389 protein-coding genes, 25 tRNA genes, 1 riboswitch and 1 other annotated feature (1 of these 416 cut by a window edge) are annotated in these 461,373 nt (G+C 45.9%); of the genes, 238 read left to right on the top strand and 176 right to left on the bottom strand.

The genetic code is table 11. From position 1 onward, the window contains the following. The first annotated feature begins 62 nt into the window (after positions 1 to 62). The 5 genes from trmB to JFT56_RS13750 all read left to right on the top strand — a co-directional run bounded on the left by trmB (position 63) and on the right by JFT56_RS13750 (position 4,397). Complete coding sequence (gene trmB, locus JFT56_RS13770) at positions 63 to 779, top strand: tRNA (guanosine(46)-N7)-methyltransferase TrmB (RefSeq protein ID WP_198780630.1); 717 nt, start codon at positions 63 to 65, stop codon at positions 777 to 779. A gap of 50 nt (positions 780 to 829) precedes the next feature. Further along, positions 830 to 1,156 carry a YggL family protein gene (locus JFT56_RS13765; protein ID WP_198780629.1) on the top strand — a complete coding sequence of 109 codons (327 nt, stop codon included), beginning with the start codon at positions 830 to 832 and terminating at the stop codon, positions 1,154 to 1,156. Then, a complete protein-coding gene (glsB, locus tag JFT56_RS13760; RefSeq protein WP_198780628.1) occupies positions 1,156 to 2,070 on the top strand; it encodes a glutaminase B in 915 nt (304 codons plus the stop codon). Before JFT56_RS13765 ends, glsB begins: the two co-directional genes overlap by 1 nt. Positions 2,071 to 2,250: 180 nt before the next feature. Continuing rightward, complete coding sequence (locus tag JFT56_RS13755) at positions 2,251 to 3,072, top strand: YggN family protein (RefSeq protein WP_198780627.1); 822 nt, start codon at positions 2,251 to 2,253, stop codon at positions 3,070 to 3,072. 383 nt (positions 3,073 to 3,455) lie between these two features. Further along, positions 3,456 to 4,397 (top strand): LysR family transcriptional regulator, encoded by a 942-nt coding sequence (locus tag JFT56_RS13750; protein ID WP_198780626.1) that lies wholly within the window; start codon positions 3,456 to 3,458, stop codon positions 4,395 to 4,397. 615 nt (positions 4,398 to 5,012) lie between these two features. Here the strand turns inward: JFT56_RS13750 and JFT56_RS13745 are convergent. The 8 genes from JFT56_RS13745 to JFT56_RS13710 form a co-directional block, all read right to left on the bottom strand. Further along, on the bottom strand, positions 5,013 to 6,863 hold the full coding sequence (locus JFT56_RS13745) for a DUF885 domain-containing protein (protein ID WP_198780625.1): 1,851 nt from the start codon (positions 6,861 to 6,863) through the stop codon (positions 5,013 to 5,015). A gap of 152 nt (positions 6,864 to 7,015) precedes the next feature. After that, on the bottom strand, positions 7,016 to 8,182 hold the full coding sequence (gene hemW, locus JFT56_RS13740; RefSeq protein WP_198780624.1) for a radical SAM family heme chaperone HemW: 1,167 nt from the start codon (positions 8,180 to 8,182) through the stop codon (positions 7,016 to 7,018). Further along, a complete protein-coding gene (gene rdgB, locus JFT56_RS13735; RefSeq protein ID WP_198780623.1) occupies positions 8,182 to 8,799 on the bottom strand; it encodes an RdgB/HAM1 family non-canonical purine NTP pyrophosphatase in 618 nt (205 codons plus the stop codon). Before rdgB ends, hemW begins: the two co-directional genes overlap by 1 nt. A gap of 125 nt (positions 8,800 to 8,924) precedes the next feature. Beyond that, on the bottom strand, positions 8,925 to 9,359 hold the full coding sequence (locus JFT56_RS13730; RefSeq protein ID WP_198780622.1) for a DUF4426 domain-containing protein: 435 nt from the start codon (positions 9,357 to 9,359) through the stop codon (positions 8,925 to 8,927). Between the two features lie 91 nt (positions 9,360 to 9,450). Beyond that, positions 9,451 to 9,741 (bottom strand): DUF167 family protein YggU, encoded by a 291-nt coding sequence (gene yggU, locus JFT56_RS13725; protein ID WP_198780621.1) that lies wholly within the window; start codon positions 9,739 to 9,741, stop codon positions 9,451 to 9,453. After that, positions 9,741 to 10,289: a YggT family protein gene (locus JFT56_RS13720; protein WP_198780620.1), complete on the bottom strand. Its 549-nt coding sequence runs from the start codon at positions 10,287 to 10,289 to the stop codon at positions 9,741 to 9,743. The genes yggU and JFT56_RS13720 overlap by 1 nt, the downstream gene beginning before the upstream one ends. A 41-nt stretch (positions 10,290 to 10,330) precedes the next feature. Continuing rightward, positions 10,331 to 11,149, bottom strand: coding sequence for a pyrroline-5-carboxylate reductase (proC, locus tag JFT56_RS13715; RefSeq protein ID WP_198780619.1), 819 nt, complete (start codon positions 11,147 to 11,149; stop codon positions 10,331 to 10,333). A gap of 165 nt (positions 11,150 to 11,314) precedes the next feature. After that, positions 11,315 to 12,013, bottom strand: coding sequence for a YggS family pyridoxal phosphate-dependent enzyme (locus JFT56_RS13710; RefSeq protein ID WP_198780618.1), 699 nt, complete (start codon positions 12,011 to 12,013; stop codon positions 11,315 to 11,317). A gap of 35 nt (positions 12,014 to 12,048) precedes the next feature. Here JFT56_RS13710 and JFT56_RS13705 point away from each other — a divergent pair, with 35 nt between their 5' ends. The 4 genes from JFT56_RS13705 to hemH all read left to right on the top strand — a co-directional run bounded on the left by JFT56_RS13705 (position 12,049) and on the right by hemH (position 15,995). After that, positions 12,049 to 13,086 carry a type IV pilus twitching motility protein PilT gene (locus JFT56_RS13705; RefSeq protein ID WP_007646255.1) on the top strand — a complete coding sequence of 346 codons (1,038 nt, stop codon included), beginning with the start codon at positions 12,049 to 12,051 and terminating at the stop codon, positions 13,084 to 13,086. A 9-nt stretch (positions 13,087 to 13,095) separates the two neighbouring features. Continuing rightward, entirely contained in the window at positions 13,096 to 14,208 is a 1,113-nt protein-coding gene (locus JFT56_RS13700; protein WP_198783580.1) for a PilT/PilU family type 4a pilus ATPase, read from the top strand. A gap of 182 nt (positions 14,209 to 14,390) precedes the next feature. Continuing rightward, positions 14,391 to 14,930: a glutathione peroxidase gene (locus tag JFT56_RS13695; protein ID WP_198780617.1), complete on the top strand. Its 540-nt coding sequence runs from the start codon at positions 14,391 to 14,393 to the stop codon at positions 14,928 to 14,930. A 51-nt stretch (positions 14,931 to 14,981) separates the two neighbouring features. Further along, positions 14,982 to 15,995, top strand: coding sequence for a ferrochelatase (hemH, locus tag JFT56_RS13690; protein WP_198780616.1), 1,014 nt, complete (start codon positions 14,982 to 14,984; stop codon positions 15,993 to 15,995). 76 nt (positions 15,996 to 16,071) lie between these two features. On the opposite strand, the gene ruvX is transcribed toward hemH, so the two are convergent. The 4 genes from ruvX to JFT56_RS13670 form a co-directional block, all read right to left on the bottom strand. Then, positions 16,072 to 16,497 carry a Holliday junction resolvase RuvX gene (gene ruvX, locus JFT56_RS13685; protein WP_198780615.1) on the bottom strand — a complete coding sequence of 142 codons (426 nt, stop codon included), beginning with the start codon at positions 16,495 to 16,497 and terminating at the stop codon, positions 16,072 to 16,074. Positions 16,498 to 16,527: 30 nt separating this feature from the next. Further along, positions 16,528 to 17,091 carry a YqgE/AlgH family protein gene (locus JFT56_RS13680; protein ID WP_198780614.1) on the bottom strand — a complete coding sequence of 188 codons (564 nt, stop codon included), beginning with the start codon at positions 17,089 to 17,091 and terminating at the stop codon, positions 16,528 to 16,530. A gap of 93 nt (positions 17,092 to 17,184) precedes the next feature. Continuing rightward, positions 17,185 to 17,514, bottom strand: a complete 330-nt coding sequence (gene yciH, locus JFT56_RS13675; RefSeq protein ID WP_198780613.1) for a stress response translation initiation inhibitor YciH — start codon at positions 17,512 to 17,514, stop codon at positions 17,185 to 17,187. A gap of 155 nt (positions 17,515 to 17,669) precedes the next feature. Next, entirely contained in the window at positions 17,670 to 17,981 is a 312-nt protein-coding gene (locus tag JFT56_RS13670; protein WP_198780612.1) for a hypothetical protein, read from the bottom strand. Positions 17,982 to 18,160: 179 nt separating this feature from the next. Between JFT56_RS13670 and JFT56_RS13665 the strand changes: the two genes are divergently transcribed. Further along, positions 18,161 to 18,721 carry a DUF4136 domain-containing protein gene (locus JFT56_RS13665; protein ID WP_198780611.1) on the top strand — a complete coding sequence of 187 codons (561 nt, stop codon included), beginning with the start codon at positions 18,161 to 18,163 and terminating at the stop codon, positions 18,719 to 18,721. A gap of 359 nt (positions 18,722 to 19,080) precedes the next feature. After that, positions 19,081 to 19,722, top strand: a complete 642-nt coding sequence (locus JFT56_RS13660; RefSeq protein ID WP_198780610.1) for a trimeric intracellular cation channel family protein — start codon at positions 19,081 to 19,083, stop codon at positions 19,720 to 19,722. Positions 19,723 to 19,855: 133 nt separating this feature from the next. On the opposite strand, the gene tpx is transcribed toward JFT56_RS13660, so the two are convergent. From tpx to JFT56_RS13645, 3 genes are all read right to left on the bottom strand, one after another. Further along, the gene (gene tpx, locus JFT56_RS13655) at positions 19,856 to 20,449 is read right to left on the bottom strand and encodes a thiol peroxidase (protein ID WP_198780609.1); all 594 of its coding nucleotides are present in this window, start codon (positions 20,447 to 20,449) and stop codon (positions 19,856 to 19,858) included. A gap of 124 nt (positions 20,450 to 20,573) precedes the next feature. After that, entirely contained in the window at positions 20,574 to 21,401 is an 828-nt protein-coding gene (locus tag JFT56_RS13650; protein WP_198780608.1) for a mechanosensitive ion channel family protein, read from the bottom strand. Between the two features lie 32 nt (positions 21,402 to 21,433). Continuing rightward, on the bottom strand, positions 21,434 to 22,021 hold the full coding sequence (locus JFT56_RS13645; protein ID WP_198780607.1) for an OmpA family protein: 588 nt from the start codon (positions 22,019 to 22,021) through the stop codon (positions 21,434 to 21,436). A 250-nt stretch (positions 22,022 to 22,271) separates the two neighbouring features. Here JFT56_RS13645 and ltaE point away from each other — a divergent pair, with 250 nt between their 5' ends. Together ltaE and JFT56_RS13635 are read left to right on the top strand one after the other, a co-directional pair. Continuing rightward, positions 22,272 to 23,285 (top strand): low-specificity L-threonine aldolase, encoded by a 1,014-nt coding sequence (gene ltaE / locus JFT56_RS13640; RefSeq protein ID WP_198783579.1) that lies wholly within the window; start codon positions 22,272 to 22,274, stop codon positions 23,283 to 23,285. A gap of 168 nt (positions 23,286 to 23,453) precedes the next feature. Then, on the top strand, positions 23,454 to 24,923 hold the full coding sequence (locus JFT56_RS13635) for an HDOD domain-containing protein (RefSeq protein ID WP_198780606.1): 1,470 nt from the start codon (positions 23,454 to 23,456) through the stop codon (positions 24,921 to 24,923). Positions 24,924 to 24,937: 14 nt separating this feature from the next. Here the strand turns inward: JFT56_RS13635 and JFT56_RS13630 are convergent, their stop codons facing one another. The 6 genes from JFT56_RS13630 to JFT56_RS13605 form a co-directional block, all read right to left on the bottom strand. Next, complete coding sequence (locus JFT56_RS13630) at positions 24,938 to 25,471, bottom strand: nuclear transport factor 2 family protein (protein ID WP_198780605.1); 534 nt, start codon at positions 25,469 to 25,471, stop codon at positions 24,938 to 24,940. Positions 25,472 to 25,526: 55 nt separating this feature from the next. Further along, positions 25,527 to 26,351, bottom strand: a complete 825-nt coding sequence (locus tag JFT56_RS13625; protein ID WP_198780604.1) for a zinc-dependent peptidase — start codon at positions 26,349 to 26,351, stop codon at positions 25,527 to 25,529. A 134-nt stretch (positions 26,352 to 26,485) separates the two neighbouring features. Next, positions 26,486 to 28,222, bottom strand: a complete 1,737-nt coding sequence (locus tag JFT56_RS13620) for a GGDEF domain-containing protein (RefSeq protein WP_198780603.1) — start codon at positions 28,220 to 28,222, stop codon at positions 26,486 to 26,488. After that, positions 28,219 to 29,616 (bottom strand): extracellular solute-binding protein, encoded by a 1,398-nt coding sequence (locus JFT56_RS13615; protein ID WP_198783578.1) that lies wholly within the window; start codon positions 29,614 to 29,616, stop codon positions 28,219 to 28,221. Before JFT56_RS13615 ends, JFT56_RS13620 begins: the two co-directional genes overlap by 4 nt. A gap of 235 nt (positions 29,617 to 29,851) precedes the next feature. Further along, positions 29,852 to 30,304 (bottom strand): CopG family transcriptional regulator, encoded by a 453-nt coding sequence (locus JFT56_RS13610; RefSeq protein ID WP_198780602.1) that lies wholly within the window; start codon positions 30,302 to 30,304, stop codon positions 29,852 to 29,854. Further along, positions 30,264 to 31,037, bottom strand: a complete 774-nt coding sequence (locus tag JFT56_RS13605) for an AAA family ATPase (protein ID WP_198780601.1) — start codon at positions 31,035 to 31,037, stop codon at positions 30,264 to 30,266. The genes JFT56_RS13610 and JFT56_RS13605 overlap by 41 nt, the downstream gene beginning before the upstream one ends. 529 nt (positions 31,038 to 31,566) lie before the next feature. Between JFT56_RS13605 and JFT56_RS13600 the strand changes: the two genes are divergently transcribed. The 5 genes from JFT56_RS13600 to JFT56_RS13580 all read left to right on the top strand — a co-directional run bounded on the left by JFT56_RS13600 (position 31,567) and on the right by JFT56_RS13580 (position 34,117). Next, positions 31,567 to 32,025 carry a GNAT family N-acetyltransferase gene (locus JFT56_RS13600; protein ID WP_198780600.1) on the top strand — a complete coding sequence of 153 codons (459 nt, stop codon included), beginning with the start codon at positions 31,567 to 31,569 and terminating at the stop codon, positions 32,023 to 32,025. Positions 32,026 to 32,208: 183 nt separating this feature from the next. After that, positions 32,209 to 32,418: a DUF3820 family protein gene (locus JFT56_RS13595; protein WP_198780599.1), complete on the top strand. Its 210-nt coding sequence runs from the start codon at positions 32,209 to 32,211 to the stop codon at positions 32,416 to 32,418. A gap of 126 nt (positions 32,419 to 32,544) precedes the next feature. After that, entirely contained in the window at positions 32,545 to 32,847 is a 303-nt protein-coding gene (locus tag JFT56_RS13590) for an NrfJ (protein ID WP_198780598.1), read from the top strand. A gap of 164 nt (positions 32,848 to 33,011) precedes the next feature. Then, the gene (locus JFT56_RS13585; protein ID WP_233095520.1) at positions 33,012 to 33,521 is read left to right on the top strand and encodes a GNAT family N-acetyltransferase; all 510 of its coding nucleotides are present in this window, start codon (positions 33,012 to 33,014) and stop codon (positions 33,519 to 33,521) included. 62 nt (positions 33,522 to 33,583) lie between these two features. Next, positions 33,584 to 34,117 (top strand): GNAT family N-acetyltransferase, encoded by a 534-nt coding sequence (locus JFT56_RS13580; protein WP_198780597.1) that lies wholly within the window; start codon positions 33,584 to 33,586, stop codon positions 34,115 to 34,117. A gap of 205 nt (positions 34,118 to 34,322) precedes the next feature. Here the strand turns inward: JFT56_RS13580 and JFT56_RS13575 are convergent, their stop codons facing one another. Next, positions 34,323 to 35,018 (bottom strand): pirin family protein, encoded by a 696-nt coding sequence (locus tag JFT56_RS13575; protein WP_198780596.1) that lies wholly within the window; start codon positions 35,016 to 35,018, stop codon positions 34,323 to 34,325. An 11-nt stretch (positions 35,019 to 35,029) separates the two neighbouring features. Then, positions 35,030 to 35,473 carry a DoxX family protein gene (locus JFT56_RS13570; protein ID WP_198780595.1) on the bottom strand — a complete coding sequence of 148 codons (444 nt, stop codon included), beginning with the start codon at positions 35,471 to 35,473 and terminating at the stop codon, positions 35,030 to 35,032. 187 nt (positions 35,474 to 35,660) lie between these two features. Between JFT56_RS13570 and JFT56_RS13565 the strand changes: the two genes are divergently transcribed. Then, positions 35,661 to 36,554 carry a LysR substrate-binding domain-containing protein gene (locus JFT56_RS13565; protein ID WP_198780594.1) on the top strand — a complete coding sequence of 298 codons (894 nt, stop codon included), beginning with the start codon at positions 35,661 to 35,663 and terminating at the stop codon, positions 36,552 to 36,554. A 68-nt stretch (positions 36,555 to 36,622) separates the two neighbouring features. Here JFT56_RS13565 and JFT56_RS13560 read toward each other — a convergent pair whose 3' ends face one another. Together JFT56_RS13560 and JFT56_RS13555 are read right to left on the bottom strand one after the other, a co-directional pair. Beyond that, positions 36,623 to 38,368, bottom strand: coding sequence for a bifunctional metallophosphatase/5'-nucleotidase (locus JFT56_RS13560; RefSeq protein ID WP_198780593.1), 1,746 nt, complete (start codon positions 38,366 to 38,368; stop codon positions 36,623 to 36,625). A gap of 98 nt (positions 38,369 to 38,466) precedes the next feature. Continuing rightward, complete coding sequence (locus JFT56_RS13555; RefSeq protein WP_198780592.1) at positions 38,467 to 39,558, bottom strand: CNNM domain-containing protein; 1,092 nt, start codon at positions 39,556 to 39,558, stop codon at positions 38,467 to 38,469. Positions 39,559 to 39,702: 144 nt separating this feature from the next. Here JFT56_RS13555 and JFT56_RS13550 point away from each other — a divergent pair, with 144 nt between their 5' ends. The 8 genes from JFT56_RS13550 (at position 39,703) to der (ending at position 48,715) form a co-directional block, all read left to right on the top strand. Next, the gene (locus tag JFT56_RS13550) at positions 39,703 to 40,824 is read left to right on the top strand and encodes a bifunctional tRNA (adenosine(37)-C2)-methyltransferase TrmG/ribosomal RNA large subunit methyltransferase RlmN (protein ID WP_198780591.1); all 1,122 of its coding nucleotides are present in this window, start codon (positions 39,703 to 39,705) and stop codon (positions 40,822 to 40,824) included. Between the two features lie 32 nt (positions 40,825 to 40,856). After that, on the top strand, positions 40,857 to 41,645 hold the full coding sequence (gene pilW, locus JFT56_RS13545) for a type IV pilus biogenesis/stability protein PilW (RefSeq protein WP_198780590.1): 789 nt from the start codon (positions 40,857 to 40,859) through the stop codon (positions 41,643 to 41,645). After that, positions 41,642 to 42,742 (top strand): RodZ domain-containing protein, encoded by a 1,101-nt coding sequence (locus JFT56_RS13540; protein ID WP_198780589.1) that lies wholly within the window; start codon positions 41,642 to 41,644, stop codon positions 42,740 to 42,742. The genes pilW and JFT56_RS13540 overlap by 4 nt, the downstream gene beginning before the upstream one ends. Before the next feature lie 48 nt (positions 42,743 to 42,790). After that, positions 42,791 to 43,906: a flavodoxin-dependent (E)-4-hydroxy-3-methylbut-2-enyl-diphosphate synthase gene (gene ispG, locus JFT56_RS13535; protein ID WP_198780588.1), complete on the top strand. Its 1,116-nt coding sequence runs from the start codon at positions 42,791 to 42,793 to the stop codon at positions 43,904 to 43,906. Positions 43,907 to 44,048: 142 nt separating this feature from the next. Then, positions 44,049 to 45,329 carry a histidine--tRNA ligase gene (gene hisS / locus JFT56_RS13530; protein ID WP_198780587.1) on the top strand — a complete coding sequence of 427 codons (1,281 nt, stop codon included), beginning with the start codon at positions 44,049 to 44,051 and terminating at the stop codon, positions 45,327 to 45,329. Positions 45,330 to 45,353: 24 nt separating this feature from the next. Next, positions 45,354 to 45,974: a tetratricopeptide repeat protein gene (locus JFT56_RS13525; RefSeq protein WP_198780586.1), complete on the top strand. Its 621-nt coding sequence runs from the start codon at positions 45,354 to 45,356 to the stop codon at positions 45,972 to 45,974. Positions 45,975 to 45,985: 11 nt separating this feature from the next. Continuing rightward, complete coding sequence (gene bamB / locus JFT56_RS13520) at positions 45,986 to 47,173, top strand: outer membrane protein assembly factor BamB (protein WP_198780585.1); 1,188 nt, start codon at positions 45,986 to 45,988, stop codon at positions 47,171 to 47,173. Positions 47,174 to 47,251: 78 nt separating this feature from the next. Next, complete coding sequence (der, locus tag JFT56_RS13515) at positions 47,252 to 48,715, top strand: ribosome biogenesis GTPase Der (RefSeq protein WP_198780584.1); 1,464 nt, start codon at positions 47,252 to 47,254, stop codon at positions 48,713 to 48,715. A 93-nt stretch (positions 48,716 to 48,808) separates the two neighbouring features. Here der and JFT56_RS13510 read toward each other — a convergent pair whose 3' ends face one another. Together JFT56_RS13510 and xseA are read right to left on the bottom strand one after the other, a co-directional pair. After that, on the bottom strand, positions 48,809 to 49,249 hold the full coding sequence (locus JFT56_RS13510) for a globin domain-containing protein (protein WP_198780583.1): 441 nt from the start codon (positions 49,247 to 49,249) through the stop codon (positions 48,809 to 48,811). A gap of 199 nt (positions 49,250 to 49,448) precedes the next feature. Further along, the gene (gene xseA, locus JFT56_RS13505; protein WP_198780582.1) at positions 49,449 to 50,786 is read right to left on the bottom strand and encodes an exodeoxyribonuclease VII large subunit; all 1,338 of its coding nucleotides are present in this window, start codon (positions 50,784 to 50,786) and stop codon (positions 49,449 to 49,451) included. Between the two features lie 121 nt (positions 50,787 to 50,907). Between xseA and guaB the strand changes: the two genes are divergently transcribed. The 6 genes from guaB to tadA all read left to right on the top strand — a co-directional run bounded on the left by guaB (position 50,908) and on the right by tadA (position 58,682). Then, on the top strand, positions 50,908 to 52,374 hold the full coding sequence (guaB, locus tag JFT56_RS13500) for an IMP dehydrogenase (RefSeq protein ID WP_198780581.1): 1,467 nt from the start codon (positions 50,908 to 50,910) through the stop codon (positions 52,372 to 52,374). A 116-nt stretch (positions 52,375 to 52,490) separates the two neighbouring features. Then, on the top strand, positions 52,491 to 54,068 hold the full coding sequence (gene guaA, locus JFT56_RS13495) for a glutamine-hydrolyzing GMP synthase (RefSeq protein ID WP_198780580.1): 1,578 nt from the start codon (positions 52,491 to 52,493) through the stop codon (positions 54,066 to 54,068). Between the two features lie 728 nt (positions 54,069 to 54,796). Continuing rightward, positions 54,797 to 55,687: a sce7726 family protein gene (locus JFT56_RS13490; RefSeq protein WP_198780579.1), complete on the top strand. Its 891-nt coding sequence runs from the start codon at positions 54,797 to 54,799 to the stop codon at positions 55,685 to 55,687. 7 nt (positions 55,688 to 55,694) lie between these two features. After that, positions 55,695 to 56,630: a sce7725 family protein gene (locus JFT56_RS13485; RefSeq protein WP_198780578.1), complete on the top strand. Its 936-nt coding sequence runs from the start codon at positions 55,695 to 55,697 to the stop codon at positions 56,628 to 56,630. Positions 56,631 to 56,637: 7 nt separating this feature from the next. Continuing rightward, a complete protein-coding gene (locus JFT56_RS13480) occupies positions 56,638 to 57,687 on the top strand; it encodes an RES family NAD+ phosphorylase (protein WP_198780577.1) in 1,050 nt (349 codons plus the stop codon). 512 nt (positions 57,688 to 58,199) lie between these two features. Continuing rightward, complete coding sequence (gene tadA / locus JFT56_RS13475) at positions 58,200 to 58,682, top strand: tRNA adenosine(34) deaminase TadA (protein WP_233095608.1); 483 nt, start codon at positions 58,200 to 58,202, stop codon at positions 58,680 to 58,682. Positions 58,683 to 59,109: 427 nt separating this feature from the next. Here the strand turns inward: tadA and mltF are convergent, their stop codons facing one another. Beyond that, a complete protein-coding gene (gene mltF / locus JFT56_RS13470; protein ID WP_198780575.1) occupies positions 59,110 to 60,543 on the bottom strand; it encodes a membrane-bound lytic murein transglycosylase MltF in 1,434 nt (477 codons plus the stop codon). 278 nt (positions 60,544 to 60,821) lie between these two features. On the opposite strand from mltF, the gene purL reads away from it, so the two are divergent. The 4 genes from purL to cydX all read left to right on the top strand — a co-directional run bounded on the left by purL (position 60,822) and on the right by cydX (position 68,816). After that, the gene (gene purL / locus JFT56_RS13465) at positions 60,822 to 64,703 is read left to right on the top strand and encodes a phosphoribosylformylglycinamidine synthase (protein ID WP_198783576.1); all 3,882 of its coding nucleotides are present in this window, start codon (positions 60,822 to 60,824) and stop codon (positions 64,701 to 64,703) included. 1,241 nt (positions 64,704 to 65,944) lie between these two features. Continuing rightward, positions 65,945 to 67,507, top strand: coding sequence for a cytochrome ubiquinol oxidase subunit I (locus JFT56_RS13460; RefSeq protein WP_198780574.1), 1,563 nt, complete (start codon positions 65,945 to 65,947; stop codon positions 67,505 to 67,507). 23 nt (positions 67,508 to 67,530) lie between these two features. Then, entirely contained in the window at positions 67,531 to 68,670 is a 1,140-nt protein-coding gene (gene cydB, locus JFT56_RS13455; RefSeq protein WP_198780573.1) for a cytochrome d ubiquinol oxidase subunit II, read from the top strand. Positions 68,671 to 68,699: 29 nt separating this feature from the next. Continuing rightward, positions 68,700 to 68,816, top strand: a complete 117-nt coding sequence (gene cydX, locus JFT56_RS13450) for a cytochrome bd-I oxidase subunit CydX (protein ID WP_006082469.1) — start codon at positions 68,700 to 68,702, stop codon at positions 68,814 to 68,816. A gap of 74 nt (positions 68,817 to 68,890) precedes the next feature. Here cydX and JFT56_RS13445 read toward each other — a convergent pair whose 3' ends face one another. Further along, complete coding sequence (locus JFT56_RS13445) at positions 68,891 to 70,894, bottom strand: methyl-accepting chemotaxis protein (RefSeq protein WP_198780572.1); 2,004 nt, start codon at positions 70,892 to 70,894, stop codon at positions 68,891 to 68,893. A 236-nt stretch (positions 70,895 to 71,130) separates the two neighbouring features. Between JFT56_RS13445 and JFT56_RS13440 the strand changes: the two genes are divergently transcribed. Continuing rightward, positions 71,131 to 71,376: a YdcH family protein gene (locus JFT56_RS13440; RefSeq protein ID WP_198780571.1), complete on the top strand. Its 246-nt coding sequence runs from the start codon at positions 71,131 to 71,133 to the stop codon at positions 71,374 to 71,376. Here the strand turns inward: JFT56_RS13440 and JFT56_RS13435 are convergent. Together JFT56_RS13435 and JFT56_RS13430 are read right to left on the bottom strand one after the other, a co-directional pair. Continuing rightward, a complete protein-coding gene (locus JFT56_RS13435; protein ID WP_198780570.1) occupies positions 71,361 to 74,441 on the bottom strand; it encodes an efflux RND transporter permease subunit in 3,081 nt (1,026 codons plus the stop codon). The two genes, JFT56_RS13440 and JFT56_RS13435, sit on opposite strands and share 16 nt — an antisense overlap. Before the next feature lie 2 nt (positions 74,442 to 74,443). Continuing rightward, positions 74,444 to 75,553 (bottom strand): efflux RND transporter periplasmic adaptor subunit, encoded by a 1,110-nt coding sequence (locus tag JFT56_RS13430; protein WP_198780569.1) that lies wholly within the window; start codon positions 75,551 to 75,553, stop codon positions 74,444 to 74,446. A gap of 138 nt (positions 75,554 to 75,691) precedes the next feature. Here JFT56_RS13430 and JFT56_RS13425 point away from each other — a divergent pair, with 138 nt between their 5' ends. Further along, the gene (locus JFT56_RS13425; RefSeq protein ID WP_198780568.1) at positions 75,692 to 76,318 is read left to right on the top strand and encodes a TetR/AcrR family transcriptional regulator; all 627 of its coding nucleotides are present in this window, start codon (positions 75,692 to 75,694) and stop codon (positions 76,316 to 76,318) included. A gap of 136 nt (positions 76,319 to 76,454) precedes the next feature. Continuing rightward, positions 76,455 to 77,357 (top strand): DUF6268 family outer membrane beta-barrel protein, encoded by a 903-nt coding sequence (locus JFT56_RS13420; protein WP_198780567.1) that lies wholly within the window; start codon positions 76,455 to 76,457, stop codon positions 77,355 to 77,357. A 12-nt stretch (positions 77,358 to 77,369) separates the two neighbouring features. Here JFT56_RS13420 and JFT56_RS13415 read toward each other — a convergent pair whose 3' ends face one another. The 15 genes from JFT56_RS13415 to JFT56_RS13345 form a co-directional block, all read right to left on the bottom strand. Further along, the gene (locus JFT56_RS13415; RefSeq protein WP_198780566.1) at positions 77,370 to 77,930 is read right to left on the bottom strand and encodes a chalcone isomerase family protein; all 561 of its coding nucleotides are present in this window, start codon (positions 77,928 to 77,930) and stop codon (positions 77,370 to 77,372) included. 187 nt (positions 77,931 to 78,117) lie between these two features. Continuing rightward, positions 78,118 to 78,597 (bottom strand): DUF2947 domain-containing protein, encoded by a 480-nt coding sequence (locus JFT56_RS13410; RefSeq protein WP_198780565.1) that lies wholly within the window; start codon positions 78,595 to 78,597, stop codon positions 78,118 to 78,120. A gap of 145 nt (positions 78,598 to 78,742) precedes the next feature. Then, the gene (locus tag JFT56_RS13405) at positions 78,743 to 81,250 is read right to left on the bottom strand and encodes a 6-hydroxymethylpterin diphosphokinase MptE-like protein (RefSeq protein WP_198780564.1); all 2,508 of its coding nucleotides are present in this window, start codon (positions 81,248 to 81,250) and stop codon (positions 78,743 to 78,745) included. Between the two features lie 109 nt (positions 81,251 to 81,359). Continuing rightward, entirely contained in the window at positions 81,360 to 81,683 is a 324-nt protein-coding gene (locus JFT56_RS20110; RefSeq protein WP_269819989.1) for an acyltransferase, read from the bottom strand. 219 nt (positions 81,684 to 81,902) lie between these two features. Then, the gene (locus JFT56_RS13395; protein ID WP_198780562.1) at positions 81,903 to 82,661 is read right to left on the bottom strand and encodes an oxidoreductase; all 759 of its coding nucleotides are present in this window, start codon (positions 82,659 to 82,661) and stop codon (positions 81,903 to 81,905) included. Then, complete coding sequence (locus tag JFT56_RS13390; RefSeq protein ID WP_198780561.1) at positions 82,655 to 83,353, bottom strand: cytidylyltransferase domain-containing protein; 699 nt, start codon at positions 83,351 to 83,353, stop codon at positions 82,655 to 82,657. The genes JFT56_RS13395 and JFT56_RS13390 overlap by 7 nt, the downstream gene beginning before the upstream one ends. Continuing rightward, positions 83,350 to 84,330 carry a Gfo/Idh/MocA family protein gene (locus JFT56_RS13385; RefSeq protein ID WP_198780560.1) on the bottom strand — a complete coding sequence of 327 codons (981 nt, stop codon included), beginning with the start codon at positions 84,328 to 84,330 and terminating at the stop codon, positions 83,350 to 83,352. Before JFT56_RS13385 ends, JFT56_RS13390 begins: the two co-directional genes overlap by 4 nt. Beyond that, positions 84,327 to 85,385, bottom strand: a complete 1,059-nt coding sequence (locus tag JFT56_RS13380; RefSeq protein WP_198780559.1) for a nucleotidyltransferase family protein — start codon at positions 85,383 to 85,385, stop codon at positions 84,327 to 84,329. The genes JFT56_RS13385 and JFT56_RS13380 overlap by 4 nt, the downstream gene beginning before the upstream one ends. A gap of 1 nt (position 85,386) precedes the next feature. Beyond that, positions 85,387 to 86,025 carry an acetyltransferase gene (locus tag JFT56_RS13375; protein WP_233095519.1) on the bottom strand — a complete coding sequence of 213 codons (639 nt, stop codon included), beginning with the start codon at positions 86,023 to 86,025 and terminating at the stop codon, positions 85,387 to 85,389. After that, positions 86,018 to 87,091: an N-acetylneuraminate synthase gene (gene neuB / locus JFT56_RS13370; protein WP_198780558.1), complete on the bottom strand. Its 1,074-nt coding sequence runs from the start codon at positions 87,089 to 87,091 to the stop codon at positions 86,018 to 86,020. The genes JFT56_RS13375 and neuB (JFT56_RS13370) overlap by 8 nt, the downstream gene beginning before the upstream one ends. Before the next feature lie 7 nt (positions 87,092 to 87,098). Then, positions 87,099 to 88,256: a UDP-N-acetylglucosamine 2-epimerase gene (gene neuC, locus JFT56_RS13365; protein WP_198780557.1), complete on the bottom strand. Its 1,158-nt coding sequence runs from the start codon at positions 88,254 to 88,256 to the stop codon at positions 87,099 to 87,101. Beyond that, positions 88,249 to 89,406: a LegC family aminotransferase gene (locus JFT56_RS13360; protein WP_198780556.1), complete on the bottom strand. Its 1,158-nt coding sequence runs from the start codon at positions 89,404 to 89,406 to the stop codon at positions 88,249 to 88,251. Before JFT56_RS13360 ends, neuC (JFT56_RS13365) begins: the two co-directional genes overlap by 8 nt. A 30-nt stretch (positions 89,407 to 89,436) precedes the next feature. Beyond that, positions 89,437 to 90,627: a UDP-N-acetylglucosamine 4,6-dehydratase gene (locus JFT56_RS13355; RefSeq protein WP_198780555.1), complete on the bottom strand. Its 1,191-nt coding sequence runs from the start codon at positions 90,625 to 90,627 to the stop codon at positions 89,437 to 89,439. Between the two features lie 173 nt (positions 90,628 to 90,800). After that, positions 90,801 to 91,070 carry a hypothetical protein gene (locus JFT56_RS13350; protein ID WP_198780554.1) on the bottom strand — a complete coding sequence of 90 codons (270 nt, stop codon included), beginning with the start codon at positions 91,068 to 91,070 and terminating at the stop codon, positions 90,801 to 90,803. Then, the gene (locus JFT56_RS13345; protein WP_198780553.1) at positions 91,067 to 92,365 is read right to left on the bottom strand and encodes a motility associated factor glycosyltransferase family protein; all 1,299 of its coding nucleotides are present in this window, start codon (positions 92,363 to 92,365) and stop codon (positions 91,067 to 91,069) included. Before JFT56_RS13345 ends, JFT56_RS13350 begins: the two co-directional genes overlap by 4 nt. 234 nt (positions 92,366 to 92,599) lie before the next feature. Here JFT56_RS13345 and JFT56_RS13340 point away from each other — a divergent pair, with 234 nt between their 5' ends. Beyond that, positions 92,600 to 93,928, top strand: coding sequence for a tyrosine-type recombinase/integrase (locus tag JFT56_RS13340; protein ID WP_198780552.1), 1,329 nt, complete (start codon positions 92,600 to 92,602; stop codon positions 93,926 to 93,928). Positions 93,929 to 93,953: 25 nt separating this feature from the next. On the opposite strand, the gene JFT56_RS13335 is transcribed toward JFT56_RS13340, so the two are convergent. The 8 genes from JFT56_RS13335 to JFT56_RS13300 all read right to left on the bottom strand — a co-directional run bounded on the left by JFT56_RS13335 (position 93,954) and on the right by JFT56_RS13300 (position 103,531). Further along, positions 93,954 to 97,286: a DEAD/DEAH box helicase gene (locus tag JFT56_RS13335; RefSeq protein ID WP_198780551.1), complete on the bottom strand. Its 3,333-nt coding sequence runs from the start codon at positions 97,284 to 97,286 to the stop codon at positions 93,954 to 93,956. A gap of 2 nt (positions 97,287 to 97,288) precedes the next feature. Further along, entirely contained in the window at positions 97,289 to 98,248 is a 960-nt protein-coding gene (locus JFT56_RS13330; RefSeq protein ID WP_233095518.1) for a Hachiman antiphage defense system protein HamA, read from the bottom strand. Positions 98,249 to 98,366: 118 nt separating this feature from the next. Next, positions 98,367 to 100,286, bottom strand: coding sequence for a replication endonuclease (locus JFT56_RS13325; RefSeq protein WP_198780550.1), 1,920 nt, complete (start codon positions 100,284 to 100,286; stop codon positions 98,367 to 98,369). Further along, entirely contained in the window at positions 100,279 to 100,599 is a 321-nt protein-coding gene (locus JFT56_RS13320; protein ID WP_198780549.1) for a hypothetical protein, read from the bottom strand. Before JFT56_RS13320 ends, JFT56_RS13325 begins: the two co-directional genes overlap by 8 nt. Before the next feature lie 228 nt (positions 100,600 to 100,827). Continuing rightward, the gene (locus JFT56_RS13315) at positions 100,828 to 101,016 is read right to left on the bottom strand and encodes a helix-turn-helix transcriptional regulator (protein ID WP_198780548.1); all 189 of its coding nucleotides are present in this window, start codon (positions 101,014 to 101,016) and stop codon (positions 100,828 to 100,830) included. Between the two features lie 143 nt (positions 101,017 to 101,159). Continuing rightward, positions 101,160 to 102,023: a hypothetical protein gene (locus JFT56_RS13310; RefSeq protein ID WP_198780547.1), complete on the bottom strand. Its 864-nt coding sequence runs from the start codon at positions 102,021 to 102,023 to the stop codon at positions 101,160 to 101,162. 210 nt (positions 102,024 to 102,233) lie between these two features. Continuing rightward, positions 102,234 to 102,309: transfer RNA gene (locus JFT56_RS13305), tRNA-Arg, on the bottom strand. A 55-nt stretch (positions 102,310 to 102,364) separates the two neighbouring features. After that, positions 102,365 to 103,531: a flagellar assembly protein FlgT gene (locus tag JFT56_RS13300; protein WP_198780546.1), complete on the bottom strand. Its 1,167-nt coding sequence runs from the start codon at positions 103,529 to 103,531 to the stop codon at positions 102,365 to 102,367. A 285-nt stretch (positions 103,532 to 103,816) separates the two neighbouring features. Here JFT56_RS13300 and JFT56_RS13295 point away from each other — a divergent pair, with 285 nt between their 5' ends. Together JFT56_RS13295 and JFT56_RS13290 are read left to right on the top strand one after the other, a co-directional pair. Beyond that, the gene (locus JFT56_RS13295) at positions 103,817 to 104,449 is read left to right on the top strand and encodes a FlgO family outer membrane protein (RefSeq protein WP_198780545.1); all 633 of its coding nucleotides are present in this window, start codon (positions 103,817 to 103,819) and stop codon (positions 104,447 to 104,449) included. Further along, positions 104,446 to 104,895 (top strand): LPP20 family lipoprotein, encoded by a 450-nt coding sequence (locus JFT56_RS13290; RefSeq protein ID WP_198780544.1) that lies wholly within the window; start codon positions 104,446 to 104,448, stop codon positions 104,893 to 104,895. The genes JFT56_RS13295 and JFT56_RS13290 overlap by 4 nt, the downstream gene beginning before the upstream one ends. A 131-nt stretch (positions 104,896 to 105,026) precedes the next feature. On the opposite strand, the gene JFT56_RS13285 is transcribed toward JFT56_RS13290, so the two are convergent. The 3 genes from JFT56_RS13285 to flgA form a co-directional block, all read right to left on the bottom strand. Next, the gene (locus tag JFT56_RS13285; protein ID WP_198780543.1) at positions 105,027 to 105,452 is read right to left on the bottom strand and encodes a flagella synthesis protein FlgN; all 426 of its coding nucleotides are present in this window, start codon (positions 105,450 to 105,452) and stop codon (positions 105,027 to 105,029) included. 2 nt (positions 105,453 to 105,454) lie between these two features. Continuing rightward, positions 105,455 to 105,778 carry a flagellar biosynthesis anti-sigma factor FlgM gene (gene flgM, locus JFT56_RS13280; protein ID WP_198780542.1) on the bottom strand — a complete coding sequence of 108 codons (324 nt, stop codon included), beginning with the start codon at positions 105,776 to 105,778 and terminating at the stop codon, positions 105,455 to 105,457. 75 nt (positions 105,779 to 105,853) lie between these two features. Then, positions 105,854 to 106,561, bottom strand: coding sequence for a flagellar basal body P-ring formation chaperone FlgA (flgA, locus tag JFT56_RS13275; protein WP_198780541.1), 708 nt, complete (start codon positions 106,559 to 106,561; stop codon positions 105,854 to 105,856). A 205-nt stretch (positions 106,562 to 106,766) separates the two neighbouring features. Here flgA and JFT56_RS13270 point away from each other — a divergent pair, with 205 nt between their 5' ends. From JFT56_RS13270 to JFT56_RS13025, 50 genes are all read left to right on the top strand, one after another. Next, positions 106,767 to 107,687 (top strand): chemotaxis protein CheV, encoded by a 921-nt coding sequence (locus tag JFT56_RS13270; protein ID WP_007646385.1) that lies wholly within the window; start codon positions 106,767 to 106,769, stop codon positions 107,685 to 107,687. A gap of 105 nt (positions 107,688 to 107,792) precedes the next feature. Further along, positions 107,793 to 108,632, top strand: a complete 840-nt coding sequence (locus JFT56_RS13265; RefSeq protein ID WP_198780540.1) for a CheR family methyltransferase — start codon at positions 107,793 to 107,795, stop codon at positions 108,630 to 108,632. Positions 108,633 to 108,776: 144 nt separating this feature from the next. Next, on the top strand, positions 108,777 to 109,181 hold the full coding sequence (gene flgB, locus JFT56_RS13260) for a flagellar basal body rod protein FlgB (protein ID WP_198780539.1): 405 nt from the start codon (positions 108,777 to 108,779) through the stop codon (positions 109,179 to 109,181). Between the two features lie 2 nt (positions 109,182 to 109,183). Continuing rightward, positions 109,184 to 109,600 (top strand): flagellar basal body rod protein FlgC, encoded by a 417-nt coding sequence (gene flgC / locus JFT56_RS13255; RefSeq protein WP_198780538.1) that lies wholly within the window; start codon positions 109,184 to 109,186, stop codon positions 109,598 to 109,600. Positions 109,601 to 109,624: 24 nt separating this feature from the next. Next, positions 109,625 to 110,389: a flagellar hook assembly protein FlgD gene (gene flgD / locus JFT56_RS13250; protein WP_198780537.1), complete on the top strand. Its 765-nt coding sequence runs from the start codon at positions 109,625 to 109,627 to the stop codon at positions 110,387 to 110,389. Positions 110,390 to 110,456: 67 nt separating this feature from the next. Beyond that, positions 110,457 to 111,818, top strand: coding sequence for a flagellar hook protein FlgE (gene flgE / locus JFT56_RS13245; RefSeq protein WP_198780536.1), 1,362 nt, complete (start codon positions 110,457 to 110,459; stop codon positions 111,816 to 111,818). 171 nt (positions 111,819 to 111,989) lie between these two features. Next, positions 111,990 to 112,733 (top strand): flagellar basal-body rod protein FlgF, encoded by a 744-nt coding sequence (gene flgF / locus JFT56_RS13240; protein ID WP_198780535.1) that lies wholly within the window; start codon positions 111,990 to 111,992, stop codon positions 112,731 to 112,733. A 10-nt stretch (positions 112,734 to 112,743) separates the two neighbouring features. Next, a complete protein-coding gene (gene flgG / locus JFT56_RS13235; RefSeq protein WP_198780534.1) occupies positions 112,744 to 113,532 on the top strand; it encodes a flagellar basal-body rod protein FlgG in 789 nt (262 codons plus the stop codon). Between the two features lie 11 nt (positions 113,533 to 113,543). Further along, on the top strand, positions 113,544 to 114,218 hold the full coding sequence (flgH, locus tag JFT56_RS13230; protein ID WP_198780533.1) for a flagellar basal body L-ring protein FlgH: 675 nt from the start codon (positions 113,544 to 113,546) through the stop codon (positions 114,216 to 114,218). Between the two features lie 11 nt (positions 114,219 to 114,229). Next, positions 114,230 to 115,321: a flagellar basal body P-ring protein FlgI gene (locus tag JFT56_RS13225; RefSeq protein WP_198780532.1), complete on the top strand. Its 1,092-nt coding sequence runs from the start codon at positions 114,230 to 114,232 to the stop codon at positions 115,319 to 115,321. A 17-nt stretch (positions 115,322 to 115,338) separates the two neighbouring features. After that, positions 115,339 to 116,493: a flagellar assembly peptidoglycan hydrolase FlgJ gene (flgJ, locus tag JFT56_RS13220; protein WP_198780531.1), complete on the top strand. Its 1,155-nt coding sequence runs from the start codon at positions 115,339 to 115,341 to the stop codon at positions 116,491 to 116,493. A 40-nt stretch (positions 116,494 to 116,533) separates the two neighbouring features. Beyond that, a complete protein-coding gene (gene flgK, locus JFT56_RS13215; RefSeq protein WP_198780530.1) occupies positions 116,534 to 118,459 on the top strand; it encodes a flagellar hook-associated protein FlgK in 1,926 nt (641 codons plus the stop codon). 11 nt (positions 118,460 to 118,470) lie between these two features. Beyond that, positions 118,471 to 119,682 (top strand): flagellar hook-associated protein FlgL, encoded by a 1,212-nt coding sequence (gene flgL / locus JFT56_RS13210; protein WP_198780529.1) that lies wholly within the window; start codon positions 118,471 to 118,473, stop codon positions 119,680 to 119,682. A gap of 102 nt (positions 119,683 to 119,784) precedes the next feature. Next, a complete protein-coding gene (locus JFT56_RS13205; protein ID WP_198780528.1) occupies positions 119,785 to 120,606 on the top strand; it encodes a flagellin in 822 nt (273 codons plus the stop codon). 256 nt (positions 120,607 to 120,862) lie between these two features. Continuing rightward, complete coding sequence (locus tag JFT56_RS13200) at positions 120,863 to 121,681, top strand: flagellin (RefSeq protein WP_198780527.1); 819 nt, start codon at positions 120,863 to 120,865, stop codon at positions 121,679 to 121,681. 138 nt (positions 121,682 to 121,819) lie between these two features. Beyond that, complete coding sequence (locus tag JFT56_RS13195) at positions 121,820 to 122,206, top strand: flagellar protein FlaG (RefSeq protein ID WP_198780526.1); 387 nt, start codon at positions 121,820 to 121,822, stop codon at positions 122,204 to 122,206. 42 nt (positions 122,207 to 122,248) lie between these two features. Continuing rightward, a complete protein-coding gene (gene fliD / locus JFT56_RS13190; RefSeq protein WP_198780525.1) occupies positions 122,249 to 123,619 on the top strand; it encodes a flagellar filament capping protein FliD in 1,371 nt (456 codons plus the stop codon). Between the two features lie 29 nt (positions 123,620 to 123,648). After that, entirely contained in the window at positions 123,649 to 123,969 is a 321-nt protein-coding gene (locus JFT56_RS13185; RefSeq protein WP_198780524.1) for a flagella biosynthesis chaperone for FliD, FliT, read from the top strand. Positions 123,970 to 123,975: 6 nt separating this feature from the next. After that, positions 123,976 to 124,386 carry a flagellar export chaperone FliS gene (gene fliS / locus JFT56_RS13180; protein WP_198780523.1) on the top strand — a complete coding sequence of 137 codons (411 nt, stop codon included), beginning with the start codon at positions 123,976 to 123,978 and terminating at the stop codon, positions 124,384 to 124,386. A 286-nt stretch (positions 124,387 to 124,672) separates the two neighbouring features. After that, on the top strand, positions 124,673 to 126,106 hold the full coding sequence (locus tag JFT56_RS13175) for a sigma-54 dependent transcriptional regulator (protein ID WP_198780522.1): 1,434 nt from the start codon (positions 124,673 to 124,675) through the stop codon (positions 126,104 to 126,106). A gap of 110 nt (positions 126,107 to 126,216) precedes the next feature. Further along, a complete protein-coding gene (locus JFT56_RS13170; protein WP_198780521.1) occupies positions 126,217 to 127,299 on the top strand; it encodes a sensor histidine kinase in 1,083 nt (360 codons plus the stop codon). After that, positions 127,292 to 128,632: a sigma-54-dependent transcriptional regulator gene (locus tag JFT56_RS13165; RefSeq protein ID WP_198780520.1), complete on the top strand. Its 1,341-nt coding sequence runs from the start codon at positions 127,292 to 127,294 to the stop codon at positions 128,630 to 128,632. The genes JFT56_RS13170 and JFT56_RS13165 overlap by 8 nt, the downstream gene beginning before the upstream one ends. 264 nt (positions 128,633 to 128,896) lie before the next feature. After that, positions 128,897 to 129,232 (top strand): flagellar hook-basal body complex protein FliE, encoded by a 336-nt coding sequence (gene fliE / locus JFT56_RS13160; RefSeq protein ID WP_007649711.1) that lies wholly within the window; start codon positions 128,897 to 128,899, stop codon positions 129,230 to 129,232. Between the two features lie 45 nt (positions 129,233 to 129,277). Next, positions 129,278 to 130,969, top strand: coding sequence for a flagellar basal-body MS-ring/collar protein FliF (fliF, locus tag JFT56_RS13155; protein WP_198783573.1), 1,692 nt, complete (start codon positions 129,278 to 129,280; stop codon positions 130,967 to 130,969). Further along, positions 130,962 to 132,008: a flagellar motor switch protein FliG gene (fliG, locus tag JFT56_RS13150; RefSeq protein ID WP_198780519.1), complete on the top strand. Its 1,047-nt coding sequence runs from the start codon at positions 130,962 to 130,964 to the stop codon at positions 132,006 to 132,008. The genes fliF and fliG overlap by 8 nt, the downstream gene beginning before the upstream one ends. Beyond that, positions 131,995 to 132,951 carry a flagellar assembly protein FliH gene (gene fliH / locus JFT56_RS13145; protein ID WP_198780518.1) on the top strand — a complete coding sequence of 319 codons (957 nt, stop codon included), beginning with the start codon at positions 131,995 to 131,997 and terminating at the stop codon, positions 132,949 to 132,951. Before fliG ends, fliH begins: the two co-directional genes overlap by 14 nt. Then, a complete protein-coding gene (gene fliI / locus JFT56_RS13140; RefSeq protein ID WP_198780517.1) occupies positions 132,920 to 134,257 on the top strand; it encodes a flagellar protein export ATPase FliI in 1,338 nt (445 codons plus the stop codon). The genes fliH and fliI overlap by 32 nt, the downstream gene beginning before the upstream one ends. 11 nt (positions 134,258 to 134,268) lie before the next feature. Next, positions 134,269 to 134,721, top strand: coding sequence for a flagellar export protein FliJ (gene fliJ / locus JFT56_RS13135; protein WP_198780516.1), 453 nt, complete (start codon positions 134,269 to 134,271; stop codon positions 134,719 to 134,721). Between the two features lie 254 nt (positions 134,722 to 134,975). Continuing rightward, positions 134,976 to 136,889, top strand: a complete 1,914-nt coding sequence (locus JFT56_RS13130) for a flagellar hook-length control protein FliK (RefSeq protein WP_198780515.1) — start codon at positions 134,976 to 134,978, stop codon at positions 136,887 to 136,889. 87 nt (positions 136,890 to 136,976) lie between these two features. Continuing rightward, complete coding sequence (gene fliL, locus JFT56_RS13125; RefSeq protein ID WP_198780514.1) at positions 136,977 to 137,501, top strand: flagellar basal body-associated protein FliL; 525 nt, start codon at positions 136,977 to 136,979, stop codon at positions 137,499 to 137,501. 39 nt (positions 137,502 to 137,540) lie between these two features. Continuing rightward, positions 137,541 to 138,572 carry a flagellar motor switch protein FliM gene (gene fliM / locus JFT56_RS13120; RefSeq protein ID WP_198780513.1) on the top strand — a complete coding sequence of 344 codons (1,032 nt, stop codon included), beginning with the start codon at positions 137,541 to 137,543 and terminating at the stop codon, positions 138,570 to 138,572. Between the two features lie 11 nt (positions 138,573 to 138,583). Further along, positions 138,584 to 138,967 carry a flagellar motor switch protein FliN gene (gene fliN, locus JFT56_RS13115; RefSeq protein ID WP_007649682.1) on the top strand — a complete coding sequence of 128 codons (384 nt, stop codon included), beginning with the start codon at positions 138,584 to 138,586 and terminating at the stop codon, positions 138,965 to 138,967. A 27-nt stretch (positions 138,968 to 138,994) separates the two neighbouring features. Further along, complete coding sequence (fliO, locus tag JFT56_RS13110) at positions 138,995 to 139,414, top strand: flagellar biosynthetic protein FliO (RefSeq protein ID WP_198780512.1); 420 nt, start codon at positions 138,995 to 138,997, stop codon at positions 139,412 to 139,414. Further along, the gene (gene fliP, locus JFT56_RS13105) at positions 139,411 to 140,157 is read left to right on the top strand and encodes a flagellar type III secretion system pore protein FliP (RefSeq protein ID WP_198780511.1); all 747 of its coding nucleotides are present in this window, start codon (positions 139,411 to 139,413) and stop codon (positions 140,155 to 140,157) included. The genes fliO and fliP overlap by 4 nt, the downstream gene beginning before the upstream one ends. A gap of 18 nt (positions 140,158 to 140,175) precedes the next feature. Then, positions 140,176 to 140,445: a flagellar biosynthesis protein FliQ gene (gene fliQ / locus JFT56_RS13100; RefSeq protein WP_198780510.1), complete on the top strand. Its 270-nt coding sequence runs from the start codon at positions 140,176 to 140,178 to the stop codon at positions 140,443 to 140,445. A 4-nt stretch (positions 140,446 to 140,449) separates the two neighbouring features. After that, positions 140,450 to 141,247 (top strand): flagellar biosynthetic protein FliR, encoded by a 798-nt coding sequence (fliR, locus tag JFT56_RS13095; protein ID WP_198780509.1) that lies wholly within the window; start codon positions 140,450 to 140,452, stop codon positions 141,245 to 141,247. 17 nt (positions 141,248 to 141,264) lie between these two features. Beyond that, positions 141,265 to 142,395, top strand: a complete 1,131-nt coding sequence (flhB, locus tag JFT56_RS13090) for a flagellar biosynthesis protein FlhB (protein WP_198780508.1) — start codon at positions 141,265 to 141,267, stop codon at positions 142,393 to 142,395. A 77-nt stretch (positions 142,396 to 142,472) separates the two neighbouring features. Next, the gene (flhA, locus tag JFT56_RS13085) at positions 142,473 to 144,572 is read left to right on the top strand and encodes a flagellar biosynthesis protein FlhA (RefSeq protein ID WP_198780507.1); all 2,100 of its coding nucleotides are present in this window, start codon (positions 142,473 to 142,475) and stop codon (positions 144,570 to 144,572) included. An 11-nt stretch (positions 144,573 to 144,583) separates the two neighbouring features. Further along, positions 144,584 to 145,966: a flagellar biosynthesis protein FlhF gene (flhF, locus tag JFT56_RS13080; RefSeq protein ID WP_198780506.1), complete on the top strand. Its 1,383-nt coding sequence runs from the start codon at positions 144,584 to 144,586 to the stop codon at positions 145,964 to 145,966. 4 nt (positions 145,967 to 145,970) lie between these two features. Continuing rightward, positions 145,971 to 146,852 (top strand): MinD/ParA family protein, encoded by an 882-nt coding sequence (locus JFT56_RS13075; RefSeq protein ID WP_011919601.1) that lies wholly within the window; start codon positions 145,971 to 145,973, stop codon positions 146,850 to 146,852. Then, complete coding sequence (locus JFT56_RS13070; protein WP_007649669.1) at positions 146,845 to 147,558, top strand: RNA polymerase sigma factor FliA; 714 nt, start codon at positions 146,845 to 146,847, stop codon at positions 147,556 to 147,558. Before JFT56_RS13075 ends, JFT56_RS13070 begins: the two co-directional genes overlap by 8 nt. A 47-nt stretch (positions 147,559 to 147,605) precedes the next feature. Then, complete coding sequence (cheY, locus tag JFT56_RS13065; protein ID WP_007649667.1) at positions 147,606 to 147,989, top strand: chemotaxis response regulator CheY; 384 nt, start codon at positions 147,606 to 147,608, stop codon at positions 147,987 to 147,989. 13 nt (positions 147,990 to 148,002) lie between these two features. Then, entirely contained in the window at positions 148,003 to 148,740 is a 738-nt protein-coding gene (locus JFT56_RS13060; protein ID WP_007649657.1) for a protein phosphatase CheZ, read from the top strand. Positions 148,741 to 148,755: 15 nt separating this feature from the next. Further along, a complete protein-coding gene (locus JFT56_RS13055; RefSeq protein WP_198780505.1) occupies positions 148,756 to 150,966 on the top strand; it encodes a chemotaxis protein CheA in 2,211 nt (736 codons plus the stop codon). A gap of 20 nt (positions 150,967 to 150,986) precedes the next feature. Beyond that, on the top strand, positions 150,987 to 152,114 hold the full coding sequence (locus tag JFT56_RS13050) for a protein-glutamate methylesterase/protein-glutamine glutaminase (RefSeq protein WP_198780504.1): 1,128 nt from the start codon (positions 150,987 to 150,989) through the stop codon (positions 152,112 to 152,114). A gap of 13 nt (positions 152,115 to 152,127) precedes the next feature. Next, positions 152,128 to 152,631, top strand: coding sequence for a membrane anchored protein in chemotaxis locus (locus JFT56_RS13045; RefSeq protein ID WP_198783572.1), 504 nt, complete (start codon positions 152,128 to 152,130; stop codon positions 152,629 to 152,631). An 82-nt stretch (positions 152,632 to 152,713) separates the two neighbouring features. Next, complete coding sequence (locus tag JFT56_RS13040) at positions 152,714 to 153,505, top strand: ParA family protein (protein WP_198780503.1); 792 nt, start codon at positions 152,714 to 152,716, stop codon at positions 153,503 to 153,505. Next, positions 153,489 to 154,475 (top strand): chemotaxis protein CheW, encoded by a 987-nt coding sequence (locus JFT56_RS13035; protein WP_198780502.1) that lies wholly within the window; start codon positions 153,489 to 153,491, stop codon positions 154,473 to 154,475. Before JFT56_RS13040 ends, JFT56_RS13035 begins: the two co-directional genes overlap by 17 nt. Before the next feature lie 7 nt (positions 154,476 to 154,482). Beyond that, a complete protein-coding gene (locus tag JFT56_RS13030) occupies positions 154,483 to 154,977 on the top strand; it encodes a chemotaxis protein CheW (protein WP_198780501.1) in 495 nt (164 codons plus the stop codon). Positions 154,978 to 155,137: 160 nt separating this feature from the next. Further along, positions 155,138 to 155,536 carry a DUF2802 domain-containing protein gene (locus JFT56_RS13025; RefSeq protein ID WP_198780500.1) on the top strand — a complete coding sequence of 133 codons (399 nt, stop codon included), beginning with the start codon at positions 155,138 to 155,140 and terminating at the stop codon, positions 155,534 to 155,536. 210 nt (positions 155,537 to 155,746) lie between these two features. Here the strand turns inward: JFT56_RS13025 and JFT56_RS13020 are convergent, their stop codons facing one another. After that, positions 155,747 to 156,055: an EscU/YscU/HrcU family type III secretion system export apparatus switch protein gene (locus JFT56_RS13020; protein ID WP_198780499.1), complete on the bottom strand. Its 309-nt coding sequence runs from the start codon at positions 156,053 to 156,055 to the stop codon at positions 155,747 to 155,749. A gap of 39 nt (positions 156,056 to 156,094) precedes the next feature. Further along, a complete protein-coding gene (locus JFT56_RS13015) occupies positions 156,095 to 158,284 on the bottom strand; it encodes a flagellar hook-length control protein FliK (RefSeq protein WP_198780498.1) in 2,190 nt (729 codons plus the stop codon). Between the two features lie 222 nt (positions 158,285 to 158,506). On the opposite strand from JFT56_RS13015, the gene JFT56_RS13010 reads away from it, so the two are divergent. Further along, positions 158,507 to 159,289: a VacJ family lipoprotein gene (locus JFT56_RS13010; protein ID WP_198780497.1), complete on the top strand. Its 783-nt coding sequence runs from the start codon at positions 158,507 to 158,509 to the stop codon at positions 159,287 to 159,289. 121 nt (positions 159,290 to 159,410) lie between these two features. After that, positions 159,411 to 160,514, top strand: coding sequence for a response regulator (locus JFT56_RS13005; protein WP_198780496.1), 1,104 nt, complete (start codon positions 159,411 to 159,413; stop codon positions 160,512 to 160,514). 666 nt (positions 160,515 to 161,180) lie between these two features. On the opposite strand, the gene JFT56_RS13000 is transcribed toward JFT56_RS13005, so the two are convergent. Continuing rightward, positions 161,181 to 162,650 carry a peptide MFS transporter gene (locus tag JFT56_RS13000; RefSeq protein WP_198780495.1) on the bottom strand — a complete coding sequence of 490 codons (1,470 nt, stop codon included), beginning with the start codon at positions 162,648 to 162,650 and terminating at the stop codon, positions 161,181 to 161,183. Between the two features lie 472 nt (positions 162,651 to 163,122). On the opposite strand from JFT56_RS13000, the gene rfaH reads away from it, so the two are divergent. The 24 genes from rfaH (at position 163,123) to rfbB (ending at position 190,216) form a co-directional block, all read left to right on the top strand. After that, complete coding sequence (rfaH, locus tag JFT56_RS12995) at positions 163,123 to 163,623, top strand: transcription/translation regulatory transformer protein RfaH (RefSeq protein ID WP_198780494.1); 501 nt, start codon at positions 163,123 to 163,125, stop codon at positions 163,621 to 163,623. A 1,365-nt stretch (positions 163,624 to 164,988) separates the two neighbouring features. Further along, positions 164,989 to 167,748 carry an SLBB domain-containing protein gene (locus JFT56_RS12990; protein ID WP_198780493.1) on the top strand — a complete coding sequence of 920 codons (2,760 nt, stop codon included), beginning with the start codon at positions 164,989 to 164,991 and terminating at the stop codon, positions 167,746 to 167,748. 329 nt (positions 167,749 to 168,077) lie between these two features. After that, positions 168,078 to 168,437, top strand: a complete 360-nt coding sequence (locus JFT56_RS12985) for a four helix bundle protein (RefSeq protein WP_198780492.1) — start codon at positions 168,078 to 168,080, stop codon at positions 168,435 to 168,437. A gap of 271 nt (positions 168,438 to 168,708) precedes the next feature. After that, positions 168,709 to 169,680 carry a Wzz/FepE/Etk N-terminal domain-containing protein gene (locus JFT56_RS12980; RefSeq protein WP_198780491.1) on the top strand — a complete coding sequence of 324 codons (972 nt, stop codon included), beginning with the start codon at positions 168,709 to 168,711 and terminating at the stop codon, positions 169,678 to 169,680. A 97-nt stretch (positions 169,681 to 169,777) separates the two neighbouring features. Further along, a complete protein-coding gene (locus JFT56_RS12975) occupies positions 169,778 to 170,767 on the top strand; it encodes an exopolysaccharide biosynthesis polyprenyl glycosylphosphotransferase (RefSeq protein WP_198780490.1) in 990 nt (329 codons plus the stop codon). Then, on the top strand, positions 170,768 to 171,517 hold the full coding sequence (locus JFT56_RS12970; RefSeq protein ID WP_198780489.1) for a glycosyltransferase family 2 protein: 750 nt from the start codon (positions 170,768 to 170,770) through the stop codon (positions 171,515 to 171,517). A 5-nt stretch (positions 171,518 to 171,522) separates the two neighbouring features. Next, positions 171,523 to 172,716, top strand: coding sequence for a UDP-N-acetylglucosamine 4,6-dehydratase (locus tag JFT56_RS12965; RefSeq protein WP_233095517.1), 1,194 nt, complete (start codon positions 171,523 to 171,525; stop codon positions 172,714 to 172,716). Positions 172,717 to 172,725: 9 nt separating this feature from the next. Further along, on the top strand, positions 172,726 to 173,871 hold the full coding sequence (locus tag JFT56_RS12960; protein WP_198780488.1) for a LegC family aminotransferase: 1,146 nt from the start codon (positions 172,726 to 172,728) through the stop codon (positions 173,869 to 173,871). A gap of 10 nt (positions 173,872 to 173,881) precedes the next feature. Beyond that, positions 173,882 to 175,054: a UDP-N-acetylglucosamine 2-epimerase gene (gene neuC / locus JFT56_RS12955; protein WP_198780487.1), complete on the top strand. Its 1,173-nt coding sequence runs from the start codon at positions 173,882 to 173,884 to the stop codon at positions 175,052 to 175,054. Between the two features lies 1 nt (position 175,055). Further along, positions 175,056 to 176,129, top strand: a complete 1,074-nt coding sequence (gene neuB, locus JFT56_RS12950) for an N-acetylneuraminate synthase (protein ID WP_269819988.1) — start codon at positions 175,056 to 175,058, stop codon at positions 176,127 to 176,129. Then, a complete protein-coding gene (locus JFT56_RS12945; protein ID WP_198780486.1) occupies positions 176,122 to 176,769 on the top strand; it encodes an acetyltransferase in 648 nt (215 codons plus the stop codon). The genes neuB (JFT56_RS12950) and JFT56_RS12945 overlap by 8 nt, the downstream gene beginning before the upstream one ends. Positions 176,770 to 176,785: 16 nt before the next feature. Beyond that, positions 176,786 to 177,847, top strand: coding sequence for a nucleotidyltransferase family protein (locus tag JFT56_RS12940; RefSeq protein WP_198780485.1), 1,062 nt, complete (start codon positions 176,786 to 176,788; stop codon positions 177,845 to 177,847). Further along, the gene (locus JFT56_RS12935; protein ID WP_198780484.1) at positions 177,847 to 178,842 is read left to right on the top strand and encodes a Gfo/Idh/MocA family protein; all 996 of its coding nucleotides are present in this window, start codon (positions 177,847 to 177,849) and stop codon (positions 178,840 to 178,842) included. The genes JFT56_RS12940 and JFT56_RS12935 overlap by 1 nt, the downstream gene beginning before the upstream one ends. 7 nt (positions 178,843 to 178,849) lie before the next feature. Next, positions 178,850 to 179,539, top strand: a complete 690-nt coding sequence (locus JFT56_RS12930; RefSeq protein WP_198780483.1) for a cytidylyltransferase domain-containing protein — start codon at positions 178,850 to 178,852, stop codon at positions 179,537 to 179,539. Further along, on the top strand, positions 179,539 to 180,312 hold the full coding sequence (locus JFT56_RS12925; RefSeq protein WP_198780482.1) for an oxidoreductase: 774 nt from the start codon (positions 179,539 to 179,541) through the stop codon (positions 180,310 to 180,312). Before JFT56_RS12930 ends, JFT56_RS12925 begins: the two co-directional genes overlap by 1 nt. Further along, on the top strand, positions 180,309 to 180,851 hold the full coding sequence (locus JFT56_RS12920; protein ID WP_233095516.1) for an acyltransferase: 543 nt from the start codon (positions 180,309 to 180,311) through the stop codon (positions 180,849 to 180,851). The genes JFT56_RS12925 and JFT56_RS12920 overlap by 4 nt, the downstream gene beginning before the upstream one ends. Then, positions 180,848 to 181,948, top strand: coding sequence for a polysialyltransferase family glycosyltransferase (locus JFT56_RS12915; protein WP_198780481.1), 1,101 nt, complete (start codon positions 180,848 to 180,850; stop codon positions 181,946 to 181,948). Before JFT56_RS12920 ends, JFT56_RS12915 begins: the two co-directional genes overlap by 4 nt. Continuing rightward, entirely contained in the window at positions 181,945 to 183,141 is a 1,197-nt protein-coding gene (locus JFT56_RS12910; protein WP_198780480.1) for a hypothetical protein, read from the top strand. The genes JFT56_RS12915 and JFT56_RS12910 overlap by 4 nt, the downstream gene beginning before the upstream one ends. A 28-nt stretch (positions 183,142 to 183,169) precedes the next feature. Next, positions 183,170 to 183,961 carry a glycosyltransferase family A protein gene (locus JFT56_RS12905; RefSeq protein ID WP_198780479.1) on the top strand — a complete coding sequence of 264 codons (792 nt, stop codon included), beginning with the start codon at positions 183,170 to 183,172 and terminating at the stop codon, positions 183,959 to 183,961. Between the two features lie 6 nt (positions 183,962 to 183,967). Further along, entirely contained in the window at positions 183,968 to 185,179 is a 1,212-nt protein-coding gene (locus JFT56_RS12900) for an oligosaccharide flippase family protein (protein WP_198780478.1), read from the top strand. Next, positions 185,163 to 185,675 carry an acyltransferase gene (locus JFT56_RS12895; protein WP_198780477.1) on the top strand — a complete coding sequence of 171 codons (513 nt, stop codon included), beginning with the start codon at positions 185,163 to 185,165 and terminating at the stop codon, positions 185,673 to 185,675. The genes JFT56_RS12900 and JFT56_RS12895 overlap by 17 nt, the downstream gene beginning before the upstream one ends. An 11-nt stretch (positions 185,676 to 185,686) precedes the next feature. Beyond that, on the top strand, positions 185,687 to 186,853 hold the full coding sequence (locus JFT56_RS12890) for a nucleotide sugar dehydrogenase (RefSeq protein ID WP_198780476.1): 1,167 nt from the start codon (positions 185,687 to 185,689) through the stop codon (positions 186,851 to 186,853). 87 nt (positions 186,854 to 186,940) lie between these two features. Then, positions 186,941 to 188,293 carry a phosphoglucosamine mutase gene (gene glmM / locus JFT56_RS12885; RefSeq protein ID WP_198780475.1) on the top strand — a complete coding sequence of 451 codons (1,353 nt, stop codon included), beginning with the start codon at positions 186,941 to 186,943 and terminating at the stop codon, positions 188,291 to 188,293. 897 nt (positions 188,294 to 189,190) lie between these two features. Continuing rightward, positions 189,191 to 190,216, top strand: a complete 1,026-nt coding sequence (gene rfbB / locus JFT56_RS12880) for a dTDP-glucose 4,6-dehydratase (protein ID WP_198780474.1) — start codon at positions 189,191 to 189,193, stop codon at positions 190,214 to 190,216. Between the two features lie 520 nt (positions 190,217 to 190,736). Here the strand turns inward: rfbB and JFT56_RS12875 are convergent. Together JFT56_RS12875 and JFT56_RS12870 are read right to left on the bottom strand one after the other, a co-directional pair. After that, positions 190,737 to 191,369, bottom strand: a complete 633-nt coding sequence (locus JFT56_RS12875) for a HutD family protein (protein WP_198780473.1) — start codon at positions 191,367 to 191,369, stop codon at positions 190,737 to 190,739. Beyond that, a complete protein-coding gene (locus JFT56_RS12870) occupies positions 191,366 to 191,806 on the bottom strand; it encodes a copper resistance protein NlpE (RefSeq protein ID WP_198780472.1) in 441 nt (146 codons plus the stop codon). Before JFT56_RS12870 ends, JFT56_RS12875 begins: the two co-directional genes overlap by 4 nt. 417 nt (positions 191,807 to 192,223) lie before the next feature. Here JFT56_RS12870 and JFT56_RS12865 point away from each other — a divergent pair, with 417 nt between their 5' ends. The 4 genes from JFT56_RS12865 to JFT56_RS12850 all read left to right on the top strand — a co-directional run bounded on the left by JFT56_RS12865 (position 192,224) and on the right by JFT56_RS12850 (position 196,805). Next, on the top strand, positions 192,224 to 193,585 hold the full coding sequence (locus JFT56_RS12865) for a sensor histidine kinase (protein ID WP_198780471.1): 1,362 nt from the start codon (positions 192,224 to 192,226) through the stop codon (positions 193,583 to 193,585). 675 nt (positions 193,586 to 194,260) lie between these two features. After that, the gene (gene rfbA / locus JFT56_RS12860; protein WP_198780470.1) at positions 194,261 to 195,151 is read left to right on the top strand and encodes a glucose-1-phosphate thymidylyltransferase RfbA; all 891 of its coding nucleotides are present in this window, start codon (positions 194,261 to 194,263) and stop codon (positions 195,149 to 195,151) included. Then, positions 195,138 to 195,677: a dTDP-4-dehydrorhamnose 3,5-epimerase gene (rfbC, locus tag JFT56_RS12855; protein ID WP_198780469.1), complete on the top strand. Its 540-nt coding sequence runs from the start codon at positions 195,138 to 195,140 to the stop codon at positions 195,675 to 195,677. The genes rfbA and rfbC overlap by 14 nt, the downstream gene beginning before the upstream one ends. A 33-nt stretch (positions 195,678 to 195,710) precedes the next feature. After that, positions 195,711 to 196,805, top strand: coding sequence for an NADH:flavin oxidoreductase/NADH oxidase (locus tag JFT56_RS12850; RefSeq protein ID WP_198780468.1), 1,095 nt, complete (start codon positions 195,711 to 195,713; stop codon positions 196,803 to 196,805). 112 nt (positions 196,806 to 196,917) lie between these two features. Here JFT56_RS12850 and JFT56_RS12845 read toward each other — a convergent pair whose 3' ends face one another. From JFT56_RS12845 to JFT56_RS12790, 12 genes are all read right to left on the bottom strand, one after another. Then, a complete protein-coding gene (locus JFT56_RS12845) occupies positions 196,918 to 199,275 on the bottom strand; it encodes a YjbH domain-containing protein (RefSeq protein ID WP_198780467.1) in 2,358 nt (785 codons plus the stop codon). Beyond that, complete coding sequence (locus JFT56_RS12840; RefSeq protein ID WP_198780466.1) at positions 199,275 to 200,060, bottom strand: capsule biosynthesis GfcC family protein; 786 nt, start codon at positions 200,058 to 200,060, stop codon at positions 199,275 to 199,277. The genes JFT56_RS12845 and JFT56_RS12840 overlap by 1 nt, the downstream gene beginning before the upstream one ends. Positions 200,061 to 200,070: 10 nt before the next feature. Further along, positions 200,071 to 200,781: a YjbF family lipoprotein gene (locus JFT56_RS12835; RefSeq protein ID WP_198780465.1), complete on the bottom strand. Its 711-nt coding sequence runs from the start codon at positions 200,779 to 200,781 to the stop codon at positions 200,071 to 200,073. A 148-nt stretch (positions 200,782 to 200,929) separates the two neighbouring features. Further along, positions 200,930 to 201,175 carry a hypothetical protein gene (locus tag JFT56_RS12830; RefSeq protein ID WP_198780464.1) on the bottom strand — a complete coding sequence of 82 codons (246 nt, stop codon included), beginning with the start codon at positions 201,173 to 201,175 and terminating at the stop codon, positions 200,930 to 200,932. 282 nt (positions 201,176 to 201,457) lie between these two features. Then, positions 201,458 to 202,582, bottom strand: a complete 1,125-nt coding sequence (locus tag JFT56_RS12825) for a patatin-like phospholipase family protein (RefSeq protein WP_198780463.1) — start codon at positions 202,580 to 202,582, stop codon at positions 201,458 to 201,460. A gap of 267 nt (positions 202,583 to 202,849) precedes the next feature. Beyond that, positions 202,850 to 204,565 (bottom strand): proline--tRNA ligase, encoded by a 1,716-nt coding sequence (locus tag JFT56_RS12820; RefSeq protein ID WP_198780462.1) that lies wholly within the window; start codon positions 204,563 to 204,565, stop codon positions 202,850 to 202,852. Positions 204,566 to 204,793: 228 nt separating this feature from the next. Continuing rightward, positions 204,794 to 205,411 carry an acyltransferase gene (locus JFT56_RS12815; protein WP_198780461.1) on the bottom strand — a complete coding sequence of 206 codons (618 nt, stop codon included), beginning with the start codon at positions 205,409 to 205,411 and terminating at the stop codon, positions 204,794 to 204,796. After that, on the bottom strand, positions 205,412 to 206,146 hold the full coding sequence (gene tsaA, locus JFT56_RS12810; RefSeq protein WP_198780460.1) for a tRNA (N6-threonylcarbamoyladenosine(37)-N6)-methyltransferase TrmO: 735 nt from the start codon (positions 206,144 to 206,146) through the stop codon (positions 205,412 to 205,414). It lies immediately after the preceding gene. Between the two features lie 115 nt (positions 206,147 to 206,261). After that, the gene (gene rcsF, locus JFT56_RS12805) at positions 206,262 to 206,642 is read right to left on the bottom strand and encodes an Rcs stress response system protein RcsF (protein ID WP_198780459.1); all 381 of its coding nucleotides are present in this window, start codon (positions 206,640 to 206,642) and stop codon (positions 206,262 to 206,264) included. Positions 206,643 to 206,719: 77 nt separating this feature from the next. After that, positions 206,720 to 208,030, bottom strand: coding sequence for an amidohydrolase family protein (locus JFT56_RS12800; RefSeq protein ID WP_198780458.1), 1,311 nt, complete (start codon positions 208,028 to 208,030; stop codon positions 206,720 to 206,722). Then, positions 208,030 to 211,104, bottom strand: a complete 3,075-nt coding sequence (locus tag JFT56_RS12795) for an amidohydrolase family protein (protein WP_198783568.1) — start codon at positions 211,102 to 211,104, stop codon at positions 208,030 to 208,032. The genes JFT56_RS12800 and JFT56_RS12795 overlap by 1 nt, the downstream gene beginning before the upstream one ends. Positions 211,105 to 211,322: 218 nt before the next feature. Beyond that, a complete protein-coding gene (locus JFT56_RS12790) occupies positions 211,323 to 211,715 on the bottom strand; it encodes an H-NS family nucleoid-associated regulatory protein (RefSeq protein ID WP_007649501.1) in 393 nt (130 codons plus the stop codon). Between the two features lie 311 nt (positions 211,716 to 212,026). Here JFT56_RS12790 and JFT56_RS12785 point away from each other — a divergent pair, with 311 nt between their 5' ends. The 3 genes from JFT56_RS12785 to JFT56_RS12775 all read left to right on the top strand — a co-directional run bounded on the left by JFT56_RS12785 (position 212,027) and on the right by JFT56_RS12775 (position 215,645). Continuing rightward, complete coding sequence (locus tag JFT56_RS12785) at positions 212,027 to 212,776, top strand: electron transfer flavoprotein subunit beta/FixA family protein (protein WP_198780457.1); 750 nt, start codon at positions 212,027 to 212,029, stop codon at positions 212,774 to 212,776. Next, a complete protein-coding gene (locus tag JFT56_RS12780) occupies positions 212,777 to 213,703 on the top strand; it encodes an electron transfer flavoprotein subunit alpha/FixB family protein (protein ID WP_198780456.1) in 927 nt (308 codons plus the stop codon). A 95-nt stretch (positions 213,704 to 213,798) separates the two neighbouring features. Then, a riboswitch (Lysine riboswitch) is annotated at positions 213,799 to 213,995 on the top strand. A gap of 81 nt (positions 213,996 to 214,076) precedes the next feature. Continuing rightward, positions 214,077 to 215,645, top strand: coding sequence for a Na+/H+ antiporter NhaC family protein (locus JFT56_RS12775; RefSeq protein ID WP_198780455.1), 1,569 nt, complete (start codon positions 214,077 to 214,079; stop codon positions 215,643 to 215,645). Positions 215,646 to 215,721: 76 nt separating this feature from the next. Here JFT56_RS12775 and JFT56_RS12770 read toward each other — a convergent pair whose 3' ends face one another. Next, positions 215,722 to 217,872 carry a M3 family metallopeptidase gene (locus JFT56_RS12770; protein ID WP_198780454.1) on the bottom strand — a complete coding sequence of 717 codons (2,151 nt, stop codon included), beginning with the start codon at positions 217,870 to 217,872 and terminating at the stop codon, positions 215,722 to 215,724. Between the two features lie 223 nt (positions 217,873 to 218,095). Continuing rightward, positions 218,096 to 220,195, bottom strand: a complete 2,100-nt coding sequence (locus JFT56_RS12765) for a multiheme c-type cytochrome (protein ID WP_198783567.1) — start codon at positions 220,193 to 220,195, stop codon at positions 218,096 to 218,098. Between the two features lie 539 nt (positions 220,196 to 220,734). Here JFT56_RS12765 and JFT56_RS12760 point away from each other — a divergent pair. Beyond that, on the top strand, positions 220,735 to 221,328 hold the full coding sequence (locus tag JFT56_RS12760; protein WP_198780453.1) for a thymidine kinase: 594 nt from the start codon (positions 220,735 to 220,737) through the stop codon (positions 221,326 to 221,328). Between the two features lie 307 nt (positions 221,329 to 221,635). Continuing rightward, positions 221,636 to 224,719, top strand: coding sequence for a transglycosylase domain-containing protein (locus tag JFT56_RS12755; RefSeq protein WP_198780452.1), 3,084 nt, complete (start codon positions 221,636 to 221,638; stop codon positions 224,717 to 224,719). 124 nt (positions 224,720 to 224,843) lie between these two features. Here JFT56_RS12755 and JFT56_RS12750 read toward each other — a convergent pair whose 3' ends face one another. From JFT56_RS12750 to JFT56_RS12695, 12 genes are all read right to left on the bottom strand, one after another. Beyond that, the gene (locus tag JFT56_RS12750; RefSeq protein WP_198780451.1) at positions 224,844 to 226,223 is read right to left on the bottom strand and encodes a sigma-54-dependent transcriptional regulator; all 1,380 of its coding nucleotides are present in this window, start codon (positions 226,221 to 226,223) and stop codon (positions 224,844 to 224,846) included. Next, positions 226,220 to 228,031 (bottom strand): sensor histidine kinase, encoded by a 1,812-nt coding sequence (locus tag JFT56_RS12745; RefSeq protein WP_198780450.1) that lies wholly within the window; start codon positions 228,029 to 228,031, stop codon positions 226,220 to 226,222. The genes JFT56_RS12750 and JFT56_RS12745 overlap by 4 nt, the downstream gene beginning before the upstream one ends. A 101-nt stretch (positions 228,032 to 228,132) precedes the next feature. Continuing rightward, on the bottom strand, positions 228,133 to 229,530 hold the full coding sequence (locus tag JFT56_RS12740; protein WP_198780449.1) for a TRAP transporter large permease: 1,398 nt from the start codon (positions 229,528 to 229,530) through the stop codon (positions 228,133 to 228,135). After that, positions 229,530 to 230,180 carry a TRAP transporter small permease gene (locus JFT56_RS12735; RefSeq protein WP_198780448.1) on the bottom strand — a complete coding sequence of 217 codons (651 nt, stop codon included), beginning with the start codon at positions 230,178 to 230,180 and terminating at the stop codon, positions 229,530 to 229,532. The genes JFT56_RS12740 and JFT56_RS12735 overlap by 1 nt, the downstream gene beginning before the upstream one ends. Positions 230,181 to 230,242: 62 nt before the next feature. Beyond that, positions 230,243 to 231,265 carry a TRAP transporter substrate-binding protein gene (locus JFT56_RS12730; RefSeq protein ID WP_198780447.1) on the bottom strand — a complete coding sequence of 341 codons (1,023 nt, stop codon included), beginning with the start codon at positions 231,263 to 231,265 and terminating at the stop codon, positions 230,243 to 230,245. A gap of 441 nt (positions 231,266 to 231,706) precedes the next feature. Beyond that, positions 231,707 to 231,937 (bottom strand): hypothetical protein, encoded by a 231-nt coding sequence (locus JFT56_RS12725; protein WP_198783566.1) that lies wholly within the window; start codon positions 231,935 to 231,937, stop codon positions 231,707 to 231,709. Positions 231,938 to 232,106: 169 nt separating this feature from the next. After that, positions 232,107 to 232,182, bottom strand: a tRNA-Val gene (locus JFT56_RS12720). Between the two features lie 26 nt (positions 232,183 to 232,208). Further along, a tRNA-Val gene (locus tag JFT56_RS12715) sits at positions 232,209 to 232,284 on the bottom strand. 26 nt (positions 232,285 to 232,310) lie between these two features. Then, positions 232,311 to 232,386 (bottom strand) — tRNA-Val (locus JFT56_RS12710). Between the two features lie 47 nt (positions 232,387 to 232,433). Then, positions 232,434 to 232,509 (bottom strand) — tRNA-Val (locus JFT56_RS12705). Between the two features lie 31 nt (positions 232,510 to 232,540). Beyond that, positions 232,541 to 232,616: transfer RNA gene (locus JFT56_RS12700), tRNA-Val, on the bottom strand. A gap of 48 nt (positions 232,617 to 232,664) precedes the next feature. Then, positions 232,665 to 232,740 (bottom strand) — tRNA-Val (locus JFT56_RS12695). Between the two features lie 437 nt (positions 232,741 to 233,177). Between JFT56_RS12695 and gltX the strand changes: the two genes are divergently transcribed. The 10 genes from gltX to JFT56_RS12645 all read left to right on the top strand — a co-directional run bounded on the left by gltX (position 233,178) and on the right by JFT56_RS12645 (position 236,733). Then, the gene (gene gltX / locus JFT56_RS12690) at positions 233,178 to 234,602 is read left to right on the top strand and encodes a glutamate--tRNA ligase (RefSeq protein WP_198780446.1); all 1,425 of its coding nucleotides are present in this window, start codon (positions 233,178 to 233,180) and stop codon (positions 234,600 to 234,602) included. 104 nt (positions 234,603 to 234,706) lie between these two features. Then, a tRNA-Ala gene (locus JFT56_RS12685) sits at positions 234,707 to 234,782 on the top strand. Positions 234,783 to 234,940: 158 nt separating this feature from the next. Then, a tRNA-Glu gene (locus JFT56_RS12680) sits at positions 234,941 to 235,016 on the top strand. 108 nt (positions 235,017 to 235,124) lie between these two features. Continuing rightward, a tRNA-Ala gene (locus tag JFT56_RS12675) sits at positions 235,125 to 235,200 on the top strand. 227 nt (positions 235,201 to 235,427) lie between these two features. Then, positions 235,428 to 235,503 (top strand) — tRNA-Glu (locus JFT56_RS12670). Between the two features lie 195 nt (positions 235,504 to 235,698). Further along, a tRNA-Glu gene (locus JFT56_RS12665) sits at positions 235,699 to 235,774 on the top strand. A 195-nt stretch (positions 235,775 to 235,969) separates the two neighbouring features. Further along, positions 235,970 to 236,045 (top strand) — tRNA-Glu (locus tag JFT56_RS12660). A gap of 182 nt (positions 236,046 to 236,227) precedes the next feature. Next, positions 236,228 to 236,303 (top strand) — tRNA-Glu (locus JFT56_RS12655). Positions 236,304 to 236,400: 97 nt separating this feature from the next. Beyond that, positions 236,401 to 236,476: transfer RNA gene (locus tag JFT56_RS12650), tRNA-Glu, on the top strand. Between the two features lie 181 nt (positions 236,477 to 236,657). Next, positions 236,658 to 236,733 (top strand) — tRNA-Glu (locus tag JFT56_RS12645). Positions 236,734 to 237,184: 451 nt separating this feature from the next. On the opposite strand, the gene JFT56_RS12640 is transcribed toward JFT56_RS12645, so the two are convergent. After that, complete coding sequence (locus JFT56_RS12640; RefSeq protein ID WP_198780445.1) at positions 237,185 to 239,014, bottom strand: ABC transporter ATP-binding protein; 1,830 nt, start codon at positions 239,012 to 239,014, stop codon at positions 237,185 to 237,187. A 181-nt stretch (positions 239,015 to 239,195) separates the two neighbouring features. On the opposite strand from JFT56_RS12640, the gene JFT56_RS12635 reads away from it, so the two are divergent. From JFT56_RS12635 to JFT56_RS12605, 7 genes are all read left to right on the top strand, one after another. Continuing rightward, the gene (locus JFT56_RS12635; protein WP_233095515.1) at positions 239,196 to 240,887 is read left to right on the top strand and encodes a DNA-3-methyladenine glycosylase 2 family protein; all 1,692 of its coding nucleotides are present in this window, start codon (positions 239,196 to 239,198) and stop codon (positions 240,885 to 240,887) included. A gap of 31 nt (positions 240,888 to 240,918) precedes the next feature. Next, the gene (locus JFT56_RS12630; RefSeq protein WP_198780443.1) at positions 240,919 to 241,485 is read left to right on the top strand and encodes a methylated-DNA--[protein]-cysteine S-methyltransferase; all 567 of its coding nucleotides are present in this window, start codon (positions 240,919 to 240,921) and stop codon (positions 241,483 to 241,485) included. Positions 241,486 to 241,522: 37 nt separating this feature from the next. After that, on the top strand, positions 241,523 to 242,806 hold the full coding sequence (locus tag JFT56_RS12625) for a DEAD/DEAH box helicase (RefSeq protein ID WP_198780442.1): 1,284 nt from the start codon (positions 241,523 to 241,525) through the stop codon (positions 242,804 to 242,806). A gap of 66 nt (positions 242,807 to 242,872) precedes the next feature. Next, positions 242,873 to 243,343: a dual specificity protein phosphatase family protein gene (locus JFT56_RS12620; protein WP_198780441.1), complete on the top strand. Its 471-nt coding sequence runs from the start codon at positions 242,873 to 242,875 to the stop codon at positions 243,341 to 243,343. Positions 243,344 to 243,508: 165 nt separating this feature from the next. After that, positions 243,509 to 244,408, top strand: a complete 900-nt coding sequence (locus JFT56_RS12615) for a chemotaxis protein CheV (RefSeq protein ID WP_198780440.1) — start codon at positions 243,509 to 243,511, stop codon at positions 244,406 to 244,408. 161 nt (positions 244,409 to 244,569) lie between these two features. Further along, positions 244,570 to 245,796 (top strand): serine/threonine transporter SstT, encoded by a 1,227-nt coding sequence (gene sstT / locus JFT56_RS12610; protein ID WP_198780439.1) that lies wholly within the window; start codon positions 244,570 to 244,572, stop codon positions 245,794 to 245,796. Positions 245,797 to 245,873: 77 nt separating this feature from the next. After that, positions 245,874 to 246,398, top strand: coding sequence for a CIA30 family protein (locus tag JFT56_RS12605; protein ID WP_198780438.1), 525 nt, complete (start codon positions 245,874 to 245,876; stop codon positions 246,396 to 246,398). 56 nt (positions 246,399 to 246,454) lie between these two features. Here the strand turns inward: JFT56_RS12605 and JFT56_RS12600 are convergent, their stop codons facing one another. Then, positions 246,455 to 247,834 carry a Gfo/Idh/MocA family oxidoreductase gene (locus JFT56_RS12600; RefSeq protein WP_198780437.1) on the bottom strand — a complete coding sequence of 460 codons (1,380 nt, stop codon included), beginning with the start codon at positions 247,832 to 247,834 and terminating at the stop codon, positions 246,455 to 246,457. A 347-nt stretch (positions 247,835 to 248,181) separates the two neighbouring features. On the opposite strand from JFT56_RS12600, the gene JFT56_RS12595 reads away from it, so the two are divergent. Further along, positions 248,182 to 248,616 carry a hypothetical protein gene (locus tag JFT56_RS12595; protein WP_198780436.1) on the top strand — a complete coding sequence of 145 codons (435 nt, stop codon included), beginning with the start codon at positions 248,182 to 248,184 and terminating at the stop codon, positions 248,614 to 248,616. A gap of 56 nt (positions 248,617 to 248,672) precedes the next feature. Here the strand turns inward: JFT56_RS12595 and JFT56_RS12590 are convergent, their stop codons facing one another. Both JFT56_RS12590 and JFT56_RS12585 read right to left on the bottom strand, forming a co-directional pair. Further along, a complete protein-coding gene (locus tag JFT56_RS12590) occupies positions 248,673 to 249,344 on the bottom strand; it encodes an RluA family pseudouridine synthase (RefSeq protein ID WP_198780435.1) in 672 nt (223 codons plus the stop codon). A 146-nt stretch (positions 249,345 to 249,490) separates the two neighbouring features. Then, the gene (locus JFT56_RS12585; RefSeq protein ID WP_198780434.1) at positions 249,491 to 250,105 is read right to left on the bottom strand and encodes an ACP phosphodiesterase; all 615 of its coding nucleotides are present in this window, start codon (positions 250,103 to 250,105) and stop codon (positions 249,491 to 249,493) included. 199 nt (positions 250,106 to 250,304) lie between these two features. Here JFT56_RS12585 and JFT56_RS12580 point away from each other — a divergent pair, with 199 nt between their 5' ends. The 9 genes from JFT56_RS12580 (at position 250,305) to JFT56_RS12540 (ending at position 258,402) form a co-directional block, all read left to right on the top strand. Next, complete coding sequence (locus JFT56_RS12580; RefSeq protein WP_198780433.1) at positions 250,305 to 250,514, top strand: hypothetical protein; 210 nt, start codon at positions 250,305 to 250,307, stop codon at positions 250,512 to 250,514. Between the two features lie 64 nt (positions 250,515 to 250,578). Further along, positions 250,579 to 251,616, top strand: a complete 1,038-nt coding sequence (gene queA, locus JFT56_RS12575) for a tRNA preQ1(34) S-adenosylmethionine ribosyltransferase-isomerase QueA (RefSeq protein WP_198780432.1) — start codon at positions 250,579 to 250,581, stop codon at positions 251,614 to 251,616. 161 nt (positions 251,617 to 251,777) lie between these two features. Continuing rightward, a complete protein-coding gene (gene tgt, locus JFT56_RS12570) occupies positions 251,778 to 252,902 on the top strand; it encodes a tRNA guanosine(34) transglycosylase Tgt (protein ID WP_198780431.1) in 1,125 nt (374 codons plus the stop codon). 26 nt (positions 252,903 to 252,928) lie between these two features. Continuing rightward, the gene (gene yajC / locus JFT56_RS12565; RefSeq protein ID WP_007649452.1) at positions 252,929 to 253,261 is read left to right on the top strand and encodes a preprotein translocase subunit YajC; all 333 of its coding nucleotides are present in this window, start codon (positions 252,929 to 252,931) and stop codon (positions 253,259 to 253,261) included. Between the two features lie 17 nt (positions 253,262 to 253,278). Beyond that, the gene (gene secD, locus JFT56_RS12560) at positions 253,279 to 255,129 is read left to right on the top strand and encodes a protein translocase subunit SecD (RefSeq protein ID WP_198780430.1); all 1,851 of its coding nucleotides are present in this window, start codon (positions 253,279 to 253,281) and stop codon (positions 255,127 to 255,129) included. Between the two features lie 12 nt (positions 255,130 to 255,141). Next, entirely contained in the window at positions 255,142 to 256,089 is a 948-nt protein-coding gene (gene secF, locus JFT56_RS12555) for a protein translocase subunit SecF (RefSeq protein WP_198780429.1), read from the top strand. A 237-nt stretch (positions 256,090 to 256,326) separates the two neighbouring features. Continuing rightward, positions 256,327 to 256,644 (top strand): DUF2007 domain-containing protein, encoded by a 318-nt coding sequence (locus JFT56_RS12550; protein WP_198780428.1) that lies wholly within the window; start codon positions 256,327 to 256,329, stop codon positions 256,642 to 256,644. A gap of 196 nt (positions 256,645 to 256,840) precedes the next feature. Further along, the gene (locus JFT56_RS12545; RefSeq protein WP_198780427.1) at positions 256,841 to 257,752 is read left to right on the top strand and encodes a precorrin-2 dehydrogenase/sirohydrochlorin ferrochelatase family protein; all 912 of its coding nucleotides are present in this window, start codon (positions 256,841 to 256,843) and stop codon (positions 257,750 to 257,752) included. 104 nt (positions 257,753 to 257,856) lie between these two features. Beyond that, complete coding sequence (locus JFT56_RS12540) at positions 257,857 to 258,402, top strand: YaeQ family protein (RefSeq protein ID WP_198780426.1); 546 nt, start codon at positions 257,857 to 257,859, stop codon at positions 258,400 to 258,402. Positions 258,403 to 258,456: 54 nt separating this feature from the next. Here JFT56_RS12540 and JFT56_RS12535 read toward each other — a convergent pair whose 3' ends face one another. From JFT56_RS12535 to JFT56_RS12455, 17 genes are all read right to left on the bottom strand, one after another. Further along, positions 258,457 to 260,901 carry a S8 family serine peptidase gene (locus tag JFT56_RS12535; protein ID WP_198780425.1) on the bottom strand — a complete coding sequence of 815 codons (2,445 nt, stop codon included), beginning with the start codon at positions 260,899 to 260,901 and terminating at the stop codon, positions 258,457 to 258,459. Between the two features lie 739 nt (positions 260,902 to 261,640). Beyond that, positions 261,641 to 262,042 (bottom strand): rhodanese-like domain-containing protein, encoded by a 402-nt coding sequence (locus JFT56_RS12530; RefSeq protein WP_198780424.1) that lies wholly within the window; start codon positions 262,040 to 262,042, stop codon positions 261,641 to 261,643. Positions 262,043 to 262,061: 19 nt separating this feature from the next. Continuing rightward, positions 262,062 to 262,274, bottom strand: coding sequence for a YgaP family membrane protein (locus JFT56_RS12525; protein WP_007649432.1), 213 nt, complete (start codon positions 262,272 to 262,274; stop codon positions 262,062 to 262,064). Between the two features lie 42 nt (positions 262,275 to 262,316). Then, a complete protein-coding gene (locus JFT56_RS12520) occupies positions 262,317 to 265,550 on the bottom strand; it encodes an efflux RND transporter permease subunit (protein WP_198780423.1) in 3,234 nt (1,077 codons plus the stop codon). Positions 265,551 to 265,586: 36 nt separating this feature from the next. Next, positions 265,587 to 266,600: an efflux RND transporter periplasmic adaptor subunit gene (locus JFT56_RS12515; protein ID WP_198780422.1), complete on the bottom strand. Its 1,014-nt coding sequence runs from the start codon at positions 266,598 to 266,600 to the stop codon at positions 265,587 to 265,589. Between the two features lie 164 nt (positions 266,601 to 266,764). Next, positions 266,765 to 267,481 carry an SIMPL domain-containing protein gene (locus JFT56_RS12510; RefSeq protein ID WP_198780421.1) on the bottom strand — a complete coding sequence of 239 codons (717 nt, stop codon included), beginning with the start codon at positions 267,479 to 267,481 and terminating at the stop codon, positions 266,765 to 266,767. Between the two features lie 111 nt (positions 267,482 to 267,592). Then, positions 267,593 to 267,979: a VOC family protein gene (locus JFT56_RS12505; protein ID WP_198780420.1), complete on the bottom strand. Its 387-nt coding sequence runs from the start codon at positions 267,977 to 267,979 to the stop codon at positions 267,593 to 267,595. Between the two features lie 101 nt (positions 267,980 to 268,080). Beyond that, the gene (locus JFT56_RS12500; protein WP_198780419.1) at positions 268,081 to 269,376 is read right to left on the bottom strand and encodes an OmpP1/FadL family transporter; all 1,296 of its coding nucleotides are present in this window, start codon (positions 269,374 to 269,376) and stop codon (positions 268,081 to 268,083) included. Between the two features lie 348 nt (positions 269,377 to 269,724). Then, positions 269,725 to 271,176: a sodium/proline symporter PutP gene (gene putP, locus JFT56_RS12495; RefSeq protein WP_198780418.1), complete on the bottom strand. Its 1,452-nt coding sequence runs from the start codon at positions 271,174 to 271,176 to the stop codon at positions 269,725 to 269,727. A gap of 157 nt (positions 271,177 to 271,333) precedes the next feature. Then, on the bottom strand, positions 271,334 to 272,038 hold the full coding sequence (locus tag JFT56_RS12490; RefSeq protein WP_198780417.1) for a DUF3379 domain-containing protein: 705 nt from the start codon (positions 272,036 to 272,038) through the stop codon (positions 271,334 to 271,336). Next, the gene (locus JFT56_RS12485) at positions 272,031 to 272,594 is read right to left on the bottom strand and encodes a sigma-70 family RNA polymerase sigma factor (protein WP_198780416.1); all 564 of its coding nucleotides are present in this window, start codon (positions 272,592 to 272,594) and stop codon (positions 272,031 to 272,033) included. Before JFT56_RS12485 ends, JFT56_RS12490 begins: the two co-directional genes overlap by 8 nt. A gap of 72 nt (positions 272,595 to 272,666) precedes the next feature. After that, positions 272,667 to 274,325 (bottom strand): BatD family protein, encoded by a 1,659-nt coding sequence (locus tag JFT56_RS12480; protein ID WP_198780415.1) that lies wholly within the window; start codon positions 274,323 to 274,325, stop codon positions 272,667 to 272,669. Beyond that, positions 274,319 to 276,349 carry a VWA domain-containing protein gene (locus JFT56_RS12475; RefSeq protein WP_198780414.1) on the bottom strand — a complete coding sequence of 677 codons (2,031 nt, stop codon included), beginning with the start codon at positions 276,347 to 276,349 and terminating at the stop codon, positions 274,319 to 274,321. The genes JFT56_RS12480 and JFT56_RS12475 overlap by 7 nt, the downstream gene beginning before the upstream one ends. Further along, positions 276,349 to 277,362, bottom strand: coding sequence for a vWA domain-containing protein (locus JFT56_RS12470; protein ID WP_198780413.1), 1,014 nt, complete (start codon positions 277,360 to 277,362; stop codon positions 276,349 to 276,351). Before JFT56_RS12470 ends, JFT56_RS12475 begins: the two co-directional genes overlap by 1 nt. Continuing rightward, entirely contained in the window at positions 277,356 to 277,967 is a 612-nt protein-coding gene (locus JFT56_RS12465) for a DUF4381 domain-containing protein (RefSeq protein WP_198780412.1), read from the bottom strand. Before JFT56_RS12465 ends, JFT56_RS12470 begins: the two co-directional genes overlap by 7 nt. A gap of 2 nt (positions 277,968 to 277,969) precedes the next feature. Continuing rightward, the gene (locus JFT56_RS12460; protein ID WP_198780411.1) at positions 277,970 to 278,923 is read right to left on the bottom strand and encodes a DUF58 domain-containing protein; all 954 of its coding nucleotides are present in this window, start codon (positions 278,921 to 278,923) and stop codon (positions 277,970 to 277,972) included. Between the two features lie 24 nt (positions 278,924 to 278,947). Continuing rightward, complete coding sequence (locus JFT56_RS12455; protein WP_028761051.1) at positions 278,948 to 279,904, bottom strand: AAA family ATPase; 957 nt, start codon at positions 279,902 to 279,904, stop codon at positions 278,948 to 278,950. A 264-nt stretch (positions 279,905 to 280,168) separates the two neighbouring features. On the opposite strand from JFT56_RS12455, the gene fadI reads away from it, so the two are divergent. The 3 genes from fadI to JFT56_RS19945 all read left to right on the top strand — a co-directional run bounded on the left by fadI (position 280,169) and on the right by JFT56_RS19945 (position 284,142). Then, positions 280,169 to 281,479: an acetyl-CoA C-acyltransferase FadI gene (gene fadI, locus JFT56_RS12450; RefSeq protein WP_198780410.1), complete on the top strand. Its 1,311-nt coding sequence runs from the start codon at positions 280,169 to 280,171 to the stop codon at positions 281,477 to 281,479. A gap of 5 nt (positions 281,480 to 281,484) precedes the next feature. Then, positions 281,485 to 283,611, top strand: a complete 2,127-nt coding sequence (fadJ, locus tag JFT56_RS12445; RefSeq protein ID WP_198780409.1) for a fatty acid oxidation complex subunit alpha FadJ — start codon at positions 281,485 to 281,487, stop codon at positions 283,609 to 283,611. Positions 283,612 to 283,941: 330 nt separating this feature from the next. Then, positions 283,942 to 284,142, top strand: coding sequence for a hypothetical protein (locus tag JFT56_RS19945; protein ID WP_233095514.1), 201 nt, complete (start codon positions 283,942 to 283,944; stop codon positions 284,140 to 284,142). 287 nt (positions 284,143 to 284,429) lie between these two features. Here JFT56_RS19945 and JFT56_RS12440 read toward each other — a convergent pair whose 3' ends face one another. The 3 genes from JFT56_RS12440 to JFT56_RS12430 form a co-directional block, all read right to left on the bottom strand. Continuing rightward, complete coding sequence (locus JFT56_RS12440; RefSeq protein WP_198780408.1) at positions 284,430 to 284,936, bottom strand: hypothetical protein; 507 nt, start codon at positions 284,934 to 284,936, stop codon at positions 284,430 to 284,432. A gap of 109 nt (positions 284,937 to 285,045) precedes the next feature. Beyond that, positions 285,046 to 289,305: an EAL domain-containing protein gene (locus JFT56_RS12435; RefSeq protein ID WP_198780407.1), complete on the bottom strand. Its 4,260-nt coding sequence runs from the start codon at positions 289,303 to 289,305 to the stop codon at positions 285,046 to 285,048. 282 nt (positions 289,306 to 289,587) lie between these two features. Further along, positions 289,588 to 292,377 (bottom strand): insulinase family protein, encoded by a 2,790-nt coding sequence (locus tag JFT56_RS12430; RefSeq protein ID WP_198780406.1) that lies wholly within the window; start codon positions 292,375 to 292,377, stop codon positions 289,588 to 289,590. Between the two features lie 169 nt (positions 292,378 to 292,546). On the opposite strand from JFT56_RS12430, the gene sixA reads away from it, so the two are divergent. Then, complete coding sequence (gene sixA, locus JFT56_RS12425; RefSeq protein WP_198780405.1) at positions 292,547 to 293,017, top strand: phosphohistidine phosphatase SixA; 471 nt, start codon at positions 292,547 to 292,549, stop codon at positions 293,015 to 293,017. Here the strand turns inward: sixA and smrB are convergent. Then, complete coding sequence (gene smrB / locus JFT56_RS12420) at positions 293,014 to 293,544, bottom strand: endonuclease SmrB (RefSeq protein ID WP_198780404.1); 531 nt, start codon at positions 293,542 to 293,544, stop codon at positions 293,014 to 293,016. The genes sixA and smrB overlap by 4 nt on opposite strands. A gap of 82 nt (positions 293,545 to 293,626) precedes the next feature. Here smrB and prmB point away from each other — a divergent pair, with 82 nt between their 5' ends. The 6 genes from prmB to JFT56_RS12390 all read left to right on the top strand — a co-directional run bounded on the left by prmB (position 293,627) and on the right by JFT56_RS12390 (position 299,212). Beyond that, positions 293,627 to 294,571, top strand: a complete 945-nt coding sequence (gene prmB / locus JFT56_RS12415) for a 50S ribosomal protein L3 N(5)-glutamine methyltransferase (protein WP_198780403.1) — start codon at positions 293,627 to 293,629, stop codon at positions 294,569 to 294,571. Between the two features lie 124 nt (positions 294,572 to 294,695). After that, a complete protein-coding gene (gene aroC / locus JFT56_RS12410) occupies positions 294,696 to 295,790 on the top strand; it encodes a chorismate synthase (protein ID WP_198780402.1) in 1,095 nt (364 codons plus the stop codon). A gap of 67 nt (positions 295,791 to 295,857) precedes the next feature. Further along, on the top strand, positions 295,858 to 297,033 hold the full coding sequence (locus JFT56_RS12405; protein ID WP_198780401.1) for an MFS transporter: 1,176 nt from the start codon (positions 295,858 to 295,860) through the stop codon (positions 297,031 to 297,033). A 74-nt stretch (positions 297,034 to 297,107) separates the two neighbouring features. Continuing rightward, positions 297,108 to 298,241, top strand: coding sequence for an ATP-NAD kinase family protein (locus JFT56_RS12400; RefSeq protein ID WP_198780400.1), 1,134 nt, complete (start codon positions 297,108 to 297,110; stop codon positions 298,239 to 298,241). An 81-nt stretch (positions 298,242 to 298,322) separates the two neighbouring features. Beyond that, positions 298,323 to 298,607, top strand: coding sequence for a YfcL family protein (locus JFT56_RS12395; protein ID WP_198780399.1), 285 nt, complete (start codon positions 298,323 to 298,325; stop codon positions 298,605 to 298,607). Between the two features lie 5 nt (positions 298,608 to 298,612). Continuing rightward, entirely contained in the window at positions 298,613 to 299,212 is a 600-nt protein-coding gene (locus JFT56_RS12390; protein WP_198783565.1) for an RNA methyltransferase, read from the top strand. Here the strand turns inward: JFT56_RS12390 and mnmC are convergent. Then, positions 299,193 to 301,262 (bottom strand): FAD-dependent 5-carboxymethylaminomethyl-2-thiouridine(34) oxidoreductase MnmC, encoded by a 2,070-nt coding sequence (gene mnmC, locus JFT56_RS12385; protein WP_198780398.1) that lies wholly within the window; start codon positions 301,260 to 301,262, stop codon positions 299,193 to 299,195. The genes JFT56_RS12390 and mnmC overlap by 20 nt on opposite strands. 137 nt (positions 301,263 to 301,399) lie before the next feature. Here mnmC and fabB point away from each other — a divergent pair, with 137 nt between their 5' ends. From fabB to purF, 9 genes are all read left to right on the top strand, one after another. Next, positions 301,400 to 302,611 carry a beta-ketoacyl-ACP synthase I gene (fabB, locus tag JFT56_RS12380; protein ID WP_198780397.1) on the top strand — a complete coding sequence of 404 codons (1,212 nt, stop codon included), beginning with the start codon at positions 301,400 to 301,402 and terminating at the stop codon, positions 302,609 to 302,611. A 160-nt stretch (positions 302,612 to 302,771) separates the two neighbouring features. After that, a complete protein-coding gene (locus JFT56_RS12375) occupies positions 302,772 to 303,902 on the top strand; it encodes a 4-phosphoerythronate dehydrogenase (RefSeq protein ID WP_198780396.1) in 1,131 nt (376 codons plus the stop codon). Between the two features lie 2 nt (positions 303,903 to 303,904). Then, entirely contained in the window at positions 303,905 to 304,921 is a 1,017-nt protein-coding gene (locus tag JFT56_RS12370) for an aspartate-semialdehyde dehydrogenase (RefSeq protein ID WP_198780395.1), read from the top strand. Positions 304,922 to 305,099: 178 nt separating this feature from the next. Next, positions 305,100 to 308,246, top strand: coding sequence for a FimV/HubP family polar landmark protein (locus JFT56_RS12365; protein ID WP_198780394.1), 3,147 nt, complete (start codon positions 305,100 to 305,102; stop codon positions 308,244 to 308,246). Positions 308,247 to 308,346: 100 nt separating this feature from the next. Then, positions 308,347 to 309,132 (top strand): tRNA pseudouridine(38-40) synthase TruA, encoded by a 786-nt coding sequence (gene truA, locus JFT56_RS12360; RefSeq protein WP_198780393.1) that lies wholly within the window; start codon positions 308,347 to 308,349, stop codon positions 309,130 to 309,132. Positions 309,133 to 309,200: 68 nt separating this feature from the next. After that, positions 309,201 to 310,472 carry a bifunctional tetrahydrofolate synthase/dihydrofolate synthase gene (gene folC / locus JFT56_RS12355; RefSeq protein ID WP_198780392.1) on the top strand — a complete coding sequence of 424 codons (1,272 nt, stop codon included), beginning with the start codon at positions 309,201 to 309,203 and terminating at the stop codon, positions 310,470 to 310,472. After that, positions 310,465 to 311,226 carry a cell division protein DedD gene (dedD, locus tag JFT56_RS12350; RefSeq protein ID WP_198780391.1) on the top strand — a complete coding sequence of 254 codons (762 nt, stop codon included), beginning with the start codon at positions 310,465 to 310,467 and terminating at the stop codon, positions 311,224 to 311,226. The genes folC and dedD overlap by 8 nt, the downstream gene beginning before the upstream one ends. A 113-nt stretch (positions 311,227 to 311,339) precedes the next feature. Beyond that, positions 311,340 to 311,828, top strand: a complete 489-nt coding sequence (locus JFT56_RS12345) for a CvpA family protein (RefSeq protein WP_198780390.1) — start codon at positions 311,340 to 311,342, stop codon at positions 311,826 to 311,828. Positions 311,829 to 311,885: 57 nt separating this feature from the next. After that, positions 311,886 to 313,400 (top strand): amidophosphoribosyltransferase, encoded by a 1,515-nt coding sequence (gene purF / locus JFT56_RS12340; RefSeq protein ID WP_198780389.1) that lies wholly within the window; start codon positions 311,886 to 311,888, stop codon positions 313,398 to 313,400. A gap of 75 nt (positions 313,401 to 313,475) precedes the next feature. On the opposite strand, the gene JFT56_RS12335 is transcribed toward purF, so the two are convergent. Beyond that, a complete protein-coding gene (locus JFT56_RS12335; protein ID WP_198780388.1) occupies positions 313,476 to 314,978 on the bottom strand; it encodes an alanine/glycine:cation symporter family protein in 1,503 nt (500 codons plus the stop codon). Between the two features lie 340 nt (positions 314,979 to 315,318). Here JFT56_RS12335 and JFT56_RS12330 point away from each other — a divergent pair, with 340 nt between their 5' ends. After that, positions 315,319 to 317,421: a DNA topoisomerase III gene (locus tag JFT56_RS12330; RefSeq protein WP_198780387.1), complete on the top strand. Its 2,103-nt coding sequence runs from the start codon at positions 315,319 to 315,321 to the stop codon at positions 317,419 to 317,421. Between the two features lie 360 nt (positions 317,422 to 317,781). Here the strand turns inward: JFT56_RS12330 and JFT56_RS12325 are convergent, their stop codons facing one another. Continuing rightward, complete coding sequence (locus JFT56_RS12325; protein ID WP_198780386.1) at positions 317,782 to 319,071, bottom strand: alpha/beta fold hydrolase; 1,290 nt, start codon at positions 319,069 to 319,071, stop codon at positions 317,782 to 317,784. Positions 319,072 to 319,251: 180 nt separating this feature from the next. Here JFT56_RS12325 and JFT56_RS12320 point away from each other — a divergent pair, with 180 nt between their 5' ends. From JFT56_RS12320 to JFT56_RS12275, 10 genes are all read left to right on the top strand, one after another. Beyond that, a complete protein-coding gene (locus JFT56_RS12320; protein ID WP_198780385.1) occupies positions 319,252 to 319,896 on the top strand; it encodes an MBL fold metallo-hydrolase in 645 nt (214 codons plus the stop codon). Between the two features lie 242 nt (positions 319,897 to 320,138). Continuing rightward, positions 320,139 to 321,878: a methyl-accepting chemotaxis protein gene (locus tag JFT56_RS12315; RefSeq protein WP_198780384.1), complete on the top strand. Its 1,740-nt coding sequence runs from the start codon at positions 320,139 to 320,141 to the stop codon at positions 321,876 to 321,878. A 299-nt stretch (positions 321,879 to 322,177) separates the two neighbouring features. After that, the gene (locus tag JFT56_RS12310) at positions 322,178 to 323,194 is read left to right on the top strand and encodes an XdhC family protein (RefSeq protein ID WP_198780383.1); all 1,017 of its coding nucleotides are present in this window, start codon (positions 322,178 to 322,180) and stop codon (positions 323,192 to 323,194) included. Beyond that, the gene (locus JFT56_RS12305; RefSeq protein WP_198780382.1) at positions 323,194 to 323,925 is read left to right on the top strand and encodes a nucleotidyltransferase family protein; all 732 of its coding nucleotides are present in this window, start codon (positions 323,194 to 323,196) and stop codon (positions 323,923 to 323,925) included. The genes JFT56_RS12310 and JFT56_RS12305 overlap by 1 nt, the downstream gene beginning before the upstream one ends. 3 nt (positions 323,926 to 323,928) lie before the next feature. Beyond that, complete coding sequence (locus JFT56_RS12300) at positions 323,929 to 324,432, top strand: (2Fe-2S)-binding protein (RefSeq protein ID WP_198780381.1); 504 nt, start codon at positions 323,929 to 323,931, stop codon at positions 324,430 to 324,432. Position 324,433: 1 nt separating this feature from the next. Beyond that, the gene (locus JFT56_RS12295) at positions 324,434 to 326,680 is read left to right on the top strand and encodes a xanthine dehydrogenase family protein molybdopterin-binding subunit (RefSeq protein ID WP_198780380.1); all 2,247 of its coding nucleotides are present in this window, start codon (positions 324,434 to 324,436) and stop codon (positions 326,678 to 326,680) included. Positions 326,681 to 326,890: 210 nt separating this feature from the next. Further along, a complete protein-coding gene (locus tag JFT56_RS12290) occupies positions 326,891 to 327,382 on the top strand; it encodes a DUF1097 domain-containing protein (RefSeq protein WP_198780379.1) in 492 nt (163 codons plus the stop codon). A gap of 104 nt (positions 327,383 to 327,486) precedes the next feature. Then, the gene (locus tag JFT56_RS12285) at positions 327,487 to 328,941 is read left to right on the top strand and encodes a methyl-accepting chemotaxis protein (RefSeq protein ID WP_198780378.1); all 1,455 of its coding nucleotides are present in this window, start codon (positions 327,487 to 327,489) and stop codon (positions 328,939 to 328,941) included. Positions 328,942 to 329,759: 818 nt separating this feature from the next. Further along, a protein-coding gene (locus tag JFT56_RS12280) for an IS3 family transposase (protein ID WP_198780377.1) occupies positions 329,760 to 330,943 on the top strand; the annotation gives its coding sequence in 2 pieces (ribosomal slippage) (positions 329,760 to 330,015 and positions 330,015 to 330,943; 1,185 coding nt in all). A 253-nt stretch (positions 330,944 to 331,196) separates the two neighbouring features. Beyond that, positions 331,197 to 332,210: an IS110 family transposase gene (locus tag JFT56_RS12275; RefSeq protein WP_198780376.1), complete on the top strand. Its 1,014-nt coding sequence runs from the start codon at positions 331,197 to 331,199 to the stop codon at positions 332,208 to 332,210. A 901-nt stretch (positions 332,211 to 333,111) separates the two neighbouring features. Here the strand turns inward: JFT56_RS12275 and xthA are convergent. The 16 genes from xthA to JFT56_RS12195 all read right to left on the bottom strand — a co-directional run bounded on the left by xthA (position 333,112) and on the right by JFT56_RS12195 (position 351,257). Beyond that, positions 333,112 to 333,924: an exodeoxyribonuclease III gene (gene xthA, locus JFT56_RS12270; RefSeq protein WP_198780375.1), complete on the bottom strand. Its 813-nt coding sequence runs from the start codon at positions 333,922 to 333,924 to the stop codon at positions 333,112 to 333,114. After that, positions 333,924 to 334,223 carry a YciI family protein gene (locus JFT56_RS12265; RefSeq protein WP_007649321.1) on the bottom strand — a complete coding sequence of 100 codons (300 nt, stop codon included), beginning with the start codon at positions 334,221 to 334,223 and terminating at the stop codon, positions 333,924 to 333,926. Before JFT56_RS12265 ends, xthA begins: the two co-directional genes overlap by 1 nt. Further along, on the bottom strand, positions 334,223 to 334,768 hold the full coding sequence (locus JFT56_RS12260) for a septation protein A (RefSeq protein ID WP_198780374.1): 546 nt from the start codon (positions 334,766 to 334,768) through the stop codon (positions 334,223 to 334,225). Before JFT56_RS12260 ends, JFT56_RS12265 begins: the two co-directional genes overlap by 1 nt. A gap of 133 nt (positions 334,769 to 334,901) precedes the next feature. Beyond that, on the bottom strand, positions 334,902 to 335,960 hold the full coding sequence (fhuF, locus tag JFT56_RS12255) for a siderophore-iron reductase FhuF (RefSeq protein ID WP_198780373.1): 1,059 nt from the start codon (positions 335,958 to 335,960) through the stop codon (positions 334,902 to 334,904). 124 nt (positions 335,961 to 336,084) lie between these two features. Continuing rightward, entirely contained in the window at positions 336,085 to 338,310 is a 2,226-nt protein-coding gene (locus JFT56_RS12250) for a TonB-dependent siderophore receptor (protein ID WP_198780372.1), read from the bottom strand. Positions 338,311 to 338,388: 78 nt separating this feature from the next. Beyond that, positions 338,389 to 340,317 carry an IucA/IucC family protein gene (locus JFT56_RS12245; RefSeq protein WP_198780371.1) on the bottom strand — a complete coding sequence of 643 codons (1,929 nt, stop codon included), beginning with the start codon at positions 340,315 to 340,317 and terminating at the stop codon, positions 338,389 to 338,391. A gap of 9 nt (positions 340,318 to 340,326) precedes the next feature. Further along, entirely contained in the window at positions 340,327 to 341,007 is a 681-nt protein-coding gene (locus JFT56_RS12240) for a GNAT family N-acetyltransferase (protein WP_198780370.1), read from the bottom strand. Next, positions 341,007 to 342,503 carry a lysine N(6)-hydroxylase/L-ornithine N(5)-oxygenase family protein gene (locus JFT56_RS12235; RefSeq protein WP_198780369.1) on the bottom strand — a complete coding sequence of 499 codons (1,497 nt, stop codon included), beginning with the start codon at positions 342,501 to 342,503 and terminating at the stop codon, positions 341,007 to 341,009. The genes JFT56_RS12240 and JFT56_RS12235 overlap by 1 nt, the downstream gene beginning before the upstream one ends. Positions 342,504 to 343,162: 659 nt before the next feature. Continuing rightward, the gene (locus JFT56_RS12230; RefSeq protein ID WP_198780368.1) at positions 343,163 to 343,447 is read right to left on the bottom strand and encodes a DUF2798 domain-containing protein; all 285 of its coding nucleotides are present in this window, start codon (positions 343,445 to 343,447) and stop codon (positions 343,163 to 343,165) included. A 315-nt stretch (positions 343,448 to 343,762) separates the two neighbouring features. Next, positions 343,763 to 344,194, bottom strand: a complete 432-nt coding sequence (locus tag JFT56_RS12225; RefSeq protein WP_198780367.1) for a glycerate kinase — start codon at positions 344,192 to 344,194, stop codon at positions 343,763 to 343,765. A 70-nt stretch (positions 344,195 to 344,264) separates the two neighbouring features. Beyond that, on the bottom strand, positions 344,265 to 345,086 hold the full coding sequence (trpA, locus tag JFT56_RS12220; protein WP_198780366.1) for a tryptophan synthase subunit alpha: 822 nt from the start codon (positions 345,084 to 345,086) through the stop codon (positions 344,265 to 344,267). A gap of 5 nt (positions 345,087 to 345,091) precedes the next feature. After that, a complete protein-coding gene (gene trpB / locus JFT56_RS12215; RefSeq protein ID WP_198780365.1) occupies positions 345,092 to 346,282 on the bottom strand; it encodes a tryptophan synthase subunit beta in 1,191 nt (396 codons plus the stop codon). A gap of 179 nt (positions 346,283 to 346,461) precedes the next feature. Then, positions 346,462 to 347,940: a bifunctional indole-3-glycerol-phosphate synthase TrpC/phosphoribosylanthranilate isomerase TrpF gene (trpCF, locus tag JFT56_RS12210; protein ID WP_198780364.1), complete on the bottom strand. Its 1,479-nt coding sequence runs from the start codon at positions 347,938 to 347,940 to the stop codon at positions 346,462 to 346,464. 6 nt (positions 347,941 to 347,946) lie between these two features. Further along, positions 347,947 to 348,993: an anthranilate phosphoribosyltransferase gene (gene trpD / locus JFT56_RS12205; protein WP_198780363.1), complete on the bottom strand. Its 1,047-nt coding sequence runs from the start codon at positions 348,991 to 348,993 to the stop codon at positions 347,947 to 347,949. Continuing rightward, positions 348,990 to 349,592 carry an aminodeoxychorismate/anthranilate synthase component II gene (locus JFT56_RS12200; RefSeq protein WP_198780362.1) on the bottom strand — a complete coding sequence of 201 codons (603 nt, stop codon included), beginning with the start codon at positions 349,590 to 349,592 and terminating at the stop codon, positions 348,990 to 348,992. The genes trpD and JFT56_RS12200 overlap by 4 nt, the downstream gene beginning before the upstream one ends. Before the next feature lie 9 nt (positions 349,593 to 349,601). Further along, complete coding sequence (locus tag JFT56_RS12195; RefSeq protein WP_198780361.1) at positions 349,602 to 351,257, bottom strand: anthranilate synthase component 1; 1,656 nt, start codon at positions 351,255 to 351,257, stop codon at positions 349,602 to 349,604. Between the two features lie 97 nt (positions 351,258 to 351,354). Continuing rightward, positions 351,355 to 351,462: a sequence feature (Trp leader region), on the bottom strand. Positions 351,463 to 351,672: 210 nt separating this feature from the next. Here JFT56_RS12195 and rnm point away from each other — a divergent pair. The 5 genes from rnm to rluB all read left to right on the top strand — a co-directional run bounded on the left by rnm (position 351,673) and on the right by rluB (position 355,566). Beyond that, a complete protein-coding gene (gene rnm / locus JFT56_RS12190; protein WP_198780360.1) occupies positions 351,673 to 352,533 on the top strand; it encodes an RNase RNM in 861 nt (286 codons plus the stop codon). Further along, positions 352,530 to 353,150, top strand: coding sequence for an L-threonylcarbamoyladenylate synthase (locus tag JFT56_RS12185; RefSeq protein ID WP_198780359.1), 621 nt, complete (start codon positions 352,530 to 352,532; stop codon positions 353,148 to 353,150). The genes rnm and JFT56_RS12185 overlap by 4 nt, the downstream gene beginning before the upstream one ends. 159 nt (positions 353,151 to 353,309) lie before the next feature. Next, positions 353,310 to 354,098 (top strand): segregation and condensation protein A, encoded by a 789-nt coding sequence (locus JFT56_RS12180; RefSeq protein WP_198780358.1) that lies wholly within the window; start codon positions 353,310 to 353,312, stop codon positions 354,096 to 354,098. 3 nt (positions 354,099 to 354,101) lie between these two features. After that, positions 354,102 to 354,698 carry an SMC-Scp complex subunit ScpB gene (scpB, locus tag JFT56_RS12175; protein WP_198780357.1) on the top strand — a complete coding sequence of 199 codons (597 nt, stop codon included), beginning with the start codon at positions 354,102 to 354,104 and terminating at the stop codon, positions 354,696 to 354,698. Then, positions 354,691 to 355,566: a 23S rRNA pseudouridine(2605) synthase RluB gene (rluB, locus tag JFT56_RS12170; protein WP_198780356.1), complete on the top strand. Its 876-nt coding sequence runs from the start codon at positions 354,691 to 354,693 to the stop codon at positions 355,564 to 355,566. Before scpB ends, rluB begins: the two co-directional genes overlap by 8 nt. Positions 355,567 to 355,633: 67 nt before the next feature. Here the strand turns inward: rluB and JFT56_RS12165 are convergent, their stop codons facing one another. Next, positions 355,634 to 356,371, bottom strand: a complete 738-nt coding sequence (locus tag JFT56_RS12165) for a YciK family oxidoreductase (RefSeq protein WP_198783564.1) — start codon at positions 356,369 to 356,371, stop codon at positions 355,634 to 355,636. Between the two features lie 260 nt (positions 356,372 to 356,631). Between JFT56_RS12165 and JFT56_RS12160 the strand changes: the two genes are divergently transcribed. The 3 genes from JFT56_RS12160 (at position 356,632) to JFT56_RS12150 (ending at position 361,488) form a co-directional block, all read left to right on the top strand. Beyond that, complete coding sequence (locus tag JFT56_RS12160) at positions 356,632 to 359,115, top strand: VolA/Pla-1 family phospholipase (protein WP_198780355.1); 2,484 nt, start codon at positions 356,632 to 356,634, stop codon at positions 359,113 to 359,115. Between the two features lie 124 nt (positions 359,116 to 359,239). Further along, a complete protein-coding gene (gene sohB / locus JFT56_RS12155) occupies positions 359,240 to 360,256 on the top strand; it encodes a protease SohB (RefSeq protein ID WP_198780354.1) in 1,017 nt (338 codons plus the stop codon). A 200-nt stretch (positions 360,257 to 360,456) separates the two neighbouring features. Further along, positions 360,457 to 361,488, top strand: coding sequence for an AraC family transcriptional regulator (locus JFT56_RS12150; RefSeq protein ID WP_198780353.1), 1,032 nt, complete (start codon positions 360,457 to 360,459; stop codon positions 361,486 to 361,488). Positions 361,489 to 361,531: 43 nt separating this feature from the next. On the opposite strand, the gene JFT56_RS12145 is transcribed toward JFT56_RS12150, so the two are convergent. The 4 genes from JFT56_RS12145 to JFT56_RS12130 all read right to left on the bottom strand — a co-directional run bounded on the left by JFT56_RS12145 (position 361,532) and on the right by JFT56_RS12130 (position 367,504). Continuing rightward, complete coding sequence (locus tag JFT56_RS12145; RefSeq protein WP_198780352.1) at positions 361,532 to 362,704, bottom strand: SO2930 family diheme c-type cytochrome; 1,173 nt, start codon at positions 362,702 to 362,704, stop codon at positions 361,532 to 361,534. Between the two features lie 90 nt (positions 362,705 to 362,794). After that, entirely contained in the window at positions 362,795 to 365,518 is a 2,724-nt protein-coding gene (locus JFT56_RS12140; protein ID WP_420136000.1) for an SO2930 family diheme c-type cytochrome, read from the bottom strand. A 174-nt stretch (positions 365,519 to 365,692) separates the two neighbouring features. After that, a complete protein-coding gene (locus tag JFT56_RS12135) occupies positions 365,693 to 366,760 on the bottom strand; it encodes a DUF3083 family protein (protein WP_198780351.1) in 1,068 nt (355 codons plus the stop codon). Between the two features lie 144 nt (positions 366,761 to 366,904). Beyond that, positions 366,905 to 367,504 carry an arylesterase gene (locus JFT56_RS12130; RefSeq protein ID WP_198780350.1) on the bottom strand — a complete coding sequence of 200 codons (600 nt, stop codon included), beginning with the start codon at positions 367,502 to 367,504 and terminating at the stop codon, positions 366,905 to 366,907. 52 nt (positions 367,505 to 367,556) lie between these two features. Here JFT56_RS12130 and JFT56_RS12125 point away from each other — a divergent pair, with 52 nt between their 5' ends. The 3 genes from JFT56_RS12125 to lepB are packed head-to-tail and all read left to right on the top strand — an operon-like array spanning position 367,557 to position 371,548. Beyond that, a complete protein-coding gene (locus tag JFT56_RS12125; protein WP_198780349.1) occupies positions 367,557 to 368,294 on the top strand; it encodes an ABC transporter ATP-binding protein in 738 nt (245 codons plus the stop codon). A 2-nt stretch (positions 368,295 to 368,296) separates the two neighbouring features. Continuing rightward, complete coding sequence (locus JFT56_RS12120) at positions 368,297 to 370,828, top strand: ABC transporter permease (protein WP_198780348.1); 2,532 nt, start codon at positions 368,297 to 368,299, stop codon at positions 370,826 to 370,828. Between the two features lie 57 nt (positions 370,829 to 370,885). Further along, on the top strand, positions 370,886 to 371,548 hold the full coding sequence (lepB, locus tag JFT56_RS12115; RefSeq protein ID WP_198780347.1) for a signal peptidase I: 663 nt from the start codon (positions 370,886 to 370,888) through the stop codon (positions 371,546 to 371,548). A 68-nt stretch (positions 371,549 to 371,616) separates the two neighbouring features. On the opposite strand, the gene gltS is transcribed toward lepB, so the two are convergent. From gltS to folX, 3 genes are all read right to left on the bottom strand, one after another. Next, entirely contained in the window at positions 371,617 to 372,840 is a 1,224-nt protein-coding gene (gltS, locus tag JFT56_RS12110) for a sodium/glutamate symporter (protein WP_198780346.1), read from the bottom strand. Between the two features lie 549 nt (positions 372,841 to 373,389). After that, entirely contained in the window at positions 373,390 to 374,283 is an 894-nt protein-coding gene (locus JFT56_RS12105; RefSeq protein ID WP_198780345.1) for a TIGR01777 family oxidoreductase, read from the bottom strand. Between the two features lie 130 nt (positions 374,284 to 374,413). After that, positions 374,414 to 374,776 (bottom strand): dihydroneopterin triphosphate 2'-epimerase, encoded by a 363-nt coding sequence (folX, locus tag JFT56_RS12100; protein ID WP_198780344.1) that lies wholly within the window; start codon positions 374,774 to 374,776, stop codon positions 374,414 to 374,416. A gap of 98 nt (positions 374,777 to 374,874) precedes the next feature. Between folX and JFT56_RS12095 the strand changes: the two genes are divergently transcribed. Together JFT56_RS12095 and JFT56_RS12090 are read left to right on the top strand one after the other, a co-directional pair. Next, on the top strand, positions 374,875 to 375,981 hold the full coding sequence (locus tag JFT56_RS12095; protein ID WP_198780343.1) for an AI-2E family transporter: 1,107 nt from the start codon (positions 374,875 to 374,877) through the stop codon (positions 375,979 to 375,981). Positions 375,982 to 375,987: 6 nt separating this feature from the next. Then, entirely contained in the window at positions 375,988 to 376,899 is a 912-nt protein-coding gene (locus JFT56_RS12090; protein ID WP_198780342.1) for a class I SAM-dependent methyltransferase, read from the top strand. A gap of 133 nt (positions 376,900 to 377,032) precedes the next feature. Here JFT56_RS12090 and JFT56_RS12085 read toward each other — a convergent pair whose 3' ends face one another. From JFT56_RS12085 to ackA, 4 genes are all read right to left on the bottom strand, one after another. Next, positions 377,033 to 377,257 carry a hypothetical protein gene (locus JFT56_RS12085; protein WP_198780341.1) on the bottom strand — a complete coding sequence of 75 codons (225 nt, stop codon included), beginning with the start codon at positions 377,255 to 377,257 and terminating at the stop codon, positions 377,033 to 377,035. A 590-nt stretch (positions 377,258 to 377,847) separates the two neighbouring features. Further along, positions 377,848 to 378,282, bottom strand: coding sequence for a hypothetical protein (locus tag JFT56_RS12080; protein ID WP_198780340.1), 435 nt, complete (start codon positions 378,280 to 378,282; stop codon positions 377,848 to 377,850). A gap of 479 nt (positions 378,283 to 378,761) precedes the next feature. After that, on the bottom strand, positions 378,762 to 380,915 hold the full coding sequence (pta, locus tag JFT56_RS12075; RefSeq protein ID WP_198780339.1) for a phosphate acetyltransferase: 2,154 nt from the start codon (positions 380,913 to 380,915) through the stop codon (positions 378,762 to 378,764). 122 nt (positions 380,916 to 381,037) lie between these two features. Beyond that, positions 381,038 to 382,237: an acetate kinase gene (gene ackA, locus JFT56_RS12070; protein ID WP_198780338.1), complete on the bottom strand. Its 1,200-nt coding sequence runs from the start codon at positions 382,235 to 382,237 to the stop codon at positions 381,038 to 381,040. Between the two features lie 140 nt (positions 382,238 to 382,377). Between ackA and yfbV the strand changes: the two genes are divergently transcribed. Further along, positions 382,378 to 382,821: a terminus macrodomain insulation protein YfbV gene (yfbV, locus tag JFT56_RS12065; RefSeq protein WP_233095513.1), complete on the top strand. Its 444-nt coding sequence runs from the start codon at positions 382,378 to 382,380 to the stop codon at positions 382,819 to 382,821. Positions 382,822 to 382,836: 15 nt separating this feature from the next. Here the strand turns inward: yfbV and pflA are convergent, their stop codons facing one another. The 3 genes from pflA to JFT56_RS12050 form a co-directional block, all read right to left on the bottom strand. Continuing rightward, positions 382,837 to 383,577: a pyruvate formate lyase 1-activating protein gene (pflA, locus tag JFT56_RS12060; protein ID WP_198780336.1), complete on the bottom strand. Its 741-nt coding sequence runs from the start codon at positions 383,575 to 383,577 to the stop codon at positions 382,837 to 382,839. A gap of 63 nt (positions 383,578 to 383,640) precedes the next feature. Then, positions 383,641 to 385,923, bottom strand: coding sequence for a formate C-acetyltransferase (pflB, locus tag JFT56_RS12055; RefSeq protein WP_198780335.1), 2,283 nt, complete (start codon positions 385,921 to 385,923; stop codon positions 383,641 to 383,643). 622 nt (positions 385,924 to 386,545) lie between these two features. Next, a complete protein-coding gene (locus JFT56_RS12050) occupies positions 386,546 to 388,078 on the bottom strand; it encodes a DUF3360 family protein (RefSeq protein ID WP_198780334.1) in 1,533 nt (510 codons plus the stop codon). Between the two features lie 914 nt (positions 388,079 to 388,992). Between JFT56_RS12050 and focA the strand changes: the two genes are divergently transcribed. Continuing rightward, positions 388,993 to 390,627: a formate transporter FocA gene (gene focA, locus JFT56_RS12045; RefSeq protein ID WP_198780333.1), complete on the top strand. Its 1,635-nt coding sequence runs from the start codon at positions 388,993 to 388,995 to the stop codon at positions 390,625 to 390,627. A gap of 214 nt (positions 390,628 to 390,841) precedes the next feature. Here the strand turns inward: focA and JFT56_RS12040 are convergent, their stop codons facing one another. From JFT56_RS12040 to cysK, 5 genes are all read right to left on the bottom strand, one after another. Continuing rightward, positions 390,842 to 391,753: a LysR family transcriptional regulator gene (locus tag JFT56_RS12040; RefSeq protein ID WP_198780332.1), complete on the bottom strand. Its 912-nt coding sequence runs from the start codon at positions 391,751 to 391,753 to the stop codon at positions 390,842 to 390,844. Positions 391,754 to 392,229: 476 nt separating this feature from the next. After that, positions 392,230 to 394,848, bottom strand: coding sequence for a TonB-dependent receptor plug domain-containing protein (locus JFT56_RS12035; protein ID WP_198780331.1), 2,619 nt, complete (start codon positions 394,846 to 394,848; stop codon positions 392,230 to 392,232). A 694-nt stretch (positions 394,849 to 395,542) separates the two neighbouring features. After that, the gene (locus JFT56_RS12030; RefSeq protein WP_198780330.1) at positions 395,543 to 396,541 is read right to left on the bottom strand and encodes a TDT family transporter; all 999 of its coding nucleotides are present in this window, start codon (positions 396,539 to 396,541) and stop codon (positions 395,543 to 395,545) included. Positions 396,542 to 396,673: 132 nt separating this feature from the next. Then, positions 396,674 to 397,750: a methyltransferase gene (locus JFT56_RS12025; RefSeq protein ID WP_198780329.1), complete on the bottom strand. Its 1,077-nt coding sequence runs from the start codon at positions 397,748 to 397,750 to the stop codon at positions 396,674 to 396,676. 248 nt (positions 397,751 to 397,998) lie between these two features. After that, a complete protein-coding gene (gene cysK, locus JFT56_RS12020; RefSeq protein WP_198780328.1) occupies positions 397,999 to 398,967 on the bottom strand; it encodes a cysteine synthase A in 969 nt (322 codons plus the stop codon). Between the two features lie 251 nt (positions 398,968 to 399,218). Between cysK and JFT56_RS12015 the strand changes: the two genes are divergently transcribed. Together JFT56_RS12015 and JFT56_RS12010 are read left to right on the top strand one after the other, a co-directional pair. Continuing rightward, positions 399,219 to 400,430 (top strand): RDD family protein, encoded by a 1,212-nt coding sequence (locus JFT56_RS12015; protein WP_198780327.1) that lies wholly within the window; start codon positions 399,219 to 399,221, stop codon positions 400,428 to 400,430. Next, positions 400,427 to 401,548: a beta-ketoacyl-ACP synthase III gene (locus tag JFT56_RS12010; protein ID WP_198780326.1), complete on the top strand. Its 1,122-nt coding sequence runs from the start codon at positions 400,427 to 400,429 to the stop codon at positions 401,546 to 401,548. Before JFT56_RS12015 ends, JFT56_RS12010 begins: the two co-directional genes overlap by 4 nt. A gap of 131 nt (positions 401,549 to 401,679) precedes the next feature. Here the strand turns inward: JFT56_RS12010 and cysZ are convergent, their stop codons facing one another. Then, positions 401,680 to 402,459 (bottom strand): sulfate transporter CysZ, encoded by a 780-nt coding sequence (gene cysZ, locus JFT56_RS12005; RefSeq protein WP_198780325.1) that lies wholly within the window; start codon positions 402,457 to 402,459, stop codon positions 401,680 to 401,682. Positions 402,460 to 402,668: 209 nt separating this feature from the next. Here cysZ and JFT56_RS12000 point away from each other — a divergent pair, with 209 nt between their 5' ends. The 13 genes from JFT56_RS12000 to JFT56_RS11940 all read left to right on the top strand — a co-directional run bounded on the left by JFT56_RS12000 (position 402,669) and on the right by JFT56_RS11940 (position 418,801). After that, positions 402,669 to 406,106 carry a chromosome segregation protein SMC gene (locus tag JFT56_RS12000; RefSeq protein ID WP_198780324.1) on the top strand — a complete coding sequence of 1,146 codons (3,438 nt, stop codon included), beginning with the start codon at positions 402,669 to 402,671 and terminating at the stop codon, positions 406,104 to 406,106. Between the two features lie 23 nt (positions 406,107 to 406,129). Continuing rightward, complete coding sequence (gene zipA, locus JFT56_RS11995; RefSeq protein ID WP_198780323.1) at positions 406,130 to 407,197, top strand: cell division protein ZipA; 1,068 nt, start codon at positions 406,130 to 406,132, stop codon at positions 407,195 to 407,197. Between the two features lie 104 nt (positions 407,198 to 407,301). Next, positions 407,302 to 409,698 carry an NAD-dependent DNA ligase LigA gene (gene ligA / locus JFT56_RS11990; RefSeq protein ID WP_198780322.1) on the top strand — a complete coding sequence of 799 codons (2,397 nt, stop codon included), beginning with the start codon at positions 407,302 to 407,304 and terminating at the stop codon, positions 409,696 to 409,698. Continuing rightward, positions 409,679 to 409,987, top strand: a complete 309-nt coding sequence (locus JFT56_RS11985; RefSeq protein ID WP_198780321.1) for a hypothetical protein — start codon at positions 409,679 to 409,681, stop codon at positions 409,985 to 409,987. The genes ligA and JFT56_RS11985 overlap by 20 nt, the downstream gene beginning before the upstream one ends. A 21-nt stretch (positions 409,988 to 410,008) precedes the next feature. After that, entirely contained in the window at positions 410,009 to 410,149 is a 141-nt protein-coding gene (locus JFT56_RS11980; RefSeq protein WP_198780320.1) for a hypothetical protein, read from the top strand. Between the two features lie 75 nt (positions 410,150 to 410,224). Continuing rightward, positions 410,225 to 410,692 carry a DUF2919 domain-containing protein gene (locus JFT56_RS11975; RefSeq protein WP_198780319.1) on the top strand — a complete coding sequence of 156 codons (468 nt, stop codon included), beginning with the start codon at positions 410,225 to 410,227 and terminating at the stop codon, positions 410,690 to 410,692. A 236-nt stretch (positions 410,693 to 410,928) separates the two neighbouring features. Continuing rightward, a complete protein-coding gene (locus tag JFT56_RS11970) occupies positions 410,929 to 412,134 on the top strand; it encodes an HD-GYP domain-containing protein (protein ID WP_198780318.1) in 1,206 nt (401 codons plus the stop codon). 57 nt (positions 412,135 to 412,191) lie between these two features. Beyond that, complete coding sequence (locus JFT56_RS11965; protein WP_198780317.1) at positions 412,192 to 413,055, top strand: SDR family oxidoreductase; 864 nt, start codon at positions 412,192 to 412,194, stop codon at positions 413,053 to 413,055. 101 nt (positions 413,056 to 413,156) lie between these two features. Next, entirely contained in the window at positions 413,157 to 413,777 is a 621-nt protein-coding gene (locus JFT56_RS11960; RefSeq protein ID WP_198780316.1) for a thiol:disulfide interchange protein DsbA/DsbL, read from the top strand. A gap of 336 nt (positions 413,778 to 414,113) precedes the next feature. Further along, entirely contained in the window at positions 414,114 to 414,380 is a 267-nt protein-coding gene (locus JFT56_RS11955) for a DUF4212 domain-containing protein (protein ID WP_198780315.1), read from the top strand. A gap of 11 nt (positions 414,381 to 414,391) precedes the next feature. Next, positions 414,392 to 416,128, top strand: coding sequence for a sodium:solute symporter family protein (locus JFT56_RS11950; protein WP_198780314.1), 1,737 nt, complete (start codon positions 414,392 to 414,394; stop codon positions 416,126 to 416,128). A 138-nt stretch (positions 416,129 to 416,266) separates the two neighbouring features. Continuing rightward, positions 416,267 to 418,114 carry a DUF294 nucleotidyltransferase-like domain-containing protein gene (locus JFT56_RS11945; protein WP_198780313.1) on the top strand — a complete coding sequence of 616 codons (1,848 nt, stop codon included), beginning with the start codon at positions 416,267 to 416,269 and terminating at the stop codon, positions 418,112 to 418,114. Further along, a complete protein-coding gene (locus JFT56_RS11940) occupies positions 418,115 to 418,801 on the top strand; it encodes an exonuclease domain-containing protein (RefSeq protein WP_198780312.1) in 687 nt (228 codons plus the stop codon). It abuts the gene before it with no gap. 94 nt (positions 418,802 to 418,895) lie between these two features. On the opposite strand, the gene atcC is transcribed toward JFT56_RS11940, so the two are convergent. The 8 genes from atcC to JFT56_RS11900 form a co-directional block, all read right to left on the bottom strand. Further along, positions 418,896 to 419,792 (bottom strand): cold adaptation protein AtcC, encoded by an 897-nt coding sequence (atcC, locus tag JFT56_RS11935; RefSeq protein WP_198780311.1) that lies wholly within the window; start codon positions 419,790 to 419,792, stop codon positions 418,896 to 418,898. Between the two features lie 11 nt (positions 419,793 to 419,803). Next, complete coding sequence (gene atcB / locus JFT56_RS11930) at positions 419,804 to 420,562, bottom strand: cold adaptation protein AtcB (RefSeq protein WP_198780310.1); 759 nt, start codon at positions 420,560 to 420,562, stop codon at positions 419,804 to 419,806. Beyond that, on the bottom strand, positions 420,562 to 421,086 hold the full coding sequence (atcA, locus tag JFT56_RS11925; protein ID WP_198780309.1) for a cold adaptation protein AtcA: 525 nt from the start codon (positions 421,084 to 421,086) through the stop codon (positions 420,562 to 420,564). The genes atcB and atcA overlap by 1 nt, the downstream gene beginning before the upstream one ends. A 24-nt stretch (positions 421,087 to 421,110) precedes the next feature. Beyond that, a complete protein-coding gene (locus JFT56_RS11920; protein WP_198780308.1) occupies positions 421,111 to 421,395 on the bottom strand; it encodes a J domain-containing protein in 285 nt (94 codons plus the stop codon). A gap of 481 nt (positions 421,396 to 421,876) precedes the next feature. Beyond that, positions 421,877 to 421,953, bottom strand: a tRNA-Met gene (locus JFT56_RS11915). Positions 421,954 to 422,099: 146 nt separating this feature from the next. Continuing rightward, positions 422,100 to 422,176, bottom strand: a tRNA-Met gene (locus JFT56_RS11910). Between the two features lie 146 nt (positions 422,177 to 422,322). After that, positions 422,323 to 422,399: transfer RNA gene (locus JFT56_RS11905), tRNA-Met, on the bottom strand. 152 nt (positions 422,400 to 422,551) lie between these two features. Further along, positions 422,552 to 422,628, bottom strand: a tRNA-Met gene (locus JFT56_RS11900). Between the two features lie 257 nt (positions 422,629 to 422,885). Between JFT56_RS11900 and rlmKL the strand changes: the two genes are divergently transcribed. The 5 genes from rlmKL to rmf all read left to right on the top strand — a co-directional run bounded on the left by rlmKL (position 422,886) and on the right by rmf (position 429,430). Beyond that, positions 422,886 to 425,027 carry a bifunctional 23S rRNA (guanine(2069)-N(7))-methyltransferase RlmK/23S rRNA (guanine(2445)-N(2))-methyltransferase RlmL gene (gene rlmKL, locus JFT56_RS11895; RefSeq protein ID WP_198780307.1) on the top strand — a complete coding sequence of 714 codons (2,142 nt, stop codon included), beginning with the start codon at positions 422,886 to 422,888 and terminating at the stop codon, positions 425,025 to 425,027. Further along, positions 425,020 to 425,280 carry a glutaredoxin family protein gene (locus tag JFT56_RS11890; RefSeq protein WP_198780306.1) on the top strand — a complete coding sequence of 87 codons (261 nt, stop codon included), beginning with the start codon at positions 425,020 to 425,022 and terminating at the stop codon, positions 425,278 to 425,280. The genes rlmKL and JFT56_RS11890 overlap by 8 nt, the downstream gene beginning before the upstream one ends. 1 nt (position 425,281) lies before the next feature. Then, entirely contained in the window at positions 425,282 to 427,207 is a 1,926-nt protein-coding gene (locus tag JFT56_RS11885) for an ABC transporter ATP-binding protein (protein ID WP_198780305.1), read from the top strand. 28 nt (positions 427,208 to 427,235) lie between these two features. After that, on the top strand, positions 427,236 to 429,065 hold the full coding sequence (locus tag JFT56_RS11880) for a DUF3466 family protein (protein ID WP_198780304.1): 1,830 nt from the start codon (positions 427,236 to 427,238) through the stop codon (positions 429,063 to 429,065). Between the two features lie 188 nt (positions 429,066 to 429,253). Beyond that, positions 429,254 to 429,430 carry a ribosome modulation factor gene (rmf, locus tag JFT56_RS11875; protein WP_006082074.1) on the top strand — a complete coding sequence of 59 codons (177 nt, stop codon included), beginning with the start codon at positions 429,254 to 429,256 and terminating at the stop codon, positions 429,428 to 429,430. A 100-nt stretch (positions 429,431 to 429,530) separates the two neighbouring features. Here the strand turns inward: rmf and fabA are convergent, their stop codons facing one another. Further along, positions 429,531 to 430,046, bottom strand: a complete 516-nt coding sequence (gene fabA / locus JFT56_RS11870; protein ID WP_198780303.1) for a bifunctional 3-hydroxydecanoyl-ACP dehydratase/trans-2-decenoyl-ACP isomerase — start codon at positions 430,044 to 430,046, stop codon at positions 429,531 to 429,533. Positions 430,047 to 430,120: 74 nt separating this feature from the next. Continuing rightward, the gene (locus JFT56_RS11865) at positions 430,121 to 431,863 is read right to left on the bottom strand and encodes an AAA family ATPase (RefSeq protein WP_198780302.1); all 1,743 of its coding nucleotides are present in this window, start codon (positions 431,861 to 431,863) and stop codon (positions 430,121 to 430,123) included. A 221-nt stretch (positions 431,864 to 432,084) separates the two neighbouring features. Between JFT56_RS11865 and JFT56_RS11860 the strand changes: the two genes are divergently transcribed. The 8 genes from JFT56_RS11860 (at position 432,085) to JFT56_RS11825 (ending at position 436,578) form a co-directional block, all read left to right on the top strand. Further along, positions 432,085 to 432,175: transfer RNA gene (locus tag JFT56_RS11860), tRNA-Ser, on the top strand. Positions 432,176 to 432,708: 533 nt separating this feature from the next. Further along, on the top strand, positions 432,709 to 433,353 hold the full coding sequence (gene uvrY, locus JFT56_RS11855) for a UvrY/SirA/GacA family response regulator transcription factor (RefSeq protein ID WP_198780301.1): 645 nt from the start codon (positions 432,709 to 432,711) through the stop codon (positions 433,351 to 433,353). 66 nt (positions 433,354 to 433,419) lie between these two features. Then, positions 433,420 to 435,249: an excinuclease ABC subunit UvrC gene (gene uvrC, locus JFT56_RS11850; RefSeq protein ID WP_198780300.1), complete on the top strand. Its 1,830-nt coding sequence runs from the start codon at positions 433,420 to 433,422 to the stop codon at positions 435,247 to 435,249. Between the two features lie 47 nt (positions 435,250 to 435,296). Then, on the top strand, positions 435,297 to 435,845 hold the full coding sequence (pgsA, locus tag JFT56_RS11845) for a CDP-diacylglycerol--glycerol-3-phosphate 3-phosphatidyltransferase (RefSeq protein WP_198780299.1): 549 nt from the start codon (positions 435,297 to 435,299) through the stop codon (positions 435,843 to 435,845). A gap of 211 nt (positions 435,846 to 436,056) precedes the next feature. Continuing rightward, positions 436,057 to 436,132: transfer RNA gene (locus tag JFT56_RS11840), tRNA-Gly, on the top strand. A 21-nt stretch (positions 436,133 to 436,153) separates the two neighbouring features. After that, positions 436,154 to 436,227: transfer RNA gene (locus JFT56_RS11835), tRNA-Cys, on the top strand. A 47-nt stretch (positions 436,228 to 436,274) separates the two neighbouring features. After that, positions 436,275 to 436,361, top strand: a tRNA-Leu gene (locus JFT56_RS11830). Positions 436,362 to 436,491: 130 nt separating this feature from the next. Next, positions 436,492 to 436,578 (top strand) — tRNA-Leu (locus tag JFT56_RS11825). A gap of 171 nt (positions 436,579 to 436,749) precedes the next feature. Here the strand turns inward: JFT56_RS11825 and JFT56_RS11820 are convergent. From JFT56_RS11820 to JFT56_RS11800, 5 genes are all read right to left on the bottom strand, one after another. Continuing rightward, positions 436,750 to 437,025, bottom strand: a complete 276-nt coding sequence (locus JFT56_RS11820) for an HU family DNA-binding protein (protein WP_198780298.1) — start codon at positions 437,023 to 437,025, stop codon at positions 436,750 to 436,752. A gap of 255 nt (positions 437,026 to 437,280) precedes the next feature. After that, positions 437,281 to 438,210: an ABC transporter ATP-binding protein gene (locus JFT56_RS11815; protein ID WP_198780297.1), complete on the bottom strand. Its 930-nt coding sequence runs from the start codon at positions 438,208 to 438,210 to the stop codon at positions 437,281 to 437,283. Next, complete coding sequence (locus JFT56_RS11810; RefSeq protein WP_198780296.1) at positions 438,207 to 439,037, bottom strand: ABC transporter permease subunit; 831 nt, start codon at positions 439,035 to 439,037, stop codon at positions 438,207 to 438,209. The genes JFT56_RS11815 and JFT56_RS11810 overlap by 4 nt, the downstream gene beginning before the upstream one ends. A gap of 69 nt (positions 439,038 to 439,106) precedes the next feature. Continuing rightward, complete coding sequence (locus JFT56_RS11805) at positions 439,107 to 439,760, bottom strand: YceH family protein (protein ID WP_198780295.1); 654 nt, start codon at positions 439,758 to 439,760, stop codon at positions 439,107 to 439,109. 133 nt (positions 439,761 to 439,893) lie between these two features. Further along, positions 439,894 to 440,736, bottom strand: a complete 843-nt coding sequence (locus JFT56_RS11800; protein ID WP_198780294.1) for a S1 RNA-binding domain-containing protein — start codon at positions 440,734 to 440,736, stop codon at positions 439,894 to 439,896. 798 nt (positions 440,737 to 441,534) lie between these two features. Here JFT56_RS11800 and JFT56_RS11795 point away from each other — a divergent pair. The 8 genes from JFT56_RS11795 (at position 441,535) to JFT56_RS11760 (ending at position 448,193) form a co-directional block, all read left to right on the top strand. Further along, positions 441,535 to 441,687 carry a hypothetical protein gene (locus tag JFT56_RS11795; RefSeq protein WP_007649104.1) on the top strand — a complete coding sequence of 51 codons (153 nt, stop codon included), beginning with the start codon at positions 441,535 to 441,537 and terminating at the stop codon, positions 441,685 to 441,687. 488 nt (positions 441,688 to 442,175) lie between these two features. Further along, a complete protein-coding gene (gene speA, locus JFT56_RS11790; protein ID WP_198780293.1) occupies positions 442,176 to 444,089 on the top strand; it encodes a biosynthetic arginine decarboxylase in 1,914 nt (637 codons plus the stop codon). 160 nt (positions 444,090 to 444,249) lie between these two features. Further along, positions 444,250 to 445,191, top strand: coding sequence for an adenosylmethionine decarboxylase (locus tag JFT56_RS11785; RefSeq protein WP_198783562.1), 942 nt, complete (start codon positions 444,250 to 444,252; stop codon positions 445,189 to 445,191). Between the two features lie 137 nt (positions 445,192 to 445,328). Continuing rightward, on the top strand, positions 445,329 to 445,967 hold the full coding sequence (pdxH, locus tag JFT56_RS11780; RefSeq protein ID WP_198780292.1) for a pyridoxamine 5'-phosphate oxidase: 639 nt from the start codon (positions 445,329 to 445,331) through the stop codon (positions 445,965 to 445,967). Between the two features lie 42 nt (positions 445,968 to 446,009). Continuing rightward, positions 446,010 to 446,462, top strand: coding sequence for a YaiI/YqxD family protein (locus JFT56_RS11775; RefSeq protein ID WP_198780291.1), 453 nt, complete (start codon positions 446,010 to 446,012; stop codon positions 446,460 to 446,462). Positions 446,463 to 446,662: 200 nt separating this feature from the next. Then, entirely contained in the window at positions 446,663 to 447,238 is a 576-nt protein-coding gene (locus tag JFT56_RS11770; RefSeq protein ID WP_198780290.1) for a YceI family protein, read from the top strand. 174 nt (positions 447,239 to 447,412) lie between these two features. Continuing rightward, complete coding sequence (locus JFT56_RS11765; RefSeq protein WP_198780289.1) at positions 447,413 to 447,769, top strand: DUF3802 family protein; 357 nt, start codon at positions 447,413 to 447,415, stop codon at positions 447,767 to 447,769. A gap of 43 nt (positions 447,770 to 447,812) precedes the next feature. Next, the gene (locus JFT56_RS11760) at positions 447,813 to 448,193 is read left to right on the top strand and encodes an STAS/SEC14 domain-containing protein (RefSeq protein WP_198780288.1); all 381 of its coding nucleotides are present in this window, start codon (positions 447,813 to 447,815) and stop codon (positions 448,191 to 448,193) included. Positions 448,194 to 448,282: 89 nt separating this feature from the next. On the opposite strand, the gene JFT56_RS11755 is transcribed toward JFT56_RS11760, so the two are convergent. The 3 genes from JFT56_RS11755 to nhaB all read right to left on the bottom strand — a co-directional run bounded on the left by JFT56_RS11755 (position 448,283) and on the right by nhaB (position 453,293). After that, on the bottom strand, positions 448,283 to 450,895 hold the full coding sequence (locus JFT56_RS11755) for a PAS domain-containing protein (protein ID WP_198780287.1): 2,613 nt from the start codon (positions 450,893 to 450,895) through the stop codon (positions 448,283 to 448,285). Positions 450,896 to 451,068: 173 nt separating this feature from the next. After that, entirely contained in the window at positions 451,069 to 451,596 is a 528-nt protein-coding gene (gene dsbB / locus JFT56_RS11750; protein ID WP_198780286.1) for a disulfide bond formation protein DsbB, read from the bottom strand. 98 nt (positions 451,597 to 451,694) lie between these two features. Beyond that, the gene (gene nhaB, locus JFT56_RS11745; RefSeq protein ID WP_198780285.1) at positions 451,695 to 453,293 is read right to left on the bottom strand and encodes a sodium/proton antiporter NhaB; all 1,599 of its coding nucleotides are present in this window, start codon (positions 453,291 to 453,293) and stop codon (positions 451,695 to 451,697) included. Between the two features lie 303 nt (positions 453,294 to 453,596). On the opposite strand from nhaB, the gene fadR reads away from it, so the two are divergent. Then, a complete protein-coding gene (gene fadR, locus JFT56_RS11740; protein WP_198783561.1) occupies positions 453,597 to 454,313 on the top strand; it encodes a fatty acid metabolism transcriptional regulator FadR in 717 nt (238 codons plus the stop codon). 85 nt (positions 454,314 to 454,398) lie between these two features. Here fadR and JFT56_RS11735 read toward each other — a convergent pair whose 3' ends face one another. From JFT56_RS11735 to sodB, 4 genes are all read right to left on the bottom strand, one after another. Then, positions 454,399 to 455,919, bottom strand: coding sequence for a SpoVR family protein (locus tag JFT56_RS11735; RefSeq protein ID WP_198780284.1), 1,521 nt, complete (start codon positions 455,917 to 455,919; stop codon positions 454,399 to 454,401). A gap of 9 nt (positions 455,920 to 455,928) precedes the next feature. Continuing rightward, positions 455,929 to 457,197: a YeaH/YhbH family protein gene (locus tag JFT56_RS11730; protein ID WP_198780283.1), complete on the bottom strand. Its 1,269-nt coding sequence runs from the start codon at positions 457,195 to 457,197 to the stop codon at positions 455,929 to 455,931. Between the two features lie 66 nt (positions 457,198 to 457,263). Next, positions 457,264 to 459,198 carry a PrkA family serine protein kinase gene (locus JFT56_RS11725; protein WP_198780282.1) on the bottom strand — a complete coding sequence of 645 codons (1,935 nt, stop codon included), beginning with the start codon at positions 459,196 to 459,198 and terminating at the stop codon, positions 457,264 to 457,266. Positions 459,199 to 459,455: 257 nt separating this feature from the next. Next, positions 459,456 to 460,040 (bottom strand): superoxide dismutase [Fe], encoded by a 585-nt coding sequence (gene sodB, locus JFT56_RS11720; protein WP_198780281.1) that lies wholly within the window; start codon positions 460,038 to 460,040, stop codon positions 459,456 to 459,458. 225 nt (positions 460,041 to 460,265) lie between these two features. Between sodB and JFT56_RS11715 the strand changes: the two genes are divergently transcribed. Beyond that, entirely contained in the window at positions 460,266 to 460,598 is a 333-nt protein-coding gene (locus tag JFT56_RS11715; protein ID WP_007649079.1) for a Grx4 family monothiol glutaredoxin, read from the top strand. Between the two features lie 108 nt (positions 460,599 to 460,706). Here JFT56_RS11715 and JFT56_RS11710 read toward each other — a convergent pair whose 3' ends face one another. Beyond that, positions 460,707 to 461,373, bottom strand: the 3' portion of a protein-coding gene (locus JFT56_RS11710; protein ID WP_198780280.1) for a uracil-xanthine permease family protein. The gene runs 572 nt beyond the window's last position; 667 of the gene's 1,239 nt are visible here — the last part of the coding sequence; its start codon lies off the right edge, out of view; the stop codon is at positions 460,707 to 460,709.

Here is a 461,373-nt window from a genome sequence, read left to right as displayed (position 1 = left end):
TATGTTGAACTTTGGATAATGCCCTTCTTTTATGATGGTGCTGTCCACGAGACGAGGCAAAAATGAGCGAAGTCACTACCGCTGAATTTAATGAAGAAGGCAAGTATCTGCGTAAGATCAGAAGCTTTGTCCTAAGAGAAGGTCGCCTAACTAAGGGGCAGGCACATGCCATTGAAAGCCAATGGCCAACCATGGGCTTAGATTACAGCCCAACGCCATTGAACCTGAGCGAGATTTTTGGTCGTGAAGCCGATACAGTGCTGGAAATTGGCTTTGGTATGGGCGCCTCTTTAGTGCAAATGGCAAAAGAGTCTCCAGAGCAAAATTTCATTGGTATTGAAGTACATAAACCCGGTGTTGGTTCTTGCTTAAGCGATGCGGCCATTGCGGGTGTGACAAATTTACGTGTGTATCATCACGATGCCATGGAAGTATTAGAGCATGCGATTGCCGATGGTAGCTTGGCCCGTGTGCAATTGTTTTTCCCCGATCCTTGGCATAAAAAACGTCACCATAAACGCCGCATAGTACAAGCGGAATTTGCTGAACTCATTCGCCGCAAGCTGAAAATTGGCGGTGTGTTCCATATGGCAACGGATTGGGAAAATTATAGCGAGCACATGCTCGAGGTAATGAATGCGGCGCCCGGTTATAAAAACCAATCGAGTGACGGCACTGTTGTACCGCGTCCGGATCACCGCCCATTGACAAAATTTGAAGCCCGCGGCCATAGATTGGGTCACGGTGTATGGGATCTGATGTTCGAGCGTATCGCTTAATTTCGAACTCAATTTTTAGCTAATTTTTTAACACAACGGGGAAAATCACTATGGCAACTAATCGTAGCCGTCGTTTACGTAAGAAAATGCGCGTCGATGAATTCCAAGAGTTAGGTTTTGATATGACTTGGACTTTTGATGCATCAGTATCTGAAGCCGATATCGATGCAACTGTGGATAAGTTTATCGATGAAGTGATCGAAGCCCGCAAATTAGGTTTCCACGGCGGTGGTCATATCGAATGGGAAGGTATTATCGCCACTCAAAGCATTGGCAAATGTACCGAAGAAGATATTGCTGCAGTTAAGGCATTCTGGGCGAACCAAAAAGTGTCTCAGGTTGAAGTTAGCGAACTGTACGATATTTGGTGGAGTTAATGCCCGAGTTGGCATTACTTGAGGAAGTGGTCGACAAAGTTCGACCCTTGCTCGGCCAAGGAAAGGTTGCAAATTATATCCCCGCACTGGCCAACGTCGATGCTGGTAAATTAGGCATTGCCGTCACGACTGTTGACGGTGAAACCTTAGGTGCGGGCGATTACCTTGAGCCGTTTTCAATTCAAAGTATCTCTAAAGTTTTCAGCTTAACCTTAGCCTTAAACTTATATGAAGAGGCAGAGATCTGGAGCCGTGTCGGCAAAGAGCCTTCGGGCCATTCCTTCAATTCTCTTGTTCAAGTCGAGTTAGAACGTGGCAAGCCGCGCAATCCCTTTATCAATGCTGGCGCGTTAGTGATTGCTGACTTATTGCAGAGCCGTTTAGGTGCGCCTAAACACAGAATGCTTGAGTTAGTCAGGCAACTCAGCCAAAACGATAAAGTGTGTTTCGATAAACAAGTAGCAGATTCAGAATATCAGCATAGTGCGCGCAATGCGGCTATCGCTTATTTGATGAAGTCATTTGGTAATTTTCAAGGCGATGTTGATACTGTGCTGCGCACCTATTTTCATTATTGCGCCTTGAAGATGAATTGTGCTGACTTGTCTAAGGCCATGTTGTATTTGGCGAATCGTGGCAAAACTGTGGATGGCACTGAGCTGATTTCTCAGGTGCAAACTCGGCAGCTTAATGCCCTGTTGGCCACCTCGGGCTTATACGATGGCGCGGGTGAATTTGCTTATCGTGTCGGTATGCCGGGAAAGAGTGGTGTTGGTGGCGGGATTATTGCGGTTATCCCTGGCGAGTTATCCATATGTGTCTGGTCTCCTGAACTCGATAATCAAGGTAACTCCCTTGCGGGTACGGCCATGCTCGAGCATCTAAGCCAGCGTCTTGGTCGATCTATTTTCTAGTTCTACCTCTTGTTTTAATTAGCACTAGTAGGCTAAAAGTTAGTGAATTTCACTACTGACTTTTTAGTGCTAATTTAATAAGCAACTAATTATCAATACCTTAAATAGTTGGCATGTCTTCTGCTATTCATCTTTCAGTTGTTAAATTTTATCGATCTTCATATCAAAGGATGACCAAAAATGAAAATAAATAAACTGATGATGGGTTTAGCTGTGTCGGGGATGATTTTCACTGTATCTGCTATACAACTCGCCCAAGCGAAAACTGAGCTAGATACCGACGACCGCTGTGACGTGTCTTTAAATTATGATGTGAAGATCGAACCTAAAAAATTAGTTATGAGCGAGAAGGGTACTGAGAAGTATCGCATCGAAGCCGATAAGTTATTTGTAGAAGGCAAACAAGTCGATTTAACCGATAAGCAAAAAAAGTTAGTGACTCAATATGCCGATGAAGTATCGACTCAAGTGCCAGAAGTGATTGAACTTGTGAATGAAGCTGTTGCTCTTGCTTCCCAAGCTGTGAGCATGGCCTTAACCCCTCTAATGGGTGATGCGGCCGGTGCCAAATTTGATGAAATGATGGCCGGTGTGCAAAAACGGGTTGATTCAGTGGCCTATAAACATGGCGATAGTTTCTATTTAGGTGCAACGGAAGACTCGATGCAGACTACATTTAACGATGAATTCGAGCAGGAAATGGAGCAAATTGTTCAGAATTCAGTTGGCACTATTATGATGACCATAGGTGGCCAAATCATGTCCGGCGACGGTGAGAACTTTGAAGCCAAGATGGATGCCTTTTCCAAAAAAATGGATAACCTTGGCCAAGATATAGAGCAACAAATTGAGGCGCAATCTAAGGGAATAGAAGAAAAAGCCGACCGTTTGTGCGGCCGATTTGAAGAGCTGTTAGTGCTTGAAAACCAATTGCGCAAGGAAGTACCTGAATTAGCCTCCTACGCCTTGACACAAAATGCATCCGGTGAGCTACGTCAATGACAGTTCTGTGAGTGACCATTCACTTTAAGCCCCGACTTTGAAACCCAAAGCCCTAGCTACGGTAATCGTACTAGGGCTTTGACGTTATAGGGGAATATTTGAATTGATATGAGCTATACGCTGGCGCTTGCGGCTATTTAGCATGGAATGTTACAGTCTAAAGACTAATGTTTGATATACTCTTAAAATATAATGAAAAGCTGGCAATTCAGTCAGATAAAATACTCTACTTCAGCGGACTTTTTCGGTCTAAACCTCTGCAATAACCACATTTTTCCATGGGATGTTGATGCAAAGGTTGAGTATGCAACTGTTTTATGCTGCATTCCTATGTTATACCGAAAGTTAATATCATTGTCGTAAACTGCTTAAGGCGACTTTCAATGTTAGAACTGTTAGAACCTATTGCGATTTTTACTCATGTGGCCAGAGCTGGTAGTTTTAGCGCCGCCGCAAGAAGGCTTGGGATCTCTAAGTCTAAGGTCAGTACGCAGGTAGCCGATCTTGAACATAGACTCGGTGTTCAATTAATCCAACGTACCACTCGAAGCTTAAGTCTGACTGAAGCTGGACACTTGTTATATCTGCAAGGAGAAGAGCTACTGCGTGATGCGGAGCAGGCTATTGCAAGTGTTCACAATTTGAACGATGCCACCCGTGGCGTGCTAAAGGTGGGTATATCCCAGTCTTTTGGTGCAATGCATATTATTCCAGCCTTACCATCCTTTATGGCGAAACATCCAGAGCTAGAGTTGCAGGTGAGTTTACTCGACCATAAGGTGGATGTGGTGAGTGAAGGTCTTGATTTACTGCTGACTATGTCAGAGCAATTGCCTTTAGGAATGGTGGCAAGACCCTTAATGAAGTGCCAATTTCTCCTCGTTGCTTCCCCTGATTATGTCGCCAAACATGGGGAGCCGACTCGCCCTGAGCAATTGGTTGATCATAATTGTTTAGTCTACCAAGGCGAGTGGCATGAACACAGTATGTGGCAATTTAGGAAGGGAGATGACTACTGTGAAATCGGGGTGTCTGGGAATTTCAGGGTCGATAATGCCCCAGCATTAAAATCGGCGGCGATTAGTGGCCTAGGTATAGTGTATTTAGCCAGCTATTTGATGGAAGATGAAATTACTAAGGGGACCTTAGTGCCCTTGTTAAAGGATTGGCAATTGACCCACCACTTGCCTTTGCAAGCGGTTTATCCGCGCCGTAAGCATCTCGCACCTAAGGTCAGCGCTTTTATCGAATTTATTAAAGATCACATTGGAAACCCGCCCTATTGGGATATTCCCTATGCTGAACTCTTTAGCAAGCGTCAGTAAAAGTGAAAACATTGTTCTCAAAAACGACCTTGTGTAGATCTTGTTGGTTTTTGATGTGAATTTAAACTTTAAAATCAATCGCTTGCATTTTATTTGCACCTGTATTTGCGTTCGGTTTTTTAGGCTTTACTAAAGCATAAGTATTAAGTGTGCTTGAACTTTGTTCTTATTTGAATACAATGGCGACAGCTGATTTGGAATGACCTGAGTCCTATACTGATATTGGAAATGACCCCTTTTAATATGAGTGTACAGGTCGGCAGAAATGCAGTTCTAGATCACCGCCAGCAGAAGTTTTCGAACTAAAACAATGTTGGCTTTTAAACCATCATCCTAGTTTTTGGTTTACCTCAGCCCTATAGCTGAGGTAATTTTTTTCTGGTGGTTTATTTTGGGACAAGTTTTTGTCTCTCTGTACCCTAAAGTCACATCGAGTATTAAGCCTTTGAAATTAATACATCAAATATAGTGACCCACAGTGAGATAGGGTTTTATTACGCAGGTAATAAATCCAATAAAAAAGCCACGACTCCGTGGCTTTTTTATTGGGCGTTATTCGTCCCGTCCAAGGTACACAGGAGGCACTTTTCTAATACCCCCTTTATCGTTGAATTATCAAGCCTTATTGATATTGGCAATCCATTGATCAACTTGCTCTTCGAGTACATCGAGTGGCAATGCACCGTTGGCTAGCACTAAGGTATGGAAGTCCCTAATGTCAAACTTATTACCGAGTTGCTGCTGCGCTTTATGCCTTAATTCCAACAGTTTTATCATACCCACTTTATAGGCTGTCGCCTGGGATGGCATAACGATATGGCGTTCAACCATTTTCACCGCATCGGATTCAGCATTGGGTGTATTATCCACGTAATAGGCTATGCCTTGCTCGCGGGTCCACTTCTTAGCGTGGATACCTGTATCAACCACTAAGCGACATGCACGCCATAACTCCATGGCTAGACGCCCAAAGTCAGAGTAAGGGTCGGCATAGAGCGCCATTTCTTTCGGGAAAGATTCGCTATATAGACCCCAGCCCTCGATATACGCGGTATAGCCACCAAACTTACGGAATTTAGGAATATTTTGCAGTTCTTGGGATATGGCGATCTGCATATGATGCCCCGGGATCCCTTCGTGGTAGGCCAGTGCTTCCATTTGGTATTTGGGCATGGCTTTCATATCATATAGATTTGCGTAATAGCTACCTGGACGCGAACCATCCGGAGCAGGTTGCTCATAGAAGGCTTTGCCAGCGGATTTTTCCCTAAAGGCTTCGACTGATTTTACGATCATCGGCGCTTTGGGTTTGACTTTAAACACTTCATCTAAGCGGGACTGCATATTATCGATGAGTTTAGTCGCATCGGCTAAATAGGCGGCTTTACCTTCGGCGGTATTAGGGTAGTAAAACTGAGGATCGTCGCGCATAAAGCTAAAGAATTGCTGTAAATCGCCTTTAAAATTGACCTTCTCCATAATGGCACGCATTTCATCATGGATGCGTTTAACTTCAGCGAGTCCCAATTTATGGATTTGCTCGGCGGTCATATGGGTTGTGGTAGTACGGGCTAATGCATTGTTATAGAAGGTAGCACCATCGGGCAGCTTCCATACGCCATCCCGTGTATCGGCTTTGGCTTCTAGGGTTTTTATATAGGAGATAAGCGTTTTATAGGCTGGTTCAACCTGATTCACAAGGGCTTTTTCCGCTTGGGCTATCAGTGCTTGTTTTTCTGTGTCTTGAATCTCTAATGCTGTGACTTTTCGACGAAAATCTGCCAATAGGACGCTGTCATCACCGTTATCGAAGGGCGCGCCTTTAATAATGTTTTGGCTATCTGAAATCACATAAGCGAATACGAACTTAGGCGCGATAATGCCTTTGTCTGCGCGAACTTTTAATGCTGTCTGTAATTGACTTAAGCGTTTTTGAACGCCATTTAAGCGACTGATATAGGCCTTAGCATCTTCGATATTGGTGATTTGGTGTTGATTAATTAAGAAGGAGGCGACCATAGAATGGCCACCACGCATTTGATTTACAGGGTAATTATGATAACGCCATTGGTAATCATCGATATCGTTTTGCAGGTTTTGCACTAGCAGTTTTAGACTTAGGTTCGTTTGAGGATCTAATTTGGTAGCGTCGAGTTGCTGCACTGCCGCAAGTTGTTTCTTGGTGCGGGCAAGTTCGATAGCATCGGCTTCATCACCCATATCATCCCATTTATCATAGTCTTGTTTAATCCCCATATAGGTTTGTGAAATGGGGCTTGCCATGATGTTTTCCATAAAAATGGTTTCGAACAGGGCGTTGGCTTTTTCTGATTCAGTTTGGATGACAGCATTTACGGGCTCACTTGGACTATTTAAGGCGGGTGAGGTTGGGGCTGCATATGCGGGGGTAAACAATAGGGCCGAAAGGGTGAGTGCGACTAAGCTGATTTTCGTTTTTATAGGCATGGTCAGGCTTCCTAGGTTGAGTTAAGTCAATTCTAAAGAAGCAAAGTAAAAATGTATGAATATTAATGTTAGAAAATGTGTTAGCAGCAATAGGTTGAAAAGCCACTATTTTGTGCTAACACATTATTTATATTTGAATTTTAACTGTTCGTTCAACAGAATTGAGTCAGTAAATCATTCACAAACATATGGCCTTTACTGGTTAATTGCCAGTGTTCGGTTGATTCTGTGAGCAAACCCCGTTGTTTGGCTTTTTTCATCCCGTCATTCAAGGTATCTCGGTGCAACCCGGTCCTTTGCTCAAATTCTTGCTTAGGGATAGGAGTCATCAGGCGCAGACGGTTCATCAAATATTCGAGGGCACGATCTTCCTCGGCAACATCCGTTTGCTCTGCCAGATATGTGCTGGCACTCAGATATCCCTTGGGATGTTTAATTTTTACCGTGCGTATGATGCGGTTTTCCTCTGGTAGCGTCACTTTGCCATGGGCACCGCAGCCTATGCCTAAATAATCCCCAAATTGCCAGTAGTTAAGGTTATGCCGGCATTGGTAACCGGGTTTAGCGTAGGCGGATATTTCGTATTGCTCATAGCCTAAGGCCGCCAGCTTTTGTTGACCTTGCTCATAGATATGCCACAGATCTTCGTCATCGGGCAGTTGTGGCGGTTTTGAGTGGAATAGGGTGTTTGGCTCAATCGTTAACTGATACCAAGATAAATGCGGTGGATTGAGCGCCGCAGCGGTGTCGATATCTGCCATGGCTTCAGCAAAACTTTGGTTGGGTAATCCATGCATTAAATCGAGATTAAAACTCAAATATCCCGCTTGACTGGCTTTCTGGGCGGCGACTTGTGCCTCGTTTTGATCGTGAATGCGACCGAGTAAGTTGAGCTTATCCTTAGAAAAACTCTGCACTCCGATGGATAAACGGGTGACACCGGCCGCACGATAAGCACTGAAGTCATCGTGTTCTAGGGTGCCTGGGTTGGCTTCCATGGTGATTTCGATATCGTCACTAAAGGGAATAAGTGCATTGGCACCATCGAGTATGCGCTTGATTTGCGAGGCATCGAATAATGAAGGTGTGCCGCCACCAATAAAAATAGTGTGGATTTTCCGGCCTTGGACTAGATATAAGTCTTGGCGTAAGTCTTCCAGCAGCGCAGCAACATAGGCTTGCTGTGGCAGCTCACCATTTTGGCCGTGGGAGTTAAAGTCGCAGTAGGGACACTTTTGCACACACCAGGGAATATGGATATACAGGCTGAGTGGTGGCAGGTCGAGCTTGATCGCACTAGTCATGGCAGTTGGCGACATTATTGTGCATTCCCGCCAGTTAATACGCCTTGGATTTGCATCGCGGCTAAGAGTTGCACTAGGGCTTTGCCGCGATGGCTTAAGGCATTTTTCTCATCACTGCTCAGCTGCGCCGCGCTACATTGATGATGTTCAGGGATAAAAATCGGATCATAGCCGTGACCATTCTCACCACGTTGTTCGAAGCCTATTTGTCCTTCCCAAGAGGCTTGGCAAATGATGGGCGTAGGGTCTTTTGCATGGCGCATATAGACTAAAACACATTGGAACCTTGCGGTGCGTGGCGCAGGCTGGTCTTTTAATGTCTCAAGTAGTTTCAATACGTTGTCTTGATCTTTAGCATTTTCGCCCGCGTAGCGAGCCGAATAAATACCAGGAGCGCCTTGGAGTGAGTCCACTTCCAAGCCTGAGTCGTCCGCAATCGCGGCAAGGCCTGTGATTTCGGCGGCATGTCTTGCCTTGATAATGGCGTTTTCCACAAAGGTTGTGCCGGTTTCCGCAACTTCACTGACGTTGAATTGATTCTGCGGCAGCACTTTTACACCATAAGCGGCGAGCATTTGATCGAATTCGGCGAGTTTGCCTTTGTTACCACTGGCGAGGACAATTTGTTGCATGGAATACCTATATCATTGAGCGACAATTACTGCGGCAATGATACCCAAGCTCAGTGTTAAAGGATAGCGAAAGGGGCCGGACGATGGGGTTTTACATCGTCCGAACCGGGGTTGTTGAGGGGCTATTATTCGACGTAAAATTTTTGCTTAAACTGCAAGTTGGTATTCAGTTCATTACCGTGTTTGATGGCGATATTGAAGTTGATCTCTTGATCGTCTCGGTAAGGCACTTCTGCAATATAGTAAATGGCATTGCCTTCGCGGATTTCCTTAAACTTCAAGTCAATACGTGCATCTAACAGGTTGTTAGCGACGCCAGTAATTTCAACTGGAACCGCAGGCGAGCCCGTTGCGCTCGTATCTAATACGGCGATATTGATGATCCCCCTATAGCTACTGCGTTCAATGCCGTAGGACTTAGCTATGCTAGGCGTTAAAAATGTGCTGCCTAATGCCATGTAATGAATATCAAAATTACCGACGGTTTCTTTTTGTTCGGCGTTTGCTACGCCGCATAGACTTGCGGTTAACGCAAGCATTACGAGGAGGTGACGAAACATGATTGGATACCTTCATATTAGGGGTTTCTTGAGTATAGGTCGCAGGGCCTATGGCTTCCAAAGGAATTTTTACTAATGCATATGCGTGTGCTTATTCGATCAAGGCATTGACTTCGGGTGGAATAAGTTTTGGCGCAATTATGCGGACTTGTTTGTGGCGACCAAGTTCACCCTTTAGGATTTGAACATCGCTTTTAGGAACTTTAAACGCTTTAGCTAAATATTTGCTCAAGTGCGCATTCGCCTTGCCATCGATAGGCGGTGCTGTGATGGCGACTTTGAGTTCATCGCCATGCAGCCCCACTATCTGATCTCGACTCGCCTTAGGTTGAATATACAGATTAAGCAGCAGGTCGCCCTGCTGCAAAATAATGGCATTCATCAAATGATTGCCCAGTAAGGCACATATTGAGCGAGCAGCATGTTGATAAAGTTCATGCCAATAATAACAACCATGACGGACAAATCTAACCCGCCGATAGGGGGGATAATACGTCTAACGGGGGCCAAAACAGGCTCTGTTAGTTGGTCCATAATCATCACTATTGGGTTATAGCCTTGATTAAACCAGCTTAAAATGGCGCGAATAATCAACATCCAAAAGAGCAGTACTCCCGCTTTTTTTACCACAGACACTAAGGCAAATACGAGAAACAGTAGGATATCGAAGCCACCGCCAGCAATAAGGCTTATAAGCAATAATTTTGTAATCACAACGAGCAGGGCGAGTACAAAGGAGGCGGTATCGAATCGTCCCATAGAAGGAAGCACTCGGCGCATTGGGGCGATAAGGGGATGGGTGGCCTTTACGATAAACTGACTGAAAGGATTGTAAAAGTCGGCTCTCGCTAATTGTAGCCAGATCCGTAATATCACCACCATTAAATACAAATCAAAGAATGTGTTGATTAAAAAGGTTAATGCATTCATCGAGATTTCTGCCTATGTGAGTTCGATAAAAAAGCTTAAAGCTAAAATGTTGCGGCCATTTCCTCTGCACGGTTAATGCAATTTTCCATGGCTTTTTTGACTAATCCCCGCATATCAGCGGCTTCAAATGTCGCAATGGCTTGGGCAGTGGTTCCGCCCTTTGATGTCACATTTTCCCTTAGATTACCAAGGGTAAGATCCGGGTTTTGCTTTGCCATCATAGCAGCGCCGAGGGCAGCTTGCTGCACTAAACTTCTGGCTTTTGCTTCATCCATCCCCATTTGTTTACCCGCATCTATCATAGACTCCATCAGCAGGAAGAAATACGCAGGTGAACTGCCCGCAAGTGCGATCACTTTATTAATGTCCGCTTCTTCATTCACCCAAACGATGTCGCCACCACTTGACATGAGACGCTCACAGATGGCGGTCTGCGCTGCAGACAGAGGTTGAGGTGCAAAGAGTCCTGTCATCCCCACACCGATTTGCATGGGGGTATTTGGCATTGCACGGACAAGCGTCACGGGCTGTGCTAGGTATTCGCTGTAACGGCTCGCCTTAATACCTGCCGCAATAGTGATGACTAACTTCTTAGACATATCCACAGTTTGCAGGGCTTCGCACACTTGCTGCATCAACTGCGGTTTCACCGATAACACTATAACATCTGCATTTTTCGCGGCGATTAGATTATCTTGAGACACTAACACCCCAAAATCGGCCTCGAGCGCATCTAGCTTACCTTGGCTTGGATTTGTGGCTTGAACAAGCTTTGCGGGATATCCACTGTGGATTAAACCACTGATGATGCTGCGGGTCATATTGCCTGCGCCGATGAAGCAGATTTTCTGTTGATCCATGTGATTCTCGTTAGTTGATTAATCGCATAATGTTGTTTTTGTTTATCATTAAACGATAGAGCCCAAATGGGAGTATATATAATTGGGTTTTATTACAGTATTTGGGCACTTGGTCGTAAAAACAAGGCTAGCAGCCGAGTTGATTGTCCTCAGTTATCAATAGCATCAGGCAGAATAATCGCGCTCACCAAAGATTGCACTACCAATACGTACCATAGTCGAGCCGCAAGCTATTGCAGTATCTAGGTCATTACTCATGCCCATTGAGAGGGTATCAATATGGGGGTAATGCTGCTTTAGCTGTTCAAATAATTCTTTTAGTTTAGTGAATTCTTGCACTTGTAATGCTGAGTTCTCTGTTGCTGTGGGAATGGCCATCAATCCCCTGAGGGTTAAGTGCGGGAGCTGGGCGATTAATTGTGCGAGCGGCAACATCTGCTCGGCATCTATGCCTGATTTGCTATCTTCATCGCTGATATTGATTTGAATACACACATTTAGTGGTGCCATTGAGATAGGACGTTGCTCATTGAGGCGTATGGCGATTTTGTCCCGCGATACTGTGTGCATCCAGTCAAAATACTGGGCGACAATATTGGTTTTATTCGATTGCAGTGGCCCAATAAAATGCCATTCAATATCGGGATAATGTCCCTGCAACTCGAGAATTTTTGCCATCCCCTCTTGGACGTAGTTTTCACCAAAGTAACGTTGCCCAGCATGATAGGCTGCTATAATGTCTTCAATGGGTTTGGTCTTGCTGACGGCAAGTAAGCGAATACTGTTAGGTTGGCGTGCACATTTTTGCGCCGCTTGCGCAATCCTATGCTGGGCGATTGCGAGTCTGTCTGCTATTGTTGTCATGATGTAATTATCTGGTTGCTAGGATATCCCAAACTATGGAAATCACTGAGTTATTAGCCTTTAGTGTAAAACACAAAGCCTCGGATCTACACCTCTCTGCAGGGATATCTCCCATGATCCGTGTCGACGGTGAAGTGAGAAAAATTAACCTGCCGGCGCTCGATCATCAGGGCGTACACAGTTTAGTGTACGATATTATGAATGATAAACAGCGCAAGGACTATGAAGAGCATTTAGAAATCGATTTTTCCTTCGAGGTCCCTAATTTAGCCCGTTTCCGGGTGAACGCATTTAATCAATCCCGTGGTGCGGCGGCGGTATTTCGTACCATTCCCAGTGAGATTTTGTCACTCGAGCAGTTAGGTGCCCCCGAGATTTTTAAAAAAATCTCTAGTTTTCCCAGAGGGTTAGTCTTAGTTACTGGGCCTACAGGTTCGGGTAAGAGTACCACACTTGCGGCCATGGTGGATTACATCAATGAAAACCGCCATGACCATATCTTAACGATCGAAGATCCAATCGAATTCGTTCACCAAAATAAGCAATGCCTGATCAACCAGCGGGAAGTACACCGTCATACCCACAGCTTTAATGCCGCACTGCGCAGTGCACTGCGTGAGGACCCCGACGTGATCCTCGTCGGCGAGATGCGAGATCTTGAAACCATTCGCCTGGCGATGACAGCGGCCGAAACCGGTCATTTAGTTTTCGGTACTTTGCACACCACCTCGGCAGCCAAAACCATCGACCGTGTGGTCGACGTATTCCCCGCCGGTGAGAAAGACATGGTGCGCACTATGCTATCCGAGTCACTACAGGCGGTTATTTCACAAACGTTGATTAAAAAAATCGGTGGCGGGCGAGTCGCTGCCCACGAAATTATGATGGGCACACCTGCGATTCGTAACTTAATTCGCGAAGATAAAGTGGCGCAAATGTACTCTGCAATTCAAACGGGTATGGCTCACGGGATGCAAACATTGGAACAATGTTTACAAAATCTAGTCAACCGTGGCCTCATCACCCGTGAGGACGCTATGTCTAAGAGTTCAAACAAACAAGCGACGTTTTAAGGATTTATGATGGATGTACGTCCGTTTTTAAAAGTTATAGTGGAGCGAAAAGCCTCGGACTTATTTATTACCGCAGGCTTTCCGCCGAGCGCGAAAATAGATGGTGAGTTACGCCCCCTCGCTGAGAGTGCATTTACGCCTGCGCAGTCCTTGGATTTTGTTGAATCCCTGATGACAGAAGCGCAGAAGAAAGAGTTTCATACTAGTCGTGAATGTAACTTTGCCTTTGCAGCAAAGGAACTTGGGCGTTTCCGGGTGAGTGCTTTTTGGCAGCGTGAATCCCCTGGTTGTGTTATGCGCCGAATCGAGACCAAAATTCCTGATGTGGATGATTTAAAACTCCCACCCATTCTTAAAGATCTGGTCATGAGTAAACGTGGGCTGATCATCATGGTGGGCGGTACTGGTACGGGTAAATCAACCTCCTTAGCCGCTTTAGTCGGTTATCGTAATGCCCATGCCCGCGGTCATATTTTGACTATTGAGGATCCTGTTGAATTTGTTCATGATCATAGAAAAAGTATCATTACCCAGCGTGAAGTTGGGATTGATACAGAATCTTTTGATGCGGCGCTAAAAAGCTCGCTGCGTCAGGCGCCTGATGTGATCTTGATTGGTGAGATCCGTACTCAAGAAACCATGGAGTTCGCTCTCTCGTTTGCCGAGACTGGTCACCTTTGTATGGCGACCTTGCATGCGAACAACGCTAACCAAGCGCTCGATCGGATCATGCATTTAGTGCCCGAGAGTAAACATCAACAGCTACTATTCGATTTATCCTTGAATTTACGTGGCATTGTGGCGCAGCAACTGATCCCTAAGGTGGATGGCACTGGGCGACGTGCCGCCATTGAGGTGCTTATTAACACCCCTAGGGTGGCGAGTTTAATTGCCAAAAATGAGCTGCATTTACTCAAAGAAACCATGGCCAAATCGAATGAGCAAGGTATGCAGACATTCGACCAAGCCCTGTTAAAACTCTATGTCGATGGTGAGATTAGTTATGCCGATGCCCTGCACCATGCTGACTCACCTAACGATTTACGCTTAATGATTAAGCTGCAAAATAAAGAACCTAACAGTTCAAGCTTTATGGAAGGCGTCACCCTAGACATGGATTAAGCAGAGTTTAATCCGTGAAGCAGCTCTTTATGGGCTGCTTTTTGTTTATGTTTTCAGATTATCGCTCGGTTCAATCACTTCTACTTCAGCGCTATGTTGTCGTTAACCATAGCTTTTATTTTTTAATTTAATATGATCTTTACTTAGCGGTTATGCGTAATGCACAGGTAAAGGAGAGAGTAATGCATAAATTCACCCTAGCACTAATGGCAGCGACAAGCTTATTGAGTGTCAATGCGATGGCGGCAACTTGTCCAAGTTATCTTGATATGAACGTGCGTAAATTACACTCAGAAGAGCTGATTAATCTGTGTGAATTAACTCAAGGCAAGCCTGTGCTTATTGTTAATACCGCCAGTAACTGTGGTTATACCCCGCAGTTTAAAGCCCTCGAAGCGCTCCATAAAGAATATAAAGACAAAGGCTTAGTCGTGATTGGCTTCCCGTCCGATGATTTTTTCCAAGAGGAAAATGACGAAAAAGATACGGCTAAAGTCTGTTATATCAACTATGGCGTGACTTTCACTATGTTAGCGACCTCAGCCGTTCGGGGAAGCGATGTGAATAGTGTGTTCAAATATTTAGCCGAAAAAACCGGATCGCCAAAGTGGAACTTCTATAAGTATGTTGTCAGTGGTGATGGTACTGTGGTTCAGCAATTTAATTCTAAGGTTAAGCCAGATAGTGCTGAACTTAAGCAGGCAATCGAGTCGGTTCTATAGTAGCGTTGCCATCATAAATTAGTCATTCATTAACATATATAAGAGGCTGTTTTGACAAGATTTTCAGGGCTTACCAAAGAAAGTGGTCACGCTAAACGGGGTAAGGTTGGTGTGCTGCTATTAAACTTAGGGACACCGGATGCACCAACGGCATCTGCTGTAAGACGCTACCTAGCGGAGTTTTTGTCAGATCCCCGTGTGGTTGAAATTCCTAAATTGGTTTGGATGCTGATCCTGCATGGGATTGTGCTACGAGTGCGTCCGGCTAAATCCGCTGCACTGTACCAAAAAGTGTGGACAGAGGCAGGTTCACCTCTGATGGACATAAGCCTGAGGCAAACGGCAAAATTGGCGGATAAATTAGCGAGCGATGGCCAAGAGGTTATTGTTAATCTAGCGATGCGATATGGGAACCCTTCAGTAGCAAGCACTTTGCAGCAAATGCATCGTAATGGTGTCGATAAATTTGTGGTATTACCTTTATATCCACAATATGCGGCGCCAACGACGGGTTCCGCCTTTGATGCCATAGCAAAGGAATTATCCCAGTGGCGTTATATTCCAGCACTGCACTTTATTAATACTTACCATGACAATCCTGATTTTATTACTGCACTTGCAGACAGCATTCGGGCCGATTTCGATGCCCATGGCAAACCCCAGAAGTTAGTATTGTCTTACCATGGAATGCCAGAGCGAAATCTGCATTTAGGCGATCCCTATTATTGCTTTTGCATGAAAACCACCGCATTAGTTACGGAAAAGTTAGGCTTGAGTAAAGACGAATTTGTGATGACATTCCAGTCCCGCTTTGGCAAGGCAAAATGGTTGCAGCCCTATACGGATGCCACAATCAAAGCGCTGCCAAGTGAGGAGATACGGGATGTGGCCATTGTCTGCCCGGCATTTAGTGCCGATTGTTTAGAGACCTTAGAAGAGATAGTGGGTGAGAATGGCCATATTTTTGCGAATGCTGGGGGAGATAAGTTCCGTTACATTCCCGCGTTGAATGACAGCGATGCGCACATTGCTATGATGGCAAATTTAGTTAAGCCGTATTTATAAAAATGCGTATATAAATGATAAAAAAGGTGTAATACAAAGGATAGGCGAGTGCCTATCCTTTTTGTTTTTAAGGCCTTTATTGACCAAAGTGATTTTCAAAATAGCTTTCGATGATCAATACCGCAGAAACGGCATCGACTTGACCTTTAGTTAAGGCTTTAAAACCGCCCAACTCAAATAATCTTGCTTTAGCGTCTGTGGTGGTGAGTCTCTCATCCTGAGTGACTATTTTTACCCCGAACTTAGCATTGATCCTATTGGCAAACTTACGCGCCCTGTGGGTCATATCCTGCTCAGTTCCATCCATATTGAGGGGCAATCCCACAACGACTAAATCCGGTTGCCACTCTTTAATCAGTTCGCCAATTTGATCCCAATTGGGAATGCCATCGACGGCCTTGAGCGACAGGAGTGGTGTGGCACTGGCGGTGATTTCTTGTCCAATGGCTACACCTATACTCTTAGTGCCAAAATCAAAGCCTAAAACGGTTCTAGAATTCATAGATTACAAACTTATTGTGATGAAAGCGGTTTAAGCATGACCAGCCTGAGATGATAGTTGCCAAGCGTCAAACCCGAGTGAACGGCTCGCCTGTGGCCAACGGTCTTCATGTTTAACATCAAACAACAGTGCATGGTCCGCGGGGATTGTGAGCCAAGAATTATCTGCAAGCTCTTGCTCTAGCTGATTTTTACTCCATCCGGCATAACCTAATGCAACGAGAAACTTCTTGGGCGATCTATCGCTGCCAATGGCAGTTAACACATCCCGTGAGGTGGTGAGCATCAGCCCTGAGCCTAAATCTGTACTATTTGCCCAATAGGGTTGGGCACTATGCAACACAAAACCACGGTCCTGTGAGACTGGGCCGCCCATAAGGACCTGTGAACTATGGGATAGATCGGCTGAGGTCTGTTCTGTGGGTAAATCCATCTGTTCTAACAGTGAATTGACCTCTATACCCAGTGGTTTGTTAATCACGAGCCCCATCGCGCCCTTAGCGTCATGCTCGCAGAGATAGATGACAGTGCGTTCAAAATAGGTGCCATCGAGCGAAGGCATGGCGATTAAAAAATGGTTTTGCAAACTCTCCATTACAACTCCGTTCAAGCCGATAGGCATTAACCTGGACCGCAAAATCTGTAGTGGCAAACTGACCCACAGGAGAATGATATCTAGGTTCTCTTATCAGCCGCCCGCCAATTTCACTTTATAATTTTGCTTCTCGAGTAACAGCTTGAGCTGTTCGCGATTATCTGTTTGTACTTCAATGGTGAAGTCTTTGACTGTGCCGCCACAACCACACTGTTTTTTAAGGGTTTGAGCAAGCGCTTTCAAGGCGGATTCATCGAGCCCTAGGCCTGAAATAATCGACACCCCTTTGCCTTTACGGCCTTTACTATCTCTGTGGATCCGTACTATGCCATCTGATGCGGGTATCGCCACTGGGGTGGGTTCGGCACTAATACGACCTTTATCAGTACTGTACACTAAGGATACATTGGGATCTGCTTTCATAAGTCATCTTTCATTGGAATGTATGCGACTTAAGTTTACCAAATTCAATAGGGTTCGTGGAGGTAAAAAAAGACCACTTAGAGATAGACTGTAAGTGGTCTGGAGAAAATGCTAACTCTTTGCAGGGAGGTAAGCATATTTTTAAAACTGAAAACTTAAAAGCGTTCTGCCACCATGGCAATCAGGGCAAATGCCGTGAGTAATGCGCAGGGCATGATATAGCGATGTAACTTAGGTAGGGCAATTAAACAGGCGGTAGCGACAAAACCGAATGCCGCCACAGTTGTATAATTGCCACCATTGGACAGGGTGTCGAATACTAACCAACTGAGCACACCTAAAGGCAAAATTAACAAACTTAATGGTAAGGGAGATTTAAGCTTGGTGCTGCTGACTTCGACTGCCGCTTTTTGTGGCATGAAAAAAATTGCCGATGCCACTATAAATGCGCTAATAAACCAATACATATCTTTTTCCCTTACTCATATCAATTGATAATCATTATCATTTGAATTGCTGCTGAAGTCAAGCTGAATAACATAGAGCTTTTTCATTAATAGAGTTGTAGATCAGGCAATTGCTCTGTAAGCTAAATTTAGCTCTATAGGCTTATCTTTGTTCAGTGTGGACATCTGAGGAAATTAAAATGAAAAGTATCATTGTTGGCTTAGCCGTACTCGCCTTAAGTGCTTGTAGCTCGCTTAAATCGGGCTGGGATTATGACCCTAGTGCCAATTTCAGCCAATATAAAACCTATGCTTGGGTGACTCAAAAAGCAGATACGTCAGGATATCATCTAGATGGTTTGATGGACCAACGTGTAAGAGATGCTATCAATATGCAACTTGCCGCTAAGGGAATGAACTTAGTAGATGCAAAAGATGCCGATGTATTAGTGAATTATCTGACCAAAGTGGATAAGAAGATTAATGTTGATACTTTTAATACTAACTTCGGCTATAGCCCTTATTATGGCCCTGGCTGGGGTTGGGGCGGCAATATGCATACCCAAACAACAGTGCGAGAGTATGAGGTTGGTACATTAATAGTTGATTTAATTGATAATAAAACGGCCAAATTGATTTGGCGTGGCTCTGTTGCCGATACTATTCGCGATAAAAATACCCCAGAAGAAAGAGTAGAGATCATTAATGAGGCCATAGGGAGCGTCATGATGAATTATCCTCCTAAGCCTGAGAATAAATAGTCTTTCCTCCATTAGGGTTAAAGATCAAGGGCGGCCAATAGGCCGCTTTTTTGTGGCTGAATTTTAACCATTAGACTCTCGTTGGTGGATTATCTGCATTTATTTGTGGTTTAGCTGAATTTTCGTTAATTATACTTATCATAAAATTTATTTTTATAGTTGAAGTGATAGGTGGTCATTTTTTAACAGCTTATTTAGTATGCATTTTTTATGTTTTGTTAAGTTGTTGTGTTTTTGTTTTATATATTTTGCTATTTTTTTCATTATTTTTTCTAATGATAAATTTGAAATAATATCATTATCTAAGCTCGTATTTATCAGGCAGAATCAGCATCTTTTAATCTGAGCAGTAAGTCGTAATGCAAGAAGCACAGTTTATCGGATGGTTGTGGTTGATAGGGATCCTTGCCGAGGCAATGACTGGGGCTTTAGCTGCGGGTCGTAAGCAGATGGACTTGTTCGGCGTGGTGATCATTGGTTGTGCGACTGCGATTGGCGGCGGTACATTAAGGGATATGTTATTAGGTAACTACCCTCTGATATGGGTAGAGAATGTCCATTACCTGATAGCCATTGCTTTTGCTTCTCTATTGACTGTGGCTATCGCACCAGTCATGCGCTATTTGTCTAAGTTATTTTTAGCCATCGATGCCTTAGGTCTTGCGGTATTTTCCATCGTAGGCGCACAGAAAACCCTGATGCTCGGATTTAGTCCTACAATCGCTGTGGTCATGGGGCTAATCACAGGTGTGTTTGGTGGCGTGATCCGCGATATTCTATGCAATCAAGTGCCGTTGATTTTTAAGAAGGAACTCTATGCTGTTACTTCACTGTTAACGGCAGGATTGTATATCACCTTAGAAACCTATCAGTTAACCGAATGGATCAATCTAACGATTTGTTTAAGCTTAGGTTTCAGTTTGAGAATGTTGGCGTTACGCTACCACTGGTCAATGCCGACGTTTGATTATCAGGCCAGTAGCGACCAACATACGCACTAAATCTAAATAGCGCCTCGAATAGCGGGAATCAAATATTGGCATTGATATCCCGTTTTCTATTCAAGTTTATTTATGCATTCTGAACGGTACGATAAAAATAGGGCTGCACTTCGCAGCCCTATTTTTATGGGGATTATTGGAGAGCTTGAATGGTTTTTAGTGCTGCCAGTGCCGCATCATAGTTTGGGTGTTCGGTAATATTTGGCACTAATTCTTGGTATTGCAATTTACCTTCAGCGTCGATAATAAAAATCGCGCGGGCCAGTAAGCCGTAATCTTGAATTAATAGGCCGTATTTTTCACCAAAGTCACGCCAGACCGAATCTGATAGCACTTTAATTTTGTCTACATTTTCAACTTTACAAAAACGCTTCTGTGCGAAGGGGAGATCGGCGCTAATTGTCAGCATTATTACATCATCCGAAAAATGGCTGACTTCACTATTAAAACGTTTCGTCTGCAATGCGCATACGCCAGTATCTAAGCTTGGCACCGCACTGATAAGCACAGTTTTACCTTTAAAGTCACTTAGGGTAACAGGCGTAAAATGCTCATCTACCACTTTAAACCCCGGCGCCATTTGGGTAAGTTTGGGCAATTTGCCCTCCAGTGTGACGGTTTTCTCGCCCATTAATACCTGCGTCTTTTCATTGGCAATGGCATTGGGGCTGAGCAGCATTAAGCTGCAAAAACAGCTAGCGGCCAAAAATGAAATGTACTTTTGCATTTTATCTCCTTGCACAAGAACATCCCTGTGCGTATTTAACTATTAACCTTTAAGGTACGCCTAAATATCATTTAGAACCATAAAAAATGGCCAGTAAATACTGGCCATTTGCGTTAAGCGTACGTTATTTACTCTCTGGCAACTGCTTCACGTGGATATCCATTTGTGGGAATGGAATTTCAATATTTGCAGCATCGAGTGCATTCTTGATTTGTTCAAGGATCTCAAAACGAGCCGTCCAGTAATCGGCGGTTTTTACCCAAGGACGAACAACAAAATTGATGGATGAATTAGCTAATTCAGCTAACCCCACAGTGTACGCTGGGTCTTTTAACACATATTGATTGTTATCTAAGATATCGGTCAGTACTTTTTTGGTTAATGCGATATCTGCAGAATATGAAACACCAATCACCAGATCAATACGACGATTTTCAGAGGCAGAGTAGTTAGTGATAGTCCCATTCATGATAGAAGAGTTGGGCGCAACTATGACCTTATTATCAGGGGTGCGTAGCTTAGTGGAGAAAATGGTAATTTCATCGACGGTTCCTGCAATGCCTGCGGCTTCAATGTAATCACCCACGCGACAAGGGCGGAATAATACCATTAACACACCAGAGGCGAAGTTTGACAGTGAGCCTTGTAGCGCTAAACCAACGGCTAAACCCGCGGCACCGATAACGGCAACCAATGATGCGGTTTGTACCCCAATTTGCCCTAACGTCGCGATGACTGTGAATACAAACACCACGGCCCATGTCAGATTCGCTACAAAGGATACGACTGTCGGATCGATTTTTCGGCTATTAAGTAATTTGCGCACTAACTTTTGTGCGACGCCTGAAAAGTATTTACCAACAAAGAAAATGATAATGGCAAATAAGATCTTTAAGCCATAGGTCATGACCAGATCCGGTGCCTGCTTTAATAAACCTTCTAGGTTTTCCATTGAATAACTCCCTAAATATACGCTAACAAAAATTACTTATTATTGACGATAAACTGCACTCGTCGATTTAATCTGCGCCCTTCGCTGGAACGATTATCTGCGACGGGTTCAGATATGCCTTTACCTATCACGGTAAATCGATTTGGATCGAAGCCGTAATCTTCGACCAAAATACGTTTTACATTTTGAGCCCGCTGTAGCGACAGTTGATAATTAAACTCAGGTGTCCCGACAATATCTGTGTGACCCACTAAGGTTAATTTAATGTCATTTGCTTCTAAAAATGCTTTAACTAAGGCTAAAGTTTTCCATTGGGATAAGTCAACCTCAGCAATAGCAAACTCAAAGTATACTATTGCCGTGGTGATATTATGACAATCAGCACTGGAATAAGTGCTTGGATTGTTGGTATCACACTGAATGTTATCTGTCTTAGTTTCTATTTCATAAACACAGCCATTGGCCATGACTGAAGTATTTGCTGGGGTGTTTGGACAGGCATCTTTAATGTCCGGTACGCCATCTTGATCTGTATCCTGCCAAGCATACACTTGTGGTGTTAGGCACATACCTAATATCAAAAACATAAGCTTAATGCATTGCGTTGGGGATATATTCACCACAAATCACCTTAAGTATGAAAAGTGTTAGTCAAAATCACTAAGAAATTTACATTTTTGCAGTATGAGATCCTTAGTGGCATATTCTATCGTTTTACGAGCGTTACGCCAAGTTTAACGCAGAGATGGCGTATTGATTTTATCGGCAAGCATCTTGGCAAACTATACAAAATTTCTCTTTGGCGCTAGAGTCGTTTTAGCAAACAAGCCTAAGCCCTCAGGGGATCCCGTAGAAGAAGTCGAGGATAAGATGATAGATTTACGCAGTGATACTGTTACCCAGCCAACAGCAGCGATGCGATTAGCCATGTCCAGAGCCGAGGTGGGTGACGATGTGTATGGTGATGATCCTACCGTAAACAGTTTGCAGGAGATGGCCGCCGATATGTTTGGCTTTGAGAGTGCCCTGTTTACTGCCTCAGGGACTCAGGCTAATTTACTCGCCCTAATGGCGCATTGTGAGCGCGGTGATGAATATTTGTGTGGACAACAGGCCCATAATTATAAGTTTGAGGGGGGCGGAGCTGCCGTTTTAGGGAGTATTCAGCCACAACCATTGATGAATCAATTGGATGGAACTATTGCCTTGGCAGATATCGAGGCCGCGATAAAACCCGATGATATTCACTTCGCCCGCACACGTTTACTAAGCCTTGAAAATACAATCGGTGGCAAAGTGTTACCCCAAGCTTACCTTGCAGATGCCCAGGCTTTAGCTTTTCATCGGGGATTAAAAATTCATCTAGATGGTGCTAGAGTCGCGAATGCTGCCGTTGCGCAAAATCTCGCTATCAGTGATATCACTGCACATTTCGACTCAGTTTCTATTTGTCTATCTAAGGGGCTCTGTGCACCTGTTGGCTCATTACTCTTAGGGGATGAGCGATTAATCAAAAAAGCCATTCGTTGGCGTAAAATGCTCGGTGGCGGCATGCGTCAAGCGGGGATATTGGCCGCAGCGGGTAAACTGGCGTTGACTGAACAGGTCGAAAGATTAACTGAAGATCATGAAAATGCAGCTTATTTTGCGCGGCAATTGGCCGAGTTTGATGAGTTTGAAGTCGATTTAGCCACAGTACAGACCAATATGTTATTTGCAACCTTAGCTCCACATGTCGATGCCGAATCACTGGCAAAACGATGCCGTTCGGAAGGTATTCTCATTAGCCCGGGAAGAACGCTGCGCCTAGTGACCCATAAGGATGTGAGCCGCCAAGATATTGATAAAGTGCTACGGGTATTTAAACTCCATCTACAGGCTTAAGTATTAATAGCAAGTACCCAAGCTTTGTCTTGGGTATTTGCATTGTGGTAACCACTCAGTTGAGCATTATTTAAGCTTACGATGGGAATTAAGATGTGAACCTAGGCGAATTTTTTATGCCTATCTATACTAAAAACAATAATATCAATTCATTGAGGCACATCTAGGTTGAAACCTAATAACAATACTAATAAAGGGGTCGATTACTGGACAAATCGGATCAGTGAGTTAGAAATGCCTGCACTGTGTTCGACGGTAAAATCGTTAGAGAAACTGGCCAAGGATGATGTCTCCTCTCTCGCCCTGCTTGGGCGTAGCGTGATGCATGATAACGCTTTAACATCCCGCATTTTACGCGTTGCAAACAGTGCTATCTACCATAAAGGCAGCACACAAATCTCCACAGTGAGCCGAGCCGCCATAGTGCTGGGGTTTGATGCGGTGCGAAATATTTGTATTACCGCCAAGCTGCTCTCCAGCCTGTTAGAGAGTAAGAATCTCGCTCCCTCAGTGTACCAAAGATTAATTAAGCTGATGGCAAAGGCATTCCAAGCGGCCATGTTAGCGAGGATGATGCTGAGTGATTATGATGAAGAAATGCAGGAAGAGGCCTTTATTGCTTCTTTGCTTTATCACATAGGTGAAAGCGCATTTTGGAGTATTGGTGGTGAATTTACAGAAGAATTAGACCAAAAACTGAAAGAGTGTGAAACGCCAGCGGAAGAGCGAAGCATGATCCGTGAAAACCTTGGCACTTCTTTTTCACAATTAACCCAGAGTATTGCCCGCCATTGGGGGCTTGGGGATTTATTGATCCAAGCGGTTAATTATCCCGATGATCGACGCCCTGAGATCCGCTCTATATTTCTAGCGGATAAGCTTTGCGATATTTTATCCCAACCGGTTATCGATAATGTTGAACTTGAAAAGCGCATCACCCAAGCGGTTAATTTTACTGGATTAGAGGAAGGGGAATTTAAGAACCGTATGCAGCGCTGTGCTAACGCTACCCACAAGTTGGCGGAGGTTTATGGCGCTAAGGTGTTGCTGGAATATTTGCCCGATCCTAAACGTATTCTCAAAGCGGAACCTGAGCCAATCCCATTGGAAATACCTGTTTATCAGGCTAATTTAAGTATTCAACTCGCAAAGCTGCGGGAGTTAACGGGGTATGCCATCAATAAGGCCGATTTTAACTTAATAATGCAGACTGTCCTCGAGGGCATTTTGGAAGGCGTTGGGGTCGACCGTTGTGGTGTGTTGTTATTATCCCCGAGTCGTAAACAGCTCCAGCCCCGGGTGATGTTAGGCTCGGATGCCGAGGAGATGAAGCGGGAATTTATTATCGATTTAAGTGATAAAAAAGGGCTTTTCCGCCAGGCGATGGAGCATAAAGAGCCCCTTTGGGTTGATGATCCCACCTCGAAAAAATGGCGTGAACAATGCCAAGAATTGCTCTCTTTGCATATCTCTCAAAGGGGTTTTTTACTGGCACCTCTGTTAGTCGATAATAAAGTTATTGGCTTTTATTACGCAGATAGGGGGCCTTCGGAAAGAGGTTTTGAAGAGGCGGATTTTCAAAGTTTTATCCACTTTTCCCAATTGGCGAATGTTTGTTTTACCGTGTCATTAAAATAATACCCACAGGCGATTTATGGCTTAGGGGCATTTTTAATCTCTGTGGTGATCTGTTTAGCCAGCGCGTTAGGAATCGGAAAACTTAAATGGTATTGGGCAATTTTCCATACCCCATCGGTCTTAATTAAGGTGCCTGTTCCTCGACTGATGCCGTAGGCTGGGCTATTGAGCAGCTCATCGAAGAGGATAATATTGCCGTGTTGGATCAAATGCCGCTCGACTAAATCGTAACGCCAACCGTTAGTTGGCCGAGAGTAGCCTTCAAATTCCACCATACCCCAACGCTCACTCGCATCGGTACCAATAAAAATGCCATCCTGCCGATACAGGGCAAAATACTTATCCCAATCAGCACTGCTGGAGTATTGATTCAATTTATCAAGAACTTGGACCGCAGCTTGTTCATCGGTTGTCTGCACTTGCATGGCTGGGCTTTCGTTAGCGTTTGCATTTTGTGCACTGAATATCAGGGTCGCTATCGCAAATAATGTGGCACTGAGCCAAGTGATGGATAGTGCTTGGCGTTGGGAGCTTGTCATCGTTGGCATAGGGTATTCCTTGTTTTATCTCTACTGGTGTTGAGTTGATTGCGTGTTGATCGCACTAGTGCCAGTTTATCGGATCGAGTTGATAGAAGCGGCTTAATTCTCGATAAAGCGCCGGATGCTGCTGGTTTAGTGCCTCTGGTTTTTCAAAAAAAACTTCGGTCACGACCGCAAAAAATTCGGCAGGATTGGTTGCGCCGTAGTAGCTAAAGAGTGAAGGTGAGCCGAGTGATGCCGCTGCTTCTAACTCGGCAAAGGCGTCGCTGAGCACGCTTGACCAAGAGCGATAATCCTCCCTGTGCTGCAAAATAGGTGCGCCATTGGCATGTCCGTTCTCTTGATCTAATTGGTGGGCAAATTCGTGGATCACCACATTGTTACCATCGTGGGGATCGGCGGCGCCTTCTAAGGTGTTCTTCCATGAGAGAATGACTTTTCCCTGTTCCCAGGATTCTCCCGCGAGCACATTGCGACGCTCCCACACGACACCTGAAGCATCTTGGCTTTGATTATTCACAATAAAAGCGTCCGGATAAACCAAAATTTGCCTCAATTTAGGGTAAAAATCTGTCTTTCTATTCAATAATAACAGGCAGGCTTGGGCCGCAATAGTGACTCGAATTTCATCGCTAATGGTTAATCCATTGCATCCAACGAAGTCTTTTTCATCGATGAAGACTTGAATATGTTGTTTAAGTTGGAGCTGAAGATCCGTAGGCAATGCATGGAAATAGGGTAGCCTCTGTTTAAGGATAGATCGCCACGCTTTAGGGAAAGGTTTTGCCCTGATGCGGCGTCGGTGCAAGGTTTTACGCCAACGGCTCGAACTTATCCAAGCGATCGCGCCTATGCCTAGGATCAATGTAAGTAAGATGGCGAGCATAGGGCTCCTTCGCACTATGTGTGTTCGATATATTAGCTAATGGGGATGCAATCGTTGGAAGTCAATCCTTGGGCTAAAAGAAAGCCATTTATCCTGCGGCTAGGCTTTAATTATCTGGAATTAGGCGTTCATTATCAGGAATTGCGGGCGGGGATATTTATCAGGGCTTCTGTACGGTTGCGTCCGGTTAGTTTGGCATGATAGAGAGCTTCATCTGCTTGGTTGATCAGAGCGTTGGCATCGAGTAGTTGCGGCTCTTGCCAACAGGCAATGCCCGCACTGATAGTGACTATGCCTGAATGGGGAGAATCTTCGTGGGGGATTTCAAGTGAGATGATTTTTTTCCGCAAGCGTTCCGCAATTTTGTAGGCATCTTCAAGGTGGCTCGAGGGCAATAAAAGCATAAATTCTTCGCCCCCATAACGGGCGAGTACATCTGTAGGGCGCTGCAGTATCGATTTAGCGGCATTGACGATTTGCTTTAGACACTGATCGCCGACTACATGGCCGTACCTATCATTAAATTGCTTAAAGTTATCAATATCAAACATCACAATTCCGAGTGGCATATGATGTTCCTGCGCATAAATGAGTTCCCTTTGAATTTGGGCATCTAAATAACGGCGGTTATAACAACCTGTTAAACCATCGGTCTCGGACATGGCTTTGACCTGGGCAGCGTAGGTTTTTAGCGTTTCAAGTGAACTCACCATTTGCTGGAGTTCAAGGTTATCCGTTACAGGCATTTGAGTATCGAGTTTTTCGTTGGCGATAGCATTCATGGCATCGCGGGTTGCGATGACAGGTTTGATAATACCTTTGGCGATGAAATGCCAGCTCGTGAGCCAGATAAAAAAGCAATATAAGGCCCCGCCGCAAAAGATCAGTGCCACAAATGCAGTACTGTCGTTTTTCAGTTCCACCCCGGCTAATTTAATTTCACCTTCGACGTGACTCACCAGATCTTGGGTAAAGGTTGCCACAACTTGAGCCGCATCGGCTTGGTAGGATAAGTGAGCATTAGCGATTTGAGTGCTTTTTAATGCGCTGCGGGACAGTTGGAAGAGATTGTCATCTCCCACCATATTTTGTTTAATTTGCGATAACCAATCGAGGTAGATGGCTTGATTTTGGGCGAATGAGATGGCGATTTCTTCCATCTTGATCAGTAGACGCATCGCATCGCGCTGAAGTTGATTTAACTCTGTGATACTGCTGGCGTTTTTCACTTGTAAAAGCAGAACAAAAAGATGTTCCCCCCATTGTAGATATTTTGATAGCTTTTGATTTTCTTGAATATTAACTGAGATAGCGTCGAGTTTTTTTTGTGCGATCAGCGGGGCGTAATCGCTATTGATTTGCTGGAGTTGAATCTGCATTTCATCGGTAAAGGCCGATGCCATTCCGATCAAATTGGCTTGAATATTCTCGGCCTGCAATTTGGCTTGCAGCGCATTGTCGGTCAAATCATTGAGTAGTGATAGCTGTTGTAGTGCATACAGCTGGGTATCGAGAGTGTGATTGAGTGCATTTTGCATTTTGTTAGAGGTTTCAAGATTGGCCAGTGTACGTGAATCATGGATCAGCAATTCCCACTGGGTAATCAGTTCTCTTAACAGCGCGAGTCGCTGCTGCTCCGTATCATAGTGATTGAGCCGGGTGGTAATAATTTGCAGTTTTTCACTGTTTTTGGCTAGTTGCAGTGCCGTGGTCACTTTTACGACATCTTTACTGACCAAATGCTCTATTTCCGATCTCAATTGCTGTGACAAAAGTATGGCGATGATGCCATTAAACAACGCCATGCCGAGGATAATGTAGAAGGCAAGGGTGATCTTATGTTTGAGGCTCGTTAATCGTTTAGCTTTCATTTGGCATTATTCTTATCAATTGCCGGTACTTCCCCATAGGTATTTTGCAGATTTTTGATCCTAGTGCTTAGTTCGATAAAAATATTGGTGCTATCGGTTTGTTTATGGCTCGCGGCATAGCAAGCATGACTCAGCTCAGGATAGATTTGCCCCATAGCAGTTGAGGTAAAGTGTCCGAATTCTAAAACCTTAGTTGACCAAAATAAGTTAGCCGCATGGCTCACTTCAAATGCGCCGGCCACTTCCCTTAGGGAATCCTGTTTAAACTCAGCGGCTGTGACTACGTCCATTCGGCAGGGATTTCCCCCGCCAAGCGCATAGGCGCGTTGTGCAGCAAAAGTCCCCATGTACTTGAGTAACCAATAAGCTGCCTGAGGGTTTTTACTATCGTAACTGACGGCAAAGGCATAGGCGCCATTGTATGGATGACCACCCGGGACCTGCGCGACCCCAAGGCGAGCACCGGGAATATTTTTTTCAACCTGAAACGAGGCCGACCAAAGATTATTATAGGCAAATGGCCATATGGCGACTCTGCCGGTGGCTAAGGCGTTCGCGGCCTCGTTGAAGGCAAATTGATCATCGGCGGGAAATGCATAGGGCATCAGTTGGCGGTAAATGTCGGTGGCTTTTATCGCTTCATGGTTAATTGTGGGGACTTCAAAATGGCTCAGCTGTTTTTGCTGATTGTATTTAGGCCACATCCAAGCGCCACCTAAGCTCCAGATAATGCTAGAAAATTCATCATTAATGTGGGGCTTATTCCCCGACATTAGTGCCAAGCCATAAAAGTCCTGCGCTAATACTTTATCGGCCAGTTGCTCGCCTGCTTTTCGAGTAAAGAACTCCGCTTGATCCTGCAGTTCTTTAACATTTTTGGCGGGGGCGAGTGGGTAACCAAAACGCTGTTGAAAGCTATTCTGTTCGGTTTTATTTTCAAACAGATCGGCACGGTAATGACTGCCCATCACATAGTTATTGTAGGGAATAGAGTGGATTTCGCCGTGGTATGACAGGATATTGAGCAGGGAAGGATAGTAAGGTTCAAGGTAGCTTTCCATCGCTTTTTCCCCATCGGGATCATAGAGTTTTGCCAGTTCAACGAGGGGAACAGTATAGCCATTGGCGGCCCACTCTTTTGCCCATCCGGCCTCCATGCTGAGCAGATCATAACGACCTTCACCAATTTGCAATGCTTGGGTTTGCAGGTCAAACATAGTGCCAAGATCAGTGCTGACGACTTTGACTTTCACGCCCGTTTTTTCGGTAAATTTGGGGAGCATTTCCCGAGTGAGGTAATCCGTCCAAAATCCTTCTTCGGCCACTAAGGTGATAGGGGTTTGGTTACTGAGGGGCGGGATCTGTGCTAATGAAAACTCCGCCTGAATGGGCATCGCTAGCGTTAATCCAAACCCAATAAACAGGACGCGAATACTTTTTAACAAAAATCCCACCTTTAAGATTAAGTATTAACATGGCCAATAAATAGCACTAATTCATTTGCTTGTATATTAAGGATAGGCTTGATAAACAATTATCACTTAATTTTTTAGGGTGTTTTTAAGCAAAAAAAAACCGGCAAACCTAAACATTCTAGGTCACCGGAAAAGGGTGGGAGATTGCGCGGTACTAAGATTTTTTAATCTGCTGCTCGCGCATCTGCCTTAAAGCGGTTGGCAAAGCATAATGCTGCTCAATTAAAAATCGAATTAATTTGGACTTTGATGTTTCACTTTCTGCAGAAAGCTGGGTTAAGTGTGTAATGGCCGCCTCACTCAAGGAGAATGTTGCCTTGCGATAGTGGGGGCGGTCGTGTGGTTTTTGATCGGCTGCCGTTTCTGGCTGTAATTGCGCCGATGGGATAGTTTGCCGATGTAAACTCACCACGTTGGATGAGTCCAATGTGACCTTAAGTTGGGCTTCATTGATGACATCAGCGCAGCTTTTTAACGGCAGCACTTCCAAACTGAGGTTTTCCCCCATGGCATAGCGGGTTGCCGCATCGATAAATTCATCTAAAGAGAGGGGCTGTGCTGAGCCCCTAGATGGCATAGCGTTTTTCTTGAGATCGCTCAGTCCCATATTGTCCTCTCAGATGATGTTGATCTACTTGGGCGCGGTGGGCCTCTATTGGTGTACTTGGGCGCAGTAGTGCAATTAAGGAGGCAGCACTGTCAACCTGGAAGAGTTCGCAGGCAATGGCGCGGATCTCCGTGGCGGCCTTTCCCTTAGGTTCGATTTCTACCACTGATAATCCCGACTCTTCACTGTCATCGTAGATATTGCGGCTGTAGGTAATAGCATCGAGCACATTGATATCGTAGGTCTTGCAGACTTCTTTGGCCTCTAAGATTCGGTTTGCCTGATTCGGTAAATTGGGGCATTGGGTGATCACAAATGATGCGCGTAACTTAGGGTTAATCATCCGACAGGTGGCGACTATATCATCCATATGGCTGACGGTTTTTAGATCTCGGCGTTTCGGCCTAAGGGGCATTAAAATGTGGGATGCCACCGACATAGTGGCCCGCAGTGCGAGGTTATCTTGGCCACCGCAGTCGACTAAAACAAAGTCATAGTGTTGTTCTAGGCTGAGGAGATCGTTACGAATTTTGCCATACAGCTGCACACAGTTAATGGTGGCAAGCTTAGGATTGTTGTTCCTTGCATGGATCCAGTCGGATGTGGTTCGCTGGGGATCGCAATCCACCATAATGACAGAGGCTCCACATTCAGTGGTTAGAAATACTGCGATGTTTTGCGCGAGGCAACTTTTACCGCTGCCGCCTTTTTCGCCGCCGATTAACACTATCATGACGTATTCCTCAATACTTGGGATGACACTTGGCAGGTCGTTAATAGGTTTTAAGTCGTTACCGCACCTTGTTCTCTGAAATGAATGTAAACCTTGTGTTAACGATGGTCAATTAGCTGATTTTTGACGGTTTTTTATAAAATGTCACCGGAGTTTAATTTGTCATTATCCCGTCGGATGCCGTTTATTTGACTATGAGTTCATTTGTTGGGGAGTTGTGTTTTGTAATTATTAAGTTGTTGATTTTACATTTGTTAGCGATATTGCTAATCAGTGCTGGTGTGGCCGCAGGCTTACTATCCTTTCTGCTCTGTCAACGCTTGCGCTTTTCTTATGCTTTTTTTGTTTGAAATAAATTTTATATATTCCAAAAAATTATTAGTTATAGATGGGAGCATCGATTTTTTCAGTCGAAAGTTGTCTTGTTGCTCTGTGGGCCTGTCATCAAATTGCCAAATAATACCGCTATGATTTCCCTACTATGCCGTCTAATCACCTTGATTTTTTACATTAGTGAAGGGATGCAAAAATGGATATCAAAACTATTATGCCAATTGAATTTGAAATAGCTGAAACCGCGCCATTGTTCCATGAGTTACTCAATTTACGTGGTGCTGCGGGGCATCCTGCCATTGGGGTTGAACAGGCGGATCAACGGCAGACTCAGGCGCTATATTGGGTGACGGTTAGGCTTAAAGATAAGACTGAAAAGACGCGCGCCAATGTGGTAGCAACAGCCTGTGTGTATGGCGACAGACCAAGGCATTTAGCGATTGAAGATTTTATTGTGCTTCCTGAGTACCAACATTATGGGCTTGCTAAGATCATTTTAGAGCGTGTTATGGCCTTTGTTGATGAACGGGTTAATGCCGGCACTTGTGTCAGTATTAATGCCCATGGTGAAGATGAGCGCCTGTGTGCGGACTACGGTTTTGTGCATTCTCACTGCGCTAATCTGGGGCCAAACCTGCTAAAAATGTACCCTTAAACGTGGTGGCATTGCTTGGTTGCGTTAGTTTAGTGGCGGTATTGCAGTATTGTTGAGTAGCGTTAGCAATACCGCTAACCCACTTGAGGCCATTTGTGTCCCATTGTTCCTTATTTCCCATTTTTTAAAGGCGTTAATTCCCCTTCTGCGGTAGCATGTTTCAGTCAAATTGAGGATATTGAGATGGATCAGCAACAGCTTATCGATGCTGTTAATCAAACTATGCCCTTTGGTAAATATGCGGGAAGAAAATTACTCGAATTACCAGAGCCTTATCTTGTCTGGTTCCATAAGCAGGGTTTTCCACAGGGAAAGTTGGGTGAGCAGTTAGCCCTAATATATGAAATCAAGCTCAATGGCTTGGAGGGAATGTTAAAACCCCTGTTGAAATGAGTTCCCCTAGGGCGAAGAAAAATCATACTTTTGCGATAGGTGTTGTATTTCGTGATAGAGATTAGCGATTTATTGCTTTTAGCATGCTTTAATGGGGCATATTAGCAAAACAAAAGGAACGCAGGCATGATGGCAAAATGGGTAAAATTAGCGGCAGTAGCAACCTTAGCCTTAGGTATATCAAGTGCTTGGGCGCAGGGCGTGACTCATGAAGGTACTGTTGTTGATACTATGAATGGTGGCGGTTACACCTATGTACAGATTAAAGAAGCTGACACTACGTTTTGGGCCGCTGGTCCTCAAACTGAAGTGAGCAAGGGCGACAAAGTGGCTGTGGTTGAGCAAATGTGGATGAATGAATTCACCAGCAAGACCTTAAATCGCACCTTTGATAAGTTGCTTTTTGTGGGCCAAATCGAAAAGAAATAATCGATTAACCATAGTGATTAGTACAAGCTAGTCAGCCCATCGGCCTCGAATTCTTTCGGGGCCGACTTGTTTTTGAATGAGTTGTTTTTGAATGTGTAATTCTCTACCACCCTGGGCAAAAACGCGGCAGAATAGCCCCATTGCGTTTTAGGACTGGACTGACTGTGACTCCCCCTAACACTATTGAGATAGTGCCCTACCAATCTAAGTACGCCCGTCAAGTGAGCGAACTATTTCACTTTTGTGTGCACAATATAAAGCATGAGCGTTATCCGCCAGTTCTACTGAATGCTTGGTCCCAGGCGCCGAGATCCGCTAAGCATTGGCATTTGCGCCTAAGCCGTTCCCAAGCTTGGATTATTTTGGTGACAGATGCGGCAAGCTTCACTAAGATTTGTGTGGGATTTATCAATGTCGAAACCGATTTTCACCACAGTGGCGATATTGATAGCCTGTATATTCACCCAGATTGGCAGCGCCAAGGGTTAGGTGAGCTGGCCTATCGCCATTTAGAGTCCTGGGCTAGGTTGCAGGGATATTCGAGCTTAAGTGTGGATGCCTCTTATTTATCTAAGGGGTTGTTTACTAAGATGGGATTTACCCAAGTACAGCGAAGTTATCAGCAAAAGCTGGGGCAAGTGTTACCGAGCTTTTATATGATCAAAAAATGGTAATTGAACGGACTTATTCTGCCGTTATTGTCAACTGACATGCTTTAACCCATAGGAGTGACAGGATGCAGATACGCTTATTCTCCCCTAAGGATGTGGCGCAGGTTGCGACAGTATTTGATGCCAGTGTGATGGAAGGGGCACAGGAATATTATTCGCTAACCGAACGTTTGGCGTGGGCACAGCATCAAGGCGAGGCGCGCAGCGAATCCTATTGGCTAGCCAAACTGGAAGACACAACTACTTGGGTTGCTGAAGAGGGAGGGAAATTAGTTGGGTTTATTAACTTAAAGCCTTGTCCCGATACTGAAATTGACTCATTGGTTGCTGAGGTTGATTGCCTATTTGTGCACCCTGATTACAGCCGAGCAGGGGTTGCGACGCTCTTATATTTGGCATTATTGGAAGAGTCTAAAAAGCGTGGTTTTAAAAGGTTAACGGTTGAGGCTTCTTATCAAGCGCGGCCTTTCTTTGAGAAACACGGGTTTAACTGTATTCGCCGTAATGAGCTGCGCAGATTCTTAACGCCTGAAGATCAATTACAGGATAAAGCACAGATATTAGTCAATTTTAGCCTGATGTTGTCACTATCCAATTAGGCCCATGTCACTCTTTGGCTGAACCTTTAACATCGGCTAAACCCTCAACACCAACTGAATATAACAAAAAAACCGCCTTAGACTTGCTAGGCGGTTTTTTAGTAACGGTTTTCGGCTCACAGCTTTGAATCACTCCTTTTACGCTTTTGAATCAAGGCTTAGCTGTCGCTGTGGGTGTTTACCAATCCTATCTCGCACTCCATTATCAGGCTAAATCAAACACTAACGCGGTCACGGCACCTTGTGTCGCTGTAAATGTAATTGCATCTAGCCCCGTTAAATGGGAGCCATCCCCGGGAAGCATTTCACTGCCATTGATGCTCAACTGACCTTCGATTAATTGCACATACACATTGCGCTTTTTCTCAAGGTGCTCCAGCGTCGCTTGTTCGGCCGGGGCGAGTTTGAGCCGATATAAGGTCGCATCCTGCTGTACCTTCAAGGTGCCATTTTCCCCCTGTGGTGTCACGACAGGGGTCAGTGCCGATGTTTGCTCGAAGGCTTTTTGTTGATAACCCGCATCGATCCCTAGGGTGTCTGGGCGGATCCAAATCTGTAAAAAATGCAGCGGCTCAGTGTTTGAGGCATTAAACTCGCTGTGGTAAATACCTTTTCCCGCCGACATTAACTGAAACTCACCCGCAGGTAAGGTTTTGATGTTTCCGAAACTGTCTTTGTGGGCGATAGTGCCAGAAATCACGTAGCTGATGATCTCCATGTCTTTATGCCCATGGGTATCAAAACCTGCTCCCGGTGCCACTCTGTCATCATTGATCACCCTAAGGGATGAGATCCCCATATGCTCAGGATCATAGTAGCTAGCGAAAGAGAAGCTGTGTTGGCTCTTTAGCCAGCCTAAGTCAGCTTGACCGCGGTCCTGTGCTTTCCTGATTGTGATCATAGTATTCCCCCTTATTTGATACGGCTAGCGAATAGGTTATCTAGTGCGAACCTGCCGGCGCCAGAAATCGCCAGTGATGCCGTTGCCGCTAACAGGGCCAAACCAAATTCATAGCCGTTATTGGTAAGGAACAAGCCATTATCTATATGGACCGAGAAAATCGCTATTACCATAGTGAAGGATAGGACTAGGGCGGTTGGGCGAGTCAGCAGGCCAAATAACAGGAATAGGCCGCCGAAGAATTCGCTTGAACCCGCCATTAATGCCATTAAATAGCCAGGCGTCAGACCAATGGATGCCATCCATTGCCCCGTACCTTCTAAGCCATAGCCACCAAACCAACCAAATAGCTTTTGCGCGCCGTGGGCTAACAAGATTATGCCGATTGGAATACGCAGTGCCAGTGGTGCCAAGCTTGGAGCTGATGTCAGTGTTTTAGTGATAAGTGCTTTCATGGGGTATTCCTTATTTCAAATTATTTAATGAATGTGTAATGGCGATATTAACTCAGTGGTTTAATCCAGTTTTCGTTGCAGTTTCAGGATAACTGCTCCATTGCTAAGCAGTGTAGACTTGACCTTTGGTAAAGAAAATCGGAACATTTTCAATATCTATTTCAAATAATTTGAATGCGAGTTTTTTATGTTACCTATAATAAGTTTAGATGGTTTAATTGTGCTTGATGCCATTGATAAAAAAGGGAGTTTTTCGGCTGCGGCCGAATCGCTATTCAGGGTGCCATCGGCGCTGACCTACACAGTACAGAAACTCGAAAGCGATTTGGGGGTAAAATTATTTGAACGTAAGGGGCAAAGGGCGGAGTTGACCTTAGTCGGTCAGTTGGTTTTGCGCCAAGGGCGGGAGATCCTTGCTGCCACATCGAGGCTTGAGGAGGCGGTGCGACAGCTTGAAACTGGCTGGGAGTCCTCGTTAACCTTAGCCGTAGATACTGTAGTGCCGATTCTGCCCCTGTTACAGCTGGTCGGTGAATTTACCGAGTTGGGTAAGCAAGTCACAATCAATCTCAGCGAAGAGTCATTAGGTGGCGGCTGGGATGCGCTCTATTCGGGGCGGGCCGATATTGCCATTGGGGTCACGGGAGAATTACCCAAGGGGCAATACCATTTAGTGGAGATTGGTCAGTTTGAGTTTGTATTTGCACTTAGTCCATCCCATCCATTGGCGCAATATGGGCGCCCCATCCCCACCGAGGCTCTTTTGCAGTTTCCATCCATTGTGGTGGCCGATAGTTCTGTGGTTCTGGCGCAGCGTTCGAGTGGATTGTTTGATAGTCGCCAAGTTATTCGTGTGCCCAATATGCAGACCAAGATTAAAGCGCAGCAGTTAGGTTTAGGCGTTGGTTATATTCCAAAACACTTGATCTTAGATGCGTTGGCATCGGGGGAATTAGTTGCCTGTGAGGTTGATATCCCTAGGCCCCCTAAGGCGGTATTTTTAGCCTGGCGCAAGGGAAGCCAAGGTAAGGCGCTTGCCTGGTTTGCTGAGCGTTTACCCCATTGTAATTGGTTGTTTTAGCTATATTCTTATAATACTAAGCTAAGCCCTGACTATCAGGGCTTGCTCAACTCATTTCGCGGAAACGTTTAGCCGGAACGCTTTAAATGACTAGTGTAATGCACATGGGGGGATAAGAAATCCGCGAGATTAGGGGCCCGATTTAAAAAGCGAATAAATGCCTGCGGAAGGGTCAGAGACTCTATCGATTCCTGCCAACGTGCCTGCAATAGCGGGTGATAACCTTCTTTGCCCGCGGCGGTATAGGAGGTTGATACGCCAATGTATAAAGATTCTGGCTCGACGGGATACCAAAGTGACAGCCCGTCTTGTTGCATCATTTCCAATTTAAAAAGACGTTCACCTAGGGGGCGTCTACCATCGTAGTAATAGCGTAAACCGTAGGTGTAGGGGAAACTACCGGCTCCCGTGCCTCGAACACTATTGTTGGTGGCGGCATTAATGGCCGACTCCAGTGCCTGGTAGAGGAATTGGCCTTGGATTTCATATTTAACCAGCGGTAATTCAAAGGGTAACAATTGCCCCATCACATCGGCGAGGGTCAATTGCCCTTGGGCAACCGATTGGCGCACGCCGCCCGCATTATGCAGGGCAAAGTGAACCCTAGGATCTTCAATCTTGGCCTCTTGAAACATGCTGCGGCTCACCCAAGGGGCGATTTCACTGCCGTGGGGCAGGGCCTTGGACGGCAGGCGCGTGTGCACCAGATTTTTAGGTACTAGGGCTAAGACTTGGTTTTCCATCTCGGCGATGGCGGGTTTGTAGATATCCCGAATAATGCCTGTGATATCGGTATCGGCATCATCCCAAAAAATATTCGGATGTTGACTGAGCTGTTGGCGCACAGCTTGATAATCTTGGTCATCGACGGCGGTATTGGCACTTAAGATAAAATGCTGATCTAGCATAAAGTAGTTGCCACCGCTCAGGTTTATCGCCCGCCCTTCGGTATCAAACTCTATCTCGGCTAAGCCAACGACTTCGGCATATTTACCCGCATGCACTATCGGCGTGCCGTTAATGACTTCGCCATAGGGCAGGTTACTTAAACCTAGGGCGCGAAAATCCCCCTGTAGGGTATGGGTGTGTCCACCGACAATCAGGCTGATCCCCGAGACTTGCTCGGCGAGGCGTTTATCCTGATCTAAGCCTAAGTGGCTGAGCACTATGATGTGCTTAATCCCCTTGGCTTGCAGGTGTGCCACAGTTCGCGCCGTGGTACTGATGGCATCGACAAAATGAGTATCGGGATCGGGGCGAGCAATCTCCTTCATTTGATCCAGCGTAATGCCAATTATCGCTATCTTTGTATCGTAGAAGGGTTTAAGGAGATAAGTCGCTAATTGTGACTTTTCATCAAAGGCCAAAATATTGGGAACCGTGCGCAGACAGCCGAGTTTATTCACATCCTCTTGGCTTAAATCCATGTTACCCGCCAGCAAGGGAAAATCGATTTGTCTGGCAAAGTCGGCGAGGCGGGCATTGCCCTCATCGATGTCATGGTTACCTATCACCATGGCATCGGGGGCGAGCAAATTCAGCAGGTGAGCATTCGCTTTACCTTTAAAATGGCTGAAATAGAGCGTGCCTTGGAAACTGTCGCCGCCATGGAGGAATAAAAAGGGGATATTGCGCTGCGTTGCATGTTCACGGGCCTTGGCGATGTGATACCCAAGACGGGCATAACCACCGCTGTGGCTGGTGACATCTAGGGTTTTATGACCCACATTGAGGGTGAATTGCACGCGGCTCGGTTCAAAATTCGAATGTGTGTCGTTGATATGCGCGAGTGAAAGTCTGTAGCCCTGTGTCATAACGTACCTCTTTTACGGCGGGAGATTATAACCTTCTCCTCTAAAACAAGAAAGGGAGCTAAGCTCCCTTTACTTTAACAACCACTAAACCACCTAGTTTAACCCGATTTCGCTTCGTCATCCTCTGCGGCGGCTTCAAAGTCGCCGTCATCGGAGAGGCGAATACCCTTTTGTTTCATGCGTTTGGTCCAGAGTTTACGGGCCAATTGCTGCATGTCGGTCGCGGGGTCGTTTAAGTCGACAATCTCTAAGCCCAACATGGATTCAATAATATCTTCTTGAGTCACAATGCCTTGGCTACTACCGTACTCGTCGACCACCATAGCGATTTGAGTATTGCGTTTAATCATGCGCTCAAAGAGTGGCAAAATTTTTGCGGTTTCAGGCACGACAAATAAACTGCGTTTCAATTCACCTATCGGCATATCCGGGGTGTAACGCTCGGCCAGTAATACATCGGTACGGGTGATGTAACCGATAATATCGTCATGATCTTGATCGTAAACGGGAATACGGGTAAATGGCTTATCACGATATTCGCGCACGAACTCATTTTGCGTTAAATCCACAGGTAACGAGAACATCACAGTGCGGGGCGTCATGATGGCGGTCACGGGCATATCGCGCACCTTCAACATTTGGGTCAAAATTTTAGACTCTTGCTCATCGAGTTCGCCCGACTCATGGCCGATTTTCGCCATGGCACTCATTTCTTGACGGATATATTGGCCTTCTTCGCCTTTCCCTAAAAAGTGAGTGACCTTATGTGATAGCCAAATCAATGGCTGTGTGACTCGCTTCATCCACGTAATGGCAATGGAAACACTCGGTGCAAGGCGACGCCAATGGTTCGCTCCCACAGATTTAGGAATAATCTCCGAGAAGAACAAAATAATAAAGGTTAATACCCCGGAGAAAACGCCCAGCATGTCATCCCCAAATACTTTTGCCGCTTGGGCACCGGCAACGGCGGCACCTACAGTATGGGCAATGGTGTTTAAGGTGAGAATCGATACTAATGGTGCTTCGACGTTATCTTTGAGTTTGCGTAATCTTGCTGCCGCAGCAGGATCACTTTGCTCAAGTGAGGCGATATAACTAGGGGTAACCGAGAGCAAAACAGCTTCGAATACACTGCACAGAAAAGAAACCGCAACAGCGACAAGCACTATAATGATGAGGGTTAACATATAGGTGGTATTACAACTCCGTATTTTAGGCCAAAGTTAGCCCGCACAGATTCTACCATAGTCGAGTCGTGTTGCTGGCTAAAAAATTTTTGGGTCTGTATAATTCGCCGCCCTGTTGCAGGTTTTGGTGTTGAGGTGAGTGGTATGAGTGAAAAGAAGATCAATTTATTAGACCTTGATCGTAAGGCTATGCGTGCCTTATTTGCGGATCTCGGGGAGAAACCTTTCCGTGCCGATCAGCTCATGAAATGGATCTATCATTTCGGCGTCAGTGACTTCGAAGAAATGACCAACATCAATAAAGTGTTACGCCAAAAATTGGCGGCACGCTGTGAGATCGTGGCTCCCGAAATTTCCAGTTTCCAAAAATCCACCGATGGCACTATTAAGTTCGCCATTCATGTCGGTGATGGCCAAGAAGTCGAAACTGTCTACATTCCCGAAGATGATCGCGCCACGTTATGTGTGTCATCACAGGTGGGCTGTGCCCTTGAATGCACTTTCTGCTCCACCGCCCAGCAAGGTTTTAACCGTAACTTGACCGTATCTGAGATCGTGGGTCAAATCTGGCGCGTGTCACACTATTTAGGTTTTGCAAAGGACACCGGCGATCGCCCTATTACCAACGTGGTAATGATGGGCATGGGCGAGCCTCTGCTCAACTTAGCCAACGTCATTCCTGCGATGGATATTATGCTCGATGATTTTGGTTTTAGTTTATCAAAACGCCGCGTGACTCTGTCTACTTCGGGGGTTGTGCCTGCGCTGGATAAACTCGGCGACGCCTTAGATGTGGCTCTTGCTGTGAGTATTCACGCCCCTAACGATGAGCTACGTGACATCCTTGTGCCTGTGAATAAAAAATATCCATTGCAGGAGTTCCTTGCGGGGATCCGTCGCTACATTGCCAAATCGAATGCTAACCGTGGCCGCGTGACCGTTGAATATGTGATGCTCGATCATATCAACGACAGCACAGAGCAAGCCCACGAACTTGCTAAATTAATGAAAGATACCCCCTGTAAGATTAACCTGATTCCTTTTAACCCGTACCCAGGTTCTCCCTATGGCCGTTCATCAAACTCGAGAATCGATCGTTTTTCAAAGGTACTGATGGAATACGGTTTAACTGTGATAGTGCGTAAGACCCGCGGTGATGATATCGATGCCGCCTGTGGGCAGTTAGCGGGAGATATTCGCGACAGAACTAAGCGTTTGGCAAAAAAACGCATGCAAGAAAATCAGATTTCAGTCACAATGAATTAACTCTTTGTTTGCACAGATTTATAGGCTTGCCCATGAAGCATGGATTGTCAGGGTTTTCATTAGCACTTGCGCTGTCATTGTTGATGACGGGGTGTGTGACTGAGCGCACCTATTCAGGAACAGATATTCCAGTTTCGGAGCGGAAATTAGATAGTGTTGCCGCCGCTCGGGAACGTATGCAGCTCGGCTTAACCTATTTGAATCGAGGTAACTCGGAACAAGCTAAATATAATCTTGATAAAGCAATAGAATATGCGCCAGAGCTGGAAGATGTCCATATCGCGATGGCCTATTACTACCAAACCGTAGGAGATCTCGTTCGCACTGAACAGTCGTACCAAGACGCGATCAGTTCTAAGGATGTCTCCGGTGATTCCATGAATAACTTTGGGGTGTTTTTGTGTCAACAAAAGCAATACGAAAAAGCTGAAAAAATGTTTTTGGCCGCAATAGAAATGCCCAAATATACGCGAACCGCATCGAGTTATGAAAACTTAGGTCTTTGTAGCCGGCAAGCGGGAAAAGCAGAAAAGGCACGACAGTATTTTCAGATGGCGTTAAAGTATGACCCGAGACGCTCGGTGTCATTGATGGAGTTGACTCAGCTTGAAGTTGAACAGGGTGATTTTATTAAGGCGCGTAATCAACTCGCGCAATATCACCAAGTGGCAGCCCAGACTCCAGAGAGTTTAGCGCTCGGAATAAAAATAGAGCAGGCGATGAATGATGATGCTGCGGTTAAGAAATTTGGTATTTTATTGCTTGCCAAATTTCCAGCATCACCTCAGGCCAAGCAATACAGAGTTAATTTGCATCAATGAAAGATCAAGACATAAATGCGCCAGTTGCCCCCGTTGAATCTAGTGAAATCGAGTCGACGGCGCCTGATGTAACGCTTGGAAGTGTATTAAAAGCCGCCCGTGAAAAAATGGGGCTAAGTATCGCCGACACTGCGGTGAAACTACATCTACGTCCCCGTATTGTGGAAGATATTGAAGCTAACAATTTCATCAATATTGCTTCTTCCACTTATGTTCGTGGCTATGTCAAAAACTATGCGCGAATGGTGGGTGTTGATATCCAGCTCATCGAGGCCTGTCTTGCAAGGCAAGTCCCTTCAGTGACTGAGCCTGCCATGCAGAGTTTTTCACGCAAGACGACCTATCAAGCTCGTGACACTAAATTAAAGTGGCTGAGCTTTTTTATTGTTATCGTGTTGCTTGGATTGCTCGTGGTGTGGTGGATGCAAAAATCGACCTTGTTAACCCATGTTGATGTGTCGCAACCGACCGTAGAGGAAGTGGCTGCAGCCAATCAAACCCTACCTGGGGATGTGCTGCTGACCGAAACCGATGCGAGTCAGCAATTGACTGAAATAGCCGCTAACGGCTCTATGTCAATCGACGGTCCGGTTAAAGATACCGATGCCAGCACTATCGACGCAAACGCTATCGATGTGAGCACTGGACCTACGGATAATACTTATCCTGCAACAGCGGATACAAGCAATGAGGATGGTGGCACTGCTATCACTGCCACCACAGTGCCGCAAACTGCCGCCCCTGTGGTTCAACAGCCCGCGCTAACACCTGCAGCTTCAACACCAACTTCTTCAACATCCGTTGCTTCCACACCAACGGCCACCGCAGTAAACAGTCCGGTTATCGCTGCGGGACAATCGATTATTGATATTCAGCTAACCGGTGATTGCTGGATAAATATTGTCGATGCAAAAGGCAAAGCCTTAGTCGATGGTGTTAAAGGCGCTGGCGTTGCAGTGCAAGTGAGCGGTGTACCACCGTTTAAGATTATTTTAGGCGCGCCCCATGTGGCGACCTTAAGCTTAGATGGTCAAATGGTTAGCTTAGCGGACTTCCCCAAAGGCCGTGTCGCGCGTTTGACCTTGCCTAAAGCCTAACGACCGCGTAATCATCTGCAGAACGTACCGAAATAGAGTGTATTTAGCATGTATAATGAAACTCCCATAAAAAGACGTCCTTCAACCCGCATTTATGTGGGGAATGTGCCGATTGGTGATGGGGCGCCGATTGCCGTTCAGTCTATGACTAATACTAAGACGACCGATGTAGAGGCAACCGTTGCCCAAATTCGCGCCTTAGAGAAAGTGGGTGCCGACATAGTACGCGTGTCAGTACCGACTATGGATGCCGCAGAAGCCTTTAAAATCATTAAACAATCAGTGAACGTGCCCTTAGTCGCCGACATCCATTTTGACTATCGTATCGCCTTAAAAGTGGCCGAATACGGTGTTGATTGTCTGCGTATTAATCCAGGCAACATTGGTAATGAAGAACGCATTCGCAGTGTGGTTGAGTGCGCCCGGGATAAAAATATCCCGATCCGTATTGGCGTCAATGGCGGTTCATTAGAAAAAGATTTAATGGATAAATACAAGGAGCCGACCCCCGAGGCCCTGCTCGAATCGGCGATGCGCCACGTGGATATTTTAGATCGCATGAACTTCGACCAATTTAAGGTCAGTGTTAAGGCGTCAGATGTGTTCTTGGCGGTTGAATCCTATCGTTTATTGGCCAAACAAATCCGCCAGCCGCTGCATTTAGGTATTACTGAGGCGGGTGGTGCTCGCGCAGGTTCTGTGAAGTCGGCCGTCGGTTTAGGCATGTTATTGGCCGAAGGCATAGGTGACACCCTACGTATTTCCCTTGCCGCCGATCCCGTTGAAGAAATCAAAGTTGGTTTTGATATTTTAAAGTCGCTGCGCATTCGTAGCCGTGGGATTAATTTTATCGCCTGCCCATCCTGTTCACGCCAAGAGTTTGATGTCATTAGTACAGTGAATGAATTAGAGCGCCGCTTAGAAGATGTGACCACAGCGATGGATGTGTCTATTATCGGCTGCGTAGTGAATGGCCCTGGCGAGGCTTTAGTGTCGCATATTGGTTTGACCGGTGGACACAATAAGAGTGGCTACTACGATGAAGGCGAGCGTCAAAAAGAACGTTTCGATAACGACAATTTAGTCGATTCCCTCGAGGCGAAAATTCGCGCTAAGGCGAGCCAGATGGCAAACCGCATCCAAGTGAAAGATACAACCGAGTAAAATCCAGACGTTAAGCTTAGTTATTACCGCTAAGGCTTGAGCTAGACCCCGAAACCGACGGGGTCATTTTACGTTTAGTATTGAAAAGCCTATAATGCCTGACATTTTTTATTAATTTAGCGAAATCGGACGAGTCGACACAGTGGCAAAACAGATCCAAGCGATTCGCGGAATGAACGACATTCTGCCAACTCAAAGTCCTCTATGGCAAAAAGTGGAAGCGGTACTGCGTTCAAGCGTCAGTGCTTACGGTTACAGCGAAATTCGCACTCCGATAGTGGAAAACACCGAACTTTTCAAACGCTCTATCGGTGAAGTTACTGATATCGTTGAAAAAGAAATGTATACCTTCGAAGATAACAACGGTGACAGCTTAACGCTGCGCCCAGAAGGTACGGCATCGACAGTGCGTGCGGGTAACGAAAATGGTCTGCTGTATAACCAAGAACAACGTCTTTGGTATATGGGCCCTATGTTCCGCCATGAGCGCCCACAAAAAGGCCGCTATCGCCAATTTAACCAGTTTGGTGTCGAAGTCTATGGCATAGGCACGGCCGATATCGATGCTGAAGTCTTGATGCTATCTGCCCGCCTGTGGGAAAAGCTTGGCATTAGCGAGCATGTCTCATTAGAGTTAAATACCTTAGGTGATCCCGCCGAGCGCGCTGTTTACCGTGATGCCCTGATTGCGTTTTTAGAGCAGCATAAAGACGCCCTCGATGAAGACAGCAAGCGTCGCATGTACAGCAATCCGCTGCGGGTTTTGGATTCAAAAGATCAAAATGTTCAAGCTATATTGGCCAATGCCCCTGAGTTAATGGATTTTCTCGGTGAAGAATCGAAGGCACATTTTTCACAATTGCGTGAACTACTTGATGCTATAGGTATCAAATACACCATTAATCCGCGCCTAGTCCGTGGGTTAGATTACTATAATCGCACTGTATTTGAATGGGTTACATCTAGTTTAGGCTCACAAGGCACTGTACTTGCGGGTGGTCGCTACGATGGTTTAGTCGCCCAATTAGGCGGCAAAGATACTCCTGCAGTCGGTTTTGCCATGGGCTTAGAGCGCATTATACTGCTGCTTGAAACCTTAGAACTGAACAAAGATATTCCGCCTGAGGTGGATGTGTATGTCACGGCTATGGGTGATAGCTGTCTGGTTGAAGCCATCAAGGTCGCGCAGGAATTACGTTCCGCATTACCCACGCTTAAGGTGATGAGCCACTGCGGTGGCGGCAACGTGAAAAAACAAATGAAGCGCGCCGATAAAAGCGGTGCTCAAGTGGCCTTACTGATCGGCGAAGAAGAATTGGCTGAAGGTATGGTAACGGTTAAACATTTACGCAATAACATCGAACAACAACGGGTAGCGCGAAGTGCATTAAGTGCATTTTTAGCTGAACTGGCAATTAAGTGACAGATCATATAAGGGGACGTGCGCGTGGAAATTTATAGCACAGAAGAACAACAAGTAGATGCTATCAAGCAATTTTGGAAAGACTATGGAACGTCAATTTTAATTGGTGCTGTCGTTGGTTTAGGCGGCCTATACAGTTGGAATTATTACTCCGACATGAAAGTCGCGCAGGCGGAAGAAGCATCGCAGGCTTTCCAAACCTTGACCACTAAATCAAGCGACGAAGCCGCTATGCTGGCGGGTGTGGCCGAGTTTTCTAAAAACCATGATCAAAAGGGTTATCTGGCCCTGTTAGATTTGATCGTGGCAAAAACCGCGGTAGAAGCTAAGGATTATGCGAAGGCCGAAGAAGCACTTAAAAAAGTCATCGCCGCTAAACCTGGTGCGGGTTTAGACATGATTGCGACCTTACGTTTAGCGCGAGTACAAGCCGAGCAAGGTCAAATGGACACAGCTTTAGCCACCTTAGAACAAGTGACTGACAAAGCATTTTTAGCTCAACGTGAAGAATTAAAAGGCGATTTCTTCGTGCGTAAAGGTGAAGCTGATAAAGCGAAAACGGCTTATCAAGCAGCAGTTGATAATGGCGGAGTGGTCACTAGCCCTGCGCTTAAAATCAAACTTGATAACCTAAATCAGGCATAAGGGATCCCTTGATGAAGTCTTGGTGCAAAAACCTGCTAGCCGCTGGACTCAGTCTAGCCATGTTATCCGCTTGTTCGTCGAGCGATGTTGAAGACGAACCTGTGAGTGAGTTAACAGCCATTCAGGCGACTGTGTTCCCTGAAGTGAGTTGGAGCACCTCTGTCGGTGACGGTGTTGGCGATTACTACTCGCGCCTTGTTCCCGCCGTGCGTTACGGTAAAATTTTTGCTGCCGACCGATACGGTTCCGTGATGGCGTTTGATGAAGCCACAGGCGAGCGTGTTTGGACTAAAGATTTCAGTGAAGAGTTTCGTGATAATGCTTTAGCCAAAAACAAAGGCGCACGTCTTGCTGCTGGTGTCACCGCGGCGCGTAATAAAGTCTTTGTGGGTGGTGAAAGCGGGCTATTAGCAGCGCTCAATGCCGAAGATGGTCAAGTGTTATGGCATGTGGTTGCCGGCGGTGAATTACTGTCTGCCCCCACTGTGGCCGATGATGTAGTGGTGGTGAGTACCAGTACTGGCTCACTCGAAGCCTTTAACGTCGATACAGGCGCCAAGTTGTGGGTGTATGAAATGCAATTGCCGAATCTGACCCTGCGTGGTACAGGTTCTGCAGCCTACGAAGCGGGTGGTTTCTTTATCGGCACCGCCGATGGCAAAGTGGCCGTTGTGATTAAAAACAATGGTCAAGCGGCGTGGGAGCAGGCGATTTATAACCCCACTGGCGGCAATGAGTTTACACGTATGGCTGACGTGGATATGACACCGCTGATCCTAGGCGAGAATTTATATGCAGTGAGCTATAACGGTAACTTAGTGTCGATGGAACTGCGCACGGGCCGGGTCGTGTGGACACGTAAGTATTCTAGCTTTAACGAGTTAGCGACCTCTGGCTTAAGCTTGTTTTTAGTTGACGACCACAGTCGTATCTACTCAGTTGATAAACGTAACGGTTTAGAACTGTGGAGTAACTCTGAGTTAGCTAACCGCACTCTGACGTCACCTGCGGTATATAAAGACTATTTAGTTGTGGGTGATTTTGAAGGTTATTTACACTTTGTCGATCGCAGTACAGGGTCGATTGTGGGACGTGTCCAAGTGGACAGCTCTGGATTATACGGCCAGCCATTAGTGGTTGACGATAAAATCTATGTTCAAGGTCGCAGTGGAAAGTTAGCTGTTGTAACACTTCCCTAGTTAAAAGTGTTATCCTTGTAGAGCCCCTGGAAGTGTGTTCCGGGGGCTTTTTATTGAAAAGTTTTTTAGAGGCAAAATATGATCCCTGTAGTGGCCCTTGTTGGTCGGCCGAACGTCGGTAAATCCACCCTATTTAATCGCCTTACGCGCACGCGTGATGCGCTGGTTGCTGACTTTCCTGGCCTAACACGTGACCGTAAATATGGTCGAGCATTCTTATCCGGCTATGAGTTCATTGTGGTCGATACCGGCGGTATCGATGGCACTGAAGAGGGGATCGAGACGAAAATGGCTGAGCAATCCCTTGCCGCCATTGAAGAAGCCGATGTCGTTTTATTTATGACTGATGCGCGTGCCGGTTTAACCGCAGCGGACTTGTCGATTGCCCAGCACCTGCGTAGCCGTGAAAAAACCACCTTCGTGGTTGCGAACAAAGTTGACGGTATTGATGCCGATTCAGCCTGCGCCGAGTTTTGGTCTTTAGGTCTAGGTGAAGTTTACCAGATGGCGGCGTCACAAGGACGCGGCGTGACTAACATGATCGAATATGCGCTGACTCCCTATGCCGAAGCGATGGGCATTGAGCGTCAGGGCGAAGAAGAAGTCGTCGATGAGCGCCAATACACCGAAGAAGAAGCCGAAGCTGAGCAAAAGCGTCTACAGGATTTGCCTATCAAGTTGGCGATTATCGGTAAACCTAACGTCGGTAAGTCAACCTTAACTAACCGTATTTTAGGTGAAGAGCGCGTCGTAGTGTATGACGAACCCGGCACCACCCGCGACAGTATTTACATTCCGATGGAGCGTGAAGGTCGCGAATACGTGATTATCGATACCGCGGGTGTTCGTCGTCGCAGTAAAGTACATCAAGTCATTGAGAAATTCTCAGTCATCAAGACGCTAAAAGCGGTTGAAGATGCCAACGTGGTGCTACTTATCATCGATGCCCGTGAAGGCGTTGCTGAGCAAGATTTAGGTCTATTAGGTTTTGCCCTTAATGCGGGCCGCGCCCTAGTCATTGCCGTCAACAAGTGGGACGGAATCGATCAAGGGATTAAAGATCGCGTTAAGAGTGAACTCGATCGCCGTTTAGGCTTTATCGACTTTGCTCGTATTCACTTTATTTCGGCGCTGCACGGTACAGGTGTTGGTCATTTATTTGAATCGATTGAAGAAGCCTATGATAGTGCGACGCGCCGCGTCAGTACTTCTATGTTGACCCGTATCATGCAAATGTCCCAGGACGATCATCAGCCACCATTGGTTAACGGTCGCCGGGTTAAGCTTAAGTACGCCCACGCCGGTGGTTACAATCCGCCAATCGTGGTGATCCACGGTAACCAAGTGAGTAGACTGCCTGACTCGTACAAGCGTTACATGATGAATTACTTCCGCCGTTCTTTGAAAGTGGTCGGCACGCCAATCCAGCTGCGTTTCCAAGAGGGGGATAACCCATTTGAAAACAAGACTGAGAAATTGACTATGAGCCAAGAGCGTCGCCGTAAACGCGCACTGAACCATATTAAAGATAGAAAAAAATAATCGAGTCCTAAAATGCTCTGATGAAAAAAGGAACCTTGCGGTTCCTTTTTGTTTTTATGCGATTGCTTGGCGCTTGGGGCAAGTGACTGAGTATCAGGCTATCTTATCCGCCAGCATACCTTCGAGAATAATCGCGGCGAGTTCATCATAGTAGTTTGACCATGCGTTTTCTATGTCGGTATTAGATTGACCCTTTAACTCATGCTGAATGGCTAAGATTAGGGCTGATTTGACAATGGGAAAGTGTGAAACCTTGACGCCATAGTTTCGATGCCGAGAGCCTAATTCGAGCAGGGTCGACCTGATAGTATCGAGGTGATGAATATTGTCGACGGCGGCACAAAAGATCATATAGAAATGTTCTTCTATCAGTTTGCGATCGCGCTTAAACATAGGTTTGATCAGCGGCGCTAAGTCAAATAGGCAATCATAAAAGAAGCTTGCAAATTGTTGTTCTTGATGATTTATCAAGGTGAATGATGAGGTTATTGCCTCTTTTTCGATTTCAGTTAGCCCCATATTAAGCTTATCCATCCATGTATGCTGATGAGTAAACTGTATTATAGTCAATTTTAATGCAGTGCTTGTTTATCTTAAAAGTTAATAAATATCAAAAAATTAACGTTTTTATCTGCAGGCCGGATTTCACGGACTGCAGGTGATGCTTTCTTGTCTTTAGAGAAGCATGTGTCTGAGGCCCTTGGTTATAGGTGCCATTAGCGTTAGGGCTATTTTATGGAATTTGTGTAATGGTCGACACTAGCCGTTCATGGGGCAGTTGGGTGGTGATAGTGTCACCGATCCGCACTTGGGCTGACGATGTCACAACGGTTCCGCTGGCATCGGTAGTGATACTGTAGCCGCGACTTAATGTGGCCAGAGGGCTGACCGTCTCAAGTTGATGGGCGGCATATTTTATCCGTTGTTCACTCTGGCTTAACTTACCTGCTAATGCATCCTGCAGACGACTGGCGAGGTAGTTTAAGCGAGTTGCCTCTAGGGCGAGTTTATGCCGAGGGGATTGCTGCTCAAGGCGGCTTATCAGTAATTGTTGGCGACGACTGCAAAGGTGCAGCCGACTAGAGAGCGCCGACTCTAGCCTTAATTGCATTTCATCGAATCTTTGCTCGAATTGTTGCAGTGTACGTTTGGGGTCTAAGCGCTGTAGCCTGTGATCTAACACAGTTAAACGTCTTTCTTGTTTGAGCTGATAATGTCGTGCACTTTGCTGTAGGCGCGCTAATACGGTCGCTAGTCTTTGGGCTTTATTCTCACTGTCCTGTGAGAGTAGTTCGGCACCTGCGGATGGTGTTGGGGCGCGCACATCGGCAACATAGTCGCTGATGGTGGTGTCGACTTCGTGGCCGACGGCGCTGACGATGGGCAGGGCGCTGTTGTATATCGTATGGGCGAGGGCCTCGCTGTTAAAACACCATAAATCCTCAAGTGAACCGCCGCCACGGGTGAGCAGTAACACATCGACTTCTAACCGCTGGTTAGCAATATTAATCGCTTGGCAAATGTTTCTGTCTGCGGATTCACCTTGCACTTGAGTGGGATAAATAATGACTTCGATGGAAGGGTCTCGCCTAGCCAGCACATGCAACACGTCGCGGATAGCGGCCCCGGTTGGTGACGTGATAACGCCAATGCGTTGAATATTTTTGGGCAGCGGCCTTTTGGTGTCGGCGGCAAATAATCCCTCGGCGGCAAGCTTCATCTTAAGGGCGTCAAATTGCTGGGCAAGTAGACCATCACCGGCGGGTAACATGGATTCAATTAATAATTGATAGTCTCCCCTCGGCTCATAAACGCTGATCGCGCCTTTGACTAGCACTTGCTGGCCATTGATGGGCTTAAAGCTGACACTCTGGTTACGGCCCTTAAACATGGCACAGCGGATCTGGGAATAATGATCTTTTAGGGTTAAATACCAATGGCCTGAGCTTGGGGATGAAAAATTAGAAATTTCGCCATTGAGCCAGATTTTGCCGAGTTGTCCCTCGAGAATTTGCCTGACCTCCCCATTGAGGCGTGAGACGGTATAAACATTATTTTTGGCGACTTGCATGGTTTTTCTCGCGCAAATGGGAATTTTTCACTATTTTCCATTTACCGCGCCCCATATGCAAGGTATAATCCCGCCGCAATATTTCACCTCTAAATCCTACTCAACTGGGGAGATGTTGCTAATGCTACGTTTAATTAAAGAAGCGCTTACTTTTGACGATGTGTTACTTGTTCCTGCGCATTCTACTGTACTCCCAAATACCGCCGTTCTTAAAACTCGCCTCACCAATACAATCGAACTCAACATTCCGCTTGTGTCCGCCGCCATGGATACGGTCACTGAAGCTCGCCTTGCAATCGCGATGGCGCAGGAAGGTGGCTTAGGTTTTATTCACAAAAACATGAGTATTGAGAAGCAAGCCGAAGAAGTGCGTAAAGTAAAAATTTACGAAGCGGGCGTGGTTCAACAACCTGTGACTGTGACTCCCTCAACGACACTGGCCGATCTGAAAGTGTTAACCCTGAAAAACGGTTTTGCCGGTTACCCCGTGGTTAACGAAGCGAACGAGCTTGTCGGTATTATCACCGGCCGTGATGTGCGCTTTGTGACCGACTGGAGCAAAACGGTAGAGGAAGTGATGACGCCTAAGTCGCGTTTAGTCACAGTTGCCGAAGGCACTAAGTTAGATGAAGTGCAAAAATTAATGCACTCTAACCGTATCGAAAAAGTGTTAGTTGTCGATGATAACTTCAAGCTGAAAGGCTTAATCACTGTAAAAGACTTCGAGAAAGCCGAGCGTAAACCTAACGCCTGTAAGGATGAGTTAGGCCGTTTACGTGTAGGCGCCGCCGTAGGTGCAGGTGCGGGCAACGAAGAGCGTGTTGATGCGCTGGTTAAGGCCGGTGTTGACGTACTGCTGATCGATTCTTCCCATGGCCATTCCGAAGGCGTGCTGCAGCGTATCCGTGAAACCCGTGCCAAATACCCAGATTTACAAATTGTCGGTGGTAACGTTGCCACGGCAGAGGGCGCCTTAGCCTTAGTTGAAGCGGGCGTTAACGCCGTTAAAGTCGGTATTGGCCCTGGTTCTATTTGTACGACTCGTATTGTTACCGGTGTGGGTGTGCCACAAATTACTGCGGTTTCAGATGCTGCCGCAGCCGTAAAAGGCTTAGGTATTCCTGTTATTGCTGACGGTGGCGTGCGTTTCTCTGGTGATTTAGCTAAAGCCTTAGCCGCGGGCGCATCTTGCATCATGGCGGGTTCAATGTTCGCTGGTACCGATGAAGCGCCTGGTGAAACTGAACTGTACCAAGGCCGTGCTTATAAATCTTACCGCGGTATGGGCTCCTTAGGGGCTATGTCTCAAGGCTCTTCCGACCGTTATTTCCAATCTGACAATGCTGCCGACAAGCTTGTGCCAGAAGGCATCGAAGGCCGTGTACCCTACAAAGGTAAGCTCAAGGAAATTATCCACCAACATATGGGCGGTCTGCGTTCATGCATGGGCTTAACTGGCTGTGCCACTATCCTTGAACTGAATGAAAAAGCGCAATTTGTGAAAGTGACTTCTGCGGGTATGGGCGAGTCCCATGTGCACGATGTAACTATCACTAAAGAAGCACCTAACTACCGTTCAGGTTCTTAAGCGTTTGACATAATGGGGCGGCGATAAGCCGCCCCGTTAGTAATCTGTGTAATGCCCTCAAGATTGACCATATCGATTTTGAGCCAAGTTAAACAATAGATGAGAAAAGGTTATCCATGAGCGATATTCATGAGCACAAGATACTGATCCTCGATTTTGGATCCCAGTACACTCAACTGATTGCCCGTCGTATCCGTGAAATTGGCGTTTACTGTGAATTATGGGCGTGGGATGTGACCGAAGCCCAAATCCGTGAGTTTGCCCCTAATGGTATTATCCTAGCGGGCGGCCCTGAAAGTGTGACGGCTGAAAATTCTCCCCGTGCACCTGAATATGTCTTTAACGCAGGCGTGCCCGTGTTAGGTATCTGTTACGGCATGCAAACCATGTCTGAGCAGCTTGGCGGTAAAGTGATCCAAGGTGTGGGCGAAGGTGAATTCGGTTACGCTCAAATTGAAATGCTGACAAAATCTGCGTTATTCAAAGATATTGAAGACGCCGTCAATAGTGAAGGTAAACCGCTGCTTGATGTGTGGATGAGCCACGGTGATAAAGTGTCTGCGATCCCTGAAGGATTTGTGGCAGTGGCTAAAACCGATACTTGCCCCTTTGCAGCCATGGCCCACGAAGGAAAACGTTTCTATGGCGTACAATTCCACCCTGAAGTGACCCACACGCGTCAAGGCATGCGGATGTTATCGCATTTTGCCTTAGATATCTGTGGCTGCGCCGCTAACTGGAAACCCTCTTCTATCATCGAAGATGCGATTGAGCGCCTGAAAAAGCAAATCGGCGATGATGAAGTGATTTTAGGGCTATCTGGTGGTGTCGATTCATCGGTTGTGGCCATGTTGCTGCACCGTGCTATCGGCAAAAAACTGACCTGCGTGTTTGTGGATAACGGTTTATTACGTTTGAACGAAGCCGAGCAAGTAATGGACATGTTCGGTGATCATTTCGGCCTGAACATTATCCATGTCGATGCGGAAAACCGCTTCCTCGATGCGATGAAGGGCGTTGCCGATCCTGAAGCAAAACGTAAAATCATCGGCCGTGTCTTCGTTGAGATTTTCGATGAAGAGTCGAAGAAGTGCGTTAATGCTAAGTGGCTAGCCCAAGGCACGATTTATCCCGATGTGATTGAATCCGCTGGCAGCGCCACAGGCAAAGCCCATGTGATCAAGTCGCACCATAACGTTGGCGGTTTGCCAGACGATATGGCGCTCGGTTTAGTTGAGCCACTGCGCGAACTCTTTAAAGATGAAGTCCGTAAAATCGGTTTAGAGTTAGGTCTGCCGTACAACATGCTTTACCGCCACCCGTTCCCAGGCCCAGGCTTAGGTGTGCGCGTTTTAGGTGAAGTGAAGAAGGAATACTGCGATTTACTGCGCCGCGCCGATGCTATCTTCATCGAAGAGTTGCATAAAGCCGACCTGTACAACAAAGTTAGCCAAGCCTTTACCGTGTTCTTACCCGTGCGCTCTGTCGGCGTGATGGGTGATGGCCGTAAATACGATTGGGTGGTATCACTGCGCGCCGTCGAAACCATCGACTTTATGACCGCACACTGGGCACATTTACCCTATGATTTCTTAGGTCGCGTATCAAACCGCATCATCAACGAAGTCGATGGCATTTCCCGTGTGGTTTACGATATCTCTGGCAAGCCACCAGCGACGATCGAGTGGGAATAGGCGGGTTTATCAATAATTAACCAGCCCTTGATAAAATAAAAATGCCAGTCAGTAATACTGACTGGCATTTTTATAGTTTTTTCATTGAGAACGTCATCAGAAAGGAAATAGAGAGGTTGCTGGTTTTGTTAAAAAAGGCCGCACGGCCTAACTAGATAAGGATTGCTGAGTATGGACCCAAAGCCTTACGGAAATATTTGGTTTCTTGGCGGTGAGGTTCATTGTGATGCTTGTCTTCTATTTTTTGGGGCTGTGGTTACACAGCACCGGGTATGGCCTAAAGATAAAAGTGATTGCCGACAAAATTGAGGTATTACAAAACAGGATGGCCGAGCGTGTTTACACGGGCATGACGTGTCAAACAATCGACAAAATCAGACGCTGGTCGTTTGGTGGACGCAAGTCGTTAGAGAGACAAGGGTCGGTGATAGTGCATTGGCCCGAATTTCCACATACTGCCAGTTTGGTTTTTGCTCTCTTGGAAGGTGTTGCCATAAGTTCAGTCCCCGAGATTGTTAGAAATATGTCCGTCGATAGTGCTAAATTTAAAGTTAGTAGTTGGTTGAAAAGGAGGACCTTTTTGATCGCCAAACCTAGACGTGAATGCTAGTATATCAGTAAGTTTTATATGATTTAGCAGGTTGAAGAGGACCTTTGTCCAAAGCTAAAGAAGACAGACGGTCTTTTAAATAATGCTCCTAAAGCATGGCGGTTTTTCTGGTGTTTAAATGAAAATCAATGATTTAAAAAAACTTCCTACTCTAACTATGCTATTTTCAGCTACCGTCTTTAGAGAGATGGCAAAGAAGGGGCAGTCAGCTTTGTTTACTCGGTTGCTAAAGGAGGCTGGAATAGTTGACCAGTTGGCGCCCAACTCAACAGTGGGTGAAGCGTTCGATTTTGCATTTAATATACTTAAAGTTGCTGGTCACCGTGATGAATACATATATCGAGCAGCTGTCAGTCAAAAAGTGCTTCTGGGAACTCATTCACTTCGCACTGCTTCAATGCTAAGCGAGTTTCGAGCAGGTAGTTGTAAGGCGGACCTAGTGATTTTAAACGGTACTGCAACTGTTTATGAGATAAAGTCTGAGCGAGATTCTCTTACTCGGCTTGAACATCAAGTCGAGAACTACAAACGAGTGTTTGCCAAAGTTAATGTGATATCTAGTGAAGAGCACATCGATGGTATTCTTAAAGCCGTATCGGAAGATGTTGGAATTATGTGCCTAACTAATCGTTATCAGATCAAAACTATACGTGAGGCACTAAATTGTCCTGAGAGAATCTGTCCTAGTACTGTATTTGACTCCTTGCGCATCTCTGAATGCGTCGAAATTCTTGAGAACTTAGGGATAGTCGTTCCCGTGGTGCCTAATATTGAAAGGCATGCGGCATTGCGTGAATTGTTTTCTGAAATTGATCCGGCTACTTTGCACTTTGAAATGGTTAAAACGTTAAAACGGACACGAGCTCTTGCTTCTCTTAGAGATTTTGTTGATCGTTTGCCAAAATCCTTACAAACAGCTGCGTTATCAGTGTCTGTACGTCACTCTGATCAAACGAGACTGATCGATGCTACGGAAACTCCACTACATGCGGCAATGACATGGAGTTAATCGACATATGTACTACCCATATTTTCGTGGAAAGCAATTTGAGCTAATAACGATTCGTGAAATGGCTCAGCTTTTGGCAGACAATAACTTTATACCAGTCATTGAGCCTGTTCGTGAGTCATTAAATGGTCTCAAAAGAGCATTAGAAGCGATTAGTGAAGCAGGTGGTAAAGCAGTAGTTATAGTTAATCCTAACTATGGTGATCATCAAGATGATGGCGCTAATATCAGCTGCTTTCTTGAGGGAGAGTTTTCTGGTTCGGAAAATATATCTGCAGGAATCCTTCTGCGTAATAGTATGTCGGTAGATGACGCTATGTCTTGCTTCGAACAGCATGCATCCCATAATAGAGTCTTAGTTCATGCCGGTTTTACTGAGCCAAAGGATTTGGCGATTAAGCTTGAAGGCTATATGCCGGAGCTAACAAATATCTTTATAGATGATTATTCAAAATTATTATACCGAAAACATTTTGGCTCGAGTAAGCGTATTTTGATTCGTGATGGATTCAACCGTCAGCGCAATGCAGATTACCCTGAAGTCGAAATGTTTTCAGAACTCCATGCGACTTATCCTGAGTTAGGGATGGAAGGGTTTGGAGACTTCTTGATGGTTGGGGATGCATATACCGAAGGTGGCGGGCCAGCTTATGCAGTAGCTATACACCTGACTTTCATAGATCGTAACAAGGACGATGTGATGTACATTTATCATTTCGTATCAGATACAAAGGATACTCCTACGGACCCAGCAGGGAAGTTTGGTCAAGCTCTTGGAAAATTAATCAGGAAGCTTGAAAGCGGAAACTCTGGGCTTCTTGAAACTAATGCTATCAAAGAGTTTAAAGAACTTTATACAAAACGGCACTTTCCCGGTTTAGGTTATGTGAAAAAGCTTTCGATGAAGCACCATATCGAAACGCTTGTAGATTATTTGAAGTGAGGTCGCTATGGCTAAGCGTTACTGCTGCCCAGAGTGTTTTGGCGATCGTGTTCTACGTGATGAAATATTTCCGACTCTTGGACCGAAGCTAGGGGATTGCGACTTTTGCGGAACAGTTAATACAGCGCTAGTCGAGCCTGCTGATTTAGCGGATTATTTTGAACTTCTAGTTAATGTCTATGAACCCGATCCTGATGGAAAAACATTAGTTGAGTGGATGAAAGATGATTGGTTGATATTTAGCCATGAGCGTATGGACAACGCTCATGCAAAAGATCTACTTAGTGAAATTCTTAATGATGGTGAAGTTGTCCGTCGTCCGTTTCAACCTTCAAGTAGTTATAATAGTGATGGTCTAGCACTGTGGGATAAATTGCGAGATGAAATGATGTACTCGAATCGATGGTTTCTAGATGTAACTATCGACGAAGAGCGCCTCAAAGAGCTATTAGAGATGCTAATTGCTAAAGGGCTGCCTTTGCAGTGGTATCGTGCTCGAATTAAAACTGAGGATGAAGCTTTTCAAATAGATAAGATGGGGGCCCCACCTAAAAGACGCTCTTCAAATGGACGAGCAAACCCGGTTGGTATTCCTTACCTCTATTTAGGTTCATTACCTGAGACAGCTGTTGCGGAAGTTAGGCCGCATACTGGGGAAGTCGCTTGTGTGGCTAGTTTTGAAATTCCAGACATTAAGGCTGTAGATTTGCGCAACCCTCGTGAACTTGTTTCTCCTTTCATTTTGGAGGACGCTAGACAAATCGCACAATTGCGGGCTGATTTACCCTTTCTAGAGCGTTTAGGTGAAGAGTTAACAAGGCCTGTTCAGCCTTCAGGTGCTGCAATAGACTACATACCTAGTCAATATTTATGTGAGTTTATTAAGAAAAAAGGCTTTGATGGAGTTGTTTATCGCAGTTCTGTTAGTGAAGGGATTAATCTTGCCTTGTTCAATCCCGAACAGGCCGTTGGTGGTCAAGTCTCCATATATAACGTAGATCGGGTTTCGGTTCAGGTTGCAGCCTTACAAATGCATGTCGATTATGAGAAGCGGTGATTGGTTCTTTGAGCAAAAATTTAGAAATGAATTACATATCGAAAATGACTAGTGTTGTTGCTTTAAATTGTGAAGAGAAGCAAGAGCTTCGCCGTGATATGGCAGAATCAGGGCCAAAAAAGAACTAAAATGTCAACGAGCAGCAAAAAAATTCTGCGTATGGTATAGATGATGGTATCGAGAATGAACATATTTATAACTAATTGTTCTATAGGTGGATTTCCCTCTCGTTGATATTCGAGTGGGAATAATTCTCTGTCTTGATGACATGATGCATTAACGAAAGGCGCCGAGTGCGCCTTTTTTATTGGTTATGGGTATAATTGCCTCAATTGTTGATTAAAGAGAATCCTTAAGTGGAGCAGATAAAACTGAACCCAAACACGTTGAATGCGAATAGGCTTAGCTGTGATGAGCTTGGTTGTGATGAAGTTAGTGGTGATGTGCTAACTGGCGAGCAAACTTGTCTCAATCAAACGGATTTTGAACAAGCTCAAGTAGACGAACATTGGATGCAGGTCGCGATGCTGATGGCTGAGAAAGCCGAGGCCGAGGGCGAAGTGCCTGTGGGTGCGGTATTGGTCAAAGACGGCCAGCAGATTGCGACGGGTTACAATTTATCCATTAGCCAACACGATCCTAGCGCCCATGCGGAAATTTTATGTCTGCGGGAAGCGGGGCGTTTGGTCGAAAACTATCGTCTTTTGGATGCGACCTTATATGTCACCCTCGAGCCTTGCGCTATGTGTGCAGGGGCTATGGTGCATAGTCGAATTGCTCGAGTGGTATTTGGCGCCCGCGATGAAAAAACCGGTGCAGCGGGTACGGTCGTGAATTTACTGCAACATCCAGCATTTAATCATCGAGTGGAAGTGACATCGGGTGTGCTAGCCGAGGCCTGTAGCGCCCAATTGAGCCGTTTTTTTAAACGTCGCAGAGAAGAGAAAAAAGCCTTAAAGCAAGCTCAAATAGCGCAGCAGGGATCGGAGTCGTAGAGGTTAAGACAGGCGTATTAATCCTGGGTCTGGATAAAGGTAAAGAACAGTTTTTGACGATTTAACACCCGGCGATGACGGACCTTGAGTAAGGTGCGGCGGCGCGACGCATTATTATGGATGGTTTTTTTTCTCATATTGACCCCGTTTTTGATTATTTTTATCTGTGTTACTCAATATTGTGATTGTTTTAAGTACCAGCCTGACACCGCTTACTGCCGTGACATGATTGACCCTATGACAGTAACAGTTGCGCTTGGGGGCGGCAATCCCCTTGGGCGTATCTGCTTTATAAACCAGCATGTTAATCGCTTAATCGTGTAAACGCACTTTAACGCCCTTTCGCTTAATCTAAGATGAAAATGGGCCAAAAGTATACAGAGAAAGTGAGCCTTGGGCGCTAGCGCAAGTTTTTCAGCGTTCACGCTTACTTAGGTTGCTCTGGACTCAATGAGCCTTGAGGTAAGCTGAGGGACTCTTCTGCGGTGAGGTCGTTAGGCTCTTCCTGTGGATTTTGGGGTTTCGATTGATTATCCACCCAGACTAAGGTGTCGTAATAACGGCGAATACTGTCAACGTAATGGACCGCTTCACTGCCTCTGGCGTAGCCGTAGCGGGTCTTTTGGTAGTGTTTACGTTTTTGCAGCAGTGGCAGAACCTTCTTCACATCTCGCCAGGCATTGGGGTTTAGCTCCATAGACTCAGCCAGTTTGCGCGCGTCCTCGACATGGGCATAGCCAATATTATAGGAGGCGAGGGCAAACCACATACGCTGACTTTCGGGGATGGATTCGGGCAAACGGTTAATCATATCCCTTAGATAAGCGGCGCCGCCGCGGATACTTTCTTTTGCATCCAAACGGTTTGTAATACCTATCTCTTTCGCTGTGGGTTCGGTGAGCATCATCATGCCACGCACTCCCGTGGGAGAACGGGCATTAGGGTTCCAATGGGACTCCTGATAGCTGGTGGCCGCCAGTTTACGCCAGTCTAAATCACCCGCGTGGGCCTCAAAGAGTTGACGATAGCGGGGCAGTACTGTCTCGATGGCGCGCAGAAAGGCGCGGGTATCGACATAATCGAAGCGTTTAACGTGGCCAAAGTATTTTTCGTTTAAATGATCGAGTGTGCCAGCGAGTTTTTCTTGGTGCCAAAATGCCAGCAATTGACTCATAAGTTCATCACTGTGGGTGGGCGGTAATAGCCAGACCACATCGAGTTTATCTTCTAACACTAGGCCAGAGCGTAAATCGGGTAAATAGCGGCGGTTGATCTGTACGCTACTGGAGTCGGCTATGGTGTAGTCAATTTCTTTATTGGCGATCATCGCCAGCAATTCTTCGCTGTCTTTATCTACTACTTGATCCCAGACGAGTGATGGATTGTGTTTCTGCAATTGAGTTAAGGTTTCCACAAATGCCGAGTCAGCAATAACAGTGATTTTACCTTTTAATTCACTGATATTTTTGGGTGTTGGCATACCTTCACGGTAAACCAATACTTGATTGACCCTATATAAGGGCGGGCCGAAGCGAAATTGTTCCCGGCGGGCGGGCGTTTCCGTCATCCCGGCGGCAATGATGTCAATTTCATTGTTTTTAAGGGCTTCATACAGTTCTGCGCGGTTGGTAAAGGGCAGCATTTTTAAGGGTACATTGAGGTATTCGGCAAAAAGCACCGCCATATCATAATCGAAACCGCTATTTCCCTGGCCCGAGGTCATATAAATTTGCGGTCCGTAAAGGGTCCCAACACGCAATTCGGTGAGCTTTTTGGGGGCGAATTCTGTTTCGTCCACGGTAACTTGCTGACAGGCTGTCAGTAAGAAACCAAAGATGATAGCGAACAGAAATCGTGTCATTAAATACATTTTTTAAATAAAATCAATCTGATAAATGATGAGAGGTCAGTGGGGTATCAAAGATAAAATGGCTGACGTTGCTGTGATTATATCCGTTTGTCTGGAATAGCGTAAAAAAATCGCACTAGGGGAAAAGAAGAGACCCGACAAAACAGCGCTTTTTATATCACAGGAAACACTGTTTTGCGTAAGGTCACAGGTGATTTGTGACGGACATTTCCCTATAATAGCGCCACCTCTGACCCCTGCAATAATAAATAATAAGGTGAATAGACGTGATGGAGATCATCCGCGGAGCCCCTGCACTCTCGACGTTTAGGGTGCAAAAGCTGATGGAGGCCTGCGAAAACGCGGCGCTTCCGGTACGCCAAATCTATGCTGAATATGTCCATTTAGCGGATTTGAGCGAGTTGCTCGACACAAATGAACGCCAGCAACTTGAAAAAATTCTCACCTATGGACCTGCGATAGAAGCTCATATCCCCCAAGGTTCACTCCTGTTTGTCACTCCTCGCCCCGGTACCATTTCCCCTTGGTCTTCAAAAGCCACTGACATCGCCCATAATTGTGGCCTTGGAAAAGTGAAGCGTTTGGAGCGGGGCATTGCGTATTATGTCGAGTCAGACGTGCTCACTGCGGCGCAGCAACAAAGCCTCAATGCGCTGCTGCACGATCGCATGGTGGAAGTCATTCTCGATGATTTTGCTAAAGCCGATATGCTATTCAAACGCACTGAGCCTGCGCCATTTAAGAGTGTCAATATTCTTGGGGAAGGTCGCCGCGCATTAGAAGTGGCTAACGTCGAGATGGGTCTGGCCCTCGCCGAAGATGAAATCGACTACTTAGTCGAAAACTTTGTGCGTTTAGGCCGTAATCCGAACGATATCGAATTGATGATGTTTGCCCAGGCGAACTCTGAGCATTGCCGCCACAAGATTTTTAACGCCGATTGGACCATTGATGGTGAGGTTCAGTCTAAGTCGTTGTTCAAGATGATTAAGAACACCTTTGAAACCACGCCTGATCATGTGTTATCTGCCTATAAAGATAACGCGGCTGTGATGGAAGGTTCTGTTGCGGGACGTTTCTTCCCCGATCCAAACGGGGTTTATAGCTATCACACCGAACCAATGCACGTCTTGATGAAAGTGGAAACCCATAACCATCCAACCGCGATCAGCCCATACCCAGGTGCTGCAACGGGTTCGGGCGGTGAAATTCGTGATGAAGGTGCGACGGGCCGCGGCTCTAAACCTAAAGCAGGCTTAACGGGTTTTACGGTATCAAATTTAAAAATCCCGGGTTTTGTTCAACCCTGGGAAGGTCAATACGGTAAGCCAGATCGTATCGTGAGTGCGCTGGATATTATGACCGAAGGCCCCTTAGGCGGCGCGGCATTTAACAACGAATTTGGTCGCCCGGCACTGGTCGGTTATTTCCGTACCTACGAGCAGGAAGTCAGCAGCCATAACGGCGTTGAAGTGCGTGGTTACCACAAGCCGATTATGTTAGCCGGTGGTTTAGGCAACATTCGCGAAGAACATGTACAGAAGGGCGAAATCACCGTTGGCGCTAAGCTGATTGTGCTGGGTGGCCCAGCGATGAACATAGGTTTAGGTGGCGGCGCCGCTTCGTCTATGGCATCGGGTCAATCGAGTGAAGACTTAGATTTTGCCTCGGTACAACGTGAAAACCCAGAAATGGAGCGTCGTTGTCAGGAAGTGATCGACCGCAGCTGGCAACTTGGCGATAAAAACCCGATCCAATTTATCCACGATGTGGGCGCGGGCGGTTTGTCGAACGCTTTCCCTGAACTCGTGAATGACGGCGAGCGCGGTGGTTTGTTTAATCTGCGTAATGTGCCTTCGGATGAGCCAGGCATGAGCCCGCTGGAAATCTGGTGTAACGAATCACAGGAACGTTATGTGCTGTCGGTTGCCCCAGAAAACCTCGCGCTATTTACGGCAATTTGTGAGCGTGAGCGCGCACCCTTTGCTGTGGTGGGTGAAGCGACGGCGGAAAAACATTTAACGCTCGCCGACAGCCATTTCGATAATAATCCTATCGATTTACCCCTCGAAGTTCTATTAGGTAAAGCGCCTAAGATGAGCCGCGATGTGGTATCGGCTAAAGCGGTATCACCCGCGTTAGCGCAAGATAAAATTGATGTTAAAGAAGCGGTTAAACGCGTACTGAGCTTGCCAACAGTGGCGGATAAAACCTTCCTTATCACTATTGGCGATCGCACAGTTACAGGTTTAGTGAACCGTGACCAAATGGTAGGCCCATGGCAAGTACCGGTCGCTGACTGCGCGGTCACAGCGGCAAGTTTTGATACCTACGCCGGTGAAGCTATGTCGATGGGCGAGCGCACGCCATTAGCACTGCTGGATTTTGGCGCCTCTGCCCGTATGGCGGTGGCTGAATCCATCATGAATATCGCCGGTGCCGATATAGGTTCATTTAAGCGCATCAAGCTTTCTGCCAACTGGATGTCTGCCGCGGGTCACCCTGGCGAAGATGCGGGTCTTTATGAAGCGGTGAAAGCCGTGGGTGAAGAACTGTGCCCAGAGCTCAGCCTGACTATTCCGGTCGGTAAAGACTCTATGTCGATGAAGACCGCATGGCAGCAAGATGGCGAGAACAAAACCGTGACATCGCCTATGTCATTGGTCATCACCGCCTTTGGTGTGGTGCAAGATATTCGCAATACAGTGACGCCAGAGCTACGTACCGATAAGGGCGAAACGTCTTTATTGTTAGTGGATTTAGGTGCGGGCAAAAATCGTTTAGGCGGTTCTTGTTTAGCCCAAGTGTTTGGTGAGTTAGGGGATGTTGCGCCGGATCTAGACGATGCTGCACTGCTGCGCGGTTTCTTCGAAACCATGCAAAATCTAGTGGCTAAAAAATCGGTTATCGCCTACCACGACCGAAGTGATGGTGGTTTATTCACTACCTTAGTGGAAATGGCCTTTGCCGGTAATACTGGCTTAGATATCGATGTAGAAGACTTGCAGGGCACTGATTTAGAAAGACTCTTTAATGAAGAGCTCGGCGCTGTGTTGCAAGTGAGCCGTGACAATGCGGCGAAAATTGCCGCTCAGTTTGCTATCGCGGGCGTGCCTTGCCATGTGATCGGCACATTAGCCGACGATCAACGCATCACCATTAAAGATGGCGCGCGTGAAATCTTCTCTGATAGCCGTGTGGCGCTGCGGACAGTGTGGTCAGAAACCACGTATCGTATGCAAGCGCTGCGTGATAACCCAGCCTGCGCGCTTGAAGAGTTCAAACTTAAGCAAGATGAAACCGATTTAGGCTTAACCGTTAACTTAAGTTTTGATCCAAGTACCGATGTTGCCGCGCCTTATATCCTAAAGGGCGCTGCGCCTAAGATGGCGATTCTGCGTGAGCAGGGCGTTAACTCCCACGTGGAAATGGCAGCTGCCTTTGACCGTGCTGGATTTGAAAGCCGCGACGTGCACATGTCGGACATTTTATCTGGCCGTATCAGCCTAGAAGAGTTCCAAGGTCTGGTGGCCTGTGGTGGCTTCTCCTACGGTGACGTATTAGGCGCGGGTGAAGGTTGGGCTAAGTCGATTCTGTTTAACGCGCGTGCCCGCGATGAGTTTTCACGTTTCTTTGAGCGTGACTCAAGCTTTGCCCTTGGGGTGTGTAACGGCTGTCAAATGCTGTCTAATTTGAAGGAAATCATTCCAGGCAGCGAGCATTGGCCACGTTTTGTGCGCAACCGCTCAGAGCGTTTTGAAGCGCGTTTCAGCTTAGTTGAAGTGCAACAGAGCCCATCGTTATTCTTCCAAGGTATGGCGGGTTCGCGTATGCCTATCGCCGTATCCCACGGGGAAGGTTTGGCTGAGTTTGCCAGTCCTGAAGCGTTGGCGATTGCCGAAGCGTCAGGCACTATTGCCCTGCGTTTTGTCAATGGTAAGGGGGATATTGCGACTCAGTATCCACAAAACCCGAACGGCTCGCCAAATGGCTTGACGGGGATTAGTACCACAGATGGCCGCGTAACCTTGATGATGCCGCACCCGGAACGTGTGTTCAGAACAGTGGCGAACTCTTGGCATCCGGATGCTTGGGGTGAAGATAGCCCTTGGATGCGTATGTTCCGCAATGCGCGAGTGACCTTAGGCTAAGCGGTTAAAATGTAGAGAGTTAGTTCGAGAAAGTGATAAAAAAGGAGCGAAATTTTCGCTCCTTTTTTTATATTTAAAATGCACTTTTACAAAAACATTTATATTTCAATCCTTTCACCTATATTGCAAATATTCTAATGGATAGATGTGGGAAAATGTTCATTTAAAACAATAATTACCCCTTAATGGGTAGAATGTGCAATCGTGCTATTTAAATACTGCCAATGTGATCGGTATTCTTTGGTTTAACAGAGCCCAGCCATAAAAGAAAAAGCCCCCATCTCATGGAGATGGGGGCTTGTTTTGCGCTAACAAAACTTCAAGTTAAATCAAAATCTATGCTGAATAAGCGATAAAATCTTACAGCTCTCGAGCTGTATAAAGTTCAACGAAAACACGCTTATAGCTGTTAACCAGACGTTCAAATAAGTTTGTCATATCTCTATCTCCACACCAAAGTTAATACCAATGTGCGCGAAGTGGGACTTGTCTGGGGCGTTTCACCAGAACTGTCAAACCGTCTCCTTAACACAGGACATATATTAAGCAGTTCGACGAATGTTATCAAACGAGAAAAAATACGTTTTTAGATTAAAAAAACTAATTCATAAAAATTGATTTGTTGTGTTTTTTGAATTTGTTTTATTTTAAGTTGTTGAATTTATTTATTACTAATTTGATTGGTGATTATTTTAACTTATTTTTATTTAGTAAAATTGTTGTTTAAAAATTGTTTGTTGTTGTTTTTATTAGTTAGATGTCAATTATTGGTTGAGATGGCTAAAAACGTTGGTTTTTACTGAATGAAATCGTCTCTCTACTCCGTTTTTTTGCCTCTGTCAACTGCGAGTTGATGGGAAGTGTGTGCCCCGCCGCAAAACCCATCTAAACCCTTGAGTTTGATTGATTTGAATCAAAGGCGGGTGGTATAAAATACTCACAAATGAAAACGAATAAATATCTTAACTATCTGATATTTATATCAATGAGATCATTTGATTGATTGGGTGGTGAGGTGTTTGTCTCAATGCCGAATAATAGTGTGACTCATGTCTCAGTATGTGATGGAAATAGGGACTTTTAGGCCTTGCTGCCTCGATGTAATGCTAAAGATAAAATTTAACGGTTTATACTGACCTCAGCTATAAACACAGAATGAAAACTCACTATCCTACAAAGGCACTTGCTATGAATGGCTTAGATTGTCATGGCAATTGGACGCACCACGTAAGGAGTCACCGATGATTGTTGAAGAGGTTGTTGAGCTATCGCGGCTGCAGTTTGCGCTGACAGCCATGTATCACTTCCTGTTTGTTCCCTTGACATTGGGGTTGGCATTTTTGCTGGCTATCATGGAATCACTGTATGTGATGACAGATAAACAAATTTATAAAGATATGACTAAGTTCTGGGGTAAGTTATTTGGTATTAACTTTGCCTTAGGTGTTTCAACGGGTTTAGCGATGGAGTTCCAGTTTGGTACTAACTGGTCTTACTATTCGCATTATGTGGGTGACATTTTTGGTGCACCACTGGCCATTGAAGGTTTAATGGCCTTCTTCTTGGAATCTACCTTTGTGGGTATGTTCTTCTTCGGTTGGGATCGTTTCACTAAGCGTCAACATTTAGCTGTGACTTGGTTAGTGGCCTTTGGTTCTAACTTCTCAGCATTGTGGATCTTAGTGGCAAACGGTTGGATGCAAAACCCTGTCGGTTCAGTGTTCAATTACGAAACAATGCGCATGGAAATGACCAGCTTCGCCGAAGTGGTATTTAACCCTGTGGCCCAGGTGAAGTTTGTTCACACAGTGGCTTCGGGTTATGTGACGGGCGCTATGTTCGTTCTTGCTATCAGTGCTTACTACATTCTTAAGAAGCGTGATTTACCCTTTGCCCGCCGCTCATTTGCGATTGCCGCCAGTTTTGGTATGGCATCGATTCTGTCGGTTATCGTGTTAGGTGACGAATCTGGCTATAAGGTTGGTGAAGCGCAGCGCGTTAAGTTAGCGGCGATTGAAGCTGAGTGGCACACAGAACCTGCACCTGCAGCCTTTACTGCCGTGGGTTTCCCTAATCAAGAAACCATGCACACCGATTATGCGATCAAAATTCCTTATGCTATGGGTATAGTGGCAACACGCTCATTGGATGAAGAAGTAACCGGTATTCGTGACTTAATTACCGAGCACGAAGTGCGTATCCGTAACGGTATGAAAGCTTATGAGATGCTCGTCAAACTGCGTGCCGGTGAAGATACACCTGAACTGCGTGCAGCCTTTGAAGAGGCAAAAGTCGACCTCGGTTACGGGTTATTACTCAAGCGTTATACCGATAACATAGTCGATGCGACCGAAGAGCAAATTCAAGCCGCGGCTAAGGATTCTATCCCCAATGTTGCGCCCATTTTCTGGAGCTTCCGGATCATGGTGGGATTAGGTTTCTTCATGCTTCTGGTGTTTGCTGCAGCATTCTGGCAAAGCACTCGTCACCAAATCGAAGAGAAAAAATGGGTGCTTAAGGCCGCGCTTTTCAGCTTGCCATTACCTTGGATTGCGATTGAGTGTGGTTGGTTTGTGGCCGAGTATGGTCGTCAACCTTGGACCATTTCTGAAGTATTGCCGACCTTTATGTCTGCATCGAGTTTAACGACCGGTGACTTATGGTTCAGTATTCTTTCTATCACCCTGTTCTACACTGTGCTGTTGGTGATTGAGATATTCTTGATGCTTAAGTTTGCCCGCCTTGGACCTAGCAGTTTAAAGACCGGCCGTTATCACTTCGAGACTAATGCTTCACACAATTAGAAGCCTAAGCAGAGGATTTCATTATGTTTGATTATGAAATATTGAGAGTTATCTGGTGGGCTCTGATCGGCGTGCTGTTCATCGGATTTGCGATTACTGACGGTTTTGACATGGGTGTCGGTGCGTTACTGCCCATCATAGGCAAAGACGATACCGAGCGCCGTATCATGGTCAATACCATCGCCCCCCATTGGGATGGTAACCAAGTGTGGTTAATTACGGCGGGTGGTGCGTTATTTGCCGCTTGGCCTATGGTGTATGCTGTGTCTTTCTCTGGCTTCTATGTGGCCATGATGATAGTGCTGTTTGCCTTGTATACCCGTCCTGTTGGGTTTGATTACCGCTCTAAGATTGAAAACCCAAAATGGCGTAAGTCATGGGATTGGGCCTTATTCTGTGGTGGTTTTGTACCGCCGCTGATCATAGGCGTTGCCTTTGGTAACTTATTGCAAGGTGTTCCATTTAACTTTGATGAGTTCCTGCGGGCAACTTACCACGGTGGTTTGTTCGGCCTGTTGAATCCATTCGGTTTACTGGCAGGTCTTGTCAGCGTAAGCATGTTTATGATGCAGGGTGCTGCTTGGTTACAAATGAAGACCGACAGTGAATTGCGGGTGCGTGCGGCTAAAGCAACACAATTCTTCGCATTGCTCGTGGCGGTATTATTTGCTGCGGCAGGCGTGTGGTTGGCTAATGGTATTGATGGTTATGTCGTGACTTCGACCTTAGACCACAATGCCATGTCTAACCCTACGATGAAGACTGTGGCCATAGAAGCTGGCGCTTGGTTAGCTAACTATGACAAGTACCCTGTGACTATGCTGTTCCCTATTTTGGGTGTGGTATTGCCGCTGTTAGTGATCCTTGTGAGTCGCTTAAACCGCTCAGGTTTTGCGTTCCTATTCAGTTCACTGACTGTGGCTATGGTGATTTTAACCTGTGGCGCGGCTATGTTCCCATTCGTCATGCCATCATCGCTAGACCCTAATGTGAGCTTGACCATGTGGGATGCGACTGCCAGTGAAATGACATTAACGGTAATGACTTGGGCGGCGATTATCTTCGTTCCAATCGTGTTAAGTTACACTGTATGGACTTACTTCAAGATGTTTGGTCGTTTAAACCGCAAACATATTGAAGATAACAAAGCCTCACTCTATTAATGTTTACGAAGAATTAAGGAGCACCTGCTATGTGGTATTTCACGTGGATATTAGGGGTTTTGTTGGCCTGTTCTTTCGGAATTATCAACGCCCTGTGGCTTGAGAATACGGAGAACATGGACAGATCGGCAGATGATGCCGAGTAACGCCTAAGCTTGATTAAAAAAACCCGCTGATGCGGGTTTTTTATTGGAGAGTTTCTAGATTCTAGCGCCTAGAACTAGGCTTTAAATTGGCTTATTTGTCGTTTTAACGCCACGGCTAAGGAGGATAACTCATCGGCCGACTGGACTGCCTGCACCGCGCGTTGCTCACCTTCGTTGGCTAATTCACTGATCTGGTGCAGGTTATGGGTGATCTCCTCTGCCACACTGCTCTGCTGCTCGGTTGCCGAGGCAATATTACGTGAGCTGATGGCCAGTTCACCGATACGCTGGGTGATTTCCTGCAGTTGCTCGCCCGTCGCTTCACCTTGGGTTGCCGATGCCATGCCTAGCTGATGACTTTGGGCCATTTGTTCTGTGGTGGTCTTCACTTGGGTTTGTAATTTATTGATAGTTTGTCCTATTTCTAAGATAGAAGCTTGGGTGCGCTGGGCTAAGATCCTGACCTCATCGGCAACAACGGCAAAGCCACGGCCTTGCTCACCCGCCCGCGCGGCTTCAATGGCGGCGTTGAGCGCTAGAAGGTTGGTTTGCTCCGCAATACTGTTAATCACTTCGGTGACTTTACTGATGGCTTCACTTTCTTGGCTAACTTTTTCAACGGATTGGTGGCTGTTATTCAGTTGTTGGCTGAGTTTGAGCAGATCTTGCACTACTTTAGCCTGTTGGTTTTGACCCGCTTTTGCGGCTAAGTCCACCTGTTGACTCTGATTGGCCCCATCCTGTGCATGGTTTGCCACGTCGCGGATAGAGGTCGACATTTCTTCGATAGCCGTGGCAATTTGATCGGTTTGTAACATTAGGGCCTGGGCTTCTTCGCCATTTTGCTTGGCGATGCTCTGTGCCTTGGCGGCCTGCTGCTCTAGGCTCGTTACCGAACCCTGCAATGCGATCATCAGTTGCCTTAACTCCGAAGACATGGTCGATACGCTAGTGGTGATTTTATCGACTTCATTTTGACTCTGGGGTACCGATGGCGGCAGTGGGCGGCTAAAATCGCCTCGGCCTAAGGTTTCCATATGCACTTGCAGGGCATGCAAAGGTTTGAGTGAACGCACTAACACTAGTGACAATAATACGGTTATCAGTGCTATGCCTGTGATGGCGACAATGGCGTTGATCGTGAGTAAGTGCAGGCTTTCTTCGTTGAGTTCCGTCGCTTTGACTTGGCCTACCAGCATCCAATTCCAGCCTCTGACCATTTGGGTATAGGCAAACATGGGTTCATTTTTGCTGTTGCTATAACGCCAATCGGTATCAGCCTGCATGGCTTGGGTTAAGCTCAAGCCATCGAGCATAGATTCAGTGACGGGCTCATTGGAAGTAAACTGTGGGTGTGCAACGAGGACTTGGTCTACGTTGCGCATGAGCAGAAAGTTGCCGCTCTCTTCTAAGGTGAGTTTATTCACGGCTTTTTGTAGTTGCTGCAAAGAATTGGTGATCTCAAACCCGATATATAAGATCCCAATGACTTGGCCCTGTTTGTCCTTCACTGGGCGATAGACTGTCATATAGTCTTTACCGAAGAGTTTGGCGTAGCCTTCGTATTCATTACCGCCGAGAAGGATTTGATAGCCTGGATGGGTTTTACCTAGGTAAGTCCCTAGTGCGCGGCTACCGTCGGCTTTTTTGAGGGAGGTTGAAACCCGCATAAAATCATCGCCATCACGCACGAAGACAGTTGCCGTTCCACCTGTCAGATTGGCAAAACGATCGACCTTACTTTTTGAGGCGTTAATGTTCTCTTGTTCGTGCATGAGGATAGGGGAATTCACCCCCATAATGCTGACGCTTTGGTCCGATTTACTGAACTGTCCAGGGTACATTTCCTTAAAGACATCGGCGTTACGTCTTGCCAGTTGCAGAAGACTGTCATATTGCAGTTCTAACATATCGGATACGGCGTGCATCTCGGCCTTCATCGCACTGATGCCTTTGTCTTCGAGCACGTTTGAAGCCGCTTGGTAGGAGAGGGTACTGAGTATGCTAAAAATGATCAGGGTAAGAAAAAAGGCAAGGGCGCCAATCTGTTTTGCAATCGGCCAATTGTTATAGTTCATTATGCGCTCCTAAAAGGTACAGGTTAACGCTAATGTAATCTAAGTTTTACCTAATGGTCTTGATGTGAGTCTAAGATTTCCTATTCTTTATAACGAGTTCGGTGTCTTTTCGTGGAAAACACAAATATTAATGGCATGTTTGCGTGGCATACGAATTGGCATAGTCAGGCAAGGATAGACTAAGCTGCTTAGGGATGTGCAGTTTACTGAATTTTAACATCAACAGGAGTGTCACTATGCTGGGCGAGAATCACGCATTAATCTATGAGTTTCCTGATTTTTCCGATCAAATTAAGCATCTAAAAAGCAATAATTCCACCTTTGCGACTATGGCGGGCCGTTACCATGAACTAGACCATAAGATCCGGGCATTGGAACTCACCAAAGTGCCCACCGCCGATGAGCACTTTTTGGCATTAAAATTAGAGCGTTTAAACCTCAAAGATAAGCTGTATCAGTACCTAGTTCATGATGCTATCTGAGATTGGAGCACCGCAGGGTGACACTTTTCTCGCTTCTTCATCAATAGTAGATACATAGTCGGTACCCATACCAGAGATAACAGGGTCGTTAGCAGCGTGCCGCCCGCGATAGCAATCGCAAATGGCGGCCAAAACCCACCCCCCGCGATGATAAGCGGAATAAACCCGCCCACTGTGGTGATGGTTGTCGAGCTAATATGGCGGCCGCAACTGCTGACTGTGCTGATAATGGTTTCTTTGTCGCCGAGTCTAGCACTGGGTATATCTTCAAGTTCGGCCAAGATCACTATGGCGGCATTGATGGCAAGTCCCATTAACCCCAGTAATCCAATGATCACAGGAAAACCAAAGGGATAACCAAATACAAAGACCGCGAGTAAACCCAGTCCCGCAGATTGCAGTGCGCTGAATAAAATGATGGCGGTCAACCTAAAGGAGTTGAAGGACAGTACCACAGTCGCCAGCAGCAAAGTCACAACCAGCATGACGTTTGATAGCAAGTTACCGACAGCTTCGTTGCGCTTTGCACTTTCGCCTCCAATTTCAATTCGATAGCCGGAGGGCAGTGGCAACTGGCTCACAGCGTCTTTTACATCATTGAGTACTTGGGCGGGTAATACTCCGCTGACGATATAGGCTTCTATGGTATTGACCCTTTGGCCGTTGCGCCGCGGAATAGCGCCACGACTGACTTGCACTTCGCTGTGGGCGAGGGCTGAAAGTGCGACCGCTTCACCCCTTGGGGTCACTAATTGAATTTCTGACAGTTTACTCGCCTGCTCACGACTGCCATCACCGAGCCTGACTCTAACGGGCAGGGATTCTGTCTGTTCCAACACGCTGCCGCCTATGACCCCTGTGGTCGACATTTGGATTTGCTTGGCGATATCGCTCAAGCTTAAGCCACTCATTAAACTCGCATCTTCATTAACCTGCAGCCATACCTTAGGGGCTCCTGCACTGAGGGTCGCACGGGTATGGATCACATCGGGCGTTGCGGCAAGGATATTGCGAACTTCATCCCCTAGGGAGCGCAATGTGTCGAGGTTAGGACCGAAGATCATCAGCTCCACCGGTGCATTAAAGGGAGGGCCCTGTTCTAATTTGCGCACTAGGACCTGCGCTTCGGGAAATTCGCTATCCAGTTGCCGTTGTAATTGGGGTATAAGCGCATTGGCGCGTTCAAAATCGGTCACTTTCACCATGGCCTGGGCGTAGTTTGTCGCGCCTTGCTGCCGTTGGGTTAAGTTGTAATAGAATGAGGGCGTGTTGCCACCGACGACCCAATCGACTTGTGTGACACCTTCCACCTTATGCAGCAGTTTATCCATTAAACCGACTTGGTTTAAGGTGTTTTCTAGGCTGACATGGGGGGCGAGATACACTTCGACTTGGAACATGTCCCTGTCTGAGGGCGGAAAAAACTGTTCAGTCATTTTGCCCGAGGCATAGAACCCCAATGCCGGAATAATGCCTATCACGACCGCGCTCAATATGGGGCGTTTTAGTGCGGCCCTTAGGCTGGCTTGAAAGTAGCCACTGATAAAGGGAACATTGATCCCATGTTGATACCAAACATCGTTTTTGCCTTCATGGCTAAATCGTCCCGCCAGTCCTGCAATTAAGGTGTGGGAAATCAAGTACGAACCTAGTAGTGCAAACATCACCGACATGGCGATACCGCCGACAAATTCCCCCGCGGCGCCGGGCATGAGCACTATGGGTGCAAAGGCCAAAATTGTTGTAATAGTGGACCCCGCTAGCGGCAGCCACAGGTGATGTAAGGTTTCGCTCACCGCGGCTAAACGGCCCATACCCTGTTGGCGGCGCTGGGCGATGGCATCGACGATCACAATGGCATTATCCACCATGATCCCAAGGGCAACGACCAGACCTGTGACCGACATTTGATGTATCGGCAGCCCAATATATTTCATACAGGCCAAGGTAAATAATGCGGTTAAAGGCAAAGAAATGGCCACTATCACGGCATTCCTTAGGCCGAGGGTTAGCAGGAGCACCAATAAAATGATCACAAAACCTTGGAGTAGATTCACGACTAATCCGCCGAGCCGCTCACTGGTATAGCTGTTTTGTTCGAACAACCATTGGATTTTAATATTGGCTGGGATATCGCGATTCAATTCTTCTACGACTTTGTTGACTTGTAACTGCCAGAGATCGACGCGGGTATTATTAAGCATACGGGCGGCAACAAATACGCCCTGTTCACCATCGACTAGGGCTAGGCTGTCCGCTGGGGTTTTAGGCTGACGGGAAATGCTGGCAATATCTCCAAGACGGATAATTTGCCCTTGGGTATCGACCTTTAATGGCACTTGGCGAATGCGGGTCTGTGAGTCTAGCTCACCCGAAACCTCGACTAAGGCGCGAAACGCTGAGTTGTTGATCTCACCCGCGGCAATTTTACTATCGGCGCCACTGAGTATTTGGGCGATAGCGGCGGGGGTGAGCTGTAATTGGCTCATTTTATTGCCATCGAGCTGGACTAAGATTTCCTCCGTGGGTGCGCCGTAGAGTTTAACAAAGTCTGTGCCGGGCAGTAGCCTTAGACGGCTCTGTAATTCCTTGGCATAGCGGTTAAGCATATCCACTCGAACGGGCGTGTTGGTGTTCCACACTAGGCTTAAAATGGCGGTATAGGCATAGCCTATTTGATCATCTAAGGTTGACGTTTGAGTTCCGTCTGGCAGTGTGTTTTTGGCATCGGCGAGTAAATCCCTCGCCCTCGACCATACGGGATCTGTCGCCATAACAGTGTCTTTCAGCTCCAATTGGATAACCGAAATGCCGGGCCTTGATGTGGATTGGATCAGTTTGATCTCTTCTAGGCGGCGCAGCTGATTTTCTAATACTTCAGTCACTAAGGCTTCAACCCTTTCGGCCGATGCCCCAGGGTAAGGTGTGATAACCGAGGCGAAGCGGTTGGTGATATGGGGATCCTCGGTGCGGGGGAGGCTAGAAATAGCGCCAAATCCAGCCACGAGCAGTAGGGCTATAACGAGGCTGACTAAGCGGCCATTTTCAACGAAGGCTTTGATCATGATTACCTCGTCGATGCAGTGGCAATGGGGGAGACGACTTGGCCAACGACTAATTTATGCAGCCCTTGGCTGACATAATGTTCGTTTGCCTGAATGGCCCCTTGGATAAAAGCCCTATCTTGAGTGGTATAGAGGATCTCCACATCTCGGCGTTCGATTTTTGCTTCATCGGAGTTTGTGGTGACAAGGTATAAATTCCACAGGCCACGAATCCCATCGGTGAGTGCGGAGATGGGCACCCAGTAACCCGCTTGTGTCACTGTTTGCCTTTGATGCAAATAGGCTATTTCACCATTAATGACCCGCGCATCCTTAGGTAGACTAATGCGCAGTTGCAGGGTGCGACTAATGGGATTCACCTCGGCACTTATGCCGGCAATCTGCGCGATAAATGTTTGATCTTGTACGCTGATATTCACCTCTTGTCCCGGGGAAAATTGGTTGGCTATGGCCACGGGAACACCGATATAGGCTTCTGGATTAACATTGCCAACCAAGGTAAATACAGGGCTGCCAGCGGCGACCACTTCACCTAAGTTATGCTGACGTTGGCTGATAGTGCCATCAAAAGGTGCGAGCAATTTAGATTTATCGAGTTTGAGTTGATTGGCATGTTGCGAGGCCTGTAAACGCTGTTTAGCCGCTTCTAGACTCATTAATTGGCCGCGATTTTCATCGAGCAATTGCTCGGACACATAACCCGACTTTTTGAGTTCGAGGTTACGTTTTAAGGTGCTGGTGGCTAGATCGACATCGGCCTGAGTTTGTAACAGACTCGCTTGTATTTCTTGATGTTCAGCATCCAGTAATCGGGTGTCCAATCTTGCCAGAACTTGCCCCTGAACCACTTTGGCCCCACTGTCGACCAAGAGCTCGCTCAATTTACCCGACAGTTCGAATCCTACACCTGTGGTATTGCCCGCTCGGATCGTGCCTGTATAGGTTTGCTCACGCTCGTAGCTAGTCGATAACTGTAGCGGTGCAGTGACCACAGTCTGTAATACAGCGGTATTAGCGTGTTCGGTCACTTCCTTTTGGCAGGCTGTTAAGGCCGATATAGCCAATAAGCAAGCGCTAATCGTACGCCAAGAACGTCGGGCTATGTGGTCCATTGCAATCCTTCCGTTGTGAGCTTTAGGTTAAATTTGTGTAACTAGACTTGCTAGTCTAGTTGCATGAAACTGGACTGTCTAGTCTATTTTGTGCTTAACTAAGGTAAATTTATCCTACCTATAAATCCGAGTGTGGATATGACATCGTCAGTCGATAAGCCATTACCTATGAGCCGTAGTGAGCAGAAAAGACAGCAAGTTCTTGTTGCTGCAATTGATTTATTTTGCCGTCAAGGTTTTCCCCATACCAGCATGGATGAAGTCGCAAGACTTGCTGGGGTTTCTAAGCAAACCGTGTATTCCCATTACGGCAGTAAAGATGAGCTCTTTGTAGCAGCGATTGAATCGAAATGTGTTGGCCACAATCTGAATGATGATTTGTTAAAGGATCCCGCTCAACCCGAGTCAACCCTCACACAATTTGCCCTACAGTTTGGAAGCATGATCGTCAGTCCTGAGGCTATTACCGTCTTTAAAGCCTGTGTCGCCCAGTCCGACAGCCATCCCGAAGTGTCGCGGTTATTTTTTGAGGCTGGCCCTAAGCACATGGTTGCTATGCTATCCGGCTATTTAGTGGCCGTAGAAGCTTTAGGCCAATATCGGTTTGGTAATGCCCATCACTGCGCCGTAAGGTTGTGTTTAATGCTCTTTGGTGAGTTGAAACTCAGGTTAGAACTCGGGCTGGATGTTGAAGGATTAATACAAGAGCGTGAAACTTATATCCGCGGCTGCGCTGAGATGTTTTTAAAGGCTTATCGTGTTTAAGTGCATCATTTACATTTAAAGATTGAACCTTTCCCCTATTGTCAGCGTATTATCCACAACAATACATTTACTCTTTAAAGTACAAGGATCTGGCGTGATAAATCATCATTCTACACTCAGCAATATAAGTCCGCTTATGTTAAAAACTAGCCTATTGCTAGTGGTTGTTTTTAGTAGTGTAACTATCGCGGCTGAAAAACCAGCGACTGAAAATAAGCGTTTTAAGCTCAGTGTGTCGCAGATAAGCACGCAGAGCACCGCAGTTGCTAACGGCAATACTGAGCTCCAAAGGGACAGTTTGCTGTTAAATGCGGGGATGAATATCCCATTGAATCGACAATGGTCCCTTGGGTTACGGGGAGGCTATGACAGACTCGATTACGATTGGCGTCAAATTACCCTCAACGGTGCCAACAATGTGTCAAGCCTCTTTGGCGCGACAGGTCAAAGCTGGGATCACATTGACCGTTATCGCGCCAGTGTTTCTTTAAACTATCGCATGGATAAACATTGGGCCTTCTTTTTAGCACCACAGATCCAATATGCCTACGCCGACACGGCTTCGTCCAGCAATGCCCAGAGTTACGGCGTCGTCGCTTCGGCTATGTATGCCTTTGATTCGGGTAATATGATTGGTTTTGGTGTCGCTTATCTTAATGATATTGATGAAGTTCGCACCGTTCCCTACCTTGCGATGCGCTGGCAGATAAATGAACATTGGACACTGGCTAACCCCTTCCAAGCCGGGTTTAGCGGTCCAGCAGGATTGGAGCTGAGTTACCAATTTAATACTGATTGGAATATTGGCTTGGGTAGTGCGCGTCGAACGGAGCGATTCCTGATAGAGGACGATGATACCGCAGTCGAAACCAATGAGTGGGTGGGCTATGTTCGTGGCGGCTGGCTGGCAACACCAGCTCTATCGGTAAATCTTTACGCCGGATACTATTTCAATGGTGAGTTAGACGTGACGCGCCAATCTGCGCTCGAGATGGATAACCAAGGCGCAGCGGCCTTGGATATCGAATTTAAATTCTAACGTTAATATCAGTTATTTGCCCAGCATCGCCTCTTTAAGGCTTTTCTGGGCTGGTTTATCGCCTAGCCAAATTTTTAATAGTGCTTGACGGAACATCTCACCTTCGATGGTGGCTTGTTCTTTGCCATTCTTAAAAGCGGTCACGCCGTGAACCTTGCTGGTCGCGAGGGTGAACTGATCGCCTTGTTTAATTTCCTCATTAAACAGCGCCATAAAAGCATCAATTTGCGGTTGAATATCGGTGGTGTTATCTGCCGTCGCTTGCTCAAAACCTTCTGTGATCGCATCGCGCATTTTTTCAGCGGTGATCATGTCAGAGGTAATGTTAAGACGGATAGCTGCAACCGGAGCTTCTAAAACAGCAACAGTGCTGCTGAGCTGTGATGGCACATAGAGGCTGCCCACGTACAAATCCATAAAAAATTTACTGCGAACCCCAGCGCCATTTAGCGGTAAGGATTGGTTTTCAAGCATTATAGTGTCGGCGACTTCTATGCCAGAGATAACCTTCGCATAGGAAATATTAGGTAGAAACAGCGCCGTAGCTAAGGTTAGTGTCGAGAGTAACTTCATAATACACCTCATATCATATTGTTTTAGTTATAGTTGTGCGGCTCATTCCATTAGCAATCCGAGGATACCATGCTGTGAACGCGAGCCTGATACTAATCGAAAGGAAGGGGGAGTGATAGCCTAATCAATGCTTAGTTACCACTCACTTTTGGGCATTTAATGCTTAAAAACGCGATTTTATTCGGGATTAACCGCGAATACCTAACTTGTACTGACCATTTTGCTCAAACATAACAGCTTGTTTTTGTTTAGGAGAAATAAGAATTGGGCCATCGTCGAAAAATAAAAAACACTTCCAGTTGCGGACAAACACATCCCAGCGCGTCTCGATAATTTGGTATTTTTCATAGCAAAAATACACCGGCGTTTCGTCTGGCCACTGGATAAATTCGGCCAACATTTCGGGTAGGTTGCTATCTTCGTTATCCCAAGCACTCTGCCAATGATCCGTTTTTGTCCAAGCGTTGGCTTTCGCCGCCCAATCACCCTTAGTAAATTGTTCGGCACGACTACTCTTATTGCTGATCCATTGATTCCAGATTTCCATCGATGATTTCTCTGTCAGAGGTTTAATCGAGAGTTTATCTTCATCGGTCACAGGTAAATCTTTATGGTTAAAAATCCATTTACGTTTGTAATGTTCGAGAGAGACGTACGTAAGCAACAATCGAATTCTCCTGCTGGTGATATAATGATGGAAGCTGATTTTCAGCAGTTGTTATGGACGCTGTATTATACTCAATAGGTTATTTTTGTGAATAAAAAGCCAGAGTAAATCTGGCTTTCTAGCAAAAGAGTCTATATTTCAATGCTTAAATATGTGATTGCAACCAGTTGATATACTCGTGTGCAACCCGATTGTCAGGATCGGCTTGTAGCACTTGATTAAATGCGGTTTCAGCATTAGCGAATTGATTAATATCAATCATAAATAATCCGAACTTAATCCATGTGGAGATATCGTTAGGGTATTTTTCTAAATAATCTAAATATAAATTAATAGAATCTTGATGTTTCCCTTGTAGCTTTAATATGTGGGCATATTGAGGAATGTATTCATCAATGTTTTCAGCTAATTTCGCTATCGCATACTCAGCAATGTCTATTTTTCCTTGTCTTAATGCGAGTAGACTGATCTGCTTTAACTCAATTTCAGATTGTAAGTTTTCATCTAATTCGAGTAAAACTAGCAGTGCTTCACTTTCTTTCTGCTCTAAAAGTAGCTGATGACTATATGCAAGATGATAGAGACGCTTAGCGGCTTCATCTTTTTTAGCTAACTCTCTTAGATTTAATGTCATCTTGACCAAGCCAGTATGATCATTGTCTCTAATAAGCACAATTATCTTTTCGAAGACATTCTCCATCGAGGCCGACTCTTTGACGTTCTCTATGTATTCCTCAGGTATGACAGTGAGTTGTTCTTGGTATTCATCGCGAACTGATTGTATAAGATGGCGATATTCTTCCAATAATTGAGAATTCTGCTTAAATTTTTGATGCTCTTGCCAATTTGGGTGATTTTCTAACCATATATTGATGCGACCATGTTGTTTTTCAGTGCGCCAAAATTGTACTAGAGGTTCTAGATCGACATCTTGAGATAACTCATTAATTCTATGAGTTAATCTTGCCTGACTATCATGAGCTAGTCGTATTAATTGCTCTGCGATACTGATAAATGCTTTATAGTAGTTTTCGGTCATATCTAACACATGTAAAGTATCCCATTCCTCGGTCTTTTTGGTGGTTAGAAAGGCAGAAAACTCTGAAAAACCATAGGTTTTGATTAATTTAACTATGCCAGAGTGACTTTTGTTTATTTTTTTATCAATAAAATCAATTTTATTGAATATTTTTTGTACTGCATGAGGTGGTTTTGTTTGATCTTTAAGTTGTTGGCTTAAATCTAAAATATCCTTAGATAAAGTGACAATCTTACTAAGTGTAGTTATAAGTCCATTTATTTCTTTTTTAGAAATAAGATTATCTTGCTTTTTATCTTCCAAACTAAAGTGAGGTACCCAGTCAAGTAACTCAAGGGGAGAGGGCACTTCGGTCTGTAGGTTTATATGTTCTGTATTTTTATATTCCATGCCTTTTACTTTAGCGGCACTCAGTGACAGATTAATAAACTCAATATCAGGATTTATATTAGCTTCTACAGCTAAAGCTTCAATAGCCAATTTTAGTTGGGTAACAGTTTCAGCTTTTTCTCCACCATAGGTATCTATCCATTCACCCATGATCCCCAAATTAGGTCCAAGGGCCGATTCAACAGAATCTTTGGTATGTGTAAAACCTGTATTGGTGAAACATAAATCAACTCCCGTGAGTAAAATGCTTGAAAAGCCCATCTTGGTTGCCAGATGAACGGCAGCATTAGTTACTGTTGGTCCTATTGTTTCAATATTTTCTTTGTCTTCCAGTTGCCAAGGATATTTATTATCCATGAAAAGGTTTTTTCCTTGCCATTGGCCTAGGAGCCTGGAATTCACATGAAAAGAGTTTACAAATAAACTGGAATTTGCAAGGGGCATCATATCTCTATTGACTTCAAAACTAAAATCATAGGGATCTACTGATACAATAATATGAGGCGTGATCCCAGCTTTATACAATTTACCTGCAATACGTGATACCGCAATGATAAAGAGATGCTTAGAGTGAGATCGTATCCAGTTTATGTGATCATCTAATGAAGGACCACCTGCAACGATTAGACAAGTATGCCCAGTGAATCTATTTGCTAATAGGGACGCTGGGAGCACATTTTCAGAAATATTTTTAAATTGTTCTTCAAAGTATTTTTGTTGGGATGAGTTTACTCTTTGCTCTAAGTAGCTAGCCTCTAGAATTTTGACAACTTGAGTATTAAGAATACTGTATTCTGGAAGGTGGCTTGATGTCGCGCCTAAGCTTCGATAATGCTTAAAGTGATTTTTAAGTATATAGACTCCATATGTATCAGAGGAGAAATTCTCTTGGAAGTCTTCATAATTATAAATAAATAATTGATTTTCTATTTCTTTGGGGATATCAATGTTGAGGAGGTTGAGCACCTCATCTAATTCAACAAAAATAAAAATGCTGCCCTTAGGTATGCCTTGTTCAAGAAGATAGTTTACCAGTAAACCAGAGTCTAATCCGGTAACGACTTGTAACATATTTTCTTTGGCGAAGTCATTTTTGAATTTTTTATCGTATTGAGTTTTTGAATCAATCGATTCAAACATACTCCGATTCACACTTGGGAGATAATACTCATTAAATCGACTGATAGAGAAAGTGTTTTGTATATTAGATTTATGTAAACTCATCAGTTCCTCGTTAAAATCGATTTTTCTATGAAAATTAATATAGTGATAAAATAATGTTCTCTATTTTTTAGCTACTTAAACTGCCAAATTAATCACTATATTTAACTAATTACTTAATATGTTTAATTATTTTCGCTGGTTGCCCTGCAACAACGACATTGGGTGGCACGTCTTTGGTGACCACAGAGCCCGCTCCTACTACACTATTTGTACCGATTGTTACCCCAGGTAAAATAATAGCATTGGCCCCAATCCATGCGCCTCGACAGATAAGTACGGGCTCTACAGGCTTATGTCCCTGAAAGAAAATGGCTTGATTCGGATCGGCAAATTCATGGTTAGAGGTATAAATATGTACACCAGAACCAATCAGGACAAAATCTTCGATAGTGATGTTGACCGAGTTACCGCCGTGTTCGGATCCAAAAAGCATAGTTCCTGGTCTAAGTACGACTTCATCGCCAATACTAATATGATCACAGCAGATAGCATAACTGCCTGGTCTCATTGCACTGTTATGGCCAAATTTGGCAAATTTATTTTGACACAACCATCTACCAAGGCGCTTAGAGTGTAAAAGCAAATGAGTCAGAGGTATGTCTGGCCCAATGCGTTTTACTTTTAACCAATAGCAAAGTTTTTTTAGCATAATTTATAATGTGAACCCATCATCAATAGTGATGTTTTGCCCAGTAATATATTGAGATTGTTGTGACAATAAAAATGTTATTGAACCAACAATATCATTCGGGGCTAACATTCCATGGCCATTTGTTGAGTCTTGATATGCCTTTAGAAATGAAGCAGGTTGGTTATCAAAAATGCCTCCAGGGCTGATACTGTTGATCCTAAAGCGACTGTCTTTAATAAATGCCACTACGTATTTACTTAGGTGTAGTAGGGCTGATTTGATAGCGGCATATTCAACTGGCATAGTCATTGGGGTGCCTTCATATAACGAAAATTTTGGTGCTACAACACCATAAATTGATGAAATATTGACTACCGACATGGGTGATTGTTGCCTGACAAATAGGGCTGCACATTGCTGCATAAACAGAAATGAAGAACCTAAATGTAGTGATAGATTCTCATTAAAGCTCTCTAGGCTGACCTCTAAAAATGAAGTGCCATACTGCGCATTTCGAGGATAGGCACAATTAACCGCGCCAGAAAGTTCATTAAGGCCTGAAAAAAACTGTTTCACCGCGACTTCATCTGTAATGTCTAGTTCAGCTAAGGTTAACGAATTCCCATAATTCTGAATGAGATCTTGAAACTTATGCCTCATTGCTGAATTTGAACGATCAACCGCTATTACTTTTGCGCCTTGGGCGAGTATAGATGCCGTCACTTGGGAGCCGAGCAAACCTGCGGCACCTGTGATAAGTATTGTTTTTCCCGTTAGCATAACTGTCCTTTGCTGCTTAAAATGGCTTCAGCCAGCTTAAAATCATAAATATCATCGATATCTACCGCTCTCTCTTTAGGCACGATAATATGCGCGACATTACCTGCAAAAAGATTGTTGACTCTCTGAATGTAGCTTGGTTTTGCCACATAAACAACAGTAGTAATATCATAAACTTGTGGGGCATCCTGCCGCCGATATACTTCCGTTGAAGGCGCATTGACCAATTCAACATTACCGGATGCTGTTTCTTTGACCATATTAAAGTATGGGCTACGATTTGCCGGAGTGGTGGAGATACAAATATCAGCCTTACAACTATTAAGCTTATTCATCGCAGATTCGACATCTTCCACACTTCGTAATGGACTTGTTGCGGGTAAACTGATGAATTGCTCAAATTTGCCATATTTATGGTTTACCCAGTCGATAGCGTGCTGCCAAGAAAGCCATTCTGGTGACTTATCTGTGGCTAAGTGTGCCGGTCTGGGTATGATCTCCGCACCTGCGGCTAAACCAATGGTCGCAATTTGTTCATCGTCGGTTGAGACAAAAACTTTATCAATTTTCGCTGTTTGCAGTGCGGTTTCAATGGAATAAACAATAAGAGGTTTACCGAGTAAGTCTTTAATGTTTTTTCCTGGAAGTCCTTTTGAGCCCCCGCGAGCGAAAATAAAGGCGTATCGTGTCATTGAGTGACTCCCCACTCTGCCTGCTGCTTAATTTTTGCGATTAAGCGAATTGTTTGATGTGCGTCTATTAGAGAAGTATTTGTATGTTGTTTATGCTGAATATGGGACACAAATTCTGTCACCATATTGAGGTACATTTGGTTTTTGTTCCATTCAGGTTGTGAATATAAAACCTGAGTCCCCTCTGAATTATAGTGACGGATTGTATTGGCGACTAAATCCCAATGTAATCTGCCTTTAGAGCCGATAAAAGTGCACTCTCGTTGAGCTTGTTTCTGAATAAAATCCATATGGATGTAGCAAACAGTCCCCTGCTGACTGGTTAAAATGAGATCTGCAATTTCTTCCACTTCCAATGTGAGCTCATTTGTCGTCCTTAGCTGTGCGTAGTTGAGGTTTAATGGGCCTAATAACCAATGCAGATAATCCAACTCATGACTTAATTCTAATAGGGCACCACCACCAAGGGATTTTTGGGCAGAGACTGACTCAGAATAATGTTTATTCGGGCGCCAGTCCGGCAAATATTGTCCTACAACCGCGGAGCAGTTATATATTTTGCCAATAAGATCTTCTAATAATAGTTGTTTGATAACGATTGCAGAACTGAGATATCGCAGACAATACCCCACCATAACTAGACTGTTGTGACTTTGAGCAAGGGCTAAAATACGCTCCGCACTTTCTGGTTCTGCGGCTAATGGTTTTTCTATCAATACGGGAATATTGTGTGTCATTAACGTCGTGGCATGGGTTTCATGCAACGAAGCAGGGGAGGCGACAATCACCAGTTCTGGTTTGTAGTCGATTAGCTCGTTTATATTAGAGAGTACAAGATCAGCAAATTCTATTGGCTGATTTGCGACTCTTCCACTTGCAGAAAGCGCAATAATATTCGCTTGTGGGTAAAGTGTTTTTAGGTTTTGTCTATGACGTTTGGCTATGTTACCCAGTCCAATCACAGCGAGTGTATTCATTGTTCAAAACCGATAGCACAAATATCAATTTGGGCTTGTTTGAAGTCATCCATACGCCCTATATCGAGCCAATACTCATGGATAGGAAACATAAGAACTTGTCCGCCATCTGCAATTTTTTGTTCTAGCAGTGTTGGCATATCAATATGAGTGTTTGCGGGGACGCTTTTTATAATATCTTGGTTTATAACATAAATACCGGCATTAACAAAAAATCGTTGTACGGGTTTCTCAACCATTTCTGTAATACGATTTCCTGTGCCACTAATCACACCATAGGGGATTTGGTAGTCATATTCTCGAACACACATAGTTGCATCGGCATTATTGTCGTCATGAAATTTAAGTAAGTGTTGAAAATCGACTTTAGTTAAAATGTCACCGTTCATCACAATTGTGGGTAATGGTGAAAGGTCTTTTGGAAGCAGGCCGACGGCTCCACCTGTTCCTAATGGTGTCGTTTCATGGACGTAGTTAATGTTTACATTCCACCGACTACCATCTCCAAAGTACGATGCAATTTGTTCTGGCATATAGTGGGTAGAAATATAAAAATTAGTAAAACCAGCTTGAATAAAATTAAAGAGCGCAATCTCTAGCAAGGGGCGATTGCCAATCTTAAGCATAGGCTTGGGGCATTTATCAGTTAAGGGCTTTAGACGTGTTCCAAAGCCTCCCGCCATGATAAGCACTGGATTCTCATAATGCGCTTTTTGTTGTGCACTTTTTAAGGTCTCTAATCCTACAAGAATATGATCTTTAACGAGCGGAATAGATAGAACACTGTACTGTTGCATTAATTGCAGCAGTTTCTTTTTTGAGGTGTTAGGGGAAGCGGTCTTAGGATTGGTGTTCATCACTTCGGTCACAAGGGCATCAAGTGATAGGTTATTGAGTAAACCTCTTCGAATATCACCGTCGGTGATGATGCCTAATAAACGTTCATTTTCATCAGTCACTAATGCAACTTGGAGCGCTTGTGAGTTAATCAGTTGTAAGGCATCACGAAGTGTTTTGTCAGGTGATATTGTCACTTTACTCAATATTGGGTTCATATTATGACCTTTCCTTTATATTACTGCGGTATCCATAAGTTATCGAATTATCGGGCATATCTTTAGTTACTGTGGCTCCTGCCGCGATAATGCAATTTTTACCTATTGAGATACCTTGTATCACATTGGCACCCGTAGCAATATGAGTGCGTTCGCCTATATGAACTCCGCCACAAATAATTGCACCTGGGGCGATATGGCAGTCATTGCCAATATCACAATCGTGTTCAATGATTGCGCCTGAATTAATTATTGTACCTCTGCCAATGCTTGCACCCGTTTGTATGATAGACCCAGTTAAAATTTGTGCGCCAGCGCCAATAGTGGCATATGACGATAACATCGCATGCTTAGATATTACGGATTCAAATTCATAATTAAGCTGAGTAAAGTGAGCAAATAGTTTATGGCGTAAATGTTGCCCTGGTAAAGAGCCTAAACCATTGACTAATCTAATCTCATTACAAGGAAATTGCAAAATATCATCATCAGAATCAAAGTGTTGTATATTGCTAAAGAGCGGGCTACGGTCTTTGCTAGGGCTAACCACAGCTAACAAAGTGTAACCTTGTTGCAGTAAGATTTCTGTTAATACACTGGCATGTCCGCCAGAACCAACCATTATGATAGGTTTAGTCATAGATCACCTCACCTGACTGGTAATCTCGCTCTGCACATGTATTGAGTTTTTGCCAATATTTGTATGGATTTGTGCCCGTTCCTGGGCGTTTGACCGCAAGATTGTTGACTGAAAATTGCTCGCCCTTTTTTATGCTTGTCGTAGTGACTAAGCTTTTTCTTGCAAGGGTTAGATTTGTCAGTTCGGCGGGCTGAGGCGTTTTTATACCATTACCCATTGCCCGCTCAACGGTGCGAATCGCAGTCACCATCTCCTTAAGCTCATGGGGTTCTAGTGAGGCCTTATGATCTGGACCTGGTAATTCCTTATCTAACGTAAAGTGTTTTTCAATAATGCACGCGCCCCGTGCTGCGGCTGCAATAGGGATAGTGATCCCTTGACTATGGTCTGAATACCCGACAGGTAAAGAGAAGGCCGAAGCTAAAGTGTCCATAGCCTTAAGATTGATTTGATCAAAGGGAGCCGGATACTCAGTTGTGCAATGCAGTAAGGTTAACTTTGCTTGTAATGCCTGTTGGCCTTGGGTCGAGGCATAGGCGGCTTGGAAAGCTTGGAGATCCGGGGGCGTGTTGAGAGGGGATGTTAGGCCAAAGGCAATGACCCCCAATGCCGCTTCAACTTCAGCTAAGGTTGACATGCCCGTGGATAAAATAAGATCACAGCCAGTACGGGCATGCTCAAGTAAAAAGGGGGCATTGGTGATTTCACCCGATGCTATTTTGAGCGTCTTGAGTTGCAGTGTATCGACAAGAAATGCCAAACTTTCAGAATCAAATGCGGTAGATAAAAACTGGATCCCCAGTTTTTGACAATAGCGGATCAAATGCTGATGAGTTTCAAAACTCAGCTCTAATCGACTTAGCATCGCAAGTTGCGGCTCTATTTTTTGGGTATTCGCGACCTGATAAGCGGCTTGTTGTGTGCTTTCGGTCACTAAGTTTTTAGCATTAAACGTTTGAAATTTTACTGCATCAGCCCCTGCTTTATGGGCAGCATCAATCAGCTCAATTGCTAATGCTTCGTTACCATTATGATTGACTCCCGCCTCAGCAATAATTAGCGTCATAATATTTTTATACCTTAAGATCATAAAAAGATTTGGTGGGTTTTAGGGGCGTAGTTGTCAATAGCTTAACAATTAATTGGCTCGCCTGGCCCTGTCCATATGGGTTAGTAACTGGGGTCAATTGCAGTTGTGGTAATAGTAAAACTGCCTTATTTATCGCCGTTGTAATAGATAATGAGTCGGGTTGACAATGAATAACGCTTTGGGCTGCAAGGCGGCCTTGTTGTCTGGTACCAATATTGACGGTTGGGACATTAAATGAGGGGACCTCAATAATGCCGCTTGAAGAGTTTCCTATCACTGCGGTGGCATATTTCACACAGCTTAAATATCTGAGTTGACCTAAAGATGCTATTGCTAACACTTTCCCCTTAGCTTGCCGTGCATAGTCCTGAATCAAACTGATTATCTCCCTGCTGCCATTGTCGGCATTGGGATAGGTGATAATCACATTATGCTGGGGAAACTGTTCTAGGCTCGTTAGTAGGGCATTGAATGTCTCAATAGCGGGTTCATCAGCCAGAGTAACTGGATGATAAGTAACTAAAAAATATGGATGGTTTAAGTCAAAATTCAAATCGGATGATAACTGCTCAGGCGTCATTAATGTACTGCGACGAATGTGATCTAAGCCAATAGCGCCAACATTGTAGACACTGTTTGGCATTTCACCCATCTGGATAACGCGTTGCTTGTAGGTTTCTGTTGCCGTGCAGTGGATATGGCTGAGTTTGGTTATTGCATGTCGAAACGCATCATCGTAGGCGCCTTCTGTGATCTCGCCACCGTGTATGTGCAATAGGGGGATTTTTAGGATTGCTGCAGTTTGGGCGATGGCAAGCGCTTCAGATCTGTCACCTAGTATCACCAACACATCGGGTTTGAGCCTATCGAGAGCCTCGGCGTAGCCAATAATTCCAAGTCCTACACTTTTGGCTGTGCCCACCGCTGAATTGGATGACAACAACATTTCGACTTTTTCATCAATGGAAAAGCCATCCCTTTCAATTTGCTCAAAGGTATTGCCAAATTCTGGCGATAAGTGGCTACCAGAGACGATCAGTTGTAGAGTCAGCGTTGCGTTCTCTTGGATATCTTTAAGTAACCAATATAGGAGTCCGTAATCAGCTCTGGTTCCGGTGAACACCGCAATTTTTTTATGCATGATGAGACCCTAACGCAATTGGAGTACTTGGAAGATTAATGAGACGGGATTCAAGCATTTCAGCATTGTCCATTGGGCCACGCATTGCATCTTTAAACATCGGCAGTTTATGCATTAATTTCCATACCGGCCGGGTCATCACACCCGCATCATTAGTCGCTTTTAATATTTCATCACGACGGCGTAAATCTGGGCAAATAATTGCGTTAAGCCAATAATTAGACTTGGCATAATCGGGTTCATTCACAAACTGCCATTCGGTGTTGCTAAAGAAATCTTGGTAGTGTTGTGCCAGTGCTCGTTTTTGCTCAATAAAGAGAGGTAAGCTTTCCATTTGGGCGCAGCCAAGGGCCGCATTTAGATTGGGCATTCGATAATTGAACCCCGCCTCATCATGGTAAAACTCATAGGGGTGGGGCACCTTCGCGGTTGTTGTAATGTGTTTTGCTCGCTCGCCACTGACTTTATTGCGGGCTAATAACATACCTCCGCCGCCAGTGGTGATGATTTTATTGCCATTAAAACTCAGTGCGCCAAAATCCCCCATAGTACCTGTGTGTGCTCCCTTATAGTAAGAACCTAAACTTTCTGCCGCATCTTCAATTAAGACCAGATTCCATTGTTGACAAATCTTAAGTAATTCATCCAGTTGTGCTGGATGGCCAAAAGTATGCATCGGCAATAGCGCTTTTATTGTTTGGCCGGTTTTTTTATGGATGCATTTTCCGTGTTCATCGATAATGCCATTTTCGGCTAAATAAACGGCGACAGCTTGAGGGCATAGACTGAGACTTGTTGTTGAAATATCGATAAAAATGGGTTCAGCACCTAGATGATATAAGGTATTACAGGTAGCCACAAAAGTGAGCGCTTGTGTGATAACCAGATCGCCGCGTTTAACATTAGCCATGTACAGGGCCGTATGCAAAGCACTCGTACCACTAGAGGTCGCAACCGCTTTAGGTGATTTGGTAAAGGTTTCTATTTTGCGTTCGAAATCGTTTACGAATCGACCAACGCTAGACACAAAAGTGCTAGTAATAGTCTCTGCCACATAAGCTTGCTCATTCCCTGGAAAAGTTGGCGCATGTAAGGGAATAAACTCATTGGTTTGATAAGTGTCGCGAATAAACTCAATCAATGACCACATTAGATTGCTACCTTTAAAATCTAGCGAATTTTACATTTTTTCATCGAGAGACTTTCCCGTTTCCCTATGGGCGAAATCGGGTAACATTAACAAAAAAAGATCCAATAACTGTTTTTTAGTCCATGATTTTTCTAAAAGCATAGTTTGAATACTCTGCTCGAAAAACGCGATTAACTTGGCATCGTACTGGAGCTCATTTTTGATAATGCCCAATTCAGCAAAGCTATTCATGTCCAGAGTCTCTTTTTCCGTGAAAAACTCCTCAAAATCCTTTTCACCTGAGGTATCACTAACACTGAAATAGCACGGCCATAACCCTTTGGCTGGTAAAGTAAATGAGAGTTCTCTTGCCTCATCTTCACTGTTACAAATAGAGGCTTTATAACCACGAGTTAACAGGTAGCGGGTTGCGATATCGGCAAAGGAGATAAGGTGTTGTGACTCATCGAGCTTGGGAAAGTAAATGTCTCTATTTTCACCGAAAATACACGACATCAAACAAAGCTCTCCAGACTCCTGAGGCGTCAAAAAATAGCGTTTCACATCAGTAGGTGCAACTATGGGTTGTTGTTTTAACATTCGTTGGTTAAAGCTATGCAGTAAAGAACCATCGGAAAAGGCAACATTGGCAAACCGTGCAGTAGAAATAGCCAACTGTTCACTGCCGCGCATCAAAAACATTTCCATGATACGTTTTGATGCTCCCATCATATTCACTGGGTTAGCCGCTTTATCGGTAGAAACACAAAAATATTTTTTAACCCCATTGGCAATCGATTGCTTAATCGTTTTGTCAGTATTAAGAATATTGACGTTAATCATGCGCATCAAAGTGAAGGGGTCTTTCTCGCTTCTTACATGCTTAAGTGCTGAGAGATTAAGGACATAATCATACTGGCCATCTCTAGCGATGAAAGCATCATATTCAATGGAGTCGACATCAAGGGCAAACGTTTGAAAGTCACCCGCAATATAGCCAAAGGAGCTACGTATATCCCTGACCAGCTCGGCTAAATTATTCTCACTGAGATCGACAACATGCAACTTGAGCGGAGAGCGTTTAAAGATTTCTTTAACAACCGCTTGACCAATAGAGCCCGCGCCACCGATAACGAGAAAACGTGAGCGATTGACCTCTTGATTTAACAAGGGATTATGATGGCTGATGTCTGATACGAAAAGTGCGCTCTCCCTTCCTATCAATTTCAAAATGTCCGTCATTGGGGATCCTATTGGTGTTGGATATGCATATGCAAAATTGAGCCAGAAAATCTAAGTTACTATACAGAAAACTAAATTTTATCTTATTTTTGTATTCACATGATGAATCTAGTTCGACTTACTGCATAAAATAAATGCAAAAAATGGACCAGATTACTATAAGTGCGGTGTGATTATGGTTTAAAAGACACTTTTAAAAGCAGAGGTAAGTCATATTCAAGACTGTCAGCTAAAGCAAGCCAGTCGTGGCGTTCTTGTTCTGCAAGCATTTCACGAAATAATTGTGCAACAGTCACTGCATTTGTTAGTTCCGGCAGCAGGGGGTTAAGCAGGTCTATACAATGAGCAAAGTCATGTGAACCATCGGCTTCATAGCCTAATCGAAACTTATTAGCAGTAGATATTAATTTCATGGTGAGTATGTCAATTTGTTTATTGTTCATGACTTACACTCCTGATATGGAGCGCCATTAATGGTGGCGCCATCTAAGCTTGCGTTATAAAATGTTACGTGTGGTTTAGAATAAATATAATTTTCTAATGCTAGTAAATATCCTCGAAAACTAAGATCAGTTGCAACTTTTTCCCCATAACCATTCATTACCCAGTGTTTTTTTGCATGGGCTATAGATATGCCCAACTCGCCGTCTTGCCAGAAGGCATGAGTCTTATTATGCGGATAACTAAAATCGCAACCGAATAAGATAATAGTTTGACTTTTTAGGTGTACCGCTAAATCTATGGCAGGGTGAATTACGCTGCCATTAGTAAATAAGCGTAATTTTGGAGCTAGTTGGTATAACTCATCATAGACTTGGCTCAGCGAATAGGCGGCAAAACGTTGTCCAGGCCACCATTGCAATACATCCTGTCGTGACTTGGGGAAATAGACTAGTTTCACACTGGCGGGGATGTTGTCTGGTAACAGCTGTCGTGACATATGTTGATCTAGACTAACAACAATATCAGGGATAATATTTTCATTGAGTAACGCTTTTAATGCGGTGTCAACACTAATCATTAGTGGTCTAGTCGACTCTGGCAACGCCCGTTGCACTCTCAGATAGGTGTAATGTTGCTCTAATGTTGGGCCTGTAGCTATAACTAAGGTCTTATTAGGCTGGTAGTAGGAGCTTAAATCGGCAGCATCATTGTCTTTTTTTATTGTAGCAAGATTTTCTATCATCCGTTGCTTAAGTTTAGCATCAACATTTTTATGCTTTTTATTGGCATAGGTAATGTTATTATTAAATGCGAGTAAGTCACGCAGCCTAGCATTTTCATCACTGCTCAGTAATAATTCAGGTGTAATCGCGATATAGTGTTGCGGTAATCGGTTTTGTTGAGGTTGATATTCCAGTTCTAGGCGTTGATCGCTTAACCATTCTCTTTGATCGGTGTAAGTCAATAATAGGGCAAACAGATTCACGTTAAGCAGACATATGTTAATGCGTTTTATAGTAGAGTTTTGTACGAGAATTGTGGGTACATCACCCATACCGACGCCATAAACCGTCGCCCTGCTACAATTTCTTGGCAATTGGCCAATTAAAAGCTGTGCTTCTGCAATACGGTTATGACGACTACTTAACTGGATACCATTAACGCTAATGGTTTGCTCACGACCTTGCACTAAATGTGCATTTAAATCTGAGACTGAAGCAGTGTTTAGTACCTGACTTAGTAATGGCCAACGTCTGTTTATAACTTCTAAATTGTCATCAAAAAGTACAGTCATTAACGGTATCCTTGAAAGTATTTTTAATTTATCAAGAGAAGCCTGCAAACTGGTCTCTCCACAGGAGACAGTTCGCGACATTAACGAAAATTATCTGAAATTAATAAATCATTATAAAACATGGTGTTAAGTGTGCTTCGTGCGATTTTGACATTAACCAAAATTACTGTATTTTAGTCTAAATTAATCCCTATGGTGGCACATAGGCGGCACAGGATTTAAGGCTAAGTCATTATGAGCATTGAAACAAGCTTCACAAAACGTGCTTTCGAACAGCTCGAAATCGGTCAAAAACGCTTCAGAATCGCCGATTTTGGCCATCGAGACTCAATTAATGGCTTAATCTTAGATGTTTTCCCATCGGGAAAAAAGGTTTTTCGCTTTCGCCGCAAGCATTTAGGTAAAGACGTCACAGTGACGATCGGGGAGTTCCCGCATTTAACCATTGAGAACGCCCGTAAGCAGGCTAAGTATATCGCCGTAGACTTGGCCGAAGGGGTGAATCCGAATGAGGCAAAGCGCCTTGCAAAACAAGAGGCTGAGCGCAAAGAAGCCCTAGCGATCAGTGTTCAACAGTTGTTTGATTCCTTTGAAGCTGAGTTTATGGTCAAAATTAAGACGGGTGAGCGGCGACTCAATTCCCTTAAGGATATTCAATCCACATGGAAGAACCATATTCAGCCGCGCATTGCCCATTTACCCGTTGAAAGCATTACCGCTGTCGAAGCCGAAAACCTGCTTAAACTGATCATCACCAAAAACTCTGCCGCTGTGCGTAACAAATGCCTGACCTTGCTCAAGTCGATGTTCAACGAGCAACAAATCAATCCCTTTGGCCGCATCAAAAAATTGGCGGCGGTGAAGCGTGAGCGGATTTTGAATCAGCATGAGGTGCGGGCATTGCTTGAGTCGTTAGAATTTGAGCTACCACTTTACCGTGATGTGGTCATGCTGTTGCTGCTAACGGGTCAGCGTAAAAGCTGCGTGTTCAGTATGGAGTGGCGCGAGATAGACCATCAGCGCGGGGTGTGGATTATCCCGACCAGCAAGATTAAATCGAAAAAGCCCCATGCCGTGCCACTCACTAAAGAGGTGATGGCAATTCTTGAGCGGCGTAGTAATGAGGCGGTGCAGGGGGACAAATATGTATTCCCTGCCGAGCGCAGTCATTCAGGCCATATCACCGAAAACGCGGGTAAGGGGAGTTTCTGGTATCGCATCACTGAGCGGGCAGGGCTGCGGAGTCCTGAAAGGTCTGTAACGGCAAAAGAGGATAATGTCACTATCCATGACTTGCGGCGAACCATTGCCAGTTGGAGCGTGATGCGTGGCGGCAATATTCAAACCACCAGTAAGCTGCTGGGCCATAGTGATATTAGCATTACTGCCAGCACCTATGCCCATTTGGATATTGAGCAGGTAAGGCATGAGCTAGGCATTACTACTGCGCAGCTATTGGGCGCTACGCAGCAGGAGTCAAAAGTTGATAGGTTGGTGAGGGAGATAGAACAGCTCTCAAAGGGGGAGAGGAGAGAGCTGAACTCTAGAGTGTACTTTGAATAAATGAAACTTATAGTTTGGTAGTTTATTATTCGTGGTGTTTAGATTCACCTCTAACCTTCATAGTCCAATGTGAAACCTCTTTTTCAAAGTAAAATTTTGGGTTATTAGTAACTGATTGAAAAGGGAGCTTATCGGTAGAAGTTATAGGGATTTTGTATGAAAAGTCTGGGCTGCATAAAAAAAGACGGCTATTCAGGCTTCGAACATTTAATTTATCATTGATAAAGTTATGATTTTTTAATGTAAAATTACTAATGTGAGAAGGTCTACTTTCAATAATACTTTCTTTTTCTCTAGTAAATAACTCCACCCATCTATTAGTTATATCGTTGCAAAATGATTCAATCACAGGTTTGTTTTCTTTGATTAATTTTAATAACTTTGACTTATTCAAATTTTTTAGATTTCCTTGAAGTACACAAGAAAGATCGAATGCTGTAACTCGTGACTTTAATCCTGCCAAGTAAATCTGCACCGCATCCATATTCGGAAGACCTATTTCGCAAAATAGCGCTAGCTCCTCTAGTATCTCTGCTTCCTCTGTAAGGTCTAAATCGATAAGTTTTCTTGTAATTGCGTTGAGCGCCCAAGGAAGCGTCATTGAAAAGTAAGAAACACAAATGTCTTGACCATTATCATGAGTAGATATTTCAGATAGTGGAGTCGCACTAAACCATTTTAACCTAACATCATCCAACTCATTTTCTTCATAATCGTGCTTAAAAGTGACTGTAGGAAGTTGCTGAATCAGTTCCTCGATACTTTTTGAAAAACTTGCTATGTCAGCTGCACTCCCTTCAGTACTCTTGAAGTTACTTATTCTCTCTTTTATTGGTTCAATATAATCGTCTAGTAATTTTGAGGAACTTAAGGGAATGCCAGATTTAACCATGCCTTCCCAATTCACGTAACTGCCAGCAATTTTTAGTACAGCCTTATTTCTATTTTTAAGGAATTTGATAACTTCTTCTTGAGATACGTCGTTGTCCTGTTCTGCTTGAATGAAAGCGAGTGAATGCCTAAATACATCGTCAATCCAAGCTGATGGATCTTTTTGGTTATTTGATTCCTTCTTATAATTTAATGCTAGTAACGTATCATCTAGCCAGTCAAAAACTTCTTCTAAGAATTTTGAATAATCAGTATTTATTTTTGATAGAGATGAAAAGTCATTGTTTGCTACCAATTGCAACAATAAGTCAAAATCAACGCTGAAGTTCTTTGATATATCTTTTAGGAGTTTAACTATTGCTAGTAATCCACTCTTTGCCCGTTCCATTTTTGATGGGGTAAAGTATTCATGGCATAATTTGAGATCTCGTTCACGACTCCAATTAGTCTCATCAATGCAGTACAAAACTTTACCTTCTATATCTGTGAATGCTCTCCCTGCTCGTCCGGCTATATTCCAAAAGTCCTTTGATCCAATTCTGGTTTCTTCTTGATGGTTTAAAAAAACATCAGCAAAAATTACGGTTGATATGCCAATGTTTACTCCTTGACCTAAACTAGTTGTCGAAACAATAACCTTTACGTTTTCTAAACGAAGTAATTTTTCAATGAAAATTCGCACGTCAGTAGGTATCTTACCGTGATGGCATAGAATTCCGTATCGAGCTAAATTATATATTTCACTAACACCTGCCTCGTCACATGCAAGTCTAAATAATTCAAAAAGTTCCTTGTTTTTATAAATATGTAATTCTGGAGTTCCTCCCATAGCTCTTAGCACTCTATTAGCTGAAGAAACAACGTATCTGGCCTGAGCAATAAACATCAAAACGGTTCCAAGCTTAGACAACTTTAATGCTGTTGCAGCAATACCTTCATTTTTATCATTTGGAAAGTATTTGGTTTTTGCTCGAGGAGGTAGGAATTTCTCTATAAAATTATTGTTAAATGAGGCAGGTTCGCCTCGCCATTCAATTGTTACATTGTTTGCGTTAGTCCATTTGACTAATCCAAATCGTTTGTCTGCTATTGTCTTATTGGTTTCGTAAACGCTATCACTATCTTCGGCTATCCATTGGGCAATATCATGTGCATTCGGTAGTACAGCAGAGAGGAGTATGATTTTGCCATTATTTTTATTGATATGATGCTTTAGCTCTTCAAGGAATAACTCGATTTTAATTAATCTTTCCTCTGCACCAAGCAGATGTCCTTCATCGACAATAAGTAAACTAACCTGATTTGCGATATCCTCATCTGCTCTGACAATTGCCTTGGCTTTTTCTGGTGTTGCAATGATTACATTTGAGTTTTCAATTAATGTCTTATCAAGCTTGCTAAACTGTCCACCGCCATACAAAAATGTGGAAGAAAAACCTAAAGGAGCCAGTGTTTTCTCCATTGATTCTTCAACTTCATAAGATAGTGAACGGAATGGAGCAAGGTATAGTATTTTAGAATAAGGATTATCAATCAATGATTCCAATATTGCAATTTCAGCTATTCTTGTTTTACCGCTACTTGTTGGAAGGCTAAGAACAATATCTTTTTTTTCTTGCATAGCCTTCAGAGCATTATATTGTGCATAGAAAAGCTCTGTAATTGGAGGTGAGCGCAATGCTAGTTGCTCCACATAAGTATCTGTAATGTCACTATTAATTAAGCTTGGTAGTACATTCCAAAATGCATACTTCTTGAAGACGCTAAATAATAATTTTAACAATCTTGATAGCCACCAGATCGCTGGTTCTTCATCTATAGATGCCAACTCTTTCAGATCTGCTAGAAATTCTTGTCCAAGGTGGAGAAACTCTTCGTTACCGGAATAAATATATTCTAACGCTAAATTTAACGACTTGGATAGGATAAAAACATAATTTTTGTTGTTTTGAATTAATTCATCCTCAGAGATTTCTTGATATTCTGTATTAAGTTGGATTTTGTTGATTTCATGAATCAGTGATAGAAAGTCTTTTTTTAAAAAATTGCTTAATAACTTTTTTATTGGTGATTCATCGTTGATATTTCTGATTGCTACGAAAGATTTTGAATATTGAGATGATAGATAAAAAGATAGACTGCTCACGATCAAGTAAAAGCTACTTTGCTCATTAATTTCTGTGTTCTGTGAGTGTGTGTGATGAATAATGTCGCCAGCTTTCTCAAAAGCTTTTATGGCAACGTCATTGATTTCACTTTTCTCCGATATAGCACAGCCTATTGCTAAATATGAAAACGCAACCCCATTAACCCGATCAGTTAACTCATCTGTAAATTTTGGAAAGTTGGCTTCATTTTCTTTTACAGCTAACAAAATATTTTTCGCATTAGATTGTGCTATCAAACTTTGAGCAAATCCGTCATTTTCTAGTTTGTCAAAAAGTTCATGTGCTTTTTCAATATCCATATTTATTCCATCACCATTCTTAATGCTTCTTTAAAGCTATCACGTATCAGTTTAGCCGGATTTTCTTCGCCATAAGAAACTATAATCAGGTTACTATTATCAGAGGCTAAGTGCTTTTCTATCGTCTTATGAATAAAAGCATCGCTATGGTAAAAACCAACATACGTAATTGGTGTTTTTTTTGCGTGAATTTTTGTTACTAACTCATCAACTTCGTTTGCCAAATTGATATCTCCCATTTCCTCCAATCTATCGCTTACAAAAGTCAAAGATATAGGAAGGTTTTTTTTAGATAAGGATTTAACAATATCATCTAAAGCTTGTTTGCTTCTGGCTGTACGGAACTTAGCTTCTCCCATTATTACTTTATTTTGAATATTATTTTTATCAAAAAGTAATAAATCGTCCCCTTTCATCGATTGCTCTACGTTTGGATTGTATCTTAATTTGTGTACGAGGATTTTTAAACCTGATGTTTCAGTCAAGTATTCCGCAAGAATAATTTCACCCAAATTACCTTTCTGTGTTGTTTCCGACCTAATTGGAAACGGAATTTTTCCTTCCATATATTGAGTGAAACCATGCTTATCTAAGAGCTGTTTTTTCCTCTCTATTCTAGCTATGCGTGCTTCAGTCACATGATGTTTAACTATCCATTGAGACAAATGATCAATCAAAGTAGCTCTGTTAATCCCTTTGTTGGTAAGCTTTCTATGCTTCTTATGGGCTGTCGCAGGGGTATCTTCACATTTAAACCAATCAAAAAAGAATCCAGAATTTGGGTGCTCACCTATGAGTTTGCTTTGTTCCGTAGCTTTGTTTCTTGTAACCATAAAGTTTCCATTTCCATATGCTATCGTTCTGCCTAAGGGGATAGTATCCATTAAATCGGTATGGAAGTCAGTAACGCTGTTAGTTACTGTGCGCGGATTGGCTGCACATGGCTGCGAAAGAGAAGCCATTACTTATCCTTAAGCAATAGGTTGGTTTCCTTTGGTTAGTACAGATATTACCGTCTTTCATCCGGCTTTTAAATGACTTGTGTCACTGCTGGTTTGCGGTTCTACATGGTCTGTACACTTATTGACAGAACTCCAAGTGAGAGCAAAAAGCGTTTTTCTGAACCTGAGACTTTGTGGCCAGCGTCCAAGTGTGGACGCGGGTGATGATCTCTACGCCGAAAGAGATAATCCCCTTTAGCTGGGTTAGTGCAGCATCGCCGTAGCGATTGGTTTTGAGTGGCTGATAGTTTTCAGGGGCAATTTCGGTATTGGTTTCTGCAATTCCTGCATCTAATCCCGAAAGTCCTGCAACAGTTCCTGAAACGATTTCCTGCATTTCTGAATCGTAATCCTGAAATTCCCGAGATGGTTCCTGCATGTTCCTGAAATCGCCCTGTAATAGATTATCGGAATTTTCGGGATGATTTCCGCATTTTTTCTGGCTATTCCCGCATTCCTGCAATGCGTTTCGGGATTGTTGTTGGATTAATGCGGCAATTGGCTTGCTTTGTGTGTTAGTTACTCCACTGCGGATGGTACTGGCTTGGAGCGCTCTGGTTTGGATTTTATATAGCGGACGAATGGTTTGATCGACACGTTTACAAAACACGCCGCCTATAAGCTGAGTGTATAAAGCCCAGTTGCTGTTGTCGGCTGCTTGGCGGATGGCCTCTATCCAATCAAGTGACGGATCTTTAATTGCGTCTAGGCGTCTTAACTCGCGCCAAGGGGTAACGCTAACGCCACCAATTTGTTGAAACTGCCGTATGCCCCAACAGGACGCCCATACTTTTATCCTGATTGCTGAGCTTGAGGCATCTTTGCCGTAGCTGTCGTATTCGATGCCTTCTCCGTCAATATTCTTGTAGATGTATTTCATTATGTAGCCAGTGGCAGAACCTTTGGCTGGATCAATATATTCCACCTTAAAGCGGCGCTCCTTAGCGCCTTGCTCATCACCATCTTCTTCTAAGCAATAGTGTGTGAAGGTATCGACTAAGGTTTGCTGTTGCTCGCTAGGGACGAATAACAACAAATGCCAGTGCGGGGTGCCGTCATGGTGTGGTTCTGCCACACGAAAGCCAAATGGGGTGACTTGTTTTCGGGCAAGGTCGGCACGAATGCGGGCAAAGGTGCGATTTAAGTATTCTTGGGCATCGAGTGGGGTTGCGCCGTTCCAATTGGGATTTTCATCGCCCGTTCTGGCAAAACAGCGATGGTATTTAGACGGTGTTGTCATGGTTAAGAATAGGGCGCTATAGCCCATTTCTTTGGCGTAATCTTCAAAGCCACGGATGCGAACCATCAACTCGGCCTTGCGAATGACGGGATTAGAGACATTGAGTTTGGATAATTCGGCAAGACTTACACTATAGCCGTGTTCGTTGGTGGCTATGGTGTTTTCTAAAAGCTGTTGATTGCTCTGCCATTGGGTCTGAAAATTGCTGACGGTAATGTGACTGGCATAAATGCCTTTTTGTTTACTGACCAAATTGAGTTCCCGTGAAATGGTTTCAATTTGCAGATTGCGCTGTTTTCTTAATTTCCGTTTCCACCAAATTTCATCGCCAGCGCGGGCGAGTACGCCATAGACTTGGGCAAGCTCAATCTCATCAAGTGTGTCCAACTTAAGATGGTTGATAATTGTCTCGCTCAGTTTTGGCGGCTTAATGCTATAGCACGCCATGTAATGTAATAGCGTGTTGTAGATAGTGAGTAATTCCTTACCTTCTGCTTGCGCTGTGATCTGTATACAGCGGCGGGCGTGTTGCTTTGCCTTTGCGCTTATATCTTGCTGCTCAATATTGATGTGGTAAAAATGTTTGTCTTTACCCATAACGGCGGCAATGCGTTTAGTCAGGTGTAGCACGCTCAAATTGGCCTCGCGGCGGTTTGGCTTGCTACGATATTGCCGCATAATCGCTATACGATGAGGTGAGGGCAGGCCGTAGAGTTTACTGTCTAGCCATTGCTTATCGTGTTCATGAACATTAAGCATGTGCTTTTACCTCGCTGTTAGTCAGTAATTGCTTACCTCGCTCGTTAAGCGTGAGCTTTTGCCAACGAATACCCATCTCAAATATTGTGCTTTCTGTGAGTAGCCCTTCACGTTTTAACCGAAACAATGTGCGCTTTTGAAAGTGACCGTTAAAGGTTTCTAGGCCATCGACTTTGCCAATGTCTTGGCAGACTTCGATACAGCAAAAAGCGTAATTGCCTTGTGCAAGCCATAGTGCGAATTCAAGTTGCTCTGCCGTTAGCTTTTGTGTTGCTGGTTGAATTGTTGATTGTGTGGATGAGGACGCTGTCATTAGTTTGCCTCCTCGTTATGTAACGGAATGCTCTGGTTTGAGTCGTTGAGCTTTTCACTGAACCCGTTAACGGTATCAGTGTTCGTTAACGGGTACGTTTCATAAATGATGAGGGTTGTACCCGTTAACGGGTACATGGACTCGTTATGTAACGTAATGGGCGTTGTTTCTGTTAGGTCATGACGAAGACGCCAAAGCTCAACATAAATACAAATCGCACATAGAGAATTAAAGAGTGTGTTCATAAACCCTCCCGTTAACGAAGGATTCAACATCGCTTTGACGGTACTTCACGCAGCGGCCAACTTTAACGAAGCGTAAAGGATAGCGGCCAGTGCATCGCCAAACGGATAGAGTGCCGATGGTGACGCCGAGAAATTCGGCGACCTCTGTCGGGCTAAGTAATAGATCGTTCATGGTAACTCCTGATTAAAGTAGATTTGTCAGGAGTTAAGATAATCGTGAGGGGTTATGGTGTATGTACAATCAAACTGCTTGGATGTACATGCAGCCTGCTTGAATGTATTTTTTTGGAGTTCAGTACGAGCAATTTTATGTTGTTATTTTGAATATCTTTTAGTTGAACGAAGCCAATCTGTAACCGTTCTAATTCCGTTTACATAACTATTGAAAGGAAAGCCATTTTCCTTCCCAATCTCTTGAATTTGAGGGAATAATTCACCTGCGGCGACAGAGTAGTTTTTGTACTCACCAGCTAAAAAGAGTTCAATAGCTTGATTTTTAGTTTTCTGGGATGGCTCTTGTCTTTTTTTGCCCCCTTTCTTTGCTGCGTTCTTCAACTTCTCAAGATGGCCTTTTTGTTTGGTTATTCGTGTAAGTAATGTTTGATATCCCTCATTCATTTCAACCAACTGAGCTTCAATGAATTTTTGAATTAAAAGTATCGCTGAATAATTTAGCCCTGCCATTTTGCATGCAAGGGCAGATTGGAGAATGTTGAGCGTGTCGGGGATACAGTTTGGTAGAAGGTTGATTTCGTGATCGGTTATTTTGTATGGCACGAATGCTTCAACAAGTGTTGAAGCTTCATCAAATTGGCGAACCAGATCTAAATTTGAAATTGGTGCAAGTGCTAACAGAGGATTAAATAGGGCTGTATATTCTTTGGTGCTTTGCACTTGCTGCTGTCTGATTACTCCTTCAATACCATCAATTTTAGCAAGTTCCCTTACCAAGTTATCTTGTTTCTTTACTGAATGAATTACAGGTATGCCCTGTGTAAACGGAATATCAAGGTTGTAGAAATGATGTATCCCATTGATCACTTCGATACTTGATTTCGGCAGTGGGTTTTCATTGAATTGCTGCACAGCAAGCAGATAAGGGCGTAACTGGTGAGGTGTGTGAGCAAGCAGCAATACTATGTCATCAGTATTTACTAACGACTTTAAAAGTTCATCCATATAAGGTTAAATCCATGCGAAATCTTACATAGAAAACTATGTTAAACGAAGGTAATTGTCCATAACTGAGATGAACAGGGCAAAACGGGGATTTTTGAAAATGTTACGAAAAAAAATTCTAAAAAACGTCATTCCTATGGCGGCACATAGGCGGCACAGGATTTTTTGTTTTTCGTAAATTATTGAATTTTATAGATAAAAAGTGACTTATGGTCTCTCCACAGGGACTCGAACCCCGATCGGCCGCTTAGGAGGCGGCTGCTCTATCCTGTTGAGCTATGAAGAGACGACAGTGATTATACTGGTTTTATCTCTGATTAAAAGGCTTATGATTTAATTGGTTAAATCTTAAGCGCGATGTCGTTTATCTGTACATTGTAAGCCGCATTTTGGTCTACGAGTACGGCGGTGGCGCTTTCTTCGCTCACTTGTTCAATTTTTACCGTAGCGCGGCTTTTTGTTGCGATGGCGCGCATTTCATTGAGCCTGTCGGGTAAATTTTGCTGCAAAACGATCTGGAGCTTATCCCCCACACGAATACCGTGTTTGCGGCCTAAGTTTATGATGATCCTATCGGCTTGGCGGCTGACAACTTGACCGAGTAGCGGCCGGCAATTGAGCGTGTTGTCCAGATCTCGGGTTGCCTCTTGCATTAACTGGTTGATATTCCTGCCATAGGCCGAGCGCCAGAATTTATCACTGTTAGGGGAGATTATGGCTTGCTCTTCAAATTCCCAGGGGGCCGAAGTGCTATAGGTTTTGCTCCAGACGGCTTCTCCGCTGATCCCGTGGTAGAGGTTGAGCTTAAATTGGAATTGTCTCTGCGGGACTTCATCCCATAGGCCCATAAAGGTGGGTTGCGTAGGTTCTGTTGATATATCAATAATTTGCTGTAGCAAGATATATTGACTGTCGGTGATTTCACTCAACCAGCTTGGCAGTCGATAACCGCGGATATCGGTTAATTCTTGGTCGATGTCGAGTCTTTCTGTGGCATGCAAGTGGGTAAAACTGGTGGAGGAATAGCCATCGATGCTATTGGCGAGTTTTTCGGAGATAGCTTCTTCAAATCCTGATAGTTGCCCATATCTTAGCTGTGCCCGATCTTTCATTTGCGCCTGCGGGATGAGAATTGCCGCCTTGAGTTGCCCTGCGGGGCATTGCTGGGTCGGGTCATCATTTAAATCGAGTCTGAGTGAGACATAGATTTTGTTGCCTTGGATGCGTTCACTCACCAGCTGAATACTGATGGCCTGTGCATTGCGGTTTACCGCGAAGTTATTCTGTGTCAGGTTACCGTTCGAGGTTTGCTGCTGACTGGATATTTGAATACCAGTGCTGAGGGTGGCGTAGCTTATCGCTTGGTTAATGGCTTCTTCCCTTGCTTGGGCGATATTGCTATTGGTGATTAAGGCTTCACCACTGGCTTCAACCCATTCTGCTTTTGCAGGCATAGCGAGCAATGCAAGGCTCCACATAATGTACGAAGCGGATCTTAATATGTGCATTTATGAGTCCCTAACGCTGTGTTGCTGTCAATTTTCAGGAAGTCGGTTTACTGACATTTCCTCTTATCTACCGCTAAAAGCAAATTCTGTGCCTTATTCGATGGGAACTGAAGATAAAGTTTTCACTGTTTTTGTCGATAAAGTGCGTATACATGGACTATTTCAGTGCAATGTTTAGCCTAATGTTCAAACTAATGCTTCGCTTTGGTCTGAAATTTGCAGTTTTTTATGGCATAAACCTGTGAGTCATACAATTGTCGGTATTTTATAAATGAGGTAGACCCAATGCTAAAGCAAGTGATCATTCCCCTGACATTATTGATGTTAGGTGGATGCGTAACTCAGCCCGTTGCGCCACCGAAACCTAGCTTAGTGGATGGCAATGGTTTACCGCCAACGGCGATGATCAATCATTTATCCCAACGAATAGTCACTGAATTGGTTAAGCAAAATGATGCATTGCGTTCCGATCAGCCTATAGTCGTTGCGACTCCCGTTTTAGTGGGGGATATGAGTAGCACTAATGCTCTGGCGCAGCAGCTACAACAGGGGCTGATGACATCCTTACATCAGTTTCAATTCAATGTGGTGGATTTGAATTTAGGTGATGGACTGCGGGTGACTGCGGATGGGGACTTTATTTTGACGCGGGACTGGCAAAAACTGTCGACAAATCTTCCCGTTGAGCATCTTCTGGTGTCTACCATGAGCCCCACAACGAATGGCATGGCGATTAATGCCCGTATTGTGAATGTGAGCAATAACCGTGTGGTTTCAGCTTCGCAGGCTTTTGTGACCCAAAAAGAGCTTGGCAATTATATGCAGCTATCGGAGCAAGTGATCTCGCAGGATGGCATCTTATATCGTCAGGCGAGCCCAGGTATGAATGAAGTGCGTGTGTTAGGAGATGGAAAATGAAACGCTACCTATTATTGGTAATGGTGCTGTTAATCGGCGGCTGCGCAACCCAAGATAAGTATGTGCAGTGGGAAGATGTTCCGCCGCCCAGTTTCCCTAAGTTGACTGCTATTGGTTATGCGCCATTGGCGACCCAACCTGCGAAGGAACTGTCACAAAAAGTGCTGATGGCGATGCAAGCCTCTAAAATTGTCGCTTATCGTGAATTAGCCGAACAAGTCTATGGCCAAAACATCACTGCCAACAGCAGTGTGAGTGATTGGATGTTGACTGACGATAATGTTAAAGCGTCGGTTTCTGGGGTGATCCGTGGTGCGCGAGTCATAAAGAGCTACCCGGCGGGTGATCATTATGTGACTGAGTTAGAGCTTGATTTTGCTAAGGTATGGCAGTTGTATCAACAACAGAGCCGTCCGCAGCGGATTAAAGAAGTGACTTACTTTTAGCAAAACGGTAACGACAGTAGAACACTAGTTCGGTAACGCGAGTTCGATAACCAAAGCAAAGCCGCACATCTGTGCGGCTTTGCTTTGGCATTGCCATGGGGATATTTTAAAAAAGTAGGAAAGGGGGCTTATCACGCCTTTAAGTCATTGCCTAAACTCGAAATGGTCGAGGTTTTGCCTTTATCGTTATAGGTGAGGCTAGTGGCATTTCGGCTGGCTTGTAGCGCTTGGGCGAAACGATTCAGGCTCGCTAAATTCATTTCTATCAGGCTGGCATTCTGGGCATTTAATTCTTTGCATTCAGCTAAGGCTTCTTTAATCGCCGCCATTTTATGGGTCAGTTCCCTCTGCTGAGTCAGCAGGGGCTTATCGCTGTGTTGGGCGATAAGGTTATCGTTTGCTTGAAGGTCTTTAAGGCAGTTGGATTTTTCAGTGGCAAGCGACAATAGCAAATCGGCGTTTTGGTCAACCAAAGCGCCTTTTTCCTTGAGTATTATTTGCTTAAGAACAGCCAAATGGGCTTGTTGTAAATCAACCAGTTTAGCTATTTCTGTCATAGTTACTCTTTATTAAGGTCATTTAACTCAGCTTCAAAGCTGGCGATATTAGCGGCTAATTTTTCAGGATCGATTTTATAGCGGCCCTCGGCAATGGCTTGTTTAATTTCGGCCACTTTCTTTTGGTCGACTTCAGGTAAGCTTGCCATTTTAGTTTGAGCTCCTTGTAATTGCTGAGCTTGAGCTGTAATGACGACTGAGTCGCTTCTTTGTGGTGGTGAAGATTTAGCTGCCACCTGCGCAGACTGTTCGCTGCTTGTCTTTGTTGTACCTGAACGTACTTGCGAAGTGGTTCCGGTGTTGAGTTTGCTAATATCAATTGCCATGTTAGGCTCCAGCGTCGGGTATACGGGATTTCTTAACTGGGGTATCGGCAGCTTACAGAAAAGCTTTAGCGTATTTTACATTCTAACTTCAACTTCGCCAATGCCTATGACTATAGCATCTAATTCTTTGTTTGAACTGCTATTTTTAACTCTTATTTGGTCACCTTTATTGCCATCCTGCAGGGCTTCGCCCATTGTTTTTAATACTAAAGAACTAGAGCGCGCATAAATAGAGACGGCATCATTCTTACAGACAAAGCAAAGATTATTGGCAAATATAGGAGCGTTTTTGGCAACTCGGCGCTTAACGCGCACTCCAGAAAGTTGGCTAGGATCATCAAATTGCATTCCACGTAAACTATTTTGATCTACATATTGCACTTCAATTTGACTTGGGTTGATAAGCTCCCCTGGCGCCAAGGTTTGTGTTGCAACGACGACTGGAAATAAAATATCCACTCGAACCGAGATAAATATTTGCCAAGGATAGGCAAGATCCGGCGTATCACAACTGACTTTGACTGTGTTGTTCCGGTTGATTTCACGTTCCGTCGCCATTTCGACTTTAATCGGGGTGTTGCAGACTGACGGTAACATTCGTTCATCAATTGCTTGGGGGGCGATATTCACTTTTGCATTGTCGGGTGGCGATATTTTTTCACGAATAAGGGCTTTAGCTAATTCGGATATCGCCGATATGGTGGGCACAGTGGGCTCTGCCGATGCGGTTGTTGGCATTAACGTGGCGATAAGACTCAAAAAACAGACTAAATTTACTTTCATAATGAAGAGACTAGCTTGTAACGCCAGAATGCACCTATACTTTTACCAAGTTCGAAGCTGATGATACCTGTTTAACCTAGGGATCGGTGTCAGAAGTTTGACTCAGGTTCGACCGTATTTATCGATAATAAGATGTAAGCAATTAATATGCCTATACTCAAACGAGTCTTAGGGACGTACATAAACAGAGCAACAAGGCAGAGTTATGTCGAGTATTCTTGATTCAGTCAATAAACGAACCCAGCTCGTTGGTCAAAACCGTTTAGAACTTTTGTTATTTAAGTTAAATGGCCGTCAACGGTTCGGAATTAACGTGTTTAAGGTGAAAGAAGTCTTGCAGTGCCCGCCACTGACCGCTTTGCCTAAACTTAACCCCTATGTTAAAGGCGTCGCTCACATCCGTGGAACCACCATTTCAGTGATCGATTTGAGTGCTGCCACAGGTGGCCGTCCGCTCGCCAATACGGAAAATTGTTTTATTATTATTTCGGAATATAACCGCAGTGTTCAGGGGTTTTTGGTCAGTTCGGTTGAGCGCATCATCAACATGAACTGGGAGGCCATCATGCCGCCGCCCCAAGGTGCGGGTCGTTACTCTTATCTAACGGCAGTGACTGAGATCGAAGGTGAACTTGTTGAAATCCTTGATGTAGAAAAGATATTGGATGAAATTTCGCCAGTCAAAACGGCGATCAGTGATGAAGTTAATGAGCAGTTAACTTTAGATAGAACACAGCACTATCATATTATGGTTATCGATGATTCGGCTGTTGCCCGTAAGCAAATTATCCGTTCGCTGGAGTCATTGAATCTACAAATCGATACGGCAAAAGATGGCCGCGAAGCCTTGGATAAGTTAAAAGCCATCGCCAGTGAAATGAATAATGTGGCGGATGAGATCCCGCTGATTATTTCAGATATTGAAATGCCTGAAATGGACGGTTACACCTTAACCGCCGAAATTAGAGACGATCCTAAGCTCAAAAATATTAAAGTGGTGCTACATACCTCTTTAAGTGGGGTGTTCAACCAAGCAATGGTGCAGAAAGTGGGTGCCAATGACTTTATTGCAAAATTTAACCCCGATGAGTTAGCTGCGGCAGTGAACAAACATCTAAGTTTGTAAGTGATTGAGTATGGGTTAGTGTGTAGTTGAGCTTTACGCTATAATCTAGCCCTTATAACATGATGGTTTTGCACTGATTTTGGTGCTTGCTATAGGATCTAGGACGTGAATGTGCCAAATAAATCACTCGCTGAGGCTGAATATAATCAATTTAGGTTGTTCCTAGAACAACACAGCGGCATCGTACTGGGTGAAAATAAGCAATACCTAGTGCGCAGTCGTCTTGCTCCTTTGATGGGAAAATATAATCTCCCTTCTTTGTCTGATGTGGTGAAGCATTCAATGAAGCCAACGGAGCGCGCATTGAGGGCTGAGGTCATAGATGCAATGACAACCAACGAAACCCTATGGTTTCGTGACCGTTATCCTTTCGAATTGCTCAATAATGTGTTGCTACCCGAATACAGTCGTTTAGGTCGTCCATTAAAAATTTGGTCCGCAGCTTGCTCATCTGGACAAGAACCTTATTCGTTGGCCATGACGATTTTGGAATATCAGCAAAAAAAACCAGGGGCACTTGGCGGCGGCGCGACAATTCAAGCAACCGATTTATCTCCTTCCATGCTCGAGCGTTGTAAGAATGCGGAATATGATAGTCTCGCCTTAGCCCGTGGATTATCAGAGGAACGTAAGCGTCAGTTTTTTGATCCCTTGCCCTCTGGCAATATGAAGCTCAAAGACAATGTTAAGCGTTTAGTTAACTTCAGGGCCCATAACTTGCTTGAGAGTTATACCTTGCTGGGCAAGTTTGACATTATTTTTTGCCGCAATGTGCTGATCTACTTTGCACCAGAGGCAAAAGCAAAAATTTTGCGGCAATTTGCTGCCGCTTTAAACCCTAAAGGGATCCTCTTCTTGGGGGCTTCGGAGTCGATTGCTGGATTAACGGACGAATTTGATATGGTCCGCTGTAATCCGGGGATTTATTATCAGAAGAAAATGTAACCTACCAATTTAATTAAAAAATTACCGACATTTGTCGGTAATTTTTTATGCCGCAATATACCATTATCACCGTTTACCTGAATTTTTGTTCTTTTGGCACATGAATTGCTTTATTTCCGTGAGTGACACGATGGAGGCAATTTTATGGCGATCAACTTTGACAAGGCACTGGGTGTGCATCAATTCACTTTAGGTATACGTGCAGAACGTGCCGAAGTGATTTCAAGTAATATCGCAAATGCTGATACGCCACATTATAAAGCCCGCGATGTCGATTTTTCTGCAGCAATGCAAGTCGCCCGTAGCCAACAGCAGCAGCGAAATAGCCTAGAAATGACAACGGGCGAGCAACACTTCGGCCTAGCTGAATTGACCGGGCAGTATGTTAAGTTTCGTGTGCCCAATCAACCAGATACCGGTGATGGCAATACTGTGGATATTCAGCAAGAGCAATCGGCATTTATGCAAAATGCCCTCGAGTATCAAATGTCATTGGGGTTTCTAGACAGCAAATTTAGCGGCATGAAAAAGGCGCTGAGAGGGGATTAATCATGAGTTTATTTAGCATTTTTGATGTCGCAGGCTCTGGTATGTCGGCACAATCGGTCCGGCTGAATACCACGGCGAGTAATATCGCTAACGCCGATGCAGTCTCGAGCAGTGTCGATAAAACCTACCGTTCCCGCCATCCCATTTTTGAAGCGGAAATGGCCAAAGCGCAAAGCCAACAACAAGCTTCCCAGGGCGTTGCGGTAAAAGGCATTGTTGAGAGTGATAAACCCCTTTTAAAAGAGTATTCGCCGGATCACCCAATGGCGGATGCCGATGGCTTTATTTATAAGCCGAATGTGAATGTCATGGAAGAAATGGCAGATATGATATCTGCTTCGCGCTCATATCAAATGAATGTTCAAGTCGCTGAAGCAGCTAAATCTATGCTGCAACAAACACTTGGGATGGGTAAATAATATGCGTTTTTTAGGAGGTAAGCTGTGAGCCTCATTAACCAACTTAACCAAGCGCCGACGACTCAAACTAAGAGTCAATCGAATACTGTGACGCCAAATACGACAACCAGTTCAACGGGTAATCCATTTTTGGATGGCATACGTTTGCCGAAAGAGTCGATTGTCCCAGAGGCGAAGAGTCAGCAATTAAGCCAAGATGATTTCTTCTCGTTACTCAGTCAGCAATTGTCTATGCAGGATCCATTCAAGCCCGTAGACAATGACCAGATGATTGCGCAAATGGCCTCTTTCTCCACTGTGGATGGTATTTCGAAATTAAATGATGAAATTGTCAATTTAAACAGTGTGATGACATCTAGCCAAGCTTTGCAAGCGTCAGGGCTTGTGGGACGTAAAGTACTGATCCCAACGGATACTGGCAATATTTCAGCTGAGAGCCCAACGTTGAAAGGGGTGATCAGTACTCCCGATAAAATTCCGGTGATCAACGTCCGCGTTGAGGATGAAAAAGGGCAGGTTGTTAGCACCTTTACTGTGGATGGCAGTGAAGGCGGTAACGTGGCAGTGAATTGGGATGGATTAGATAAAAATGGTCAGCCTGTCGCGGCGGGGAATTACTCGATTAAAGCCAGTGGCTTAGTCGACGGAGAATCACAGGATTTAGCGGTTTCGACATACGCCCATGTGACCAGTGTTTCCCTTGGTACCGCTAGCACAGGGGCGATTTTAAACCTGAGGGGCGGTATGGGGATCAAGTTATCTGATGTCTTAGCCGTGTCTGAAACTTAAAATCGTCAGAATTTGAATTGGGCGTTAGTCGTCCGCAATTGAATTGAGTCAAATGTAGAGGTGAATTATGTCGTTTAACATTGCATTGAGTGGCATTTCCGCCGCGCAGAAAGATTTAAACACTACGGCGAACAACATTGCCAACGCGAATACCATTGGCTTTAAGGAGTCACGCGCTGAATTTGCGGATGTTTACGCTAATTCGATTTTTTCCAACTCAAAGACGGCTGTTGGTGGCGGTGTGGCGACGAGCCAAGTCGCTCAGCAATTCCATCAAGGTAGTCTGCAGTTGACCAATAACTCCTTAGATTTGGCGATCAAAGGGGGCGGTTTTTTCGTGACAGCGTCTGAGATCGGCACATTGGATCACCAGTTTACTCGCGCGGGTGCTTTCAAAGTCGATAAAAATAATTATATGGTTGATTCAGCAGGTAATTTTTTACAGACGTTCCCAGTAGATAAAGATGGGAACTCAACCTCTGTCAGCTTAACCACGGCTAAACCGGTACAGATCCCTGATACTGCGGGTAGTCCTGTAAAGACTGAAAACGTCAGCTTGCAGATGAATTTGAATGCAAAAGAAAGTGCGCTCGATCCCGCCGCATTTGATCCACTCGATCCCAAAACCTACAACAACGTTACCTCGATGACGATTTATGACTCACTCGGTGAGCCACATGTCATGACGACCTACTTTGTTAAGCCTACTAATGGTTCATATAACGGTGAAAGCAACTGGGTTGCCTACTACGCCGTTGATGGTAAACAAGTGGACCTTGCGGGACCTGCCGGAACTTATCAAACCGATACTACGGGTGATGGTAACCCAGATGCAACGAGTGCGGCCCAAACTGCGGGTGGTTGGAAAGGTTCAGTGTTAAAGTTCAACTCAGTGGGGGTGTACACTGGTAGCGATCCTGCGACGATAACCACAGAAACCTTAGGCATTGGTGGCGCAGGTGTTCTGGGGGCTGGAGCCGATGGCACTCAAACCTTAACGATTAAGTTTAATGCACCGACTCAATACGCGGCTCCCTTTGCCGCGACTGAGCTGACCCAGGATGGTACCACTGTGGGCCGTTTAACGAACGTTGAGATTGGCGAAGATGGTCTCATCACCGCCAGTTATTCTAACGGGTCGACAGTGCCCTTAGCTCGAGTGGCATTAGTGCGCTTTGCTAACGAGCAAGGCTTGACCCAAGTGGGTAATACTTCGTGGAAGGCGAGTTTAGAGTCGGGCCCAGCATTAGCGGGTCAGGCTAATAGCGGTACTTTCGGTAGTATTAGTTCATCGGCATTGGAACAATCGAATATCGATTTAACCACTGAGCTGGTGGATCTTATCTCTGCGCAGCGTAACTTCCAAGCGAACTCTCGAACGCTGGAAGTCAATAACACCCTGCAACAGACAGTTCTGCAAATCCGTTAATTCTATCTTGGTTGTACTAAGTGTTGCCGCAGGCGGCAACACTTAGCCTCTTTTAGGCTTCCCCTGGTTTTTCCTTTCTATTTATCTAATTTATCAATCGATTAGCTGCTAATTTTGTTGGCATGATGCTTGCTTTGTTATGGTCAGGTAGAAAATTTGACGGAGCAGTCTGTGGACAAATTCCTGTATATATCCATGAGTGGCGCTAAGCAAAATATGAATGAGTTGGCGCTGCGTGCCAACAACTTAGCCAACGCAAATACCGATGGATTTAAAGCGGATATGGCTCAAGCCAGAACGATGCAAGCCTTTGGTGAAGGGTTGCCATCCCGGGTGTTTGCCATGGTCGAAACACCGTCGGCTAATTTTCGCTCTGGTCCGATTAAAACCACAGGACGGGATCTTGACGTTGCCATTAAGGGCGATGGTTGGTTTGCGGTGCAGGCCCAAGATGGCGGTGAGGCCTATACCCGCTCCGGTAGCTTAAGTTTTGATGCAACAGGTTTATTGCATAACGACAGGGGAAACCCTGTGATGGGAGATGCGGGGCCAATTGTGTTGCCGCTGCCGATTGACAAAGTATCAATTTCCCAAGATGGCATTATTTCCGTTCGTCCCCAAGGTGCCACTGCGGATGTGGTGGAGGAAGTGGGTAGATTAAAACTCGTCAATCCCGGTAATGCGCAGATGATGCGTGGCGAGGATGGGTTATTCCGCCTTGTATCGGGTGACGATGCCCCCGCCGATCCCAGTGTCTATGTTGAGAGCGGTGCGGTGGAGGGGAGTAACGTTAATCCAGTAGATGAAATGGTGTCTTTGATTGACCTACAGCGCCAGTTTGAATTGCAAGTCAAGATGATGAAAACCGCGGAAGAAAACGATCGCGCTTCATCTTCATTAATGCGTATTAGTTAGGAGATAGATTATGCATCCGGCGTTATGGATTAGTAAAACTGGCTTAGACGCACAGCAAACTGACATTGCGGTGATTTCAAACAACGTCGCCAACGCCAGCACTGTGGGCTACAAAAAGAGCCGTGCGGTATTTGAAGATTTGTTATATCAAACCGTTAACCAAGCGGGGGGCATTAGTGCCTCTAACACTAAATTACCCAATGGCTTAAATATCGGTGCGGGTACTAAGGTGGTTGCCACTCAAAAAATGTTCACCCAAGGCAATATGCTGACAACGGACAATTCACTCGATCTGATGATTGAAGGCCCTGGCTTTTTTGAAGTGCAATTACCCGATGGTACTACGGCTTATACCCGCAATGGCCAATTTACCTTAGACGATACCGGGCAGATAGTTACGCCAGGTTCTGGTTTTGTGCTGCAGCCTGCGATCACTATCCCAGAGGATGCTACCAGTATTACGGTTTCTGCCGAAGGTGAAGTGTCGGTAAAAACACCGGGCGCCGCAGAAAATCAGGTGGTAGGTCAGCTCAGTATGTCGGATTTCATTAACCCATCGGGTCTCGATCCTATGGGACAAAACCTCTACACCGAGACGGGGGCAAGCGGCACACCTATCCAAGGCACGGCTTCGCTTGATGGAATGGGGGCTATTCGTCAAGGCGCGTTAGAAACCTCTAACGTCAATGTGACCGAAGAGCTTGTGAATTTAATTGAAAGTCAGCGTATCTACGAGATGAACTCTAAAGTGATTTCAGCGGTAGATCAGATGCTGGCTTATGTGAATCAGAACCTATAGAGGCACATATCATGGCTAGATATTTCATATTGGCCGCGGCTCTCTTGCTTAGCGCTTGTAGCTCGACGCAGAAAAAACCGATTGCAGACGATCCTTTTTATGCACCGATTTATCCCGAAGCTCCGCCGACAAAAATAGCGGCAACGGGGTCTATTTATCAGGATAGTCAGGCTGCGAGCTTATATTCGGACATTCGCGCTCACAAGGTCGGTGACATCATTACTATTGTGTTGAAGGAAGCGACTCAGGCGAAGAAAAGCGCGAATAATGAGATCAAGAAGGGCTCTGATATGACCCTCGATCCTATCTATGCAGGTGGCGGTAATGTGACTATCAGCGGTGTGCCAATCGATTTACGCTACAAAGACAGCATGAACACTAAGCGAGAAGCCGATGCAGATCAAAGCAATAGCCTCGATGGCAGTATTTCCGCCAACGTGATGCAAGTGCTGAACAACGGTAATCTTGTGGTGCGCGGTGAAAAGTGGATTTCAATCAACAATGGCGATGAGTTTATTCGCGTGACAGGCATTGTTCGCTCGCAGGACATAAAACCCGATAACACTATCGATTCAACGCGTATGGCGAATGCCCGTATTCAATACAGTGGTACAGGTACATTCGCGGATGCTCAAAAAGTTGGCTGGTTGAGCCAGTTCTTTATGAGCGACTGGTGGCCCTTCTAAGGAGTCGTATCATGAAATATAAACTGATCTTAACCCTTGCCATGCTCGTGTTGACTCACCCTAGCCAAGCTGAACGCATTAAGGATATTGCCAATGTGCAGGGGGTGCGCAGTAACCAGTTAATTGGTTATGGTTTGGTGGTCGGTTTGCCGGGTACGGGTGAAAAAACGCGTTATACCGAACAAACCTTTATGACAATGCTGAAAAATTTTGGCATCAACTTGCCCGATAATTTTAGGCCTAAAATCAAGAACGTTGCCGTAGTTGCCGTGCATGCGGATATGCCAGCGTTTATCAAACCCGGTCAAGATTTAGATGTGACCGTATCAAGCCTAGGTGAAGCTAAAAGCCTACGTGGCGGCACCTTGTTGCAAACCTTCCTTAAAGGGGTTGACGGTAATGTGTATGCAATTGCCCAGGGCAGCTTAGTGGTCAGCGGTTTTAGTGCCGATGGTTTAGACGGTTCAAAGGTTATTCAAAATACCCCAACGGTAGGACGCATTCCTAACGGCGCCATTGTTGAGCGCAGTGTCGCAAGCCCTTTTTCAAGTGGCGATTATTTGACGTTTAACCTACGTCGCTCCGACTTTTCTACCGCGCAGCGCATGGCCGATGCCATTAATGAGCTGCTCGGCCCAGATATGGCTCGCCCATTGGATGCAACCTCAGTACAAGTGAGCGCCCCAAGGGATGTGTCACAGCGAGTTTCTTTCCTCGCGACCTTAGAAAATATTGATGTAGAACCCGCAGATGAGTCAGCCAAAGTCATTGTTAACTCACGGACAGGCACTATTGTGGTGGGGCAGAACGTCAAGTTATTGCCAGCAGCGGTGACCCATGGCGGACTTACAGTCACTATTGCCGAAGCGACTCAGGTGTCTCAACCTAATGCCTTAGCCAATGGCGAGACTGTTGTGACCTCTAACTCCACCATAGGGGTGGAAGAAAGCGACCGTCGGATGTTTATGTTTAATCCTGGCACGACCTTAGATGAATTAGTTAGAGCGGTAAACTTAGTGGGCGCTGCGCCCTCAGATGTGCTTGCTATCCTCGAAGCGTTAAAAGTGGCAGGTGCTTTGCATGGTGAGCTTATCATCATCTAATTTCTGTCGGGAAAATCATGGAAAAGCTTTCAAGTTCATCACATTTTCTTGATCTGGGCGGGCTCGATTCCCTGCGCGCCCAGGCTCAGAAAGATGAGCAGGGCGCCTTGAAGAAAGTCGCCCAACAATTTGAAGGCATTTTTGTGCAAATGCTGATGAAAAGTATGCGGGATGCCAATGCCGTGTTCGAGTCAGACAGCCCGCTCAACAGTCAATACACTAAGTTCTATGAGCAGATGCGGGACCAGCAGTTATCCGTCGATTTATCGGATAAAGGCGTACTCGGCCTTGCGGATATGATGGTACAGCAGTTATCGCCAGAATCGAGCCAGTTTACCCCAGCTTCAGTGCTGCGTAATGACGGTGGTTCTAAACTGCAACATGATGATGAATTTCTTCATATTCCAGCACAAAACGTTTCGGCTTCTGCTTCGGATGCGTTGGGCGAGGCGGCCAATGTCAATGCAGGCGTACCCGCAGCCATTGAAAGGCCTAATTTTGAAGCCGACCATGCCGATGGCGTGACATCCTCGTTAGACATAGATAGACCCGAGCGGTTACTGGCCATAGATGCGCCAAAACCTACCTGGTCTGAACAGCCGTTGTCACCCATTGAACCTGTGATAAGCGGCCAAATCTTGCCGACGGCGGCATTTAGGGAAACCCAAAAAACACTTAAGTTCGGCAGCCGCGAAGAATTTTTGGCGACCTTATATCCCCATGCAGAAAAAGCGGCAAAGGCCCTCGGGACAAAACCCGAAGTCCTATTGGCACAATCGGCATTAGAAACGGGGTGGGGACAAAAGATTGTCCGTGGCAATAATGGGGCTCCTAGCCATAACCTATTCAATATTAAAGCCGATCGCCGCTGGCAAGGGGATAAAGCTAACGTGAGTACCTTGGAGTTTGAACAGGGTATCGCCGTGAGACAAAAAGCCGATTTTCGGGTTTATACCGATTTTGAGCACAGTTTTAATGATTTTGTCTCCTTTATTGCCGATGGTGATCGTTATCAAGATGCGAAAAAAGTGGCCGCTTCACCGAGCCAATTTATCCGTGCATTGCAGGATGCGGGTTATGCCACCGATCCTAAATATGCTGAAAAAGTCATCAAAGTGATGCAGTCCATCAGTGAAGAGCTGAAGTCGATACTGCCAGGAGAAGACAAATGATCATTCTTCATAGGATGTTAGTTTTGAGGAGTATCGGCTAATGGCTATCGATCTATTAACTATTGCCCGTACCGGTGTGCTGGCTTCCCAATCCCAATTGGGTGTGACCAGTAATAACATCGCCAATGCCAACACTGCGGGCTATCACCGCCAAGTGGCCACTCAGACCACCTTGGAATCCCAGCGTCTTGGCAATAGCTTTTACGGAACTGGTACTTATGTTTCTGATGTAAAACGTATTTACAATGATTATGCCGCAAGAGAATTACGCATAGGTCAAACCACATTAAGTGGCGCAGAAGCGAGCTATGGCAAGCTGAGTGAACTGGACCAACTGTTTTCTCAAATTGGTAAAATTGTGCCACAGAGTTTAAATGGGCTGTTTTCTGGCCTAAACAGCCTGGCAGACTTGCCCGCTGACTTAGGCATTCGTAGTTCAACCTTGAATGATGCCAAACTATTGGCGAGCAGTTTGAATCAGATGCAGTCTCATTTGAACGGTCAACTTAGTCAAACCAACGATCAAATCACAGGCATGACCAAGCGCATCAATGAGATCAGTACCGAGCTTGCCAATTTAAACCTCGAGTTGATGAAGTCGCCAAATCAAGATGCCATGTTGCTCGATAAGCAAGATGCCCTAGTCCAAGAGCTGAGCCAATATGCGCAGGTGAATGTGATCCTCCTAGAAAATGGCGCTAAAAGCATCATGTTAGGTGGGTCTGTGATGCTGGTTTCCGGTGAAATTGCGATGACAATGGACACTAAAACAGGCGATCCATTCCCCAATGAGTTGCAGCTGATGTCAAGCATCGGCTCGCATAGCGTCCCTGCCGATCCCAGTAAATTGGGCGGGCAGTTAGGTGCATTGTTTGAATACCGTGAGCAAACCTTAATACCAGCGGGCCTTGAGCTTGACCAACTCGCCTTAGGTGTAGCCGATAGCTTTAATAAATTACAAGCGCAGGGATTCGATCTAAATGGCCAAGTGGGCGCGGATATCTTCAAAGATATCAACGATCCGTTAATGTCATTAGGCCGAGCTGGTGGGTATTCAGATAACACGGGGAACGCAACTTTAGGTGTGACTATCGATGACACTAATTTGTTGACGGGGGGAGCCTACGAATTGTCGTTTACCGCACCTGCGACCTATGAGCTTAGGGACACGCAATCTGGGGCTATCACCCCATTGACCTTAAACGGGTCTAAGTTAGAAGGTGGTGCCGGATTTTCTATCGATATTAAAGCGGGTGCCATGGCATCCGGGGACAGGTTTGCAATCCGCCCAACGGCGGGGGCTGCCAATGGCATTGAAGTTGTGATGACAGATCCTAAGGGCATTGCGGCGGCTTCACCTAAAATCACCCCAGATACGGCGAACTCGGGTAATACTCAAGTCAAACTAACGCAGATTAGTAATCGCAGCGACGCAAATTTTCCTGTGACTGGCAGCGAGTTGACTATTCAACTCGATACCACAGTGATCCCTCCAACCTATGAGGCATTCGATGCCACAGGTGCATCACTCGGTGCCGCTGCACCTTATACGCCCCCGAGTATCAGTGCCTTTGGTTTTACCTTTGAGGTTGACAGCAGTGCCGCGGCTGCGGGTGACAAGTTTACCTTCGATTTATCCTTCGCCGAGGGAGATAACTCCAACGCTGTGGCTATGGCTAAGCTGAGTGAAACCAAAGTGATGAATGGCGGTAAGTCAACCCTCGCGGATGTTTTTGAAAATACTAAGCTCGACATTGGCAGTAAGACAAAAGCCGCCGAAGTGCGAGTGGGCAGCGCCGAAGCCGTGTACCAACAAGCCTATGCGAGAGTCGAAAGCGAATCTGGGGTTAACTTAGATGAAGAAGCCGCCAATTTAATGCGTTTTCAGCAAGCTTATCAAGCCTCTGCGCGGATCATGACGACCGCCCAGGAAATTTTTGACACCCTATTGACCTCAGTGCGTTAGGAGATTTAACCATGAGATTATCATCCGCGCAGATCTTTAATCAAAGCATTACCAGTGTGCTGCAAAAGCAAACCGCGACGAGCAAGATCCTCGATCAATTAAGCACAGGTAAGAAAGTGAATACCGCCGGCGATGATCCTGTGGCGGCATTGGGGATCGATAATCTGAACCAGAAAAATGCGCTAGTCGATCAATTTATGAAGAATATTGACTACGCAACTAACCGCCTCGGCGTGGCAGAGAGCAAGTTAGGCAGTGCTGAAGATTTGGCTGGCTCAATGCGGGAACAAGTCATGCGTGCGATAAACGGCACTCTATCTGAAACTGAGCGGCAAATGATTGCCGATGAAATGAAAGGAAGTCTAGATGAGTTGCTTTCTATCGCCAATAGCAAGGATGAATCGGGAAATTACCTGTTTTCTGGATTCAGTACAGATAAAGAACCCTTTGCCTTTGATAACTCAACACCGCCCAAAATCGTCTATAGCGGTGATTCAGGTACCCGAAACAGCTTAGTTCAAACAGGCGTTGCCCTTGGTACTAACGTTCCCGGTGATATGGCATTTATGAAGGCCCCTAATGGACTTGGTGATTATAGCGTCAATTATTTGGCCAGCCAGCAGGGAGAATTCAATGTTGATACAGCAAAAATCGCAAATCAAGCAACATATGTAGCTGATACGTATACATTTAATTTTTCTGACAATGGTGCCGGTGGAGTCAATTTACAGGTGCTAGATTCGGCGAATAATCCGGTAGCAAACGTCGCTAATTTTGATGCAAGCACTCCGGTCAGTTTTAATGGTATTGAAGTCAAAATCGACGGTAAACCTAGTGCTGGCGATAGTTTCAGCATGGAACCCCAAGCTGAAGTGAGCATTTTTGACTCGATAAGCAATGCCATCGCCTTGATTGAGGATCCTAATTCTGCGAACACACCGCAAGGTCGGGCGCAGTTGGCACAGATATTGAATAATATCGATAGTGGCGTTAATCAGATAAGTTCCGCCAGAAGTGTGGCGGGGAATAATCTGAAGGCTGTCGAAAATTACTCAGAGACTCACACAGAGGAGAAAGTGGTGAATTCATCCGCACTCTCTTTATTGGAAGATCTCGATTATGCGTCAGCGATTACGGAATTTGAAAAGCAACAGCTTGCATTGAACGCAGTCTCTAGCGTGTTTAGTAAAGTGGGTTCTGTTTCCCTGTTTGATTATATTTAAGCGTGATATTTGGGGATAACAACCTAAATACACAGGTAGTTTCAAGATTGGAAATGGCCAAGCTTCGAAGTCTTGGCAAGATACTTAGAAGAGGAAAAAAATATGGCTATTACCGTTAACACCAACGTGACTTCGATGAAGGCACAGAAAAATTTAAATACCTCCAGTAGTGGTTTAGCGACATCTATGGAGCGTCTGTCTAGTGGTCTGCGTATTAACAGCGCCAAAGATGACGCTGCGGGTTTAGCTATTTCTAACCGTTTAAACAGCCAAGTCCGCGGTTTAGAGGTTGGTATGCGAAATGCTAACGATGCTATCTCAATTGCGCAGATTGCTGAAGGTGCAATGCAAGAACAGACAAACATGCTGCAGCGTATGCGTGACTTGACTATTCAAGCTGAAAACGGTGCAAACAGTACTGATGATATTGCAGCATTGAAGGCTGAGATGGATCAGTTAGTCACTGAAATTGATAACATTGGTACAAGTACTGCCTTTGGTAATACAAAGTTGTTGCAAGGCGGCTTCTCTACTGGAAAAGTGTTCCAGGTTGGCCACCAGGAAGGTGAGGATGTTATCGTTAAAGTGAAAAAAACGGATAAAACATCGTTATCGGTGACAGGCTTAAACTTAGCAACATCGGCAAATCGTGCGTCATCACTTGCCGCAATTGATAAAGCCATTAAAACGATCGATACACAACGTGCCGATTTAGGTGCGGTACAAAATCGTTTAGCCCATAACATTAGTAACAGTGCTAATACTCAAGCAAACGTTGCCGATGCGAAGAGCCGCATTGTGGATGTCGACTTTGCTAAAGAAACGTCGGTAATGACGAAAAATCAAGTGTTACAACAAACGGGTTCGGCGATGCTTGCTCAAGCTAACCAACTACCGCAAGTGGCGTTATCCCTCCTAGGCTAATATAGTCACGCGAGCGTATGGAAGTGTTTTTTGCCTACTTTTTCTAGTTTTCTAGAAAAGTAGGCAAAGTTTTTTATTGGGTAAAATAGTTATCATCATGAAAAATAGATTATTTTTAAAAAGTAAAAATTTTTTAAAAATAATCCTAAAGATAAAAAAGGTGCTGCCGTTAAATATACTGTAACCACTAAGACCCGCCTGGCTTAAGTAGACAGGCAAATTTAGCTAACAAGCCAGGTATAAAGAGGAAACGATCATGGCCATTACAGTAAACACTAACGTCACATCTTTAAAAGCACAGAAAAACTTAAATACATCTGCTGGTGGTTTGGCCACATCAATGGAACGTTTATCCAGTGGTCTGCGTATTAACAGCGCGAAAGATGACGCCGCTGGTTTAGCAATTTCTAACCGTTTAAATAGCCAAGTACGCGGCCTAGAAGTTGGTATGCGTAATGCCAACGATGCTATCTCAATTGCGCAGATCGCTGAAGGTGCAATGCAAGAACAGACTAACATGTTACAGCGTATGCGTGATTTGACTGTTCAAGCCGAAAACGGTGCAAACAGTACCGACGACATCGCAGCACTGAAAGCTGAAATAGATCAGTTAGTTACTGAAATTGACAACATTGGTAAAACAACTGCTTTCGGTAGTACAAAATTAATGCAAGGTGGCTTCTCTACTGGAAAAGTGTTCCAAGTGGGTCACCAAGAAGGCGAAGATGTTACAGTAAAAGTGAAGAAAACAGATAAAGCATCTCTGTCAATTAGTGGATTGGTGCTTGCGACTTCTGCAAACCGTGCATCATCACTCGCGGCAATTGATAAAGCCATTAAAACGATCGATACACAACGTGCTGATTTAGGTGCGGTACAAAACCGTTTAGCTCACAACATTAGCAACAGTGCTAATACTCAAGCTAACGTTGCCGATGCGAAGAGCCGTATTGTGGATGTTGACTTTGCTAAAGAAACGTCACAAATGACTAAGAACCAAGTGTTACAACAAACTGGTTCTGCGATGTTGGCCCAAGCTAACCAATTACCTCAAGTAGCCTTATCACTGTTGTAATAACATACTGAAGTGAAATGGTTTTAAGGGAGGTTCGGCGACGGATCTCCCTTTGCTACATAAATGGTGATTAAACTTTATGATGTATTTGTTTGAACAATTGATGAAAACAAATACTCAATATAGTGAGGAATGGCTATGGATATCCATATAGCAAATTCATCTGCTCTGGTCCAAAATAGAGTTGAGTTAGCACAATTACCGCCAAAAACATCGGTTGCAGATGCGGAGTTGAAACGTGATTCTAACGTATCGGCGCTTGGGCAACCAATGGAAGCAGATGCTGCGGATAATGAACAGGATCCAGGTAAGTTAACTCAAGTTGCCGCCGAACTTTCTGATATGATGTCTATGATGCGTAAAGGTCTCGCATTTAAGGTTGATGAAAACTCAGGTCAAGCAGTTGTAACTGTCTTAGATAGAGACACTGGTGATGTCATAAGACAAATGCCGAGTGAAGAAGCGTTGAAATTAGCTGAAAAACTGTCGGAAGTGACAGGGCTTTTGATGAAAACAGAGGCATAAGACTCACTCGAATGTAGTGAGTATTGATGAGTAGAGGTTGATATGGCATTAACAGCGACAGGTATCGGTTCAGGTTTGGACATCGCTAACATTGTAAAAGTGTTAGTTGATGCTGAAAAAACTCCGAAAGAGGCGATGTTTAATAAAACCGAAGACAGTATTAAAGCCAAAGTTTCTGCCATGGGAAGCTTAAAAAGTGCGCTGTCTACTTTTCAAGATGCTATCAAAAAATTACAAACGGGCGATGCACTAAATCAGCGGAAAATTTCTGTAAGTAATGAAACTTACCTGAAGGCGACTGCAGATAAAACCGCTCAAGCAGGAAGTTATGGCATTAAGGTTGAGCAACTTGCCGTCAGCCATAAGGTCGCTGGACAAAGTGTGGCCGATGCTACTTTGCCTGTTGGTGAAGGAAGTTTAGATTTCGGAGTCAATGGTAAAAGTTTCTCAGTCGATATTGCCGCAACTGACTCTTTAGCCGCAATAGCTAAAAAAGTGAATGAAGCTTCTGATAATGTGGGTGTTACAGCTACTGTCATTACCACTGATGCGGGAAGCCAATTAGTGTTTAGCTCCGATGAAACGGGCGAAGATAATCAAATCAGTATTACTGCCAATGATACTTCAGGCACAGGCATTAATGATATGTTTGGCGCTGGGAATATTTCTACCCTTCAAGACGCGAAAAATGCAGTTATTTACATTGATAATCAAAAAGTAACCTCACAATCAAATGAAATCAAAAATGCCATAGATGGTGTTACTTTTAATTTAACCGATGCAGATGTTGCTAAAACGACAACGGTTAAAATCGAACAAGATAACGATGCTGTAAAGACCAATATTCAAGCTTTTGTCGATGCCTATAATAGCCTAGCAACAGCTGTTGATAAGATGTCGGCCTACGATAAAGATAAAAAGACAGCTGCGGCATTACAGGGCGATTCTATGATCCGCTCTATTGAGTCCCAGTTACGTAGTATTTCAAGTGAGCGAGTCACAACTGAAGATGGTGGCTCGATCGCACTGTATGATATAGGTATTAAAACAGATCGATACGGCAAAATGTCTATTGATGACACTAAGCTGACTAAAGCGCTTTCTGAAGATATGCCTAACATAGAAGCATTGTTTTCAAAGCCAGATCAAGGGCTTGCAAACCGATTTAATGATCTTGCTGATAGTTATGTTAAATCTCGCGGTTTGATTGCCGATCGAGAAACCAGTTATACCAACCAACAGAACCGCCTTGCTGACCAAAGGGAAGCGTTTACCCTTAAAATGGATCAACTGACGGCGCGTTTAACTAAACAATTTAATGCGATGGATTTAGTTGTTGGACAATTAAATCAACAAAGTAGCGGATTAGTCGATCGCTTAAATTCGCTTCCTGGTGCGGTCAAAAAGAGTTAGTCCTATTGGAACAGTAAGGGGATAAGCTCGTGAAACAACTTGATGAACTGAATATTGCATTGAGTGAACTTCTTAGCCAATTGACACGAATTCCTGCCGAAGATTTTCAAACTGACGACTTGGTCTATAATTTGCATATTATGGTTGGAGAGCGTCAACTTTTACTCAATGTATTAGTCACTGATGCCGATATGACGGATGCTAACTATCTTCAGCGTCAGCTTGAGCTTACTCAAGACTTTACAAGTAAGGCAAGTATTATCATGGCTGACAGGCAAGCCTTATTACATGCAGGTAGTAAGAATAAGCGCAAGATCAGTGTTTACGAGACTATAGATTCAAATAGGTAGGTGTTTATGAGAGGTTCACTGCAATCATATCGTAAGGTTTCATTAGAAAGTGAAATTACCGTGGCTTCACCGCATCGAATCATCCAGCTTATGTTTGCTGGTGCGCTTCAACGTTTGGCACAGAGTCGTTATGCGATTGAGCAAAATGATCTAGTCAATAAAGGTATATATATCAATAAAGCTATCGGCATTATTACTGGATTAAGTAATAGTTTGAATATGGATGCCGGTGGGCAGATTGCGAGAAATTTAAGCGACCTTTATGACTTTATGCTACGAAAAATATCCGAAGCCAATCTAAATAATGATGTAAAAGCCATTGATGATGTATGCGATATTTTACGCACGATCAAAGAAGGTTGGGATGCTATCCCAGCGGATAAGCATAATGTGTCCTCCCATACTGAAGCGAGTTAATTGGGTTATAGATCAACAGGAAGAAGGCGCACTGAGTGCGTCTTTTTTTTGGCTGATGTCAATTTATTGACTGTTTTAACTAGAATCATGGCATAAATGAACTAAAATGAATTCAGTTTGGCATAATCCGCATCCGAAGCTTGCTTCTCGACTGCTGATAATACAATATTCATCACAGTAGTGATGGTGGCACAGATTGTTACATTGAATTTGTTAAGCTTTTACAGCAACTAATCATAAATAATTAATGCGAATTAATACCTATTAGCGCTTTACGGCCTACTGAATGATGCAAACAGATCAACGAATTTTACTTGTCGGAACCCCATCAGAGCGCTTAAGTCGCCTGTGTTGCATTTTTGAATTTTTGGGTGAGCAAATTGAAACAATTGCCATCGAAAAACTAAGCACTTGCCTCCAAGAGACCCGTTATCGTGCTTTGGTTATTTGTACCGAGAATACAACCATTGATGCAATAAAAGCGCTCGCTGGTCAGTACCAGTGGCAACCTATATTGCTACTCGGTGATATTGGTGATCTTCAAGTATCGAATGTACTTGGGCAAATTGAAGAGCCGCTTAGTTACCCTCAGTTAACCGAATTGCTGCATTTTTGCCAAGTTTACGGCCAAGTAAAGCGCCCTCAAGTACCCACAAGTGCCAATCAAACTAAGCTATTTAGGAGCTTAGTCGGGCGCAGTGAAGGTATTGCCAATGTGAGACACTTGATTAATCAAGTGGCAACCTCAGATGCAACAGTTTTAGTCCTAGGACAATCTGGTACGGGTAAAGAGGTGGTGGCCCGTAATATCCACTATCTTTCTGAGCGCCGTGATGGTCCTTTTATTCCCGTGAACTGTGGTGCTATTCCTCCGGAATTGCTCGAGAGTGAGCTTTTTGGGCACGAAAAGGGATCCTTTACTGGTGCGATAAGCTCCCGCAAGGGACGTTTTGAGCTTGCTGAAGGTGGCACCTTATTCCTCGATGAAATCGGTGATATGCCGTTGCAAATGCAAGTGAAATTACTTCGCGTATTGCAGGAGCGGGTTTTTGAGCGAGTGGGCGGCACTAAAACGATTAATGCCGATGTGCGAGTGGTCGCGGCAACCCATAGGGATTTAGAAAGCATGATCTCGGGTAATGAGTTCCGGGAGGATCTTTACTATCGACTCAATGTTTTTCCCATTGAAATGCCGGCGCTGAGTGAGCGTAGGGACGATGTACCTTTATTGCTGCAGGAGTTGGTTAGCCGAGTCTACAACGAAGGCCGTGGTAAAGTGCGTTTTACCCAGCGGGCCATCGAGTCCTTAAAAGAGCATGCCTGGTCGGGTAACGTTAGAGAGTTATCAAATCTCGTTGAACGCTTAACCATTTTATATCCTGGCGGTTTGGTTGATGTGAATGATCTGCCTATTAAATATCGCCATATAGATGTCCCTGAATACTGTGTTGAAATGAGCGAAGAACAACAGGAGCGTGATGCCTTAGCGTCTATCTTCACTAGTGAAGAGCCCGTTGAAATTCCTGAAACTCGTTTTCCAAGTGAATTGCCGCCGGAGGGAGTCAATCTGAAGGATTTATTGGCAGAACTCGAAATTGACATGATCCGTCAAGCATTAGAGCAACAGGATAATATAGTTGCCCGTGCCGCAGAGATGCTCGGTATACGTCGAACCACTTTAGTGGAAAAAATGCGTAAGTACGGGATGACAAAAGATTAGTCGCATCATTTTTTGTTATTCAATTGATTTTACATCAGAAATTCATCTTTTAATTTGGCATAAAACCTGCAGTCACTCCGTCATAAGCAATTTTTTGACGGAGTGAGACTATGTCAGCCCACCCACTAGCGCAAATTGAGACATTCAAGCACACTAGCAAGCAATGGAACCAACTGCGTGAGGCCGCAAATATGTCCAATAGAATGGAACATATTTTACAGGCTATGCCTTCTGGCGTGGTGATTTTAAATGGTGATGGTATGGTCATCGACGCGAATCCTGTTGCAGTGGAATTGCTCGAACACTCGCTACGTGGTGCTCGTTGGATCGATGTTATCCACTCGGCATTTGCCCCCCAAGAGGATGATGGGCATGAAGTTTCTTTGCGTAATGGTCGCCGCGTTAAGTTGGCTATTACACCACTCACCCCCGAGCCGGGGCAATTAATTGTCTTGACCGATCTCACTGAAACGCGCCTGTTACAGAAAAATCTGTCACACCTCCAACGTTTATCCGCCCTCGGGAAAATGGTCGCGACTTTAGCGCATCAAGTACGTACACCGCTTTCTGCCGCCTTGCTGTACGCCTCTAATCTCGCCAGCCCCAAGTTATCCGAAGCGGCGAAAATCAAATTTCAACAGAAATTGGTCGATAGGCTTAATGAGCTTGAACGACAAGTCAATGATATGTTGTTAATGGCAAAAGGGCGTCAAGATGAATTAGGTGAATTGATTGCCCTTGAGAATGTGATAGCCAATGTCATGGCCAATTGCGAGCCCATAGTGGCGAAGCAGAATTGCACACTGTCCTTTACCGATACCTCATGCAGCTTAATGCTGGCTAATGCCAATGCGCTTAGCTCCGCGATTAATAATCTCGTGATGAATAGCTTAGAAGCGGGGGCAAGCGAAATTCGTATCGTCGCGACTGAGTCTGCCGAGCAGTTATTACTTGAGGTGATTGATAATGGCAAAGGCTTAGATGCGAATATGCAGCAAAAAGTATTGGAGCCATTTTTCACGACCAAAGCGCAGGGAACGGGTCTGGGGTTAGCCGTGGTGCAATCGGTTGTGCGTAATCACGGTGGTCAAATACACTTAAGTTGTTTGCCTAACCGAGGTTGCACTGTTTCATTAGCTTTCCCTAGGGCTAAATCGGCGACCGTATTGCCTTTGGAGAAGCCCCATGTCTGAAGCTAAATTGCTGTTAGTTGAAGATGATGCCTCACTGCGTGAGGCGCTACTCGATACATTAATGTTAGCGCAATACGACTGTATCGATGTCGCATCGGGTGAAGAAGCCATACTCGCTTTAAAACAACACTCATTCGACTTAGTGATAAGCGATGTGCAGATGCAAGGTATTGGCGGGTTAGGTTTACTGCATTATCTCCAGCAACATCACCCTAAACTGCCAGTATTATTAATGACAGCCTATGCCACTATTGGCAGTGCGGTTAGCGCGATTAAATTAGGCGCCGTTGATTATTTGGCAAAACCCTTTGCTCCTGAAGTACTGTTAAATCAAGTGTCCCGTTATTTGCCCTTGAAGCAAAACAGCGATCAACCCGTCGTTGCCGATGATAAGAGTCTGGCGTTACTTGCACTCGCAGAGCGCGTTGCCGTATCCGATGCATCCGTGATGATCATGGGGCCAAGTGGTTCGGGTAAAGAAGTGTTAGCACGCTATATACATCAACACAGTAGCCGTGCAGCACAAGCTTTTGTTGCCATTAACTGTGCCGCCATTCCTGAAAATATGCTCGAAGCCACGCTCTTTGGTTATGAAAAGGGCGCCTTCACCGGTGCTTATCAGGCATGTCCTGGGAAGTTTGAGCAGGCCCAGGGCGGTACCTTATTGCTAGACGAAATATCCGAAATGGACTTAGGTTTACAGGCGAAATTGCTAAGGGTACTGCAGGAGCGTGAAGTTGAGCGTTTAGGCGGTCGTAAAACGATTAAGCTTGATGTGCGGGTATTAGCAACGTCTAACCGCGACTTAAAAGCGGTCGTTGCGGCTGGGGGATTTAGGGAAGATCTCTACTATCGTATTAACGTTTTTCCGCTAACATGGCCTGCACTGAATCAAAGGCCCGCGGATATTCTTCCGCTTGCTTGCCATTTACTTGCTAAGCATGCCAAAGTGCTCAATGTTGCTGAAGTACCAGAATTGGATGAGCATGCCCGTCGTCGTCTGTTAAGTCACCGCTGGCCAGGCAATGTGCGTGAGTTAGATAATGTGATCCAAAGAGCTTTGATCCTGCGCTCTGGCACCGTGATTACAGCCAATGACATTATTATCGATGCTCAAGATGTACCGTTAAGCGCGGATGACATGGAGTTTGCCGCAGAACCGGATGGGTTGGGTGAAGAGCTAAAAGCGCAGGAACATGTGATCATTTTAGAAACCTTAGCCCAATGCCAAGGCAGTCGTAAGTTGGTTGCTGAAAAGCTGGGGATCAGTGCAAGAACCCTAAGGTATAAAATGGCTCGAATGCGCGATATGGGTATTCAATTACCCAGTTAGCTATTGCTCAGTTAACTATTAGCCACAGTTAACAATTGCCCAGATAAGCTTATGATTAAAAAGCACCTCGGTGAGTAATTTCCGCGATATATAGGCCTTAGCCGCAGTTAAGGCCTATTTTATGCGTCAGTTTTTGGCTAGATAGTCATTCCTTTCAATGGATTTCCCCTCGGCAGCGGACCTCATTTAAACTTGGCCGCTATTTTGCATTATCCCTGTTATAGATATTTTGATCGTCAAGAACTCGACGACTGGGAGCTCAGCATGCAAATAGGCGCCAATTCATTACTGCAGGAAATGCAGTCACTTAAAGGTGAAATTACCCCGTCTTTTGGTATTTCCCCCAATATCATGCAGCAAGTGAATAATACCAGTGGTGCCGATTTTGGGCAGCTGCTCTCCCAAGCGGTTGGTAATGTCAGTGGTTTGCAGTCGACGTCGTCAAACCTAGCCACACGCTTGGAGATGGGGGACACAACGGTTAGTCTATCCGATACTGTTATTGCCCGTGAAAAAGCCAGCGTTGCCTTTGAAGCTACGGTGCAAGTGCGTAATAAACTTGTTGAAGCTTATAAAGAAATAATGAGTATGCCTGTTTAGGCCAGTGAATAACCCAATCAGCAGGTACGAATCGTGAGCACAGAAATGATTGTCGGGTCGAATTCCGGCTTAGCGGACCAAGGTGTCCAGCAAGAACATAAATCAGGCGTGATGGGGAGCCTTGGCGGTGTCGACATGATGCGCCAGATCACTATGATCCTAGCCTTGGCCATTTGTTTAGCATTAGCCGTGTTTGTCATGATATGGGCCCAAGAACCTGAGTATCGTCCTTTGGGTAAAATGGAAACCCAGGAAATGGTGCAAGTACTCGATGTGCTTGATAAAAATAAGGTTAAGTATCAGATCGAAGTCGATGTGATCAAGGTACCCGAAGACAAATATCAAGAAGTCAAAATGATGCTAAGTCGCGCGGGTATCGATGGCGCCGCCTCAAGCAAAGATTTTTTAACCCAAGACAGTGGTTTTGGCGTCAGTCAAAGAATGGAGCAGGCGCGTCTTAAACACAGCCAAGAAGAAAATTTAGCCCGCGCAATTGAACAGTTACAGAGTGTCAGCCGTGCTAAGGTGATCCTCGCCTTGCCTAAGGAAAACGTCTTTGCCCGTAATACCTCTCAACCGAGCGCAACCGTTGTTATCAATACGCGCCGTGGTGGTTTAGGCCAAGGTGAAGTCGATGCGATTGTCGATATCGTTGCCTCTGCCGTACAAGGCTTAGAACCCTCCCGCGTGACTGTGACCGATTCAAATGGCCGCTTACTTAATTCTGGTAGTCAAGATGGTGTCTCAGCGAGGGCTCGCCGTGAACTCGAATTAGTTCAACAAAAAGAAGCCGAGTACCGTACTAAGATTGAATCGATTCTGGTGCCGATCCTAGGCCCTGAGAATTTTACCTCCCAGGTCGATGTCAGCATGGATTTTACTGCGGTAGAGCAAACGGCAAAACGCTTTAACCCAGACTTGCCCTCACTTCGCAGCGAAATGACAGTTGAAAATAATACCACTGGCGGGTCAAGTGGTGGCATTCCTGGCGCCTTATCGAATCAGCCGCCTATGGAGTCAAATATTCCTCAGGATGCAACCGCAGACGCAGGGACGACAGAAAGTGTCACCGCGGGCAATTCCCACCGTGAAGCGACTCGAAACTTTGAACTCGACACCACGATCAGCCACACCCGTCAGCAAATTGGTGTCGTGCGTCGCATCAGTGTGTCGGTTGCGGTCGATTTTAAACCCGGCGCCGCCGGTGAGAATGGCCAAGTGGCGCGGGTAGCTCGTACCGAACAAGAACTGACAAATATCCGCCGTTTATTAGAAGGTGCTGTTGGTTTCAGTACCCAGCGTGGCGATGTGTTAGAGGTTGTGACTGTGCCCTTTATGGACCAACTGGTCGAGGATGTACCCGCTCCAGAATTATGGGAGCAACCTTGGTTCTGGCGCGCGGTTAAATTGGGTGTGGGTGCTCTGGTTATCCTAGTGTTGATTTTGGCCGTGGTTCGTCCAATGTTAAAACGCTTAATCTACCCCGATAGCGTGAACATGCCAGAGGACTCAAGATTAGGTAACGAACTGGCGGAGATTGAAGATCAATACGCCGCCGATACCTTAGGTATGCTCAATACCAAAGATGCTGAATACAGTTATGCCGATGATGGCTCAATTCTTATCCCTAATCTTCATAAAGATGATGATATGATTAAAGCTATCCGCGCGCTTGTGGCGAATGAGCCCGAGCTTTCCACTCAAGTCGTGAAAAACTGGTTACAAGACAATGGCTGAGAATAAAACAAAAGAAGTCGCTGAGGTCCCAAGCTTTAATATAAAGGACATGAGCGGTATCGAAAAAACGGCAATCTTACTCTTAAGTCTGAGCGAAGCCGATGCCGCCTCTATCCTCAAGCACTTAGAACCTAAGCAAGTGCAGAAGGTGGGTATGGCCATGGCGGCAATGGAAGACTTTGGGCAAGAGAAAGTCATCGGCGTGCATAAGCTGTTTCTCGATGATATTCAAAAGTATTCCTCCATTGGTTTTAATAGCGAAGAGTTCGTTCGTAAGGCATTGACCGCGGCTTTAGGTGAAGACAAAGCCGGTAATTTGATTGAACAGATTATTATGGGCAGCGGTGCTAAGGGTCTAGATTCCCTCAAATGGATGGACGCGCGCCAAGTGGCCACTATTATCCAAAACGAACATCCGCAGATCCAAACCATTGTTTTATCTTATTTAGAGCCGGACCAGGCCGCAGAGATTTTTGGCCAATTCCCCGAGAATACCCGTTTAGACTTAATGATGCGCATTGCGAATCTTGAAGAAGTTCAGCCCGCAGCATTGCAGGAATTGAACGATATCATGGAGAAACAGTTCGCCGGTCAAGGTGGTGCACAGGCGGCGAAGATGGGTGGTTTAAAAGCAGCCGCCAACATTATGAACTACTTAGATACGGGTATCGAAAGCCAGTTAATGGAAACCATGCGCGAATCCGACGAGGAAATGGCGCAACAGATCCAAGATCTTATGTTCGTATTCGAAAACCTTATCGATGTGGACGACCGTGGCATTCAGACCTTACTGCGTGAAGTGCAGCAAGATGTGTTGATGAAGGCACTCAAGGGCACCGACGATCAGTTGAAGGAAAAAATTCTGGGCAATATGTCTAAACGTGCCGCCGAGCTACTGCGTGACGATCTCGAGGCGATGGGCCCAATCCGTATCAGCGAAGTGGAAATTGCCCAAAAAGAAATTTTGTCAATTGCCCGTCGTTTGAGTGATAGTGGTGAAATCATGTTAGGCGGTGGTGCTGGTGATGAGTTCCTCTAATCCGAGCGACAATAAATTGTCGAATAAGGTTGTCAGCGATACTGAAATCGAGTTTAGCCACTGGAACTTACCCGATGTCACTGAAGTTGAAGATGCTAGCGTCTCTAACTTATTTGGCTACTCGGGGCATCAGCATACTAAGCCTGAAACTGTTGAAATGGTTGCGCCGCCGACCATGGCCGAAATTGAGGAAATTCGGGCACAGGCTGAAGCCGAAGGATTTAATGAGGGTAAAACCCAAGGTTTTACCCAAGGGTTGGAGCAAGGAAGGCTTGAAGGATTAGAGCAGGGCCATAGTGAAGGATTTTCGCAGGGCCATGAACAGGGATTAGAAGCTGGGCTTGCCGAAGCTAAACATTTAATCAGTCGATTCGAAGGCTTATTAAGCCAGTTTGAAAAACCGTTACAACTGCTTGATGGGGATATTGAATTGTCCTTAATGACACTGACCATGGCACTGGCTAAATCTGTGATTGGGCATGAATTAAAGACTCACCCAGAACAGATTCTTTCGGCCCTGCGATTAGGGGTCGAATCCTTACCGATTAAAGAGCAGACCGTTACCATTCGTCTGCATCCGGATGATGTTACCTTAGTAGAGCAGCTGTACTCTAGCGCCCAACTGGCGCGCAATCAATGGCAACTTGAAGTCGATCCTGCGCTAAATGCGGGTGATTGCATTATCAGTAGTCAACGTTCGCTGGTGGACTTAAGCCTTTCATCTCGAATTGATGCCGTGTTTGAATCCCTTCGCAATCAACAGGCCCATGTCACTCACCAGCAGCAACAGCGACAAGAAGCGCTTGAGCAGGAAGACGCCGCTAAGGTGCTCCATGGCAGTGAGTCCGAAGCCTCTGGCGAAGCAGTAAGGGATACTGAAACCGAGACGCTCCAAGCCCATGGAGAGCAAGATGCAAAATCGTCGACACCAACTGCTGAATAAATTCCATCACTATATAGATAAAGTGCCGCCGTTTCGTGCTGTGGCAAGCGGCCAATTGGTTCGCGTGGTGGGCTTGACCTTAGAGGCGAGTGGTTGCCGTGCCCCTGTGGGCAGTCTGTGCTCTATCGAAACCATGGCAGGGGATCTGATTGCCGAAGTCGTTGGATTCGATGATGAATTACTCTATTTAATGCCTATCGAAGAATTACGCGGTGTTTTGCCCGGTGCACGGGTTGTGCCGCTGGGGGAGCAAACTGGGCTTAATGTTGGGCTCTCGCTATTAGGCCGCGTGCTCGATGGTAATGGCGTTCCCCTCGACGGACTCGGGGCGCTGCAAACCGATCAGCAGGCATCGAGGCACAGTGTATCGATTAACCCCTTATCGCGCCGCGCGATTACTGAGCCCCTCGACGTGGGTGTGCGCGCCATTAATGCCATGCTCACAGTTGGCAAAGGCCAACGTATGGGGCTGTTTGCGGGATCTGGTGTGGGTAAGAGCGTGCTCTTAGGCATGATGACCCGAGGCACCACGGCTGACATCATTGTGGTTGGATTAGTTGGCGAGCGGGGCCGTGAGGTTAAAGAATTTATCGAAGAAATCTTGGGTGAAAAGGGCCGAGCCCGCTCCGTTGTGGTGGCCGCACCCGCAGATACTTCGCCATTAATGCGACTTCGAGCCTGCGAAACCTCGACGCGGATCGCCGAATATTTTCGTGATCTTGGTTATAACGTATTGTTATTAATGGATAGTTTGACCCGCTATGCTCAGGCGCAGCGGGAAATTGCCTTAGCGGTAGGCGAGCCTCCAGCTACTAAAGGTTATCCGCCTTCGGTGTTTGCTAAATTGCCGCGTCTCGTTGAACGGGCAGGGAATGGCGGTCCTGGGCAGGGCTCAATCACGGCATTTTATACCGTATTAACCGAAGGTGATGACCAACAGGATCCGATTGCCGATGCATCACGGGCGATCCTCGATGGGCATATTGTGCTGTCGAGGGCGCTTGCCGATTCGGGACATTATCCTGCGATAGATATTGAGGCCTCCATCAGCCGGGTTGCTCCTATGGTTATCTCCAATGAACATCTCGAGGCAATGCGGCGTGTCAAACAAACCTATTCACTCTATCAGCAGAATCGGGATTTGATTTCTATCGGGGCCTACGCCCAGGGAAGCGATCCTCGGATCGATAATGCGATACGTCTGCAACCGGCGATGAATGCTTTCCTAAGGCAAACCATGCGCGATGCCTTTAGTTTTGCAGATAGCCAAGCCATGCTGGGGCAACTTGCCGCTCAATGTAAATAATCGAGGCCAAAATGGCGAACGCTGATCCCTTACTACTCGTCTTAAAATTAGCCAAGGATGCCGAAGAGCAAGCCGCATTATTGCTCAAAGCGGCACAATTGGAATGTCAAAAACGTCAGAATCAATTGGCGGCCCTAAACAACTATCGCTTAGATTATATGAAGCAGATGCAGTCCCAGCAGGGGCAAGCCATCAGTGCCAGTCATTACCATCAATTTCATCGTTTTATTCGCCAGATTGATGAGGCCATCGCGCAGCAGAATCGCGTTGTCGCCGATGGCGAAAAGCAGAAAAACTTTCGTCAGCAACATTGGTTAGAGAAGCAAAAGAAGCGTAAGGCGGTGGAGTTGCTGCTCGATAATAAAGAGAAGAAGCGCCAAGTACTCGAACTGAAAAAAGAACAAAAAATGACCGACGAATTTGCTTCCCAGCAGTTTTATCGCCGAAAACAGCAGCAACAGTAAGGTTAGCCCCAAATCATTGGCCCTAGTTAAGTGCCATTTCAGGATATCGGTGCCGTGCCAGCGCGCGGCAATTTCAAATGACCAGTCGTGAACTGGCGTTACAAAAAACTCACCTTAGGGTTATACCCATCCTCTAATCACTTAATTGGCACCTTATTTGCTTGATTGTCATTAATCTCACTGTAACCGCAGCATAAATTGACGTATTACCCTGGCATTTCTATTTTCCTATGGGGTGATATTGGAGAGCGAATATGCAACAAATGACGAATATTTTATTAGCAAAGTCTGGGCTAAATGGCACGAGTTCGAGCAAGACATTAACTCAAGATATTAATAGTGAAGACTTTTCTGCAGCATTAGCCTCCGTTAGTTCGACGTCTTCCAAAGCGATTAAATCTTCCACATCATCGGAACTGGAGGCTGCACCCACCAAAGTGGAGACGGCAAATGATGCACAGCCAGATGATGAAAAGGATATTAATTTAATTTTTGCCCAGATTGACATGGCAAGTGAAATGAAAAAAGCGGCAGCTCAGGGCGATAACTTGCCGCCTGCTGTGGCTGGTGAGCAAAATATTGACGCCGAAGTTATAGAGGCGGCTTGCTATGTGACTATGGTGGGCTCCCTTGGGAACAGCTTAAATCCATCCGATGCTGACTTAGATGCTGACTCAGGTATTGACGCTGATATGAGTGCTGCGAGTGGCGATGGTGAAAGTGATTTAGTTAAAGGCGACTTAGTTACAGGTGATTTAGCAAAAGGCGACTCAGTAAAAAGTGATTTAGTTAAAGGCGACTTAGCAAAAACAGATTTTTCCGCAGAATTACTCAAGTTATCCGAGGCCGCCCCTGCGACTCTGGATAGTTCTGATGTGAGTGACAAATCCCTCTTAAATACTGGCGCCTCAGCGGTGGCAATGTCGACAGATGAAATCGCTGTGACAGGACAATCCGTCCAGCAGGGTAAAGTGTCAGAGTTTAGCGCTGCGGCGTTAAATGCTGGAGAACAAAATCGCAGCGGGGCACTGTCGCCCCAAGGCGCAGCTGACATGACTGAAGAGGCTAGCGCGGGTCTGACTAACCAAGGAAATTTACAAGCTAAAAAGCCTCAGAGTGTGAATGCTTTACCGACTCAAGGTGAAAATTCCAGCGCTAATAGAGGGCAGGGAAGCATAAATCAAGATGCAGGCTTAGATGAAGCAAAACTAAAAAACAAAGGGTTAGATGGAAAGGGTTTTCGTATCTTACCCATAGAGGACGACAGATTTAATGTGACGTCAGTTGAAGCAAAACTGAATGGTTCGACAGGTGCACAAGCTGGTGGCGATCTTGCTTCATCTTCGCAGTTTATTGTGAATGCGAGTGCTGCCGCGGGTAGTCGTGTAAGCAATGTTAACCAAGACATCGGCATAAAACCGCTGACGACAGATGTATCAACTCAGCCGCTAAATATTTTAGGAACAGAGCCGAGCAATGGAGAGCAGGCCGAAGATGTAACCGCAAATGCTGACATTAAGGCAGGGCTGATACTCAAAGATGCTAAGTTGGCGGTCACACTTGATACGCGTCAAGAGACAACATTATTGAATAGGGCTGAAGAGGATACGGCATCCACAATAGAGCTTAAGCCTACTGAGTTTAAATCTGTGTCGACACTTGCTTCAACGGCAGGGCAGGCGCAGATTAACCGTCAAGATCCGCAGCAAGTACAGCTTTCTTTGCGTCAGGGTGTTGAGACTCAAAATCAGATGCAGGAGATGATCCAACGCTTCTCCCCCGTGATGAAGCAGCAATTAGTGACTATGGTGAGTCAAGGTATTCAACATGCCGAAATTCGCCTCGATCCACCCGAGTTGGGCCATATGCTAGTGAAAATCCAAGTGCATGGCGATCAGACTCAAGTTCAGTTCCACGTGACCCAGTCTCAAACCCGCGATGTGATTGAACAGGCTATCCCTCGTTTACGGGAATTGCTACAGGAACAGGGGATGCAACTTGCCGATAGCCATGTCTCCCAAGGGGATCAGGGTCAGCGCCGCGAGGGCAGTTTTGGTGAAGGTGGCGGCTCCGGGGGCGCGAATGTGGATGATTTCTCGGCAGAAGAGTTAGATTTAGGGTTAAATCAAGCAACTAGTTTAAATTCAGGTATAGATTATTACGCTTAAGCAGGTAACCTATAGCGTTAGAGATGGTTGTGACATTTTTGTCACTCGATATAGACAATGCTTAAGCCTAACCTAAAGAGTACTGTAATGGCCAAGGAAGAATCGTTAGAACTTGAAAACACCGACGCCCCTAAAAGTAAGAGAAAACTTTTTATTTTCATTGGCGCAGGTGTGTTTGCCGCCCTGTTAATTGGCACTGCATTATGGTTTTTTATGGGCAGCAGTGGGGATGAAGCTCAAAGTGCTCCGGCAGAAGGCGCGCAGACAGAGACGCCTGCGGTAACGGGTGAGGCTGCAATGGCATCCTATGTACCTATGCCCCGTCCATTTTTATTCAATTTACCTGGACCTGACCGTTCTCGCCTCGTTGAAATTAAAGTTCAACTGATGGTGAGGGGCGCTGATGATGTGTTGACGCAAAAACACATTCCATTAATTGAAGATGCACTGCTGACAACCTTCAGTGGTGCCGATGTGCAAAAGTTAAGTACGCAGGCGGGTAAGGATGAACTGCGTCAGTTAGCACTCCTTAGCGTTCAAAATACCCTGCAATCGGTCACTGGGCGTAAGGTCGTTGAAAAAGTGCTATTTACAGGTTTTGTGATGCAATAATTTTTTATCTTCAGCACCTAAAGAGGCGAAGGCAATACAGTGAGTGATTTATTAAGCCAAGACGAAATTGATGCGCTACTGCACGGGGTCGATGACGTCGATGAGGATGATGAGCTTGATGCCGCTGGGCAGGATGCTCGCTCCTACGACTTTTCCTCCCAAGACCGTATCGTCCGTGGGCGAATGCCTACGCTGGAGATAGTGAACGAGCGCTTTGCACGTCACCTACGTATTAGCATGTTCAATATGATGCGCCGCGCGGCAGAAGTGTCGATTAACGGCGTGCAAATGCTTAAGTTTGGTGAGTACGTACATACGTTATTCGTGCCAACCAGTTTGAACATGGTGCGCTTTAGCCCCCTTAAAGGGACGGCACTTATTACCATGGAAGCCCGACTGGTCTTTATCCTAGTGGATAACTTTTTTGGTGGTGATGGCCGTTTTCATGCCAAGATTGAAGGGCGGGAATTTACCCCGACCGAGCGGCGTATTGTGCAGTTGCTTTTAAAAATTATCTTTGAAGATTATAAAGATGCCTGGGCACCAGTGATGGACGTCGAGTTTGATTATTTAGACTCTGAAGTTAACCCAGCCATGGCAAACATCGTCAGTCCAACCGAAGTGGTGGTCATTAACTCCTTCCATATTGAGGTGGATGGTGGCGGTGGTGACTTCCATATCACTATGCCTTATTCGATGATTGAACCCATCCGCGAGCTACTCGATGCTGGTGTGCAAAGCGATAAGCAAGATACCGATATGCGTTGGTCGCAGGCGCTGCATGATGAGATCATGGACGTGAAAGTGGGCTTCGATGCGAGCATTGTTGAGCATGAGTTGACGCTCAAAGAAGTGATGAACTTTAAAGCTGGTGATATTATTCCGATTGAGTTACCGGAATATATTATGATGAAAATCGAAGACTTACCTACTTACCGCTGTAAAATGGGCCGCTCACGGGATAATCTAGCACTCAAAATCTGTGAAAAGATCCCCCGTCCAGAAACGGTGAAATCCGAACTCCAATTAGTGACGCGTAAAGGCAAATCTAGAGATATATCAGAATTATAAGGTGAAGTGAGATGAGTACAGAAGATACGGGTGATGATTGGGCAGCAGCTATGGCTGAGCAAGCGCTAGAGGAAGCCAATGCGATTGCGCTCGATGAGTTGGTCGATGATTCTCAACCTATAAGTAAAGCCGAGGCGGCTAAGCTAGACACTATCTTAGATATTCCTGTGACGATTTCGATGGAGGTAGGGCGTAGCTTCATCAGTATTCGTAATCTGTTACAGCTTAACCAAGGTTCTGTGGTCGAATTGGACCGTGTCGCGGGTGAGCCTTTGGATGTGATGGTCAACGGTACACTTATCGCCCATGGTGAAGTCGTCGTAGTGAACGATAAATTTGGTATTCGTTTAACGGATGTCATCAGCCAAACCGAGCGTATTAAAAAGCTTAAATAATAGACGCTAGACTAGTTGGAACGAGAGATGAGCACATCGGTAATACTGAGTTTAGTGTCTGCTACTCAGGCGGGGGTGACCGCCGTCGCCAATAAAGGTGCAGAGGCAACCGTTGCAGCCACGGCCAAGGTTTCTGAGCCGTCGCAACTCGCCTCTGCTGCCAGTATGCTCGGTGGTTTGATTCTCGTCCTGCTGCTTATCTTCGCCTTGGCCTATTTGCTAAGGCGATTTAATTTAGTCCCTACACACAATAATGTGCTTAAAACCCTTGCCGTGACCTCCCTTGGGCAAAAAGAGCGGCTGGTACTGGTGCAAGTTGGTGAGCAGCAGTATTTGTTGGGCGTTAGCGCACAACAAGTGAATTTAATTGATAAATTAGCAGAACCTATTCAAATTGAGTCGGCATCCTTTGCGGACAAGCTACGGCAGGCGAAATTAAAACAATGATGAAGTTCATCCTCAGCTTAATCGGACTTAGTACACTTTTATTTGCCGTATCGGCGGGTGCTGCCGATGGTGTTCTGCCTGCGGTTACAGTCAAAACGGCGGCCGATGGTTCGACCGAATACTCAGTGACTATGCAGATCCTGCTGTTAATGACCTCGCTGAGTTTTTTACCGGCTATGGTCATTATGCTGACATCCTTTACCCGCATTATCGTTGTACTGTCAATTTTGCGCCAAGCGATTGGGTTGCAGCAGACGCCGTCTAATCAAGTGCTGATTGGTATGAGTCTATTTATGACCTTTTTTATCATGGCGCCCGTGTTTGATAAAATTTATGATCAAGGTGTTAAACCCTATATCGATGAGCAACTTACGTTGCAACAGGCCTTCGATAAGGGTAAGGAGCCACTGCGGGCTTTCATGTTGGGGCAAGTACGGACAACGGATTTAAAAACCTTTATTGAAATTTCAGGTTATCAGAACATTAACTCCCCTGAAGAAGCGCCCATGAGTGTGTTAGTGCCCGCTTTTATCACCAGCGAGCTTAAAACCGCTTTTCAAATTGGCTTTATGCTCTTCGTGCCGTTTTTGGTATTAGATCTTGTCGTTGCCAGCATCTTGATGGCCATGGGGATGATGATGCTATCGCCTATGATAGTGTCATTGCCCTTTAAAATTATGTTGTTTGTGCTCGTCGATGGTTGGGGACTCGTCATGGGAACCCTAGCCAACAGTTTCGGTTAGACGAGTGGGGAAGCCACTATGACTCCAGAAGCACTAGTTGATATCTTCCGTGAAGCCTTGGCCGTCATTGTATTGATGGTCTCCGCTATTGTGTTACCTGGGCTGGGTATTGGCCTAATTGTTGCCGTGTTTCAAGCCGCAACCTCGATTAACGAACAAACCTTAAGCTTTCTGCCTCGCTTGTTGGTGACCTTATTTGCGCTGATGTTTTTAGGACACTGGTTAGTGCAAACGCTAGTGGACTTTTTTCTTGAGATGGTTAACCGCATTCCTCAAGTGATAGGTTAAGCCGATGGAGCTGCTGCTCGATACCTTAATGCAAACCATCGCCTCTTATATGTGGCCGTTATTTCGGGTCGCAAGCATGTTGATGGTGATGGTGGTATTTGGGGCGGCAACTACGCCGGCCCGAGTGCGTCTACTGCTTGCCATGGCGATTACCTTTGCGATAGCGCCTGTTTTGCCCCCAGTTGAAAATGCGGACTTATTTTCCTTAAGTGCAGTGTTTATTACCGCGCAGCAGATTATTATTGGTGTCGCCATGGGGTTTGTGACGCAAATGCTGATGCAAACCTTTGTGCTAACCGGGCAAATTATTGGTATGCAAACCAGCTTAGGTTTTGCCTCTATGGTCGATCCGGGTTCTGGGCAACAGACCCCTGTGATTGGTAACTTTTTCCTGCTGCTTTCCACTTTGATTTTCCTCGCCGTCGATGGCCATTTACTGATGATCCGCATGTTGGTGGCCAGTTTTGATACCTTGCCAATTTCGAACCAAGGGTTAACGCTCACTAGCTACCGAGCCTTAGCCGATTGGGGTTCCTATATGTTTGGTGCTGCCTTGACTATGTCAATCTCGGCGATCATTGCTCTGCTACTCGTTAACCTGTCTTTCGGGGTGATGACTCGGGCGGCGCCACAGTTGAATATTTTTTCTATTGGTTTTCCAATCACTATGATTGGGGGGCTACTGATCCTCTGGTTAACCCTGACGCCCGTTATGGCGCATTTCGATGAGGTATGGATAGCGGCACAGCTTTTGCTTTGTGATGTATTGGGACTTCAGTGTCAAGCCGACGGTTTGCATTAACATGATGGGAGTACTCGATGGCAGAAGAAAGTAGCGGCGAGCGCAGCGAGGAACCCACAGGGAGGCGCCTCGAACAGGCGCGGGAAAAAGGACAGATTGCTCGCTCTAAGGAGCTAGGTACAGCCACTGTGTTACTGTCGGCTGCAACGGGTTTTTATATGTTAGGGCCCGAAATTGCTACGGCACTTGTCCGCGTGTTTGAGCGGGTGTTTACCATGGATCGTGCTCAGATTTACGATACAAACCATATGTTTAATGTCTGGGGCGTCGTTGCTGGGGAAATCGCTTGGCCCATGCTGCAAATCATGCTGCTGATTGTGGTGGTGGCCTTTATGGGGAATGTCGCCCTCGGTGGGATGAATTTCTCAACCCAAGCTATGATGCCCAAAGCCAGCAAAATGAGTCCTATCGCCGGCTTTAAACGCATGTTTGGGGTACAGGCTTTGGTTGAACTGACCAAAGGCATCGCCAAATTTTCTGTGGTGGCTATCGCAGCCTATTTACTCTTAAGCCATTACTTTAACGACATTTTGCTGTTATCCAGCGATCATCTTCCTGGAAATGTGTACCATGCGCTAGATCTATTGGTGTGGATGTTTATCTTGCTCTGCTCCTCGGTGTTACTGATAGTAGCCATCGATGTTCCATTCCAAATTTGGAACCATAACAAACAGTTAAAGATGACCAAACAGGAAGTGAAGGACGAATACAAAGACACTGAAGGTAAGCCTGAGGTCAAAGGCCGGGTACGTCAAATGCAGCGTGAATTAGCTCAGCGCCGTATGATGGCTGAAGTGCCTAATGCCGATGTAATAGTCGTGAACCCTGAACATTATGCCGTGGCGGTAAAATACGATGTAACCCGTTCCGCCGCGCCCTTTGTGATTGCAAAGGGAGTGGATGATGTGGCCTTTAAAATTCGTGAAATTGCCCGGGCACATAACATTGCAATTGTATCCGCGCCGCCGCTGGCGAGGGCCATTTACCATACCACTAAGCTAGATCAACAAATCCCCGAGGGCTTGTTTACCGCTGTGGCACAGGTGTTAGCCTATGTATTCCAGTTGCGCCAGTATCAAAAAGGTCGAGGCCGTAAACCTATCCCCATCCCATTGAATCAGCCCATACCCGATGAGCTGAAATATTGACCCTTCAAACTATGTTTGCCTTATTGGCGTGATTTTTGCTTTTGTGCTGTTATACGTCAAAGTTTAGGTAACAGTGAATGGATGTTAAAGCGACTCTAGGTCAAGTTAAGCAGGTGAAGCTCAGCTCTTTCAAAGGCATAGGTACGCCTATGTTAGTGCTTGCAGCATTAGCTATGATTGTACTGCCTATCCCGCCATTCTTACTCGACGTTTTATTTTCCTTTAACATTGCGCTCGCATTGATTGTCTTGCTAGTGGCAATTTATACCGATAGACCCTTAGATTTCGCTGCTTTTCCAACAGTACTCTTAGTGGCCACCCTGTTACGTCTCGCCCTTAACGTGGCTTCTACCCGTGTAGTGTTGCTCGAAGGTCATAATGGGGGAGATGCTGCGGGTAAAGTGATTGAGGCCTTCGGTTCCGTAGTGATTGGTGGTAACTATGCCGTCGGTTTAGTTGTATTTATCATTTTGATTGTTATCAACTTTGCGGTGGTGACTAAGGGTGCTGGTCGTATTGCTGAAGTGAGTGCCCGCTTCACTTTAGATGCGATGCCCGGTAAGCAAATGGCCATCGATGCCGATCTCAATGCGGGGACATTAAACCAAGAACAAGCCAGATTGCGCCGCGCGGAAGTCACCCGAGAAGCCGACTTTTATGGAGCGATGGACGGTGCCTCAAAATTTGTTAAGGGGGATGCGATAGCCGGGATTATGATCCTCGTTATTAACATTCTCGGTGGTTTTATCATTGGTATCGTTCAGCATGGTTTAAGTTTTTCACAGGCCGTTGAAATTTATACCTTACTTACCATAGGTGATGGCCTAGTCGCACAGATCCCTGGTCTCTTACTCTCTATTGCCGCCGCCCTAATGGTGACCCGTCAAAATGAATCCGGCGATATGGGTCAAATGCTGATGAGTCAGATGTTTGACAGTCATAAGTCATTAGGTATCGCAGCGGGTGTGTTATTTGTGATGGGGATAGTGCCTGGCATGCCCCATATGGCATTTTTAAGCTTTGCGGTTATCACCGCCGGTGCGGCCTATTTTGTGTTTAAGCGCAATGAAACCAAACGCCTAAAAGCGTTAGAGCAAGTTAAGTCCGGCCCAATTGAAAGACACGACAAGGAGCCAAAAGAGCTCAGCTGGGATGATGTACGCCATGTCGACACTATCGGCTTAGAGGTGGGGTATCGGTTAATTCCATTGGTAGATAAAGGCCAAGGTGGTGAATTACTGAGCCGTATCAAAGGTGTACGTAAAAAGTTGTCGCAGGAGCTGGGTTTTCTTGTCCCTGCGGTGCATATTCGCGATAACTTAGATCTATCACCTAATGCCTATCGTATCTCCCTGATGGGTGTGGTGGTTGGCGAGGCGGAAATTCGCCATGACTGCGAGTTAGCCATCAACCCAGGTCAGGTTTATGGCAAGCTCGATGGCATTGAAACCCGCGATCCCGCCTTTGGACTCGAAGCGGTATGGATTGCGCCAGAACTGCGTGAACATGCGCAAACCTTAGGTTATACCGTGGTGGATGCTGCGACAGTGGTCGCGACCCATATCAGCCAATTACTGACGAATAATGCGGCAAAACTGCTCGGTTACGAAGAAGTGCAACAACTGATGGATATGCTAGCCAAACATTCGCCTAAGTTAGTGGATGGCTTTATTCCCGATGTTATGCCGCTGGGTAGTGTCGTAAAAGTGATGCAAAACCTATTAAATGAAGGAGTTTCGGTCAGAGACTTGCGTACCATAGTGCAAACTTTGTTAGAATACGGCACTAAGAGTAATGATACCGAGGTATTAACCGCGGCAGTTCGTATTGCATTGAAGCGCATGATAGTCCAAGAGATCTCTGGCCCTGAACTCGAAATCCCCGTCATAACTTTGGCGCCAGAGTTGGAACAGATGTTGCATCAGTCAATGCAAGCAACCGGTGGTGATGGTCCAAATATTGAACCCGGTCTTGCCGAGCGTATGCAGCAGTCCTTAGCCGATGCAGCTCAAAGGCAAGAAATGGTCGGACAACCCGCCATATTGCTAACGTCTGGTATGTTACGCGCAACCTTATCGCGCTTTGTTAAACATACTATTCCTAATCTCAGAGTGATTTCTTACCAAGAAATCCCCGATGAAAAGCAAATACGCATCGTATCTGCCGTCGGCCAGTAGAGGACGCATAAGTGAAGATTAAACGATTTTTTGCCAAAGACATGCGTGCCGCACTGGCCCAAGTGAAAGAAACACTCGGCTCAGATGCCGTGATCATGTCAAATAAAAAAGTGAATGGGGGCATAGAGATTGTCGCCGCCGTTGACTACGATGAGCCCAAGGCAAAAGCTCCCGCAACTGCGCCAGCACCGACCTTTATGGATGTGAGTGACGATCTCGTCTCCCTAGGGGGAAAACAACCCGTTCGTGCCGAGACTCGTGCTAAGCCTGCGGCGCCCGCTGATTCGTTGCAAGCTTTGCTTGAAAAGCAACAAAGCCGTTTAAATCAACAATTATCGCATCAGCAAGCTGATGCGGAATTACCCGCATGGGCAAAAGGTTTACAGGCTCCGGCAGCGCCGAAAACTGAACGTCGAGAAGCGCCAGCTACCTTTGATAAGAAGCCACAAACATCCCAGAAGCAAAATGCCGATATCGAAGCTATGCGGGATGAGTTAGCTTCATTGCGTAATTTATTGACACACCAAGTGTCCTCTTTGATGACTGAGCATAAAAAACGTATCGACCCCGTTGGGGCTATGCTCGAGTCTAAATTACTTGAAGCCGAGTTTTCCCCTGCGGTTGCCGCAAAACTGGCGGCATTGAGCCAGCATTATACCCCCGCAGAATTAGTCAGAGCTTTGCCTCAAAGTTTAGCTAATATGCTGGATAATCAAGGTGATGATATTGTTCGTCAAGGTGGTGTCGTTGCCTTGGTGGGGCCAACTGGGGTGGGTAAAACGACCTCCTTGGCAAAGTTAGCCGCGCGTTTTGTCGCTCACCACGGCCCTGAGCAAGTCGCGTTAATTACCACGGATCATTATCGCATTGGTGCCTATGAGCAATTGGCGACCTATGGCAAAATAATGGGCTGTCCCGTAAAGCAAGCCCATGACCTCCATGAGCTAGAGCAAATTCTTTATCAGTTCAGAAATCGCAAGCTAGTATTGATAGATACCGCTGGTATGGGACAAAGGGATATGCGGCTCTACCAGCAACTTGATAATTTAACTGCAAATAGCAGAATACCAATTCGCAGTTATCTGGTACTGTCTGCCACAGGGCAGCGCCGAGTGCTGCAAGATGCAGTTAATCATTTTAAACGTATTCCTTTATCAGGTGCAGTACTCACAAAACTTGATGAATCTGTTTCTTTAGCAGGTGCACTAAGTGTGTTGATCCAAAGTGGGTTACCATTAAGCTATGTGACTGATGGTCAACGCGTTCCTGAAGATATGAAAGTCGCGGATACCTTAATGTTAGCGCAGCAGGCGCTGGCGGCATTAGATAGTACAGAACAACAATCATTACAAGACACAGCGTGGTCAGATAATATGGCCTGTGCATTTGAGTAGAGTTATGACCCTGGATCAAGCAAGTGGTTTACGTATGATGAATCAACCCTATAACGAAAAAGTGAAAGTAATTGCGGTCACGGGCGGTAAAGGCGGCGTGGGTAAAACCAGTGTCTCTATTAATACCGCAGTGGCATTAGCCGAGAAGGGCAAGCGAGTCTTAGTGCTCGATGCTGACCTTGGCTTAGCAAATGTCGACGTCATGTTGGGGATCCGTGCCGAGCGTAACCTCTCCCATGTATTATCGGGCGATGCGGAGCTTGACGATATTATTGTCCGCGGGCCTAAGGGCATAGGCATAGTTCCGGCTACCTCGGGTACTCAAGGGATGGTCGAACTCAGCCCTGCGCAACATGCTGGCTTGATTCGCGCTTTCAGTGAGATGCGCACTCAGTTCGATATTCTTGTGGTGGATACCGCCGCAGGGATCTCAGATATGGTGCTCAGTTTTTCCCGCGCCTCGCAGGACGTTTTAGTCGTGGTGTGTGATGAACCTACCTCTATAACCGACGCCTATGCGTTGATCAAAATCCTCAGCCGTGAACACGGCGTTTTCCGCTTTAAAATTGTTGCAAACATGGTGCGTAGTTTACGCGAAGGTATGGAATTATTTGCTAAACTCAGTAAAGTGACCGACAGATTTTTAGATGTCGCACTCGAGCTTGTTGCGACAATTCCATTTGATGAAAATCTGCGTAAATCAGTGCGTAAGCAAAAGTTAGTGGTAGAGGCTTATCCTAAGTCTCCGGCTGCCATTGCGTACCAAGGGTTGGCAAATAAAATCATGAGCTGGCCCGTTCCGCAGCAACCTGGTGGGCATTTGGAGTTTTTCGTTGAACGTTTAGTGCAACGACCAGATTTTCAAGAGGAAAAAACGAGTGAATAAAGCCGCTGCGTATACTTGTTTAGACAATAAATCATCTATCGTTGAACAGTATGCTCCGTTGGTTAAAAGAATTGCACATCACTTGCTCGCCAGATTACCTGCCTCTGTACAGCTTGATGACCTGCTGCAAGCAGGGATGATGGGATTACTCGAAGCATCATCCAAGTTTGATGGTGGCAAAGGTGCAAAATTTGAAACCTTCGCCGGTATACGGATCCGCGGTGCCATGCTGGATGAGATCCGCCGTGGCGATTGGGTTCCTCGTTCCGTTCATCGTAACAACCGTAGGGTCGCGCAAGCTATTGATGAGTTAGAGCAAGTTTTGGGTCGTGATGCGCGCGACACAGAAATTGCAGAAAAACTTGATATGACGCTCGATGAGTACCATCATATCCTTAACGATGTTTCTGTCGGAAAAATCATAGGGATAGAAGACTTAGGCGTATCGCAGGATATACTTACTCCAAGCGATAGGTCTGACGATGGTACGTTTGAGGCATTAGCCGAGACCCAATTTCATTCTGCGCTAGTTGAGGCAATAAAATTATTGCCAGAAAGAGATGCGTTAGTGTTATCGCTGTACTACGATGAAGCATTGAATTTAAAAGAGATTGGCGCCATTCTTGAGGTAAGCGAATCGCGAGTTAGCCAGATATTAAGTCAGGCAATGCTGCGACTCAAAGGCAAGCTCAAGCACTGGACATAAGTATAATTATTAATCGAGCACAGAATGTCAGCTCACCGGAGGAAACCTTGGACAAGAATATGAAGATTCTCATTGTTGACGACTTTTCAACAATGAGACGTATCATCAAGAACTTGTTGCGAGACTTGGGGTTTAATAACACCCAAGAAGCAGACGACGGCTCAACCGCCCTGCCTATGTTGCAAAAGGGGGATTTTGATTTCGTTGTTACAGATTGGAATATGCCCGGCATGCAGGGAATTGACCTGTTGAAGGCTATTCGCGCAGACGATTCGCTAAAGCATTTACCCGTATTAATGGTCACGGCTGAAGCAAAGCGTGAACAGATTATTGCTGCCGCGCAGGCGGGAGTAAATGGCTATGTGGTTAAACCTTTTACCGCAGCTACGTTGAAAGAGAAGTTAGATAAAATATTCGAACGACTCGCTTGAGCAAGGATGAGCTATGAAGTCATATACATCAGGGCTCATCACGCTCGAGCAAGCTCGGCATTTAGTTGAATTATTAAGTGCGGGTGAGCAATCTCAGGCTGATGATTTATTTCGGGAACTCGCAGCTCCGCTACAGAGAGAACTCTTTGATGAAGTCGGTAAACTAACCCGACAACTTCACAGTGCGTTAATGGACTTCCAAGTCGATAATCGATTAGTGGAACTAGCCAATACTGCAATACCGGACGCCAAACAACGATTAAGTTACGTCATCGATATGACGGAGCAAGCGGCAAATAAAACCATGGATGCGGTCGAAGAATGCTTGCCATTGGCCAATGCATTAACCGCTAATATTGAAAGGGTTATGCCATCTTGGGAAAGGTTAATGCGCCGGGATATCGCATTAGCGGATTTTAAAGTGCTTTGCCACGATGTGCAGCATTTGATGTCGCGTAGTGAACAGGACTCGAATCGGCTACGTGAGTTACTTAATCAAATACTGATGGCGCAGGATTTTCAGGATCTCACGGGGCAAATGATCCGCCGCGTGATCGATCTGGTGATGGAAGTTGAAAGTAATCTGGTGTCTATGCTGACGGTATTTGGTGAGCAGCCGGTAATTGAGAGTCAGATTACTCAGAAAAATAATATTGAAGCAGAAGGCCCGATAATGAATGCTGAGCTTCGTCAAGATGTGGTAACGGGTCAAGACGAAGTGGACGATCTTCTATCGAGTCTGGGTTTCTAACTGGGAGTCAATTTGATGGCCTTTGATGTAGATGAAGAGATACTCCAGGACTTTTTAATCGAAGCAGGCGAGATTTTAGAACTGCTGCAGGAGCAACTTGTTGCCCTTGAAAATAATCCTGATGATACTGACTTGCTGAATGCCATTTTCAGGGGATTTCATACCGTTAAAGGCGGCGCAGGCTTTCTCAGTTTGACCCCTATGGTCGATGTTTGCCATGAAGCGGAGAACACGTTTGACCTGTTACGGACAGGGAAAAGAAGCGTCAATGCCGAGCTGATGGATATTATTTTGCAGGCAGTGGATGCCATCAATACCATGTTTGCCCAAACCCAGCAGGGCGAGCAGCAAGATCCTGCCGATCCAGCCTTATTAGCTAAGCTCAAAATGCTCAGTTCAGGGGCGCCACTGCCCTCTGAGTTAGGTCAAGTTGCGGCTGAACCAGAACCAGAACCTATAGTTGAAGCCCAAGTAGCTATCGTTGCTGACGAAATGCCCGTAGAAGTGACAAAAAATGGCGATTCAAGCATAGATGAAATTGACGAAGCGGAATTTGAAGCCTTACTCGATGCCTTACATGGCTCAGGTAAAGGTCCTGCTTCTGCGAATGTTGTTGAGGCTCCTGCAAAAGCTAAACCCGCAACACCTGTGAGTTCAGCGCCCGCCAGCGATGATATTACCGACGATGAATTTGAAGCGCTATTAGATGAACTGCATGGCTCTGGCAAATTCAAAGTGGAAGTCGAGGCGCCCGCCAAACCTAAAGCCGCGACAGTCCCAGTGACGCCGTCTTCTGCACCAGTCGATGCGGATGAAATTACCGATGATGAGTTTGAGCGTTTACTCGATGAGTTGCATGGTAAAGGTGGCGCGCCAGCTAAAGTGGCCATAAAGGCTGAAACTAGCCCAGTGACACCCACGCCAAAGGCTCCGACACCAGCACCTAAGGTCGCACCGGCACCCATCGCGGTGGCAAAACCTAAGACCGAAATCGTTGTTGCTGAGAAAGCCCCCGCGAAAGCGGCAGCTTCTGCAAACGTGCCACAAGGTGAAACAACCGTACGGGTTGATACTGCAAGACTCGATCAAATCATGAACATGGTGGGTGAGTTAGTATTGGTTCGTAATCGGTTGGTGAGTTTAGGCGTGAGTCGTGATGACGAAGAAATGTCTAAAGCATTAGCTAACTTAGATTTAGTTACCGCAGATTTACAAGGTGCGGTGATGAAGACTCGGATGCAACCGATTAAGAAAGTCTTCGGTCGTTTCCCTAGGGTTGTTAGAGACTTAGCACGTACACTCAATAAAGAAATTGATTTAGTCATGGTCGGTGAAGAAACCGATCTCGATAAAAACTTGGTAGAAGCGCTTGCGGACCCTTTGGTCCACTTAGTGCGTAACTCGGTCGATCATGGTATTGAAATGCCCGATGACCGTGAGGCCAATGGCAAACCAAGAACCGGCACTATTACCTTATCCGCCAGCCAAGAGGGCGACCATATACTGCTGAAAATCGAAGACGATGGCGCAGGTATGGATCCTGAAAAGCTCAAGCAAATTGCCATTAAGCGTGGGGTGCTCGATGAAGATGCCGCTTCGCGGATGACGGATAGCGAAGCTTATAATCTGATTTTTGCCCCCGGTTTTTCTACTAAGGTTGAGATTTCGGATATTTCTGGCCGCGGTGTGGGTATGGATGTGGTTAAAACCCGCATTACCCAACTCAATGGCACTGTGCATATCGATTCGATGAAGGGCAAGGGCACCATACTCGAAATTAAGGTCCCCTTAACGTTGGCGATTATGCCAACCTTGATGGTCGATGTGGCTAAACAAGTGTTTGCTTTGCCACTCTCAAGCGTGAATGAAATTTTCCACCTCGATCTCACTAAAACCAATATTGTCGATGGTCAGCTTACCGTCATAGTACGTAATAAAGCCGTGCCATTATTCTATTTAGAGCACTGGTTGCATCGTAATAAAACAACCTTCAAGCATGGCGATAAGAAGCATGGTCATGTGGTTATTGTGCAGTTAGGCATGATGCAAATTGGTTTTGTGGTTGATGCGTTAATTGGCCAAGAAGAGGTCGTGATTAAGCCACTTGGCGCTATGTTACATGGCACGCCTGGTATGGCTGGTGCGACAATCACCTCCGATGGCGGTATTGCACTGATTTTAGATGTGCCAGGGCTATTAAAGCACTATGCAAAAAATAAAAGTTAGTTTCCAAGCTAAGGAATGGAATGGCCATTAAAGTATTAGTCGTTGATGACTCAAGTTTTTTCAGACGACGTGTTAGTGAAATAGTCAATCAAGATCCTGAACTGGAAGTTATCGCAACGGCCTCAAATGGGGCCGAAGCGGTAAAGTTGGCTGCTGAGCTTAATCCTCAAGTCATTACCATGGATATTGAAATGCCAGTGATGGACGGTATTACCGCCGTCCGCGAAATTATGGCAAAGTGTCCTGCTCCCATTTTAATGTTTTCTTCATTAACCCATGACGGCGCTAAAGCAACTTTAGATGCGCTTGATGCGGGAGCATTGGATTTTTTACCTAAGCGCTTTGAAGATATTGCGACCAATAAAGACGATGCCATTCTTTTGCTTCAGCAAAGGGTTAAAGCCCTAGGCCGCCGCAGAATATTTCGTCCGATAGCGCGCCCAGCGATTACCACTCCAGCGCCACGCCCGAGTGTGAGCACGGGACTGGGTTCATCGTCCCTCGCACACACTCAGGCAACACCTGCGCCAGTGCGCACACCAACGACATCTTCGATTCGTGCCAGTGGAAAACAATATAAGTTATTGTTGATTGGGACATCGACCGGTGGACCTGTCGCGCTGCAAAAAATTCTGACCCAGTTTCCGGCTAATTACCCACATCCTATTTTACTTATTCAGCATATGCCCGCTGCATTTACGCCAGCATTCGCTAATCGCTTAAATGGTTTGTGTAAAATCGAAGTCAAAGAAGCGGTTAATGGCGATTTATTGCGCCCAGGTTGTGCATATCTTGCACCCGGTGGGATGCAGATGATGATAGAGCGCTCGGGTTCGAGTGGGCGCATTAAAGTGCTCGCTGGCAGTGCTGAAATGAATTACAAACCCTGTGTCGATATCACGTTTGCATCAGCTTCAAAGGCTTATGGTGGTGATGTGCTGGCCGTTGTTTTAACGGGTATGGGCGCCGATGGGCGGGAAGGCGCGCGTATGCTTAAATCTGCGGGGGCGACGATTTGGGCACAGGATGAAGCAAGTTGTGTGGTTTATGGTATGCCGCAGGCGGTTGCCAGTGCTGGGATCGCGACCCAGTCTATTTCATTAGACAATATGGCGGAATCCATTTTAAAAGAGTCAACGCGTGGCTAAGGTCACGACTCCCGTGAGCACTAATGTTGTGCTCATTATGGTACTGATGGGGATTGCTATTGTTTGCCTTGGGGCGTTGAGCCTTGATTATCATAGAAAAATCAGCCTGCTACGTGATGAAGTCAAGCGCTTAGAGTCGACGCAGGTGCTGCTCATGGTACCAGATGAACAAGCCGAGGCGATTGCGACTTGGCTTGCTTCCCATCCGGATCAAACAAAAGCCATGTTAAAACTGGCTTCTCCGGGGGAGCAAAAAGCGGTCACCTTAGGTCCTGAGACGTTAACAGCACCTGAAGATAATATTCCTCCATTATTGGATAAATCGCTAGATAAGTTGCCAACAATGGATAAGTCGTCTGAGCAAAATCAAACCCAGACACCGCTTATGCCCGAGCAATCTAATACGACTAACAGCACTGGTACAGTACCTGTGATTATCTCGGAGAATGCTGATGGTGTAAAAATTATCAGCTTGCCTAATGGTGGTATAAGAGTGACAACGCGGGAAGGCGACTAGCTAATCCTATGCTGGCAGCGTCAATGGTGATGATGTTAATGACGAATAATTCGAATAACTCGATTAACTAAGGGCTCACTTCTTGAAAGTATGGACGATAGCGAATCAAAAAGGCGGTGTGGGTAAAACCACCTCGGTTGCCAGCTTAGCGGGCGTGCTCACTAAGCGGGGTAAGCGTGTGCTGATGATTGACACCGACCCCCATGCCTCGCTTGGTTATTACTTAGGGATTGATTCTGAAGAAGTTCCTGGTTCACTCTTCGATGTTTTTCTTGCCCATCGCGATTTAACCAAAGAGCTTGTTCTATCCCATGTTGTTCCCACCTTAGTCGATGGACTCGATCTTCTGCCTGCGACTATGGCATTAGCGACCTTAGACCGTGCCCTAGGGCATCAAGAGGGGATGGGGTTGGTGCTTCGTAATCTGCTTGCGCTGGTCGCCGATGAATACGATGTGGCGATAGTCGATTGCCCGCCCGTTTTAGGGGTGTTGATGGTGAATGCTTTGGCGGCGAGTCAGCATATTGTCATTCCCGTCCAAACCGAGTTTTTAGCCATTAAAGGGTTAGAACGCATGGTTAAAACCATGGAGATTATGGGGCGCTCTAAAAAAACGAGGTACAGCTACACTGTTGTGCCAACCATGTACGACAAGCGAACTAAAGCGTCTCCCGCGGCGCTGCAAGTACTCAGTGAACAATATGGTGATAGCCTTTGGCGGGATGTGATCCCTGTTGATACTAAGTTTAGAGATGCCAGTTTGGCACATTTACCCGCTTCGCATTATGCAAGTGGTAGCCGTGGTGTAAAAGCCTACGAAAGATTGTTAGATTTTTTATTAGCTGGGGAGTTTGGCCATGTCAAAATCGGTTGATGAGACTGTTTTTGATTTTTTTGAATTATTGCTACATGAAGATGATGGCTCTCCTGCTATTGTTTCCCCTGCTATTTCTCACGCTGAGAAACCTCATTCACTTGAGAGTGTTAAAGACAACGAGGCTGAGTTACTCGATAAGGCCATCTTAGCTGAGCATGGCCGCAGCAAGCCTTTGCCGAGCGTGGCTATTGCGGCCGAGGTGCAAGTTGCTAAGAGTAAAGAGCATCACTTTAGCATGCCGTTAAGTGAACCATCGCCTCAGGTAAATAAAGAAGCCTTAGAGAAATTACTTGCACCGGTATTTAAGAGCAACCCTCTTAGTGAACCTCCAATGGTTGAGGTGCCAGAAGTTGCTTCGCCGGAGGTGAGTTCGGCTCATTTAGCGCAAGATGCCATTCCATTGGCATCGACAGCTGCGCAGCATCAGCCTCCTATTGCCGATACGATAACGGCGCCAGAAACTCAAGTGGGTATCGCACCGCCCAGTATTACAAAAGATTTACAGGAAGTGCTCGATGATGAGTTTCAAGTACTATTCTTTAAAGTGGCTGGCCTCACCTTAGCCGTGCCGCTGGTGAGTCTGGGTGGCATAGTGAAAGTGGAGCGGATCAATCATATTATTGGTCGTCCATCCTGGTTTTTAGGAGTGCAAACCCACAGGGAAGAGCAGCTAAATATTGTCGATACCTGCGCTTGGGTTATGCCAGAAAAATACACGGATACACTGGCGCAATCGGTAAATTATCAATATCTTGTATTGTTAGAAGGCAGTAACTGGGGATTAACTTGTGAGTCCTTAGTCAATGCTGTAAAAATTAATAAATCGCAAGTAAACTGGCGCAGCAAAGCGGGTAAACGACCTTGGTTAGCTGGTGTGGTAAAAGAACAAATGTGTGGCATTTTGCACGTACAAGCCTTAGTTGAAATGCTTGATGCGGGTTTAGGCTGTCAGGACTCAATTGGTTGAGGTAAACATGAAAGATACAAGAAATGTCGCAGCCGTAGCTGCAAGTAAAGATGATGCGGTATTACAATGGGTTACCTTTAAGCTAGACAATGAAACCTACGGTATAAATGTGATGCAAGTGCAGGAAGTTCTGCGCTATACCGAAATCGCTCCTGTACCTGGGGCTCCGCATTATGTTTTGGGTATCATTAACTTACGCGGTAACGTCGTGACGGTTATCGACACACGTTCACGTTTTGGACTGCAGTCAGCCGAGGTCGATGATTCGACCCGTATCGTGATTATTGAAGCGGAAAAGCAAGTTATCGGCATTTTAGTCGATAGTGTTGCAGAAGTGGTTTACTTACGCCGCTCTGAAATTGATAACGCACCAAACGTTGGTACTGAAGAAAGTGCGAAGTTTATTCAAGGTGTGAGTAATCGCGATAATGAGCTGCTGATCTTAGTTGACCTCGATAAGTTATTGTCCGATGAAGAATGGGCCGAGCTAACACAGATATAAAGTGTTGGTTGGCGCTGTGCCACACTGCAAGTACCAATATTTTCAGTATTTGCGGTGTACCTATGGAAAAGTGGGATTTGTTTTGCATTCTACCCACACGGTTGAGAACCACTTTTCCATGATGGATCTTGACAATCATAGAGATGCATAAGGATTTTTGATGGGCGATGAATTTATAATCGCAGCGTTAGTCTATGTTATTGCGTGCTTAGGATTAGTTCTCTATTTGCAGAAACAGTTGAGTAAATTACGCAATAAAGCCGAGGCGTTAACCGTCTTAGTCAAAGAAGGGGACCGCCAGCGTGAATCTTTTAAACGGGAATTACAGGAATTACGCAGCGGCACCATAGGCGTTGGCCGACGCGTGATTGAACTTGAGAAGCGGTTACAGCAACAGTCTGAGCGAATTGAAGAATCATCGCAGCAGGATCCTCAGGCGAAACTCTATACTCGGGCGATGAAAATGGTGGCCCTGGGGGCAGGGGTCGATGAGTTGATTAAAGAGTGCGAGTTACCTAAGGCAGAAGCTGAGTTATTGATCCGCTTGCACCGTAAGTAAATAGTCATTCTAGGGCGGCTTTCGGCCTCTAGAAGCAGCAAAAAGTGCAGTTCTAAATTCTGAGCACGCCGCTTTGCCGTTACAGAACGCCACTTCGTGGCTCTAGGATGCTCGCAAGCTCGCACTAGAATCTAGATCCTAGAAGCGCAGCGTTCTGTGAGTGAGCTTGCGAACGTTCCGTTTACCTAGAACCCGCTCCGCTTTTCCCTCCTAAGCTTCTTCCACAATCTTTTGATGCATATTGTTCCACTGCTCTGGAAATTTACCATCAAGCATATAGACGAAGGCGATGAGCTCGGCGATAAGCAAATACAGTTCTTTTGGGATTTCTTCGCCCAGTTCCAACAAGCTGAGGAACTGGCTCAGATGAGGGTCTTGGTGAATATATACTCCAGATGCCTGGCCAAGGGCGATAATCTCTTCCGCGATAAGACCTTCCCCTGTCGCAACAATTTTGGGGGCATTTTTGCCATCGTAACTTAAGGCGACTGCCTGCCGGGTTTTATTGTCTTCATTCATATCAAAGTGTCCAGATTGTTATTGTAACCATGCACCCAACTATGCCTTTGTTTTAACAAGAAAGTGGTCGCCTGGGAGTAAGGTCGCTGGCACTTGGGCTATTTGAGTTGAGAGTTCTCCTGGGGTAAATCCAATTTGTGAAAGCTTTTGCCCTAAGGGTAGGAGAAAGTTATCAACCCTATTTAATAGCTGTTGATTATTCCCTTTAAATTGAATGTCTAACGTCTGCAGATGACAGCGAGCACTGATAAGTAACGGCCCCTGTGTCAGATTAAACTTGAGCTGTAAATGCCAGCCTTTCTGTTTTTGTTGTTTATCTTTATCCGCATCTTGCTCAAATTTCCCTTCGAGCTGCTCATGGCGCTGATTTATTCCATAGGGCAGTGCAAAATACCACACGAGATTACCGTTATTTTCACTGCTCGCTTGTTGGTAAAGATGCAAACTAGAGGCGAGTTGCCCCATGGTTTCGAGGCCGCCAGCCTTACTGAGTTGATTAAGTAGATTGGTCGAAAGCCCTGTTTTAGCTTGCAGTTGTTCGAGGTAATTTGCCAGCTTCTGGCTGACAACATTATTCGTACTATTTGCCCTAACGCCAAGTAGCAATTGGAATAATGAGCTAATGGCACTCGCATTAATAAACAGTGCCGCTTGATTCAGCTGTGGCGTCGCAAGATTAAGCGTAGCGAGCCCGAGCAAATCAGCTTTAAGTGCCTCGGGAATGCTCAATTGACTTAACGGCTGCGGGCTTAATTGTGGCAAACGCTTGAGCAGCTCCGCCGCTAAATTGAGATGATTGCGTAGGGTGAGCTGATCAAGGGGTAAAGCCCCCGCTTTACTAAAAGCCTTTTGCAAAACCTCATTGACAGATATCCCCGCTTCAGCTGACTTATTCCCCTTTTGATCGCTAACTTGTCCTTCTAAAGGAGTTAAGGATTGCAATGGGGGAAGTTGTGCCGCTGTGTCACTCAACTTGGGAGTTAGGCCATTTTCCATTTGTTGCACTACTTGTTGTTGCACTGACGCTGAATTAGCTGAGGTTGCAGGATTTGTTGAGTGAGCTCCAGGTGCTTGAGCGATTGGCTGAAGCTGAGTTTTATCGGGCGCGCGGCTTCCTATCTCTTGATGGGGAGTGTTTTGAAATAATCCCGCCTGAAGTGATGCCGAGGTAGCCGGATTCTGCACCGAGTTAGGCGCCGCGCTCTTGGCTAAAACAGAATTAGTTGTAAGAGGATTGTTTGATACGGCATCGGCCGGCGTCACGGCTTTCCCATCAATACTGTGGGTCGTTAGTTTGAGTTCTGTGCCCGCGGGTAATTGACCCAGTGTTGATTTAGCCAGGCTCGCTTGCCCAGCATCTATACTTATTTGCCCCAGAGTCAGGCTACCCTTGGCAGTGGCTGATGTCGAGTCTAGGTTTGGCCCGGAAAGGTTTGTCGCTATTGATTGCGCTACCGCAGCGCCAGAAGCTAATGCACCTGCGGCTGTCGTTTTCGCTATGACGCCAGTTGTGGAAGCTCCTTCTGTTTGGGGGACAAGGCCTTCCAGTTTTCGAAGGAAGGTCGCAATGATTTGGGCTGGCTCAGTTTTAGCAATAACAACATTGGCAGCTTGTTTATCAATTATGGGAATCTGAGTTTCATTTATTGGGGCGCCAATAAGAATTTCGAGTTTGCTCAGTATTGGGGTCAGTACTAAAATGGGCCGTCCCTGGGATAGGGCTATTTTCGCTTGATACTCCCCCGCACTAAGTTGAGTCTTCGGATCCTGTTGAATGACAGTCCCATTTGCAAATTGAAATTCTTTATTGATAACAATGACATTGGGAAGGGGGTAGCCCTGGGCCCGTCCCGCAAGCCCATGGAGTTGCTCTAAGGTTACTCCATTTTGCTGCGCTAACTGTGTTATCGCTTCGGGCAGCTTTAATGTCAGGGAGGTGCCTAAGGCAAGCAGTTGAGCCGTTTGATTGGCGTGTATTGTTGCTGCCTGAGTCGCAGTTGTGGCCGTTTGAGCGACTAAAAAATGGCTAGCAGTGATCAAAGCTTGCCTTTGCTGCGTATTTACAAGCTTTAAATTATATTCTGTACCGTTTAGAATAATACTATCGCCATCTGCTGAAACAAGCACTTCTGCAGGGATTGGGCGTGAGGATACATTAGAGGCATCCACCTGTGTCACCGAAGTGGCCCGCGGCGCATTGACTGTATTGATAAGTGGAATTGACTCCATGTAAAGACCTTTACTAGTTTATCCTTTGGCACATTATTTTGAAAAATTAACAATTGACCAAAATATTTTGCCAAGTATGCTTATGCGCTTTGTGAAAACGATGACAATTTCTCTGTCATGCTAGAGTATGCCACTAAGTGAATGATCTCTATATCGTCACTTATCCATAGTCACTTTAGCGAAAACTCGATATCGAAGCAGTACATTTATTAAGAGAGCAATATGAAGTTGAGATGGATAGGGTTACTTTTAGGATTAATGCTATTGCCCAATGTTTATGGGGCAGAAGTTTCTGCACCCGATACGACCACAGAGACCCCCTCGGCTGTAAAAATTACCTACAATGACCCACAGGATCCCTTTGAGGGTTTTAACCGTGTAATGTGGGACTTCAACTATTTGTATTTGGATAGATACATTTACCGCCCGATTGCCCATGGCTATAACGACTATATCCCCATGCCAGCCAAGACTGGGGTCAATAACTTTGTTCGAAACCTAGAAGAACCCAGCAGCTTAGTCAACAATGCCTTGCAAGGTAAGTGGGGCTGGGCTGCTAATGCGGGTGGCCGTTTTACGATCAATACCACGGTCGGGCTGTTAGGTGTCATTGATGTCGCAGATATGATGGGGCTTCCACGCAAGCAGGACGATTTTAACGAAGTCTTAGGTTACTATGGCGTACCTAACGGGCCGTATTTTATGGCGCCTTTTGCGGGTCCCTATGTGGTTCGAGAACTCGCGTCAGATTGGGTGGATGGTCTATACTTTCCACTATCAGAGCTAACAGTATGGCAAGCCGTCGTAAAATGGGGGCTAAAAAGTCTTCACGCTAGAGCAACCGCGATTGATCAGGAAAGGCTTGTCGATAATGCGCTTGATCCCTATACCTTTGTGAAAGATGCATACATACAGCATATGGACTATAAAGTCTATGATGGTGATGTTCCACAAAAACAAGATGATGATGAGTTGCTCGATCAATACATGCAGGAACTTGAGTAAACCTATGCGCTGTACTTGGCTGCCAGCATTTTTAGCAGCCAAGATCTTGCCGTATCGAATGATTCTTCCGATGTCATGATTGAGTTATTGCCGCCGCAATGAATTTTATTCGGGAATCTTTATGGCGTTAAATGGTGTGTCAATTCTTTGGGTCGAGGATGATCCTGTGTTTCGGCAAATTGTCGCCACGTTTCTCAGTGGGCGAGGTGCCGAAGTTATACAAGCCTGTGATGGTGAACAGGGGCTGAGTGTTTTTAAGCAGCAGCGTTTCGATATCGTTTTAGCCGATTTAAGTATGCCTAAACTGGGCGGGCTCGATATGCTTAAGGAAATGGTTAAGCTTGAACCTTTAGTCCCTTCTATTGTTATATCGGGTAATAATGTGATGGCGGATGTCGTTGAGGCATTACGCATTGGTGCATGTGACTACTTGGTCAAGCCCGTCCCCGATTTATTTATTATTGAGCAATCTATCCGGCAAGGTTTACAACGTACCCATAACGATGACCCCATGTGGGTGGATTTTGATGCGTTATCCCACCAAGAGCTAAACGATAACTTAGCGTTGTTAGAACAAAGTGTTGAAGCCGCGAAGCAAGTTCAGCAACAGCTATTCCCCGCATCCAATATCAGCTATCCAACGGCCAAGGTGGATTACAGTCTATTTAAAAATAGCGATATCAGTAGCTATTTTATTGACTCCACTATGGTGGGCAGCGAGCACTTGATCATGTATATGGCGCATCTTTACCCTGAGGATAATCGCGCTGCCTTTGCTTGCGTATTATTAAGAAGTTTTGTTAATCAAAAACTTAAAAATTACCGGAGTGGCCAGAGTAAAACTATTATTGAGCCATTCAATATGTTGAGTTACCTCAATGAGCGGCTGGTAAAGTCAGGACTCGATATCACAGTTGATATCATCTATATCTCCATCGAATTGACTAAGTATCGCGCCGCCATTGCCCAAGCCGGTAAGGGGCTGCGATGCTATTTACGCAATGATGAAGGACTAAGTCCTTTAGCCCTTTCGGATAGCTTACAACTGGGGATGCTAGATTGGGGGAAACCCAGTATGCAATTCCGCACTATCTTGCCACAAGAACAACTCTGTATTGCCACCAGTGACGCGCAGCATAAACAGTACCTGCTGGAGAATAAATTTAAAGGTTTAGTTTATGATCCGACAATCCCCGCAGGCGGATTTATGCAGTTAAGTTTATAGAAAACTAAAGCGAGGACGGCCTTCGGCCTGCTAGAACGCTGCAAAAAGCGCAGCTGCTAGAATCTAGGGCGTTGCTTCGCCACTGCTAGGACGGCCTTCAGCCGCGAGAATCTAGGCACGTATTCCCTCTTCAACTTTGTCATTCCCGCGCACGCGGGAATCCATACGCTTTTGATCTTCCTAGCAGCGCAGCGAGCTAGACTCTAGGGCCTAGCATCTAAAAGCTGGATCCCCGCATCGATAAATGCTCCTGTGTTATTCTCGATAATTGCTCCTGCATTATTCTACCTTCGCCCGTCCCAGGGCTCGTACCTCCTGCATCTGACCACCATGGAAGGTTGAAATGTCATATTTTGTATGGAACAAAATTGACCATGCAGTCGTTATCGAGGATGACGGCGTAAGAGCAGTGCGCTCTGCTTTTTCCGTGAGCGCAGCGTTCCGTTATCCGTAAACGAAGTGTTCTGTAATCTAGGGTGTAGCTGTGCGTTCGCGAGGATGACGGCGTAAAAATTGTGAAGGACAGGGTATGAGGACAAAACAAAAAACGCTGCATTTCTGCAGCGTTTTTTTATCGCAATCTAAGATTATTCAAAATAGCAGAATAGGGCGTCACAATGTGGATCTAGAATCTAGAACCTAGCAGTCGCGCAGCGACGCTCTACTTTATCTCTTAATCGCTTCGTGCTCGCCAGTGACGGCAATTTCATCTTCTAACGCTTCAGCTTCAGAGTGATGTTTAGTCTCTGCACCGTGCATCCAATCAACCAGCTTATCCGCCATAAAATACAGAATGACGCCAGAAAGAGCTGCAGTAATCGCAATACCCGAGAAAATCGCCATCGCATTAGCCAGCTGTTCTTCTACTTCGCCACCATGGCCGATAAATGAACCGACAACGCCACCGATCTTGTTAGCTGCGGCAACGAATAGGAACCAAGCGCCCATCATTAACGAGGCAATGCGCAGTGGAGCCAGTTTGGTCACCATAGAGAGGCCGATAGGTGATAAGCAAAGTTCGCCCATAGTATGGAAGAAATAAGCGCCGACTAACCACCACATGCTTGATTTAGCTGATGCATCGCCGCCCATTTCGACAACGGCACCAATCATAAATAAGAAGCCAACAGCCAGTAAGACTAAACCTAAGGCAAACTTTACTGGGGAGTTTGGTTCATTCTTACCTAAGCGAACCCAAATAGAAGCGACAACTGGGGCGAAAATCACGATAAACATCGCGTTTAAAGATTGGAACCAAGTAGTTGGCACTTCCCAGTCACCAATCATGCGATCGGTAAAATTGTTAGTGAATAGGTTCATCAGGCCGCCAGCTTGCTCAAAGCCCGCCCAGAAAATGATAGTAAATAAACCCATCACCATAATGACCTTGATTCGGTCACGTTCTACTTTTGTCAGAGGTTCTTTACGAACTTCACCCTTTTCTGCCGCCTTTTCGCGCTCCAGTCTTGCTGCTGGAACTCGGCCAATATTGCCAAGTAATTTCTGGGCAAATACAAGCTGGATAATGAGTGACAGGATCATACCAATACCAGCACAAATAAAGCCGGCCTGGAAATTGCCATCATAGGCAGCAACCACTGAACCGACGATAATGCCAGAAAGGAAAGCTCCAACGTTGATCCCCATGTAGAAAATGGTGAATGCGCCGTCACGGCGATGGTCGCCTTCTTCGTAAAGATCGCCAACCATGGTAGAAATATTTGGCTTAAACAAGCCGTTACCAAGGATTAAAGTACCCAGACCCACATAAAATACTTCTGTCGACATGCCAGCAACCCACGCATGGGGTGTGCCTAGAATGAATTGTCCTGCGGCCATCAAGGTACCGCCAATCATAATGGCACGGCGCTGGCCTAAAAAGGTATCAGCCAACCAACCACCTAAGAGCGGCGTAAGATACACAAGACCGGTAAAAGTACCATATAAAGAAATCGCATCGGCTTCAGACCATCCAAGGCCATGACCGCCTTCACTTTGTACTTTATCGACTAAATACAGCACCAGAATGGCACGCATTGCATAATAACTAAAACGTTCCCATAGCTCTGTTGTAAATAGCAGGAACAATCCTTTGGGATGCCCAAGCATTGTCCCTTGTGGTTTTGCTACGTTCATGAAGTTTCCACCTTAAGCTCGTGATTGCCTGTGGGCCCCTGAAACAGGATGATGTCGCCACAGAAAAATGGTTGTTGCTTATCCCATATTCGCCCTGAGTAACAAGGTTTATCCTAAACGATAAAATCAGAATAAAATTGTTGAATTACTGCAGGTTACGTATGAGTTATTGTTACGTTCTTATAATAAAAGTAATATTTTAGGCGTTAAATTGAATATTTTCGCTAAAATCCCACCTTATATACCCTTTAAAAGCAGCTAAAGTCAATTTTGGCTTGCCAACTGGCGACATTATCAGCGATTAGCTGCGAGTACTGATTAGTGCTGATTTTGCTAATATATCTGGCAGTTGCTTGCATACCGTTCAGCAAAGCTGAAGATGCAAAAAACTGCTTCCATCCGTCTTCACAACTTTGTTATGATTGCGACCCGTGAATGGACATCACCTAACATAGGGTAGTGAGAGCAGTAGATGAAGGCATGGTACCTTTTGTATTGTAAACCTCGTAGTGAAGCGAGGGCACAACAGAACTTAGCACTTCAAAATTTAGAAACCTATTTACCCATGGTCTCTGAAGAGAAATCTCAACGTGGTCAGAAACGGATCTGTCGCGTACCGCTATTCCCAAATTATCTATTCATCAATTTTGACCCAAGCCAGACAAGCGTCAAGCAGGTCCATTCTACTCGTGGTGTGAATCGTATCGTCAATTGTCGAGAAAAAATGACGCCCATTGACGACCGCATCATTCACGCCATTCGCATGAAAGAGTTAACGCCTTCCCAAATCGTTTTAGTCGATGAACCGGAACTAAAAACTGGGGAAAAAATTCGCTTTAAAGATGGCCCATTCGTTGATTTGGAAGGTATTTTTCAAGAAAAGTGCCCAAATAAACGTTGCCATGTTTTATTTAATATTATGGGTCAAGTAAATACCTTAACTGTTCCAGAGCAATCGGTTGAACGGATTTAAGTTTGTGATGTAGTTCAAGCGTTTTAGTAAGAATAATGCTTAGTAGCTTGTGAGACATTGGCTATAGCGGCGTGAAATTTATTTATTTTTTGTAAACTGATTTTTAAATTTAATCATTATATTTCATTGTGTTAATAAGGTCGTTTTTTTAAAGGTTTTAAATTTACTGCTATTTGATGGGAATTTGAGCTGCGTGGCCTATGGTAGCGCATAAATCAATCAGCCGATGTAAGGCGTTTACAGTAGAATTCCGCAAATTCATTTTTTGCGACTAAAATTTCTTTGTGCAACTAAAGTTTTACTGTGGTTAAGCGGCAAGGGATTTAAGCAAGGGATTTAAAACAGATTGCCAACATCAGCCAAGATTGTGTTGATATTGAGGTTTAAAGCGTCACCTGAAGCGATAGAAGCGAAAGGTGCGTAGTGTGCGATAAGGTCAGCCTGAGTATGACCAAGCACCGTAAGTAAGTTTAGAAATACAATATAGATACACTATTTAAATAGGATACTTGGACTCTTAAAAGTTAAGGTACTAGATTTTAAATTGTAGTATAACATTGAAAAATTTGAGTTTTCGCGCTGCGAAGGGCAATTTAGAGGCCGCAATCTATGGGCGGTAGCGTGCCTGAAAGGCATCGAATGAATATTTTCATTCGTTAAGCGGACGCCGAAGGCCTCCGGCCGCCACGCGGATCGGTAGCGTGTCTGAAAGCAAAGAAGGACGGCCTTCGGCCTACTAGGCACGCCACTGTGTGGCTCTAGGACGCTGCAAAAAACGCAGCTGCTAGAATCTAGGACGAAGCCGTTTTTCTCCTTACGATCCTAAGTACCTTCGTCATTCCCGCGAACGACTGCATGGTCAATTTTGTTCCACACAAAATATGACCTTTCCACCCTCCATGGTGGTCAGATGCATGAAGTAGAACTCTTTAATTAAAAGAGTGCAGTAGCAAGAGCAGTTATGGATGAGGGAATCCAATTCCCTTCGTCATTCCCGCGAACGACTGCATGGGTGCAGGAGATAGAATAACGCAGGAGCAGTTATCGACGCGGGAATCCATACTAAGGTCTTTTGATTTTGATGGTTTAAAGCTTAGAGACTTAAGCTTAGTGACTTAAAGCCCTATAGCTGGATCCCCGCGTTCGCGAGGATGACGGCATAGAGAATAAGGCTATCTGTTTTTTCCGTAAGCGCAGCATTCTGTTAGTGAGCTTGCGAGCGTTCCGTCAACTGTGAAAGAAGTGTTCTGCTCTTTCTAGCAGGGCGAAGCCCGCTCTAGCAGCGTAGCGCCCTAGATTCTAGGAGCCTACAAGTCGCTTAGCGACGCTCTGTTTTTACATTTTCAATCCAATCGGAGATATCTGGTGTTACAACAAGTCAAAAAATACATCAAAGCGGTTCCAAGAGCCGCAATATTAGTTGGCCTTAGTGTCACGATATTGATGGGCGCGCAGGCGCAAGCCGTTACGCCCTCTCCGCAGATGATAGAGCAATTTAAGCAACTGCCTAAGGCCGAGCAACAGCGGTTAGCAAGGCAATATGGCATTGACCCTAGTATTATTTCGGGTAGCCAAACTCAGCAACAGGTTGCTAACCCACAAGTGGTTACATCCCGCGATGTGGCGCCGATAATCACATCCGCTGAACAGAAAGAAAAAGCCGAGCTTGATTTCTCTGCCGATTCATCAAACTTAAAATTACGCCGTTTTGGCTATGAAATGTTTGCTGGCGAGCCGAGTACCTTTGCCCCTGTGTCAGATGTCCCCGTACCTGGAGAATACTTAGTTGGCCCAGGTGATAACATCAAGGTGCAGCTCTACGGTAAAGAAAACAAAGAATACGATTTAGTGATCAATCGTGAAGGTGTGATCCAATTCCCTGAGCTAGGCCCAATTCCTGTGATGGGGCTGAGCTTTTCTGAACTCAGAGACACGCTTTCGCAGCGTATCCAACAACAGATGATTGGTATTGAGTCCAATATCACTATGGGTGAATTGCGCTCAATTCGAATTTTTGTTGCTGGTGATGCCTATAAACCCGGCTCTTACACTGTTTCTAGCCTATCGACTATCACTCAAGCCCTGTTTGTGGCTGGTGGCGTCAACGAAATTGGCTCACTGCGAAATGTGCAGTTAAAACGAAACGGTAACTTAGTCGGTACGCTTGATCTTTATGATCTATTACTAAAAGGCGATGCATCGGGTGACCTACGCCTACATTCTGGCGACGTCGTCTTTATTCCTTCTATTGGTGGTTTGGTCAGCGTATCGGGTGAGGTAAGACGCCCAGCTATCTATGAATTGAAGAAAAATGAAACCATGGCGGATGTCATCGCTATGGCAGCAGGTTTAAATCCTGGCGCCTATCCAAAAAGCAGCTCAGTTGAGCGCTATAATAGCAAGTCACTCAAAACTATCGTGAATGTGGATCTAACCACTGAACAAGGTCAAATGACGCCCGCTAAGGCTGGCGATGTTATTCGCGTTAAAAGCGCATCAGAGCAGTATGAAAGCGCGGTTACCGTTGTCGGCGCCGTTGTTCGCCCTGGTAAATATCAATGGGTTGGTGGCCAAAAGATCAGCGATATTTTGCCTTCATTATGGGGGGATTTAGCGATATCCGCTGATTTGGACTACGGTCTGTTAGTGCGCGAAGTTAACCAATATGGCGATATTGAAGTGTATCAATTCGCACCAGGTAAGGCGATTGGCACTAAGGATAGCAAGCAAAACTTAACCTTAAACCCGCGTGACAAAATTATCATTTTTAACTACTCAGATGATGAGCAAAACCGTTACGAATTAAATAAATTAGTGAAGCAGCGAGTCGCTAAAGTCACTTCGCTCAATAGCGATAGCCTATCGGGTTCTGACTTATTCAACACAGGTTTTGCCCAACTTGAAGATGTAAAACTCAGCAAACGCGCTCAAATTGCCGGCGTCGTGGTTAATGATGCGCCAAAAAATGAGCAGGTAACCGTTGTTAAAGGCGTTGTCAGCAAAATGTTGGCTAACCTTTTTGAAGATAACGAGTTGCTCAAATTGAGCGATCAAATGCGTCGCCAAGAGTTGCTTTATCCCGTGATGGTTAAACTCAATAACCAAGGTCGCGCAGGTAAAGGTACTCAAATTGTTGCCATCGATGGCCAAGTTAAGTTACCCGGCGCTTATCCTTTATCTGTTGGCGCGAAAGTATCCGATTTAGTTACCGCTGCGGGTGGTTTAAAGGAAGGTGCTTATACCGTTAGAGCCGAATTAACCTCGACAGTGACGGATAATGAGGGCTCAAAGGTCGATCATCGTAACCTAGATTTAGAGTTAGCACTGCAGGGGGATGAAACGGCAAATGCGCGTTTAGTGGGTAGAGATATACTCACAGTGATGACAACGCCAGATTGGCAAGAAAGCAAAGTGGTTGAAATCCGTGGCGAAGTGAAATTCCCTGGTCGCTACAATATTAGCCGCGGTGAGACACTAAGCGATTTAATTAGCCGTGTTGGTGGTTTTACTGAGTATGCCTATCTCCCATCGGCGGTATTTGTGCGTGAATCGGTACGTCAGCAGGAACAGATTGAAATTAAAAAGCTTGCCGATCAACTGCGCCGTGACATTGCCACCCGTGGCGTATCAAAAGACGGTGCAGTGGTGAATTACTCAGATGCCCAGTTAATGCTGGCCGATCTGGAGAATATCAAAGCCGTTGGGCGTTTAGTGGTCGATTTGCCTGCAATTTCACTCGGTATTAAACAGGCCGATTTACAACTTGAAGATGCCGATATTTTATATGTGCCTTCCACTAAACAAACCGTAGCGGTAATGGGGGAAGTGCAACATCCGGCTACGCACAGATATAAAGAAGGTCTAACGATTGACCAGTATCTTGCAATGTCCGGCGGCTCAAGAAAACGCGCGGATGAAGATCGTACCTATATCATCCAAGCCAATGGGTCAGTGTCAATGCCAAGCCGTTCTAACTGGTTTAGTGGTGGTGAACAACTGCAACCGGGCGATACAGTGATTGTTCCGTTAGATACTGAGTACAAAGACAACTTAACCCTTTGGTCGCAAGTCACAGGCATTATCTACAACACCGCAGTCGCAATTTCAGCAATCGCGGGGCTATAACGCCACGGCGTGGCAAGAATCTAGAGCGTTGCTTAGCAACTGCTAGGACGCAGCAAAAAGCGCTGTTCTAGGACGCCACTTCGTGGCTCTAGATTCTAGGAACGCCGCTTTGCGGTTACAGAACGTCACTGCGTGACTCACGGATAACGGAACGGGCTTCGCCCTTACAGCAAATTTTTTGTTGCTTTTACCGTTATCTGTGAGCGAACGACTGTATGGATGCAGGAGGTAGAATAACGCAGGAGCAGTTATCGAGCGTTCTGTCAACCGTCAACGTTTTCGGTTCCGTCAACCGTGATCGGTTTTAGGCTATTTTCCAAGGAATGGATATGAAGTTTCAAAAGTTAGAAGTTTGGCAACTTAGCTACGAATTATCATCTTCTATTTATATAGCGACAAAAGATCTTCGAGATTGGGGCTTCAGAGATCAAATTACTCGCTCAGGGCTCTCCGTTCCGTCAAATATTGCTGAGGGAATGGAACGTTATGGCCCTAAAGAGCAAATACAGTTTTTATATGTTGCTAAAGCTTCACTTGCAGAACTGATTACCCAAGCAATGATTGGCAGAGATATTGGTTATTTAGAACCAAATTATGTTGATGAACTACTTATAAAAACTGAAAGATTATCGGCAATGCTCGCTGGACTAATTAAATCGATTAAAGATCGAAATTCAGAAAATAAATAAGAGCACGCCGCGTTGCGGCTACAGAACGTCACTGCGTGACTCACAGATGTTACTAGGATAACGGAACGTCACTACGTGACTCACGGATAACGGAACGGGCTTCGCCCTCACAGATAACGGCACGCCGCGTTCCGTCAACCGTTAGCGTTTCTTGTTCCGTCAACGTTTTTAGCTTTGCTTTTACCGTTATCTGTGAGCGAAGCGTTCTGTCAACCGTCAACGATAACCTGTCAACCGTTTTTGAGAACTCACACAACGAGATAAGTTTTAAATGTCCAATGAATTAAATAAGTATATGCAAGATGTCCAGTTTTCATCTACCCAGAGACCCGCAGACGACGAAATCGATCTTCGCGAGCTGTTCTCCGTTATCTGGCAAGGCAAATGGCTCATCATTGCTATTACCGGCATTTTCGCGATTGGTGCTGTGGTATTTGCCATCATGCAACCCAATATCTATAAGTCCGAAGCTTTATTAGCCCCTGCGGCTGAAGAACAAGGTGGTGGCTTAAGTGCATTGGCCTCGCAGTTTGGTGGTTTAGCTAGCCTTGCAGGAGTGAATTTAGGTGCTAAGGGGGGAACAGATAAAACCCAGCTTGCCATTGAGGTATTAAAATCGCGCCAATTTACCAGTGATTTTATTCAAAAACACAATATCCTTGCTGATTTAATGGCGGCAAAAAAATGGAATAGGGATGAAGATAAGCTTATTTATAATGAAGATGCCTATAGTGAAGCCACAAATACTTGGATACGTGAAGTTAAAGCGCCGTTAAAACCTGAGCCATCGATGCAAGAGGCTTATAAGGTCTTTAGTAAAATCATCGCCGTGAATAAAGATAAAGAATCAGGTATGGTAACTATTTCTGTTGAGCATTTATCTCCAACGGTTGCAGAGCAATGGGTCTCTTGGTTAATTGAAGACATTAATAAAGTGATGAAAGAGCGCGATGTAGCAGAAGCCAATCGCAGCAGTGAATTTTTAAATAAACAAATTGCCCTAACTAATGTCGCCGATATTAAAGCGATTCTTTATAAGTTGGTGGAAGAACAAGCTAAAACCATTATGTTTGCCGAAGTGCGCGATGAATATGTGTTTAAGACCATCGATCCCGCATTATCGCCCGAAGAAAAAGCTAAGCCTAAACGTGCACTAATATGCGTATTAGGTACTATGTTTGGTGGTATGTTAGGTGTGATGTTTGTTTTAATAAGGCACTTTGCTCGTAAACAGAGTGTATAGAATATAAACGTAGGGTTTCTGCATTTGATTTTAAAGTCATGTAGCGGTGCTCTGCATGCCATAGGCCATCCTAATGGTTAACAAATTAGGTCTTTGTATGAATTTACGAGTCAATGAAATAGTAGACGCCGATGAGTTTCAACCAATTAAAACGGTAACTAAACGTTTTAAGTCAAAACGACAGGTACTCACTCAGGAGGTAATTTATGTCTATTGCCCTAAAGATAGGGAGTTGGAGATAGGTGAGATTATCGATGATTACTCATTCGATATGATCGTTAATGACTACAGCATTACTGATTTAAGCTGTAAAGTTATTTGTCACTTTGAAAGTGCTCGTTTATCCAAAGAGCAACGGCAATTTTTGGTTAAAGCAACTGAGTTGGGCGCTTGGGTGGAGCCGTTAGTGAGTTATCTTGATGAACGGCTAGGTTATACTGAGGTTCGTTTACTTCATAGCGGTTATTTTTTACATCAAAAAGCATTCTCTATTTTATCAACCAAACGTACCCAGTTAGCAAAACGAGTTATTGATTTATTAGCAGCATTTTTGCTTTGTACAGTGGCAATTCCAGTAGGGCTTATTACCGCTTTGGCGATAAAATTAGAAAGCCCTGGTCCTGTGTTTTATAAACAGCGTCGCACAGGACAATATAATGATGAATTTGAAGTCATTAAATTCCGTTCAATGCGTAGTGATGCTGAAAAATCGGGTGCTCAATGGGCAATACAAAATGATACTCGCGTAACAAAAGTGGGTAATTTTATCCGCAAAACTCGTATTGATGAATTACCACAAATAATTAATATTTTAAAGGGCGAGATGTCGATTGTTGGACCGAGGCCAGAACGCGAAGTATTTATTGCCAAACTCGAAAAAGAAATTCCCTATTATCGTTTCCGTCATGCGGTTAAACCTGGGGTTACTGGGTTAGCGCAAGTAAGTTACCCCTATGGTGCTTCAGTTGAAGATGCAGTTTGGAAACATAAGTATGACATTTATTATATTAAGCATCATAGTACTTTATTAGATATTAAGATTCTTCTTAAGACTGTGAAAGTTGTTTTATTCGGCATGGGGCGGTAAATGGAATATAAGCCACTAGTTTCGATCATTATGCCAAGCTATAATTCATCTAAAACAATTGCTGAAAGTATTGAGTCTGTTCTAGCTCAAACATATCACAACTGGGAGTTATTGATCACTGATGATGTATCTGTTGATGATACTAAAAATATCGTTCGTAGCTATTGTGAGATAGATAATAGAATAAAATTATTTGAATTAGATAAAAATTCTGGTGCAGGCGTATCGCGTAATAATAGTATTAGGTATTCAAAAGGTGAATATATTGCCTTTTTAGATTCTGATGACTTATGGTTGCCCAATAAGTTGTCGATCCAGATAGAGTTTATGGAGAATAATAATGTTTTACTATCATACAGTGCATATCAGAAGTTTAGTGCTGTTGGAAATAGTGGAATTGTTACACCTCCAAATTCTGTAAATTATTCTCAGTTACTAACAGGAAATGTTATTGGCTGTTTGACAGCTATTTATAATGCAAAAGTGCTTGGTAAACGTTATATGCCTTTAATTAGGAAGCGGCAGGATATGGGGCTGTGGCTAAGTATTTTAAAAGATGTTGATAAAGCCTTTGGTATGCCAAATGTTTTGGCTAAATATCGTGTCGACACTGGTATGACGCAAAACAAATTTAATATATTAAAGTGGCAGTGGGTGTTTTATCGTGAAGTTGTTGGTTTGAGTTTTTTTGATTCATCAAAATGTTTTTTTTTCTACTTTTTCAAAGGTGTTGTTAAGTATTTGAGGTGATTTTTGTGGATTCGTCAATTTTAAGTTTAGTAGGCAGAAGTGATTTCTTATTCGAATCTGACCTGAATCATTATGAGTTTGAACTTTCTGATATTGTTTCTTACTCTCGCTTTCTTGTTCTTGGTGGGGCGGGATCGATTGGCCAAGCCGTAACTAAGGAAATCTTCAAGCGTAAACCGCAGAAACTTCATGTGGTCGACATCAGCGAAAACAATATGGTGGAATTGGTCCGTGATATTCGCAGTTCATTTGGCTATATCGATGGTGATTTTCAAACTTTTGCCTTGGACATCGGCTCGATTGAGTATGATGCTTTTATCAAAAACGATGGTCAGTATGACTATGTATTGAACCTGTCGGCGCTTAAGCATGTTCGTAGTGAGAAAGATCCGTTTACTTTAATGCGTATGATAGATGTTAACGTATTCAATACCGATAAAACGATACAGCAGTCAATTGATGCTGGCGTTAAAAAGTATTTCTGTGTGTCAACGGATAAAGCAGCCAACCCAGTTAATATGATGGGGGCATCGAAACGCATCATGGAAATGTTCTTGATGCGTAAAAGTGAGCAGATTGCCATTTCAACAGCACGTTTTGCCAACGTCGCATTTTCCGATGGCTCTTTGTTGCATGGTTTTAATCAACGCATCCAGAAAAATCAACCGATTGTGGCTCCAAATGATATCAAACGCTACTTTGTTACCCCTCAAGAGTCGGGTGAGCTTTGCTTAATGTCCTGCATTTTCGGTGAAAATCGCGACATTTTCTTCCCCAAACTTAGTGAAGCATTGCATCTGATTACTTTTGCTGACATAGCGGTGAAATACCTTAAACAGCGTGGTTATGAACCACACATTTGCGCAAGTGAAAATGAAGCGCGTGAATTGGTGAAAACGCTTCCCGCTCAAGGTAAATGGCCTTGTCTCTTTACTGAAAGTGACACAACGGGTGAAAAAGACTTTGAGGAGTTTTTCACCGACAAAGAAGTGCTCGACATGGCACGCTTTGAAAATCTTGGCATCATCAAAAACGAACCGATCTATGAACCAGAGCTCTTGAGTCTGTTTGAAACGCAAATTGCGCAGATGAAAGAGCAACGAGCATGGAGTAAAGAGCAAATTGTGAAACTCTTCTTTACCATGATCCCCGACTTCGGCCACAAAGAAACGGGCAAATACCTTGATAGCAAGATGTAAGGTTATAGCATGAATCCAAAATCGCTGGTTGAATTTGTTCGAGACCAATATAAAACCCAAGACTTTATTACGTTGCATGCCCCGACATTTGCAGGTAATGAGAAAGCGTATGTGATGGAAACAATAGATAGTACCTTTGTCTCCAGTGTTGGTAAGTTTGTTGATCAGTTTGAACGTAAGATGGAAGCCTTTACTGGTAGCAAGCGCGCTGTTGCAACCGTCAATGGTACTGCCGCGCTGCATGCAGCACTCTATATGGCAGGCGTTGAGCGGAGCGATTTAGTGATAACTCAAGCGCTCACTTTCGTCGCTACCTGCAATGCTTTGTATCATATGGGTGCTGAACCAATTTTTGTTGATGTTTCTCCTGTGAGTTTAGGGTTGTGCCCAAAGGCTGTTGAATCCTACTTGATGGAACACGCAGAACTGACGGAACTCGGTTGTTTACACAAACAAACTGGTCAGAGAATTAAAGCGGTGGTTCCAATGCATACTTTTGGTCACCCTGTTGAGCTGGATGAACTGGCGGCAGTTTGCCTTAAATGGCAGCTCGCATTAGTTGAAGATGCGGCGGAAAGCCTCGGCTCTTTCTATAAAGGTAAACACACCGGGACCATTGGGGAGTTTGGCGCGGTCAGTTTCAATGGTAATAAAGTTATTACTACTGGTGGCGGCGGCATGGTGCTCTGTGGTACTGAAGAAGCGGGTAAGCGTACCAAACACGTGACGACAACGGCGAAAGTTTCGCACCCGTATGAGTTTTTCCACGATGAGCCCGGCTTTAACTATCGCATGCCTAATCTTAATGCTGCGCTGGGTTGCGCGCAGATAGAAATGTTAGAGCATTATCTGGCGCAAAAGCGTCAACTCGCCCATCGATACCAAGCGTTTTTCGCTTCGAGTGACGTTAAGTTTGTGATTGAACCTGAGTACGCACAATCCAATTATTGGCTCAATGCCATCCTTTGTGCGGATGCTGAGCAACGCAATGAGCTACTGGAGCAAACCAATGCTGCGGGCGTAATGACACGTCCCATCTGGCAGTTAATGCATCGTTTGCCTATGTTCGAAAACGCGCTACGTGGGGATCTGACTCACTCTGAATTTATTGAAGCTCACCTGATCAATCTACCGAGTACGCCAGTTGGCGTATAGGTGAGGTACTATGAGCGAAGATAAGAGAAAAGTCGCCGTTTTTACTGGAACAAGAGCAGAGTATGGTCTGCTCTTTTGGCTTCTAAAAGACATTCAAGCGGACTCTGAACTGCAACTTCAACTGCTGGTATCAGGCATGCATTTGTCGCCTGAATTTGGTGAAACGTACCTGCAAATCGAGAAAGACGGCTTTTATATCGACGAAAAAATTGAAATCTTGCTCTCATCTGATTCCGCTGTCGGTACCGCTAAAAGCATGGGGCTAGGTGTGCTCGGTTTTGCTGACGCTCTAGCGAGACTCAAACCTGATGTTCTTGTCATCCTCGGTGATCGCTTTGAGGCCTTAGCCGCGGCGCAAACTGCAATGATTTTGCGCATTCCTGTGGTTCATTTGCATGGTGGTGAAATTACCGAAGGCGCTTATGACGACGCGATTCGTCATGCAATAACCAAGCTAAGTTATTTGCATGCTACTTCCACCGAAGAGTACAGGCAGAGAGTGATCCAGCTGGGCGAAGCGCCTGAACGTGTTTTTAACGTCGGTGCCATTGGCTTAGACCATTTGAACCGTGGCACCTTTATGTCAGTAGGAGAATTGGCGGCTTCACTCCAGTTTCCACTGCAGAAGCCTTATCTAGTCGTCACTTATCACCCCGTGACTTTAGCTGATGAGGAACCAACAGTATCCTTTAACGCGCTTTTAGAGGCTTTAGATAAGTACCCTGATGTTCAGGTGATTTTTACTTATCCTAATGCTGACGATGGTGGCCGCAAAATTATCCCATTGCTCGAAGCCTATGCAGCTAAACAACCTCAGCGCGTGCTGGCGATTCCTTCTTTAGGTCAGGTGCGCTACCTGAGCGCCATTAAACATGCCGTAGCCGTCGTTGGTAATTCCTCCAGTGGTATTATTGAAGTGCCATCCTTGGATGTGCCTACGGTGAATATTGGTATGAGGCAAAAAGGACGTCTGGCCGCAACGAGTGTACTGCATTGTGATGCAACTACTTCGGCTATTCACGCTGCGCTTGAAGTTGCGTTTAGTCGTAGTTACAAAGCTGCTGATGCACAAGTTCATAACCCCTATGGTCAGGGCAATGCCAGTCAACAAGTGATTTCAATGCTTAAAAATCTGAAATTTACTTCAGTGAAATCTTTTTATGATGTGAAGGTAAGTGATTAATATGACGCTCATTATTGCAGAAGCAGGTGTAAATCATAACGGCGACGAAAAACTTGCCTTTCAACTTGTGGATGCTGCGCATCAAGCAGGTGCCGATATTGTAAAGTTTCAGACCTTCAAAGCGAAAAACTTAGTCACCGAGCAGGCAAAGCAAGCCGACTACCAAGTGGCGAATACGCAAAAGCAAGAGTCACAGTTAGCAATGCTCAGTCGTCTTGAACTTTCTTATGCCGCCCATCATCAGTTGGTCAAACATTGTGAGTCGCTTGGAATTGAGTTTTTATCGACAGCTTTTGATTCAGAAAGCTTAGATTTTCTCGTTAATGACCTTGGTTTAAAACGCCTCAAATTGCCTTCTGGTGAGCTGACCAATGCGCCGTTAGTGCTTGAGCATGCGCGCACCGGATGCGATTTGATTGTTTCTACAGGAATGGCCACACTTGCAGAAATCGAAATGGCATTAGGCGTCATTGCCTTTGGTTATACTGCGGCAAGTGATGCTCTACCATCAATGATGGCTTTTCAGCAAGCTTACGCTTCAGAAGCCGGGCAGAAAGTCCTGAAAGAGAAAGTCACTATTTTACACTGCACCACCGAATATCCAGCCCCGATGGCGGAAATTAATCTTAAAGCGATGGATACGTTGGGCAGTGCTTTTGACTTACCTGCAGGTTACTCTGACCACAGTGAAGGCATCGTCATTCCGATTGCCGCCGTAGCACGTGGTGCCGTGTTGATTGAAAAACACTTCACGTTGGATAAGAATATGGAAGGACCAGACCACAAGGCTTCACTTGAACCTGATGAGCTGACTGCGATGGTGAAGGCTATTCGCCAAGTTGAATTGGCGCTCGGATCTGCCGTTAAATCCCCAACAGTCTCTGAAGTCAAAAACAAAGCAGTGGCGCGCAAAAGTCTCGTGGCGAGTAAAATGATTAGATTGGGTGAGTCTTTTTGTGCTGACAACGTGACCATCAAGCGTCCTGGCAATGGTATGTCGCCTTATCAATATTGGGATATGCTTGAGCGTAAAGCTAGCCGAGACTACCAAGCTGGAGATTTAATCATTGAATAAACACAAACCGCTTGTCTTGATCGGCGGTGGCGGGCACGCGAGTGTTTTGGCTGATATCTTGCTTGGGCAAGGGCGAGAGATCCTCGCTGTCGTTTGCCCTGATGATATTTCATCGAGATCGGTATTTGCGGGGATTATGCATCTTAGACAAGATGACGATATTGAACGTTTTTCAACTCATAGCGTGCTTTTGGTTAACGGTATTGGCATGATGCCGCGTTCAACTTTTCGTCAGCGCATCAACCAGAAATTTCTCGGGCAAGGGTACATTTTTGAAACGGTAATTGCTAGCGATGCAACTGTATCATCCTTTGCGGAAGTCAAATCTGGTGCGCAGATTTTGCCTGGTGCGAGAGTGCAAACAGGAGCGATTATCGGAGAGCATACCATAGTGAATAGTGGTGCTTTGATTGAACACGATTGCCATCTTGGTGCTTACAATCATATTGCGCCTAATGCTACTTTGTGTGGGGAGGTGCGCACGTCAGAATATGTTTATATCGGTGCTAATGCGACCTTAATTCAAGGCTTAGTTTTAGAAGCAAACAGTATTGTAGGGGCCGGCGCGATATTGACCCGGTCACTAAAAAAGGGGAGTACTTGTTACCCCGCCCGCGCTTTTATTAAAGAAAATATTTAGAATTCAAGGATATTCCATGAGCTACTGCTGGAACAATGTGTTGATTAAACCGGATAATTCGATTCGTGACGCGCTAGAGATCATCAATAACGAAGCGTTAAGAGTTGCATTAGTGGTTGATAGTAATCAGCATTTAGTTGGTGTTGTGACAGATGGAGATATACGTAGAGGAATACTTAAAAATTTATCGCTTGAAGAACCTGTTTCTTTGGTTATGAATTTGTCACCAACGGTTGTGAAGTTAGGTGTTACTAGGAAAGAAATTGTTGAGTTGATGGAGAATAAGGGAATCCTTTCAATTCCGCTGGTTGATAATCTAGGTAAGGTAGTTGGTCTTGAAACCTTGCATGGATCATTACACCGTCCTAAGTATCAAAATCCGGTATTCTTGATGGCAGGAGGATTTGGTACTCGTTTACGCCCTCTGACGGATAATTGTCCTAAACCGATGCTTAAAATTGGCAATAAGCCGATACTTGAAACCGTAATCCGCAGCTTCATCAAGGCGGGGTTTGTAAATTTCTATATCTCGACACACTACATGCCAGAATTGATCCAATCTCACTTTGGTGATGGTACTGAGTTTGGTGTGAATATCACTTATGTGCATGAAGAATCGCCACTGGGCACGGGTGGGGCGCTAGGTCTTTTACCAAAAGATCTACCGACAGGTCTACCACTTATCATGATGAATGGCGATGTGTTGACCAAAGTCGATTTTCAACGTCTCCTTGATTTTCATGTTAGCCATGATGCCGATGCGACCATGTGTGTTCGTGAATATGACTATCAAATCCCATACGGCGTGATCAATGGTGAAGGCAATAGAATCACCAGTATGGTTGAAAAGCCTATTCAGCGCTTTTTTGTTAACGCAGGGATTTACGTTGTCTCTCCGCAAGTGATTCAGTCTGTGCCTGAAAACCATCGCATTGATATGCCAACACTGCTAGAACAGCATATGCAGGAAAGAAATAATGTATTGATGTTCCCAATTCACGAATATTGGTTGGATATAGGCCGAATGGATGATTTCAACCGAGCACAAGCTGACATTCATACTTTGGGATTGGACTAATGGAACGAGTTGCTGTTATTGGACTAGGAAATATCGCTACTCGCCATCGTCGGAATCTAAAACAGTTATTTCCTAACGCGAAGTTATATGCCATGTCTGCAAGTGGACGTATCCCACAAGAAACAGTCAATGATGTAGACCATCTTGTTACCTCTATTGATGCGCTGATAGAGCTGTGTGTTCAACTCGTGATTGTCGCATCACCAGCTCCTTTCCATGCCTCACATGCGATTCCCCTGATTAAAGCTGGCATTCCAGTTTTAATAGAGAAACCTGTAACAGCTGCTCTTGATGAAGTGAAAATGCTGCAGAGGGCGGCCTCACAATATCAAACGCCAGTTTCAATTGGTTATTGCCTACGTTATTTATCTTCGGCAATAGAGATGAAAAAACAACTCTCTTCGGGCAAAGTGGGGCATTTGTATCATGCTCATGTTGAGATTGGGCAGTATTTGCCGGATTGGCGACCAAGCAAAGACTACCGTGACAGCGTTTCTGCGAAAACCAGTTTAGGTGGTGGGGTTTTGTTAGAGCTTAGTCATGAGTTTGATTACGCTCAATGGTTATTGGGAACTCTTACTTTAGAACACGCTATCTTGCGTCAAACCGAAGAGCTTAGTCTTGAAGTTGAAGATAGTGCCGACATGCTTTTAAGCACCTCAAAGCAAGCTATTGTACATATGCATCTTGATTTTTTGCAGCGCAAGGCGCATCGACAATGCCGTTTCGTTGGCAGTAAAGGAACGTTGGAGTGGGATTTGATAGGCAATGAAATCCGATTTGTTTCACCTCAAGGTGTTCAAGTACTTTACAGCGAGCCGGAGTGGGATAAAAACCAAATGTACACAGCAATGGTTTTGGATTTTCTGAATCTGATTCACAAACAACCGAATCAATGCGTATCCCTTGCCGAAGCAGCACAAAGTGTCGCGTTAATTGAACAAATCAAAACTCGCTATCCTATCAATTCGACGTTGGGTGATTTAAAAGGTTAAATATCTAATGAAAAACAATGCTTTTATCTTTGCCCGCGGCGGCTCAAAAGGGCTACCAGGGAAAAACATAAAACCACTAGCCGGGAAACCATTACTGCAATACTCGATTGATACCGCATTAGCTTCACCGTCAATTGATTTGGTGTTTGTCTCAACCGATGATGAACAAATTGCCAAGATCGCAAAAGAGGGGGGGGCCATTGTTATAAATCGCCCAGCAGAACTTGCCAGTGACACCAGTCCTGAGTGGCTATCATGGCGTCATGCTATCGAGTGGGTTCAAGCACATTATGGTAACTTTGATGGTTTTGTCAGCTTACCTGCAACCAGTCCACTAAGAAGTGTTGAAGATGTTGAAGCGGCGATCAATAAGCTTATTACAACGGAAGCCGATATCTGTATTTCAGTGACGCCAGCTAATCGCAGTCCATTTTTCAATATGGTCAAGCAAACAGAGTCAGGAATGGTTGAGCTGATAAATAAGCCGCAAGATGAAGTTGCTCGTCGTCAAGATGCGCCTGCGGTATTTGATATTACTACCGTTGTTTATGCCACCACTCCTGATTTTGTATTCAATAACTACGGAATGTTTTCTGGTAAAGTCACTAGTATTGAAGTTCCTAAAGAACGAGCAGTAGACATTGACGATATTTATGATTTCAAATTAGCAGAAGCGATCATTGAAGGGCACGACTAATGGAAAACCTACTCGAAAACAAAACCATCTTAGTCGCAGGCGCTGGTGGCCTTTTGGGTACCCGTTTAGTTCCGGCGTTGCTTAAGCAAGGGGCCAAGGTACTCGCGGCAGATATCCATTTGGAAGCGATGCGCGAGCGTCTTTCCTTGCTAGGTGTTGATGTGCATGATGAGAACTTATCTTGTTGTAGTTTGGATGTCACGAAAGAAGAGTGTGTAAAGGGCTTCTTTGCTCAACAGAGTCAGTACATTGATGGCGCAGTAAATTCGACCTATCCAAGAAATAAAACCTACGGTAAGCACTTTTTTGATGTGAGCTTAAATAGCTTTAATGAGAACTTATCCCTACATCTGGGTAGTGCTTTTCTGTTCACCCAGCAGTGTGCAGCTTACTTTAACTTGCAGCAACAGCCTTTTTCGCTTGTGAATATATCCTCAATTTATGGTGTTGTTGCACCTAAGTTTGAAATTTACGACAACACGCCGATGACTATGCCAGTTGAATATTCTGCGATTAAATCTGCCATTCAGCATCTTAATAGATATGTTGTCTCTTACGTCAATGACAGTCGTTTTCGCATCAATTGCGTCAGCCCTGGTGGTATTTTTGACCATCAGCCAGAAGCTTTTTTGAAAGCTTACAAAGAAAAAACACATGGTGCAGGCATGCTTGATGTGGAAGAGGTGGTTGGGTCGGTGCTGTTTTTGCTATCAGAGCAATCACGCTATGTTACAGGGCAGAATATTATAGTGGATGATGGATTTTCGTTATGATTATGCAAAAGTTAAAGTTTTGGCTATTTAGTTACAGAATTGGCCCAGATCTACCTATTACACATATTTTTTTATTTTCAAACAGACTTTCACGTTGGTTATGCAAAAAGAAGTTTTATCATTTTGGTAAGAATAGTAATGTAAGGCCTGGTTCTTATATTATAGAAACTGATAAAGTTTCTATTGGTAATAATGTGGTTATCCGTCCCCATACAATGATATTCGCTTCTCCCGATAAAAGTGTTTATTCTCTTCATGTCTGCATTGGTGATAATGTTTTAATTGGAAGTGGGGTCCATATTTATGTATCTAATCATAAATTTGATGAACTAGATAAGTTGATTATAGAGCAAGGTCATTCTCCGGTGAATCCTGTAATTATTGAAGATGATGTGTGGATAGGAGCAAATGCTATTATATTACCTGGTGTAACTATTGGGCAGCATTCTGTGATTGCAGCTGGTAGTATTGTAACAAAAAGTGTTCCCAGATTTACGATGGTTGCAGGTGTTCCCGCAAAAGTGTTGAAAAAACTATGATTACAAATATTTTTATTTGCAGCACCTATCGACATATTTTGTTTTCACTTTTTTTTTGCAAATATTGCTGTAACTTTAACAAAGGTTTAGTTGTTAATAAATTAATTATCTTGCAAGATCATCAAACTATTTTGCCCGCACAGTTTCAGATTGGTTCAGTATCAGATTATAATATAGAATTAGTATTTGTTAATGAATCTGAGTTGATTGGTGATTTTAAACTTGGGAATTTATTTAATTTTAACAAGTTACTTAGCAATAATGTTCGATTATCACATCAACTGCAAGTTGTTTTAGCTTCTGAGTATATTTTTCGCACTATGGGGTTTGATAGTATTAGTTTAAATGCTGCACATTTGTACATTTTTCATGATCGAAATTTTTTTTCTAAAATCATTAGGAAATTTAAAAAAGTAACGCTTATTGAAGATGGTTTGGCTATTTACCAAAGTCAGCGAGTAAAAAGTTATTCAAAATCATTTATTAGATTTTTGTTGGGATACAATCCAGTGAATTACTCAATGGGTGAGTCAAGATACATTGATAGGATTTTTGCATTACATCCGGATAAGTTGCCTAGTTTAATAAAGAAGAAGGGGGAGAGTTTAAATAAGTTTTTGTATTCAATCACAGATGAAGATGTAAAGAATATTTTGAATTTTTTTAATGTTAACAAAGAGGAGCAAATTGATTTTTCCGTATGCTTTTTAACACAAGGTCTAGATACAGCAGGGCTTTGTTCTAAAGAAGTTAAACATCAGATTTTTAGAGAGTTAATAAGCTATATATCAACTAGGAAATTTTCTAATATATGTGTTAAGCCTCACCCTTCTGAATCAATAGAAGAATATTTGTATTTAGAAAATGAATTTCTGAATTTAAAAGTAATTGAACCAGGTTTTCCTATTGAGCTTATGGGGTTGTTATCTAAAAATGGGTCTGCTAAATTTATTTCACTGCGTTCAAGCAGTGTGATTCTTTCTAAGACTGGGACTTCAGAAGTAACAAATTTAATTGTTGATGTTGAAAGTTGGTCAAATTTCGAATGTCAAAGAATATTAAGTGAATCAATATTGAAACTAAAGGCTATTTTGTGATTCAACAGCTAAAGTTTATATTATTATTGTCAGGGGTTGGAGGAGTTTTTCTTTTTTTTCCTGCTTTCACAATGTTGATGCTATCTTTCTTTACATTGCTGTGTAGAAAAAAAGCATTTTTTTTGCCGATGTTTCTTTTTTCTATTTTCGTTGCTTTTTCGCAACTTGTATTAGAGTTAAATGGACAGGAAGTTGGAGATATTATTCGATATTATGAATATTTTTACGACGGTATGTCTAGTTCATATCCTGTATCATTCGTTCGCTTTAAGTTATACCAAGGGTATTTTTTTATTCTTTTGAGTGGCGCAGGATTAAAATTTAATTATTACGGAGCGATATCAACACTACTCTTAATTACTTTTTTGTTGATTTTTGTTTATTACTCACTTGAGAAAATGAATTCACAATTAAAGACAAGAAATCAGCAATTAGTACTTTTTCTAGTTTTCTTATCATTTGTTCCGTTTACAGTTTTTTTATCGTTTGAAAATGCACTCTCATTCAGTATATTTTCTTTATCTTTAGTTACTTTTATCTCAGGAAACAAAACTCTATCGTTATTATTGTGGGGGGCATCTTTAGCAGTGCACAATGCAACCACTCCATTATACCTAATATTATTGTTTTCTAGCTGCTCTATAGTCGATAAATATCGCCCTCAAATATTTTTCGCGTATTTTATTTTTTTATTTTGTTTTGTGACTCAATTTGAGATGCTAAGCTATTTGCAAATGGATTTTATTAGTAGAGTTTTGCAAAAAGCCGATAGATATTTATTTGGCTTTTCTTTTGGTGACATTTCATTTATAGATATTGGGTATAATATACTATCTTTATTATTGTTGTTGATTGCTTATGTGTCTTTAGATAAAACATTGAATTGTCGATTTTTTAAAAATGATTTTTTAATCAAATATCACCGTTTTACATTTTTATATCTTTGCTTTTCTAGTTTTTTTATTCTTATCCCTACATTAGGCGGTCGTTATATTCAGTTGGGTTTATTGTTTTTTATCCCTTATGTTTTTTATTATTTAATTTATGGTGGGGGGCGGAATAAGTGGATAGTTTTATTGTTAGTGTTAATTTTACTTTTTTCATATAGTAATCTTTACTTTTTTAGGAGTTTGCGTTTGGTTAGCTTTGCCGATGGGCAATTTTTTTATTACAATTTAAGTCAACTTTTTTGAATGATAGCGTCTATACACGGTAATTTTTATGCTTTGTAAAATAGAGATTTTAATTTCTACAATGAATGATGGTTTTTATAATATAAAATATCCATCAAATTTTAAGTTGATAGTTATTCATCAGGTCACAAATGGCAAGCAAACTGAATATCTAAAGTATTTTTCCAGTTTAAGTTTAAAGGGTGTTACTTATATACAAGCAGACTCTGCTGGTTTAAGTAAAAGCAGAAACATGGCTTTAAGTATTGCTTCATCACCTTATGTTTGGATTATGGATGATGATGTTCAAATTTTTCCTGATAGTTATGATTTCTTAATAAAACTAATCGACAGTGTCATTTGTTGTGATTTATTTCTGTTGAACTTCACTGTTAATGCTAAAGAGAATAAGGCATTTTTTATTGGTGAGCAGAACTCTTTATCATTAAAAAGTAAAAGTAGATTTACAGTTTTTAATGTTAGCTCCATAAATATGTTAATTAAACTAGACTTTGTAAGAAAACATAACATTTTTTTTAATGAAAAATTTGGTTTGGGTACAGACTTGCCGTCCGGAGAGGAATTTCTTTTCTGTCAAGACATTCTTTCTAATGGTGGTCAAATGCAACAGACAAATATAGTTGTTTCAAAACATCCTCCAGTGACCTCTGGAATGGATTTTTATTCTTCTGATGAAAAACTTCGTGCAAAAAAAATGATTTTTTTACACGCATTTGGTATACCTGGTTGGATATTTTTTCTTCTTTTCTTGATAAAAAAATCGCCTGTTTTAATTCGCTCAAAGTCAATTTCTCGAGTATTTAAGGTTTTGTTTGAGTAGTATTCAATGAAAAAAAATCAAGCATTTTATTTATTTGGTGATCTGGTTAGTAAGTGTTTCCCATTTTTTTTGTTGCCTTTTGTTTCCAATAATTATGGCCCAGAAGCACTATTGATCTATAGCAATGTTGTTTTGATATATACGGTTGTAACAATTTTATTTTCGGTGACTTTTTCTACTTATGTGAGCACCGTATTCTTTAAATCTACTGATGATTATGTTGAGGTTATTGGTATATGTTATAGATTATCACCTTGGTGTTTTGGTGTGATGTCACTTTTTTTTACGTATTCTTTTATTATTGGATTCAGCTCTCCATTAGGTTTTTATATTGCAACATTTGCTATATCTTTTACTTTTTTACCTACATCAGTTTTGTTAAGTGTATTTCAGAGTAGTGGAAATGCAAAATATTACATTTTGCTTGCAAATTTGAAGAATTTTATATTTTTGATTATTTTTTTACTATTTTTTGTTGTATATGAAATTAATAGTTATGAGGTTGTGAATTTTTCATTTTTAGTCGCAAGTTTAATATCTAATATTTTTGGTTATTATTTTTATATTAAGTTTGCTAGCGTTGAGCGTGATTTTACTATTCGTGCATCTGGAGTTAGAAAAATTCTAAAATTTGGTTTGCCTCTTATTCCTATTGCAGTTTTTAACCCTCTAAGAACATCACTCGATCGAGCTTTTATTATTTCTGTATTAGGAGCTCAGGTTGCAGGTGTCTACTCTGGCTACTATCAGTTATCCTCTATAGTTTTGCTTTTTTCTGCGAGCCAAGTAAAGGCTGTAACTCCAGTGTTATTAAACTCGTTAAAAAATTCAGATAATGTTGCCTTTTTTAATGAAATATTTAAGGTTCAACGGGTTCTTTTCATTTGTACAATTCTGCTTGTCATTTTTTTATATTATGGCTCTGGTTTAATCCTAGGGGAAATTTTTGGCGATTATATTTACTTCTGTTTAATGCCGTTGTTTTTTTTATTTCAGTGCTCGGCTAGTTTTTATACTTGTTTTTATCAGTATCATGGAAAAAATATTTTACTTCTTAAGTATAATTTAATTGGGTTGCTTGGTTATTCTTTTATAATTGGTCTTTGTTTTATTCTCAAAGTTAATTATATGTTTTTTTCCATGTTGATGGTGTTGGCTAGTTTTTTATATTTTGTACTTATTTACTTTAGGACTCATTATAATGCAAATAAAACGTAGCTTTATTAAGTTGCTTCTTTCATTTTTAGAGCGTTTTCTTAATCTGCATCATTATCTCCGTTATAAATTATATTATAATGACTTTTCTATTGAGTCAGAACGTTTTTTTCGGGGGGAAGGTGTTAAGGTTTATGGTGGAGGTTTTTTTTCAGTCGGTAAAGGTTCGTATTGTGGCACTAATTGTGGTTTTGCTACCGTTAAGGGATTTAAAATTTTAATCGGCGATAATGTTAGTATATCTCACAACGTTAGAGTGTATACATCTAACCGAATCCCTTATGACATAATATCCGGTTCTGCCGATGTAAAGAAAGATGAAGCTGATGTATTAATTGGTAATAATGTTTGGATTGGTGCAAATGTCATAGTTTTGCAAGGGGTCACCATTGGTAACAATGTAGTAATTGGCGCAAATTCAGTAGTAAGCAAAAGTCTTCAATCTAATTCGATCTATGCAGGTGCACCGATTAAGATGTTATCAAATTTAAGTGAGTAGGGAATTAGTTTATGAAGGTTACCGTTGCTGGTTCAGGTTACGTTGGTTTATCTAATGCAGTCTTATTGGCTCAACATAATGAGGTTATTACGGTAGATATTGTTCAAGAAAAGATTGACATATTAAATGTGAAAAAGTCAACAGTTGCTGATGCTGAAATTAGTGACTTTTTAGCTAATAAAACACTTAATTTCATTGCAACTATTGATAAGGTATTAGCTTATCAAAACGCTGAATTTGTGATTATTGCTACACCCACTGATTATGATCCAAAAACTAACTATTTTAACACTTCTTCTGTTGAATCAGTTATCCAAGATGTGTTAACCATTAATCCTAATGCGGTGATGATAATTAAATCCACTGTACCAGTGGGATTTACTACTAAGGTTAAGCAAAAATATAATTGCGATAATATACTCTTCTCACCGGAGTTTTTGCGTGAGGGACGAGCGCTTTACGACAATTTGCATCCATCGCGAATTATTGTCGGTGAACGTAGTGAACGTGCTAAAGTGTTTGCCGATTTATTAGTGCAAGGTGCTATTAAAAAAGATATTCAAGTGTTATTTACGGATAGCACTGAAGCTGAAGCAGTTAAATTATTCTCTAACACTTATCTTGCTATGCGTGTTGCCTACTTTAACGAACTTGATACTTATGCTGAGACTCATGGCTTAGATTCTCGCCAAATTATTGAAGGGGTGTGTTTAGACCCTCGAATAGGAAATCACTATAATAATCCATCCTTTGGTTACGGTGGTTACTGTTTACCTAAAGATACCAAACAGCTACTTGCCAATTATGCAGATGTGCCCAATAGCATTATTGGCGCGATTGTGGAATCTAATACAACTCGTAAAGATTTCATTGCTGAATCTATATTAAGTCGAAATCCTAAGGTGGTGGGTATTTATCGCTTGATTATGAAGTCTGGCTCAGATAATTTTAGAGCTTCAAGTATTCAAGGGATTATGAAGCGTATTAAGGCTAAAGGTGTTGAAGTTGTTATTTATGAACCAGTTTTAAAAGAACCTGAGTTTTTCCACTCTAGAGTAATTGCGGATCTTGCTGAATTTAAGTCCATGGCTGATGTGATTGTGTCTAATCGTATGACTAATGATCTTACTGATGTGGCAGATATAGTCTATACGCGTGATTTATTTGGTAGTGATTGAGTTTTCATATCTAATTGCATAGAACGATTTAGAAAGCCGAAATTGTATTCGGCTTTTTTCGTTTATAACTGTTTTTAAGGATGCAGTATGTCTAGGAAGTATTTTGGTACCGATGGTGTGCGTGGCAAGGTGGGTACATTCCCTATAACGCCTGATTTTGCGATGAAGTTAGGTTGGGCGGCTGGCACTGTGCTGGCGTCCACTGGCACTAAAGAAGTGTTGATTGGTAAAGATACCCGTATTAGTGGCTATATGCTTGAGTCGGCAATGGAGGCGGGATTTTCGGCGGCAGGTGTGAATGTGGCGTTGATTGGCCCTATGCCAACACCTGCGGTGGCGTATTTGGCGTCGACATTTCGCGCCGATGCTGGGGTGGTGATCAGTGCCTCCCACAATCCTTATTACGACAATGGGATTAAGTTTTTTTCAAACTCTGGCACTAAGTTAAATGATGCGCAGGAGCTTGAAATTGAAGCATTATTAGAACAGGCATTGCAGCATAATGCGATGCAGTGTGTCGCCTCTGAAAAATTAGGTAAGGTTCGCCGTATTGATGATGCTGCAGGCCGCTATATTGAGTTTTGTAAGGGAACGTTCCCGAATCATTTAAGTTTGACGGGTTTAAAGATTGTCGTCGATAGCGCCCATGGCGCCGCCTACCATATCGCGCCGAATGTGTATCGGGAGTTGGGGGCTGATGTGATTACCATTAATGACAAGCCTAATGGGGTGAATATTAATGATCACTGCGGTGCAACACATTTAGATAGTTTGCAAACCGCCGTGATGATGCATGAGGCCGATTTAGGTATTGCACTCGATGGCGATGCGGATAGGGTGATGTTTGTTGACCATAATGGCCATGTGGTTGATGGTGATGAAATTTTATTTATTCTGGCACAAGCTGCGTTCCAAAAAGGTGAAATGGTCGGCGGTGTGGTTGGTACTTTAATGTCAAACCTAGGTCTAGAGCTTGCCCTTAAGCAAATGGACATTCCCTTTGTACGTGCAAAGGTGGGCGATCGTTATGTGGTTGAGCAGCTTAAAGAAACGGGTTGGCAACTGGGCGGCGAAGGTTCTGGGCATATTTTGAGTTTAAAGCATGCTTCAACGGGTGATGGTATTGTGGCGTCCCTACAGGTACTTAAAGCTATTTTAGAGTCAGGCAAACGTTTAGCCGACATTAAAGCGGGCATGACCAAGCTGCCGCAAGTACTTATCAATGTGCGTTTATCATCAGGCAGTGCCGACAGCATTCTGGCGTTAGAGAGTGTTAAGCAGGCAGTGGTAAAAGCGGAAGGGATATTGGGTGACCAAGGGCGCGTACTATTACGTAAGTCCGGCACAGAGCCTTTAATCCGAGTGATGGTTGAGTCAACGGATAATCTGATGACACAGACTCAAGCCGAATTTATTGCAGATGCAGTAAGAGCCGCGTAAAGCGGGCGCTTCGCGCGAGAATCTAGGGCGTTGCTCGATAACTGCTCCTGCTTTATTCTCGATAATTGCTCCTGCATTATTCTACCTTCGCCCGTCCCTGGGCTCGTACCTCCTGCATCTGACCACCATGGAGGGTGGAAATGTCATATTTTGTATGGAACAAAATGGACCATGCAGTCGTACGCAACTGCTAGGACGCAGCAAAAAGCGCTGCTAGGAGGCCTTCGGCCCTAGGACGCTCGCAAGCTCGCTCTAGCTTCTACGAACGCGGCTTTGCGGCTACGGAACGTCACTGCGTGACTTACGGATAACGGAACGGGCTGCGCCCTGACGGTGAGTGAGCTTGCGAGCGTTCCGTAATCCTTCTCTTTTCTGTCATTCCCGCGAACGCGGGAATCCACACTAACGTCTTTGGGTGGTTTAAATAATAGTGACTCAAAGCTAAAAGCTGGATCCCCGCGTCGATAACTGCTCCTGCGTTATTCTACCTCCTGCATCCATGCAGTCGTTTGCGAGGATTACTGTGCGATAGAGGCTAGTACGTTGCTCTATAACTGCTCCTGCCTTATTCCTACGTAGGCGGGAACCCAATCCCCTTTGTCATTCCCGTGAAAGCGGGAATCCATACTAACGTCTTTGGGTTGGTTTAAAACGTAGTGACTCAAAGCTAAAAGCTGGATCCCTGCATAAGAGCGAGGATGACGTCGTAAGAACAAAGCGCTTAGTTTTTCTATCAGCGCGGTATTTCGTTAACAGCAATCGGTAATCCATTCACCGTCAGCCTAGCGTTCCGTAATCCGTCAGCGATATGTTCGGCTTTTCGAAGCCAGCCCTATTTTTTGTTGTATACTTGCTGGCTTTTTTGCTTTCTGGCCTTTGTTTGCAGAGATAGGTGATATGCGAATTCTTGTTACGGGTGGTGCGGGTTTTATTGGGTCGGCTTTGGTCCGTATGTTGATTGAACAAACGGAGTCAGTCGTGCTCAACTTCGATAAGCTGACCTATGCGAGCCATCCTGAATCTCTGACGGGTGTTGCTGGTAGTGAGCGCTATCATTTTGTGCAGGCAGATATTTGCGATAGGGCAAGGTTAGAGCAGGTGTTGCAGCAATTCCAACCCGATCTTGTGATGCATTTAGCGGCCGAAAGCCATGTGGACCGTTCGATAGATGGGCCCGCGGAGTTTATTCAAACCAATATCGTGGGAACTTACACACTGCTCGAGTCATGCCGTAGTTATTATCAAACTTTAGGGCAAGCACAACAGCGCCATTTTCGAGTGCACCATATTTCCACCGATGAGGTTTATGGTTCCCTTGGAAAGACGGGGCTATTTAGTGAAACCAGCGCCTATGATCCTAGTTCTCCTTATTCTGCCAGCAAGGCATCGGCGGACCATCTTGTTCGCGCCTGGCATCGTACCTATGGTTTACCGATAGTTATTACTAACTGCTCTAATAACTATGGCCCTTTTCAATACCCTGAAAAACTAATCCCTTTAATGGTGAACAATGCGTTATTGGGAAAATCACTGCCCGTTTACGGCAATGGCCAGCAGGTGCGGGATTGGTTGTATGTGGATGATCATGTTAAGGCCTTATTTTTAGTCGCCACTGAAGGGCAACTAGGGGAAACCTATAATATTGGTGGCTCATATGAATACACTAATCTTGCTGTGGTGCAGCGAATTTGCGATCTCTTAGAAGAGTTAGTGCCCACTCATCCGCAGTCTCTGGCAATGAGTGGCATGGGGTTTCGTGATTTAATACAACATGTTGTTGATCGTCCTGGCCATGATGTGCGCTACGCCATTGACGCGAGTAAAATTCAACGTGAATTAGGTTGGCAACCACTCGAATCCTTTGATTCAGGCCTGAGGAAGACGGTAGCTTGGATCGTTAAACAAAACGGTGCGTGGAGCTAGGGCGTTGCTGTGCAACTGCTAGGACGCTTCGCTTCTAGGAACGCCGCTTTGCGGCTACGGAACGTCACTTCGTGGCTTACCTAGGGCGCGGGAGGACACTTTTCCCTATTCTTTGTCATTCCCGCGAACGCGGGAATCCATACTAAAGTCTTTTGGTAGCTTAAAGCGTAGTGACTGAAAGCTACAAGCTGGATCCCCGCATCGATAACTGCTCCTGCGTTATTCTCGATAATTGCTCCTGCATTATTCTACCTTCGCCCGTCCCAGGGCTCGTATCTCCTGCATCTGACCACCATGGAGGGGGGAAATATCATATTTTGTATGGAACAAAATTGACCATGCAGTCGCTCGCGAGGATGACGGTATAAGAGCGGTGAGCATGACGGCGTAAGAGCAAAACGCTCGGCTTTTCCGTAATCCGTCCACTGTCAGCGCAGCGTTCCGTAATTCGTCCACCGTCAGCCGTAAACGAAGTGTTCTGTAATCTAGAACGTTGCTTCGCCACTTCTATGGCGCCACTTTAGTTCCTGCTAAGGGTGATCTGGAGCCATTGGGTTGGGTTATTGCTTTTGAAATTGAGCGGTTCGCCATGGGGGCAGAGCAATAAATCGTAGCGTTCAAGCTCAGTTAAATGGCCATTCTGGTCCCATATAACCGGTTCTAAACACAAGAGTAATTGCAGTGGTATGCTAACGTTTTGCTCCTGTGTTGTGTCGAGTGTGTTTCTGCCTGAATCAGAGATAAAAGTGTCGTTAATACAGATTTTTTCGATACTAGAGCGGTATCTACCCCGTTTGGTCATAACATTGAAATCGAGAACTGGGTCATCCAGTAATTGGCTCTCAATTTGCGTTTCCCCCTTAAAATTAAAAGGGGCATCATTGGGGGTTAATATGGCGCTGCTATCGAGACTATCTTCTTGAAAATACAGTTGGAGTCCCTCACCTTCGAGCAAGCATAATTGCCTATCTATGCCGATAAATTGTGAGAAAGGGCCGCTGCTCGAAACACTTGCTATGCTTACCCGGTAATCAAAATTAGATAAATCCGCATTACTTGGGGAAATAAGTAATTGTTTGGTACTGCCGCCGCCATTTTTCCATGGTGTTGATGGGCATTCTCGATAGCGGATAAGTTGTCTGTTTTTTATCAACCTTTCTTCCTCAATACGTAATGTTCGGCGAGTTCGCCGGTAATGCGTTTGCCTTCTGTGTCTAGCATTATGAGTTGGTTTTCACCGACTAAATATTGGCTACCATCCGCTAGGGTGATATTGCGCCCTTGAGCATCCCAAACTGCAGTGCCTGTCACTTTGAAAATCCGCTCATCTTTGCCTAAATAAACCGTCTTTAGCTCAAAACTGTTATCTGCCCGCAGGCTGATATGGGTTTGGATCCCCTCACAGCTGGCGCAGGGAAGGACTCCTTCATATTCACCTGGCCAGTCGAGTGCATTTTTGCTGGTATCGCCAAGGGGAATGCTGGCGGCTGTTTCGGTTTGTGCCGCCGTATTTGCACTTGGCTGTGCGGGCTCTGAGCAGGCTGTGGTGAGCAGGGCTAAAAAGGCGATTGTAAAGAGTGATTTGTTCATACTCGATCCCGTTAGTTGAATAAAGCTTAGCATGTTAGTTGTTATCATACTCGGCAAGGTGTATTGAGCCAAACTTCTCTTATTATCATGTTATAACAATGTGTTATTTTCATTTTGGTTGTTTATTTCGCTGATGGGGTTTGCCCTTGGTGAAGATAAATTGTTGAAGTGATGGCATGCTCTCGCTCTGATTTTCCACTCTAGCGACTCATCATTTGAGTTGAATAATGGCACTTCACTCCTCGTTTCGTGTTTATGAATTGGCAATAGAGAACAAAATTTAATCTCGAAATGTCAACATGGCCTAGTCACTTCCTAGATTGAATCTATACTAAAATCTATCTCTTAGCGCTTGAGAGGTGGGCTTGTGGCGTTATCCAAAAACAATACAGAATCTTTAGGTGGATCAATATCATTATGACGCGCATGTTAGACAGAATTCTATTCGATGTGAGTAAATCCCAGGTGATCGATCAGGGGGATTTAACACAGGCATCGCAGTTGATTGTGTCATCTGTCTGCAAGGGGCTTAACATTTCCCGCGCCGGGATCTGGCTGTGGAGTGAGGATCATCAAAGCATTCAGTGTTTTTTCCTGCTCGATAATGCGTGCGTGCAGGAGCCATTAGCGATAAGCCGCGGCCAATATCCTCATTATTTCAGCTTGTTAGATAACGAACGTACTATCGTTGCTAATAACGCGCAAACGGATCTTGCCACCCATGAGTTTTTGACTGGGTATTTGCTGCCAAATCACATCACCTCAATGCTAGATAGCCCGATACGACGCAGTGGCAAGATGGTTGGAATTATTTGCTCTGAACATCAAGGTGAGCCCCGTGAGTGGACTCGGGATGAAAAAGCATTTGCTTCCGCGCTAGCCGATTTGTTTGCGCGTGCAATGAGTGCGAAGGAAATTTTTGATTATCAACAACAACTAAAGGCAATCAATGCGGATCTTGAAAGCCAAGTTGAGCATAGAACAAAAGAATTAGAGGCGGCATTAGCTAACCTGAGTGCGACCCAAAACCACCTCGTTGAGAATGAAAAAATGGCGGCACTGGGAAGCTTAGTCGCTGGGGTCGCCCATGAAGTCAATACGCCATTGGGGATTGCGGTGACGTCGGTAACCCATTGTTTAGATGAACTGGCGTTATTAAAGGGATTTTTTGAGCGTAATGAACTGGATGAGGACAAGTTTTTAAGTTTTATCAATACTATGCAAGATGGCTTAGGGTTAATCGAACGCAATCTTTCGCGGGCGGCTGAGTTAGTACATAACTTTAAACGTACGGCGGCGGATCAGTCCGTTCTGGAGCGTGAACGCTTTAATCTAAAGACCTATATATTCCAAATTTTTAGCTCCTTAAGACCTTTAATGCGTAAGAAAAATATCACTTTAACCGTTGAGTTAGATGACAATATTTTCATTGACTCTTATCCCGGTGCGATTGCGCAAATATTTACTAACTTAGTGGCTAATAGTTTTCGCCACGGTTTTCCTGATGATTTTACTGGAGATAAAGCAATCACTGTTCGAGTTGACAAGCTCAATGAACAAATTCGAATGGTGTATCAGGATAACGGTGTGGGTATGTCCGATGAAGTTAAGGCTAAGGCGTTTGAGCCCTTTTTTACTACCGCGCGTAAGGACGGCGGCACTGGGCTGGGTATGTCCATTATTTATAATCTGGTGACTCAGAAATTAAATGGCAGTATTTTGCTTACTTCCCACCCCAATCAAGGCGTAAAAGTCGAAATTCAGATCCCCGAGCGGTAAAGAGGACACTCGCAGGCTTGCTCTAGAACACCGCTGCGTGGCTCTAGACTCTAGCAGCGAAGCGCTCTAGTTTCTACGAACGCCGCTTTGCGGCTACGGAACGTCACTGCGTGACTTACGGTTTACAGCACGGGCTTCGCCCTGACGGTGAGTGAACTTGCGAGCGTTCGGTAATCCGTCCATCGTCAGCGCAGCGTTCCGCTAACCGTCAACGAAGTGTTCTGTAATCTAGAGCGAAGCCGCATTTTTCCTTGTTATTCCTGTCTTTTCGTCATTCCCGCGAACGACTGCATGGTCAATTTTGTTCCATACAAAATATGACATTTCCACCCTCCATGGTGGTCAGATGCAGGAGATAGAACTCTTTAATTTAGAAAGAGTGCAGGAGCAGTTATGGACGCGGGAATCCACACTAAAGTCTTTTGATGGTAAAGCGTAGTGACTTAAAGCCAAGAGCTGGATCCCCGCGTACGCGAGGATGACGGCGCAAGAGTAAAGTGTTTCGCTTCTTCCGTCAGCGCAGCGTTCTGTCAACCGTGAACGAAGTGTTCTGTAATCCAGAACGTTGCTGCGCAACTTCTAGAACTTCGCAAGCCTTTGGCCGGTCTGCTTTTCCGTGCGTTTGTATGCTACACTCTTTGCACTTTAATTGAGTCACTAATCCTAGATATATCAATGAGAAAAGGCATTTTACTGGCGGGGGGCACTGGCTCTCGGCTCTATCCTATGACGCAGGTTGTGTGTAAGCAACTGCTGCCAATCTATGATAAACCTATGATTTATTATCCCCTTGTCACCCTAATGCAGGCTGGTATTCGGGAGATATTGATCATTTGCACTCCCCATGATTTGCCGCTTTTTCGTGCCCTGTTAGGGGATGGCGCCCGTTGGGGGATTCGGCTCGAGTATGCCGAGCAGTTGTCACCAAAGGGTTTGGCTGAGGCATTAATCATTGCCGAGTCCTTTTTGGCGGGGGATGCATGTGCGCTTATCTTAGGTGATAACTTATTTTATGGTCAGCATCTTCGCGCGAACCTACAAAAAGCATTACAAATGCAATCGGGTGCGACTGTCTTTGGCTATCATGTGGCGAACCCTAATGCCTATGGCGTGGTTGAATTTGATGATTCAGGGAAAGCCATTTCAATCGAAGAGAAACCCTTAGCGGCGCGGTCTTCCTATGCGATTCCCGGATTGTATTTTTTTGATAATCGAGCCTGTGATTTTGCCAAGAGTGTGCATCCTTCGGCGCGGGGAGAGTTGGAGATTGTCGATGTGATCAGCCGTTATTTGAGTTTAGGTGAACTACAGGTTGAAATTATGGGGCGAGGAACCGCCTGGCTTGATACTGGGACGCCCGACGCTATGGCTGAGGCAACACAATTTGTTGCCGCGATTGAAAAACGGCAAGGGCTTAAAATCAATTGCCCTGAAGAAACGGCATTTTATCTTGGCTGGATTGATGCTGTACAGCTGCAAGCATTAGCGCAACCTTTATTGAAAAGTGGTTATGGTGAGTATTTATTAGGACTGCTTAATAAACAGGTATTTAATGAAGTGTATTGAAACTGAGTTAGCAGAGGTGCTGGTATTTGAGCCTCGGGTATTTGGCGATGAACGCGGCTTTTTTATGGAAACCTTTAGACAATCCTCTTTTGATGACTGCCTTGCCAATCGAGGACTTCCAGCTTCTGTTTTTGTTCAGGAAAATCACAGCCGATCGCAGCAAAATGTCCTGCGGGGTTTACATTATCAATTGCTGCAACCCCAGGGGAAACTTGTGCGAGTCTGTGCCGGTAGTATTTTCGATGTGGCAGTGGATATTCGTAAACACTCATCGACCTATGGGAAATGGGTGGGGCGAATATTATCGGCCGATAATCACTTGCAGATGTGGATCCCACCCGGTTTTGCCCACGGTTTTTACGTGCTGAGTGATTATGCCGATGTGATTTACCGTTGCACCGATTATTACGCGCCGCAGGATGAATATGTGCTTGCTTGGGACCATGCCGATTTTGACATCGATTGGCCCTTGCTTGCGGCACCGATTTTATCGAGGCGGGATAGTGACGCCAGCGCAGCATCATAAAACCAATCAGGGTTTATATTAAAAGGAATGACAATGAGTTTATTATTTTCGCCTTTAACCTTAGGTCAACTCGAGTTAGCGAACCGGATTATCATCGCGCCTATGTGCCAGTATTCGGCTGAAAATGGCCAAGCAACCGACTGGCATACGATTCACTTAGGGAGCATGGCGTTATCGGGTGCGGGAATGCTCATTTTAGAGGCTACCGCAGTTTTGCCCAATGGGCGGATCTCCTATGCAGATTTAGGTCTGTGGGATAATAAAACGGAGGCTGCCTTAGATAAAACCCTGAAATCTATCCGCAAGTATTCAAGTATGCCTATCGCGATACAACTCGCCCATGCGGGACGTAAAGCATCAACTCGAAAACCTTGGGAAGGTGGCGGCACTATCACACCCGATGAACCTAATGGTTGGCAGACGATAGCCCCTTCAGCACAGGCATTTAATGTAGACGCTGCGTTACCCCGGGCGATGACATTCGATGAAATTGATGAGCTTATAGCGGCATTTGTTAGTTCTGCGCAAAGAGCCGAACGATTAGGGCTTGATGCGATTGAAATTCATGCTGCCCATGGTTATTTGCTGCATCAATTTTTATCGCCGTTATCGAATCAACGTATCGATAAATATGGTGGCAGTTTAGAGAATCGACTGAACTTATTGTTAGCCGTGTTTGATGCCATTAAAGCGGTAATATCACCAAAAATAGCGCTCGGTGTGCGGATTTCAGCTACCGATTGGGTCGATGGTGGTTGGGATTTAGCCCAAAGCTTAGTGCTGGCAAAAGCATTAGAGGCCAGAGGCTGTGATTTTATCCATGTGAGTACTGGCGGGTTAAGTCCACTGCAGCAAATACCTGTGGCAGAACACTTTCAAGTGCCTTTTGCCGAGGCCATTAAAGCTGAGGTCAATACGCCTGTGATTGCCGTGGGGTTAATCACTGATGCCAATAAAGCGGAAACGATTCTGGTTCAGGGGCAAGCCGATGCTATCGCGCTCGCTCGTACTATGCTCTATGACCCGCATTGGCCTTGGCATGCGGCAGCCACATTAGGTGCAACAGTCAAAGCGCCGCCGCAGTATTTACGTTCATCGCCCCATGGGATTAAATCACCAATAGAGTAGGGCGCTATTCATTCCTATTCATCGCTGGCATTGAGTTTGCGATTTTTAATTTCTGTTAGGGGTAAAAAAACGGGCAAGAGAATTCTTGCCCGTTGCTCGTTGTAGCGAGGTACTATTTCGCTGGTTCAACACTCGGTCTGGTATACCAAGGCGCGCGAGCGTCAGTGACATCAAACAAGTTGTACTTACGACCGAGCATTTGGCCACCGTCGCGGGTCAGCGGCATCCATGATATGAATGCGCGGCTGTGGGTCGACTTGATGGTCATTAGATCGAATGGAACCGAAATATAGAAGCCCTTAGTAAAGCTGCCTTCACCATATTCTTCCGCCGATAGGTCAGTCTTAGTTGCAAATGCGCCGACAATCACACCGCTATCAAACTGTTTCGAGAAATCGACAGTCACGCCTTTATCTTCGGCGAGATATTTGCCAGCACTCACCTTTAACAAGGTGCTTGGGAACCACTCGGGCTGGTAATAGGCTGTTACATGCCCCGTAACAACACCCGTTTGTACGCGATAGGGGCGATTGGTTATAGGGTCAAATTGATGCTCTTCCTCGAAGAAGCCAAGCATACTATCGGGATCACGCTGTTTTGCATAGTTAACATCAAATCCGAAGGCCCATTGGCTATTGAGTGGGCGATACATAAACTCAGTGCCTACACCGCCATACATCATTTCTAAATATCCACCATAGGCTTGGTAGGAGATATTTTCGCTAAGATTATCCATCCAAGTCATTTGCAGGTTATTGATCCGCACTGGATTGTCATGAACATATTGGCGGATCAAGGTGCGGACGCGTTTTAAGTCTGTGCCATCGGGTGGCACGTCATATAGAAACTTATCGTAGTTATCATAGAGGTTAAGATAAATTGAGCCTGCAAACTCAAAGTTATCGGTAAATCGATAACTTGCCGTGCCTGTCACCCCAATATTAAACATGTAGAAGCCTTCGGAGCCACCAAAGGATTGCACCATAGTTGGGGAAACATCAAAACCTAAGTTATCTAACCAATCTTTATCTGTGCTGGTCACCAGTTGCCCTTGCGGTAAGCTTGGGACACTCACTTCGCTCGCATCCGTCATTTTGGCATTGAGATAACCATAGCTTGCGACGCTGGCAAATTTTTGTGCATCGATGCGTGTTTCAGTCATCGGCTGGTTATAGTGGGTCTCGATTAAGCGATATTCTTTAATGCGAGTGATATCGGTATTGTTTGCTAGGATAGTCGCCGCCCTATGATGGGCTTCATTTCTATCTCTAAATCGCGTCTGCTCACCAATTACGGTAATACTGTCAGTATCGAGGTAAATTTTGGCATTGTAGTAACCTGCAATCTCTGCCAATTGCTGTGCCACTTTTGTCCAATCGACTGTGTTTGTGACGATTTGAGGCTGTATTGAAACCTCAGCAGTGACAACTTCCGTGGCAATTTCAGCAGTGGGTTCTACTTTCGTGCTCGTCACTGCACTGGCTGAAGAAGGTGCAGCGCTGCTTGGCTCTGGTTCGGTTGAGACTTGTGTTAAAGGCGCTGCAGGCAGGGGTTGATACTTAGCCGCCGCAGGGTCGCGTTTAATTTGCGACAAGGTATTAAAATTGGTTTGTAAACTAAAGCCTAAGGTCCAAGTATTGCCTCGCTCATAGCTTAAGTGCAAATCCCCCCAATCACCAAAGCGGTATAGCATGCCATAGTTAAACTTGCTGTCCTGTGGCATAGGGATACCACCACGTACAACGGGGTAGTCGGATTGATAGTCGTTGCCGTCGTATTCCACTTTTAACCGTAGAGGTTCCCACGGGGTTTGGTATTCAACGCCACCAAAGAGTGCCGCGCAGCCCTTAAACCAGCGCTGGTAGTCAACCGTGCCGCCGGAGCCACCAAAGGAGGTGTCCCTGTCGCAGTTATAGTTAAGATCTTTTTTATCCTGGGTGAGATTGCCGCTATTACCTATATAGCCCCAACCTATGCCTAAGGTAAAATCTAATGGGCCGACTCTTTTTGTCGCGGCAATAAATTCGCCATCGAATAATCCTGTGCCACCAAAGTCGCGTACACCTATGGAGGTTTCAGGTAGCCAATTGGTTTCTTCAAGCAGACGAATTTTAAAGTCGATACCTTTATCTGTGTATTTAGTGTTGCCACTAAAACTAGGATCATCACTGTATAACAGATCTTGCACTTGGGTGTATCGCACTGTGGTTTCAAACCAGGGGAATAACTGTACCGATGCACTAAAGTGTTGATATTCATCGTTATAGCTAGTTGCGAAATTAAACTCGCCCTCGGGAGCCATACGTCCTGTGGGCATTTGCATTAGACCCACACCACCAAAGTCAGATTGTGATGGTAACAGTTGGGGTGATGAAAATTCATCGGCGGCGGCATTGAATAGCGGTAATAGCGCCAGTGACAGTGCGGATAAACGGCCTAAGCGATGGATTGAAGGGGGAGAAATTTTCATTACAGAGCCCGATTCCTGAGTAATTCAACGATGTTTGCATTTAGATCAGAGTCATCATCAAAAAGGCTTGAAAACTCAACATAAAGTGTTGCTCCAGGGGCAATATCCTGAACTTGATGATTCCAATAGGCGATAGGTTGTTTAATCGCTTTACCATCGGGTTGAATTATCCAGACGAAACTCGTCTCGGCATTCTCTAATAGGCCCGCTTGTTTAAGGTATTCTCGGCTGTCCATCTGGCTCTTCCATGCCATATTACCTGTTTGAGCGACAGCGCCAACAATTGTCACTGTGGTTGGGCGTGGGGGTAACACTAGCAAAAAATGACCATCGAGGAGTGAATTATAGGCATCCGTGATCCGGACAAGATCCACATCTAAAGGCTGGATAACGCGTTGGCCAAGTTTTATTTGGCGCAAAAATTGGGCTAATTGTGCCAGTTTTGCAATGTAGCTGCTGTTATCTGCTTTTTGTCCCATTTCAGCTAATTGACTAAGCACTTGCTGGCGCTTAGTTTCTAGGGCTGCGATATTTTGAATATCGAGCAGGGCTGCACCTAACCAGTAGATCGGCACTATCTCATTTTGAGTCGTTTTATTATAGAGGGGGAGTTGTGCTAAGCCGTCCTGCAGTGCTTGTCCGATGCGAATTGCGCTGGGATAGGTGATTTGTACCTGGGCCTCTTTGCTTGAAGTGGTCGCGACAAATAGCTGAGTTTCTGCTTGAACCGTCGATAAAAAGAACGTGCTAGCGAGCAGTGCCAGAGGGGGAAAATAGGATCTCATAATGGCTCCACTAAGAGGCGAATGGCTTAAGTAAGGTGATATCGATAAAGGGCAGATTAGGCGCTATCTTTTGGCGACTCTTAATCACTTGGCCATTATTCGGTTTGATCCAAAATTCATTTTGATATTGGATATCAAGCGCTGCTATTGAAACCATTTCGCTGAAGTGCAGCGCCTGTGTTGGCGTATCATTGATAAGAATGTTTTCTTCGGCAATAAAATTAAACTGTGAACTCGCGGTGTAGCCAAAGTGGTAATCCGGTTGCCAGTCAAGGGTGCGCGTCCAGGTTTTAGGTGTGCTACTTAAATGCAGCCCTAATAGAATTGGATCAGTTTGCGTGCTTGCTACTGTGACTAAATTGCCAGCGAGCAGGTTATGGGTTCTCACTAAACGACCATTTATGGTGACTAACATCCCTTTATCCGCCGATAACCATTTAAGCTCCAGCGCATCTGGAGTCGGTCTTACTGAAGATAGGGTAATTGGGGGCTCGGCAAAGGCTAAAGCGATAAATGCCCGAGGTGTGTCGTCAAGCTTGGCATAAATGCTGGCGTAAGGATTGGCTTTTACCTGTTCTGTGGTGAGTTTTACGTCGTCATCCCCAATAAAAGCGAGCTTTATCGTATCGTTCAAGGCGCTAATTCGTTGGCTACAGCCAGAAATGCCCACTAATACGGCCGAGAGTGTGACTAGCGGCAATAGTTTTTTATTTATACGCATCCGAATTGCTTATTCTCAATAGTAATAAATATCAAATGTAAAGAGATGTGAAACTGATTTCAAGTCATAACCAGAGCTTGATTTTCTCTCGATAGGCTTAAAAAAAACAACCGCCAGTAGGCGGTTGTTTAGAAAAGGTTTTAACTGATTAGTTACCAGTACCTGTAGTAGTACCAGTACCAGTACCTGTGTTGGTGATTGGGTTACCGTCAGCGCTGTTTGCAGCAACTAATACGCCAGTCAAAGCTGCACCAGCAGCAATACCACCACCAACAATAATACCAGTCGAACCGCCAGTACCTGTACCACCAGTAGCTTTGCCACCATCAGCTTGTGCAGCTACTGAACCTAACATTGAAATAGCAGCAATAAGTGCTAATGAAGATTTTTTCATCGTGATTCCCTTTTAGAAAAAATTAACCTAATTTTTAGCTAATCTAGTACAGCATGATAGGTGATTCAACTTAAATGATCAATGCCAAATCTATCAGTGTATTCAGACTTTAGACTGATTTGCTGTTTAGCTGCTACAGAATATTCCTTAGTTTAGAATGAGTTTAACCATTCCAGTTAAGTCTTCATGCCCAAGATGGGCACGTTCATCTTATACCATTTTCGCCTTAGCAATTCAAAACCATTCCTTAGGCTAGTTAACTAAACATGGATGCATGCGCGGTTAAGTTAAGTTGAAGAAGGTCTTTATTTCACTGAGTTGCTCCATGGCATCCTTATAACCTAAATCGATTAACGCACTGGTATAGGATTTCTCGAATAATAAGTAGGACACGATACTTGAGTCCGATTGCCTATCTATACCAATAAAACCGAGTAAAGTTTTAATGGCCCAGGGCATATCCTCGTAAAAACGTGCCGCTATTTTGCTTAAATCTTCGCTTGGTTTGATAACTAAGGTCTTTATGGGTTGCAAGGTCAGTTGAGTTCGACCCTCTTCAGGGATAAGACTCAGGGTGTGATTAATGCGCTGCAATCGCTCAAGGTCGCTATTTAAGGTATCTGAAAAGATAGTGTCGAGTAGATGGCCCGCAATCGTGGCCGTTTTCGGATGATATTCCAGTTCCATTGGGTAATGTTTGTGGGGGCTATCCAAATTTATGACCAATAGCCGACTGGCTCCTAAGTGAATGGGGCTCGACAGCGGTGCAAGCTGGTGGACCGAACCATCACCATAATAGGCTTGGTTAAGTTTAATTGATGGGAACACCATGGGAATCGCGGAACTGGCGAGTAAATGCTCAGTATTGAGCATCATACGTTCGCCGCTGCGTCTCGCTCTGGTCCAATTTTCGATATCCCTTGAGGCTTGAAAAAAAGTGACTGAGCGGGAGTTGTTATAACAGGAGGCGTCCACACTGAGTGCCGTGAGGGCGCCGCTGCGGATATTGCGATCGATGCGTTTAAAATCGATAAGCTCATTTAGCAGCGTTCGCAGTGGGTCGTTATCAAGCAAGCTGCCCGCATCAGTATTGACCTTATCATCCTGCATTCCCTTGAGCGCCATTTTGGCTAAATGACTTAACACCCCGGCAATGGAAGCTCGATACACTTTTCGGGTTTCAAAATGCCGCCATACCCATTCGAGTTTTTTCACACCAAGGTGAAAGCAAGAGGCGTGGGTCGCGATTGACGTACCATTTATCGCGCCAGCAGAAGTACCACAGATGATTTTAAAGGGGATGCCGTGATTGCGGGGATATAGCTGGACCAGTGCTTTTAACACGCCGACTTGATAGGCGGCCCTTGCGCCACCTCCACCTAAGACTAATGCAGTTGATGTTGGCAATCTCAAGACTCAATTTATTGTTTTAATGATTTTATTAAAGCAATGACTGCGCTTAAAAAGCAAGTCTGAGCAGTGGATTTGTTTTTAGGAGTAAGTCGATATTTGATTGATGGCAAGTGTGCCAAAGAAGCCGAGGGCATTGGCTCAATAGTTTTATCAATCCATTTTTACCTTAATGATGGAAAGTCTTCTTGTGTGAAAAGTGCATAAAAAACGCACTTAAGTACAACCTAAGTGCGTTTAATTTTTTTCGATTGGAGCTAAAGCTTAGGCTTTAATCTGGCTTTTCAGGAAATCAACAAGCTGATCAAATGGAATGTCTTGCTTTTCACCGGTGCGACGGTTTTTGTATTCATATACGCCGGCATCGATATTGCGATCGCCAATCACCACAGTGTGCGGGAGTCCAATCAGTTCCATATCGGCGAACATCACGCCAGGGCGTTCTTTACGGTCGTCCAGTAATACGTCGATACCCGCTGCGGTTAAATCCTTGTACAACTGCTCGGCGATATCGGTTACGCGGTGCGACTTGTGCATATTCATTGGCAGAATCCCCACGCTAAAGGGGGCAATCGCTTCTGGCCAAATGATGCCACGGTCATCGAAGTTTTGCTCGATAGCCGCCGCGACGATACGGCTCACGCCGACACCATAACAACCCATCAGCAGCACCTGTGACTTGCCGTTTTCGTCGAGTACAGTGGCGTTCATTGATTTTGAATAGTTAGTGCCGAGTTGGAAGATATGGCCTACTTCGATACCGCGGGCCATAGCATAAGTACCTAAACCATCTGGTGTTGGCTCGCCTTCAACCACATTACGGATATCCGCAGTTTGGGCAAGTGGCAGATCGCGCTCCCAGTTGATGCCAAAGTAGTGTTTATCATCGACGTTAGCACCGGCGGCAAAATCGCTCATCACGCTGACGCTGTGATCGATAATTATTGGCATAGTTAAGCCGACAGGGCCTAGTGAACCAGGGCCTGCGCCAATGGCGTCACGAATAAGGGCTTCTGGTGCAAATTCTAAGGGTGATGCCACTAAATCTAACTTGTCAGCTTTGATTTCGTTCAGTTCATGGTCACCGCGAACAATTAATGCCACTAGCGGAGCGGCTTCGGTAGCACCTTTAACAATTAAGGTTTTAACGGTTTTGGTGATGTCTAAACCAAACTGCTCAACTAATTCGGCAATGGTTTTAGCATTGGGGGTATCGACTAAACGCAACTCTTCAGTGGCGGCGCCGCGAGCCTCGGTTGGCATAGGTGATTCGGCTTTCTCAATGTTGGCCGCATAATCACTGCCGGTCGAGTAAGCAATTAAATCTTCACCGCTTTGCGCCAGCACGTGGAACTCGTGTGACATGCTGCCACCGATAGAACCAGTATCGGCTAATACGGGGCGGAAGGCTAAGCCCATGCGCGACAGAATGTTGCTATAGGCTTGATACATGGCCTCATAGGTCGCATTCATAGTGTCGACGTCCAGATGGAAAGAATAAGCATCTTTCATCAGGAACTCGCGTGAACGCATCACGCCAAAGCGTGGGCGCACTTCATCACGGAATTTTGTTTGAATTTGGTAAAGGTTCAGCGGTAATTGCTTATATGAGCTGACTTCTTTGCGAATGAGATCGGTGATCACTTCTTCATGGGTTGGGCCCAGTACGAAGTCACGGTTGTGGCGATCCTTAAAGCGTAGCAATTCTGGACCAAATTTATCCCAACGACCCGTTTCTACCCACAAATCAGCCGGTTGTACCATAGGCATTAATATTTCAATCGCGCCTGCTTTGTTCATTTCTTCACGAACAATAGCTTCGACCTTACGTAATACACGCAAACCCGTGGGCAGGTAGCTGTAAAGGCCCGAGGCGTTACGGCGGATCATACCGGCACGTAACATTAATTGATGGCTGATGACCTCTGCGTTGGCAGGAGTTTCTTTCTGTGTTGATAGTAGGTACTTGCTGACGCGCATTACCGATGTCCAAATTTGAGTTGAATGGGCGCCATTTTATCACCTGCTTCGATGATGTCACCTATGGATTTAGGTTAAATTCAGTTAGCTGGGATATAAATGGCATTTTTAAATGCCAATGGATAGCTGATAACAGAAAGGAGTGTCAGATGCCGTTTCGGTGAGTGAGCTGGCGAACGTTCCGTTATCCGTTAGCGTAGCGCTCTCGATTCTAGCTTCTGATTATGTTCACTTATCCCGCCTATCGCCGATCACTTTGGCGGGGTTGCCAGCGACTATGGCCCAGTCAGGGATATCTTTGGTCACTATACTGCCCATGCCGACTACGGCGTGATCGCCAATGGTGACGCCATCGACTATGCCGGCCTGTGCGCCAATCCACACATCTTTGCCTATGACAATACCTTTAGAGTTGGCGCTCTGTTGATATATCGGTGCATTGGGTGCCATGCCGTGGTTAAAGGCATAGATAGTCACATTATTGGCGATGCGGGTTTGATTACCTATCTTGATACCCACTCTACCGCCATCAAAGGAGCAACCATGATTAATCGCCACTTCATCGCCCATCATAATAGGGCCATGTAAAAAACAGTCGGCGGCGATCATGCAGCGGTTGCCCATGCGAATATCCCGATTGGGTTCGGCAAATAGCTGTGCTTCGGGGGCGATAAAACATTGCTCGCCTATTTGCACTGTTTCGAGGGCGCAAAGTGTGGCTTGGATTTCATCCTGCCAGGGTTTGGCCCAGACTAAATGTTTCTCTTTTAAAGAAAAATACAGCCATGGCATCCAAGAGAGACGCTTTTTATGTTGGCTTTGATAATCAGGCAAAGACGCAGACATTTAGCCACATTTCCCCGGTTTGAGTTCTAATACCAAGATGTATTCTTGCTCATTGTCATCAACCGCCATTTGCCAAAATACATCTAAATCATAGAGAGCGACTTGATATAACTTAGGATCATCTTTGGCTTTTTTATAGGCAGGTCGCGGATCTTGGCCGAGTACGCCGCGGATCAGCAGGGCTAAATCTGTGTAGCTGTCCTGCTCGGCGTAGCGTTCAATTTGGACGTTGGCATGGGCAGAAAACACTACCGAAATTAAATGGGGCGCTTCCTGGGCGATTCCTCCTATCGCATCGGTAATGGAATCCGAGAAGGGAATATAGGGCTTAATATCAATAATCGGCGTGCCATCGAGGAGATCCATCCCGGAAATTTCGAGGCACACTTTGCCCTTACGTTGTACTACGCCGTGGAGTTTTACGACCGACTGACCAATGCCATTGGGCCTAAAGGTGGAGCGAGTCGCGAAGACGCCGAGTTTTTCATTGCCACCTAAACGGGGCGGGCGCACTGTGGTTTTCCAGCCTTGGGCAAGATTCTCATGGAAGCAAAAGAGTAACCACAGATGGGAGTATTGCTCGATACCTCGCACCGCATCGATATGATTCACATGGGGTTCGAGCTCGACATAGCCGCGGGCTTCAACCAATCCGGGTTGCCTTGGGATGCCAAACTTTTGTTTATAGGGGGTGCGGCATGTCGCGACGGCGACAATATGGTTGGTAAATGTCATGCAAAAAATTACCTAAAAGGCTAAATATAACAACCGCATAAACTCAGTGTTAAGCGGTTGATATGGGCAATCGCAGATCATGGCATCGCCAGAGTACACTTGCTATATGTGATGCTTATTCTGGGGTAGCCGTTTTGATGGCTTGGCCGACGCATAGGGCGCGACTGATACAACCTTGGGCCGCCTCTTCAAACATCACACATTGCTTAATGATAATACCGTTTGCGCTTTTATCCGCTGCGGCGCGGCGCGCCTCGGTTCTGGCATCCGCGAGTGACGCGGGTACGGCATTGATATCGGCTTGGCAAGATTCGCCTTGTACTAACCCCTTTAATTCATAGTGACCTTTAGGCAAGGTATCACCTTCATAGAGGGTAACATCGGAGGCCTTGAAATAGTCATCGATTGCCTCACCGTTCAAATTACTGTTAAAACTGTAGTCGCTGGCACAGGCACTGAGCAGTAGCACTAATGCACTTGAGAGGATCATCTTCATGGTTTGACCTGAGTTTGAGGGGAAAACTGCGCAGTCTTAAAGACTGCGCCGATGCGATATTATTATCTGAGCAAATTCTACCGCTTAAGGTACTTTTGATAAAGCTGCTGATGGCGATTATTCAGATCTATCTGCCGTCCTTCAATCCAGATAGCCACAATCTTATTGGTCATAGGGTCGAGAATGTCCCCCTCACTGAGCACGACACTGCCTTGATATCCCACGGCAATTGCCCCTAAATCTTCTACCCCTAACAGGGTTGCCGCATCTAGGGTGACAGATTTGAGTGCTTGCTCTGGCGTTAAACCATAGGCGGCGCTGTAACCTGCTGCATAGGGGAGGTTGCGGCTATTCCAATCCGATGAGAACCCAAGGGCAAAGGGGATACCCGCATTGGCGAGCAATGATGGGATCTTAAAGGGCAAGTCCACGGGTTCATCTTTACGTTTAGGCAGGCTCAAGGTATGGGGATAAATAACGCTGGCATTGACTTCCCTCAGGATTGAGGCCAAGCGCCATGCGTCATAGCCGCCGACAATCACCAGTTTGAATTGGTATTTTTTCGTCAGTGCGATAACTTGCTCAATTTGTCCAACCGTATCGGCATGGGCGAATAGGGTTGCTTTACCTTGGTACAGTGGCAACATGGCCTGCCACCGCAGATTTTTACTGCTGGACTGATTGCCTTCATCCCCGTTTTTATGTTGATCACTTAAAAAATAACGATAGCCATCCTCAAAGGCTGCGTTGAGTTTATCTATAGCCTGTTGATTTTTCTCGATGGCTTTGGCTTTCTCTTTTTCATCTTCGGGCATGCGTTTGATGTGCGGCCAGTAGAGATGAAATTGCCCAGCACTGGGCTTGAGTGCATCTTCAATCGTCCAAGCATCGAGATTCACCAGCACCGATTGCCCCGCTAACCCATCGCCGCTGGGGACGATTTGGGCGTGGGTAATACCGTTATAGCGTATGGTGGGGATAAGTTCTGAATCCGGGTTATAGGCGCTTGCTGTGCTAATTTGTGGATTAAAGTCGCCGACCTCGGCGTTATCGACTGTGGGGCGGCTCATCTCAATTTCGACTAAACCTAAGCTAGTATCGAGGGCAATCAGCCCAGGATACAAATGTTTACCGCTCGCATCGACGATATGAATCTCAGCTCCCCCGGCAGCGGTGGGATTTACTGGGCTCCCCACTGCGGTAATTTTGCCATTCTCAATTAACACATCGGTATTACTGAGCACACCTTGGCTGACGGTGTGGACTGTGGCGTTTTTAATCAGCACAGTGTGGCTTTGCTTTGGTGTTGGCACTATATCGTTGGCGCTCGCTGTGGGGATGGCGCCCAGTAATGCCGCAAATAAGAGCGTTGTCGGTAAAAGTTGCATTATTTGGCTCCCTGATGAGTGTGGCCCCATGCCAGATAGTGGGTATCGCAGTGCCACTGGGGTTCGTTGAGTGGCGTGACTTTTTCACCCGCTTTGGCTTTATCATCACTGCTGAGAATTTTTTGAATAAGTTGGGCGCGCTCATTGACTATGGCCTGCTGGGCGAGTTGGTCTTGGTCACGGTCAAAATAGCGTTTCCCTTCAACCCAGGCTTGGCTCACCTTAGCGTAAATAGACAGCGGCTCTGCGTTCCACAGCACGATATCGGCCATTTTCCCTGGGGTCAGAGAGCCCACGTATTCATCGACTCTTAACTGCTTAGCGGGATTGATGGTGACCATATTCCAAGCATCTTCTCTCGACATATTGCAATACATCATCGACTTAGCCGCTTCTTGGTTGAGTCTGCGCTGCATTTCATAATCGTCTGAGTTAATGCTGGTGGTCACACCTTTGTTTTGCATCAGGCACGCATTTTGTGGGATAGCGTCATACACCTCAAATTTATAGGCCCACCAATCGGCAAAGGTAGATGCGCCGGCACCATGGGCGGCGAGCTCGCTGGCGACTTTGTAACCTTCGAGCACATGGGTAAAGGTTTGCACTTTAAAGCGATAAGCCTCGGCTAAACGCAGGAACATTAAGATCTCAGACTGCACATAGGAGTGGATATGCACATCGCGCTGTTGATTTAATACCTCGGCGACGGCCTGCAGGCGATAGCTTGGCCGCGGTGCAATGGTTTTCTTTTTCTCACTGCTGCGTAGTTCATCATAGGCCTTAAGGGCATTTTCATAGGCGATGGCGGCGTCGAAGGTTTCTGCAAATAACGCTTTAACCCCCATGCGAGTCTGTGGGTAGCGCTGCACAAACTTTTCACCCCAGTTGCTCTGTTTTACGTTTTCACCAAGGGCAAATTTGATGCTCGTTGGCGCGTTAGCAAATTTAAGTTGCTCGGCGCTTTCTCCCCATTTCATCTTGATCAGTTGCGATTGGCCGCCGATAGGATTCGCGCTGCCGTGAAGTAATTGTGCGCTGGTGACGCCGCCTGCTAAGGCGCGGTAGATTGAAATATCTTCGGGATTGAGCACATCGCCAATACGCACCTCAGAGGTGACTGCATCAGTCCCTTCATTTGTGCCACCATTGATGGCGATATGGGAATGTTCATCGATAATACCCGCAGTTAGGTGTTTGCCCGTTGCATCGAGCACTTGATAACCTGAAGGCGTACTGAGTTGTTGACCAATTTTCTCGATGCGGCCATTGGCCATCAACAGATCGGCATGTTCGAGAATGCCTTGTTTGTCCGAGGTCCACAGGGTGGCATTCTTGATATGCAGTTTTTCAACCTTAGGCGCTTCGTTCAGACCATAGGCAACATTGGGGTAGGTGAGTTGACTCACTAGAGCTGTGTTTGCCGTTATTTTGGGGTCTTGCGGTTTTATTTGCCCATCGTTTGCTCTGATGGTCACACCGGCAACATGGGTGCTGCGGCTTTGGGCATCGACCATACGTCCCTGAATACCATCCTTAGCCAGCCATAGGGTAAAACGGCTGATGCCTTGGATACCGGCGGCGGTAAGATTGGCATTAAAACTGACTCTACCGTCATCCTCTAGGGTGAGGTTGGTGAGCGAGATAGTTTGTTCACCGCTACTCAAGCTCCCCTGAAACTTAGGTTTATCGTCTTTGCTGATATCTTGCAGCGATAAATCCAGCGTGAGGTTAATGAAACTTAATTGGTAATCACCCAGTAATTTAGCCTGCGAAAGTGAGCGAATACTCTGCTCTTGGCCCTGTAACCAAACGCTATAGATCTGGCCATCTTTAAAGATATTGCCCTTAGTGACCACAAAGTCGGCCATATATCCTGGGGCGAGTTTGCCAGCAAAATCTGCCGTCCCCGCCATTTCGGCGGCTTGGATGGTGAGTGCCGCTAAGGCTTGTTCTTCGGTTAACCCTTGGGCAACGGCTTGGCGTAAACGTGGCCAAAAAGCATCGCTCTTAATGCCGTATTGAGTTAAGGCAAAGGGAATTGCGGCTTTGGCGACGGCGGCAGGATTTGTTGGCGCACGCTCCCATTGTCTTAAATCAGCCAGTGACACCTCACGGTCGGCATCATCGGTACCAACATCGGGAGCTTGTGGGTAATTGAGCGGTAAAATCAGCGGATAGTTCAAGGCCTTTAGCTCATTAATACGAGCGTATTCCTGACCACTTCCTAAAAGATTGGCGGGCTGTTGATGTTCTTTGAGTAGGTGAGCCGCGCGTAATAAATCATTGAGATTTTTAGTTTCAAAGACAATTGGCTTCTCGGCTAAATGATCTAATTTTTCAAAGGCGATATTAAACTCAAACGGGGTGTTTATTGTGCTATTGGCGGATTTATGCTTATTTTGGTTATACCAGTTGGCATCGGCAAAGGTTTGTCTGATCAGCGCAATACTCCCCATTAATGAATTGGGGTAATCTTGTTCGGATGTGCCTTTATCAAATGCCATAAAAGGTTGAGTTCGCGCTCGATAAATCACTTCATTAGCGGTTTTATCGGCTAAGGACAAACTAACACCTGTGCCGCGAAAAATGCCATCGAGCTTACTACTTTGCACACTGGTAAAGCCGTTATTGATCCAATCCTTTGCGCGTTCCTTATTGGGATAAACGTAATTAAACCATTCTTTTTCTGCATGAATTGCCCCGTTTTCGGCATTGCCACCTATACGTTTAATATCATATACGGGACGGGTTAAGCCGAGTTTGGGATATTCAAACTCAATTCCATAATCAGTGAAGGGATCGATAAAGCCTGGGTAGATAGTGTAACCCGTGAGGTCGATTTGTAATGCAGAGGCGGGTATATCTCCGTGCTCAATAATGGCTTTAATTCTATTATTTTCAACCAATAGAGTGGCATCTGTTAGTCGTTTCCCCGGCGCGACAATTAATTCTGCGTGGGTAAAAGCGGTTAACTTATTGACGGGTTGTACTGGATTCCCTTGGGCAAAAATACTGAGGGGAACAAAGCTACTTATTATGCCGCAGCTTATTATTATCTTATTGTTTATCTGCATGTTTTTATTCGAATAGAGGCGGGTGGATAAAGAGTAACTGAAAGTCGGGGGAAATACTAAGGCTGAATTGTAACGCAATTTTAGCATTGACTGTAATTCGGAACGCCAGTCTGTTTTGGACGAATGAGACATAAAAAAACTCGCCCAACGGCGAGTTTTTTTATGTTACCTAACTGTAATGCGTCATCGCTATTCCAGTGCGGTACTTTTAAGTTGGATTAGATTAAGAAATCATCCATAGAACGACCTTTGTTGATCTCGTTCTTAAATACGGTTGGCATACGGCCTTGGCCTGTCCACTGAACCATTTCACCGTCAACTTCAATTTGATATTTTGCTGGACGAGGAGCACGCTTTTTGCTGGCCGCTTTAACCGCTACACCACCTAAGTCATCGATGGATAAACCAACAGCTTCCATTTGTTGACGGATTTCTTCAATCTTAGCGTTACGAGCAGCGATGGCTTGCTGTTCTTCTTCTTCCATTGATTCACGTTCAACTAGAATTTTATCTAGTTTAGCGGCTAAATCACGCAGTTCTTCTACGCTGAGATCTTTTACCGCAGCTTTAAAACGACGACCGTGAGTTAATATTTCTAAAAATTCGCTCATATCTATTTTCGTCCCACTCTATTTTTAATACAGGATAATGGTGAACAACCCCTAAATGATAGAAACTAATATAGCTCGAATCAAATAAAATTACGCAATATTGAGAAATTAAATATTATTTAAATTTTGAACTTTTTTATATATGGCAAATAAGTGTTCAAAAATGTGGCCATCGGTGCGCTATTAAAAAATGCAAACAGGCGTTTGACTTTAGTTGACGTTAACGTTAACAGGACGTAAAGTTGCTCTATCCTGCATTGGTAACGACCAATGTTTTGTCCATGTACATGAAAGTGTAGGAAGGAAACCCTATGAAAGTATTGGTGCCTGTTAAGCGTGTTGTTGATGCCAATGTGAAGGTCAGGGTCAAAGCTGACAACACAAGCGTTGATACCGCAAACCTCAAAATGGCGTTGAACCCTTTTTGTGAAATCGCAGTAGAAGAAGCGGTTCGTTTGAAAGAAGCGGGCAGTGCTACTGAAGTGGTGGTCGTTAGTATCGGTAATAAAGCCGTTCAAGAACAATTACGTACTGCGCTGGCACTTGGTGCCGACCGTGCAATCCATATCGATACTGAAGACGAGCTAGTGCCTTTATCTATCGCCAAACTCCTTAAGGCTGTACAGGAAAAAGAGCAGGCCGAATTGGTGATTTTTGGTAAGCAGTCTATCGATGGTGACAATAACCAAACTGGGCAAATGTTTGCGGCATTAACGGATATGCCACAAGCGACGTTTGCCTCTGAAATTAAAGTCGAAGGTCAGTCGGTGCAAGTCGCCCGTGAAATCGATGGCGGCATGCAGACTCTGAACCTACCCCTTCCTGCGGTAGTGACTGCCGATTTACGTTTGAATGAACCCCGTTACGCTTCATTGCCAAACATTATGAAGGCGAAACGTAAGCCTTTGGATGTCATGACGATTGCCGATTTAGGTGTGACCTTAAAAAACCATCAAACCCTAGTGAAAGTGACGCCACCTGCAGAGCGTAAAGCAGGCATTATGGTTGCGTCGGTAGCTGAGCTAGTCGAAAAGTTAAAAAATGAAGCGAAGGTGATCTAAATGGCCATTTTAGTATTAGCTGAACATGATAATGCGGCTCTGAAACTCGATACCGCCAAGGTTGTCACTGCGGCGCGTGCCATTGGTGAGGATGTGCATGTATTAGTTGTTGGTCATCAATGCGGTGCCGTTGCCCAATCTGCACAAACACTACAAGGTGTTAGCCAAGTTTTGCTTGCCGATGCCAGTGCCTATGAAGCGCACCTTGCGGAAAATGTCTCAAAATTGCTGGTGGATTTAGCGCCTAATTACAGCCATATACTTGCTGCCGCATCGAGCTTTGGCAAAGATGCTATGCCAAGGGTGGCGGCATTATTAGACGTGGCACAACTCTCAGAGGTGATTGCCATTGTAAATGCCGACACTTTTGTGCGTCCTATTTATGCGGGCAATGCCCTAGCGACAGTGCAAAGCCACGATGCGATAAAAGTCATGACTGTGCGTGCCAGTGCATTTGATGCCACGGCAGAGGGTAACAATGCAGCCGTGACGGTAGTTGACAAAGTGTTTGAGGCGAAAACGCAGTTTGTTTCTCAATCCTTAACGGTTTCTGCCCGTCCTGAATTAGGTAATGCTGGGATTATCGTTTCCGGTGGTCGCGGCATGGGCAGTGGTGAAAACTTCGGCATGTTAGAGCAACTGGCAGATAAGCTTGGTGCCGCAGTTGGTGCATCACGGGCCGCGGTTGATGCTGGCTTTGTACCTAACGATTTACAAGTGGGTCAAACCGGTAAAATCGTTGCGCCAAACCTGTATATTGCCGTCGGTATTTCCGGTGCGATCCAGCATTTAGCGGGCATGAAAGACGCGAAAGTCATCGTTGCCATCAATAAAGATCCCGAAGCACCCATTTTCCAAGTGGCCGATTATGGCCTCGAAGCCGACCTGTTTGATGCTGTCCCTGAGCTGATTGCGAGTCTCGGTTGATTTTATCCGTGATCTAGGTCACAGTAAGCGGCTTTGCGGTAGCATCTGCTTAGCCGCTTATGTTTTTATGTGCCTCACGCCCGCGCATGGGCGTTCTTAGAAGTAGAGGCGCGCCAAATATCAGTAGTGATCAGTAGGGTGATTCCGTTGATCGATTGCGAAAGGATTTGGTGCCGAAGTGGTTCGATTTATCACGATCAACTGCTGGGGTTGTACTTAATAGGTGCAGCACTGCCATAGTATTTTCTGATATGGATATTAGAAATAGTTACTATGGAGCGCTACTGATAGGACAGGTGACCTTGGGTATCTATTGCCTTTTCCCCACCAGTTCAGTCGCCCTCCATTCGTATTTTTGACGAAGAAATAATCAATGACTGTTATGAGTTATGCCGATTCGGCGCTTTCTTTGCTGCCGCCAGTGGTAGCGATTGTATTGGCGATTTTAACTCGCCGTGTCCTCCTCTCCTTAGGTTTAGGTATTGTGATTGGGGTTTTATTGCTCAATCAATTTTCGCCTCTTGCCAGCGGTGAGTTTTTATTTAATAGCATTAAGGGGCTTATTTGGGCCGATGGTGCTGTTAATTCTTGGAACTTATATATTCTCGGTTTCTTAATTGTACTGGGTATGATCACCGCACTGATTACTGTCAGTGGCAGTGCCCGGGCATTCGCCGATTGGGCTCGCTTACATATTCGCAATAAACGCGATGCCAAATTACTGACCATGTTTTTAGGCTGTGTAGTCTTTATTGACGACTATTTCAATAGCTTAGTCGTTGGCTCCGTCGCTAGACCCGTTACCGACCGCTACTATATTTCCCGTGCTAAGTTGGCGTATTTATTGGATTCAACGGCGGCGCCCGTGTGCGTTATTTCCCCCGTTTCGAGCTGGGGGGCTTATATTATTGCGTTAATTGGCGGGATTTTAACGGCGCACGGTTTTGCTGATACGGGCCATTTGAGTGTATTTATTCAAATGATCCCAATGAATTTCTACGCAATTTTCTCGCTGTTGTTATTACTCTGTGTTGCTTTTATGGGGCTAGATATTGGCCCTATGCGCGAGCATGAGCTCAATGCCCAGCGCGGTAATTTATACGATGAAACTAAGGGGTTACCTCCTGGCGCCAATGCCGACCTCCCCGAAGCGGAAAGCGGTAAAATCTTAGGCCTATTCCTGCCGATCACTGTGCTGGTATTTGCAACCCTGTATTTTATGATCGACAGTGGCGCTCAGGTTTTGGCAAAAGAAGGTATTGAATTTAATATTATTTCAGCCTTTGAGAAGACAGATGTTAGTTCGTCATTATTCTTTGGCTCCTTAGCAGGTTTAGCGGTTGCCTTAGTGGTGAACCTTGCGCAAGGGGTTGAGAAAGCTATGGTGGTGAAAGGCGTTGTGCAGGGCGCCCGCTCTATGTTGCCGGCAATTTATATCCTGCTATTCGCCTGGACAATCGCTGGGGTTATTGGCCAACTCGAAACGGGTAAGTTTATGGCCAGCCTCGCGACGGGTAATATCCCCTTCGCGTTTCTCCCAGCTTTAATGTTTGTGTTAGCGGGATTAACGGCATTTTCTACCGGAACCAGTTGGGGCACTTTCGGTATTATGCTGCCGATTGCCGCTGATATGGCCATGGGGAGCCACACTGGCATGATGTTGCCTATGCTGGCCTCTGTGCTCGCGGGGGCGGTATTTGGCGATCATTGTTCGCCGATTTCCGATACGACTATTTTGTCGTCTACGGGCGCGAGTTGTCACCATATCGACCATGTGGTCACTCAGTTACCCTACGCCTTGATTGTTGCCTTTATCAGTATGGTGGGTTATGTGGTGCTCGGTTTCACAGAGTCGGTCAATGCGGGCTTAGCAGCCTGTAGCTTATTGTTTGTTATCAGTATTATTTGGCTGAGAATACAGTCTAATCGTGTGGCAAAGTAGTGATTTAGCTTGAGGTTTCAGTTAAAAATCAGCCAGCATATTGCTGGCTGATTTTTTATGGCTTAAGAAGCTATGACTATAGGGTTTGCTTTAAACCGCGACGGTTTAATAGGCCCTCTGTGGTCGGCTCTTGTCCGCGGAAGTTTTTGTAGGCTTCCATTGGCGCTATGCTATTACCTACTTCACGGATAGTTTTGCGGTATTTCATGCCGATGTCACGATTGAGCCCGCCTTGGGTTTGTACATAGGCAAAGGCATCCGCCGCTAAAATTTCACTCCACATATAGGCGTAATAACTTGCCGAGTAACCGCCGGGGAAGGCGTGAGCAAAGTAGGTCGACTTATAGCGTGGTGGCACTGCGCTGATGTTTAAGCCGTGCTTCTTCAGCGCATTGGCCTCAAAGGTGGCTACATCTTGCAGCGGTGCATCTGGGCTTAATGAATGCCACTCCATATCCACTAGTGCGGCGGCCATATATTCTAAGGTGTCAAACCCTTGGTTAAAGCTGCCGGATTTCAGTAGTTTTTGCAGCAGTTCATCGGGGATGGGTTGGCCTGTTTCATAGTGCTTAGCGTAATTTGCTAAGACTTTAGGATGGGCGGCCCAATCTTCTTCAAAGGTCGATGGAAACTCGACAAAGTCCCGTGAAACCGAGGTGCCTGCTAGGCTTGGATAAGTCACTTTAGAGAACATGCCGTGGGTACCATGGCCCATTTCATGGAACATAGTAGTGACTTCGTTATAGCTGACGAATGTGGGTTGACCTTCGGGCGCTTTCTTGATGTTCATTACGTTAACAACGACAGGTTTTGTCCCCTCGAGGTTGGATTGACCGACGAATGAGCTCATCCAAGCACCGCCGCGTTTGCCTTCCCGGGCAAAATAGTCGGCGTAGAAAATCGCCATGCTAGAGCCATCGGCATCAAACATTTCGTAGGCTTTCACATCGGGGTGGTAAACCGGTAAATCTGGGCGGGGTTTTAGGGTAACACCATAGAGTTCTTTAAGGGTGTAGAACACGCCGTCTTCTAATACGCGATTAAATTCGAAGTATGGGCGAACACTATTGGCATCGAGGGCGTATTTTTCTTGGCGGACTTTCTCGGCGTAAAACTCCCAGTCCCAGGGGGCGAGTTCAAACTTGCCGCCAGTCTTGTCGATCATCGCTTGGATATCGGCCGCTTCTTTCTCTGTGTTGGCAACTACTGCAGGCACCATAGAGCCAAACATGCTGTATACCGCCTCCGGTGTTTTTGCCATTTGCGGTGCTAAGCGATAAGTTGCCCAGTTTTCATATCCTAGCAGTGCTGCTCGCTCGGCACGTAGCTGTGCTAAACGCGATACCAGTGAAGCGGTTTCGTTTTCACCAGTTAAGCCACGATTCGCTGAGGCTTCCCAAATACGCTGGCGCAGTTCACGGTTTTCCAGTGAGGCTAATACCGGCTGGCGAGTGGTGTTGGTGATGTTAATCAGATACTTGCCATCGTGGCCAGCGGCTTTTGCATCGTTTGCGGCCGCGGTGATGTCGCTTTCGGTTAATCCCGCAAGCTCACTTTTTGAATCCACTACCACCGCGATTTCTTTGGTTAAACGCAGCAAGCGTTGGGAAAACTCGTTAGTGAGCGTAGATTGTTCTTCGTTTAAGGCGCGGATTTTAACTTTTTGCTCATCGGTAAGCTTAGCGCCCGCCATGATAAAGCGTTGATGGTAGACCTCAATTAAACGCACCGCTTCAGGGGTTAAGCCTAAGTTGTTGCGTTCGTTGTAAAGACTATCAATACGGGCAAAGAGTGCAGGGTTTAAGTTGATATTGTCCGAGTGGGCCGCCATCTTGGGGGCCATCTCACCCTGTATCTTCCGTAGTGCAGGGTTACTGTTTGAGCCAGTTAGGTTATAGAACACGCTTGATGCGCGGGTGAGCAGGGCACCACTTTTTTCCATTGCGACAATGGTGTTATCAAAGGTGGGGGCGGCTGGATTGTTCGCAATCGTGAGAATTTCTTGATAGTGCTCCGCCATGCCTTGTTCAAGTGCTGGCTTAAAATGCTCATCTTTAATCACACTAAAATCAGGTGTTTGATATTGGAGTGTGCTGGCTTGTAGCAGTGGATTATCGGTTTGAATTGCGATGACATTTTGCACTTTAGGATCGCTAGTGCTGCAGCCTGCCAATGTTCCCGTAACGAGTGTCGCGCCGATGGCGATGGCAATAAAACTTTTATGCATAATTAAGTGACTTCCTTAGAATTGTTGTTTTTTAGGACTCTAACCTTAATAACTTAAATAGGTCTGAAAGAACTTAAACGGGTCTGAAAGTGCTTTGTAACAGTTTGTGATTCGAACTAAAAAAGAGCCTCGCATGGGCGAGGCTCCTTTGCTATTTCCTTGCAGGGAAAATAGGTACCGCTTTTTTACTTACTGCTTAATCATGCGATGATGAAATGATTAATTAGCGAGTAAACTTGTGGTATTTATCAATACCAGTACTTCTTCCTGTGTCGTGACATACAGCGCAAGATTCAGAGGTCGGTTGTTTAAACCAGTCAGTAACTTTTGGTATGCTGATTTCACCACCGTTAGTTGCCATATGCGCCTTAGCTGAATCGCTATTATGACAAGCGAAACAGTTTGCTGTGACTGGGCTGGTCATTTTGTCACCTGGCTCGAGGATGTATTGGTTTGGCACTTTGCTTAACTCAATAGCCGTTTCGTGACAGGCAACACAGCTAGTAGAAGCTTCAATTGCGCTTGCACCGTTAGCGGTTTTCGCTTGAGTGCCATCGGCTGCAATTTCACCGACTTTAGCACCTTCACCCCAGTGCCAGCTGTGAACCATAGGGCCAAAACCTGCGCCTAATACTGCTGAAGTACGTGCCATACCATTGTCATGGCAGGCCACACAGGCTTTACCACCTTCGTCGAAGGCCCCATTTTTGTGGAACGCAGTGGCATCATTGTGACAAGTGGTACAGCTGTTATCACTGACGACGGTACGACGTTCAAAGGCAGAGACTTTGGCAGTGGTCACAGGATCAACTACATCAGAGTAAGCGGTAAAGGAAACACCCATAGAGCCGTCATAGCCCTCAGCTCTTAGTTTGCCATTGCTGTAATAACGTTGATTGCCATCGTATTCCATCCAACCCGGAGTACTAAAGGTAACGCGAGCTGAGTAGGCGTAGTTAGCATTTACTGCGCTGATATCCGTCAGTAAATGACAGATATTCTTGGTGCCATCCGCATTGTAACCATAGTAGTAGTTAGTGCGGTTGCCTGGGCGTCCCACTACAGTGTCATTGTCATAGGCATGCAAATAAGCACCGGCATAGACAATAGGTTTCTTAGCATCAAATACCAGAGGATCTGAATAGTTAAAGTTGTCTTTAATACTGAAGATATTACCTTCGGTATCCTTCACTGTCAGCGTGGTACACCAACCTGGGGCGACCACTGCGGCTGCAGCACCTGTTGGGGCATAGTGGTCAGTTTTAGTTGAAATATCATCCACTTTAACGGGTGTTGATAATTCCAGTTTATATTTAGCACGCAGGGCTTGACGCTCTGTGATACCTGTTTTGCTTTCGTGCATAATGCGCAAATCTGCACCATCACTTGGAATGATAGCGCCGGGTACACCACCGCTGTCATGGCAGTCAATACAACCAGGTCCAGCTACGTTGATATTGGTAGGTGCTTCAACGTGGCAGGAAGTACAGTTCATCACGCTGAAATCTTTAGTAAATTCCTGGTGATTCACATGACCAATTTTTGATAGAGTGTTGGTTGCATAACCACCGATAGAGAAACCTTCGGTATTTTTAACACCTTTGCTTACAGAACCGTGACAAGCTAAACAACCTTCAACAAAGGTGACTTCGCTGTCCATACCGCTAGCAACATAACTCGCATGACGACGTGGGCTGGTTGAGTAGTCAATATGGCAAGAGTAGCAACTGTCCGTCGTTGTAGAGTGGGTGCCCTCAGGTTTGTTCACCACTAATGGTTGAGAGGTCGCAATACCATCGTTACCACCGACACGTAACCAAACGATACCTTCAGTGCTGGGGTTAACACCTTTCATTGGTGCTTTAAATTGGTATTTGCCATCGTCGATGGCGGTGAGCGTGGCCCCTTCGGTTGCTTCGGTTGCCGCTCCACCTATATGGACATTATCTGCAACCCCATTAATATCGGTTTCGGTACGGTTGTTGATAAAACCCTTATCGGTTAAGGCTGCAACTTTAGCTTGAGCTTTTAACAATCCATTGATTGGGCTGCCATTTTCATCGGTAATCTCGAATTCATAAGTGATACTACCTTCATCGAAGTTGTAGCTTAGCACTTTGACATTGGTTGCCGTCGAACTGGTGACTACAGGTGGTGTCCATGGCTCGCCAGGTGTTCCTGGTGTGCCAGGCGTCCCTGGAATGCCGGGCGTTCCTGGTGCGCCATCGGCACCATCTTTGCCATCATCGCCACAACCAACAAGGGCTCCTGTTAGTGCTAAGGCAACGAAGTAAGCCAGTTTTCTAGAGGTGAAAATTCTCATCATAATCTCCAATTGATCCAATATGCATATAAAGGACGGATTGCAGCACTAAAGTTTGCAGGGGGAGATTAGTGCTTTGAACCGTAGGTTTTAATTTGCAAGCTATCGAATACTTTATTTTTTTAATTGAGCACAAATTGGCTCAAAGTGGATATTAGAGTTAATTGGTTGTTGAATTTTTGAACTTTACCGCATTTATACCTATTACTTTGGAGGTAGATCTCATTTTTAACATTTAGTATTCATTACTTTTTCCTTATAAAACAATATTTAAGATTCAGTTAAGGTTAATTTAACAACTGACCGTATTTACGTTGATTTAACAAATGCTGTTATTCTTATACGATTAGTCAAATCAGTTAGCTGTCATTTCGGTGGATTTTTAGACATGCAAACGGGGGATTTATGGCGCCATAGCTGAATTTCCCCTTAAAGCTTGGGGCTAGCTAGTATTCTGATTGGGTGCCTAATGGTAGACTATTGCTCAATTTAGCGCTGGCGACAGACGTGAATAAATAACGTTTCTAAGGGTATTGGTTTTGGCACAACTCTATTTTTACTACTCAGCAATGAATGCGGGTAAATCTACTTCCTTATTACAATCGTCCTATAACTACCGCGAGCGCGGGATGAATACCTTAGTGATGACGGCCTCGATCGATGATAGATACGGTAAAGGTAAGGTTGCTTCCCGCATCGGAATTGAGACTGAAGCACAGGTTTTTAGTAGCCAAGATAACCTTGTCGAGATGATCCAATCAGCACATCAGGCAATGCCACTGAGTTGCGTGTTGGTGGACGAGTGTCAGTTTTTAAGTAAAGAACAGGTGAAACAATTAACCTATATTGTTGATAAGATAGATATTCCTGTGCTGTGTTATGGTCTGCGTACGGACTTCCAAGGGGAGCTTTTTAGCGGTAGTCATTATTTGCTTGCTTGGGCCGATAAGTTAGTCGAGTTGAAGACTATCTGTCATTGTGGCCGCAAAGCTAACATGGTGGTGCGCCTCGATGGTGATGGCAAGGTGATGCGCGAAGGTGAGCAAGTGGCGATTGGTGGTAACGAAAGTTATGAATCGGTTTGCCGTAAGCATTTTCGTGAGTTTATTTGGGATGAGCCCATTACTGCCTGAGGCAATCATTTCAAAAGCACAAGTGGTGAATATTTTTAGGTAAACCACTTTGAGATGAAGAGCTAACTCATTAAAATAGCGAAAAATCTGACGACAAATTGGATTACACCCAAGGAAGTCATCGTTGATGTACAGGAAAAGGAAATCCTCCGATGGGTGAAATCAGCACTGTCTGAAGGTTGAGTGGCCAAGCACTTGGTCGTCAACCTCTGTTGCTAGCATGAGTGGGCTATCAGATCCCCACGTAAAAAAGTGATTTTAGTGATTTTAGTGATTTTAGTGATTTTAGTGATTTTTTGGAGCAGTTTTGCCTAATTCTACGCAAGAGATGAAGTTCGAAAATTATCGTCCTCGTCCGCCGCAACCCGAACCTAAGACCAAGCCTGAGCGTAAGGCGAGATCTAAGGGACGTGCATGGTTTCTATTTTTTATTTTGATACTCTGTTTAGCCATTTTAATTGGCCAAGAGATTAAGACTTCTTTTTATCAGGCAAAATACATTAACCAATATGCCCAAAAACTCACCTATGAGTTGAGAAGCGAACCAACATCATCGGTTATCTACCCAAGTTATGGTCCATTCGATGAGCGCCATGGTTACAGTAAATTGCCCCAGTATATCGACAGATTATTGCAGCGTAATTTTCAGATCACTCAGCAAGTGGCATTTTCGCCGGCATTGCAGGAATATGCCCAATTAGGATTTTTCCCGCCTTACCATGAGAAAGCGCAATCGGGACTCACTTTACTCGACTGCCGTAACACCGATCTATACGAGTTTACCTACCCTAAACGTGTCTATCAGGATGACGATAAGATCCCTAACGAGATCATCAATACCTTACTGTTTATCGAAAACCGAGAGTTATGGACAACCGAAGAGAAGCTTAACCCAGTGATCGATTGGCCACGATTTGTGGTGGCGGGAATGAGTCAAATTGCTGAAATGCTAGGGATGAATGTCTCCACTGCGGGTGGTAGTACGCTGGCGACCCAGATTGAGAAATTTCGCCATTCTTCCCAAGGTTTAACCTTGAGCATTAAAGATAAATTGCTGCAGATTGGTTCTGCCACTGTGCGTGTGTATCAGCAGGGGGAAAAAACGGAACCCGCCCGTAAACGTATAGTTCAAGATTATTTAAATACCGTGCCTTTATCCTCGGCGCCCAATCACGGCGAAGTGCATGGGATTGGTGATGGACTTTGGGCATGGTTTGGTACCGATTTCGATACGGCAAATCAGTTATTAGCCTCACCCCAAATTAAAGCCAATGCGGCTAAGCGTGGGCAAGTGTTCCGCCAAGTGGTTGCCCTGATGATTGCCCAGCGTCGACCTTCCTATTATTTGTTACAAGGTCATGAAGATCTTGAAAATTTAGTCGATAGCCACATTCGATTGCTCGGTCAATATTACCTGATAGACCGTGGCCTAAGGGATGCTGCATTAGCACAAAGATTGCAATTTAAGGTAGCTAAACCCCAACGCAATACCCAGTCATCGGGGGCCGATAAAGGCGTTAACACTATCCGTATCCGCACTGCGGGAATGTTAAACGTTGGCTTATATGATTTAGACCGATTAGATCTTACGGTCAATAGCAGCTTGCACAGTGAATTGCAGCAACAGGTCAGCCATTACTTGCGCAGCCTTGGAAAAGTGTCAACCGCGGAGCAGGTCGGCCTCTTGGGCGAGCGTTTACTGGAACCCAGCCAACTGCAAAATGTGCTCTATAGTTTTACCTTATACGAGCGTACCGATACGGCTAACCGCGTTCGGGTACAGACCGACAGTACCGACCAACCCTTTGATATCAATGAAGGAAGTAAGTTAGAACTTGGCTCGACCGCGAAACTGCGTGTATTAGCGACCTATCTGGAAATCATTGCTGAAATCCACGATAAGTATTCGAAAAAGCACGGGATTGAATTAGAGTCGATCATCATCGAACCTCGGGATCACTTAACGCGCTGGGCTATCGATTATTTGATTGCTAACCCAGATAGACGCCTCGACCGCATGTTAGATGCTGCCCTGCAACGGGAATATTCCGCGTCGCCAAATGAGCAGTTCTTCACCGGTGGTGGATTGCATGTGTTTAATAACTTTAAAAAGACGGAGGATCTTAAAACTCCGACCATGTACCAGGCGCTGCAAGACTCGATTAACTTGCCCTTTGTGCGCTTGATGCGTGACATAGTGAACTACAGCAGCAGTATGCAAAATGAAGGCAATATGGCCCAACTGCTGCGTAATGATAAAGATCCCCGCCGTGAGGAATATTTACGGATATTTGCCGACCGTGAAGGCAATACCTTTGTGACTAAGTTTTACCGTAAATATAAGAAAGTGGCGCCTAACGAACGCTTAGAGCTGTTCTTTGATGGTCAAACCCAAGCGGAGCAACAGCTCACGGCGGCCTATCGGTATTTGCAGCCCAATGAGTCTATCGCCTCCTTTAAGGCCTTTTTACAGCAGCGCTTGCCACAAAATAGCTACAGCGATAAGCGCATTAAAGAGCTGTATAACAAGTACGGCCCAGAGAAATATAACTTGCCTGATCAAGGTTATATCGCGCGGGTTCATCCCTTAGAACTATGGGTACTCGATTATTTAAATCAGCATCCCGAGGCCAACCTAAACGATGTGAAAGAGGCCAGTAAGGATGAGCGCCAGGAAGTGTACCGTTGGCTCTTTAGAACTAGGCATAAGAACGCCCGTGATGTGCGGGTACGGGTGATGCTAGAGGTCGAGGCCTTCCTCGATATTCACCAACGTTGGGCGCGTTTAGGTTATCCCTTTGAATCTATGGTGCCTTCTTTAGGGTCGGCGCTGGGCAGTTCGGGAGATAGGCCCGCAGCCCTGGCCGAACTGATGGGGATTATTCAGAACGATGGCGTAAGATTAGCCACAGTGCGTATTAATCAATTGCATTTTGCGGCTGATACTCCCTACGAGGTTCGGCTGCAAAATCAACATACCCAAGGTGAACGCGTGATGCGCCATGAGGTGGCTCAAGCGCTCAAGGCGGCATTGGGTAACGTAGTGCAAAATGGCACTGCAAGGCGTTTAAAAGGCATTTTCACCGATGAGAATGGGGCAATGTTGGCCATAGGCGGCAAAACGGGCACGGGGGACAACCGCATTGTGACCCAAATGCAGCAGGGCCGAAAAGTCGCCACGACGGCGATGAATCGTACTGCCACCTTTGTGTTTTATTTAGGGGATAATTATTTTGGTACCCTAACGGCCTTTGTGCCGGGCAGTAAGTCTGATGATTTTAGCTTTACCTCAGCGCTGCCGTTGCAGGTGATGAAGGGCATGATGCCGATCCTTGCGCCCTATGTGAAAAATCAAAAGGGAATGTGTGTCGTTGAATCGGCGATGGAATAGTTGTCGAGATGAAATAGTTGTCGACATGAAATAGTTGCCAAGTATTTTTGATAGTGGGCTTTGCTAAGATAACTATTTATTTTACCAAGAGAAACCCCGCGTAATTTACGCGGGGTTTTGTTTATTACTCATCTAAATTCACATACTGTTTTCGGTCTAAGTCATATTTACGCATTTTGTCGTATAAGGTTTTACGGGGCAGTTCGAGTTGCTCCATCGTTAGCTTAATGCTGCCCTTATTATGGCTTAAGGCTTCTTCAATCAGCACCCGCTCAAAAAACTCGACCCGTTGCAGCAATGACATGCTGGAGTGCAGGCTAGGGGTATTTCCTAGGCTACCGGCAAAGGCGGCTTCTCCCCCGAGGAGCACGTAACGCTCGGCGAGGTTTCTGAGTTCTCGCACATTACCCGGCCAGTCGTGTGAGGTGATAATGGCATTTTGCTCGGCATTGAGGGGGATAAGCGCCTTGTGGTATCGCGCCGAGGCGACTCGAGCAAAGTGTAAAAATAACAGGGGGATATCTTCACGGCGATCCCTCAGCGGCGGGATCGGCACTGTGACCAAGTTTAAACGGTAGAGTAAGTCTTGGCGAAATTCCCCCGTGTCACATAGGCCCTTTAAATCCACCTTAGTGGCTGCAATAACACGAATATCTAAATTGATACTCTTATTTGACCCGAGGCGCTCCACCTTACGATCCTCAAGTACCCGCAGCAGTTTGACTTGCAGCGACAGCGGCGTACTTTCAATCTCATCTAAAAATAACGTGCCGCCATTAGCGTATTCAAATTTACCTATGCGCATTTTATCTACGCCGGTAAAGGCGCCGGCTTCGGCACCAAATAACTCGCTTTCAATAAGATTTTCAGGGATGGCGCCACAGTTAATGGCAACAAAATTGGCTTGGTTACGGCTGCTATGGTCATGTAAATAACGGGCTACTAGCTCTTTGCCTGTGCCGGTTTCGCCTTCAATTAACACATCGGCAGGGGTATCTATCACTTGATCTATGATATGGCGCATGCGGTTAATGCCAGCACTGTGACCTAAAATCCGCGGGCCTGGAAGACTTTGACTTTCTAACTCTTTCTTTAATTTACGGTTTTCTAAGGTTAGGCTGCGCTTGTCAAGGGCGCGTTTCACCACATCGAGCATGTGTTCGTTGTTGAAGGGTTTTTCGAGGAAATCATAGGCGCCTTGCTTTAATGCGTTGACCGCCATGGCAATATCACCAAAACCTGTGAGTAGCACTACGGGGAGATCGGGGTCCTGTTGGCGAATTTGCTGCATCAGGCTGATGCCATCGAGTTGTGGCATATTGACGTCGGAGATCACGACCCCTGCCCAGTCTTTGTCCAGTAATTTAGCTATGCCTTTAGGTTCAGTGCTGGCGAGGGCTTTAATGCCTTCGAGTTCAAATAGCTGTACTAAGACAGTGCCTATATGAACCTCATCATCGATGATAAGCACCGAATAGTCTTGGATTGATGTGGGCAAACTCATATTGACGGGCGTTCCTCGAGCAAATAAATCGGTAAAATAATGTGAAAAATAGCGCCGCCGTCTTCGGCATTGGCGACATTGATCTGACCCTGCATAGATTCAATAATACGTTGGGAGATAGATAATCCTAGCCCAAGGCCATGGCGTTCGTTAGTGGTGAAATAGGGCTCGAAGATTTTTTCCATTTGGCTTTCCCTGACACCGGGCCCGGAATCTTGGATGCTGATACAGAATTTATCTTCACTGGTGACGCGAATAATCAAACGCCGTTTAACCGAGAGTTGCATGGCGACAATAGCGTTACTCATAATATTGACAAACACTTGCTGTAATCTCACTTTATCGCCCCAGACTTGGTATTGTCCTTCGGGCAATTGTACATCTAATTCAACCCCTTGCTTGTCAATTTCGGGTTGTACTATCGTCAGTGCCTGCTTAATACAGCGGTTAATATCGGTGGCGCTGTCGTTGCCCTGGCTCTTGCGGGTAAAACTTTTAAATTGGCCGACAATATCGGCGAGCCTATCTGTGAGTTCGATAATAATCTTAAGATTATCCAATGCCTTATCCTGCATATTCCGGGCAAGAAAAGTTTGAGTATTCTGCGCATAGCTGCGCAGGGCGGCTAAGGGCTGGTTGAGTTCATGGTTAATACTGGCGGACAGACTGCCTATCACGGTTAATTTAGCCGCTTGGATCAACTCATCTTGGGTATCTTTTAGGCGATTGTTTGCCTGTAGCAGATCTTGAGTTCGCTCTTCAACCCGTTGTTCGAGCAGGTTTTGCGCCAGCTGCATGCGTTGCAGGTTGCGACGTCGCTCACTGCTAAAGAGAATGCCCAGTGCCAGCAATAGATAAATGGAGGCCGACAATAACATCATTGCAGGCATAGACTCGAGCAGCGGCTTCATCGGCGAGAGAATATGCACGCGCCAACCCGCCTTGGTCATCAAATGATGGGTGTCCATATACTGGGCTAGGGCATTGCCCGTGCGTATTTGATAAATATGATCGCCGTTGTTGCCCTTTTCTTGGTATTGGGGCTTCATTAACAATTCGCCTATGGGGCGTTCAGCGTAGCGTTTTGAGGCATTCAGTGCATACTGTTTTGCTTGCGTCAGCGGCGTGAGAGACGTTAGGCGCCATTCGTCGACGCTGGAAATAAACACTATGTCGTCGGGATCGCTGATCAAAAATTGATATTGGCCCGCCATCGCTATGCTAGTGCTTTGCTGTTCTATATCGGCAATATCCACTTTGACGATAATGGCCCCGAGTATGCCTTTGCCTCCCCGTTGATAAATGGGATACGAAAAGTAAAAACCGCGCTTATCTGAGCTCGTTCCCACCGCATAATAACGGCCTAAATTTCCCGAGATGGCATCGGTGTAATAGGGTCTGAAGGAATAGTCTTTACCGATAAAAGAGAAGCTCTGTTGCCAGTTACTGGCGGCAATGGCAATCCCTAATGCATCGATAAGATAAATATCTGATGCTTCTGTAACATGCTGGATTTCCTCTAAATAGAGGTTTAATTCTTGGATTTTGTTCGGGTTTTGCTGATCGTTAAGCACATTAGCCAGCATAGGATTTGTTGAGAGCACATGGGGAATGCTTTCGTAGCGGGAGAGGGCGCCATCTAAAAAGCTAACGAGTTCCTTTAATTGTTTTTCCGATTGCTGTTGGATCTCCACTTTGCCCTGATGTAAATGCACCCAATAGGTTAATTTCAAAATGGCGAATAGGCCCGCGAGTAGCGCTATGGTCAGAAGAAGACGTTTCTTGGCTTTGGGCGTCATGGGTAGCATTGCGGGTAATCCTGATTATCACTTAAGGCAAAACAAAGCGAGCCTGAGTAGGCTCGCTTAAAAACTAACTAGAATCAAGGAATAATCTTTATCCCTTGTGATTAATATCCGTTCAGCTTATCGAGCAGTTCGGGTAAAAACAGTGATATTTGTGGCACATAGGTGATAAGGACTAAGAAGACCAACATCAGGACTAACCACGGGAGCACAGATTGGATAACCCAACCAATACTGCGGCCTGTGATCCCCGCCGTCACGAAGAGGTTGAGTCCCACCGGCGGTGTTAGCATTCCAATCTCCATGTTCACCACCATGATGATGCCTAAATGGATAGGATCAATCCCTAACTGGGTTGCGATGGGGAAAAGGATTGGCGCCATAATCAGCACAATGGCGGACGGCTCCATAAAGTTACCCGCAGCCAGCAGCAGTAAGTTAACGATGATCAGGAAGCCCCAAGCGGGTAAGCCCATACTGACTATATATTCGGCAATAATGTGTGGAATGCGCTCTGTGGTTAACACATGGGCAAACAGCATAGCGTTAGCTATGATAAACAGCAGCATAATGCTGACTTTCACGCCATCACGCACGACATGACGCACTTCTTTGTCAATCGGGGTTTTAATCAAGCCTAGCACCATATGGGCTAAGTTACGCCCGCATGCCGCGACTAGGTTTTCATTTGGGTTGCGCCATGCAACATTCTTCAATGGGCCAATATCGCGGTAGCCAAATACGGCAATAAAGTACGCATAGACACATGCGACGGCCGAGGCTTCGGTTGGACTTGCTACGCCGCCATAGATGGAACCTAATACGATAAAGATCAGCGCCAATCCGCCGAGGGCTTTACTACTGGATATCCCAAGTTGCTTAAAACCAGGAAAAGGGCGTGACGGCAGATTCTTGAAACGGGCGACGATATAAATGGCGACCATTAGCAGTAATCCCATCATTAAACCAGGGATTAGGCCCGCCATAAACATTCTGGCCGCTGACACTTCCGTTGCCGCCGCATAAACCAACATCACAATCGAAGGTGGGATCAAAATGCCAAGCGTACCCGAAGTAGTAATCACGCCCGCGGCGAATTTTTCGGGGTAACCGGCTTTCACCATACCCACGATAACGATAGAACCAATCGCCGCAACGGTTGCTGGGGATGAACCTGAAACTGCGGCAAATAGCATACAGGCCATCACGGATGCCATGGCTAAACCACCACGGACATGTCCTATACTGTCCATCGCAAAATCAATAATCCGCCTTGCTACACCGCCAGTAGATAAAAATGCAGAGGATAAAATGAAGAATGGAATAGCTAATAGGGTGTAATGTTCCGAAGTGGATTCATATAGCTTTAGGGCGACAGAAGCTAAAGAATCATTCGAAAATAATAAAATGGTCAGCATGCTGGAGAAACCGAGCGCAATCGCGATTGGCATGCCTAAAAACATACAGCCGAATAGGACGATAAATAGTATTGCAATCGTCATTATTTATCCCCTTTTTGAGTCTTGTTATGGTCTGCTTCGTCTGCGGGCAGTTTTTTATCGATTAAGTGCATGCTTTCTTTGGCTTCATCGGCAAGGTGGACGCCTGAAGCTTGGTTTCGTAGGATGGCAATAAATAGCTCTAGGAAGCGCCAAGTCAGCATACTGAAACCAATGAGTAAGATGCTTTGTGATAACCAAATAGGGACAGCACCATCTTCTACATCAATCTTAAAGGTGTTCCAAGCAACATCAGGATCGATTGAATGTAGTAAAAACTGAGGGAAATGAATATCTTCCATCGGTACACCGATTTGGTACATTTGGCTTAAATAACTCCAACTGCCTTTTAAAAACAGCCCGCAATAGACTAAACAAATTAAGGTAGTCAGTAGGGCGGTGATTTTTTTGGCCCTTGGTGCTAAGTTTTTAACAAAGGCATCGACACCGATATGGGCACCGACTTTTACGCCATAGGACATACCAAATAACACAAACCAACCACAGAGGGTTAATGTGAGCTCTTGGATCCATAAAAAACCCGTATGGAAGAAAAATCGGGCTACGACCTCGGAAAATACGAGTAGTGTCATTAAGGTGATCAAAAGATTGAGTACACCTTCTTCAAAGTAACCAAAAATTCGCGATATCACAGCTGTACCCCCCTCGCTCAAATACCGCTTAACCCCGAATAGGGTTAAGCGGCGTATTGTCATTATTGTTTATTTGCAGCAACAGCGGCTTCAATCACATCTTTACCGACTTGATCTTCAAACTTAGCCCAAACTGGCTTCATTACATCGACCCATTGTTGGCGTTCAGCAGGTGTTAAAGTCACTAAGGTAGAACGTTTAGAATCAAGGATTAACTTCTTATCTTCGTTGTCTTTCTCGGCCGCGATTTTATTACCTAAGGCGATGGATTCATCTAATGCTTCTTTGATGATCTTACGTTTGTCAGCGGGTAAGCCTTTCCAGAACGCATCAGAAGTCACGACCATGTAATCTAAGACACCATGGTTACTTTCAGTAATATGGCTTTGAACTTCATAGAATTTTTGTGAGTAAGTGTTAGACCAAGTATTTTCTTGACCATCGATGGCGCGGGTTTGTAGCAGGGTGAACACTTCAGAGAAAGGTTTTTTCACTGGGATGGCACCGACGGCATCAAACTGAGCCGCTAATACGTCAGAGGCCATAACACGGAACTTAAGACCCTTAGCATCGGTAGGTTGCTTTAGCGGGGTATTGGCAGAGAATTGTTTCATACCATTGTGCAGATAGCCTAAACCGACAATTCCCTTGCGGCTCATAGAGTTCAGCAGCGTTTGGCCTGCTTCACCTTGTTGGAAACGGTTTACTGCGTCCATATCATTAAATAAAAATGGTAAATCAAATACTTGTAGGCGTTTAGTGTAACGCTCAAATTTAGAGAGTGAAGGGGCCACAAATTGCACATCGTTTAACAAAAGTGCTGCTAACTCATTGTTATCCCCAAATAACTGTGAGTTAGGGAATACGCTGACAGTGTATTCACCCGGTAAACGTTGTTCGACCAGTTCTTTAAATTTAAGTGCCATTTGGCCCTTTGGGGTATTTTCCGCAACAACGTGGGAAAATTTGATTTCAACTGGGGCGGCGAACAGGTTAAAGCTAGTTGCGAACACCGAGGCGAGGGCGAGCATTTTCGCAACGGTTTTCAATGGGCGGGTGATTCCAATCTGTTGATTCAATGTCATTTTTGAGTTCCTTTTTCTGTTGTTAGGATTTGTCCCCAGTCTTGGTTAGTTTGTTACCAAGTGTGAGTAGGAATACAGCCTTGATTTCCCTGAGGTCTGTCTTACTAAAGGCAAATACCACGCCAACTTACGCAGCTTTCTGTAAGTGTTTGGTTACTAAAGTGTAGTTGATTTGATGTTTGTCACACTTTTAGTTTAATGGGTGAGATCTCGCTCACGCTTATTTTTGCTTTGGGTGGAAATCCACCCAAACGGTTATTTCAGCCTTGCTGATGAGTATTCTGTCATTGCTGATTAAGTAAGCGTAATTAGTTATTTTGAGATCAAAATGAGTTTAAAAAATGACTGAGTTTAATAGGTTGATGCCATGGTTTAAGCGAGGAGAAAGCCGTATTGAAGGAAATAAAATAATATCTGGCTTTGAGTTATAGCGTTGAAAAATTAGTCGTCGTCAGCGCCTATGCGTTTAAGAATTGCATCGCTTGGAAGCAATTCTAAGTGGCCGCGTTCATCGAAATACCAACCTGTGATATAGCCTTTTTGGCGCATGCTCACCAGATTCTGCATGACTTCCCGGGCTTCCTTTAGGGCGGTTTGCTCATCGCAGGCGTGGGTGTGTTTTAGGTAAGCCGCAATATGGGTTAAGGAGGCGGATTGGCTGACACTGGCCATAGTGTTGATCTCCAAGTATGCCAAAGGCAGAGTGTGATCAGGCATGGGTGGCAATCATATTTGGTATTTAACGGGAGTATTAAACGTGAAATGACCAATTAAATACGCGCTGATCTAGATCAAGCATAGTTGAGTCGGGCTGAGGGTAAAGTTTATGGGGGAAAAAGTATGGTGGTCGCTACTGGGCTCGAACCAGTGACCCCCTCCTTGTAAGGGAGGTGCTCTCCCAGCTGAGCTAAGCGACCTGGGATAAATTGAGTATTGCAGAATATGGTGGTCGCTACTGGGCTCGAACCAGTGACCCCCTCCTTGTAAGGGAGGTGCTCTCCCAGCTGAGCTAAGCGACCTGGGATAAATTGAGTATTGTAGAATATGGTGGTCGCTACTGGGCTCGAACCAGTGACCCCCTCCTTGTAAGGGAGGTGCTCTCCCAGCTGAGCTAAGCGACCTGGGAATTCTTACATACACAAAGCTAAGTCATTATTCATAGGATGAATGGTGGTCGCTACTGGGCTCGAACCAGTGACCCCCTCCTTGTAAGGGAGGTGCTCTCCCAGCTGAGCTAAGCGACCTGGGAATGACTTATACAGTTAAAGCGTTATATGGTGGTCGCTACTGGGCTCGAACCAGTGACCCCCTCCTTGTAAGGGAGGTGCTCTCCCAGCTGAGCTAAGCGACCTGGGATATAACGGCTTGTAAACCATAACATTATTATTTAATAAAGCTATGGTGGTCGATACTGGGCTCGAACCAGTGACCCCCTCCTTGTAAGGGAGGTGCTCTCCCAGCTGAGCTAATCGACCTCGCTGTGTGGAGCCGTATTATAGGGAGGTTCGATCTAGTGTCAACGCTTTTTAATGAAAAAAGCATTGGTCGCGCTATTTTTGTTCGCATTGGCTTATTGTTAATCACGCCATCAATCAAAGTGTTACTTTATTAAGCCATTAAGGTATCGAATAGCTTTCCCGTCACTTGTTGGGTCGCCAGCTTAATAAGTGAATTGGTGATTGATCAATATTGTATTGCCCAGACTTTTGGACTGATTTTCAGTGGATAGGATGATGGTCTATATAAAGGTTGCTTATATAAAGGAGGCGCGGCTCGGTAGGGGGATTTTATGAGATATATGCAGCTGGCCTGTATGGCCCATTTGCAGCGCAGACTTTGACTGTTAGAATAAGCGCACTTTTTACTGTGATTGTCTTTATCTAGACGACTTTATATAGGTTAGTGTCCCATTATGACAACTAAGACGCGTTTTGCCCCTAGTCCAACAGGCTTTTTGCACGTGGGCGGTGCCCGTACTGCACTTTATTCTTGGTTACAAGCCCGCGCCAATAATGGTGAGTTTGTATTACGCATTGAAGATACGGATATTGAACGTTCGACCCAAGCTGCTTGTGATGCCATTTTAGAAGGCATGAATTGGCTAGGTTTGACTTGGGACGAAGGTCCATATTACCAAACTAAGCGTTTTGACCGTTATAACGAAATCATCGCGCAAATGTTAGAGCAGGGTACAGCATATAAATGTTATTGCTCACGTGAACGCATCGATGCCTTGAGAGAAGCACAAGCAGCAAATGGTGAAGCGCAAAAGTACGATGGCTGCTGCCGTGATTTGCCTGCGCGTGTTCTGTCAGCGGGTGAGAGTGACGAGCCTTTCGTTGTGCGTTTCAAAAATCCAATTGGCGGTTCTGTGGTATTTGACGATCACGTTCGTGGTCGTATTGAATTCTCAAACGATGCATTAGATGACTTGATCATCGCCCGTACCGATGGTGTACCTACCTATAACTTCTGTGTCGTCGTAGACGATTGGGATATGGGGATCACTTGTGTGGTACGTGGGGAAGATCATATCAATAACACTCCGCGCCAAATCAACATCCTTAAAGCGCTAGGTGCACCTATTCCTGAATATGCCCATGTATCGATGATTTTGGGTGATGACGGCGCTAAGTTATCTAAGCGTCATGGTGCGGTGAGCGTAATGCAATATCGTGATGATGGCTATTTACCCGAAGCGCTGCTCAACTATTTAGTGCGTTTAGGTTGGTCACACGGCGATCAAGAAGTTTTCTCTCTCGAGGAAATGAAGCAATACTTTAAGTTAGACGATATTAACAAGGCGCCTTCTGCTTTTAATACTGAAAAATTAGTTTGGTTGAACCAACACTATATTAAGACGCTCGATCCTGACTATGTAGCTTCTCACTTACAGTGGCACATGGACGACCAAAAGATTGATACCTCAAATGGTCCTGCCTTATCTGCCGTCGTCACTGCATTAGCTGAACGCGCCAAGACCTTAAAAGAGTTAGCCGCCTCTAGTCGCTATTTTTATGAAGACTTCGCAGAGTTCGATGCTGAGCAGGCGAAAAAGCATTTACGTGGTGTAGCACTTGAGCCATTACAATTAGTACAGCAAAAGTTAGCCGCATTACCTGAGTGGACTGCTGAGGCGATTCATCAGGCGATTGAAGATACTGCGACTGAATTAAATGTGGGTATGGGCAAAGTGGGTATGCCATTACGCGTTGCTGTCACTGGAGCAGGGCAGTCACCGGGCCTTGATATTACGTTATTTTTAATTGGAAGAAGCCGTTCTGAGCAAAGAATATCCAAAGCGATTGAATTTGTAGCAGATAGAATAAATTCCTAAAAAACGAGTTGACACTTTTAGGTGTGCTGCATAGAATGCGCCACGCAGTTGAGACACAGGCGAGCAAATGCTTGCAGTGCACTTAAATGTAGTTTGATAAGTTTGGGGCTATAGCTCAGCTGGGAGAGCGCTTGCATGGCATGCAAGAGGTCGACGGTTCGATCCCGTCTAGCTCCACCAAACTTACCGCCATATTAAGCGGTGGCAGTGTTAGCAATAATGTTAGCCAAATTAATATGTCCTTGTGTACCCTTCGTTCTTTTGAAGAGTGCGCCTAGGACACCGTAGATGTTAAACGGGGATCTTTATAAAGAAGATTCAAATTAATATGTCCTTGTGTCCCCTTCGTCTAGAGGCCTAGGACACCGCCCTTTCACGGCGGTAACAGGGGTTCGAATCCCCTAGGGGATACCATTTATGTTTTAGAACATAGGGTTCCTAGCAAATAACTAACGAGTTGTTTGGTAAGAACAAATCTAAAATTATCCGATAGGCTGAATATCAGTCACATCGAAAGATTTTGGGGCTATAGCTCAGCTGGGAGAGCGCTTGCATGGCATGCAAGAGGTCGACGGTTCGATCCCGTCTAGCTCCACCAAATTCGCCATATTAAGCGAGAGCTTCTTTTGAAAGAGGTTCAAATTAATATGTCCTAGTGTTCCCTTCGTTCTTTAGAAGAGAGTGCCTAGGACACCGTAGATGTTAAACGGGAACACTGAGTTCAAATTAATATGTCCTTGTGTCCCCTTCGTTCTTTAGAAGAGAGTGCCTAGGACACCGTAGATGTTAAACGGGAACACTGAGTTCAAATTAATATGTCCTTGTGTCCCCTTCGTCTAGAGGCCTAGGACACCGCCCTTTCACGGCGGTAACAGGGGTTCGAATCCCCTAGGGGATACCACTCTATCCTTAAAAGATAGGGTGTCTCACAAACAGCTAACGAGTTGTTTGTAGGATAAAAGTAATACCTCAGTGATGAGGTTAAACATCAGTCCTTGTGTCGCCTTCGTTCTTTATAAGAGTGTGCCTAGGACACCGTAGATGTTAAACGGGAATTTTTTGATATTAAAGAAAGTTCAAATTAATATGTCCTTGTGTCCCCTTCGTCTAGAGGCCTAGGACACCGCCCTTTCACGGCGGTAACAGGGGTTCGAATCCCCTAGGGGATACCACTCTATCCTTAAAAGATAGGGTGTCTCACAAACAGCTAACGAGTTGTTTGTAGGATAAAAGTAATACCTCAGTGATGAGGTTAAACATCAGTCCTTGTGTCGCCTTCGTTCTTTATAAGAGTGTGCCTAGGACACCGTAGATGTTAAACGGGAATTTTTTGATATTAAAGAAAGTTCAAATTAATATGTCCTTGTGTCCCCTTCGTCTAGAGGCCTAGGACACCGCCCTTTCACGGCGGTAACAGGGGTTCGAATCCCCTAGGGGATACCACTCTATCCTTAAAAGATAGGGTGTCTCACAAACAGCTAACGAGTTGTTTGTAGAATAAAAGTAATACCTCAGTGATGAGGTTAAACATCAGTCCTTGTGTCCCCTTCGTTCCTTAGAAGAGTGCGCCTAGGACACCGTAGATGTTAAACGAGAACATTAAGTTCAAATTAATATGTCCTTGTGTCCCCTTCGTCTAGAGGCCTAGGACACCGCCCTTTCACGGCGGTAACAGGGGTTCGAATCCCCTAGGGGATACCACTTTATCTTTAAAAGATAGGGTGTCTCACAAATAGCTAACGAGCTGTTTGTAGGATAAAGCAATAGCTCAGTGATGAGGTTAAACATCAGTCCTTGTGTCCCCTTCGTCTAGAGGCCTAGGACACCGCCCTTTCACGGCGGTAACAGGGGTTCGAATCCCCTAGGGGATACCACTTTATCTTTAAAAGATAGGGTGTCTCACAAACAGCTAACGAGTTGTTTGTAGGATAGAAGTAATACCTCAGTGATGAGGTTAAACATCAGTCCTTGCGTCCCCTCGTTCTTTAGAAGAGAGTGCCTAGGACACCGTAGATGTTAAACGGGAACATTAAGTTCAAATTAATATGTCCTTGTGTCCCCTTCGTCTAGAGGCCTAGGACACCGCCCTTTCACGGCGGTAACAGGGGTTCGAATCCCCTAGGGGATACCAATTTTAATCAAGGTTTATCGAAACGTTGATTAAAGACAATAAACCACCTCATGGTGGTTTTTTGTATCTCAATTTTAAGTGTTTGAATGAGTTTAAGTATTTGATTGAAAATGATGCAATTCATCCCTCATTTCTTAACCTAAAGTTATTCGGCTGATTTCCACTCTATTCTTTCCCTCTAGATCTTATGCTGACCAATCTATTGTGAGCTTATCTCACGCGTTGTCATTCTGCTCAATTGCATTGCCTAGCTGCTAGCGGCTCTTGCTATATCAATGCCGCAGATATCAAACGGGTTTGAGGTATGGATATGGTCAGGGAGATTTGCCCGAAGGGGCGGCTTAGTTGAGGACTGATTTGAGATAAAATAAGGCGACACTTATTTACCGTTTTCACAGTTATTCACCGCTATTCACAGTTTTGTGTCGCCTTGCATCATTTAACCTTTGGCTTACTCTACACCTAAGAAACCACCAGTTTGGTGAGCCCATAGCTGTGCATAGATACCGCCTGCGGCAATTAGCTCTTGATGCGTACCTTGCTCGACGATACGACCCTGATCTAGCACTATCAGCCTATCCATGGCGGCAATGGTCGAAAGACGATGGGCGATGGCGATAACGGTTTTGCCTTGCATTAACTCATACAAACTTTCTTGAATTGCGGCTTCGACTTCAGAATCCAGTGCCGATGTGGCTTCATCGAGCAATAGGATCGGCGCATTTTTTAATAACACCCGCGCAATCGCAATACGTTGCCTTTGCCCACCGGAGAGTTTTACTCCGCGCTCTCCGACCTGGGCATCTAAGCCATGATTACCGTTGGGATCGGTAAGTTCATTAATAAAATCATGGGCCTGAGCCTGTTTAATGGCACAATTTAGTTGCTCATCAGTGGCATTAGGGTTGCCATAGAGAATATTTTCACGGATGGTGCGGTGCAAGAGTGAAGTGTCTTGGGTCACCATGCCGATTTGTGAGCGCAGAGAATCTTGCCTAACTGTTTTTATGTCTTGATCATCAATACTAATTTGACCATTTTCAACATCATAAAAACGCATTAGTAGGTTAACTAGGGTCGATTTTCCTGCGCCAGAGCGACCTACGAGTCCCACTTTCTCCCCGGCTTTAATCGTCAGATTAAGGTGGTCAATTACCCCGGTTTGTTCACCGTAATGGAAGTCCACTTGGTTAAAATCAATTTTACCTTGGGTGACAGTAAGTTCTTTGGCATCGGGTGCGTCTTGAATAATCGTCGTTTTCGAAAGGGTATTCATCCCATCGGTGACAGTGCCGATATTTTCAAATAACGAACTGATTTCCCACATGATCCACTGTGACATACCGTTTAAGCGTAGCGCTAAACTCACGGCGATGGCGATGGCTCCAACGGTAATAGCGCTATCAACCCAAAGGGCAATTGAAACCGCTGCAATACTGAATGCAAGCAGGTAGTTGATCACTTGCACGCTGACACTTATTCCAGTCACTAAGCGCATTTGGCGATAAACCGTGTCCAAGAAGCTATACATGCTTTCCTTTGCATAGTCGGCTTCTTTATCCGTATGGGCAAAAAGTTTCACTGTGGTGATATTGGTGTAGCTATCGACAATACGCCCCGTCATGGTTGACCGAGCATCCGCTTGTTCAGTGGAAACCGTTTTCAATCTAGGGACAAAATACCATTGCAGGCCAATGTAGAGCGCTAACCAGACTAACATTGGCAGCACTAAACGCACATCCGCGCTGGCAATCATCACTAACATAGACGTGAAATACACTAAAATGTAAACCAACACATCGAGCAGCTTCATCACAGTTTCACGCACGGCCAAAGAGGTTTGCATGACTTTAGTGGCAATTCGGCCCGCGAAATCATTCTGATAGAAAGACACGCTCTGCTTAAGTAAATAACGATGGGCAAGCCAACGAATGGACATGGGATAATTGCCAAGCAGGGTTTGATGCATGATGAGTGCGTGTAATAACACCAATAATGGCATGACTATCATTACCATAGCGCCCATCAACAGCAGGGTTGTGCCTTCATCTTGGAATAGGGTCTGGGGATTTTTGTTCACTAACCAATCGACTAATTGGCCCATAAAGCCAAATAGCGAGACCTCAAGCATGGCCAGTAGTGCAGTAAGCACTGACATGAGTATCAATGGCAGCTCATAGCCTTTAGTGTAATGGCGACAAAAAGCATAAATGCCCGTTGGGGGTTTAGTGGGCTCTACATCGGGTAGGGCTTCAACCCAAGATTCGAATCGTTTAAACATGAATTGGCTCTATGATTTAGGGTAAAAAGTAGACGTGCCTAGCATATAGGATATCGGCTGAACACGCCTTAAAAGCTGCGAAATGATTCAGTTCCGTTTTCCGCTAGTCCAATAGGGTAGATTTACGTAAAGTAACCGACAAGCGATTAATTGTGAGCGGATATTGTCGAGCATACTGGGAATGAAAAGAACAGATCATATAGAGTGCAATGCCGATAGTGGTGAGTTGCAGTTAAAGGCGCATTCGGCGCCTATTCGAGGTGAACTCTCGTCTGCTATCTGCCGTGAGGCTCGTCTGAGTCGTGACCCTCGTTTTGATGGGAAATTCTTTGTGGGAGTGTTAACCACAGGTATTTATTGCCGAAATGTGTGTCCAGCCGTGGCGCCAAAGGAAGAAAATGTGCGCTATTTTGAGTCCCAAGTCAAAGCGGCGCAGGCGGGATTACGCCCCTGTTTACGTTGCCGGCCCGACAGTGCGCCAGGTTCCAACCCGTGGAAAGGGACTGGCACAACGCTCGATAGGGCGCTTGGCTTGATCGATGCCGGTTTACTCTGCGGTGAGCAAGCGTTAACGGTCGATGGGCTTGCCGATAAATTGGGGATCAGTAGTCGCTACCTCAATAAGCTTTTCAGCGAAGGTTTTGGCACTTCACCTAAACAATACGCGCTCTATCGCCAGTTGTTGTTTGCCAAACAACTCTTGCATCAAACCCAATTACCTATCACTCAGGTGGCGCTTGCGGCGGGATTTAACAGTATTCGCCGCTTTAATGAGGCGTTTCAGCAGCGGCTGCAACTGACGCCCACACAGTTAAGAAAAACATCACTGAAAAAAGCTGCAAAAATGACTGAGATTGAAATCGCTACGGAAAAAAACGGCTTAAGCACAATGCTAGATCTGTCCCATGGGCTCACTTTGTACCAATATTACCGACCTCCCCTCGATTGGTCGGCGCAACTGGCTTTTTTTCGGCTACGCGCCGTGGCCGGAATGGAATGGTTTACACCGCTGGACAAGTTAAACGGGGGCGCTGGGATAACGTCAGATTCCATGCAGCATATAGCCTGCGAGGATGAGGCAACTTCCCTTGAATATGGTCGCTGTATTGCCATAGGCAAAATGCGCGCTGTCGTTCAAATTGCCCACGAACCTTCATTGCACAGATTCAAACTGACAGTGATGTTGACCGCAGACTCCCCATTAGAGGCGTTACAAAAACTCATTCTTGAAGTGCGGCGCATACTCGATCTCGACGCAGACATGCAGTTGATTGAACAGAATTTACAGGCCCTGCCTCAGCTTAATTTAGTGCCGTTTAGTGGGCTGCGAATTCCGGGGGCGGGGTCCTTATTTGAGGCGGTTTGCCGCGCAATTTTAGGCCAGCAAGTGACAGTGGCTCAAGCGACTAAGCTACTTAATCAATTGGTTGAAGCCTATGGTGAGCGGTTTGAACTCAATGGCCGCGAATATCGGTTGTTTCCAACGCCTGAAACGATCCGTGGGGCGAGCTTGAGTGAACTTAAAATGCCGGGGGCGCGTAAACTGGCATTAAATGCATTAGCGGCTTTTATTTGTGAGAACGCCGATGCAAGTGTCGACGATTGGTTAAGCGTTAAAGGTATTGGCCCCTGGACAATTGCCTACGCCAAACTTCGAGGTCTTGGCGATCCCAATATCTTTTTGCATTCGGATCTTATCGTTAAAAAGCGGTTATTGGCGCACTATTTAGGTCACTATGACAAGGATAGGCTTAACGCTTTAGGGGAGGATGTTTTAAAACCCCTTGATTACCCTCAACTATGTCAGCAGTTAGGGCGAGATATTGCCCCCTGGGGTAGTTATTTAACCTTCCAGTTGTGGCATCAAGTGTGATTCAATACCGTTTAATATTAAGAGGTTATCTATGTCTTATTTAACACATCGATTAAATGTCGCGCCGAGCAGTGCAGCATATTTACCCTGCGTAGCACAGCAATTAGTGACGCCAGTTGGCGTTTTACAGCTTAATGCGAATCCCTATGGGATCAGTCATTTAACCCTTGTTGGTTCGTCCCGAACCGACATTCCTTTAGCCAATAGCACTACAGATGACGTCAATCGAGCTAAGGCCCATATCAACGAAGCTGTGGAGCAGCTTGAGCAATATTTTGCGGGTAAGCGCCTTGGGTTTGAATTGGCCCTTGCTCCTAAAGGGACGGATTTTCAGCGCCAGGTTTGGCAAGCGTTGCTGGATGTGAATTATGGCCAGAGTTGCAGTTATTCCGACATTGCCGAGCAGATTGGTAGGCCAAAGGCCGTGCGTGCCGTCGGCGCGGCGAATGGGGCAAATCCCATCGCCATTATCGTGCCATGCCATAGGGTGATAGGGAAAAATGGCAAGTTAACTGGCTATGCCTATGGGCTCGAGATGAAACAACAGTTGTTAATGCTGGAATCGGCGAGCAAGCGTGCGAGTTTTACGCTAGAATAGCCGCCATATTTGTTATTGATGAGCTATTACATTTTTTATGACCCAAGCTTCTTCCCCAGTGGCAAGCTTTGCCCAACTCGGTATTATTGCACCGCTCCATAATCGACTCACTGAGTTAGCTTATGTTTCTCCAACACCAGTGCAAATGGCAACCATTCCTGCTGTGCTGGCGGGGCGCGATATCTTAGCGGGCGCGAATACGGGATCGGGTAAAACGGCGGCCTTTGCCGTACCTCTGCTACAGCAATTGGTTGAAGCTAAAACACTCGATAAATCTGGGTCTTACGTCCGTTGTTTAGTGCTGGTGCCCACGCGGGAACTCGCCCAGCAGGTTGCCGACAGTTTTTTATCCTATGCCTCCCATTTAAACGGCCAACTTAAGATAGTTGCCGCTTTTGGTGGCGTCTCTGTTAATGCGCAGATGCAAAGTTTACGTTCGGGGGCCGACGTATTAGTGGCGACACCGGGCCGATTGTTAGATCTGCTATCGAGCAATGCAATCAAATTAAGCCGGGTGAGTGCCCTAGTGCTCGATGAGGCCGATCGCATGTTAAGCCTTGGTTTTACTGAAGAATTAACCCAAGTGCTTGCCGCTTTACCGGGCAAGAAACAAACCTTGCTTTTCTCGGCGACATTCCCCGAAGAAGTGCGTGAGTTAACGGCAAAACTGCTTAACGATCCGCTTGAATACCAATTACAAAGCGAGCAGCAAAGCACGATTCATCAGCGGGTGATCACAGTTAACCGCCCAATGAAAACTGCCTTGCTCGCGCATCTGATTAAAGAACACCAATGGTCACAGGCACTTATTTTTGTCAGCGCTAAAAATACCTGTAATCACCTCGCACAAAAGCTGTCTAAACGGGGGATTAGTGCAGAGGTGTTCCATGGTGATAAAGCCCAAGGTGCGCGCACCCGCGTACTCGATGGTTTTAAAAATGGTGAGATTAGTGTGTTAATTGCCACAGATATTGCCGCCCGCGGTATCGATATCGATAAGCTCCCCGTGGTGATCAATTTTGACCTGCCAAGAAGTCCTGCGGACTATATGCATCGTATTGGCCGCAGCGGCCGTGCTGGTGAAGCGGGTCTGGCGGTGACCTTGATTTCCCATGAGGATTATCACCACTTTGGCGTGATAGAGAAAAAGAACAAACTCAAGCTAGAGCGTGAACAGATAGCCGGTTTTGAAGCCGATGATGAGATGCCCGCAGAATTATTAGAGCAAGGCAAACCTGTCGCTAAGCCCGAAGGTACAGGTAAAAAAAAACGTAAACAGTTACCGACTGCCAATGTTGAATTTTGGGGCAAAAAATCTTAAGTCGTTGGGCGCGAGCTATGCTTAGCTTATCCTTATGCCCCGAGTCATCTTACTGGTGGAAGCAATATGCAGCATTTATTTTGGTTAATTGAAGGTAAGATCGCTGGCCGCAGCGGCCCAAATAAAGATCCTTGGGATTTAGCTGAGTTGAAGTCGGCAGGTATTGGTGCGGTACTGTCGGTTAATGGTGGGGAAGGGTGTGAGCCCGGTACGTTTAAGCACCATGGCCTAAGGTATGAATGTATCCCTTTCTCCCGAAATGTACCGCCACAGGAGGGCGATGTGACTATCTGTGTCGCTCAACTTCCTAAGGCATTGAGTTTTATTCGCCAATGTGAGGCCGAGAATATTCCGGTCGTTATCCATTGCCGCTCGGGTAAGGATCGCACAGGACTCATTATGGCCTATTACCTGATGGCGAATGGCGCCGCGCCACTGCATGCAGTGAGCCAAGTGCGTAGCATCCGCGATATCGCTTTTACGGCTGAAGGTTGGGATCAATTTGCCTTCGATGTGTTATACGCATTACAAGATTGAGGCGCGGCATACTCGCCATAGACAAAGCTATTAATATGCAATAATTCAAACTATTAAATAATTCAAATATTAATAGTTTGATTCGTTTGACCTTAGTCATCAAATTTTTACTGTGTTAAGGTTATGCTATCCGTAGGTTGGTTTTAGTGAGTTATCTATCTAATTATGAAGAGTAAAGCCAGTCAGTCGCAGGGACTATTATTATTCCGGTTATCACAGACGCAGGTCTTCGCCTTAGGCACGCTTAAAGTGCGTGAGTTAGTGCCCTATACACCGCTGAGTAAAATCCCCCAATCCCATCCGACCATTCTTGGTGCCGCGACGATTCGTGGCCATACCATTCCGGTAATCGATATGGCGGCGGCCATTGGCTATCGTCCAATAACGGATGAAGAGCGTAAACATTGCTATATCATCATTACCGATTGCCAGCGAATGATTATCGGCTTTCTCGTGCGTGGCATAGATAAGATCATTGAGTGTAACTGGCGTGATATTGAGGCACCTTCTGCGAATTTAGGAAAAAATGCCTTCTTAACCGGGGTGACGCGTTTTGAGGAACAGTTGGTGCAGCTACTCGATGTGGAGTTATTGCTATCGAAAATCTTCCCTGATAATCCACAGGCTAATCGCGCGATTCTGACCGATGTGCAACGTGAAAAATTAAAACCGATGAATATTCTGCTGGTGGATGACTCTAAGGTTGCCCGTAAGCAGTTATCCGACGCCTTAGATACCATTAATATTCCTTATTTTGTCACCGCCGATGGCAAAGAGGCTTTGGCCATGATGGAGCAGGCTGCGGCCGAACATCATCCTATTGATATTTTAGTGAGCGATATTGAAATGCCAGGACTCGATGGTTATGAGTTGGCATTTGAGGTGCGCGATAATCCACAAACTGCGAATGCTTATATTATTCTGCATACCTCACTCTCCAGTGAGATCAGCGTCAGCCAAGCCCACCAAGTGGGCGCTAATGAAGCGCTGACAAAGTTTGATGCCCATGAGCTTATCGACGCCATGTTGCGTGGTGCCGATCTGGCGGCAAAAAAGCCTAAGTAGATTATTTTGTCTGTTTTTTGTTGGATGAGGGGATAAAGTTTGCTTATTTTCCTGCAAAACTAGACAAGTTCCACCACATCCTATAAAAACCTTATTGGCCTCAGATCCGAAGGCGTGGGTTGGGAACACTCGACCGAAATATAATAACGATAGGTTAAGTAATGAAACAAGAATCATCATTTCTAGCTAAGTTGGCTAATGGCAGTTTAGTGTTGCAAATTCTCGTGGGGATAGTGGCAGGTATTATCTTAGCCAGCTTTTCACAGGACTGGGCTAAGCAAGTTGCATTTTTAGGCAGTTTATTTGTGGGTGCGTTAAAGGCGATAGCCCCTATTCTCGTGTTCATCCTAGTGGCATCCTCCATTGCCAATCAAAAGAAAAATACGCAAACCAATATGCGTCCCATCGTCGTGCTCTATTTGTTGGGGACTTTTGCCGCCGCACTCACCGCCGTTATTCTCAGTAGTATTTTCCCCACCAATCTAGTGTTAGTGGCTGGAGTTGAAGGCACCAGTCCACCACAGGGAATTGGTGAGGTGATCAATACCTTGCTTTTTAAGCTGGTGGATAATCCAGTGAATGCGTTAATGACGGGCAACTATATTGGTATTTTGGCCTGGGGCGTGGGTTTAGGTCTGGCACTGCACCATGCGAATGATTCGACCAAGCAAGTATTTGCCGATATGAGCCATGGTATTTCACAAATGGTGCGCTTTATCATCCGTTTAGCGCCTATCGGTATTTTTGGTTTAGTTGCGGCGACATTTGCCGAAACCGGTTTTGCTGCCATTGCGGGTTATGCGCAGTTACTGGCGGTATTATTGGGAGCCATGGCGATTATTGCGCTCATAGTTAACCCGCTGATAGTGTACGTGAAAATCAAACGTAATCCCTATCCATTGGTGCTACGTTGTCTGCGAGAAAGTGGTGTCACGGCCTTTTTTACCCGTTCGAGCGCTGCCAATATCCCGGTCAATATGGCGCTGTGTGAGAAGTTAAATCTGCATGAAGACACCTACTCAGTCTCGATCCCCTTAGGTGCCACCATCAATATGGGTGGTGCTGCGATCACTATTACCGTATTGACCCTAGCGGCAGCTCATACCTTAGGTATTCAAGTCGATTTGCTGACGGCATTACTATTAAGCGTGGTTGCCGCCATTTCAGCCTGTGGTGCGTCCGGCGTTGCGGGTGGGTCGTTATTGCTAATTCCTCTGGCCTGTAGCTTGTTTGGCATTTCTAACGATGTCGCCATGCAAGTGGTCGCGGTGGGCTTTATTATTGGTGTTGTCCAAGATGCCGCCGAAACGGCATTGAACAGCTCTACCGATGTGATTTTTACGGCTGCCGCTTGTGAAGCTGCTGAAAACAAAGCTAAACTTGGATAAAGTGTGCTGTTGTTAGTGTAAGCAGAAAGCATCATAGAAGCAGTCACTTAGGTGGCTGCTTTTTTATGGGAGTAATTATGATCCTTTTTGATTTTAAAGCGTTAGATGCGGCAAAGCCTTGGTATGGTGTAAACGACACTGTAATGGGCGGTTTATCCCGCAGTAAGCTCACCATTTCCCCCTTAGGTTATGGTGTTTTTAGTGGCCATGTGTCCTTGGCGAATGGCGGAGGGTTTGCTTCGGTGCGCGCTGAGTTTAACGCTGTGGATGTGAGCGCGTTCACTGGGATTTACCTTGAACTCGATGGTGGCCGGGCTAAACATTACAAAGTGAATTTAAAGGATGTGGATACTCCGCAGAGCACGGTTTATCAGGCTCCTATGCCAGCACCGAGCCACCAAGCTTTTGGGGTTAATGGCACAAGTGCGTTGCACTGGCAGCGTATTGAAATTCCCTTCAGTGACTTTCTACCCCAATGCCGAGGCAAACCCATTGCCCGTGTGGCAATCGATTTGACGAGACTATCGAGTTTAGGGTTAGTTATCGGGGCACAGCAAAGCGGTGATTTTGATTTAAAAATTAAATCGATAGGCTGTTATTAGGGATAAGTAGCTACTTATCCCTTTATGGCATTTATGATCTCAGGACTGAATGCCAACTATGCGCCGACTATGCCTAAAGGAGCGGCATGTTGCCAAGCGCCGCGGGTAAAGTCAGGGAAATTGACTGAGTTACTGCGGTTATTCAGCGATTGCTCGCTTAGGATATTCACCACGGACCAAGACGCGCCATCGTACACATCCTGATCTAAAGCTTCGCCGTTGCGCAGGCAATAAATCATCCGCCATAGCATCACAAAGTCCATGCCGCCGTGACCGCCGTTGATTTCAGCCTCTTTACCTATGCGTTGCCACTGTGGATGGTCATATTTGTCGTACCACTTTTGCATGTCCATATCCCACTCGTGGTAACTCTTACCAAAACCGCCATGTTCGACGGCAATTCGATTCGGGAAACCTGCAAACACGCCATTGGTGCCTTGGATCAAATTGTGGCGACTGTAAGGTCTTGGGGTCGTAGTGTCATGTTGCACCATGATGGTCCGACCTTTAACTGTTTTTATCAGGCTGGTATTGATATCCCCATTAATGTATTTGAGCTGATTGCGCTCGTGATCGGCGGGAAATTCACGTTTAGCATAGAGCGCACGGCCAAGGGCGGGGGAACTCATCGAGGTTAAATAATCAAATCTGTCGCCGCGGTTGATATTCATATACTGGGACACAGGCCCTAAACCGTGGGTGGGATACAAATTACCGTTGCGTTTAGTATGCCAGTAGGTCCGCCATGAGCCAGTTTTATGGTCGATTTCCTTCATCTGCCAGCGCAGCTCGTGGATATAGGCGGCTTCACCGTGGAGCAACTCACCAAACACGCCTTGGCGCACCATGTTGAGCACCATAAGTTCTTCACGGCCGTAGTTGACGTTCTCCATCATCATGCAGTTTTTCTGGGTGCGTTCGGCGGTATCGACAATTTGCCAGCATTCCTCAACCGTGAGTGCTAACGGCACTTCGACAAAGGCGTGTTTACCGCTCTCCATGGTTTCTATCGCCATAGGCGCATGCCATTCCCAGGGAGTAGAAATAATCACAATATCAATATCATCACGGCTTAACAGCTCGCGATAGCTCAGGTCATTACCCGTATAAACAGCGGGTTTGGGGCGATTTTGTTTAACGATATGATCTACGGCTCTATCAATAACCGCTTGGTGAGTATCGCAAATCGCTTTGAGTTCAACGCCTTCTAAATGGCAAAACTGCTCGACATGGCTAAAGCCCCGCTCGCCGACCCCGATAAAGCCAACTCGAACCACCTCCATCTTGGGTGCTATGAGGCCGATAACGGATTTACCCGCTTGAGGTTTAGGGGCGGCGCTACTGGCGTTGGCATTGAGGGCAATATTGGCGGTGACGAGCCCAGCGGTGACGGCACCCGCGGCTTTAAGGAAATGACGACGGTGAATGTTATGCATAGGCTTCCTGCTTTTTTTGTTTTGTAGGGATATTGAAATATCACTTGGTCTTATTTGTACGGTCATTCACTTATGGGTTATATCAGAAACCCTATTAAAATTGGCAATAAAAGATGTAACAAACTCATTCATTGGAGCGGATAAGTCTTTTAGCTGCCTTTACTTTAGCGATAAGTAAATAGTGATAAAGATCGCGTTTTTATTTTTCGATTGAGCTACACTGCCGATTAATTAGTCAAGGGTATTTATCTTTTATATTTTAAATATTTAGCAAATTTTAATTAACTAAAAAATTACATTTGGGGTTAATTGGAGGGAATTTGCTGCTCAGGGGAGTAAAGCGTTAAATGGGTTCTATGCTTAATGTACTACCACAACTGACATTCACTTTAGGTGATTGGGTATTGCATAAGGATATCAGGATGTCTGGGATTGAAAAACGCCGTCGCCTTCATTGGCGGGAGACAGATATGCAAAATCGTGAAATTATAGGTCGTTGGTTAGATGAGCGTCCTCTATTAGGGGATAAGATCACTTTATATAAAGAAGACGAAAAATATTTCTTAGAAACCTGGTTTAGCGATGGTTGCCATAGTTTAGATGAAGTCCATATGACTGATCTGCCCGAAGGTCGCAAAGTCGAAGATGTGGGCGGCAATTTCTTTGGCGAATACTTTCTGGTGACACCTTCGTTGCAGCTACAATTTTGTAATGAACAGGGCTGTTACTTCCAAGTCGATAAATTAATGGCTGATATCGATTTTAATCAGCGCGTTGCTTAAAGTCGCTGCTTGCTAAGGGGCCGCATTAATTAGGCCCCTTAGGTTTGGTCAATGGCTTATTCGCTAAAAGGGTGCTTGCTGTAAAAGCACATGGCCTTGCCAGAGTAGGGATGGCTAAAACATAAATCTTGGGCGTGTAGGCATAACCGTGGCCTAGCGCCGATGACCTCCGCGTTACCGTAAAACTCATCCCCTAAAATAGGATGCCCAAGGGCAAGCATATGCACACGTAACTGATGGGTGCGGCCTGTTTGCGGCGAAAGCTCGACTAAGGTGCTGTTTTCTCGGTGCTCTAATACTCGGTAATAAGTGAGGGCGCTTTTGCCGCCCGTTTCTCCCGCCTGCAGTACTTTCTGATAGGGCGGATGTGCGCTGTCCGGCGCAATGGGCAGATCAATCACTCCCTGTTGCTGCGGCACATGTCCCATTACTTCGGCAATATAGACTTTCTTACTCTGCCGGTCTTGGAACTGAGTCTTTAAATGGGATTCGGCTTTTTTATTGCGGGCGAACACCATAATACCCGAGGTCGCACAGTCGAGCCTATGTACTAGAATCGTTTCAGGATAAAGGCGTTGTAAGCGGGTTAGCGCACAATCGAAGGTGTGGGCCGCTATCCCCGGATTAGACAATAAACCTGAGGGTTTATTGATGATAATCAAGTCTCTATCTTTATAGCGGATGTCTAGCCAGGGAACTGCCGGGGGCTGGTAATCAAATATCTGCATCTTATCCTCATCTTAGCGCGCTAATACTAGCAAAATTTAGCTAGGCACACAGCATAATCTGCAGCGGGTTTGCTGTTTGAGGGCAATAGCGCCTCGAGGAGACGTTGCTCGCCATTATCATCCTTGAGTAACGGAAAGTGATATATCTAAGGTAAATACTCGCTGGGGGTTTTACGGCTCCAAATACGGGTATAGGCCATCAATTGCGGATAAAAAGTGCGAAATGCGGTTTCGGTTTCTATCTGCATCTTGGCTAAAATCTTATCTGCTCCGTTAAATAGAGCGCTTTGTGGGTGATTCTTTGCCCTTTGTGCTAATGCCTGTTGTATGCCTTTAGGCGTAGCATAGTTGTTTAACCAGTCCTCGCGGCGCATGTCGGCAATTAGGCTTAGGAGTGGCTGTGGATGGTAGGCATCGCTGCCCTGTGATGCAAAAATATCCAGCTCGTTGTAAGCTTTTAAACTAAAATTCTGTAGCGTCTCGGGGTGGTATTCTTCCCAGTAGTAGGCTAAATAATGATCGAAGCTTACAAACATTAGATCCGCTGCTATGATTTTTAACTGCGCAGGAAATAACTCAAGTAATTCTTGGGTGAGTTCATGACTGGCGCAAAGTCTATTTATTTCCTGACTTAGCCATAAGCCCTGACGCAATGGTGCGGGTGCGTCGGCAATCGGTGCAGTAATATAGTTGCCCGCGAGATTTGCGGCGAGATGGGTTTTGCTAATATCGGCGAGATGTAAGTGTGTAAGAAAGTTCATTTTTTGTGCTTGGTTAATCGCGTCTACCCACGGTATCATGTGCGGGCGCGCTTAGGAAAGCGCAATAGGCAAAAATGCTGTGCTTTTTTATATTTAGCGAGCAAATTATTTAGCCAGATAGCTTAGCATTCCAATGTGGACACTGGAATTGCGTGGCTTGTTAATCTGGTATCAAACCAACAACCTTTTAGGATCATGGATGATGTGGAACTGGTTCATCAAAATGCTCGGTAAAGACGAGCGTTCCAAGCGCAAGAAAGTGCTTGTCGATATTCCCTATGAACAACACCGTTTTAGTCTGGATAATTTTGCTCGTCATCGAACTAAGTTCGACAACGACGATGCATTAGAATTGGCGGACTTAGATGAGCAGGATTCAGGGCAAGAAGTGCATCTGGATAACAAGTAATCTTGATATTCTTGGCCTCTAACCATAGACTAGCCGCCGTTCTAAGCTATGTAGAGGCCAATCCATGCGTGTTGCAGACTTTTCCTTCGATCTTCCCGATGAGCTGATCGCTCGTTATCCTATGGCGCAGCGTAATGCGTCACGTCTGTTAACCTTAGATGGTAACTCTGGTGCGCTCGCTGATAAACAGTTTACCGATCTGCTGGGAATGATAAATCCCGGCGATTTAATGGTGTTCAACAATACCCGAGTGATCCCCGCGCGCCTGTTCGGCCAAAAGGCCAGCGGCGGCAAATTAGAGATTTTAGTTGAGCGTATGCTCGATGATAAGCGCATCCTCGCCCATGTCCGCAGCTCTAAATCTCCTAAAGTGGATTCGTTAATTCTGCTCGACGGCGGCTATCAAATGAAGATGCTCGCCCGTCACGATACCTTGTTTGAACTTGAGTTGTTATCCGAGTTAACCATTTTAGAGGTGCTCGAAGCGGTAGGGCATATGCCGCTGCCACCATATATCGACAGACCCGATGAGGATGCCGATAAAGAGCGTTATCAAACTGTATATAACCAAAACCCAGGTGCAGTTGCAGCGCCTACGGCGGGATTACACTTTGACGATGCCATGCTCGAGGCGTTAAAGGCGAAGGGCGTAAATATTGCATTTGTGACCTTGCATGTGGGCGCGGGTACTTTTCAACCCGTGCGCGTCGATACTATTCTTGAGCACAAAATGCATTCCGAGTGGGCTAATGTGCCGCAGGATGTGGTGGAGTTAATTGCTAAAACCAAAGCAGCGGGTAAACGTGTGGTTGCCGTTGGCACGACGTCGGTGCGCTCCTTAGAGAGTGCGGCGCGCGCAAGCCACGGTGAGCTTAAAGCCTTTAGTGGCGATACCGATATCTTTATCTACCCCGGTTATCAATTCCAAGTCGTCGATGCCATGGTGACAAACTTTCATCTACCTGAGTCGACGCTGATCATGCTAGTCAGTGCCTTTGCCGGTTTTGACCATGTGATGGCGGCTTATCGCCATGCCATCACTGAAAAATATCGCTTCTTTAGCTATGGCGATGCCATGTTTGTGACGAAAAAAGCCCACTAGAGCAAGATTTTGTTTTAAAATGGCCGCCCAAATTGCGTTGGTGCGGCATTTTTTTACCCTTAAAGGTTGAACCTTTTAAGGCTGTCCCCATCTCTATTGTTAATCAAAATGGCATTAGTCATTAAAAATGTAGTCAGACTGTTTATCTGGCGAGGTGAATTATGAAATTTGAATTAGATACTACCGACGGCCGTGCACGCCGTGGTCGGTTGATTTTTGACCGTGGCACAGTAGAAACCCCCGCATTTATGCCGGTGGGAACCTACGGAACAGTGAAAGGCATGACGCCGGAAGAAGTGCGTGCCACTGGCGCCGATATTCTGCTGGGTAACACTTTTCATTTATGGTTGCGCCCAGGCGAAGAAATCATGCGTAAACACGGTGACTTACATGATTTTATGAACTGGCAGCGCCCCATTTTAACCGACTCGGGCGGCTTCCAAGTCTTTAGTCTTGGCGATATTCGTAAAATTACCGAAGAAGGTGTGCATTTCCGCTCGCCCATCAATGGTGAGAAAATCTTCTTAGATCCTGAAAAATCAATGCAAATTCAAGATGCATTGGGCAGTGATGTTGTGATGATTTTTGACGAATGTACCCCGTATCCTGCGACTGAAGATGAAGCACGCAAGTCCATGCAGATGTCGCTGCGCTGGGCTAAACGTTCCCGTGACGAATTTGACCGCCTAGAAAATCCCAATTCTTTATTTGGCATTATTCAGGGTGGTGTGTATGAAGATTTACGCGACGAAAGCTTAAAAGGCTTAGTCGATATAGGTTTCGACGGTTACGCCGTCGGTGGTTTGGCCGTAGGAGAGCCAAAGGAAGATATGCACCGCATTCTTGAGCATATCTGCCCGCAAATTCCTGCGGATAAACCTCGCTATCTGATGGGGGTCGGTAAACCAGAGGATTTAGTTGAAGGTGTGCGCCGCGGTATCGACATGTTTGACTGTGTGATGCCAACCCGTAACGCCCGCAACGGTCATCTGTTTACCAGTGAAGGCGTGATTAAGATCCGCAATGCGCGGCATCGTGATGACACTTCACCGCTCGATACTAAGTGTGATTGTTATACCTGTAAAAACTATTCACGGGCATACCTTTACCATTTAGATCGTTGTAATGAGATTCTGGGTGCGCGTTTAAACACCATTCACAACTTGAGATACTATCAAATGTTAATGGAAGGTTTGCGCGGTGCGATTGAGACAGGTACATTAGACGCCTTTGTGAAGGACTTCTATACCAGTCAAGGTCGTGAAGTACCAGAGTTAGTTGATTGATTTTTTGCTAATAAGAAGAGAAAACTATGTTTATTTCAAATGCATATGCAAGCGCAGCCGGTGCACCACAGGGTGGCGGTACTATGGAACTGATTTTCATGCTGGCGATTTTCGGCTTGATTTTCTATTTCATGATTTTCCGTCCGCAATCAAAACGCGTTAAAGAGCACAAAAATCTAATGTCATCATTAGGTAAAGGTGATGAAGTGCTGACCAGCGGCGGGATTTTAGGCAAGATTGCAAAAATCAGCGATGAAAGTGATTACGTGTTACTGAGCTTAAACGACACGACCCAAATCACGATCAAAAAAGACTACATTGCAGCTGTATTGCCTAAGGGCTCTATCCAGTCGTTGTAAGCCAAGAGGGCTCAGGCGTGTTAAATAAATACCCAATGTGGAAAAACATTATGGTGATACTTATTATCACCATAGGTTGTTTCTATGCTGTACCGAACCTGTTTGGTGAGGATCATGCGGTGCAAGTGGTGGCGACTCGAGGTGCTGAAGTCACTGCATCTACCCAAGCCAGAGTGAACGAGCTGTTAGCCAGTAAGGGCATTGCGGTAAAGCGCTCTGAGCTTGAAAAAGGTCAATTGTTGGTTCGTGTACAAAATGCGGATCAACAATTACTGGCAAAAGAAGTGATTGCCGAAAGTTTAGGTGACAAGTTTACCGTGGCACTTAACTTAGCTCCTGCGACGCCCCAGTGGCTAGAGTCCATGGGCGGTAGCCCTATGAAACTCGGTCTCGACCTTCGCGGCGGTGTGCACTTCCTGATGGAAGTGGATATGAGCGAAGCCATCCGCAAGATGGAAGAAGCGAAAATCGCCGATTTTCGTGCGCAATTACGGGAAGAAAAAATCCGTTATGCCGGCATTCGTAATAATGCTAACGGTATCGAAATCAAGTTCCGTGATGCTGAAAGTCTAGCCAGTGCCGAGCGTTTCCTGAAATCCCGCAGCAACGATATGGTGTTCAGTGATGTGAGCAAGGGTGAAGATTTTGCCCTGCAAGCTGTGATGAGCGAAGCCTATCTCAAGCAGGTTAAGGAAGAAGCGCTACAACAAAACATTACCACTATCCGTAACCGTGTTAACGAGTTAGGCGTGGCAGAACCTGTAGTGCAACGTCAGGGTGCAGAACGCATTATCGTTGAGCTGCCAGGTGTGCAGGATACCGCACGCGCTAAGGAAATCTTAGGGGCTACCGCATCGATTGAATTCCACATGGTGGATGACAAGGCCGATCCGAATGCTGCGCAGTCAGGTCGTCTGTCTGCGGGTTCTGAAGTGTATCAGCGCCGCGAAGGTGGCACTGTGATATTGAAGAAAGAAGTGATGCTGACCGGGGATCATATCACCGGCGCGCAACCTAGCTTCGATCAGTACAGCCGTCCTCAGGTGAGCATCAACCTCGATGCTAAAGGTGGCACCATTTTCTCTAACGTGACCAAAGACAACATAGGCAAACCTATGGCGACTTTGTTCATCGAATATAAAGACAGTGGTGAGCGCAATGCCGATGGCAGCGTGAAGATGCAGAAAATCCAAGAAGTGATTTCTGTGGCGACCATCCAAGCCCGTTTAGGCCGCAACTTTGTGATCACTGGCTTAAGCCATGGTGAAGCACAAAACCTCGCGCTATTACTGCGTGCAGGTGCCTTGATTGCCCCAGTATCGATAGTGGAAGAACGTACCATAGGCCCAAGCTTAGGTGCTGAAAACATCGAAAACGGTGTGCAGGCCATGATTTGGGGTATGGCGGTTGTCTTACTCTTTATGTTGGTTTACTACCGTGGTTTTGGCTTAATTGCCAACATCGCCTTAACCATGAACTTAGTCATGGTGGTGGGTGTGATGTCGATGATCCCTGGCGCCGTATTAACCCTGCCTGGTATTGCCGGTATGGTGTTGACAGTTGGTATGGCGGTTGACGGTAACGTGCTGATCTATGAGCGTATCCGTGAAGAGTTACGTGCGGGTCGTAGCGTACAACAGGCCATCCATGAAGGTTATGGTAACGCATTCTCTACCATCGCCGATGCGAACATTACCACTTTCCTCACGGCATTAATTTTGTTTGCCGTAGGGACAGGGGCCGTTAAAGGCTTCGCAGTGACCTTGATGATAGGTATTGCGACTTCAATGTTTACCGCCATCGTGGGTACTCGCTCAATCGTGAACGCGATTTGGGGTGGTAAGCGCGTGAAGACGCTGTCTATCTAAGGGGAAGCGATAATGATTGAAATTTTATCTTTAAAAAATACGGTAAACTTCCTCCGCCATGCGCTGCCTATCAGCATCATGTCTGCCGTGTTAGTGCTGGGTTCGCTGGTTTCGCTCGTGACCAATGGTATTAACTGGGGACTGGATTTCACTGGTGGAACTGTGGTCGAAATGGAGTTCACTCAGCCGGTTGATTTGAACGTGCTGCGTGTGCAACTGACGACGCCAGAGTTAGATGGCGCCGTAGTGCAAAACTTCGGTTCGAGCCGTGATGTATTAGTGCGTCTATCGGTTAAAGAAGGCGTGAAGAGTGATGTGCAGGTTAAATCCGTAATGGAAGCCGCGCAGAAAGTTGACCCACAAGTACAGCAGAAGCGCGTTGAGTTCGTTGGCCCACAAGTGGGTAAAGAGCTGGCAGAGCAGGGCGGTTTAGCGGTATTGGTCGCACTTATCTGCATCATGATTTACGTGTCCTTCCGTTTCGAATGGCGTTTAGCCTTTGGTTCTGTGGCGGCGCTGGCCCACGACGTGATTGTGACCTTAGGGGTGTTTTCGGTATTCCAACTGGAATTCGACTTGACCGTACTGGCGGGTCTATTGACTGTGGTAGGTTACTCACTCAACGATACTATTGTGGTATTTGACCGTATCCGTGAGAACTTCCTCAAGATGCGCAAAAGCGACCCTGAAGAAGTGGTTAACGTGTCCATTACTCAGACCATGAGCCGTACTATTATCACAACGGGTACAACCTTAGTGGTGGTGATTGCCTTGTTCCTTAAGGGCGGCACTATGATCCATGGCTTTGCAACAGCATTGCTAATGGGTATTTTTGTGGGTACTTATTCTTCTATCTATGTGGCGAGCTTCCTGGCCATCAAACTGGGTATCAATCGTGAACACATGATGCCAGTTGAGATTGAGAAAGAAGGCGCAGACCAACCTGCTATGATGCCTTAACGGTTACATTAGCGTTAAAAAGCCACCGACAGGGTGGCTTTTTTTTGCCTTGATTTTGAGCTGTATCTAACATTCTGCTAGCAAACTCACAAAGTTATAGTCACTAATGCTGTAAAAGGTAAATGTTAATTAGATTAACAACTGGTGTAAAAAAAACAGCGCTCGACAGACTCAAGTGTTTAGCAGTAGGATGTCGGCAACCCCATATTCTAGAGAGTTGTAGCCGTAGGATGTCGCATGGAAGAACGTAAGAATTTAGTCGCTGGTGGTAATTTATTGCAGGCCCACACATGGAAAGGATTGTTAGAGGCCTGTGGTATTCATGTCGAGTTACGTGGTGAGGCATTATTAGGTGGTGTGGGGGAATTACCCGCTGATCTGCACAATGTGGAACTATGGGTCGGTGAGTCACAATTGGCCAAAGCACAGGCGCAGCTAAGTGCCTTAGATGTGGTCAGCCCCCAGTGGCAATGTGTGCAATGCCATGAGCTTAACGAAGGCAATTTTGAGTTATGCTGGCAATGCAGCTCAGAGCGCAGCGAGAGCCATAATTAAACCCAGTTATTTATCGAGTCGATGAACCTGTGGTGGTTATCTATATGCGGGAAGAGCGGCTTGCAGATCATTTGTCTGGGGCTAAGCATATGAATCGCGGTATGATTAACTTGAACATAGAGGAGAGTCGGTATCCCGATTAAAGTATGCCTCGGTTGTTTAAGATTAAGATCATGACGGATTTAGGATCCCATTAATGCAATATTTCCCCTTGTTTATCGATACCGTTAATCTCAATGTGTTGCTCGTTGGGGCGGGAGACGTCGCCAGCCGTAAGCTCGCACTATTGACGCGAACCGAGGCGAATATCCATGTGATCGCGCCGCAAGTGAATGCCGAAGTACGGCATTATGCCGATGCGGGCCGCATTTTGTTATCCGTGCGGGAAGTGGTCCACGCCGATATTCAAAATTACGATCTAGTGTATCTTGCCACCGCAAACGATGACCTCAATGCCGAGTTGGCGACCCTAGCCACTGCGCGGGGAATTTGGGTGAATGCGGTTGATAATCCTGCCTTTTGCCGCTTTATCACTCCCTCTATTGTCGATCGTGGCCGCTTAGTGGTGGCGATCAGTACCGCGGGTGCCGCGCCAGTATTTGCCCGCACTATTCGCTCTCGTTTAGAGGCCAGCCTGCCGCAATCCCTTAAACCTTTGTTTGATTTTGTCGCCGATAGACGCGTTGAAGTGCAAGATAAACTCGATTCTACCTCTAAGCGTCGCTTATTTTGGGAGCGTTTTTTCGATACCAATGGCGACCGTTTCGATAACCGTACCTTAGAGCATTACCAGAATGCCTTTGATAGCCTAGTGAGTCGCGGTGAGATCCTGTTGCTCGACGAGTCGACCCAAGTGGATTTATTGCCACTTGCGGCTATGCCCTTATTGCAACGTCTCGATTGCATTTATAGTCAGAATAAATTGAGTACAGAACTCACTGAGATGGTGCGCCGGGATGCCAATCGCGCTGAATTGCCCGCCCTTAGCGAAGTGAGCAAGGCGTATGAGCAGGGGATGCGTTTGTTACTGGTAGCCGATACGCCCAAAATTAATCAGTTAAAAGCCCATTTTCCAATGGCCAAACATTTACGCCCCGGCGCGATTTAAATTCTATTTCATTGGGCATAGCCTATTGTTCGTTTGAGCTGAGGGCGAGTCTGGGGTAGACTCGCAGCCTTATTTCAGGCATACCTCAGCATTCAGGATTTACTATGGCCCTCAAAGCGACCGTATTTAAGGTCAACCTTCAGATCGCCGATATGGACCGTGGTTATTACCAAGATCACCAATTGACACTGGCCCAGCATCCATCTGAAACCGATGGCCGCATGATGGTGCGTTTACTCGCTTTTATTATCAATGCCAGCGCCACCTTAGCGTTCAGTAAAGGTCTGTGCGTCGATGATGAGCCCGAACTTTGGGACAAGGCCTTATCCGGTGAAATTGATCTTTGGGTTGAGTTTGGTCAAGCAGATGAAAAATGGCTTAGAAAGGCCAGTGGCCGCGCTAAAGCAGTACAACTCTTCGCCTATGGCGGCCGTAGTGTGCCCATTTGGTGGAAGCAGAATCAGCAAGCATTAGAGCGCTATCAAAATCTTAAGGTGTGGAATATTGCCGAAGAGTCTGTGTCCGCAATGGAGGCACTGGTTAGCCGCACTATGGCGCTGCAGGTGTCTATCAGTGAAGGGCAAATCTGGCTTTCGGATAATAACAACAGCGTGTTGGTTGAACCCGAAATTCTCAAAGATATTCAATAACACATCCTATAAAAAGAGCCTGCAATTGCAGGCTCTGATCTTTTCAGTGAAAGATTATTGGAATTTCAGTTCCCAGCTATCGATATAGCCTATGTCACTACGACCACTGTCTACGGCTTTTAACATCCATACACCGCTTGACTCAACACCCGTCATATCAACGGTATAGCTCTTGTTGATATTGTCAGCACTACCACCACTATTGCTGTGCAGAGTGGCGATTTGACCCGTTGGACTGACTAACTGCACTTTTAAGTCACCTATGTAAGGGTGAACTATGTTCACTACCGCAGTCACAGTGCCAGAATTACCAGTGCGAGTGACGGTAATTGGGCTAGTGATCCCTGTTGTTTTGTTGTCAGGGATATTGTAGTTGTCAGCGTTGATATAGTCGGTTGGTGTCGTTGGCGGTGTGCCACCGCCAGTTGATGGGGTGTAACTTGCCGTTAATGACACGCCACTAAAGGCCGAATAACCTTTCACCATGGCGTAGTAAGTGCCTGATTGTAAGTTGGTGATAGGGCAAGACTCGCTATTGCCACTTTTATATGGACGGCAATCGTAGTTCGAGGTTGTTGGCGCTGCGCCATATTGCACATACAGGTCTGCATCACCTGTGCCGCCGTTCATCACAAAACCTAAGTTTGTCGCACCCTGTGGTACGTCAAAGGAGAAGTGCAGTTCTTCACTCGCTGCGCCAGTTAAGCCCGTTTTAGCGACACCGTTAACCAGCACACCGTCGGTAGGTGTTGGGTCGACAGGATCGGTTGGACCATCACAAGAGGCATCTAAGAAGGTTTTCGCGGCAACGGCATTGACTAAACCGTAACCATAGTAATTGTCACGACCCGCAGTACCGAGATCTTCTGCAGTCATTTTCAATGCGTTACGGACTTGCGCCGCACTACACTCTGGGTGATAGCTCCACACTAAGGTGGCAACACCAGACACGTGTGGCGTCGCCATTGAAGTGCCGTTGTAGTACTCGTAATCTTTATTGCCTTGATTACTCACAGTGACACTGGCACCAATTTGATTACGCAGTGCTAAACCGGTTGCGCGATCCACAGATACCGACACTAAATTGGCTTCGTTGTTGGCATCGACAAGGAAGGGGTTTTGTAGGCCCGGTAATGCCAGGTTACTGTAAACAATCACCGCACTGGCGCCCGCATTTTTACAGGCCTTCACAGCGTTAATTTCAGGGTAGCTAGTGCCTTGATTACCCACACGTTCGACTAAACAGACTTTGTTGGTCATGCTGCCGCAATTGAAGCTAGTGCCACTAACTGTACATTCCGCCAGTGTAGCTGTGGTCGTACCGTTGAATGGTGCGGGCACATAGTTGCCGCCCGATGAAATGAGGCGATTATGCGGCACGACACCTGAATCAAAGTAAGACTGACCACCGATAGTGATATCGGCTAAACGGCCTTCGCCACGGGTCACTGTGGATAGGATGGCTTCACCTGGGCCAGATATTTCCACTTGGTTGGTGTATTGGGAGAACGCTGAGTGGTCTTTATGGTTATCCACAGAGGCGACAGACATCACGCCATCGTAGGATGCTGGATAGCTGTGAGTGCTGTCACCTGCGTTACCCGCAGCGGCAATCAAGAGCACGCCATTATTATAGTGGGCAGCCAGAGCGTTGCGCTCTGTGGTGCTTGAACCCGAACCGCCTAAACTCATAGTGACAACATTGGCGCCGTTGGCAACGCAAGTGTCTACCGCGGCGACTAAGGATGAAGAATAACCCCAGCCCGCTTCGTTAAATACTTTCACCACATGAATATTGGCATTTTGATTTGGCATGACGCCGATCACGCCATCATCATTGGCAATCGCCGCAATCGTGCCCGCAACGTGGGTTCCGTGGGCGTTGTTATTGCCAGGCTCAAACCAGTTACCTGTGCCTGAGTTATTGGTGCCTGTGACATTGTTGCCACTCAACTCGCTGTGGCCACGGTCGTAGCCTGAATCGATAATACAGATAGTACGGTTACCCGCTTGGCTATCGCTTAGCTGAGTCGCACCGACAAAGGTTTGACCCCAAGGCGTGCTCTCACTGAGTAAGCGGCGTGGCATGTCTTCTTCAACGTATTCCACATCGGCACGGGACTTTAACGCTTTAATGCCCTTGGCATCGAGTTTGACCGAGTAGCTGTTACTGCGGCCAATACGCTTCATTTCTTTTGCTTGAACTTTATTGAGCACACTATGCTGCGCACTGACTTCTGCCGCCTGTGGTTGATAATTCATCGAGGTAGAGAGTGCATTTGCTTGTGTGTCATCGGTTGCTTGCAGATTGTCAGTAGACATTACTGCCGCACCGGCGTTTTTAAATTTAACTATGTAGCGTTTTGGCAGGGGAGAGGTCTGTGCCTGCATCGCTGCAGCAAAACCGGGCGCTTGGGGCGCTGCTTGTACTCCGGCTGAGATTGCAATAGCTAAGCTTGAAAGGCTTAACGCTATTTTTGCGGTTCTGTTGATTGTCATGTATTTCTTCCATGGTCAATTTAGTGTTAATCATTATTATTTTGTGTTTTTAAAGAATAACTACGACTTAGACGTTACTCGGTTAGTGAATTTATCTTCGGATGTGGGTGTTGTAAATTAATTGTTAACGGTATAGTGGTTGGTAAATTTTGGTGATTTTTAAGCGGTAAAATAGAATAAAAATTCAATTTGTAACAAACTGTAACGAATTTGATGCTTAAATGCTGTTTTTTTATGTGGAAAAGATGAATAAATTAAAGCGAATTTATCCAAATTTCTAATACCAAAGGCTGAAGTTGTTTTGTTTATCTTTTTGAAATTTATGTATATATTTTTTTGGAATTAAAAATATTAATTTATAATATTTAATCTTAAGTATTGTAATGAATTTTTCTCAAGTGATTGATTATGCGAAAATGTTGCAAGGCGCTGTCAATGGGGTGGCAGTTGCCAATTCGTTGACGATCTTTAGCCGCTGACGATAAGCCACTGACACAAATTGCTGAGATGTTCCTTGAAGTGGGTATTTAAGGCAGTGAATAAGGTGAGGCGTGACTGATAAGGAGGATGCAGAGTGTTATCTGGCGTTTTGCTTCATTTAGGCAATAAAAAAGCGCCATAGGGCGCTTTTTGCGGGTAAAGCTTGAATTATTCTGGCGGAGTGAAAGTGCGAAGCGATTTATAGCGATTCTTTATGCCCCACATCCCACTCCAAACCAGAATTCATTCGGTGACCTTCTTACTTAGCGGGCGTTTTTTGCGCCTCGATTAAGCTTTGATAGCCGCCAGCATTGTGGGTTTGAGTGTACCCAGCGGCGACGAGGGCCTCTATTGCTATACCGCTTCGGCGACCACTGCGGCAATATAAGACGACTGGCGCATCTTTGGCTATACCACGCTTGGCAAATTCCTCTGCGACTTGCTCGAAGGGAATATTCACCGCATTGGTTAAATGACCTTCGGCGAATTCTTCGGGCGTTCTGACATCGACGACCATAGCACCGGCGGCAATTTTATCCCAGGCGATTGCAGCATCTTGCTCGGCGGCATTTGCCATCGTTGGCACGAGTACCAGTGATAGCAGGCAAAACAGGGCAAGGTGCAGCACTCTTTGACCGCGTGACAGTACATTGTGGATCACTTTATCTCTCCTTGAAGGATTAACTTTGTTTTGCAATCTCAGCTTCTGATTTTATTCCCAATTTACGTAAAACCATGGCGGCGGGACAGAAGCCAGTGAATGCGCTCTGGAATAGGTTAGCGCCAACAAAGGCCGTTAACCAGACAAAGTTATGATGTACTAAGGCGGTTAACACCAAAGACAGTAACACCATAAATCCTGCAAAAGCCATAATACTGCGTTCTAAAGACATACCTTGCTCCTTGAGGCAGCGCTATGGCTGCCAATGTAGTGATTAATTGGACGGTTGAGTTAAGCTTATGCGGTTTTTCATGGCCGCGTAATACAGCACTGGGATCACGACTAAGGTCAGCAGCGTCGAGATAAAAATCCCGAAAATTAGGCTGATCGCAAGCCCATTGAAAATCGGATCATCGAGAATAAACAGGGCACCTATCATGGCCGCTAAAGCGGTGAGCATAATGGGTTTTGCCCGCACGGCACCCGAGTGGATTACCGCCCGTTCAAAGGGCACGCCGGATGCGGTTTCTTGATTGATAAAGTCCACTAATAATATTGAGTTACGCACAATGATCCCCGCTAACGCTATCATGCCTATCATAGACGTCGCAGTGAACTGGGCTCCGAGTAGGGCATGCCCTGGCATGACACCAATCACAGTCAGTGGAATGGGGGCCATGATAATAAGCGGCACCAGATAGGATCTAAACTGTGCTACGACCAATAAATAAATCGCAATCATGCCAACGGCATAGGCGATACCCATATCCCTAAAGGTTTCGTAGGTGATCTTCCATTCGCCATCCCAGAGCACGGCGACTGAGTCTAGCCCTGTGGGTTGATGGATATAATGCTGATCAAATCCTAAACCATCGGCGCCATCGATTTTTCCCGCCATATCGAACATGCCGTAGAGTGGGCTATCCAGAGGCCCTGACATGTCGGCGACGACCATGACCATAGGGATCATATTTTTATGGATAATAGGGGCATCTATCTTGCCGCGCTTAATAGTCACTAGCTCAGAGACTGGCACAGATTGCCCGGTTTGGCTTTGCAGTTTTAGGTTTAGTACTTGTTCTAAATCGACCTTAGCACCTTCCTTAAGTTGTAAGCGAATGGGTACGGGTTGCTTCTGTTGGACTTGATGTAAATAGCTCACATCTTTGCCACCAACCGAGGTCGCGATCAAATCGACAATATTGCTGTAGGGTACGGCCATCAGGCTGGCTTTACTGCGATCTATCATCACTTGCCATTTTTGTTGTGCTGCGGGCAAGAAGATATCGATATCGACCACATCTTTGGTCTCGTGAAATAGCGCTTGCATTTCATAGGCCGCTTGCTCACGGATAGCCGGGCTTGGACCATAGACTTCGGCGACTATGGGGGACCAAACGGGTGGGCCTGGGGGCACTTCAACCACTTTAATATTGGCTCGATATTGGGCGCCAATATGTTGTAGATCTTCCCTAACCGACAGGGCAATGCTGTGGCTATCACGGTTCCTATGCTTTTTATCCACTAGATTGACCTGAATATCACCCAGTTCCTGACTGTTACGCAGGAAGTAATGGCGCACTAAGCCGTTAAAGTTCATCGGCGCATTGGTGCCCGCATAGAGTTGCAGATGCTCGACCTCGGGCACTGTCGCCAGATAACGGCTTAAATCCTGTAGCACTCTTTGTGTCTGTTCGACGGGGGTACCCTCAGGCATATCCACCATCACTTGGAATTCCGACTTGTTATCGAAGGGCAGCATTTTAAGCACCACAAGCTGGCCTACGGGCAGGGCAACGGCGATACCTATTAACACAAATACCCCTGCGGCCAAACCGACTCTGGCCTTACGGGCATTCTTACCCAGTAGGAAGGGGCCGATTAAATGGTTAAAGAGGCGCACCATCTTGCTTTCTGCCTCATCGGTTTGCACCGTATGAGTGTCATTATGGGACTCATGTTTCAACAGTTTGCGACTCAGCCATGGCGTAACGATAAAGGCGACGGCGAGGGAAATGAGCATACCCATACTGGCATTAATGGGAATTGGGCTCATATAGGGGCCCATTAAGCCGGATACGAAAGCCATAGGTAGTAAAGCCGCGATAACGGTAAAGGTGGCTAAAATGGTGGGGCCACCCACTTCATCGACGGCCACGGGGATAAGCTCGCTGAAGGATTCTTTGCCAAGGGCCATGTGTCTGTGGATGTTTTCTACCACGACTATGGCATCGTCGACCAAGATACCGATGGAGAAAATCAGAGCGAAAAGTGACACGCGGTTTAAGGTGAATCCCCAGGCCCAAGAGGCAAAGAGGGTGATGGCCAGCGTGATGATAATCGCCACGCCAACGACTAAGGATTCGCGGGCTCCCATGGTGAAGAAGACCAGCACTACTACGGCAGTCGTGGCAAAAATTAACTTTAACATCAATGTATTGGATTTATCTGCCGCAGTTTCGCCGTAATTGCGCGATACAGTGACTTCCACATTGTCAGGAATGAGCACATTGTCGACCTGTGCCATACGCTCGCGCACGGCATCGGCAATATCGACGGCGTTTTGCCCCGGCTGTTTACCGATAGCGATAGTGACAGCGGGGTAAATATCGGTTTTATCGGCGTGCCAGACGCTCTTCTTCGGAATATCACTCTTTAAACTGATATCGGCAATATCCGCTAAATAAACCGGAATCGTGTTACCGCTTTTATCCTGTGAAATACTGACAACCAGTTGCTTGATATCATCGATAGACTGCAGAAATTGCCCGGCTTGGACTTTAATTTCCTGATTACCCTGCACCAGAGATGCGGGCATTGAAATGTGGTTATTGTCGTTAAGGCTTTGTCTTAGCTTGTCATAGGTGAGATTGAAGCTGTTCATTTTGGCGGGATCGATCCGCACATTCGCCACCATCTCATGTTGGCCAAGGGTGTAGATCTCGCGCGAGCCGGGAATACGTTTCAGTTCGGTCTCTAAACCCAGTGCAACGTGGGTAAGCTGCTCGGCCGAAACCTTCTGGTCCTTTGACCATAAGGTTAAGCTGACAATCGGGACATCATCTATGCCGCGCGGCTTAATCAAGGGTTCGCCAACCCCCGCGCCTAGGGGCAGTTTATCCATATTGGAATAAATCTGATTATACAAGCTGACAATGGCATCATTTCGAGCGACACCCACCTCGAAGATGACGATAATCAGCGCGCCATCGGGTTGGGAAAACGAATAGAGTGTATCTATCCCTTTGATTTCGGAGATCACTTGCTCCGCAGGTAGAGTCACTAAATTTTCCACCTCCGCGGGGCTCGCGCCGGGAAATGGAATAAACACGTCGGCGAAGGTGACGTCAATCTGCGGTTCTTCTTCCTTTGGCGTCACAAGAATGGCAAATAGCCCCAGTAGCAACCCGAGTAGGGCGAGCAGCGGGGTGATAGCACTGTTTTGGAAGGCCGCGGCAATTCGGCCCGAAATCCCAAGTGTGTTCTGTGGTACAGGATCATGTTTCATAAAACAACCTCGACAAAGCTTGCGTCGCTTAGGAATTTATTGCTTTTTATTGAGCAACACTTGATAAGCATCCATGGCTACAGTGTCACCGGACTTCAGTCCCGCAAGCACTTCTACTTCCCCATTTAAGGGTTCACCGACGCGCACTTGAGTAAGCACAAAGGCTTCACCCTGTTTTAGGTAAACACTGCTGAGTTCATTCATAGTGATCAACGCCGACACGGGAAGTTGAATTTTTTCCCGCTCGCCATTTTTAAACAGGGCCTTCGCCCATGTGCCGGGTTGCAGGTTGGCTTCATTCTCTGGCAGATTAATCCGCACTTGATAGCTGTGGCTGACGGGATCGGCGAAGCTAAAAATGGTGAGATCCCTTGAGGTTAGCTCACGGCCGTCATTTAAACGGACAATAAATTCAGGGGCGTTCTTGAGTTGATTGATATAGCGTTGGGGCACTTGGGTGATTGCGCGCATTTGATTCGCCGAAAATCCCGAGAGCAAAGGTTGTCCTGGGCTGACGGTTTCACCTAACTCTACAAATCGCTCTGTGACTATGCCGCTAAAGGGGGCGGATACAACAGTGTATTTTAAGGATTCCGTTGCCTTGATAACCCGGGCCTGTGCTGCGCTGACGGCTTGCTCAGTCGCCTTGGCATTAGCGGTCGCTTCATCCATAGCGCCCTTAGAAATCGCGCCTTGGGGGAAAAGCTCTTTATAGCGCTTGTACTGGGCTTGAGATTCGACATTCAGGGCTCTGGCTTTGGCCAGATCGGCCTCAAAACTTGCTAACTCGGCGCCTTGCTCTTTGCTGGTGATCTCCAGTAGCGCGGCGCCCTCGGGGACGATATCGTTAACATCGTAGTTGAGTTTGACAATGCGACCAGAGGTTTGCGCCGATACAGTCGCCGCTTTTACCGCCTCAATAGTGGCATCTAACGTCACCCAGTTTGCATAGGGTTTGCTCATTACTTCAATCGTTTCTAGTGAAGTTGCTTGTACTTGCACACCAGAAAACGCGAGTAAAACCAAAAGAACACGAGGTATTGTAGCCATACTAAACCATCCCAAATACAATTTATGAGTAAATTCTAATGGAGTTGTTTTCAATAGGCAATTAATATTTATTAGAAAAAATTAATGTAATCGATTTCACTAATATAGGAATAGGGCAGACCAATACCTTATTCCTATCGTTTCAGTGGTTTCCGATTAAGCCTTTAGTCATTTAAATAATAGGTGAGCGTGGAAACAATGCGAATTTGTTTGATGTAGGGCGTGCTGCTATCACGGTCGGAAATCGTAAATTGACCTTGGCTGGCGCTTTTGATCTTACCTAGGCGTGAGTCTGAATCCTTGGCAAATTTTTCAGCAACCTCGCGGGCATTCTGGGTGGCTTCTTGTACCATCACAGGTTTTACACTGTTAAGGTCTGTGAACAAAAACTCGGTGCGATTATCGTAGTCTTGGCTGGCGATGGCGATACCTTCTTTCACAAGATTAATCATTTGTTTACGTGAAACGAGCATCAGATCTATTTGGTTGGTATAGACGGATAAATTCACTTTGGCCGAATAGCGGTATCTGACATTCGGGTCGACATAACCCTGGGCCTGGCGGTCCTCAATCGAGGGAAGGGAAACGGTAATTTCACTGTCGCTAAAGCCTTGTTCCTTTAAAAACGCCACGACGCGATCGGTTTTTTGCTGCACAGTTTCATAGAGCTTTGGCAGATTATTATCCACCTCAGTAAAGTTAATCGGCCAAATGGCCACATTGGCTTTCACCTCTTTCTCGGCTAAGCCCTTGACTGTCACTGTGCGTTCCATGGCTTTCATTTGCAGTAGGGCAGAGCTGGTACTTTGCCCTAGATAAACGAGTCCAGCGCATAAAAAACCGCCCAACAACAGGGCGGGAAACAAGTTATTTTTTTCCATAATACAATCTCTTGGTTAGATAACTGAGCTAACCATACCTAATAAGCGTGGGAGATGCACTGGGTTTTATAGCTGTGCCACTTAAGCTGAAAACACTCTGTAAAGGTGAGCTTAGTTTTCCGGTGGGATGGCGCAGGGTTGCCATAGTTCGACTTTATTGCCATCGGGGTCGATAAACCAGCCAAAGCGGCCAAATTCAGAGTCTTCGATGGTGCCGATAAGCTGGCCCCCGCCTTGGCTAACTTGGGCGAGTGCTTGTGCTAGATCATCAACAACGAAGTTGAACATAAAGCTCTTATCGGTCGGTGAAAAATAGTCGGTGCTGTGGGCGAAGGGAGTCCAAACATGGTAGCCGGGGGTCGATTTGTCATTGTGGTAAAATGCCGCGCCGCCCCAATCCTCTATCGGTACTTGAAGGTGGGTTTTATACCAAGTTGCCAAGGCAATGGGATCTACACTTTTAAAAAAAATTCCACCGAGTCCAATGACTTTAGCCATAGCCGTTGCCGCATTAAGGGGAGCATGGATTAACTTTAGGCAATAAATGCTTAAGATACAAAAAAGCCGCAATAATGCGGCTTTTTTGGTGGATGAACGGCTTAGAACTGGTAGCTGTATTGCATTGAATAGTACATGCCGCTTGATTCGGTTATCGCATTGACAGGGCCTGTGATAGCGCTGTTTTCGATCAAGTGAACTTCTTCACCTTTAATATATGCAATACCAAAGTCAACCGTGTTTTGTGGGTTGATATGATAGCTCATACCTGCAGTGTACCAGTTACGGTCAGAGTCTGGGAATGAAATAGAGCTGATTTCGTCGACAACGCCTTGGTCATGCATATAACCGGCACGGACAGTGAATTGCTCGTTGATAGTATAAGTACCACCCAAGCTGAATAACCATGAATCTTTCCATTGGTATTCTTTCAGTGCAATATCACCTACGGCTTGAGTTACTCCGACAGCTGCAATTGTGGCTGTACCATCTTTAGCTGTGATTTGGTCGAAGTTGCCCCACTGGGTGTACTGCGCAGTGTAATGCAGAGCAAACTTAGGGGTGAGCTGATGGAAGCCAGCAACTTGGAAAATATCGGCTAGCGGTACATCTAAACTATCAAAACGAGTCTCAACCGGAACAGTACCCACACCAGGTATGGTTGTCATCGAGACAGTATTAATATCACCTTCAACATTGACTGTTGGGCTGAAACGGTAGCTGATACCGAAACGGTTATCTTTATCTAGCTCAACAGTGGCGCCCACGATACCGCCAAATGCCCAGCCATCGGCATCCACATCAACAAGTGGAACAGTGCCCATATTACGGGTTAAACGGCCTTCACCGTAGATGGCATCAACACCCGCACCGATACTGAACATATCGTTAATGCGGTATGACACGCTGGCGTTAAAGTTGACAGTGGTCACTTCGGTTTCGCCAAGCAGATCATAGGGAGCTGGTGAACCTGCGGGTAAATTCTTAGAAAGTGAGCTTGCGTCTGTTCCCGTACCAAAGTTAGAGAATGCCGCAAAACCCACGGCGAATTTATCGTCGATTGGGTGGATGTAGAAAATATTAGGGATAATTTTAGACGAACCTGCATCGTCTATGCTGCCTAAATCAACCGCGCCGCCGGCAAAGTTCACATCTTTTACATCAACGGTAATATCGGCATAAGTTAAACCGAAGGAGATCGCATCTTTATCGAATAATGCCATTGCTGCTGGGTTACGGGATAACACAGAAGCGTTATCTGCAATAACTGCATCACCGGCAAAAGCACGGCCCATGCCTGTGGCTGATTGGCTGTTTAATTGGAAGCCTGAAGCGAATGTTTGTGTACTCGCCAGTGCCACGGAAACGGCAATAAGTGTCTTGTTGAATGTTTTCATTATTATTCTCTCTATTTATAAGTATCGGATTTTGTCTGGCCCTAGTGCCCAGAAATGCTGAAACCCTTTTATAGTCTCGGCAATCTTAGGGATTGGCTGTAACCTCAACAAGTCCGACCAGATGTAAATAATGTTAAATTTCAGTTAATTAAAGTCGAGTTAAACAGGTGTCATACATTAGTGTGATTGAATGGTCTGGCCAGATGCCCGGTACTAAAGGTTTTTAATGGTCGGAGGAGTTTTAATTTTAGTTAACAGTTTGTGACTGCTGACTTGCGGATAAAAAGATACAAAATGTAAAAAGCGTACAGCTGTACGCTTTTTACGGTCTTAATTAAAAGGAGTGGCTTATAACGTGGATTTGAATTGCTCAAATTCTGCGGTGATTTTGGCATCGGGGGCAGAGAATTTACTGACGATCACCCCTGCGAGGATCGCAAACACAAAGCCTGGAAGTATTTCGTATAAGTCGAAAATCCCCCCGGTTAATTGCTTCCAAATCACCACAGTTAATGCGCCGACAATGATAGTGGCGATAGCGCCATTGCGACTGTATTGTTTCCAAAACAGGGATAGCAGAACCACTGGGCCAAAGGCGGCGCCAAAACCTGCCCAAGCATAGCTCACTAGGCTGAGCACGCTGCTTTCGGGATTAAGGGCGATCACGCCTGCAATGACCGCAATGGCCAGTACGCCCAAACGGCCCACCATCATTAATTCACGATCGTCCGCCTTTGGGCGTAACCACTTGCGGTAAAAATCTTCAGTAATCACGCTTGAGCAAACTAATAGTTGTGAATCGATGGTACTCATAATCGCCGATAAAATGGCGGCGATGAGTAGTCCGCCTATCCAAGGGTTGAATGCGGCTTGGGCTAAATGGATAAACACAGTTTCAGGGTTAGATAGCGGTTCATTGGCAAAATACAGTGAGCCAGCCAGTCCCGTAGCAAGAGCGCCGAGTAATGACAGTATCATCCAGCTCATAGCGATACGGCGTGATAAGGGCAGGGCATCGGCGCTGCCAATGGCCATAAAACGCGACAAAATATGTGGCTGACCAAAATATCCCAGCCCCCAAGCGAGTAAGGACAGCATGCCAATGACGGTGGTTTTGTCATTGATGAGTGTCAACATGGCGGGATCGAGAGATTCGATGCCCGCATGGCTCTCTGGGTTGGAGAAAATGGCGAAGGGAATAATCAGCAAGGCGATTAACATTAAACAGCCTTGAAAGAAATCGGTCCAACTTACCGCAAAAAAACCACCGATAAAGGTATAACCAACAATGATGGCCGAGCCAATCACTAGGGCAGAGGTGTAATCGAGCCCAAAGACTTTCTCAAATAATATTGCGCCGCCCACCATGCCGGAGGATGCATAGAAAGTGAAGAAAACTAAAATAGTCACGGCGGAAACCAGCTTCAAATAACCTTGGTTATCGTGGAACCGTTTCTCGAAAAAATCGGGTAGGGTAAGGGCGTTGTCTGCTAATTGGGTATAAATACGCAGGCGTTTGGCAACAAATAGCCAGTTAAGCCAAGCACCAAAAATTAGCCCTATGCCGATCCAAGCTTCCCCTAAACCGCCTAAATAGACGGCGCCGGGTAAACCCAGTAATAACCAGCCGGACATATCGGATGCACCCACGCTCAGTGCGGTAACGGCGGGGCCCATTTTACGGCCACCTAAAATATAGTCATCTACAGTATCTGTGGCGCGGTAAGCCCAAAAACCTATGGCCATCATCAGAACTAAATAACCAACAAATGTGATTAAAATCGGGGTTTCAATCGTCATCTTGCCTTTTCCCATCTTTTTATTACTAAAAGTGGCAAGCATGCTACCAGATGTTTGAGCAAGAGCCCATTAGCGGATAAAAATGTGATCAAAATCTGACCTGCGATAGTGTGTAAATATCGAAGGCCGATTTAAAAATCATTTAGATAATATAAGGTTAAATAAAGGTATTCTGGATTTCTTCTTTTACAAAGCGAAGATCGGCTTGATCCTCTGCTACCAGTAAAATAAAGGCATCTGCGGTTTCAAACCCCATGCCTTGATATTTAGTGTCGGCAAAGGTTTGGTTTAGCACCATACGTTTCTCGAGAGGCACAATAAAAAGCGTCACTTTGCCTTGCTCGCCTTGCAGCACTAAATGCAGGCTTTTAACCCCTTGAAAATCACAGTAAGAGGTGAAATACACTTTGCCCGGCTGCTCAATAAACTTGGCATGGCCGAGATTTTTCAGAGAGGTGAGCTGGGCATTGACCTGACTAAAACTGACGTTTTGGTCAAGATGTAAGGCCATATCTTCATGGTAGACATGGGCCAGCGCATGCTCGGCTAAATCGACTGGGCCTAAACGCAGTAGGCTAAAACTCACGCCGATCACAAAGGCAATGGAGGCCGCCATTGCAACCAAAAAGCCCGTTTGGCGGCGCTGTTTATGGTGCTGTTGTAACTGTTGGCGCAAAATCAGCTTATCGGCGAGGTCCTCTGGTACATCGACTTTCAGTGCGCTCGTCAGCTTAGCATCTAAATTTTTGAGTTCATTCACTAATACCTGATATTCACCCTTCTCCTGCATTTGTTGGAGAAACTCGAGATCTTGATTATGAGGATCTTCATAGGCTTGGCGTCTAAATTTAAGCTCATCCATTGGATTGACCTCTCACCTCATTTTTTTCAAGTAATTCTTTCAATTGGCTCCTCGCCCGAAATAAACGCGTCATAACGGTATTGCGATTGAGTTCCATCAGTTCTGCTATTTCATCGCCACTAAAGCCACCAATCAGCTGGAGCAAGAGCGGCTCGCGGTATTCAATATCGAGCTTGGCGATTTGCCTGCGGATCAGATATTGCTCGGTCTGCTCTTCACTGCTATTGGAGATATTGTCTTCCAGGGTATCTTGCTCAACGTCGGCATAATCGAACTGTTTACGTTCGAACCGCCGGGCATTTTCACGCCTAAGAATGGTGATAAGCCATGCCTTCGCCGCTTTATCATCCTTGAGGGAATCCAAAGAGCGCCACGCCCGCAAGAAGGTTTCTTGGGTAATGTCTTCAGCCACGTGTTTATCGCCGCATAACCAATAGGCGTAGCGGAAGATATCGGCATGCAGCGCCTTAACTAGGCTGTTGTATCGTCGTTGTTTGCTCAGCATGTCAGAAGAGACCGCAGGCTCGACGGATTTATTACGCCAGTGAGCAAACATTTTTATACTTTTGGCATTTTAGCTTGATATTCAACATCTTTTAGCTCGCTTATTCTTAGTTAATTCGGCTAATTATCTCGGATTGAGTGGGCTTAAGGACAAATGTGTATTGCTTGATGGCCGCTTGTCATAGGTTTTGACAGCGGCAAGTAAAGCACTGATAGCCACTTTTAAATCTGTCGATTGGTTTGCTTCGGCCTGAGCACCATAGGCGGATTGCTGCAACTGGCTAATGGCCTGTGATAGTGCCGGTGAAAGCGATGCAATTTTATTTAAGGTCATGGCGCTACCGTGCATTTGGCTAAAGTATTGCTGTAACTGCTGCAAAATATCGCTGGCTTGACCTTGGGCGCAGGCCTGCTCCAATCCCCTTAACCCTGAGACGGTGGCAACCTCCGGTTGGTCATGGTGAATAAGCGCTTGAGGGTTGCGGGCGCGGCGCCAGGCAATCAATGTGATCACCCAAAGGATCAACGTCACCAGCCACAGGGCCGCAAAAACCTTGGTTAACCAAGTTCCACCGAACTCGGCCCCTGAGTTCGCTTGCCATGCTGGTGCTGTTGGCGCCACTGGGCTTACACCACCTTTGACTATGATAGTGCGAGCAGGCAAGGTTGCCGTTTCTTGGCGCTTGAGGCGCGGATTCCACCAAGGCACTTTGACTTCGGGCAGGGTAAAAGTACCTGCCTTGCTCGCCACTATCGCCGAAGTGATACTGTACTGGGAGATCACTTGGGCATCGCGTACAAAGGTTTGCCGTTGGGGTTTTTCGGGGTAGGACTTAAGCTCATTGGGCAGAGTTTGCACTATATCTGGCAGACTGTTTTCATCGGCATTGGAGGCCAAGAGCGTAATAGTGCGAGTGATAGGGCTACCGACGGTAAACTCGTTAATATCTTCAGGAAAACTCTCCTTTAGGGCGACCAAATCTGCGACTAGCCACTGGCCTTGGAAGCTCTCCGGTGGTGGATTGATCTGCACTGTCAAGGAGGGGGCACCCGCTTGCATAGGGCGACTCTCGTTAAAACCAAACATACCGCCGCGGCGTTGGGATTCGACCAGAACATCACCGGAGAAGGTGGCGCCTTTAATATTCACTTGGCCGGGTAAGTCGGGAATGATGCCGTAGGTGCGTTCAATCACGCGGTAGCGGCGACCATCGACAATCTCGGAACCATCTTTATCCTCGCCAATTTGCTTAATTTGTGCACCTTCAACCACGGGCGCATTTAACACGCCCCGTTGTAACTCTACCGCTAAATAGAGCTTTACCTTGTAGGTGATAAGCTGTCCGACATAGGCCTCATCGGTTGAGACTTTAGCATCGATAAACAAGTTATTGGCTTGCATCGGCTGGCTGCCACTCTCAACCACTTTTAGCGGAATTTCAGCGGAACTGATCCCATCGATACTAAAGGAGGGAATTGTCAATTGTCCCTTTTGTTTTGGGGCGAGCAACACTTGCCAGCGGGTTTCTTTAACCGCATCGAAGTTCATGATCTGGGTGCTGCGACTGACACTGGTGCGTCCAACGATGAAATCTTTGAGTAGAATCGAGGTATCCAGTTTTCCCGTATCCAGTTCATCGTCTGCGCTGATATTCAGCACAAAGTATTCCCCTTCCATCACAGGGTTGCGATCGACCGATGCCTCTAATTTTGTGATGGCATAGGCAGGACTCAAAGCTCCGATTACGAGGAGTAGGAGGATAAAAAAATATTTTTTTACCACTGTTCGTTATCCCTTGATATTTGGCCATTTTGACGGCGTTTTTGATATTCGAGTTGCATTTTATTGCGCAGTAACACTTGGGGATCCTCACTTACGCCCCGAAGCGCCCGCTGCATTTGTGCGGGAAGCGGTGAGCTTTCGGGCGGTGGCGCTTCGATGGATTCACTCATAGCCGCCTCTTGTTTATCTTGCGCATTTTGCTCTTGTGCTTCCTTGGCGCCAGCGCTTTGCTTTTCCTCTTCTGCTGACTTTTGCTCCTTTGCATCGGCTTTAGCCTGCGCTTGCATTTTAGCGTCATTATCTACAGCTGAATCGTCTAGGGACTCATTTTCCTTCGCATCCTGCTGATTTTGGGCATTACCATTTTGCTTATCTTGATCAGACTGTTGCTCATCCACTTTTTGCTCAGGACTGGCATTATCCTGCTGATCCTTAGGTTCAGCTTGAGACTCTTGCTCGGCTTGATCTTGCTTATTTTGCTGAGCGCTATCTTGGTCAGATTGCTGTTTATCCTGCGATTTTTGGTCACCTGATTGTTGGTCGTCAGACTGTTGGTTGCCTGAATCGGGATCAACGGATTGCTGATCCCCTTGTTCGCCTTGGTTTTTATCCTGCTGATTTTTATCGCCCTGTTGATTTTGCTGTTCTTTTTGCTGCTCTTTTTGCTGTTGTAATAGTTTTTCGGCGAGTTCAAGGTTAGCCTTGGCCGCAGGGAAATCAGCTTGTTTCTCAAGCGAGGCTTGATAGCGCTCCTTGGCCTCAGCGGGTTTACCGAGTTGCATCAAGGCATTGCCTTGATTGTAGAGGCCTTGGGCTGAGCTATCTTGCTCGAAGGTTTTTAGCGCTTGCGCAAAATCTCCGGCTTTGTATTGGGCGCTGCCACGCCACTGGAGCGACTCAAACTGCTTAGCGGCGCTGGTATAATCTTGGGATTGATAGGCCTGCATCGCTTGTTGGTCTGCGGTATTCCACAAATCCTCCCACACACTGGCTTGGGCGGGTTGAGGTGCTGCCGTGAGCAGTAAGCCGCCTGCAAGAGTGGCAAATCCAACACTGGCCACAATGCCTTGCCTAAAGCTGAAGAGGGCGGGGAGCAGTAATAATAGTGCGAGGTAAGGGCCGAGGTCCTGCCAGGTTTCACCGTCAAGATCTGTGGCTTTGGCATCAGATGTATCACTAAGCCACTGCTGGAGTTGGCGGAGATCCTCTCCATAGGTACTATATTGAATTAATACACCTTTATTGTTTTCAGCCAGCTTATTCAAAAGACCGAAGTCCGTTTTAGCCACCACAACCTCGTTACTGCTATCCCGTTGCAATTGACCGTCGGGTAACCGAATAGGCGCGCCCTCGCGGGTGCCAAAGCCAATAATGGCGAGGCGATATTCTGTCCCATTGAGCACTGAGTTGGCGGCGTCAAATTGTGCCGGCGAGATCCCATCTGTCATTAGGATAATATCACCGCGAATATGGCCGCCTTGGGCAAGCAGACTTTTTGCTTGGGTGAGCGCCGCGGCGAGATTTGAGCCTAATACGGGCATAATCTCTGGGCTTAAGGTCGGCAATAAATTGAGCAATGTGCCAGTATCGCGGGTTAATGGGCTGATAGTAAAAGCATCCCCCGCAAAGGCGATAAGGCCGGTTTCACCTTCTTTGAGCGCTCGCAGCAGATCCGTTGCCCTAAATTTGGCTTGGGTTAACCGATTCGGCGCAAGATCGGTGGCGAACATAGATACGGACATGTCCATCACCAGTACGCGGCCTTGCTCGGCGGCAAAGACGGGCAAAGATTGCTTATTCAGCGCAGGGCCCGCTAGGGCTAAAGTGGCAATCAGCCAGCTAAATGCCAATAAATGCAAAGGACGGCGGGATTTTTTAGCGCCTTGGGTCACTAACATCTTGGCTAAGTGCGGTGCAATATAACGATTCCACGCGCTATGGCTTTGGTGTTGACGAGCCAGTAGCCACAGGACTAAAGCAAGTGGCACTAAGGCTAATAGCCATTCTGGACGGATAAAATGCATTAATTCTCCCTCCGTGATCTCGTTAAATTAGGTCGTTTACCCCAGGTTGCAAAGAGGGGTAATTGGCCAAGTGCAATCCAAAGGCTAGTTAATAATGCGAGCGCGAGTGGCCAATAGAACAAATCCACCTGTGGACGATAGCTTAACTGGTCGCGACTCACAGGTTCGAGTTTATCGATTTCTTGGTAAATCTGGTCTAGCTCTTGGCTATTGCGGGCGCGAAAATAGCGGCCATGGGTGACATCGGCGATATGTGTTAGCTGTTTTTCATCCAGATCCATTGAAGGATTAACCCGCTCGCGGCCAAAGAGGGTGCGGCGCTCCATCACATCGGCGCCTACACCGACGGTATAAATGGTGACTTTACGATTAGCGGCAATCTCGGCCGCCTGCTCGGGTTCGATATTGCCTGCGTTGTTGGAACCATCGGTCAATAAAATCAACACTCTATTACTTTCTTCCATTTTATCGAAGCGTTTTACCGCCAGTGCTATGGCTTCACCTATGGCGGTTTGCTTACCGACTAAACCAATTTGCGCTTCCTTTAAAAATTGCGCCACCGAACGTCTATCTTGGGTGAGCGGCGCCTGTAAATAGGCGTGATCTGCAAAGAGAATTAAACCGATACGATCACCCTTGCGGCGCTCGATAAAGTCACTGACGACGTGCTGAATCAAGGTGAAACGGTCGACGGTTTTGCCATTCACCACCATGTCTTCAATCTGCATACTGCCGGATAAATCTACCGCCATCATCAAATCGCGCCCTTGGCTTGGCAGTTCGATAGGCTCCCCAAGCCATTGTGGACGGGCGATAGCGAGCACTAACAGGCTCCACATCAACCAGTAGCGTTTGCGACTCTGGCGCGTGTTGGCCGCGAAGCTTTGCTTGCCCGTTTGGCTTATTCCGGGTAATTGCAGCCGGCCGCCATCGACTTGTACGGTTTGTTGGCGCCAAAAAATCAAAGGTAAAGGCAATAATATCAATAGCCAAGGCCAGGCAATGGTTAACATTGTGCCTCCGCTTGTTGGGTATCCGTTGGCTGGATTGGCCCATGAGTTTTAGGCGTTTGAGCATGAGTCGGTTCAGGCGCACTCAGTTTTGCTTTCGATGCCAACCAAGCCTGTGTGAGTTGATGCAATTCATTGGCTTCAGCTAAGGTCAATGGCGTTGCCTGATGGCGTTTGGCTAATAAGGGGCCGATATGTTGGCGTTTATGCTCGGGTAAATAGCTGTCTAACCAAGCCGCCCAAGCTTCGCCATCTAAGGAGGCTATTGCTTCTCTGCTGAGGTAACTCATGGCGGTGCGCTTTAATAGGCTGTTGACGTCAGAGGCATAGGACGTCGCTTGTCTATCGAGCTGATTGAGTAACTGTTTAGCGGCTTTTTTCGGCGCAAAGTCACGGGCGCGTTTTCTTAGCCAGATAACTAAGAGTGTGATGAGGGCAATCACAAGTGCTAAAACCAGCCAATAACCGATTGCCCAAGGCCAAGCGCCGATCGGATCGGGATGAATAATATCCTGCAGTTGTGCAAGGGCTGGGTTTGACGCCGTAGAAGGCATAGGTACTGCTGCCTGTGGATTTGCTATTTCTGAATTCACTGTTGCTGGATCCATAGTTAACGCAATAATTCCAATTGGTGGGCTAGGGGAGCACCCGCATCTATGAGCTGGGTGCGTACGCGCAGTTGCTGCATCATGGCGATAAAGTCCTTTTGCTGACGCAACTGAATGTCGAGCCAAGCCTGATAACTGTGGCGGGTAAGCACTAAGTCCTCATCCCCATCCTGTACCGGCAAATTAAAGTTGTGCGGTAACGGCAGTGTACCTTGACGCAGAGGATCGGTAATAAGATAGGCACCCACATCGCAATGACGCTTAAGCTCGGTGAGAGGCGCGATACATTGGGGACTAAAATGGCTGCCATCTGTCACTATCCAAACTAAGGAGCCGGGTTTGGCGATACGTTGTAATCGCTGACAGGCACGCAGGATATGGTCAGGATCGCGCTGGCCAGTGCCAACATGATTGAGCTGATTTTCGTGCACACGGCGCAGGCCTGAGATCAATTGCAATATGCCCTGACGACGGCTGCGGGGTTTGAGCTCTAAATGCTCAGATTCGCAGGCGATCAAGGCGCCGAGCCGATCGCCATGGTTAATCGCATTCCAACCTAAGGTGGTCGCAAGGTGTCCTGCTTGCACCGATTGCAGCAATAAACTCGAACCAAAATAGAGGCTTTGGCTCAAGTCGATTAACAATAAAATAGGGCGCTCACGTTCTTCGACAAATAACTTAGTGTGAGTTGTGCCCGTACGAGCGGTAACGCGCCAATCAATGGTGCGCACATCGTCGCCCTGTTGGTAGTGGCGCACCTCGGCAAACTCCATACCGCGGCCTTTGATTAAGCTGCTGCGATGGCCCGCTAAATTAGCGCGGGCACGGCTATAACGCTCAGGCATAGCTCGGGCGATATTTTGGCACGCCAGCAGCTCTTGCTCGGTTAAATGCAAGCCATCGGCAAAAAGCGGCAAGCCATCGACCGAGGCTGAGAGTCGCGCTGTGTCACTCATCTTATTTCACCTTTATCTTCACCGTTAAGGTACTGCAACTTGACTTAAGATGTGGTTGATCACGTGATCGCGGCTGACACCTTCGGCCTGTGCTTGGTAGCTGAGTAGGAGTCTATGGCGTAATACATTTGGCGCGACGGCTTGAATGTCTTCCGGTGAAACAAAGTCTCGCTCGTGCAGCCAAGCACGGGCGCGGGCGCAGCGTTCTAATGAAATGGTTGCGCGCGGGCTGACGCCGTACTCAAGCCACTTAGCTAAGTCTTCGCTGTAACGTAAAGGCTCACGGGTCGCCATCACGATTTCGACTATGTACTTTTCGAGCGGCTCGGCAAGATAGATTTCCATGGCTTCGTCACGGGCGGCAAACACATCCGCCTGAGCAATCGGCTCAGTGGTTGGCAATTCGTGGGTCAGTGCTTCTTTGCGGGATTGACGCAGAATTTCGATTTCAGTCTCACCGCTTGGGTAATCAAGGTTTAAGTGCATCAGAAAACGGTCAAGCTGTGCTTCGGGCAGCGGATACGTGCCTTCGTTCTCTAATGGATTTTGGGTTGCCATCACTAAAAACAGCGGTGGAAGCTTATAGCTGTGCTTACCAACGGTGACTTGACCTTCGGCCATGGCTTCTAGCAGCGCAGATTGTACCTTGGCGGGGGCGCGGTTAATTTCGTCCGCCAAGATTAAATTGTGGAAAATCGGCCCCGCTTCAAATTCGAAGGTGCCAGTCTGCGAGCGATAGATATCTGTGCCAGTTAAGTCGGCGGGCAGCAGATCCGGGGTAAATTGAATACGGTGAAAATCCCCCTCAACTCCGTCACATAAGGCTTTTACTGCACGTGTCTTGGCCAGTCCCGGTGGGCCTTCAACTAATAAGTGGCCATTGGCAATTAAGGCAATGAGCAGATTTTCGGTCAATACTGGCTGCCCTAAAACAACCTTATTTAGGTAAGTGCGTAGTGCGTGGAAGCGACTCAAAGGCATGATGCTACTCGTTTTCTTCTGTTGAAAATTCGTGTGTGGGGTATAGACAACCGCTATGGTAAAGAATTCCCTTGGGGTTTGGCTAGTGTTAAAAAAACAAACAGGTGTTTAAAACTTGCTGACAAGAAGTTAGAATCAGATCACACTTTAATGGTCAGACCTGTCATTGAACTTTTTTAGACATAAAAAACAATGGGTCAAACATGGAAATCGATAGCGCCGCCTGAAATCTCTCAGCGATAGCGCACATAAAGAGGGTGACAAATGAGTGATAGACAACAGGTAACCAATGCCAAGGGCGAGCGTATCGCGATAGTTGCGGGTTTAAGAACGCCATTTGCGAAACAAGCCACGGCATTCCACGGCGTATCGGCGCTCGATATGGGTAAAATGGTGGTCAATGAATTATTGGCGCGCTCTGAACTCGATCCTAAGCTGATTGAGCAATTAGTGTATGGACAAGTGGTGCAAATGCCTGCGGCGCCAAACATCGCCCGTGAAATCGTACTCGGTACTGGCATGAATGTGTCGACCGATGCCTATAGTGTCACTCGCGCCTGTGCGACTAGCTTCCAATCTGCCGTCAACGTGGCCGAATCTATCATGACAGGCAATATCGACATCGGTATTGCGGGCGGCGCCGACTCTTCCTCTGTATTGCCAATCGGAGTGTCGAAAAAATTAGCCCATGCGTTAGTCGATTTGAATAAAGCCCGCACGTTTGGCCAAAAATTACAAATTTTCCGCCGTTTAGGCATTAAAGATTTATTGCCTGTACCGCCTGCGGTCGCCGAGTACTCAACGGGCTTGTCTATGGGACAAACCGCCGAGCAGATGGCAAAAACCTACAATATTAGCCGCGCCGATCAAGATGCTTTAGCGCACCGCTCGCACACCTTAGCGAGTGAAACTTGGGCTTCTGGCCATTTGCGTGACGAAGTGATGGTTGCCCATGTGCCGCCCTATAAGCAGTTTATCGATCGCGATAACAATATCCGCGAAAACTCTGTACTGGAGTCATACGCTAAGTTGCGCCCAGCATTCGACAAACAACATGGTACTGTGACGGCGGCCAACAGTACGCCACTGACGGACGGTGCGTCGGCAATTATCCTGATGAGTGAAGGTCGGGCCAAAGCCTTAGGTTATCAACCAATTGGCTACATTAAGAGCTACGCTTTTAGCGCCATTGATGTGTGGCAAGATATGCTGATGGGGCCATCCTACGCGACGCCATTGGCGCTGAAGCGTGCTGGAATGGAGCTAGAAGATCTTACCCTGATTGAAATGCATGAAGCCTTTGCGGCGCAGACATTAGCGAATATGCAGATGTTTGCGTCGAAAAAATTTGCCGAAGAAAAACTCGGCCGCAACCGCGCGATTGGCGAAATCGATATGAGTAAGTTTAACGTGCTTGGCGGCTCGCTCGCCTATGGTCATCCTTTTGCGGCAACGGGAACCCGTTTAATCACCCAAGTGTGTCGTGAGCTTAAGCGCCGTGGTGGTGGAACTGGCTTAACGACGGCCTGTGCGGCCGGTGGTTTGGGCGTGGCTATGATAGTGGAAGTGGAGTAATCGGCATGGAAAAGACCTTTAATTTAACCCGCCGCGACGACGGCATTGCCATCTTGACTATGGATGTTCCTGGCGAAACCATGAACACCCTAAAAGCGCAGTTTGGCCCTGAAATCAGTGAAATTCTGGCCGAGATCAAAAGTGATTCGAGCATTCGCGGTTTAGTGCTGATCTCGGGCAAAAAAGATTCTTTTGTCGCGGGCGCAGATATTTCTATGCTCGATGCCTGTAAAACGGCGGGCGATGCCAAAGCCTTATCCCAGCAAGGCCATGTGGTTTTTAATGAGTTAGAAGCCTTAAAAATTCCTGTGGTTGCGGCAATCCACGGTGCCTGTTTAGGTGGTGGTTTAGAGTTAGCCTTAGCCTGCCATCAAAGGGTATGTAGCGACGATGGCAAGACTATGCTCGGCGTACCGGAAGTTCAACTTGGTTTATTGCCCGGTGGTGGCGGCACTCAACGTCTGCCTCGTTTAGTCGGCATTACCACCGCCTTAGATATGATGCTCACCGGTAAACAAATCCGTCCTAAACAAGCCTTGAAAATGGGCTTAGTGAATGATGTTGTGCCGCAGACCATTTTACTGCAAACCGCAGTTGAGATGGCGCTTGCAGGTAAACGTGCACCGAAACCTGTTAAAAAGTCACTGGTTAATCGAGTGCTTGAAGGCACGAGCTTTGGCCGTAACATTATTTTCGATCAAGCGACTAAACAAGTCGAAAAGAAAACCCAAGGTAATTATCCAGCACCAGCCAAGATTATTGACTGCGTGCGTCAAGGGATTGCGAAGGGGATGCAAAAAGGGCTAGAAGTCGAAGCGAGTCACTTTGCTGAATTAGTGGTATCGAAAGAGTCTGAAGCGCTGCGCAGCATTTTCTTCGCCACCACAGAAATGAAGAAAGAAACCGGCGCTGAGGGTGCTACGCCGCGTAAAGTGAAGAAAGCGGTGATCTTAGGTGGTGGTTTAATGGGTGGCGGTATCGCCTCTGTCACGACGACCAAGGCTAAAATTCCCGTTCGCGTAAAAGACATCAGCGAAAAGGGCTTAAGCAATGCTTTATCTTATGCCTATAAGTTGTTAGATAAAGGGGTAAAGCGCCGCCATATGACGCCCGCCGCCCGTGACAATTTAATGGCGCTGATGACCACAACCACTGAGTATAAAGGCGTTAAAGATGCCGACATCGTTGTGGAAGCGGTATTTGAAGACTTAGCGCTTAAGCATCAAATGGTGAAAGACATTGAGCGTGAGTGTGGTGAGCACACTATTTTTGCGTCAAACACCTCATCTTTGCCGATTAGCCAAATCGCCGAGGCGGCGACACGTCCTGAAAATGTGATTGGTCTGCATTATTTCTCGCCAGTGGAAAAAATGCCGCTAGTGGAAGTGATTGCCCATGCTAAAACGTCGCCAGAAACCATTGCGACTACTGTCGCATTTGCCCGTAAACAAGGTAAAACACCGATAGTGGTGCAGGATGGTGCGGGTTTCTACGTGAACCGTATTCTGGCTCTGTATATGAATGAGGCCGCGCAATTACTACTCGAAGGCCAAAGTGTTGAGCATTTGGATAAAGCTTTAGTGAAATTTGGCTTCCCTGTGGGCCCCATTACTTTGCTTGACGAAGTAGGAATCGACGTGGGCGCAAAAATTTCACCGATCCTTGAGAAAGAATTGGGTGAACGTTTTAAAGCGCCAGCCGCATTCGACAAGCTTTTGGCAGACGATCGTAAAGGCCGCAAAAATGGCAAAGGCTTTTATCAATACGGCCAAAAAGACTCTAGCAAGAAAGCGAAAGTCGTCGATGAGAGCGTTTATGGCGTGTTAGGCATTAAGCCTAGCACCAATAAAGACGTAAAAGCACTTGCCGAGCGTTGTGTTGTACAAATGCTCAATGAAGCGGTGCGTTGTTTAGATCAAGGCATTATCGCATCGCCAAGAGACGGTGATATTGGCGCTATTTTCGGTATTGGCTTCCCGCCATTCCTCGGTGGACCATTTCACTATATTGACACTTTGGGCGCCGCGAATTTAGTGCGAATTCTTGAAGGTTATCAAAGTCAATTCGGTGACAGATTTGAGCCCTGTGAGCGCTTAAAAGTGATGGCGCAAGAGAATAAGCGTTTTTTCTAAGCTATTTGTTTTCAGTCCGCTCTCATTGAATTGAACAAAAAAACGGCAGTTGATTGCCGTTTTTTTATTGCCACAAGGCATGTTTTTGCCTAAAAAGTGTTCACAACAGGGGCGGATATCTTGTATCATCCGTGCCCTCGAATGGAAACTGCTAACGCTAACTGTTTTGCTCTTAGTGAGGGACTTTACTGAGTGCTGTGCACATAACTGATTTCGCCATTTGAGTGGGATTACAAAAAAGGGCTATGGACAGTGAGTGCGTGAGCTCTTTTTGATAAGGGATGATATTTCCTAACGATATGATTCTATTTGTTTCTAAAGGGGTTATTTGTGGTTTTGCTGATCGTTTTACTTGCATTTATCTCGGCTTGGTATTTTGGCTTGGCAGCATTTACCGCAGGTCTTTCAGTTAAGTATTGGGCGATAGTGGGGTTTATATTAGGCCCTTTGGCTTTTCCGCTCTTTACTGCCCATAGTCACTTGGCACTGAGGAAGATACGTTGTCAGAAAGAGTGGATGTTAGCGTTTTGATTTATAAGTATTTATAGATTTTTATAACTTGATCTCGGTATTTAAAAACTAAAGGGAGCTATGCTCCCTTTATTGTTTTCTAAGCTGCGCTAGCTTAATTTCAGTCAGCAGTATCAGCTAACTGATTATCACAGGTGGGGGAATTTAGTTCCACCAACCCTTTGCAGAAATCACTTCGAGGTGATTTAGACCTTCAGGTAATTTAACTTTTTTACGCGCTGGCTTAGATAAACCGAGTGCTTTTTTGATTGAATTTAGCATAGTCATTCTCCTTAGCCTGATTAATGTTATGCAACTTCAGAGTTAATGAATTTAACGTAAGGATGTCCTGCAATTTCAATAGGTTTGAACTTGACGTATGGATGTCCAGCAATTTCAAAGGGCTTGAACTTGACGTATGGATGTCCAGCAATTTCAAAGGGCTTGAACTTGACGTATGGATGTCCAGCAATTTCAAAGGGCTTGAATTTGACGTATGGATGCCCAGCAATTTCAAAGGGCTTGAACTTGACGTATGGATGTCCAGCAATTTCAAAGGGCTTGAACTTGACGTATGGATGCCCAGCAATTTCAAAGGGCTTGAATTTAACGTATGGATGCCCAGCAATTTCGAAGGGTCTGAATTTAACGTAAGGATGGCCAGCAAGTTCAAGAGGAGTTAACTCCGTAGCTGGTTTTGCATTAACAGCCAGAGTCTTTAATTCTAAATTTGTATTATGTTCAAGTGCTAAGCTATTCGCTACAAAACCAATAGAAGACAGTAATGCAGCAGCGGTTAATATTCCTTTAATCATGTCCATTCTCTCTCAGGTAGTTGATATTGATTTATTATTGACACTGAGATAACTAATGCATCTGTTGTGCCAATGTTTTGAAATCGCAACCCAATTGAGATGAATATGATTAAGTTATGTTGATTTTAGTGTTTGATTTTGCCATGTCCTGTTGAAGTAACAGGGTAAACTCAGTCTCTTTTATCGCTTTGCTGAAAATGTAACCTTGAATTTCTTCACAGTTGAGTGCACGTAAAATATTTAACTGTGCGGTTTGTTCTACGCCTTCTCCCACCACAGAAAGTCCCATATTGTGGGCAATGGTAATGATAGAGTCGACCATCTTTAAATCGCGGTCCGACTTATCTATATCATCAACAAAGGCTTTATCTATTTTGAGGGTATGAATAGGAAAGCGTTTTAAATAGGATAGTGATGAGTAACCCGTTCCAAAATCATCTAAAGCGAGGCTCACTCCCATTTTGGCAAGTTGTTGCATAACGATAATGGCTTTTTCTGGTTGTTTAATAACAGTACCTTCGGTTATTTCTAATTCAAGGTGGCATGCAGGTAACTGAGTTAGTCTTAAAATTGACTCTATTCGTTGCTGAATATCGGGTAGGGCAAACTGACGTGACGATAAATTGACGGCGACTCTACCATTGAACAGACCTTGCTCCCGCCATTTCTGGGCGGCGAAACAAGCTTTGCGTAACACAATCTCGCCAATTTCTACAATTAATCCATTTTCTTCCGCGAGAGGAATAAAATCATTAGGCGGAATTAAGCCGTGCGTTGGATGATTTAATCTTACAAGCGCTTCCATGCCAGCAACACGGCCGCGCTTCAGATCAACCTTAGGTTGATAGTAAACTTCAAATAGGTCTTCTTTTAATCCTTCTCGTATCAGATTTTCAATTTCTAGTTGTCGAATCGCATGCTGATTTAATGACTCAGAATAAAATTGATAGCAATTGCCGCCAGCTGATTTTGCATGGTACATGGCAATATCCGCTTTTCTGAGCAATGCTTGCTCATTTTGCTCATCCTCAGGGTAAAGTACGATACCTATGCTGAGTCCTAAGACTAATTGTTCATGATTAATATCAAAAGCGGTCTTAAAAGCTTCTATGACTCTTCCTGCCATTACCGCACTGGCGCTAATATCCGAATCCTTATCTAGTACTATGGCAAATTCATCTCCTCCAAGGCGGTAAATACTGGTGTTTCTTGGGAGTGATGATTTGATTCTTACCGACACTAATTTGAGTAATTGATCTCCAATTTGATGTCCTAAGGAGTCATTAATACGTTTGAAATTGTCTAAATCTAATACCATTAGGGTGTGGGATATTTCTTTATTCACCAAGTTACTTAGGGTGACTTGTAAGTTTGAGCGATTAGGTAGCCCCGTAAGAAGGTCATTGTTGGTTAATTTTCTGAGTTCTTCTTCCTGCTGCTTACGTCGAGATATATCAGAAAAAACACCTACGTAGTGTGAAAGTTCACCAAGCTCATCATAAATAGCATCTATGGTGAGTTCCATATGAAAATGGCTCTTATCTCCTCTGGCAGCTTCTACTTCGTTAGCCCAGCGGCCTTGCTGTTTAAGCATAGTTCGAATTTGAATCGAAAATGACTCTGGATACAAATCAAAAGTTAATAAATTGCCAATAAATTCTGAGCGGTTTCGTAACGAGATTTTACAACAGGCTTCATTGACTTCGACAAAACGATATTCACTGTCGAGAATAAACATGCCTTCTGAAATGTTTTCAATTGCTTTTTCGAATAATTTTAGCTGTTCTTCTTTTTGCTTAAACTGGCTAATATTTTTAATGGTTCCTGTCATTCGCAGGGCGTTATCTTTGTCATCACGCTCCACAATCTTAGCGCGGTCTAAAATCCAAACCCAATTATCATCTTTACCCTTTACCCTATATGCCGCTTCAAAATGGTCTGTTTCACCGTAAAAATGTTTATTGAGAGCCTCTCTAACACGCTCTTGATCCATAGGATGGATATTACTCTCTTCATCCGATTTACCCGAACGGTGGCCATCGCGTGGGAATTCTAATGCTCCCCAGATATTGGAGCGAAAAATATTGCCTGTTTCTATATCCCAGTCCCACATCTCATCGCCGCTTCCCCATAGGGAAAGTTTTAATCGCTCTTCACTCAGAGCTATTTGTCTTTGGGTTTCTCTACGGCGTAAAATTGCTTTTGCAATGATGAATAAAATAAATATTGAAATTACTATATATATGATTTTTGCTTGATATGATGACCACCAGGGAGGTGTTATAATTATATCTAATTCTTTTGTTACTGCTTTCTCACCGGAAAGGGAATTAACTGCATATACTTGAAAAGTGTACTTCCCTGGTGATAGGTTTGTATATGTAGCCGAGTTTGTTCCATTCGCAGATATCCATGTGTCTGAAAGGCCGAACATTCTATAGTAGTAATTGGTTGAAGCATCATCTGACATAGGTGATATAAAGTTAAAAGAAAATGGATAGTCAGAATATTTTAGTGATATTTCAGTTGAGGCTGAAATTGATTGTTTTAAATATTTGCTATCTTGATTCTGAACTATATTGAATACTAGAAAGTCAGATATTTCAGTTTTATTTTTATTGTTTCTTTTTATATAATTAATTACTTCCTCAGGAAGTACCAAACTAATCCCATTAAGTCCTGCGAGTAGTATATGTCCATTTACATCAAGTCCATTTGGTGAGTTATACTCGTATTGGCTGCCATTTGCTGTTCTTAATGTGTAAGAAGCTTTAGTTTTCTTCTCAAAAATAATGACTTCGCTTAATGAAGATGCCGTTATGTAATTGTCACTGTTAACAATGGAATAGATCTCCTTGTTATTGGATAGTATCTCTGAAATACTATTGTCTTGTTTATTATACGACATTAATGATGTCGATGTTCCGAAATATATTCCGTTGTCGTTCTTTTCGATGCTATAGGTTATTTCGTTGCTTAAATTTTTTAGATGTCCACTTTCATACTTTGCTAATCCACCTTGGCCTGCTATATATAATAATTCACTTGATTCTAATTCTATATCAAAAATAGGGTCGTTATTTTTAGTGTCAATAAGGTTGGTAACTTCTCCATTGTTAATGATTAAGATTTTTCCATTTGGTGTTCCTGCAGCTATTGTAAGGCCTTGAGGATCTATAGATAATGATGATATAGTTTTTTTGCTAATTAGTTTTACGGAATCGCTTGATTTTAAGTATAACCCATCACTTGTTCCAAAATAGAGTCCGTCATCATTTAGTACTGAGTATTTATATCCTTTTGCTTTAGTGTCGAAACTTTCAATTAAATTAAAGCTGTTGTCAAAAAGGTTTATTTTTTCAGATTCTGATGAAACTAAAAAGCCTCTGGTGTTTTTGGTCAGGTGCCAAGTGTTCTCTGTTGCTAAATTAGTTTGTTGGACTAGATTGTTTACTTTTTTTATAACGCTAAAACCATTGTCAATGCTACCTAATATAAAAATATCTTCTGTTGCCATAAATGTAGATATATTGTCGGTGTGAGCAAGGGGGATATTCCCGATAATAATATTGCTGGAGATATCGATTATACTTTCACCAGTAAAACCATAAATATTGTTTTTATATTTTAAAAGTTGAGAGAAAACGCGATGGTCAATTTTTTTAATTTTATCGTTGTTATATTCATATAGCCCATCACTTAATGATATAAGTAGGGAATTATCATTACTTTCCTCAAAATCAATTGTTTTGCGTGTTATTTCTTTTAGCTCACCGTTGGTGAGTTTAAATAATGTACCAGCGTAGTCTTTTATGTAGTAGTTATCGTTTACTTTGATTGCCTTTTTTATTTCACTTAACCCTTTTTGTGAAAGTTCGTAGACCTGTTCTTTGCTATTTATATCTATGATCGCTTTGTTTGTTCCTACTACTACACTGTTTTTATTAGAGTTGAGGCTCCATATAGGTGATTTTTGTACCGAAACACCATAAGGAGTAAATGTTTCTTGGAGTTTATTATATATGACTAAACCATTATCAGTTCCTATATATAAAACACCTTGGTCATCAATTAATAAACTTCTAATAAAAGAACTAGGTAGACTATTTTTGGTATCATTAGCATAAAAATGCTTAAAACTTTTTCCATCAAATCGGTTTAGCCCGTTGAATGTCCCTATCCAAATATAGCCATCGTGATCTTGAACTATAGATGTCACAGTGCTCTGCGAGAGTCCTTGCGGAACACCAAAAGATTGTGATTGTAGGATAATTGGAGATTTATCTGAAAAGGGGAACGCGCTTACATTTTCGAATGCACTAATGCATAAAACGACGAGTAAGACGATTTTCAAGAGTGCTTTAGGCATAGTGTTTGTTCTTTTTATCCGGTGATGCCATGAAACAATTGTGTTACACCACTTTTCCAGAAAGTGACGGATTTGTCAAAACTGAGATTGTAAAAAATCCTTTTAATAGCATGTAGATGGTGCAAAGTTGTGCTGTTCCAATGTAAGAATAGAGCATCTAAGCGTGTTTTGCATCGCGTTTACGACTCAGAGTGAAAGATACTGCTGTATAATCACTCTGGGATAGGGATTTTGGTTGTTCACTGTAAATTGTGTTCTAGCACATTTATTTATATTCAACGCTTAAAAATTAAACTTGTCGGCATTTTGTTTGAACGATTTGAGATCGGTGATCATTTTATCTGAGGCTAGTGCTGCCTGTGTCCTATGTTGTTCACCCGTGCTAAATAGCACTAAGCGGTCACTGTGTTTTGTGCGCATTTTACGCATCATAAATTTGATTAAATCTGGGCGAGTGAGCTTAGTGATTTCTGCTACGACTAATTCTCTTTGGTTAAATTGATAATCCCGATTACCCACGCTGACCCAATATCGTTGGCTACGAGTCTTTAAGTTGGCATCGTGTTCCATTACTTGGTTTATCAGGCCGAGTTTTGTACTTTCCCATTCCTCATTGGTAATTTGCATTACGGCGTAGTTAAAGTCGGCAATAAACTCGTCGATGGCCTCTAATAAATGTAGTGGCCCAGTTGTGGGTGACTGAATATAGAAAATAAGCCCAGGATGACGATTGAGTGGCAAATACCCTGTGCCGACCATGTAGCCTAATTGCTTTTCTGTACGCAGCTCATGGAAGAAAGTAGAGGACATAGTATGATTAAGTAAGCTGAACAGTGCCATTTTTTCGGGCGTTGCAGTGGCCGATTGGTAATACACTATAATTGCGCTGTCTTGGTGATCTATCGCAAGTTCTCTAAGCAGGGTGCCTTGACCCGTTAGATTGACTAATTCCCTTGTGGATTCGGCACTCGGTGTCGAGACTAGGGATAAAATATGTTCTAGGCGTTTGCCGAGTGCTTGGGCTTCGGAGACTAACCAGTCCCCATAGACTAATCCTTCAAGATAGATCTTCTCGTAGAAAGCACGCACGTGGTTATGCAAATCTTCTAGGGTGATGTTTTCTAACTCTTGTGCCATGCGCGCAGGTTCATAACTGCGCTTTTGCAGCGTAACTGTTAGGCTGGTGAATAATTGTGAAATGGGTTTAGCCTGCGCGAGGTTCTGCCAACTGCGAAGTAATTGGGATTTTATTAAGGCAAAGCGCTCTTCGGTAAAGTTACGTTCCCTTGCTTTTTGGATAAGCAAGGCTAATAGGGTTTCTTGATTACCCGTAAAGCCCGATAAATGCAGGGTTATCCCGCCTTGGTGTGGGTAAATATTGTAGCTTAACCCCGCAACCTCGGCTTGATAAGTGGGTTCGGTTAGATAGTCGAGCAACATTTCAACATATAAGCGGGTCAGGGCAGCATGTCTTGGGGTTTTACTCGCCTGTTCTGAATCCAGTGATAAATACATATGGCCTTTGGGCACATTAAATTCATCATCTTTCTTATGCCAAATTCGGTATCCAACTGATTCTGCGACTATTACAGGTACGTCAACATCGCTTTTATCGGGGCGAGCAATCGAGTCAGCGACGATAAAAGGATTGGGTGTAGGTAATTGTAACTCGGGGCGAATATGCTTAACTTGCCATCCTTCGAGGGATTCTGGTGTAATCGGCCGGATTTTGTAAGGAGTGTGATACCAGCTGGCGATATGATCCGTCGTCACCGATTGGGCAATAAGCTGCAGACGCATGTTTTGGGGCGTCATCAATTCGAGTAGCTCAATAGTTTCAGGGACATCTAACCCATCCATACGATAATCGCCGAAGACTAAGTCCTCGACTTCATAGTGATGCATATTGATGCTGAGATGGCTGGCTAAATCAAGGGATTTAACTTGCTCTTGGTAACGAAATGCCATTTTGAGCAGGTTCGCGCGCTCTAAATAACGCCACTCATCTAAACCTTGGATTTTGATGAGTTCAATATATTCGAAACAACTGCAAATAATGTCATCGAGATTAGCCAGTCCCTTATCGGTTAACTGCAAGCCAATACTGTAATCTTTGAAGTTGTAGCCGTTAACACCGCCTCCCGCAGACAAGTTATTCACTAGCCCCTGATCTTTAAGATAGGAAAGTAAACTGCCTTTACTCTCATTGCCTAAAATATGGCTGATATAAGTCAACGGCTTACGTTTATAGTAGTGGTCAATCCCCGGGAAATTAAAGCTGATGTTTAAACGCTTTTGTTCTTTCAGTGGAATTATATCAACTTGTTTTAGCAGTTCTTTTTCTGAAAAAAGCGGCACTTGAGGATAGTTTTTCACTAAATTTAAGTTGCGGATCCCGCTAAAGTAATGACTTGCTAAGTCCTGTAATTCATCTAGGGAAAGCGGCGCGACTAAACACAGTGTCATTAAGTTGGCGCTGTAATGGCTCTGGTAGAAGTCGAGTAGTTCGCTGCGTACCTGTGCCTGTTCTCCACCTAAGGTCTCTAAATTACCCACGGAAAATTTCGAGAAAGGGTGCAGCGGATTAACCGTCTCTTTCAGTACTTGATAGGTGCGACGTATATCATCCTTCAGCTTTAAACTAAATTCCGATTCAATGGCTTGTCGCTCCCTATCGACTAACTCTAGGTCAAACTTAGGCGCGATAAAAAATTGACTAAACCTGTCTAAAGAATCGGCAAACACGTCCGAATTGATCGTAAAAAAGAAGTTAGTGTGTTCAGTACCCGTCCAAGCGTTATTGCTGCCGCCATGTTGGTTAATAAAAGCGTGATACTCGCCAGAATCGGGGAATTTCTCGGTACCAAGGAAGAGCATATGCTCTAAAAAATGTGCCATTCCAGGTCTATCCACAGGATCATCGAAATGACCCACACCGACAGCCATAGATGCAGCCGCTTGACTCGCATCTTGATCTTCAACCAATAACACTCTTAGTGCGTTATCTAATACAAGATAACGGTACTGGCGGTGATCGTTTGGACTTTTATAAATGGACTGAGAGGCTTGCAATGAGACACTCCGATAACGATAGCTTGTTATATATTGATAGTCTTAATGGTTTTTAGCAAATATCTCTTGTGTTTATCGACTAAAGATTAAGTCTTACATGGTTTGTTGAAATGAATTTTAGGGCTACAATTGGGATAAAACAAAAACAAGTGTGAGTAGCGAGAGAAGTATGCAGCTATTTTTGATGCGACACGGTGACGCTGGATTTAATGCTCAGTCCGATAGGGACAGAACTCTCACCGATTTAGGAAGACACCATACTGTATTTATGAGTAATTGGCTGGCTCGCAGCATCAGTGATTTTGACCTTGTTTTGGTGAGCCCTTACTTACGTGCGCAGCAAACATGGCAGGAATTGAGTCAGCATTTTCCTGAACCGCGTAAGTGGTTAGTGTTGGATGATCTTGTGCCCTCTGGTGATCCCGCCAATGTCGCCGCATTAGTGGTTGCCTACGCTGAATTGTATAAAGCAGATTCAGTGCTGATTATTTCCCATATGCCACTGCTCGGCTATTTAGTGAGCGAGTTAGTCGCAGGCGTGGAGCCGCCGTTATTTGCCACCTCGGGCATTACCCTTATCGATAAGCATGCCGAGCAAGCTTCAATTGTGTGGCAGCATGCTCCCCATAGCATTAGTTAGCGTCTATGGGGTTGTTCGCCAATATCAATCAAGACTAAAAGCGCGGCATCGCCCCCCCATTCTTTCGGGGCCTGATGGAAGGCTTTTACCATAGGATGCTGCACTAGCCACATGGGGACTTGTTGCTTCAAAATACCGCTGCCGTAACCGTGCATAACACAACAACACAGACTCTGTTGCTTAACGCAGGCTTGGATCAGCGCCGCTAACTCAAGTTTGGCTTCCGACTGGCGATAGCCATGCAAATCTAGCAGCAAATCTGGCTGGTAATCCCCACGTCTTAGGCGTTTTAACTCTAGGCTATCCACGCCATCATCTAACCAACGCATCGGGCCTTGTACTGGCAATAACGGTTGATAAGTATCTGAGAAATAACTGTTAGCATGCAGTTGCTGCTCTTTCAGTGCTATTTCTTGTTTGGTTTTTAAGGGCGTGCGAAAGTGCCGCTTATCTTGAGTGATAGGTTTGATCCCATCGATAAGCGCTGAGAACATCGCTAAGCCTTCTTGGTCATCGTCTTTATTCATGGGCGGGTATTCTATTGAATCCTATGGTTTCTGAATAGAGTTCAGTTACAATGTTTGCCGAACAAACTAGCGGGAGCACGTTTTGGATAAGATCTTTGTAGATGAAGCTGTGACAGAATTACGCACTATTGGCGATATGTTACGTTGGGCTGTAAGCCGTTTTAACGACGCTAATCTGTACTATGGTCATGGGACTGACAATGCGTGGGATGAAGCTATTGCTTTAGTTTTCCATGCCTTACACTTACCCGAAGAAATCGGCCAGCAGGTGATCCTGAGCAATTTAACCAGTAGCGAAAAACATAAAATCGTTGAACTGATTATTCGCCGTGTCAGGGAGCGCTTACCCGTGCCTTACCTGACCAACAAAGCCCGTTTCGCAGGGCTTGAGTTTTATGTCGATGAGCGCGTATTAGTACCGCGTTCGCCGATTGCCGAAATGATCGCCAATCGTTTTAGCCCTTGGTTATATAACAAACCCGTGACGCGAATTTTAGATTTATGCACGGGCAGCGGTTGTATCGCTATTGCCTGCGCCTATGAATTTGAAGAGGCCGAAGTGGACGCACTGGATATCAGTGAAGATGCCTTAGATGTGGCGCAGATCAACATTGAAACCTTAGGGGTTATGGACCGCGTATTTCCGATGCAATCGGATCTATTCTCAGCCATTCCCGAAGGCCCACAGTACGATTTGATTGTCTCAAACCCACCCTATGTGGATGCTGAAGATATTGGCGACATGCCGGATGAATATCACCATGAACCCGCTATTGGCTTAGCCTCTGGGCCCGATGGCTTAGATTTGACTAAACGTATTCTCGCCAATGCTGCGCAGTACTTAACACCGACAGGCATTCTAGTGGTGGAGGTGGGGAACTCTATGGTGCATTTGGTCGAGCAATTCTCCGAAGTGCCATTTACTTGGGTGAATTTCGAAAATGGGGGTGATGGGGTGTTTGTATTGACCCGTGACCAACTGCTCGAACATCAGTCGATCTTCGCTATTTATCGCGACGCGCAATAGCCTAAGATAGCAAATTAGGTTGAGTCTTTTCCCGCTGCCAGTTAGGCTTGCAGCGGGAAAATAAATTGTCTAGCACTCGCTGGACACGGAGCGATGAACTAATAACCTAAGGTGTATAAAGCGGATGTCTGGAAACAGTATTGGTCAAAATTTTGTAGTGACGACGTTTGGTGAGAGTCACGGTGTTGCACTGGGTTGCATTATTGATGGTTGCCCGCCAGGGCTTGAATTGACCGAAGCCGATATGCAGCACGATTTAGACCGCCGCCGGCCAGGGACATCCCGCTATACCACGGCCCGCCGTGAGAGCGACGAAGTGCGGATTTTATCCGGCGTTTTCGAAGGTAAGACCACGGGCACCTCGATTGGACTCTTGATCGAAAATACCGATCAACGCAGTCAAGATTACTCAAATATCAAAGACTTATTTCGACCTGGGCACGCAGATTATACCTACCAACAAAAGTACGGTATGCGCGATTACCGTGGTGGTGGCCGCTCGTCAGCCCGTGAAACCGCGATGCGTGTGGCGGCGGGTGCGGTGGCGAAAAAGTATTTAAAGCAGGTCCATGGGATTGAGATTTATGGGTATATGTCCCAGCTCGGCCCCATTTGCGCCGACAGCATTGATCTTAGCCAGATAGAACAAAACGCGTTCTTTTTCCCCGATGCCAGCAAGCTTGAGGCTTTGGATGAATACATGCGTGAGCTGAAAAAGTCCGGTGATTCCATTGGCGCTAAAATCTCCGTTGTGGCCACTGGCGTTCCCGTCGGTTTAGGTGAACCCGTATTTGATAGACTCGATGCCGATATCGCCCACGCTCTAATGGGCATTAATGCCGTTAAAGGCGTTGAAATTGGTGATGGTTTTGGCGTGGTAACGCAAAAGGGCTCCGAGGGCCGTGACTTAATGTCGCCATTGGGGTTTGAATCCAACCATGCGGGTGGTGTGCTCGGTGGCATTTCCTCAGGTCAGCCGATTATTGCCCATATTGCATTAAAACCCACATCAAGCATCAGCGTGCCGGGCCAAAGTATGACGGCGCAGGGTGAAATGGCCGAAGTCGTCACTAAGGGGCGCCACGATCCTTGCGTTGGGATCCGCGCGGTACCGATTGCCGAAGCTATGCTGGCCATTGTGCTGATGGATCACTTACTAAGACACAGAGCGCAAAATCAAGGTGTTTGTAGCCACACGCCCGTGCTTGGTATGCGATAAGTGGTATGAGATAGGCGGCATACAATCATGAATTCGATGTGTGGCATGAGATAAATGGAATGCGTTAATGTCAACTCCCTCTAGCACAAGCCGGCAATTGCGCTGGCTTTGTGCCTGTTATTTTTTCTTCTTTTCGATTCTCGGCACTATGATCCCCTATCTTGGGGTCTTTTTCGAGAATCGCGGTTTTAATCCCCAAGAGATTGGTTTTTTACTCGCTATTCTGATGGCAACCCGCATCGTTGCACCGAATGTGTGGGCCAAGGTGGCTGATCGCACTGGCATGCGCGCCGAATTGATTAAGATGGGGGCATTCGCTGCCGCACTGGCCTATTTAAGTTTCTTTTACCATGGCGGTTTTGTGTATATGGCCCTGAGCTTGGCCTTATACACTTTCTTTTGGAACGCAATCCTCGCCCAGCTTGAGGTGATCACCTTAGAAACCTTAGGCGAAAATGCCAGTCGTTATGGTCAAATTCGCAGTTTTGGCAGCATAGGTTATATCTGCCTTGTTGTTGGTGCGGGATTTGCGATTGGGCAGTGGGGCACCGAAGTTTTACCTTATATCGGCTTGGTGTTATTTACCGGAATGCTGCTTAGCGCTTTGCCGCTGCCCGCCAATCGGGCGGTGCGTCCTGCAGGGCAGGAGCGACTGCCCCTTAAATGGACTAAGCCAATTGTGTGGTTCATGATTTCCGCCATGTTGCTTCAGATGAGCGCAGGGCCTTTCTACGGCTTCTTCGTCTTGTATTTAAAGCAAGCGGGTTACTCGGAATCCTCGGCGGGGATATTTGTTGCCCTTGGTGCTATGGCCGAAATTGTGATGTTTATGTTTGCACCGCGTTTGCTGGGACGATATGGCGTTAATACTCTACTCATTGTCAGTATTGCCATGACGGCGGCGCGTTGGTTATTGGTGGCCTTTGGCGTCGAGAGCTTATTGTTACTGGGTTTAAGTCAGGTATTACATGCCTTTACCTTTGGTCTGACCCACGCGGCATCGATTCAATTTGTGCACCGGCATTTTGATGCGAGCCATCGAAGCCAAGGCCAAGCCCTGTATGCCAGCTTAAGTTTTGGGGTTGGCGGCGCGCTCGGCACTTGGATTTGCGGCTATATTTGGGGCGATGGTAGCGGGGCAGTTTGGTCTTGGGTGTTCGCCGCCGTGTGTGCTTTTGCGGCTATGCTGGCGGTATTTTTTATTCCTAGGGATAAACCAGATGCCAATCTTCAAACTGCCTAATTCCTCGCTGGCATAACTATCTTTGTAAAACAACAGTGTATAACAACAATCCGATTGAGCTTAGAGAGGTAAAGGTGGTTCGGTTTCGTTTAGGATTAGTGATTAATCCTTTGGCTGGCTTAGGCGGCAGTGTCGGTCTTAAGGGCAGCGACGGTGTTGCAGAGCAAGCACTCGCATTAGGCGCTGAACCCAAAGCCCCTTTGCGCATGAGGCAGGCCCTTGAAGTCATTAAAGATTATGCCGATGAGATTGAAGTGATCACCGCCTCGGGTGTGATGGGCGAGGATGTCGCTAAAACGCTCGGTTTTACTACGCGCGTGGTGTATCAAACCCCCGATAAAACCCAGGCGTTGGATACTCAAGCCGTGGTGCGCACACTGCTGGATGAGCCGCTGGATTTATTGCTCTTTGCCGGCGGTGATGGTACGGCCCGGGATATTTATTCAGTATTTGAACAAGCCACTATCGACGATAAACTCCCCGTACTCGGTGTGCCCGCGGGCGTGAAAATCCATTCTGGCGTTTATGGTATTACGCCCCATGCCTCTGGCATGGTGGTTAAAATGTTACTCGATGGTGAATTGGTGAGTTTGATGTCCGCCGATGTGATGGATATCGACGAAGTGGCCTTTCGCCAAGGCACAGTGCGCGCTAAACGCTTTGGCGAACTCTTAGTCCCCGCCGAGCCGCGTTATGTGCAAGCGGTGAAGATGGGCGGCAGGGAAGTCGATGAGTTAGTGCTGGCCGATATCGCCGCCGATGTGATCAATCAAATGGACGATGCGCTTTATATTATGGGCTCTGGCAGTACGGTTGCCTTTGTGATGGAAGAGTTGGGGCTGGATAATACGCTATTAGGTGTTGATCTTATTCAAGATAAAAATCTAGTCGCCTCAGACTTAAGTGCAAAACAGTTACTCGAACTCACCCAAGATAAGCAGGCCAAATTGGTGATTACCTTGATTGGCGGCCAGGGTCATATCCTTGGGCGCGGTAATCAACAACTGTCACCGGAGCTTATTCGGCGCATCGGAAAAGACAATATTATTATCCTCGCCACTAAAACTAAGCTAAAAGCACTTGAAGGACGCCCGTTAATTGTGGATAGTGGCGACCCTAAATTGGATAGCGAGTTGTGCGGCTATTACAAAGTGACCACAGGTTACCATGATTATGTGATGTATCAGGTGGCGAACCCTGATCTATAGACACGTAATGATATTCCCATGTGCCCTTGATTGAGTGGCAATGGTTTACCTATTGAGTATTTTAGTGGAGAGTTTGACCCCATGTTAGAGCATTATGAAGACGCATTAGAGCAGTGGATTGCAACGGTTGTCAGCCACGGTGATGACGACGCTTTATTTGCCTGTGGCTATTTGCAGGGCCATGTGGCGGTAGTGTTATCACAACTCGAAGCGCTGGGTGAAACCTCACTCGATGCGCTGATGCTAAAAATGACCGATTGCTTAGCCCTCGCGCGCCAAGAGCTAAACGATGCGGATTTCGCTTTGGTTGAGCAGGCATGGTCACAGTTGCAGGCGAATATTGTCAGCCAGTTGGCGACAGCTTAAAGCCAATGCCAACTTCAGCACTTTCCCCGCAGGCGATGGGCGATACGGCGCATAGTAGCAGCGCTGTGTATATTGGCTTAGTTAACCCCAAAACGCCTATTAACGTGGGCGGCATTATGCGCGCCTCGGGTTGCTATGGTGTCGATGGGGTGTTTTATACCGGCAGACGTTATGAATTAGCGGCCCGTTCGGGTCCCTTGCAATATAACGCCGATACTAAGAATGCCGGTGAGCGTATTCCACTCACGGGCGTTGCTTCATTATTAGCCGCCATCCCAGCGGACACTCAGCTTATTTGTGTGGATTTAGTGGTTGGCGCCACACCGCTGCCGGATTTTGTCCATCCTCCTAAAGCTTTTTATGTGTTTGGTCCCGAGGATGGCACTATTGGCCAAGAGATTATCGATAAAGCCGATGCGGTAGTGTATGTACCCACAGTGGGCTGTATGAATCTGGCCGCCTCAGTCAATGTGTTGTTATACGACAGATTGGCGAAATCCCACCGCGGGGCGCCAGATCTGCTACCCAGTGAGAGTGGGGATGCGCTAATACGCCAAAGCCGCGATAACAATAATCGCACTCGAGTTAAAGCGCCTTCCCTTTGAGTAACTTACGTAACCACATGCGATTTGGATTGAGTTTGCACAGGGTTTGCCAATCCAAAGGGATTGGTTCACCGCACAGCTGAGCGGCAAGGCATTCGGCGGCAAGCGGCCCAGAGCTTAAACCCCGTGAACCTAATCCGCCGAGTATAAAAAGCCCTGGTAGCACAGGCGCTGGCGTGGTTTGCCAATAGCGACCGCTGTCTTTTGTGAGCTGATGTTGTTCATAATCCTTAAGGATTTTAGATACATCTGGCGCGCAGCCTAGCATAGGGAAATGATCCCGCGTCACCATTCGCACGCCAACCCGGGCACTGTTGCCACTGATATTGATATCCTCGAGCCAGTCTTGTTGAGGATAACTCTCGTGCATTTTGGCGAGGTTTTCTTGCTGTTCCAGCGGGCAAAAATCTAAATGCTTAGGTTCTTTAACGTAACTCGCGCCAAGGCAGTGCAGTCCTTGGTGACTCGGCGTGAGATAACCATTCGCGCACAGCACAGTCGCCAATTGACTCAGTTGGAACTGGGCGGGCACATGGCTCACTTGACCGCGAAAGGGGCTGATCTGTAATCTATGGCTGGCATCGAACTGGGTGAGCTCTGCGCCATTGGCGAGCACAAGTTGGCTAAAAGGGCCAAACCGATGTTTCGCGGCGATTAAATACCAACCCTCACTTTGATGCTCAATTTCAAGGATCTCAGTCTCCAAATGGAGTTTGCCCTCGGTAAGCTGCTGCGCTTTTTGTAGTGCGGCTTTGGCATACTCGAAGGGGCAAACCCAGCCGCCCAGTGGATAGAAAAAACCTGATTTATCAATGCCAATATTGGCGATGCGATTGGCTTCATCGGCATCTACGCTATAGGCTATCTCCCTTGGCCATGCTTGGCTGTGGATTATTTTATCGAGCCTTTGTTGGCTGCGATCATCATGCCCTGTCTGCAGTACACCGCAAAAATCATGGGAAATAGGCGTTTGATTTTCGCAGGGGGAGTTTGTGAGCGATTGCACACGACGGCGACTAAATAAAAAAGCCTGTTGGAAGAAGCGGCTTAGCTCATCATTTTCTGGAGTGAGTAGCGGATAAATCGCCCCTTGACGGTTGCCCGAAGCGCCTTGCCCTAACTCGCTGTCCTTGCAAAACAGCTCATAGGTTTGTCCTCGCTCGGCGAATGAGAGGGCTAAATGAGCCGATGCGAGTCCACCACCAATAATGGCGATGGGTGACGTTGGATTTGCAATAGACTTAGGTAAGGACTTAGATAAGGGATTAGATAAGGGATTAAAAGCATAGGCGTTATCCATCTTCTGGCGCAGAACGCGACGTTCATGTAGTAGGATTTCATCCCTAGAGGCTGGCGGGATAAATGGCTCCACCACACAAGCCGATGGCGTTTGCGTTAAGTTTTGTATCCCAAAACCGCAGGCGGTGATGGCCTGTTGAGTCTGCTCATTTAACTCAACACTCAAAATGTTGGCATTGTCTGCGCTTAAGCGCGCCATTTGCCAAAGGTGAGCCTTAGCTAACTGTTGTTGTAGATGGGGCAAGACCAGCCAGTGCTCAATAGGATGTGATAAGCAATGGGGCAGGTTACTGAGTTGGTCTGTTATATCGCCAAAATGCAGGTCTAAGGTTATTTGAGCGTCATCAAAGATTAATCTCTGGCAGCCTACAATGCGAGCGGGCTGGGCATGGATGATCGCTTCGGCAATAGGGATTAAATGCGGCCGTGTAATTAAGCTTTGCGATTGATCCCAAAGTGATTTAAGTTCGTACGCATTGATGGGATGAGGTTCAAACACTTTGATAAGCAGGCGGCGGTGATGTTTTTCTCGCCACCCATGGATGACAGAAAGCAGTTCGAGTCCATTACCAAGGCCAATTTGTCCTAATACGAGCAATTTTTGCTGGGATTGGCTGACACACCAATCCTGCAGTTGATGGTTCAACTTGCTTAGATAGTGCTCATTGGCGGGGGTTGCTGCGGGATAAAGGTTGATTAATTGCTGGTAATCGCGCTTAATTTGGTTAGGTTTATCGGGCTGCACGGTCAAAGAAATATACTCTCGGTCTCATAATGGGCATTATTTTACTCGCCTTTATGGAAAGCTGACCACTTAATTGAGCCAAAACAGATACTATTGGCGCAGCAAAAGTAGGTACTGACATGTACACAATGGATAGCAATAAAATGAAAAGAGTCGTGATCACCGGAATGGGTGTTGTTTCAAGTATCGGTAATAACAAGCAAGAAGTGACCGAGTCACTTAAAGCGGGCCGCAGTGGTATTACGCATTCCGCTCAATTTGAAGAAATGCAACTTCGCAGTCACGTGTGGGGCAATATCAAGTTAAACCCAGCTGAGCATATCGATCGTAAGGCTCTGCGTTTTATGGGCGATGCAGCTGCCTATGCTTACATTGCGATGCAGGAAGCCATTAACGATGCTCACTTGACTGAAGAGCAGTATTCCGATCCGCGCGTAGGTTTGATTGTCGGTACTGGCGGTGCATCATCGTCTAACCAAGTGCAATCTGCCGACACGCTGCGTGAAAAAGGTGTTAAACGTGTAGGTCCGTATATTGTGCCGCGTATTATGTCGAGCACGGCCAGCGCTTGTTTAGCCACGCCATTTAAAATTAAAGGCATGAACTATTCTATCAGTTCAGCCTGTGCGACCAGTGCCCACTGTATCGGTCACGCCGTAGAACTTATCCAAATGGGTAAGCAAGACATGGTGTTTGCCGGTGGCGCTGAAGAAGTGGATTGGACGCTGACCATGGGCTTCGACGCTATGGGCGCGCTATCAACTAAGTACAATGCCACGCCAGAAAAGGCCTCTCGTACCTATGATGCGGACCGTGATGGTTTTGTGATCTCCGGTGGCGGCGGTATTTTAGTGGTTGAAGAGTTAGAACATGCTCTGGCTCGCGGCGCAAAAATTTACGCTGAAGTGATTGGTTATGGCGCGTCTTCAGACGGTTATGACATGGTGGCGCCATCGGGTGAAGGCGCTGTGCGTTGTATGCAAATGGCGATGGCCGATGTCGATACCCCAATTGATTACATCAACACTCACGGCACTTCAACGCCAGTGGGTGACGTGCGTGAATTAGAAGCGCTGCGTGAAGTCTTTAAAGACAAGTGCCCACCGATTGCATCGACTAAGTCTATGACGGGTCATGCATTAGGCGCCGCAGGCGTCCATGAAGCGATTTACAGCTTAATCATGATGGAAAACAGCTTTATTGCCCCAAGCATCAATATCGATAATCTCGATGAAGCCGCGAAGGATATGCCAATCGTGCGTGAATACCGCGATGCAGAGCTGAACACTGTGATGAGCAACAGCTTCGGTTTTGGCGGCACTAACGCCACCTTAGTGATGCGTAAGTACAAATAAGTTTGTCGACCAAACGCGATAGAAGGGAAGCTTAGGCTTCCCTTTTTTATGGACGATTTTCACGAACCTGTTGCATCGACAAGGATTTATCCCATTAGTCTTGTTAGAATAGCGCGCATCTTGATGCCTTCCATTCCCACTTTTATCAGATCGGGTGCCCATGAAAATTCTAGTCGATGAAAATATGCCCTATGTCGAACCGCTATTTGGCGATCTCGGGGAAATCATTCCTGTTAATGGTCGCACGTTAAGCGCGGAGCAAGTGCGTGATGCCGATGTGCTGTTAGTGCGCTCGGTCACCCAAGTGAATGCCGAGCTGCTTTCCACTAATCAGCAACTGAAGTTTGTTGGCAGTGCCACTATCGGTACGGATCATGTGGATTTAGCCTATCTGGCCGAGCGTCATATTCCCTTTTCCAACGCGCCGGGTTGTAATGCCATTGCCGTGGGGGAATTTGCCTTTATCGCCATGCTCGAGCTTGCTGAGCGTTTTGATTCCCCACTTAAGGGCAAAGTCGTTGGGATAGTCGGTGCGGGCAATACCGGATCTGCCACCGCCAAATGCCTCGAAGCCTACGGTGTCAAAGTGTTACTTAACGATCCCATCAAAGCGGCAGAGGGTGATCCACGCAATTTTGTGAGTTTAGACACTATCATGGCCCAGGCAGATATTATCAGTTTGCATGTGCCAATCACGCGCACAGGTGAATATAAGACGCTGCACCTATTCGATGAGTCTCGGTTAACGTCCCTCAAACCTAATACTTGGCTACTCAATTGCTGCCGCGGTGATGTAATTGATAATAAAGCACTTATCAAAGTTAAACGCCAGCGTGATGATCTCAAACTGGTGCTCGATGTCTGGGAGGGTGAGCCACATCCTATGCCTGAACTAGTATCATTGGCCGAATTTGTCACACCGCACATTGCAGGTTACAGCTTAGAAGGCAAGGCGCGCGGCACTTTTATGCTTTACCAAGCACTTTGCCAACAATTGCAAATTCCGGCCACGAAAAGCCTCACAGCATTATTGCCCGCTTTTAATATTAAGGGCGTTGAACTGGCTGTTATACCGAATGAAAAAGCGTTATTACAGCTTGCGCGCTTTGTTTATGATTTACGCGACGATGATAGAGTGTTCCGCAATAGCTTTTTAAATGCCAATGGCTTTGACACTATGAGAAAAAATCACCGTCATAGACGCGAATTTAGTGCATTGGCGCTGGCTTATGACAGCCAACTTGAGGTAGATTGGTTGTCCAATTTAGGTTTTTCAGGAGTCGGTCAGTAGCTATGTCACAGGAATTTAATGTTGTCGTTTTAGGTGCATCGGGCGCAGTGGGTCAAACTATGATTGAGATCCTCGAAGAGCGTAATTTCCCGGTTGCCAATTTGTACCCTTTAGCCAGTAGCCGCAGCGCCGGTGAAACGGTCAGCTTCCATGGCAAACAAATTACCATTCTGGACGTAGAGACCTTCGATTGGACCCAAGCCCAGATTGGTTTCTTCTCCGCCGGTGGTGATGTTTCTGCTAAGTGGGCCCCAATTGCCGCTGAAGCAGGTTGTGTGGTGATAGATAACACCTCACATTTTAGATATGACATTGATATTCCTTTGGTTGTACCCGAAGTGAATCCCCATGCCATCGCGGATTTTCGCAACCGTAATATCATTGCTAACCCTAATTGCTCAACCATCCAGATGCTGGTGGCATTAAAGCCGATTTATGACGCCTATGGTATTAGCCGTATTAACGTCGCGACCTATCAGTCTGTCTCTGGTACGGGTAAAAAAGCCATTGAAGAGTTAGCGCATCAGTGCACTAAACTGCTGCAAGGTTTACCGGCCGAAGCCGAAGTATATCCTAAGCAAATCGCTTTTAACGTGTTGCCGCAAATCGATAAATTTATGGATAACGGTTACACCAAAGAAGAAATGAAAATGGTGTGGGAAACCCAGAAGATTTTCGGTGATGATGATATTCTCGTCAATGCGACGGCTGTGCGTGTGCCGGTGTTCTATGGGCATTCCGAAGCCGTGCATATTGAAACTCGCCAACCCGTCGATGCAGAAGATATTAAAGCTTTGCTGCGTCAAGCCGAAGGAGTGGTATTGTTTGAGTCCGATGAAGACTATCCAACCGCAGTGACCCACGCGGCAGGAACCGATCCTGTTTATGTTGGTCGAGTGCGTAAGGATATTTCCCATTCCCATGGAATTAATCTGTGGGTCGTGTCGGACAACATTCGTAAGGGCGCAGCGTTAAACAGTGTGCAAATTGCCGAGATTTTAGTGAGAGATTACTACTAAGTCTTAAGGTGCATTCTCTGCCCATTGAAAAAGCCTGCTGCCAGCAGGCTTTTTTTGTTTTACACTTGTGAACAGTAGCAGGGCAGAGATTTCTGGTTTATAGTAATCTCAATAAATACAATTGCCTAAAGCCTGTTATCAGCGAGATAACTTTATAGCGCTTCAAAGGGAAGGATTGATGAAATTTCGCACTTCGTATCTTGTGGGCCTGATGGCCACCGTTTTAGCCGTTTCCTCCACGACTTATTTTATCGATCCCGCCGTTGCAGCCGATACACCTAAAGTTAAACCCTTGAAAATCATGGGGCCAGATGGACAGATCCGCCAAGTAAACCATCAATATGGCCCAACCACCTCAAAAGATACTTTTTGGAGCATAGCGCAAAAAGTGCGCCCCGATGCCAGTGTGAGTGTCTACCAAGTGATGGCCGCGGTGTTTGAGGCCAACCCCCATGCCTTTAACTCTGACAATTACAATAGCCTCGAGCGAGGAATGATTTTACTCATTCCGTCAAAAGAAGTGATGTTGGCAATCCCCAATAGCCTAGCGATAGCGAGGGCTGAGCGCGATGATAAACAGGCGCGTAGTGGGGTAAAAGCGACCACTAAAGCCACCCCCAAACCTGCAGTTAAAGCACCTAAGCCTGCGGTCGTTGCTCCGGTTGTCGCAGAGGCAAAACCTCAGGCCGAAGTAAAAACGCCAGTTGCGAAAACTGAACCAACATCAACCCCAATTGCCTCCAAGGCAGAACCTAAGATGTTGAGTTCGGATGTCAATGCGCGCCTTGAGGCCGCCGAGAGCAAAAATTTATCGTTAACGGATGAATTGGCTCGAACCCAAGATCAGTTATCGGTTAGAAATACGGATGTCGAAGTACTAAAAGCAAAAGTTGAAGAGTTAAATCAACAAATTGCGATGTTGGAAGAAACACTTCAGGCCACAAAACAGCAGAATCAAGCCTTGAAGGCCGAGGTCGAGGCGGCGCAATCACCCGTTACCACAGAGCCTGAAACGCCCAAAGAACCCGATGATTTATGGCGTAGTCTGATGGAGAGCCCTTTGCTCTTAGTCGCTGCAGCCGTGATCCCAGCTCTATTGGTTTTATTTTTAGTGTTTTGGGCACTGCGCCGCAAACGCAATAAAGAAAGACGTGAATTAGAAACCCAACAAGCGGCTATGGCGGTCGGGGCCGCAGGTATGGCGACGGGCGCCTCTGTGCTGGCGATGGATGATGACGATCTCGATGATATGGCCGTGCATTTAGATACGGACCATGCGGATTCTATCGATAGCTTATTAGATTCAGGCAGCGTGGCTCTTCAACCCGAGCAGGACATGGTCGATATCCATGATCAAATGGATATGGCAGCGGACATGTTTATCGATCAAGGGGGAAGCGTAGCACCTGAGCCCCAGTTTGAAGAGGAAGAAGGCCAATCTTTAGATGATTTGTGGGCTGAGGCCATGGGCGATCAAGAAGAGCCCTTCGCCGAAGAAAAAATCAAATCGGGTAATATTCTTGAGGAAGAAGATCTCGACGCCTTGCTGGCTGGTCTAGGTTCGGATGATGACGCTGAACAGCCCCAAGACGATATGCGCGCCTCGGTGGATAACTTGGCCGAAGAGTGGGTTGATGATGATGTCGCTGCTGATGTTGAGATGCCCTCTGAGACCTACGCCACTCAAGCGTCTTCCGATGATGATTTGAGCGCAGCGATTGCCGCCGAACTTGAAGCCGATGCCGAGCTCGATGGGCTAAATGTTGAAGATAATCTGGATATCGATGCTTTACTTGCCGACTTTGATAAGCCCCCAGAGGCACAAGCTGAGCCCGATCTCGGGGATGAAATTGCCGCCGAGCTTGACGATGAGTTAACGGCTTTAGGTGTCGAAGATACCGATGATATTGATGCTTTGCTTGCGGATTTTGATAAGCCTGCCGCCCCAGAACCGGATTTAGGGGATGCCATTGCCGCTGAGCTTGATCCTGAACTCGATGATATTGGCATTACTGAAACCGATGATATCGATGCTTTACTCGCATCTTTTGAGACTTCTGATTCTTCGGCAGCGCAATCCACAGATGTGGCAGAGGACGTTGAAGCGGCAGGAAATATCGTGCCAGAAGCCGAGGCTGAGCTTGAACCTATGCTACCCGACGCGGATGAGGAGCTTGACCACCTGCTTGCGGCAGAACGAGAAGCATCACTGCCCGAAGAGTTATCGACTGCGGGGGATGATCTCGATGCGCTTTTAGCCGAGTTTGATGTGCCAGAGCAGGGCGAAGCGGATGCCGATGATTTTAATTTCGACTTAGAAACGGCGCTAACGGATAGCGAAAAACCCGCGGATGAAGATGATTTACTCAAAGGTATTGGAGCGACCCACGCCCTAGATGGTAGTGACGATACCTTTGAATTGGCACAAACGATCAATGCAGAGAGTGCTGCGTCAGATGATGCGGTGTTTAGTGGTTTTGATGCCGATGCAGAGTCTGATGCTGATATCGACGGTTTAGCCGTGTCTGCGGCAGCCGCTGCGGCGACAGTGGCAGCTGCGAGTGCTAAGGAGAAAGAATCCTCTTTCTTCAATGATTTAAAAGCCAATAAGAGCAAAGATCCCCATGTGCTCGATTGGGATACTGAGCTTGATTTTGCATCTGCTCCAGTACCAAAGGCTAAGCTTGCTCCCACTCTTGATGAGCCTGCACCGGCCAACGTCGATGCGGTAGCAACCAAGCCGAGTGTACTCGCCGATACTGAACTCGACTTAAGCACAGATATCGATTTCAGTGCGGATGTCGATTTAAGCACGGATGTGGATTTGAGTGACGACAGTGTCTTGGCGGCGTTTAGTGCCAATGCTGACCTTGATATTGATGATGTGTTAGCGACTGAGGATAGTTTTAGCCTCGATGATGATCACACTCTGACGGTGGATGAGGCGTTAGCCGCATTGGACGCCAAGGAGTCTCGCAAGGCTAAGCCATTTGTAGCTGATCATGATCTGACCAGTTTCCAAAATGAACATGGTTTTATCGATATCGACAAATTGCTCAACGATGCCGAGCAGGATAGGCAAGAGACTGATTTATATCCTGACGTCGATGTGGAGATGAGCGACGTGGGCTCCTTGATTGGCGACGCTGAGATGATCGATGTCGATGATGAAGAAAACTCGGTCAACGCAAAATTGGATCTGGCCCGCGCCTATATCGAAATCGATGACAGTGACAGTGCTAAAGCCTTGCTTAAAGAGGTCCAAATGGATGGTAATGCGCGTCAACAGGATGAAGCGGCCAGATTGCTCAAAGAGATAGGCTAATCCTATTTATTCGAATTAACCCCAGCGGCGCTCTAAGCGCCGTTTTTTTTATGGTCTGCTGTGATAAAATGCGCCGCTTAATTAACAAAGAGGGTGTGAGATGCGGATTGCATTGGGTATTGAATATGACGGCAGTGGTTATTTTGGTTGGCAACGTCAAGCTGAGGTCGATTCAGTACAAGGGCAATTAGAGCGGGCGTTATCTGTGGTCGCCAATGAACCTATCAGTTTATTTTGCGCTGGGCGTACCGATGCGGGCGTGCATGCAACAGGACAGGTGGTGCATTTTGAAACCAACGCGATTCGAAATGAAGGCGCATGGACCTTAGGGGTGAATGCAAATCTTCCGGATAATATTGCGGTGCGCTGGGTAAAAGAGGTCGATGAGAGTTTTCATGCCCGCTTTTCGGCTACGGCCAGACGCTATCGTTACGTGATCTACAATCATAATTTCCGTCCAGGCATTCTGCGCCACGGTGTCAGCCATTACCACGGCGATATCGATGCCCAAAGGATGCACCAAGCGGCGCAGGCGCTTTTAGGGGAGCAGGACTTCACTAGTTTTCGTGCCGTGCAGTGTCAATCAAAAACGCCGTTTCGCAATGTGCATAGTGTCAATGTCACGCGCCAAGGCATGTATATCATTGTTGATATTGCCGCCAATGCCTTCCTACACCATATGGTGCGCAATATTGTCGGGTCATTACTCGAGATTGGATTGGGTAATCAGCCCTTAACGTGGATGGGTGAGTTATTGGCGTTAAAGGATAGAAATCAAGCTGCGGCCACGGCTAAACCCCATGGGCTTTATCTGGTTGACGTCACCTATCCAGAACAATATCAGCTGCCTAAGTTGGCCCTTGGGCCATTATTTATGTTGGATTAATGCCGTTGGGGTCATTCGCTCAACGTCTGAAGATGATTATCGCCCGTTATCGAGGAAGGAAATAACCTATGCTAACAGTACCAACGGCAAATGCAGCATTAGATCAGTGGTTGGAATATTTGCTGTCTATTCATCCAAGTGAAATTGACATGGGGCTCACGCGGGTCTCTAAGGTTGCACAAAGGCTTGGGCTGTTAGATTTAAGGCCTTCGACTGTGGTGACTGTCGGCGGCACTAATGGCAAAGGCACAACCTGCGCCATGCTAGAAAATATCCTGCGTTTATCGGGTTTGACCGTTGGCGTTTATAGCTCGCCACATATGCTCAATTACAATGAACGGGTGCGTATTAATGGCAATGATGCCAGTGATAGCGCCTTGGTCGCCGCCTTTGAGCAAATAGAAGCCGCAAGGGACGATATTTCCTTAACCTTCTTTGAATACGCCACGCTTGCAGGCTTGATACTCTTTAAAGCTGCAAAGCTTGATGTGGTTATCTTAGAGGTCGGTTTAGGCGGTCGTTTAGATGCCACCAATATGATCGATGCCGATATCAGCGTGGTGACCTCTGTGGATTTAGACCATGAAAGCTATCTAGGTAACACCCGTGAGCTAGTGGGCCGTGAAAAAGCAGGTATTTTCCGCCAAGGTCGTCCCGCTATTGTCGGTGAGCCTAACTTGCCACATACAGTCAATGATGTCGCCAATGACGTAGGCGCAATCTTGTATCGCGTCGGCAACGAATTCAGTTATCAAGTCCATGGCAATTTGTGGGATTTTCAAGGCCAAGTACTTAAGCTGCGCGATTTAGCCTTACCCACTTTGCCATTACCCAATGCGGCGACAGTGCTGGCGGTCATTGAACAGGGCTGGCCGGATATTGCGCCTGGGATTATTGCCAAGGGCATTAGCACGGCTCGATTAACGGGACGATTAGAGCGGGTAAATGAACAGCCCTTGATCTTACTCGATGTGGCCCATAATCCCCATGCGGCCCGTTTCTTAGCCCAGCAGCTCAAGCCGATTGTTGCGGGTAAGCGGGTTTTTGCCCTGTGCGGAATGCTAAAGGATAAAGATATTGCGGGTGTGTTGCCCGTCATAGATCCTCTGGTGGACGCTTGGTATTTAGTGAGTCTACAGACAGAACGCGGTGCCAGCGCCAGCCAATTACACCAGACCTTAGCCCCTGAGACCAATGCCGCTGAATTTGAGCAGATAGATGCGGCATGGATGGCATTAAAAGCGCAAATTCAACCCGATGATGTGGTAATTGTGTTTGGCTCCTTTTACACTGTGGCAGGATTTAAGTCTCTCTTTAAGCAGGATGTCAGTTTTGTCTAGCCAGTTTCATAATCGTTTAGTCGGCACTGTGGTGCTGGTTGCCCTTGGGGTGATTTTTCTGCCGGATATTTTAGATGGTAAAAAAGATCATCAAGAAGAGCAGTTTGCGGAAATTCCATTACGTCCAAATCTGATCGAACAGCAGAAAAATGCCGATGATATGCTTGAGGTCCTCTCGGCGCAGGATGTGGGGGAATTGACCGGTGAGCAGGTCGAGTTAGCCGAGTCTCAGCCCAATGATGAGGCTGCCCTAGCACAAGCGGTAAAATCGACTCCGCCTAAGGCCGAATCGGTCAAATCTGAGTCGGTCAAACCCGAGCCGATAAAAGAGGCGAGCAAATCACAAACGGCGAAGGTTGAAAGCAAATCTGAGCCGAAGAAAGAGCCAGCGAAATCGACCACAGTGGCAAAAACGGAAAAGCCTAAGACCGACGTCGCAAAGCCTAAGACTGACGTTGCAAAGCCGAGTAAAGATGAAGTGAAAGTCGTTAGCCGTGAGTCGTTAAAGCCGGGGCTGACGCTGCAATTAGGCGCTTTTAGTAATGCGGCGAACGTTAAAGCCTTAGTGGCCCAGCTGCGTAAAAATGGCTTTAAAGCGTACACAATTCCAGACAACCCTAAGGATGGCGTGCTGACAAAAGTCTTCGTCGGTCCCGATGTATCAGAAGCCAAGTTGAAGAAGATGCAGGAGGATATTGAACGCCTTACGCACCTTAAGGGCAGGATTGTCCCCTTTAACCCGTTGGAATCTTAATGGCGATACAAACCCGAGACTGAAATAATTTATTTACCTCTCTAGGGGTGAGAATCATTTCAGTCTCTGGTAGAATCGCGCCGTCTTAAAGCCTATGTCGGAAAGCCATCTCAATGGTTTGGATTGATTACGCTATCATATTCGTCATCGGATTATCGACTCTCATCAGTCTGATCCGCGGATTTGCCAAAGAAGCCATGTCGTTAGTGGTATGGTTTGCGGCTTTCTTTGTTGCCAGCCAATTTTATCAAGATCTTGCCGTTCACTTAACGCAGATGAACGACGAGATGTTGCGCAATGGGGTTTCCATTGCCATTCTTTTCATTACCACCTTAATACTCGGTGCCTTGGTAAATTACATACTAGGGCAACTTGTTGTTAAAACTGGATTATCTGGCACAGATAGACTCCTAGGTCTGTGCTTTGGTGCGGTTAGAGGGGCGCTCATTGTCAGTGCTCTGTTGTTTTTTATGGATGCTTTTACGGGTTCCCCCAACGCTCAGTGGTGGAAGGATTCTGTATTAGTGCCCGAATTTGGCGTTGTTATTCAATGGTTTTTTAACTATTTGGAAAATACCTCCAGCTTTGTACCCAAACTATAAGAAAGAAAATTAAATAATCCTAAGTGATAGAACATCTTACAATGAGGAAGCTTACCCATGTGTGGTATCGTCGGAATAGTTGGCCAATCATCGGTTAATCAGACCATTTATGATGCACTGACTGTGCTTCAGCACAGAGGTCAGGATGCGGCGGGTATTGTGACCGTTGATCGTGGTGCTTTCAGACTACGTAAAGCTAACGGTCTGGTAAAAGACGTATTTGAAGTCAAACATATGCAACGCCTACAGGGCAATGCGGGTATTGGCCATGTACGTTATCCAACTGCGGGCAGTTCAAGCGCGTCAGAGGCGCAGCCTTTCTATGTTAACTCGCCATTTGGGATCTCATTAGCCCATAACGGTAACTTAACCAACACAGTCGAATTGGCTGAAGGTTTGATTAAGAAACGTCGCCATGTGAATACCACTTCGGATTCTGAAGTGTTGTTAAACCTGCTTGCTGACGAACTGCAAAAAACCACGAGTTTGACCCTGACGTCGGAAGAAGTGTTCGATGCGGTCGCGAACGTACACCAACAAGCGCGCGGCGCCTACGCCGTAGTGGCGATGATCATCGGCCAAGGCTTAGTCGCGTTCCGTGACCCATTCGGTATTCGTCCCTTAGTGTTAGGTAAGCACGAAACCGCTACTGGCACTGAATATATGGTCGCTTCTGAAAGCGTGGCCCTCGATGCCGTTGGCTTTGAAGTGATGCGTGATGTGGCGCCGGGTGAAGCAATTTATGTGTCAATTGATGGTCAGCTATATACCCGTCAATGTGCGGTAGAACCTAGCTATGCACCTTGTATCTTCGAATTCGTGTATTTTGCCCGTCCAGATTCGACGATCGACAAAGTGTCTGTATATGCAAGTCGCGTCAACATGGGCGCTAAGCTTGGCGAGAAGATTAAGAAGGAATGGTACGATCACGATATCGATGTGGTTATCCCTATTCCTGAAACCTCCTGCGATATCGCGCTGGAAATTGCCCGTTGCATGGACTTACCGTACCGCCAAGGTTTTGTGAAAAATCGCTATATTGGCCGTACTTTTATCATGCCCGGTCAGCAGGAACGTAAGAAGTCAGTGCGTCGCAAGTTGAATGCGATTAACACTGAATTTAAAGGTAAAAATGTGTTGCTGGTGGATGACTCTATCGTACGCGGCACGACCTCTGAGCAAATCATCGAGATGGCCCGTGAAGCGGGTGCTAAGAAAGTGTACTTTGCCTCTGCCGCGCCGGAAATTCGTTTCCCGAACGTGTACGGTATCGATATGCCAACGTCGAACGAGCTTATCGCCCATGGCCGTGATGCCGATGAAATCGCCAAGTTAATTGGTGCCGATGGCATTATTTTCCAAGATTTAACTGATTTAATTGAAGCGGTTAGAATGGAAAATCCAGAGATTAAACGTTTCGAAACCTCAGTGTTCGATGGCCATTACATCACCAATGACGTAGATCAAGCGTATTTGGATCATTTAACCCAATTGCGTAACGACGATGCCAAAGCAGACCGTAACAAAGATATAGGCACTAACCTAGAACTGCACAACGTCTGCCACCCATAATGATTTAGGGTCATAAATAATAAAGCCAGTGAGAAATCACTGGCTTTTCTATTTGGCACTATGACACCGCAATCGCTATGAAATGTGGCTATTAGACTCTGCAGTTTGGGATGTTTGCACCGTCTGTGCTGGTCGATCTTCCCCTGCATTTTTACGTTCTACCCAGTAATCTGCATTCTTAATACCGAGTTTTTCTGGGTCAAATAATGGTTCCAGCCCTTGATTCTGTTGTGACTCATAATCCTTAAGGCAAGTAAAAGCGGTTTTTTGCAAGAGGATAATGGCGACAATGTTGAGCCATGCCATCAGGCCGACACCTATATCACCTAATCCCCAAGCCAGATCCGCCGTTTTTACTGTGCCATATACAGTTGAGCCCATTAAGACGACTTTAAGTATAACCGTGAGCCAAGGACGATTAACCTTGCGATTGATAAAGGCAATGTTGGTCTCGGCAATGTAGTAGTAAGCCACAATAGTGGTAAAGGCGAAGAAGAAGAGGGCGACGGCCACAAACATGTTACCAAAGCCTGGCATCATGCTTTCCATTGCCGTTTGCACATAACCAGGGCCCGCAGCAACACCCGCAATACCCGTGTAGAGTGCGACACCTTCAGGGCCTTGCACATTGTAAAGCCCAGTGATAAGCAGCATAAAACCAGTGGCAGAGCACACAAATAGCGTGTCAATGTACACTGAGAATGCCTGTACTAATCCTTGTTTTGCGGGGTGACTTACCGCCGCTGCAGAGGAGGCATGAGGACCCGTACCTTGGCCTGCTTCGTTAGAATAAATACCACGCTTTACCCCCCACATGATGGCAAGCCCTAAAATAGCGCCAAAGCCTGCATCAAAGCCAAAAGCACTCTTGATAATTAACCAGATAATATCGGGTAGCTGGCCAATGTTCAGTGCAATAATCACGCAGGCGACAATGATATAACCCAGCGCCATAAAGGGCACGACGGTACTCGCAAAATGGGCAATACGCTTCACGCCACCAAAAATGATAAACCCGAGCAGCATAGCCAATATTGCCGCTGTGACATTAGGATCAATATCGAAAGCGGTTTTTAAGCTCGAACCAATGGAGTTGGCTTGCACGCCGGGTAATAGGATCCCGCAGGCAAAAATGGTCGCAATGGCAAAGACCCAAGCATACCACTTCATGCCTAAGCCTTTTTCAATATAAAAAGCCGGTCCACCACGGTATTCACCATTGATTTTTTCTTTGTAGACTTGGCCTAAGGTGGACTCGACGAAGGCTGAGCTGGCGCCGAGAAATGCCACCATCCACATCCAGAATAGAGCACCAGGACCACCAAAAGTGATTGCCGTAGCAACCCCTGCAATGTTCCCCGTACCGACTCGACCCGCTAATGTCATCGCTAATGCTTGAAAGGAAGACACCCCAGCATCAGTGCTTTTACCATCAAACATCAGACGGATCATTTCGGGCAGATGACGTAACTGGAGGAATCGGGTGCGAAGGGAGAAATAAAGCCCAACACCTAGGCAAAGAAACACGAGCGCAGGGCTCCAAACGACACTATTGATCGCATTCACAATCTCATTCATATAGCGCAACTCCAATATTTTGTTGTTTTTGCAGAGTTTTTAGATTTACGGGTTTAAAATTTATTTGAAAAAGTCGCATTCGTTGACACTTAACGCTTTTGCCAACGTCCAAGGTACTCAACATAACTATTTTTTGGGTTGCTTCATAGCTAAAGTTGTTAAATATTTGATAGTTTGATGTTCTTTTTTTGCAAGAGGAGTCTTGAAGGGTAAAACTGAGGCCAGCAAGTCTTTAAGATGAGGTTGAGCTGCACCAGTTGTCGATGGCAGATACCGATTTGCACTCTTAAGCACTTTGCGCTAAATTATACTGTAATTATATCCAGTGTTTGGTGTTTGTATGATCCTCTATATCGCAGAAAAACCTAGCCTAGGGCGGGCCATTGCCGATGTATTGCCTAAACCCCATAAAAAAGGCGATGGATTTATCCAAGCAGCTAATGGCGATTGTGTATCTTGGTGTGTCGGGCATTTGCTCGAACAGGCGCAGCCCGATGCCTATAATCCAGAATATAAGTCTTGGAAATTTGAACATTTACCAATAGTGCCGGACAAATGGCAGCTTAAACCAAAGGCTGCGACCCGCAGCCAACTCTCAGTATTAAAAAAACTGGTAAAACAAGCCAATACACTCGTTAATGCGGGCGATCCCGACCGCGAAGGTCAACTGTTGGTCGATGAAGTCATAGCTTATCTTGGGGTGACTGGCGATAAGTTACATCAAACCCAGCGGTTGTTGGTAAGCGACTTAAACCCACAGGCTGTAAAACGGGCATTAACCCAACTTCGTAGTAACCGCGAGTTTATTCCTCTGTCCACCTCGGCCTTAGCTCGCAGCCGAGCCGACTGGCTCTATGGAATGAATATGACGCGGGCCTATACCATCCAAGGTAAAAAGGTCGGTTATCAAGGCGTGTTGTCCGTCGGCCGCGTACAAACGCCCTTGCTTGGGTTGGTGGTGCGCCGCGATGAAGAAATTGCCCATTTTCAATCTAAGCCTTTCTATGAAGTGCTGGCCCATTTGGCAACCGAAAAGCAGGAAACCTTCAGTGCAAAATGGCAACCCAGCGAAGCCTGTTTACCCTATATGGATGAAGAAGGGCGAGTGTTAGCCAGAGGTTTAGCGCAAAATGTGGTGAATCGCATCAGTGACAAACCCGCCTTAGTGACGCAATTAGCCTCTAAGGATAAGAAACAATATCCGCCTTTGCCCTACAGTTTATCTGCATTACAAATAGATGCGGCGAAACGTTTTGGCATGAGTGCTAAGGACGTGCTCGATACCTGCCAGAGCTTATACGAACGCCATAAACTTATTACCTACCCTCGCTCCGACAGCCGCTATTTACCCGTTGAGCAACATAGCCTTGCACCAGCGGTGCTTAGGGCGGTGAGTCAGGGAGCTGGCGAGTTATTGCAAGGGGCTAATGCGCCCGATCCTAAGCTTAAATCTAAGGCGTGGGATGATAAAAAAGTGGATGCCCACCATGCCATAGTCCCCACCGAGAAAACCGCTAATTTATCGAGCTTAAGCCTGCGGGAAAAACAGCTTTATCTGCATATTGCCCGCCAGTATTTAGCGCAGTTTTATCCGCCTTATTGTTACAGTGAAACCACTGTGCAAGTGACAATTGAGGGCGGCTTATTTAATACTAAGGCGCGTCAAGATCAGTCCCTAGGTTGGAAACAACTCTTTGCTCGCCAAGAACCTAATGGCAGCAAGGCGAGTAGAAACCAATCGACGGAGGAAAGCACAGGCAAGGACGACGAGGAGAATGATGAGTTTATCGGCCAGCTACCGCCTCTGAAATTGGGACAGGTTTTGCATTGTACTCGAGGCGAATTACTTGAGAAAAATACCCAGCCGCCAAAAGCCTTTACCGATGCCACCTTACTCAGTGCCATGACGGGGATCAGCCGTTACGTGACCGACCCTGAGGTCCGAAAAATTCTTAAAGAAACCGATGGCTTAGGTACTGAAGCAACCCGAGCTGGTATTATTGAACTGCTGTTCAAACGTGGTTTTTTACAACGCTTAGGTAAATCGATTGTCTCGACAGATGTGGGCAAAGGTTTGATTAACAGCCTGCCCGCGAGTGCCACTACGCCAGATATGACGGCGCTTTGGGAGGCAAGCTTGAATGGCATTTGCCATAAAGAAACCTCCTATCAAGCCTTTATGCAGCCACTACTGGGCACCTTATCGACACTTATCCAGAATGCAGGCGCACAACTGCCAACAGCGCTGAATGGTTTAAAAGGCCAAGGTTATCGAAAGCCTTCCGCTAAGAAAGCCGGTTATCGCAAATCACCTTACGCTAAAGGAGCCAGTGGCTCGGTAAAACGCACCAGTTCAGCAGGAACTAGGAGCACGGCTAAAAATAACAGCGTGAAAAAGTCAGGTGCTAGTTCAAAGTTCAGCGACAAGGAGCCCTACACCTAATGTGGTTGTAATGGTTTGATGACCACTCACTAATTGGCCCTAACAACTATATTCCATCACAGCATATCGCTATGGGATATTCACCTCAGTGCAAAGGAGCTGCTTAGCGATGGCTTGCTGGTCCTATAAGGTGGTTTACAATTCAGAGCAGCTAGTTAACGCGCGCGTCTTTCTCGTGGGATGCATTCTTAAACAATGGCGCTGATATTGCGCTGAATTTAAGACAAAAAAAAGAGTAAACCAAGGCGGTTTACTCTTACGGAAAATAGGTCGTTGAACGTTGTAACCAAAATCACTCAGTTGGATGAGGAGCGCAGTTACAATGACAGCTTTTACTTAATTAACCCTTAAAATTAACATCTATCTTAAGAGTTCACCCCGATTCAAACTGATCAGTTTATCTAAAATCCGCTCGCCATCCATACGGATCCCATTATGTTCATATTCCGATGTGAGCCAATATTTTAGCTGGCCGATTTGCTGGGCTGACTCAAGGCTGTATTGCATTTCGACAAACATATCCTCGCTATAAATGGCCGCGGCAACGGGGACGCGGTTTTGGCTAAGTTGTTCCAGATTGTAAAGCACTGGCCAATCGGATTTACTGGCCAGTATTTCTGCCGCGGCTTTGAGTGGCCTGAGGTGGCTAAATTGGTCGAACATCCAAGGGTAAATCATTTCGCCAGTGAAAAGGAAAGGCTTACCGACTTGGTAGTTAAAGGCGGGAAATGCTTGTCTTACCCTGTGCGCCGCCCACTGGGATGCGCTCTGCTGGCAATAGATGGCCTCGTGTAGCAGGGCAAAAATCGGGTTGGTGTTATAGTCGAGTAGTTGGCAAAAATGATTTAAGAATAATGGATTTACCTCTATGCCGGAGGGCGTGTTGATCAGGGCTTGCTCTAGCAGATAATAGACAGACTCCGGTCCTTGCTCCATGCCTAAGTTGATGCCAAGCAACTGCAACATTTCAACGGTGAGACGTTCTCCCGTGGCCAAATACACTTCATTGTCAATTAAGTGCTTCGCTAACCGTGTGACTATATGCTGAGCATCGTGAAAGCGCTGGAAGAAAGCGTGGTTTTTTGCGAGCACTCGTTGATAGGTCGCTTGATACACTTCATCACTGCTACGGGTTAAGGATGGAATTCCCCCTGTGATATAGGCTTCACTCACGCCTTTAGGGGCGGAGCTCAGATAATGCAAAACGCAAAATCCCCCAAAACTTTGACCCAGAATCGCCCATTTATCGGCGGGGCAAAGTTGGGCTCGGATGGCTTCGGCATCACGAATGATATTGTCGGCCCTAAAGTGGCTAAGGTATTGCGCCTGTTCTATGGGCGTTAAATGTTTAAGGCTCTGGTAATTAATCGGTGTCGATAAGCCTGTGCCGCGCTGATCGAGCAGTAATACTCGATATTCTTTCAGCGCGCGGCGGATCCAACCACTATTACTGGCAGGACGCATGGCGGCAAAGCCAGGGCCGCCTTGAAAAAACACTAAGTAGGGGAGTTTTTTATCTTTATTTTCAGTGCTGCAGAGCTCTCTGGCAAAAACCTTAATTTGGGTGGCAATCGGATGCTGATAATTGAGGGGCAGGGTAAAGGTATGTTTTTTGGCAAGCACACCAGCAAGAACAATATCGGGTTTCATCAATCAACCTCTAGGGTAGGGCTTTGAGTATATTGGCAGATTGTATACAAAAGCACTGTTCCTGCAAGTTGGGACTTTTTGATGTGGCTTTGGTGAAGATCAATTTTTATTTCAAAAAATTGAGCCATGATTAACCTCTTAGCGTAATCTATCGGCTATGGATAACACGAGATTGAAGCTATGAAGTATCAAATTATTCCTGTGACACCTTTCCAGCAAAATTGCAGTTTGATCTGGTGTGAGAAAACCAAATGCGCGGCGGTTGTTGATCCGGGAGGGAACATAGATCGCATTCAAGCTGAGGCGGCTAAACTGGGGTTGACGCTGAAAAAAATCCTCTTGACCCACGGACATATTGACCATGTCGGCGGTGCTAAATCCCTTGCCCAAGCGGCGAATATTCCCATTATCGGCCCCCATATTGCCGATAAATATTGGATTGATAGTTTACCTAAGCAGAGCCAAAATTTTGGTTTTCCCCATTGCGAGGCATTTGAACCGGAGCAATACCTAGAGGATGGCGATCTTGTGACCCTAGGCGAGCAAACTCTGTCGGTGCTCCACTGTCCTGGACATACGCCTGGGCATATTGCCTTTTACTCGGCGTCTTCGAAACTGGCTTGGGTGGGGGATATTCTCTTTAGAAGCTCAATTGGCCGTACCGATTTTCCCCAATCAAATCATCGGGATTTAATTCACTCGATCACCGAAAAACTGTGGCCCTTAGGTGCCGATGTCGAATTTATTCCGGGCCATGGTCCTATGTCTACCTTTGGTGAAGAGCGCGAGCATAATCCCTTTGTGGCCGATCAACTGCTGCTCTAATCGAGTCTCTTGGCATATCGGCAGCGGCTGTGGTTTTTGCCGCAGGCGCTGCCCTTGTTAGCGCCAATTCCATCGCATTTCGATACGCATATGCTTAATTTGTTTGTTAAATCATCATGATTTTGTGAGCAGTAATTGCTCGCAACCACATAGATTTAAAAGAATATTCCTGTTTTTTACCTCGTTTTTTATATTTTCCTTCTAGACTTAAAACTGTTCTTAGGTCTCTTATTGGGGAAAAAATGAAAACAAAAACGATGATGACTATGGTATTTGCAACCATAGTAGCCAGTGCTCTGATAACGGCATTATTGAGTTTCAATGTCACCTCAAGGATCGATCTCTTTAACGAGGCGGCCAGTATTCGCTATCAGTCCTATCAAATTGCCGATGAATTAAGGCAAAGCTCCGATGATCTCACTCGGCTGGCGCGAACCTATGCCGTCACCGGTGATGATAAGTACGAAAAAATGTATATGGATATTTTGGCCATTCGCAATGGTGAAAAGCCGAGGCCCGAGAAATATCACCAGATTTATTGGGACTTAGTGCTGAGTTATGGAGATAAGCCAAAGCCAGACGGTGCCAGAGTTGCGATAAAGACCCAAATGCAATCCTTGGGTTTCTCAGATGAAGAGTTTCGTTACCTTGAACAAGCCCAGCAAAATTCAGATGCGTTAGTCGCCCTAGAAGTGAAGGCCATGAATGCCGTAAAAGGTATCTTTATGGACCCGAATACCCAAACCTACAGTGTAAAAGGAGAGCCTAACCTCGCGATGGCGAGGGAACTATTACATAGCGATCAATACCATAGAGAAAAGGCCAAGATCATGCAGCCCATAGATGAGTTTTTTACGGCGCTGGATAAACGCACCGAGGGCGAAGTGAATAACAGGTTAGACTCGCTCCATGCCGCATTGAATTGGTCACAGTTGGTATTGTTCATTGTGATTTTAGTTGCGGTTGGTGGATTTATTATCGTTAAAAGCCGAATAGTCACGCCGATAGTGCAAACCTGCCGGGAACTACTCGATATCCAGCATTCTAAAAATCTTGCTCGGCGGATCTCGGTTACAACCCAAGGTGAAATAGGCGAAATTGTTAGCCAAATCAATTTGTTTATCGCCTCGCTTGCCAGTTCACTCTCTACGACCGATGGCATTGCGAGGGAGGTTGCCGAATTAGCAAATCAGACAAAAACATCAATTCAAGTTTCACGGGAAAGCTCAAATCGGGTGGTGAAAGAACTGGATGCCAGTGCCAGTGCAATGGAGGAAATGACCACCACCTTAGTGCATGTGAGCGAGAGTACCTCTAATGCTGAAATGCGCGCCGCAGAGAATGAAGCCCATGTGGGCGTTGGCCAGCAAACGGTTGCCGAGGCACTGAGTGCTATGGCGGTGCTAGAAACTGAGTTCACTAATACCCAGGACTCGATGCAGCATTTGGTCAGTCAAAGCACGCAAGTCAGTAATGTGCTTAGCGTCATTAAGGCCATTGCCGAACAAACTAATTTGTTAGCACTGAATGCGGCGATTGAGGCCGCAAGAGCCGGGGAGCAAGGGCGGGGCTTTGCTGTGGTGGCCGATGAAGTGCGTTCGTTAGCCCAGCGTACCCAAGATTCCACTAAGGAAATCGATGATATCGTCGCCAGCCTGCAAAACCGGACCAATCAAGTGGGCACATCGGTGACTCAAGCGGCGACGTTAATGCAAAAGGCCAGCACAGAGTTGCAACGCATAGTGACGGTATTTGAGGATATTCGCCATAGCACGGCCGCTATCCACGGGATCAATTCTCAAGTGGCAACCTCAACCGAGGAGCAATCACTCGTCTCCAAAGATATTGCGACCAGCCTAGTGGTGATCCGCGATAACTCCCGTGAGGTATCGAAGATTATCGAACAGATTGAATCGACGTCCATTAGCCTCGACAATCAATCGCAAATGCTGCGCACTAAGGCGGGGGAATATCAGTTCTAATTTGCTTTTACCCTAGTGTGTTAACAAAGAAGATAAATCCTAACCGCCTTCTATGTGACATGGATGTCAATTCTCGCCCATCAACTCTCGTTCATTAACTTTGGTCCATCAATTCTCGCCCATTCTATACCACAATTTTTAGCGTGACATTTTTTGTAAACTATTGCCCCTATCAAAATACAAACGTCTTTGCTAACTTGTTACCGCAACTGTCTAATGATTGTGCCTCAACGAGTTAGGTTTAATTTGAAGATGGTTTATACCTTGTCAGATATTGATCACCGATCGGAGCCCTGTGGATGGAACACCAAATCGAAGACTTACTTGAGCATTGGTTACCGCTGGCGGATGACGCTTGGGTGTTGGCGGTGATCACCGCTATTCAAGGTTCTGCTTACCGTAAACCCGGCGCCATGATGTTGTTCCACGAATTCGGTCAAGAGGCGGGAATATTAAGTGGTGGCTGCTTAGAATCCGACCTACGCCGCCACGCTCAACATGCCATGCAGACTAAGCAAGTCATGTGCGTCACCTATGACGCCAGTGATGAGTCCGATGCCAGCTATCGACTCGGTTGTGGTGGCATAGTCGATATCATGTTGATCCCTCTGCTAAAAGAGAATCACGATCTTGGCTTGATTGAACTCGTGCAGGCATTTCGCCACGGTCAATCGGGGTTTTATCAGTTGCCTTTAGTTAAAGCGGGGACGGATGCACGCCAATATCATGCTACTTTCCATCCAGAAGCTGTGGCGCCGTTTCCCGCAAGTGATTTTGTGCGCACGGGCGTCTTTACCCAAGGGGAGGGACAGTCGCTCATAGTCCCGCTAAGGCCAAGGTTCCAATTAGGGATTTTTGGCGGTGGTATCGACGCTAAACCGATTGCCGCCATGGCCCATACCTTAGGCTGGCAAGTCACTGTTTTCGATAGCCGCACCGCCTACGCCAGAGCGGCGGATTTCCCCCATGCCCATATAGTGAAACTTAGCGCGGGGGAATTAACCGCCAATCATATCGCCCAATTGGATTGCGCCGTGGTGATGAACCATAACTTAGGTCTAGATGCTGCGGCATTAAAGGCCATTCAAGCGCATCCGCTTGCCTATGTCGCCTTGCTGGGGCCAGCCCACAGGCGAGATAAAGTCCTCGGGATGGCGGGGCTGAGTGTTGACTCTTTTTCAGGGATATTTTCTGCCCCAGCTGGGCTTGCCCTTGGGGGCGAGTTACCGAGTGCCATTGCCTTAAGTATTTTGGCCCAGTGCCACGGCGTGCTCCATGGTGCGACTTTAAAACATCTTGATGAGATCATGCGTTAATGACATTGCCGCCAGTGCCAAAGTCGGCAGTGCTACCGTTGGCAGAGCAAGCGCCACTTTCATCCAAACGGCTGCTGATTGTGGTATTGGCTGCGGGTGAGAGTCAGCGCTTTGCGGGGGTAAAGTTAGCGCAGCTTTTGCCATCGCTTAGCGCGACTGGGATCAGTGAACAAGCCATCATTAGCGCCCATGTTGAGCGTTTACAACAGCTTCATTGCCAAGATATAGAGCCTCAAGGCACGCATTCCCCCAAAAATGTCCCTTTGTTAGTCATACTCGGTGCTCATCAGCACATATTGCAACCATTATTAGCCGAGGTTCATTCCCGCCAACCCTTTGATATTTTAGTTAATCCGCAGTGGCAAACGGGCCTCGCATCCTCGGTGAGTTTGGCGGCAAGTTATGCTAAGGAACAGGGCTTTGATGCCATGCTGCTGACACTGGCTGATCAAGTGGCCTTGAGCGCCGAGGATTATCGACAGCTTATTCTGATGTGGCATAAAACCGGTAAAGAGGTTGCCGCCCATTATTTGGATGATGTGGGCGTACCTGCTATTTTTAATGCTTCAACATTGCCTCTACTCACTCATTTGAGTGGTGATCGCGGGGCGAAATCTATTTTAAAACAACAAGCACAGCGGGGAGCGTTAGTCGCGATAACGCTATCCCGCGCAGCAATTGATATTGATACCCAAGCCGATCTTGCGTCGTGGTTGGCACTTAAGGAGTGAGTTATGGCAGAAGTATTATCCCCCCAATCCGTCGTCAAGGAAGCGAGTACCGCCGCTTCCACCCAAACACTTTCCATCAACGGTAAATCATTTACCTTAGATGCCGATCCTAAAATGCCAATCCTGTGGGCGCTACGGGATATTTTAGGGCTTACGGGCACTAAATATGGCTGCGGAGCTGGGCTATGTGGCGCTTGCACTGTGCATTTAGATGGCCAACCCGTGCGGGCCTGTTTAACCAGTTTGGGGCAGGCAAAGGGAAAACGACTAACAACAATTGAAGGCCTTGATAATCAAAAGCTTAAAAATGCTTGGGCCGAACATAATGTGCCCCAGTGTGGCTATTGTCAGGCGGGACAACTGATGTCGGCTGCGGCGTTAGTGGCGCAGCATCCTAAGCCCACAGAGGAACAAATCAACTCGGCCATGTCGGGCAATATCTGCCGCTGCGGCACCTACCCACGGATTAAAGCGGCACTGCAACACTATGCCAAACAGGAGGGCTAATATGAGTACTTTTACTGCCGTAGAAAATGTAAGCCGCCGCGATGTGTTAAAACTGTTTGGCGCAGTGGGTGGCGGATTAGCATTAGGGGCGAGTGGATTAACATGGAGCCCCATGGCGCTGGCGCAGGATAAAGAGGCGCGGCTGAATCTGTTTATTGCCATAGGTGAAGACGACAAAGTGTACCTTACTTGCCATCGCTCCGAGATGGGACAGGGGATCAGAACCGGCATTCTGCAAGTCTTAGCCGAAGAGTTAGAAGCGGATTGGGATAAAATCGTCCCCATTCAAGGCTTAGCCGATAAACGTTATGCCAGCCAGAATACCGATGGTAGCCGCAGTATTCGCGAAAATTATGATCGCATGCGCCAGATGGGGGCGATGGCAAGAACCATGCTAGAGCAGGCCGCTGCCGCACGTTGGCAAGTCCCCGTGAGTGAGGTGCATACCGCCAGCCATAAAGTGCTGCATGCAAAATCGGGCCGCTCGGCCAAATTTGGCGAGTTAGCGTTAGCCGCATCAGAGCAACCCGTCCCCGCCGTTGAGTCCTTAACCTTTAAAGAGGTTAAAGATTTTAAGCAGATTGGCGCATCACGCCAGATCGTTGATATGGATGCCATGTTAAGCGGCAAAGCTGTCTATGGCTATGATATTCAAGTCGATAATATGCTTTACGCCAGCATTATGCGCCCGCCCGTACTGGGCAGCGATGTGGCAAGCTTGGACGATACCGCGGCGCGCAAGGTCGCCGGGGTAGTGGATGTGTATCGTTTGCCAACCCCTAAGGGAGCCCCCGCATTTCAGGCTTTGGGCGGCGTTGCCGTGATAGCGACAAATAGCTGGAGCGCCCTCGAAGGCCGCAAAGCCTTAAAAGTCACTTGGACTCAGGCCGACAACAATCAGCATGATTCAAGCCTTTATTTGAAGTCACTGGTCGAGCGCGTACAGCAAAGCGGTAAAGTCGTGCGCCAAGTCGGCGATGAGGTCAAAAACTGGCCCGAAGCGAATACGTTAAAAGCGGTTTATACCGTGCCTTATCTAATCCATTCCTCTATTGAACCACCCGTTGCCACTGCCCATGTGACTGAAAAGGGCTGTGAAATCTGGGCATCGACCCAAACGCCCCAAAGTACCCAGCAAAATGTGGCCGCAGCACTAGGCATGGAAGAAGAGGCGATTAAAGTGAATGTCACCCTATTGGGTGGCGGTTTTGGGCGTAAGTCCAAACCTGATTTTAGTGTTGAAGCGGCGCTGTTATCGAAGCAATTCAAGCGTCCAATTAAGGTGAGTTGGAGCCGCGAGGATGAAATTCAAAACGGTTACTACCATGCCATCAGTGCCCAATCCTATCAGGCGTTGTTCGATGCCAATAATAAACCGACCGCACTTTTAGCCCGTACGGGATTCCCATCGATCAGTTCAACCTTTGCCGAAGGGGTGGAATATCCCTCCGGCGGTGAGTTGGATTTAGGCTTTGTGGATGTGCCCTTTGCGTTGCCGCACTTAAGATACGAAGCGGTAAAAGCGCAGGCGCACAGCCGTATTGGTTGGATGCGTTCTGTGTGTAACATTCAGCACGGTTTTAGTGTAGGCAGTTTTGTCGATGAAATGGCCCATAGATCCCAAGTTTCATGCTTTGAGATGTGGCGTAGCCTGTTAGGTGAAGCAAGGCGTGAGACCTTTAGCGATCAAGGCTTTAAATACGGTAACTATGGTGAAGAACTCAGTCGTCACCCCGTGGACGTGGGCCGCTATTTAGGGGTTATCGACGCGGTTGAAAAGGCCCAAGCTAAGGCGCCCAAGGCGGGTAAAAATCAGGGCTGGGGTTTTGCCGTGCACCGCAGTTTTGTCAGTTTTGTTGCCGTGGCTATGCTGGTGGAGGTGAGTGAGGATAAACAACTTAAGGTACTGCAAGCCATCGCAGCTATCGATGCAGGCACCATAGTTAACCCAGATAGGGTAAAAGCCCAGACAGAAGGTGCGATTATATTTGGTCTGAGCTTAGCCTTGATGGGAGAAATCACATACAAAGAGGGCAAAGTGCAGCAATCGAATTTCCACGATTATCCTTTACTGCGACTCCCCCAAACCCCCGATATGGAGATCATCATTATTGAGTCCGATGCACCGCCCGCAGGTGTCGGTGAGCCGGGTGTCCCCCCTGTTGCCCCGAGTTTGACCAATGCGATTTTTGCAGCGACGGGGCAGAGGATCCGCGATCTTCCCGTCAACAAACTATTGCGGGTGTAAGTTCTGCAATAGGGTTAACTGAAAGTCATTTGAATAAAAAAGCGCCTAACAAGCGCTTTTTTCGTTTTTTTACCACAAAAAAATTGCTTGTTAGCGATTTTACGGGCATTAATGCCGAAAATTAGTAATAGATCAGGTTTTTGTTACCAGAATAGAGGTAATTTAACCAACAGATAAACTTCCGTGAATAGAAATATAAAGGGGTCATCCATGGAAAATCGTTGGCAAGTCGCTATCTCAGCCGGCCTTTTGGCGGCTATTTGGTGTGGCGTCGCAGATGCATTTCATCTGGTCACTTGGATTGGCTTTTTAGGATGTAGCACTTTTTTTGCTCAACCTAAGGCTGGTTTTCAGGGCGTGATGATGGCGTGGTGCACGAATCTGTCCGGGGTATTTTGGGCTTGGCTCATTATCTTTGGCAGCAGCTTTTTTGTTTCGCCCGTATTTGGGTATATTTTTACCGGCATAGCCACCTCGGCCATGTGTTTACAGGCGAGTTATCAAAAGTTGAGTTTTATCCCCGGTGCGTTTATTGGTTGCTGTATTACCTTCGCCATGGCGGGGGATGTTGCCAATATAGTGCCACCCTTGGTTATAGGTGGCTTACTCGGTTTTAGTATGAGCCTATTAACGGGGCAATTGGTTAGCTTGACACAAAGGTGGTCGACTGCCGCCCGTAACCAGGTGGCCAGCGCGGATTAGCAATATATCTGCTTGGAGCTTATGACTGACATAGTTGTCGTGGCAATCTGAGCTATACTGCTGATTTAGTGCCAAATAGCATTTTGCTCTTAGGAATTATCAAGATGAAACAAATCCAGTTTCGCACCATTGATGCCATATTGATCAAACTCAGCCTTAACGGAAAGTTTTGGGTTGTTTGCTCTATGGTGGCGCTGATCACCGCTGCCGTGGCACTTGTTAACTACCAACATGCCCACCGTAACCTCGAAATAGCCTCCCTCGCACGGGTACAGACAACCGTCGATACCTTCGCCCAAGTGGCCAGTTCCCAGCGGCTTGAGGGTGACACTCTGGCACAATTTGCCCGTGATAACGGGCTGACATTAATGCCACGCCAAGCAGAAGCCGAGCGTAAAGGCGATAATGTGACCGCTAGTGCAACTGTGGTCAGTGGGCAGGCGTTACAGCTTTCACAGAATGTTAAACAGTGGGAAAGCGAAGGGCGTAGCGATGCTAATTTGATGTTTTGGCTTGCCTTAGTCGGTCTTTTGCCATTGTTTCAACTGAGCTATTGGATCTCCACCTCCCTCGGTGGCGGCCTGTGGGATATGTATATGGCGATTAAGCGCCTCGCCGATGGTGATTTGAGCTTCAGATTAAATTTCTTTGGTACCGACGACTTCAGTCTAATCGCCCGTGAAATTGACCGCTGCGCCGATAATATGAGTGAAATGGTGTCGGCGATTGGTAAAAATGCACAAACCTTGTCGCTTGCATCCGATGAGTTTAATCAACAGGCGGCCACCAGTGATGAGTTGATAGGTTTCCAACATCAATTCCTCGACTCGGTTGCCGTGGCGATGGCACAAATGACCTCGGCGATTGAAGAAGTCTCTATCAACGCCAGTAACACTTCATTGCAGACCAAAGAAAACTCAACCCAAATGTCGGCCAGCCAAGGGCGAATTAGCCATACTGTGGACAGTATTGGTTTACTTTCGACTAAGATTGGCGCGGCGTTTTCATCGGTGGAACAATTGTCTAAGGATGCGGCGAGTATTGATGCCGTGGTGACGACTATCAATAGTATTTCCCAGCAAACCAACTTGTTAGCCCTAAATGCGGCTATTGAAGCAGCCCGTGCCGGCGAGCAGGGTCGCGGGTTTGCCGTGGTGGCCGATGAAGTGCGTACTCTTGCGGGCCGCACACAGCAGGCCACGGTAGAAATCCAAGCCATGATCGAAGGCTTACAGTCGGGCACGAGTCGGTTATCTGGCATTACCATGGAGATTGTTGAACAGGCCGATGAAGGTCGTAGTGCGATTATTGCTGTAGGTGACGATGTTCAAGGTATGGCGCAGTCGGTGAATGCGGTATTTGATATGAGTAGCCAAATTGCCGCCTCGGCGGAAGAGCAGAGTGTCGCCGCGCGGGACATTGCCGGACAATTGAATGAAATCCGCCATCAGTCTGAAACCATTAAACAAACGGCCCAGCGCAGTGTGACCTTAGCCAATGACTTGCACCATGCTTCGGTCGACTTAGATGGCATTTTAAAGCAGTACCGGACTAGCTAATCTCACCTTCAACTCGAGTCGTCAACATGACCAGTTTTCAACATGGGTAGGAGAGCAATAACGCCCGATACTGAGTCTCATGTTAAGTATTAGCGTATCACCCGAAAATGGCGGACATCGTAGATTTCCGCCATTTCATTCTCGAAATGCCTCAAAGCAGATAACTGAGTTACTTAGCATTAAGTGTCACCATTTCCCCAATATCACGACCTCCTTTTATTACTAAAATGTCCCTATTTTAGAGGGGCACTGGTGCAACAATGCCAATTTTAACTAACCCTTTCGCTATTCGTTCAGCTAAAAAGCTAATGCTCAAAGCAAGATAGCTTTATCTTCAGGCGTGCTGGATGAATTGTCATTGTTTCCCCTGTGACACGACGCCCTTTTATTTAACAAGAAGCATCCCTGATGGCTCGACGACGGCATCCATGTCGCCAACGGTCACAGTTGCAACAATGCCAATCTTAACGACTATTGAACTGTTCATCCGGCTAAAAGCTATTGCCCCAAAGTAAGACAGTTGAGCTACGCACATTACGCATTAATTGACATTGCTTCCCCAGTGACACGACGCCCCTTTATTTAACAAGAAGCGTCCCTGAGGGCTCTACTAAAACATCCATGTTTTAGAAGGTCACTGGTGCAACAATGCCAATCCTCACTACCCCTCTAGCTATTCGTTCAGCTAAAAAGCTATTGCTCCATTTCTTCTTAGAGCTGATACTCTTCACTAAACAAGCATGTTGTAGTGGCATAGTGAATTTGGCCACCTAATAAGAAATGTTATGATCTCACTCATAACCCATTTAGGTGACAACATGAATAAAAGTAAACGTGCACGATATAGCGCTGCCATTAAGCTAGAAACCGCTCAATTAGTCATTGATCAAGGTTACACACAAGAAGCGGCGGCGAAAGCCATGAACGTGGGTAAATCGACGGTCAGTAAGTGGGTAACACAGCTTCAAATCGAGCGCCAAGGGCTTGCGCCTAAAGCCTCACCCATGACACCTGAGCAGATTGAAATCAGGGCACTTAAACGTGAAATTGAGCGCATAAATCTCGAGAAAGAAATCTTAAAAAAGGCTACTGCTCTATTGATGTCGGACTCGCTGAACAATTCTCGATAATCGAGAAACTCAATCAGAGCAACAAATACCCTATTTCAGTGTTATGCCACGTATTCAACGTGAACCGGAGCAGTTACCGTTATTGGATGAGCCGTGAGCTTTGTGTAACACCTGAACAGCGGCTTTTAGAATGTGAAATCAAAGCGATACATGCTGAAAGCAAACAGTCTGCGGGTGCGCGAAGTATCGCCACAATTGCCTCTGAACGTGGCTTTGCATTAAGTCGTTATCGGGCAACGCGGTTAATGAAAAAGCTCGGATTAGTGAGTTGCCAACAACCCAAACACCGTTATAAAAAGGCTGAAAATGAGCATGTGACTATCCCTAATGCACTCAAACGGCAATTTGCAGTTGTCGAACCTAACACCGTTTGGTGTGGCGATGTGACGTATATTTGGGCGGGTAATCGTTGGTGCTATTTAGCGGTTGTACTGGATTTATTTTCGAGAAAGGCCATTGGTTGGGCAATGTCATTTTCACCGGATACAGAGTTAACGGTAAAAGCGTTAGAAATGGCATTTGAATCAAGAGGAAAGCCTAAAAACCTGATATTCCACTCAGACCAAGGCTGCCATTATACCAGCCTGAAATACCGTCAACGGTTGTGGAAATATCAAATCACCCAAAGCATGAGCCGTCGCGGTAACTGCTGGGATAATGCGCCAATGGAGCGATTTTTCAGGAGTTTAAAAACGGAATGGATCCCGACACAAGGCTATAAGAGTTTTAGCGAAGCTAAACAAGATGTGACCGATTACATCATTGGTTATTACTGTGAAGTCAGGCCACATCATTACAATGCAGGATTGAGCCCAAATGAATCAGAGCGACGATTTTGGGAAGATTCTAAAGCTGTGGCCAAATTTAGTTGACCACTACAATGAAATGCTAAATTAGCACACCTCCTAAAACAGAAGTGTCCAAAAACGTGCCGCGTATTTCTTTAAAACTTACAGGCCACACCGATGCTAAACAGGTGAGCCATGGTGATTAGCGAGACGACCGTCCGCCCCATGGACGGGGCGGTCGAGCATCCAGGGATGATGAGATGGACACCTCTTGTAAAGTAGGCGTCATTAACGCCATATTGAATCTGCAAGCTCAATATCAACAAAGGTGTCCACTATGAAAATTACTCTAATTGGTATCGATTTGGCAAAAAATGTTCTCCAGGTTTGTGGTGTTAATCAAGCAGGGAAAGCCGTATTTAATCGCACAATTAAACGCACCCAACTATTAAAAACGCTTGTTCAATATCCCGATGCTGTCATTGCTATGGAAGCCTGCAGTGGCTCAAATTATTGGGGCAGAGAACTTATCTCTCAGGGTTTTGAGGTCAGATTAATTCCACCACAACATGTGAAACCATTCGTGAAAGGGAATAAAAATGACCGCAATGATGCTTTTGCTATATGTGAAGCGGCTCAACGTCCTAACATCATCTTTGTTAAACCAAGATCTTTAGAGCAGGTCGATGTGATCATAAGCCATCGGATCCGAGAGCGCCGTATTAGGGTCAGAACGGCATTAACTAATCAGATCCGTGGTTTATTAAGTGAATATGGCATCGTTATCCCTAAAGGTCGTGATCCACTTAACCTAGCACTTCCTGAGTTACTCGAAGATGCAAGTAACTCGCTTACCACTATCGCTCGTCGGTACATCAGGGAATTGCTCGATGAGCTTTATGCCGTAAATGCTTCGATTAAGTCATTAGAAAAAGATATTCGGATACAAGCAATGAATCATCCAGATACCAAACGGTTAACCGCAATACGAGGTGTCGCTGAGATTATTGCCACAGCAGCGGTATCCTTTGCTGGAGATGGCTCCAGTTATCAAAATGGTCGACATTTTTCTGCCAATTTAGGGCTCGTTCCAAAAGAGTTTTCAAGTGGTGGAAAACAGAAATTAGGTGGCATAACCAAGCGTGGTAACAGCTATCTAAGGCGTCAGTTAATTCAAGGTGCATGGTCTGTCATACGCTACGCAACAAACAACGATGATAGGCTGTCTGTATGGGCGAGAAATATCATTGAACGAAGAGGCAAGCAAAAAGCAGCCGTGGCAGTTGCAAATAAACTGGCGAGGATAATTTGGGCGATGCTCTACTATAAAACAGAGTACAGACCCTGTTAACTAAATGAAGCAATAACATACCCTAAAAAACCGAACGCAATTAATGAAGTAACAGGTAATACCGGCCTTTGCAAATGCTGAGAGAGTATAAGGAGTTATAACTCCGAAGGGACGATAAGCAGCAAAGGCGCGGTTCTCATTAAGGCCAGAGAGCAAAGATTCTCACGAACAGGTCGGATATACGTACGCAGTATTACTTTCTGTTACTCAAAAAGTGGTTGATCTATTCGAGGTGTCCATATAGGGACTTGCTGCGTGTCGGTGAGCGAGCACCATGGCAAGCCTGCGTTAGTGGATATCAGCCAACGAATATGCGGGGTCAGTGTAAACTAATATGATTACCATAACTTTGCTAATGCTATTACTCACCTTTATGCATTAAATCTAGCGTACTTTTGCCCTAAAGCTTGCTACGTATTTCTTTAAAACAAACAGGCTTCGCCGATGCTAAACAGGTGAACCATGGTGATTAGCGAGACGACCGTCCGCCCCATGGCCGCTTTTTGGCATCCATGCCATCGCGGCATTTGTGAATCCTTTCACATCAGACGGGGCGGCCCTGCATCCACGGAGGACTTGAACAACATCCTTGTTTAATTGCCAGTTCGCCATCTGATAGGCAGGACGCCTGAATGTCGTGCAATGCAGGGATGCATGAGAACGACCATGGCTCTCGCTCATAAGCTTAGAAACCCTAGATTTCTATTCACCGAGTCGGTGAGCGAATGCCATGGCTCACGATTAATCTGTGGCTTAAGCTAAGTTCACAACTTTTCTGCGATGTATGCTGTTCATTTTTAACTTACTTGTGCCAATCTCATTCTGCTTAAGTCACTCTCAAACAAAAACATCGGCCTAGGCCGATGTTTTTATGTCTATAAGATGGTTAATCCCTAGCGGATTAAGCCTCTTTGAACGTGCTCCAAATCGGCGCGTGATCTGAGGGTTTATCTATGCCGCGTAGATCGTAATCGACATCGGACTCGACTAAACGTGCTGCCAGTGAAGGTGTTGCTAAAATCACATCGATTCGCAGTCCGCGGTTATCATCGAAACCTTTGCTGCGGTAATCAAACCATGAATAGCGCTCGGTGCGCTCCGGGTGTAATTGACGGAAAGTGTCAATTAAGCCCCAATCCTGCAAGGTTTTTAACCATTCACGCTCTTCAGGCTGGAAGCTACATTTGCCGGTTTTCAGCCAGCGTTTGCGATTGACTTCACCGATGCCGATATCCAAATCGATGGGCGAAATATTGATATCCCCAATGATGGCGATATCTTCATCGTTGCTATGGTATGTCTGCAAGTAGTGCATTAAATCCTGATAAAACTTACGTTTAGCAGGATATTTTGTGGGGTGATCTATGCTTTCGCCCTGGGGGAAATAGCCATTAAATACGGTCAATGGACGGCCATTTGCTTGGGCAAACGTGCCGATAATCATGCGGCGCTGGGCATCTTCATCATCGCTTGGAAAGCCCTTTTGCAGTTTCTCTGGCGCGACTTTAGACAGCATAGCCACGCCATAGTGGGCTTTGCCACCGTGGTAATGTACCTGATATCCCATGGCTTCGACTTCGGCTAATGGAAACGCCTCATCGTGCACTTTGGTTTCTTGCAGGCCGATAATGTCGGGTTGATGGCTGTCGATTAAGGCTTGCAATTGATGCAAGCGCGCCCGCAGACCATTGATGTTAAAGGACACTATTTTCATCAAGGCAGAACTCGTTTGAATGGTTTAACCACAACACTGTGATAAACACCCGCAGCAAAGTAAGGATCCGCATCGGCCCAGGCTTGTGCAGTCGCTAGAGAATCAAAATCCGCCACCACTAATGAGCCACTAAAGCCTGCATCACCAGGATTTTCACTGTCGATAGCAGGGTGTGGGCCTGCAATCAGTAAACGACCTTCATCGGCTAATTCTTGTAAGCGAGCGAGGTGGGCTGGGCGCGCGGCTAAACGCTTTTCTAAACTGTTCTCAACATCTTGAGCTGAAATCATATACCACATTATTTGAGTTCCTTGCGTTGATCTTCGGGAAGGTGTTTATAAAGGTAGAATACCGTTATTACAGTATTGAGTAAGGTTAAGGCGGTGAGGCCAAACACCTTAAAATTCACCCAAGTTTCTAATGGTAAGCTAAAGGCGACATAGATATTCACTAGGCCGCAGATGGCAAAAAAGCTCACCCAATACCAAGTCACATGGGCCCAAATATTGTCCGCCACTTGCATTTCTTTACCTAACATCGACTTAAGTATCGACTTATTTAGGATTTGGCTTACGGCTAAGGCTATGGCAAATAAAGCATAAATAATGGTGACTTTCCACTTAATAAAGGCATCGTCGTGGAAGACTAAGGTGAGAGTACCAAACACTGTCACCATGGCAAAGGTGATCAGGTGCATCTTCTCCAGCTTTTTGTATAGCGCATAGGTCACGATCAATTGCAGTGCGGTGGCGGCGATCAAGGCACCACTGGCAATATAAATATCAAAAAATTTATAAACGGCAAAAAAGATAACGAGTGGCAGAAAATCAAGCAGTTGTTTCATAAATAATCGTGATAAAGAGACGTGGACCTGAGTGTAGCACGCGAGACTAGAGGGAAAAAGCCATCATAGGCATCGATTGCGATCTTGCCCTTGAAACCGTTTAATCTTGATGCAAAGTAGTGGTTCCAAATTACTAAGCCCGCATTTTTTCTTTGGTGCGTTGCATAAGAGGGCAATCCTGGCATTGGCCCGTATTGGCAAGTTGATACCTTAAGCAGCAGGTACGGCGAATGCAGGAGATTTTTGGGCTCGATTTTGAGCTCGTTTTTGTGTTTGAGTTTTTATTCGAATCTGCGCTTTGTTCAGGTTCGATAAGCAAGTTAATGCTGTTATACAGCGGATTGGTGCTGCCATTTAAAAAGGTCGCGCGGCGAAACAGGGCTTGTTTCAGTTGCTGGCTGTGCTGCTCAGTAAGTCCTAATTCCCCAAGATACCAGTGGATCAGATAGCCTAAGTGACTCCAATATAATTTGGCTGGTACAGGGCTTAGGGTGAGTAGGCGCTCAACACTCGGTTGTAGTAAGTTTAAGATAAAGCCTTGTAGGACAAGTTCTTTCTCAACTGGCGGCTTATATGAAGTTAATGGCGAGTGTACCTCAGTGTCTGTGTTGAAACTTGGCTTAGTGTTTATTTGGCAAAGTGGCTCGATGCTGTGATGTTGTTTAAAAGTCAAAGTGGTATTTGGCTGGTACTTTGCGATGTTAAATTCAAATTTTGCCACTCGGCCACTGGCGTGTACCTGCATAAACACGGATTGTGGCTGCCAATGAAGAGTCTCCAAATCGGCTTTTGGGGCGTTAAAAATCCACTCCATCAAAGGCGGAACTAAAAGACCAAAATACCATTGACCCCAAAGTGAATGCAGCGCTTTGCGGGTGTCTTTTCTATTGGCCGCAGCTGTTTTATCCGTCTCGGTTTCAGCTTCAGTTACAGCTTCAGTTTCACTCTGAGTTTCTGCGCTAGGATGTGCGATGGCAAAACGTGCAATGAGTTTTTGATAAGTATCGGCGCTACTCCATTCATCGAAACTGAGCCCTGTGGGTGACAGTGTTGCGCTAAGGTGCTCGCCATAGAAGGGCGCTCGCTTATGTAACAACTGATTGAGCGTCAACATGGTTTGATTCAAACCGTCTTGACTTGGCGAGGTATCGCGCAATTGTGGCAGTCTGCTGTCTCTCCGTTGGCTTGCCATTGTCACTCCTTATAGGATTGTGATTGGTTCCCGCTGTTATTGCTAAATCCAATATAAATGAGGACCTTGTGAGCCCATGACGTGGGCTCACAAGGTTTTCTAACTATCTCAATAAAAGTCTGACTTAGAAGCGATAGTCCAAGGTTAAGCTGGCACTTCGCGGCGTACCGTATTGGAATTGGCTGTATTGACCGACTTGGCTGTAGTAGCTTTTATCTAAGGCGTTGTGCAGGTTGGCGCTAAGCTTAAGCTGCTCGGTGAAGGCGTAACTCGCCATTAGACTCGCTAGCGCGTAAGAGCCTTGCTCTACTTCGACTTTACCCAGTGGCGAATTAACTGTTTGGTAGACTCGGCTCTGCCAGTTAACCCCAGCTCCCATTTGCAACTTATGCCAATCACCACTAAAGGTATAAGTGGTGAAGAGTTTTAACTGCTGGCGTGGTGAGGTGGTATTGATACGTTTGCCTTCAGGATCTTCGCTAGTGAACTGGGTGTAACTTAAGTAAAGATTCCAGTCATCATTGATTTTACCCGTCGATTCAAACTCAAATCCTTGAGTTTTTGTGCCGTTTACGCCTTCATACACTTGCGTTGTGGTACCAGGGATCACATCGCCAGTGCTGACTCCGACATTGTCTTGCCTGATCTCAAACACCGACAGCGACATATCTAAAGCTTCATCGAACAGGCTCGCTTTAATCCCGCCTTCGTAGTTTTTCCCCTTGACCGGATCTAGGTAGCTTTCATCGATTCTTTGCTTAGTTTGTGGCGCAAAAATGTCGGTATAACTGGCGTAGAGTGAATATTGCTCCGTCAGGGCGTAGGTGAGGCCTAAGTAAGTGGTGAGTTCGTTACTGATACTGAAATCGTACAGGCTGCCAAAGTTATCTTGATCGGTTTGCCACTCATTGAGGCGTAATCCGACGAGGACAGCTAAGGCGTCGCTGAGATTAAACTGAGTCGCCACATAGGCTGCACTCTGTTTGGTTTCGCCAAATGAACCCGTGGTATAGGTTTCCTGCCATTGAGGTTTTGGATATTGGAAGTTCGGATCGCGAAAATCCCCCAAAGGTGGTACTGCTGCAGTGGGGTAATAGTAGGGATTGGCGAACTCTTGGCGTTGGCCATTCCAGCCAAACATCAATTGATGTTCCTGACCAAAGAGTTGGTATTGTCCTTCTGCGCGCAAATCCACATTGTGTTGGGTGCGGCTGCCGTCGACATAGGCGATAGAGCCTGCAGTGGCGCCGATATTAGTTACAGGATCAGGATATCCCGTGGCCCATAGCACATCGAACTCCAATGAGTTATCGCCGTAGGTGTAAGTGCCTTTTAGGTTCCAACCGTTATCTAATCTGTGTTCGAGACTCGCAAAGGTGTTGAGGCCTTGGGTATGCGCCGAGCCCCAATCGGGCGCCGTTGAAGTTGCACGATCATAATTCGTGCGGCTGCCGTCACTGTAAAATAGTGGTAAACCGCCCGACATAGTGCCGCTCGGTGTGGCATCTTGATAATCAACCCCTAGGGTGAACATTGTGCTATCGCCAATATCGGTTTCGACTATGCCGTATAACGTGGTGCGCTGCTGCTCGTATCTGTCTTGGAACGAATCCTTATCCTGATAGGCGGCCACCACGCGACCACGCACAGAACCTGAATTATTTAAGCCGTTAGAAACATCGACCATACCACGCACATTATTCCATGAGCCCACACTTAACGATGTGCTGCCCATAAACTCTTGGGTCGGGCGCTTACGGATAAGGTTAATCGCCGCCGACGGATTACCGGCACCCGTCATAAGGCCAGTTGCGCCGCGTACCACTTCTACTCGCTCGTAGATGGCGGTGTCGATCAGATTATCCCCATAGTTGAAGCGGGTGTCGTAGGTGGTTGGCACGCCATCGTACAAAATGCTGGTCACTGCAATGCCGCGGGCACTAATACTGTATCTGTCGTTATCCATTGGGCGGGCATTGATGCCTGCGACGCTGGTCATGGCATCAATCACGCTATTAAGCTGTTGATCATTCATCATTTGACGGGTGATGGAGGTGACCGACTGCGGCGTTTCTAAATAGGATAAGTCGAGCCCAGTTGCCGTGTTCATCGCTTGGGTTTTATAGCGATTGTCGTGCAAATCCTTAGCGCCAATAACATTGATGATTTCAATCTCTTTCTGGTGTTTCTTAGTCTTACTATCCGCATCTACAGTGTCTGCTACGGCATGGGGAACCGTGGCTAACATGGCTGAGCACAACAATAGTTTTGGGTTAACGAGGGCTTGCCGACAGACGAGTGCGATGCTGGAGAGAGGGAAAGTCTTCATAGTGGTGATCTTTAATTCCATTTAGGTTGGGGGTTAATAAAGCGGGCCAACAAGTGGCCCACACAAACGTTTCGTAAAGTTTCAGGTTTGAGTTGCGTGTTAACGTGTTTTCGGTTCAGCGCTGTCAAGTTTGGGGTGCTTAAAGGCATGGCTTTGTCTAAAGGCCGCCAAGGGATTGTCGATACCGCCGGCGAAACGCAGGTTTTTCTCCCTGTCGGCGAGGTCTATCATTTGTTGGTTATTATTCAATTGGATACGATTGAGGCAGGTGCGTACAAAGCTGTCCTTAAACAGATCGTATTGGGCAAACTTGGCGGCCAAATGTGGATGCTGGGCTTGGTAATCACGTACATTGTCCGACACTAACTCCCAGAATTGGCTTTCACTGACACTGGTTTGCTCATCGAGCAGCGGGGCTAAATAGCGGAAAATACAGTCAAAAATGTCCAGCAAGATGTAGTTAAGCTTCATCTCTTCTTCAAGGCTTACCGCAAGGCGTTTGACATCATCAGGCAGCGGCTCCGCACCATTGAGTACCGCGACTTCTTCGCCTATGTCTTTCATCAAAATCTTGATCGGCACATATTCATCGAGCACTAAGATCAGGTTTTCACCGTGGGGCATAAAGACCAGATCGTAGGCAAAAAAGGCATGTAACAGCGGCGATAAATACAGGTTTAAGTAGCGACTCACCCAATCCTTTGCAGGTAAGCCAGAGGCGACTATCAAGGCCGAAATCAGTGCCTTATCTTGATGATCCGTGTGCAGCAGGGCGGCCATGGTCATTAGATTTTGCTTAGGCGCAATGTGCGGCAGCGGGCTTTCGCGCCACAGGGCTGAAAGCATTTTTTTGTAGGGGCTGTCTTGGGTGAGCGCCTGCTCGTAATAGGTGTGGTGATAACCTATTGCGGCAATTTCCTTTAGGATCACAAAGCCTTGTTGGGCAAAGTAAGGATCGTTTTCAACCAAGTTTGCAACCCAGGCATTGATCTGCGGTGTGCAGCTCATGTAAAGGGGCGATAGACCGCGCATAAAGCCCATATTCAGGATAGAAAGCGCGGTTTTGACGTAGCACTTTTGCGGTGATGCAAGATTGAAGAAAGTGCGTATCGATTGCTGCACTTGGTATTGTTCGCTGCCTTCACCAAGATAAACCAGATCGCCACGGGCTATGTCGCCGGCAAAGACGCGGGCGATTTTTTCACGCCACTGCCAAGGGTGCACAGGCATAAAGTAGAAGTCCTGTGGATCATGCTGCTGCGTTTTAAGCAGTTGTTGGAAGTCAGTGAACTGCTGGCCAAGCTCTTCCTTTAGTAACGCATCGTGACTCACGTTTTCGAGGGCGGAAAATGTAGTTTTACTCTTGCGCACTCCAAGCCAGACGAGCTGCATCGGCGCCGCGCTTTCTGGGGCAAATTGCCGGTAATCCTGCATATCAAAACCAATCCGGCCGTTATTGGCAATAAACACCGGATGGCCTTCAGTCATACCCGCTTCTATGCTCTGGTAATCGGCTCGCGCTAGCGTGGCGGCGGGGATCGCCTGATGCGCTAACTTGTACGCCTTGCTGTAGAGGGTGCTGGTGATTTCTTCTAAATAGGTGGGCAGTAAAGTTTCGCTGATCCCTAAGTCATTTTTAAGGGAAATGATTAGCGACATGGCATCGAGGGCTTGCTCTTTGCCCATGTTAGAAACGCGAATAGAATCAGCATCAATCGCCAGATGATCTAGCTGATAATGGCGCGCACTAAAATAGTAAATGCAGTCTTTGAGCCTGAGTTCATAGTGGTTAAGTCCCGCTTGTTGTCCGTAAAGCGTCGGCGCGATGATCTTTTCATGGGTGAATTCGCAGAGGATTTTCTTCACTAAGTGACGATTAGCCGCTTGCCAATAGGCGGGGTTTAAATGCTCTGGCATAGAAGTTGATGTTTTCGATAGCGCTGGGCCTTGTTGAGCATGTACTGCTTGATCATGATGATCTTTCGTTGGCAATTGTTTAATTAATAAGGCTTTTGTGGGTAAGTTCATCTAATTCACCTAAAGAGTCGATAATGTTATGGGAGAGGTTACGGGCGCTTTGAACGAGCTTGGCAGCGCTGAGCTTGTCTGGGCTAATCCCGTCGAAGAGGGCGTGTTCGATGGGCACAGGCGCTGGGTCGCAGTGCAAAATCCGAGGAAAGCAGTTTTAGTGCTTAATTGAATCGCTTTTTCATAGCGAATGCCTATCAGGCTATTTAAGCGATGAATTTTGCTATTGAGTTGATCGGGTTCAACCACTAGGCGGTTAAAGGCCAGTTTTTCAAGTATGAGCTGCGCTATCGCATCCATCACTTTGAAAGATAAGCCGCTGATTGGGTTGCCTGTGGGCGGCGCGATAATCAGGTGCATACCACAATCCCCCGGCGCTGCATCATAGTGCTGACCCACTTCATCGTGGGCGGGATCGTATAGCTCCACCATAAAGAGTGGTTTGTCCTGCCACTCCCCCATTAAGGCAAACTTGTGATCCGTGGTTGCCATAAGGTTCTCTATGGCTGCTAGGCTTAAGCCCTGCATACCCCAAAACTTGGCGTAATCTTGGTTAAACCAAGACTGCAGTGTTGGTATGTCTTGCTTAAGATCTAACGCTCTGAACTGGAAACCATTGATGCTTGTCATCGCTGATAGCTGCGTTAAACATAGCTGCGTTAAACAATGGTCACTGAAATGACTCGCCATTATTGCGCCTCCTTATTTGGCGCCATCAAGACCGACATCTTGCCTCCCGCGCCAGAACTTGGAATGTTAGTTGGGGGGGGATTTTGCGGCGCATCAACTTGAGTTTTCCTGTGTTGTGACGTCTTAGGGAAATGTTTAGGATTAAGACCCAGTCTATTAATCGCATTGCTGCCGCAGGGCTGATGACTGTTGAATTTGGCCGGATCGAAGGTTTGAAAGGCGATGTGTTCCTCAATGTGGTAGGGCGCGTAGCCGAGCACGGCTTTTAAGATGATGCCGTTGCGATAACAGCCCATTCCCAGATCCGGGGAACTTATTCCATGGGTATGTAAACCGACATTTTGGACAAAAATATCCCCGCGAATATCTATGCTGTAGTCGCGTTGCACGCTAAGTTGTCCCGCATCATCGAACTCGATCTGTTGCTTTATCTCTTTGATAAATTCAGGTAAACGGTAGTGATAGCCAGTGCCTAACACCACTGCACCCGTGGTTTGGCTCAAAGGGGTATTTTGCTCTTGATGCTGGAAATGTAACTTGAGTGCATCTGGATCAGTTTGAATACGGGTTAACGCCACATTGGTCATCAATTGGCACTGGAAATCTGCAATCAAGCGCTTTTGATATAACAGGTCATAGATGTCGTTGATAAGCTCCGCATTAATGCCCTTGTAGAGCGATTTTTGACTGGCGATCAACGCACAGCGTTTTTCCGGTGCTAATTCGTGGAAGTAATCGACATAATCCGGCGAGGTCATCTCCAACGTTAACTTAGTGTATTCCAAGGGATAGAAACGTGCCGATCGCGTCATCCAATTCAGTTGATAGCCATAGGTATCAATATCTTGTAGTAGATCGTAAAACACTTCCGCCGCACTCTGGCCACTGCCAATGACAGTGATGGCATGCTGACTCTGCAGATAGGTTTTTTGCTGCATATAACTGGCGGTATGCATCACCCGTGGATCTTGAATGGGGCAATCCTTTGGCAGATAAGGCTCTGTTCCTGTGCCTAACACTAGCTTTCTGCACAGATAGGTATGGGTTTTGCCACTGTGCCTATCAAAACCTGTGACGCGATAAATACCTTCACCGGCGTTGTAATCTACTTGAGTGACCTTAAAACCAAATTTGAGATTGCTGAGTTGTTGGCTCACCCATTGGCAGTACAAGTTGTATTCGTGGCGGGGTAAAAAGAAATTTTCGCGAATATAAAAGGGATAGAGTCTGCCCGTTTGCTTGGCAAAATTAAGGTAACTGTAACGGCTGGTGGGATCGGCCATAGTCACCAGGTCTGACATAAAGGGGGTTTGCAGTCTTGAGGATTTGAGTAGCATGCCTGGATGCCAGTCAAAACTGGTTTTAGCATCTAAAAATAAGCAGTTAAAGCCGTCGATAGGTTCTGATAAGGCGGCGAGGCCAAGATTGAATGGGCCAATGCCGATGCCAAGTAGATCAAAGATTTCGCGATCCATTTCCCTTTGTTGAGTATTCACTTACGCCTCCTTGGCAACATGCAACTGCGCGTTGCCGATCCAGTAATCAGTTACCTAAGGACGCAAACCAAGTTAATGCGGCAGTTAAAATAGCCTGTTTGGCTATCTATTTTGCTGTGGTTAATTTGCTATTTTTAGCGCAGTCCTTAGGCTATTTTCCCTGCTGTCTCTGTCCCGACAACGGCGAGTAAATTAGCATGTTAAAATATTCAAATGCAAATAATTCTCATTTGCAAGGTGGCGTGAATTAATACTTTTTCCCTATGAATAAGCGGTGCCTGTGCGGTTAATGGCATGCCTAGTGGTCGATTTAGTGAGGGCCGATAAAATCGGGCCTGAAGGTATTAAAGCGAGGTATATTGAGTTAAAAAAGCCTAAATTATATATGTATATCAATAGATTACTTATTTTATAATCGATACGATATGGGAGGAACATGAACTTAAATAATACTAAACTCAAACGGCAGGAGTGTTGTGAAGAGGTTAATGTAAATCCAGTGTAAATCGCCATTGGGCAGCGATTGCACTCAGACTTGGACGGGAGATTGAACTAAGCAATTGAACTATGCAATTAAACTAAGCTATTGAACGCATGATAAGGGTATCTGCGCTGATAAGCGTCGCATAATGATACCCTGTGATGGAGTTTATTGAGGGTTAGGGCAAATCAACAAAAGCTGCCGTGAGTTTTCGCACTAAAGGTAACACCAGTAGCAGGGTTGGGAAGGCGACAATCCAAGAGATCAGCCAAGCGCTCAGCCAGAGTTCGATAAACTGTGGTGAAGTGCCTATGCCATTAAAAGTGCTGATCGCAGATACAATACAACTCATTAAAATAGAAAGAAAAAATGGCATTACAACCGTAACATACTTAGCGGGTAATTTAGGTGTCCCCAAGAAAGTACGAGACTTAGCATTGGGCAAAGGGTTAGAAGCAGGCATGGGATCCTCTAGGGTCATTTATCAGGCGATTTATGGGGGACAGGTGCAATGGCGTTTCCAGCACTTAGCGTCAGTTGGCTAACTAAAAGGCTCATTGGCGGATAACCATATCAAGGGTCACGCTGGCATTCTAAATAAGTGTTCCCCATTATGCTACCGCAAGCTGACTCGGCATCCCATTTGTCATCCAGCGCGGCGGATCCTATGGCCGAATGTATATGGCTGAGCCTGTGATATCGGGCGGTGAGCAACTTTTTCGGCTACAAAACTACTAACATTAAGCGATACTGCGATAGTAAAAACGTCCACTAAGGCTTAATCCTGCCAATTAGTGACCCAAAGCTCGCCCGTCACATTGACCCAGTGACCGAGGGAGATAGGGGATTTTCCCAGTTCATTATCAAACAGCAATGGGAAACTTGATTGCAACAGATAAACCCTATCTTCGGAGGTTTGGCTGATATCGACGATTTGTCCTGAAGCATCAAAGTGGCAGTTATGCAGCGGAAACTGCAGATGCTGGCATGGCGCTTGCTCAATGATGTCCACTTGAGGGCTCGCACTCGCCAGCCGACCCAATAATTCAACCGTCACCCATTGGTTAAGGGGAAAGCGCGCTTTTGCCTGCTGATCGCTGCCTTGGTAGTAAAACCAAATTGGTGCGCCATTGTCGCATTTTGCGGCCACTTCCCCTTCAAATCCACAGCCCCATGGTGTGAGTTCGAGAATATAGATCCGATACTGCATAAAAAGTCCGTTTTATTGTCGAGGCCTCCATGCTACCGAGGAACTGTGACTAAATAAATACGCAGTTAGTTTAGGTCGCAGCCTTCATGGCGCGAGTAAATTCCCCAAGCGTTGCAAGTAGCTTAACTTCATCGTGCTGGTGGGTTTCGATGATTTTTACTACGGCAGAGCCAGAAATCGCCCCTGCAGCGCCCGCTTTGATGGCGGCGCTTACCTGTGAAGGCTCGGCAATACCAAAACCGAGGAGCGGTGGTGGGGCGTTAAAGGCTTTTAATTTAGATAAAATTTCCTCTACCGGCACGCCAGCTTTCGTGTCTGTGCCTGTGACTCCCGCGCGGGATAAGAGATAGGTGTAACCTTCACCACTTTTACTCACTTGCTCCAGGGTTTCACTGTCGGCATTGGGCGGCGCGATAAAAATCGGTGCAATACCATGGGCCTTAGCGGCTTCGCTAAAGGGCGCGGATTCTTCCACTGGCACATCGGCGATAAGCACTGAATCCACGCCCGCTTGCTGCGCTTTGGCGTAAAACGCATCTATGCCGTTAGCAAAAACTAAGTTTGCATACAGCAGCAAACCGATTGGCAGTTCTGGGTATTTTGCACGCACTTGCGCCAGTAATTCAAAACACGCCGTTGGAGTCGTGCCCGCGGCTAAAGAACGCAGGTTAGCCCCTTGGATCACAGGGCCATCGGCCAAGGGATCGGAAAACGGAAAGCCCAGTTCTAAGGCATCGGCACCGTTTTGCACTAAGGTATCGATAATTTTCAGCGATAACTCAGGGCTAGGATCGCCAAGGGTGACGAAGGGGACAAAAGCGCCACGGCCTTCGGCGTTGAGTCTGGCAAAGGTGGCTTGGTAACGGCCAGTGTTGGTAGACGTGTCACTCATGTTTATTATTCCTCTTTACCATTCAAAATGTCAGAAACGGTGAAAATATCTTTGTCGCCACGACCGGAAAGATTGACCACTAAAATGGTTTCTTTGGTGCACTCGCGCGCCATTTTGACGGCATAGGCGATAGCATGCGCTGATTCTAATGCGGGGATAATCCCTTCACAGCGCGCCAGTTGTTGGAAGGCTTCTAAGGCTTCATCGTCGGTAGCCGATTCATAACGGGCGCGGCCTGTAGCATTAAGATGCGCGTGCTGCGGGCCAACGGAGGGGAAGTCCAATCCGGCTGAAATCGAGTAAGATTCTTCAATTTGCCCTTCGCTGTCTTGCATCAAAGGCGCTTTCATACCGAAGAAAATACCTGTCTTACCGTGTTTAAGCGGCGCGCCGTGCATTGGCGTGTCTATGCCTTTACCCGCAGGTTCGACGCCAATCAGTTCGACACTTGGCTCGTCGATAAAGTCAGCAAACATGCCGATAGCGTTGGAACCGCCGCCAACACAAGCGATAACGGCATCGGGCAGGCGACCTTCACGTTCCAGCATTTGCTTCTTGGTTTCTTCGCCAATAATGCGTTGGAATTCACGCACTATGGTTGGGAACGGATGTGGCCCCGCAGCCGTGCCCAGAAGATAGTGGGCTTTTTCGTAGCTGCCAGACCAGTCGCGCATCGCCTCGTTACAGGCATCTTTTAGGGTGGCAGAACCTGAGGTGACAGGAATGACTTCCGCGCCCATCAAACGCATTCTAAATACGTTAGGTGATTGGCGCGCAACGTCTTTGGCACCCATATAGACTTTACATTTTAAGCCTAACAGCGCGCAGGCAAGGGCGGTGGCAACGCCGTGTTGTCCTGCGCCAGTTTCGGCAATAATTTCTTTTTTACCCATGCGCTTAGCAAGGAGGGCTTGGCCTAACACTTGGTTAGTTTTATGGGCACCGCCGTGGAGTAAATCTTCCCGTTTAAGGTAGATTTTCACCATAGGATTTGGGCTTAAATTGCGGGTTAAGGTCAGTGCTGTTGGGCGACCTGCGTAGTTCTTCAGTAAATCGGTAAACTCGGCTTTAAAGTCTTCATCTTCCTGCGCTTCCACAAAGGCAGTTTCTAATTGCTTAAGGGCTGGCACTAAAATCTGTGGCACATACATGCCGCCGTATTCGCCGAAATAAGGGTTAAGCTTTAACGTTGACATACCTTTTTCCTTATCTTATCAATCAGTTTGTCAGTGGCTTCGATTGTGCTAACAGCGTCTTGGGGTTAACCGCATCGTTATCTATTTGGCCACTGGCATTAATAGGTTCATATTGTTTGTTGAGCATCACTCTTGTCGAGCACCAACAGCATCTAGGGCTTCTTGCTTAGCGCGATAGGCTAGAGACGTAAATTGGCAAAAGCCGTTTGGATAAGTTGCGCCGATTTAATTCCTGCGGCGGTTTCTAGGCCAGAATTAAAATCTAAACCGTAAAATCCTTGGGCATTGGCACTGGCCGCATTGTCTGGATTGAGTCCGCCCGCCAACATGGCATGGGCCTTTTGCGGGCCTAAGGACTTCACATCAATATTTTGCCAATTAAAGGCTTGGCCCGAGCCGCCAAATTGGTCAGCCGTTTTACTATCAAACAGATATCGCGATGCGCCCTGAGGTAAGTTACCAAGCTCACCCGTTTGCGCATCGACGCTGACGGCTTTCCAAATTTGAGTGGTGAGTCCCGCTTGCTTAAGTCGCTCGGCGAGCTCTGCGATTTCAAGTTCAGTTTCAGTGCCGTGCAGCTGCACCGCAGATAACTGCAAACTGGCTGCGGTATCTGTAATGGTGCTTGGCGCGGCATTAACAAATACGCCGACGAATTCAATGGCGGGAGCCGCGGATGCGCGATATTCCCTGAGCAATTGTTCAGCGGCATCAAGGGTTAACGCGCGCGGGGATTTTTCAGCAAAAATCAGCCCGCCATAGACGGCGCCAGCGGTTGCCGCGGCGCGAATATCTTCCACACGGGTGAGGCCGCAGACTTTATTGTGACCGAAGATCAATTTACGGCAGGCTAAGTCAATATCAGCCTCGGCCATAATCGAGCTGCCGACGAGGAAACCATCGACCAGCGGGCTTAAGCGGCGTACTTGCTCATTGGTGTAGATGCCTGATTCGCTTATTACCACGCGGTCACTGCCAATGTGTGGCGCTAAGGCTTCAGTGGTCGCAAGATCCGTACTCAAATCCCTTAAGTTGCGGTTATTAATGCCAATAATCGGCGCATCTAATGCGATGGCGCGTTTAAGTTCTTCTTCGTTACTGACTTCGGTCAGCACATCGAGTTGATATTTAGCGGCTTCTTTCGCTAGGCGGTGATATTGCGCATCATCGAGTACGGATAGCATCAACAGAATGGCATCGGCGCCTTGGTGGGCGGCGAGTTTAATTTGGTATTCATCAACAAAAAAATCTTTGCACAGAATTGGTTGATTGACCCGAGCGCGCACCTTAGGGATATAGTCCATATCCCCTTGGAAAAACTGCTCGTCGGTTAATACCGAAATACCTGCCGCATATTTGCCGTAAATATCGGCGATGGCTTCGACATCAAACACCTCGCGGATAAGCCCTTTGGAGGGACTGGCTTTTTTACATTCTAAAATGTAACCCGCCTTGGGCGCCTTGAGTGCGGCAAACAAACTGCGGTCAGAGATTTTTGGCGACAGACTCGCCTCGGGGAAACGCAGCTTTAGAGCGGCAATATGGGCCGCTTTGGTGTCGACAATACGGGTTAACACATTACTTTTGGGCATAGGGTTAGTTCGTGCCTGTGGCTGAGTTCTCATATCTTGGCTATCTGTGATCAGTTGTTGAGTCATTGCCACTTATTCCTTGGTTTCACTGCTGACTTTAGCTAATTCACTCAATAATTCAAAGGCTTTGCCGCTTTGTATGGTCGCGATCGCCAGTAAGGTTCCTGTTTTCACTGAATCAGCAATCCCACACACATATAAAGCACAACCGGCATTGATGGCGACCGCATTGGTATGCGCATCTGTGCCACGACCTTTCAAAATGGCCTCGGTGATCAAGGCATTCTGCGCGGGTTCGCCGCCTTCTAAGTCACTGATTTGTGCTAAAGGCACACCTAAATCGGCGGGCGTGAGTTGATACTCTATGATGTCGCCGTCTTTTAATTCGGCCACTTGGGTATTGCCGTGCAGCGCGACTTCATCTAAACCGCTGCCGTGCACTACCATAGCGCGTTTTGTGCCAAGCGCCTTTAATACTTTTGCTATTGGTAAGACTAACTCAGGGCTATACACGCCAAGTAACATAAATTCTGGGCGTGCGGGATTGATAAGTGGCCCTAACACATTGAATAAGGTGCGCGTTTTCAGTGCTTGCCTGACCGGCCCCGCATGTTTCACTCCGCCGTGGTAGTGGGGCGCAAATAAAAAGCACAGGTTCAATGCGTCGAGGCAACGACTGGCGGTGTCTGGTGACATGGTTAAGTCAATGCCAAACTGCGCCAATAGATCCGATGAACCCGATTTACTCGACACGCTACGATTGCCGTGTTTGGCGACCTTAGCGCCCGCCGCCGCGGCAACAAAGGCCGCAGTGGTGGAAATATTAATGGTATTAAAGCCATCGCCACCGGTGCCAACGATATCAACGATGCCATTGCTAAGGTTATCGCCATTTGAGTAGGGAAACGTCTTGGCGGCGGCGCGCATGGCATCGGCGGCGCCGCTGATCTCATCTATGGTCTCGCCGCGCATCTTGAGCGCGACTAACATGCCCGCCATAGTGGCTTCACTCATTTCACCGCGAATTAACGCGCTAAAAATCTCAAAGGTTTGCACACGACTTAAACTTTTACCTTGGTATAAAAGGTCGAGTAAAGGCTGAATATTGTTGGTACTCATGCGTTTACTCCTGCTGTCATGTCTTGGGTCAGAAATGCCAAGGTTTGAGTGAGCAGTGTGCTGCCCAACGTCGTCAGAATGGATTCTGGGTGGAACTGAAAGCCAACGGCTCTGTGCTCAGGGTGCAAAATCGCCATCGGCATAGCGTCAGTGGTTGCGATCACTTGCAGGCAATCGGGCACTTGAGTGGCGACGAGGCTGTGATAACGGGCAACGGGCAGGGGAGAGGGCAAACCGACAAATACGCCAGTACCATCATGGAAAGTCGGACTTGCTTTGCCGTGCACCACAAAAGGTGCGCGCGCTACTGTGCCGCCGTAATATTCCACCATGGCTTGATGCCCAAGGCAGATCCCCAGCATAGGCACCTTACCCGCAACTTTGGCGATAAGTGCCATCATAGAACCTGCCTCATGGGGGGCACCAGGACCTGGTGATAACACTAGGGCTGCAGGCTCTTGTTCGTTAAGCAGTTTTTCGGCGATATAATCGGCGGCAACATCGTTGCGGTAAATCACCACTTCACAACCTAGGCTGCGAAATTGATCCACTAGGTTATAGGTAAAGGAGTCAAAGTTATCGAGTAGATAGAGTTTCATGTTTGGCTCCTATTTAGATTGTGCTGAACTGAGTTGCACTGAAATGGGTTGCACAGAAGTGTTTACTGGCACTCCAGCGCCCATCTTGATGGCTGAAATCACGGCTTGGGCTTTTTGACGGGTTTCATCTGCCTCGCTTTGGGGATCCGAATCAAATACCACGCCAGCGCCAGCTTGAATAAAGGCGGTACCATTTTTAACAAAGGCGGAGCGGATCACGATGCAAGTGTCCATGTCACCAAGGGCGTTAAGGTAACCCACGGCGCCGCCATAGCTGCCGCGGCGGACTTTTTCCGCTTGGCGTACCAGCTGTGATGCGCGTACTTTTGGCGCGCCCACTAAAGTGCCCATATTCATACAGGCTTGATAAGCATGCAACGCATCTAAATCTTGGCGCAGTTGACCCGTTACACGGCTGACGAGGTGCATCACGTGGGAATAACGGTCCACTTTCAATAATTCGGCGACTTTACGGCTGCCGCTTTGGCTGATGCGGGCGATATCGTTGCGGGCTAAATCGACCAGCATTAAGTGTTCCGACAGTTCTTTTTTATCTAAACGCAGTTCAAGTTCAATGCGACTGTCTAAGTCAAAATCAATCTCGCCCGTGGCGGTTTTACCACGCTTACGAGTGCCGGCAATCGGGTAGACTTCGACTTGATTACTGCTGGCATCAAATTTGAGCGCACTTTCTGGTGAGGCGCCAAACAGCGTGAAATTATGGCCCCTGAAATAAAACATGTAAGGGCTAGGGTTAGTCAGGCGCAGAGCACGATAAGCCCCTAAGGTATTCGGGCAAGGCAAACTAAAGCTACGGGATGGCACTACTTGGAAAATATCGCCCGCAATAATGTGTTCTTTCAAATCGATAACGGTTTGTTTGAACTCTTCATCGGAAATATTGACTCGCTCAGTTGCATCGATAGCGACCAGTGTCGGCACATCGGCAGGTGAATTACCTAAGTTTTTACATTCTGCAGTTAAACTTTGTACTCGCTCGCTTAGTGCTGCGGTAATGGCGGTATACTGGGCAGAATCGCTACTGAAATTATGGGTGATGATATCGGCTTGTTTCAGCTTATGGTCAATCAGGATTAAGGTTTCAGCGAGGTAGAATAAGTAATCAGGGCAATCGTTATCGCGGCTTGGCACGGCAGGCAGCGGCTCAACGGTATCAATCAAGTCGTAGGCCAGTACGCCACCTAAAAACAGATCCTCAAAGGCGGGCTTGGTTTGGCCGTCAGTATGGGCGCCACAATCAATCTGCTGGATAAACATCCGTAGGCCATCGAGTGGCGAAGTGGATTTTAAGCGTGCATCTTCATCCTGCAGCTGAGTGTCTTTTTGCAGCGTTACCACTAAGGTGGATTGTGCGCTTTGACAGTGGGCGGTCGGGCTAAAAAAGCGTTCGATAGGGGCGAGTAAACTGGTGCCATTGCTTGTCAGTGCGGTGAAGGTCAGTTGATAACCATCGCAGCGGATCATCATGGCGGCATGGGTCATTACCATGCTTTTTAAGTGATCTTTACTGTCGATTTCGGCCGATTCCAGCAACATAGTATGGGGCGCATCTTGGGTGATGTGCTGATACAAGCGCAGTGGATCGCTGTGGTAGGTTAATGCCGCCTTGAGTGTGCTTGAGCGTGCGAATGTCTGTTTGGGCATGTTCATACTCCAGCTACCTTATAAAATGTCTTTAACATCATGAGTTATCTCGCTTTCTTAACTTTTTACCCGAGTCTGCCGACATTTTTCGCACCTAACAAAAAAGCCCGCATTTCTGCGGGCTTCTTGTTGATTCTGGTCACTTTCAAATGAGCACAGAGCTTCACACCACCCGCTACGTTGGGAAGTGCCACCACCAAATGATGTTTAATGAAGCGTTAATGTGTGTCATTCAAAAGGGTCTCGCTAATTCGTTAATGGACCTATAGAAAACATGAGCCGAGCAATAATGTCAATTGAATATTTTTCAAATTAGATCATTTGTGGTCAAAAATCCTTAGGTTAAATCGGCAATCCTTGGCATAAAGTGCGAGATAACTGCACATTTCTTAACAAATTCGCGTACAATAGCCCCATGAATACTCAAAGCATATTGGCTGATTTACACAGCCACACGACCGCGTCCGATGGTCAGTTAACTCCGTCTGAATTGGTGGCCAGAGCCCTTGAAAAGGGCGTGCAATTATTTGCCATTACCGATCACGATACGGTTGCAGGTTTAGCCGAGGCCCGTCACTTTAATCAGGCCCAGGCGAACCCGCTTAAATTGATTTCAGGGGTCGAAATTTCGACTCGCTGGAACAGTTATGACATTCATATTGTTGCGCTGAATTTCGATGCCGATAACCCAGCGCTATTAGCATTTTTAGAAAACCAGCGTGAATTGCGTGAATTACGAGCCCAAGAGATTGGTCACAGATTAGCCAAGGCGGGCATTGAAGGTGCCTACGAAGGTGCTAAGGCATTGGCGGGTGATGCGGCTTTAAGCCGTGGTCATTATGCCCGTTGGATGGCTGAAAATGGTCATGCTGTGGATATGCCAAGCGTATTTAAACGCTATCTGGCTCGCGGTAAAACCGGTTATGTGCCCAATAATTGGGGCGATATGGCCAGCGCGATTGAGGTGATCCACAACGCGGGTGGATTAGCTGTTTTAGCCCACCCTAGCGGTTACAAGTTATCTGCTAAGTGGTTAAAGCGTTTAGTGCGCGAATTTAAAGAAGCGGGTGGAGATGCCATGGAAGTGGTACTCGGCCAGCAAACGGTGGACGATAGGGCAAATCTTGCTGCTCTTAGCGTTCAAAATCAGTTGCTTGCATCGATAGGAAGTGATTTTCACTTTCCAAGTAATTGGATCGAATTAGGTAAAAATCTGTATCAGCCCCAAGGTATTGATTGGGTCTGGCAGTCAGGATCTTGGGTGGAACGACCATGAGTCAGTTTTTTTATGTACATGAAGTAAATCCGCAATCGCGGCTTATTAATCAAGCGGTTGCCGCCTTAAAAGCGGGTGGGGTAATTGTTTATCCTACCGATTCGGGCTATGCCTTAGGTTGCTTGATTGGTGAGAAAGACGCGATGACGCGGATGGCGCGCATTCGTCAAATTGAGAATGATCATAATTTTTCCTTGATGTGCCGCGATTTATCTGAGCTTGCAACCTACGCTAAGGTCGATAATCAGGCCTATCGCATTCTAAAAAGTTGCACGCCTGGGCCCTATACCTTCATTTTCAAAGCGACCAAAGAAGTGCCCCGTCGTTTGCAAAATGACAAGAAAAAGACCATAGGCATCCGAGTGCCCGATAATGTGATTGCGTTGGCACTGCTCGAAGCCTTAGATGCGCCGCTGATGTCAACCAGCTTAGTGATGCCGAATGCGGAATTTGCCGAGTCGGATCCCGAGCACATTCGCGATCTGCTCGAACATCAAGTGGATGTGATTATCCACGGCGGTTATTTAGGCGAAAAGCCGACCACAGTGATCGATATGTCCGAAGATGGCGCCGAAATTTTGCGTGAAGGAGCGGGGGATATCAGCCCTTTTCTGTGATAGCGACAGTTTGAAAACTCATTTATCGGTTTCTTTCGCGGCATAAAGCGCCTATTTGGCAGTTTTATCGCCGCAAATTTACGGGTATAATCGCGCGTTTGGCATAAGGCCATAGGTGATTGTGTTCAATCTGTGGGTGTGACACGGAGAAAATGGCGGATGCAGGGCACGCAACAGAGTTTACCCTTAGCCGTTATTCGCGGTCAGGCAATGACCGAAATGCCGCAGGATTTGTTTATTCCGCCCGAGGCATTGGAAGTTTTTCTGGAGTCCTTTGAAGGGCCATTAGATTTACTTTTATATTTGATCCGTAAGCAAAAATTAGACGTTGTCGATTTACCCATTCAGCAAATCACCGCCCAGTATTTAGAATACATCGCGATGCTGACCCAGGCGCGTATCGAGCTTGCTGCCGATTACTTAGTGATGGCAGCAACCCTTGCGGAGATTAAATCCCGTTTGCTGCTGCCGCGTATGGTGGCAGAGGATGAGGTTGAGGAAGATCCGCGGGCGCAACTGATCCGTCAGTTAAAAGCCTATGAAGTGATCAAAGAAGCGGCGCAAAAAATGGATGATCTTCCGCGGCTTGAGCGGGATGTATTTCAAGCAAAGGCGATGGCCGCACCGAGTATTAAGCCGTTAGTGATCCCGCCTGAAGTCTCGTTATTTGAGATTGCCCGCGCCTTTGGCGATGTGCTCAAACGTATTGATGCCAATGAAGATCATCACGTTAAGCGTGAACATTTGTCGACCCGCGAGCGCATGAGCCAGATTTTAGCCATGCTGAACTCTGATGATTTTACGGCATTTGAACGCTTATTTACCGTAGAAGAAGGCCGCGCTGGCGTGGTGGTGACCTTCTTAGCCTTGATGGAATTAGTCAAAGAGTTATTGGTCGAATTGTACCAAACAGAACCGTTTTCAGTTATTTACGTAAAGGCCTATTAATTGATGCAGATAAATCCAATTCAATTAAAACAGCTGATAGAAGCGAGTCTGTTTGTATTGGGGAAACCCTTGTCGGTGAAAATGTTGAAAGAAACGGTACTCGTGGATTTCTCCGTTTCCAGAGACAAAATCAAAGCTGCATTGGACGAGCTGCAACAGGATTATCAGGAAAGAGGTGTGCAACTTGTGAAAGTCGCTGGGGGTTACCGCTTCCAGACCTTAGACGTTCTGAGTCCTTTTTTGCAGCCCCTGTGGCAAGAAAAAGCGCCAAAATATTCGCGCGCGACATTGGAAACTTTGGCTGTGATTGCCTATCGTCAACCAGTGACCCGCGGTGATATTGAACAGGTGCGCGGTGTGGCGATAAGTAGCCATATCATCAAAAGTTTGTCGGATAGACATTGGATTAAAGTAGTTGGCCACAAAGAAGTCCCGGGGCGACCCGCACTGTATGCCACTACCTTAGAATTTTTAGCATATTTTGGCTTAGACACCTTAGCGGATCTCCCCGCGCTTACGGATGCTGAGTCATTGCAGGCGGTTTTTTCAGGACTGAAATTAGCGCCAGAACAGTCAGAAGAGCAAAATACTAATGAGTGAAAAGTTGCAGAAAGTCTTGGCCCGTGCAGGCCATGGCTCCCGTCGTGAGATGGAGGCATGGATTGCTGCAGGTCGAGTTAGTATTGATGGTGAAATTGCTAGCCTTGGGGATCGTATTGAAGCGGATGCTAAAGTGCGTATCGATGGCAGAGCCATTTCGTTAAAGTCTGCCGAAGATGTGATTTGCCGTGTGCTGGCATATCATAAACCTGAAGGCGAAATTTGTAGTCGTAAAGATCCTGAAGGCCGTCCAACGGTATTCGATCGCTTACCTAAAGTGCGAGATTCGCGCTGGGTAGCCGTCGGCCGTTTAGATATCAACACTTCCGGTTTATTGTTGTTTACCTCAGATGGTGAATTAGCGAACCGCTTAATGCATCCATCGAACGAGGTTGACCGCGAATACGCTGTACGTACCTTCGGTGAAGTCCCTGAAGCCACGGTTCAGCGTCTGCGCACCGGTGTGATGTTAGAGGACGGTCCGGCGCAGTTTGATAGCATCAAAGCCGCGGGTGGTGAAGGTATGAACCAGTGGTGGCATGTGTGTTTACGGGAAGGCCGTAACCGCGAAGTGCGCCGTCTGTGGGAATCCCAGGAAGTGCAGGTGAGCCGTTTGATCCGTATCCGTTATGGTATGGTCGAATTGCCGAAATCTTTACCCCGTGGCGGCTGGGTTGAATTGCCAATAGAGCAAGTCAACTACTTGCGTCAATTGGCGGGTCTTGAGCCTGAAACCCGCACTATGCTTGCCGCCGATAAACACAGTGTGGCCCGTGCTCAGGTCAAAAGCGCCAAAATTCGCCGCGCCGTGCGTAAGCATAAAGTCACAGGGGCTGGAAAAGCTAAACCAACGCGTCAGCGTAGTTAAGTTGTTCTATCCCAATGAAAAAGGCCGCTTAGCGGCCTTTTTGCTTTCTGTTAAATAAAAAATAAATTTACTGGGCGTTAAATTGCTGACCATTGACTGCGCTAGAGTCTTGCCCCATCAAATATAGATAGGTTGGCATAATTTCTTCAGCGGTTTTTAAATCTAATGGATTTTCAGCTGGATAGGCTTTTGCACGCATCTCAGTGCGGGTCGCACCGGGATTGATGCTGTTAACGCGTACTGAAGTGCCATCGCATTCGTGGGCAAGAACTTGCATCATGCCTTCGGTGGCAAATTTGGAGAAGGCGTAGGGGCCCCAGTAAGCCCGTCCCTGACGGCCAACACTGCTTGAAGTGAAGATAATCGAGGCGCTTGGCGCCTGACGCATGATGGGCAGCAGGGCTTTAGTCAGCATCACTTGGGCCGTCACATTCACTTTGAGTACATCTTCGAGGGATGGAATATCGATATGTTCGAACGGGCCTAGGGCGCCGAGTAAACTGGCGTTATGCAGCAACCCATCTAAATGACCAAACTGCTCGCTAATAGTATCAGCCATATCGCGGTAATTTTGCTCGGTCGCACCTTTGAGATCTAAGGGCACAATGGCGGGTATTGGATAACCAGCCTGTTCGATTGCATCGTAAACCGCTTCGAGTTTTTTGACGGTTTTACCGAGTAAAATGACTGTGGCACCATGCTTTGCAAACTCAATTGCGGCCGCCCGGCCTATGCCGGCACCTGCGCCTGTGACCAGAATAGTTTTACCTTGAAGTAAATCTTTTGCTGCTTGATATTCCAACATGAGTCTCTTTTTCCCCTTGGCGAGAATGCCCGCCACTTCTAGAGTCGCCGAACTGATAAACGCACGTTTCAAACAAACGAATGAAACTTTGTTATCAATAGCTAAAATGTTTGTGACAAACTTGTGGCTAACTCAATATTTTTACGTTAACTTGAAATGAGTTAGGGCTAACATAAGCCCTATTAGTCATAGAGTTCGCGCTATTGTGACTAATTTCTTGGGGAAAACAAAATTATTACAACAAGATTTGGGGAAAAAAAATGAAAAGACTCATTTTGTGTGTTGCGATTGCATCTGCACTGGGCCTCACAGGATGTGGCGAGGACAGCTATAACGAACTCAAGGATAAGACTGACCCGCTCATCCCTGAATCCCATATGGTGTTCGACCCCGCTAATTCCAAGGTACCTTTGCCAAACGATTTACTCTTTAGTGGCACGACCGATGGCACATTATCGATTCCGGGTGAAAGCTCGGGCAACTATGTCGATCCACAAATCGCGCTTGGGGCGTTAGATGGTTGGTCGACGACATCACCGATTTCTATTGATATTGAAGTCGCAAAAAAACACGATGGTACACCACTGACCTTAATGGCGGCCTCCGTTGCGCAGCCTGGTGCGGTGAGAATGTTTGAGGCCACTGTGGGTGGTCCATTGTCTTCCGATCCTGAGTGCAAGGCTAAACCGTCGGTTTCAGCCTGTAAAGTGGGCGCTGAGTTGCAGTTTGGCGTTGATTTTGTTTCGACGGCTTCTGGTAATAAGGTGGTCATAGTGCCACTCAAACCCCTTAAGGCTGGCCAGTCTTACATCTATGCCACCACGAACCTTATCCAAGACTCCGAGGGTAGAGGGATTGCTCCTTCAACAACCTATGGCTTGTTGAAAATGGATATCGATACTTTACCCCTAGAAACCCCAGATCAATTGATGCTGCAAACCTTAGTCAACAGCTATGAGAAAGGGATTGCTGCGGCCCATAATGTGGATACCTCCACCATTAGTTATGCTGGGCTATTTACGACTCAATCGGTGGCAAGTGTCTATGAAACCACAAAATTGCTGATGGCACAGGGCGCGCCCTATGCGCCAAGTTTTGCGCAAATGCCAACGCCAACAGGTATCACAGTGGCTCAAGCTGCAGGACTGGGTCCTGAAGACGGCGCCGCCTATGTTGTGTCTAGTCTAGCGGATGTCTATACCGCAAAAATTAAGTTACCGATTTACGGTGATTGTTCATCTGTGGGCTGTCTATCTTCAACGGGTCAACCTTTGATCAACGGCCACTGGAAAGCTCAAGGTGATAGTCCAGTTTCGGTATTATTAGCGCTGCAAGCGGGTACGTTGAGTCAAACTAACTTTGGAATGCAGGCCGTGGCGAATGGGATTGCTAATCCCGCCGATGCTTTAGCGAACCCGGCGTTGATGGCGGGCAAAACTTGGTTGCTAGATGATGGTACGCCAGCGGATAAGACCAAGCATTTAACTAAGTTTAACCCTATCCCGGCAATTAAAGGCTATGAAACTGTTTCTGTACTGATTTCAATGCCTAACGCGGCTAAATTAGCTGCTTTCTATCAGCAGCAAGGTTTGACTTTCACGCCGCCAACCTCGGGCTGGCCAACCACAATTGCCTTACATGGTTTAGGCGGTGGTAAAGAAATGTCACTGGCCTATGCGGGTAGTTATGCGGCGATGGGCGTCGCCACTATGGCTATTGATATGCCACTCCATGGTGCGCGCTCCTTCGATGCGAACGGCGATGGGATTTATGAAGTCTCAGCAACTGATCCTTCTTTTGGGGCTGTGATTGGTCAACCCGATGCCTTTAAAAATGGCAATCCGTTAGTGTTTGTGAATATTTCAAGTACTTTGTCGGTAAGGGATAATTTCCGTCAGGCGACAATGGATCATTTAGGCGTACGTCTGGCGTTAACGGGGTTAGCACAGGCTTTAGCCCAGGCAAACCAACCGCAAGTCTTTGACGTATCAAAGATCAGTGCCCAAGGTTTGAGCTTAGGTGCTATCGTTGGTACTGATTTTGCGACCTATGCCAGTACTGGTCTTAAACATCCATCGACGGGTGAAACTTTACCTAATGCCTATGCTATTAATGCAGCGTCATTAGTGGCGCCTACGGGAGGCTTAGCGGGCTCCTTTGCCGGCTCTGCAACCTTTGGCCCAGTGCTATTTAGCAATATCACCGCATCTGAAACCTTCCAGGCGCTGGTCGATAAAGCCAATACTGCAGGCTATGAGCCTGGTAGCCCAGAATATGCCGCATTAGTCGAAGCTGTGTACGCCCAGTTTATTCCCACCTTTGCCTTTGCGGTGCAAACGGCGGTGGACTCGGCGGACCCAGTGAACCATGCCGCTATGTTAAAAGCGACGGGTTTACCGGTTCATTTAATTGAAGTGGCAGGGGATGGCAACGGTAACTTACCGGATCAAGTGTTACCTAATCGCGTGGATAACTTCCCGTTATCGGGTACTGAGCCTTTGATCTCTGCTATTGGTTTACCTTGTGTCGACAGTACCAGTAAAGGTCCTGGCGCGGTGCGTTTCTCCAAGGGACACCATAGCTCTATTGTTGACCCAAGTGAGAAGGACTCTACCGATGGTATGGCTGCAGCTGCTACCGTTGAGATGCAGACCCAGGTAGCCACCTATGCCCTATCTGCGGGCAAAGGGGAAGCCACGGTTTTAGTCTCAGACAGTGGTGTGATTGCAACTTGTCCTAACTAATTGCCCCCAAATCCACAAAACCCAGCGAATGCTGGGTTTTTTTATGGGCCTTTAGGCTGTTAGAATAGCCCGCAATAAATTCAGTGAAGATACACGCAAATAATGCGTCCCAATGGAGAGCACTTTGGAATTTTTATACGAGTATGGAATGTTTTTGGCAAAAGCCGTCACTATTGTGGTCGCCATTATCGCCGTGGTCATTGTGGTGTTGGCTTCTACTGTCAAGCATAAGTCAGATAAGGGTGAGCTTAGGATCACTAACTTATCTGAAGAGTTAGCCGAGCTTAAACATGATTTGAAGGCAGAGTTGCTATCAAAGAAACAATTCAAGGCCTACGAGAAACAATTGAAGGCTGAAGAAAAGGCCAAAGAAAAAGCCGCCGATGAAACCCACAGTGGTAAAGTGTTTGTGATTGATTTCAAAGGCAGTATCGATGCAGCCGAGGTGGCTTCGCTCCGTGAGGAAATCAGCGCCATTTTAGCCATTGCCGAAAAAGGCGATGAAGTTATCGTCAATGTCGAGAGCGGCGGCGGTATGGTGCATGGTTATGGGTTAGCTTCCAGCCAACTCGACCGTTTACGTCAAGCCGATATTCCTCTGACCGTTTGTGTGGATAAAGTGGCGGCCAGTGGGGGTTATATGATGGCCTGTGTGGCCAATCGAATTTATGCCGCGCCCTTTGCGATTGTTGGTTCTATCGGTGTAGTCGCTCAGTTGCCTAACTTTAATCGGTTGCTGAAAAAACATGAGATTGACTACGAACAACACACAGCGGGGGATTTTAAACGTACGCTAACGGTATTTGGTGAAAATACCGATGAAGGTCGGCAGAAATTCCAACAGGAATTGGAAGAAACCCATGTGCTGTTTAAATCCTTTGTGAGTAAGTATCGTCCAGAATTGGATTTGGCTAAAGTCGCGACAGGTGAGCATTGGTATGGCCAGCAGGCCATTGACTTAGGGCTTATCGATGCGATATCCACCAGTGATGATGTTCTCATGTCGCTGGCGGGTGAGCGTACCGTGTATAAGCTGCGCTATCAGATCAGGAAAAAGCTCGCCGATAAAATTGCCCATGGCGCATCGTTATCCGTCAATGCGATTTTTAACCGCCTCGTCGAGAAGAATCGCCCTATGTAGGGGCAAATGTCATGGCCATGCCGCTTGATGCTGAACTCAGAACGCCTGCAATTTGCAGGCGTTTTTTATGGCAAGTATTTATGGTACAAATTTGTACATTTTTTTAACATTAAGTTTAAATTAAGGCTGTTAAAAATAAGGCAAATCTTATACAACTAATGGGTAAAGGATAACGGATAAATCTAAGAGGGGGAGGTTTCATGTTACAACGCGTCGACTATAAAACGAATATGATGGTTGGAGACCAAACCTATCCTGCATTTGAACTGCGAAATATTTTGGACTTTATCGCCACCCAATTTGGGGAGACAGCGAAAGAGGAAGTCTGTTTACATATTGGTCTAGGGCATCAGGAACTTGAGCACTACCAGTTTGTTTATGTGTGGCAAGTTGAATATGCCATGGAGTTTTTGCGTTTACAGAGCCAAGACCCCGATATTGGCACTCAGTTAGGCTTAAGCTATACCGTGAGTAGTCTAGATGTGCTGTTACCGCATTTGGCACAGTTAACCACATTGCAAGCTTGTCTGCAGTTTGTCGTCAATCACCCTAGTTTAGTCGGTAGCTTTACCGATACTTTAATGCGGCTCGAAGACCAAAGCATTTGTATCCGTTGGTTGAATACGGGGCGCATTGAAAAGAGTCAATATCGCTTTCAGTTTCTGCACAGTATTGGCTCTTTGCTTGGGCTTGCGCGTGAGTTAACCGGGCAAACCATCCCTTTTGCCAGGATTAGCTTGGCGGAGCCAGCGCGCGATAGCCACTTTTTAGCGCAGGCCACGGGGGCCGAAATTTGTTTTGATAGCGAATATTTTGAATGGCATATCGATTTGAGTTGGTTGTCATTACCGGTTACTTACACTTTTTCCGAGCATCAAATTGCCGCGAGTGAGGTTAGGGCGGTTTCTTTTATCGACACTGTGCTGGGTGTTATCCGAGAGAGTTTTCCCAGTGTGCCAAACTTAGATGCGATGGCCGCTCATATCCATATGAGCGATAGAAGTTTTAGGCGAAAGTTGGCCCAGTTGGGCTCAAGTTACCAGAGGTTGGTGGATCAAGTGCGTTGCCAAAAGGCGATTGAACTTATTCTCGCTAATCAATTGAGTATTGAAGCAATTGCCGAAACTATGGGCTATGCCGACGTCAGTCATTTTAGACAATGTTTTAAGCATTGGATTGGTCATCCGCCCGGGTATTTTAGCCGCCTCAATAGCCATGAAATACATAAATGAGCTAAACACTGTTCCCTATACATTGTTGCCTAAATACGGCTCCCTATACACAGTTCCCTAAACTGGGTGCCAGTGAATCAATCCATTGTCTTATCAGTTCTACTCCCTCGCTATGCTCAATACTACGGCCTATGGGCGGCATTCTATCCTTAGGCTCAGACAGTGTTTGGCGGTACAGCATAATAGAGTGCTCCGCATTGCCGGGGACGATATCGTAATCGAGTCCTTTTGCGCCACCATCCCACCCCGGGGGCTGCTTGCAGATCCCATATTGATAACTATTGTGGTCGACATAAAACCCGAGTCTGAGTCCTGAGATACTGGCAAAGCCATTGGCACTGTGGCAGTGGGCGCAATTGACATCTAAGTAGCCCTTAGCCCGGGCCGTTAAGTCACTATTGGTCTCATTGATGGCAAAGGTTTTGCCTATTTCGCCTATGGGCGGTAAAGAGGTGATTAGCCCCTGCTGGGCCCAAAGTTCCAACTGATTGATCTTTTTGCCTTGATTGTGCACATCAAGGTTGAGTAGATGTGCCTTAAGGCCAATTGGGATGATGTGGCTGCTATTGTTTTGATTACTCTGGTGGCAAATTTTGCACTCGCCGCGACTAGGGATGGCATAGTCAAAGGTTTGAGTTTGGCCCTGATTGGTGAGTGTATGACGGACGGTGGCTCCCGCAGTTATCAGTTTGGCTTCCCCCTGTTGCCATTGGTAGGCAAGGCTAGTCCAGCCTAGGGATCTGTGGATTAACAGCCTGGTTTCGATAAGGGTCTCATTCGCGAAACCTGTAATGGCGGTGTCGAGTGGCAAGGTAAAGGTTTTGACGAGCACAGTGCCAACGGGGAGGTCAAATGCGTTTTGGGGTTGATATTGAAGGGTTTTACCTTCGGGCAAATAGATAAAACGGTATTTACTGGCATAGTTTGAAAATAGCTGTGTCGCCAATTGGTAACTAAAACCGGGGGCTTTTGGCTGCGTGGTGGGGTTTACAGGGTCGGTAAAGAGTCCATATTGACTCAATCTCGGGCAGTCTTCGGCCATTAATGCCTGCCAGTTTACTTGGGATGTACTCTGCTCACACAGGCCTTCGGGTGTGGTGGGCACTGTGGGCACAGTAGGTGTCTCAGTGCTGATATCTTGGCTATCACTGCCACCACAGGCAGTGATTTGGCTGCTGATAATGAAGATTAAGCTACACATTAAACTGTTTTTCATCGTAAACATCCACGCAATCGGAACTGTCTGCTATGTAAAAAGGCTGGCATAGCCAGCCTTTTCATTGTGCGCTTTAAAGCGTGCTTTGGGTTAGTGGGAGCAACTCGCCGCAGGTAAGCGTTTGATCCATTCGCTAATCAGGGCCGCGCCTTCCCCATGAGCTAAACTGCGGCCAATCTCAGGCATGCGGTCACCCGGTGTCGTACTTGCCATTCTAAAGTGCAGAATAGACTCGTCGGCATTGCCCGGGACGATATCGAACCCGAGATTGCCACCACCGTATGCGACTGGGGATTTACAGGTACCGTGGGAGAAACCCGCATCATCACTGTAGCTACGCCAGTATTCGAGTTTAAGGCCTGTATTTGAGGCATTACCTTCGGGTCTATGGCAGTGGGCGCAGTTGATGTCTAAGTAGCCTTTTGCGGTTTGCATTAGGGCGCTATCGCTAAGGTTTGCGAGCTTAGTTTCATCACCGTCTTGATAGGCGGGGACCTGTGGGACTTCGCTAAGATTCGGCAGTCCCTGCAAGGCACCTACACTTTGCCACTTCAGCAACTGGTTCATCGCGCCATCTTGATAGCTATAATCACGATTTAAATGGCGGGCCTTAGGACCAATGGGCATAAACACGGCGTTAGTGTTCTCATCGGCCTTATATTGATGGCACTGCTTACATTGGTTCATGCTAGGCACGACATAGTCAAAGGCGAGAGTTTCCCCTTTATGCATGAGTGTTTGGTTGCTAATAGCACCGGCTTTGGCGAGGGTCGCATTGGTTTTATCGGCATTCCAGACATAGGGCAAGGCAGTCCAGCCTGTTGGACGATGGATAAGCAGCCGCGTTTCAATCAAGCTTTCGTTGCTAATACCACGTTTACTGGTGTCGCTTGGCAGGGCAAAGGTTTTGGCAATCACAGTGCCGACTGGGAAATCGAAGGACTCGTTTTCAGAGTAGCTGGCTTTTTGACCTGCGGGCAGGTACACAAAACGGTACTTACTGGCGTAATCGGTAAAGAGTGGCGTGTTTAAATCGTAGGGTATGCCATTCGAGTTGGGCGCCGCCGTGGGATTTTTAGCATCGCTAAAGAGATTATAATCCGACAGCTTAGGGCAATTTGCCTTGAGTAGGGCATCCCAGCTGACATTCGAACCCGTGGCTTGGCAGAGCGATTGATCGCCGTCGCCTACTAAGCCGCCTTCACCTTCACCGATAGTACCGCCACCGCCAACGAGTACACCGCCATCACAACCTTCGGTGTTATCATCGACACCGCAACCGAAGACTTGACCTGCAAATGTGACCGTATGCACGGGCAGACTTACCTGTGAACACTTGAGTAAGTTGCTCTGGGTCTTTTCATATTGCACATCGGCTATGCTGATATCCGTGTTGCTGTTTGCATAGAGCCTACCGTAGGACACATCACCGTTATCACTGGCGCAGACATTGTCGCTACCATCTTCGGCAAAGGGTGTTTCCTTTAAACCTAAATAGGCGGCGGTGCCATTGTTGGCCAGCATTTCCCCCAAACCGTCATAGAGTACGCCGGGCAAAGTGCCGTGGGTTAGAATATATGCGCGAATAATATCTTGAATTAAATAACCTTTTGGCTTGCTGCCATAATCAGTGATCAGGTTATCATGGAGATAAATATTACGCGGCACTGGGCGCCAACCGTCCTCAATTGCTTGGCCGGGTTGACCATAGTTACCAACAAAGGAGGTCATGTCAGGTTCTGCAATAAAGAAGCTGCTGACAGTCACGCCTAGGGTATCGTGGTGGGTGATTTCATTATTGAAAATTTCCACATCGGCGGTGGAAAGAACGATAACCCCAGTGCCCGGTGGCACAATATGCACTCCCGCAGGGTTTGCCGAGGCATTGGCAAAGTTGGGCGTGTTATTGTCATACACTTTGTTATTGAATATCCGCACACTTGAGCCATATCTATGGTTATTAATGGGTAAATCAAAAATTAATATCCCTCCAGTGTTCCCCATGGCTTCGTTATCATACACATCGGCGTATTTGGAGTTCTCAATCTCGATCCCTGCAACGTTCTCCTTGGCGATATTGCGGCGTACCACAATATATTGGGATTGCCCGACGTAAATCCCCGCATCGGCACTGCCACGAACATAGCTATCTTCGATAAGAATATTCTCGCACTCAACCGGGTACAGACCATAGGCGCCATTATCTTTATCGAGCGGCCCCTCCCAGACAGTACCGACTCGACGCAAAATGATGCCGTTGGTGTTTTTAAGCTTAATACCGTTGTTTTTGGCTTCGTTGACCGACAGATCTTGAATGATGATATTCATCGCATTTTGCACGAAGATACCATCGCCAGAGTTGGCTTGGGAGAAATTGAGCACAGTGTCTTTCATGCCATAACCCATGATGGTGACGTTTTTGGCGAAAGTACCATCACCGTCTACATCCCCATCGAAGAGTAGGGTTGAGTCGATATTGAAGGTGCCCTTAGGTAACACTATCACAGCGCCACTTTGGGCATTGATCAGGGCTTCTTGAATGCGGGTGGTGAGGTTATCACCCGCCGCAATCTTAATGGCGCCTTCGGGGAAGGTCGGTCCCGTTTCTGGTGGTATCACCACTGGAGGGGTCACAGAGGGTGCTGACTCATCATCGGAAAGACAACCGCTGAGATTAAAGGCCATGAGTAGGGCTATCCCCGTAGGCATTAGCCATGAAGCCTTACTCGACGCCTTGGTTTGCGCGGATGAACCCTTAAGGCTAGTCGCCTTAGATCTCTTCGCCTTGTGTGGATTAATAGTATTGTTGAACATGATTGCTCCCTTTTTGTTATTATTTCGTTAACAGAATGCGCTAGGGGCAAAAAAAGGCAATGTGAAATATGGCCAAAATGGTGCAGCATGTGGTAGGGAGAACAGGGAGTAGGGATTTTCAAAAAGAACAGGGCGCTTAATGCGCCCCGTTGTTTAGCGATAATCTGTGTTCAATCAGATTTGATAGCTGATATGTTGATGGAACCGTACGACTAAGTCTTCACGTTCCGGATCCAGCCCTATCTCAGTTGCAAAGGCTTTCAATGCGGTTTCGACATTATTCATAAAGCGGCCGAAGCCTGAATCGTCACAGTCTTTCGTACCCGCCACTATGGTAAAGTGGGCGGCTTCGACTAAGTTATCGGCATCCCAGCGGCGGATCACTTGCTGCTCGGTCGCATTTGGATCGAAACCTATCATCTGTACTTCGGCTTTACTGTCCAGCTTCTCAAACTTACTGTTACGCACCAGTGGCGTTAAGCCGTTAGCAATCATCGCGAGGCGAGTGAGTTGTTTATTGGCTGCGGCCTTGAGAAAGCTATCTTCAAGGTGTTGATATAACGGGGTAAAGTCAGTTGCCGATTCGGGCAATAGCCCCTGCTTGAGCTTGCGACTCAGGGGCAAACTGACAGTCACATAGGTGAGTGAGCTGGTATTTTCCGGTAACTCGCATTTTCTGGCCTTATACCTTGGGCCTATGGCGCGCAGTTTATAGCCGTAGGTTTCTTTATTTCCCTTGGCTTTTGCGAACAGATCATAGGATAAATGCTGATGATCACGGATCTTCACCTTAAGATCCTTCATCGGTAACTTAGGCATTAAGGCGTTGAGTAACTCCCGTACCTTAATATGAAAACTGGCGGAATTACTGCGGATATCTTCACCAGTGGCGAGGAACACTATGCGTAATTTACGGGCGCGGTAGTTTTCTTGGGAGAATAAATTTTGGGCTTCGTGATAGGCTGGATTGTAAAAAAATAGAATTTGTTCAGTGGTTTGGAAACAATAGGCTTCAGTATGGTAACGGACAACGGGCAGTTTATCGTTAGTGATCACGTGGACATTACGCAGATCGTGTTGTTCTGCCAAATTGAATATTAAACGGCTTAAGGTTTGATAACAGCTTTGATAATCGGGATATTGACTCAGTAACTCATCCGTCACCTTGATTTCGGCGGTGATGTATTGATTGGTTCGGGCTTCCTTGGGTATGTACACTTTTTGCTGATGGCTAAGGGACATATTGACTCCTTGTTGGGTTAACCATTTGCTAACACGAATTTTACTGTTTATCTATAGGGCTAATATTGCGTTAGAACACGTTTTTATCCGTTGGGCATTAGTTTAGCTAAGCAAGCTGTTTATTAGCTTAAAATTGCAGCTATTTTATTGAGTTAACGCTTTTTCAATCCAAGGTTGCATCCAGTTGGCGATTTTTGCCTGGGCTTTTTCGTTGGGATGAATGCCATCGCGCTGCATCAGCTCTGGATAGGGCGCGATATCCTGCATAAAGAAGGGAATCAACATTATATCCTGTGCTTTAGATATGTCTTGATACACTTGGGTGAACTTTTGGGTATAGCGAGGGCCATAGTTAGGCGGTACCATGATTTCGGTTAGCAGCACTTTTGCGCCGCTATCTTTGGCTAGGGTAATGATTTGGATTAGATTCTTCTCAAGTTGCGTAGGGGGGAAGCCACGTAAACCATCATTACCGCCCAGTTCAACGACCACAAGGTCGGGGGCGACGGAGTCGAGCAGTGCGGGCAAGCGCCGTAAACCGCCTGCAGTGGTTTCACCGCTCACTGAACCGTTAGTAAATTCATGTTCGGGCAGTTTTTCTTGCAGCAGTGCTACCCAGCCAGACTGTTCTGCCATGCCATAGCTTGCGCCTAAGCTATCGCCGAGGATCAGCACCCGGGCCGCGTGGGCCGGGGTGGCGACAAATACACTCAAGAGGGCGAAGGCCAAAATGTGCTTAGCCATTGATTTAACTCTTTGCGATTGATACCAGAACGATTTATACAAGAAGGATCCTATGTCTAACGTCATCTTAAAAAACAGTGCCATCAATGTGGTTAACCTCGAAAAATCAGTGATCACTCAGGAAGGAGTTCTCACTATCCTCAAGGGCATTAACTTAGATGTCAAGCAAGGTGAGAGTGTCGCCATTCTTGGCCCCTCGGGTTCGGGTAAATCCACTCTACTGGGATTGCTGGCGGCGCTTGATACACCAACATCTGGGGAGATTTGGCTCGATGGTGTGGCGTTATCACCGCTTAATGAAGAGCAAAAAGCTGCACTGCGTAAACAGAAGGTCAGCTTTATTTTTCAATCCTTTATGTTGGTAGATACCCTAACGGCACTCGAGAACGTGATGTTACCTGCCGAGCTTGCTGGCGTCAAAAATGCCAAGGACAAAGCGCAGGCTATGCTGGAGCGGGTCGGCTTATCCCACCGTTTAACCCATTTACCTAAGCAGCTTTCGGGCGGCGAGCAGCAAAGGGTGGCGATTGCCCGCGCTTTTATCTGTGAGCCTAAGGTGCTGTTTGCCGATGAACCCACGGGTAATTTAGATGGGGTTAACGGCCATAAAATTGCCGATATGTTGTTTGAACTCAATCAGGAAAGCCATACCACACTTATCCTTGTCACCCACGATCTGCAATTGGCTAAGCGTTGTCAGCGGCAACTGGTGATGGATAACGGCCATCTAGAAGAGAGCATTCAATCTTCATTTGATACTACGCCCTTAGCCACTGCCAAGGAGGCTTAATTATGGAGTTAAGTTTGGCATGGCGCCTATTTAAGCGCGAGTTACAGCAAGGGCAATTGTTATTGATTATCCTCGCTATTACGCTCGCAGTCTTGTCTGTGAGTGGCCTTGCGCGGGTGAGTGAACGTCTGCAAGTGGCGATTAATGGGCAAGCGACGCAGTTTATCGCCGCCGATCGGATTATCGATTCGCCAGTTAAAATTGATGCGGAAATTTTAGCCACCGCCGAGGATCTCGGGCTTAAGCATGTGACTAACATGCAATTTAATTCTATGGTGTATTCGGGAGATAAGTTTCAATTAGTCACAGTGCGTGCGGTTGAAGCGGGTTATCCACTCAAGGGCGACATTGAACTCACCAGCGGTAAAACCCAGGGGCTACCCCAAGCGGATGAGATCTGGTTTGAGACGCGCCTAGGTGGACTCTTAGGTTATCCCAAATCCATCGAGCTCGGTAACAGTGAGTTTGTGCTCAGTAATGAGATCAGTCGCTTACCCGATGCGGGCTTTAATCCCTTCGCCTCATCCCCCGTGGTCTTGATGCGGATAGAGGATGTGGCCAAAACTGGGGTGATCCAACCGGGCAGCCGGGTAACCTATCTGTATCAATTTACAGGGGATGAAGCCTCGCTTGCGACCTTTGAGCAAAGTGTTAAACCGCTATTAAATAGCTCACAGCGCTGGGTCGATGTGCAATCCGGTGACTCGCCCATCGCGGGTGCGGTTAAGCGAGCGGAGCGATTTTTGTTGCTCGCAAGTTTACTTGGTATAGCGCTAGCCTGCGCTGCAATCGGGATTGCCGCCCAACGTTATTGCCAGCGTCATTACGATGTGGTGGCCATGCTGAAAACCTTTGGCGCCTCGGCAAAGCAAATTCGGCTATTGTTTGGGATGCATTTGCTATTGGTGACCTTACTCGGCATTGGTTTGGGCCTGCTGGGTGGTGCACTGCTCGATTTTAGTATTAGTCATCTTTTACCCGCTGAAATTGCCGCCTATTCACCGCCGCTCACTCGGCCATTGTTGCTCGGTATTGGCACAGGGCTTATCAGCGCCTTTATGTTTTCAGCCTATCCGTTGCTGCGATTATTGGCGATCCCACCGCTACGGGTGCTACAGCGTCAGTTAGAAGGGTTACAGCTTGGCATGTGGCTGCATTTCTTACTGAGCTTAGGGGCGATGACGCTGCTGGGGTATTTGTATTCCCAAAGCTGGCCTTTGACCCTGACTGTCGTCAGTGCGGTATTGCTGCTCGGTGCGCTGTTAAGTGTGCTTGGGTTTGTGATGATACGTCTAGGCCACAGTGTTGGTATGAAAACCACCAACCCCTTGCAATTGGCACTGGCGGGGCTTAGGCGTCGTGCCCGTCAAAATGCGGTGCAATTGGTCGGCTTTAGTGCCGCCTTGGTATTGCTATTAACGATCCTCGCCCTAAGACAGGATCTGCTTAACGAGTGGCAAAAACAGCTGCCTGAAAATGCGCCTAATTACTTCCTCGTTAATATTGCCCCCGACGATGCTAAGCCCTTGAATGATTTTATGACGGCTAAGGGCATAGCGGCGACGGACATTTATCCTGTGATCCGCGGCCGGTTAACCCAAATTAACGGTGAAGCACTGATTTCAAACGAGCAGGCTGAGACGGGCGAGCGGGGCAGAGTGGGCATTTCACGGGAGCTTAATCTAACTTGGCGCAAAACCCTGCCCGCGAATAACGAGCTACTGGAAGGTCACTTTAATCAAGCCGCCGATGAAGTGTCGGTGGAGTCCGGCGTGGCGGAACGTTTAGGTATTGGTCTTGGCGATAAGCTGACTTATGTCATTGATAATCAGGAGCTCACAGTTAAAGTTGCCAGTATTCGCGCCGTGCATTGGGAAACGCTGCAGCCAAACTTTTTTATGATTTTTACCGAAGAGGCGCTCGCGCCCTTTGCCTATACCTCGATGGCGAGTTTTTATCTAAATGATCAGCAGCAAGCTAATGATGCTCAAGCAACAAACGATCAAGTAGCAAGTGGCCAAGCGATGAATGCCGATGGCACGCCTAAGGATGCGGTGATCCTGGCGCTTATTCAGCAATTCCCAACCATTTCTATCATAGATGTTGGTGCTATGGTGGGTCAGCTCAGGCAGATCATCGAGCAAGTGTCATTGTCACTGACCTTAGTGCTGGTGCTGGTATTATTCGCCAGTGCCTTAGTCTTGATCGCACAAACTGAGGCTGGCATGGCGACTCGGCAACGGGAATTAGCTGTGCTGCGCACCTTCGGCGCTTCGGGATGGCTATTGCGCAGTGCAACTGGGTTAGAGTTTGCCTTACTGGGCGCAATCGCGGGCGTGCTTGCCGTGATAGTCGCCGAATTTGCGCTCTATCTACTTAAGACTCAAGTATTTGAACTTAATGTGTATATGCACTGGCCTTGGTGGGGGATAGCCCCTGTTTCAGGCGCCTTGCTGGTGGCCTTACTCGGAGTTTGGCGTTGCCGCCAATTGCTCAATCAATCTTGCTCTGAGCTCTTAAAGGTGGGTAATTAGTTAAAGGTGGGCAGTTAGTGCTTGATTGCACTGGCTAACAATTGTTGAGGAGAAACTATGTTCAAAGGAATAACAACACTGCTTAAGGATAACCGCTCCTTTTTGCTGTTTATCGGCTTAATGTTAGTGTTTAGAAGCGCCGTGGCGGATTGGAATACTGTGCCAACGGGCTCTATGCTGCCGACTATCGTCGAGGGTGATCGTATTTTGGTGAATAAGATGGCCTACGATCTTAGGCTGCCCTTTACCCATATCGCCTTAGTGAAACTGGCGGATCCCGCCCGCGGAGATATAGTGGTGTTTGACTCGAAAAAGGCCGATAAAAAACTGATTAAGCGGGTGATCGCCCTGCCGGGTGATACTGTGATGATGCGGGATAATCGTTTGTATTTAAATGGTGAACCTTTGGATTATCGATCCCAAGCCCTGAGTGCCTATGCTCCGGCGGACGTCACCGAAATGCAGGAGGATTTGCTCGGTATGGCTCACAGTATTAGGCTTAATGCCGTTCCCTCAAATCTTGCTAATTTTGGGCCTGTCACTGTGCCGGATGCGCATTATCTGGCCTTAGGGGATAATCGAGATAATAGCGCCGACTCTCGGGTTATCGGTTTTGTCCCCCGGGATGAGATAGTCGGGCGTTCAAGTTCCGTCATTTTCTCCCTCGATTATGATGACCACTACTTACCCCGAGCCGAACGTTTAATGCGCGCGTTCTAACCTGAGTTATTTTCAGCTATAAAAAGGGCGCCGCAATGGGCGCCCCTTTTATGGCCAATGAGAAATGGCTACTTCATAAAGCTCAGATAACCCTGCAGGACTATTAAGTTAACTATGTCGATAAAGAAGGCCCCGACGATCGGCACGACCATAAAGGCTTGGGGCGAAGGCCCTGTTCGTGATACCAGCGCTCCCATATTCATCACCGCCGTTGGCGTCGCGCCCATACCAAAGCCGCAGTGGCCGCCAGTGATCACCGCCGCATCGTAATTACTGCCCATCACTTTAAATGTCACATAATAGGCAAAAACCGCCAACACCGCCGTTTGTACCAATAAGATCACTAGTAGTGGGATAGCTAAGTCAAAGATTTCCCATAACTTTAGGTTCATCAATGCCATGGAGAGGAAGAGTGACAGTGCGACAGTGCCTATCACATCGATACTCTCGGTATGGGGTTTATAGCCGCGGGTGAGCTCGGTGATATTGGCTATGAGTACGCCTAGAAATAGGGCATAGACAAAGTCCGGCATTTTTAACCAAGCAATACCCGATAACCCTACAAGTACTGTGAGCCATTTAGCGCCAGCAACACACAAGAGCAGCACAAAAAGGGTTTCTAATACGGTTTTAGCCGTGACCTGATCTTCTTCTAACTGGTCATAAGTGATTAACTGGGGATGCTCAGTATGGTGTTTGCGGCCAATACCATACTGCGACACAAGATGGTGTTTTCCGATCAGGCGCTGCGCGACCGGCCCACCAATAATGCCGCCCATCACTAGGCCAAAGGTTGCGGCTGCCATCGCAAATTCGAGGGTGTTAATACCATAATTTTCGGCAAAGGTTTGCGACCAAGCCACGCCCGTACCATGGCCGCCAGAGAGGGTGATTGAACCCGCAATGAGTCCCATAATAGGGTCTAAGCCCAATAGACTCGCTAAACTGACTCCAACGGCATTTTGGATAACGATGTAAAACGAGGCGACACCGAGGAAGATAAACACTTTCTTACCGCCACTGAGTAAAAGCTTATAGTTAGCGGATAATCCTATTGTGCTGAAAAACATCAACATTAAGATGTTTTGCAGCGATAGGCTGAAGCTGAGGCTGATATCTTGAATATGAAGGAAGGCAACCGCGGCGGCGATAACGAGTCCTCCAACTATGGGCTCGGGAATATTATATTGTCTAAAGACACGTACATGGCGGTTGATAGAGTGGCCGATAAACAGCACGAAAATAGCAATCAAGAACGACTCTAGCTCGCCAATGGTATAAGTGGTGTGCATGATAATTCCTTACAAACTGTCTTATGTGGGAATACCTCAGCGCTAACGTGAGCAGAGGGTGACCCATCTTGTTATTAAGTACCTGCTAATGCTGGATGTTAAGCGCCGATATTGAGGACAAGTCCCAGTCAATCCTAATGCTGATGTAGGATGAATAAGCGCGAATATGAACCGTAGTGGGTTAACAGATCCCTATCGTTAACGAGATAGCTCGTATTGGGGATCATTCTGGCGATCTTGTGGCCAGTTTGAGTCTTGCTCTGGTCGATATCAGTCGTTCGTATGAAGGCTCGATATAACCACTTTGGTAAGCAAGTTGCCGTGAGTTTAACAGAAAACGTCGTCTTAGTCGTTAAATTATCTTATAAATCATATTGTTGCGATAATGTTTTTCGGCTGTTATTTAAAGTGTTGCATCTACAGTTTGGGTGGAAGGGCCAATGTGAAGGGGCGATTAGCCCAATTTATGCCTTATTTTTTAAGTTATTAGTTTAAGTATCCCTTAGCGGATAGCGACGTTGATCGCCAAGGGGCTGCTATCTAGTTTACTTAATTTGCAACAATATTCGTTAATGCCGCTTCAAGTTCGCTGTATTTAAATGTAAAACCCGCTGCAAGTGCCCGTTTAGGGATAACAAATTGGCCCTCGGTCAGGAGCTCTGACATTTCCCCCATCGCGAGTCGCAGCGCCAGTGGTGGGGTTGTGAGCAGGGCTGGGCGGTTAAGTACTTTACCTAAGGTCTTGGCAAATTCACCGTTGCTCACGGGATTAGGTGCTGTCGCATTGAATATCCCCTGGCAATTTTCCTGGTTGAGTAGAAAGTCGATAAGTGCAATAACATCATCAATATGTATCCAGCTCATCCCTTGGCGACCATGTCCAATGGGGCCTCCGAGGCCGAGTTTGAAGGGGGGCAGCATTTTAGCAAGCGCGCCACCTTGGCCAAGCACGATTCCAATACGGATAATACAGACGCGGGTTTTATCCGATGCGGCGTCCTGGGCTAACTGTTCCCATGTGCTGCAAATCTCATGGCTGAACTCAATATGGGGCTGGCTAGTTTCATCTAAGGGGTGCTCGCCTTGGCGGCCATAAAAACCAATAGCAGAGCCACTGACCATCACCTTAGGTGGGTTTGTGCTTTGTTTTATCAGCTGACTCAGTCTTGCTGTGATATTCCAGCGGCTGGTGCAAATCACTTGTTTTTGACGTTTACTCCAGCGCTTAGCAACGATAGGTTCGCCCGCTAAGTTCACTACGGCATCGAAGTGATTTAAATCGTCAATATCATTGAGACTGGTAAGGTATTGGTGGTTAGCACCCAATGACTGTCGAGTCGTTGAGGGATGGCGTGACAGTATGGTTAATTGGTGCTCGCCAGCCAACAGGTTTACCAGTTGGCTGCCAATAAAGCCGCTTGCGCCAGTGATCAGTATATTCATGGAACCTCTCTTATCGGTTTAGCTCTGTGATATACCCAAGCTACTTGGATCCTGCATCTTCAGGTTGTCTGGGTATATATACCGAAATACGGCGTGAAGCGATCACTGAGTTTGGGTATTTTTAGTGGGATTATTTTTGATAGCACAGCTCCATAGAGACAGAATCGGCAAAGCGTAGGGCATGGGGTTTATCGATTTCGACACTGGCAAACTCCACCCAAGGATGTTCACTGGCGATGGCCAGCGTTTGGCTGGTGAGGTTTTCGAGTAATGAAAAACGGTTGTTCTCAATTAACTCTATAATTTTTTTGGTAATAGTGCGGTAATTGAGCGCATCTTCAACATTATCACTGTTACGGGCATGTTCGGCGCAATAATGGATGATGACATTGACTATCACATCCTGCCTATTTTGAATTTCATCTTCTTTGATACCGATAAAAGTGCGAAGTCTTAAGTTTTTAATGCGTATAATCGCGGTTTCTGGTTTCATAATGATAGTTTGCTATTTAAGTCTTAGGTGCATGAGATAATCATTTTTCTCGCGCTAGCCTAACAATTTTATCTAAGATCAAGAAGGATTTTTAATAAATGACGCGAGCTAATGCGCCCTCTGCAGCCTATCGCGGTTTTGCGGTAATGGCCTTTGTAGTGATTATTTTGGCCGGGATAAAGGCCGCGAGTCCAATCGTCGTCCCCTTTGTGCTATCGAGTTTTATTGCGGTGATCTGTAATCCTGCCATTGGCCAAATGACCAAATATCGGGTGCCTAAATGGTTAGCCGTGATCCTGCTGATGTGCTTTATTGTGTTGATGGGGCTGTGGTTAGCTTCCCTTGTGGGCAGTTCAATCAATGAGTTTTCCAAGCAACTGCCTTATTACCGCGTGCAGTTAGTCGAGCAATTTGCCTGGATATTAAGTAAGTTACATGCCTTAAATATCCAGATATCTAAGGATCAGTTTTTAGCCTATTTCGACCCTGGCATGGCTTTGTCTATGACCACCAATATGCTCTCTGGTGTGGGCAATGTGATGGCCAACTTATTCCTGATCATTCTCACCATAGTCTTTATGTTGTTCGAAGCGCAGTCGTTACCGAAAAAACTGCACTTGGCATTGGATGATCCCGACATGCGGTTGCAGCAGATTGACCGCTTCTTGCAGTCGGTGAATCAATATATGGTGATCAAGACCTTAGTCAGTCTCGCTACGGGGATCATAGTGGGCATAGGGTTAACCTTTATCGGGGTGGACTATGCGCTGTTATGGGCTGTTATCGCCTTTTTATTCAATTATATCCCTAACATAGGTTCAATTATTGCGGCTATTCCTGCCGTTTTGTTGGCCTTTGTCCAATTGGGCCCCGCGGCGGCGGGTGGCACAGCCCTTTTGTATCTGGGGGCCAATATGGTGATGGGCAATGTGGTCGAGCCTAAGTTTATGGGGCGTGGCCTAGGGCTTTCCACATTAGTGGTCTTTCTATCGTTAATTTTTTGGGGCTGGCTACTTGGATCTGTGGGTATGCTGCTTTCAGTGCCATTGACTATGGTGGTCAAAATTGCCCTAGAATCGAGTAAGAGTGGCGGCTGGTTAGCCATCCTATTATCGGATGATGTGGACGATAAGCTCGCGCTTAACCCTGATACAGCCAATTCGGTTGGCGAAAACGCCGACACCCATTCAACAGAGATTAAGTAGTAGATAATGCAAAGTTTTATACAAGCACTGGCGTCAATTGAGCTAGGTGAAGATGCAGTGCGGCTATTCCATGGTCGCGGTGGACATTATGTCGGCAGTGAACATTTGTGTTTGGATTGGTTTGCACCAGTATTGTTATTAACCAGTTTTACGCCACTGGAAGAGGCGGATTTATCGGTTTGTCATCAAGCCATTGCAGCGCGTTGGCAAGCGCTGCATCCTTCAACTCCGTTAAACCTTGTGTACCAGTACCGCAGTGCCGGCGAAACATTTTGCCAATTGCTGGAGGGGGAAGTGCCCGAACCCCATGTGGTGAGTGAGAATGGAGCCCGTTTTCAAGTGCATTTGATGCGTGGCCAGAATCACGGATTATTCCTCGACATGGCTAATGGCCGCCAATGGGTGAGGGAGAATGCGCGCCATAAAAAAGTGCTGAATCTATTTGCCTATACCTGTGGTTTTTCCGTTGCGGCGCTACAAGGTGGTGCCGATGAAGTGGTTAATATGGATATGAGCAAAGGGGCGCTGGCGATCGGTAAGCAAAATCATTTGCTCAACGGTTTCAGTGCTGGAGCACGTTTTCTGGGCCACGATATCTTTAAGTCATGGGGAAAGCTGAAAAAACTCGGCCCCTATGGGATTATCGTTGCCGATCCTCCTAGTAATCAGAAGGGCAGTTTTGTGGCGACCAAGGATTATGTGCGTCTTATTCGTCGGTTACCCGAGTTACTTGCCGATAATGGTGAAGTGCTGCTTTGCTTAAATGCCCCTGAACTCGATACTCATTTCCTGCGCCAGCAGGTGGAAGAGGCCGCACCAGCCCTAGAATATATCGAAAGACTGGCCAATCCCACTGCATTTATCGATGTGTCCGAGGAGAAATCATTGAAAGTGTTACGCTATCGATTAAAGGGATAATGTGATTGAACACGGCTTAATGCCGCTACACCTAAAGGCCAGTCTCACTGGCCTTTGTTATAAGTAGCAAAAGATGGGGTTTGGCACGTCATCTACTTAGCTAGGTATTCGCTTAGTACTAATTCTTTAGTGCTTAGTAGCTTAGCCGCTCCGATAACAGTGACTGGCCAAAGGTTTCAATCACTTGACTCACCTGATTTTGGTCTAGATGTTTTAGTGCTGAAATTTCATCATAAAGCCTATCCTGAACATCCAATGGGATATTCATATGCTCCATAAACATACGGATCCCTAATACATCACCGTGGCTAAATAATGTCGTTAGCTTAGTGGCTTCAAGTTCAATGAGAGCGTTCATATCTGCCTCCTACTCGCATCACTACTTAATTGATAGCAGCTAGCGCACGTTTTCCCAAGATTCTTTATTTGTAAGCCAGCGCTGTTAATAGCGTAAATGCATATTGAGCGGGGAATGATCTGAAAGACTTTCATTATTCAATTCTTAATCTTGACTTGAAATGTCGCCGCAGAGTGTTTTTATCTACTTTTTAAAAACGAAACTGAAAGTTTTCTGTAATTCCGTGTTGGGCTTTGATATACTCGCGGCCACGGAAATCCCTTTCCCCACGGGCAAAATGTCAGCATAGAACGGCATGCCTTTGTGACCTTACAAAATCGAGCAGGAGTTGTTATGGAAGTTCATGAATACGAAAATGCTTATTACCAAGTAAAAGACGATGTACTGACGTCTTTACCTGCTGAAAGCGAAGAAGAAGTGATCCAAGCTTAATTTGAATGTTAGCTTGACGGTAATTATGAGTCAGAAATAACAAAACAAGCATATTGAAATAGCAACCCTAGGGTTGCTATTTTTTTATCGGTACTGAATTAGCCCTGTGAATGTGCGGGGTATGACTAGTTTGTCCCCTTGACCCACGAGGGTAGGCCTTAGCCATTGACTTTGCGTTTTTCGGGCATGATCTCAACAATAATCCACTGATTGCCAATTTTATGCAGGCGAATCGATCTGTCGTCTATCCAAGGCTGACCACCTTTAAGCCCCTTCATTTTAATCACGACAATAACGTCTTTAGTGAATTTACGGAAAAAGTCGATATCAATATCGTCAATCTCCATCTCGACATTGGTCATAGAGAGGCTGAGCATATTACGCTGCACCGCCGCTGCAATATAGTAATGGGTGAGCACTTCTTTAAGTGGGTCATTAACGTATTGCTTCGCTTTCTCGACATCACGATCGACATAAATCGCGCGAAAAAAACCAAGACTGACTTCTTCAGGGGTAAGTGTAGGCTTATCCTTATCGCTGGGATCGCCACAACCAAACAGAAATAGTAAACAGAGAAGGAATAGGATTCGCATAGCGTTTAGTTATCGGAATTTGTTGTTAAGTATCGCGATTTTAGCGCCCATGTTCAAGTTTTGTAATAATTTAGCCGTGGATGAAAAATGGGTTGACTTAAGGGAGAACACTGTGGCATATACTAAAGGATAAGCTCAAAAGGTTATCCACAGAATCTGTGGAAAAGTATGTTGAAGACTTTAGTGATACTTTGTAAGTCACTGATATTGTCTTGCTTTACCTGCTGGTTAAAAAATGCCGTTTTTCTATTTCCCGCTTAAATTCCTATTTCCTTGTGGATATTTTCCTCGAATGACCAACTCTATTCACAATGCTTAATGGCATTTAACAGCGATTTGCTTCGTTAAAGGAGTGTTCCTTAGTTTTTCCTTCTGTCCTATTTGCGCCGTACGCTGCCAAGGTTTATTTAAAAAGCCCATACAAAAAAGCACCGACAGTTGTCGGTGCTTTTTAGGTTAATAAACGTTCAAATTACCTATTAGCCTTTAGTGGCATCATTTTGCGAAGCTTGGATTGCCGTTAATGCTATGGTGTAGACGATATCATCGACTAACGCGCCGCGGGATAAGTCATTCACAGGCTTACGCATTCCCTGCAGCATAGGGCCGATACTGATGAGGTCGGCGCTTCGCTGTACGGCTTTGTATGTGGTGTTACCCGTATTGAGATCTGGGAACACGAATACCGTTGCTTGACCCGCGACAGGGCTATTAGGCGCCTTAGAGCGGGCAACGTTTGGCATAACTGCCGCATCGTATTGTAATGGACCATCGATGATCAGATCTGGGCGTTTTTCCTTGGCGATGCGAGTCGCTTCACGCACTTTATCTACATCTGAACCCGTACCAGAATTCCCCGTTGAGTAGCTGATCATCGCCACTCTTGGCTCGATACCAAAGGCTTTTGCAGACTCCGCCGATTGAATGGCGATATCAGCCAACTGCTCGGCATTGGGATCTGGGTTAATGGCGCAGTCACCGTAAACTAACACTTGGTCTGGCATCAACATAAAGAAAATAGATGAAACTAAGCTTGAACCCGGTGCGGTTTTGATTAATTGCAGCGGCGGACGAATCGTATTGGCCGTGGTGTTAACGGCGCCAGAGACAATACCGTCGACTTCATTTTGCGCCAGCATCATAGTGCCGAGCACCATGTTGTCTTCTAACTGTTCTTTGGCAACGACTTCGGTCAAACCTTTGCTACGACGCAGATCTAACATAGGTTCGACGTAACGATCACGCACTTCTTCGGGATCGATAATGACCACGCCTTCGCCAAGCACGACATCTTGCTGCGCCGCGATACGCAGGATTTCCTCTTTTTTACCTAAGAGTACGCAGCGCGCGATACCGCGCTCGGCACAAATGGCCGCCGCTTTGATGGTACGGGGCTCATCACCCTCTGGTAGCACCACAGTCTTGTGGGCGGCGCGCGCCAGTTCGGTTAACTTGTAACGGAAGGCGGGTGGTGATAAGCGATGTTCGCGTGGTGAATTTTTGGTAACGCTTTCAATCCAGGTTTGGTCGATGTGGCTTGCCACATAATCCTGCACTAAATCGATACGCACAGCGTCATCGACGGGCACTTCATGGTCGAAACGTTGGATATTAAGCGAGGTCTGCCAAGTGTTTGTATCAATTAAAAATACAGGTAGACCAGTCTCAAAGGCTTGCTCACAAAGCTTGAGGATTTCTGGCTCTGGCTCGTAGCTCCCCGTCAGTAGAAGGGCACCGATTTTCACCCCGTTCATGGCGGCGAGACAGGCTGATACGATCACATCCGAGCGGTCGCCCGAGGTCACCAGCAGGGAGTCCGTTTTAATATGGTTAACCATATTGGGGATACTGCGCGCGCAGAAGGTCACTTTACGTAGACGGCGGGTGTGCATTTCACCGGCATTTAGAATACGTGCGCGTAAATGCTTGGCAAGATCTGAGGCTCGGGGTGCGACTAAATCGAGATTGTAGGGCACGCTGCCTAAGATCCGCAGTGGGCTCTTACCCGGAAGCTGGAACATACTGGCCGCATCGGAACGCTGAACACCATGGTGATCAAACACTTCCGATAAATCGGGGCGTGCGCGACCTTCATCGTCCACTGGCGCGCCAATTTTGTTGATCACTGCGCCAATTAGACGTTTGTTCTTTTTGCCACCCCAAGAGTTATAGGCGATTTCGAGGCGATTCATTAGGCCTGTAGGGGTGTCGCTGCCCGGTGTGGCGATAAAAATCACATCCGCATCCATGGCTTTAGCGATGGCGTAGTTCACATCGTCGGCGAAGGGATGATTACGGGTTGGGACTAAACCTTCGACTATAAGGGTTTCAGTATTGCTGGCACATTCCGCAGTACGGGCAATGATTTGTTCCATCAAGACATCGGTTTGATCGGCACGAATTAAGGCTTCCGCATGGGCCATATCGAAGGGCTCTAACGGATTAACAGTGGGGGATTTGCTTAAAATGGTGGTCGAGCGTTCTGGACCATTATCATTCGGACGAAGTTGGGAAATAGGTTTAAAGAATTGTACTTTAACCCCATGACGCTCTAAGGCTCGCACCATCCCAAGGCTTAAGGAGGTCAGGCCAACACCTGTGCCTATGGGAATTAACATAATATTTCGGGACATAAAAACCTCTAAGTTCGATGGTTTTTGGCAGATCACTATCTGCGAGATTGCTTGTAAATGTATTAACTATAGGTCGCTAACAATAAAGCCGTTTGGGTGAGCAAACGGCTTAGGTCATCTTATTATTTGGTGATAAGTTGGATGGAGTCTTCGGCGATAACCCACTCTTCATTGGTTGGGATCACCATGGCCACAGTGCTGTTATCCTGGGTGATGATGCCTTTTTTACCGAAACGAGCCGCTTTGTTGCGCTCACTATCAACATGGAAATTGAAGATTTCCAGCATGTTGAGCACTTTTTCACGAATGAGTTCTGAGTTTTCACCAATGCCGCCAGTGAAGACGATTGCATCTAAACGGCCGAGCGGCACAGTGTAAGAGGCGATGTACTTAGCTAAGCGGTAGCAGAAGATTTCTAGGGCTAATGTCGCGCCTTTATGGCCATCGGCATAACCTTCTTCGATGCCGCGGCAATCGTTAGTCAGTTCAGAAATACCCAGTAAACCACTTTGCTTGTTCATCAGGTTGTTCACTTCTTCTAGGGTGTAACCTAATTGATGAACTAAGTGGTAAATAATAGAGGGATCGATATCGCCACAGCGCGTGCCCATGACTAAGCCTTCGAGTGGTGTTAACCCCATTGAAGTATCGACACTTTTGCCGCCTTTTACCGCGGTGACAGAGGCGCCATTACCTAAATGGGCGCAGATCACATTGGTTTCGGCTAAGGGTTTGTTGAGCATTTTCGCAGCTTCACGGCTCACGAATAAATGGCTAGTGCCATGCATGCCGTAACGGCGGATCCCATGCTCACGGTATAACTTGTATGGCAGGGCATAAACGTAGGCACGCTCCGGCATACTTTGGTGGAATGCGGTATCAAATACTGCCACTTGGGGAAGTTTAGGGAAAGAAGCAATCGCCGCGCGAATACCGATAAGATGAGCAGGATTATGCAGTGGCGCGAGGGATGAACACTCTTCAATACCCTTAATGACATGCTCGTCGATAATCACTGAACGAGTGAACTTTTCACCACCGTGCACGATACGATGACCAACGGCTTGAATTTGTGCGGCTAGCTCTGGCTGGCCTGCAAGAATTTTATTAACAATAAATTCAACGGCTTCACGGTGCGCGGTGAATGCACCTAGGGCTGCTTCATGCTTTTCGCCGTTAATTTTCCATTTAATGCGTGAATCTTCTAAGCCAAAACACTCGGCTAGGCCAGAGATCTGATCGTCACCTGTTTGCGCGTCAATGATGGCAAATTTGAGTGATGAACTACCGCAATTGAGTACTAAAACCAGTTTATTAGACATGTGTAAACCTTTTGCCATTGTGTTTAATTTAACGATTCAAAAATCTCGGAATTCACTAGTATTTGCCGTCACAGTCTTGGGGCGAAGTGCCAGATTGTGCTATGGTAAAAGCAGTGTTCCATTGTAGTAGGTGTCTAAAATTGAGTATTAATATTCTCAAAACCTTAGGGGACGGTCGTCGCTATATGAAGACGTGGCCTATGGTTAGACAACTGGGTTTGTATTTTCCTGAGTATCGGGTAGTGCGCGCCACTCAGCTTGCCATTCTGGTGATGCCAGTGCTGGCGGTTTTTGCGAGTGTGAGCCAGTTATATCTTCACGGCTGGGCATTTTTGCCCCAAGCTATCACTATCGCGTTATTCTTTTTTAGCCTGCCTATACAGGGTTTATTGTGGTTAGGTTGGCGTGCGCGCCATCCATTACCTTTATCGCTATTCGACTGGAGTAATCAGTTGAGTGCGAAATTGTCTTCCATGGGCATTCATTGCCATACCTTAGGCGCTAAAGCCTGTTACCTCGATATGGCGCTTATCTTAAAAATAGCCTTTGAACGCTTAGATGCCAGTTATTGGGAAGAACTCTAGTGATTGTTTGTGTCACTAATAAACCGCGTTTATCCCTTGCTGAGCAAAAACGGCTTTGATTTTTTCCATGGTCTCCCGGCTCGGTGGTGATACGCCGTCGAGCTGATAGGTTTCTCCCATGGCTTCCCATTTGTGTTTACCTAGCTCGTGGTAGGGCAGTAATTCTACCTTTTCAACGTTTTTCATGGGCTTGATAAACTCGGCTAGCTGTAATGCCGATGCTTCATCATCGGTAAATCCGCCCACCACCACATAACGTATCCACGTTGCTTGGTTGCGCTCTGCCAGATACTGCGCAAACTGCAGGGTTCTGTGATTACTGACCTTAGTTAACTCTATATGCTTGTCGTCATTCATTTGCTTGATATCGAGCAGGACTAAATCGGTATGGTCCAGTAACTCGTCGATGATGGGCGTGTACTTACGCACAAAACCATTGGTATCTAAGCAAGTATGAATGCCTTCTTTTTTACAGGCTTTAAATAATTCGGCGACGAATTCGGCCTGTAAAATGGCTTCGCCACCACTGGCGGTGACGCCGCCATTACTGGCATCGAGGAAGGGGCGATAGCTGATGATTTGACTCATTAACTCTTCGACCTGCACTTCTTTGCCACCATCAAGATCCCAAGTGTCACGGTTATGGCAATATTGGCAGCGCATTAAGCAGCCCTGCATAAAGGCGATAAACCGTATGCCTGGACCATCTACTGTGCCAAAGGATTCCACTGAGTGGATCCGACCGGTAACTGCCATTGTGACTCCTGTTTAAATAAGTGAGGCTGTAGCACATTGTACTACAGCCTTAACTAATTTAGCTTACAGACCTTTTGTGAATGTACGCGTGATCACGTCTTGTTGCTGTTCTGGGGTCAGTGAGTTAAAGCGCACTGCGTAGCCAGAAACACGGATGGTCAGTTGTGGATACTTGTCTGGGTTAACCACGGCATCCTCAAGCATTTCACGGTTCATCACGTTGACGTTCAAGTGTTGGCCACCTTCATGTCCTTCGTTATGGGCAAAATAACCGTCCATCAATGCCGCTAAGTTAGTGCGACGACCATCTTCATCTTTACCCAGCGCATTTGGCACGATAGAGAAAGTATAAGAGATACCGTCCTGTGCGTGGGCAAAAGGCAGTTTAGCCACTGAGGTTAAAGAAGCGATTGCGCCTTTTTCATCGCGGCCATGCATAGGGTTTGCACCCGGTGCAAACGGTGCACCTGAACGACGACCGTCTGGTGTGTTACCGGTTTTCTTACCATAAACCACGTTTGAGGTGATGGTCAGAATTGACTGCGTTGGGATCGCATTGCGGTACATTTTACGGTCGCGAATTTTCGCCATAAAACGTTCAACTAAGTCACAGGCGATATCGTCAACACGTGGGTCGTTGTTACCAAATTTTGGATAGTCACCGCTGATCTCGAAATCAACTGCAATGCCATTTTCATCACGCACAGGTTTGACTGTGGCAAATTTGATGGCTGACAGTGAGTCGGCTGCGATAGACAGACCTGCAATACCACAGGCCATAGTACGACGCACGTCTCTGTCGTGCAGCGCCATGAGGGCCGCTTCGTAGGAGTACTTGTCGTGCATGTAGTGGATTGAGTTCAGTGCTGTGACATATTGGGTCGCTAACCAATCCATTAAACCGTCTAAGCGATTCATCACATCGTCAAAGTTGAGCACTTCGTCTGTGATCATGTCTGCTTTAGGGGCAATCTGGATTTTCAGTTTTTCGTCTACGCCGCCGTTAATCGCATACAGCATGGTTTTAGCGAGGTTGGCGCGGGCACCGAAGAACTGCATGTGTTTACCCACAACCATTGGGCTCACACAACAGGCGATTGCATAGTCATCAGATTGGAAATCTGGGCGCATTAAGTCATCGTTTTCGTATTGGATTGAGCTAGTGTCGATAGACACTTTGGCACAATATTTTTTGAAACCGATGGGCAGTTTATCTGACCACAATACTGTGATGTTTGGCTCTGGGCTTGGGCCCATAGTGTAAAGGGTGTTCAAGAAACGGAAGCTTGATTTGGTCACTAAGGTGCGGCCATCTAAGCCCATACCGCCGATAGATTCGGTTGCCCAAATTGGGTCGCCTGAGAACAATTCATCGTATTCAGGGGTACGTAGGAAGCGCACCATACGTAGTTTCATCACGAAATGGTCAATCATCTCCTGGGCTTGTTGCTCAGTTAAGGTGCCATTTTTCAGATCGCGTTCAATATAGATGTCGAGGAATGAAGAGGTACGGCCTAAAGACATGGCAGCGCCGTTTTGGCTCTTCACTGCGGCTAAGTAACCGAAGTAAGTCCATTGGATCGCTTCTTTTGCGTTAGTCGCTGGGCGAGAAATATCGAAACCGTATTTAGCGGCCATTTTCTTCATCTGGCCCAATGCACGGTGCTGCTCGGCAATTTCTTCGCGTAACTGGATAACGTTGGATAACTCTTCACCCGCTTCAAACTGCGCCTGCAGTGAGCTAAATTGGGCAAATTTATCTTTCATCAGGTAATCGATACCGTAGAGAGCAACGCGGCGATAGTCACCAATGATACGACCACGGCCATAGGCATCGGGTAAACCGGTTAATACGCCTGATTTACGGCAAGCCATAATTTCTGGCGTGTAAACATCGAATACACCTTGGTTATGGGTTTTACGCAGTTCTGAATAGATGTATTTAACATCTTCATCCAGTACGCGATCGTAGGCGGCGCAGGAGCTTTCCACCATACGAATACCACCGTTAGGCAACATAGCGCGTTTGAGCGGCGCATCTGTTTGCAAACCAACGATAGTTTCTAATTCTTTATTGATATAGCCAGCGTCATGGGAGGTGATGGTGGAAACCATCTTAGTATCGAAATCAACAGGAGCGTGGGTGCGGTTTTCCTGTTTAATGCCTTCCATTACCTTGTCCCACAATTTTGTGGTCGCTTCGGTGGCACCGGCTAGAAATGATTCGTCGCCTTCATAGGGAGCGTAGTTTTGTTGGATAAAGTCACGCACATTGACTTCGGATTTCCAATCACCAGGAGTAAAACCTTCCCACGCGTTGGCAAACAGTTCAGTTTTGTCGGTCATCGTACTAATACCTTCTAGTTGAGATAAAGGTTATTGGCATTAATGACTCGGTAAAGTGAGTCAAAGCCAATAGCTAATTCCTGAATAAAGCTCCCTTCATGATGACGCCCTATGATGGGAACTGTGTTTTGAAGTGAGACACTTCAAAAATGCTGCTTATTGATATCCGATAAGAGGGCAAATGTTCGCGTAGTTCGATTATCGGCTATACGTAAAACATTAATTAAATTGGTAAGACCAATTGTCCATAAAAATATTAGCATAGCTCTTGCTTATCCGCACCCTTATCAGGTCAGTTTGCCAATATTTAATGCCAAATTTGTTACCCATGTAGCATTTATCCCCTTAAGTTTCGATTGCCTCGCATCAAATTGTCGGTTAATGCAAAGTAACAAATAGGGCAAAATCACTAAACAATTTAATTGATACGGGAGCACACCAGTTTATAACGCCTAAGCTTTAATGCTTTTTCGTGTCGGTGTCATGCTAAGTATAAGGGTACATAGTCAATGGGCTTTGTTACAAAAAACCATATAATTCAAGCCATTTGACTATGTATCATTGATATTGAAGTCAGTTATCAAGTGGAGAGCCAATCAAAGTCGGCTCTCCACCCATAGGATTATAGAAACGCTGGTATGCCTTCTATCATCCCAACTGCAAGCATAGCGGCAAGACAAATCACAAATGCCAGTCCTGGAATAACGATACGGTCGGCAAATGACAATGTCTTTGGACGCTCTTTATCGCCGATAAGGCCATTGTTATCTAATAACATTGTGAGTGCCCACGCCAATACGGGATTGGCGACGAAAGAGGCAAAAATACAGATCCCCGCAGCTTGGCTACTGAGGTTGTCTTTCACCATTTGTAGGCCCGCTTCTAGCAGGGGTAAAAACACTCCCACTAATAGGGCGATAGACATCACTGGGCGCCATACGGTTACATCCATTGGATAGCCAATGATGGCCACAATGATACATAGGCTACCAAGTAAAATGGCCCCTGCAGGAATCGGACGTTTGGCGATGGCTGCTGGGATCATATAAGTGCCCCATGAAGAGGTAATGTTACCTCCACCCACTGCGGTCCCTACCATTTGGCGTAGTGAGCAAGTTGTCATAGTGTCATCGACATCCATTAACACTTTTTCAGCGCCTTTAGGGTAATTCAGTTCTTGGAAAATACGGTGACCTAAAAAGTCAGGCGACCACATGGCAACCGCTAGGATGGCAAAGGGCAGCGAAGCGATAAAATGTGCCGTATTAGGTAAACCTAACTGCCATCCGTGTTCGGTAGAGCCCCACCAATACACAGGGTTTAGATTAGGGATCCCTGGTTCGGTAACAAATTTAAGGTCAAGGCCTGCTCCTAAACCAAAAGCTAAGGCAATTGCCGTGATTGAGCACAGTGGAATGGCAAGCCAACGTTTACCTACTTTTGCGAGGTAAGCATATAAAATGACATTGACCAGCAGGATAGCAAACGCGACATAACCTAATGAATAATCAAGGCTATGTTTTGCCTGTAGGCCGGTAGACCATTCGAAGAGTGAGCCGATTTGACTTTTAGCGCCCATAAAACCGAGGAAGACTAATAATCCTCCCGCCACCCCACTACTTGTCAGGTTAACGAGCCGTGATCCTCCCTTAAAGTAACTGAGAATTAAGCCGAAAACACCAATCAAGATAGCCAGAGCAAGGGGATGCGCACCCGCTAAAGCGATGGCGCCAATCAAGGGGATCATCGGGCCATGGTTACCACCTAAGTTGGCGCGAGGATTGATAAAACCTGAGCTAATGATACAAAAGAGTAAAGCGGGGATAAGCATTTCAACACGTACAACTTGGATGGCGAACTCTGCGCCTAAGTTGATGTGTTCCCAACGCTCAGTGAGTCCCGCCGCCCATGCGGCCATCACCGCTGAATACATCACAGTGATCCCTATGGTTCCTGCGAGCGCAGGGACGAGGTCTTCCCATTCAAAACGAAAATCACGACCCGGTAAATTTAATCCCCAGCGTCTGGGTTTCATGATTTTAAGTTCATGCTCTAAATAGGCTTCGCGAGAGACAAACTGAGAAGCTGGACGGTGCAGCTCTCTGTAGGTGCGCTCTGGGGCTTCACTTTCTGCTTTATTGACTGTTTCAGACATAGTTTCTCATTCTCCGAAAAGAACATTGTGATTCATCATTTGATGAAAACTGAGCGTGTTTCATGGTGTCGACAAAGACCTTTCCTGCATGCTCGCAAGTGAGGCATCGTCACTTTTTTATCGTCGATGTGGACAAAAAGTGTTGCACACTGTCCCCATAGTATCGAATTTTATTTTCTCTAAATTGGTAAGACCAATTTACCTCATAAATATTAACATAGGAGTTCACTCCCATCACTAGGTATCAATAAATCTGAAATAGCTGTTTTAGTGAATTGGGAGGCACTTAACAACTTAGGTGGGCGAATAAGAAAAGTTGACGCTTAGGCACGCATATTGCGTTACCTATTGATCACATTTGCGAGCCATTCTGTGTTGTTGTCCTGCGAAACGGTGCGAAAACGAGAGTTGTTTTAAAAAGTGACATTTTAATGTGTGCTGGATCGCTATGTTTGCTGGGATAAGTGTGAGGTATCACTCAGGCCGCAAGCCCGATTGTAAAGGGCTTAGGTTTATCAGTTGGGTTGATATTGGGCTGACATTAAACGTGTTGCCTTGCCAATGATCCCTCTTTAGACATTGAGCAAGATAAGTCGTTATAGGTTCATCCACCTTTACCCTGAGCATTATTCAACATGACTTTGCAGTCCTTCGTTTTGATGTTGGTTTTAAATCGTTTTAAAACAAATGCTTAGTCTTGTTGTTGGTTTTTGGTTGCATTGTTAACATCTGCTTTTTCGGCATAAACCACAATCAAGAATTTTGATAGTTGCCATCATTATTATCCAATTTTATTGAGTAAATCTTCAGCGTATTGTTTGAGTGAATAATTCACAGAGCAATGAAATTACTGGAGAAACTTATGTTGTGTACCGGATTTTTTAAGCAATTACTCAATGTCGGGGCGCGATGACATGAAAGCATCACACTATGATGCTCGCATGGGGGCACCACAGCACTTGAGCTCACAGCACTTAAGCTCACAGCAGGTAAGCTCAGCATCAGTAACAGCTCATGGCCAACACGCAAAGAGCGACGCAGATAGGCCGAGTCTCTATCAACATGCTGAACACTATGGCCAGAGTAAGGTTGTTAAATCGGCGTGGCAATCTTTTGGGCTGGCCGCATTTGCCGGTGCCTTTATTGCTTTGGCCTTCGTGTTCTATATCACGGTAACCACGGGTGCCGCGGGAAGTGCGTGGGGGTTAGTACGTTTAGCGGGGGGATTGGCATTTAGCTTAGGGTTAATGCTGGTGGTGATCTGTGGCGGGGAGCTTTTTACGAGCACAGTGCTGAGTTCAGTCGCTTGGGCGCAGAAGCGGGTCACAAGTAAGCAGTTAGCCATGTGTTGGGGGCGGGTGTATTTAGGTAACTTGCTCGGGGCTATGTTGATGTTGCTGTTGATTATGTCAGCCCGCATGTATCAGCTCGATGGGGGATTATGGGGGCTTAATGCCTTAACGATTGCCCAGCATAAATTACACCATAGTTGGTTGCAGGCATTTAGCTTAGGCATCCTCTGTAACATGCTGGTGTGCTTAGGGGTATGGATGACCTTTGCCAGTCGTGATGCCTTAACTAAAGCAATTTTATTGATGTTACCCGTGGCCATGTTTGTCAGTAGTGGCTTTGAACACAGTATTGCTAACTTGTTTATGGTGCCTTTAGGCATCGCTATTCACACCTTTGCTGAATCGACATTTTTCACTTCGATTGGTGTAGAAGCCTCTCAATTCAATGATTTAACTGCCGGTCACTTTATTTTCAATAATCTTATACCTGTCACCCTTGGCAATATTGTTGGCGGTGGAATTTTGGTGGGATTGGGTTACTGGTGGATTGAACAAGCGAAAGGAGCACCCCCCAAAAATATTCAGCATTCTCAGCCTAAGTTAACCCTTGTTAATCCCCTGACTCCACCTGCAATGACTTGCCCTGTGCCATGTTCGGCTATGTCGGCCCAGTGTCAGCCAGCCAATGCCTTTGAGCCTTATATTCAAACTGTATCAACCGGAGAACAACCTATTATGTTAAATGCAAAAGTGGCTTCAAAACCTATCCCTAAGATGCGTGTAAGTGATGTGATGGACCCAGCGCCTATCACTCTGAATGCCGATCAGTCTGTGTATTTTGGATTGAAGGTGTTGAGTGAGGCCCACGCCCGTTGTGCACCTGTTGTCGATAACCAAAATGCGCTAGTGGGATTTATTTCACAACAGGATTTACTGCGTAGTCTGTGGGCACAGGAATTTACCCGGGGTGTCCCCGATAAAGTCGGTGACTTAATGCAAACCGAGGTATTGACTGTATCTCCTAAGGATCCCCTCGATGCTTTAATTGAGCTGATGGTTGTCGATCGGCAGAAATTATTCCCAGTGACAGACACGGGATTGATGCTCGCAAGCAGCTATCAAAGCTACGAGGAGCGATTACGCCATGCATCCTCTAGCCGACCTAGTGCATATCCTGTGATAGAACAAGGCCAGTTATGCGGCATGATAAACCGAGAGCAAATCGCTAAAGTGGTGTGTGAGGCATTTTATGACTAACTGATAGTTCCTAATTATGCTAGATCGCAGGATATCGCACGCAGGTACGCCATTAACTCTTCCCTGAGGGCTCCACCGCGCCATCCCTGGCGCAGAGGGCCTGCTTACCGATATCCTGCTCGCCCTATAAAGTGAGTTACAATTTGAAACGGCTAATAAACTAATGTGTAGTACCAATCCTGGCATTGTTATGGCAATGCCAGGATATTGGGTTTTAACGCTTAATCAGCGTTTGTCTGTGCCTGATTAAGCGTCTCGCTTCCGTTATGACGCAGTCCCGTAAAGGGTTTTCACCCGCATCGGTTCGCCATATAAAAGATAAGTGACGTTTCATATTCAGTTGCGGCGTTGACAGAATAACCAGTTCACCATTAGCCAAATCTTTTTCCACATCTAAGAAGGGAAGGCTGCTTAAATAGGGGCCATTTTTCACTAAGGCCTTGAGCAGTGGGACATGTTCGTATTCTTTCCAGACATTTAATTTTTCAATGACTCCATGAATGGCACCATCGAAAATACGCCGCGTCCCCGCGCCTTGCTCCCTTAGCACCCATTTTGCCTGTTCAAGCTGTGACAAGCTGGTGCTTTCGTAGCGGGCATAGGGGTGGTGCGGGGAGGCGATTACCACTAAATGGTCATCTAACCATTGTTCTTGATGGAGGCGGCTATCATCGTTTCGACCTTCGATAATCCCTAAATCGAACTCGTAATTCAGTAAGCCTTCGACCACGCTATCACTGTTTTCCACCATCAATTCGATACGTAATTCGGGGAAATCTGTATCAATCTTGCTGATAAGCTCGGGTAGCAGATGCTCAGCGGCGGTTTGGCTGGAACAGAGTTTAAATCTGCCACTGATTAAATGCTGCTCATGCAGACCTAATTCAATCTGTTGAGCATCCTGTAATAATCGCCTTGCCTTAGGGCGTAACCAGTTTCCCCAATGACTTAATGTGAGTCTATTTCCTTGACGAATAAAGAGAGGTCGACCGAGCAGACTTTCGAGTTGCCCAAGGGACATACTGACGGCGGACTGTGTCATGGAGAGTTTTCTGGCGGCGGCACTCACACTCTCAAGGCTGGCGACAGCGTCGAAAACGGCAATTTGCTTGAGTGAGTACTTCATGTAGTGATGGGCTCCTAACTGAAAAATGCGCTAATGAAAACTATCAATTTTATTGATGGTTTGTTGGCAGCGATTTTAAGACTGTGCCGAAGAGCCTACAAGTAAAGTCATGATTTTGAATGCGGATTTTAGAGCTGCTTCACTCTTTGTGGTTAATTGTGTTGTAAAGCCTATTGCCCTACAGCCTAGCAGTGTCGATGCTGATTTTATGGATATTTAGTTTATGGGGCCGCCTTTGAATTTCACGATAAAAATGGCGCACTTATGACGACTCAGCTTCACGAAGTCATCTAAGGTGGCAATCCGTAGCTTTATTTACAGGACTTGCAGTGTTAATGCCGTTAATGGCTTAAGTTTGTATGGCGTTTTATGCGACTGCTGATGTTGATATTGGCTGTGTTACTGATTATTTGGGGTTTAATTAACCAGGGAAAAAAACGGCATCCGAGGATGCCGTTTGCTGGTCGAAATTTAGCTTAGAACTTTTGAGTGTAAGTCATGGTATATGTACGACCATATAGACTGTACAGTGAAGCATCGTAGGCTAAGTCTGAATTCAGAACTGGATCTTCGTCGGTTAAGTTACGAATACCTAAGTTGATTTTGCCATTCCACGATGTGTTATAACCATAGCTAATATCGAAGGTCGTCTGGGATGTCAAATGACCAATTTGCTCGAATGTGTTTGGATCTGTACGCTCAGATTGACTATCTATGTATTGAGAAATAATAGATGCTGAGTGGTCACCATATGTCCAGTCAATAACCCAAGTGAAACGAATTTGTGGCATACCGTTACGACCAATTTTGTCGTTTACCGGACCATCAAAATACTCTTCTTCGTCATAGTTGAGCACATAGGTTAAGTCATAGTTTGTACCAAATTCGCCGATTTCAGTTTCAAAACCACTGTAAGTGATATTGAAATCAATTCCCGAAGTTTGGAAGCCATTACCGTTCGCTTTTGGTGTTACAGCTGAAAGTAATTTACCGTCCGCATTACCACCTGCGCGCTCAATTTGACCACGGCTCAGATTACCATAACCGACTTTTTGCTCTTCTTTGAGTAGAGAATCGAGTGATACGAAGGTGATCACATCCTCAATGTCTAGGTTGTAGTATTCCACTTTAGTGCTGAGGTTATCAGTGATATCCCACACTAAACCTAGGTTGTAGAAGTTTGATGTTTCAGGATCCAGCTCTTTGTTTGCTTTGCGAGTTACGTCATATTGCTTCGCTTTACAATCAGCTACTGGCGTACCTTGAACATCACAGTAATGGTAATCGGTTGCCGTATCAGCACTGAATGCATCAGCAGCTAACAGATCCGATAATGATGGTGCGCGGAACCCTTGACCCCAAGACGCACGGAAGACGACATCATCTATCACTTGATATCTTAAGGCGACTTTAGGAGTTGTTGCTGAGCCAAAGTCTGAATACTTGTCATAACGATATGCTAAGTTCAACTCTAAGTCTTCAGTGACAGGGATGATGGATTCTGCAAATAAGGCGTAGACATCACGATCACCTGATGAACCGTTTCCTGATGAGCCGATAACATCACCAGCGGCCGTTTGTGCATCTACGTTAGCTTCGTATTTGTACTGCAGAGCTTCTGTTCCAATATACCAACCGATAGTTCCTGCTGGTAGTTCAATGGCTTCAAAGTTAACACCCGCATTTAAGCTATGGAATTCCATAATATCTTGCTTGAGGGTTTGATGGGCCATATCTGCGATAACAGATGGGCTGTTACCTTCTGGACCAAAGTTAAAAACGCCATCTTTCACGTATTTTTCAACTGTAGGTCTATGTACATAGCCTGTGCCATAGTTACTGTTTTCTGCTAGGTTGTAATGGTAGGTTACATCCCAGCCGAAGCTGTCATGGCTTCCGACTAAACCTAATTGGATATCAGTACTGTAATCAATGGTATTGGCATCGCGTGTGCCTACATCGGTGAAACGATAGTAAACACGACCCGCATTTTGGTTTTTAGTCACGCCAGTCATATTGCCTGTGGCGTCATAGTTTTGAACGTCAACTTGCCCTGGTGCAACATTAAACCAACCCGCAGCAGGGGCATAACGGCCAAAGGTTTCATTGCGAGCGAATAGACCTTGTCCCTTAAAGGCTATCTCATCAGACAGTTCATATTCACCATTCACGTAACCAGCAGTGTATGAACGTGCAGCATGGTCTGCAGCTTCTGCGGTATAGTCATAACCACAAACATAGTCACCACTACCGGCATCATAAATATGACCGCCACCTACCATTTGTGGATTCTTACAAGCTGTTAATGGTTGAAACCCGCCTGTTGTAGTATCTAAAAAGTTACGGGCATAAATTGATACACCCGTTGTATCATCGAACTTAGGTGCAAGAGTGTTAGTGGAGCTAGAGAACCAGCGATCACGTTGATAAATAATTTCACGATTTAGGTGTTCAAATGAGAATGTAACATTGCCTTTCTCGCCGACAGTACCACCTACGATATGTGCTTTCCATTCTTCACCACCTTCCTGCGTTGGTTCAGTCGCCGTAGCCGAAACCTCTAACCCATCATAACCTTGCTTTAGGATGATGTTCACTACGCCTGCAACCGCATCAGAGCCGTATACGGCTGATGCTCCGTCAGTTAACACTTCAACACGCTCGATAGCTGCCGTTGGGATAGTGTTTAAGTTAACTGCGGTTCCCCCCAATGTAGGAGAACCTGGCATACGTTTGCCATTTAATAATACGAGAGTACGGTCTGAACCTGCACCGCGTAAGTTAATGGTGGCTTGTGATTGTGCACTGCTTCCTGAACGTTCAGAGAAAGAACCGAATGAGTTCAAATTACTTCTTCTGAGAACATCGGTAATACTAAGCTCACCAGTTTTTTCAATTTGAGAAGCATCAATAGTGGTAACTGGCGATGAACCTTCCATGTCCGTACGTTTAATACGAGAACCTGTTACTTCAATACGTTCAACTTTTGCACCATCTTCAGCAGCATAAATTGCTGAAGTTGATAATGCTGCAGTAGTTGCACCGCTTATTAACGCAAAGCGAATAGCTTTGGCTAATGTAGAATTTGCGCGCATTTTTATTCTCCCTTAACACTTGTTATTTGTTTAGTTGTTATTTTTATTAAACGGGTACAAATGTGATAAATCAGTGCCCAATTTAATTAAGCTCAGGATATAACCACAAGAATATAACAAGTGCAACAATGTGACTTGGGTGCCAAGTGTTAATATATTGTTTTATTTTGTGTTTTACAGTGTCTATTACGGTATATTTGATACTAATGTAATCATTTGTTAACTACATATACAGGCTTGGTGTTAATTTTTGTGTTTAATTGTATTTTATTTGTTTAAATATGTTTATTGGTTGGTGTTGATTTTTGTAGCTGTATGTTGTGGTGTTTTTTGCGATATTTTTTATTTGTTTAAATTAAAAAATAAAAATAGAACGATATAGTCAATCGTTCTATTTATTTTGCCTTTGATTATTTTATTTTAGCTTAAATAGGGTTTGTATACGGTATGCTTTGAATTGGCGGTTGTTTTTTGTGCTGACTTTCCTTGTCGTTAAATAAACTTTTTGGTTGTTTTGAACTGAGGGTGGGTATTATTTTTGGAATAGACGTTATCAGTATTAAATGTTGTTTAATTAATAAGTGGGAGTGAATTTGTATTCACTCCCACTTATTCTATTTGAGTCGGCTAGATTAAATTTTTACTGTGATTTTTAAATCGAATCTTGCTTATGTTTATGCCGTCTCGCATTCGGTTAATGGGCATTTAATACCCTTCTTGGTGCTAATAGGGTGAATGGTACTGGGAAGTAATGGATCAGATAACGCAGCGAGACATAGACCACCACTAAGGTTGCAATCACTAACTCGAAGCGTGCTAAGTAGTTTATCCACATAGTTAATTGATTAAATTGGTCAAACTGCCCAAGCCATGCCGATGTTTTAAAGAGGGCAGTGGCACCAATGACCATGGGAAAGGTAAATGCGGCGTATCCAGGGCTAAATGGGAGTTTAAGCAGGTGAAAGAATGCTAAGTAGATAATGCTCGTCATCAGGATAGCAATACTCACTAACAGCGCGACGAGGGCGATAGAAGGCTGCTCTGTGACGGTCAAGTAGCCCGCAAGGGATAGGCTTGCGGGGGCCGCAAGGATTGCAATCGTGGGTTTTGCTGCGTCAGGTACGGCTTTACAGAAAATTAAGCGGTAGAGCATCAGCGGCAGCATGACGAGGTAAGCCAGCATACCGAAACCTAAAATGGCATTCACTAACCACTGATAACCGGAGGCGGGGAACGAAACCGCCGCGACTATGATGCCAATCGGGGGCACAAACCAACTTGGCACCATATGTTCGAGCTTAAAATCGATAGCACGAAAGTAGATAAATGCCCCTAAAAAAATCAGATGGATAAAGATTGCCCCAAGCCATAGTGCTAAGCCAGCATTGGCGTAATAGTGGCCGAGCACGTTTGAGACAACCATCAATGCCATGGCAAATGTGGGGATCACGCTGCCAATCACAGGGTGGCTCAGTTCATCCTTTAAAATGTTGGGATGGAGTAAAAACTTTCCGCTAAGTAGCATTAACAGCAGCGAAGCTATAATGGCTCCAGTGAGTTGGCCCATGCCATTAAGTGAAGGTAGCATACTTTCAAATGCCCAACCTAAGCTAGCAATGGCGAGTGCTAACCCTGCCATTGGGCTAGGTAATTTGGCGGCTTTTGCTGTCCAGCGTTTGCGTTTTGAAGTCATTTTACTTACCTCTCAATACTGACATTGCTTAACATTGCCCGATAGAGGACGCTGTTTTGATAATGTCAGTGTATGTCTGAGAGATTGATAAATAAAATTGATTAAATTTATTTATAGAGTAATTAAAATTTACTATTTAGGTTTGAGTTTACAACGCAGTAAAGTATGCCCAAGTCCTAAATTATCTGTATCTTCATCAACATATAAACCCGCTTGCTGTAGTAAAGCCAACACGTCCTTAGAGTGATACATACGACTATTGCCATTGGCCATAGCACTAAAATAGAGGCTAGTGGCATTTACACAGTAAGCCGAAGCCGCAGAGGGCTGCCTATCCCAGAAGGTTTCAACAATAAAAAGCTGGCTGTCTTGCGCCATGGCATTGGCGGTGCGTTTAAGAATGCTCAGGATCTGCGCTTTAGAGAAACAATCGAGGAACTGGCTCATCCAATAAGTATCGGCACCTTCCACAAAGGGCAGGGACTCATCTAGCAGATCCGTCGCAAAGGTATGTACCCGTGATGAATATCCTTGCTTGGCCGCCTGCTGCGCCGCAACCGCGAGTTGGCCAGGAAAATCCATAATAGTGACTTCCACCTCAGGATCGTATTGGCAGCACGTAAATGCCCACTTGCCTGTATTGCCGCCGATATCGACTAAGTGTCTAGGATTATGCTTAAAAACGAATGGGATAATGGCGGGAAACGCATGGTCTGAATAGTAATGATCGAAGGCAAACCAGCTTTCCTTCGCCTTAGGTGGCAGATCTTTTAAGGCGGGATAGATAGTGCTCCATTCCCCAAATACGGCTAATCCCGCCGCGGTTCCTTCAGCGAGAGCCTTATCAAGTTGGAACAAACCTTGGTAGCAAACATCTTGGACAAAGTTAAGATTGATTGCTGCCATATCGTCATGTAATAGAAAATATCCAGTTTTATCTAGCACATAAGTTACATCCTTTTGCCAGACTAAACCCATGCTGAGCCCCATATCGAGTAATACCCCTAGGGCGTACTCACTCACTTGGGTGGATTGGCTCAATTCGGCCAAGGTGATGCCATTCCCACCCGCTTTATCGATAGTGGCTAGAATATTGAACTTCATCAGGCAATGGGCCACTTGGAAACTGATGGGCCCGAAGGCAATTTTTTGAGCTTCAAATTTAGCATCAAAAGCGGTGATATCGCGGGGAGTAGAGTAAAAAGGCATAGAAACGAGTTAGTTGGCTTTAGGTGATGACGTTATAGCGAACTGGATCACGAAAGTCAGTTCGGCGTTGAAAAACTATGAACTGAGTCTTAACTTAATTGATCCAATGAGTGCCACCGAAATTGAGGCAACAGAAGCTTAAAGGGATAGCGCGGCGAGTGAGCTGCGAATAATTAGCCGTAAATAGTTTGGAAAATAGCCATAAAAAAACCCGGACAAACCGGGTTTTTACATGGAAAGCTGACAAATTACTGGATATTTTCTTCGTCGCCAAATTGGCCTTGGAACAATACCGAAGATAAATAGCGTTCTGCCGCCGAAGGTAATACCACAACAATGGTTTTATCGGCAAATTCCGGTAATGCTGCGATGCGGTTTGCGGCAACGACAGCGGCGCCCGATGAAATACCGACCAAAATGCCTTCTTCTTGCATTAAGCGGCGGGCCATCTCGATAGCATCATCGTTGCTGACGGTTTCAACGCGGTCAATCAACTCTAGATCTAAGTTTCCGGGAATAAAGCCCGCACCAATACCTTGGATCTTATGGGGACCGGGTTGAACGGGTAAACCCGCTAATGTCTGGGAGATCACTGGCGAATCCACTGGCTCAACCGCGACAGAGGTAATGGTTTTGCCAGCCACTTTTTTCAAGTAACGGCTCACACCTGTGATAGTACCGCCAGTGCCCACACCCGCAACAAAGACATCTACTTCACCATCGGTATCTTTCCAGATTTCTGGACCTGTGGTTTTTTCATGGATCTCTGGGTTAGCAGGGTTATTGAACTGCTGTAATAAAACATATTTTTCAGGAGCTGATTGACGGATTTCCTCCGCTTTATCAATCGCGCCTTTCATGCCTTTCGCGCCTTCGGTCAGCACTAGGTTTGCACCTAAGGCTTTGAGCAATTTGCGACGCTCTAAGCTCATGGTATTGGGCATAGTGAGCGTCAGCTTGTAGCCCCGGGCTGCGGCGACGTAGGCGAGTGCGATACCCGTGTTACCCGATGTCGGCTCGATCAGTTCATGATCTTTTGTCAGCAAACCTTTTTTCTCGGCATCCCAAATCATATTGGCACCGATACGGCATTTAACACTGAAACTTGGATTGCGTGCTTCGACTTTGGCCAGCACTTTACCTTGGCTAACACGGTTTAAACGTACTAGCGGTGTATTACCAATAGTATATGAATTGTCTTCGAAAATTTTGCTCATGGATTGCTTGCTCCTATGTTTGCACTATTGAATCATAATCGCCTCTGGCACTTTTAGAAGTGATTGTTTGTTCTTCTTTATTCGATTTAGTTATTAAAGAGTATGCTGTTATTCGCAAAGCCAGATTGGCAGCCGGTTTTACTGTGTTAACCTCTTGCTAACATAAAAAAGATTTTGGCATTCACAAGAATAACTTCTTGATGTTTCAATCGTAAAACAAGCCTACTACTCGTATCGGACAAGATGCAAACATGAAACAACAGCAAACGGACTTGGGCAAAGACCCAAAAACTATGGTAACCCCCAATGCCTTCGCCATTGCAGACTCAGTGCTTTATACGCCGTTGGCAACCCCTTTAAAGCGTGCCTTAGCCATGTTGATCGATGGGGTTGTGATCACCGTTTTGGCAGAACAAATGGATTGGATGTTTGTGCTGTTGGTGATAGGCATTATTTGGGTTGAAAAACGTAGTCACACATTAGGGCGAATGCTTAAGTGGGGGCTATATGCTCTTATGCTGGCCTTTCTGCTCCTGAGTATGGCCGCCGATGTCTTCAATTTTAACGCTGCAACTGATGCCTCGAGTGAGTCTAGCTTAGTGGGCAAAGAGGTTATCCAGTCCCTTCCTGCATTGCTATCCCTTAGCCTCTGTGAAGATTACCCCTGTGCTAAGGCGGAAATTCAATCCCTGCGAAAGCGCATTGAAGAGACGAGTGAAACGACGGCCATGCCGGCGTTGGAGCGCAGGGATATGGTGCTTAATACCCTCAATAGCAGCCAGCTATCAGCGGCCGATAAGCAAAAGTTGCAGTCGGAAATATTGACAGGCGTTTTATGGCCAGCGATTCCAGTACAAACTGAGCCTGCACGGGGGGAAAATCAGCAGCCTAAGCCCGAAGCACTTAATCTAAACGCGAAAGTGCCTGCGGCAAAGACAGATGCAATCAATGCCGATATGTTAGGGGGACATTTTCCCGAGAATACTTACGGTGATGGCGACGGTGATGGGGAAGAGGAGGCCGATACCCACAGTGTTATCGCTTGGATCAAAGGTTTTATGGGGGATATGGGGCTGGGCTTCGGTTGGGCTGCATTTTACTTCACAGTCTTTACTGCAAGGTTCGATGGTCAAACCTTAGGTAAAAAGCTGCTCGGTATTCGGGTGATTAAACTCGATGGTGCCAAACTCAGTTTGTGGGCCGCGTTCGGACGCTACGGTGGCTACGCCGCGGGCTTCACAACTGGCCTTTTAGGCTTTATGCAAATATTTTGGGATGCCAATCGGCAGGGGATCCAAGATAAAATATCCTCAACAGTCGTGATAGACTTAATACAAATGCATAAAAAGCAACAATTAGAGCAGCAACAAGCACAGGTAAAAAATGGATTAAACCCTGTGCAGACAACGGAATATTCTACGTCTGCTCACCTTACAACAAGCACTCGTTCGGAGCACCTATGAAACAGGTTGTTATTTCTGGCAGCGGTTTATTTACGCCGCCCCACAGTATTTCCAATGAAGCCCTAGTCGAGAGTTTCAATGCCTACGTGGATATGTTTAACCTTGAAAATGCAGGATTAATTGAGCAGGGACATGTCGCGCCCTTATCCTATTCATCGAGCGAATTTATCGAAAAAGCCTCGGGTATTAAACACAGGTATGTGATGGTGAAAGAGGGCATTCTCGATCCTGAAGTGATGATGCCTCTGATCCCCGAGCGCAGTAGCGACGAGTTATCTATGCAGGCCGAAATCGGGGTTGAAGCCGCATTGATGGCGCTCAATCATGCCAATCTTAAGGCGGAGCAAATTGATCTAGTCATTGTTGCCTGCGCCTATACCCAGCGCGCCTATCCGGCAATGGCGATTGAAATCCAACGCGCGCTCGGCACCCGAGGTTATGGCTATGATATGCAAGTTGCTTGTTCATCGGCGACCTTCGCTATTGTTGCCGCCGCGAATGCGATTGCCACTGGCTCCGCTTCTCGGGTACTCGTGATCAACCCTGAAATTTGCTCGGCCCAGGTCAACTACCGCGACCGTGATAGCCATTTTATCTTCGGTGATGTGGCGACCGCGCTGGTACTCGAAGAGCAGAGCCTAGTCGCACCTGGGACTGGGTTTAAGATCCTTTCAAGCCGTTGTTTTACCGATTACTCAAGCAATATTCGCAGCAATTTTGGTTTCTTAAATCGCTGTGATCCCAGTTCGGCACACCAGCCCGATAAATTGTTCCACCAACAGGGGCGTAAGGTTTTTAAAGAGCTGTTGCCGATGATTTACCAGCATTTGGATGAACACTTAGCCGAACAGGATCTAACACCTCAGTCCTTTAAACGTTTGTGGTTACACCAAGCGAACATCAATATGAATCAGTTTGTGGTGAAAAAACTGCTTGGGGACGAGGTTTCGCCGCAGCAGGCTCCTGTGGTGCTCGATGAATATGCTAATACGGCATCTGCGGGCTCTGTGATTGCGTTTCACAAGTTTTCTAGCGACTTTAAGGCGGGCGATTTAGGCCTGTTGAGCTCCTTTGGTGCGGGATATTCCATCGGCAGTGTTATTCTGCAAAAGTGCTAAATTAACCTCAGAGAATAAGCAGATTATTCTGCCACTTTTTAATAAAAAACAGCCTCAGTTGAGGCTGTTTTTTATATTGCAGGAATATGCTCCACACTAGCGTTACTTTAGATAATAATTTGTTTCATAAGCTATTCCGGTGCTATCACGGGATTGCGGTAGGCTTCGCGGTACTTATCGACCCACATAGCGGTGGCACCACAAATGGCTACGGGCATCACGACAAAGTTCACTATGGGTATCATCGAAAATAACGTTACAGTCGCGCCAAAGCTAAAGCTGCTGCCGCGGGTCTGATTTAAGGCGAAGCGCATATCCTTAAAACTGACCTTGTGGTTGTCGAAGGGATAATCGCAATATTGGATCGCCATCATCCAAGCACTAAAGAAAAACCACAGGATAGGGGCTAAGGTTTGACCTACCATTGGCACTAAAAACAGTAATAAAAATACCAGTGCCCGGGGCAGATAGTATTTCAGTTTGATCCATTCACGGCCCAAAATGCGGGGTAAATCTTTGATTAAATCGATACCAGAACCTGTGTTCAGTGGTTTGCCCGTGAGTAATTGTTCAACCTTTTCAGCCAACAGGCCATTAAAAGGCGCTGCGAGCCAGTTCATCACCGAGCTAAACACAAAGGCGAGCATGACTAACATAGTCGTGACGGCGAGTGGCCAGAGTAAAAAATTTAACCAACTTAAATACTCGGGTAGCTGGGCATTCATCCACGTAAACATAGCATCTAACTGGCCTATGGCCACATAAATGACACCTGCAAACAGTAACAAGTTAATCATTAAAGGAATAAATACAAAGGTACGCAGCCCTTTGCGTCTGATCAGACCAAAACCGTCGAGAAAGTAATTAACGCCGCTTTTGGCGGGGAAGGGCAAGGTTTTCTTCTGTGTCATATCGTTTTTCCAAAAAGTTAAGCTACAACCTGAGATACAGATAAGTGCGATTGTGAGCAACTCATGGGCAGATGACAAGCTAAAAGCCGCATGAATTCAATAAAAAGCGTTACAAAATGCTGCTTGCTTTGTTAAAGTTGCCAGCAGGGTATATTTGCACTACTTGGGCCAATTTAGGGCCAAAATTCAGAGACGCGCTAACTGGCACTATGAGATTAAAACAAATAAAACTTGCCGGCTTTAAGTCGTTTGTCGATCCCACTAAAATTCCTTTTTTACAGGCATTAACCGCCATTATTGGCCCAAATGGCTGCGGCAAATCGAATGTAATCGATGCCGTGCGTTGGGTATTAGGCGAAAGTTCGGCTAAACATCTGCGCGGTGATTCCATGAGCGACGTGATTTTTAACGGCTCCAGTGCGCGCAAACCTGTCTCCGTGGCCGGGGTTGAACTGGTCTTTGAAAATAAACAAGGTCGTCTTGCCGGCCAATACGCCAGTTATGAAGAAATATCGGTCAAGCGTCAGGTGAGTCGTGATGGCGAATCTTGGTATTTTCTCAATGGGCAAAAGTGTCGCCGAAAAGACATTACCGACTTATTTATGGGCACAGGCCTTGGCCCACGCAGCTACGCCATTATCGAGCAAGGCACTATTTCTCGCCTTATTGAATCTAAACCCCAAGATCTGCGTACTTTTATCGAGGAAGCCGCGGGGATCTCCCGCTATAAAGAGCGGCGCCGTGAAACCGAGAATCGTATTCGCCATACCCGTGAAAACCTTGAACGTTTAGGGGATATTCGTAGCGAGTTAGGTAAACAACTCGATAAGCTTGCCCAGCAAGCCAAGGCCGCCAAACAATACCGAGAGTTAAAGCTGGCCGAGCGCAAGACCCACGCCGAACTCCTGGTGATGCGTTATCAAGAGTTGCAAGCTCAGATGGCAAACCTGTCAGAGCAAATCAGCGCCATCGAAGTGCAACAAGCCGCGGCGCAGTCGCTTGCGCAAACCGATGAGTTACAAACCACTGAATTACAAGTACAACTCGCTCGGTTGGCGGAACAGGAGCAGCGTGCGGTCGAGGCCTATTATCTTACGGGCACCGAAATCGCAAAGTTAGAGCAGCAATTACAGAGCCAAAAACAACGCGATGCCCAGCTTGAGACGCAGCTAATTCAGGTTAAGGAGCAGATCCAGCAACATACGGATAAACTCGAAGGCTATCAAACTAATCTCAGGTCGTTGGAGTTAGAGTTATCTCAACTGGCACCCCAGCATGATGAACAGCAAGAAATGCTGGATGAGCTGCAATGTCAGTGGGCAATGAGTGTCGAGCGTAACGAGCAACAAACGGAAAGTTTACGCCAGCAAGCGGCGTTAGTTGCAAAGCACCAACTACAACTTGAGCTGAGTCGCAGCAAACTTACACATCAGCAGCAATTGTTGGAGCATAAGCAGCAACAGAGCCGTGAGCAACAGGCAGAGCTAATAGCTCTGACTCAACTTGAGCAGGAAGATAGACTCACGCCCCTTAGCCAAGCTGTTGCGGCAATCACGCACACGCTCGCCGAGCAAGTGGAAGTCAATCATCAGCTTGAACATCGAGTCAGCGCAGAGACGGCAGAATTAGATCAAGTTCGAATCGATTTTGAGCGGATTTCCCAAGAGCTTACCTCAATGCGGGCCCGTTTTGAGTTGATCGAGCAATGGCTCACAAAACAGGAGCAGCTCACGGATAAACCGCAGCTATGGCAAAGTTTAACCGTCGAAAATGGCTGGGAAACGGCCGCAGAACTTGCCCTCAATGGCCTGATGAATTTACCCGTCGGGGTAATTGAGACTGAAGTGGGTTTTCAGCCCTTTGCCATACCGTCTGCTGGGATAGACCTAAAGAGTGAATATCAAGCCAAGCTTCAATCCAATGTCAATCTTGCCCCTTGGTTGTCTGGGCTGAAATGGGCTCAGGATCTGCCATCAGCTAGGCTGATGTTGCCTCTCCTTAAGGATAATGAGCGTATTGTCACCGCCGATGGCTATTTATTGGGTCAAGGTTTCTTAATTGCTAAACAAGATAGCGCCGAGTCCCTAGTGCAACTCAGTAAAGAGCAGGGGCAATTAGGCGAAAGTATCCGTGAGTGGGAGAGTAAACTTGCCCTGCTGCAAACTAGGTTATCGGAATGTGCTGCTAACCTAAACCAAGCGAGGCAACAGTTGACCTCTGGGGTGCAGAAGTTACATCAACTGCAACTAGAACAGACCACTAAACAGGTGCAATTGGCGAATGCAACTGAGCAGGCTCAGTTATCCGCCGCGAAACGCACCCAGCTTGAACAAGCTCTGTCACTCAATGCGACTGAGATGTTCACCTTAACTGAGCAATTTAACCTGCTTGCAGAGCAAGAGGTCGAACTTGAGGATAGCCTGCAGACGAGCCTAGAAAAGCAGCAACAACTCAATCAGGATGCCCAAACGGATTTAGTGCGCCACCAAGCATTAAAGGCTCGGATCACTGAGATTGAACGCCAGTTATCAACTCTAAGGGCGAGCTTGCAGTCCGTCACGATGCGAATTGCCGTCAGCAGCGAGCAAATTCAGTTACAGCAAATCCGTGTCAGTGAATTAATCCAGTCTCGAGAAATGTTGTCAGCCCAGTTTGCCAGCGTCCAAGAGCAAAGTGGACTGCAAAATAGTGGGTTATTGAGCGCGCAATTAGCCGAGTTGCTTAATCAACAACAGCAGCAGCAACAGAGCCTTAAAATTGTACGAACGGAGCAAAGTACGCTTTCTGAGGCATTAAACCGTATAGGATTAAAGCAAAAACAAGAGCTTGGTAAGCTTGAGGGCTTGACTCAAAGCCTGAGCACGTTAAAGTTACGTCGTGAAGGATTAAAAGGCCAAGCAGAAAGCCAATTAGAGGCACTGCAGGAACAAAAAATTGTCCTGTCACAGATTATTGATACCTTGCCTTTAGATGGGCATCCCGATAAGTGGCAGAGTGATTTAGATCAAATACGGCAAAAAATCATCCGCTTAGGGGCGATTAACCTCGCCGCGATCGAAGAATTTGAACAGCAAAGTGAGCGAAAATCGTATCTGGATCATCAAGATGACGATTTAAATAAAGGGCTCGCCACCTTAGAAGAGGCGATCCGTAAGATAGATAAGGAAACCCGTACACGCTTTAAGACCACGTTTGATACCGTTAACGAAGATCTCGGGCGCTTATTTCCGAAGGTTTTTGGTGGCGGGCGGGCTTATTTAGCACTGACGGAGGATGACTTGCTGGAGACAGGCGTGACTATTATGGCCCAGCCACCGGGTAAGAAGAACAGCACAATCCATCTTCTTTCGGGTGGTGAAAAAGCCTTAACCGCTTTATCATTGGTATTCGCTATTTTTAGGCTGAATCCCGCACCCTTCTGTATGTTAGATGAAGTGGATGCACCGTTAGATGATGCCAACGTGGAACGTTTCTGTCGATTACTCAAAGAAATGTCGCAAAGCGTACAGTTTATATATATTAGCCATAACAAAATAACCATGGAGATGGCTGATCAACTTATAGGCGTGACTATGCACGAGCCGGGTGTATCCCGTATAGTCGCGGTAGATTTAGAGCAAGCGGTGGCGATGGCTGACGCTGGATAACTAGAAGAAAGACAGGGTAACCAATGGAAGATTTGCAACTAGTTCTGTTTGTTTTAGGCGCCATAGCCATAGTTGCTGTGCTGGTGCATGGATTTTGGTCTATCAGAAGACAACAACCTAAGTCATTAAAAGATAGTCCAATGGGCAATTTTTATAAGAAACAGGCTGACAGAGGCGAGGGCGCGCCTAAGCGGGTCGATGCCGATGGCTTTGATGCCGATGGGATTGGCGCCGTACGTGTGCGTAAGGCGGGGGAAACCACCCATGAGACGCCTGCGATTAACCCCTATTTAAAACAAGATGCCAAAGTAGAATCTAAGCCGCTCTTTAAACAAGACCTCAATCCAGACGTTAAGTTAGAGATTAAGCCAGACGTTAAGCCAGATCTTAAGTTAGATATTAAGCAAGAGCCTATTCTGCAACAACCGGATTTTAGTCTGCAGTCGCCGACAGCAAAAGAGCAGCACCGTGGCCCTAAGGCTTCGCGTCAAGAGCCGATACTCACGGGGCACTCTGCGCATATGGGTCAATCCCATGCTGCTATGGTTGCCCAAAAAGCGGCAGAAGAAGCACAAAGAGCCCATGCCCCCGTGCCGACTCAAACCGCATTGTTTGATGAAGACGTCTATCAAGAAGAGATAGACGAAGTTGTCGAAGAAGCCGTAGAAGAAGGTTTAGGTGAGCCCCGTGATGTATTAGTGCTGCACGTGGTTGCCAAAGAAGGTCAGCAACTTAATGGCGCCGAATTGTTACCTTGCTTCTTAACGCTCAACTTTAAATATGGCGATATGAATATTTTCCACCGCCATGTGGACAACGCTGGAAATGGTAAGGTGTTGTTTTCAATTGCAAACATGTTAAAGCCTGGGGTGTTCGACCCCGATAATATGGAGCAATTTAGCACCCAAGGTGTGGTGTTTTTTATGACACTACCTTGCTATGGCGATGCCTTAATGAATTTCTCCATCATGCTCAACTCGGCGCGCCAGCTTGCAGATGATATTGATGCGGTCGTACTCGATGGTCAACGTCAACCCTGGGGCGAGTTTACTAAACAAGACTATTTGCACCGTATTCGCGCTAATGCTTAAACCGACGCCGCAACTTGGCGGTTAATAGATTGATGAGGCCGCTAATTGCGGCCTCAGTTTTTGTGATCTATTTTTTGTGATCTAAATAATTCTGGATAAAGAATATGCAAGACATTCAACTCGATATACTCCTTTCTGCCGATGTGTCACCCGAAAATGCACCGCAGGTGATGCAGGCCCTCAGCCAATCGTTGAACGAACATAATATTCGTTACTATGTGGATGATGCGCCGAGCATTACGGATTCCGAGTACGACAGGTTGATGCAGCGTTTGCTTAAGCTAGAGGCGCAGTTTCCCGAGTATATTGCTGCCGATTCGCCGACCCAGCGTGTCGGGGGAATGGCGCTGGCTAAATTTGAGCAAATCACCCACCTCAAACCTATGCTGAGTCTAGATAACGCCTTCGATGAGGCGGATTTTAGTGCTTTCCATAAGCGTGTTACCGATAAAGTGGGTGAGGTGAGTTTTTGCTGTGAGCCTAAACTCGATGGTCTTGCGGTAAGCATTTTATATCGCAATGGCGTGCTTGAGCGTGCCGCAACCCGAGGAGATGGTACCACTGGGGAAGATATCACCGAAAACGTCAAGACCATTAAATCAATTCCACTTAAATTACGTGGCCATGATTTCCCTGAACTGGTTGAAGTGCGCGGTGAAGCCTTTATGCCTAAAGCGGCCTTTGAAGCGCTTAATGAACGCGCTCGTGCAAAGGATGAAAAGCTGTTTGTTAATCCACGTAATGCGGCGGCGGGAAGCCTACGTCAACTCGACAGTAAGATAACCGCCTCTCGCTCACTGGCCTTTTATGCCTATGCCTTGGGTGTCGTTGAACCGGATTCTCACCCGTTAGCTAAAACTCATTTCGAACAGTTACAGCAGCTTAAGTCGTGGGGCTTGCCCGTCAGCAGTGAAATCAAAGTCTGCGCTGAACTAAGCCAAGTCTATGACTACTACAAAGATATTCTCAGCCGTCGCAGTGATTTACCCTTTGAAATCGATGGCGTGGTGATGAAAGTCAACGATATTGCCCAGCAGCAAAGTTTAGGTTTTGTGGCAAAATCACCCCGCTGGGCCATTGCCTATAAGTTCCCCGCACAGGAAGAAATGACCCTACTCGAAGGAGTAGATTTTCAAGTGGGCCGTACGGGTGCAGTCACCCCCGTCGCACGCTTAAAGCCAGTGTTTGTGGGCGGTGTGACCGTCTCTAATGCTACGCTGCACAATGCCGATGAGATTGAGCGTCTCGGAATTAAAATCGGTGACACTGTGATTATCCGTCGCGCCGGCGATGTGATCCCACAAATTGTTGCCATAGTCCCCGAAAGACGCCCTGAAGATGCTAAAGAAATTGAATTTCCTAAAAAGTGCGAAATATGTCAATCAGCAATAGTGAAAGTAATTAAGCATAAAAAACTTAAGACAAAAAGCCATAAAATAGAACAATCGACATACAAATGTACTGGTGGATTAAATTGTATTGCTCAGTTGAAAGAATCTGTTATTTATTTTTCGTCTAAAAAATGTTTTGATATAGATGGCCTTGGTGGAAAAATTGTAGAGCAGTTAGTCAATAAAAAAATGATCGCTACACCAGCAGATCTTTTTGATTTGAAGAAAGAGCAATTATTAGAGTTAGAAGGATTTGGAGATGTTTCTGCTGACAATCTTTATCAGGCAATACATGTATCAAGAAATGTTACTCTTGAAAGAGTTTTATTGAGTCTTGGTATAAATGAGGTTGGTGATTCAACTGCGAAAACATTAGCTAAAAATTTAGGTTGCATTAGTAATATAAAAAAGATTCCTAAAGAAGCTTTGGTTCTTATTCCTGATGTAGGTGTTGATGTCGCAGATGAGATTGTAGAATACTTTAGAAGTCAGAGTAATGATGCGTTTGTAAATTCGCTTCTTGATAAGATTAACTTGCTAAATAGTAGCAATAAAATTTCTGATTTTGTTCATGCTAAATCTACAATGCAACATTATATTGTAATGTTGAACATCCCTATGATTGCTGGTGTAAATGCTAAATTGCTTTCAGAAAAATTTAAATCACTTAAAGAATTATGTGATGCTGATTTTTCTGATTTTCTTATTGAAGGCTTTACAGAAAAACGCAGAAATTCTTTGTTAAAATTTATAAAAGATAAAAATAATGCTTTATATATGAAAGATCTTGAGGATAAGCTTTTAGCTTTGGGAATTCATTGGGCCCAATATCAGCCTCAATTAACAAATACTCCTGAACAGATAACTAGTATTTTTCACAATGCAACAGTTGTGATAACCGGTAGTTTTTCATCGATGGATCGAATGACTATGCAGGAAGTTTTAGAGAAAAAGGGTGCTAAAGTATCTAGTAGTGTTTCTAAAAATACAAATTATTTGATTGCTGGTGAGAAAGCAGGAAGTAAATTGAGTAAAGCTCAAGCGTTGAATGTGACTATTTTGAGTGAAGATGATTTTTTGAGGGAACTAAATGAAAATATGGAATTTTAATGTTCAAGGTTCTCAGCCAGAACCATATGAAGTTAAATTTTTACTGGAAAATAATAAGCTATCAATTGTATGTAACTGTAGAGCAGGTGTGCATGGAAAAAAATGTAAGCACAAGATGGAAACGATTAGATTGGAAATTGGCCGTGGAACTGAATTGAGTTCATTTCTTGACCATTATGGATATACGGATTTGTTAGCGAAAATCGATATTATTGAAAGTCAAATTAATCATTTAAGGCTTGAATGCGATAGCCTTGAAAAAGATCTGAACTTAAAAATGAAAATCTAAAAACAAATTGTTAGTCGCAAAATGTTCCGAGTTGTTGCTTACTTTATCAGCAAGCAGGATATTGCTGAGCAGGCCCTCTGCGCCATGGATGGCGCGGTGGAGCCCTCATGGATGAGTTTATGGCGTGCCTGCGTGCAATGTCCTGCGATGCAGCACAATTAAGGTAATATTTAATTTTCCTATTGTTTTCAATGCCTAAATCTATACTCAACAGCTTATTAAGAAGGTTTTTGATTTTTGAATTTCAGTCACATCACTTGGCTCGATGATAAAGGCCATATCAAGCCCCCTATTTTCTTATATGTGCTTTTGGCATTTTTAGCCCGCGGCTGGTGCATTTTTATTGCGTCATTAACGCAAGCAAATGATAGAGCTGAATTGGTTCGCATTTTCTATCCTGAAAAATCCGACTTTTTACTGTCACTCGCCGCGGGTCTTGGCGCCGTGCTGCTCTACTTTGTGGTGATTGCCGAGCGTCGCCGTTCACCACTATGGGTAAGGCCACTTTTTGTGCACCTAAAATGGGGGGTGTGGTTACTCCTGTTGGTGGATGCCCTGTTATTAGGTCAGCGATTGTTCCATGGACAATTTTTGTTCCACTGGAGTCTAGCCCTCGACGCTTTAGTGCTGTTTTGGTCCAGTTTATATGTGCTTAAATCGAAACGACTTGGCTATTATCTTGCGGATTGGCCAAAGGATGCTTAGGCTCAAAAGCAAACTAACATATATTATCCCGTTGTTATTTTTGATATTTATCAGAACCCTGCTCTAAACCGTGAGATTTATGTGTGCAATCCCTCAGTTTGATAAGCATTTTTTGACTTATAGCTTACTGATTTCTTGGAATCATCTATAGTTATATGTACTTAGCTTAAAGGTGCCTCGAAGTAATGGACTGTCAGTCCATTTTTCTTCGGTGCATTTGAAAGGAGTCATACTGCGTGGCAAAAGCAGAACAACGCAAACTATTATTATCCGAACTTCAACTTGGCATGAGAGTCAAGTTGCCTTTGTCATGGACGAATCACCCTTTTTTATTTAACCGGGTCGATATCAACAGTGCCGCTCAAATTGAAATGATCCGTGGATTAGGCGTGCCCTACGTGTTCCTGATTTCCGAGAGTCTCGGGGATGTTCAAACCTTGGATGAAGTTGAAGATATTGAAGAGGTTGCAGAGGTTCCCCCCGAGCGGGATCTTAAGGCCGATACCCGTAGGGCAATGCGTTTAAGCCAGAAGCGTTTTTTAGAAGGCGTGAATAATTGCCGTAATGTGTTTGGTAAAATTGTCAGCGATCCCGAAGGTGCTTATCGCTTATCGGCCGCACTTGTCGAAGATCTCTTGAGTCATCTGCAGGAGCTGGAAAAACCTTTTCTTACCTTAGTGGGCATGGATGAAAAGGAGGTCAGTGTGACTCAACACGGGGTTTCTGTGGCCGTGCTGGCGATGATGATAGGTCATGCACTGGATCTCACCCCGAGGGAACTGCGGGATATTGCCCTTGGGAGTTTATTTCACGACATTGGTAAGCTTAAAGTGCCCGATGTTATTCGCCGAAAGCGCGGTGCTTTGACGGCCCATGAATCCAACTATCTGCAGATGCACCCTAACTTTGGCTATGACATGCTCAATCGCAGCGGATTATTCCCCAAGGAAGTATTGCATATCGTGTTGCATCACCATGAATTTATTGATGGTTCTGGATTTCCCGACGGTTTAACGGGCAATAAAATTCCCATCACTACTCAAATAGTGAGCTTAGCAAATGATTATGATCAGCAATTAAGTGGTCTGCAAACCTCATCTCCCCAAGTCGCATTAGGGTATTTATTTAAAAATCGCTCGAGTAAGCATGCCGAATCTTTAATCGCCGTATTGGTCAAGATCCTGGGGATTTATCCCCCCGGGACTATCGTCAAATTATCGGACGACAGTGTGGCGAAGGTTATTATGACCACTAAGGATGTGAGTCAACCCCAAGTGTGGGCCTGTAAGGAAGATGGCAGTGAAGCGTCGCTGCGTTTTTTAAGTGATGAAGGTGTCACGGTACAAAAGGCCATTAAGGCGGAGGAGTTGACCGAGGGGGCGATCCGCACTTTACAGGTGGATAAGGGCATTAGTTTTTATTTTAGCTCGCTGCAAGCTTGAATCTTATGAGTTAAGTTCCGTATTCTATGCGCTGATTTTGACTTCCTTGGAATGGTTATGGCAAATATGGAACAACAGGGTGCGACATCCAAAAGTGTCGCCGTTGTCGGGTGCGGTTGGTTTGGGTTTGCATTGGCAAAGCAATTGGTTAAAGAAGGGTATCGGCTGACAGGTTGTAAGCGCAGTATCGATGAACTTGCTTTACTCACGGATGCCGGCATTGAAGCCTTTCAATTGCAGTTAGGTGAAGATGCCGAGGTTAAGCCCGATGCGCAAGCATTACAAAGAGTATTGCAAACCGATTTTCTCGTGGTCAATATTCCGCCCAGATTAAAGCGTGGCAACGGGGCTTATCTTCAAGAATTACAACAACTCATCGCATTAACCCAAGGTTGGCAATATCAAGGCATAGTGTTTATCAGCACTACGGGTGTGTACCCAAGCCAAGATAAGCTGATGACAGAAGTCGATGCTGCCGCTGAATCCTTAGATAGCCAAACCTTGTTAGATGCTGAAGCCTTGTTTGGCGCGCAAAAAAATAGCTGTATCCTGCGCTTTGCGGGGCTAGTGGGGCCTAAACGTCATCCTGGACGTTTTCTGGCGGGTAAAACCGATGTGCCAGGGGCTAATATGGCGGTAAATTTAGTCCATTTAAGCGATTGTGTACGGGCTATTAGCACCATTTTAGCTGCGAGTTGTCAGGGTAAAACTATCGCTCCGATCTATAATCTCTGCGCACCTTTACACCCCACTAAGGCTGAATTTTATCAAGCTGCCGCCCAGTCCTTAGGCCTAGTGCCTCCGATGTTTAATCAACGGACAATGCCTAGCAAGGTGATAGTCGGTGAGGCGATTGTGGCCGATTTAGGTTTCAGTTACCAATATACGTCACCGCTTGCTATGCTCGCGGCATGTGAGTGAATAAAAGTTAAAGCTAGCCTCAAATTTTCGGTTATCTTTAGCCCTTGTTTGACCAAGTACAATCCCTATATACAACAAATTCAACGAAAAGAGACAGTATAATGAGTGTATTTAATGTTATTCGCCCAGTTGTCGCCTTAGTGTGTGGGCTAATGCTGAGTGCCAGTTTTGCGCTACAAGCGGCAACCTTTGAAGAAGGTAAAGATTACATTACAGTGGCGGGAATAGCCGAAACGCAACAGCCTGTGTTACGGGAGTTTTTCTCCTATAACTGCCCACATTGCTACAAACAAGAGCCGCTAATGGTATCGACGATCGCCTTACTCGGTAAAGAGGTGGCCTTTGAGCGCACTCCTGTTGGTGCCGGGCGTCCCGCTTGGGAATTGAGTCAACTTGCCTATTATGTGGCGCAAAAGCTGAAAATGACTCAACAAGTGCATGAGACTATTTTTAAACAAATCCACGAGAAAGGAGAGCCCTTTACTCGGCCCGAGCAGGTTAAAGCCTTTTTCGTGTCACAGGGGGCCAAAGCCGATGATGTGGATGCGGCAATGAATTCTGTCGATGCAAAATTTACTGTGATGAACTATGACTCCCAAGCAGAATTGGCGGGCCTTAAAGGGGTGCCAGCATTGCTGGTCAACGGACGTTATATGTTAACGTCCACAGCCCATAGCCCGGAAGAGCTCGCACAATTAGTGAAGTTTTTGGCTGCTAAATAAGCCTGAATGCCAGATTGATTTTGTTTATAAACTCATTCTGCCCATGTTTTTGATGACTAACCCAGCGGATGCTGGGTTAATTTTTTGTCTTATGCCCATTAATTAAGCTGCTCTTGATAAACGCGGCTCTTATCTGTACGACATTGGTCTAACCTGCGAAAAAATCACCTCCATCCTTAAAATGTAATTACATTGCTAACTTACTGATTTTAATTGTTATTTCGATTATTTTATTGTGATGCTATTCACAAATTAGACTAAGGTCTTGATTGTGGTCACCCCAGCTGTTGCTAGATTAAACATGACTTAATAATAAAACAGCACAGGGGAGTCGCTATGGGTTTTGAAAACAACGATAAAGCAAAAGGCTACTGGCGCGAGAATTTACGTCTCGTTCTTAGCTTATTAGCTATTTGGGCCGCAGTGTCATTTGGATGCGGCATTCTATTGGTTGATGTACTCAATGAAATCCATTTCATGGGATTTAAATTAGGCTTCTGGTTTGCACAACAGGGATCTATGTATGTATTCGTTGTGCTTATTTTTGTCTATGCGGCAAAAGCCAACGCCTTAGATAAAAAATATAACGTACAAGAAGACTAAGGAGAATTGAAATGGGTGTTCAAGGATTAACGTATCTTATCGTAGGGCTCTCGTTTGCGCTCTATATCGGGATTGCAATTTGGTCACGGGCAGGCTCTACCAAAGAGTTTTATGTTGCTGGTGGCGGCGTGCATCCTGTGGTTAACGGTATGGCGACGGCGGCGGACTGGATGTCGGCGGCGTCATTTATTTCTCTTGCGGGTATTGTGTCCTTCGTTGGTTATGACGGCAGTGTGTACCTGATGGGCTGGACCGGCGGTTATGTTCTATTAGCCCTGTGTATGGCGCCATATTTACGTAAGTTTGGTAAGTTTACTGTGCCTGATTTCGTGGGTGAGCGTTATTACTCCCAGGCGGCGCGAACCGTTGCGGTGATTTGCGCCATCTTCATTTGCTTTACTTACATCGCAGGGCAAATGCGGGGAGTGGGGGTTGTGTTCTCGCGCTTCTTAGAAGTTGAAGTCGATACGGGTGTGTATATCGGTATGGCCGTGGTGTTCTTCTACGCTGTGTTAGGCGGGATGAAAGGGATTACCTACACCCAGGTTGCCCAATACTGCGTACTGATTTTTGCCTTTATGGTGCCTGCTATTTTCCTGTCTGTAATGATGACGGGCCACATTATTCCGCAAATTGGTTTCGGCGCTGAGCTTATCGATGCGGCGGGTAATAATACTGGGGTATATCTGTTAGAAAAGCTTAACAATCTGTCGACTGAACTGGGGTTCGCACCCTATACCGACGGCTCTAAGAGCATGATCGACGTGTTCTGTATTACTGGTGCCTTAATGGTCGGTACTGCGGGGTTACCCCATGTTATCGTGCGTTTCTTCACTGTACCTAAGGTAAAGGATGCGCGTATAACTGCGGGTTGGTCATTGGTCTTTATTGCGATTATGTATACCACAGTACCAGCATTAGCGGCATTTTCTCGCGTAAACATGATCGAAACCATCAACGGTCCAGATCAAAAAGGCGTTGCCTATGAGACTGCGCCTGATTGGATCAAAAACTGGGAGAAAACTGGTCTTATCAAGTGGGATGACAAAAACGGCGACGGCAAAATCTATTATGCTAAAGGCAAAATGGAAGATGCAGCCAGCAGCAATGAAATGAAAATCGATAATGATATCATTGTATTAGCAACGCCTGAAATCGCGAATCTGCCAGCTTGGGTGATCGCTTTGGTGGCCGCGGGTGGTTTAGCCGCAGCCCTATCGACTTCAGCGGGCCTATTGTTGGTGATTTCGACCTCGGTTTCACACGATCTGCTGAAAAAGAACCTAATGCCAAACATCTCTGACAAGAAAGAACTGATGTTTGCAAGGCTTGCGGCGGGTATCGGGATTGTGATTGCAGGTTACTTTGGGGTGAATCCTCCAGGCTTTGTGGCGGCGGTAGTGGCCTTTGCCTTCGGTCTTGCAGCATCGTCACTGTTCCCTGCGATTATCATGGGTATCTTCTCTAAAACCATGAACAAAGAAGGTGCGATTGCCGGTATGTTAACGGGATTACTGTTCACCTCTGGTTATATCATCTACTTTAAGTTTGTTGATCCAACGGCTAACGTGCCTGCAAACTGGTTCCTCGGTATTTCACCCGAAGGGATTGGTATGGTGGGTATGGTGGTTAACTTTGCAGTTGCTGCGCTAGTGAGTAAAGTGACCTCTGCAACACCGCAACATGTACAGGAAATGGTTGAGTCAATTCGTTTCCCTAAAGGTTCTGGCGAAGCAAGCGGCCACTAGTCGTCAGTTGTGTCACAGAGTTGAAAAAGAGCGCTTAGGCGCTCTTTTTGTTATTCGCTCACTGACTTAAGTCGAATATGGCATAGAATTATTGCAGGTTATAGTGAAGATAAATCCACCTAAAATAAGGTGTTGCCAATGAATGCCAGCGAATTGCAGCCCGTTGTGCAATTTTTAAAATCCATTGTTCCCTTTGAAACATTAGCCGATGAAACGGTTTTACGTTGTGCTAAGGCGGTTACTATTGGGTATTACAGTAAAGCATCTCGTTATGTCACCTTTGATGCTAATGCGCCTAAGTTATATATAGTACGCAGCGGTGCCTTTGAGGTGCGCGATCCCGAAGGGGTGCTGGTGGATAGGGTCGGTGAGGGCGAGTTCTTTGGGTTTTCGACCTTGTTATCGGGTGAGAAAGTTGTCAATAAAGTCGCTATCCTAGAGGATGGTTTGGTTTACCATTTGCCCCAGGCTTTGTTTGACCAACTGAGGGGGGACAACCGCAATTTTGATAAGTTTTTTACCCGTGCCTTTGCAAAGCGTTTGCGCCATGAGGCGCGTTTTAAGGCAAAAGATCTGACGACTACAAGCCGTATCAGTACCTTAATGTCACCCGATCCCATTATGATCGATTCCCATGCCAGTGTGACCCAAGCCGCCCTGTTGATGCGTAATGCCCGGGTATCCTCGCTTTTAGTCATAGATAATCACAGGTTAGTTGGCATTTTAACCGACAAGGATTTGCGTAATCGGGTGTTGGCCGTTGGGCTCGATGGCCATTTAGCCGTCCATCAAGCGATGACAGTATCGCCCATTTCAATTTCATCTAATGCATTGATTTTTGAAGCAATGCTGCTAATGAGTGAACATAATATCCACCATTTACCCATTATTGATGAGGGGAAAGCGATTGGCATGGTCACGAGTACAGATATTTTACGTGGTCAGGGCTCACAACCTTTGCTGTTGATTGGTGAAATAGAACGTCAGTTGGATCTGGCGAGCCTTATCAATGTAAGTAAGCAAATCCCCTTGTTATTGCAAAATTTAATCAGTGCCGATGCAAGGGCCGAAGAAATTGGCCGGGTATTAACCTCAGTTACCGATGCTCTGACACGGCGCTTAATTGTGCTTAATCAGCAATTGCTGGGTGAGCCTCCGATGGCTTTTTGTTGGTTAGCCTTTGGCTCCCAAGGCCGGCAGGATCAAGCGGCGTGTTCCGATCAAGATAATGGCCTGCTAGTCGCAGAAGAAATGGATGATTATGCTAAGGGATATTTCGATGCACTCACCCATGCCGTGTGTGCCGGGCTTGATCAATGTGGCTATGTTTTTTGCCCCGGCAATATTATGGCGCAAAATCCACAGTGGCGAATGTCACTGCAACAATGGCAGCAGGTCTTTGAAAAATGGGTGATCACCCCAGAACCCAAGGCGCTGATGCACGCCAGTATCTTTTTCGATATGCGCTCAGTGTACGGTCCGCAAACCCTATTCGATGCCCTGCAGGATAAAGTGTTAGCCCAAACCCGCGATAACGATATATTTTTGGCGGGCATGGCGGGTAACTCACTGATTGAGTCTCCGCCCCTAGGTTTCTTTCGTAAGTTTGTGCTCGAGCGTGATGGCAGCGAAGTTAAAGGCATTGATTTAAAACATAAAGGTAATGCTCTCATCAATGATATTGCTCGTGTCTATGCCTTATCGGCTGGCATCAAAGAAGTGAATACCGCTAAACGCATTCGCGCCTTAATGGAGGCGAACATTCTCAATCGAAAGGATGCCCTGAATTTGGCCGATGCCCACGAGTTTATCGCCCATATGCGTTTAGCCAATCAGGGCTACCAACATACCCAGGGGCAGCCCCTGAGCAATTATTTATTACCCGCGCATTTGTCCTCATTAGTACGGCACCAATTAAGGGATGCCTTTAAGGTGGTGCACGATGCTCAGTCAGGGATGAAAATGAAGTTTATGCGGAGTTTTTAAATGGGCAGTTTGAGGGTAAGGGCCAAGCTTAAATGGCGCATCCTACGCAGTCAGCATCGGTTATTTAAAGATTATTACCAGTCCTTACTGCCCTTACTGGATATGCCCCTGTCCGAAGCGCCACTGATGGCAATGGATTTGGAGATGACGGGGCTCGATCCTATGCGCGATCAAATTTTGAGTATTGGTCTTGTGCCTATCGAGCATGGGGCCATTCCACTGGCGGGTGCAGAGCAGAAATTGGTGCAAATTCGTGGCAGTGTCGGCCAGAGTGCCACTATTCATGGCATTCTCGATAATCATTTAGTGCAAGCTGTCAGTATTGAAGAAGCCATGGCGTGGTTTCTTAGTCGCACCCGTGGCAGAGTTCTCGTTGCACACCACGCCCCTTTAGATTGCCGTTTTTTACAGCAGGATATGCTCGCTATTTATCATCAGCCTGTGATGTTACCGACAATTGATACCCTGTTGGTTGAAAGGTTGCGTTTGCTTCGGGAGCATTCTGTCATCAAAGAAGGCAGCTTGCGCCTTGGGGCTTGCCGTGAGCGCTATGGCTTACCAATTTACTCAGCCCACAGCGCGCTGACCGATGCATTGGCCTGCGCCGAGTTGCTATTGGCTCAAATCGCGGCGATGGGGGGAGCAAGGCAGCTTAACGTTGTTGATCTGCTTGAAAAATCCTTCTGATATTTCAAACAAAAGTGACTTTAAATAATGCATTGACGATAAAAGGATGACTGGACTCATTGAGCCCAGCACACCAAGTTAAACACCGCCAAGATTAAAACACGATATAGAGCGGCCAGCCTAGGAGGCCGATAAGACCTTCTTTGTGCTCGAATCGCTCTAGACGTTCGGGGGAAGCGCCATCGAGTAAGAGCTCGCGGTAGCTTTTCGCAAAGTTGAGGGTGCGAAGTAGGGCAGGGGCAAAGTTTTTACCGAGATCTTTGCTGATGGCTTCAGCTAATTCTGCGGGTAGCTCAGCTAGCGCCTTTTGGGTTTGAAGCTTAATATGCTCAAGGGTAAACCATTCATCTAACAGTGTTACTTTGGCTATTCTCTTTTTCAAATCCTGTCTGACTTTCGCATTATCAAACAACATTCGGTATAACACGGCTTCGGCTAATACACTCTCAAGGTTGAGAAAGTCCAAAGGGTCGTACTGAGTTTGCACATAAAACTGCGCCATTAAGGCGGCGATCGACTGTTGATGCTGGTATTCGACTAATGCCTCTTGATAGGCATGAAAACCCTGCCATTCTTCTGCATCTGGTGGGCTAGAGACTTGCTCAAGGAGGAACTTGTCAACATCCCCATAGAGCGACTTTCCGTTGGCGAGCTTATGCTTGCTCACCGTGCTCAGCATACTCCAGCCCTTTTGGAAGCATTTAACAACACCGTCAGCCGTTGTCAGTAGACGTATAGCTTGTTGTTGATCTTGATGGGAAAGTTCCATTAAACCTAAGCTTACGACACCAATCACATCGTGGGCCGCTTGTTCTAGCAAGTGCATTTTATACTTGTTATAGAACTTGTCGGCCAGTTTGAGACTCATCAAAATGGCTTTGGATTTGATTTGTGACAGCTGTTCACCGCTCAGCGATTCGTCTGCTTGGCCTTGGATCAATACCTTACTCAGGTATGGTCCCTGATCTACATCACGCAGTACCAGTTGCATCAAAAGATTCCTTAATCCAAAAAGCTAAACATATCATCGACTTCTGCGTATTCATCCGCCACTTGGTTTTTCTCTTTGGCTTGGATCACGAGTTCATTGACGAACTTGCTAATGATGATTTCCCAGCCTGAGCTTTCGTTGCGCAGCAGATTTTTGATGGCTTTTTCGACATCGGGTGCTAGCTCATGGATAAGCGCCATCAGACTACGGGGATCATCTATGCTCAAACTGTGGGCTTCTTCACTCTTAGAGCGGCTATCGTAGCCGACGGTGTCGGTGTCTTCTTCGTCATCATAGAGATCGGTAAAGCCATCATCGTCTTGGTGTTGTTCGCCCAACATCATTTCGATAAAGGGGATAGACAGGTAGAAGAGGCCTGCAGGATCGTCGGCAATGCATTCTAAAATGGCGGTTTGCTTTTCTTCGCTATCTTGAATGCGGATTAAATAGGTTAAAAAATCAAAGGTATGCTGTATGAGTTCTTCAGCGTTGTTTTTAATTTTTTCTTCCCAGTACAAAGGTTGCTGACACACTATGTCGCGGATTTGCTCTGGGGTCATCAGTTCAGACATGATTGAAGGGCAGGATATATCATGGTGACTATTAATTTGAGTCAGCGTGACTATGTCCATTTGTTCAATGACTTCAACCAATTGCTCATCACTCATTGTGGTGGCGATGAGTTCGAAACGTTTGCTCGCTTGTTTTGGCTCTACGTCTGCCAGTTCTTTTATTTCGGCAACGGTTATCTCAATGAGACTAGTGTTCATTAGCGGTCCTCATCATCATAGTGATCGTAGTAGCCATCTTCCTCTTCACCTTCATCGTCGTCATCGGAATGACCGACATAGTCGTTGTCATCATCGTCATCGTCTTCACTATGTTTAGGTGCAGGTGCTGCTTTACCTTGAGTTTCAAGTAAATACAAAACAGCGCAGCTTTCAATAAGTAAATCTTCTGAATAGGCTCGTACGGCCAATACTAATGGCAGATCGGCATTATTAAAGCCAATGGTGACCTTAAACTCATCCCATTCGGGTTGGGTGGATGTGTTGATCCAATGGGCCCATTTCAACTTGGCTTCGGCAGGAAATTTCACTCGACCGTAGAGCGCAACGGGGAGATATTCAGGCACTGAATCCAACATTTTTGGATCGGCTTGTAATACTTTTTTGATTTGACTCGTAAATTGTTCTAATGCCTTGGGAGTATCGGGGTCATCATAGGACTCGATATTGTCGTAGGCATTATTTTTTAGCTCATTAATGCGTGAGATATTCAGTTTTTTGGCCATGTGGCATTACTCTACATTAAACGTTCAAGGGTAAAATTGATCCCATAGCTCGCGCATGGCACCAGCGGGATCTGTCACTATCACGTTATTGAAATCTTTGATAAACGCATTTCTAAGCTTGGGGTCTGATAGCACTTCATAGGCTTTTTTAACGCGTTCGAGTTGCAGTGATGCTTGTTCCTTTTCCTCTTCAGAGGCACCTAACAACTTATCTGGATGGTATTTATTTGAGAGTCGTCGATAGGCTTTTTTAATATCGTCTTCTTTGGCGCTGGGTTTGATGCCGAGCACACTAAAGTGGTTAATCATACTTGTACCTGCAGGCGATGGATCTGATATCGCAAGATAAAAAGGGTTTAAATCTGATTATCTTAAATCTTGTGGAATTATGATTAGTCAGCGCTGGATCATAGCAGAAATGCTTATGGGGCGGCAAACACCTGAGCCGCTATTTGTAGACTGTTCGCAGGCTTAGTAGCGCTTTTCGCAGGCTTAGTGGCGCTTTTGAAATAAACGGATTTATGGGAGCCATTTGGTCTACTTGAGGAGAGTCAGCGGTATTGCAAATTTTAGCTACAAAAAAACCAGCTTATGCTGGCCTAGTCGTGATTTAGCTTATGCGCTGTTTTATAAATAAAATTGGTTGCGGGAGCTGGATTTGAACTAACGACCTTCGCCCGTTGTTTATCAAGAGTTGAGCCCGACGAGCAGCCATATTGCAGCTGAGTAAGATAAATTTCGGGTACAAAAAAACCAGCTTATGCTGGCCTAGTCGTGATTTTATATTAATTGGTTGCGGGAGCCGGATTTGAACCGACGACCTTCGGGTTATGAGCCCGACGAGCTACCATGCTGCTCCATCCCGCGTCCGATTAATACTGTTGATAACTGTTTTGATTCTGTCATCTTAGAATTGGCTGCAGTAGCTGGGTTTGAAGTAACGACCTTCGCCAGTTGTTTATAAAGAGTTGAGCCCGACGAGCTGTTTCTATTGATAAACCTATGCTTTAAATTGGTTGCGGGAGCTGGATTTGAACCAACGACCTTCGGGTTATGAGCCCGACGAGCTACCATGCTGCTCCATCCCGCGTCCGATTAATACTGTTGATAACTGTTTTAATTCTGTCATCTTAGAATTGGTTGCGGGAGCTGGATTTGAACCAACGACCTTCGCCAGTTGTTTATAAAGAGTTGAGCCCGGTAAGCTGTTTCTATTTATAAACTTCTACATTAGATTGGTTGCGGGAGCTGGATTTGAACCAACGACCTTCGGGTTATGAGCCCGACGAGCTACCATGCTGCTCCATCCCGCGTCCGATATCTATCTGTATTACTTTACTATTTTTACATTATATTGGTTGCGGTAGTTGGATTACTTATACTCAATCAGTAACGACCTTCGCCAGTTGTTTATAAAGAGTTGAGCCCGATGAGCTGTTTCTATTTATAAACAATTGCTTTAAATTGGTTGCGGGAGCTGGATTTGAACCAACGACCTTCGGGTTATGAGCCCGACGAGCTACCATGCTGCTCCATCCCGCGTCCGTCTTCAAAGCGGGGCAGACTATAACGGCAGCGAGAGGGCAATGCAAGGACGAATCTTAAAAAGTAGGGTGAATGCTCAAATATAAAGCGTAGTGCCGGGGTTTTAGGCGATCTTAGGGCCAGCCTAGTGTTTTGTTCAGTGAGCAGGCACGAAATTGACTGACAAATTCTGGCTTTGGCTAATAACTGTTTATCTTTTATCTATTCGAGCAGGTATAATGTCGCTTTGATTTTGACTGCGTACTGATTATCCCATGCTTAATTTTTTTGCCGCTGCCCCAAAGGGCTTTGAATATAGCTTAGCCCAAGAACTGACTGAATTTGGTGCGACTGAGATTAAAGAAAGTGTTGCTGGTGTGTATTTCACCGCGCCTTTAGCCTTAGCGTACCGCATTACTTTATGGACTCGTTTAGCCAGCCGCATCGTATTGGTTATCTATAAAGGCAGCTGTGAGTCGGCAGAGCAACTGTATAATGCTGCTTATTGTATTGATTGGCCTGCACATTTTTCTAATAAAAGCACTTTTAGTATCGATTTTCATGGTACTGGCGGTTTTATTAACAATACTCAGTTTGGCGCACTGAAGATTAAAGATGCGATAGTCGATAGGTTCCGTGACGATGGCGATGAGCGCCCTAATGTCTCTCGCACCGATGCGGATTTTAAAGTCGATGCGCATTTCCGTAATGGTGTGATTACCATTGCGATGAATTTCTCCGGCCCATCCCTGCACCAAAGGGGTTACCGTTCCACCACAGGTGAAGCGCCTCTAAAAGAAAACCTTGCCGCGAATATGCTAGTACGAAGTGGCTGGCAGGCTGCACCTTCTACTTTACTCGATCCCTTTTGCGGTAGTGGTACAGTGTTGATTGAAGCAGCATTGATGGCGGCGGATATTGCTCCTGGGTTGCAGCGCAGTCGTTTTGGATTTGAACATTGGCGTCGCCATGATAAAACCCTATGGCAAGAGATTGTCGCCGAAGCCAAGGCCCGCGCTTCCTTAGGGGTTAAGCGCTGCGAGATTAAATTTTATGGTTCGGATATTGATTCGCGCCTCGTTGCCCTAGCTAAACGCAATGCTGAAAATGCCGGCGTGCTGGATCTCATCGAGTTTAAGGTCGCTAATGCCCTTAATATTGAGCCGCCCGCGGCAGAAGGCTATCTCATCACCAACCCGCCCTATGGCGAGCGTTTGGGTAATGTCTCTGAACTTTTGCAACTTTATTACCAACTTGGCGATAAATTTAAAAAAGAATTCGGCGGTTGGAAAGTCGCCATGCTGTGTAGTGATATTGAGCTAGTCTCGTCGCTCAAGCTGAAAGCCGATAAACAAATGAAGATGTTTAACGGTGCCCTCGAGTGTGCCTTTAACATTTATACCTTGCATGCGACCAGTACACGTCGTGATACGCCAGTGCTGCCTGAAGGGGTTGATATTGCCGATATCGCGCCCGCCTTTGCGAACCGTATCAAGAAAAATGCGAAGCAGTTAGAAAAGTGGGCGAACAAAGAAGGCATTGATAGTTATCGTATTTATGATGCCGACATTCCTGAATATAACGTCGCAGTCGATAAATATTTAGACTATGTGATAGTGCAGGAATATATGGCGCCAGCGACCATTCCTGAGGCTGTTACAAAGCGTCGTTTAAGTGATGTGCTGTTGGCGTTACCTGCAGCGATTGGGATTAATCCTAATAAAATCATCATGAAAACCCGTGAGCGTCAGAAGGGCACGAATCAATATCAAAAGCTCGATGAGCGTAAATTAGAACTTATCACCACTGAGTATGGTGCTAAGTTTAAGTTGAACTTAACGGGTTATTTAGACACGGGGTTATTCCTTGACCATAGATTGACCCGGCGTCTCGTTGGTCAAAAAGCAAAGGGTCGCAGAGTATTGAACCTATTTTCCTATACGGGTTCTGCGTCGGTACATGCGGCGCTCGGTGGGGCGAAGTCTGTCACCACGGTCGATATGTCAAATACTTATATTGCATGGGCAAAGGAAAACTTTGCACTTAATGGACTGCAGGGTAAGCAATATGAATTTGTGCAAGCGGATTGTTTACAGTGGATCCGCGATTGTACTCTCGATAAAAAAGTGCAGTATGATTTGATTTTTATCGATCCTCCTACCTTTTCTAACTCAAAAAGAATGGAAGATTCCTTCGATGTCCAACGGGACCATGTCAATTTACTCGGCGCCTTAGTGAAACTCTTAAGTCCAACGGGGGAGTTAGTGTTCTCCAACAATAAACGTAAGTTTAAGATGGATATAGAAACACTCACTAAGATGAATATCACAGTTAAAAACATTGATGACATCACCTTGCCGCTGGATTACAAGCGTAATCCCCATATACACAATACTTGGTTAATTACCCATGCCTGAATTGCCACTAGACCCTAAGTCTGAATCGCAGCAGGTTTATGTGCTATACCACACAGAGGGATGCCATCTGTGTGAATTAGCCGCCGAACTGCTCGCCAAGACGGGGATTGCATTTCAAGCCATCGATATTTGCGATGATGAAATATTAGCGGAGCGTTATAGCGTGTCGATCCCTGTTGTGAAAGCATGGGACGGACGCTGCCTATTTTGGCCATTTAACGCAACACAATTACAAGATTTTTTAGGAGCTTAGTTTGAGTCTGGTTCGTATCAATAATGGCTCTTTAGCCTATGGTTACACGCCGCTACTGCAGAATGCGGATTTTACAATTGAACGCGGTGAGCGAGTGTGTATTGTTGGGCGCAATGGTGCTGGCAAGTCGAGCTTATTGAAGATTTTAGACCGTGAGGTGCTGCTGGATGAGGGTGAATTTAACATTGATGGCAATGTGACTGTTAGCCGTTTACAGCAAGATCCGCCTAAAGCCGAACAAGGGACAGTGTATGCCTATATTGCCGCAGGCCTTAAGGAAGTGGGTGAGGCGCTTGAACGTTATCACCAGCTGTCACACGATGTAGCCCATGCCTCCCCTGAAATGATGGATCGCATGCTCAATGAAATGCAGAGCCTGCAGGAAACCTTAGACCATTACAATGGTTGGCAATTAGATTCGCGCATCCAACAAAATTGCGAGCTGTTAGGCTTAGATCCCGATAAATCCTTAAGCGAACTATCCGGTGGTTGGCAACGTAAGGTGGCATTGGCACGCGCACTGGTGAGTGAGCCTGATCTATTGCTGCTCGATGAACCGACCAACCACTTAGACATTGATACCATTGAGTGGTTAGAAAAATTTCTACTCGATTATCAAGGTGCCATTGTTTTTATCAGCCATGACAGGGGCTTTATTGCCCGTATGGCAACACGAATAGTGGATTTAGACCGCGGAGTTGTTACCTCGTGGCCGGGCAATTATCAAGCTTACCTTGATGGTAAGCAGGAGTGGCTACGGGTCGAAGCGGATAAAAATGCATTATTTGATAAACGCCTAGCCGATGAAGAAGTGTGGATCCGCCAAGGCGTGAAGGCCAGACGTACTCGAAATGAAGGCCGAGTGCGTGCACTCAAGGCTTTGCGTCAAGAACGCAGCGAGCGTTTAAATCGTCAGGGTAACGCCAAAATGGCGGTGGCTGAAACCGAGCGTTCTGGTAAGTTAGTATTTGATGTTAAAGACTTAAATTACAATTTGCCCGATAAAAATCTGGTTAAGAACTTTAATACTACAGTGATCCGGGGTGACCGTATCGCCCTAATTGGTCCAAACGGTTGTGGTAAATCAACACTGATTAAGTTGTTGATTGAAAAGCTACAACCCCAGTCTGGCGAAGTGAAAGTCGGCACTAAGTTAGAAATTGCCTATTTTGACCAATACCGTGAAGCCTTAGATCCTGAGCAGACCGTTGAAGATAACGTCGGCGAAGGTAAAAAAACCATTACGATCAATGGCCAAGATCGCCATATATTAAGCTACTTGCAGGATTTTTTATTCTCGCCTATGCGAGCGAGAACGCCGGTAAAAGCCCTTTCCGGTGGCGAGAAGAACCGTTTATTGCTGGCTAAATTATTGATCCGCCCTGCAAACCTTATCATTCTCGACGAACCGACAAACGATCTTGATATCGAGACCCTAGAATTGCTAGAGTCGCTGCTAACCGAATATCAGGGCACATTGTTATTGGTCAGCCATGATAGGGCGTTTATCGATAACACTGTCACAAGTAGCTGGTGGTATGCCGGTAACGGCCACTGGAGTGAATATGTGGGGGGCTATCAGGATGCGGTCGATCAGGGAGCAAAGTTTTATTCTGAGGAACCTAGTTCATTAAAGACGGTCGAAGCTCCAGCGACACCCACTAAAGCGGTGGAAGTCAAGGCGGCCGAACCTGTTAAAGCAGTGAAAAAACTGTCTTACAAGTTACAACGTGAATTAGAATCGTTGCCCAATGTGATGGAACAGTTAGAGGAAGATATCCTTGCACTGCAAACCACTATCGGCAATCCCGATTTTTACAGTCAGGCGCAAGATAAAGTCAATCAGGTATTAAGCCAGTTGGCGGATAAAGAAAAGCAATTGGAAGTTTGCTTCGAGCGATGGGAAGAGCTTGAGTCACTGAAGTAAACCAATAATAAAAATGGGAATAGAATTAATGAAGTTAAAGTTGGATAACGCCCTGTCCTTGGTTGCCTTAGGTGTCCTTGGCGTATTGAATAGTGCCCATGCCGCACCTGTCTATGAAATTGTTAATATTGACAATTATGACCTGAAAGGCACGCTCGAAGGGACGCGTAACGGTTATGCTTTAGGCGTCAATGCAAATGATGAATTAGTCGGCATTTCAAAGGGTAAGAAAAAGCTCAGCACCGCCGATGTTGAAGATGGTGTGATTGATGTTGAAGATGGTATCGCACCTGAAGAAAGCATTACATATTCTATTACAGAGCCAATTATTGCCAATAACTTTACCTTTGTAGCTAAGGAAAACGATGATACATCTAATCCTTGGTTACCGACTTTTGATAGCATTAATGGCACTACAGTTCCAAGTGACACTAGCGTGATTAATTCCGTCGATACTTTTTACTATGGTATCAATGATGCGGGGGTCAAAGTCGGAAGTATGACTTCCCCCGAAAAGAAAACCGAAAATACTGCAACCACAGATGTCACGGATGATTATTGGTATTACCGTGACTTTGAATTCCGCGGCGTGGTGAAAACGGCTGACGCTGAAATTCCATTACCACCACCTTACACTCAATATGTCAAAGACGATAAAACCGTTGAATTAGGCGGTTGGTCTGCAGCATCGGCGGTGAATAACAATAATCTTGTTGTGGGTTATGCGAGTACCGATATCAGCAAATATGGTGGCGATCGTGTTACTTATTGCCTAAGTTCGGATAATACCTTGCCGTTAGATGTGTGTGTGCAACGCGAGCAATATCCAAATAAAAGCGGCACACGTAATATCCAATATCAGACCCGCGCCTATGTATGGCAAATTGATAACGGTGTCGCCACTGGCACGACGTTACCTTTAGGGCTCACGCCTGCAAGCGGTAGTACGTTAACTTTCACCGCCCAAGCCCTAGGTGTGAATGATAATGGTGTTGTCGTTGGACGCTCGCACGTATACCGCAATAACAATACCGATAAACTGCGCCAGGACGCTGCCTATTGGTCTAAAGATACCGACGGTAACTATCAATACCACTGGATTAAAATGGGCGATTCTATCTCGAATTCGATTGCCTATGATATTAACGATGATGGCATTGTGGTAGGTAGTTATCGCAGTTATATCCAAGGATATTTACGCGATAAATTCTTTTATTTTGATATAAATACCCCTGATGTTGGCTATGTCACTCCGAATGATTTTGCGACAAAACTAACGGATCTTTCGAGTAAGCCTAAGGATATCAATAATAAAGGCCAAGTCGTTGGTTATATTGAAACGACCTATGATAAAGAAAAGCCTCGCCCTAAGGCTGGTTTTCTCTATGAAAAATCCACGGGTGAATTTAGCGACTTAAATACCTTACTCACCTGCGAATCGAAAGGTTATGAGAAAGGTAGCGATGGTAATTGGGTTCGTCATGAGGTCGAAGTACAAGATGGTTCTGGTGAACTACTGACGTATAAAAGTGATATCTTGGTCGTAGAGGCATCAAGTATTAATGAAGATGGCACTATTGTCGGGACCGCTTTTATTCGTAAGCCCTCATACCAGTTTGATGATAAGGGAAATTTGATTATTGGTGAAAATGGCAAACCCCTATTTGAATTGAGCGGTAATGGCGATCCTGTGACAGCTTATATTCCACGTATGGTAGTACTTAAGCCAACCACCAATGGAGAGGCTTGTACCGTAGATGATAGTACAGAGGCGGGTAACTATGAGCGTAAGGGCGCCGCGTCTTTGGCTTGGTTGCTTGCCTTACCACTGATTTGGTTCCGTCGCCGCAAAGGCTAGTTTTTAAGATTGAATTCAGACTCAAAAATCGAGGCAAAAATGCCTCGATTTTTTTTAACTAAGATCTCAATAGTTTAATAAATAGTCGATATAATGAGCGATTTTTTTGATTGATCTTAGGGTAAAAAAGCACTATTCCTATGGGTGAAGCTTTTGCTTCTATTTTATGTAGAACAGAGGACGCTTGCATGAAAAGACAAAAACGAGATCGTTTAGATAGAGCTTTTTCCAAAGGATTCCAAGCTGGTGTAGGTGGGCGCTCTAAGGAGCTCTGTCCTTATGCAAATCTTGATTCGCGATCGCAGTGGTTGGGCGGTTGGCGTGAAGGTGTGGATGGCCGAGTTAATGGGTTATTTAACAAGTGATGAGCCTTTGCTCAACAAGTTAAATAGCCCGGAATACACAGAGTAATGCAGCACAATTGCCCTCAGATGAGGGCATTTTTGTATGAAGAGTACGAGGGAATTAGAACGTCGAAGTATCGCTAAAAACACCGACTTTAAGATCGGTAGCACTGTAGATTTGACGACCATCGACTTCAAGGATGGCATCTGCAATACCCATCACCAGTTTACGATGAATAGTACGCTTGATATTGAGCTTGTAGGTGACTTTTTTCGCCCCAGGTAATACTTGGCCAGTAAACTTGACTTCACCTACGCCAAGGGCACGACCTTTACCTTCTGCGCCTTCCCAACCTAAGTAAAAACCGACTAGTTGCCACATGGCATCTAAGCCTAAGCAGCCTGGCATCACAGGATCGCTAATAAAATGGCAGTCAAAGAACCATAATTCTGGATTAATATCGAGTTCAGCAACAATTTCGCCTTTACCAAACTCACCACCATTATCGTTAATGGTGACGATCCTATCGATCATCAGCATGTTATCGACGGGGAGGCGAGGGGAGTTTGGACCAAATAATGTCCCATGGCCACAGGCGATGAGTTCTTCTTTATTGAAACTGTTTGCTTTATTCATTGTTTTACTACTCCAGCAATAAGAGTCGCCAAGATTAGCGAACACGTGTAAGCTAAACAACTCCGATCAGCTAATTAGCGATGAAATAATCCTAATTTTGCGAGCAATCGCGCCATTAGGCCAATTTCCTCTTCACCATTACCTGCAAGTTTATCGAGTCTTTCCTGCACTAAACCATATAAAGAATCGTGAGGGAAATCATTATCTTCATCGGCAACCCCCGCGGGCATCTGCATTAATAGCTCGACCGCTTGATCCATATGTTCGACAGCATAGATATGGAATAACCCTTTGCCTACAGCTGTAATTACTTTAGGGGCTAAGTTAAGCTGTAATACGTTCGATTTGGGCATAATCACGCCCTGTTCACCTGTTAAACCTCGGCGCTCACATAAATTAAAGAATCCTTCAATCTTCTCATTGATACCACCGATAGCCTGCACATTACCAAACTGATCGAGTGCGCCTGTTATCGCTAGTGACTGAATAATAGGCTGTTCGGCAATGGCTGACATAAGGCAACAATATTCGGCGAGTGATGCACTGTCACCGTCAATTTCCTGATAGGACTGCTCAAAAACGATATTGGCATTGAGGTGCAGTGGCGCGTCACGGCCAAAGATACGATACAAACAGGCCGATAGGATCATCATCCCCTTGGCGTGAATATTGCCGCCAAGTTCAGATTTTCTTTCAATATCAGCCACTTCCCCATCACCGTAATGAACAGATGCAGTAATTCGGGCGGGTTCACCATAGCTGTAATCAATGGCATCGATAACCGTTAATCCATTGATTTGCCCTACCATAGCACCGGTTGTTGGCAGATTTATGAAATTATCATCGAAACTTTGGCCCGAGAATTCTTCGGAGCTATTGTGGCGATAATTCGCTTGGATAAGAGCATGTTCAATGCTGCTGGCATTAATACTTGGCTTACCACGATAGGCCTTAGCCTGTGCCATCAATTGAGCAAACTCGAGCATAGACAAACTTAAGCGATGTTGATGTTCCGTCAGGCGCGCACTGTAACGGAATAGGGGCGCGAGACTAGATTGCTCTAAACTCACCTCAACACTGTGGGCGATAGCCTGTAACCAAGCGGCGTACTGGGACTCTTTATAACGAGTGAGATCCATTTCACTGGCAAGTTCCGCTAATAGAGTGAAATGGCGTTGAAATTGCCAATCCTCTGAACGCACTTGGCTGTATATCATCCCAGCGCCAACGAGCACGATTTTACAGTTCAATGGAATAGGGCTTAAAGTGCTGCTGATTTGATATTCTTTTTGCGTGAGGATTTGCATGACTAAATCCCATAAACTCTCACGCTTCCATAGCGACTCGGCACAGATAAAGAGGGTATGGCATTGGGCCAAGGCTCCTGCCTGATATTGACTAGAGTTCCCCGATTGTACCATTCGTCCAAGCAGATCCACGCGACGGATATTGCCGCTCAGGTATCGATACTGAGTGCTTTTTTCTGCAATACAGCCCTGATCCCCTAGTGGTTGTTCGTTCTGCCATTGAAACTTAATACTCTTATCTATTGGCTCAATTGGCCTTGTCGCCACAAGATAAGCGGGCGCTTGTGGCGCTAAGGTTTCCATCAAGGCTTGTATTATTAAATGACGGTCAATCCCTGGGAAATCGGCAAGATAAAGTTGTTGATCTTTGATGGCATTGTTTAGCTTAAAGGCATCAAGGGCACGTTCTTGGCCTAAGAGTAAGGCGCTTAAATTGACAGCCGATTGAGATAGGGTGGGCAGGCTAAATTCAGGTGCGAGTGACGATGTCGATATCAAGAGTGAATTCATATAAGCATTTACCGTAAGAAGTTATCGTGATTTTACCATACCCGAACCACAAGTCTCTCACTGTATAGGTGTTTTTACGCGCGTTTGCCCTCTAATTGAGAAAAATTAGTTTGAATTCCGCCCGAAAAAACACCGTGCTGAACATAAGATGAGCATTCGATTCGATATTCGAAAATTGAGGTTTACAATACATAACGATACTTATATTATTTGCGGCGTTCGGAGGGGTGGCAGAGTGGTTTAATGCACCGGTCTTGAAAACCGGCGTGGGTTTATAGCCCACCCAGGGTTCAAATCCCTGCTCCTCCGCCATATTTTACGGAAAAGCCATCAGAAATGATGGCTTTTTTGTTTAAAGAATTTGAACCCCGGGTTCCTCATTCGAAACACAGCTCCTGCGCCATATTCAGTCAAAAGCCGCTAAGTAATTAGCGGCGTTTTTGCATTTGAGCCATTTGAACCCTTGGGTTCCTCATTCGAATGGCAGCTTCTCCGCCATATTTAACGGAAAAGGCTATCAGCAATGATAGCCTTTTTTGTTTATGCAATTTGTACCCTAGGTTCCTCATTCGAAGAGCAGCTCCTGCACCATACGAGTTATGCCAAACCCTTGTTATAGGCGTGATTGTGGGATTGGGCGCCGTATATTGCTTCCTTTTTAAACGCTTTTTATTGTGGAGTCATTCTGTAATCGTTCCTTTAAATATCATCTAGTTAACAATATTAATTTTATGCTTTGCGAAACGGGGTTGTTGGGCTAAATTAGCCCTATAAACTCGTAATCCGTTTGCTGTGTTGCTTTTATAGTGTGCGGCTCGGGCGGGAAAGATAAAAGGTGGGTTAAGTTGATATCGATATATTTAGTTGACGATCATGAGCTTGTGCGAACTGGGATCCGCCGTATCTTGGAAGATGAGCGTGGGCTTAAAGTGGTAGGGGAGGCCCCGGATGGCGAGACTGCGGTGCAGTGGGCTCGTCAAAATGAAGCCGATGTGATCTTGATGGACATGAATATGCCTGGGATGGGCGGACTGGAAGCCACGCGTAAAATTTTACGTTATCAACCCCATGCAAGAATTATTGTGTTAACTGTGCACACCGAAGATCCGTTCCCAAGCAAGGTGATGCAGGCCGGAGCTTCGGGTTATTTAACCAAAGGAGCAACGCCGCCTGAGGTATTGCAAGCTATACGTCAGGTTTCCCGTGGGCAGCGTTATTTATCCCCAGAAATTGCCCAACAAATGGCGCTGAGCCAGTTTAATCCCGCCGATGACAATCCATTTAAGACCTTATCAGAGCGTGAACTGCAGATCATGCTGATGATCACTAATGGTGAGAAAGTGAATGATATTTCTGAGCAGCTCAACCTAAGCCCTAAAACGGTTAACAGCTATCGTTACCGTTTATTTGCTAAGCTTGGGATCAGTGGTGATGTGGAGCTGACACGTTTAGCCATTCGCTACAAAATGTTGGATGCGGGTCATTTTTAATCCTAGGGTATGTTCGTTTTTGATGTTGATATCTTGTCTGCCTTTTGAAAGACGTGGGTGTGAATAATGTCGAGTGTGTTTAACGCCCAAAGTTTTCTACGCACGGTTTCATCTTCTGCCGGGGTTTATCGCATGTATGACGTCAAGGGTGACGTCATCTATGTGGGTAAAGCCAAGGATCTTAAAAAACGGCTTTCATCGTATTTTCGTAAAAATTTAGGCAATATTAAGACCCAAGCCTTAGTCTCACATATTCACCATATTGATGTGACACTGACCCACAGTGAAACCGATGCGCTGTTGCTTGAAAATGATTACATCAAGCAATATATGCCTAAATACAATGTGTTATTGCGTGATGATAAGTCTTATCCTTACATATTATTAAGCCAACACGAACACCCAAGGCTTGCCTATCACCGCGGTCCGCAGCGGGAAAAAGGCCATTATTTTGGCCCTTACCCCAATGGCGGCGCGGTGCGTGAAAGTCTGCATTTAATGCAGAAACTTTTTCCTATTCGCCAATGTGACGACCTTTATTACAAATCCCGCTCACGACCCTGTTTGCAGTATCAGCTTTCCCGCTGCAGCGCGCCCTGTGTGGGTAAAGTCAGCAATGCCGACTACGATGAGCAAGTGAAACTGGCTAGCCTGTTTTTAAAGGGCAAAGATCAGCAAGTGATCAGCGCCTTAGTGGTTAAGATGGAACAAGCGGCCGAGCAGCAGGAATATGAGCAGGCGGCACGCTTTCGCGATCAAATTATGGCGCTGCGTAAGGTCGCCGAGCAGCAAGAAGTATCGAACAATAAAGGCGATATGGACGTGATTGGCGTGCACTATGCGTCGGGTATCGCCTGTTTCCATTTGTTATTTATCCGCGAGGGTAAAATCTTTGGTAGTCGCAGTTATTATCCTTCTGTGCCGGCCGAAACGGATATGGATGAAGTGCTGCGATCCTTTATTCTGCAGTTTTACTTAAATGCAGATATACAGCGCACAATTCCAAAGGAAGTGGTTATCAGCCACAACTTTGAAGAATTGCACGAGCTGGAAGCGGCAGTGTCTACGGCGCTGGATAAAAAATTTGCAATCAAGACCAATGTTCGCGCCGATAGGGCGAGCTTCTTGCGCCTCGCGGTCACTAATGCCACCAATGCCGTCATCACGCGTTTATCCCATAAAAATACGGTCGAGCAGCGCTTTGTATTATTAGAAGAAATTTTAGAATTGAGCACGCCTATCCAGCGGATGGAATGTTTTGATATCAGCCATACCATGGGGGAAAGTACTGTTGCCTCCTGCGTGGTGTTCAATCGAGAAGGGCCGCATAAAGGTGAGTATCGGCGCTTTAATATCGAGGGTATCACCCCGGGTGATGATTATGCCGCGATGAAACAAGCCATTAGTCGCCGTTTCGATAAGATTGAGGCGGGCGGTAAAATCCCTGACATTTTGTTTATCGATGGTGGACTCGGGCAATTGCGTATTGCCCAGAAGGTTGTCGATGAAAAGTTTACCCATTTAGATAAAGCGCCACAGTTGGTTGGGGTTGCAAAGGGCGAAGGGCGTAAACCTGGGCTTGAAACCTTAATTTTAGGGGATACAGAAACGAGCTTCTCCCTCGAGGGCGATTCACCGGCATTGCACCTTATTCAGCATATTCGAGATGAGTCCCATCGCTTTGCCATCACAGGGCATCGCAACCGTCGCCAGAAAACCCGCAATACATCAACACTGGAATCGATTCCTGGTATTGGTCCTAAACGTCGTAAAGCTTTGTTACAGCATTTAGGAGGCTTGCAGGAAGTGAAAGGGGCGAGTGTCGCTGAATTGGCCAAAGTGCCAGGGATCAGCATAGAAATGGCACAAACCATTCATGATGCATTGCGAGGGTGATAAAATTAAGGCAAGATTGGCGCTGCTTTTGACTAACTGGTTTGATCATGCCGTTTAACTTACCCATAGCATTAACTCTTTTCAGGCTTTTTTTACTGCCCATTTTCGTGGTGCTGTTTTATTTACCCTATAGTTGGACACCTTTTGTTGCCGCATTTGTGTTTTGGCTGGCGGCGTTAACGGATGCATTAGACGGTTATGCGGCCCGTAAACTGAAGCAACTGACCCGTTTTGGCGCATTCCTCGATCCCGTGGCCGACAAGCTAATGGTGATCACCGCGCTTGTTTTATTAGTGGACCAATATGCCAATGTTTGGCTTACTCTTCCCGCCCTCTTTATGATTGGTCGCGAAATTGTCATTTCAGCCCTGCGTGAGTGGATGGCCGAATTAGGTAAGCGCGGTACGGTTGCCGTATCTTGGATCGGTAAATATAAGACTGCGGCGCAGATGGTGGCGATTATTGGCCTGATTTGGCAATACAATCCGCTGATGATCCAAGCCGCATTTGTGCTGTTATATATCGCTGCGGTATTAACCTTCTGGTCAATGATGAGTTACATTTTAGCCGCTTGGAAAGATCTAACGGCCGAATAGCACAATAAAAAATCAAAGAGATTATTTAGTGCGCAAGCAGTAAGTTATCGATAAAACAGCGGTTGACACAGCATCGCAAATCGGTAGAATGCCACCCCGTAGACGAGAGACGAAGTGAAAACAAAATCTTAACTCTGCGTGATATAACATTAGCTCAGTTAATAAGGTGAAATACGATACCTTGTTTTTCGAGTTGATGTGAAATCGAAATGCGACATTAGCTCAGTTGGTAGAGCGATACCTTGCCAAGGTATAGGTCATCGGTTCGAACCCGATATGTCGCTCCAATCTTAATAGATTGGAAAAATGGCGCGATGGCAGAATGGCTATGCTGCGGATTGCAAATCCGTCGATCTCGGTTCGACTCCGGGTCGCGCCTCCATATTAAAGTGTTAATGACACGATTCCCGTCGTTAATATAAAGAGTTTGCCCGAGTGGTGGAATCGGTAGACACAAGGGATTTAAAATCCCTCGCTGGTAACAGCGTGCCAGTTCAAGTCTGGCCTCGGGTACCATTATTATAATGGTGACAGCTCAAAGCGAGCTGAAGCGTTAAACTTCGAAGCTTAAGTATTTTAAAACTTAAGTATAAAATCGAAGCAAAGAGTTAAATATCAACAGCAAAGCTTGCGATATACAGAGTTTGCCCGAGTGGTGGAATCGGTAGACACAAGGGATTTAAAATCCCTCGCTGGTAACAGCGTGCCAGTTCAAGTCTGGCCTCGGGTACCATTATTCTTAGTGAATAGTAAATAAGCCTCGACATTCGTCGGGGCTTTTTTATATCTGCATTTTAACGCTGTCGGTGTCGGTATCAATGTCTGCCCCGGCGTTAAACGCTCGCTAAGCCACATAAAAAGCCTCGTACTTTAACGAGGCTTTATTCCAAACACTTGCGTTATCCTAATTATTAATCGCTTGTTTTAGCGCCGTTGCCGCTTTAAAACTCGGTTGATTAAAGCCAGCGATCTCCATGGTTTCACCCGTCTGCGGATTACGGCCAGATTTAGGTAAATGATAACGTAACTCAAAGGTGCCAAATTGGGGTAGAAAGACCTTTTCTCCTTCACTCAAGGCGATATGGATCTGTTGCAGGATTTGTTCGACAACCGGCTTAGTGCTGGCCTGGGACTGTTCAAGCGAAGTGGCAATATGTTGAATAAGTTGTGCTTTGTTCATTGAAACCTCTGAATTCAGCGAAAGAGCAGGAAGGGGAGTTATAACAAGCTTAAGATCAGATTGAAAGCCAAGGTTTACCAAAGGAACTTAACTGCTGCTTTATTGATTATTGGTGGTGGTCTATTGCGCAATGAGCTTATTTATTGGCTTTTGTTAGGAGACTAGCTTGTTGGCTGGCGTTGAGCCATGGATACGCAAATACGCAATGAACCATCATCCGTGGAGAAGCGCCCTTGCGAGCGCTATGGGTTATTTTTATGAGAACAAGGTTTCTTCCAATGTGCGCCCCTTCATCAGCATCTTGTATTGCCAATGGTGATGGTTAAAGAGGGAAAGTAGTTTCATTTCAAGCTGATAGTTATCGATAGCAGATTGTTCCGTCGTCTTATCTTCACTCGGTGCGAGTTGGATAACAAAGCTATTGCTTTGCTTGGCACTCACATTGATGACGCCGCTCAGCTTAGCCACTTCCTGCAGTAATTTTTCACTGTCGCAGTGCTGCATGGTCAAGGTGAGATAGTCACTGTCGGTGTTGGCGCGCATGGAGACGGATTGGCTTAGTTCACCCTTATCTAAGTACAGCACTTGATCGCAGAGTTTTTCCAGCTCGTCTAAATTATGGGAGCTGATCATGAACGTCGTTGTGGGTGAAAGGGTTTTCACCAGTTCACGTACTTTTTTGGCATTGGCGGGGTCGAGTCCTGCGGTAGGTTCATCCAGCAGAACGAGTGTCGGTGAGCCAATCAAGGCTTGGGCTATGGCGACGCGTTTGCTCATGCCGTGACTTAAACTCGGTGGCTTTTGCTGGGCGACATCGACCAGATCCACTAAGCTCAGAACCCGTAAGGCTTCTTCTGAGGCTAATTTGGCATTCATTCCCTGCAGACGGGCAAATAGAGCCAGTTGGCTGGCAATGGTTAAGTTAGGATCTAGGGTAGCATCCTGTGGTAGTGCCGCGACTTTGCCTAAGAGTTTAGGGCTGTTTGGGGCTTCTCCTAGCAAACGAATAGTGCCTTCACTCGGCGATAAATAGCCACATAACAGGCTAAATAGAGTGGTTTTACCCGCACCATTGGGGCCCACAAGGGCAATGGGCGCCCCCGGGTTTAAGCTAAAGCTGACATTCTTTAATGCCTTTTTGCTGCCGTAGGACTTAGATAAACCTTGGCACTGGATAAGACTCATACTGAGCTCCTTTGCATGTAAATTCGGCCAAGTAATAGGGCTGCCGCAGTTTGTAATAATGGGATGTAGGCAAAGGCTAAACTATTGAGACCATTGGTATTGATCATGTTGGAAAGCTGTGCGCCAGGCAGTAACCATTGAAGTTCAGCTAACAGGCTCGATTGATGACTCAGGAGTAATATCGCGAGTGACACTAATGTCCATAGGATAGTTGCCAATACCATCGCCTGACGCGCGGTGCGGGCATATAAAGATAATAGGGTCATCACTGCAGTAAAGGGCAAAATTACGATGATCAAATTCAAACCTACTAGGGCACCAGAGCTTATTGCCTGTAAAAACAACTGACTGTCTCTGCTTAGTGCGAGGGCGATGGTGGCTATTATTGTCAGTAAAATTAGCAGGCCTTGGATTAATATTTGCCCGAGAAAGCGGCCAAATAATAAGCTGTCACGGCTGGTGCGAATGGTGTAGAAACGCAGCGTGCCACGGGTTTTGTCCGATGAAAACTGATCGGCGGCAATCAAGATGCTAAACATCGGGAATAGATATAGCGCAAAACACCAAAATACCGCCATTTCTGCCACTGGCCATTCAAATAAGACATTAAGGGTATTTTCGCCAAAGAGGCCATCGACTAAGTCTTTGATATTCGGTTGCATCAACATCGCCGATGCTCCTTGAATGGGGTAGAGCAACAAAATCCCCCATACTAGCGCAAAGGCTATTAGCGCGATAATGCCACGGGTATTAAAGAAAAATTTTCGCAGTTCAAAGACAGCGATAATAAATAGGTTATTGAATGTACTGGATGGATTATGTGTCATTCGCTGTCTCTATTTTTGAAAGTTCGAACTGTATACAAGCAGCATAAAAGCCCTACTTGCATAAAAGCATTAGCTGAGTGATGCGAGCAGCTCATCAAGCTTCTCGGTCAGGGCCGCAACTTGCTGTTCTAATTGTGTCACTCTGGCGACCAGTTCTGTATCTGTCGTTTGTTCAAGGGCCGCTCCTGCCACTGGTGCATCTGAGCCCTGAGTCTGGGAGGATGCCTCTGAAAATAACTCAATATAGCGACACTCCCTGCGCCCAGGCTCCCTTGGCAGCTGTTTTAAAATCGGTTTTTCACGGCTCATGAGTTGCTTGATGCAATCTTCAACGTCTGTGACATCCTTAAATTCATGGAGTCTATTACTGCGGGTGCGCAGTTCTCCGGGCGTTTGCGGGCCGCGAAGCAGGAGTAAACAGACGATAGCGACGGCGGCAGGGGATAATTGCAACTCACTGAATTCGGTGTTGCAGAATCTGTGCTTATACTTGACCACACGGCTACCAAAGCCCGATTGCTCGCTGATCAAACGTTTTTTATTCAGGGAATCAAGGGCATCTTGGACTTGGGTTTCGCTTAAGTCCAACACGGGCTCGCGGCTGGTTTTTTGATTACAGGCTAAGGTCAAGGCGTTTAGCGAGAGTGGATATTGCTCGGGAGTGGTGATTTCTTTTTCCAGCAGGCATCCGATGACTCTGGCTTCGTGTAACGTGAGTTCCATATAAGCTCCAAAGAAAAAAGCATGGCTTTGTTTATAACAGAGCCATGCTTAATATCCTAGACGTTGTCAGTTAAACTCAGCCTTAGTGGCGGTAAACTGTACAATTTTAACGCTAAGTGCTGAATAGAGTTGATTATTCTGCGGTTGTAGTTAAACGCAATCCATCATTATCTATACTCAGTTGACCATTTTTAAAGAGGCCACCTATGGCTTTTTTAAAGGCTTTTTTACTCATACCTAGCTGATCGTAGATGATTTCAGCGTCGGTTTTATCGGTTAAGGCTAAGAAGCCGCCAGAGAGTTTGAGTTTACTTAAGATAATGTGGGCGTGTTTATCTAACTCTTGCTTACTACCCTGTTGCAGCACTAGATCGATTTTGCCATCACGGCGCACTTGTTTAATAAAGCCTTTGACTCGCTGGCCAAAACGCAACTTTTGGAAGACTTCATTCTGGTAAATCACGCCCCAGTGAGCATGATTGATAATGGCTTTGTAGCCTAAATCTGTGGTGCCGCCGATATACAAATCCACTTGCTCGCCCACTTGATAGTGAGGTTCAGTCTTGTCGAGGAATTTATCGATTTTAGATGAAGCGACAATTCGCTCATCGGCACGGTTGGCATGTACATAGACCAGATATGAACGGCCTTCTTCGATAGGTTTATGTTGCTCACCGAAGGGCAGTAATAAATCTTTATCTAAGCCCCAATCTAAAAAGGCGCCATAGGGCCCGGTGGATACGGCTTTTAAATAGGCAAACTCACCCACCTGTGCCAATGGGCGGCGGGTGGTGGCTATCACTATATCTTCAGAATCTAGGTACAGAAACACCTCAAGCCAATCACCGACTTGGCAGTCCTTTGGGGTGACTTTATTTGGCAGCAATACTTGCCCTAATTCGTGCGCGTTGAGATACACGCCAAAACTGACTTGTTTTACAACCTCAAGTTTGCAGGTTTTACCTATCTGTACCATGGATTTCTCTGTGCATATGGATGTGATTCAGCGGCGATTATAACCGCTTTAGTATTGAAACAGCAGCTTTATTGCCTCTGGGATTGATCATAGTGAGCCTGCAAGGGGCTTAAAATGGCACTGTGCTGCTGACTCATATTATACCAATCGTATTAAATATCTGTTCATTCAGCGGGAGTTCAACGCGCTTTAGACAAGGCGAAGGCTTGAAGGCATAGTGGTGCTCTGGCGAAAGCCTTGAACGCAGTATAAAGCGCGTTGAAACCCGCCCTTCGGGAGTCACACAGGCATCCCACTCCCGTGTTGCATTGACTTAAAAGGGAATAACCATTTCTGCGTCAATGCGCCTTGGATTGAGATGCCTGTGAGGCTCTGAACTGATTAGATATTTAATGTGATTGGTATGAAAGCCGCGCCGAGAGAAAGAAATCTATCAGCGGCAGGTGTGAGATTAGTCTTAGTTGGCATTGTCAATTTTTGTGCTAAAGCTATTAAAAAATATTGAACAGAGCTAATTTGCGATATCTAGCTAAGCCTCTTATTTTTATGAGTAAAAATGGTGGTAATGGTCGATGTTTGTTACATGGGTGTTTATTATATTTTAACGTAAAATATTAAATGAGATTCTTACTTGCATTCTGTGACATTGCGCGGTTTAATTGCGCCGTTTAACGAGTTAGCTCGTTGCAAATAGACAAATATTACGTGAGTAGTAAAGGTTTTATGGTTCACTGGTCATTAACCGTGTAACAAACAATCTATAGCTGTTACATGGGGTTAAGAGGGTTTTTTTAGCTAATGCACAAGCATCCATTTTTTGCACTTTGCCTTAAAGCGTCACAATGCCAGCATGCTATTGTCGTACCCTACGATGATACCGGTCTTAAGCATCTCACGTTAATTCGCATCAACTCTGGCCGTGAAGAAGCCAACAGTCCCCAGTTTATATAATCTTGTCTTTTATTAGGTGGATAAGCTCAAGCTGTGCCACTTAATGTGTGATGTTGTTCCCTAGTGTTATTTGTTTTGGTGTTGTTTGCACTCTTATTATAGAGGGATTGCGGCCGTTTGGGCTTAAACCGCTAAAGTGTGATTCTCACTGTAACTTCGGCTTTTTGAGTGTTTTTTAGCCATAGCTAGGGGTATGGTAAACACTCCGCTGATCGGTAGAACTCGGTTGGCAAAAAAGGAATGCATAGATTTGTATTCCCTATAATTGAATACCCAATAATGCGGCCTTGGGAGACTCCCTGCGGCATTAATGAAAATAGCATCAAGGTCACCTAAACTTGCGTGATTTTGCTGCACCAATAAAAGGTGATGTTCACCTTTAATGTATGTCAGGTAAGGTATCCCTTTGCCTGGGTTTGTCGAACGGGCGGCCTTGTAACAAGCAAAGGGTCGTCCAACCCATTTTTTAATAGACGGGCTAAATAAAAATGAATGATTGGTCTATTGATGATGCTCGTGCTGGGTACAATGTTACTCACTGGAGCCAAGGTTTTTATGGGATCAGCGACCAAGGTGAGGTGACAGTGTCACCGGATCCTAAAAATCCTGATTACAAGATTGGTTTAAACGAGCTAGCCAAAGATATGGTTAAGGCGGGGGTCGCTTTACCTGTGCTGGTGCGTTTTCCGCAGATCCTGCATCACAGAGTCAACAGTCTGTGCCAAGCATTTGACCAAGCGATACAAAAGTATGAGTATCAGGCGGACTATTTGCTGGTTTACCCCATTAAAGTAAACCAACAGCAAACCGTGGTGGAAGAGATCCTTGCGAGTCAAGCATCAAAGGAAGTGCCACAATTAGGCCTTGAAGCGGGCAGTAAGCCAGAGTTGATGGCCGTGCTTGCGATGGCGCAAAAAGCCAGCTCAGTTATCGTTTGTAATGGTTATAAAGATAACGAATATATTCGCTTAGCTTTGATTGGTGAGAAATTAGGCCACAAGGTTTATATCGTATTAGAGAAACTGTCTGAGCTTAAGATGGTGTTGGCAGAGTCTAAGCGTCTGGGCGTTAAGCCTCGTTTGGGCTTACGTGCTCGCCTTGCCTTCCAAGGTAAAGGTAAGTGGCAGGCCAGCGGCGGTGAAAAATCTAAGTTTGGTTTATCTGCAGCCCAGATTTTGACTGTAGTCGATCAGTTAAAGCAACACGATATGCTGGATTCGCTGCAGTTGCTGCATTTCCATTTAGGTTCGCAAATTGCCAATATCCGCGATATTCGTCAAGGTGTGAGCGAAGCGGGTCGCTTCTACTGTGAATTGCGTGAGCTGGGTGCAAGCGTGAATTGCTTCGACGTGGGCGGTGGTTTAGCGGTGGATTACGATGGTACTCGTAGCCAAAGTAATAACTCGATGAACTATGGCCTGACCGAGTATGCCAACAATATCGTTAACGTATTGACCGATATCTGTAATGAATACGAGCAGCCAATGCCACGTATTATTTCTGAATCTGGCCGTTACTTGACTGCGCACCATGCGGTGCTTATCACAGATGTGATTGGTACCGAGGCTTACCTGCCTGAGGATATTCAACCGCCAGCGGAGGAATCGCCACAGTTATTACACAATATGTGGCATTCATGGTCTGAGATCAGTGGCCGTGCCGATCAGCGTGCCTTGATCGAGATTTACCATGATAGTCAAAGTGACTTACAGGAAGCGCAATCCCTGTTTGCCTTAGGTCAGTTAACTCTGGCAGAGCGTGCATGGGCCGAGCAGGCCAACCTGCGTGTTTGCCATGAAGTGCAAGGCCTGTTGAGCACTAAAAACCGCTACCACAGACCGATTATCGATGAACTCAATGAAAAGTTAGCCGATAAATTCTTCGTTAACTTCTCGCTATTCCAGTCGTTACCGGATGCCTGGGGTATTGATCAAGTGTTCCCAGTACTGCCATTGTCGGGCTTAGATAAAGCCCCCGAGCGCCGTGCTGTAATGCTAGATATTACCTGTGACTCCGACGGTATTGTGGATCAATACGTGGATGGTCAAGGCATTGAAACCACTCTGCCAGTACCTGCCTGGAGCGCTGAAAGCCCGTATTTGATTGGTTTCTTCCTGGTGGGAGCCTACCAAGAGATCCTCGGCGATATGCATAACCTCTTCGGTGACACTAACTCTGCAGTGGTTCGTATCGAAGATAATGGCGTCACAAATATTGAATCAGTACTCGCTGGCGATACTGTGGCTGACGTATTGCGCTATGTTAACTTGGATGCGGTCGATTTTATGCGCACCTATGAAGAGTTAGTGAACCAGCACATAGCGGAAGATGAGCGTGCGCAAATTTTAGAAGAGTTGCAAGTAGGCCTGAAAGGCTATACTTATTTAGAAGATTTTTCATAACATATTTTTCTTAAGATCTAGTGTGTTAAAAGAAATCAGCCTAGGGTAACTTAGGCTGATTTTTGTTTTTATAGCCCTATGCTTTTTACTTTGCTTGCCCAGTGAGTCGTGTAAAATTGCGCTGGGATGAGTTACTAACGGCAGAGGGGTCAAAGAGTTGATGTTTTTTGAAGGCTCAGAAAAAAAGCTTGAGATTACAGTGAGCCCAGCGGTGACGAATTTACGTCAATTAGACCTGTCCTTTTGGGTTGCGCTAGTGCGACATGCAAATGCCGATATCCTCTCCAGTCTTAAAAGTGACCACTGTGACGCTTATTTACTCAGCGAATCGAGTTTGTTTGTCTGGGAGAATCGGATATTAATATTAACCTGTGGGAACAGTACCTTAGTCAACGCCGCCTGCTATTTTATTGAGCACTTTGGCGCGGCTAATATCGCATTCTTAAGTTATCAGCGTAAAAATGAATACCATGCCCACCTGCAAAATAGCACTTTTGCCGAGGATATTATCCAATTACGGCGGTTGATTGCAGGCAAAGCCTTTCGTATGGGGCACTTAGATTCGCATCACCATTATTTTTTCTGTACGGAGGGGCAATATAAAGCCCAAGCAGAAGAAAGCACGATAGAACTGCTGATGTACCATATCCGCGGTGAGCTGGCAGAATACCTCAATGGTGAAACACAGACCCTATGGGATATTTGCCGCAGGCTTAAGTTGGATACCTTGTTCCCACAGTTCACATTTGATGCACATCTATTTGAACCCTACGGCTTTTCAATGAATGGGCTCTGGGGTGAATATTATATTACCCTGCATATTACCCCACAGGCGGGGCAGGCCTATGCCTGCTCCTACGTGAGTTTTGAAACCAATCTGGATTTGTCGCTATATCCTCACGCTGTGCTAGGGCACCTGTTAAATCTGTTTTCACCCGTGAGTTGGGACTTGATTGGCTTTAATCATCCCCTCGAGGCCCAAGGAGCCCCTGAGCATTTATGCTTAGGACGTTGTTCATTAACGATGGCGCAGGGCTACCATATTGGCTTTAATCATTATCAGCAGCGGCAGGCTGAAGTCTTGAGCCCTGAACTAATGTAAATATGAGGCTTATGTAAATGTGGGCGTTTGCCCCAGCTTTTGTGGGAATGTTATTTTATCCGCAGAGCTAACGTTTTGATTATCATGTTAGACTCTCGCCAATATGCAATTGTGTTGTGTGCCTATAAGGAAATCCTATGACAGATCTCAGTGATATCCGCCGCGAATATGCAAAAGGTGGCTTACGTCGCGCCGATTTACCGCAAAACCCAATGGACTTGTTTGAACTGTGGATGACGCAGGCGAGGGATGCTGAGCTTAGCGATCCGACGGCTATGTGTGTCGCCACTGTGGATGAGCATGGCCAGCCGTTTCAACGTATCGTATTACTGAAACGGTTCGATGATACTGGATTCGTTTTTTTCACTAATTTAGGCAGCCGCAAGGCGCAGCAGATTGCCGCCAATAATAAAGTCAGTTTGCATTTTCCTTGGCATCCTTTAGAGCGACAAGTCTCAGTGCTCGGTGAGGCGCAGCCGCTCTCAACCGCAGAAGTCGTAAAATATTTTATGACGCGCCCGAAGGAGAGCCAAATTGCCGCTTGGGTATCACAGCAGTCGAGTAAACTCAGTGCCAGACAAGTGCTCGAGGGCAAGTTTATGGAGATGAAAGCAAAATTTGCCAAGGGAGATGTACCCCTACCGAGTTTTTGGGGTGGATACCTGATTAAGCCTTCCAGCATCGAGTTTTGGCAAGGTGGCGAGCACAGATTACACGACCGCTTTATTTATACCCGCCGCGATGGCACATGGGATATTGACCGCCTAGCGCCATAATGCCACCAACTTGCTGATGTTTATGATATTGGAGTGACTGATTTGAGTCAGTATAAAATTTGGGTCGATGCCGATGCTTGCCCCAATCCCATTAAAGAAATCCTCTTTAGGGCTGCGGAGCGTAAAGGGATGCCGCTGGTGCTCGTCGCTAATCAGCTGATCCGTGTACCGCCATCGCCCTATATTAGCCAAATCCGTGTCGGCTCGGGTTTTGATGTGGCGGATCAATATATTGTCGATCATGTCGAGCCAACGCATTTAGTGATCACTGCGGATATTCCCCTCGCGGCATTAGTGATTGAAAAAGGCGCATTGGCGCTCAATCCCCGCGGTGAGTTGTACACAGTGGACAATATTAAGCAAAAGCTGACCATGCGGGATTTTATGGAGGATTTGCGCGGTTCAGGTGTCCATACGGGTGGCCCAGAGGCATTTTCCCAGGCGGATAAACAAGCTTTCGCCAACAGTTTAGATAAGTGGTTAGTGCGGGTTTAAATGATAGTTTACTGGTTGCTAATGGATAAAAAGAGTATCTTTAGTGACGCATCGCTCATCGATACCTACACTTATCTAACATTTATACCCTAGGGTGGTTTGGGGAGTAAGTGGCAGATAACTGAGTAAAACCTTAACCCGATACCTAGGTTTAATATAGCCGCGGTATCCTTTTAACCCCACTGTTGAGGACTGATACAATGAACAAATGGATTGGAATTGTTGCCTTATCTGCGATGGCCAGTTTTAGTTGTGCCGCAAAATGGCAAGTGATGGAGCAGGATTCGAGAGTCAGTTTTATTTCGGTGAAAAAAGGCGATATCGGTGAAGTGCATTATTTTAAGCAGCTTAAAGGGACGTTAGCAGATAGCGGTCAATTTGACTTAACTATCCCCTTAGCGGGGGTGGCAACGGGCATTGAAGTACGTGATGAGCGCTTACAGAATCTGTTGTTTGAAGTCTCGCTTTATCCTGAGTTGAAGCTCACATCACAGGTCGATAGCAAGATGCTTAAGGATTTAGCCGTAGGTGAAAGCAAAGTTGCCGATTTTGATGGTAAAATTTCACTGCATGGCAAAGAGCAAACAAAAACTTTTTCGGTAATTATAACCAAAGTATCTGATAATAAACTGATGGTTAGCAGTTTTCAGCCGATAATAGTCAATGCCAATGAATTCGATTTAGTGGCTGGTGTCGATAAATTACGTGATATTGCGGGTTTATCGAGTATTAGCCAGGCTGTTCCTGTGTCATTTGTACTAACCTTAACTCAGTAACTTCAATAAGATTGGCATAGATCAACACGTCAGCTAACTTATTTAGGGTATGGTGAGTCGGTAGCTGACGTGGTGCATTGGAGCCTTGGTTGAGTGTAAGGTGTCTCAAGGTTTTCATTTTTGTTGTAATAGGGCCGTAAGTGGCGCTAAGTTTATGGGTGTTAAGGGTAAAAAATGGTCACAGATAAAGACGGTTACATGCATTTGATCCAGTATTTGACTGAGCACCTTGGCTTATTTGAAACGCCAGATACCCAAAGTGTTTCCGACGATACTGTGATGGAGTTATTTGAAGAGCAATTGTCTGCCCAAATTATTATGGTGTGCGGCCAGAATCCTTCCTTATCCTTTGCCGAACGCAATATGATCATCCGAGAAGTGGATGCCATAGTCTACGACTTAGAGGAAATTTTAGCCTCGGTGGCAAATCATAAAGCCACTCCCGCGCAGATGCTATTTGTGGCGGAGTTTTCCGGTTTGATTAAAAATCTGTTCGACCAAGAAATTGCTAAATTGCAGGCCCATGCTTAATTGATATCTGCTTCCCATGTTATCTGTTGATAGGGGATCTTATATGTTGACCATATCACCCGGTTATGCCGATGATATTTTGACCATTGTAGTTTCTGGCAGAGTGAGCCATCAAGATATCGCTTCCCAACTTATCCCCGCCATTGAGGCCAAATTACAGGATCACGCCTGTATTCGTTTATGGTATGAGTTTAGCCCTGAATTTGTGGGTATTTCGGTGGGCGCCTTGTGGGATGACGCTTGGTTGAGTTTATTTCATCTCAGTGATTTTGCGCGTGTGGTGATGATTGCCGACACCGCAAGCATGGGGACTATGGTCAATGCGTTAGCCTTAATCTTGCCTTGCCCCGTCAAAGTGTTTTCTGTCAGTGAGCGTCAGCAAGCCCAGATTTGGTTAGACCAAGTCGAAGTGGCCGAAGTGTAGTTGCCCCTTCTGTGTATGAGTTGCAGCCTGTTGTGGAATGAATAGTTGTGGCATGAATAGCTTTGGCTCTAAGGAGCGAGTGTTAGCGTTTACAATGGCCAACTGCAAACCACCCGCGTGCCTTTATTGAGTTCACTTTCAAGGTAGAACACACCGTTAAGATCGTTTTTCACCCATAAACTTAAGCAGGAGAGCGTGCCAAGGCAGAGATCCTGCGCCATTTCCTGTCTCAACTGGTTGAGTTGTAATTCGGTCATCCCCACGCCATTGTCTTCGACTTGTATATGGAGTTTATTGGCTTGTCTTGTGATATTTATGTGCAGTTCACGGGACTGATTGTGCTCTTTGAATGCATGGTTCAAGGTGTTGCTAATGAGTCGATAGAAGAATTGCAGGTATTGCCATGAACTCCCATCGATAATCAAATTTTCATCGCATGTTAGGTTGACGTTGACATTCACCCGCGTAAGTTGTCCCTGCAATAACCCGAGTAAATGGCGAATAAATTGAGCAAGATGCAATGGCCTAATATCGGATTGATGGGCGGTAAATAATTGTGAAATGTGCCTTAATCTATCGGCTTGGTGTGCCATTAACTCGATAATATGGGTTTGATATTCAGAGCTTGCCTCGGCTTGGGTTTGACAAATTTGCCCTAGCAGATGGTCTTGCTCCTGCATTAGCTGTGTCATTATATCGGCAAGAAAGTTCTGCATTAATTTTTGGCTTTGTAACCGACTTAAGTTGAGTTGTTGCTGCTGCGCTATTTCATCGTGGGTGAGCGCAAGTTGCTGGCGTAACTCAGCGTTTTCATCGTTGGCTAACTGGGTTTTGTCTTGTTGTTTTTGTATGCTGATAACCTGAGTTTGCAGTAGCTTTTCTAGCTCCCGTTCTTGGCGTTTACGCAGTTCTATATCAAAGCCGATGGCGCCAACGGCGATTGAATTGTCTTCATCATCTTTAATATCGAATTTTGCCATCTGATACACTAATTCTCCGCGGTGGGAGGGGATCACTTCTTCAAAATTGATGGCGTCACGGCTATGGGTGACCCGTTGATCATTTTGCTGGTAAATCTGGGCAAGTTGGCTATGGAACAGGTCGAAGTCAGATGCACCAATAATGCGTCGACGTTCAATGCCAAGCACTTCACAGTATTTATCGTTAACTAGGATGTATTTCCCATTTAAATCTTTGATGTAAATCAGATTGGGTGAGAACTTTAACAAGGCTCGTAACTGTTCTTTATGGCAGTTTAGTTCCTGTTGAAAGAGCTGTTGACTCTGTAGTTGTTGCTCTAGGGCAAGGTTACTGGCATCTAAGCTGGCCATCGCCACTTCGAGTTGTTGGGTGCGTGATAAAAAGGTTTTCGCCAATAAGCCAATTTCATCATGGCGTTGATTCGCTTTAATTTCAATGGAGGCCGGATCGTTGCGTTTGAGCGCTTGCACCATCTCCATAATGGGTGAAATCAGCAATCTATGTTGCAATAAGAACAGTAAAATGAGCCCAAGCAATTGAATCAAAACCAGGTATATGCCTATTTTTTCAACCAAATGCATCGCTGTATCTTGTAATGGCGCGATGGGCGTGACGACTAATATCTTCCAATAGGTATTAGGCATAAGGAAAATGGACACTAGCGAGGGCGTGTTCAGGATAGGGTCCGTCGCTAAGGACATCGAGGCCAAGAGTTTAGGTACGGTAAATTGGTTTAGCGCGCTGTTATTGACTATGGCGGCAAGCATTTCCCGCTCGTTGCCTTTACTTAAGCGGGTGAGGTTGTCCATTTGCTCTTGGGTAAACACGCGCTGGGCAATGGCTTGCTCGACAAAGGTGCGATCGGCACTGTTGAGCGCCGAGGCAACCGGCGCGAAGGCTATTGTTGATTTGGCGAGTGCATCGAAGGTGAGTAAAGTGTGAGTCCTATTGGTTTCTGATTGGTTATGATCTTTGGTGTGTGGATAGGCGAGTATTTGATTTTGATGGTCCAGTGCGATGACATAGCCACCGACATCCGCCATGGCATTTCGCAGCAGGATATCGAGCTTGCCTAAGCTGATATCTACCGTTGCAGCACCAATAAACTGATGTTCCATCCACATAGCCCCAGAGGCCGTGATCATGGGTTCATGGGTAGTGGGATCGACGTAGGATTTAGACCAAAAGGTTTTTCCTGCCGGGAAAAACCGTGTCGGACGATACCATTCCTCGGTGTGATAACTTGGAAAAGCTTCATCGTTGTAGGTGTCTATTGCAATCAATTCATTGTGGATATTGTGTGACCAGAAGAGGCTGTCGCGAAATTTCTGCTGATTGAAGCTGCCTGGTTCTGGCCAAATGCCACCACCAGAAATAATCTCTTTTTGATTTTCAATAGAAAATAGGGCTGGTATGGCCGTGCTCAATTGTTGTTTATCATAACGGTAAAGCATGGCGATATTGCTGATCGCGCTGACAAGATTTTCGACCTGGGATGTCATTTCCTGCAATTTGGCGATAACAATTTGGCCGTGGTTTTGATTCAGTACCGCTTGCTGCTCTGTGAGCTGTTGATTTTGAATGCTAAGCATCACCCAAGCGGTGCTGAAAATCAGAATACTGGCGATAACGAGTTGAATAAGACTGAATTTAAAGGGCAAGCTGTTTTGCCATGGCGTCAAGGCGGGTTGTGATTCAGTGCTTGAGCTTTTGTCCGTCATCGCAGCGTTCCGTAATACGCTTTCCATTGAGCCAGTGTAGCGCTTTTTGACTCTTTTGCTATTAGCTTATATCAAAGATGAGGGGATTTTTATGGCGGAACTTACTGATTAAAACCGTAAACTTAAACAGCGGTAGTGGATAAAGGCAGGTATAACACCTGCCTTAACTTAAGCTATTTATAGAGTGAAGGTTTAGCCGAGCGGCTGAGGATTGGCACGATAAACAGCAGCCATACAACCAGAAAACCACTGAATGCCACTACCATCCATTCTGCCATTGTCACCCCCATAAAATGCCATGGAGTATCGGTGCACATGCCCGTGGGGAGCATAATCGATGGAAACCATTCGTGAAGCGGCATCCAAGCAGGGAAGTCAGGTAAAAAGGAACAGGTTGAAAAAGGCGAGGGGTTATTTTGCATATCCACTAATGCGAGGGCGAGTTTCAATCCCCAGGTCGCACTTACAGCCCAACCGAGCGCCGCAACAATTCGCACTATCAAATACTTAGGAGCTATCATGCCAATAAGCCCAGCCGCAAAAATACCAAATACGGCTAATCTTTGGTAGATACACATCACGCAGGGATCGAGTTTCATAACATATTGAAAATACAGTGCAGCCGCCTCTAAGGATAGGGCTGTGCCACCTAGGGCCAACCAAGAGATTCGTGAATGGGCAAAGCGAGTAAGTACAGTCAAAGATATGGGCTCCATAGTAACGAAAACGCCCTCAAAGGCTGGGGGCGTTTTTTGGACTCTACTCATTTAAGAAAGTTCAGTCAACTCAGAGATATATGTTAGTGCCCAGTGGCACCCCCAATCACTTCTTTTGCGCTGTGATGCATGATCATCTGCGAGTCGTAGAAGTATTGTGTTGCCTGCTCTAAGAAACCTGTCTCAATCGCTAACACACCGACTATCGACAAGACGATAGTGTAGGGGAGAGCCATCCAGACCATTCTGCCATAGGATAAGCGAATGAGCGGGGCGAGGGCTGAGGTTAATAAAAATAGGAAGGCGGCTTGGCCGTTTGGTGTGGCAACTGAAGGTAGGTTAGTACCAGTGTTGATTGCCACTGCCAGTAAGTCGAACTGATCGCGGCTAATTTGTCCGTTAATTAATGCGGCTTTGACTTCGTTAATATACACAGTGCCCACAAACACGTTATCGCTCACCATCGACAATAAACCATTGGCGATATAGAAGATGACTAACTGTGTATTGCCTTGATAGCCTAGCGCCCATTGGATAACCGGAGCAAATAGGTGTTGGTCAATAATAACCCCTACCACGGCAAAAAATACCGCCAAAAGTGCTGTAAAGGGTAATGCCTCTTCGAAGGCTTTTCCGAGTGCGTGTTCATCGGTCACGCCGTTGAATGCGGTGGTTAAAATGATGACAGACAAACCAATTAAGCCGACAGAGGCTAAATGCAAGGCTAGGCCGGCAATCAACCAAATCCCCACTAACGCTTGTACTATCAGCTTGATATTGTCTTTATTGGTACGACGGGCATCTTCGTAGGCCGCATATTCGCATAGGATCCTATGTACTGCATCGGGAAGTTTGGCGCCATAACCAAAAATATGGAATTTTTCAACTAAATAGCAAGTCAGGATCCCCGCAATCAACACGGGTACTGTCACGGGCGACATGCGGATGGCAAACTCACCAAATTGCCAATTTGCCTGGGCGGCAATGATCAAGTTTTGTGGTTCACCCACCATAGTGCAAACCCCACCGAGTGCGGTTCCCACACCCGCATGCATCAATAGGTTACGTAGAAAACCACGGAATGACTCTAATTCTGCTTCATCAAGCTGGTTATCATCGCCGCTCTTGCCTTCTGAGGTATGGTCATGATCGGCCGAGAAGTCTTTTCCAGAAGCCACTTTGTGATAAATCGCATAGAAGCCAACAGCTACTGCAATAATGACCGCAATAACCGTTAATGCATCTAAGAATGCGGATAAGAAGGCGGAAGCGAGACAGAACATCAAGGACACTAAAATTTTTGAGCGTACTTTAGTGATCATTTTCGTGAAGGCAAATAACAGCAATTGCTTCATGAAATAAATACCGGCCACCATAAAGACCAGCAATAGCAATACTTCGAGGTTGGCTTCTATTTCATGCAAAACTTGACTGGCCGAGGTCATACCAATAGCAACGGCTTCTATGGCTAATAGACCCCCGGGCTGCAGCGGGTAACATTTTAAGGCCATGGCTAAGGTAAAAATAAACTCAAGCACTAATACCCATCCAGCCACAAAGGGGCTGACATAGAAAAAGAGTATTGGATTGATTATTAAAAATGACAGTATTGCGATTTTGTACCACTTAGGGGAATTCCCTAAGAAGTTCCCAATAAACGCCTGGCTCATTGTCACCGGCATGGCATCCTCTCTTCTAATTATGTTGAAAAATTTGCACGTGTTATGTTGTATTTACCCGTGTTTGGAAAATCAGTCTAGCCTAAAGATAATGCTAATGTAATGAGATACTGGGGCTCATATTCCAAAAAGCGGAGCTAATCGGCAAAATTGGCTCAATACGCCTTGATGCTAGTCTGTTTTTTGAGCGTTTTGTGACATTTATACTGACACTGTGCGGCGATTTTCAGTCAATGGTTTCCATTTTTTACCGCTCTGGTATGATCAGTGACCATTACGACGCACAACAACTGGATAAGTGGGCTGATGATTATCAACGCCAAAGGACCTGCAAGTTTTGCAGAGAAGTATATTGTGAGATCAATTTGGGAAAATAAATTCCCACCAGGGTCCATTTTACCGGCTGAACGTGAGCTTTCTGAGTTGATTGGCGTGACGCGCACCACCCTGCGTGAAGTGCTACAACGCCTAGCCCGTGATGGTTGGTTGAAAATTCAACATGGTAAACCGACGCGGGTGAACAATTTTTGGGAAACCTCAGGTTTAAATATTCTTGAGACGATTGCCGATCTCAATCCCGAAGGTTTTCCTGTGCTGGTGGATCAACTGCTCTCGGCCAGAACCAATGTGAGTGCCATTTATTTTCGTGGTGCACTGCGTTACAACCCTGAAACTGCGGTCGGTGTGTTGGCAAAAATTCACCAATTAGAAGACACGGCTGAATCTTTCGCTGAATATGACTATTTATTGCATCACACCTTAGCATTTTCATCCGGCAATCCACTCTATGTGCTGATCTTAAATGGCTTTAAAGGTTTATATAGCCGAGTGGGGCGCTATTATTTTAGTAGTCCTGAGGCGCGTTTGCTGGCTTTAAATTTCTATAAAGAATTAGAACTGCTGGCAAAGGCAAAAAATTATGTGGATGTACCCGCCCTAATGCGTACCTATGGCATTAACAGTGGCAAAATGTGGTTACAATTACGGGACGATATGCCCGCATCCATCGCACAGGATAATTAATTTCTCCCTTTGGGGTAAATCGTCAGTCGTTTTATAAAAGCCGTTTCCATTGGAGACGGCTTTTATTTTTTACAGTTTTACAATCCTACAATTCCGATTTAACGGGTTCTGGGCAGGTCGCTAAAATATTAATACTGGCATCGGCATTTTTTTGTTCAAGCGTCACTGTAAATCCCCATAGTCTATGCAAGTGTTTTAATACTTCTTTATAGGTATTAGCGAGGGGGATATCGTTATTCGGCACATACCTTAAGGTTAAAGATCGATCACCATTGATTTCCACATTATGGACTTGGATATTAGGTTCAATATTTGACAGGTTATACTGCTGCGATAATAACTGCCGAATATCTTGATAACCCTGTTCATCGTGGATAGCAGACACAGAGAGATAATTGCGCTTCTCATCGTCATGGATGCCAAATAATTTAAATTGGCGGATGACCCTCGGGGAAAGATATTGGCTGATAAAACTCTCATCCTTAAAATTTTGCATGGCAAAATGCAATGTTTCTAACCAGTCACTTCCCGCAATTTCAGGAAACCAAACCTTATCTTCTTCGGTGGGATCTTCACAAATACGCCGGATATCGGTGAACATGGCAAAACCTAAGGCATAGGGGTTAATGCCATTGTAGTAACGGCTGTTGTACTCGGGTTGTGCCACAACACCAGTATGACTCTGTAAAAACTCCATCATAAAACGGTCTGTGACCACGCCGTCATCGTATAGGTGGTTTAAAATGGTGTAATGCCAGAAGGTTGCCCAGCCTTCGTTCATCACTTGTGTTTGTTTTTGTGGGTAAAAATATTGGGCCATTTTACGTACTATGCGGATAATCTCCCGTTGCCAAGGCTCGAGCAACGGGGCATTTTTTTCGATGAAATAGAGAATATTTTCCTGCGGCTCGGCGGGGAAACGCCGTTTTTCAGCTTGGGATTGACCCTGTTGTTGATTCGGGATCGTGCGCCAAAGGTCATTTACTTGACTCTGTAGATAGGCTTCACGGTCCTTTTGCCGCGCTTGTTCCTCACGGAAGGAGATTTCCGAAGGCCGTTTATAACGGTCGACCCCGTAATTCATCAGTGCATGGCAGGAGTCAATCACGCTTTCGACTTGCTCAGCCCCGTATCTTTGCTCACAGTCACTGATGTAGTTTTTGGCAAAGACTAAGTAATCGATGATCGAACTGGCATCGGTCCAAGTTTTAAATAAGTAGTTATTTTTAAAGAAACTATTGTGTCCAAAACAGGCGTGCGCTATCACCAGCGCCTGCATAGTGATAGTGTTTTCCTCCATTAAATAGGCAATACAAGGGTTTGAGTTAATCACAATCTCATAGGCAAGGCCCATTTGCCCCCGTTTATAGCCTTGCTCTGTTTCGATAAAACGTTTGCCGAAGGACCAATGGGTGTAGCCTATGGGCATGCCTATCCCCGCATAGGCGTCCATCATTTGTTCGGCGGTGATGACTTCAATCTGATTCGGGTAGGCGCTGAGTTTGTATAGGGCGGCTACACGTTCAATTTCCTTCAGATAGTCCTGCAGCAACTCAAAGCTCCAATCGGGACCATCGCTCAGTGGTGTTGTTGATTTCTTCCCCATAATACCCCCTTAAACCGCCTGCTTCTTAAATAACTCTCTAAATACAGGGTAGATATCTTCCGCTTGACGAATATGTTGCACCGCAATGTTATCGTAATGCTGTTGTAGGGATTCGTATTCGCGCCACAGGGTTTGATGGGCGCGATTGGTGATTTCGATATAACTAAAGTAGCGTACTAACGGCAGAATTTTTTGCTCTAATAACTGCCGACAGGTTGGCGAATCATCCGCCCAGTTATCGCCGTCTGAGGCTTGGGCTGCATAAATGTTCCACTCATCGGCGGGGTAGCGTGCCTGTTGAATGTCATGCATCAATTTTAAAGCACTTGAAACAATCGTTCCGCCGGTTTCTTGGGAGTAGAAAAACTCATGTTCGTCGACTTCTTTAGCCTGGGTATGGTGGCGAATGTATACCACCTCAAGGTTTTTATAGGTCCGAGTGAGGAACAGATAGAGCAAGATATAAAAGCGTTTTGCCATATCTTTAGTGGCTTGATCCATTGAGCCTGATACGTCCATCAGGCAAAACATGACCGCTTGGCTAGAGGGGATTTCCCGTTTGGCAAAGTTATTAAAGCGTAGATCGAAGGTATCGATAAAGGGAACATTTGCAATCTTTTGTTTTAACTCCTCTATTTGGGCCTTTAAATCGAGGATCAGCTCTGCCTGAGTCCCTGGAATATTCTCAAGCTTCGCCAACTCTTGTTCTAATTCCGCTAATAGCTTCTTTTTACTCGCCGACATCGCAATACGGCGTGCCAGTGATGAACGTAGGGAGCGGACAATATTGATGTTTGCGGGTACGCCATCGTTAGTAAATCCGGCGCGATAAACCTGATATTCCACCAATTTATTGAGGCGGTTTTTTTGTAGATTCGGTAATTCTAAGTCTTCAAATAGTAGCTCTAGGTATTCATCCTTTGAAATTTCAAAGACAAAATCATCGTTGCCTTCGCCAGAATCTGAGGCATCACCTTTGCCCGCACCGCCGCCTGAACCCCCGAGTGGCCTATCGATTTTATCTCCACGGGTAAATTGATCATTTCCGGGGTGTACTCTGTCCCTGACACCGCCCTTGCCTTGGTGAAACATAGGTTCACTGATATCCCGCGTAGGGATACTGATTTTTTCGCCTTTATCTACATCCGTTACACTGCGACGTGTCACCGCATCGCTGACGGCTTTTTTGATTTGTTGCTTATATCTATTGATAAAGCGTTGACGGTTGACTGTGCTTTTTCCTTTCGCATTCAACCGTCTGTCGATAAAGTTCGCCATACGCACCTCCCAAACCCCAGCGAAGGCTTTGGTAGCACCAAAGCCCTGTACTTAGCGAGCGCAAGTTTAAGAGGATTTACGCACCCGTAAATACCACTCAGACAAGAGTCGGACTTGCTTCTTGGTATAGCCTTTCTCCATCATGCGATTGACAAAATCATCGTGTTTGCGCTGATCGTCATTCGAGGTTTTGGCGTTAAAGGAAATCACTGGCAGTAAATCTTCTGTGTTGGAGAACATTTTCTTCTCGATCACGGTGCGAAGTTTCTCGTAGCTGGTCCAGAGTGGATTATTACCCTCATGGTTAGCGCGGGCGCGCAGTACAAAGTTGACGATTTCATTACGGAAATCTTTGGGGTTGCTGATCCCCGCGGGTTTCTCAATTTTTTCCAGTTCGGCATTGAGGGCAGCGCGGTCGAACAGTTGACCTGTTTCTGGATCGCGATATTCCTGATCTTGGATCCAAAAATCGGCGTAAGTAACGTAGCGGTCAAAGATATTTTGGCCGTATTCAGAGTAAGACTCTAGGTAAGCGGTTTGAATTTCTTTGCCAATAAACTCCACGTATTTAGGGATTAAGTAGCCCTTTAAAAACTCAAGATAACGCTCGGCGGTATCGCTGGGGAACTGCTCTTGCTCTATCTGGCGTTCTAGCACATAGAATAAATGCACCGGATTGGCTGCAATTTCTGAGTGATCGAAGTTAAATACCCGCGATAGGATTTTAAAGGCGAAACGGGTTGATAGCCCATTCATCCCTTCATCGACACCAGCATAGTCGCGGTATTCTTGGTAGGACTTGGCCTTAGGATCGGTATCTTTCAGGCTTTCCCCGTTATACACCCGCATCTTAGAGTAGATGGAGGAGTTTTCCGGTGCTTTTAGGCGCGATAGCACACTAAATTGCGCTAGGGTTTCTAGGGTGCCAGGGGCACAGGGGGCTTTCGATAGCTCAGAGTTAATGAGCAGCTTTTGATAGATTTGCAGCTCTTCAGATACCCGTAAACAGTAGGGCACTTTGACGATATAAACACGGTCGAGGAAGGCTTCGTTATTCTTATTGTTTTTAAAGGTTGACCATTCCGATTCATTTGAGTGAGCCAGAATAATCCCACTATAGGGCAGGGCCGATAGGCCTTCGGTGCCGTTATAGTTACCTTCTTGGGTGGCGGTAAGCAGGGGATGCAGCACTTTTATCGGTGCCTTAAACATCTCGACGAATTCCATCATTCCTTGGTTCGCGCGGCATAATGCCCCCGAATAGGCATAGGCATCGGCATCATCTTGGGAAAAGTGTTCAAGCTGACGAATATCGACTTTACCCACTAAGGACGAAATATCTTGATTGTTTTCATCTCCGGGTTCCGTTTTGGCTATCGCAATTTGATCAAGGATAGAAGGGAAAACTTTAACAACGCGGAATTTAGAAATATCTCCGCCAAACTCGTGCAGCCTTTTCACTGCCCAGGGTGACATTATGGTCTTTAGGTAGCGGATAGGGATGTTAAATTCATCTTTTAATAATTGGCCATCTTCATCGGCGTCAAAGAGGCAGAAGGGATGATCGTTCACTGGGCTGCGTACCCCGTTTGCGCTCAGGATATAGATGGGGACTTTTTGCATTAGCGCTTTGAGTTTTTCGGCCAATGATGATTTACCGCCGCCCACAGGGCCGAGTAAATACAGGATTTGCTTCGATTCCTCTAAGCCTTGAGCAGAGTGTTTGAGGTAAGCCACGATTTGCTCAATCGCATCTTCCATGCCGAAAAAATCTTTAAATGCGGGGTAGCGTGAAATAAGACGGTTGGAAAAAATGCGGCTAAGTATTGGATTTTTTGCGGTATCTATGACTTCTGCTTCACCAATGGCAAGCAAGAGCCGTTCTGATGCAGACATGTAAGCACTGCGATCTTCCTTACAGATGTCGAGAAACTCCTGCAAAGTGTATTCTTCATCGAGTTTTTGTTCGTAGCGCTTTTGGTAATGCTCGAAAATGCCCATATAAACCCCCTGAAACGCCAGTGATGTCATGGAACGGAGAACTGGTTTGCCAGCTTCCTATACTAATCTTAGACACAAACTTGGTACCTGTGTCAAAAAAATATCAAATAAAACAATAACAAATGATTGCAAATGCAATTATTGCACTTGTAGTGACATCAGTTTTACGATGGGGAGAGAGGGGCTATGGTAGGTTAATGATATAAAAAAGAGCCACAAGGGCTCTTTTATTAGCGTTAATTCTTTGGGTTAAAGAATTAACCTGCGAAGTTTTGGTTCACAAAATCCCAGTTAACTAATTGCCAGAAGTGGGCAAGATAGTCAGGACGCACGTTACGGTAATCGATGTAGTAAGCGTGTTCCCACACATCCACAGTCAGGATTGGCGTAACAGTGCTGTCAGTCAGTGGTGTAGCTGCATTGCTAGTGTTAACGATAGCAACAGTGCCATCGGCTTTTTTCACTAACCAAGTCCAAGCGCTACCGAAGTTGTTTACGGCAGAATCGGTAAATTGGGCTTTGAATGCGTCAAATGAGCCAAATGCAGCATTGATGGCATCGGCAACTGGGCCTGTTGGCTCGCCGCCAGCGTTAGGCGCTAGACAGTTCCAGTAGAAAGTGTGGTTCCACACTTGAGCCGCGTTGTTAAATACGCCGCCAGTAGAAGTTTTGATGATGTCTTCTAAAGACTTACCAGCGAAATCAGTTCCTTCGATTAAGCCGTTGAGCTTAACAACATAAGTGTTGTGATGCTTGCCGTAGTGGTATTCAATGGTTTCTTGAGAAATGTGTGGTTCTAGTGCGTTCTTTGCATATGGTAATGCGGGTAATTCGAAAGCCATTAGTATCTCTCCATGGTCTTAGGTTATCGTTTTTTAAACGTGCTCACTGGGCACTATTGTACCGATAAAATTTGTGATGTGAATCATTGTTTGGCTATTTGATTAGATAGGCGCCATCGAAAAATCAAATCTCGACATAACCTTACAAACTGTGGGATTTTGTTCTGCGCCTAGCTGTCGTACAATAGCGCCATTGAGTCAATGTCATCGCACTTAGGAATTAAAATGGAAACAGTAGAGAAAATTAAGCAGCAGATCGCCGAAAACCCCATCATTGTTTATATGAAAGGTTCGCCTAAGTTACCGAGCTGTGGCTTCTCGTCTCAGGTCGCCCAGATCATGATTAACTGTGGTGAGCAATTTGCGTTTGTCGATATTCTGCAGCATCCGGACATTCGCGCCGAATTACCTAAGTATGCAAACTGGCCGACCTTCCCACAGCTGTGGATTGAAGGCGAGCTGATCGGTGGCTGTGATATCGTGGTTGATATGTACCAGAAAGGTGAATTACAGCCGTTAATCAAAGCCACTGCTGAAAAGTACAAAACGGCAGAATAAGCGTTAATCGAATGCCATAAAAAGCCGCTGTGATTTATATCCCAGCGGCTTTTTTTTTGCTGCAAATTCAGGTGAACAGCTTGGCTTAATCAGCGCCTGTTAGGGCCACTAATGTGAAGTGAGATCCTGTTTGTGGTGTTTAGTCGCGGGTAACAGTAAGTTCATGGTAATCGCCACAATACCGCACAAGCTGATACCGGTCAGACTGAATGAACCTATGCCAAATGCCATGCCGCCGATACCAAATACCAAAGTGACGCCGACAATGCTTAAGTTGCGTGGCTCGGATAAATCCACATGATTGCGGATTAAGGTATTGAGCCCAACAGCGGCAATTGAGCCAAATAACAAGCACATAATACCACCCATCACAGGCACAGGAATGGTCTGCATCAGCGCACCTAGTTTACCAACGAAGGCTAAGGTAATAGCCGTGATGGCGGTCCAGGTCATGATTCTTGGATCAAAGTTGCGGGTTAAGGTCACGGCTCCTGTGACTTCAGAGTAGGTTGTGTTTGGTGGACCACCAAAGGCCGCCGCTGCAATGGTGGCAATACCATCACCTGTCAGGGTGCGATGCAGACCGGGTTTTTTCATAAAATCCTTACCAGTGACATTGGATATCGCCAGAATATCGCCAATGTGTTCAACCGCCGGGGCGATAGCGACAGGGATCATAAAGGCGATGGCATGCCAGTTAAATTCGGGCGCGACAAATTTTGGAATCGCAATCCAACTCGCCGCGGCGACTACCGCAAAGTCGACAATACCAAAG

The organism is Shewanella putrefaciens (genome assembly GCF_016406305.1).
Taxonomy (GTDB): domain Bacteria; phylum Pseudomonadota; class Gammaproteobacteria; order Enterobacterales; family Shewanellaceae; genus Shewanella; species Shewanella putrefaciens_C.
This window is presented reverse-complemented; position numbering and strand designations above follow the sequence as displayed.

Bases quoted from the DNA above. Each gene is read 5' to 3' on its own strand.
- trmB (WP_198780630.1), top strand. From the start codon at position 63: ATGAGCGAAGTCACTACCGCTGAATTTAATGAAGAAGGCAAGTATCTG.
- JFT56_RS13765 (WP_198780629.1), top strand. From the start codon at position 830: ATGGCAACTAATCGTAGCCGTCGTTTACGTAAGAAAATGCGCGTCGAT.
- glsB (WP_198780628.1), top strand. From the start codon at position 1,156: ATGCCCGAGTTGGCATTACTTGAGGAAGTGGTCGACAAAGTTCGACCC.
- JFT56_RS13755 (WP_198780627.1), top strand. From the start codon at position 2,251: ATGAAAATAAATAAACTGATGATGGGTTTAGCTGTGTCGGGGATGATT.
- JFT56_RS13750 (WP_198780626.1), top strand. From the start codon at position 3,456: ATGTTAGAACTGTTAGAACCTATTGCGATTTTTACTCATGTGGCCAGA.
- JFT56_RS13745 (WP_198780625.1), bottom strand. From the start codon at position 6,863: ATGCCTATAAAAACGAAAATCAGCTTAGTCGCACTCACCCTTTCGGCC.
- hemW (WP_198780624.1), bottom strand. From the start codon at position 8,182: ATGTCGCCAACTGCCATGACTAGTGCGATCAAGCTCGACCTGCCACCA.
- rdgB (WP_198780623.1), bottom strand. From the start codon at position 8,799: ATGCAACAAATTGTCCTCGCCAGTGGTAACAAAGGCAAACTCGCCGAA.
- JFT56_RS13730 (WP_198780622.1), bottom strand. From the start codon at position 9,359: ATGTTTCGTCACCTCCTCGTAATGCTTGCGTTAACCGCAAGTCTATGC.
- yggU (WP_198780621.1), bottom strand. From the start codon at position 9,741: ATGAATGCCATTATTTTGCAGCAGGGCGACCTGCTGCTTAATCTGTAT.
- JFT56_RS13720 (WP_198780620.1), bottom strand. From the start codon at position 10,289: ATGAATGCATTAACCTTTTTAATCAACACATTCTTTGATTTGTATTTA.
- proC (WP_198780619.1), bottom strand. From the start codon at position 11,149: ATGGATCAACAGAAAATCTGCTTCATCGGCGCAGGCAATATGACCCGC.
- JFT56_RS13710 (WP_198780618.1), bottom strand. From the start codon at position 12,013: ATGACAACAATAGCAGACAGACTCGCAATCGCCCAGCATAGGATTGCG.
- JFT56_RS13705 (WP_007646255.1), top strand. From the start codon at position 12,049: ATGGAAATCACTGAGTTATTAGCCTTTAGTGTAAAACACAAAGCCTCG.
- JFT56_RS13700 (WP_198783580.1), top strand. From the start codon at position 13,096: ATGGATGTACGTCCGTTTTTAAAAGTTATAGTGGAGCGAAAAGCCTCG.
- JFT56_RS13695 (WP_198780617.1), top strand. From the start codon at position 14,391: ATGCATAAATTCACCCTAGCACTAATGGCAGCGACAAGCTTATTGAGT.
- ruvX (WP_198780615.1), bottom strand. From the start codon at position 16,497: ATGAATTCTAGAACCGTTTTAGGCTTTGATTTTGGCACTAAGAGTATA.
- JFT56_RS13680 (WP_198780614.1), bottom strand. From the start codon at position 17,091: ATGGAGAGTTTGCAAAACCATTTTTTAATCGCCATGCCTTCGCTCGAT.
- yciH (WP_198780613.1), bottom strand. From the start codon at position 17,514: ATGAAAGCAGATCCCAATGTATCCTTAGTGTACAGTACTGATAAAGGT.
- JFT56_RS13670 (WP_198780612.1), bottom strand. From the start codon at position 17,981: ATGTATTGGTTTATTAGCGCATTTATAGTGGCATCGGCAATTTTTTTC.
- JFT56_RS13665 (WP_198780611.1), top strand. From the start codon at position 18,161: ATGAAAAGTATCATTGTTGGCTTAGCCGTACTCGCCTTAAGTGCTTGT.
- JFT56_RS13660 (WP_198780610.1), top strand. From the start codon at position 19,081: ATGCAAGAAGCACAGTTTATCGGATGGTTGTGGTTGATAGGGATCCTT.
- tpx (WP_198780609.1), bottom strand. From the start codon at position 20,449: ATGCAAAAGTACATTTCATTTTTGGCCGCTAGCTGTTTTTGCAGCTTA.
- JFT56_RS13650 (WP_198780608.1), bottom strand. From the start codon at position 21,401: ATGGAAAACCTAGAAGGTTTATTAAAGCAGGCACCGGATCTGGTCATG.
- ltaE (WP_198783579.1), top strand. From the start codon at position 22,272: ATGATAGATTTACGCAGTGATACTGTTACCCAGCCAACAGCAGCGATG.
- JFT56_RS13630 (WP_198780605.1), bottom strand. From the start codon at position 25,471: ATGCCAACGATGACAAGCTCCCAACGCCAAGCACTATCCATCACTTGG.
- JFT56_RS13625 (WP_198780604.1), bottom strand. From the start codon at position 26,351: ATGCTCGCCATCTTACTTACATTGATCCTAGGCATAGGCGCGATCGCT.
- JFT56_RS13620 (WP_198780603.1), bottom strand. From the start codon at position 28,222: ATGAAAGCTAAACGATTAACGAGCCTCAAACATAAGATCACCCTTGCC.
- JFT56_RS13615 (WP_198783578.1), bottom strand. From the start codon at position 29,616: ATGCCCATTCAGGCGGAGTTTTCATTAGCACAGATCCCGCCCCTCAGT.
- JFT56_RS13610 (WP_198780602.1), bottom strand. From the start codon at position 30,304: ATGGGACTGAGCGATCTCAAGAAAAACGCTATGCCATCTAGGGGCTCA.
- JFT56_RS13605 (WP_198780601.1), bottom strand. From the start codon at position 31,037: ATGATAGTGTTAATCGGCGGCGAAAAAGGCGGCAGCGGTAAAAGTTGC.
- JFT56_RS13600 (WP_198780600.1), top strand. From the start codon at position 31,567: ATGGATATCAAAACTATTATGCCAATTGAATTTGAAATAGCTGAAACC.
- JFT56_RS13595 (WP_198780599.1), top strand. From the start codon at position 32,209: ATGGATCAGCAACAGCTTATCGATGCTGTTAATCAAACTATGCCCTTT.
- JFT56_RS13590 (WP_198780598.1), top strand. From the start codon at position 32,545: ATGATGGCAAAATGGGTAAAATTAGCGGCAGTAGCAACCTTAGCCTTA.
- JFT56_RS13580 (WP_198780597.1), top strand. From the start codon at position 33,584: ATGCAGATACGCTTATTCTCCCCTAAGGATGTGGCGCAGGTTGCGACA.
- JFT56_RS13575 (WP_198780596.1), bottom strand. From the start codon at position 35,018: ATGATCACAATCAGGAAAGCACAGGACCGCGGTCAAGCTGACTTAGGC.
- JFT56_RS13570 (WP_198780595.1), bottom strand. From the start codon at position 35,473: ATGAAAGCACTTATCACTAAAACACTGACATCAGCTCCAAGCTTGGCA.
- JFT56_RS13565 (WP_198780594.1), top strand. From the start codon at position 35,661: ATGTTACCTATAATAAGTTTAGATGGTTTAATTGTGCTTGATGCCATT.
- JFT56_RS13560 (WP_198780593.1), bottom strand. From the start codon at position 38,368: ATGACACAGGGCTACAGACTTTCACTCGCGCATATCAACGACACACAT.
- JFT56_RS13555 (WP_198780592.1), bottom strand. From the start codon at position 39,558: ATGTTAACCCTCATCATTATAGTGCTTGTCGCTGTTGCGGTTTCTTTT.
- JFT56_RS13550 (WP_198780591.1), top strand. From the start codon at position 39,703: ATGAGTGAAAAGAAGATCAATTTATTAGACCTTGATCGTAAGGCTATG.
- pilW (WP_198780590.1), top strand. From the start codon at position 40,857: ATGAAGCATGGATTGTCAGGGTTTTCATTAGCACTTGCGCTGTCATTG.
- JFT56_RS13540 (WP_198780589.1), top strand. From the start codon at position 41,642: ATGAAAGATCAAGACATAAATGCGCCAGTTGCCCCCGTTGAATCTAGT.
- ispG (WP_198780588.1), top strand. From the start codon at position 42,791: ATGTATAATGAAACTCCCATAAAAAGACGTCCTTCAACCCGCATTTAT.
- bamB (WP_198780585.1), top strand. From the start codon at position 45,986: ATGAAGTCTTGGTGCAAAAACCTGCTAGCCGCTGGACTCAGTCTAGCC.
- der (WP_198780584.1), top strand. From the start codon at position 47,252: ATGATCCCTGTAGTGGCCCTTGTTGGTCGGCCGAACGTCGGTAAATCC.
- JFT56_RS13510 (WP_198780583.1), bottom strand. From the start codon at position 49,249: ATGGATAAGCTTAATATGGGGCTAACTGAAATCGAAAAAGAGGCAATA.
- xseA (WP_198780582.1), bottom strand. From the start codon at position 50,786: ATGCAAGTCGCCAAAAATAATGTTTATACCGTCTCACGCCTCAATGGG.
- guaB (WP_198780581.1), top strand. From the start codon at position 50,908: ATGCTACGTTTAATTAAAGAAGCGCTTACTTTTGACGATGTGTTACTT.
- guaA (WP_198780580.1), top strand. From the start codon at position 52,491: ATGAGCGATATTCATGAGCACAAGATACTGATCCTCGATTTTGGATCC.
- JFT56_RS13490 (WP_198780579.1), top strand. From the start codon at position 54,797: ATGAAAATCAATGATTTAAAAAAACTTCCTACTCTAACTATGCTATTT.
- JFT56_RS13485 (WP_198780578.1), top strand. From the start codon at position 55,695: ATGTACTACCCATATTTTCGTGGAAAGCAATTTGAGCTAATAACGATT.
- JFT56_RS13480 (WP_198780577.1), top strand. From the start codon at position 56,638: ATGGCTAAGCGTTACTGCTGCCCAGAGTGTTTTGGCGATCGTGTTCTA.
- tadA (WP_233095608.1), top strand. From the start codon at position 58,200: ATGCAGGTCGCGATGCTGATGGCTGAGAAAGCCGAGGCCGAGGGCGAA.
- mltF (WP_198780575.1), bottom strand. From the start codon at position 60,543: ATGACACGATTTCTGTTCGCTATCATCTTTGGTTTCTTACTGACAGCC.
- purL (WP_198783576.1), top strand. From the start codon at position 60,822: ATGGAGATCATCCGCGGAGCCCCTGCACTCTCGACGTTTAGGGTGCAA.
- JFT56_RS13460 (WP_198780574.1), top strand. From the start codon at position 65,945: ATGATTGTTGAAGAGGTTGTTGAGCTATCGCGGCTGCAGTTTGCGCTG.
- cydB (WP_198780573.1), top strand. From the start codon at position 67,531: ATGTTTGATTATGAAATATTGAGAGTTATCTGGTGGGCTCTGATCGGC.
- cydX (WP_006082469.1), top strand. From the start codon at position 68,700: ATGTGGTATTTCACGTGGATATTAGGGGTTTTGTTGGCCTGTTCTTTC.
- JFT56_RS13445 (WP_198780572.1), bottom strand. From the start codon at position 70,894: ATGAACTATAACAATTGGCCGATTGCAAAACAGATTGGCGCCCTTGCC.
- JFT56_RS13440 (WP_198780571.1), top strand. From the start codon at position 71,131: ATGCTGGGCGAGAATCACGCATTAATCTATGAGTTTCCTGATTTTTCC.
- JFT56_RS13435 (WP_198780570.1), bottom strand. From the start codon at position 74,441: ATGATCAAAGCCTTCGTTGAAAATGGCCGCTTAGTCAGCCTCGTTATA.
- JFT56_RS13430 (WP_198780569.1), bottom strand. From the start codon at position 75,553: ATGGACCACATAGCCCGACGTTCTTGGCGTACGATTAGCGCTTGCTTA.
- JFT56_RS13425 (WP_198780568.1), top strand. From the start codon at position 75,692: ATGACATCGTCAGTCGATAAGCCATTACCTATGAGCCGTAGTGAGCAG.
- JFT56_RS13420 (WP_198780567.1), top strand. From the start codon at position 76,455: ATGTTAAAAACTAGCCTATTGCTAGTGGTTGTTTTTAGTAGTGTAACT.
- JFT56_RS13415 (WP_198780566.1), bottom strand. From the start codon at position 77,930: ATGAAGTTACTCTCGACACTAACCTTAGCTACGGCGCTGTTTCTACCT.
- JFT56_RS13405 (WP_198780564.1), bottom strand. From the start codon at position 81,250: ATGAGTTTACATAAATCTAATATACAAAACACTTTCTCTATCAGTCGA.
- JFT56_RS20110 (WP_269819989.1), bottom strand. From the start codon at position 81,683: ATGCTTTTTGGATCCGAACACGGCGGTAACTCGGTCAACATCACTATC.
- JFT56_RS13395 (WP_198780562.1), bottom strand. From the start codon at position 82,661: ATGCTAACGGGAAAAACAATACTTATCACAGGTGCCGCAGGTTTGCTC.
- JFT56_RS13390 (WP_198780561.1), bottom strand. From the start codon at position 83,353: ATGACACGATACGCCTTTATTTTCGCTCGCGGGGGCTCAAAAGGACTT.
- JFT56_RS13385 (WP_198780560.1), bottom strand. From the start codon at position 84,330: ATGAATACACTCGCTGTGATTGGACTGGGTAACATAGCCAAACGTCAT.
- JFT56_RS13380 (WP_198780559.1), bottom strand. From the start codon at position 85,385: ATGAACCCAATATTGAGTAAAGTGACAATATCACCTGACAAAACACTT.
- JFT56_RS13375 (WP_233095519.1), bottom strand. From the start codon at position 86,025: ATGACTAAACCTATCATAATGGTTGGTTCTGGCGGACATGCCAGTGTA.
- neuB (WP_198780558.1), bottom strand. From the start codon at position 87,091: ATGACGCTAATTATTGCTGAGGCGGGAGTCAATCATAATGGTAACGAA.
- neuC (WP_198780557.1), bottom strand. From the start codon at position 88,256: ATGCATAAAAAAATTGCGGTGTTCACCGGAACCAGAGCTGATTACGGA.
- JFT56_RS13360 (WP_198780556.1), bottom strand. From the start codon at position 89,406: ATGTGGTCATTGATTGAGTTTATTCGCGACACTTATCAAACCAATGAG.
- JFT56_RS13355 (WP_198780555.1), bottom strand. From the start codon at position 90,627: ATGACGGACATTTTGAAATTGATAGGAAGGGAGAGCGCACTTTTCGTA.
- JFT56_RS13350 (WP_198780554.1), bottom strand. From the start codon at position 91,070: ATGAACAATAAACAAATTGACATACTCACCATGAAATTAATATCTACT.
- JFT56_RS13345 (WP_198780553.1), bottom strand. From the start codon at position 92,365: ATGACTGTACTTTTTGATGACAATTTAGAAGTTATAAACAGACGTTGG.
- JFT56_RS13340 (WP_198780552.1), top strand. From the start codon at position 92,600: ATGAGCATTGAAACAAGCTTCACAAAACGTGCTTTCGAACAGCTCGAA.
- JFT56_RS13335 (WP_198780551.1), bottom strand. From the start codon at position 97,286: ATGGATATTGAAAAAGCACATGAACTTTTTGACAAACTAGAAAATGAC.
- JFT56_RS13330 (WP_233095518.1), bottom strand. From the start codon at position 98,248: ATGGCTTCTCTTTCGCAGCCATGTGCAGCCAATCCGCGCACAGTAACT.
- JFT56_RS13325 (WP_198780550.1), bottom strand. From the start codon at position 100,286: ATGCTTAATGTTCATGAACACGATAAGCAATGGCTAGACAGTAAACTC.
- JFT56_RS13320 (WP_198780549.1), bottom strand. From the start codon at position 100,599: ATGACAGCGTCCTCATCCACACAATCAACAATTCAACCAGCAACACAA.
- JFT56_RS13315 (WP_198780548.1), bottom strand. From the start codon at position 101,016: ATGAACGATCTATTACTTAGCCCGACAGAGGTCGCCGAATTTCTCGGC.
- JFT56_RS13310 (WP_198780547.1), bottom strand. From the start codon at position 102,023: ATGGATGAACTTTTAAAGTCGTTAGTAAATACTGATGACATAGTATTG.
- JFT56_RS13300 (WP_198780546.1), bottom strand. From the start codon at position 103,531: ATGCACATATTAAGATCCGCTTCGTACATTATGTGGAGCCTTGCATTG.
- JFT56_RS13295 (WP_198780545.1), top strand. From the start codon at position 103,817: ATGCTAAAGCAAGTGATCATTCCCCTGACATTATTGATGTTAGGTGGA.
- JFT56_RS13290 (WP_198780544.1), top strand. From the start codon at position 104,446: ATGAAACGCTACCTATTATTGGTAATGGTGCTGTTAATCGGCGGCTGC.
- JFT56_RS13285 (WP_198780543.1), bottom strand. From the start codon at position 105,452: ATGACAGAAATAGCTAAACTGGTTGATTTACAACAAGCCCATTTGGCT.
- flgM (WP_198780542.1), bottom strand. From the start codon at position 105,778: ATGGCAATTGATATTAGCAAACTCAACACCGGAACCACTTCGCAAGTA.
- flgA (WP_198780541.1), bottom strand. From the start codon at position 106,561: ATGAAAGTAAATTTAGTCTGTTTTTTGAGTCTTATCGCCACGTTAATG.
- JFT56_RS13270 (WP_007646385.1), top strand. From the start codon at position 106,767: ATGTCGAGTATTCTTGATTCAGTCAATAAACGAACCCAGCTCGTTGGT.
- flgB (WP_198780539.1), top strand. From the start codon at position 108,777: ATGGCGATCAACTTTGACAAGGCACTGGGTGTGCATCAATTCACTTTA.
- flgC (WP_198780538.1), top strand. From the start codon at position 109,184: ATGAGTTTATTTAGCATTTTTGATGTCGCAGGCTCTGGTATGTCGGCA.
- flgE (WP_198780536.1), top strand. From the start codon at position 110,457: ATGTCGTTTAACATTGCATTGAGTGGCATTTCCGCCGCGCAGAAAGAT.
- flgG (WP_198780534.1), top strand. From the start codon at position 112,744: ATGCATCCGGCGTTATGGATTAGTAAAACTGGCTTAGACGCACAGCAA.
- flgH (WP_198780533.1), top strand. From the start codon at position 113,544: ATGGCTAGATATTTCATATTGGCCGCGGCTCTCTTGCTTAGCGCTTGT.
- JFT56_RS13225 (WP_198780532.1), top strand. From the start codon at position 114,230: ATGAAATATAAACTGATCTTAACCCTTGCCATGCTCGTGTTGACTCAC.
- flgJ (WP_198780531.1), top strand. From the start codon at position 115,339: ATGGAAAAGCTTTCAAGTTCATCACATTTTCTTGATCTGGGCGGGCTC.
- flgK (WP_198780530.1), top strand. From the start codon at position 116,534: ATGGCTATCGATCTATTAACTATTGCCCGTACCGGTGTGCTGGCTTCC.
- flgL (WP_198780529.1), top strand. From the start codon at position 118,471: ATGAGATTATCATCCGCGCAGATCTTTAATCAAAGCATTACCAGTGTG.
- JFT56_RS13205 (WP_198780528.1), top strand. From the start codon at position 119,785: ATGGCTATTACCGTTAACACCAACGTGACTTCGATGAAGGCACAGAAA.
- JFT56_RS13200 (WP_198780527.1), top strand. From the start codon at position 120,863: ATGGCCATTACAGTAAACACTAACGTCACATCTTTAAAAGCACAGAAA.
- JFT56_RS13195 (WP_198780526.1), top strand. From the start codon at position 121,820: ATGGATATCCATATAGCAAATTCATCTGCTCTGGTCCAAAATAGAGTT.
- fliD (WP_198780525.1), top strand. From the start codon at position 122,249: ATGGCATTAACAGCGACAGGTATCGGTTCAGGTTTGGACATCGCTAAC.
- fliS (WP_198780523.1), top strand. From the start codon at position 123,976: ATGAGAGGTTCACTGCAATCATATCGTAAGGTTTCATTAGAAAGTGAA.
- JFT56_RS13175 (WP_198780522.1), top strand. From the start codon at position 124,673: ATGATGCAAACAGATCAACGAATTTTACTTGTCGGAACCCCATCAGAG.
- JFT56_RS13170 (WP_198780521.1), top strand. From the start codon at position 126,217: ATGTCAGCCCACCCACTAGCGCAAATTGAGACATTCAAGCACACTAGC.
- JFT56_RS13165 (WP_198780520.1), top strand. From the start codon at position 127,292: ATGTCTGAAGCTAAATTGCTGTTAGTTGAAGATGATGCCTCACTGCGT.
- fliE (WP_007649711.1), top strand. From the start codon at position 128,897: ATGCAAATAGGCGCCAATTCATTACTGCAGGAAATGCAGTCACTTAAA.
- fliF (WP_198783573.1), top strand. From the start codon at position 129,278: ATGATTGTCGGGTCGAATTCCGGCTTAGCGGACCAAGGTGTCCAGCAA.
- fliG (WP_198780519.1), top strand. From the start codon at position 130,962: ATGGCTGAGAATAAAACAAAAGAAGTCGCTGAGGTCCCAAGCTTTAAT.
- fliH (WP_198780518.1), top strand. From the start codon at position 131,995: ATGAGTTCCTCTAATCCGAGCGACAATAAATTGTCGAATAAGGTTGTC.
- fliI (WP_198780517.1), top strand. From the start codon at position 132,920: ATGCAAAATCGTCGACACCAACTGCTGAATAAATTCCATCACTATATA.
- fliJ (WP_198780516.1), top strand. From the start codon at position 134,269: ATGGCGAACGCTGATCCCTTACTACTCGTCTTAAAATTAGCCAAGGAT.
- JFT56_RS13130 (WP_198780515.1), top strand. From the start codon at position 134,976: ATGCAACAAATGACGAATATTTTATTAGCAAAGTCTGGGCTAAATGGC.
- fliL (WP_198780514.1), top strand. From the start codon at position 136,977: ATGGCCAAGGAAGAATCGTTAGAACTTGAAAACACCGACGCCCCTAAA.
- fliN (WP_007649682.1), top strand. From the start codon at position 138,584: ATGAGTACAGAAGATACGGGTGATGATTGGGCAGCAGCTATGGCTGAG.
- fliO (WP_198780512.1), top strand. From the start codon at position 138,995: ATGAGCACATCGGTAATACTGAGTTTAGTGTCTGCTACTCAGGCGGGG.
- fliP (WP_198780511.1), top strand. From the start codon at position 139,411: ATGATGAAGTTCATCCTCAGCTTAATCGGACTTAGTACACTTTTATTT.
- fliQ (WP_198780510.1), top strand. From the start codon at position 140,176: ATGACTCCAGAAGCACTAGTTGATATCTTCCGTGAAGCCTTGGCCGTC.
- fliR (WP_198780509.1), top strand. From the start codon at position 140,450: ATGGAGCTGCTGCTCGATACCTTAATGCAAACCATCGCCTCTTATATG.
- flhB (WP_198780508.1), top strand. From the start codon at position 141,265: ATGGCAGAAGAAAGTAGCGGCGAGCGCAGCGAGGAACCCACAGGGAGG.
- flhA (WP_198780507.1), top strand. From the start codon at position 142,473: ATGGATGTTAAAGCGACTCTAGGTCAAGTTAAGCAGGTGAAGCTCAGC.
- JFT56_RS13075 (WP_011919601.1), top strand. From the start codon at position 145,971: ATGACCCTGGATCAAGCAAGTGGTTTACGTATGATGAATCAACCCTAT.
- JFT56_RS13060 (WP_007649657.1), top strand. From the start codon at position 148,003: ATGAAGTCATATACATCAGGGCTCATCACGCTCGAGCAAGCTCGGCAT.
- JFT56_RS13055 (WP_198780505.1), top strand. From the start codon at position 148,756: ATGGCCTTTGATGTAGATGAAGAGATACTCCAGGACTTTTTAATCGAA.
- JFT56_RS13050 (WP_198780504.1), top strand. From the start codon at position 150,987: ATGGCCATTAAAGTATTAGTCGTTGATGACTCAAGTTTTTTCAGACGA.
- JFT56_RS13035 (WP_198780502.1), top strand. From the start codon at position 153,489: ATGTCAAAATCGGTTGATGAGACTGTTTTTGATTTTTTTGAATTATTG.
- JFT56_RS13030 (WP_198780501.1), top strand. From the start codon at position 154,483: ATGAAAGATACAAGAAATGTCGCAGCCGTAGCTGCAAGTAAAGATGAT.
- JFT56_RS13025 (WP_198780500.1), top strand. From the start codon at position 155,138: ATGGGCGATGAATTTATAATCGCAGCGTTAGTCTATGTTATTGCGTGC.
- JFT56_RS13020 (WP_198780499.1), bottom strand. From the start codon at position 156,055: ATGAATGAAGACAATAAAACCCGGCAGGCAGTCGCCTTAAGTTACGAT.
- JFT56_RS13015 (WP_198780498.1), bottom strand. From the start codon at position 158,284: ATGGAGTCAATTCCACTTATCAATACAGTCAATGCGCCGCGGGCCACT.
- JFT56_RS13010 (WP_198780497.1), top strand. From the start codon at position 158,507: ATGAAGTTGAGATGGATAGGGTTACTTTTAGGATTAATGCTATTGCCC.
- JFT56_RS13005 (WP_198780496.1), top strand. From the start codon at position 159,411: ATGGCGTTAAATGGTGTGTCAATTCTTTGGGTCGAGGATGATCCTGTG.
- JFT56_RS13000 (WP_198780495.1), bottom strand. From the start codon at position 162,650: ATGAACGTAGCAAAACCACAAGGGACAATGCTTGGGCATCCCAAAGGA.
- rfaH (WP_198780494.1), top strand. From the start codon at position 163,123: ATGAAGGCATGGTACCTTTTGTATTGTAAACCTCGTAGTGAAGCGAGG.
- JFT56_RS12985 (WP_198780492.1), top strand. From the start codon at position 168,078: ATGAAGTTTCAAAAGTTAGAAGTTTGGCAACTTAGCTACGAATTATCA.
- JFT56_RS12980 (WP_198780491.1), top strand. From the start codon at position 168,709: ATGTCCAATGAATTAAATAAGTATATGCAAGATGTCCAGTTTTCATCT.
- JFT56_RS12975 (WP_198780490.1), top strand. From the start codon at position 169,778: ATGAATTTACGAGTCAATGAAATAGTAGACGCCGATGAGTTTCAACCA.
- JFT56_RS12970 (WP_198780489.1), top strand. From the start codon at position 170,768: ATGGAATATAAGCCACTAGTTTCGATCATTATGCCAAGCTATAATTCA.
- JFT56_RS12960 (WP_198780488.1), top strand. From the start codon at position 172,726: ATGAATCCAAAATCGCTGGTTGAATTTGTTCGAGACCAATATAAAACC.
- neuC (WP_198780487.1), top strand. From the start codon at position 173,882: ATGAGCGAAGATAAGAGAAAAGTCGCCGTTTTTACTGGAACAAGAGCA.
- neuB (WP_269819988.1), top strand. From the start codon at position 175,056: ATGACGCTCATTATTGCAGAAGCAGGTGTAAATCATAACGGCGACGAA.
- JFT56_RS12940 (WP_198780485.1), top strand. From the start codon at position 176,786: ATGAGCTACTGCTGGAACAATGTGTTGATTAAACCGGATAATTCGATT.
- JFT56_RS12935 (WP_198780484.1), top strand. From the start codon at position 177,847: ATGGAACGAGTTGCTGTTATTGGACTAGGAAATATCGCTACTCGCCAT.
- JFT56_RS12930 (WP_198780483.1), top strand. From the start codon at position 178,850: ATGAAAAACAATGCTTTTATCTTTGCCCGCGGCGGCTCAAAAGGGCTA.
- JFT56_RS12925 (WP_198780482.1), top strand. From the start codon at position 179,539: ATGGAAAACCTACTCGAAAACAAAACCATCTTAGTCGCAGGCGCTGGT.
- JFT56_RS12920 (WP_233095516.1), top strand. From the start codon at position 180,309: ATGATTATGCAAAAGTTAAAGTTTTGGCTATTTAGTTACAGAATTGGC.
- JFT56_RS12915 (WP_198780481.1), top strand. From the start codon at position 180,848: ATGATTACAAATATTTTTATTTGCAGCACCTATCGACATATTTTGTTT.
- JFT56_RS12905 (WP_198780479.1), top strand. From the start codon at position 183,170: ATGCTTTGTAAAATAGAGATTTTAATTTCTACAATGAATGATGGTTTT.
- JFT56_RS12900 (WP_198780478.1), top strand. From the start codon at position 183,968: ATGAAAAAAAATCAAGCATTTTATTTATTTGGTGATCTGGTTAGTAAG.
- JFT56_RS12895 (WP_198780477.1), top strand. From the start codon at position 185,163: ATGCAAATAAAACGTAGCTTTATTAAGTTGCTTCTTTCATTTTTAGAG.
- JFT56_RS12890 (WP_198780476.1), top strand. From the start codon at position 185,687: ATGAAGGTTACCGTTGCTGGTTCAGGTTACGTTGGTTTATCTAATGCA.
- glmM (WP_198780475.1), top strand. From the start codon at position 186,941: ATGTCTAGGAAGTATTTTGGTACCGATGGTGTGCGTGGCAAGGTGGGT.
- rfbB (WP_198780474.1), top strand. From the start codon at position 189,191: ATGCGAATTCTTGTTACGGGTGGTGCGGGTTTTATTGGGTCGGCTTTG.
- JFT56_RS12870 (WP_198780472.1), bottom strand. From the start codon at position 191,806: ATGAACAAATCACTCTTTACAATCGCCTTTTTAGCCCTGCTCACCACA.
- JFT56_RS12865 (WP_198780471.1), top strand. From the start codon at position 192,224: ATGACGCGCATGTTAGACAGAATTCTATTCGATGTGAGTAAATCCCAG.
- rfbA (WP_198780470.1), top strand. From the start codon at position 194,261: ATGAGAAAAGGCATTTTACTGGCGGGGGGCACTGGCTCTCGGCTCTAT.
- rfbC (WP_198780469.1), top strand. From the start codon at position 195,138: ATGAAGTGTATTGAAACTGAGTTAGCAGAGGTGCTGGTATTTGAGCCT.
- JFT56_RS12850 (WP_198780468.1), top strand. From the start codon at position 195,711: ATGAGTTTATTATTTTCGCCTTTAACCTTAGGTCAACTCGAGTTAGCG.
- JFT56_RS12845 (WP_198780467.1), bottom strand. From the start codon at position 199,275: ATGAAAATTTCTCCCCCTTCAATCCATCGCTTAGGCCGTTTATCCGCA.
- JFT56_RS12840 (WP_198780466.1), bottom strand. From the start codon at position 200,060: ATGAGATCCTATTTTCCCCCTCTGGCACTGCTCGCTAGCACGTTCTTT.
- JFT56_RS12835 (WP_198780465.1), bottom strand. From the start codon at position 200,781: ATGCGTATAAATAAAAAACTATTGCCGCTAGTCACACTCTCGGCCGTA.
- JFT56_RS12830 (WP_198780464.1), bottom strand. From the start codon at position 201,175: ATGAAAAAATCTTCATTAGCACTTATTGCTGCTATTTCAATGTTAGGT.
- JFT56_RS12820 (WP_198780462.1), bottom strand. From the start codon at position 204,565: ATGCGCGTCAGCAAGTACCTACTATCAACACAGAAAGAAACTCCTGCC.
- JFT56_RS12815 (WP_198780461.1), bottom strand. From the start codon at position 205,411: ATGTCTGCGTCTTTGCCTGATTATCAAAGCCAACATAAAAAGCGTCTC.
- tsaA (WP_198780460.1), bottom strand. From the start codon at position 206,146: ATGACATTTACCAACCATATTGTCGCCGTCGCGACATGCCGCACCCCC.
- rcsF (WP_198780459.1), bottom strand. From the start codon at position 206,642: ATGAAGATGATCCTCTCAAGTGCATTAGTGCTACTGCTCAGTGCCTGT.
- JFT56_RS12800 (WP_198780458.1), bottom strand. From the start codon at position 208,030: ATGCAACTTTTACCGACAACGCTCTTATTTGCGGCATTACTGGGCGCC.
- JFT56_RS12795 (WP_198783568.1), bottom strand. From the start codon at position 211,104: ATGCAGATAAACAATAAGATAATAATAAGCTGCGGCATAATAAGTAGC.
- JFT56_RS12790 (WP_007649501.1), bottom strand. From the start codon at position 211,715: ATGAGCGAATTTTTAGAAATATTAACTCACGGTCGTCGTTTTAAAGCT.
- JFT56_RS12785 (WP_198780457.1), top strand. From the start codon at position 212,027: ATGAAAGTATTGGTGCCTGTTAAGCGTGTTGTTGATGCCAATGTGAAG.
- JFT56_RS12780 (WP_198780456.1), top strand. From the start codon at position 212,777: ATGGCCATTTTAGTATTAGCTGAACATGATAATGCGGCTCTGAAACTC.
- JFT56_RS12775 (WP_198780455.1), top strand. From the start codon at position 214,077: ATGACTGTTATGAGTTATGCCGATTCGGCGCTTTCTTTGCTGCCGCCA.
- JFT56_RS12770 (WP_198780454.1), bottom strand. From the start codon at position 217,872: ATGCATAAAAGTTTTATTGCCATCGCCATCGGCGCGACACTCGTTACG.
- JFT56_RS12765 (WP_198783567.1), bottom strand. From the start codon at position 220,195: ATGAGAATTTTCACCTCTAGAAAACTGGCTTACTTCGTTGCCTTAGCA.
- JFT56_RS12750 (WP_198780451.1), bottom strand. From the start codon at position 226,223: ATGAGTTTGCCCACATCAATCCAAGACTATTCGGTGCTTATCATCGAT.
- JFT56_RS12745 (WP_198780450.1), bottom strand. From the start codon at position 228,031: ATGCTACCCATGACGCCCAAAGCCAAGAAACGTCTTCTTCTGACCATA.
- JFT56_RS12740 (WP_198780449.1), bottom strand. From the start codon at position 229,530: ATGACGATTGCAATACTATTTATCGTCCTATTCGGCTGTATGTTTTTA.
- JFT56_RS12730 (WP_198780447.1), bottom strand. From the start codon at position 231,265: ATGACATTGAATCAACAGATTGGAATCACCCGCCCATTGAAAACCGTT.
- JFT56_RS12725 (WP_198783566.1), bottom strand. From the start codon at position 231,937: ATGGCCAGTGTCAGCCAATCCGCCTCCTTAACCCATATTGCGGCTTAC.
- gltX (WP_198780446.1), top strand. From the start codon at position 233,178: ATGACAACTAAGACGCGTTTTGCCCCTAGTCCAACAGGCTTTTTGCAC.
- JFT56_RS12640 (WP_198780445.1), bottom strand. From the start codon at position 239,014: ATGTTTAAACGATTCGAATCTTGGGTTGAAGCCCTACCCGATGTAGAG.
- JFT56_RS12635 (WP_233095515.1), top strand. From the start codon at position 239,196: ATGAAAAGAACAGATCATATAGAGTGCAATGCCGATAGTGGTGAGTTG.
- JFT56_RS12630 (WP_198780443.1), top strand. From the start codon at position 240,919: ATGTCTTATTTAACACATCGATTAAATGTCGCGCCGAGCAGTGCAGCA.
- JFT56_RS12625 (WP_198780442.1), top strand. From the start codon at position 241,523: ATGACCCAAGCTTCTTCCCCAGTGGCAAGCTTTGCCCAACTCGGTATT.
- JFT56_RS12620 (WP_198780441.1), top strand. From the start codon at position 242,873: ATGCAGCATTTATTTTGGTTAATTGAAGGTAAGATCGCTGGCCGCAGC.
- JFT56_RS12615 (WP_198780440.1), top strand. From the start codon at position 243,509: ATGAAGAGTAAAGCCAGTCAGTCGCAGGGACTATTATTATTCCGGTTA.
- sstT (WP_198780439.1), top strand. From the start codon at position 244,570: ATGAAACAAGAATCATCATTTCTAGCTAAGTTGGCTAATGGCAGTTTA.
- JFT56_RS12605 (WP_198780438.1), top strand. From the start codon at position 245,874: ATGATCCTTTTTGATTTTAAAGCGTTAGATGCGGCAAAGCCTTGGTAT.
- JFT56_RS12600 (WP_198780437.1), bottom strand. From the start codon at position 247,834: ATGCATAACATTCACCGTCGTCATTTCCTTAAAGCCGCGGGTGCCGTC.
- JFT56_RS12595 (WP_198780436.1), top strand. From the start codon at position 248,182: ATGGGTTCTATGCTTAATGTACTACCACAACTGACATTCACTTTAGGT.
- JFT56_RS12590 (WP_198780435.1), bottom strand. From the start codon at position 249,344: ATGCAGATATTTGATTACCAGCCCCCGGCAGTTCCCTGGCTAGACATC.
- JFT56_RS12585 (WP_198780434.1), bottom strand. From the start codon at position 250,105: ATGAACTTTCTTACACACTTACATCTCGCCGATATTAGCAAAACCCAT.
- JFT56_RS12580 (WP_198780433.1), top strand. From the start codon at position 250,305: ATGATGTGGAACTGGTTCATCAAAATGCTCGGTAAAGACGAGCGTTCC.
- queA (WP_198780432.1), top strand. From the start codon at position 250,579: ATGCGTGTTGCAGACTTTTCCTTCGATCTTCCCGATGAGCTGATCGCT.
- tgt (WP_198780431.1), top strand. From the start codon at position 251,778: ATGAAATTTGAATTAGATACTACCGACGGCCGTGCACGCCGTGGTCGG.
- yajC (WP_007649452.1), top strand. From the start codon at position 252,929: ATGTTTATTTCAAATGCATATGCAAGCGCAGCCGGTGCACCACAGGGT.
- secF (WP_198780429.1), top strand. From the start codon at position 255,142: ATGATTGAAATTTTATCTTTAAAAAATACGGTAAACTTCCTCCGCCAT.
- JFT56_RS12550 (WP_198780428.1), top strand. From the start codon at position 256,327: ATGGAAGAACGTAAGAATTTAGTCGCTGGTGGTAATTTATTGCAGGCC.
- JFT56_RS12545 (WP_198780427.1), top strand. From the start codon at position 256,841: ATGCAATATTTCCCCTTGTTTATCGATACCGTTAATCTCAATGTGTTG.
- JFT56_RS12540 (WP_198780426.1), top strand. From the start codon at position 257,857: ATGGCCCTCAAAGCGACCGTATTTAAGGTCAACCTTCAGATCGCCGAT.
- JFT56_RS12535 (WP_198780425.1), bottom strand. From the start codon at position 260,901: ATGACAATCAACAGAACCGCAAAAATAGCGTTAAGCCTTTCAAGCTTA.
- JFT56_RS12525 (WP_007649432.1), bottom strand. From the start codon at position 262,274: ATGTCTTTAGAACGCAGTATTATGGCTTTTGCAGGATTTATGGTGTTA.
- JFT56_RS12520 (WP_198780423.1), bottom strand. From the start codon at position 265,550: ATGAAACATGATCCTGTACCACAGAACACACTTGGGATTTCGGGCCGA.
- JFT56_RS12515 (WP_198780422.1), bottom strand. From the start codon at position 266,600: ATGGCTACAATACCTCGTGTTCTTTTGGTTTTACTCGCGTTTTCTGGT.
- JFT56_RS12510 (WP_198780421.1), bottom strand. From the start codon at position 267,481: ATGGAAAAAAATAACTTGTTTCCCGCCCTGTTGTTGGGCGGTTTTTTA.
- JFT56_RS12505 (WP_198780420.1), bottom strand. From the start codon at position 267,979: ATGGCTAAAGTCATTGGACTCGGTGGAATTTTTTTTAAAAGTGTAGAT.
- JFT56_RS12500 (WP_198780419.1), bottom strand. From the start codon at position 269,376: ATGAAAACATTCAACAAGACACTTATTGCCGTTTCCGTGGCACTGGCG.
- putP (WP_198780418.1), bottom strand. From the start codon at position 271,176: ATGACGATTGAAACCCCGATTTTAATCACATTTGTTGGTTATTTAGTT.
- JFT56_RS12490 (WP_198780417.1), bottom strand. From the start codon at position 272,038: ATGGATGAGCTTAAATTTAGACGCCAAGCCTATGAAGATCCTCATAAT.
- JFT56_RS12485 (WP_198780416.1), bottom strand. From the start codon at position 272,594: ATGTTTGCTCACTGGCGTAATAAATCCGTCGAGCCTGCGGTCTCTTCT.
- JFT56_RS12475 (WP_198780414.1), bottom strand. From the start codon at position 276,349: ATGCATTTTATCCGTCCAGAATGGCTATTAGCCTTAGTGCCACTTGCT.
- JFT56_RS12470 (WP_198780413.1), bottom strand. From the start codon at position 277,362: ATGTTAACCATTGCCTGGCCTTGGCTATTGATATTATTGCCTTTACCT.
- JFT56_RS12465 (WP_198780412.1), bottom strand. From the start codon at position 277,967: ATGGATCCAGCAACAGTGAATTCAGAAATAGCAAATCCACAGGCAGCA.
- JFT56_RS12460 (WP_198780411.1), bottom strand. From the start codon at position 278,923: ATGAGTGACACAGCGCGACTCTCAGCCTCGGTCGATGGCTTGCCGCTT.
- JFT56_RS12455 (WP_028761051.1), bottom strand. From the start codon at position 279,904: ATGCCTTTGAGTCGCTTCCACGCACTACGCACTTACCTAAATAAGGTT.
- fadI (WP_198780410.1), top strand. From the start codon at position 280,169: ATGAGTGATAGACAACAGGTAACCAATGCCAAGGGCGAGCGTATCGCG.
- fadJ (WP_198780409.1), top strand. From the start codon at position 281,485: ATGGAAAAGACCTTTAATTTAACCCGCCGCGACGACGGCATTGCCATC.
- JFT56_RS12440 (WP_198780408.1), bottom strand. From the start codon at position 284,936: ATGATTAAAGGAATATTAACCGCTGCTGCATTACTGTCTTCTATTGGT.
- JFT56_RS12435 (WP_198780407.1), bottom strand. From the start codon at position 289,305: ATGCCTAAAGCACTCTTGAAAATCGTCTTACTCGTCGTTTTATGCATT.
- sixA (WP_198780405.1), top strand. From the start codon at position 292,547: ATGCAGCTATTTTTGATGCGACACGGTGACGCTGGATTTAATGCTCAG.
- smrB (WP_198780404.1), bottom strand. From the start codon at position 293,544: ATGAATAAAGACGATGACCAAGAAGGCTTAGCGATGTTCTCAGCGCTT.
- aroC (WP_198780402.1), top strand. From the start codon at position 294,696: ATGTCTGGAAACAGTATTGGTCAAAATTTTGTAGTGACGACGTTTGGT.
- JFT56_RS12405 (WP_198780401.1), top strand. From the start codon at position 295,858: ATGTCAACTCCCTCTAGCACAAGCCGGCAATTGCGCTGGCTTTGTGCC.
- JFT56_RS12395 (WP_198780399.1), top strand. From the start codon at position 298,323: ATGTTAGAGCATTATGAAGACGCATTAGAGCAGTGGATTGCAACGGTT.
- JFT56_RS12390 (WP_198783565.1), top strand. From the start codon at position 298,613: ATGCCAACTTCAGCACTTTCCCCGCAGGCGATGGGCGATACGGCGCAT.
- fabB (WP_198780397.1), top strand. From the start codon at position 301,400: ATGAAAAGAGTCGTGATCACCGGAATGGGTGTTGTTTCAAGTATCGGT.
- JFT56_RS12375 (WP_198780396.1), top strand. From the start codon at position 302,772: ATGAAAATTCTAGTCGATGAAAATATGCCCTATGTCGAACCGCTATTT.
- JFT56_RS12370 (WP_198780395.1), top strand. From the start codon at position 303,905: ATGTCACAGGAATTTAATGTTGTCGTTTTAGGTGCATCGGGCGCAGTG.
- JFT56_RS12365 (WP_198780394.1), top strand. From the start codon at position 305,100: ATGAAATTTCGCACTTCGTATCTTGTGGGCCTGATGGCCACCGTTTTA.
- truA (WP_198780393.1), top strand. From the start codon at position 308,347: ATGCGGATTGCATTGGGTATTGAATATGACGGCAGTGGTTATTTTGGT.
- folC (WP_198780392.1), top strand. From the start codon at position 309,201: ATGCTAACAGTACCAACGGCAAATGCAGCATTAGATCAGTGGTTGGAA.
- JFT56_RS12345 (WP_198780390.1), top strand. From the start codon at position 311,340: ATGGTTTGGATTGATTACGCTATCATATTCGTCATCGGATTATCGACT.
- purF (WP_198780389.1), top strand. From the start codon at position 311,886: ATGTGTGGTATCGTCGGAATAGTTGGCCAATCATCGGTTAATCAGACC.
- JFT56_RS12335 (WP_198780388.1), bottom strand. From the start codon at position 314,978: ATGAATGAGATTGTGAATGCGATCAATAGTGTCGTTTGGAGCCCTGCG.
- JFT56_RS12330 (WP_198780387.1), top strand. From the start codon at position 315,319: ATGATCCTCTATATCGCAGAAAAACCTAGCCTAGGGCGGGCCATTGCC.
- JFT56_RS12325 (WP_198780386.1), bottom strand. From the start codon at position 319,071: ATGAAACCCGATATTGTTCTTGCTGGTGTGCTTGCCAAAAAACATACC.
- JFT56_RS12320 (WP_198780385.1), top strand. From the start codon at position 319,252: ATGAAGTATCAAATTATTCCTGTGACACCTTTCCAGCAAAATTGCAGT.
- JFT56_RS12315 (WP_198780384.1), top strand. From the start codon at position 320,139: ATGAAAACAAAAACGATGATGACTATGGTATTTGCAACCATAGTAGCC.
- JFT56_RS12310 (WP_198780383.1), top strand. From the start codon at position 322,178: ATGGAACACCAAATCGAAGACTTACTTGAGCATTGGTTACCGCTGGCG.
- JFT56_RS12305 (WP_198780382.1), top strand. From the start codon at position 323,194: ATGACATTGCCGCCAGTGCCAAAGTCGGCAGTGCTACCGTTGGCAGAG.
- JFT56_RS12300 (WP_198780381.1), top strand. From the start codon at position 323,929: ATGGCAGAAGTATTATCCCCCCAATCCGTCGTCAAGGAAGCGAGTACC.
- JFT56_RS12295 (WP_198780380.1), top strand. From the start codon at position 324,434: ATGAGTACTTTTACTGCCGTAGAAAATGTAAGCCGCCGCGATGTGTTA.
- JFT56_RS12290 (WP_198780379.1), top strand. From the start codon at position 326,891: ATGGAAAATCGTTGGCAAGTCGCTATCTCAGCCGGCCTTTTGGCGGCT.
- JFT56_RS12285 (WP_198780378.1), top strand. From the start codon at position 327,487: ATGAAACAAATCCAGTTTCGCACCATTGATGCCATATTGATCAAACTC.
- JFT56_RS12275 (WP_198780376.1), top strand. From the start codon at position 331,197: ATGAAAATTACTCTAATTGGTATCGATTTGGCAAAAAATGTTCTCCAG.
- xthA (WP_198780375.1), bottom strand. From the start codon at position 333,924: ATGAAAATAGTGTCCTTTAACATCAATGGTCTGCGGGCGCGCTTGCAT.
- JFT56_RS12265 (WP_007649321.1), bottom strand. From the start codon at position 334,223: ATGTGGTATATGATTTCAGCTCAAGATGTTGAGAACAGTTTAGAAAAG.
- JFT56_RS12260 (WP_198780374.1), bottom strand. From the start codon at position 334,768: ATGAAACAACTGCTTGATTTTCTGCCACTCGTTATCTTTTTTGCCGTT.
- fhuF (WP_198780373.1), bottom strand. From the start codon at position 335,960: ATGGCAAGCCAACGGAGAGACAGCAGACTGCCACAATTGCGCGATACC.
- JFT56_RS12250 (WP_198780372.1), bottom strand. From the start codon at position 338,310: ATGGAATTAAAGATCACCACTATGAAGACTTTCCCTCTCTCCAGCATC.
- JFT56_RS12245 (WP_198780371.1), bottom strand. From the start codon at position 340,317: ATGAACTTACCCACAAAAGCCTTATTAATTAAACAATTGCCAACGAAA.
- JFT56_RS12240 (WP_198780370.1), bottom strand. From the start codon at position 341,007: ATGGCGAGTCATTTCAGTGACCATTGTTTAACGCAGCTATGTTTAACG.
- JFT56_RS12230 (WP_198780368.1), bottom strand. From the start codon at position 343,447: ATGCCTGCTTCTAACCCTTTGCCCAATGCTAAGTCTCGTACTTTCTTG.
- JFT56_RS12225 (WP_198780367.1), bottom strand. From the start codon at position 344,194: ATGCAGTATCGGATCTATATTCTCGAACTCACACCATGGGGCTGTGGA.
- trpA (WP_198780366.1), bottom strand. From the start codon at position 345,086: ATGAGTGACACGTCTACCAACACTGGCCGTTACCAAGCCACCTTTGCC.
- trpB (WP_198780365.1), bottom strand. From the start codon at position 346,282: ATGTCAACGTTAAAGCTTAACCCTTATTTCGGCGAATACGGCGGCATG.
- trpCF (WP_198780364.1), bottom strand. From the start codon at position 347,940: ATGACTCAACAACTGATCACAGATAGCCAAGATATGAGAACTCAGCCA.
- trpD (WP_198780363.1), bottom strand. From the start codon at position 348,993: ATGAGTACCAACAATATTCAGCCTTTACTCGACCTTTTATACCAAGGT.
- JFT56_RS12200 (WP_198780362.1), bottom strand. From the start codon at position 349,592: ATGAAACTCTATCTACTCGATAACTTTGACTCCTTTACCTATAACCTA.
- JFT56_RS12195 (WP_198780361.1), bottom strand. From the start codon at position 351,257: ATGCCCAAACAGACATTCGCACGCTCAAGCACACTCAAGGCGGCATTA.
- rnm (WP_198780360.1), top strand. From the start codon at position 351,673: ATGAATACTCAAAGCATATTGGCTGATTTACACAGCCACACGACCGCG.
- JFT56_RS12185 (WP_198780359.1), top strand. From the start codon at position 352,530: ATGAGTCAGTTTTTTTATGTACATGAAGTAAATCCGCAATCGCGGCTT.
- JFT56_RS12180 (WP_198780358.1), top strand. From the start codon at position 353,310: ATGCAGGGCACGCAACAGAGTTTACCCTTAGCCGTTATTCGCGGTCAG.
- scpB (WP_198780357.1), top strand. From the start codon at position 354,102: ATGCAGATAAATCCAATTCAATTAAAACAGCTGATAGAAGCGAGTCTG.
- rluB (WP_198780356.1), top strand. From the start codon at position 354,691: ATGAGTGAAAAGTTGCAGAAAGTCTTGGCCCGTGCAGGCCATGGCTCC.
- JFT56_RS12165 (WP_198783564.1), bottom strand. From the start codon at position 356,371: ATGTTGGAATATCAAGCAGCAAAAGATTTACTTCAAGGTAAAACTATT.
- JFT56_RS12160 (WP_198780355.1), top strand. From the start codon at position 356,632: ATGAAAAGACTCATTTTGTGTGTTGCGATTGCATCTGCACTGGGCCTC.
- JFT56_RS12150 (WP_198780353.1), top strand. From the start codon at position 360,457: ATGTTACAACGCGTCGACTATAAAACGAATATGATGGTTGGAGACCAA.
- JFT56_RS12145 (WP_198780352.1), bottom strand. From the start codon at position 362,704: ATGAAAAACAGTTTAATGTGTAGCTTAATCTTCATTATCAGCAGCCAA.
- JFT56_RS12140 (WP_420136000.1), bottom strand. From the start codon at position 365,518: ATGTTCAACAATACTATTAATCCACACAAGGCGAAGAGATCTAAGGCG.
- JFT56_RS12135 (WP_198780351.1), bottom strand. From the start codon at position 366,760: ATGTCCCTTAGCCATCAGCAAAAAGTGTACATACCCAAGGAAGCCCGA.
- JFT56_RS12130 (WP_198780350.1), bottom strand. From the start codon at position 367,504: ATGGCTAAGCACATTTTGGCCTTCGCCCTCTTGAGTGTATTTGTCGCC.
- JFT56_RS12125 (WP_198780349.1), top strand. From the start codon at position 367,557: ATGTCTAACGTCATCTTAAAAAACAGTGCCATCAATGTGGTTAACCTC.
- JFT56_RS12120 (WP_198780348.1), top strand. From the start codon at position 368,297: ATGGAGTTAAGTTTGGCATGGCGCCTATTTAAGCGCGAGTTACAGCAA.
- lepB (WP_198780347.1), top strand. From the start codon at position 370,886: ATGTTCAAAGGAATAACAACACTGCTTAAGGATAACCGCTCCTTTTTG.
- gltS (WP_198780346.1), bottom strand. From the start codon at position 372,840: ATGCACACCACTTATACCATTGGCGAGCTAGAGTCGTTCTTGATTGCT.
- JFT56_RS12105 (WP_198780345.1), bottom strand. From the start codon at position 374,283: ATGAATATACTGATCACTGGCGCAAGCGGCTTTATTGGCAGCCAACTG.
- folX (WP_198780344.1), bottom strand. From the start codon at position 374,776: ATGAAACCAGAAACCGCGATTATACGCATTAAAAACTTAAGACTTCGC.
- JFT56_RS12095 (WP_198780343.1), top strand. From the start codon at position 374,875: ATGACGCGAGCTAATGCGCCCTCTGCAGCCTATCGCGGTTTTGCGGTA.
- JFT56_RS12090 (WP_198780342.1), top strand. From the start codon at position 375,988: ATGCAAAGTTTTATACAAGCACTGGCGTCAATTGAGCTAGGTGAAGAT.
- JFT56_RS12085 (WP_198780341.1), bottom strand. From the start codon at position 377,257: ATGAACGCTCTCATTGAACTTGAAGCCACTAAGCTAACGACATTATTT.
- JFT56_RS12080 (WP_198780340.1), bottom strand. From the start codon at position 378,282: ATGCGAATCCTATTCCTTCTCTGTTTACTATTTCTGTTTGGTTGTGGC.
- pta (WP_198780339.1), bottom strand. From the start codon at position 380,915: ATGTCCCGAAATATTATGTTAATTCCCATAGGCACAGGTGTTGGCCTG.
- ackA (WP_198780338.1), bottom strand. From the start codon at position 382,237: ATGTCTAATAAACTGGTTTTAGTACTCAATTGCGGTAGTTCATCACTC.
- pflA (WP_198780336.1), bottom strand. From the start codon at position 383,577: ATGGCAGTTACCGGTCGGATCCACTCAGTGGAATCCTTTGGCACAGTA.
- pflB (WP_198780335.1), bottom strand. From the start codon at position 385,923: ATGACCGACAAAACTGAACTGTTTGCCAACGCGTGGGAAGGTTTTACT.
- JFT56_RS12050 (WP_198780334.1), bottom strand. From the start codon at position 388,078: ATGTCTGAAACAGTCAATAAAGCAGAAAGTGAAGCCCCAGAGCGCACC.
- focA (WP_198780333.1), top strand. From the start codon at position 388,993: ATGAAAGCATCACACTATGATGCTCGCATGGGGGCACCACAGCACTTG.
- JFT56_RS12040 (WP_198780332.1), bottom strand. From the start codon at position 391,753: ATGAAGTACTCACTCAAGCAAATTGCCGTTTTCGACGCTGTCGCCAGC.
- JFT56_RS12035 (WP_198780331.1), bottom strand. From the start codon at position 394,848: ATGCGCGCAAATTCTACATTAGCCAAAGCTATTCGCTTTGCGTTAATA.
- JFT56_RS12030 (WP_198780330.1), bottom strand. From the start codon at position 396,541: ATGACTTCAAAACGCAAACGCTGGACAGCAAAAGCCGCCAAATTACCT.
- JFT56_RS12025 (WP_198780329.1), bottom strand. From the start codon at position 397,750: ATGCCTTTTTACTCTACTCCCCGCGATATCACCGCTTTTGATGCTAAA.
- cysK (WP_198780328.1), bottom strand. From the start codon at position 398,967: ATGAGCAAAATTTTCGAAGACAATTCATATACTATTGGTAATACACCG.
- JFT56_RS12015 (WP_198780327.1), top strand. From the start codon at position 399,219: ATGAAACAACAGCAAACGGACTTGGGCAAAGACCCAAAAACTATGGTA.
- JFT56_RS12010 (WP_198780326.1), top strand. From the start codon at position 400,427: ATGAAACAGGTTGTTATTTCTGGCAGCGGTTTATTTACGCCGCCCCAC.
- cysZ (WP_198780325.1), bottom strand. From the start codon at position 402,459: ATGACACAGAAGAAAACCTTGCCCTTCCCCGCCAAAAGCGGCGTTAAT.
- JFT56_RS12000 (WP_198780324.1), top strand. From the start codon at position 402,669: ATGAGATTAAAACAAATAAAACTTGCCGGCTTTAAGTCGTTTGTCGAT.
- zipA (WP_198780323.1), top strand. From the start codon at position 406,130: ATGGAAGATTTGCAACTAGTTCTGTTTGTTTTAGGCGCCATAGCCATA.
- ligA (WP_198780322.1), top strand. From the start codon at position 407,302: ATGCAAGACATTCAACTCGATATACTCCTTTCTGCCGATGTGTCACCC.
- JFT56_RS11985 (WP_198780321.1), top strand. From the start codon at position 409,679: ATGAAAATATGGAATTTTAATGTTCAAGGTTCTCAGCCAGAACCATAT.
- JFT56_RS11980 (WP_198780320.1), top strand. From the start codon at position 410,009: ATGTTCCGAGTTGTTGCTTACTTTATCAGCAAGCAGGATATTGCTGAG.
- JFT56_RS11965 (WP_198780317.1), top strand. From the start codon at position 412,192: ATGGCAAATATGGAACAACAGGGTGCGACATCCAAAAGTGTCGCCGTT.
- JFT56_RS11960 (WP_198780316.1), top strand. From the start codon at position 413,157: ATGAGTGTATTTAATGTTATTCGCCCAGTTGTCGCCTTAGTGTGTGGG.
- JFT56_RS11955 (WP_198780315.1), top strand. From the start codon at position 414,114: ATGGGTTTTGAAAACAACGATAAAGCAAAAGGCTACTGGCGCGAGAAT.
- JFT56_RS11950 (WP_198780314.1), top strand. From the start codon at position 414,392: ATGGGTGTTCAAGGATTAACGTATCTTATCGTAGGGCTCTCGTTTGCG.
- JFT56_RS11945 (WP_198780313.1), top strand. From the start codon at position 416,267: ATGAATGCCAGCGAATTGCAGCCCGTTGTGCAATTTTTAAAATCCATT.
- JFT56_RS11940 (WP_198780312.1), top strand. From the start codon at position 418,115: ATGGGCAGTTTGAGGGTAAGGGCCAAGCTTAAATGGCGCATCCTACGC.
- atcC (WP_198780311.1), bottom strand. From the start codon at position 419,792: ATGCAACTGGTACTGCGTGATGTAGATCAGGGACCATACCTGAGTAAG.
- atcB (WP_198780310.1), bottom strand. From the start codon at position 420,562: ATGAACACTAGTCTCATTGAGATAACCGTTGCCGAAATAAAAGAACTG.
- atcA (WP_198780309.1), bottom strand. From the start codon at position 421,086: ATGGCCAAAAAACTGAATATCTCACGCATTAATGAGCTAAAAAATAAT.
- JFT56_RS11920 (WP_198780308.1), bottom strand. From the start codon at position 421,395: ATGATTAACCACTTTAGTGTGCTCGGCATCAAACCCAGCGCCAAAGAA.
- rlmKL (WP_198780307.1), top strand. From the start codon at position 422,886: ATGCTTAATTTTTTTGCCGCTGCCCCAAAGGGCTTTGAATATAGCTTA.
- JFT56_RS11890 (WP_198780306.1), top strand. From the start codon at position 425,020: ATGCCTGAATTGCCACTAGACCCTAAGTCTGAATCGCAGCAGGTTTAT.
- JFT56_RS11880 (WP_198780304.1), top strand. From the start codon at position 427,236: ATGAAGTTAAAGTTGGATAACGCCCTGTCCTTGGTTGCCTTAGGTGTC.
- rmf (WP_006082074.1), top strand. From the start codon at position 429,254: ATGAAAAGACAAAAACGAGATCGTTTAGATAGAGCTTTTTCCAAAGGA.
- fabA (WP_198780303.1), bottom strand. From the start codon at position 430,046: ATGAATAAAGCAAACAGTTTCAATAAAGAAGAACTCATCGCCTGTGGC.
- JFT56_RS11865 (WP_198780302.1), bottom strand. From the start codon at position 431,863: ATGAATTCACTCTTGATATCGACATCGTCACTCGCACCTGAATTTAGC.
- uvrC (WP_198780300.1), top strand. From the start codon at position 433,420: ATGTCGAGTGTGTTTAACGCCCAAAGTTTTCTACGCACGGTTTCATCT.
- pgsA (WP_198780299.1), top strand. From the start codon at position 435,297: ATGCCGTTTAACTTACCCATAGCATTAACTCTTTTCAGGCTTTTTTTA.
- JFT56_RS11820 (WP_198780298.1), bottom strand. From the start codon at position 437,025: ATGAACAAAGCACAACTTATTCAACATATTGCCACTTCGCTTGAACAG.
- JFT56_RS11815 (WP_198780297.1), bottom strand. From the start codon at position 438,210: ATGAGTCTTATCCAGTGCCAAGGTTTATCTAAGTCCTACGGCAGCAAA.
- JFT56_RS11810 (WP_198780296.1), bottom strand. From the start codon at position 439,037: ATGACACATAATCCATCCAGTACATTCAATAACCTATTTATTATCGCT.
- JFT56_RS11805 (WP_198780295.1), bottom strand. From the start codon at position 439,760: ATGGAACTCACGTTACACGAAGCCAGAGTCATCGGATGCCTGCTGGAA.
- JFT56_RS11800 (WP_198780294.1), bottom strand. From the start codon at position 440,736: ATGGTACAGATAGGTAAAACCTGCAAACTTGAGGTTGTAAAACAAGTC.
- JFT56_RS11795 (WP_007649104.1), top strand. From the start codon at position 441,535: ATGCACAAGCATCCATTTTTTGCACTTTGCCTTAAAGCGTCACAATGC.
- speA (WP_198780293.1), top strand. From the start codon at position 442,176: ATGAATGATTGGTCTATTGATGATGCTCGTGCTGGGTACAATGTTACT.
- JFT56_RS11785 (WP_198783562.1), top strand. From the start codon at position 444,250: ATGTTTTTTGAAGGCTCAGAAAAAAAGCTTGAGATTACAGTGAGCCCA.
- pdxH (WP_198780292.1), top strand. From the start codon at position 445,329: ATGACAGATCTCAGTGATATCCGCCGCGAATATGCAAAAGGTGGCTTA.
- JFT56_RS11770 (WP_198780290.1), top strand. From the start codon at position 446,663: ATGAACAAATGGATTGGAATTGTTGCCTTATCTGCGATGGCCAGTTTT.
- JFT56_RS11765 (WP_198780289.1), top strand. From the start codon at position 447,413: ATGGTCACAGATAAAGACGGTTACATGCATTTGATCCAGTATTTGACT.
- JFT56_RS11760 (WP_198780288.1), top strand. From the start codon at position 447,813: ATGTTGACCATATCACCCGGTTATGCCGATGATATTTTGACCATTGTA.
- JFT56_RS11755 (WP_198780287.1), bottom strand. From the start codon at position 450,895: ATGACGGACAAAAGCTCAAGCACTGAATCACAACCCGCCTTGACGCCA.
- nhaB (WP_198780285.1), bottom strand. From the start codon at position 453,293: ATGCCGGTGACAATGAGCCAGGCGTTTATTGGGAACTTCTTAGGGAAT.
- fadR (WP_198783561.1), top strand. From the start codon at position 453,597: ATGATTATCAACGCCAAAGGACCTGCAAGTTTTGCAGAGAAGTATATT.
- JFT56_RS11735 (WP_198780284.1), bottom strand. From the start codon at position 455,919: ATGGGGAAGAAATCAACAACACCACTGAGCGATGGTCCCGATTGGAGC.
- JFT56_RS11730 (WP_198780283.1), bottom strand. From the start codon at position 457,197: ATGGCGAACTTTATCGACAGACGGTTGAATGCGAAAGGAAAAAGCACA.
- JFT56_RS11725 (WP_198780282.1), bottom strand. From the start codon at position 459,198: ATGGGCATTTTCGAGCATTACCAAAAGCGCTACGAACAAAAACTCGAT.
- sodB (WP_198780281.1), bottom strand. From the start codon at position 460,040: ATGGCTTTCGAATTACCCGCATTACCATATGCAAAGAACGCACTAGAA.
- JFT56_RS11715 (WP_007649079.1), top strand. From the start codon at position 460,266: ATGGAAACAGTAGAGAAAATTAAGCAGCAGATCGCCGAAAACCCCATC.